The sequence below is a fragment of the Rhizobium beringeri genome (genome assembly GCF_004306515.1).
Taxonomy (GTDB): Bacteria; Pseudomonadota; Alphaproteobacteria; order Rhizobiales; family Rhizobiaceae; genus Rhizobium; species Rhizobium beringeri.
Window position 1 is genome coordinate 4412623 of the sequence record NZ_SILG01000001.1, and the last position, 350146, is coordinate 4762768.

The following is a 350146-nucleotide window of genomic DNA, read 5'->3' on the forward strand; positions in this document are numbered from 1 at the left end:
ATTGTGATAAGGTATCTACACCTGAATACATAGGGTGTAAGAAGCGAACGCAGGGAACTGAAACATCTAAGTACCTGCAGGAAAGGACATCAACCGAGACTCCGCAAGTAGTGGCGAGCGAACGCGGACCAGGCCAGTGGCAATTGTGATTAAAGTGGAACGCTCTGGAAAGTGCGGCCGTAGTGGGTGACAGCCCCGTACGCGTAGATATCATGATTGTCCTAGAGTAGGGCGGGACACGAGAAATCCTGTCTGAACATGGGGAGACCACTCTCCAAGCCTAAGTACTCGTGCATGACCGATAGCGAACAAGTACCGTGAGGGAAAGGTGAAAAGCACCCCGACAAGGGGAGTGAAATAGAACCTGAAACCGGATGCCTACAAACAGTCGGAGCCCGCAAGGGTGACGGCGTACCTTTTGTATAATGGGTCAACGACTTAGTGTAACAAGCAAGCTTAAGCCGGTAGGTGTAGGCGAAGCGAAAGCGAGTCTGAATAGGGCGATTTAGTTTGTTGCATTAGACCCGAAACCGAGTGATCTAGCCATGAGCAGGTTGAAGGTTGGGTAACACCAACTGGAGGACCGAACCCGCATCTGTTGCAATAGATTGGGATGACTTGTGGCTAGGGGTGAAAGGCCAATCAAACTCGGAAATAGCTGGTTCTCCGCGAAATCTATTTAGGTAGAGCGTCGAGCGAATACCCCCGGGGGTAGAGCACTGGATGGGCTATGGGGACTCACCGTCTTACTGATCCTAACCAAACTCCGAATACCGGGGAGTACTACTCGGCAGACACACGGCGGGTGCTAACGTCCGTCGTGAAAAGGGCAACAACCCTAACCTCCAGCTAAGGTCCCCAAGTCATGGCTAAGTGGGAAAGGATGTGAGGATCCCAAAACAACCAGGATGTTGGCTTAGAAGCAGCCATCATTTAAAGAAAGCGTAACAGCTCACTGGTCTAAATAAGGGTCTTTGCGCCGAAAATGTAACGGGGCTGAAGCCATGCACCGAAGCTGAGGATTTGCGAGCAATCGCAAGTGGTAGCGGAGCGTTCCGTAAGCTGATGAAGGGAGACCTGTGAGGGCTCCTGGAGGTATCGGAAGTGCGAATGTTGACATGAGTAACGATAAAGAGGGTGAGAGACCCTCTCGCCGAAAGACCAAGGGTTCCTGCTTAAAGTTAATCTGAGCAGGGTTAGCCGGCCCCTAAGGCGAGGCAGAAATGCGTAGTCGATGGGAACCACGTTAATATTCGTGGGCCTGGTGGTAGTGACGGATTGCACAAGTTGTTCATTCTAATTGGATTGGATGGGCAGCGGAGCGGTTCCAGGAAATAGCTCCACCGTATAGACCGTACCCGAAACCGACACAGGTGGTCAGGTAGAGTATACCAAGGCGCTTGAGAGAACTATGTTGAAGGAACTCGGCAAATTGCACGCGTAACTTCGGAAGAAGCGTGACCCCATTTTACGCAAGTAAGATGGGGTGGCACAGACCAGGGGGTAGCGACTGTTTATCAAAAACACAGGGCTCTGCGAAGTCGCAAGACGACGTATAGGGTCTGACGCCTGCCCGGTGCTGGAAGGTTAAGAGGAGAGGTGCAAGCTTTGAATCGAAGCCCCAGTAAACGGCGGCCGTAACTATAACGGTCCTAAGGTAGCGAAATTCCTTGTCGGGTAAGTTCCGACCTGCACGAATGGCGTAACGACTTCCCCGCTGTCTCCAACATAGACTCAGTGAAATTGAATTCCCCGTGAAGATGCGGGGTTCCTGCGGTCAGACGGAAAGACCCCGTGCACCTTTACTATAGCTTTACACTGGCATTCGTGTCGGCATGTGTAGGATAGGTGGTAGGCTTTGAAGCGGGGACGCCAGTTTCCGTGGAGCCATCCTTGAAATACCACCCTTATCGTCATGGATGTCTAACCGCGGCCCGTTATCCGGGTCCGGGACAGTGTATGGTGGGTAGTTTGACTGGGGCGGTCGCCTCCGAAAGAGTAACGGAGGCGCGCGATGGTGGGCTCAGACCGGTCGGAAATCGGTCGTCGAGTGCAATGGCATAAGCCCGCCTGACTGCGAGACTGACAAGTCGAGCAGAGACGAAAGTCGGTCATAGTGATCCGGTGGTCCCGCGTGGAAGGGCCATCGCTCAACGGATAAAAGGTACGCCGGGGATAACAGGCTGATGACCCCCAAGAGTCCATATCGACGGGGTTGTTTGGCACCTCGATGTCGGCTCATCGCATCCTGGGGCTGGAGCAGGTCCCAAGGGTTTGGCTGTTCGCCAATTAAAGCGGTACGTGAGCTGGGTTCAGAACGTCGTGAGACAGTTCGGTCCCTATCTGCCGTGGGTGTAGGAATATTGACAGGATCTGTCCCTAGTACGAGAGGACCGGGATGGACATATCTCTGGTGGACCTGTTGTCCTGCCAAGGGCATAGCAGGGTAGCTATATATGGACGGGATAACCGCTGAAGGCATCTAAGCGGGAAACCCACCTGAAAACGAGTATTCCCTATCAGAGCCGTGGAAGACGACCACGTTGATAGGCCGGGTGTGGAAGTGCGGCAACGCATGAAGCTTACCGGTACTAATAGCTCGATCGGCTTGATCGTTCTCATTGACTATGCTCATCGAACAAAGTTCGATGAAGCCAGACCTTTGTCCTGACGCGCCAATGGCGCTGCGGACGGCCCGCCAAACGATTGGCGACGGCCTCTGGCCTGTATGGGTGCCACAAGCATCCGCAGCTGGAAAAGATCGAAAGACGTGTTCAAAAAGAAAACAGGCTAACGCCTGCCAGCTTCTCAAAACATATAGTTGCGCTTTGCCGACCTGGTGGTTATGGCGGGGTGGCTGCACCCGTTCCCTTTCCGAACACGGCCGTGAAACGCCCCTGCGCCCATGGTACTTCGTCTTAAGACGCGGGAGAGTAGGTCGCTGCCAGGTCTGCAAAGCGCAACTAATCAATCTTCTCATTCACAGACAACGGCCCAAAGCCGAAACAAAGGGCCGCTCACAAAGCGGCCTTTCGTGTTATAATACTGCAGCAAATCCCAGCGATTTGCACATGGCGCGGGGTGGAGCAGCCCGGTAGCTCGTCAGGCTCATAACCTGAAGGCCGCAGGTTCAAATCCTGCCCCCGCAACCAAATTCCTCTCTAAAGATCAGCAACTACCTTCTTATCGCTGGCGGAAAAGCTTCGCTTTCCCTGGCGATGGTAGCTCCTCGTCCTGCGGACCATAACCTGAAGGCCGCAGGTTCAAATCCTGCCCCCGCAACCAAACCTTCCTCTCTAAAGATCAGCAACTACCTTCTTATCGCTGGCGGAAAAGCTTCGCTTTCCCTGGCGATGGTAGCTGACCTTGCCCCGTTGAAATAATCCATTTTGAAATAAGCTCTGGCCCATTGAGAGGACCAGAGGATGAAGCGCAATCGTTTCACAGATGAACAGATCATCGGCATATTGAAGGAGTACGAGGCAGGCACGCCGGTCTCGGAGCTTTGCCGCAAGCATGGCGTCAGCGATGCCAGCATCTATAAATGGAAGGCCAAGTACGGCGGCATGGAGGTGTCCGAGGCCAAGCGGCTGAAGACGCTTGAGGACGAGAACACGAAGCTGAAGCGGCTTCTGGCGGATGCGATGCTCGACAATGCTGCCTTGAAAGACCTTTTGGGAAAGAAGTGGTGACGCCCGCGGCCAAGCGGAAAGCTGTCGCGCATCTGATGAGCCATCATGAGATGAGCGAACGGCGGGCGTGTAAAGCCATTGGTTTTTGCCGAATGACGGTCCGTTACGAGACCAGGCGCGACGATGATCATGAGCTTCGCGAGCGAATGAAGGCGTTGGCGCATGAACGTCGCCGCTTCGGATATCGACGCATTCATGTGCTGCTCCGGCGGGAGGGTCACCTCGTGAACCACAAGAGGCTCTTCCGGCTCTATCGGGAGGAGAAACTGACGGTGCGCAAGCGCGGCGGTCGCAAGCGAGCGATAGGCACGCGAGCGCCGATGCTGGTGCCGATGGTGGCCAATGATCGCTGGTCGCTAGACTTCGTGTCGGATCAGTTCACCGATGGGCGCAGGTTGCGGATTCTGACCGTCGTCGATGATTGCACGAGGGAGTGCCTGGCGCTCGTCGCCGATACATCGCTTTCCGGTCTTCGCGTCGCACGGGAGCTTGACCGGATTATCGAGGAGCGCGGCAAGCCGAGGATGATCGTCAGCGACAACGGCAGCGAGTTCACCAGCAACGCGATCCTGCAATGGGCGGACCGGACCAAGGTTGACTGGCATTACATTGCACCTGGCAAGCCGATCCAGAACGCTTTTATCGAAAGCTTCAACGGGCGGCTGCGAGACGAGTTCTTGAATGAAACTCTGTTCTCGTCGCTTGCTCACGCCCGGTCTGCGCTTTCAAACTGGCGTAGCGATTACAACGATCAACGCCCGCATTCAGGCCTTGGCTGGCTGACACCGGCCGAATTCGCTCAGACACTCAACCCGCGACGTGATGCGGTGCTGCGCAGCCGAAATGGCTCCGCACCGCAACCCGCCGCTACCGAACCAACAACAGCAACCAAAAACCGCTGGAGCGAACTCAAAACTGGATAAAACTTGGGGGCAAGGTCATAGCTCCTCGTCCTGCGGACCATAACCTGAAGGCCGCAGGTTCAAATCCTGCCCCCGCAACCAAACCTTCCTTCCAAAAATCAAAACACTCCTCGTGGAGCAGCCCGCTCCGCGGGCAGCGAACAGTCCACTGGACTGTTTTAAGACCCGAACGGGCCAAAGCCTGCCCTAGAAACCAAATTTCCTCATAGACACGATCAATACGAAAAGCTCTCCCTCAAGGAGGGCTTTCGTGCGTTTGGTGGGCGTCGGCACGGTCCATCATCATACAAAACGAGCCTCCGCTGCAGTACATAGCTAATCCCAGGTTAGCCTTATTGCGACATTTTACCGAACATATCGAGCGCAGCCAGCTCGTCCCCTTGTCTATGGCCATGGTGCGCCTACATCTCTACAAGATATAGTTGCATTTGCGCAAGCCTCACACGAGTGCCTTGCGGTAGATGATTTTGGAATTGCTAATGATCTGGAACCACCGCATTACCCGTATTCTGGTCGGCATATTACTGTTCGCGCTTGCGATCGTTCTTTTGCTGCCCGGCCTGACTGGCTTCACAAGTCTCGACGGTACAGTCAATGCGCGATTTGCGATCGTGAACGCTCCTATCGACGGCGAAGTCGCAGAAACACCCCCAAAAGTTGGTGCGCGCGTGTTGGCAGGAGCGCCGCTCGCCTTGATACACAACGCCCGCGTGAACCGCGCAATACTGACTTCGCTGCAGGCCGACCACATGACTGCTGTCGAACATGTTGCGGCGCTAAAGCGGGAACGCGATGAGCTTGTACGGCTTCGTGATCAATTGGGTGCACGCATGGAAGTCTTTACGCGCACAACCGTTGCCGACTTGGAGCGACAAGTTGAAATTCTAAACAAACGGGTCAAGGTTTCCAAGGCGCAGGACAATGTCGCGCAAGTCGACTTTGACCGGCGGCTGGCGCTTGAGGCGAAGGGTATCCTGTCCACCAAGATGGTCGAGTCCGCCCGAGCCGCCTGGGAAGCGGCGGGGGGCGAACTCGAAATCAGTGGTTTGACCGTAGCCCAGCTCGAACAAAAGCTGGAAGCCGTTCGCAAGGGTGTTTTCGTTTTCGGTGGCGGCCAGAACGACGTGCCCTATTCTCGCCAGCGACAGGATGAGGTCATCGTTCGTATCAGCGATCTCGACACGCGCATCGCCGAAAACGAAACACGGGGCGCACAGGTGCAAATGCAGCTGATTGAGGAGGAAAACCGCGTCCGTAGTCTCACTTCGGCATCAGATCCATCACCTTTCGACGGAGTCGTGTGGAGTAGCAACATCGTCAACGGCTCGAACGTCATCCTCAATACCGAGCTGATGCGCATCCTCGATTGCAGCGATCTTTTCGTCGATATTCTTGTTCCGGAGGTCGATTACCAAGAGATTTATCCTGGCCTTACCGCAGAGGTGCGCTTGTTGGGCGGAGGCGAGGCCTTCAAAGGTGTTGTCCTATCGGTAAGAGGCAGCTCCGCGGTCGCCGAGAAGGACACGCTGGCAGCCAATCAGCCCGAAACAACCAAGCGCAACGATCGAATACGCGTGGGTCTGGCTCCCTCCGCTCTCAATACAGATTATGCGAACTTTTGTCAGGTGGGGCGTTCTGTTCAGGTGCGCCTTCCCAAACCTAACATCCGCATATGGAACTGGGTAGAGAGCCTGTGGTTCAGTATCTCATAGCACTGGCTCCGACATTTTCGGTTTTGGCGTTCTTTTTGCTTGGACCTTTCAACTGGTCGCGTAACCATAGCTCGACGCGCGCAATCACATGCGTGGTCGTTGGCGCCATTGCATTGCGCTATATACTCTGGCGGTTATTCGAGACGGTACTTCCTTATCCTAACAATGGCCTCAACTTCTACTGGGTCTGGTTTCTGTTCATCATAGAAATTCTCGCGTTCTTCGAAGTCGTGCTCTTCCTGGTTTTGATGAGTCGATACGTGGACCGGAGCGCAGAAGCGGACAGGCTCGCGCCAGACTTCTTTAGAGGTGACGAGGATGAATTGCCCACGGTGGATGTGTTCATTCCTACCTACAACGAGCCGCTCGACGTCCTGGAACGAACGATCATAGGGGCGCTTGCGCTCGATTATCCGCAAGACAAGCTGAAAGTCTTCGTGCTCGACGATCAGCGTCGTAATTGGCTCAAGGCGTACTGTGAGGAGAAGGGAGCAATCCACGTCACGCGGCCCGACAACAGCCATGCCAAAGCCGGCAACATGAACAATGGTCTGAAGGTCAGCTCCGGCGACTTCATCGCGATATTCGATGCTGACTTCGTGCCCTATGGTCACTTCCTGCGCCGGACGCTTCCCTTCTTTTCCGATGCGACCATCGGCATCGTTCAAACGCCACAGCATTTCTTCAATACCGATCCGGTGCAAACAAATCTCGGTCTCGAAAATATCTGGCCGGACGAGCAGCGTTTGTTCTTTGATGAAATTGCACCGAGCCGAGATATCTGGGACGTCAGTTTCTGCTGTGGGTCATGCTCAATCGCGCGACGCAAGGCGATCGATGAGATTGGCGGGTTTCCAACGGAATCCATCACAGAGGATCTGTTGACCACCCTTTCCATGCTCAACAAGGGTTACAAGACCCGTTACCTGAATGAGCGCCTGTCGATGGGATTGGCCGCTGAGAATCTGACTGGCTATTTTGTACAGCGCGAGCGCTGGTGTCAGGGGGGAATTCAAACACTCTATCTTCACAACGGCCCACTGCGCGGACCTGGTCTGTCACTTTTTCAACGCATCATGTTCCTTCCGCTGTCGTGGTTGGTGCAGTATCTGGTGCGCTTTACGATATTGATCATCCCGATCATATATCTCTGGTTCGGCTTGCTGCCGCTCTACTTCACCAACGCTGCGGACTATATCTCCCATCAGGTGCCGTTGCTGACGGCCTATTTCCTTTTGATGCTCTGGATAACGCCGACCCGGTATTTGCCCGTCGTATCGAGTGCCGTCGGGGCTTTTTCGACGTTTCGGATGTTGCCAACCGTTATTTCCAGTGTGGTGCGTCCCTTCGGCAAGCCATTCAGGGTGACCCCGAAGGGCAGCGGCAACGAGGCGATCGGATTTGATGGATACAGCCTTGCCTGGATAGCGGCGTTGATAGTGGCGACGGCCATCGGTCTTGTCATCAATATTGTGCCTGAGACCTCCCATATCGAGGCGCAGTTCTCGCCGATTGCGGTTTGCTGGTCGGGCATCAACATTCTCGTTCTCGCTATTGCGTCCTTGATCTGCTTCGAGAAACCGCGACGGCTCTTCGATGCGTTCAAACTTGACGAAGCGGTTCACGTCGACGGTGTTTCCGGCCGCATAGTCAGTCTGGCGCTCGACAAGGCAGTCGTTGCCGTGCCGCCGGAGACGCGCTTTGCATCCGCCGATGTCACGCTGTCGCTCGAGGGTTTTTCGCCCTTCAAAACCGAACTAAGGACGGTCACCCAAAGACGAAGGAGCCTTGCTCGCTTAGGCGACAAGGAGGCCTTCTACCTGCACCTCTTTTTCGATCTTAGCGGTTCGCTCCGCGATAAAATGATCGTGAAACTTTATACCGGGCGTTACTCCCAGGACGTTCGTGACATTGACAAAGTCGCTGTCTCGATCAACCTCCTGCTTCGGACATTCGGTCGGACCCGGACGCTTTGAGCGAGGTGTTTCTCGGCCCGGCAGTCGGCCAATCGCCAGGTCGGCAAGCGGTCAAGAAGCTTACTGATCTCAGCCGAACCTGCGTGAGTATTTCGGGTATCTCTCAATCGAGAAAGATCAGGCTTGCGGCGCCAATCAAGCCGGCATGCCTACCGAGTTGCGCCGGCACAACCGGCACGTCGCGATAAGCGGGCATCGCTCGTTCCTGGATGGTGGCCTCGAGCGGTTTGCGAAGGGGATCATAGCCGTGGGAAATTCCACCGCCCATGACGATCGTGTCGGGCGAGTAGAGATGGAGCAGATTGGTAAAGCCGATGCCCAGCCAGTGGGCTTCCCTGTCAATCAGCCCAAGTGCCGCTTCGTCACCGCCGCGCGCCGTCTCGACAACGTGTCGACCCGTCACCTCCCTGTCGTGGGACAGCGTTCGCAACGCCGAGCCGTCGCCTGGCTTTGTCAGAGCCATCGCATGCCGGCCGAGGGCCGTGCCCGACGTCACCGCCTCGAAGCAGCCCACCGCCCCGCAATGGCATCGTTCGCTCTCGTTCGTGATGGCATTGGCCGATTTCACTGTGAGCCCGCGGCGCCCATGCACGATCCTGTTATCGGAGATCACCCCACCGCCGATACCTGTCGATACGGTGACGAACACCAGCGAGGCCGTGCCGCGGCCAGCGCCGAAACGCCATTCGCCGAGAGCGGCGGCGTTGGCATCATTCTCCAGCCGCGCAGGCAGGTTCAACCGGTCCTGAAGAAGGCGCGCGAGGGGGGACTTCACGCCAGCCCGGTAGCTCGTCAGGCTCATAACCTGAAGGCCGCAGGTTCAAATCCTGCCCCCGCAACCACACAAATAGCCGCCTCTAGGGCGGCTTTTTGTGTGGTAACGGGTCGAGGGTTTAATGCCTAATCAGGGGCCTGCAAGAAGGCAAAGCCGACGCAGCGGGACAGAAAACAACAAATCCTGGCCCCGCAACCAAATCTTCCCAAATACACATGGCGCGGTGCAACCGGCGGAAACGCGAAGCTTTCATCTTGCACAGCGAAACCACTCGTCTCAAAACGTCCCGAGCCCGGACACATCATAGCCAGCGACGACATAACTGCGACGGCATTGTATGAGGTGCGTCGCCGTTGTACCATGTAGTCTGACAAGTGCGCGCAGTGCTCATTATATAGCCGGAGCCAAAGTCCGGTCGTGCGCTTCAACCCGATGAATAAGTAGCCGGGATCATGGAACTTATCGTCGCCCTTGGCCTGATCGTCTTGAAGGTCGCGTTGCTGATTGCGATCCTGCTGTTGCTACCCTTGCCGCTAACCTGGCTGGAACGCAAGATCGCCGGGCACATGCAGCAGCGGATGGGGCCGATGCGCGTGGGATGGCACGGGCTGTTGCAGCCGGTGGCGGACGGAATCAAGCTCCTGACCAAAGAGGATCACATCCCGGCCGAGGCCGACCGGTTCCTGTTCAAACTGGCGCCAATCCTGGCGCTCGCCCCGCCCTTTGTGGTGTTCGTCGCGATCCCCTTCGGCGAAACTGTCTCGGTCCTTGGCCACGAGATCACGCTCTACGTCTCCAACATGAATGTGGCGCTCCTTTTTGTTTTCTCGGTGATCGGGATCGAGGTTTATGGCGTCATCTTCGGCGGCTGGGCCTCCAACAGCAAGTACGCTGTTCTGGGCAGCCTCAGGACCTGCGCGCAGATGATCAGCTACGAGATCCCGATGGGGTTCGCGGTCATCGGCGTGGTCATGCTGGCGCAATCCATGAGCCTGCTCGAGATCGTGCGGGCGCAGGCCGATGTCTGGAACATCGTCTACCAACCGGTCGGATTCTTCGTGTTCTTCGTCGCCGGGCTCGCCGAAGCGCAGCGCATTCCCTTCGACCTGGGGGAGGCGGAGGGTGATCTGGGGGCCGGGTTCCATACCGAATACAGCGGTATCCGCTTTGCCTTCTTCATGGTCAGCGAATATGCCATCGTATTGCTTGTGTCGGTCCTGGTGGTGATCCTGTTCTTCGGCGGTTGGAACGGAGTTCTGATTCCCTTGCCACCGCTCCTGTGGTTCGTGCTCAAGATCGCGTTCTTCGTCTATGTGTTTATCTGGTTCCGCTTCACTTTCCCCCGCTACCGCTACGACCAACTGATGGCGATCGGATGGAAAGTCTTGCTTCCTCTTTCAATGGCGAACATAATTATAACCGGTGTACTTTTAGGGGTCGTAGCGGCTCCGTAGCGAGGCGGCGATGTCGCGCGCGCAGGACAGAGTTGGAACATGGATTGGTTGGGCGTTCTTTGCCGATCTGGCGAGCGCCTTGGCTCTGACCTTCGGCTACATGTTCTCCAGATCCGTGACCATGCAGTATCCGGACAAGGAAAAGTGGCTGCCCTACTCCCGCTATCGCGGGCATCACTTCCTGACGCGTGATGAAGAGGGCGAGATCAAGTGCGTGGCCTGCGAACTCTGCGCGCGGATCTGTCCCTGCGACTGTATCGAAGTCGTCCCCTACGAGGACGAGAAGGGCAAGCGGCACCCGGCCAAATTCGAGATCGACACGGCCCGCTGCCTGTTCTGCGGGCTGTGCGAGGACGCCTGCCCGGCGGACGCGATCGCGCTTGGCCAACAATACGAATTCTCGAGTTTTTCCTCAGCTGACCTTGTGATCGGGCGCGATGATCTGCTTGCCAAGCCGGGTAAGGCGGCAACCGGCGGCGGCGTGGTTGCCGCGCGCCTGAATACGAAGAAGGACGTACTTGTCGAGACGAAAGAGACGCAGGGCTACAACTGGTGGCGGAATATCCGGCGAACATGAACGCGCGCCAGCTGTCAAACCGAAGCGCTCGGAAAGAGAGGCTCAGATGTTTGTCGGTGAAATCATGAAAAACAAGGGTGTCGGTGTCATCGCAGTTGCTCCCGATCAGACGATGGTGGAGGTACTGCGGCTGTTTCGAGACAACAATATCGGCTTCGTCGTCGTCAGGCGATCGAACGGCAAATACCTCGGTACGCTGTCGGAGCGGGACTGCTGCAATGCGGTGGCGGAATACGGGGCCGAGGCGGCGGCAAAGCGGGTCGCGGACATCATGAACCGCAATGTGGCGACGTGTTCGACACAGGATTTGCTGCCCGTCGCGATGGGGATCATGACCCAGCGGCGTACGCGCCATGTGCTGGTCACGGATGGAGGCGACGTTGTCGGCGTGGTCAGCATCGGCGACGTGGTTAAACACAGGCTCGACGAAGCGCAGCGTACAGAGCAGGATCTGCAGGATTACATATGCGGGACCAGGTATCACTGACGCCGCCAACTCGATGTGAAGACGCCGGGGCGGGCAGCTTGCCGCGGAGCCTTGCGGTGCCCCGACCCCAAATCTTCAGACCCCACGCCAGATCCGGCCTGGGCGGTCGACCTCAAGAGTGGCATGCGCCTTCTGGACTTCCACCGCGCATGGATATTCGCCCCGCCGCAGCAGGCTGTTGAGACGCAAGGCTCTATAGTTTTCCGGAATGAAGACGAGGCCCTTGGGAAACTGCCTGTCGACCTTGAGCTGTGCCGTCAGTTCGCCTTGGGCTGAACGCACGATCACCTGATCGCCATCCGAAAGGCCAAGTTGTGCGGCATCCTGCGCGCTCATTGCGACATAGGGATCGTTGGCGAGCGTGTTCAGGATGTCCGACCGTTCGGAAAGATATCCGTTGTGAAACAGGCAGTCGCCGGTGATCAGCATGAGCCGGTCGGCGGCTATCGGGACGGGCGGCGGCGCAAGGAACACGCCAGTCGGTGGTGTTGGCACCGCCTTGGTGAATGCGCCGTCGGCGCCAAGCCCGTCCTGCGTCAATCCTTGATAGCCCGGAACCAGCCGGGCAATCTCATCGAAAATTTCGCCTTGCGTCGAAGGCTGCAGCACCTGGTTGCGGAGCGCTGCGATGAAGTCGAAGATCGCCAGATTGCCTCGCGCCTCGAAAACGAGCTCACGGAATTTGCGAACCTTCTGGATCCGGCCCTCGTTGTTGGTATACGTGCCAGATTCTTCGCCGTAACCCGCCGCGGGCAGGACGACCTCGGCCAGCCCGGCCGTGTCCGTAAGAAAGGCGTCCTGGACGATCAGGAGATCGGCGGCGCCAAGCGCCCGCTGTACGAGCGCCCGGTCGGGATAGCTGATCAGGGGGTCGGTTCCGGCAATGTAGAGCGCACCCATCCGCCCGCCGACGCAGAGTTCCAGCATGGCGTCGAGACCCGCGCCCGGCTCAGACGGGATTTCGGCGCCCCAGTTCCGTGCAAGAGTTGCGCGCGCCGCATCATCGGCGACCGGCCGCAGCCCCGGCAGAGCCGCTGGCAGACCCCCCATGTCCCAGGCGCCCATCTGGTTGGCACGGTCGAAGAGGAATTGCATCGCCGGGCCTTTGCCGAGCCGGCGGAGAAGCTGCAGCAGGTTGTTGATCTGCTGCAGCGTCACGGGCGCGTCGGGTGATCTCAGGAGATCGACGCTGACAAGCACGGTGACGCTGCCGGCTTCCTTGAGCGCGGTCGCCAGACGACCCGGCCCATCACTGGGGGCATCCGCCGCGGACCTCTCGATTGTTGCTTCAATGGTCGCAAGAGCGCTGGCAGGCAAGGCCTGACCAGCCGCTGTCACGAGTCCGGCTATGACCGCCGCAATACTCGCCGCCTCTCCCCCCGGCAGTACGCGAACCACCTCCCTGGCATCGGCGTCCAGACGGGATGGCCGCGTGGAGAGCATAAGCAATCCAGCCTGCCGCCGCCGCGCGGCATCCCGCAATAGGTATTCGGTGACCGGGTTCTCCTCGGTCACATTTCCGCCGACGATGAGGATACAGTCGTTGCCGATCACGTCGCCCAGCGGTGCGCGGCTGTAGAACCCTCCCACCAGCGGGCCGAGCGTATCGAAGGGCGCGGACCAGCGAGAAGAGCAGTCAATGTTGTTGGTCCGAAACACCGTCCGCAACAGCTTCTGGAACTGATAGAGCACCTCGTTGGGCAGTCGCGGTGAGGCCAGCCCGCCGGCTGCCTTGCCCTCGACGGCCGACAGCCGTCGGCGCAGATAGTCGCCCGCTTCGTCCCAGGAAACCGGCACCAGGGTGCCGTCACGACGGATCATCGGCCGCTTGATCCGGTCCTGGCTGGTGACGAAATCGAGACCGAAGCGTCCCCGGACGCAGAGCGTTTCGCGGTTCACACCCTCGTCCCACTTCGAGCGCACCCGCATCAACTCACCCTTGCGCGTGCCCACCGTCAGCTGGCAACCGGTGCCACAATGCGGGCAGACTGTGTCGGTCTCGACCAGATCCCAGGGGCGGGCCTTGTAGCGATAGGGGAAGCTCATCAGCGCGCCGACCGGGCAGACCTCGACGCAGTTGCCGCACTGGTCGCAACTTGCGAGACTGCCCTCGAAGCCGGTGACGGCGGTATCCATGCCTTTTTCGACGGTGCCCAGCGCCACCGCGCCGACGACCTCCTCGCACATCCGCACACAGCGCTGGCATTGGATGCAGCGGTTGACGTTCATGATGATGACGGGGCTGAGACGGATGTCCTGCGAGTGGAACACACGCTTGGGGTCGTGGAACTCGCTTTTGCGGGGCCCGTAGGCCATCACCATGTCCTGAAGCTCGCATTCGCCGCCCTTGTCGCAGATCGGGCAGTCGAGGGGGTGGTTGGCGAGCAGCATGTCGAGCATGGAAGAGCGCGTTTCCTCGATCTGAGGCGTGTTCGTCCGCACCACCATGCCGTCGGTGACCGTGGTGGCGCAGGACGGCTGCAACCGCCGCAGCCCCTCGATCTCGACCAGACACATGCGGCAGGAGGCCAGCGCCGGCAGGCGCTTCATATAGCAGAAGGTCGGGATATCGATACTCAAATGCTGGGCAGCCTGCAGCACCGTCGAACCGGGCTCGACTTCCAGTATTTGCCCATCGATCGTAACGCTAGCCATACTTCCTCGCAATCTGTGCCACGCAATCCTTCAGTGAAACGGGCACCTTCGTTCCTCGACATGGGCGACGAACTCTTCGCGGAAATGCTTAAGGGCTGCCCGCAATCCCATCGCGGCGCCATCACCCAAAGCACAAAACGTATTGCCGAAAATGCCTTTGCAGAGCATGTCCAACTGCTCCAGATCGCCGGGTGCGCCATCCCCGGCCTCGATCCGGCGCAAGACCTTCACGACCCAGTTCAATCCTTCTCGGCAGGGCGTGCACTTGCCGCAGGACTCATGGTGGAAGAACTCGATGATCCGCGTAGCGACCTTGACCATGCAGGTGGAGTTGTCGATCACGATAACGCCAGCCGAACCGAGCATCGAGCCGGCGGCAGCCAGCGAGTCGAAATCCATACCCACGTCCAGCCCATGCTCCGGGATGACCGGTGCCGATACACCGCCGGGGATCACCGCTTTGATCTTGCGCCCCGGTGGAGGGCCGCCGGCGTGATCGACCAGTTCGCGCAGCGGTATGCCCATCGGCAACTCGTAGAGGCCGGGTTTGCACACCTGCCCGCTAACGCAGTAGAGCTTCGGGCCGGGGCTCTTATCCGGGCCGATGTCCCGAAACCAGTCCGGCCCCCGCACAACGATATGCGGCACGCAAGCGAGCGTCTCGACATTGTTGATGACTGTGGGGCTGGCGTAGAGCCCGGCCACGGCCGGAAAGGGCGGCTTCAATCGCGGCTGCGCCCGCTTGCCCTCGAGGGACTCGAGCATCGCGGTCTCCTCGCCACAGATATAGGCGCCGGCGCCGCAGTGGATGTGGACGGTGAAATTGAAATCCGAGCCTAGAATGCGCGATCCTAGATAACCCTTCGCGTGAGCCTCGGCGATCGCCTCCTCAAGGTGACGGATCGCCGTCACATATTCTCCGCGGATGTAAACATAGGCGATTTCGGCCCCGATCGCGTAAGCGCTTACCGCCAGCCCCTCGATGAGCTGGTGCGGATCGCGCTCCATGAGGATCCGGTCCTTGAAGGTGCCCGGCTCGCCCTCATCGGCGTTGCAGCAGAGATATTTCGGCTTGCCCGACTGCTTCGGCACGAAACTCCATTTCATGCCCGTCAGGAATCCGGCGCCGCCTCGACCGCGCAGATTGGACCGTTTGACAAGCTCGACGACCTCGTCAGGCGTGTATTCGCGCAGCACCTTGGCCAGCGCCTGGTAGCCTCCGCCGGCTTCGTAGGTTGACAGCAAATGACCGTCCGGCACGTCGATATTCTTGAGAAGAACCGGCTCGAACATGGCGCTACTCTCCGGGCGGTGTGGCGGCGAGATCGACACCTGTCGCTTGCCCCGCCTCAGTCCGCAACCTGTCAAGAAGCGCGTCGATCCTCGCGACATCAAGGGCGCCGTGGTAATCGTCGCCGACCTGCATCACCGGAGCCATCTCGCAGGCACCGAGGCACTCCACGGTCGAAAGCGTGAACAGCCTGTCCGCCGTGGTCTCGCCCTTGCTGATCCCCAGCGCCGTTTCCAGATGCTTCAGCAGATTCTCGGCTCCGCACAGCATGCAGGAAACATTGTCACAGAGCTGCAGGTGGAACGTGCCGACCGGCTCGGTATGGAAGAGTGTGTAGAAGGTCGCCAGCTCGTAAACCCAGATCCGTTCGACTCGGAGAATGTCGGCGACCTCTTCCAGCACCTGACCAGGCAGATGCCCATGCTCCCTCTGCGCGATCCGAAGTGCTGGCATGATCGCCGAGCGCTGGTCGGGATACCGCGCTGCTGCCTCTTCGATCTTTTCGCGCATGGTCATCGCGTCCAAATCTCCTGCTATTTGTCCACCTCGGCCATCACGGGGTCGAGGCTGCCGAGCACGGCGATCATGTCCGCCAGATAGCGGGCATTGGTGACCCCGAACAGCCCCTGAAGGTTGACGAACGAGGGTGCCCGCACCTTCATGCGGAACGGTTTTGGCGACCCGTCGCTGATGATGTAGAAGCCGAGCTCGCCCTTTGGCGCCTCGATCGCCGAATAGACCTCGCCCTTCGGCACCTTGAAGCCATAGGCTGAGAGGTCGAAATGCTGGATCAGCGCCTCCATCGAGCAATGCACCCGATGCTTGTCCACCGGAAAGGCGATCGTCGGCATGTCGATCTGGAACGGCCCCTCGGGCATCTGGTCGAGGCATTGCTCGATGATCCGGACGCTCTCGCGCATTTCCTCGACCCGACATTGCCAGCGCGCATAGCAGTCGCCCTCGTCGCGCGTGATGACCTTGAAGTCGAGCCGGTCATAGATCTCATAGGGCTCGTCGCGACGGATGTCCCAGTCGACGCCCGAAGCGCGCAAGTTCGGACCGCTCAGGCCAAGATCGACGGCGTCCTCGGCGGAGATCACGCCGATCCCCTGCGTGCGCTTCAGGAACACCCTGTTGTTTTCGAGCAACCGCTCATAGTCGCGGATCCGGTTCGGGAATACGTCGCAGAACTCCCTGATCTTGGGAAGGAAACCGTCAGGCAGGTCCTCGCGCACTCCGCCGACCCTGCAGAAGGACGTGTGCATGCGCGCACCGCTGATCATTTCCAACAGGTCCATGATCATTTCGCGCTCCCGCATGGCGTAGAGCAGGGCGGTCATGGCGCCGAGGTCCATCGGCAGCGCGCCAGTGATCAGGACATGGCCAGAGATCCGCGCCAGCTCGGCCATCAGCACGCGGATATATTGTGCGCGGATCGGCGCTTCTATGCCGAGGAGTTTCTCCACCGCCAGCGCGAAGGCGAGGTTGTTCGACGGTGGACAGAGGTAGTCGAGCCGGTCGGTGAGCGGAAAAATCTGGGTGTAGGTGAAGCTCTCCGCCAGTTTTTCGGTGCCGCGATGGAGGTAGCCGATGTGTGGATCCACGCGCTTGACGTACTCGCCGTCCAATTCTAGGACGAGCCGAAGAACCCCATGCGTGCTGGGGTGCTGGGGGCCGAGATTGAGAAGCACCTCCTTGGTGTCGAACGCTTCGCCTTGCGGGCTGATCAGTTCGGTGACTTCGGTCATTTTAAGTTCCCGGCGTGGAGCGGCCTCCCTTATGGAATGTTCTTGGTGGCGAGGTCGGGCTGCGTCGGCGGCGTGCCTTCGGCGCCAAACGGGTTCAGCTTGTCCTTGTAGCCACGGAGCGGAAAATCCTTGCGCTGCGGGAAGCCCTCGAACCCTTCCCACATGTAGATCCGGCGCAAATCGGGGTGGCCCTCGAACCTGATCCCGTACATGTCCCAGGCTTCGCGTTCATGCCAATTGGCGGTTCGCCAGACCCCCGTCACCGACGGGACCCGCGGCGGATCGGCGAGGCGGCATTTGATGCGAACGCGCCATTTGTTCGGTAGCGAATAGAGGTGGTACACCGTCTCGTAGCGTGGCATCTCAGGAAAATGATCGACCCCGCAGATGTCCGACAGGAAGTTGAACCGCAACGCCGGGTGTTCCTTCAGAAACCGGCAAAGCTCGACGATCATGTCAGGCGGAGCGGCGAAGGCATGTACACCATGCGCGAAGCCAAGATCGTCGATTGCCTCGCCGAAACGCTCCGTGATCGTAGTGCGGATGAGGGGCGTCTCCACACTCATGACGCTGCAACCCGATCCAGAGGAGTCCCGGCCAGTGCTCGGGATTTTTTGATCTTCTCCTGAAGTAGCAGGAATCCATGCATCAGCGCCTCGGGCCGCGGCGGGCAGCCGGGCACATGCACGTCCACCGGCACGAAGGTTTCCGCTCCCTGCACCACCGCGTAGGTGTTGTAGACCCCGCCCGAGATAGCGCAGGTGCCCATGGCGATGACCCAGCGGGGCTCCGGCATCTGGTCATAGAGGCGGCGCACCACGGGCGCGAACTTCCGCGTTACTGTGCCGGCGATGATCATCACATCGGACTGGCGGGGCGATGGCCGGAACACCACGCCGAACCGGTCGAGATCATAGCGGGCGCACCCCGCCGAGATCATCTCGATGGCGCAGCAGGCAATTCCGAAAGTTTCGGGCCACAGCGCCGAGCTTCGGCTCCAGTTGATAACGCTCTCGGCCGTGGTGAACAGCACGCTGTCGCGGATCGCGTTGTTTACGCCTCCCATTCGAGTGCTCCCTTCAGCCAGGCGTAGGCGAAGCCCACAAGAAGCAGCAATATGAAGACGAACATCTCGACAAAACCGACCAGCCCGATGTCTTTCAGGACGACGGCCCAGGGAAAGAGGAACATCGTCTCGACATCGAAGACGACCAGCAGGATCGCAAGGATAAAGAACGGCACTCTGAAGCGCCCCGCGGCGGCCTCACCCGCGGCGTCCATGCCGCACTCATAGGGCATGTTCTTTTCGGGATAGGGATTGGACGGACGCAGCAGCGAGGAGACAAAAAGCGTCGCCCCCGTCACCAGAACGACTCCGACGATCATAAAAAGAACCGGCAAGAATTCCATCGCAGCCATATCGCACTGCACCGGTTACCCACTGAGAGCTTTCCTCAGGCCGCGACCGTCCTGTTCAGGACCGTAATGCGGTCGCCCCGGGAAGCAACTTGGGCAATCCTTTCTTGAGCTTTGAGTTTATTCCGTCGGACAGATCATTGCAAATTCAATCGGTCAGCCGCCAACACGGAATGCTGGGCAAGTCTTAAAAACCATGCGGGAAAGAGGCCGATGCCGATGGTGCCGGCAGCAGTGAAGGCGAGCGTCGCGCGCACCAAGGGCGTCAGCGCCGGGTCGAACGTCCTTTCCGGCTCGCGCATGTAGATCACCATGACGATGCGGATATAAAAGTAGGCGGCAACAGCACTCAGCAGCACTGCGATCACCGCCAGCATGACGAACCCTCGCTCGACGAGCGCGACCAGCACGTAGAACTTGGCGAAGAACCCGGCCGTTGGCGGAATGCCGGCCAGCGAGAACAGATAGAGCAGCATCAGAAGTGCCAGCCCCGGATGCGACTTGGCGAGACCCGCATAGTCTTCGATAACCTCGCCGGAAAAATCGCCGTTCCGCATCAGGATGACGATGCCGAAAATGCCGAGATTCATGAGCGAGTAGATCAGCAGATAGATCATCACGCTGGCGATCCCGTCCGCCCCGCCGGCCACCACGCCGAAAAGAGCGAACCCGGCATGGGCGATGCTGGAATAGGCCAGCAGGCGCTTGAAATTATCCTGCACCAGTGCAACGAAACTCCCTAGCGCCATCGTCACCACAGCAATGACCGCGACGATGATCCAAACGTTGGAGGTTGCGACCAGAGGGTTGAGGAACACCCGCAGGATCACCGCGAACCCCGCCGCCTTGGGCCCCACGGACATGAAGGCGGTAATCGTCGTCGGCGCGCCTTCATAGACGTCCGGCACCCACATGTGGAACGGCACCGCACCGACCTTGAAGACCAGCCCCGCGACGATGAAGACCACCGCCAGCAGCAAGCCGGGGTCGCGCGGAGCGCCGGTCACGGCCGCAGCCATACCGTCCAATTGCGTCGTGCCGGTGAGCCCGTAGACCAGCGAAACGCCGTAGAGGAAAATTCCGGTCGAGACCGCACCAAGGATTACGTATTTCAGCGCCGCTTCGTTCGATCGCCGCTCGCGCCGCAGAAAGCCGGTCAGCACGTAGGTGCAAAGCACCATCAGCTCGAGGCCCACGTAGATCGACAGGAGATCGGTCGCCGAGGCCATGATCATCATTCCCGAAAGGGCGAAAAGCAGCAGGACATAGTATTCGCTGCTCCCGATCCCTTCGATTTCGGCATATTTCCGCGAAAGCAGGAATGTCAGAATGGTGGCTATGTAGAACACGAACTTGAAGAAGACCGCGAAGCGGTCGGCGATGAACATGCCAGTATAGGCCGGCCGCACTTCTCCCGCCAGCATCAGTGTCGCCAAGGCGGCAATCAGCACGACCGCGACGGAAGCCCAGACAAGGAAATACTTCTGCCCCTTGCGCAAAAACTGTCCCAGGATCAGCAGGATGCAGGCTCCAGTAATCACCACGATCTCGGGCAGGCTTGCGAGAGCCGACTGGAAAAGTGCGGCGACAATCATTGGCCGCTCCCCTTGGCATGCACCTGCACCAGCAGATGTTCCACCGAAGCGTCCATGATATTGAGAAAGGGCTTCGGATAGAGCCCGACCCACAGCACGAAGACGGCCAGCGGCAGGGTCGCTGCCAGCTCGCGGGCGTTCACGTCGCGTATCTTGAACCGGACGCCGACGCTGGCCGGACCAAGCGCGACTTTCCTATACATGCCAAGCAGATAGGCCGCGCCAAGCAACGCGCCCAAAACGGCGGCCGCGCCGATGGCCAGGTTGGCCGCAAACCCGCCCGACAGGACCAGCAATTCGCCGACGAACGAATTCGTTCCCGGCAGCGCCATCGACGACAGAGTGAACAGCGCAAGAAACGCGGTATAGACGGGTGCTGCCTTCATCAGCCCGCCATAATCAGCGATGCTGCGGGTATGGGTCCGCTCGTAAATCAAGCCGACGAACAGGAACAGGGCGCCCGTCGTCACGCCATGATTGAACATTTGCAGGATACCTCCTTGGAGTCCGCGGAGGTTCAGCGCAAAAATCCCCATGGTCACGAAGCCCATGTGGCTGATGCTGGAATAGGCCACCAGTTTCTTCAGATCGTCCTGTGCCAGCGCGAGCAACCCGCCATAGACGATCGCAAGCGCTGAAAGCGAAAGCATCAGTGTCGAATAATATACCGACGCCTCCGGCAGCATCGGCAGCGAGAACCGCAGGAACCCGTAGGCGCCCATCTTCAGGAGCACCCCTGCAAGGATGATGCTGCCTGCCGTCGGCGCCTGTACATGGGCGTCCGGCAGCCAGGTATGGACCGGCACCATCGGCACTTTGACGGCGAAGGCGATCAGGAAGGCGAAGAACAGCCAGGACTGGACCGGGAACGGCAAATCCTGCGCCGTCAGCGCGAGGATGTCGAAGGTCTCGCCGCCGTTGAAATAGAGCACGATGACACCGACCAGGAACAGGACACTGCCCGCCAGAGTGTAGAGGAAGAACTTGAACGCCGCATAGATCCGGCCGTCGCCGCCCCAGACGCCGATGATCAGGTACATCGGGATCAGCATCGCCTCCCAGAAGACGTAGAACAGGAACAGGTCGAGCGCGCAGAACACCCCCAGCATCAGCGCCTGCATGGAGAGCAGACTGACCATAAACGCCTTCACCTTGCGGTCGATCGCAACCCACGAGGCGAGCACACAGATCGAACCCAGCAACGCGGTCAGGAACACGAAGAGCGCGCTTATCCCGTCGATACCAAGCGCATAAGTGATCCCGAGCGCGGGCACCCAAGGGCGCTTCTCTGTGAACTGCATCTCGTGGGTCGTGGTGTCGAATCCGGCCAGCATGGCGATGCAGAGGGCGAGGTCGAAGATTGTGACACCCAGCGCTGTCCAGCGCACCGCATCGTCGCCGCGGAGAAAGATCAGAACCGCTGCCCCGGCGACGGGCGTGAAAATTATGAAGCTCAGAAGCGGCAATCCCATCGCGCCCCCTACCGCCATACCACGGCGAAGACCACGGCGGCTGCGATCACACCAGCGATCATCGCCAGCGCGTAATGGGTCACGACGCCGGTCTGGAGCCGCCGGAGCCGCCCGCCGCCGCGCAGGATCGAGCGGGCGACGCCGTTTACGACGGCGTCCACGCCGGTGAGATCGATCCACAGTCCCGCCCGTGCCGTCCCATGCAGGAAGGGTAGCGCGGCTGTCTCGGACACGTTGCTTACCGCCTTCTCATAGCGCGCCAGCGGTTTTTCGGCGAACCACATGAAGAGCCGCGCGCCCTTGCGGTAGAACCAGTCGGTGTCGATGCTGATCGTGTTCTCGGGCTCGAGCGCCCTGAGGAACAGCACGAATCCCAGTGCGGTGAACATCAACAAGCTGAGGCTCTCGGTGAGATGGACGCCCGTATAGGGTTCGAAGTCGACCGGATAGGGAAGGAGAGCGTAAAGCGGCTGCGGGAATACCCCGATCGCAATGCAGAGCACCGCCGCCATGCCCATCGCAACCAGCATGTTGCGCGGCGGCTCCCGCGCCTCCAGTTTCCGGTCCACGCCGAAAAACATGTAATACGGGAGCTTCAGGCCCGTGTGCAGGAATGTCCCCGACGACGCCATCGTCAACGCCACCACCACCAGCGCCCGATGATCCTGTCCGGCGGCGGCAATCACCATCGATTTGGTGACAAAGCCTGAGAAGAACGGAAACGCCGAGATGGCGAAGGCGCCGACCATATAGAGCGCCACCGTTATCGGCATGGTCCTGTAGAGCCCGCCAAGTTCGGTGAGCTTGCGGCGGCCGGTCACGTGGATCACCGCTCCTGCGCCCATGAATAGCAGTGCCTTGTAGAGGATATGCGCGAAGGCGTGGCTGGAGGCGCCGTTCACTGCCATCTCGGTGCCGATGCCTATACCCGCCACCATGTAGCCCACTTGGCTGACGATATGATAGGCGAGCAGCCGCCGGCAGTCGTTCTCCAGCACCGCGTAGATGACACCGTAAAGCGCCATTGCGGTGCCGAGCCAAACCAGAAGCTCGGTCCCCGGAAACGTCCGCGCCAGGACATAGACGGCGGTCTTCGTGGTGAAGGCGCTCATAAACACCGCCCCGGTGACAGTCGCCTCCGGGTAAGCATCAGTCAGCCAGGCGTTAAGGGGCGGCACCGCGGCGTTGAGCATGAACCCGGCAAGGATCAGGTAGGCGCCGACACCCATCCCCCCCTCGATCGGGCCGAGGAGCAGCGAACCCGTGGCGAGCCCGTGGAGAATGACGCCACCGAGCAGAACGACGCCGCCGGTGATGTGGACCATGAGATAGCGGAAACCGGCGGCAACCGCCTGCCGGCCGCCCTGGGCGAAAACCAGATAGGCAGAGGCAAACGCCATGCCTTCCCAGAACAGGTACAAGGTCAGGTAGTCGCCGGCGAAAACCACGCCAAGCGCGCTGCCGACATAGACGAACGCAGCGCCATGCTGGCCGGGGCGCGTCAGGTGCAGAGCGTAGACCGTTCCGATCAGCGCCATAATGGTGAAGACCGTTGCGAAGACGATGCTCAGCTTGTCGACCTTCGCGATGAGGATTTCCTGCCCGATGAACGATGCCGCGCCGTAGCTGCCTGACTGCATCGTGAGCACGGTGAGGATCGCAAGTATCGGGATCAGCAGCAGATAGGCCTTGCGGATCGACCCGTTCAGAAAGGGGATCGGCAGGGCACCGAGAATGAACAGCAGGGCGGGATGGACGAAGTCAGTCATAATAGTCCTCGCGCCGCATGAGCCCAGCCCGATGACCGAAGAACTTGGAAACGAAAATCAGCAGCACGCAGGATAAGAAGCCGTAGACGGCCGACCAGCCCGGCAGGCGGTCCCAGAGGTATTCGGCGTGTTCGCGCGGCACCAGGAAGTCGGCGATGACGATCAGGACGAGCACCAGATAGAAAAGCCGACGCCGTTCGGTCGCATACTTTCCGTCGCCAAAGAAATCGACCACGCGCTTTATCACCTGACAACTCCTTCCGCCAAGGCGACGAAATAGTCGGGGAAGATGCCCATCGCCACCGACAGGATGGCGGTCGCAACTAGCGGGATCGTCACCATCGGAATTTCACGGACCGTTGCCGGGCTCCCTTGCGCCTCCGTCCCGAAAAAGGCGACATAGCTGACCGGCAGGAAATAAGCGGCGTTGAGGACCGAACTCGCTAGGAGCACGATCAGGAACGCGATTTCCCCCGCCTCCACCGCGCCTCGCGCCAGATACCACTTGCTCACGAACCCCGCAGTCGGTGGCACGCCGATCATGCTGAGTGAGCCGACGAAGAACGCCCCCATCGTCCAGGGCAACCGGCGGCCGATACCAGCCATGTCGCTGATGTTGCGCTTGCCAGACGCGCAATAGATCGACCCGGCGCAGAAAAACAGTGTGATCTTTGAGAATGCATGCGCCGCGATGTGGATGATCCCGCCGACCATCGCGACCGGCGAGAGCAGAACCGCGCCCAGCACGATGTAGGAGAGCTGGCTGACCGTCGAATAGGCGAGCCGCGCCTTCAGGTCGTCCCGCGTCAGGGCGTAGACCGACGCCATCAGAATCGTGAACGAGACCAGATAGGCCGTGGCGATGCCCAGTCCTAGCCCGTCCACCAGCCCCGTGCCGAACACATGGAACACCAACCGCAGCACGCAAAACACGCCCATCTTGACCACGGCCACGGCATGCAGGAGCGCACTGACCGGTGTCGGCGCCACCATCGCGGCAGGCAGCCATGCGTGCATCGGCATCACCGCAGCCTTGGCGAAGCCGAAGAGGTAGCAGAAATAGACGACTGTCAGCAGCGCCGCCGAAGCATCGCTCCCTGCCAGCAGGCCCCCCGTGACAAAGTCGAGCGATCCCGCAATGTGGTAGGTCAGCGCCAGCGCGGCGAGAAGCACGCTCTTTGACGCTCCCATCAAATAGACCAGGTACTTGCGGCTGCCCGTCCATCCCTCTTCGTCTTCGTGGTGGTAAACGAGCGGATAGGTAACGAGGGTCAGCATCTCGTAGAAGATCACCAGCGTGAACAGATTGGCGGCGAAGGCGCCTCCGACCGCTGCCGCGAGACTGGCGGCAAAGCAGGCGAAGAACCGGGTCTGCGCATGCTCGTTCAAGTGCCGCATGTAGCCGATGGAATAGATCGCCGCGACAATCCACAGCAGCGACGAGACGGTGGCAAACACCATGCCGAGCGCATCGACCCGGAAAGCCAAGTCAATCCCCGGCAGAACCTCAAACAGGCGCAATTCGACCGTCCCGCCCGCCAGCACCGTGGGCGCCATCGAGACGACAATTGCGAACATGGCGATTGCCGCCAATGGCGAGACGATATCGCGGAGTTTCTCGCGCTTGTTCAGGAGAAGAACTGCAAGGGCCGCCAGGCCCGCGACGGCGACGGCAAGTAGCGGCCGGATCGATATCACCGGGTCCAAGCCTCTATCCTTTCATCATGGTCACGTCGTCGACCTTGAGGGTAGATTTGTTCCTCACGAGGGCGACCAGGATCCCGAGGGCGACGGCAACCTCCGCCGCGGTGATTGCGATGACGAAGATCGCGAAAATCTGACCGCGGAAATCGGCGTAGTAACGTCCGAAAGCGATGAAATTGATGTTGACCGAGTTGAGCAACAGCTCCAGCGACATCAGCACGACCAGAATGTTGCGCCTGAGCAGCACGCCCCCCGCTCCGATCACGAACAGCGCCACTCCGAGCAAAATATACCACCAGAGCGGAACCATCACCGCTGCTCCTTCTGCGCCAGCACGATGGCCCCGATCAGGGCGGCCAGCAGGATGACGGAGGCAACTTCAAACGGCAGGAGATAGTCGGCGAACAGCGTTGTGCTGAGCTGCCTGACCTGATCGCCACCGCGCACGGTGACGGGCTGCGTGAGCGAAAAGCGGCCGCTCCAGAGCACCAGCGCAACCATCTCGATCCCAAGCAGGACGAGCAACACCAGAGCCGCCATGTTGCCGCCCGGCAAGAACCGTTGCAAGACCGCTTCGCGCACATCGATCATCATGATCACGAAGACGAACAGGACCATAATCGCGCCGACATAGACAAAGATCTGGATGACCGCGAGCAGCGGCGCTTCGAGCAAGACGAAGATTGCCGATATCTGCAGGAAGCACGCCATCAACGCCAATGCGCTGTGAACCGGATTGCGCGCCATGACCAGCGTCAAGGCGGTGATCACGGACACCGTAGCGAACAGAAGAAAGAACCCCTGATCCATCGACGCCGACCCTCCGACGCGAACTGCTACCCGGCGCGAGACGGCCGGATTTGAGATTGCGCCGCAACTTCCGATGCGTTCACAAATTGTGCCCTAAAATCGGATTTTTCACAAGATTATTGTCATTGGCGGAGCAAACCAGGCCGGTCCGGATGTGGCGAAGGTCGCTTGCGAAGCGCGCGCTTTCGATAGCGCCGTACCAATTTTATTGTTCCATAGGCAAATGGCTTGAGCTGGTCGGTCCCGACGTTTTGTTACGGCGTAGTGGGAAATTTCTTCCAAATCACACCGGCTGTTCCGCCGAAGTTACAACTCTCTGTGGCTTCAGGCCCCCGCAACCAGATACACAAAGCCCGCCTCGTGCGGGCTTTCGTGTGTTTGGACACTGGGCATCGCGCGTCCACAACAACCGTCAATGCAAACGCGGTCGGCGTCGCTCGCTGAGCTGCCGTCCCCGGTTCCAGCGGGCGATGGTCTCCGGTACGACGTCCGTCTTGCGAGGGGCGGGCTCGGCGATCGAACGCAGGCGTTCGAGGGCAACACCCGCCTTGGCGGCATAATCGAGTGCGGCCGGATCGTCCGAATGCACCTCCTGGATCGCGGCGAAGACGGTCTCCGCCTCGGCCAGCCGTTTGCTGGCCGCAAGGGCGATACCGCGCTTGTAATGCGCCTGGATGAGATGCGGCCCGATCTCCCCGACCCGGCGGAAAGTCTCTGCGGCCTGCTCATATTGATGTAGCGCAAGCTGCGTGTCGCCAAGCCGTATTTGGATCGGTGTCGGATCGGGCGCTTGCTCGACGAGAGCCTTATAGGCAGCCAGTGCCTCCGTCAGCTTGCCTCGGTCAAACAGCAGATTGGCGAGGCCGAATTCCGCGCCGGTATGGCCTGGAGCCGATTGCAGGACCTGGTTGAAGGCGATCTCCGCCTTGCTCCGGGCTCCATTGCGGTACATGTCGAGCGCCTGTTCATAGACGAAACGAATGCTGCGCGGGTTGAGTACGCCATGCAGATTCTGGCCATTGCGGGTGCGGAACAGGGTGCAGCTGATCCGCCTTTCCTCCACCCCGAACATGTACTTATAGGGTTCGTTTCCGCGCAGGAAGTCATAGGTCCTGAAGCCGTGCTCAATCGCCCGCCGGATACAGTAGCCATGCAGGATGAGGCCGGGAGGCGGCGTCTTCCAGTTCTCGTCGCGGCCGGTGATATAGAAGAGGATGGCCTTCTTCTGCCGGTCGACGATATTCGCCAGCGCGCCGAGCGGCTGGTCGCCATGCCAAAATACCGGCACCTCGAGATTGCCGCAGTTGAAGCTGTCCATCAGCATCTCGCGCGTGGTGATGATCAGCCGCTCGGTCCGCTCCGCGCCTTTGCGGGCACTCCATTTGATCCGCCAGAGATTGAAGAGGATGTCCATGTCCCGATCGATGGTCTCGGGAGTTGCCATCGTGATCCGGTAAATATCGTCGCCTTCGACCTTGCGCAGGAACCGCCGGAGCTTCTGGCGCGTCTGGCTGCTCATCCGCTGCTCGAGATAGTCGTCGAAGCTTGCCGGCAGGGGGACGATGGGACAGATCGTATTGTCGATATTCTCGTTGTTCTTGGGCGAGCTGTCGCGAAACATCACCTCCGGACCTTGCAGCGCCTCGATCATCTTCTCGCGCCGGCTGGCAGGACCGCTGAAATATTCGAGTTTCAGGTCGGTCCAGTTCTGATGTTTGAGAAACGAAGCAAAACCGGCAATGGCATGATGCTCGTAATCCGGCCTGACGATGAGACCGGTATAATCGGCCGCAAAATTCCCGGCCATCATGATCTCATCGTAGAAGAGCCCGGTCTTCTCGTTCAGATGCGTGATGAGGCGCAGCGGAAAGAAGGCGACATAAGGTGCTTCGGGGTCGCGTTCGCGAAGTGCAAGGATGAACCAGCGGCGTCTGCGGGACAGATAATTCTTCAGCCAGATCCAGGAGAGGAAATGCTGCGCATCGGGATCTTCCATGAAGACCTGATCCCAGTTGTCGCGTATCGCCTCGAACCCGGCAATGGTGTCGATGATATCTATGCGCATGCCGCCCCCCAATACCCCATACGTCACTCGGGAGGTTTCATTCTAATGGGAAACACCGATCTTCAAATAAACCGTCCGGATGATTTGCAGGGCCTCAATGTGATTAGTCCTGAGCCGGCGCATAACCCAAAATCGCAATCGGTTTTTGGTGAAAATCATACACAGATTCAAAGTGATAAAGCGCAACGCATCCTGGAGGGTGCTGCGCTTCAATGTACATCGCCCGAAAGTGTGCAGCGGTTTTGAGAACATGCATACGTAAGGATTAGATCAGAGCTCGCCGGCGATCTGCGGACTCGCATGGATGAAGGCCCAGAGCGTCCGGCTGATGGCGACGATTTCGGCGATCGACTTTTCCAGAAGGTCGATCTCGCGCGCGTCCATCTGCTCGATCTTGCCGTAACGGATCTCCTTGTCGTCCTCGACGAGCCGCATCAGCTGCGTGCTCGAGATCTCTCCCTTATCGTCGAAGGAATAGATGCAGTGATTGTACTTGTTGCGTGTCTTGGATTCTTTCTTCAGCCGCGACATGGCCGAAAGGATCGCCTTGCGGTCGGAAGGAGAGGTCGAAGCGAGCTTGGAAAGCCGTTCGATGAGATCGATCCGGGCGCGCGTCGTGTTGAGCGTCAGGAACACGACGATTGCTGCTTCCTTTTCGACCCGGAGAAGATGGGCGATGATGTAGATCAGCAGGCTTTCGGTGTTCGTCCAGACATAGTTCAGGCGGCCGACCCGCAGCAGGACATCGGACATCGCCGCCATGCTTGACCCTTTCTCCCCGGAGGGGATCCATCCCTCAAGGGATGACATGTGGACATTACATCAGAACAACGGGCAAGTCCGCCATATTTGCCGGAGACCGCCCATGCCGGATCGCGGGCGATCAACGTTCCTTAAAAGCCCGCGACATGCTGTCGGTGATTGGTTTGCTCAGATATTCGAAGAAGGTGCGTTCCGACGTCTGGATCAGCACTTCGGCCGGCATGCCGGGAACGGGATGGAAATTGTGCACCCGCGCAATCTCGGAATCGGGTATTCCGACGCGGACGATATAGACGTCCTTGACTGAAGCACCCGAATTTTCCTCGATCGAATCGGCTGAGACGTAGAACACCTTGCCTTGCAGAACAGGGGTCGTGCGCCGATTGAGCGCGGTGAGGCGGATCGAGGCCGTTTCGCCCTCATGCAGCTGATCGATCGAGGTGCGCAGCACCTGCGCTTCCAGGATCAGCGGCACATGCGCCGGCAGGATCTCCATAATCGGCTTGCCTGTGGTGATGACACCGCCGGCTGTGTGAAAATAGGAGCGCACGACCGTGCCAGACACCGGCGAACGTATAGTGGTGCGTTCGAACACGCCGGCAGCCTCACGCATCTGTTCGCGCACGCTGTCCAGATCGGTTTCGGCGGTTTCGAGCGCATCGAGTGCCGCCTGCTTGTTGGAGTTGACGGCGATGACGGCTTCCTGGCGGAATTTCGCGATCTCCGCCTCGCTCTCGTTGAGCTCGCCGTTCAGTCGAGCAATGTCGCCCATCGCATCGGCGATCGCCCGTTCGATCGCCAGGAGATCCGTCTTGCGCATATAGCCGACCTTGACCAGTCGGGCCTTGGAATCGCGTTCCTCGGTCAGCAGCGACAATTGCCGTTCAAAGGATTCTCGTTGGCCCTTATAGCCGGCGAAACGGTATTCCAGCGACTTGATGTTCTTCTCGATCAGATTGAGCTGCTCCTCGAGCTTGATCTGCTTGCTGTGGAAGACGACGTTCTGGCTCTGGATGATCGCGTTGATGTCGGGGTCGCCGGCCTCTTTCGTCACGATATCGGGAAGTTGGAATTCGCGCAGGCCCTGCGCTTCGGCGCGGAGCCTTGCGACAACGGCTTCCAGGCGCAGACGGCGAAGCTGCAACATCCGCTCGTTCGAGCGGGACGCTGTCGGATCGAGGGTCAGCAGGATATCGCCTTCCTTCACCGTATCGCCCTCGCTGACGTGCATCTCCTTGATGATGCCGCCTTCCAGATGCTGGACGATCTTGTTATTGCCGGTCGCGACGAAACTTCCCTGCGCGATGACCGCCGAAGCAAGCGGTGCCGTCGCCGCCCAGAATCCGAACCCGCCAAAGGAGGTGAAGAGAACCGTCAGGCCGACGATGCTGTGCATACGGATCGAGCGCGGCACGTCGCTATACCATTCGAGCTGCACCGGACCTGATGTCTCCTGCTTTTTCCGTCCCATGTCGTTCATCCTTCGATGCGCGGTGCTTGTTGACCGTTATTGCCGTTGTTCTTGGAAAGCGCCTGCAGCACCTCGATCCTTTCCCCGAACATGGCGACAGTGCCCTCCTTGAGCACGAGGATCTTGTCGACGCATTGGAGAAGGGCTGGGCGCTGGGTGATGGTGACGGTGGTAATGCCCTGCTTCTTGGCATGGATCAGCGCCCTGGCAAGCGCTGCCTCGCCTTGTGTATCGAGGTTCGAATTCGGCTCGTCGAGGACGACGAATTTGGGGTTGCCGAAGAAGGCGCGGGCAAGCGCGATGCGCTGCTTCTGGCCGCCCGAAAGCGGAGCGCCATCGGCCGCCACGATGGTTTCGTAGCCCTGGGGGAAGCCGGCAATGAGCTCGTGCACGTCGGCCAGCACTGCGGCTTCGTAAATCTGATGATCATCGACGTCGTCGCGCATGCGGCAGATATTGGCCTTGATCGTACCGGGAAAGAGCTGCACGTCCTGCGGCAGATAGCCAATGCTTTCGCCGAACTGGCGCTGGTCCCAGTTGCGCAGATCCATCAGGTCGAGGCGAACATTTCCCGATGTCGGGACGATCGAGCCGACGAGCATCTTGCCGAGCGTCGTCTTACCGGACCCGGAATTGCCGATGATCGCGAGCGATTCCCCCTTCCTGAGCGAGAAGGAGATGCCGTTGAGAATGACCTTCTTCTGCGGCGGCGGCACGAAGAGAATGCGTTCGACATCGAGCCGGCCTTCGGGATTGGGAAGGCGCAGGCGCGGGAAGTTCAACGGCGAGTTCAACAGCAGGCTCTTGATCCTGCCATAGGCGGCGGCTGACCGGTTAAACTGGTGCCAGCCTTCGATGGCGCCTTCGATCGGCGCCAGCGCGCGTCCCGATATGATCGAAGAGGCAATCACCATGCCGCCCGTTAGCTCGCCCGAAAGCGACAGATGCGCGCCCCAGCCGAGCAGGGTGACCTGGGTGATCATGCGGCAGGCCTTCGATATGCCGGAGAAGATGATGTTGCGGTCCTGCGCCTCGACTTGCGATTTCAGCGAGCCCGCCGTTTCCCGGCCCCACATCTTCACCGCTTCTGGGATCATCGCCATTGCGTTGATGATCTGCGAATTGCGCGACATGGAATCGAGGTGGAAATTTGCCCGGCTGAGATAGCCGTTGGATTCGGCAAATTGCCGGGCGGTGAATTTCTGATTCAGATAGGCGATCACGAAAAGCACCGCGCAGCAGGTCATGATGATGATGCCGAGATGCGGGTGCACGAAATAGACGACGACCACGAAGAACGGCATCAGCGGCGCATCGAGAAACGCGATTAGCGTGCCGGATGTCAGGAAGCCCCGCAAAAGCTGCAGGTCCTGCAGCGTCTGATAATCCTTGCCGCTGCCATGCAGCGATGCCCTCGCCGCAGCGCTGAGGATCGGCGCGCCGAGCTGCACTTCGAGTTCCACCGCGGTGCGCATCAGGATGAAGCGCCGCACCGAATCCATGAACGCCTGCAGCAGCACGGCGCCGATCACGGCGATCGAGAGCATGACGAGCGTATCGATGGAGCGGCTTGTCAGCACCCGGTCGGATATCTGGAAGAGATAGAGCGGGATTGCCAGCAGAAGGACGTTGATGGCGACCGTGAACATCATGACGACCACCATGTTGCGCCGCACCGCCGCCATGCCGCGCGAGAGGCTGGCGGCGAAATTCACAGGCTCGCTGCGCTTGTGAAAACCGCCGCCACTTCCTCCGCCCCCGCCCCCGTCGCCCCCGGGATCGGAATCCTTGCCGTTTCCGCCGCCGCCGGTGCGCAGCCGCCTGTTGTTCTCGCTGATCGGACCGCTCTCGCCTTCGATGGTCTTGCCGAAGGGCATCGTCGGGCTCGATTTGAGCTCGGTCTTCTCTTTCGGCAGTTCGGGGGCCACCCGCGCTTCGATCCGCGGTTGGGCCGGTGCTTCCACCGGTTTTGCTGTCGCCGGGCTCTGCGCCACCGCGGCAGGAGGCGCTGTTTTCACGTTCGAGGCTTCCGGCGTCACCGTTTTCTGCGTCAGGGGTGGCTGAGTTGTACTTGCGCCTCCGATATCGGCAGCCTCGCGTGCCGCAACTTCGACCGTCTCCTTGCCGCCATCGAGAGACGAAGCAACGGCGCCGCTGAGCCTGCGAAGATTCTCGACCGCCTGGTCGATCGCGGAGATGCACACTTCGCTCATCGCACCTGCCGCGGGGGCAGCGGACGGAATATTGCCCGACCTGAGATCGAGGGCGCTGCCTGCCGCAAAGATTTGTTTTGAAATCTGGTTCATCGTGGTTCCTCCGCAATACTCAAGGTCACGCGACCATGGCTTGCATTACGTCGGCGGGGTGCGCCGACGACCATGAAAAATCATGCCCGGCATTGATGACGCCGTCCGCAGAATCGCTGCCCGCCGGATCGTCGTTATCGAGAAAAGCAATGACTTCGTTGGCGAGCCTGTCGTCGGCCGGCTGCGGCTGCGTCGTGTCATGCTCCACCAGCCCGCCCTGAATGAGGATGGCGTCTGAATAGAGCTGGCCTGCCAGATAGGTCGTCTGGCCGAAACTGTCGTAGTCGACGATCTCGGCGATGTTGATGACCGCATTGCTGCCTGTGTCGATCGTAACCGTTGCATCGGGATTATTCTCGAGGATGGTCGATGCCGCCTGTGTCACATCATCGGAATCGCCGAGAATGCTGACCTGCTTTATGATCGTCATGTCGTAGAGATTGCCGGTGATGTAGAGCACGTTGAGACCGGCATATCCCTGGAAATTCACGTCGAACGACAGCCCTTCGGGCATATTGGGATCGCGATCTTCGATCGCCTTCTGCGCCTCGACCATATAGTCCGGCATGGCCTCGAACGGCGTGCCCGTCCCGACATTGTGGATCGAGGCGAAATTCCAGATCAGGTTGTTGCCCGTCTGGATGTCGGCGCCGGGATCGACGCCCTCTTCCGCCCGTACCCAGTCATTGTCGTAGAGCAGCGAGATCTGCGTGATGCTGTTGATGTCGAGCACATTGCCGCCGATGATCACCAAATCATACTGCATGCCCATCCCGAAAAAGGAGGAGAAGTTGATAGAGGTATTGCCGCCCGTCAGAACCGTGGCTTCGGATCCAGAGGTGGTGACCGTCATCGTGTCGTTGTCGCTGACGAAGTGATATTGCTCGATCCACTGTACGAAGGAGACGTCGCCATCGATGACGCTGACGCGCCAGCTGTTCGGGAATGTCGGCTCGGCAGCATCGCTGTCGGTGTGGCTCGATGCCGCGAAGGTGCTGTGTTCGAAGAGGGCGATATTCTTGGCGACCGTTCCCGCCTCCTCGGCCGAATGGCCGGATGCGTGCAGCGCCGAGGCGATCTCGTCGTGATCGCTGTAGACGAAGGCCTGGGAGATCGCGTCGATCTGGTGGCAGTTCCCCATCACCGCGGTGACCGAAGTAATGACGCCGGTATTGATCACCGAGGCGACGTTGACAAGGAGATTTGCACCGGCGGTCACATCAAGGCTATTGCCGCTGGGATCTGTCTGTTCGACGGACGAATTGCTGTCGTCGGGTTCTTCCTGGAGCTTGGCGAGACCGCGGTCGGGCAGGAAGTCGTCGAGGACGGGGATGTCAGCTTGACGCTCACCATTGACATAGACGATGGGGCCGTCGCCCGCGAGATCGGTGGTGACGAAATGATGCGTCGCGTCGGTGCTGGGCGAAGTTGTCCCGCTGTCCTCGGTATTCTGGGCATTCTGGATATAGCTTTCGAGATCCTCGGCGATCTTCAGCGCGCCATCATAGGTATCGGTTCGGTGCAGGCCCGCAAAAGGCGTGAAGATCTCGGCCTGGGTGCTGAACTCCGCCAGCCGCTCGATGACGAAAGTCGTGTCTCGCGGCGCATGGAAGCCGTCCGTCATATCGAGATAGTCGTCGTCGTAGAGGACGTTGACCTGGATAACATGACTGATCGCCGAACCAGGCCCGGCAAAGACGGTCAGTTCCGGCTCATCCGTGAGCACGATATCCGTCGGATCGCCGAAATGCGGTAACGGGATGTCCTTTGCGGCAATCGCCGCCAGCTTCTCGAGGCTCTCTTCGAAGACGCGGCCTAAATGGCGTGCCGGACCATATTCGATATCGTAGCTGCCGCTTTTGTAAATGACGCCCGGATCGTAGTCCTTGAGCTGAAGATCGGAAGAGAAGGCAGCGGTATAGGCATCCTGATCCGGCAGAACGGGTCCATCCGCGCCCGGTCCTGCGCCTTCAGCATAGTTGGTGCGCAGCCTCATCTCGTCGGTCGTCATCTCGAAGAGACCGATGAAGTGCGCAATGATTTCCGAAATCTTCTCGATATGCATGGTTCGGCCCTCCCATTCGAAATGACGATCGGCCTTGGAGGCGCCCGCCGGGAGCCGTGGTGTGGTCGTCAAACCGTTTTCAAGCAGTCAAACTGCACCGGCGGAGCCGGTGCAGTTCGTCTTGGTTGTTGGAGGTCCGTGTCAGGTGCTGGTATCCTCGCCGACGTCGGAGACATGAGAATTGCCGCCGATGATGCTGGAGTCGACTGTGTTGCTGAGCAGGTTCGCACCCTGAACGAGCTCGAGGTGGAAGCCGGAATTGGCAAGGATTGCCGAAGCGTCGGCCGTGCTCGAGCCATTGGCATCGTCGCCAGCCTTGAGATCCCAGCCCCTGCCGTCCATCTCCATGCCTTCTGCACTATCGGCGTGGCCGCCATCGGCCTTCAGATGGTTCTCGGCCCCGCCATTGTCCATCTTGATGTTCCAGGCCTGGTCCTGGTCGGCCAGATGGTTTGCCTGGACGGCGCTGAAGCCGCTGTCGTTGCCTTCGCCGGACAGCGAATTGTTGAGGATGCTGTCAACGTCGAGTGTGAAGGAGAAGTCGTCGCCGAGGTTGAAGGTGAGGTCGTGGCCGGCAACGCCGAGATTGTCGAAGTCCTTGACGTCTTCGATGACGGCGAAGTCGGTATCCGTCTTGTTGAAGCTGTCGGCCGTGTTGTTGCTGTCGGAGACCGTCTTGGTATCCGTATCCGTAATGGTCTTGATGTCGGTGTCTGTCACGGTCTTCGTATCGGTGTCCGTGATCGTCTTCGTGTCGGTGTCGTTGTCGCTGTACGACTTACTGTCATAGCTCCAGTCGTAGTCGTTATTGGAGTCGGTAATCGTCGTGGTCTTGGTGCTCGTATCGTCGTCGGACTTGTAGCTCCAGTCATATTCGTTGTCGCGGTTGTCGCCGTTGTTGGCGGCAACATCGATTTCCGTCTTGACGTCCACGTCTACACTATTGTCGGTATTGTCGCGATTGTCGCCGTTGGCGACGCCGCCGACATAACCGGTCGAGCCGTCGTCGATTTCAGTCGAATTGATCGCGCTGTTGGCAAAGCCGTCGGCAAGCGCCCCGACCTTCGTGATTTCGGTTTCGTCAGACATTGCATTCTCCAGAAAAAACCGGAGCAGCTTTTCGAAATCCCTCTCATCTCAAATGGGATTTTACTCGCGCTCGCTCCGATACGGTTAATATCGGCAGATGTATTCGATACTTGTCATCTGCAGCTTCATCGCGATTTGTTGATCAAACCGATATGTCTTGGGAACGTACGCACTCAGTACAAGGTCGCACATATCCGGCTCCGAACCCTGAAAAGGATAAGGAGTATTCAGGCTTACTTTTCGTTGGGTTGCCCTAAATGGAGGCCATGTATCAAAACGCAGAACAATACATGGCTTTTCCACGTCGCCACTTGGACGACGATCACAGATTGCTGGAAAAAATGCGGATCCGATAGACACCAATTCGGGCTAAGGCGGATCTGCCATGCCCGGCTAGCCCTGGATAGCCCCTGTCCTTGGAGCGTTAAGATCTCGTCGGTGGGAGCGTCGGCGGGCAACGGGAATCCGGGGCTCCCCGGGCATTCGCTGCCGGGTCGAGGGGCACACGTCTCGATGTTTCCCCATCCTGTATCCGGCCACCCTGCATGGCGAAATTATGACAATCTGTACTGAAATATTACATCGAGCTGATCATCTATAGTCAGAGCAAATATAGCCTTGAAGTATATATCGAAGTGAAAATACAACCAAGGCATTGTATCGTATCGTTTTTCGCCCGCTAAAACTAATCACTTTGGGCCATTTCCTTCCTTCTCAATCCGTATTAACATAATTAAGAAATGTCTAAAAAATAAAGCGGTGACACACGGGATCGGCATTTCATACTATCTAATACCCGCCATCGCTCCACGTTTGAGTAAAGTGTAACGCTAGGGGAGGCGTATATGTTCATGACAGGGTCTGGAATGGAGAATGCGGACCAAGGAAGGAAGTTGAATTCGTCTGGAGATACTATACTAGTGGTAGCCAAGGCGGATTTGTTTTCGGAGTGCATGGTAGAAGCACTGGCAAAGAAATTTCCGAACTGTGAAGTAGCAAGCATAACGAGCACAAAGCCGATGCTGGAAAAAGATACCAGCGATATGAAGCTCGTTTTATTCTATCATATACCCGGCCCTGAGCTTCAAGAAGCGCTGCAGGCTGCCCGCGAAAACCACCCTGAAACCTCGATCGGACTTGTCGTCGAAGCTATCGACATGCTCGAGCCCTATGTCAGCCGGCTGGTGGAGGCAAGGATTATCGATGGCGTCCTACCGCTCAACCTCCGGCTCGACGTCTTCATGGCCGCTGTGGATCTACTGATGAAGGGCGGCGAACATTTTCCGTCAGCACTTCTCAACCGTCTCAACAACAAGAACGCCCAGCTGGAACCTTCGCTCTATCAGACAAAATCGGTCGATGCGGCCCGTAACAATGCGCTCAAGCTGAGACGCGACAGTATCTCCGCTTTGACCACCCGGGAGGTTCAGATCCTGGATCTCATTTGCAAGGGCACGCAGAACAAGATCATCGCCGACAAGCTGCATCTTTCCGAAAACACCGTGAAGGTTCACGTCCGCAACATCTACAAGAAGATGAACGTCCGAAACCGCACGGAAGCGGCATCCCGCTTCTTCAATGAACACCCTGCCGGCGAAGACGATATGTCCGGCCGGTGGCGCAATTGATGTAGCGATGTGTTTTGCTTCAGATAGGGGGACGCGCAAAGCAGCGCGACTTCTGTCCGAAGCCGCTTGGGGAGCAGATATAAGGCGCCGAGCCGTGATAGGCGACAGCGCGGGCCGTTACCCCGGCCGGGCGCTCGGCGTGATTTTCCGGATAGGCATAGGCCTTGGAGACGCGCGGCGCCTCGACCACGACGATATTCTTCTTCGCGACGACGGCGATATCGTCATCAACGACCGTGCAGGCCGTTTGTCCGATCGCCATAAGCGCCGTTCCCCAGATGAACATCGCCAAGCGAAGACGCCGGCCTTTCAGCTGCGCTGTATCTTGTATTTTCACCATGGCCAAAACCCCTCGCATATGGCGCTTCCGGATGCAAGACCAGCCGTGCAGTTGAGCGCGGCCGATCACCCGACTTCCCTTGTATATTAGCTGCATTGAGTGAAGCTTGAGCGGCGGATGCGAGGCCTGGTGCGTAAAGCGTTGAAAGTGATTAATCATTTGTTACTTTAAAGAATACTTGCGTAATTATTTCGGATAGCTGGAATTTTTGAAGTTGACCTTGGCGATAGTCGATGTATTATTTAAATAGTAATTCGGTATCCGAAGAGTAACTCCAAAGTTATTCATGAGTTGGCGCTCAGTTCAGTGAATATCCAGAGCGGATAACGGAGGCATGCAGTGCATAAATAAATCAAAAGACTAAATACATGGGAAGGAGTTTGTAATGCGTAGTTTCGTTCCCAACGAAGGCTATTCTGAAGTGTCAGGCATACCGGTGCGCCAAGGGCGACGCACCGTCCTGGTGAATGGTGGGGGCGGCTTCCTCGGTTCACATCTCTGCGAAAGGCTCCTGCAGCGCGGCCACAGCGTCATATGCCTCGATAATTTTTCGACCGGCCGCCGTACGAATGTCGATCATCTTGCATCGAACACCCGCTTCCGCATCGTCGAGCACGATGTTAGGCAGCCCTTCGATATCGACGCGTCGCTCATCTTCAATTTCGCCTCCCCCGCCTCTCCGCCTGATTATCAGCGGGATCCTGTGGGAACGCTGCTCACCAATGTGCTCGGCGCCGTCAACACCTTGGACTGCGCGCGAAAGACCGGTGCGATCGTCGTCCAGTCGTCGACCTCGGAGGTCTATGGCGACCCGAACCAGAGCCCGCAGCACGAATCCTATTGCGGCAATGTCAACCCGATCGGACCGCGTGGCTGTTACGACGAAGGCAAGCGCAGCGCCGAAACCCTGTTTTTCGACTATCACAGGACTTACGGTGTCGACATCAAGGTCGGCCGCATCTTCAATACCTACGGGCCGCGCATGCGCCTGGACGACGGGCGGGTGGTTTCCAATTTCATCGTGCAGGCCCTGCGCAATGCCGACCTGACGATCTATGGCGATGGTCAGCAGACCCGTTCTTTCTGCTATGTCGATGATCTCATCGACGGGTTCCTGCGTTTCTCGGCTGCCGGCAGCGCTTGCAACGGCCCGATCAACCTCGGCAATCCAGCCGAAATGACCGTTCGACGCCTGGCGGAAATCATTCGGGACCTGACGAACTCGCGTTCCCGGATCGTCCACCTGCCTGCGGTCACCGACGACCCTCGTCAACGGCGGCCGGATATTTCCCGGGCCATGGCCGATCTTGGCTGGCAGCCCCGCATCGGGCTCGAAACCGGCCTGGCTCGCACCGTCGAATATTTCGACGGACTGCTGGCCGGCACAGAGAAGGCGGAGGTCGTATGAGATGCCCCGCTACATTCTCGTCACCGGCGGTGCCGGTTTCATAGGCAGTCATATCTGCAAAGCGCTGTCGCGCGCCGGCATGATCCCTGTCACCTACGATAATCTCTCGACAGGACATGCCGACAGCGTCCGCTGGGGCCCGCTCATCCGGGCAGAGCTTGCCGACGCCGCCACGCTGCGCCAGACCCTTGCAGAGTTTTCGCCCGATTGCGTCATCCATTGTGGTGCCAATGCCTATGTCGGCGAATCCGTCGACATGCCCAGGAAATATTACCGGAATAACGTCGTCGGCAGCCTGACGCTGCTCGAGGCCTGCCTCGACCAGGATATCGAGCGGATCGTCTTTTCGAGCAGCTGCGCCACCTATGGCGTTCCCGCCTCGTTGCCGATACGGGAGGAAAGCCCGCAGCACCCGGTCAATCCCTATGGGCGCACCAAGCTGATCTTCGAGATGGCGCTCGAGGATTTTGCCGCTGCCTATGGCATTCGCTTTGCCGCGCTGCGTTATTTCAATGCGGCCGGCGCCGATCCCGATGGCGAGCTTGCCGAGCGCCATCACCCCGAGACCCATCTCATCCCGCGCGCTCTTCTTGCCGCCGCCGGCAGGCTGGAGCGGCTCGATATCTTCGGCGCCGATTATGCGACAGAGGATGGAACCTGTGTTCGCGATTATGTTCATGTCAGTGATCTCGCGCAGGCCCATCTCGCCGCCGTCAATCACCTGATGGCGGGCGGCGGCTCGCTCAGCGTCAATCTCGGCTCTGGCCGGGGCACCTCGGTGCGCGAGATTCTCGAGGCGATCTTTCGCGCGAGTGGCCGCGAAGTCCCCGTGAATTATCGCGCCCGCCGAGCCGGCGATCCGCCGATCCTCTTTGCCAACACAGCAAGGGCGAAGGCGGAGCTCGGTTTCTCGCCAGTTTTGTCGGACATCGATACGATCATCCGCACCGCCGGCCCCACCTTCGGACTGGAGGTGACGGCATGAGCGACGCACTGCAACTCGGTCACAGCGCCAGAACGGCGAAGGCCGCCGCGGCTGATGCATTCGATCCTGTTTTCACCGGCTGGAACCGCGTCGCCTATGGCTTCGGCATCCTCTGCTGGCTGACAGCACTCGGCTATTTCTGGATCTGGTGGTGCCAGTCCGCCCATATCATTTCCTGGGCCGCTTTCGTTCTTATCACCCTCGTGCTTGCCTGGATCACGCTCGTGCCGGCCTATTTCATCCTGATCTTCTTGGATGCGAGGACGGTCAATCCTGCGGCACGGCTGCCGGAAGGGCGGGTGGCAATGGTCGTCACCAAGGCGCCGTCCGAGCCCTTTGCCGTCGTCCGCGCCACGTTACAGGCGATGCTCGACCAGATCGGCGTCGATTTCGATGTCTGGCTGGCCGACGAGGATCCTTCGGAGGAAACCAGGCGCTGGTGTGCGGCGCACGGCGTGCTGGTCTCCACCCGAAAGGGCGTGACGGAGTATCATCGCACCACCTGGCCGCGCCGGACGCGTTGCAAGGAAGGCAACCTCGCCTATTTCTACGACCACTTCGGCTATGCGCGCTACGATTTCGTCGCCCAGTTCGATGCCGACCATGTGCCGACGCCGACCTACCTTCGTGAGGTCCTGCGCCCCTTCGCCGATCCCGAGATCGGCTATGTCTCCGCTCCCAGCATTTGCGATGCCAATGCCGGGACAAGCTGGGCGGCGCGTGGCAGGCTCTATGCCGAGGCAAGCCTGCACGGTTCGCTGCAGACGGGTTACAATAATGGCTGGGCGCCCCTTTGCATCGGTTCCCATTATGCGGTTCGCACATCGGCCCTTCGTCAGATCGGCGGCCTCGGCCCGGAACTTGCGGAAGACCATTCGACAACGCTCATGATGAATGCCGGCGGCTGGCGTGGCTTGCATGCCGTCGATGCGATCGCTCATGGCGACGGACCGGCAAACTTCACCGATCTCGTCGTCCAGGAATTCCAGTGGTCGCGCAGCCTCGTCACGATCCTGCTGCAACATTCCCGCCGTCACATCATGCACCTGCCCTGGCGACTGAGATTTCAGTTCGTGTTCTCGCAGCTATGGTATCCGCTCTTCTCCGCCTTCATGGCCGTGATGTTCCTGCTGCCGGTTGCCGCCTTGATGACGGGCCAAGTCTTCGTCAATGTGACCTATCCGGATTTCCTGCTGCATTTTGCGCCGATATCGGTCGTGCTGACGCTGTTTGCCTTCTTCTGGCGGGCCACGGGAACCTTCAGGCCGCACGATGCGAAACTGTTCGGCTGGGAAGGGCTTGCCTTCATCTTCCTGCGCTGGCCGTGGTCGCTTGCCGGCAGCCTCGCCGCGCTTCGCGACTATATCTGTGGCTCTTTCGTCGATTTCCGCATCACGCCGAAGGGAAGGCAGCAGCAGCGGTCTTTGCCGCTGCGCGTCATCGCCCCCTATATCGGGCTCGCCGGACTGTGCGCAGCCGCCATGGCACTGGCCAGTGAGGCCGCTGCCGCCCAGGGCTTTTATATTTTCGCGGCGATGAATCTTTTGATCTATCTGTCGCTGACGGTGCTGATCGTCATTCGCCATGCAATCGAGAACGATCTGCCGCGGCTGCCGCAATCACGCGGGCTGTGGTTTGCGACGGCCACGGGGCTTGCGATTTGCATCACTGGCGGCATGCAGGCGGGCAGTCATGGTCTGCGCAGCCTCGAGGCCCTTTCCCACGGCCAGACGTTCATCAGTTTCAGCCAATCACAGTTTGCCGTGGCCGGTGCCGGTCTCGGCGGCGGCAAAACCAGGATCGTGAAGTTCCGCCTCAGATGGAATGGGTTCGGAAGCACGGGACGGGACGAACAAGGTGTCTGAGCCGGCGGAACCGGCAAGTGTCGAGTAGGAGGATGTAATGAGTATCGGATCGAGACTATACGGAGCGGCCCTCGCTCTCAGCCTGTGTCTGCCCATGGCGGCACACGGCGCCGAGGTCGCCAAAAAGAAAGCACCGACGCCGCTTAGCGCCTATGAGCTCTATCGTATCTACGGCGACAAGACCTGGACCTGGAACACCGGCGGCGGCCGTTTCTTCGATGACGGCCGGCGGTTCATCGCCTGGAGCAATGACAAGGGGAAGCCGTCCTTTGCCGAAGGCAAATGGGTGGTCGACGATCTCGGCCAGCTCTGCATGCGCGCGACCTGGACGAATGCCGAGGGTGCGGCCCGCGCCAGCACTTGTTTCGGTCACCGCAAGATCGGCAACACGATCTATCAGCGGCGGCAGCCGGACGGCAAGTGGTACGTCTTCCGTCATGCATCGGAGCTCCCGGATGACGAGTTCCGCAAGCTCGTTCCCGTCGATACGGTTAGCGCGAAGGCGCGCGAACTGAAGCAGGTCCTGCTGAGCCAGGAAATAGCCCGAAAAGGAGGGTGAAGCCATGAAGAAGCTAATGAAAAACAACCTCTCGACCACAGCGATTGCGCTGCTGTTGTTGTGTCTCGCGGATCTGCCGGGCCGAAGCGAAGTGCAATATGCGGGCATTGCGCCAAACCCGGCAGCGGCCGCGCAGGCGATCATCGACAAGCGCCCCGTCCTTCATGCTGACGGCATCAAGTTCGGGGCCTACGATCCGCACGGCGATTTCGGCGCGCAGGCGAATGTCGCGACCGAAGCCCTGTTCCTGCCGTGGGAGGACGTCGACCTCGAAACGTTGCGCGTCGCCGATGCCTATGCGCTGGCTAGAGGCCGCAACCTGCTGATCACTGTGGAGCCATGGTCCTGGGACGTCGATTGGCGGCTCACCTCCGCACAGCTTCGCGCCAAGGTCCTGCGCGGTGACTACGATGTCAACATGCGTTCGATCGCGCATATGATATCCGAGCTGAAAAGCCCGGTGATCGTCCGCTGGGGGCAGGAGATGGAGGACAAGTCAGGGCGGTTCTCATGGTCCGGCTGGAGCCCGCTGGACTATATCACGGCCTACAAGCGGATGATGGACATCGTCCGTAAGGAGGCGCCCGGCACAGAGATCATGTGGTCGCCGAAGGGAGAGCCTGGCCTTCAGGCTTATTATCCCGGCGACGATTATGTCGATCTCGTCGGGCTCTCGGTCTTCGGCCTGCAGCGCTACGACGAGCTTGCCCACAAGGAGCACCGGACGTTCTCGGAAGCATTGAAGCAGGGGTATGATCTCGTCGCCGGTTACGGAAAGCCCATCTGGGTGGCGGAGCTCGGCTATGAAGGCGGCGACGCCTATATTAGGCCGTGGATCGAAACTGCCACATTGAAGCAGAGCGCCTTCCCGAATCTTCAGGAAGTCGTCTATTTCAACGACCGGGACGTGCACGCATGGCCTTTCGATCTCGGTCGGCCGGACTGGCGCGTCGTCGAAGACCTGAGCAGCAACTGATAGTCCGGAAAACAGAGGCCTGAAAAACGGAGAGGCCCGCCGGGGTGTTGCGGGCCTCTCCTCATGTCGGGCGACCGATCATCCCTTGATCGTTGCCTTACCCTCTTCGATGAGCCGGGTCGCCGCATCGGCGGGCGATATCCGTTCGAAGGCGAGTTCGTCACAAATCGGGCGCAGCACGCGTTGGTCGAATTGGGTTGCTCCCATCGGCACCGGCGGCGGATATTCACCGACCTGATCCTTGAGCTGGTTCACGTATTTGACCGTTTCCTGCTCCGTCGGGTTGAGCTGTGGCAGGATGGCTTCACGCACGGTAGGCGACATAGGCACGCCGCGTTCCACACCGAGAATCTTGCCGGCTTCGGGATCATTGACAAAGAAGCTGATGAACTTCGCAGCAGCTTCGCCCTGCTTGGTCGTAGCGCCCACACTCCAGATGAGTGCCGGACGGTAATAATGGCCGGATGGACCGCCCTTCTTTTCACGCGGCAGCATGGTGATGCCAAGCTTGTTCTTGATGATCAGCTGATAGCCGACCATCTGGTTTGAATAGGCCATGCCGATCACCGATTTGCCGAGACCAAGGCAATTGGTGTCGATCGTGTTCTGATCGAGCGTCTGCACGTCGGCAGCAACGGTGCCGCCCGCCTTACGCAGTTTCTCCCAGTAGTCGAACCATTCCCTGGCATCGTCGGCTGTGAAGCCGAGCCCAACGCTTTCCCTCGCAAAGAGGCTTTTGCCGCGCTGGCGCAGCCAGGCATCGAACACGTAGGCGTAGCGCGCCGCATAGGGGCCGCCGCCCTTGCCCGAGGACTTGGCGAGTTCAACGGCGAGCTTGGCATACTCATCCCAGGTGAGATCGGGCGTCGGCAACGGGATGCCGGCCTTTTCGAATTCGACTGTGTCGAAAAACATCGAGAAGGAATTGAGGCCGAGGCCAACACCATAGAGCTTGCCGTCAATGGTGGTCAGTTTCAGCATGTCGGCGCCGAAGGACTTAACGTCCAGCGTAGAAGGGACGAATTCATCGAGCGGCAGGCAGGCGCCGCGCTTCGAATAGTCTGAGATTGTTCCTGGCTCGAGTTGGAAGATGTCGGCGATCGAGCGACCGGCCATCTGCGTTGCGAGCTTCGTCCAGTAGCCGTCGCCCGACAGCGATTCTCCGACGAGAGTGACGCCAGGCGTCTTCGACTGATAAAGCTTGGCAACATCGAGCGTACGCTTGGCGCGGTCGTTGGACCCCCACCACATGGCACGCAGTTGCGCGTCTTCGGCAAAGGCCGGAATGGCGCTTCCGGCACCGAGGGCGAGACCGGCGGCGGCACCGGCTGAACCCATCAGAAATAAACGGCGATTGACCTGCATGATGATCCTCCTTGTCCCAACTGCCGCTGCCATCCTCCAACGGCATTGGCGAGCACTTCTGCAAACAGATTACGCAAAAAAAATATTATTGCAAGAAGCAACCATTTTCTTGCAAATTTGCATTATTTGCATAATGTTTGCGTATGAACGACCAAAAGATCAGACGGCCGCGTCAGGCCGATATAGCCACATTGGCCGGCGTTTCCGTCTCTACGGTGTCGCGCGTGCTCGCCAACGAACCTGGTATCAGCGAAACCGTCCGTCGCCAGATATTGAAGGTGGCAGCCGAGAACGGCTATCCCGTCAAACCGGCGTCCGAAGCTGTTGCCGGCGGGCTGGCGCTGATTGCCAGCGACGGCGTCACCGGCACCCTCAGCGTCTTCTATGAAGCGATCGTCGACGGCCTGCGCGCTGGCGCTGCGGAAGCGGGCATGCCCTTCGACGTCCGGCTGGTCCGCGAGGATCGTATCACGCCGGATGCTGTGCGCGACTATATGCAGACGGCGGGGGCTGAAGGTCTCTTTCTCGTCGGCATCGATCCGAACGAGACGTTGCGCGGCTGGTTGCAAGGGACCATGACACCGACCGTTCTTGTCAACGGCACTGATCCGAGGATGCAGTTCGATGGCGTTTCGCCGGCTAATTTCTTTGGCGCCTACGAGGCGACCAGCCGATTGACAAGGGCCGGCCATCGCCGAATCCTGCATTTGAGCGGTTCGCACCGCCATACGATCCGGGAGCGCGTGCGCGGTTTCGAGGCGGCGATCGCCGCCGTCCCCGGCGCCGAGGGCCGTCTCGTGTCCCTGACCCTCGACGGCAGCGCCAGCCGGGAGGCGCATGACCGCACCGCCGCGGCACTTGCCGAAGATGCCGGTTTTACCGCCGCCTTCTGTATGAATGATTTCATCGCCGTCGGCGTGCTCGAGGCCGTCACCGAGGCGGGCCTGCGTGTGCCGGAGGATTTCGCGATTGTCGGTTTCGACGATCTGCCCTGCGCGCTGATGACAAGTCCGCAGCTTTCCACCATGCGCGTCGACCGCGCTGCCCTCGGGCGCGAAGCCGTTTCGCTGATGCTGTCCCGCTTCCGCAACAGGTCGGCCGCTGCGCGCCATATCTGCCAGGCGGTTGTTCCCATTCCGGGAGGAACCGTTCCGAACGCCTAGAACAGGATGATTTAGGCCAAGGCCTAAAATCTGAATCCTGTTCTAAATTAAATAGTTAGAGCATGATGTCGTCCGAAAACCGCTCACACTTTTCGGCATCATGCTCTAGAACCCGTGAGTGATACCGATGACCTATGATCCCGCCAGCGCCAACCCGCTCGCCGGCAATCCGCTGGAAAGTCGCGCCGATATGAGCCGCGCCCTGCTTGCGCTCTTCGATCCGCTGCTCGCCTGTTTCTCGAACGGTAATGCCCGCGTCACGCTCAATGGCGGCGGCGCCCATTTCGACCGGGCGGCGGCCGATCTCGAAGGCTTCGCCCGTCCGCTCTGGGGACTGGCGCCGCTTGGTGCAGGCAAGGGTGACTTCGCCCATTGGCATCGTTTCGCCGAAGGTCTCGCAAACGGCACCGATCCCGCCCATCCCGAATATTGGGGAACGGTCAATGGCCGCGATCAGCGGATGGTCGAGCTTGCCGCTCTCGGTTTTGCCCTGGCACTGGTGCCCGAAAAGATCTGGGAGCCGCTCGATGCGCGCGCCCGCAGCAATGTCATCGCCTATCTCAAGCATGTCAGGCAGTTCGATTATGCCGACAACAATTGGAAATTCTTCCGGATCTTCGTCGATATCGCGCTCGATCGTCTCGGCGCCGATTTCGACCGCAGCCTGACGCGGCAATATCTTGAGGAGCTCGAAGGCTTTTATATCGGCGACGGCTGGTATCGTGACGGAAACGTCCGCCGCATCGACCACTACATTCCCTTCGCCATGCATTTCTATGGCCTGATCTATTCGAAGCTCGTCGACGACGACTATGCAAAGCGCTACCGCGAGCGCGCGGTTCTCTTCGCCCGGGATTTCCGCCACTGGTTTGCCGCTGACGGGGCGACGATCCCCTTCGGCCGCAGCCTGACCTATCGCTTTGCCTGCGCCGGCTTCTGGTCGGCGCTCGCCTTCGCCGATGTCGAGGCTCTGCCCTGGGGCGAGGTCAAGCATCTCTGCCTGCAGCATCTGCGCTGGTGGAAGGACAAGCCGATTGCCGATCGCGACGGCGTACTGTCGATCGGCTTCGGCTATCCGAACCTGCTGATGTCGGAGAGTTACAATTCCGCCGGCTCGCCCTATTGGGCCTTCAAGGCCTTTCTGCCGCTGGCGATCGCTGAGGATCACCCATTCTGGACGGCGAAGGAAAAAGTGCCGGAGCAGGCACGTGGCATCATCCCCCAGCGTCATCCCGGCATGGTGATCATGCGGGCGGGCGGCGATGTCGTGGCACTGTCTTCCGGCCAGGAAAACCTGCAGATGCGGTGCGGCACGGAAAAATATGCGAAGTTCGCTTATTCCGCTCGATACGGCTTCAGCGTCGAGGCCGATGAGCGCGCCTTTGCGCTTGCCGCCTTCGATTCAGCACTTGCCTTCAGCGATGACGGCCGGCACTACCGCGTGCGCGAAACGAACGAGGAAGCCAGGCTCGCAGGCGACGTGCTCTATGCGAAATGGTCGCCTTTTGCCGATGTCGACGTTGAAACCTGGCTGGTGCCCGCCGCACCCTGGCATATCCGCCTCCACCGGATCAGGACAAGCCGGCCGCTGCGGATTGCCGAAGGCGGATTTGCCGTCGCCCGCCGGGATTTCGAGCTGGATACCCTGTCCGCTTCAGGTGGGGTGGCCTATGCGATCGGCGAAGCCGATTTCACCGGCATTCTCGATCTCGGCTCTTCGGTCAAACGTTCGGGGCTTGTCCAGAAGGCAATGCCCAACACCAATGTGATCGTCGCGAAAACCCTCGTGCCGCAGCTACGCGGGCAGATTCTGGCCGGTGAAACCATCCTGGTGACGGCAGTACTGGCACTTGACGATCCCGCTGCTGTCTCGTCTGTCTGGACGATCCCGCCGAAAGCGCCTGACATTGCAACGCTGGAGGCCCTGGTGAGGGAAAAGGGCGTGACAGTCAGCGCCATCGAGGCGCCGGGACAGATGCCATGAGCCAGCCGGCCATTGTCCTTGCCATGCAACCGTCGCGCACCGAGCATGTCCTGCCGGATGAGGTCCTGCGCCGGCTGAGCGGCATCGGTCGCCTGCTGGATTCCAAACCGCTTCAGCGCTTCGACGACGAGCGTGCGAGGCGCCTGCTGGCCCAAGCCGAAATCCTGATCACCGGCTGGGGCGGGCCCTATGTCGGGCCTGAAATCCCCGCCGCAGCGCCGCATCTTAAGCTCATCGTCCATGCGGCGGGTACGGTCAAGGGCGTCATCGATGACGCCATCTTCGAAGCCGGCATCCCGGTCAGCCATTCGGCCGAGGCCAACGCCGTGCCGGTGGCCGAATTCACGCTGGCGGCGATCATCTTCGCCGGCAAGCGCGTTTTCCGTTTCCGCGATCTCTACGTCGCCGACCGAAACCGCAACCGCACCCATCCGATGCAGCGCGAAGCGATCGGAAATTACCGCCGCATCGTCGGCATCGTCGGCGCTTCGCGCATCGGCCGGCGCGTGATCGAGCTCTTGAAACCCTTTGACTATAGACTGCTGCTCGCCGATCCGACGCTTGATGCCGCCGAGGCAGCCGGCCTCGGAACGGAAAAGGTCGATCTCGACGAACTGATGCGGCAGGCGGACATCGTCTCTCTGCATGCGCCGTCGCTGCCGTCGACGCGGCATATAATCGATGCGCGAAGGCTGTCGCTGATGCAGGACGGCGCGACGCTCATCAACACGGCGCGCGGCATTCTCATCGATGAGGCCGCGCTGCTTTCGGCGCTCAAGACCGGCCACATCGACGCGATCCTCGATGTCACCGATCCGGAGATCCCGGAGGCGGGTTCTGCTTTCTACGATCTGCCGAACGTCTTTCTGACACCGCATATTGCCGGCGCCATCGGGCTGGAACGGGCGCGCCTTGGCGAGATGGCGGTGGACGAGATAGAGCGCTTCGTGACTGGCCAGCCGCTGCTCTACCAGATCCACCAGGCAAATCTCGAAAACATCGCCTGAGGCGCATCAAGCGGCTTAGAGCAATTCCAGCAAAAGTGCGCAGCGGTTTTACTTCCGGAATTGCGCAAAAACAAAGAGATAGAGCATTTCCGTGATTCCTCGAAAAACGGAATCGCTCTAGGCAACAGGCATCAGCGCGACGTCCTCAGCGAATTTGGCGAACCGTCATTGGCAAGTTCGGGCATGAGATCGGCAATGTTGACCACCTTGCCGGTGCGTGAACTCGTCAGCGCGGCAATGCCGCAAAGCACGGACATGGCGCCCGCCCGCGTGCCGGCGCGCTGGGTGAGCCTGTCTTCCATATCGGGCTTGAAGATCATGTTGCGCATCCGGTCGTCGCCGCCGTAATGGCCGCCTGTGAAATGTGGAACGACGATGCGCTCCACCGCCTCCTTGCCGTTCGGGAAATTGCGGATGAGGAGGATCGTGTCCTCCTTCGGCTCTTCCCAGGGCTGGGCCTCATATTGGCGAAGCTCGATGCGCCCTTTGGTGCCGTTGAAGGCAAGGTGATGGCCTTCGATCGGCTGGAAGGTGTTCAGCGAATAGGACACATGGACGTTGTTGCGGTAACGGAGCGACACCACCATTGTATCGGGAATGTCGATGTCCTCGCGGAAGACGCAGCCGTCTCGGAAGTAGCCGTCGATCTTCGAGGGATCCTCGTAGAGTGAATCGAGGAAGGGATCGGCCTCGAGATCGAGGTAGTAGTCGCATTCATGCGTGTGCGGACAGAGCTTGCAGCGCGGGCCGCGGAACGGGCCCTTGCGACCGTAATTCTGCAGGTCGGCGAAGGAGGTGACGGCTTCGGGATCGCTGTCGAGATACCAGTTCAACAGATCGAAATGATGCGTCGCCTTGTGGACGAACAGACTGCCGGAATTTTCCGTATAGGCATGCCAGCGGCGGAAGTAGTCGGCGCCGTGCTTGGTGTTCAGGTACCAGTGGAAATCGACTGACGTGACTCGGCCGATTTCGCCGGCATTCAGCAATTCCTTGATCTTCGCAGCCGTCGGCGCATAGCGATAGTTAAAGGACACGTCGACCCGGCGACCGGTGCGCTTTTCGGCATCCAGAATCCGGCGAATCTTTTCGACCGAGGTCGTCATTGGCTTTTCGGTAATGACGTCGATACCGGACTCCAGCGCCCGCACGACGATATCGTCATGCGTATGGTCGGGCGTACAGACGATGACCAGATCCGGCTTCTGCTCAGCAAGCATCGAATCGATGTTTTCGTAGAGCGGCGCATTGCTGCCGATCATGTTGCGCGCGCGTTCGCCGCGCAGCGAATTCTTCTCGACGATCGCGGTCAGGTCGACATGCTCGCGCCAGCCGGCAAGCAGATCCTTGCCCCACATGGTGGTGCCGCGGTTTCCCGTACCGATCAGGGCAAAACGGCGTTTCTCCATCGAATGATCCTCCTGCATGCGTGATGAAACAAATACTGAAATCAGGCCTAAAGCGCGTCGCGATCTTTCAGATTCGCTTGGCCCGCGCTTTAGCTCTTTGGTTTTTCGCATGTCATGGTCGCAAAACCGCTGCACACTTTTGCGCGACATGCTTTAGCAACAGCTCCTGAAGCGCTCGACGCAGGTGGCGATCACTTCTTCGGCCGGGCGTTTCCACCAGTTTTCGGCCGAAAAGATCTCCACCTCCTGAGCGCCGAAGAAACCGGCGGCCTCCACCATCCGTCTTATGCCTTTGAGGTCGATCACACCATCGCCCATCATGCCGCGGTCGAGCAGCATGTCCTTTGTCGGCACCAGCCAGTCGCAGATGTGATGGGCAAAGATGCGTTTCATGCGCCCGGCGCGGGCAATTTGGTTGGCGAGATCGGGGTCCCACCAGACATGGTAGACATCGACCGCAACGCCGACATCCTCTCCGAGCTGCTCGCACATGTCGAGCGCCTGGCCGAGTGTGTTCACGCAGGCACGGTCGGCGGCATACATTGGATGCAACGGCTCGATGGCGAGCTTTACACCCGAGGCCTGCGCATGCGGCAAAACGGCGGCGATGCCGTCGAACACCATCTGCCGGGCTGCGACGATGTCCTTCGAACTGCCCGGCAGGCCGCCGACGACGAGCACGAGGCAATCGGCTGAAAATGCCGCCGCCTCGTCGATCGCACGCCTGTTGTCGTCGAGATTTTTCTGCCAGTCGGCATCGTTTGCCGCCGGGAAGAAGCCGCCGCGGCAAAGCCCGGTCAGCTTGATGCCGTTCGATTTGACGATACGCACCGCTTCATCGAGACCGGCCTTGGCAACCTGGTCGCGCCACGGCGCAATCGCGGTGATGCCGTGTTTCAGGCAGATATCGACAGCTTGGGCAAAACCGCATTGTTCGCGGATCGTCGCCAGATTGATCGAAAGTCCTTCGACCTGCATGTCATTCTCCTCCCATCACCTCAGCGCTTCAGTTGACGCCGTGGACGGCGAGCACCTGGCGCATGCGGCTTGCGGCAAGTTCGGGATCGGCCAGAACCCGTGCCTTGTCGGCCAGGCGGAAGAGTTCGGCCAGATGCGTCAGCGAGCGCGTGCTCTGCTGGCCGCCGACCATGACGAAATGGTCCTGCAGGCCGTTGAGATAGGCGAGGAAGACGACGCCGGTCTTGTAGAAGCGCGTCGGCGCCTTGAAGATATGGCGCGACAACGGCACGGTCGGCTCCAGCAGGTCGAAGAATTCATGGTTGCTCTTGCGGCCGAGCGCTTCGAGGGCTGCCGAGGCTGCCGGCGCGATCGCATCGAAAATGCCGAGCAGCGCGTCGGAATTGCCCTCTTCGTCGCCGGCGATCAGTTCGGCATAGTTGAAATCGTCGCCGGTATACATGCGCACGCCTTTCGGCAGCCGGCGGCGCATCGCCACTTCCTTCTCCTTGGAGAGCAGCGAGATCTTGATGCCGTCGACCTTGTCGGCATGGGCTTCGATCACCTCGAGGCAGGTGGACATGGCCTGGATATGATCACTGTTGCCCCAATAGCCCTCAAGCGCCGGATCGAACATTTCGCCGAGCCAATGGATGATGACGGGTTCCCTGACCTGGCGGAGGATGCGGTCATAGACGTTTACATATTCGTCCGGTCCTTTGGCGGCAGCGGCAAGCGCCCGGCTTGCCATCAGGATGATGCGGCCGCCGGCCGCCTCCACGGTTTCGATCTGCTCCTCATAGGCTCTGAGGATCGTGTCGATAGTGACGTCAGGTCCCGGCGTCAGATGGTCGGTGCCGGCGCCGCAGGCGATCAGCGCATCCTTGCGGCCGGCCGCCTCACTGAGCGCCCGGCGGATGAGGTCGCGCGCTTCCGGCCAGCCGAGGCCCATGCCGCGCTGTGCCGTATCCATCGCTTCGGCAACGCCGAGGCCGAGATCCCAGAGCCGGTGGCGGAAGGCGAGCGTCCGCTCCCAATCGATCGCCGGCGTCAACCACGGATCGTTGTCGGCGAGCGGATCGGCGACGACATGGGCGGCGGCAAAGGCGATGCGCGGAAAGGCCTTGGCGTCGCGCCTGGCGAGCGCGATCGGCGTACCGGTCAGCGTGTAGGGGACGATCTTGCCGTCAAGAGGGAGATTGATCGTCGTCACGGCTCAGTACTCCAGTGCGGGAACATCGAGCCAGCGGCGCTCGGCCCATGATTTCAGGCCGAGTTCGGCAAGCTGTACGCCCTTGGCGCCGGCTTCCAGGCCATAGGGCCACGGCGCATCTTCAACCACATGGCGGATGAACATTTCCCACTGTGCCTTGAAGCCGTTGTCGAATGGCTGCGTGTCGGGAACCTCGTCCCAGGTTTTGTAGAAGTCGATCGTTTGCGGCTGGTCCGGGTTCCAGACCGGCTTCGGCGTGTTGACGCGGTGCTGGCTCCAGCATTTCGTCAGGCCGGCGACGGCCGAACCATGTGTGCCGTCGACCTGGAAGGTGACGAGGTCGTCGCGGCGGACGCGAACGGCCCAGGAGGAATTGATCTGCGCGATCGCGCCGCCTTCGAGCTCGAAGGTCGCATAGGCCGCATCGTCCGTGTCGCAATCATAGGGCTTGCCCTGCTCGTCGATGCGCTGGCCGATATGCGTGGCGCCGAGGCAGGAGACAGCCTTGACCTCCCCGAACAGATTGTCGAGCACGTAGCGCCAGTGGCAGAGCATGTCGAGAATGATGCCGCCGCCGTCGCCTTTACGGTAGTTCCAGGACGGGCGCTGAGCCGGCACGCCCCAATCGCCTTCGAAAACCCAATAGCCGAATTCGCCGCGCACCGAGAGGATCTTGCCGAAGAAGCCGGAATCCTTCAGCAGCGCCAGCTTGCGCAGGCCGGGCAGGAAGAGCTTGTCCTGCACCACGCCGTGCTTGAGGCCGGAGCCGCGCGCCTTGCGGGCAAGATCGAGTGCCACCTGCAGGTCGTCGGAAATCGGCTTTTCGCAATAGACATGCTTGCCGGCATCGAGTGCCTTGGACAGCAGTTCGGCCCGCATCAGCGTCGTGCCGGCGTCAAAGAAGATCGTGTCGTCGGGATTGGCAAGAGCGGCATCGAGATCGGTCGACCAGCGCTTGATGCCGTGCTTCTTTGCCAGCTCTTCCATCTTGGCGCCGTTGCGGCCGACGACGATCGGGTCGATCTCGAGTTTCTCTCCCGATTTCAGCATAATGCCGCCCTGGTCGCGGAAGGCGAGAATCGAACGCACCAGGTGCTGATTGTAGCCCATGCGGCCGGTGACGCCGTGCAAGATGATCCCCAAGCGTGCCATTTTTTCCTCCCAGCAATCTTTTGCGGCGGGAGCGGGCATCCGCCCGGCCCTCCCAAGCCGGTAACTAAACAGTTACTTGATGGCAGAAGATCGGAGCGGCTGTCAAGAGTCAAATCCGATTTTCGAGATTCAGCGCTTGATCGAGGCGAGCGTGACGTGGACGATATGCCTTTCCCAGGCATTGAGATGGGTCGGCTCGATCAGGTCGCGGCCGAAGATCGTCGACAGCGTGTACTGGTTGGAGAGGTAGAAATAACCGAGCGAGGCGATCGTCAGGTAGACATGCAGGGGATCGGCGGTCTGGATGAAGACGCCCTGCTTCTTTCCCTGCTCGAGCACGTCCGAAAGCTCGCCGATCAAATGCGAATGCAGTTCCTTGAGCCGGACGGACTGACGCAGCCAGCGGGCGCGATGCAGATTTTCCGTGCCGAGCAGGCTGAGGAATTCCGGATGCTGGAGAAAATAACGCCAGGTGAAGAGCGCAAGTTCGCCGATGCCTTCCTCCGGGCTGCGGTCGCCGATATGGAGCGCGCGCTCGGCGGTGCGGATGCCGACATAGGCTTCTTCGAGCACTTTGAGGTAGAGCTGCTCCTTGTCGCCGAAATAATGATAGAGCATCCGCTTGTTGGTGCCGGCGCGCTCTGCGATCGCATCGACGCGAGCCCCACCCATGCCATTTTCGGCGAATTCCCGGGTTGCCGCTTCGAGGATCGCAGCGCGTGTCCGCTCCGGATCGCGGTGGGCCGTCCGTTCCGCGACCGGGCGTCGAGACCTCTTCTTTTCCCCATTCTCCCCGCTGTCGTTCATCTCTCCACCTCCGTCTTCACATGTTGCGCTCATAAGCCTTCGGTGCGAAATTGTAAAAACCGAATTTGAATGGCCGCGAGCGACACCGCTTGACACGCTCGCCGCTTTGCCCGTAGCTTGTAACCAATTAGTTATTTATGCAAGGGTAACTAGGTTTCGGAAGCGTGTGGAGGCGCTTCCCTTTGGAGGAGGAAAAAATGAGCCTACGTGTAAGCAGACGTAATTTCGTTGCGGGAGGAGCGACGCTTCTTTCGCTCTCGGCGCTGGGAACCAGCGCTTTGGCACAGGAAACGCGCCTGCGTCTCCTGTGGTGGGGCTCGCAGCCGCGCGCGGATCGCACCAACAAGGTATCGCAGCTCTATCAGACGAAGAAGCCGGGCACGTCGATCACCGGCGAATTCCTCGGCTGGGGCGACTACTGGCCGCGTCTTGCGACCCAGGTCGCCGGCCGCAATGCGCCCGACGTCATCCAGATGGACTATCGCTACATCGTCCAGTATGCGCGGCGCGGCGCACTCGCCCCGCTCGAATCCTATATGCCGGCCAAGCTCAACCTCGACGATTTCGACAAGGCGCAGATCGAAGGCGGCAGCGTCGACGGCCACCTCTACGGCGTCAGCCTCGGGGCGAATTCGGCGGCCACGGTCCTGAACACCACTGCCTTCAAGGAGGCCGGCGTCGATCTGCCGACTCAGGCAACCACTTGGGAAGAATTCGGCCGCATCGGTGCGGAGATTACCAAGGCAGGCAAACGCAAGGGCATGTTCGGCATGGCCGACGGCAGCGGCGGTGAACCGCTGTTTGAAAATTGGCTGCGTCAGCGCGGCAAGGCGCTTTATACCGCCGACGGCAAGATCGCCTTCGGCGTGGACGATGCCTCCGAATGGTACGACATGTGGGCCAAGTTCCGTGCGGCCGGCGCCTGCGTTCCTGCCGATGTCCAGGCCCTCGACAAGAACGATATCGAAACCAACACGGTTTCGCTCGGCAAGTCGGCCGCTGGTTTCGCCCATTCCAACCAGTTCGTCGCCTATCAGGCAATGAACAAGGACAAGCTCGCGCTGACGAACTACATGCGCGTCAAGGCGGATTCGAAGGGCGGCCACTACCGCAAGCCTTCGATGTTCTTCTCGGTCTCCGCCCAGTCGAAAGCCGTGGACCTGGCCGTGGACTACGTCAATTTCTTCGTCAAGAACCCCGAGGCGGCGCTGCTTCTGGATGTCGAACGCGGCATTCCGGAATCGAGCGCCATGCGTGAGGTCGTCGCGGCGAAGCTCGACGAGAACGGCAAGATTGCGCTGGCCTATGTCAGCGGCCTTGGCGAACTCGCCGGCAAATTGCCGCCGCCACCGCCCGCCGGCGCCGGTGAGGGTGAGCTAACCCTGCGCAACATCGCCGAACAGGTGGCCTTCGGACAGGTATCTCCTTCCGATGGCGGCAAACAGCTTGTCGATGAAATCACGCAGATTCTCGCACGAGGCTGATCCCGTATGAGCAATGCGATGCGCACGCCCGCAGGGGCCATAAATGTGGAAAGATATCAAGGGGCTGTGGCCGAAGGACGCTTCAGGCGTCTCTGGAACGCCAATGCTCCCGGTTATCTCTTCCTTCTTCCGTGGCTCATCGGCTTTTTCGGGCTGACGCTCGGGCCGGCCCTGATTTCGCTCTACCTCTCCTTCACCGACTTCGACATGCTGCAGTCGCCGAGGTGGGTGGGAATGGCGAATTACGTGCGCATCGCCACGGCGGATCCGAAATTCTCGGCCGCCATGCACGTCACGCTGACTTATGTTGTCTTCTCGGTGCCGTTCAAACTGACCTTCGCCTTGCTGGTCGCCATGGCGCTGAACCGCGGTCTGCGTGGGCTGTCGATCTACCGCGCTATCTTCTATCTGCCGTCATTGCTGGGCGGCAGCGTGGCGATCGCCGTGCTCTGGCGTCAGCTTTTCGCCAGCGATGGCCTCGTCAATGCCGCACTCTCGCATTTCGGCATCGAAGGCCCAAGCTGGATCTCGCATCCGAACTATTCGATCTACACGCTGGTGGCGCTGTCCGTCTGGCAGTTCGGCTCACCGATGATTATTTTCCTGGCCGGCCTGCGCCAGATCCCGCAGGATATGTATGAGGCCGCGAGCCTCGACGGTGCCTCGAAGTTCCGGCAATTCTACAAGATCACGCTGCCACTTCTGACCCCGGTGATCTTTTTCAATGCCGTCGTCCAGACGATTGATGCTTTCAAGGCCTTCACACCGGCCTTCATCATCTCCGGCGGCACCGGCGGTCCGATCAACTCGACGCTCTTCTACACGCTCTACCTCTATCAGGAAGCCTTCGGCAATTTCCGCATGGGCTACGCCTCGGCGCTCGCCTGGATCCTGGTGGTGATCATCGCGATCTTCACCGCCTTCTCCTTCCTGACCTCGCGTTATTGGGTGCACTACGATGACTGAGATGACCGCTTCCGTCACTGCGGCCAGGCCGCCATCCGACATCACCAAACGCAGCCTGCCGGCGTCGCTCATCATCCACGCCCTGCTGATCGCCGCTTCACTTCTCATGCTCTATCCGCTGTTGTGGATGGTTTCGGCATCGGTAAGGCCGGAAAACGAGATCTTCTCGTCGACCTCGCTCATCCCGTCGTCGATCGATCTCTCCTCCTATGCGCGCGGTTGGGTCGGCCTCGATGTCAGCTTCGGCCGGTTCTTCTGGAATTCGCTCGTCATCTCGCTGCTGGTGGTGACGGGCAATGTCATCGCCTGTTCGCTGACGGCCTTCGCCTTTGCGCGGCTGCGTTTTGCCGGCCGGAACTTCTGGTTCGCGATCATGCTCGGCACGTTGATGATCCCCTACCATGTGACGCTGATCCCGCAATATGTGCTCTTCCTCAACCTCGGCTGGGTGAATACCATCCTGCCGCTGGTTGTGCCGAAGTTCCTGGCAAGCGATGCCTTCTTCATCTTTCTCATGGTGCAGTTCTTCCGCGGTATCCCGCGCGAACTCGATGAGGCGGCGATGATGGATGGCTGCAGCGCCTGGCGTATCTACTGGAAGATCATGCTGCCGCTGTCGCTGCCGGTTTTGGCAACGGCCGCCATCTTCTCCTTCATCTGGACCTGGGACGATTTCTTCGGTCCGCTAATCTACCTGAACGACATGAACACCTATACGATCCAGCTCGGCCTGCGCACTTTCGTGGATTCCACCAGCGCGTCGGATTGGGGCGGTTTGTTCGCCATGTCGACCCTGACGCTCGTACCGGTCTTCTTCTTCTTCCTGTTCTTCCAGCGCCTGCTGATCGAGGGCATCGCCACGACGGGCATGAAACGTTGATGGCGATAACGGGAAAGAGCGACATTAGCATCAGGACGGTCGCGATCGTTGGTTGCGGTATCGGCCGCTCCCACATCGTCGAAGGTTACCTGCCGCATTCCGATAAGTTCAAGGTCGTGGCGATCTGCGACCTGAACGAGCAGCGCATGGCGGCGATCGGCGATGAGTTCGGCATCGAACGGCGCACGACTTCCTTTGCGGAGCTGTTGGCCGACGACACGATCGACATCGTCGATATCTGCACCCCTCCCGGTATCCATCTGGAGCAGGTGATCGCAGCCCTGGCTGCCGGTAAACATGTCGTCTGCGAAAAGCCGCTGACGGGCTCGCTTGCCGCCGTCGATACCATCATGGAAGCGGAAAAGACCGCCAAAGGCGTGCTGATGCCGATCTTCCAATATCGCTACGGCGACGGCATTCAGAAGGCCAAGCGGATTATCGACGCCGGTATTGCCGGTAAGCCCTATACCGCTTCGGTCGAAACCTTCTGGCTGCGCAAACCGGAATATTACGCCGTGCCCTGGCGCGGCAAATGGGCGACGGAACTCGGCGGCGTGCTCGTCACCCATGCCCTGCACCTGCATGACATGCTGATGCATCTGATGGGCCCGGCTGCAAGGGTGTTCGGCCGGGTCGCCACCCGTGTCAACGATATCGAGGTCGAGGATTGTGCCTCCGCCAGCCTGCTGATGGAAAACGGCGCCTTTGTCTCGCTTTCCTGTACCCTTGGGTCGCAGGAGCAGATTAGCCGGCTCAGGCTGCACTTCGAGAATGTCACTTTCGAAAGCAGCCACGAGCCTTATACGCCCGGCAAAGACCCTTGGAAGATCATCGCCGCGAACGACGACGTGCGGGAGAAGATCGACCGGGTGGTAGGCGACTGGCAGCCGGTCGCGCCGCGTTTCACCACGCAGATGGGCCAGTTCCATGCCTTTTTGAGTGGCCATGCGCCGCTGCCGGTAACGAGCCGGGACGCCCGCCGCGCGCTGGAACTCGTCACCGCCATCTACCAGTCTTCCGACAGCGGCGCTGATGTTCCGCTGCCGGTCGGTCCCGACAGTCCGAAATACGCCGATTGGCGCGCAAGAACGAAGTAACCGACAAAATAAAAAGAGAGGGTTTTGAGAAGATGGCAACCAGTGTCGTTCTTCAGAAGGTCGAGAAGCGCTACGGCTCGCTGGACGTGATCCATGGCATCGACCTGACGATCGATCCCGGCGAATTCGTCGTTTTTGTCGGCCCGTCGGGCTGCGGAAAATCGACCCTTCTGCGCATGATCGCCGGTCTCGAGGAGATCACCGGCGGCGGGCTGCTGCTCGACAACGAGCGCATGAACGAGGTGGCGCCCGCCAAGCGCGGCATCGCCATGGTCTTTCAGTCCTATGCGCTCTATCCCCATATGTCGGTCTACAAGAACCTCGCCTTCGGCCTGGAGACGGCGGGTTACAAGAAGGCCGATATCCAGCCGAAAGTGAGGCGCGCCGCCGAGATCCTGCAGATCGAGAAGCTGCTGGAGCGCAAGCCGAAGGCGCTCTCCGGCGGCCAGCGCCAGCGTGTTGCGATCGGCCGCGCCATCGTGCGCGAACCGCGGATCTTCCTGTTCGACGAACCGCTGTCGAACCTCGATGCCGAACTGCGCGTGCAGATGCGCGTCGAGATCTCCCGCCTGCACCGCAGCCTCGGCAATACGATGATCTATGTCACCCATGACCAGGTGGAAGCCATGACGATGGCGGACAAGATCGTGGTGTTGAATTCCGGCCGCATCGAGCAGGTCGGCGCGCCGCTCGATCTCTACAACAACCCGGCCAACCGCTTCGTCGCCGGTTTCATCGGCAGCCCGAAGATGAATTTTTTGAAGGCCCGCATCGAGCAGGTCGGCGAGGCCGAAACCAGCATCCATGTCTGCGGCAATTCCGTCCGCCTGCCGCGCCGGCTGAACGGCGGGGCGGGAGAGGACGTCACATTCGGCATCCGTCCCGAGCATCTTTCGCTGGCCGAAGGCGCAATCACGCTCTCGACCGTCAACGTCGATCTCGTTGAAAATCTCGGCGGCGCCACCATGCTCTACACCACGACGCCGGATAACCAGCTCCTGACCGTCGCGCTTGACGGCCAGCAGAAAGTGGAGCGCGGCGCCAATGTGAAGGCTTCCTTCGATCCGGCCCGCTGTCACGTCTTCGACGCGGCCGGCAAGACGATCTAAGCGCACCGCCGCTTGACATCAGATCCTCCTCTGCCCCATCATTTCGGAAGGGGTCGCTAGAACAGGATGATTTTAGGCCGGGTCGGCCTAAAATTTGAATCCTGTTCTAAGTTAAATAGTTAGAGCATGATGTCGTCCGAAAACCGCTCACACTTTTCGGCATCATGCTCTGGGGGATGATGCATGACGCCTGAAGATAGGATTCATGCGCTTGGCATCTGGCAGGGCCCGATCGAAATCTCGCCGATAGCAGGCGGCATCACCAACAGGAACTATCTGGTCAGCGATGCCGTCGCGCGCTGCGTGGTCAGGCTCGGCACCGATATTCCGATCCATCACATCAGCCGGCAGAACGAGCTTGCCGCAAGTCGTGCGGCCCATGCGGCCGGCATTTCGCCGGCGGTCATCCACCATTCGCCGGGCGTCCTGGTGCTCGAATATATCGAGGCGAGAGCGCTTTCGCCGGAGGACATCAGGACGCCTGATATGCTGGCCCGGGTCGTGCCGCTGGTCCGCGCCTGCCATCGCGACATCGCCCGGCATTTCCGCGGCCAGGCGATGATCTTCTGGGTCTTCCACGTCATCCGCGACTACGCCGCCAATCTGAAGGCGTCGGAGAGCGCCTATCTTCCTCTGCTGCCGGGGCTCGTCGGCAAGGCTGATATGTTGGAAGAAGCGGCAGGACCTTTCGAGATCGCCTTCGGCCACAACGATCTGCTGGCCGCCAACTTTCTCGATGACGGCAAACGGCTCTGGCTGATCGACTGGGACTATGCCGGTTTCAACACGCCGCTTTTCGATCTTGGCGGATTGGCCTCCAACAACGAACTCTCGGAAGCGGCCGAGCGCACGATGCTGGAGACTTATTTCGACCGGCCGCTGACCAATGATCTCAGCAGGCGCTATGCTGCGATGAAATGCGCCTCGCTGCTGCGCGAGGCGCTCTGGAGCATGATTTCGGAAATTCATTCCACCATCGATTTCGATTACGCCGGCTACACGGCCGAAAATCTCGCGCGCTTCGAGCGCGCCTATCAAGCCTTTGAGCAGGACCAATAAATGACGAAGGAATTACCGAAGACGGCGAAAGCCGTGGTCATCGGCGGCGGCATCATCGGCTGCTCGACGGCCTATCATCTTGGTAAGCTTGGCTGGACCGATACCGTCCTGCTGGAGCGCAAGAAGCTTACCTCGGGTACCACCTTCCACGCCGCCGGCCTCGTCGGCCAGCTGCGCACCAGCGCCAACATTACCCAGCTTCTTGGCTATTCCGTCGATCTCTACAAGCGGCTGGAAGAGGAAACGGGTCTCGGCACCGGCTGGAAGATGAATGGCGGCCTGCGCCTTGCCTGCAACGAGGAGCGTTGGACCGAGGTCAGGCGCCAGGCGACCACCGCGCAGTCCTTCGGCCTCGAAATGCAGTTGCTGACCCCGCAGGAAGCCTTCGATCTCTGGCCGCTGATGACGGTGAACGATCTCGTTGGCGCTGCCTTCCTCCCGACCGACGGCCAGGCCAATCCCTCCGACATTACCCAGGCGCTGGCAAAGGGCGCCCGCATGTCCGGCGTTTCGATCTTCGAGGATACCGAAGTCCTCGACCTCGAAATCGACAAGGGAAAGATCCGCGCCGTCATCACGGCGCAAGGGCGCATCGAATGCGAGCGCGTCGTCGTCTGCGCCGGCCAATGGACGCGCGCCTTCGCCGCCCGTTTCGGCGTCAACGTGCCGCTGGTCTCCGTCGAGCATCAATACATCATCACCGAATCCTTCGGCGTGCCCTCCAACCTGCCGACGCTGCGCGATCCCGATCGCCTGACCTACTATAAGGAGGAGGTCGGTGGCATCGTCATGGGAGGCTACGAGCCGAACCCCATTCCCTGGGCGAAAAGCGGCATCCCTGAAGGTTTCCACTACACGCTGCTGGACAGCAATTTCGACCATTTCGAACAGATCATGGAACAGGCGCTCGGCCGCGTTCCGGCGCTGGAAAACGTTGGCGTCAAGCAGTTGCTGAACGGCCCGGAAAGCTTCACGCCGGATGGCAACTTCATTCTTGGCGAGGCCCCGGAGCTGAAGAATTTCTTCGTCGGCGCCGGTTTTAACGCCTTCGGCATCGCCTCTGCCGGCGGCGCTGGCATGGCGCTTGCCGAATGGGTGACGAAGGGCGAACCGCCTTATGATCTCTGGCCGGTCGATATCCGCCGTTTCGGCCGGCCGCATTTCGATACCGACTGGGTGCGGACACGCACGCTCGAAGCCTATGGCAAACATTACACCATGGCTTGGCCGTTCGAGGAACATTCGAGCGGCCGCCCCTGCCGCAAATCGCCACTCTATGACCGGCTGAAGGCGCAGGGCGCCTGTTTCGGCGAAAAGCTTGGCTGGGAACGGCCGAACTGGTTTGCCGATCTGTTCGCCAACGAAGAGCCGAAGGATGTCTACAGCTACACCAGGCAGAACTGGTTCGACGCCGTCGGCCGCGAGCACAAGGCCGTGCGCGAAGCGGCAGTCATCTTCGACCAGACCTCCTTTGCCAAATTCGCGCTGAAGGGCAGGGATGCCGAGGCAGCCTTGTCCTGGATCGCCTCCAACGATGTCGCAAGGCCTGTGGGATCGCTCATCTACACGCAGATGCTGAACGACAAGGGCGGCATCGAATGCGACGTGACGGTCGCCCGCATCGCCGAGAACGAATATTACATCGTCACCGGTACCGGCTTCGCCACCCATGACTTCGACTGGATCGCACGCAATATCCCGGCGGCGATGCATGCCGAGCTGGTCGACGTCACATCTGCCTATTCCGTGCTGTCGCTGATGGGACCGAATTCCCGCGTCGTGCTGGAAAAGGTGACGGGCAGCGACGTCTCGAATGCAGCCTTCCCCTTCGGCAAGGTCAGGACCATCGGCATTGCAGGCTGCCCGGTGCGGGCACTGCGCATCACCTATGTCGGGGAGCTTGGCTACGAGCTGCATGTTCCCATCGAGTATGCGACCACGGTCTATGACGTGCTGATGGCATCAGGCGGTGAGCTCGGCCTCGTCAATGCCGGCTACCGCGCCATTGAGAGCTGCCGCCTGGAAAAGGGTTATCGCGCCTGGGGGTCGGATATCGGTCCCGACCATACGCCTGTTGAAGCCGGTCTCGGCTGGGCGGTGAAGATGCGGAAGAATATTCCGTTCCGCGGCCGTGAGGCGATCGAACGGCAGCTTGCGGGTGGGGTGAAGAAACGCCTCGCCTGCTTCATTCCGGAGGATGCGGATGCCGTGCTGCTCGGCCGCGAAACGATCTATCGCGACGGCAAGCGCGTCGGCTGGCTGTCGAGCGGCGGCTTCGGTTATACGCTGGGCAAGCCGATCGGCTACGGCTACATCCGCAATCCCGACGGCGTGACCGAGGATTTCGTCCTCTCCGGCACCTATGAGCTTGATGTCGCGCGGGAACGCATCTCCTGCAAGGTCTCGCTGTCGCCGCTCTACGATCCCGATATGGCGCGCATCAAGGCGTAGCGGGAGTCTAGAGCGGTTCAGCTTATAACGGAAACGCAGAACCGCTCTATCCTTTTGTTTTTACGCAATTCCGGACGGAAAACCGCTTCGCACTTTTCCTGGAATTGCTCTAGAACAGCGGCAGCCGGTCGTCCTGGATCAGGATCTCCAGCTTGTCCGAGACATCCTGCGTCCACGCGCGGTGTCCTGTCAAAGCCGCTGGGAAAAGTCCTGGAAGGGTGAAAAGAGCCGCCGAAATCGCAAGGCCGGTGCGCGGGACATCGGCGATGAGAGCGGCGATTTCGCCAGCACGGGGATCGCGCAGTTCATAGCGCTCGCCGTTGCCGTGCTCGCCGATCGCATAGCGCATCCATGCCGCAACGGCGATCGCATAGGTCTCCGCCTTGTCGCCATGCGCCAATGCCTCGGTTGCCGGTTCCAGCAGCCGCTGCGGCAGTTTCTGCGTGCCGTCCATGGCGATCTGATAGGTGCGATGCGCGATCGCCTTGTTTGCAAAGCGCGCTATCAATTCGCTGGCATAGTCATCGAGGTCGATGCCGGGAACCGCATCGAGCGTTCTTGCGGCCGCATGCATGTGGCGGTAGGCAAGGGCCGCCAGGCCGGCATCATCCATCACGTCGCGGATGAATTCATAGCCGCCGATATAACCGAGATAGGCGAGCAGCGAATGCGCGCCGTTCAGCATCCGGAGCTTCATCTTCTCATAGGCCGAAACATCCGTGACCATCAAGGCGCCGGCCTTGTCCCAGGCCGGCCGGCCATCGGCGAAATGATCCTCGATTACCCATTGTGTGAAGGGTTCGGTCTCGATCGCCGCCAGATCCTGCCGTCCGGTCAGCCGTTCGGCATCCTGATAGGTCGCCTCGGTGCTCGCCGGCGTGATGCGGTCGACCATGGTCGAGGGGAAAGGCACATTTGCCTCGATCCATTGACGAAGTGAGGGGTCGACGCGTTCGGCAAAATCGAGAACCAGTCGTTTCAGAACGGCGCCGTTGCTCGGAAGATTGTCGCAGCTGAGCGGTGTGAAGGGGGCGATGCCCTTCGCCCGGCGCCGGGAAAGTCCCTCGACCAGATAGCCGATGCCGCCGCGCGGCGCATGGCGGTTGGCAAGGTCAGCCGCCACATCGGCATGGTTGAGGTCGAGCCCTCCCGTCGCGGTATCCATGCCATAGGCCTTTTCCGTCACCGTCAGGCTGACGATGCGGATCGCCGGATGTTCGAGCCGATCGAGCAGTCCTGCCGGATCACGTGTCGCCACATGTGCCCGCAAAATGGGGCCGATCACCTGCGCTGTCGTGCCCGACGTATCGCGGATCAGCATCGTATAGAGGCCGTTCTGTTCGTTGAGGTGATCGGCGACATCGGCAGTGCGCAGGCTCGCCACCTCGATGCCCCAGTCTCCACCGCTTGCGGCGAGTGCGGCATCGGTAAACGGCGCGAAATGCGCGCGGAAAAAGGCGCCCGGCCCAAGATGCAGGATGCCGCTTTTCAGCTGGTTACGGTCATAGGCGGGAAGCTTCGCCGTCGGGGCGAGGCCGGAAAGGGTCTGCAGTCGTTCGGTCACAGCTTGTAGGCCTTCTTCGCATTGCCATAGGAGAGCTCGCCTGCGACGATCTCGGCTTCCCGCTTGGAAATCCGGTGCTCGGCGGCGAGCTGGGCGAGGAAGCGGCAGACTTCGCGGCGCCAGACGTCATGCCGGGCCGGGATCGAAAGCAGCGCGCGCGTATCGTCGTTGAAACCCGCCATATTGGCAAAACCTGCCGTCTCGACGACCTGGTCGAGGTAGCGCCGGATGCCGTTCGGGCTGTCGTAGAACCACCAGGGCGGACCGATCATCAGGCAGGGCCAGTGGCCGACCATGGGCGCCAGCTCGCGTGCATAGGTCGTCTCGTCGAGCGTGAAGAGCAGCACACGCAAACCCGGTGCTTGGCCATATTTTGATAGCAGCGCATTCAAGCCGCCGACCCAGTCCGTGCGTGTCGGGATATCGGCGCCCATATTGGGGCCTCGGGTCGAGAAAAGTCCGCGGTCGGTATTGCGTCTGGAGCCGGCATGGATCTGCATCACCATGCCGTCCTCGGCCGAAAGACCGGCCATCTCGGTCATCATCTGGCCACGGAAGAGCTCTGCCTCCTCAGGCGAAAGCGGACCCTTCAGCGCCTTCTCGAGCAGCGCCTGCTTTTCCGCAAGCGGCAGATCGGCGGTGAAGGCCGTGGGCACGCCGTGATCGGTCGCGGTGGCGCCGAACTGGCGGAAATAGGCGCGTCGGCGCCGATGCGCCTCGATAAGACCGTCCCAGCGCGTCACCTCAGTGCCGGTGATCTCTCCGAACTTGACGAGATTGTCGCGGAAGCCGACGGCGTCGGGATCGGTGACACTGTCCGGCCTGTAGGTGGTGCGCACCTTGCCGATCCATCCGTCGGCCGCCATCTTCTGGTGATGTGCCAGAGGATCGAGCGCGCCATCCGTCGTCGCGATCGTTTCGATGCCGAATCGCTGATGCAGCGCCCGCGGGCGGAATTCGGGAAGGGCAAGCTGGGCATTGATATGGTCGTAGAGGGCATCGGCATTGTCCGCCGTCAGCGGCTCGGTGCAGCCGAGCACGGCCGACATGGCGTGGTCGACCCAGAGGCTCGAAGGCGTCCCGCGGAAAAGATGATATTGTGCAGCAAATGTCCGCCAGATCGCCCGTCCCGCTGCCACAGGCTTGCCGTCGAGCCGCGGCACGCCGAGTTCGTCCAAAGTGACGCCGACGCTGTGCAGCATGCGGAAGAGATAGTGATCGGGAACGACTAGCAGCGAGGCCGCATCTTCAAAGGGCTTGTCGTCGGCGAACCAGGAAGGTTCAGTATGCCCGTGCGGACTGACGATCGGAAGATTGCGCACTGTCTCGTAGAGGTCTCGCGCGATGGTCCGTGTTGCCGGATCAGCCGGAAAAAGCCGGTCCGGATGAAGAAAGCCGTTTCCTGCATCCATCAGTATTCCTCCCTGATGGATAAGGGCCTACCCCACAACATCCGGCGCGGCAAGGTCTTTTAGTAACCAAACGGTACAGTTTTGCGCATGGCTGCGCCGGGCATGGAAAGCATTGACGCGGCGGCCTATTTCCGCTTTGCAGAACCATCTGTTCTGCCGGTTTCGGCAAAGGAGGATCTATGTCCGACGAGACGAACCGCATCACCCAACTGGAGGAAATGCTGGCCCACCAGGCAAAGACGATCGAAGAGCTTTCCGATCAGCTCGCCGAGCAATGGAAAATGGTCGAGCAGATGCGCACCAAGCTCGACCGGCTCACCGAACGCTTCCTGTCGCTCGAGGAGCAGTCGCTGGAAGCTCCTGGCATCACCCGCCCGCCGCATTATTGACGGCACGCGGCGCAATGCCGCGTGCCCGTCTCGCTAGGATGATGAATCAGACGCCGCCGATGCAGAGATATTTCATTTCCAGATAGTCGTCGGCGCCGTGCCGCGAGCCTTCGCGGCCGAGGCCGGATTGCTTGATGCCGCCGAAGGGTGCCGTCTCGGATGACATCAGGCCGGTATTGATGCCGATCATGCCGTATTCCAGCGCTTCCGCCACCCGCCAGACCTTCTTCAGATCGCCGGCGTAGAAATAGGCGGCAAGACCGAATTCCGTATCATTGGCTTGGGCAATGACATCCTCGACCGTCTCGAAGCGAAAGAGCGGCGCCACCGGCCCGAAGGTCTCCTCGCGCGCCACCTTCATGCCGCGCGCAACGCCTGTCAGCACCGTCGGCGTGAAGAAGGTGCCGGCGCCGTCGATGCGCTTGCCGCCGGTCAGCACCTTGGCGCCCTTGGCAAGCGCATCGCTGACATGATCTTCCACCTTGGCAAGGCCTTGTTCGTCGATCAGCGGCCCGATCACGACACCCGGCTTGAAGCCGTCGCCGACCGACATCTCGGCGACCTTGGCGGCAAGCTTGGCTGCGAAGGCGTCATAGAGGTTCGACTGGACATAGAGGCGGTTGGCACAGACGCAGGTTTGGCCGGCATTGCGGTATTTGGAGGCGATCGCGCCTTCGACGGCGGCGTCGAGATCGGCATCGTCAAAGACGATGAAGGGCGCGTTGCCGCCGAGCTCCAGACTCACCTTCTTGATCTGGTCGGCGCACTGCCGCATCAGGATGCGGCCGACCTCCGTCGAACCGGTGAAGCTGATCTTGCGCACCTTTTCGTTGCCGCAGAGCTCGCGGCCGATTGCCGGGCCGTCGATACCGACGATGACGTTGAAGACGCCGGCCGGAATCCCGGCCTGCTCGGCGAGTACGGCCAGTGCGATCGCCGTCAGCGGCGTCTGTTCGGCGGGCTTCGACACCACGGTGCAGCCGACGGCAAGCGCCGGGGCGATCTTGCGGGTGATCATCGCCGCCGGGAAATTCCACGGCGTGATCGTGCCGACGACGCCGACCGGCTGCCGGATGACGATCATCCGTTTATCATCGGAAGGCGCGGGGATCGTCTCGCCATAGATGCGTTTGGCTTCTTCCGCATACCATTCGATATAGGCCGCGGCATAAAGGATCTCGCCGCGCGCTTCCGGGAACGGCTTGCCCATTTCGGCGGTCAGGATTGCGGCGAGTTCGTCGGCATTGGCAACCATCAGGTCGAACCATTTGCGCAGGATCGCGCTGCGCTCCTTGGCCGGACGGGCCGCCCAGGCCGGCTGGGCGGCATGGGCCGCATCGATCGCCGTCCGTGTCTCGGCCGCGCCCATATCGGGCAGCGAGGCGAGCAGCTCGCCGGTTGCCGGGTTCAGCACGTCGAAAGTCCGAGTGGCATCGCCTGATGTCCAGACCCCGTCGATATAGCCGGCAGCGCGCAGCAAGGGCGAGGAGAAGGGAACGTGCTTGGTCAGTGCGGTGGTGAAAGCCATGTCATATCCTCCTTGGGAGTGCGGCTGCCGGTTGCCGGCAGCCATTGAAATCCGGTTCCGGTGCGCTTAACTGCCCGCGCTCGCTTCCAGCATCGAGGCTTCGAGAATATCGAGCGCCTCGCCGAGGATCTCGTCCTGGATGGTGATCGGTGCGAGGAAGCGGATGACGTTTCCGTGGGTGCCGCAGGTGAGCAGGATCATACCCTTGTCGAGCGCGATCAGCCGCACCCGGTTGGCGAATTCCGCACTCGGCAGTCCCGTCGTCCGGTCGTTGAATTCGACCGCATTCATAAAGCCCGGCCCGCGGATGTCGACGATCTCTGGCACCGTCTCGCGCAACGATTCCAGCCGCTGCTTCAGCCGCCCGCCGAGCTGGTTGGCGCGGTTGCAGAGATCCTCGTCGACAATGACGTCGAGCACGGCATGGGCGGCCGCGATACCCAGCGGATTGCCGCCATAGGTGCCGCCGAGCCCGCCCGGTCCCGGCGCATCCATGATCGCGGCGCGGCCGGTGACGGCGGCAAGCGGAAAGCCGCCGGCCAGGCTCTTTGCCATCGTCGTCAGGTCGGGCGCCACCTCGTGGTGATCCATTGCGAACATCCTGCCGGTGCGGGCAAAACCGGTCTGCACCTCGTCGGCGATCAGCAGGATGCCGTGCTGGTCGCAGAGCTCGCGCAGCGCCTTCATGAAGGCGGCGGGGGCAGCATAGAAGCCGCCTTCGCCCTGCACCGGCTCGATGATGATGGCTGCGACGCGCTGCGGATCGACATCGGCGGCGAAGAGCTTCTTCAGCGCCGCCAGCGACTGATCGGCGGTGACGCCGTGCAGCTCGATCGGGAAGGGAACGTGGAACACGTCGCCCGGCATCGCGCCGAAGCCGACCTTGTAGGGCACGACCTTGCCGGTCAGCGCCATGCCCATGAAGGTGCGGCCATGGAAGCCACCGCCAAAGGCGATGACGGCCGAGCGGCCGGTCGCGGCGCGCGCGATCTTGACGGCGTTCTCAACCGCTTCGGCGCCCGTCGTGACGAAGATCGTCTTCTTCTCGAAGTCGCCCGGTATTAGCGCGTTCAGCCGTTCGGCCAGATGGACGTAGCTTTCATAGGGCACCACCTGATGGCAGGTATGGGTGAAGCGGTCGAGCTGATCCTTGACCGCTGCGATGACCCGGGGATGGCGGTGGCCGGTGTTGAGAACGGCGATGCCGGCGGCGAAATCGATGTAGCGGCGGCCCTCCTTGTCCCAGATCTCCGCATTCTCTGCGCGATCCGCATAAATCTGTGTCGTCATGCCGACGCCGCGTGAAATAGCAGCGTTCTTCCGGTCCGTGAGGTTGATCGCGTTCATCGATGCGCTCCTGCGCTGAAAAGGGGCTTCAGAACTATCTTGCATAAGTTCTGCAAGATGTGTAGAAAGTTCCTACATTTTTCCTGCAAGAAATCAAGCAGGATTTTTTGCTTCAAACATCACGCTTTTTGATGAAGGCTCTGGGCAATTGGAATCGGGGATACTTTCGGATGAACGATAATGGGCCTGTACGCTACAAGGTGGCGGAAGCCGCGCGGCTGGCGGGCGTTTCGGCCTCGACGCTGCGTCTCTGGGAAAGCCAGGGCCTGGTGGTTCCCGGCCGTTCGGAAACCGGCCATCGGCAATACAGCGCCGACGATGTGGCGCGGTTGAAGCGCATCTCCTGGTATCGTGTCGAGCGTGGCCTCAATCCCGCGGCAATCCGCGAGGCGTTGGAGGGCGAGGAGCCTTCCGCCGACGGCGCCGAGGCAAGCCAGGATACCGGCCTCGGCCGCAAACTGCGCAGCCTGCGCCATGCCGCCGGCAAGACGCTTGATCAGGTGGCCGGCGACATCGGCGTCACCTCGTCGACGCTCTCGACGCTGGAGCGCACCTCACAGGGCGTTAGTTTCAAGACGCTGCATGATCTTGCCGAATATTACGACACCACCGTCTCCCGCCTTTCCGGCGAAGAAAGTGGGGACGTGCCGGTGCTGGTGCGCGCGGGCGAATGGCGCAAGTGGCCGGAAACAACGCCGGGTGTCACGGTGCAGCTCCTTGCCGAAGGCCGCAGGATGATGGACTGCCATCGTTTCGTGCTGGCGCCGGGTGCTGCCAGCGAAGGCGCCTATCGCCACGAGGGCGAGGAATTCATGCATGTTCTGTCCGGCCGGCTCGAACTGGTGCTCGACAGCGATCAATTCTTCGATCTCGGGCCTGGCGATTCACTTTATTTCGAAAGCCGCCGCGACCATTCCTGGCGCAATCGCCACGATGGCGAAACCGTGCTTCTCTGGATCAACACGCCGCCGACATTCTGAACCGCTGGCACGATGCGGAGATTAAAAGAGGTGGAGCGTCCTATGTCCGTCCGAGAGGACGCACGGCGCTCTAGCGGTAGGAAAGCGGTTTCGCATTCTGCGTCTTTGCGCTATAGCGCTGCTGCATAATTCCTTAAATCGGAATCGATTTGAGGATAAAATTATGCAGCCATTCAAAGTGCTACAGCGTCCTTTGCGGCTCTCGAAAAGACGCGCGGCGCTGTAGGGGATGCATTCGAACGAAAGACAGTCTCATGGCGGCGACCATACGTTATCACGAAGGCGATATTTCCGCGGCCGATGCCGCCCGCTACACCGGCGCGATTGCAATCGACACCGAAACGCTCGGCCTGGTGCCGCGCCGCGATCGGCTCTGCGTTGTCCAACTTTCGTCGGGTGACGGCACCGCCGATATCATCCGCATCGCCGCCGGCCAGAAGCAGGCGCCCAATCTCGTCGCCCTGCTCGAAGACCCCACCCATCAGAAGATCTTTCATTACGGGCGCTTCGATATTGCTGTGCTCTTCCATACCTTCGGCGTCACGACGACCCCGGTTTTCTGCACCAAGATCGCCTCGCGCCTGATCCGGACTTATACGGATCGCCACGGCCTCAAGGATAATCTCAAGGAAATGCTCGACGTCGATGTTTCCAAGGCGCAGCAATCTTCCGATTGGGCGGCCGAGACGCTGTCTCCGGCCCAGCTCGAATATGCCGCGTCCGACGTGCTTTATCTGCATGCGTTACGCGATAAGCTGACGGAACGCCTGATCCGCGACGGCCGCTACGATCATGCGACGGCCTGCTTCGCATTCCTGCCGACCCGCGCCAAGCTCGACCTGCTCGGCTGGGAAGAGGCCGATATCTTCGCCCATAGCTGAGCGAATGGCCTTCATTCTGCGACATGCATGAAAAACACCGATCGTGGACAGGCTTGTCCGCCACCGTTAGCGATTCATTAACGCCTGTTTATTAACATTCGTGTTAATTTTTATGCATTCGATGACGCCGAAATTGCGTCATGCGGACAGGAGGATCTGCTGGGATGCAAGGGGACCGGATGAGCGCGGTCCTTTTCTAGAGCCTGCTTTCATCGTCACTTTACGAAAGGAGCATGCCATGTTGACTCCCGTTCGTGCAGCGTCCAATGCAAGCTTTTCGTCCCAGGGTCAGGCAGCGGCGATCGTCGCCAGTGGTCTCGGCCACTCCGTGATTGCGCCCCCGCCTGTCAACGCGGTCGAAGCCGCAGACCTCAATTCCGCCATTGCCGGCAAGCTCAATATTCTGCTCCTTGCGGCGCGCGAGCGCATGGTCGAAGCCCTTTTCGATGTCATCGATGCGGCAGGCCGCTCGATCTCGCTGGATCGTGGCGAGGACGAGAGCAATCTTGCCTTCGCCTCCCGGCTGGCCGATGCCATCCGGCAGCTGCCAACCGCTGGGATCGACGAGGTTGAGCGCCAGCTCACCGAGCAGGGGCATAGCGTGCCGCTCCGGACGATCGCCGAGGCCCTGAAGAACCCGACAGGCCCTGAAGCTGCCCGCATCGTCGCCTATCTGGAAATCGTCCGCTACAAGGATCGCGACCTCGCCGCCCGCGCCGTCGTCCGCTCCTATGGCCAGAATGACGCTTCGCCGATGCGCGCCGAAGCTCGCCCCGAGATCCGGCTGCATGAGGACAGCCTGCCTGCCGCCATGCGCCAGCCGGCAGACAAGGTGCCCGCGCCAGCCGATTCGCTGAGCGAGGCCGCAGCTCTGACGACCACCGAGGACGCGGTCATCGCCGAAGCGGTGGAAGCTGCCGATCCGGAAACGCCGCAGGCTGAAAACCGGGCTCAGTCCACGCCTGCGACGGCAAGGGAGGTCGCCCCGGAAAAGTCTCCGTCGCAGGAGATCGAAACCCGGCAACCTCTGTCGGCGGAAGCCGCAGCGGCCGACGATACGCAGGAAACGCCGGAGCCGCCTGCCATCCAACCCCGCGCGATGTCGGAAAAGGTCGATCCTGTCATTCCCAGGAACTGGGCAGGGATCGTTGCCTCCATGACCGAAGAAGTCTCCGAGCTGATCGCCACGATCATCCGCGAGCAGGACGTCGAAACCGTGCTGGAGGATGTTCCCGTCGAGGCGGCGGTAGAGATTGATGCGATCCTCGACGACGCCGTCATCAGCGATGCGACCGAGACCTTGAGGCAGCCGGCCGAATTCACAGCACCCGATACTCGCCAATCTGCAGCACTCCGCCCGCCGCAGATGGATATTGAGGCCGCGGCGGCGGCAGCTCGTCAGCCGAAAGAAATCTCCGCGCAACCGCAGATGATGCCGATACCCGAGACGGCTTCCTATGTGCCGCTGGCGGCAAAGATGCCGGAGGGCCTTGCCTATAGCCAGCTGCCCTACCAGTTCGCCAAGGATACGCCATCAAACGACAAGGCAGGCGAAACGCACCACCAGCATCAGCACCACCGCGACGATGCGTCTGAGGATCAGCAGCAGGCACAGTCCGGTGGCGAGGATGCCGAGCCCGATGCCGAAACGACCGACGCGGCACCCGAGCGGAGGACGCCAAGGATGATTGATGCCGAACCGTCGGCTTATCAGCCAAGCCGCCCGGCCGACGACCCGGTCTACACGCTCTATCAGCGCATGGTCGGCTGGGAATAGAGCAATTCCAGGAAAAGTGCGAAGCGGTTTTCCTAGGCAAAGCGCGAAGCGGTTTTGCCGGAATTGCGTAAAAACAAGAGGATAGAGCGGTTCTGCGCTCCGTTAAAAGCTGAACCGTTCTAGCACTTTTCATCGCCAGAAAATGAAGAACCCGCCGGATCGCTCCGGCGGGTTCTTCAATTCAAAGGCGGATGCGAGGCTTATTCGCCGCCGCGGTTCTTCAGGGCTGCGCCCAGGATGTCGCCGAGCGAAGCGCCGCTGTCGGACGAACCGAACTGGGCAACGGCTTCCTTCTCTTCCGCAATCTCCAGAGCCTTGATGGACAGCATGATCTTGCGGTCCTTCTTGGAGAAGTTGGTGACGCGGGCGTCGAAGACCTGGCCGACCGAGAAGCGCTCAGGGCGCTGCTCGTCGCGGTCGCGGGCGAGGTCGGCACGACGGATGAAGGAAGTGATGTCTTCGTGGTTGACGAGCTTCACTTCGACACCGCCGTCGTTGACCGCGATGACTTCGCAGGAAACGACTGCATTCTTGCGCAGGTCGCCAGAAGCAGCGGCGTCGCCGACTGCATCTTTGCCGAGCTGCTTGATGCCGAGCGAGATGCGTTCCTTCTCGACATCGACGTCGAGAACGACGGCCTTGACGACGTCACCCTTGTTGAACTCCTCGATGACCTGTTCGCCCGGACGGTTCCAGTCGAGGTCGGAGAGGTGCACCATGCCGTCGACATCGCCGTCGAGGCCGATGAACAGGCCGAATTCGGTCTTGTTCTTGACTTCGCCTTCGACTTCAGTGCCGGCCGGATGGCTGCGGGCGAATGCTGCCCACGGGTTTTCCAGCGTCTGCTTGAGGCCGAGCGAAATACGGCGCTTGGACGGGTCGACTTCGAGAACGACGACTTCGACTTCCTGGCTCGTGGACAGGATCTTGCCGGGGTGAACGTTCTTCTTGGTCCAGGACATTTCCGAAATGTGGATCAGGCCTTCGATGCCCGGCTCCAGCTCGACGAATGCACCGTAATCGGTGATATTCGTAACGGTACCGGAAATCTTCTTGCCTTCCGGATACTTGGCCTGGATGCCATCCCACGGATCGCTCTCGAGCTGCTTCATGCCGAGCGAGATACGGTGGGTTTCCTGATTGATGCGGATGATCTGAACCTTGACCTGCTGGCCGATGTTCAGGATTTCCGACGGATGGTTCACACGGCGCCATGCCATGTCGGTGACGTGCAGCAGGCCGTCGATGCCGCCGAGGTCAACGAACGCACCGTAATCGGTGATGTTCTTGACGACGCCGTCAACAACCTGGCCTTCTTCGAGGTTCTGAACGATTTCAGAACGCTGCTCGGCACGGGATTCTTCCAGAACCGTACGGCGCGAAACCACGATGTTGCCGCGGCGCTTGTCCATCTTGAGGATTTCGAAGGGCTGCGGATTGTGCATCAGCGGGGTCACGTCGCGGATCGGGCGAATATCGACCTGAGAGCGCGGCAGGAAGGCGATCGCACCGTCGAGGTCGACCGTGAAGCCGCCCTTGACCTGGTTGAAGATCACGCCTTCGACGCGCTCGCCAGCTTCGAACTTGGCTTCGAGCTTGACCCAGCTTTCTTCGCGGCGAGCCTTCTCGCGCGACAGAACGGCTTCGCCAAGCGCGTTTTCGATGCGCTCGACATAAACTTCGACTTCGTCGCCGACCTTCAACAGGCCGTCCTTGGCGCGCGCGCCGAATTCCTTGAGCGCGATGCGGCCTTCAACCTTTAGGCCGACGTCGACAACGGCGACGTCCTTCTCGATGCCCGTCACGATGCCCTTGGTGACATAGCCTTCGGCCAGGTCGTTCTTGGCAAAGGACTCTTCGAGAAGAGCCGCGAAATCCTCGCGGGAGGGGGTAGCTACTGACATAAAATCTCCTGCGTGTCCTGAAACGGAAGCGGACACGTATGCGCCGGTTGGTTTGCGTTGAACGGGCCTGAACCCAGTCCGCCCTCTCACGAAGGCAATCCGGCGCTTGGACGGAATTTCAGGCTTGCTATATTAGAAGCGATCCATGCTCAGAGCACGCAAAATCGCTTGAATTTAGGCATTTCGGCTCAAGACCGCATCGATGATCGATTGAGCAGCTTGAAACGCGGCCTCTATACTCATTTCCGACGTATCAAGCAAGTGCGCATCGACCGCTGGTTTCAAAGGGCTGTCGGCCCGTCCCATGTCGCGTTCGTCGCGCCGCTTGACGTCCTCGAAGATCGCATCGAAATCTGCCGCAACGCCCTTGCCGAGGATCTCGTCATAACGGCGTCTTGCGCGAACTTCCGGCGACGCCGTTACATAGAGTTTTACCGGCGCATCCGGGCAAACGACCGTGCCGATATCGCGCCCGTCGAGCACGGTTCCCGGCGCTTTTGCCGAAAACCGCCGTTGCGCCTCGACCAGAGCCCGGCGCACCGCCGGCATGACGGCAATCTTAGAGGCGGCTTCGCCGATCTCATGTTTGGAAAGTATATCGCGATCCAATCCAGCGAGTTCAACCTCTTTTGCGATCTTTTCCGCCACCGCCTCGTCGTCGAGCGGCAGGCCGGCATCGAGCAGCGCCTTGGCCGTGGCGCGATAGGTCAGGCCGGTATCCAGATGATGGAAGCCGTATTGGTCGGCGATACGGCGTGAAAGCGTGCCCTTGCCGGCCGCCGCCGGGCCATCGATGGCGACAATGAAGGTCTTGTCTGTCATGCGATCAATCCTGCAGCAGCGCGCCGAAACGGCGAATGAGTTTGTCTTCGCGGAATTGCCGCGGCTGGTAGGTCATTCCGGTACCTCCTCGATCTTTGCTCCAAGGCCGGTCATCAGCTGCATGAATTCGGGAAAGCTGGTCGCGATCATCGCCGCATCGTCGATCGTGACAGGATGCTCCGAGGCAAGCCCCATGACAAGGAAGCTCATGGCGATGCGATGGTCGAGATGTGTGCTGACCTTTTCGTCGGCAGCGTTGCCGAGGCCCTTGCCGTCTGGCCGGCCGCGCACGATGAGAAAATCCTTGCCTTCGTCGCAATCCACACCATTGAGTTTCAGCCCGTCGGCGACAGCGGAAAGACGGTCGGACTCCTTGACGCGCAGTTCCTCAAGCCCCTTCATGACGGTCACGCCATCGGCGAAACAGGCGGCGACGGCGAGAATAGGATATTCGTCGATCATCGACGGCGCGCGATCTTCGGGAACGGTCACGCCCTTGAGCTCGGAATGGCGCACGCGCAGATCCGCCACGTCCTCGCCGCCGGCAAGACGCGTGTTCAGCACCTCGATATCAGCCCCCATCTCCTGCAGCGTCAGGATCAGCCCCGTACGGGTCGGGTTCATCAGCACGTTGACGATGGTGATGTCGGAGCCGGGGACAAGCAGCGCCGCAACCAGCGGGAAGGCGGTGGAGGAGGGATCGCCCGGAACGTCGATCACCTGGCCCTTAAGCTTGCCGCGGCCTTCGAGCCGGATCGTGCGGACGCCGTCCTCGTCCGTCTCGACGGAAAGGGCGGCGCCGAAACCCTGCAGCATCTTTTCAGTATGGTCGCGCGTCATCACCGGCTCGATGACCGTAGTGACACCCGGCGTATTGAGGCCGGCAAGCAGCACGGCCGATTTCACCTGGGCGGATGCCATCGGCACCCGATAGCGGATCGGGCTCGGCGTTCCCGGGCCTCTGAGCGTCACCGGCAGCCTGTCGCCCTCGGAGGCGCTGACCTGCACGCCCATTTCGCGCAGCGGATTGAGCACGCGGCCCATCGGCCGTTTCGAAAGCGAGGCGTCGCCTGTGAAGGTGGAGCGAAAGTCGTAGGTGCCGACGAGACCCATGGTCAGCCGCACGCCGGTGCCGGCATTGCCGAAGTCGAGCGGCGCGTCAGGCGCAAGCAGCGCACCGTTGCCGGTGCCCTCGATCACCCATTGTTCGCCCTCCTTGCGGATCCTGGCGCCCATCGCCTGCATTGCCCGGCCGGTATTGATCACGTCCTCGCCTTCGAGCAGGCCGGTGATCCGGGTTTCGCCGGAAGCAAGCCCGCCGAACATGAAGGAGCGATGCGAGATCGACTTGTCGCCCGGAATGCGGACGCTGCCCGTAAGACCGGCGGATTTGCGGGCGGTGGCGGGCCTGGGCGCAGAGCCGTGCAGCATGCGTAATCCTTTGCAAACGCAGTCTATTTTTGCCGCAAGACAGGCTTGGCCGGTCGCAATTCCCGTCCGCTTCTGCAGCTGTTGCGGCTCGTTAACATAAACGCGCCGGGCGGTCATCCGTCGGCTTGCCAAAAACCCCGGGCTCCGATCGCAAAGTTTGGCTTTGACATGGGAAGCCACAGCGATTAAGGGGACCGGCTTATAAATTCCGATGGAACGCCGGCTTGAACGGCATCTGCCGAATCTCATATTCGGCTATTCACACGAGGCTTATAGTGGCGAAAGCGGAACTTGGAACCAAGCGTACCGATCCGGAAACCGGCAAGAAGTTTTATGATCTGAACCGGGATCCGATTGTTTCTCCTTATACCGGCAAGTCCTACCCTCTGTCCTTCTTCGAGGAAACCTCGGCGATCGCCGAAGTTGCCGAGGAAGACGAGGTCGCGGAAGTCGATACTGAAAACACCGAAGTCGAACTGGTTTCGCTGGAAGATGCTGATGACGCCGCCGGCGGCGACGACATCCCCGATATCGGCGATGACGATGTCGAAATCGAAGGCGATGACGACGACGATACCTTCCTCACACCCGACGAAGATGACGATGATGACGACATGAGCGATATCATCGGCGTGACCGGCGACGAAGACGAAGTCTGACGACTGCATTTCGGCCCGGTGAGGAAAAAATTCTCCGGGCCGGATTTTTTAGGCTTGCTATCTCCGGAAACCGGAAGTAATAAGCCGCCACTCCGCAGGGCACGCCTTGAGGAACATCCCAGGACCGGCCTCGAGCCGGACCACCTTGATGGGGCTATAGCTCAGCTGGGAGAGCGCTTGCATGGCATGCAAGAGGTCAGCGGTTCGATCCCGCTTAGCTCCACCAGCCTACGCTCTTCGAGCTTCGGCTCGGCAAGCCGAAAGGCTTGACCGGACGAGGGCGAGAAGGAAGCGGAGGCTGCCGCGCCGAAGTTGCGAAGCAACATAGGCGGGCTATGATCCTTTCCATGAAGTACGTCTACATTCTCCAGAGTGTCGAATTTCCGGATCGTTATTACGTTGGCGTGACGAGTGACCTGAAGTCGCGCCTAGCGAAGCACAATGCCGGGGAGGTCTCTCATACCTCGAAATACGTCCCTTGGTCTCTCAAGACCTATCTCGCTTTTTCCGATGAAGCGCAGGCCTTTGCTTTCGAGAAATATCTGAAGTCGGCTTCGGGCAGAGCATTCGCAAAGAAAAGACTCTAGCCGCCCCGACCTCAACTCCGGCAGGCCACTTGCGCAGCCCACCGGCGCCTCGCTCTCTTCACATCTCCACGATAACAGCCGTCACCCGCTTGACCACCGGCAGCACCAAAAGCAGGACGGGAAAGGCGATCGCCCAGGAGAGCGCCCATGCGGAGGGCCAAATGGCAAGGGCAGGCGCGGTCAGGCCTTGTGCTCTCACGATGCTGATCGCTGAGATGACTGATGTCATCAACAGCGAGAGGATGAGCGGCATGATGATCGTATTGTAACGTTTGGGGAGTTTGCCTTTGGGCATTTTGATCTCCGTAAGGTGCCGATCAGACAATTGCGCAGCGCCGATCGGCGGGTTGCGCGTTGATTGACGTAAACGCTTACGGAGCTTCGATCTGAAGCAACGCCGTTTCTATGGTCGAAAATGTGTTGCCATTCAAGTCCGTCCCCATCCGCTTCCGATCGCCTTTGCCAATTCCTCAATGAGAGGATGTATGTTCGTTGCTGGAATCTCAGCGATTCGGCTCCAGGACCCTCAGCCAATGACCAGAGCAAGACGCCGCCGCATCATCCGGACCCGACGAACCTTAACCGGGCTCGCCCTCGTCGGCTCGATCTCGTTTCTGGCTGGCATGACCGATGCGACCGGTCTTCTGCTGACCGGCGATTTCGTCTCCTTCATGACAGGCAACACGACGCGGGCGGCACTGGCCTTGAGTGAGGGCAATCTTTATCACGCGGCGGTCCTGATCTCCGCCATCGTCATTTTCGTGCTCGGCAATGCGGCTGGGGTCGTCATCGCTCATGTCTCCGAACGCCGCATTTTCGTGGTGCTCGGCTGCGTCGGCCTCGTCCTGGCGCTCGCCTCGATGATGACGGTGCAGAACATGCTGTTCGCGCGGTTCTACATGATCGTTTTTTCCATGGGGATGGTGAACGCTGCCGTCGAGCACATCGAAGGCCTGCCGATCGGCCTGACCTATGTGACCGGCGCCCTGTCGCGCTTCGGCCGCGGCATCGGCCGCTGGATCATCGGCGATCGTCATGTCGAATGGACGATCCAGATCGTGCCCTGGGGTGGCATGGTGCTCGGCGCGATCGCCGGCGCCGTCCTGACGCGGCTGACGGGCGCGCATGCGCTGTGGCTGGTCTCCCTCTTCGCCATGGTGCTTGCACTAGCCGCCATGCTCATCCCGCGTCCGCTTCAGCGCCGCTTCAACCAGAAGATCGCGCCGCATCGATCGGCCGTTACGCGGATGAAATAGAACCGTCGCATTCCTGTTACCGTCGAATCGGATAGGAAGCACCGCTGTCAATCCTCAAGGAGTAGGTCTTGTTCCTGATTTCGAAGCTTGTCTGGATTTTCGCTCAGCCGCTGTCGCTGGCATTCTTCCTCGTCTTCTTGGCCCTCATTGCCGGCCTTCTGCGCTGGCGTACCTTAAGTATCCTCAGCGCAACGGGTTCGGCCCTCATCCTCTTCGTCACACTCTACACCACGGCCGGCAACCTTCTGATGCAAGGTCTCGAGCAGCGCTTCGCAAAGCCCGCCGCCGATCCAGATAGCCTGCAATGCATGATCGTGCTCGGCGGCGGCTTCGAAAACGAGGTGAACACGGCGCGCCACGGCATAGAATTCAACGGCGGAGCCGACCGCTTCATCGAAGCCTTGCGGCTTGCGCAGAAATTTCCGCAGTCGCGCATTCTGGTATCGGGCGGCGACGGCTCCATTTCGGGCATCTACGAAGGCGATGCGGCGGCATCCGAGCGCTTCTTCCCGCTCTTCGGCGTTGGCAGGGATCGCCTGATCGAAGAGAGGCAATCGCGCACGACCTTTGAAAATGCCGTTAACACCAAGGAATTCCTGGCAAGCCAGGGGCTTTCCAATTGCCTGCTGATCACGTCGGGTTTCCACATGCCGCGGTCCGTCGGCATCTTCCGCAAGCTCGGCATCGATATCGTGCCCTGGCCGACAGATTATCGCACCGACGGCCAGGTGAGGCTCGGGCTCGATTTCACTCAGCCAAACCTCAATGCGCAAAACCTGGCGACGGCAATCCGCGAATGGTACGGCCTGGTCGGCTATTATCTCGCCGGCCGGACGTCGGAGCTTTATCCGCAATAGAGCAATTCCAGGAAAAGTGCGAAGCGGTTCTTCCGTCCGGAATTGCGTAAGAACAAGAGGCTAGAGCGCCGCGCGTCCAACAGGACGCGCCAAGGAAGCTCTATCACTTTGAATTTGCGAATGACTCGAAAATCGATTCCGATTTCGGGTCATGCGCTGAGCTATTTCTTCGAGATGGTGACGAATTTCGTGCCGCGGACACGGGCCGTCACGATGCAGGGATCACCTTCGGTGCGGTCGCAGAAGCGCGGATGCATCTTCATTGCCAGCACCATGTTGCCGAAGCGCTGGACGAAATCGTAGCCATAGATCTGCGCCGTCGCGATCATGAAATAACCGCCTTCGGCAACCTGGAGGTAGAAATTATAGGTGCAGCCGTCGTCATTGCATTGCGGCCCCTTCTGCCCGTCGCAGGTCAGCTGGCCCTCGTTGACCACCGCATCGATCAGGCCATCATTATTGATGTCCTGCCGGATGATGAAGCCATCGGCAAATTCCGCCGTCTTGCACTGCTCCTGGAAATGTTTCTTCTCGTAGATCTCAGGATCGGAAATCAGCGATTGCTGGCCGAAGGCGGCAGCCGGCATGACAAGCAGCAGGACGATATTCAGAACGGCGAGCACCAGCGTTTTCACGGCTTTCCTCTTTTGGATAAAGGCTCTGTAGCCCAATGCATATCGTCCAAAAGTGTGCAGCGGTTTTGGGACAACGACATGCATCAAATAAAGACCTTCGCTTTATGACGCCGCCGCCTTGCGCCGCCCTTGCCGCCGTGGTTCTTTCCCGAGAATAGGTAGACCATGATGTCGTCCAAAACCGCTGACACTTTTCGGCATCATGCTCTGAAACTTCTGCCGGTTCCGAGGTTCGCATGTCCTTGCTCGTCTATCTCGATTATGCCGGCATTGCGCTGTTTGCCGCGACGGGCGCGCTCGCCGCCTCGCGCAAGCAGCTGGACCTGATCGGTTTTCTGTTTTTCGCCATGGTGACGGGAACGGGCGGCGGCACGGTGCGCGATATCGTGCTCGGCCGCGTGCCGGTCTTCTGGGTTCTGAACCCGGCCTATATCCTCGTCTGCTGCGTCATGGGCGTCATCGTTTTCTTCACCGCCCACCTGCTGGAATCGCGCTATCGCCTGCTGATCTGGCTAGATGCGATCGGCCTTGCCGCCTATTGCGTGATCGGCGCCGCCAAGGGCCTCGCCGCCACCGGCTCGCCGACCATCGCGATCGTCACCGGCACGCTGACGGCGACGTTTGGCGGCATCCTGCGCGATCTGATGGCAAATGAGCCTTCGGTGCTGTTGAGGCCGGAAATCTACGTGACCGCAGCCCTCATCGGTGCCGGCGTGTTCACGCTCGCCAATGCGCTCGGAATGCAGCTCTATCTGGCGTCTGCCTGCGGCGTCGTGGCGGCCTTTGCGGTGCGCGGTGGAGCCCTGTGGTTCGGCTGGACCTTCCCCACCTACAGGCACAAGCCCGGCCGGCATCCGGACGATGTCATGTGAAGCCTAATGCATGTCGCCCAAAAGTCCGCAGCGGTTTTGGGACACCGACATACATAAAAGCCGATCCGGCGCGACGCGCTTTAGAGGTGTCGTCAGCCCTGCTTCGCCCGCAGGCGGATCACCACGTCGACATGGGCGATCTCCATCCCTTCAGGCGGTTCAGGCAGATTGGCGATCGTCAGGTTGCTGACGGGAATGTCGAGCACCTCGTTTTCGCCTTCGACGAAGAAATGGTGATGGTCGGAAACATTGGTGTCGAAATAGGTCTTGGCGCTCTCGACGGCGAGAACCCGGATGAGACCGGCTTCCGTGAACTGATGCAGCGTGTTGTAGACGGTTGCCAACGACACTGGCACGCCGGCGGCAACAGCCTCCTCATGCAGTTCCTCGACGGTCAAATGCCGGTCGCCCTTGGCAAACAGGAGGTCGCCAAGCGCGACACGCTGGCGAGTAGGGCGCAGGCCCGCACCGCGCAGCCTTACCTCTATTGCGATCGGGAGTGCACCCGTCATCAAAACCAACTCCGGTTATTCTGGCATAAAGCAATCATGTTTCTTTAAGGGGTATAACTTTTGCATCGGAGCCTTTCAATAGTTCAATGGGGACAGGAGCCTGATAAACGCGGCAAAAACGGGCTTTTGACGCAAATAGGTCTGGTCCCAGCCCTAGCCTTCCTGTATGCGACCACCAAATAATGGCGCAAGCCTGGTCCGGGGAGATGAATGAAGCTGCCTTGCTTGTGCTTCATTTTCTGAAGAACTTGGACTACACGTTCACATCCATCGGCTTGATGCGGGGGGAAAAGAAACTTTATGACGACCAGACAGTCCAGCTTCTCGTATGAAGAACTCATCGCTTGCGCACATGGCGAGCTGTTCGGCCCCGGCAATGCGCAGCTGCCCCTGCCGCCTATGCTGATGGTTCACCGCATCACGGATATTTCCGAAACGGGCGGCACCTTCGATAAGGGCTACCTCCGGGCCGAATATGACGTACGCCCGGATGACTGGTATTTTCCTTGCCATTTTGAAGGCAATCCGATCATGCCGGGCTGCCTCGGTCTCGACGGCATGTGGCAGCTGACCGGTTTCTTTCTGGGCTGGCTCGGCGAGGCAGGTCGTGGCATGGCGCTTTCAACAGGCGAAGTGAAATTCAAGGGCATGGTCCGGCCACAGACGAAGCTGATCGAATATGGCATCGACTTCAAGCGTGTCATGCGCGGTCGTCTGGTCCTCGGCACGGCCGACGGCTGGCTAAAGGCGGACGGCGAGACCATATATCAGGCGGCCGATCTTCGCGTCGGTCTATCGAAAGACAAGACGGCCTGAAACCGCATTTCGAGCGGCTGACGAAAACAACAAAGGTTTGATCAGATGAGACGGGTAGTTGTCACAGGTCTGGGTGTCGTGTCCTCGATCGGAAACGACGCGGCCGAAGTCACCGAATCCTTGCGGCAGGCAAAGTCGGGTATCTCCTTTTCGAGCGATTTCGCCGAACATGGGTTCAAGTGCCAGGTCTGGGGCAGTCCGAAGCTCGGTTCGGCGGAACTTGCCGAACTGGTCGACCGCCGCGCCATGCGTTTCCTGTCGCAGGGCGGCGCCTGGAACCATGTGGCCATGAAACAGGCACTTGCCGATTCCGGCCTGGAAGAGAAAGACTACGCTCAGAACGAGCGTGCCGGCATCATCATGGGCTCCGGCGGTCCGTCCACCCGCACCCTGATCGAAGCTGCCGAGATCACCGTGAAGAACAACAGCCCGAAGCGCATCGGCCCGTTCGCCGTGCCGAAGGCGATGTCCTCGACCGCATCGGCCACACTGGCCACCTGGTTCAAGATCCACGGCGTCAATTATTCGATCTCGTCGGCCTGCTCGACGTCGGCGCATTGCATCGGCAACGCCGCCGAGATGATCCAGTGGGGCAAGCAGGACGTGATGTTCGCCGGTGGCCACGAGGATCTCGACTGGACGATGTCCAACCTCTTCGACGCCATGGGCGCCATGTCCTCCAAGTACAACGACACGCCGGACAGCGCTTCGCGCGCCTATGACGTCAACCGCGACGGTTTCGTCATCGCCGGCGGCGCCGGCGTGCTGGTGCTCGAGGAGCTGGAGCGTGCCAAGGCCCGCGGTGCTAAGATCTACGCCGAAATCGTCGGCTACGGCGCAACCTCGGACGGCTACGACATGGTCGCGCCCTCGGGCGAGGGCGCCATCCGCTGCATGCGCCAGGCGCTCGCCACCGTCAAAGGCGACGTCGACTACGTCAACACCCACGGCACCTCGACGCCAGTCGGCGACAGCAAGGAAATCGGCGCCATCCGCGAGGTATTCGGCTCGAAGATTCCGCATATCCAATCGACCAAATCGCTGACCGGCCATTCGCTTGGCGCTGCCGGCGTGCAGGAATCGATCTATTCCCTGCTGATGATGCAGCAGGGCTTCATCGGCGAAAGCGCTCATATCACCGAGCTTGATCCCGAATTCGAAGGTGTCCCGATCGTGCGGAAGCGTATCGACGACGCCAAGATCGACATTGCCCTCTCCAATTCCTTCGGCTTCGGCGGCACCAACGCCACGCTCGTCTTCCAGCGCTATAACGGATAATAATATGACGGGAATTATGCAGGGTAAGCGCGGGCTCATCATGGGCGTCGCCAACAACCACTCGATCGCCTGGGGGATTTCAAAAGCTCTCGCCGCACAGGGTGCGGAACTCGCCTTCACCTATCAGGGCGATGCGCTCGGCAAGCGCGTCAAGCCGCTTGCTGCCGAGGTCAGCTCGGATTTCGTGCTGCCCTGCGACGTCGAGGACACCGCCTCGGTCGATGCCGTGGTCGATGCGATCAAGGAGCGCTGGGGCAAGCTCGATTTTATCGTCCATGCCATTGGCTTTTCCGACAAGAATGAGCTCAAGGGTCTTTACGCCGATACGACACGTGAGAATTTCAGCCGCACAATGGTCATTTCCTGTTTCTCCTTCACCGAGATCGCCAAGCGCTGCGCTCCGTTGATGGAAGATGGCGGTGCGATGCTGACGCTGACCTATAATGGCTCGACGCGCGTCATTCCGAATTACAACGTCATGGGGGTTGCCAAGGCAGCGCTCGAGGCTTCGGTGCGCTATCTCGCCGCCGACTACGGCCCGCGCGGCATCCGCGTCAATGCCATTTCCGCCGGCCCGATCCGCACGCTTGCCGGCGCCGGCATCTCCGATGCGCGCGCGATCCTTTCCTGGAACCAGCGCAATGCGCCGCTGCGCAAGACCGTCACCATCGATCAGGTCGGCAACTCGGCTCTCTACCTGCTCTCCGACCTTTCCTCCGGCGTCACCGGCGAAATCCATTTCGTCGACGCCGGCTTCAACGTCACCTCCATGCCGACGCTGGAAACGCTGCGCAAAGCGGACGTTGAGTAAACACTATTCGATTGAAACTTAAAGGCCGTGCGCAGATGGTGCGCACGGCCTTTTCTATCGATAAGAATGATCGGATCGAGGCTGCTTGAGCCCTATTTCTTCGCCCACAGCACCTTGAACCGGGCGTTGCGGCAGGTTTCGCCGCTTTCCCTGAAATTCGCCGCCAGAACCGGCTCGTAAGGCAGGCCGCGATTGGCGACGAGCATCAGGCGGCCGCCGCCGCGAAGGGCGGATGCGGCAGTCTTGATCATTGCCTGGCCGAGCGCCGGCTCGGCTGCGTGCCCCTCATGGAAGGGCGGGTTCATGATGACGAGATCGTATTTGTCTTTGACCGGCTCACCCGCCAGATCGTGCCAGAAGAAGCGCGCAGGCGCGTTCGGGCAGTTCTCCGCCAGATTATCCCTGGCAGCCTCCAGAGCCGCGTGATCGGCCTCGTAGAGGTCGAGGCGCGTCAGTCCACGCGACTTCTGGGCCAGCTCGACGGAGAGATAGCCCCATCCGGCGCCAAAATCTGCAACGTCGCCGGTGAAATCCTGCGGCAGGCGCGAGGCGAGCAGTTCCGATCCGGCATCGATGCGGTCATGCGAGAACATGCCGGCGGTTGCATTGAAACGGCCGTCGACACGTACCGGCGCCTTTGCCAGCTTGGAGATAATCTCGTCGGCATCCGCAGGCCGGCCGAACCAGAAAGCGACGCCGTGATATTTCGGCATGTAGTCGACTGCGAGATTGAAACCTTCCATCCGCTTGCGCAGCGGCTGGATGCCGTCTTCCTTCGCGCCGGCAACGACGATCAGACCGCCGAGCCGCGTGCGGGCGATCGCGGCGGCGAGATTGGCTTCGTTCTCGCCCTTGTGCTTGGTGCAGAGCACCAGAGCCGCATCGTAGTCCTCGCCATCGATCTCCGGCTTCGCTTCGATCCGCTGCGCCAGCAGCTGCCGATAGAGCGGCCGGAAGCCCTGGACGGCGCTGAGCGAGGCGGCAAAGCCTTCCGGCAGCGCAAAGCCTGCCTCGGCCCCGAGGAAGAGCACGCGCTCGCCCTCGCCGGGCGCCTCGACTGTGCCGCTGGCAAAGGGATGGAACAGGGTCTTCAGCGTCTCGCTGCTCATGGTCTCGTCTCGTCTTCTCATACAAAAAAGGGCGCGGAAGCATTCCCGCGCCCGGTATCAAATTTGGAAGGCGGCTTATTCGGCCGCTTCTTCCTTCTTCTTCTCGTTCGGGATTTCCTGGCCGGTGGCCTGGTCGACGACCTTCATCGACAGGCGAACCTTGCCGCGTTCGTCGAAGCCGAGCAGCTTGACCCAGACCTTGTCGCCTTCCTTGACGACGTCCTGCGTCTTGGCAACACGCTCGGAAGCGAGCTGCGAGATGTGGACGAGACCGTCGCGGGCGCCGAAGAAGTTGACGAAGGCGCCGAAGTCGGCGGTCTTGACGACCGTGCCTTCGTAGACCTGGCCGATTTCAGGCTCGGCGACGATCGAGTGGATCCACTTGCGGGCCGCTTCGATCTCCTTGCCGGAGGACGAAGCGATCTTGACGGTGCCGTCGTCCTCGATGTTGATCTTCGCGCCGGTCTTTTCGACGATTTCGCGAATGACCTTGCCACCGGAGCCGATGACTTCGCGGATCTTGTCGACCGGGATGTTCATGACTTCGATGCGCGGAGCGAATTCACCGAGCTGGCCGCGGCTTTCGGTAATGGCCTTGGACATTTCGCCGAGGATGTGAACGCGACCGCCTTGGGCCTGGCCAAGGGCGACCTTCATGATCTCTTCGGTGATACCGGCGATCTTGATGTCCATCTGCAGCGAGGTAATGCCGTCGGCGGTACCGGCGACCTTGAAGTCCATGTCGCCGAGGTGGTCTTCGTCACCGAGAATGTCGGAGAGGACAGCGAAGCGATCGCCTTCCAGGATCAGACCCATGGCGATACCGGCCACCGGCTTTGCCAGCGGAACGCCGGCGTCCATCAGAGCGAGCGAGGTACCGCAGACAGTCGCCATCGAGGACGAGCCATTCGACTCGGTAATCTCGGAGACGACGCGCAGCGTGTAGGGGAACTGCTCGACGGTCGGCAGCATCGGACGGATCGCGCGCCATGCGAGCTTGCCGTGGCCGATTTCGCGGCGACCCGGGGAGCCCATGCGGCCGGTCTCGCCAACCGAGTAGGGAGGGAAGTTGTAATGGAGCAGGAAGCGCTCCTTGTACATGCCCGTCAGGCTGTCGACATACTGCTCGTCTTCGCCGGTGCCGAGGGTGGCAACGACGATCGCCTGCGTTTCACCGCGGGTGAAGAGCGCCGAACCGTGCGTACGCGGCAGAAGACCGACTTCCGAAACGATCGGACGAACGGTTTCGAGGTCGCGGCCGTCGATGCGGCTCTTGGTGTCGAGAATGTTCCAGCGGACGATCTTTGCCTGCAGGTGCTTGAAGATCGCGCCGACTTCTTCGGCCGTGTACTTGGCTTCACCTTCCTCGGGAAGGAAGTGTGCCTTCACCTTCGCCTTGACGGCGTCGACGGCGGCGTAGCGGTCAGCCTTCTGGGTGATCTTGTAGGCTTCGCGAAGTTCACCTTCGGCAAGGCCGAGCATCTCGTTTTCGAGAGCGGAGTAGTCTGCCGGCTGGAAGTCGCGCGGCTCCTTGGCGGCAACTTCGGCGAGCTTGATGATCGCGTCGAGAACCGGCTGGAAGCCCTTGTGGCCGAACATGACGGCACCGAGCATGACGTCTTCGTTGAGTTCCTTGGCTTCGGATTCCACCATCAGCACGGCGTCGTAGGTGCCGGCGACGACGAGATCGAGGCTCGATTCGTCCATCTCGTCGAGATGCGGGTTGAGAACGTATTCGCCGTTGATGTAGCCGACGCGCGCACCGCCGACCGGGCCCATGAAGGGAACGCCGGAGAGCGTCAGCGCTGCCGAGGTAGCGACCATCGACAAGATGTCCGGATCGTTTTCGAGGTCGTGCTGGATAACGGTAACGACGACCTGCGTGTCGTTCTTGTAGCCCTCAGGGAAGAGCGGGCGGATCGGGCGGTCGATCAGGCGGGAAACCAGGGTTTCCTTTTCGCTCGGGCGGCCTTCGCGCTTGAAATAGCCGCCGGGGATCTTGCCGGCCGCGTAGGTCTTTTCCTGGTAGTTGACGGTGAGCGGAAAGAAGTCCTGGCCGGGCTTCGGCGACTTGGCCGAGACGACGGTGGCGAGAACGACGGTTTCGCCGTAAGTGGCGAGAACCGCGCCGTCGGCCTGACGGGCGATCTTGCCGGTTTCGAGCTTCAGCGGGCGCCCGGCCCACTCGATTTCCACTGTGTGTGTATCAAACATCTCTTGTCCTTCAATGCGGGAGCACGCGCCATCGCCGATATCAAGGCGCAGCGCACAGTCGACCGCAATCAATGTGACGTATCACGGGCAAGACAACGGGAGGCTTTTCATCCTCGGTTTCCTCAGGAGAAACCGGGCCAAAGCTCATTGACAAGCCTTGGCCGAAAGCATCCGGCAATCCTGCCCCATGACAGGTCAACGGTTGGTTTGGCAGATCCGGCCCATCCGGGTCTGCCGGTCTTTCCACCGCGTAAAATAGGGCGCGGCTGGAACATTTCATCGGGAGCCTTGTCCCGAAACAGATCCGGCGGGCGCTTGGGAAAGCGCCCGCCGGACAATCTTAGCGGCGGATACCCAGGCTGGTGATCAGCTTGGAATAGCGGCCTTCATCCTTCTTCTTGAGATAATCAAGAAGCGAGCGGCGGCTCGAAACCATCGTCAGCAGGCCACGGCGGGAATGGTTATCCTTCTTGTGGTCCTTGAAGTGTTCGGTCAGGTTGTTGATGCGTTCGGTCAGGATCGCGACCTGGACTTCCGGAGAACCGGTATCGCCTTCAACGGTCGCATATTCCTTGATCAGCGCAGACTTGCGCTCAGCAGTGATCGACATCGGGTGATCCTTTCTAAGAGGAGGAGATAGAGTCGCCAAAAGCCGGGATGTCGTCCAGCTTTGGCCGTGAATGCGAGCAGGCGAACCTGACGCTGGCGCTGCCTATAAACCAAATATGGATCGATGGAAAGAGGGGTCGTCCTTGGCGGCTTCAACGGCCCGCCATGGCGCCCCGGATCATCCCGTCATAGGCTGCAGGATCCTGCAGCATGGCGAAATGGCTCACATCTTTCAGGATGACGAGTTTGGCGCCCGGAATCTGTTTTGCCATCATTTCCGTATGGTCGAGCTTTACGGCTTCATCATGATCGCCGATGGCAAGTGTGACCGGCACCGAGATCTTGCCAAGATCGGCGGCCGTCCAGGCCGGCTGGGTTGCCCACATTTCGGAGATCTGCTTGACGAAGGCGTCGTATTCGTTCGGCGTCGGCGAAAGCTTCCGGTACTGCTCGCCGGCGACGTTGATGTAGTCGTTGAAGGTCTTATTGTCCATGACGTCAGCCTTGACGCCGTCTGTTGTGACGTTGGCTGCCTGGGCAATGACGCGGGTCAATTTTTCCGGGTGTTTCATCGCCATGTCGATGCCGATGATGCCGCCGTCCGACCATCCCACCAGCGTCACCTTGTCGATCTTCAGATAGTCGAGAAGTGCGGCGTAGTCAGATGTCATCAGGTCGTAACCGAAGGGCTGCTGGCTGCGCGTCGAGCGTCCATGTCCGCGGCTGTCGGCAACGATGACCAGATGGTCCTTGGCAAAATCGGCGACCTGATGACCCCAGACCTCGGCATTTCCCAGTCCGCCATGGATGAAGAGGATCGGGTCGCCTTCGCCGTATTCGGCGTAATACATCTTGATGTCGTTCACATCGGCCATGCCGCTCTTCTTCGCCACCGGCATCGAAGGAAAGGCGGGAAGCTCGGCCCAGCGCTCGGCAGATTGAGCGTTGGCCACGGTCAGGAACATCGAAAAGAACGTCAGTATTCCGATAGCAGTTACGCGCATATTCTTTCCCCTGTCGGGCCACCATGGCCCCTCGGGCCGCTATGGCGGCCCGACAGGGAAGATATCGCATCGTTACCGGCTGACAATCGCCGTCGTTGTGGGCTCAGGCGAAAACACGCTTCGGGCGAAACTCGCCCTGGCCGATCTCGCCGATCGCGATCAGCCTGCCACGGGCGGTCGCATAGGCTTCGCTTTCGGCAACCGGCGCATCGCGGCCTCGCACCAGGATGGGGTTGCCCATCTTCAGCCGGTGCGCCTGGTCGTCATTGATGACGAGATGGGGCAGGGCCGATAGCGCTTCGCAGGTGTTGATCAGCAGCGCGTCGAGCGCCGCCAGCCGCTCGTCCATATCCTCGATCGCCTCCAGTGCGACGAGATTTGCGAGCGGCACCATGGCCTCTTCCGCGAACGGCGCAACGAAGGTGCGCCGCAGCCCGGACACATGGCCGTAGCAGCCGAGCTCGCGCCCGAAATCGCGCGCCAGCGCCCTGACATAGGTGCCCTTGCCGCATTCCACTTCGAAATGCGCGCTATTGGCGTCCGGGCAGGCGAGCAGGGTCAGCCGGAAGATATCGACCTCACGCGAGGGGATTTCGACGGTTTCGCCTTCGCGCGCCAGATCATAGGCGCGTTCACCGGATATCTTGATAGCGGAAAACTGCGGCGGCACCTGGCTGATGGTGCCGATATATCCGGGCAGGATATCGCGGATCTGCTGCTCGCTCGGGCGTTTGTCCGAACTCTCAGTCACCTCGCCCTCGAGATCGTCGGTCGCGCGCTCCTCGCCCCAGCTCACGGTGAATTCATAGATCTTGCGGCCATCCATCACATAGGGAACGGTCTTCGTCGCGTCGCCGAGCGCGATCGGCAGCATGCCGGAGGCGAGCGGATCGAGCGTGCCGGCATGACCGGCCTTCTGCGCCTTGTAGAGCCACTTGATCTTGGAAACGGCTTCCGTCGAGCCGAAATCCACCGGCTTGTCGAGGATCAGCCAGCCGGAAATCGGCCGGCCCTTGGGTTTGCGTGGTTTGGACATGCGTCTCTTCTGTTTATCGTTCGTCATTATCGCCGTCGAGGTCGCGGCTCACCTCGGGCGAACGCAGCAGCTCGTCGATCTTCTTGTAGTTGTCGAAGCTGGTATCGTCGCGGAAGCGCACCTCCGGCATGTATTTCATCTGCCGAAGCTGCGGCCCGAGCCGGCCGCGGATGAACCTTGCATGACGATTCAACGCCTCGATGACGATGCTGTGGTCGGAAACACCGAGCGGTGTCACATAGGCGGTGGCGATCTTGAGATCCGGCGACATGCGCACTTCCGAGATCGAGATCACGGTCGCCTCGATGACGTCGTCACGCACTTCGCCGCGCTGCAGCACCTGAGTGATAGCGGCGCGAACCTGTTCGCCAATGCGCAGCATGCGCTGCGAAGGCGCGGAAGAAGTTGGTCTGGTCATTGTTATCTCTATTTGCCGATGCGGCTGGGAATCGAACCCGTCAAAGGAGAGCGTCCATGACTCTTTTGGCCAAAAAGGTCAAGTCGGCAGATGCCCGAAAGCCATCCGCCGGCTGGCGGATGGCTTTCGGAAAAGTTCAGGCGCAGCTGTTTAGAGCGTGCGCGTGATATGCTCGACGCGGAAGCACTCGATGACGTCGCCGGCGCGCATGTCTTCGTAGTTTTCGAAGGCCATGCCGCATTCCTGACCCATCGGCACTTCGGACACCTCGTCCTTGAAGCGCTTGAGCGTCTTGAGCTTGCCTTCGTGAACGACGACGTCGTTGCGGATGAGGCGGACGCCCGCACCACGTTCGACCTTGCCTTCGACGACACGGCAGCCTGCGACCTTGCCGACCTTGGTGATGTTGAACACCTCGAGAATCTCGGCATTGCCGATGAAGGTTTCGCGCCGCTCCGGAGACAGGAGGCCCGACATCGCTGCCTTCACGTCATCCACCAGGTCGTAGATGATGTTGTAGTAGCGGATTTCGATGCCTTCGCGCTCGGCGAACTGGCGTGCCTGCGTATTCGCACGAACGTTGAAGCCGATAATGGCCGCGTTCGAGGCTTCGGCGAGCGAGATATCCGACTCGGTGATGCCGCCGGCGCCCGAATGGACGATGCGGGCGCGGACTTCGTCGGTGCCGAGCTTCTCCAGCGCGCCGGCAATCGCTTCGATCGAGCCCTGCACGTCACCCTTGATGACCAGCGGGAACTCCTTGATGCCGACGCTCTGGCGCTGCATCATCATCTGTTCCAGCGAACCGCGCTGTCCCGACTGGCGGGCAGCCGCCTTGTCGCGGGCCAGACGCTGACGATATTCCGAGATTTCGCGGGCGCGGCTTTCGCTTTCGACGACGGCGAACTTGTCGCCGGCCTGCGGCGTGCCGGAAAGACCGAGAACCTCGACCGGCGTTGCCGGACCGGCTTCCTTCACATGGTCGCCCTTGTCGGTGACGAGAGCGCGCACGCGGCCCCAGACGTCGCCGGCGACGATGATCTGGCCCGGACGCAGCGTGCCCTTCTGGACGAGCACGGTCGCGACCGAACCACGGCCACGATCGAGCTGGGCTTCGATAACCGTTCCTTCCGCGGTCCGGTTCGCATTGGCCTTCAGATCGAGAATTTCCGCCTGCAGCAGGATCGCCTCGAGCAGCTTGTCGAGGTTCTTGCCGGTCTTGGCCGAAACCTCGACGTCAAGCACTTCACCGCCCATGGATTCCACGAAGACTTCGTGCTGCAGCAACTGGTTACGGACCTTCTGCGGATCAGCCTCGTGCTTGTCGACCTTGTTGATCGCCACGATGATCGGAACACCGGCCGCCTTGGCGTGGTTGATCGATTCGATCGTCTGCGGCATCACGCTGTCGTCGGCTGCGACGACTAGGATCGCGATATCGGTCGCCTGCGCACCGCGGGCACGCATTGCCGTGAAGGCGGCGTGGCCGGGCGTATCGATGAAGGTGATCTTCTGACCGTTCTGCTCCACCTGATAGGCGCCGATATGCTGGGTGATGCCACCGGCTTCGCCGGAGACCACGTTGGCATGGCGGATGGCGTCGAGCAGCGAGGTCTTGCCGTGGTCGACATGGCCCATGATGGTAACGACCGGCGGGCGCGAAACCAGTTCGCCATCATCGTCGGAGACGTTGAAGATCCCGAGTTCGACGTCGGATTCAGACACGCGCCTGACCGTATGGCCGAATTCGCCGGCGATGAGTTCGGCAAGGTCGGCGTCGATGACGTCGCCCGGCTTCATCATCTGGCCTTCCTTCATCAGGTACTTGATGACGTCGACGGCGCGTTCGGACATGCGCTGCGACAGTTCCTGAATGGTGATGGTCTCGGGCAGAACCACCTCGCGGGAGATCTTCTCGCGGGTTTCCTGCATCTGACCGCGGCGGAACTTCTCCTGCCGACGGCGCATCGCCGAGAGCGAACGGCCGCGGGCATTGTCCTCGCCGTCCACATTGGCAGTGGTGATCGTCAACTTGCCGCGACGACGCTCTTCATCGGTCTTCGGACGCGTGGTGACCGGCTTTGCGGGTTCCGGGCGAACGACGCGGCCACGGACCGGACCGCCGCGCGCTGCGCCACGATCGTCGTCTTCCTTTTCCTCGCGACGGCCGCGAACGGCGCCGGGGACGGCAGCGCCTGGTGCCGGACGGGCAGCAGGTGCTCCAGCCGCATCGGACCGGCGCGCGGCAGGTGCCGGCGATGCGGGCTGCGGCGGCCGTGGCGCGTCGGAGCGTGCTTCGGTCGGAGCCGGTTCTGCGACTGCGGGTTCTGCGACAGCGGGTGCCTCAGCCTGCCGGATAGCCTCTTCAGCGGCCCTGCGGGCAGCTTCTTCCGCTTCGGCGGCCTTGCGGATCACCTCTTCGGCGGCACGGCGCTTTTCTTCCTCGGCGCGGCGGATCGCATCCTGGGCGTCACGCGCCTGGGAGTCGGCAAGCGCGCGGCGCCGGGCGTCCATCTCTTCCGGCGACAGATGGTTCAGCACCACCGGGCGCGGACGATCGTTCTGGCGCGGCGGCTGGTGAGACTGCTGCGGCGGACGCTGGTTCGTCTGGTTGTTGTTGCCCTGCTGAACCCGCGGTGCCGGCGTCGGCTGCTGCGGACGCGCCTGCACGGGTGCGGGTGCCGGTTCGGCGGCGCGGACGGGGGCCGCCGGAGCGACGGGTGTGATCGGCTTTTCATCTTCCGGGCGCATCGGGCGCCGCTTACGGGTCTCGACGACGACCGCCTTGGTGCGACCTCGACCCATATCCTGGCGAACGGTGCCCTGGCTCATCCCCGATGGTTTCAGGGTGAGTGTCTTTTTGCCCGCTACGCTGATTGTCTTGTCGTCGTTACTATCGGTCATTCGTTCCCGTTCCTTCGGACAGGGAGCGATGACTAGATCAGACCCTGTCGTTCAATACTGTCGATCAATGAGCATGGGACCGGCCGATGCCGGTGACCGCCTCATTGTTTTTGCCGGCCAGCGCCGCCCGCTGCCCGGGACTGACCGCCAATACGGTACTGTTCGAGCATCTTTGCGCGCTTCACTACACCTTCACCCGCCTGCCCTGCAAGCACTGCGGCATGGATAAAAGCATTCTGGCCCATCAGGCCTTCCATTTCGCTCTCCGAGAAGAGACGGAAGGAAGGTATCTCCTCCTCGGTCTCCATTCCGAGGTGCCAGGCCTTGCGGGCCTGGTCGATTTTCCGGACGCCGTCGTCCGCTGCGCCAGTCGCGTGGAACACCGCAAGGGCTGCTCCGCTTCTCACCGCCGCATCCACTTTCGAGGAGCCGCTGACAAACTGGCCGGCTTTCCGCGCCATGTTCATCATCTGCATCAATTGCGCCGCGAGCAGCCGATCGACACTCGCGCCGAGATCGTCCGCCGCCTTTACATCCGTCTTCAGCGCGCGGGCGAAGAGCTTCTTCGCCACTGCCCTGTCGACCAGCGACCGGTCGATCTTCACCCAGCATCCGCGTCCCGGAAGCTCGCGCTTCAGATCGGCGACAACTGTTCCATCGGGAGCGGCGACGAAGCGGATCAGCTCTTCAGGCGATCCGCTTTCGCGCGTCACGATGCACATGCGTCTGTTCACGTCATAACCTGCAAGATCGTCGTCCTCGAGAGGAGCGTCCGGTTCATGCGCGGTCATCATGCTTCTTGTTCGGCTTCGGTGACCTCTTCCTCGGTCCCCTTATCCAGGTCCTCTTGCGTGATCCAGCCAGCCGAAAGGCGGGCCTGGACGATCATCTGTTCTGCTTCGACGCGCGACACGTCGAACTTCGAGAACAGACCCTCGAACTTCTTCGTTTCGCCGTTCTTGCGCTCCGTCCAGCCGACGAGATCGTCGGCAGCACAACCGGCAAAGTCCTCGATCGTCTTGATGCCGTCTTCGCCGAGCGCCACCATCATCTGGGCGGTCATACCGTTGATTTCACGCAGTTCGTCCTGAACACCGAGCGCCTTGCGCTTCTCGTCCATCTCGGCTTCGAGACGCTCGAGGAATTCGCGGGCGCGCTGCTGGATTTCCTGCGCGGTCTCCTCGTCGAAACCGTCGATCGAAGAGATTTCGTCGAGATCGACATAAGCCAGTTCTTCAACCGCGGCAAAACCTTCCGAAGCCAGAACCTGGCCGACCATCTCGTCGACATCGAGCGAATCCATGAACAGGTTGGTGCGCTCGTTGAATTCCTTCTGGCGGCGTTCCGATTCCTCGGCTTCCGTCATGATGTCGATATCCCAGCCGGTCAGCTGCGAGGCGAGGCGGACGTTCTGGCCGCGACGGCCGATCGCAAGCGACAGCTGCTCGTCGGGAACGACGACTTCGATACGCTCGGCATCCTCATCGAGAACGACCTTGGCGACTTCGGCCGGCTGCAGGGCGTTGACGACGAAAGTCGCCGGGTCCTGCGACCATGGAATGATGTCGATCTTCTCGCCCTGGAGCTCGCCGACGACGGCCTGAACGCGCGAGCCGCGCATACCGACGCAGGCTCCGACCGGATCGATCGAGCTGTCGTTCGAGATCACCGCAATCTTCGCGCGCGAACCCGGATCGCGGGCGACCGACTTCACCTGGATGATGCCGTCGTAAATCTCCGGCACTTCCATGGTGAAGAGCTTCACCATGAACTGCGGATGCGTGCGCGACAGGAAGATCTGCGGACCGCGCTGCTCGCGACGGACATCATAGACATAGGCACGGACGCGGTCGCCATAGCGGACGTTTTCGCGCGGGATCATTTCGTCGCGGCGGATGATGCCTTCGCCACGGCCGAGATCGACGATGACGTTGCCGTATTCGACGCGCTTGACTGTACCGTTGACGATTTCGCCGACGCGATCCTTGAATTCGTCGAACTGGCGGTCGCGCTCGGCTTCACGCACTTTCTGCACGATCACCTGCTTGGCCGACTGTGCGGCGATGCGGCCGAAATCCATCGGCGGCAGCGGATCGGCGATGAAGTCGCCGAGTGCGGCATCCGGGTTGCGGTCGCGGGCAAGCTCCAGCGGGATCTGCGTCGAATAATCCTCGGCCTTCTCGACGACTTCAAGCAGGCGCTGCAGACGGATTTCGCCGGTCTTCGGATTGATGTCGGCCCGGATGTTGGACTCGGTGCCGTAACGGGAGCGTGCCGCCTTCTGGATGGCATCGGCCATTGCGGCCAGCACGATCTCGCGGTCGATGACTTTTTCGCGCGCCACTGCATCTGCGATCTGCAGAAGTTCGAGCCGGTTCGCACTGACTGCCATTGTCTTGTTTCTCCGTCTTTACTCGCCGGGTTCCCGTCCCTAGAGCGGTCTGTTGATCGGTTATTCTTCGTCTTCTGCTTCGTTCTGGTTGGCGGCCTGGGCTTTCGCCAGCTTGTCGGCGCGCAACGCATCGCGGATCAGGTCGTCGGTCAGAATGAGCTTCGCATCGCTAAGCGCCGTGAAGGGAATGGTGACCTTCTGCTCTTCCCCATAGGCAACCTGGTCACGCTCGAGCGTGAAACCATCTGCGCCTGCTTCGACGATCTTGCCGCGGAAGCGCTTGCGATTGTCGATCAAGATCGACGTCTCGCATTTCACAAGGTGGCCCTGCCAGCGGACGAAATCGGATTTCCGCACCATCGGACGGTCGATGCCGGGCGAAGACACTTCCAGATGATACTCTTTATCGATCGGATCTTCCACATCGAGGACGGGAGAAATCGCCATCGAGACTTCTTCGCAATCCTGAACCGACATCGTGCCGTCGTTGCGTTCGGCCATAACCTGCATCGTCGCGCCGTTCTGGTTCAGCATACGGACGCGGATAAGCCTAAAGCCGATGCCGACGAGAACGGGTTCGATGATATCGGCAAGACGCTGGTCGAGCCCGGTTTCGGTAATCAGCCGCGGCTCAAGTTCGTTGTCTGCGTTTGTCATGTCCGACAAGCGGTGCGCTCCTCGCAATTTCATGCTGTTTAAGCGATCGCGGTAATAAAAAAGAGCGGGTCCTTGCGGCCCACTCTTCATCAAGCGATCAAGAATTTGAGAGGCATATAGTCGGGTTTTTCCGAAATTGCAAGGTCTGCGACCGATTCGGCCAATTCCCTTCCGGCGACGCGAACAGGCCTATGGCCAGCGCCGGTCTTGCGCATATATTGCCGTTGGCGCGCAATAACAAAAGCGGGAGAAATCGTGGCCTACACTTCGTCGACATTGGCGCCTTTGCGGCACGATACCTACCGCACCATCTGGTTTGCGAGCCTTTCTTCGAATTTCGGCGGCCTGATCCAGGCGGTCGGCGCCGCCTGGATGATGACGACGATCACCGCCTCGGAGGATATGGTCGCACTGGTGCAGACCTCGACGGCGCTGCCGATCATGCTGTTTTCGCTGATATCGGGGGCTCTGGCCGACAATTATGACCGCCGCCGGGTCATGCTGACGGCGCAGTGCATGATGCTCACGGTCTCGGCGCTGCTGACGGCCTCCGCCCTTCTCGGCTGGATTACGCCCTGGCTGCTGCTCTTCTTCACCTTCCTGATCGGCTGCGGCACCGCTCTCAACAATCCCTCCTGGCAGGCCTCGGTCGGCGACATGGTGCCGCGCGCCGATCTGCCGGCCGCGGTCACGCTGAACAGCATGGGTTTCAACATCACCCGCAGCGTGGGGCCGGCAATCGGCGGCGTCATCGTGGCGGCTGCCGGCGCGGCCGCCGCCTTCGCGGTCAACACGTTGAGTTACTTCGCCTTGATCTATGCCCTGCTGCGCTGGCGGCCAGCCGCGCCCGTCTCGACCCTGCCGCGCGAGGCGCTCGGCAGCGCCATCTTCGCCGGCCTGCGTTATGTCTCGATGTCGCCCAATCTAGAAAAGGTCCTCGTCAGAGGGCTGCTCTTCGGCATCGGCGCCAGCTCGATCCTGGCGCTGCTGCCGGTCGTTGCCCTCGATCTCGTTGCCGGCGGGCCGCTGACCTATGGTTTCATGCTCGGCGCCTTCGGCATCGGCGCGATCGGCGGCGCGGTGCTGAATGCGAGGCTTCGCCAAGTGCTTTCCAGCGAGATGATCATCCGCCTCTCCTTTGCCGGCTTTGCACTGAGTGCTGTTATCGCCGCCTTCAGCCCGAGTGCCGTCCTCACCTCTGCCGGGCTGCTCGTCTCCGGCGCCTGCTGGGTCTCCGCACTTTCGCTCTTCAACACCATCGTCCAGCTTTCGACACCGCGCTGGGTGGTCGGCCGTGCGCTGTCGCTTTATCAGACCGTCACCTTCGGCGGCATCGCCGGCGGCAGCTGGCTGTGGGGCGTCGCCGCCGATCGCTATGGCGTTGCCGATGCGCTGCTGATGTCATCCGTCGTCATGCTGCTCGGCATCGCCATCGGCTTGCGTTTTTCGATGCCGGCCTTCGCCTCGCTCAATCTCGACCCGCTGAACCGCTTCACCGAGCCGGCCCTCAGTCTCGACATCACGCCGCGCAGCGGGCCGATCGTCATCCAGGTCGATTACGAGATTGCCGATGAGGACCTTGCCGAGTTCATGGAATTGATGGGCGAGCGCCGCCGCATCCGCATCCGCGACGGCGCCCGCAACTGGGCGCTGATGCGTGATCTCGAAAATCCCAGCCTCTGGACGGAAACCTACCATACGCCGACCTGGGTCGAATATATAAGACACAACCAGCGGCGCACGCAGGCCGATGCCGAAAACACCGACAGGCTTCGTGCGCTTCACCGCGGCGAAGGTCCGCTGCATGTCCACCGCATGATCGAACGCCAGGCCATTCCACCGGGTGACGACGTCTTCCACAAGGCGCCGATCGATTTGCATCATTGAGACCAGCTATGCATAGATCAAGCATGTATAGATTCAGGCTCGCCCGCCGGTCCGATCTTGCCGCCATCGTCCGGCTTCTGGCCGATGACGATCTTGGCGGCACCAGGGAGATCGTTTTGGATCCCGTCGACGCGCGTTACCTCTCGGCCTTCGCGGCGATCGAGGCGGATGCCAATCAGCTTCTGGCCGTCGCAACCGACGCGGCCGATCGGGTCGTCGGCTGCCTGCAACTGAGTTTTATTCCCGGCCTTTCGAGGACGGGCATGTGGCGCGGCCAGATCGAAAGCGTGCGTGTCGCAAGCGATCTTCGCGGCTCAGGCCTCGGCTCGCACTTCATCGAATGGGCGATCGCCCAATGCGCCGAGCGTGGCTGCGGCCTCGTGCAGCTGACATCGGACAAGACGCGAGGGGATGCGATCCGCTTCTACGAGAAGCTCGGTTTCGTTGCCAGCCATGAAGGTTTGAAACGCAATCTCTGAAGCCGCCTACTTCAGTTTGCCCTTCATCGTCGCCTCGGGAAAACATGTCGGCTTCATGCCGTTCTTTGCCTGCCACTGGCCGATCGAACGCCGGGTCTTGTAGCCCGGCAGACCGTCGGAACCGCCGACATCGTAGCCCTGCCGTTCCAGCGCCTTCTGCATGGCGGCGATGTCCGAGCGCAGCATCTTGCCGACATCGCCCCATCTGCCCTGGAAGGCGCCGCCATTATAGGCGATGCGGTCGGCGAGATTGCCGATATAGAGCGCGTAGAGATCGGAATTATTATATTCCTTGATGATGTAGAAATTCGGGGTGACGATGAATTCCGGTCCGTCGCGGCCGGCCGGCACCAGCATCAAGCCCTCAGCCTTCATCTCGCCGGAGGGAAACCCTTTGCCGGAGATGCGGTCGATGCCGAGCGAGGCCCAGTGCGACAGCGGCTTTGCCAGATCGGGTCCCTCCTGCGCGCAGGAGACCGCCTCCGGTATCGACACCTCGAAGCCCCAGTCGCGGTCGCGCTGCCAGCCTTTCTTGACCAGGTAATTGGCGATCGAGGCGAGCGTATCGGGCACCGAGGTCCAGATATTGCGGTGACCGTCGCCATCGAAATCCACGGCATATTTTAGATAGCTGGTCGGCATGAATTGCGGCTGGCCGAGTGCGCCCGCCCACGAACCCTTGAAGTTGGCAGGTGTGACGTCGCCGCCGTCGAGAATATGGAGTGCGGCCACCAGCTCGGTGCGGAACATCTCCTTGCGCGTCGACATGAAGGCCTTGGTCGCCAGCACCTCGATCGCCGAATTTGGGATCTTCGCGGCGCCGAAGCCCGTCTCCCGGCCCCAGATGGCAAGCACGATCGAGCCCGGCACGCCATAGGTCTTTTCGATCCGCTTCAGCGTCGAGCCATATTGGGCGGCAAAGCCGCGTCCCGTTGCGGCAAGTTTTTTCAGCTGATCCTCGTTGAAATAGGGAGCGGGCGAGGAAAATTCGGCCTGCGTTTGTTTCTGCTCCTTCGGCGGCGGGAAACCGGGCGGGGCAAGATCGGGCAAGTTCCAGTTCAGCGTGATGCCGGAGAAAGCGGCTTGAAAGACCTTCTCCGAAATGCCGTTCGCCTTCGCCTCCGGCCAGAGGTCGCTCTGCACCCATTTTTCGAACTGCGCCTCGACATCGGCTTTCGAAGTGGCCGCGTAACAGGAGAGGGGCAGGAGAGCTGCCGCCAATGCGAGTGCGAATATCCCCGTGCTCTTCGGCATAGACAAACCCCTCATATCACCGTCCGCGCCCGAAGTGCCGCCGCAAGCGTGCCCTCGTCAAGATAGTCGAGTTCGCCGCCAACCGGCACGCCGTGCGCCAGGCGCGTGATCTTCACGTCGAGCCCCTGCAGCTGGTCGGTGATATAATGCGCCGTCGTCTGTCCCTCGACGGTGGCGTTGACCGCGATGATCAGTTCCCGGATGCCGCCTTCGCCGACCCGGTCGATCAGGCCGCGAATATTGAGATCGTCGGGACCGACCCCGTCGAGCGGCGACAGCGTGCCGCCGAGCACATGATAGGCGGCGTTCATCGCGCCTGCCCGCTCCAGCGCCCAGAGATCCGATACGTCCTCGACGACGATGATGACGGATTGATCGCGTTGCGTGTCGGTGCAGACAATGCAGGGGTCGACCGTATCGACATTGCCGCAGCGCGAGCAGATCTTCACCTTGTCATAGGCCTCGCCCATCGCATTCGACAGCGGGCCGAGAAGCTGGTCCTTCTTCTTGATCAGATGCAGTGCTGCCCGGCGCGCCGAGCGCGGCCCGAGGCCCGGCACCTTTGCCAGAAGCTGGATGAGTTTTTCGATTTCGGGGCCGGTGACTCGTTTTGCCATGCGCCGTTCTTAACTGATATGGAACGGAAACGGAATCGCGGAAGGATTGGCCATCCCATGAAAATCCTGGCGCTGTGCACCGGCAATCCCGAAAGGCTGCCCGGCAAGAGCTACAAGACCGGCATCTTCAAACATGCCGTCAATGGTGCCGTATTGATCGATGCCGAAGGTCTTGTCGGCGATGCCATCTGCAACCGCAAACACCATGGTGGCGTCGACCAGGCGGTCTATGTCGAGGGATCACTGACGCTCGACTGGTGGAGCAGGGAGCTCGGCGGGCCTTATGAGCCTGGCACTTTCGGCGAAAACATGGTGATATCGGATCTCGACAATCGCGACGTCTCTGTCGGCGACCGCTTCGTCGCCGGCGATTTCGTCCTCGAAGTCACGTCATCCCGCATTCCCTGCGCCACCTTCGCCGCCAGGATGGCCGATCCGACATTCGTCAAGCGCTACACCGACGCCGCCCGTCCCGGCATCTATTGCCGCGTCATCAAAGGCGGTGTGGTCGAGGCCGGAATGCCGGTCGACCATCGACTTTTTACGGGAGAGAAGGTGACGATGCCGGAGCTGATGAAAACTTTCGGCCGGCGGCTTTCGGAGGCGGACCGGGCGCGATATCTCGCCTCACCGATCCACCACAAGCTTCGAGCGTTGTTGGAAGCCGGGCGCTGACCACTGGGCATAGGCGGCGTATAGATCAAAACGGCAGCTTGAAGCCGGGCGGGATCGGCAGGCCGGCCGTCAGCGCCTTGGTCTTTTCGGCGGCCAGCGCCTCGGCCTTGTCCTTGGCGTCCTTGTGGGCGGCGACGATCAGGTCCTCGAGGATCTCGACATCGTCTTCCTTGAACAGCGACGGATCGATCTTCAGGCTCTTCAGCTCGCCCTTGCCCGAGATGACGACGGCGACGAGACCGCCGCCCGCCTTGCCTTCGGCCGTGAGCTCGGCGATCTCCGCCTGCATCTGCTCCATCTTGGCCTGCATTTCCTTGACTTTGCCCATCATGCCCATGATGTCGCGCATCGTCTCGCTCCTTCTTGAAACCTAGAATTCTATGTCGTCGCCCGGCAGGATGTCACCTTCCTCGGATTCGGCGGCGGCCGGCGGCGTCACCTCGCCTTCCTCCTCCGGTTCGGGCGCCCGTACGCGCACATCGATGATTTTAGCACCGGGGAAATGCGCAAGGATTGCCGCCACGTCAGGGTCCTGGCGCGCGTCGATCACATGCTGTTCCCGGGTCCTGGCCTCCGCTTCGACAAGCGTCGGCTGGCCCTCGTCGCGGCTGAGGCTGACGATCCAATGGATGCCGGTCCATTCCTTCAGCTTGACGGCAAGCTCGTTGAGCAGCGTCGTCGGCGCACCGGGAGCCAGGCTGACGTCGAGCCGGCCGGCTTCAATCCGGACGGGGCGCAAGAATGTGCGCACCATCGCCTTCAGCTTCGGATCGCGTTTCTCGGTGGCGAGGTGGACAATATCATCGACCGAATTGACCGGGACGAGCGGCTTCAGGGCTTCCGCCGGCTTTGGCTCGATCCGCCCGACAGACATGGTCTCGGGCTGGCTGCTCGGCACGGCTCGCAGCATCGCCACCGGCGCGGAAGGCTGTGGCGGGCTCGGTGCGGTTTCCGCGGCGCGCGCCGCGACACTGTTCTGATAGGAAACCCGTGTCCCGTTGCCGCCGCCATTGCCGGACGGCGGAGCCGCGGGCCGGGGGCCGGCATTGTCGCCGGAAAATTCGGCAAGCCGCCGCGCTGCGTCTTCGGGCGCCGGCAGATGCGCGGCATGGGCAAGCCGGATCAGTACCATCTCGGCGGCCCCTGCCGTCCGCGACGAGCCTTCCGTTTCCGGAATACCCTTGAGCAGCATCTGCCAGATGCGCGACAGCGTCGTCACCGCAACGCCCTTGGCAAATTCCGCCGCCTTGGTGCGTTCGACCTCGCTGAGCGAAGGATCGTTTGCCGCATCCGGCACATATTTCAGCCGCGTCACCAGATGGGTGAAATCGGCAAGGTCGGTCAGCACCACCACCGGATTGGCGCCAGCTTCGTACTGGTTCTGGAACTCGCCGAGTGCGGCGGCCACATCGCCTTTGACGATATGCTGGAAGAGATCGACGATCCGGGCGCGGTCGGCAAGGCCGAGCATGCCGCGCACGGCTTCCGCCTGCACGACGCCTGCGCCATGGGCGATAGCTTGGTCGAGCAACGACAGGCCGTCGCGCGCCGAGCCTTCGGCAGCACGCGCGATCATCGCCAGCGCGTCGGCTTCCGCCTCGATGCCTTCCTTGGCTGCGATTGTCGTGAACAGCCCGACGAGATCGGAGGCGCTGATGCGGCGCAAGTCGAAGCGCTGGCAGCGCGACAGCACGGTGATCGGCACCTTGCGGATTTCGGTGGTGGCGAAGATGAACTTCACATGCTCCGGCGGCTCTTCCAGAGTCTTCAACAGGCCGTTGAAGGCCTGTGTCGACAGCATGTGCACTTCGTCGATGATATAGACCTTGTAGCGCGCCGAAACCGGCCGGTAGCGCACTTGCTCGATGATCTCGCGGATGTCGTCGATACCGGTATGGGAGGCGGCATCCATCTCGATCACGTCGACATGCCGGCCTTCCATGATCGCCTGGCAGTGCTCGCCCGGCGTGCGAAGGTCGATCGTCGGCTTGTCGATTTCCGATGTCTTGTAGTTCAGCGCCCGCGCCAGGATGCGCGCCGTCGTCGTCTTGCCCACGCCGCGCACACCCGTCAGCATGTAGGCTTGCGCGATGCGGCCGGTTTCGAAGGCGTTGGTGAGGGTGCGGACCATCGGCTCCTGGCCGACCATCAAGTCCGTGAAATCCTTGGGGCGGTATTTGCGAGCCAGCACCCGGTATCCGGTGCCCGTCGAGGCGGCATCTTTTGATTGTCGCTCGGTGTCGCTCATCGCCCTGCTTGTCGCCCGGATCGTCGGGCACTTCGTGGAGAGAAGGTGGGAGGCTGGCACGATGACCCGTGCCGGGCTCGTTAGGGCTGCTTCCTTCCGGACCTGACCCGGTTGGCGAGTGGCTCGTCCACCACCAACCTCCCGGATGCACATATCGGCAATATCGTCATCAAAAGCAAGCCAACATGCGAAAAAACTGCTAGTCGTTGGAAAACATGAGGAGAATGCCCTTTGAATGGTTTCGCGCTCGACCCCCGGCTGGAAAATGACAGCGTCAGCATCATGATCACCGGTCTCTGCGATCTGAGATTGTCGAGGGATGCCCGCTGGCCTTGGCTCATTCTCGTACCGCGCCGCGCCGGTATCACCGAAATCTTCGAGCTGACGCCACTCGACCAGGTGCTGCTTGCCTTCGAGACGGAGCTGGTCGCCAAGGCGTTGAAGAAGATCACCGGCGCGACAAAAATCAATATCGGGGCTCTTGGCAATATCGTCCGCCAGCTTCATGTTCATGTCATTGCCCGCTTCGAAGGCGATGCCAATTGGCCGGGTCCCGTCTGGGGCTTCGGGCGCGCGGAGCCCTACGAGGACGGAAAGAGAGACGAATTTATAGCGAAGCTGCGGGAAGCCCTTTCATCATGAGTCATTCGCTTTTCGATTCGGATGTGCCGCATCCGGAACCCAGCAATCTCACGGCCTTTGCCGCCAACGACCTCAATCGCGATTCCGAACATCGCGACGAACAATCCGTCGAAAAGGCGCTGGCTAAGGAAGGCACTCATATCTTCGCCTTCGCGGGGGATAAGCTGGTGCTGAAGCATGACGGCCAGGTGCTCGACCCGCTCTTTGCCCGCTATGAGCTGCAGGGATTGCAGCCGGATTGGGATGAAACGGTGCTTCTCGGCTACCGCAAGACCGGCGAGCCGCGCCTTGCCGTTCCCGTCGGCATCGATGTCGACGACCTCACCAGCCAGTACAAGCCTGCCGACGGCCGCACGCTGTTTCGCGAAATGCTGATCGACGAAGTGTTGCTCGGCGAATTCGCCCAGGCCGCAAGCCTCATCCGCTGGAACGGCGACAACCGCTTCTGCGGCCGCTGCGGCTCGGCGATGGAGACCCACATCGGCGGCTACAAGCGTGTCTGCGCCGCCTGCGAGCACATGATCTTCCCCCGAACCGACCCCGTCGTCATCATGCTGACGGTCGACGAGCAGCGCGACCTCTGCCTGCTCGGCCGCAGCCCGCATTTCGCGCCTGGTATGTATTCCTGTCTTGCCGGCTTCCTCGAACCCGGCGAGACCATCGAGAACGCCGTGCGCCGCGAAACGCTGGAGGAATCGGGCATCCGCACCGGCCGCATCCGCTACCACGCCTCGCAGCCCTGGCCGATGCCGCATTCCCTGATGATCGGTTGTTACGCCGAGGCGAAATCCACCGAAATCAGCCGCGACGAGACGGAACTGGAGGATTGCCGCTGGTTCACCCGCGAGGAAACGATCGAGATGCTGGAACGCCCGAGCGCGACAGGCAAGGCCTCGCCGCCGAAAGGGGCGATCGCCCACCGCCTGATGCGCGACTGGGTGGAGTGGAAGCGGTAGCGTCATGCCGGTCGCCCGCTCGGAACGGCTGCTGACGCTGCTCCAGACGCTCCGGCGCTACCGGCGGCCGGTGACCGGCACGGTGCTCGCTGAGGAGACCGGTGTCAGCCTGCGCACGCTCTATCGCGATATTGCCAGCCTGCAGGCCCAGGGCGCGATGATCGAAGGCGAAGCCGGTATCGGCTACGTGCTGAAGCCGGGCTTCATGCTGCCGCCGATGATGTTTTCCGAAGAAGAGCTGGAGGCATTGGTGCTTGGCTCGCGCTGGGTGGCCCGCGCCGCCGAGCCGCGCCTTGCCGGCGCCGGCGCCGATGCATTGGCCAAGATTGCCGCCGTGCTGCCGGCCGATATGCGCGAGATGATCGATTCGGCAGCACTTTTCGTCGGTCCCAAACGCAGGGACGAGGACAAGGCTGACGTCTCGGCCATCCGCAGGGCGATCCGCCTGGAGCGTATCCTCGAACTGCATTATGGCGACGAGCAGGGCCGTATCTCGCGCCGCCGCGTCTGGCCTTTCGGGCTCGGCTATTACGAGCATGTGCGGGTCCTCATGGCCTGGTGCGAACTGCGCCAGGATTTTCGCCATTTCCGCACCGATCGCATCATCGACATGGCCTTGCATGAGGGGCGCTATCCGCGCCGCCGCACGGTGCTCCTCAAGGAATGGCGCGAGACGCAGGACGTGCCGATGGAGAACTGAACGCTGCTGCCATAAACTGTCAGCAGATGGCGTTATTATCAGTGCCAATCCACCAGGAAGGAGTACTGATCATGGTAACGCCTCCAGCCATTCATTTCACCAACGACCGTTTTGCGGCCGAGTCCTTTGCCGATGTCATTTCGGCCGAGACTTTTGCCGATGTCCGCCAGTCAGCGCCGTCCGGCCTGCTGCACCTGGTCATGAACATTTTCCGATTTAGCAGAGGAGACCGCACCGGCCTCGACCTTGAAGCGACACCGGATTACTTGAAGCGCGACCTCGGCTTCATCGACGGACGCGACCCGCGCTGCGAGGACCGTTTTCCGCTCTAAAGCATATCGCGCAAAAGTGTGCTGCGGTTTTGCGACAACGACATGTGCGATCGCTTTAGGCCGCCCATCCTTATCAACATTCTGCCCGACGAGAACGGGGCGTTGCGATCGCAACGCCCTCGTTAGCCTGCTGCCATAATCTGTCAGCAGACGAGAACTCTCGCGGCGCCATTCTTAAATAACGGGAGAACCGAAATGACCAGCCCCAACCTCATCATTCTTTACGTCAAGGACCCCGGTGAAAGCGCCAGCTTCTACCGGAATCTGCTGAACCGCGAACCGGCCGTGGAAGCGCCGAATTTCGTCGCTTTTCCGCTTGAGGGCGGCTTCACACTCGGCCTCTGGCGGCGCAGCAAGGTCGAGCCGCAGCCCTCCGCCATCGGCAATCGAGGCGAAGTGGCCTTCATGGTCGAAGGAGAAAATGCCGTCGCCAGGCATTATGAAGACTGGCGCCAGCGCGGTCTGCCGATCGCCCAGGAACTGACCGAACTGGATTTCGGCCCGACCTTCGTCGTGCTCGATCCGGATGGGCATCGGCTGCGTGTCTGTGAGCCGGATAAATAATTTAAGGGACGCGTGGCCTGTCGGGAGCATGATGCCGAAAAGTGTGAGCGGTTTCGGACAACATCATGCTCCATCCATTTAATTTAGACAGGATGATTTCAGGCCGACCCAGCCTGAAATCATCCTGTTCTAAAGCAGGCCTCGCATCGCATGCCCCTTGTAGACGCCGAGAATGCGGACTTTCTCCGAAAAGAAACGCAATTCCTCCAATGCCCGGCGCACGTTCGGATCGTTCGGATGGCCTTCGATATCGGCGTAAAACTGCGTCGCCACGAATTTTCCGCCGAGCTGGTAGCTTTCGAGCTTCGTCATGTTGATGTTGTTGGTGGCAAAACCGCCGAGCGCCTTGTAGAGCGCGGCCGGAATGTTGCGGACGTTGAAGACGAAGGTGGTGACGACCTTTTCTTCCGCCGAATTCCGCTGCGCCCATTCCTCGTCGCGGGACAGGACGACGAAACGGGTCACATTGTTTTCGGTATCCTCGACATTTTCGGCAATGATCTCGAGCCCGTAGAGATCGGCGGCAAGGCGTGGTGCCAAGGCGGCCATCGAGCGGTCGCCGGTTTCCTTCACGAGCTTTGCAGCCCCTGCCGTATCGCCGGCGATCACCGGCTTCCAGCCGTTGGCGCGAACGATCTTCCGGCACTGGCCGAGCGCGTGGATATGGCTGTGCACCGTGCGGATTTCGTCCTTGGTGACACCGGGCAGCACCATCAGCTGGAAGCGGATCGGCATGAAATATTCGCCGATGATGTGCAGCCGCGACTCCGGCAGCAGATGATGGATATCGGCGACGCGCCCGGCAATCGTGTTCTCGATCGGGATCATCGCGATATCGGCGTCGCCGTTGTCGACCGCCGTGAACGCATCCTCGAAGGTCTGGCAGGGCAGCGGCTCCATGGTCGGAAACATGTCGCGGCTGGCCATGTCGGAATTGGCGCCGAATTCGCCCTGGAAGGCGATCCTGTTGGTCTTGATGTTCATGATGGTTCCGTCAGTTCGACTTTGCGGAGAGGATGCGCCGCGCTTTTTCGAGGTCGGCGGGAGTATCGACACCGAGCGGAACCGTGTCAACGATCTCGGCGTCGATGCGCATGCCGGCTTCCAGCGCCCGCAGCTGCTCCAGTGATTCGCGCTTTTCGAGCGTCGAAGGACCGAGCGAGACGAACCGTTCGAGCGCCGTGCGCCGATAAGCATAAAGGCCGATATGGTGGTAGAGCGGCCCTTGGCCGTAAGGGGCGGTTGCCCGCGTGAAGTAGAGCGCGTGCAGCCGGGTGTCGGAAATCGGCGAGCCGACGATCTTGACGATGTGCGGCGCGCTCTTGTCCTCCTCATTGTCGATTTCGGTCGTCAGCGTCCCGATATCGACCGCCTCGTTCTCGAGAGGGCGCAAAGCCGCGCGCACCGTTTCGGGATCGATCGTCGGCAGATCGCCCTGGACGTTGACGATGATTTTCGCCTTTCCGTCCGGATCGACTTTCTTCAGCGCCTCAAAGATCCGATCAGAACCCGATTGGTGGTCTACGCGGGTCATGACGACTTCGAAGCCGGCGGCGGCGACGGCATCGAACACTCGCTCGTCGTCGACGGCGACGACGACGCGGCCGATGGCTGCCTCCCTGGCGCGCAGCGCCACCTGGACGATCATCGGCAGGCCGCAAATATCGGCGAGCGGCTTGCCCGGAAGCCGGGTGGAGGCCATGCGCGCCGGGATCAATACGAGCACGCCGTCTAAATTTGAATCACTCATTGTTCGGGCCTTCTATTCCGGGCTGAAAAGTGTCAAAAAGTCTCACGCACAAGACCATTTAGACAGTTGCAACGATCAACCAAAAGACATAGGTTCCGCGCGATTTCAAGATGGTCCGGTTTATGGTCTGCCGGCTGCAAGGGGAGCATTGCAGATGAATTCATACGTCAATACGGCCGTGGGGGCGCTGCTCGGAACGATTTTCGTTCTGATGTCTGTCTCCATCGCGTCCGAAGGGATCTTCCATTCCGAAGCACCGGAAAAGGAAGGTTTCGCGATCGTTGCCGAAGAGGCGCCCGCCGCTGGCGGTGAGGCTGCGCCTGCCGTTGCTGTTCCGATCGCGCAATTGCTCGCTTCTGCAGATGCCAAGGCCGGTGAAACGGTCTTCAAGAAGTGTCAGGCCTGTCATGACGGCACCAAAGGGGGACCGAACAAGGTCGGTCCCAACCTCTTTGGTGTCGTAGATCGCCCGATCGCCTCGCATGCAGGCTTCGCCTATTCCGCTCCCATGAAGGATTTCTCCAAGGGCAGCAGTGAGAAGTGGACCTTCGAATATCTCAACAAGTTCCTGCTGGCGCCGAAAAAGGACGTTCCCGGCACCGCCATGGGCTTCGCCGGTCTGGCGAAGGATCAGGACCGCGCCAACGTTATCCTCTATCTGCACACGCTCGCCGATTCGCCTGTGCCGCTGCCGGATCCGAACGCCGCGACGCAGTGACGCGGCAGGCAATCGCATGAGATCGAAGCCCGGCCCGCAAGCCGGGCTTTTCGTTGTGCAGAGAGCCGCTTAAAGCATGTCGTGCAAAACTGTGCAGCGGCTTTGCGCTAATGACATGCGTAAAACAAAGACCTCAAGCGCGAGGTGCGAATCTGAAGGATTACGACACGCTTTAGGCGCCGAGGAAATAGGCCCAGAGCGAGACCGTGATGGCGCCGAGCGCCGTCGTCACCGTGATCGTCGAGGCGGCGAGGCTGTGGCCGACGCCGAAGCGATTGGCGATCAGCCAGGCGTTGACGCCTGTCGGGACCGAGGAAGTCAGCACGATCGCTGCCGTCCATTCGGGGCTGAGACCGAGGAGATGGCTCGCCGCCCACACGCAACCAGGCAGCAGCAGCAGCTTCAAGGTCGAGGTGACGCTGGCGATGCCGAGATTGCCGGAGACGCCGTATCTCTCCAGCGCCATGCCAAGCGATATCAGCGCCGCCGGACCGGCAATGCCGGCGATCTGCCCGACGACCGTTGCCACCGTCGTCGGCATGGTGAGACCGGAAAGGTGCATGGCCATGCCGGCTGCAAGCCCGATCACCAGCGGGTTGCGCACGAGATTGACCGCGATCTGGCGAAGCACGAGCACCATGCTGCGATCGCTTTTGCCGGCGATCTTGCGCTCGGCATGCTCCATCAGGACCGTGCCGGCGACCATCATCACGGGCAGATGCACGGCAAGCAGGATCGACAGCGCCACCAGCCCTTCGTCGCCGACGGTCCGCTCGACCAGCGGCAGACCGATGAAGATATTGTTGGCGAAGGCCGAGGAAACGCCGGCCAGCACGCCGATCCGTTCGTCGCGGCCGAAGAGGCGTGTGGCGGCGATATGGCCCGCCGTCCAGGTGATGGCGACGCCGGAAAAATAGACGATCCAGAGTCGGAAAGGCGAGGCGCCATGAAAATCCGCCTCGGCGATGGTGCGGAAGAGCAGAAGCGGCACGGCGATCTTGAAGACGAATTCGCTGAGCGCTTCGCCGACATTCGACGCCATCAACCCGCTGCGGACGATCACCCAGCCGATGAGAATCAGGATGAAGATGGGAAGGACGTCGAGAATGATGGCTGACATAGGGGAGGCTGCTCTGCGCGGGGGAGTATTCGACGTCTAGCAGCAAACTGCTTGGATTGAAAAGGCAATCGCCGTCCAATCAGGCGCATTGGCAAAACAAAAAAAGCGGGCATAGCCCGCTTTTCCGCTCCGGTCTTGCCGGAAACCCGGATCACGAAGCTGCCAGTTCATCCGTGGTCAGCGTCGCGCCGGTAAGATCGAAGGGATCATCCCTCGTGCGCCCGGCTGCAACTGAAAGCTGCTCATGCCGGTCTTCTTGCGAGTATTTCTAGATTTTGAAGATGACAGGGACATGACGAATAGGCGGCACTTTTGCGAAGAAATAGATGCGCCATCCACCATTTATCCTTCCAAACCGCGGAAATTTCGCTAAGACCAAACCCCGGCTATCACAAAATCCGGGACCCCCCATTTCATGACAAGATTCGATGTTCTGACAGTCGGCAACGCAATCGTGGATATCATTGCCCGTTGCGACGACCAGTTCCTCATTGACAACCAGATCACCAAGGCGGCGATGAACCTCATCGATGCCGAACGCGCTGAACTCTTGTATTCGCGTATGGGACCGGCGCTCGAAGCCTCCGGCGGCAGTGCCGGTAACACGGCGGCGGGCGTGGCTAACCTCGGCGGCAAGGCTGCCTATTTCGGCAATGTCGCCCAAGATCAGCTCGGTGATATCTTCGCGCACGACATCCGCGCCCAGGGCGTCCACTACCAGACCCGGCCCAAGGGCACCTTCCCGCCGACGGCACGTTCGATGATCTTCGTCACCGAGGATGGCGAGCGCTCGATGAACACCTATCTCGGCGCTTGCGTCGAGCTCGGCCCGGAAGACGTCGAGGTCGACGTCGTGGCCGACGCCAAGGTCACTTATTTCGAAGGTTATCTCTGGGATCCGCCGCGCGCCAAGGAAGCCATCCTCGATTGTGCCCGCATCGCCCATGAAAACGGCCGTGAGATGTCAATGACGTTGTCCGACAGCTTCTGCGTCGACCGCTATCGCGGCGAATTCCTCGATCTGATGCGCTCCGGCAAGGTCGATATCGTCTTCGCCAATCGCCAGGAAGCGCTGTCGCTCTACGAGACCGACGATTTCGAGGAGGCGCTGAACAGGATCGCCGCCGATTGCAAGATCGCCGCCGTGACGATGAGCGAGGATGGCGCCGTCATCCTGAAGGGCCGTGAGCGTTTTTACGTCGATGCGATCCGGATCAAGGAAGTTGTGGACACGACGGGCGCCGGCGATCTCTTCGCCTCCGGCTTCCTCTATGGCTACACGCAAGGACGCTCTCTGGAGGATTGCGGCAAGCTCGGTTGCCTGGCCGCCGGCATCGTCATCCAGCAGATCGGCCCGCGCCCGATGACCTCGCTTTCCGAGGCCGCCAAACGGGCAGGGCTTATTTGAAGGCTTCGCCGGGATAGGCGCCCCAGATCTCCGACTGCGCCACCCAGCCCGAGGCGCCGTCGGTCTCGGCGCGGCACCAGTCGCCGTTGCATTCGCCAATGGTGATCATCACGCCGGGTTCCAGCTTGGCAACGATCGAGGCGGAGGGCTGCGCCTCGCGGCGCAGATTGACATAGACGCCTTTGCCCTTGGTTTTCATCCAGGGGGCGGCAATCGCCGCGCGCTGGCCGGACAACAGCGACTGATTGACCCAGCCTTCGGTGCCATCGGCATCACGGATGCGGCGCCAGTTATCGTACTCCTGGATGATCTCCACCGGCAGGCCGGATTTCAGGTACATCCACGAAACGGCGTAATCCGTTCCCGGACCGATGCGCAGATTGACGCGCTTGGATTTCAGCGTGACGAAACGCGGTAATGGCAGTCCGCTTGGCCCCTTGGCCGCCTGCGCATGGGCGAATTCGACACTTCCCACGGATGCAGCCAGAGCGATGGCAAGGGCGAGGAAGGACTTCAGGACTTTGCTGCGCATGGAAGTTTCCGTTTGCTCGAATTCGCGGGCAGGCCCGGCCTGCTCGCGGTCCGGGCTTTGACATTCCCCGGCTGCACCGCGAGTTTTGTTTGTCTTCGCGTGCGGGTCTGGTAGAAAATGCCCGGAATGGGAAAATTATCACCCCTCTTGGTTAAAGACCTCTGAACAAGGCACCACAGGCAGCCATGACAGCGAAGAAAAAACCGAAGGTCTACATCACCCGCAAGCTGCCGGATGCCGTCGAAACCCGCATGCGCGAACTCTTCGACGCCGAGCTGAACATCGACGACGCGCCGCGTTCCGTTCCCGAGCTTATCGCCGCGGTCAAGACCACCGACGTGCTGGTGCCAACCGTCACCGATCGCATCGACGCGGCGCTGATCGAGCAGGCGGGACCGCAGATGAAGCTGATTGCGAGCTTCTCCAACGGCACCGATCATATCGACGTCGAGGCGGCTGCGCGCAAGGGCATCACCGTCACCAACACGCCGAACGTCCTGACCGAAGACACTGCCGATATGACCATGGCGCTGATTCTCGCGGTTCCGAGAAGGCTCGGCGAAGGTGCGCGCGTGCTGACCGACAAGCCGGGTGAATGGGCAGGCTGGTCTCCCACCTGGATGCTCGGCCGGCGCATTCACGGCAAGCGAATCGGCATCGTCGGCATGGGCCGCATCGGCACGGCGGTGGCCCGCCGCGCCAAGGCTTTCGGCCTGTCGATCCACTACCACAACCGCAAGCGCGTCAATCCGGCCGTCGAGGACGAGCTGGAGGCGACCTATTGGGAAAGCCTCGACCAGATGCTCGCCCGCGTCGACATCGTTTCGATCAATTGTCCGTCGACGCCGGCGACCTTCCACCTGATCTCGGCGCGCCGTCTGGCGCTGCTGCAGCCGACAGCCTATCTCGTCAATACCGCGCGCGGCGACGTGGTCGACGAAGCTGCGCTGATCAAGTGCCTGAGGGAGGGCCGGATCGCCGGCGCCGGCCTCGACGTCTTCGAGAACGAGCCTGCCGTCAATCCGAAGCTGGTCAAGCTCGCCAATGAGGGCAAAGTCGTGCTGCTGCCGCATATGAGTTCGGCGACGATCGAAGGCCGCATCGACATGGGTGACAAGGTCATCATCAATATCCGCACCTTCATCGACGGTCACAGGCCGCCGAACCGCGTGCTGCCGGGTCGTTGAAGAACGCTGTAAATCAGGCGACGCAGATTGGAGGCGCAAGGACCTTGCGCATCTCGACAAATGTCGTCCTGGCAAAGCCGGGATGCGCCTTTTCGGCGGTTCTGGAAAATCCCCAGGCGGCAAAGACGGCGTGATTGTCGGTGAGTTCGATCCGCGTTTCCAGCCGCAAAGCGGGAAGACCGAGCGCTGCAGCCGTCTCCTCGGCAATCGCCAGCAGCCGCTTGCCGAGGCCCTTGCCCTGCATCTCAGGCAGGACAGCGAGCTTGCCGACATAGAGACAATCGGCCTCCGGCCGCAGGAAGAGGCAGCCGATCAGTTTTTCGCCGTCGATGGCGACATGGCCGATCTCGGCCCTGGCCTTTTCGGCCAGCGACTCCGCCGTCAGCTTGAGCGCCGAGGATGGCGGATCGATCCTGCCGTTCATCGAGGCGAAGGCAGAAAGGATCAGTGCCAGCAATTCGTCCCAGCGCGTGAAGCTATGATCAAGATGAATAATCGTCATCCGGCCTGTTTCTGTGTCGTGCGGCGTCGTTTGTAGCGAACAGTGTCGAAGCGGGCAGAGAGCGCGTCGTAGAGCAGCAACCGTCCGACTAGTGGTTCACCGGTGCCGGTGACGAGCTTGATCGCCTCCATTGCCATCATCGTGCCGATGACGCCTGTGAGCGCGCCGATGATGCCGGCCTCGGCGCAGGCGGGAATCAACCCCGCCGGCGGCGCTTCCGGAAACAGGTCGCGATATCTAGGGTTGGACGTTCCGTCCTCAGCCGTCTCATAGGGCTTGAGAACCGTCAGCGAACCATCGAAACGCCCGACGGCGCCGCTGACGAGCGGGATGCGCGCCTCTTCCGCTGCATCGGCGGCGGCATAACGCGTGTCGAAATTGTCGGAGCCGTCGATCAGCAGATCGAAGCCGGAGAGCTGACGGCGGGCGGCCTCCGGCGAAAAGCGTTCCTCGAAGCGGATCAGTCGGACATGCGGATTGAGCCTGGCGATGGCGAAGGCGGCACTCTCGGTCTTCAGTTCGCCGATCGTGCCGGAATCATGGATCACCTGGCGCTGCAGGTTCGACAGCGACACCCGGTCGTCGTCGACGATACCGAGCGTGCCGACGCCGGCTGCGGCCAGATATTGCAGGACCGGTGCACCGAGGCCGCCGGCGCCGATCACCAGCACGCGGGCGGCTTTCAGTTTCTGCTGGCCGGCACCGCCAATCTCGGGGAGCAGGATGTGGCGGTGATACCGCGCTATTTCTTCCGGGCTGAGCGGTTCCATGGCGCCGATGTTATCATGACGCCCGCCGCCGGGAAAAGCCGCCTCGGTCATTCGAACACCCTTCCGTCGGAAACCGTGAAAAACTGCGCCCTGTCGCCGAGTGCTGAAAACATCGCGCGATCCGTTCCGGTCATGAAGGCCTGGCCGCCGAGCCCGTCGATAAGGTCGAATAGCGCGGCGCGGCGGCTCTCGTCGAGATGCGCTGCGATCTCGTCGAGCAGCAGGATCGGCGCATGGCCGGTGAGATTGCCGACGAGCCGCGCATGCGCAAGCACCAGGCCGACAAGCAGCGCTTTCTGCTCGCCGGTGGAACAACGTTCCGCCTCCATCGCCTTTTCGCGGTGATGCACGATGAGATCGGCCCGGTGCGGCCCCTCGAGCGTGCGCCCTGCGCCGGCATCGCGGTAGCGGCTCTCTGCCAGCATCGCCGCGTAGTCATCTTCGAGGTCGACCGAGGGGCGCGAGAACTGACCGTCCATGAAGCCCGAGAGCTGCAGCGATGCCGAGGGGAAGGGCGAACTCTCCCGTGTTTCCTCGATCAGCCGGGTCAGCAGGCCGAGCATCTCCTGCCGGGCGAGCGCCATGGCGATGCCGAGGCTTGCCATCTGTTCCTCGATGCCGGCAAGCCAGGAGGGGTCGAAGCGGCCGTCGTCCAGCAATTTGTTGCGGCTGCGCATGGCGCGCTCGAAATCGCTGGCGCGGCGGCCATGAGCGGGATCAAGCGACAGCACCAGCCGGTCGAGAAAGCGGCGCCGGTCGGAAGAGGCGCCGGTAAAGAGCCCGTCCATCGCCGGTGTCAGCCAGAGAAGGCGCAGATGGTCGGTCAGTTCGTCGGCAGTCTTTGCCGTCGTGCCATTGATGCGCAGCCTGCGGGCGGTAGTCTCCTCGCTCGTTTCGATGCCGGTGCCGATCTCGACCTCGCCCTCCATGCCGTCGAGCGCGGCAAAGATCGAAAAACCGCCGGCCGCGCCGACGCGGGTAATATCGCCATAAGCCGCGCGGCGCAGACCGCGGCCAGGCGAAAGCAGGGAGACTGCCTCCATGAGATTGGTCTTGCCGGCGCCGTTATCTCCCGTCAGCACGGCATGCCGACCGTCAAGGGTAAGGGCCGCCGCCGCATAGTTGCGGAAGTCTGTCAGCTTCAGACGGGAAAGAGAAACCTTGTGCGGCATCGAATGTCCGGAATCGTAAAGCGTGACAGCTAAGCCGAAGCGGCGCTGATGGCAAGGCTGGCAGATTTTCGGCCGTGGATCGCGCACCGTCGGTGCTGCCGGAAGGCAGAGACGCGGCGGCTGGCACCACCAGGACATTTATTTCAGATGATCCCGTGACCGAAGTCCTGGCGTCCGACTTCGTCCCAGTGTATCGGCAGCCATGACACGTTCGAAATTCTGCTAAAAATACAACCACCGGAGACGGCCTGACATCGCCAAGCCGATACCGCCGACGGTGATTGTCAATGTCTCCAAGCTTCGGATATTCAGGGTTTGCTGCCATCCTTTAAGGCTATTGACGTAACGTAAAGCCCAAAAAAAGTTGGTTGAATTTTGCAACTGCAGGGTTGAGTTATCCGGCGCAAACGATATGGTAAACGGAACGTTTATGTATAAGAGAGTGATGAAGTGCCAGATCCGGTTGATATTATCGTCGGTCGCAACGTCAGACAGTTTCGCGCCCTTCGCCGTGTTTCCCAACTTGAGCTTGGCGAAGCACTCGGACTGACTTTCCAGCAGATCCAGAAATACGAAAAGGGAACGAACCGCGTTTCCGCCAGCAAGCTGCATCAGATCGCGGTTTTTCTCGACGTCGAGATCTCTGCTCTTTTCGAGGGTGCCGGCATGTCACCATTCGGCAGCCGTGTCGAACTCAGCCCCGACGCCTATGCGCTTGCGCTGAGCTACGACAAGCTGAATTCACCGGCAGGCAAGGAAGCGGTCAAGACCATCGTCACCCTCATGACTGGCGAAATGGCCGAAACCGCCGCCTGATTCCACGACAGCGCTACGCGTCTTTTCGAGAGCGGCAACGGACGCTGTAGCAATTGGAATTGCTGCATAATTTTATCCGTAAATCGATTCTGATTTAAGAGAGTATGCAGCGGGTAATGGGGATTCCCGCGAAAAAGCACGACCTGTTCAAGGTCTGGACGATCTCGGACCGATGCGGGTGTGCAGCAGTTTTGGGAGGACGGTGTGCATCAAGACAAGACCAGGAGCTAGGTCGCCTGACTCAGGTTCGATGCGACGCGCTTTAATGAATCTCCCGGTCGTGCAACGCCATCAGCAGATCGTCCTGCGTCTGGTGGCCGGCATGATAGAGGTCGATCGCGATGTTGGCGATTGAAAGGCCCTGCTGGCTGCGAAGCTTGATGTTGCGCTCGGCGCACCATGTGTAGATGGCGCCGGCGAGAACGTCGACGTCTTCGGACTGAGAGGAAAAAGCTGACGCCATGGCAGATACCCTTGGTTTGGTTGTCCCCCGCTAGAGCGCTAAGGACGCTCTACGCTTTGATTTGGTGCATGAGCCCGAAAACCGATTCCGATCTTCGGGGTTATTCGCTGACCGTAGAGACTGAATTCATTTGGAAAACTTGCAAGCGGCATCATCTGGCTGCGTTAACGCAAGTCGTCTTCCCGCCCGCCGCCGTATCGATCCGGGACAGATTGGCCAGCGTGGATGGCGGATGTCGCAAATCGGGATTACGGGAACAAAAAAACCGGAGACGTTTCCATCCCCGGTTTTCGAAATAGGCGTGTCGATCGCTGCTCAGCCTTCGAAGAATTCCTTCATGCGGGCAAAGAAGCCCGTCGATTCCGGATTGTTCTCCTTGGAGGAAAGCTGCTCGAATTCCTGAAGCAGTTCGCGTTGGCGCTTGGTGAGCTTTTGCGGCGTCTCGATCTGGATCTGGATGTAGAGGTCGCCCGTCTGCACCGAACGCAGCACCGGCATGCCCTTGCCCTTGAGGCGAAACTGTTTGCCGACCTGCGTGCCCTCGGGCACGGTCACGCGCGACTTGGTGCCGTCGAGCGTCGCCACGTCGAAGGTTCCGCCGAGCGCGGCCGTCGTCATCGAGATCGGAACGGCGCAATAGAGATCGGCTCCGTCGCGCTGGTAGAATTCATGCGGTTTGACGGAGAGGAAGATATAGAGATCGCCTGCCGGTCCGCCGCGAGCCCCGGCTTCGCCTTCGCCCTGCAGCCGGATGCGGGTGCCGTCTTCAATACCGGCGGGAATATTGACCGAGAGCGAGCGCTCTTCCGTCACCCGGCCCTGGCCGTGGCACTTCGGGCAGGGATCGGGAATGATCTGGCCACGCCCGTGACAGGTCGGGCAGGTCCGCTCGATCGAGAAGAAGCCCTGTGCCGCGCGCACGCGCCCCGTTCCCTGGCAGGTGCCGCAGCTCTTCGGCTGCGTGCCGGGCTTGGCGCCCGAGCCCGAACAGACGTCGCAGGTGATCGAGGTGGGAACGCGGATCTGCGCCGTCTTGCCGGAGAAAGATTCCTCCAGCGTTATTTCCATATTGTAGCGAAGATCGGCGCCACGTTCGCGGCCGCCCGACGAGCGCTGGCGCGCGCGCCCACCACCCATCATTTCGCCGAAGATATCCTCGAAGATGTCGGAGAAACCGCCGCCGGCAAATCCGCCGCCACCGCCGCCCATGCCGCCATGCTCGAAGGCCGCATGGCCATAGCGATCATAGGCCGCCCGCTTCTGCGGGTCCTTGAGCATCTCGTAGGCTTCGTTGATTTCCTTGAACTTCCGTTCGGCGTCCTTGTCGTCCGGGTTCTTGTCCGGATGGTATTTCATCGCCAGTTTGCGAAAGGCGCTTTTCAGCTCTTTCTCGTCCGCCGACTTGGCTACACCCAGAGTTTCGTAAAAGTCCGCTTTTGCCATTAAGGATTAAACCCCGGAAATGGATTTTCCGGCTGCCATGGTGAGCAGCCGGATCAGGTGTTGAAGCATAACCACGCCGTCGCGGATTACGCGGACTTCTTGCGGTCGTCGTCCTTGATTTCCTCGTAGTCGGCATCGACGACATTGTCGCCGCCTTCCGCGGAGGCATCGCCAGCAGCGCCGCTTTCGGCCTGCTGTGCTTCATAGATCGCCTGGCCGAGCTTCATCGACACTTCCATCAGCGTCTGGGTCTTGGCCTTGATGTCGTCGGCATCCGGCTCCGACGCTTCCGACGCCGTCTTCAGCGCGGCGATCGCATCCGAGATCGCGGTGCGGTCGGCCTCGGAAACCTTGTCACCGTAATCCTTCAGCGACTTTTCCGAGGAATGGATCAGGCTTTCAGCCTGGTTCCGGGCTTCGACGGCCTCGCGGCGCTTCTTGTCTTCGGTGGCATGGGCTTCGGCATCCTTTACCATCTTCTCGATGTCGGCGTCGGAAAGACCGCCGGAAGCCTGGATGCGGATCTGCTGTTCCTTGCCGGTGCCCTTGTCCTTGGCCGAAACCTGCACGATGCCGTTGGCGTCGATGTCGAAGGTGACTTCGATCTGCGGCATGCCGCGCGGCGACGGCGGCAGGCCGACGAGGTCGAACTGGCCGAGCAGCTTGTTGTCGGCAGCCATTTCACGCTCGCCCTGCGAAACGCGGATGGTCACGGCCTGCTGGTTGTCTTCGGCGGTCGAGAAGGTCTGGCTCTTCTTCGTCGGGATCGTCGTGTTGCGTTCGATCAGGCGGGTGAAGACACCACCGAGGGTCTCGATGCCGAGCGACAGCGGCGTTACGTCGAGGAGCAGGACGTCCTTGACGTCGCCCTGCAGAACGCCGGCCTGGATGGCAGCACCAAGCGCCACCACTTCATCCGGGTTGACGCCTTTGTGCGGCTCCTTGCCGAACAGCTGCTTGACGACTTCCTGTACCTTCGGCATGCGGCTCATGCCGCCGACGAGAACCACTTCGTCGATTTCGGCAGCGGTGACACCGGCATCCTTGAGCGCTGCCTTGCACGGCGCGATCGTGCGCTGGACGAGATCGTCGACCAGGCTCTCGAGCTTGGCGCGGGTCAGCTTCAGCGTCAGATGCTTCGGGCCGGAGGCGTCGGCCGTGATGAACGGCAGGTTGATTTCGGTCTGCTGCGAGGACGAAAGCTCGATCTTTGCCTTTTCCGCAGCTTCCTTGAGGCGCTGCAGGGCAAGCTTGTCGTTCTTCAGGTCGATGCCGTTGTCCCTCTTGAACTCGCCAACGAGATATTCGACGAGGCGCATGTCGAAGTCTTCACCGCCGAGGAAAGTATCGCCGTTGGTGGACTTCACTTCGAAGACGCCGTCGCCGATCTCGAGGATCGAAATATCGAAGGTGCCGCCGCCAAGGTCGTAGACGGCAATCGTCTTGCCTTCTTTCTTGTCGAGGCCGTAGGCGAGTGCGGCCGCGGTCGGCTCGTTGATGATGCGCAGAACTTCAAGACCAGCGATGCGGCCGGCATCCTTGGTTGCCTGGCGCTGCGCGTCGTTGAAATAGGCGGGAACGGTGATGACGGCCTTCTCGACCTTTTCGCCGAGATAGGATTCGGCGGTTTCCTTCATCTTCTGAAGAATCATCGCGGAAATCTGTGCGGGCGAGTAGCCCTTGCCATTGGCTTCGACCCAGGCGTCGCCATTGTCGCCCTTGACGATGGTGAAGGGAACGAGGTGCTTGTCCTTCTCGACGGTCGGATCTTCGTAGCGGCGGCCGATCAGGCGCTTGACCGCAAAGAGCGTGTTCGTCGGGTTGGTGACTGCCTGGCGCTTGGCCGGCTGGCCGACGAGGCGTTCGCCATCATCGGAAAATGCCACCATGGAAGGGGTCGTGCGCGCACCTTCCGCATTCTCGATCACCTTCGCGTCCTTGCCGTCCATGACTGCAACGCAGGAATTCGTCGTTCCAAGGTCGATACCAATTACTTTTGCCATGTCATTCTCTCCTTGAAGCAAGCTGTCGGAACCCCGAGAAGGCATTTCCCTGACAGCCCCTTACGGGATGGGTCTACTTGAGATTACGCAATCGTGATTGCGGTGATGCGGCGTATATAAGGAGCGGTTTTCTGGACTGCAAGGCGAGAAATGCCCCGGAATCCAGCAAAACGAATGTGTTGCGTTCAATTTTTACAGTAGCCGGGAAAGAGGTCGCCCCATGTCCGGAAAGCGGCCGATTTTTAGAGCATGTCGCGCAAAACTGTGAAGCGATTTTCCGACAACGACATGCATAAAACAAAGACCTAAAGCGCGAGGAGCGACTCTGAAAGATCGCGACGCGCTTTAGAGCATCGGGCTTGTGTTGGACATGCAGCAAAGATCTCACTGGCCCATGATCAGATCGAGCAGCGTCGTGCGCCGCGGCTGGACGGAAGAGGTTGTCTGTGCGCCCCCGACATCCCCGGGGGGCACCATGCCCTCATAGCCCGAACCGCCGCCTTCGGCAACGTCTGCGGGCGGAACCGGGCCGTTGCCGGAGTTCGTCGCCTGCTGCCGGACAGGCGCTTGCGGATAGCGGTTTGCATTGTCGTCACCGCCGAAGACGCCTGAGATAATACCGCCGATCGTCGAAGGCGGCGCCTCGGCCGTCATCGGTTGCCCGCTGCCCAACTGCCCATCGCCCGGTGCCTGCGCCATCGGCTGACCATTGTTCGGATCGGCGATCAACTGGCCGTTGCCGAAGAGCGGTGCCGGCGAAAGACCCTTGTGGGCGGCGATCATGAATTCCTTCCAGGCCTTGGCGGGCAAGCCGCCGCCGGTCACCTTCTTCATCGGCTTGCCGTCGTCATTGCCGAACCAGACACCCGTGGTGAGGTTGCTGGTGAAGCCGACGAAGAGCGCGTCGCGCGAATTCTGCGTCGTGCCGGTCTTTCCCGCCGCCTGCCAGCCGGGGATCTTGGCGCTCTTGCCGGTACCGTTGTCGATGACGCCCATCATCATCGCATCCATCTGGGCGACGATCTGTTCGGACAGTACGCGCGGTGGGCTGTCATAGGTATTTTCGTAGAGAACCTTCCCTTCGGCAGTCGTCACCCGGCGGATGACGTGCGGCGTCGCCTTGTAGCCGCCGTTCATGAAGGCGGCATAGGAGGCGGTAAGTTCCATTAACGACACCTCGGACGTGCCGAGCGCGATCGAGGCGTTCGGCTGCAGCTCGCTTTCGATGCCGAGCCGGTGGGCAAGCTTGATCACCTGATCCGGCCCGTCATACATCACCAGCTGGGCGGCCACCGTGTTCAGCGACTTGGCAAGCGCTGTCGCCAGCGTCACTTCGCCATTGTATTTCTTCTCGTAATTTTCGGGCGTCCAGTCGCCGATCCGGATCGGCGCGTCGTTGAACACCGAATAGGGCGTCAGCCCCTTCTCGAGTGCTGCGGCATAGACGAAGGGCTTGAACGAGGAACCCGGCTGGCGTTTGGCCTTGACGGCGCGGTTGAACTGGCTCGTCGCATAGTCCCTGCCGCCGACGAGCGCCCGGATCGCGCCGGTGCCGTCGATCGAGACGAGGGCCGCCTGCGAGGCGTCGAGCTTCCCGCCCTCCTTGTCGAGCACGTCGACCAGCGATTGCTCGGCCTTCTTTTCCAGCGACTTGTCGATCGTCGTATCGACGATGACGTCTTCCTTGACGTCGCCGATCAAACCCGGCAGCTCGTCCATCACCATGTCGGCGACATAGTGCCCGGCGCCCGACCAGTAGCTCTTGGCCGAGGCCGGAGTCTGTGACATTGCGGTCTTGACCTCGGAATCGGTGATAAAGCCTTGTTCGCGCATTGCTGCGAGCACGAGTTGGGCGCGGGCATTCGCCGCATCGGCATCGCGGGCCGGCGAAAGCCGCGACGGCGCCTTGAGCAGGCCGGCCAGAACCGCGGCCTCGCCGAGGTTCACGTCATGCGCCGATTTGTTGAAGTAGCGGCGTGATGCCGCCTCGACGCCATAGGCGTTCGATCCGAAGAACACCCGGTTGAGATACATGGCAAGGATCTGGTCCTTGGTGTATTTCTGCTCCAGCCAGAGCGAGAGCAGCACCTCCTGCACCTTGCGTTCCAGCGTCCTGTCCGGGGAGAGGAAGAGGTTCTTGGCAAGCTGTTGCGTCAGCGTCGAGCCACCCTGCACCATGTGGCCAGCCGTGAAGTTGGTCACGATCGCCCGGCCGAGGCCGAGCGGATCAACGCCGAAATGCGAATAGAAACGCCGATCCTCGATGGCGATGACGGCTTCCGGAATATAGGGCGACATGTTTTCGAGCGACAACGCCTCGCCGCCGGTTGCGCCGCGATTGGCGATGACGCTGCCGTCGACAGCCGTGATCTTCACGTTCGGCGGCCGTTCCGGGATCGCCCACGTGCTGGCGCTCGGCATGCGCGAGCCATAATAGACCACGAGCCCGGCAATGCCGATGCCGGCCCAGATGAAAAGCACGACGCACCAGTAGATCACGCGGCGCAGGAAGCCGAAAAAGCCGCCGCCTTCGCGCTCTCGCGGCTCGCGCCGCCGTCGGGGGGCGGCACGTTGCGGCGGGGGTTTCGAGCCGCCGCGGCGCTGGGATCGGCCTCCGGCAATGCGATCGTCGGCATCGAGCGAGAATTCATCATCGTCGCGTGCCGGGCGGCCGCTGAAGGACGGTTCTATTCTGTCGCCTGATCTGCCTCTGCCTGCCATCGCGGACCGGTCACACCCCATGTTCGATCGCGAAGCCAGCTTCGCATAACGGTGCTCTTCTCCAGCGCCGCGCGTCTTTTCAGACGCGCAAAGGACGCTGGAACACTTTGAGTGCCGCCGTGATCATCCGACTGAACTGTAAATGCGGCGATTTAACGGGGTATTAATGATGGAAAGTAAAGCAGATCGCGCCGGGCGACAGCATTGGCCTTCAGAACTGGCGGGCCTCATAATCGTCGAGCGTTTCCGGGTCCTGCTTATATTCCCACTCGCCCAGATGAAGGCGGCGCCAGATCTCGCCGGAAGGGTTGAGGTTCGCCCCATCGGTGAGGCGCACAGGCAGGATAGGGTTGTGTTTATGCCAAACGGTAACATCTATGGCGGCTGCCCGAGGGGCGAAAAGCCCGAAGAAAGCCAGGTAGTCTTGCGTCATCAGGGTCCAGCCTCGAACGGATTAAAATCAATCCGCAACGCCACAAAACTGCAACAAAGAATCCCGCAAAACAAGAGCCTCGCGATGCTCTCACATCAAATTGTCGGTGAGCGTATTCGAGGATCGATGCTTCTCTCGCGGCTCCTGTCTTGCCCTCGCCGGCAAAGCGGCACGCGTCGTGAAAACAAGGGCCCGAAGTGCGTGGTGTGAATCAGGTGCGATACGACCTAGATTATCGCGCCGCGCGTCTTTTCGAGAAGCGCAAAGGACGCTGTAACACTTTGAACTGCTGCATATTTTATCCTTAAATTCGATTCCGATTTAAGGAATTAATGCAGGAGGCGGAACCAATAGGCGTCGCGATTGTTTAAGGAGAAGCGGGACAACCCCTCACGTCCCGCGCATGATCGGCCGTCTCCCCTCAACACGCGCCGATCGACATCAGGCCCGGTGCATCCCTCATGGGAGCGCCGGGCTTTTTCTTGGGTGTTTCCCTTGGCTTCAAGCCGCGGAAGAGGACGGCGCTGCCGTCCCCTTTCTGTTTCATTCGTCGCAGGAGGGATCGCCGGGGCGGCAATCAAAATTCCTGCGGTCCGGCCTGCGATCATCGCCTCTCCGGTCGTCCCTCTGCCGTTCACCTCTTTGCCGATCGTCCCTTTGCCGATCGTTCCTTTGATTGTCGTCGCGCCAGTCACGATCGCGGTTGCGCCCATCTCGGTCGCCATCCCGCTCGCGCCAGTTCCGGTCGCGATCCCGGTTATCCCGATCGCGGTCGCGATCCCGATTGTCGCGATCGCGGTAGTAGTAATCCGGGCCGCGGCTCCAGCGGTCACGGTCGCGATAGAAATCGCGGTTGCGGTAATAGCGGTCCCAATAATTGTCGACGCTGAAGCGAATCATCGGAATGCCGAGCGGACGGTAATATTGCGGGCCGACATAGACGCGGCGCTGCTGGTAGAGGGCCTGCACATACTGGCCGGATACCCAGCCGCGGCCGCCGTAGAATTCCACGTCGCACCAGTTGACGTCGGAAAGGCATCCGCGGATCTCGACGGAAGAACCGGCCGGGATGACCGCGACGGCGGGATAACGGGTGCTCGGACCCGCACGCATGTTGACGTTCGCGGTCGAGTAGCCCTCGGCAGCCTGCGCTATGGCAGGCGCCAGCATGAGCAGGCCGACCGCTGCGATTTTAACAAAGAGATTTTTCACGCTTCTCAGTCCTTGTTGGCACGTTTTTTCAGGCAGCGCTTGGCCGCGTTTCCTTGGCATATGCCACTGAAAGAAAAGATAGAGCGATCGCCCGCAGGTGTTTAGGGCGTTATCATTCATCTTATCTTTCAATGGCTTATATGTCGCTCGCGATGAACGCAGCTTGAACGGTGAAATGTCTGTCAGCGCCCTTGGAGCCGCGAGTGGTGCTTCCGGCAAGGGTGGGCACTGTTAACGATTCGTTAACCTTTCGGCGGCAGTCTCACTGCAATACCCGCTTGCTCCTTGACCACGGATGAACTGGCACTGAGATGAGCGGATAACGAAAGGCCGGGTCGAACCGGCCTTTTTGTTTGTCGCGATTTTGCGTGGCGCATCTTGATGGAAGGTGCGCCTTTTCCTTCAGGCAGCGAGCGCCAGCAGAATCCGCACCCAGGAGCGGATGCCCTTGTGGTAGGAGATAAGCTCGTATTTCTCGTTCGGCGAGTGGATGCGATCATCGCTGAGGCCAAAGCCGACGAGCAGCGATTCCATGCCGAGCATCTTCTGGAAATCCCCAACGATCGGGATCGACCCGCCCATGCCGATGACGATGGCGGGTTTCGGCCACTCGTCGGAAAGCGCATTCTTCGCCTTGGTCAGAACAGGCGAATCATAGGAGAGATGGATTGCCGGCGAACCGCCATGCGGATGGAACTCCACCGAGCAATCGGCGGGAATCTTCGCGCTGATATAGCTGCGGAAAGCCTCGCGGATGGCGGCCGGATCCTGCGTGCCGACAAGCCGGAACGAAACCTTGGCCGAAGCCTTGGCAGCGATCACCGTCTTGAAGCCTTCGCCGGTATATCCGCCCCAGATGCCGTTGATTTCGGCGGTCGGCCGGGCCCAGGTGAGTTCCAGCACCGAACGGCCCTTTTCGCCGGATGGAATGGAAAGGCCGACTTCGCCGAGGAAGCTCTCCGCGGTCTTGCCGAGCGTCTCCCAGGACGCCTTGATGTTGTCAGGCGTCTCCTGGACACCGTCATAGAAGCCGTCAAGCGTGATGCGGCCCGTCTCGTCATGCAGGCCGGCAAGAGCCTCGACGAGAATGTGGATCGGATTGGCCGCCGCACCGCCGAAGAGACCGGAATGCAGGTCGCGGTCGGCGGCCGTCACGATCACTTCCTCGCCGACCAGGCCGCGCAGCGCTGCGGCGATCGCCGGCGTGTCGCGGTCCCACATGCCAGTATCGCAGACGAGCGCATAATCGGCCTTGAGCTCGGCGGCATTGGCTTCCAGGAAGGGCTTCAAGGACGGCGAGCCGGATTCCTCCTCGCCCTCGAAGAGAATGGTGATGCGGCAGGGAAGCGCGCCGTTGATCTCCTTATAGGCGCGGCAAGCCTCGACGAAGGTCATCAACTGGCCCTTGTCGTCGGAAGTGCCACGGCCGGTCAGGATCTTGCGGCCCTCGCCGACATCCTTGATCGATGGCTCGAACGGGTCGTTTTCCCAGAGTTCGATTGGGTCGACCGGCTGAACGTCGTAATGGCCGTAGAAGAGAACATGCGGCGCATCGGCGGACGCGCCGGCATGATGGGCGACGACCATCGGATGGCCTGGCGTATCGCGCACTGAGCCCGTAAAGCCGAGCGTCCCGAGATAGGCGACGAGCCATTCCGCAGCCTTTCGGCATTCGGCTTTGTAGGCGGGATCGGTGGATATCGACTGGATGCGCAGAAGCTCGAACAGCTTTTCGAGGCTCGATGGAAGGTTCTGGTCCGCGCGCGCAAGCACCTGATTGATATCGGTCATTTTCGACTCCCTTTTTGAAATTCGGCCGGACGATAGACCAAACCAGAAAGGCAGGCGAGGCGGAAAAACAAAAAATCGGCGATGCGAAAGACCGGCGGGGCATAGACTAATATCAGGAGGATTTGCTGGATAATTATAGAAGGCAATTCTAATTCAATTTACCGTTATTTAGCATAACCTAAATAACCTGATCGAATTCACCTGTGGGAGGGGCAGATGTTTTCGGTCATAGCATGTGTTCGGGACAACCACGATTGGCGGCTGGTGCTTGCGGCCGCCGCGGTCTGCCTGGTCGGCGCTATCGCGGCTATGCTGCTGCTTTCCCGCGCCCAGGAATGCGATGCCGGGCGGCGCAAGCTCTGGATCGGCGCCTCGGCTTTTGCTTTCGGCACCGGCGTATGGGCAACGCACTTCATCGCGATGCTGGCCTATGACGGCGGCATGCCGATCGGCTACCAACTGGGCCTGACGACGCTTTCTTTCCTCCTGTCGGTTGTCGGCTCGTGGGCGGCGATCCTCGTCGCTTCGGAAAGCCGCGGCAGATTTTCTGGCATCCTCGGCGGCGTCCTGATGGCGCTCGGCATCGCCTCCATGCACTTGACTGGCATGCAGGCGATCGAAACGCAGGCGGCCATCCTTTATGACCCCTTGATGACGCTGAGTGCGGTTCTCGCAGGAGCGCTGTTGTCGAGCGCCGCCTTCCACGCCTTTTTCCAAATGAAGGGACTGAGGCGGCTCCTCGCCTCGTCAATCACTTTCGTCCTCGCGATCTGCGCTCTCCATTTCATCTCGATGGCGAGCATCACGCTCGTGCCGGATCCCGGCAAAGAGGTTCCGGCAACGGTGCTCGACGCCAGCCTGCTCGCTGCGATCGTCGTGGTGGCGGCGACGGCGCTCATTCTGATTGCGCTCGCGGTGGTCTTTATCGAAAGCCACCTGACGGATCTGAGGGGGCTCGCGAATGCCTCGCAGGAAGGGCTGCTGATCCTGCGGGAAGGCCGGATCATCGATGCCAATGAACGCTTCCAGGGGCTTTCCGGCTGGAAGCTTGCCGGTCTTGCCGGCAAGGCGCCCTCGGCTGTTTTGACCGCTATTCAGGGGACGGGGCAGAACGGACCCAGCGAGACGCTGCTCAACACCAGGAACGGCAGGGAGATCGCCGTCGAAGTGACCGCGAGCAGGATCGTCTATCGCGGGCACAATTGCGAGGTGCTGGCGGTGCGTGATCTCACCGAGCGCAGGCAGGCCGAGGAGATGATCGAGCATCTCGCCCACCACGACGTACTCACCGATCTGCCGAACAGGTCGCTGTTCGATACCCGCATCCGGCAGGCGCTGCAGATGGCCGAACGAAAGAACAGCGAAGTTGCCCTCTTCTATCTCGACCTCGATCGCTTCAAGGCCGTCAACGATATCTTCGGTCATGCCGAAGGCGACCGCATTCTCCGCAAGGTCGCCTCGATCCTGCGCCGCGTGGCCGATGAGAGCGATACGGTCGCCCGCCTCGGCGGTGATGAATTCGCCATCATTCAGCCCGCCGGGCAGCAGCCGGCGGCGGCGCAAAAGCTTGCGGCGGCGATCCTCGACGAATTCGCCGCCGAGATGGACACGGCGCGTGACCCGACCGCCATCGGCGTCAGCGTCGGCATCGCACTCTATCCCGCGGATGGCGCTGCTGCCGAAGAACTCTGCAACAATGCCGATACTGCACTCTACCGCGTCAAGCATAACGGTCGCGGCAAGGTCTGTTTCTTCGACGCGGAAATGGATAAGGCGGCACGGAACCGCCGCCTGATCGAAAGCGAACTGCGCCATGCGATCATCCGCGACCAGATCCATGTCAGCTATCAGCCGATCCTCGATGCGCTGAGCGGCGAGATCGGCGGCTACGAGGCCCTGATGCGCTGGAACCGGCCAGGTCACGGCTTGACCGAGCCCGATATCTTCATCCCGATCGCCGAGGAAAGCGGCTCGATCGTCCAACTCGGCGAATGGGTGTTGCAGCAGGCCTGCAGGGAGGCTGTGCGCTGGCCGCTGCCGTTGATGATCGCCGTCAATCTCTCGCCGGTGCAATTCATGCTACCGAACCTCTGCGAGCGGATCGAGGCGATCCTCGCCGAAACTGGGCTTGCGCCCAGCCGGCTGGAGCTCGAGATCACCGAGGCGGCCCTCATTCGCGATCGCGACCGGGTGATGACGACGCTGCTGCGGCTGCACAAGCTCGGCGTGCACATCGTCATGGATGATTTCGGCACCGGTTTTTCCTCGCTTTCCAACCTGCGTTCATTCCCTTTCGACAAGATCAAGGTCGACCGCAGTTTCACCGGCGTGCTGGAACATGATGCGGCGGCGCGCTCGATCGTGCGCGCCATCATCGGCCTTGGTCATAGCCTCGGCATGCCTGTCGTGACGGAGGGCGTGGAAACCGAGATGCAGCGCCGGATCGTCGTCGAGGAAGGCTGCGCGCAAGTGCAGGGCCTTTTACTCGGCAAGCCGGATATCGAGCCGAGCATCAAGCTTGCCGTCCACGAAAACGTCCTGACCGCGCAGATCGGAACCGGCCTGTCCTCATTGCGACGCGCACAGCGTGCCGGCGAGTGATCTTACAGCGCCGCGCGTCTTTTTCAGACGCGCAAGGGACGCTGTAACACTTTTGGACTGCTGCATAATTTTATCCTTAATTCGATTCCGATTTAAGGAATTATGCAGTGGTCAGAGCGCCTTGGCGTTTTCCAGAAGCCGGCGGATATATTCAAGCGTCAGCTCGCGCTCGAAAACCCGAAAACCTTTGAACAGCGCAAGGTCGGCCTCCCGCGCCGTCTCGATCGCCTCGGCCTCCATGGCGCGCGCCCTCGGCGTCAGGAAGAGCAGTTGCGCCCGCTTGTCGGACGGATGCGGCCGGCGCTCGATCAGCCCGTCGCGGACCATACGCGAAAGCGTATTGGCCATGGTCGCCTGCTCGATATCGACCCGCTCGAGAAGCTGTTTCTGGGTCAGCCCGTCCTCGGCCCAGAGTTCCAGCAGAATGGGGAACTGGCCCGGAGAAAAACCGAGCCCGACCGCGCGCTGGTGCAGCGAGCGGGCAAAACCCTTCGCCAACTGGCTGGCAAGGTAGGCTCCCGAATCCATGCGGTTAAATCCCATGATTGCAAGTTAGGCTCAAAACCATGCCGGAGACAATGCAGCAAATCGCATACGATGCTCCTAAACATGCAAGCCGTGATGATAATTGCGAGTGCCTGGAAAAAACAAAAGTCGCCATGGCCTGGAGGTTGGCCATGGCGACTTTAAAGTGGGGACAAAGGCCCGGAGAGGGGGATAAGGCCTTTGTCCAAGCCTGACGCGGCGGGGGACAAGCCGGTAATCAGACCCGCGGCGCGATCAAGCGCCGGTGACATGGATTTGTGGCTCAGAATGTGGTTTTTCAAGGGAGGGCCATCGTTACAAATCGGTAACACTTTGGTGAGCCGGAATCCCGGCTGCAGGATTCCCGGGATCGGAATCGGTTGAAGGATAAAATTATGCAGCAACGCCAAGTGCTCAGCGTCCTTTGCGCGTCCGAAAAGACGCGCGGCGCTGGGTGACGCTCCGAACGCCATAATCATTTTCGCGCGCCGAACTTTATGCCGAACTCCATATGGACCTCGTCCGATGCCCGCGCTATCCATGCACGCATGAAAAAAGGCGATCACCTCTTCCTAGTCGATGGTTCCGGATTCATCTTCCGGGCGTTTCATGCATTGCCGCCGCTGACCCGCAAGACCGACGGCCTGCCGATCGGCGCCGTTTCCGGTTTCTGCAACATGCTGTGGAAGCTGCTAAGGGATGCGCGCAATACCGATGTCGGTGTGACGCCGACGCATCTTGCCGTCATCTTCGATTATTCCGCCAAGACGTTTCGCAAAGAACTCTACGACGCCTACAAGGCGAACCGCTCCGCCCCGCCGGAAGAGCTCATCCCGCAATTCGGACTTATCCGCGAGGCGACCCGCGCCTTCAATCTGCCCTGCATCGAGACCGAAGGCTTCGAGGCCGATGACATCATCGCCACCTATGCTCGCCAGGCCGAAGCGACCGGCGCCGATGTCACCATCGTCTCCTCCGACAAGGATCTGATGCAGCTCGTCAGCCCCAATGTCCATATGTATGACAGCATGAAGGACAAGCAGATCGGTATTCCCGATGTCATCGAGAAATGGGGCGTGCCGCCGGAAAAGATGATCGACCTGCAGGCAATGACCGGTGATTCCGTCGACAACGTTCCTGGCATTCCGGGCATCGGCCCGAAAACCGCCGCCCAGCTGCTTGAGGAATACGGCGATCTCGACACGCTGCTCGAACGCGCCACCGAGATCAAGCAGGTCAAACGCCGCGAGACGATCCTCGCCAATATCGACATGGCCAGGCTCTCGCGCGACCTCGTGCGGCTGCGCACCGATGTGCCGCTCGATCTCGATCTCGACGCGCTGGTGCTGGAACCGCAGAACGGCCCGAAGCTGATCGGCTTCCTCAAAACGATGGAATTTACCACGCTGACGCGCCGCGTCGCCGAAGCCTGCGATTGCGATGCGAGTGCCATCGAACCGGCGACCGTCCGCATCGAATGGGGTGAGACGGCCCGCGGCCCGGATCTCGATGCGGCGGAGCCCGCGCCTGTTGCCGGCGGCATCCCCGAGGTCTCGGGCGAATCCGTGCCGGTGCCGCCGCGCGCGAAGGCGAAGAGCGCCGTCGAGGGCGCCTTTTCGCCCGCCGATCTTGCCAAGGCGCGGGCCGAGGCCTTTGCGACGCTGCCCTTCGATCATTCGGCCTATGTCACGATCCGCGACCTAGCGACGCTCGACCGATGGATTGCCGATGCGCGCCATACCGGCCTCGTTGCTTTCGATACCGAGACCACGTCGCTGGATGCGATGCAGGCCGAACTTGTCGGCTTTTCGCTGGCGATCGCCGACAATACGGCCGATCCCACCGGCACGAAGATCCGCGCCGCCTATGTGCCGCTCGTCCACAAGAACGGCGTCGGCGATCTGCTCGGCGGCGGCCTTGCCGAAAACCAGATCCCGATGCGCGATGCTCTGCCGCGGCTGAAGGCATTGCTGGAGGACGAAGCGGTTCTCAAGGTCGCTCAGAACCTGAAATACGACTACCTGCTGATGAAGCGCTACGGCATCGAGACGAAGAGTTTCGACGATACGATGCTGATCTCCTACGTGCTCGACGCCGGCACCGGCGCGCATGGCATGGATCCGCTCTCGGAAAAATTCCTCGGCCATACACCGATCCCCTATAAGGACGTGGCGGGCAGCGGCAAGGCGAATGTCACCTTCGATCTGGTCGACATCGACCGCGCCACCCACTATGCCGCCGAAGATGCCGACGTCACGCTGCGCCTCTGGCTGGTGCTGAAGCCACGGCTGGCGGCGGCAGGGCTGACCAGCGTCTATGAACGGCTGGAGCGGCCGCTATTGCCCGTACTGGCGCGCATGGAAGCGCGCGGCATCACCGTCGACCGGCAGATCCTGTCGCGCCTCTCCGGCGAGCTGGCCCAGGGTGCAGCAAGGCTCGAGGACGAGATCTACGTGCTGGCCGGGGAGCGCTTCAATATAGGCTCGCCGAAGCAGCTGGGCGATATTCTGTTCGGCAAGATGGGCCTTGCCGGCGGCAGCAAGACGAAAACGGGGCAATGGTCCACCTCCGCGCAGGTGCTCGAGGATCTGGCCGCTGCCGGTTTGGAGCTGCCGCGCAAGATCGTCGACTGGCGCCAGCTCACCAAGCTGAAATCCACCTATACCGACGCGCTCCCCGGCTATGTCCATCCGGAGACCAAGCGGGTCCACACCTCCTATTCGCTTGCATCGACGACCACGGGGCGCCTGTCCTCCTCCGAGCCGAACCTGCAGAACATTCCGGTGCGCACCGCAGAAGGCCGCAAGATCCGCACCGCCTTCATCTCGACGCCTGGCCACAAGCTGATCTCTGCCGACTACAGCCAGATCGAACTGCGCGTGCTTGCCCATGTGGCCGAGATCCCGCAACTGACCAAGGCTTTCGAAGATGGCGTCGACATCCACGCCATGACGGCGTCGGAAATGTTCGGCGTGCCGGTGGAAGGCATGCCGGGCGAGGTGCGCCGCCGCGCCAAGGCGATCAATTTCGGCATCATCTATGGCATCTCGGCCTTCGGCCTCGCCAATCAGCTTTCGATCGAGCGTTCGGAAGCCGGCGACTACATCAAGAAGTATTTCGAGCGTTTCCCCGGCATCCGCGACTATATGGAAAGCCGAAAGGCCATGGCGCGCGACAAGGGTTATGTCGAAACGATCTTCGGTCGCCGCATCAACTATCCCGAAATCCGCTCGTCCAATCCATCCGTGCGTGCTTTCAACGAGCGTGCGGCGATCAATGCGCCGATCCAGGGTTCGGCTGCCGACGTCATCCGCCGGGCGATGATCAAGATAGAGCCGGCGCTTGTTGAAGTCGGCCTTGCCGATCGCGTCCGCATGCTGCTGCAGGTGCATGACGAACTCATCTTCGAGGTCGAGGACGAGGATGTCGAAAAGGCGATGCCGGTCATCGTCTCTGTCATGGAAAACGCCACCATGCCGGCGCTGGAAATGCGCGTGCCGCTGAGGGTCGATGCCCGCGCCGCCACCAATTGGGACGAGGCGCACTAACGCATGTCGCACAAAACTGTGCAGCGGTTTTGCAACAACGACATGCGTGGAAATAAAGCCTAAGGCGCGAGGAGCGAATCTAAAAGATTGCGACGCGCTTTAGAGCGCCTCCCCAAAATTGGCAAAGATTTTTCTCACTGCCAGAACTCATTGAAAGTGCAGCGATTTATCCCAAGGGATCGTATCGGAACGATACGGCAGGAAGGAACTTATTAACCTTCCTTTTCTATCCCGGTAGGGTCGTAATTTGCAAAGCATGAGTGAGTAGCGGACGCATGCGTTTTCCCAGAACCAATTTGACGGATGCCGGAGATTTTTCCAGCGAGATTGAAACGGACCTTCCGGCGGAAAACCCAGGGGAGAAGCCGGCGGCACCCATCTGGCAGAGCAACTTTTCCCTCGCGCCGAATGTCCGTTTCACCCGTACGCCGGAAACGCTGATCAGCAAGCGGCGCGCGCCGAATGAGCCCGTTCGCGATGATTCGGAGATTGGACAGCAGGCGATACGGATAGAGCCGGTTGCCGTCGACGTGCCATTCGATATCTATCTGCCCGAGCCGGAAGAAATTTCCGCAGCACCGGACAGGGTCGAACTGCAGCAGTCACCACTCGCTGACGAGACCATCGCACCGGCCTTCCGCGCCACCGCCGAGCTTTCCTCCATTTCAGATTTCGCCTTCTGGGAAGTCATGGCCTTCGAAGAGGCGCCGATTCGCCCGCCCGCCTTGATATCGTTCCCGAAGACCGAGACCTCGCCCGAGTCGATCACGTCGCTGTTCCGGATCATGGAATGGCGCCCCGGCCGGCCGGCCCCTGCTCCGGTCACCTCCCGCCCGGTCCCGCAGCCCGCTGCGATCTCCGCAAAGGTCGCCGTGCGCCCTCCGGCCGCCCCGTCCCTGGAAAGGCCCAGGCGCATCGTTGTCGAGGCACCGGTCATGCCCGCACCTCAGGCGGCGCCAACCCCTCAGGTCGCGCCAGCCCCTCAAATTGCATCAGCCCCTCAGGCCGCGCCGGCGCCGCAGCGCACGCCGCCTGTCGCCGCGGTTCTGCCGTCGCCGCGCCTGGCCGCGAGGCCCGAAAGGATCGACGCGTCCGGCTATGAGTTCCCGCCGCGTGCCCTGCTGCAGGAACCGCCGGAACGCCTCGGCGAGATCATGTCGCAAGAGACGCTGGAGCAAAATGCCGGGCTTCTGGAAAGCGTGCTGGAAGATTTCGGCATCAAGGGCGAAATCATCCATGTCCGTCCCGGTCCTGTCGTCACCCTCTATGAATTCGAGCCGGCGCCAGGCGTGAAATCGTCGCGCGTCATCGGCCTTGCCGATGATATCGCCCGCTCGATGTCGGCACTTTCGGCCCGTGTTGCCGTCGTCCCCGGCCGCAACGTCATCGGCATCGAGTTGCCGAATGTGACACGTGAAACCGTCTATTTCCGCGAGATGATCGAAAGCCAGGATTTCGAGAAGAGCGGTTACAAGCTGGCGCTCGGCCTCGGCAAGACCATCGGCGGCGAGCCCGTCATTGCCGAGCTCGCCAAGATGCCGCATCTGCTCGTCGCCGGCACCACCGGTTCCGGCAAGTCGGTCGCCATCAACACGATGATCCTGTCGCTGCTCTACCGCATGACGCCGGAGCAGTGCCGCCTGATCATGGTCGACCCGAAGATGCTTGAGCTCTCCGTCTATGACGGCATCCCGCATCTGCTGACGCCCGTCGTCACCGATCCGAAGAAGGCGGTAATGGCGCTGAAATGGGCCGTGCGCGAAATGGAGGAGCGCTATCGCAAGATGTCGCGCCTCGGCGTGCGCAATATCGATGGCTATAACGACCGCATGGCACAGGCCCGTGAAAAGGGCGAGACCATCCACGTCATGGTCCAGGTCGGTTTCGACAAGGGCACCGGTGTTCCGATCGAGGAAAGCCAGGCGCTGGACCTGACGCCGATGCCCTATATCGTCGTCATCGTCGACGAGATGGCCGACCTGATGATGGTCGCCGGCAAGGACATCGAAGGGGCAATCCAGCGCCTCGCCCAGATGGCCCGCGCCGCCGGCATCCATCTGATCATGGCGACACAGCGTCCGTCGGTCGACGTCATCACCGGCACGATCAAGGCAAACTTCCCGACCCGCATCTCCTTCCAGGTGACTTCGAAGATCGACAGCCGCACCATTCTCGGCGAACAGGGCGCCGAGCAGTTGCTCGGTCAGGGAGATATGCTGCACATGCAGGGTGGCGGGCGGATTTCCCGCGTCCACGGCCCTTTCGTTTCGGATGTCGAAGTGGAAAAGGTTGTCGCCCATCTGAAAACCCAGGGCCGCCCGGAATATCTCGACACCGTCACCGCCGACGAGGAGGAAGAGACGGAAGAGGAAGAAGCCGGCGCCGTCTTCGACAAGAGCACCATGGCCTCGGAAGATGGCAACGAACTCTACGAGCAGGCGGTCAAGGTCGTCATGCGCGACAAGAAGTGCTCGACGTCCTACATCCAGCGCCGCCTCGGCATCGGCTACAACCGTGCCGCCTCATTGGTTGAACGCATGGAAAAGGAAGGTCTTGTCGGCCCGGCCAACCATGTCGGCAAGCGCGAGATCGTCTCGGGACGGGGCGATAGCGATTAATCGGCAATGAAATGGAGTGCACACGCACTCCATTTCATGTCCTCAAGGCAGCCAGCCGAACCGTCTCGCTAACAAAAGCGGTCTTTCCGTCGGTGTAAAAATCCCAATCGCCGCCTGCCTCCGCAGCCAGCCGGCGTTTCAGCTCGGCATAGGCCTTGGCTCTCTCGGGGTGAACCCTGAGATAGTCGCGAAACAGAATGCGGTCCCGATGCGCGCGATTATTGGGTCCGCAAAGATAGAGCTTGAAGCCATAAGCTTGATGATCGCGGGTGAAAGCCCATCGTTGCTCTCCAGTATCGCCGTGGAAGACGAAATCAGCAGCGCGCACCACCTCGATCGCCGTCGGCAGGAGCTCGTCGGATATCATCACGGCATCAAGGTCGATCTTCGGCTTGGCCGCCAGTCCAGGCACTGATGTGCTGCCGATATGATCGATGGAAAGCAAGCGGTCACCGAGCAGGATCGAGATCTCGGTGCTGATCTCGGCAAACAGCAGTGGCCAGGAAGGATCGTAGTCGACCACTTTGATGGCGCGCATGCCGTTTCCCTCGATCCTGGTCAGTGCGCCTTGGTCAGCAATCCGTCGAGGATCTCGATCATCTTCTGCTCGGCCTCTTCGAGCGAGCCGCTATTGTCGAGCTCCACCACGTCATATTCGCCACGCACCGTCAGCGGTCCGCGGGCGAGCCGTGCCATAATATCTTCGTGCGTCTCGCGTCCGCGTGCCTCCAGCCGGCCGGCGAGCACTTCGGGGCGAGCGGTGACGTTGATGACCTTCAGCCGCGGGAAGGCGGCCTGAAAGCGATGAAGTGCCGAGCGCGAGCCGTTGGCGACGACGACATGGCCTCTCGACAGCGCCACCGAGACCTCGGCCGGAATACCGTATCTCAGGCCGTGCGCTTCCCACCAGACGGCGAAGGAGCCCGATTGCTCCATGGCGGCAAACCCTTCGAGGGAGACGGAAAGATGATCTTCGCCGCCGGCGTCACGATGGCGGGTGATGACGCGGCGGACGAAATGCACGTTCTCACGGCCGGCAAAACGCCGGGCGGCGAGGTTCATCAATGTGTCCTTGCCAGCACCGCTCGGGCCGACGACAACGACCATGATGCCGCGCTCGGCTCCGGCTCCTGCGTGGGGTTCGTGCGGCATCATGCGACACGGCGTCCCTGGCGCCAGACGGAGCGCGTCACCGGCACGCCATGTGAGCGGTGGACGCGGACAAGATCGGCGCGCAGCCCGGTTGCGATCCGGCCGCGATCGTCGAGGCTGACGGTGCGGGCGGGCGTCGACGTCACCATGGCGATCGCCTTCGGCAGGCTGATGCTCTCTACCTCGTCGGCGAGGATGAAGGGCGCATGCAGCAGGCTGAGCGGCACGTAGTCGGAGGAAAGCACGTCGAGCACGCCCATCTCGGCAAGGTCGCGGGCGGCGATATTGCCGGAATGCGACTTGCCACGCACGATGTTCGGCGCGCCCATCAGCACGCTCATGCCGTGCTCGTGTGATGCCCGGGCGGCATCGAAGCTGGTCGGGAACTCGGCCAGGCGCACACCGTTGTCGATCGCCTCGTCGACATGCGAGAGCGTCGCGTCGTCATGGCTTGCCACGGTGATGCCGCGCTCGGCGCAAACCTTGGCGATGGCATTGCGGTGCGGCGTCGAATTGCGCGCCGATTCTGCCTGGCGCTTGGCGACAAAACGCGCGAAGGCCTCGTCGCTTAGTCCCCGCTTCTTCTGGTAGTAGAAAATATATTGGTCCATCGTCTGGAACTGACGCTGGCCGGGCGCATGATCCATCAGCGAGACGAGCCGCACATGCCGGTCGTTTTCGAAATCGGCGAAATGTTCGAGCACATTGTCGGCCGAGACCTCGCAGCGCAGGTGGATGAGGTGCTCGGCGCGCAGCCTGCCTTCCTTCTCCGCCGACTGGATGGCATCGGCCATCTCACGCATCTCGCCATGTTCGAATCCGCCGTCCTCGTCCGCACCCATGCGCAGGCAGTCGAACACCGTGGTGATGCCCGATGTGACGATCTGGGCGTCATGCGCCTGGACCGCGGCGGTCTTGTTCCAGCGAATGCCGGGACGCGGCTGATAATGGCCTTCGAGATGATCGGTGTGCAGCTCGACAAGGCCTGGAATGACGTAGTCGCCTTCGAAATCTTCGCCGGCTACCGAGTTACCCTCGGAGATGTCGGCAATCTTCCCGTCGCGGATGAGGATCGAGCCGGAGAGGATGTCATCCTCGAGAACAATGCGGGCGTTGGAAAACACGGTCTCTTTGCTCATGTCGTCAGGTCTTTCAGCTTTTGGCGCCGGCAAGCGGCAGCCAGGAATGAACTTTGAACGGGGCACCGCGCGTCTCCTCGATGAAGACGGCAAGGCCGGAAATCGAAAGCGGCCGGCCGGTGAAATCGGCAAAACGCTCTGTCAGGATCGCTTTCATCACCTGAGCACGTGTCTCGGGCACTTGGCCGCTCAGCGTCATGTGAAAGCCGAAATCCTCCATGACGTAAGGATAACCCCAACGCTGCAGATGGGCGCGTTGGCTGTCGCTGAGCTTCTCCGGATTGCGCCGCGCCATATCGGCCTCGGAAAGCGCTGCGCGGAACGGTTCGAAGGACCTTACCACCTTCGCGGCGAAATCCTGAAGAGGTTGATGAAGTGAACCGGGAACGAGGGCAAAAAAACGGCCGAGCTGGCCGAGCACGAGCTCAGGAATCTCGAAGGCTTGCGTGCGCTGGGCAAAATCCTCGGCAACGGTCATGAGATCTTTCTCGGTGACCGAGGAGGCGAGGGAAAACGGCGCCTTGATCGTGGCGTGAAAGCCGTAGCGGCGCGGGTCGGCGGTCAGCTCGAACTGCTCTGCCGCGCCCAGTTGCGCATATTCCGGCGCAGGATAGGTCTCGTCGGTGAAAGCATTGCGGCCGAGCCAGAACGAGGCCGCGCCGGTCAGGGGATCATCCTTCGGCGGCGAGAAATAGAGAGCGTAGCGCAAGGCTTTTATCCTGGAGATCGTCCAAACGGGGAGGGCACTGTGCAGTGATTTGGCGGCGAACCGCAAGCAGGCTCCCGGCTAAAAGATTTCCGTGACAGAATGATGATGGCGGCAGCGCCGCCACTGCTTTGATGGATGGGTCAGTGGGCTTTCGTGCCCATCAGCCGGTGGCGCAGCGCGTTCGAGGCGGTGTCGAAAATGAAGACGACGATCAGGATCAGAATGACCATGTAGGCGACGTTTTCCCAGTTGGCATTGGTGCGCATGGCCTCCCACAGCTTGAGGCCGATGCCGCCGGCGCCGACGGCGCCGATAATGGTCGCGCCGCGCACGTTCGATTCCCATTGGTAGAGCGTCTGGCTGACGAAGACGGGAACGATCTGCGGCATAATGCCGTAACGATGAACAAGCACGGTCTGAGCGCCTGTTGATTTGATGCCTTCCCGCGGCTTGTTGTCGATATTCTCGAGGCCTTCGGAATAGAGCTTGCCGAGCGTGCCGGTCTCGGTGAGGAAGATCGCACCACTGCCGGCGAGCGGGCCGGGGCCGAAGGCGCGCGTCAGGAACAGCGCCCAGATCAACATATCGACCGAGCGCAGGAAATCGAAGAAGCGCTTCAGGACCTGGTTCAGCAGGCGGTTCGGCGTGATGTTGCGCGCTGCCAGGAAGGCGAGCGGAAAGGCGGTAAGCGAGCCGAGCAGCGTTCCGAGGAACGCCATGACGATCGTCTGGAAAAGCTTGGTCCAGACGTCGCCGTGCTGCCATTCGCTGTTGTTCCAGATATCGTCGAAGGCGAGCGACAGGTTGGATTGGTCGGGCTTGATGCGCGGACCGGAGACGATGAGGCTGACGACCTCGCCGACCGGCTTGTCGAAGAAGGATGATTGCGTGTCGAAGATGAAATTCGCCCAGCCGATGAAACGTTTGCGGATCTTCACCCGGTCGACTGATATGCTGACATTGCCGGCAAAGCCGAGATCCGCCAGCACGTTGTCATCATAGACCGTCATCCAGCCGGGTACCGGTCCGACGACTTTCGGCGCACCGCTCGAAACTTCCACCGGGACGCTGACGCCATGCGCGGTGACGATCGTCTCGTTCTTCGAGACGGTGACGCTGCGGCTGGTGCCGCTGACCGAAACGGTGATGCTGCCGTCGGGATTGTTGACCAGCCAGTCCGGATGCGGACTGTCGCCGAGCGGCGAGAAGCGCGGATAGCGGATGTCGATCGAGCCGTCATCCTCGATGCGGAATTCCGGCCGAACGTCGTAGCTCACCCATTGGCTGAGATAGATGCCGACGCGCTCCCAATGGGCTTCGGCAAAAAGCTTGGGCAGGTCGAAGAACCAGACGGCATAGAGGCTGTAGAGCAGCGTCGCGATGAGGATCATCAACCCGCCGAAACGCTGACGGAACGACCGGTGGAAATATTCCGGATAGCGCGTTTCTATCTCGTGCATGCGGTTTGCGTCGATCACCGTCATGGCGGCCTCAATGTTGCAGGAGGAAGGCGTGCTCGCCGACAAGGCGGCGGCGCAGCCATGCGGAGAACTGGTCGACGGCGACGATCGTCACGAACAGCAGCAGCACGAGCGCCACCGTCTTGGCGCCGAAGCCGCGCGAAATCGAGAGCTTCAGCTCCTCGCCGATGCCGCCGCCGCCGACCGCGCCGATGATGGTCGAGGCGCGCACGTTGATCTCAAGGCGCAGCAGCGCATAGGAGGTGAAATTCGGCAGCACTTGCGGCAGAGCGGCAAAGCGCACGCGCTCCCACCAGTTGGCGCCCACGGCTTTCATGCCCTCGTGAGGCTTCATGTCGATATTTTCGGCCACTTCGTAGAAGAGTTTGCCGAGCGCGCCGATCGTGTGCAGGGTGATGGCGATGATGGCGGCGACCGGCCCGATCGACAGGATCGCCGAAAACAGCCCGGCAATGACGATTTCAGGGAAGGCGCGCAGGAACTCCATCAGCCGCTTGGTAAAGATGCGCAACGGCCATGAATTCGTCAGGTTGCGCGCGGCAAAGAAGCTCAATGGGACGGCAAAGACGAAGGCGATGATCGTCGAGATCAGCGCCACGTTGATGGTGACGATCATCAGCTCGAAATATTCGGGAATGTAGAAGGCGCCCCAGACGTAGACGCGGCCCCTGTCGAAATTGAATTCCTCGCCGCCCTTGTCGTTGACGCTCGCTATATCAAACAACGCGCGCCAGACGTCGTGCCAATCCTTGGGGATGAGCCAGCTCAGGAAGTCGAAGAGATGCGGCAGCCGGTCGAAGAAATGGCCGGCATTGCTCTCGTCGGCGAAGCGGACGGAGCTGACGAAAGCCGCAATGAGGATAACCAGGCCGAGGATGGTATAGAAGCGGCGCTTGGCGACCATCCGGTCCCAGGCGGTGCCGATCTCCTTGGCGCTCTGCATGTGCGGCTGTGTATCGGCAATAGTCATTAACGCCTCGCCTACTGCATAATTCTATCCTCAAATCGGAATCGATTTGAGGATAGAATTATGCAGCAATTCAAAGTGCTGCAGCGTCCTTTGCGCGTCTAAGACGCGCGGCGCTGTAGTCAAAAGATAGAGGGCGGCCGTTGCCGGCCGCCCCCATTCGAAACGGCTCGATCAACCGCCGATGGCAGCTTTACGGACGTCGACGACGGCATTGTAGAAGTCGTGCTTGACAGGTGCGTAGCCCTTGTAATCGCCGCCTTCGACAGCGGCGAAGCACTCGTGATCCTTTTCCGGCAGAGCCGTGAAGAAGGCTGCAAGCTTCGTCTGCCACTCTTCGCCGAGAGCGTTGCGAACGACGAGCGGGCCGTTCGGGATCAGCGGCGAACGCCATACTTCGACCAGCTTGTTCGGATCGACGGCGCCCTTGTCGACTTCCTTGCGGAAGGTACCGGAGGTGTAGCCGTCCTTGAAGTCGCCGATGCCCGAGCTATCGTCGACGGCAATGTCGACCTTGCCGTCATAGGCAGCGAGAAGGTTGTTCTCGTGACCGCCGTTGAACTGGGTCGAGGCGAAGAACTTGTCGTTCGGCATGCCCGTGTCCTTCGGGATCTGCGTCAGCGGAACGAGGTAGCCGGAGGTGGAATCCGGATCGGCGTAGCCGAGCTTCTTGCCCTTGGCGTCCTTGATGGACTTGATGCCGGAGGACTTCAGAGCGAGGCCGATCGAGTAATAACCCGTCGAGCCGTCCTTCTGCTGCGTCGTCAGGATCGGCGTGACAGCCTTCGAATCCTTGATGTAGACGGCGGCATAGCCGGAGGCGCCGAGTTCGGCGAAGTCGAGCGTGCCACCGAGCAGGCCCTGGATCACGCCGTCATAGTCGGCGGCCGGGAAGAGCGAAACCTTCTCGAAGCCGAATTCCTGCTTCAGGTGGTCGGCAAGGCAGGCATAGTTGCGCAGGCGGTCGGTTTCGTTTTCGCCACCGAGGATGCCGATGCGGAATTCCTTGAGATCTGCAGCATTGGCAGCGCCGGCGAGCGCGAAGAGCGCCGTTGCCGCAAAGAGTGCTTTCTTCAACATGTTCTCTCCTATTGACCGGTGTCCCCGGCCTTCCCGTTACGAAGAAGTGTGCCCTTGACGCGGGCGCTCGATCGCGACCGCCTCTCAGAGGCCGGCCAGCGCCAGCGGCTGTGTGCCGGCGGATTGATTGTCTGCCCGCTCGGGGGCGATATTGATCGATGTCGAGGTCACCGTTTCGTCGATGCCGGCGCCGTCCTTGTCCGTCCCGTAGATTTCCTTCACCGCTTCCGCGGTCAGCTCCGAGGGCTTGCCGTCGAAGACGACGCGGCCGCCGGCCATGCCGACGATGCGCTCACAATAGTTGCGGGCGGTGTCGAGCGTGTGAAGGTTGGTGACGACGGTGATGCCCTCACGCTCGTTGATATCGCGCAGCGCATCCATAACGATCTTGGCGTTCAGCGGATCGAGCGAGGCGATCGGCTCGTCGGCGAGAACCATCTTCGGGTTCTGCATCAGCGCGCGGGCGATCGCCACGCGCTGCTGCTGGCCGCCGGAAAGCGTGCCGGCTGCCTGCAGCGCCGTCTGCTCGATGCCGAGGCGTTCGAGTGCAGCGATGGCATGCACGCGTTCCTCGCGGGTGAAGATGTTGAGCAGGCTCATAAGCGTCGAGCGATGATTGAGGCGACCGAGCATGACATTGGTGAGGACGTCGAGGCGCGGCACCAGGTTGAACTGCTGGAAGATCATCGCGCAGTCGCGCTGCCAGTTGCGCAACGCCTGGCCGCGAAGCCCGGAGACCTCGACGCCGGCGAAATGAATGGAGCCGGAGCTCGGCTCCTGAAGGCGGTTGATCATGCGCAGCAGCGTCGACTTGCCGGCGCCGGAGCGGCCGATGATGCCGACCATCTGGCCCTGAGGAATGGCGAGCGTGACGGAATCGACGGCGAGCTTTTTTCCGAAACGACGTGTGACATTCTTCAGCTCGAACATCATGCTCTTCCCTTGCGATCCAGGCCTTGGTCAGCATCGCATTAGTCCCGCTTGATGAACCTCACATGTCATATTTGTGTAAGTCCTGTCACAATTCTCCGCCCCTATATCGGGGGTTTAACCACCGTAACGGGACAGGAAATCTTCCGCGCTCAGGTTGCGGAAATCCGCGAGCGCCTGGCGCAGCCGGTCATGCTCCCAATCCCACCAGGAAAGCCTGTCCATCCGTTCGCCGATCTCCTTTGGAAAGCGCTCGCGAATGAGCTTTGCCGGCACGCCGCCGACGATCGTATAGGGCGCAACGTCCTTCGAGACGACAGCGCCGGCTCCGATCACCGCGCCGTTGCCGACGCTGACGCCCGGCAGGATCGTCGCCCCGTGGCCGATCCAGACGTCGTTGCCGATCGTCACGCGGTTTGCGCGCCGCCAGGCGAAGAAGTCCGTCTCCATGTCGCCGTCCGGCCAATAGTCGGCGGCGCGATAGGTGAAATGATGCAGTGTCGCGCGCCAGGTCGGATGGTTGGTGGCATTGATGCGTACGGCGGCGGCGATATTGACGAACTTGCCGATCGTCGCACACCAGACGGAGCCGTCCTGCATGATGTAGGAATAGTCGCCGAACGTGGCCTCGCTGATGCGGCAGCGTTCCGAGACCTCCGTATAGCGCCCGAAGGTCGAATCGCTGACGGATGCCGTCTCATGAAAATAGGGCTCGATACCCAGCTTGCGGCTCATGCAGCGATCTTTCTGGGTGAGAATTGCTGGACGTCGAGGATGCGGTCGGCGACGGCTTCGCGCACTTCTTCGTCATGGAAGATACCGAGAAGGGCCACCCCCGCCTTCTTCTTTTCCGCGATCATGCCGACGACGACGGCACGGTTCCTGGCATCGAGCGAGGCTGTGGGTTCGTCGAGAAGCAGGATCGTGTGCTCGGTGATGAAGCCCCGCGCGATGTTGACGCGTTGCTGCTCGCCGCCGGAGAAGGTGGCGGGCGGAAGCTGCCAGAGCGTTTCCGGCAGATTGAGCCTGGCAAGCAGGGCGCCCGCCTTTTCCCGCGCCGTGACGGTGGCCTCGCCGCGTGCCACCAGCGGTTCGGCAACCACGTCGATCGCCGCGACGCGCGGCACGGTGCGCAGGAACTGGCTGACATAGCCAAGCGTATTGCGCCGCACGTTGAGCACGGTGCGCGGATCGGTGGAGGCGAGATCGACGATGCGTCCGTCGTGGCGGATGAGGATCTGGCCGGTGTCGACGGCATAATTGCCGTAGATCATCTTGAGCAGCGAGCTCTTGCCGATGCCCGATGGGCCACCGAGCACGACGCATTCGCCCGATGCGACCGAGAAGGCGACATCGGAGACGACGGGTAGCTTGATGCCGTCGCGCAGATGCATGGTGAAGCTCTTCGAAACTTCGGAAACGACGAGGGGCGTTGCCATGATTTCTTCTTCCTTGGTTTCGCCGCGCGTCTGTAAAGACGCGCAAAGGACGCAGTAACATCTTGAATTGCTACATAATTTTACCCTTAAATCGATTCGGATTTAAGGAATTATGCAGTAGCGCTCAGACCTGCAGGATCGAGGACACGAGCAGCTGCGTATAGGGTTCGCGCGGGTCGTCGAGCACGCGGTCGGTGAGCCCGTGTTCGATGACGTAGCCGTCCTTCATCACCATCATCCGGTGCGAGAGCAGGCGGGCGACGGCGAGATCGTGGGTGACGATGATGGCCGAGAGGCCGAGATCATTGACGAGACCGCGCACGAGATCGAGCAGGCGCGCCTGCACCGAGACGTCGAGGCCGCCGGTCGGCTCGTCCATGAAGACGAGGCGCGGTCCGGTGACGAGGTTGCGGGCGATCTGCAATCGCTGGCGCATGCCGCCGGAAAAGGCGCGCGGCTGGTCGTCGATGCGGTCGGCGTCGATCTCGACACGTTCCAGCCAGTCAATCGCCGAAGCGCGGATTTTGCCGTAGTGCCGGTCGCCGATCGCCATCAGCCGTTCGCCGACATTGGCGCCGGCCGACACCGTCATGCGCAGGCCATCGGCCGGATTCTGGTGCACGAAGCCCCAATCGGTGCGCATCAGGAAGCGCCGCTCGGCCTCGTTCATGCGGTAGAGATCGCGGTAGCTGCCATCGCGCATGTGATATTCGACGCTGCCGGTACTCGGCAGCAGCCGGGTGGAGAGGCAGTTGAGCAGCGTCGTCTTGCCGGAGCCGGACTCGCCGACGATGGCGAGTACTTCGCCGGGCCAGAGCTCGAAGGAGACGTCGCGGCAGCCGATGCGGTTGCCGTAGAATTTCGAAACGTCATGGACTTTGAGAAGCGGGGTATCGCTCATTCTGCAGCCTCCCGGGCCAGCATCTCGCCGGCATGTCCGTGCGCGCGGCGGTCTTCGCAATGATCGGTGTCGGAGCAGACGAACATCCGCCCGCCCTTGTCGTCGAGAACCACCTCGTCGAGATAGACATCCTCCGCACCGCAAAGGGCGCAGGGTTTATCGAAACGCTGGATATCGAAGGGATAATCCTCGAAATCCAGGCTGACGACATCGGTATAGGGCGGAACCGCATAGATGCGTTTCTCGCGCCCGGCGCCGAAGAGCTGCAGCGCATCCGACATGTGCATCTTCGGATTGTCGAATTTCGGCGTCGGCGACGGGTCCATGACGTAGCGGCCATGGACCTTCACCGGATAGGCGTAAGTCCTCGAGATGCGGCCGTTATGGGCGATATCCTCGTAGAGCTTCACATGCATGAGGCCGTATTCTTCGAGAGCGTGCATCTTGCGCGTCTCGGTTTCGCGCGGCTCGAGGAAGCGCAGCGGCTCGGGGATCGGCACCTGGTAGACGAGCACCTGCCCGACCCCGAGCTTTTCTTCGGGAATGCGGTGGCGCGTCTGGATGATCGTCGCATCCTTGGTATGTGTCGTCACCGCGACATTGGCGACCTTCTGGAAGAAGGCGCGGATGGAAACGGCGTTGGTCGTATCGTCGGCGCCCTGGTCGATGACCTTCAGCACGTCGTCCGGTCCGATGATCGAGGCCGTCACCTGCACGCCGCCGGTGCCCCAGCCATAGGGCATCGGCATTTCGCGCGAGGCGAAGGGCACCTGATAGCCGGGAATGGCGATCGCCTTCAGGATGGCGCGGCGGATCATCCGTTTGGTCTGTTCGTCGAGATAGGCGAAGTTGTAGCTGGCCAGATCGGTCATTCGGCGGCTTCCTTCATGTCTTCGCCACCGTTGCGGGCGGCTTCGAATTCGCGGCGCATGCGGCGGACGAGATCGAGTTCGGCCTGGAAGTCCACATAATGCGGAAGCTTCAGGTGCTCGACGAAGCCCGTCGCCTGGACGTTGTCGGAGTGCGAGATGACGAATTCCTCGTCCTGTGCCGGCGCGGTGATATCCTCGCCGAGCTCCTCGGCGCGAAGCGCCCGGTCGACCAGCGACATCGCCATCGCCTTGCGCTCGCTCTGACCGAAGACCAGGCCGTAGCCACGGGTGAATTGCGGCGGCGCCTTGGCCGAACCCTTGAACTGGTTGACCATCTGGCATTCGGTGATCTGGATCGTGCCGAGCGAGACGGCGAAACCGAGTTCCGGCACGTCGAATTCCACCTCGACGTCGCCGATGCGGATTTCACCGGTGAAGGGGTGGTTGCGGCCGTAGCCGCGCTGGGTGGAATAACCGAGCGCCAGCAGGAAGCCCTCGTCGCCACGGGCAAGCGCCTGTAGGCGCAGATCGCGGGTCATCGGGAATTCCATCGGCTCGCGGGTCAGATCGCCGATCTCATGATCTTCCGGCATGTCGCCGTCGGCCTCGATCAGGCCCTCTTCACCGAGGATTTCGGAGACGCGCATGACGCGGCCGGTCTCGGCTGCGCGCTGAGCAGGCGTCTCGACCGCCTCGTCCGAAAGCAGCGAGGGATCGAGCAGGCGGTGGGTATAGTCGAAGGTCGGGCCGAGAAGCTGGCCGCCCGGCAGATCCTTGTAGGTCGCCGAGATGCGGCGTTCGATCGTCATATCAGCCGTGTCGAGCGGCCTGGAATAGCCGAAACGCGGCAGCGTCGTGCGGTAGGCGCGCAGCAGGAAGATCGCCTCGATCATGTCGCCGCGTGATTGGCGGATGGCGAGCGCTGCGAGCGTGCGGTCGAAAAGCGAGGCCTCGGCCATGACGCGATCGACGGCGAGCGCCAGCTGCGCGACGATCTGTTCGATGCCGATCGCCGGTAGCGAACGGTCGCCGCGGCGGCGGTCGGCGAGCAGGCGGTGGGCATTGGCGATGGCGGCCTCGCCACCCTTGACGGCAACATACATGAGCTCAGATCTCCGTTGCTGTGATCTTGGTGGTGCGCGGCAGGCAGAGGAAACGCTTGCCCGCCGTCAACACGATGTCGACGCCGCGCGGAAAGAGCGCACGGTTCTCGGTCCAGAGCCGCATGAAGGTCTCCGGCAGGCCGATAGGCGCGATCTCCGTCACGCTCTGGATGCCTGGGCCCATCAGCGCCAGCCTGCGGCCGCCCTCGAGTTCTGCGAGTTCGATGACAACAGTCGTCGAGCGGTCGGGATATTCCTGCGTGCCTGATGCAAAGAGACCGAAGGAGGAAAGTGCGGTGCCGGCCTCGGTGAAGGCAAAACGCGCCTCGGCTTTTTCGGTGGTCAACGGCGCGCCGGTATGGAAGCCGAGCCACTCCGGCAAAGCGGATCTCGCCAGTCCCTGGGAAAGCCAGACGGGCGTGTCGTGGTCGCAAAGCGTCAGCGCGATGGTGCCGGCGGCGATGCCGAGCGGTGCCGGCGGAGCGACATCGGGCTGAACGGTCTGGATCGTGCCGGGGCGGGCCGTGCCGTCCATCAGCATCTTGAAGACGCTCTGGGCATGGAAGACCGGCTCGGCAAAGCCGCCGGTCAGAGCTTCTGTCTTCAGACCCATCAGTTGTCTCCCCGCACCATGGTGAAGAAATCGACGCGTGTCGCCGCCGTCTCATCCGCCTTGCGGCGTTCGGCATCGGCGATCCGTTCGGCGATTGGTAAAAGCAGTGCCTGTTCGACGAAATCCTTCGTCGCGTCCTCCTGCCAGAGCGCGTCGAAGATCGCCGCAAGCCTGGCCTTCTCGCGGTCAGTGCCGAGCGCCTGTGCATGGCCGACCGAGCCGGTGTCGAGCCGGACCGTGGCCCGCGTCACGGTCACTTCGCCCAGATTGAAGGGAGCGCCGCCGCCGCCGATGCGTCCGCGCACCATCACCAGCCCGGTCTCCGGTCCGCGCACCTGATGGGCCACAGGCTTTTGCGGCAGCGCATCGAAGACCGCTGAGAGTTCGCTGCGCTCCGCGCGCGCCAGCAGATCGGCGGCGCGTTTGCGCCCGGATACCGTCTGTGACGCAGCGTCTGTCCTGTCCGCTAATATCATCGCCGCTTCCCTTAAAATGTCTATTGATATAGACAACCATACAAGAGATACTTAGCTCTAAATTGATGTCGTGACAAGCATGTGACATCCTACAGCGCCGCGCGCCTTTTAAGACGCGCAAAGGACGCTGTAGCAGAAGGCGTGAAATGGCAGGGCAGGGGTGGAATGGCGGGATTAAAGCAGGTGCAAAGGCAGACCGGCGTGGCGCTCTGGCGCCAGATCGCCGATCGGATTCGCGAGGCGATCAGCGCCGGAGCCTATGACGAAACGGGAATGGTGCCGCCGGAAACCGTGCTGGCTCTGCAATTCGGCGTCAACCGGCATACGGTGCGCAGTGCGCTGGCGGCACTGGCGCAGGAGGGTATCGTCCGTGCGGTACAAGGTCGCGGCACGCTGATCGAGCGCAAGGAGCGGCTGAATTTCCCGATCACGCGGCGCACGCGATTCACCGCCGGCATTGGCGATCAGGCGCGTGAAATGCGCGGCCTGTTGCTCGATGAGGCGCAGGAAGAAGCGAGTGCCGAGATCGCCCGCTGGCTGGGCCTGAACCCGGGAGAACAGGTGATCCGCCTGGAAACATTGCGCCAGGCAGACAAGCGGCCGGTTTCAAGGGCGACAAGCTGGTTTCCCGCCGAACGCTTTGCCGGTATCGGTGCGGCTTACCGGACGGAGGAATCGATCACCAAGGCTTTCGCCGAACTCGGCCTGCCGGATTATGTCCGGGCGACGACCGAGGTAACGGCCGCCCATGCGAGTGCAGCCGATATGGCCGACCTCGAACTCACTCCCGGTGCCATCCTGCTGATCGCCAAGGCGATGAATACCGATCTTGAGGGCGTGCCGGTGCAATATTCGATCAGCCGTTTCGCGGCCGACCGGGTGCAGTTCACCATCGAGAACTGAGCGCCTTTCCCCGCTGAAGCGGGGAAAGAGCAGGTGAGATCAATGTGCGCCCGACATGTCGCCGAGCACTTCCTTGGAAGCGACGGTGGAATCCGCCTTCAGCTTGTAGACCATCGGAACGCCGGTCGCGAGGTTGAGGGCGAGCACGCCTTCGCGGCTCAGCTTGTCGAGCACCATCACCAGCGAGCGCAGCGAATTGCCGTGTGCGGCAACCAGCACCTTCTCGCCTCTGAGCACGCGCGGCAGGATCTCGGTGAGGTAGTAGGGCCAGACGCGGGCGCCGGTGTCGCGCAGGCTTTCACCGCCGGGAGGCGGCACGTCATAGGAGCGGCGCCAGATATGCACCTGTTCCTCGCCCCATTTGGCGCGTGCATCGTCCTTGTTGAGGCCGGAGAGATCGCCGTAGTCGCGCTCGTTCAGCGCCTGGTCGCGGATCGTCTGGAGGTCGGGCTGGCCGACCTTGTCAAGGATGAGCTTCAGCGTGTGCTGCGCACGAACCAGCACCGAGGTATAGGCGACGTCGAATTTGATTCCGTATTCGGCGAGCGCCGCCCCGCCGGCATTGGCTTCCTGGACGCCGAGCTCGGTCAGATCGGGATCCTTCCAGCCGGTGAAGAGATTCTTCAGGTTCCAGTCACTCTGGCCGTGGCGAACGAGGACGAGGGTACCGCTCATAAATATGCCTCCGTAGTATCGTTATGAGGAAGAAAGCCCGAGCACGTCGAGCATGGAATAGAGACCCGGCTTCTTGTCGCGTGCCCAAAGGGCCGCCTTGATGGCGCCGCGCGCAAAGATCGAGCGGTCGGCCGCACTGTGCGACAGGGTGACAATTTCACCTTCTCCGGCAAAAAGCACGGAATGCTCGCCGATGACGGAGCCGCCGCGCAGCGTCGCAAAGCCGATCGTGCCCGCTTCGCGGGCGCCGGTATGGCCGTCGCGCACCCGGACCGACTTCGAGGCCAGATCGATGCTGCGCCCCTTTGCCGCAGCCTCGCCGAAGAGAAGGGCGGTGCCGGAAGGCGCATCTACCTTGTGCTTGTGGTGCATTTCCAGGATCTCGATATCCCAGTCATCAGGATCAAGCGCACGCGCTGCCTGCTCTGCGAGCACGCTGAGCAGATTGACCCCGAGGCTCATATTCCCCGACTTGACGATGCGGGCATGGCGGGCCGCCGCGGCGATCTTGGCATTGTCATCGGGTAAACAGCCGGTCGTGCCGATGACATGGACGATGCGGGCCTGCGCGGCGAGGCCTGAGAATTCCACCGTCGCAGCAGGCGAGGTGAAGTCGAGCACGCCTTCGGCATCGAGAAAGGCGTTGAGCGGATCGTCGCCGATGATGACACCGGTCGGGCCGAGACCGGCGATTTCGCCGGCATCCTTGCCGACGAAGGGCGAACCGGCGCGCTCGACCGCGGCATGCAGCCTGACCCCCTCGATCGAATGGATGAGCCGGATCAGCGTCTGCCCCATGCGTCCTGCTGCGCCAACCACCACCAGTTTCATCGCAGCATCGCTCATGTCAGTCTCGCCAGGTCAGTTTGAATCGGAGGCTGAAGGCCTCTGCAGGTTGTTGAGGCGAGCGTAAAGACCGTCGCTGACCTTCGCAAGCGTCTCGTGGTTGCCTTCCTCGACGACGCGGCCCTGCTGCATGACGACGATCTTGTCGGCGCGCACCACGGTCGAGAGCCGATGGGCGATGACGACGACGGTGCGTCCGCTCATCGCTTCGTCGAGCGCCTTCTGCACGGCTGCTTCGGATTCGGTGTCGAGGGCCGAGGTCGCCTCGTCGAGAAGCAGGATCGGCGCATTGCGCACCAGGGCGCGTGCGATCGATAGCCGCTGGCGCTGGCCGCCCGAAAGCGTCACGCCGTTTTCGCCGACCGGCGTCTCGTAACCCTGTGGCTGTGCTGATATGAAGTCATGCGCATAGGCAAGCCGCGCCGCCTCTTCCACCTCGGTATCGGTCGCTTCCGGCCGGCCATAGCGGATATTGTCGCGGATCGTGCCCTCGAACAGATAGGGTTGCTGCGAGACATAGGCGAGCTGCTGGCGCAGCGACTTCTTGGTGATGTGGGCGATGTCCTGCCCGTCGATCAGGATTTCGCCTTCGCGCGGATCATAGAAGCGCGGAATGAGGCTGATGACGGTGGATTTGCCGGCGCCGGAGGGCCCGACCAGCGCCGTGGTCGCGCCGCCCTCGGCGGTGAAACTGACGCCGCTGAGTACGCTCTCATTGCCGTAGGCGAAGGAAACATTGCGGAATTCGATCCTTGCCTGCGTCACCGTCAGCGGCCGGGCATCCGGCAGGTCGCGCTGGCGCGGTTCCATGTCGAGCAGTTCATAGATCATCCGCGCATTGACGACGGCGCGCTCCATCTGCACCTGCAGGCGGGCAAGCCGGCGGGCCGGGTCATAGGCAAGCAGCAGCGCCGTGACGAAGGAGAAGAAGGCGCCGGGCGGCACATTGAAGTAGATCGAGCGGTAGGCGGCATAGGCAAGCACGCTGGCGACGGCAAAACCCGCGAAACTTTCCGTCAGAGGAGAGGTGCGCTCGGAAAGCCGAGCAATCCGGTTGGCCCGGCTTTCGGCGCCTTTGATGAGCTTGTTGACCTTGCGCTCCAGCTCTTCTTCCATCGTGAAGGCTTTCACGATGGCGATGCCTTGGATCGTCTCCTGCATGGCGCCGAGAACGTGGCTGTTCAGATGCACGGCCTCGCGAGTCGCCGAGCGCAGCCGCTTCGAAACATAGCGCAGCGCATAAAGCAGCGGCGGCGCCATGATGAACACGGCAAGGCTGAGCAACGGATCCTGCAGGATCATCACGGCGAGCAGCGAAACGAAAGTCAAAAGGTCGCGCACCGTCGAGGTGATCGTCAGGTTGAGCACGTCGCGAATGCCGCTGACATTCTGGCTCACCTGCGCGGCGATATGGGCAGAGCGCGCCTCGCTGAAGAAGCCGACCGAAAGCGTCATCAGATGCGCATAGAGCCGGCGCTGGTAACGGGCGACGATATCGTTGCCGACCTTGGAAAGCGCCACCGCCTGGCCATAGCTCGCAAAACCGCGCAGCACGAAGGCGATGAAGATCGAAAGACAGATGATCCAGACGACGTCGGCGCGCCGATTGGCGAAGGCCTCGTCGATGATCGCCCGCATGATCCAGGCGGTGAACGCCGTCGAAAGCGCCACCACGATGAGGCAGGCGATCGCAAAGACATAGCCCCACAGATGATCGCGGCCGTTTTCAGCGATGATTCGCTTCAGGATGCCGGTTACGGTATCGCTGCTGACGCCCTGCGTTCTGCTTTCCGCCGCTTCCAAATAGGATTTCCTGTCTCGGACCAAGCGCCCCGCGATGACGAAGCGCACTTTTGCCGGGGTCTATAAAGAGTTGGGACTGGTTTGGCTAGAGCGCCGCGCGTCCGCCAGGACGCGCCAAGAACGCTGTATTTCTTTGCGCGCCAGGCTTAACGCCGCCAGCGGCGGCCTTCCGTCGAGACGCCGAAATTCGCCGGCATGCGCGCATAGGAGGAAAGCCCGGCAAGCGCTGCCAGCGGATGTGTCACCACATAGGTCGGGATGGTCCGAAGCAGCGCCGTATGCGGCGCCTTGTCCTCGAAGGCGATACGGAATTCCGGCTTCTTCAGCGCCGGGATGATCTTCTGCGAGATGCCGCCGGAGAGATAGACGCCGCCGCGCGCCATGAACACCATCGCCATGTCGCCCGCCACGCGGCCGAGATAGGTGGCAAACAGCGAGACGGTCTCTATGGCTGCCTTGTCGCTGCCGGCAAGCGCGTGCGAGGTGATGTCGGCGGGATCCTTCATCGTCGGCTGGATGCCGTCGACAATGCAGATGGCATGATAGAGGTTGACGAGGCCACGGCCGCAGAGGATCTGCTCGGCCGAGACGCGGCCTTCGATCGTCTCGATATGCGGGAAGATTTCGTAGTCGCGCTTGCTGCGCGGTCCGAGATCGACATGGCCGCCTTCGCCGGGAACCGGGATCCAGCTGTGCTGGGCATGGACGAGCCCGCCGACACCGAGGCCGGTGCCCGGTCCGAGCACGACGCGGGAGGCGATCATGTCGCCGGTGGCGTCGCCGATGCGTTCGCGGTTTTCATCCGACAGGGCGGCGATTGCCAGCGCCTGCGCCTCGAAATCGTTGACAACGAGCACGTCCTCCATGCCGAGGCCCTCGATCATCGTCTTTGGCCGCACCACCCAGTCGCAATTGGTCAGCGGGATCTCGTCGTCGTTGATCGGGCCGGCGACGGCGAGGATTGCCGAGCGCGGCTGCACGGCGGTCTTGTCGAGAACGCCTTGCTGGATCGCTTCGTCGATCGTGGCGAAGTCCGCCGTGCGCACGTTCGGAAACTGCTTCGGCTCGGCATAGGCATCGCTCAGGATGGAGAAGCGGGCATTTGTGCCGCCGATATCGCCGATCAGGATCGGGAAAGGCAGCGGAGCGGTGCTGTTGTTCGGTTTTGGCATGGCCGGTTCCGTGCTGATCAGGCTTCGAGCGTGGGAAGAAGTTTTATAGCGGTCGCGTGGTTGAGCGCCATCGGAATATCATAGACGATCGCCAGCCGCATCAATGCCTTCACGTCGACATCGTGCGGCATCGGCGTCAAGGGGTCGACGAAGAAGATCAGGGCGTCGACCTCACCGGTCGAAATCAGCGCGCCGATCTGCTGGTCGCCGCCGAGCGGCCCGCTTTTCAACCTGGTGACGTCAAGATCGGGGGCGGCGTCGAGCACGCGCCCGCCGGTCGTGCCGGTGGCGACGATCTTCCAGCGGGAGAGAATGTCCCTGTTGGCGCGGGCGAAATCGGCCATGTCGTCCTTTTTCTGGTCATGCGCAATCAATGCAAGGCATTTGCCGCCGGCCATCAACCCCTCCGCCCGAACAATTCAATCGATTTGACCGCTTTATACCAAGAATTTGCGATTTGAAAGACAGCGTAACTTGGTCTCGGTCTCACGGCTGGGGCCTCGGATTCGGTCCCAGGCCTCGGTCCCAGGGTTTGGTCATTGTATCGCCGGCTTGTCGTTCGGAACCGGGCCGACATCGGGCAAGGCGCCGTCGGCGTCGGCGGCAGGCGCTGCTGCGGGCGCGGCGGTGAGCGCGCTTGCGGCGGAAGGTCCGCCATAGGTGGCGGCCTGCATCGAGGCGACGGAAGCAGCATCGAGCACGGCGGCACACGCCTTGGGCAGATCGGAAACCATCATCTCGCGCGGCGGCTTCGGCGGCTTGGCGCCGGGCTTCGGCGGTTTTGGCGGTGCCCAGGGCGCCGGCGTGAACCACCAGGCGAGCGACTTGTCGCAGCCGTCGCCGGCAGCGACGGGAGCCTGCGGCGTGCATCCCGCAGCACCTGGCGGGCACTTGATGCGGATGTGGAAATGCGAGTCATGGCCGTATTCCGGCCGAAGCTTGCCGAGATTGGTGCGGTCGCCCGTCCAGGTGTCGCACATCTTCTTCTTGATCGCCGGATTGACGAAAATGCGCTCCACCTCGGGATAGCTTGCCGCCAGCATCAGCAGCCGCGCGCGCGATTGCGTCCACACCCTGGGGTCGACGGTCAGGAACTTGTCCTTTTGCAGCATGGTGGTGAAGGGCAGGTTCTCGCGCTCCTCGGCGGTCATGCGGCGCGCTGGCATCGGCGTGAACCAGACGTCGGCATCGAGACCGATCTGATGCGAGGCATGGCCATTGAACATTGGCCCGCCGCGAGGCTGCGCAATGTCGCCGACGAGAATGCCCGGCCAGCCCGCATATTTGGCCCCGTCCTGCGAAAGACGTTCGAGCAGCGAGATCATCGCCGGATTGCCCCAGCGGCGATTGCGCGAAAGCCGCATCGCCTCCCAGGTCGGCCCGTCGGTCGGCAGCGCCACCGCACCCGTCATGCAGCCCTTTGCGTAAAAGCCGATCGGCTGTGCCGGTCCCTGCGTCGGCAGGCTGACGGCGCCGAACTGCCCCTTGGCGCTGCCCGGGCTCGGCGTCTTCTGCTCCGCACCGACGTCGCCGGCGGCAAGGCTTGCGCCGATTGCGCCGGCAAGCGTCAGTTTGCCGAATGTCCTGAAAGCCTGAGCGAAGCCGAAAGCCATACTGTTCCCTTGAACCGCTGCCGAAGTGATTTGCGATCGAATCTATCGTGAAAAGCGATTTTGGTGAATCGATGTTTTGGCTGGCGGTGGGAGAAGAAGGCGGTGACGGATCGCCGCAGCGGCTCAGGCATTGGCGACGATCTCCGCGGTTTTCCGGATCCGCGCCAGCCGCGGCAGGACGTACCGGCAGGAAAAATCATGCATTTCAGGCGAAAAGCTGGTCATCGCATCCTCGGCGGCGATGACGGCGTAGTTATGCGCGAAGGCATCGCGTATGGTCGATTCGACGCCGAAATTGGTGGCGATGCCGGCAAGGATCACCGTCCTGACGCCGCGGCGGCGCAACTGCAGATCCATCTCGGTGCCGTAAAAGGCGCTCCAGTGATGCTTGACGATATGGACGTCGGCGGCAAGGGCCGCAATCTCCGGCGGCACCGCAAGGGCTGCGGCCGGCAGCCCGCCTTCCGGAAAGTGCAGCGCTTCGTCGGCCGGCTGGTTGACAGCATCGGCATAGTCCGGGGAGAATCCGACGGTGGCGAGGATGACCGTTCCGCCGGCTGCCTTCAGGCTGGTGGCGATGGCGGCGGTGTTTTCGATGACCTGCTGGCCGGAATGGGGCGCCAGCGCCCGGCCAAGGACGAGGCCTTGCAGATCGATGGAAATGAGCGCGGTGGTTTTGGGATCGTAAAGCGGCATGAAAGGGCTCCATAAAACATGAGGATATCCTCACAATGAAAAATATGAGGGAGGCCTCACAAAAATCAAGCCCCGAGCCGCAGACCCGTCTTCCGAAACGCCAGCGCGGCCATGAGCGTGTCGCCACACTGCTCGAAGCTGCCGCCGCGGTCTTTCTTGAAAAAGGGTACGAAGCCGCAACGATGACCGAAATCGCCGCCGCCGCCAGCTCCTCGATCGGCTCGCTTTATCAATTCTTTCCGACGAAGCTCCTTCTCGCCGAGGCGCTGCATGTCGATCGGCTGCAGCATTTCAACGCGGCACTGGCGGTGCTCGAAGACGAATCCGCGGGAATGACTGCCGCCGAGATCGGCGATGCGGTCTTTACGAGGCTCGCGCGTTTCATCGAAGAGTTCCCGGAATTTCCTGTTCTGGCGGCCAGGCGCGACATTCCCAAGGAGCGCAAGACACGCTCACGCGCCGAAATGCGGGCCAGCATCGTCGCCCTGCTGAGGAGGGCCGATCCTCCGGTGGAGCCCGATGTGGATCTGCTTGCGGCCCTCATATTGGAGCTTCTGCGCATCGTCGTTGCCGCCGCCTACGATCCCGATAGCGCCGGCGACCCGCGCCTCGTGGCAGAGTTGCGCCGCATGTTGCGAAGGCGGCTCGAAGAGGCGACGCCTTGACACGGACCCGATGGCTCAAAATTTCGCGAGCCCGGCAAAAACCAAACTCTCTCCTGTTTTTCGCCCGTATTTTTCGTATTGTCGAACCCATCAATAATCAGGGGAAAGCGTGAATGGCGGCTCTGTGGTCGAAGATCGGTTTGTTTCTATCGCTTGCGGGCGCTCTCGTTCCCCTCTCGTCCAGGGCTGAGGACCAGGAATTCCGCATCGGAAGTTCGGTCATTAACGAACTGAAATACCAGCCCGGCTTCACCCATTTCGACTACGTCAATACCAACGCCCCAAAGGGCGGCGACCTGCGCCTTTCGACAACAGGCACCTTCGATACCTTCAATCCGCTGCTGGAAAAGGGCGAAGTGGCGACCGGAGTGGCGCTGGTCTACGATACTCTCATGAAACCCGCCGATGACGAGGTTCTCGCTTCCTACGGCCTGCTTGCCGAAGGGCTCTCCTTTCCCCCGGATGTCTCCAGCGCGACCTTCCGCCTGCGCAAGGAGGCGAAATGGGCGGACGGCCAGCCAGTAACGCCGGAAGATGTGGTCTTCAGCTTCGACAAATCCAAGGAGCTCAATCCGCTCAACTTCAATTATTACAGCCATGTGGTGAAAGCCGAAAAGACCGGAGATCGCGACGTCACCTTCACTTTCGACGAGAAGAATAACCGCGAGCTTCCGAATATTCTCGGCCAATTGACGATCGTGCCGAAACATTGGTGGGAAGCGCCGGGACCGGATGGCAAGCCGCGCGACATCTCTAAGACGACGCTGGAACCCGTCATGGGCTCCGGTCCCTACAGGATTGCCGATTTCTCTCCGGGCGCGACCACTCGTTTCGAATTGCGCGATGACTATTGGGGCAAGGACCTCAACGTGAATGTCGGCCAGAACAATTTCCGTAACATCATCTACACCTATTTCGGTGATCGGGATGTCGAGTTCGAGGCCTTCCGCGCCGCCAACGTGGACTATCGCCAGGAAAACCAGGCAAGCCGGTGGGCAACGGCTTACGACTTTCCTGCTGTGAAGGATGGCCGCGTCAAGCGCGAGGAGCCGCCGAACGCGCTGCGCGCCACGGGCATCATGCAGGCTTTTGTACCCAATATGCGACGCGACCTCTTCAAAGACATCAAGGTGCGCGAGGCATTGAACTATGCCTTCGATTTCGAGGACCTCAACCGCAACCTCGCCTTCAATGCCTTCGAGCGGATCGACAGCTATTTCTGGAACACCGAACTCGCTTCCTCCGGCCTGCCGCAGGGACGGGAGCTGGAAATACTGCAAGGTCTGAAGGACAAGGTTCCGCCGGAAGTGTTCACAACGCCGTACACCAATCCCGTTGCCGGTGATCCGCAGAAAATCCGTGACAATCTGCGCAAGGCCATTGCTCTTTTCAAAGAGGCCGGCTGGGAGCTCAAGGGCAATCGCATGGTCAACGCGAAGACCGGCCAGCCGATGAGCTTCGAAATCCTCTTGTCCAACCCGTCCTTCGAACGCTCGGTCCTTCCCTATGCGAACAACCTCAAGAAGATCGGGATTGATGCCCGTCTGCGCACCGTCGATGCCTCGCAATATACGAACCGCGTCAGAAGCTTCGATTACGACATGATCTGGGGCATCTGGGGCGAGACGATGAATCCGGGCAACGAGCAAGCCGACTACTGGGGTTCTGACGCGGCGAAACAGCCCGGCTCGCGCAACTATGCCGGCATCGCCGATCCGGCCGTCGATGCCTTGATCCGCATGATCATTTTCGCGCCGAACCGGGACGAGCAGGTCGCGTCGATCAAGGCCATGGATCGCGTCTTGCTTGCCAATCACTATGTCGTGCCATTGTTTTATTCCAGGACGTCTCGCCTCGCCTATTGGAACAGGATCACCCGGCCGGCCGAGTTTCCGGCCTATGGCCTGGGTTTCCCCGATGCTTGGTGGTCGACCTCGGCAAAATGAGCGGGCTTGCAATGCAGGGGCCCTCGGCTCCAAATGGCACGAGCGAATCACGACAAGCCGGCAGGGCCGGCAAGGGAAGGCTGGCGGATTGAGCGGCATGAGACTGGACGGCAGGCAGACAGGAAAAACATTCCCGGAGGCTGAAGGCTGATGGGCGCCTATATTCTTCGCCGCCTGCTTCTAATGATCCCGACCATCGTCGGCATCATGGCGATTTCCTTCATCGTCATCCAGTTCGCGCCCGGCGGTCCCGTCGAGCAGGTGATCGCCCAATTGACCGGTCAGGCCGATAGTGCCGACCAGCGCCTGTCCGGCGGTGGCGATCTTCTCGGCGGCACTGGCAGCGATGAAGGCTCGAAATATCGCGGTGCCCAGGGCCTCGATCCGGAACTGATCGCCAAGCTCGAAAAGCAGTTCGGCTTCGACAAGCCGCCGCTGACCCGTTTTGGCGAGATGATGTGGAATTACAGCCGCTTCGATTTCGGCGAGAGCTTCTTCCGCAACACCTCCGTGCTCGAACTCATCAAGGAGAAGCTGCCGGTGTCGATCTCGCTCGGCATCTGGATCCTGATCTTCTCCTATGCCATCTCCATCCCGCTTGGTATCCGCAAGGCGATCAAGGATGGATCGACCTTCGATGTCTGGACGTCGGGCGTCATCGTCGTCGGTTACGCCGTACCGAGCTTCCTCTTCGGCATTCTCCTGATCGTGCTTTTTGCCGGCGGCTCCTTCTACGACTGGTTTCCACTGCGCGGCCTGGTCTCCGACAATTTCGATCAGCTGGCCTGGTGGCAGAAGCCGCTCGACTATTTCTGGCACCTCACCTTGCCGCTGATCTCGCTCTCCCTGTCCGCCTTCGCGACGACGACGCTTTTGACCAAGAATTCCTTCATCGAGGAGATCAAGAAGCAATATGTCGTCACCGCCCGCGCCAAGGGTCTGAACCAGCGGCAGGTACTCTATGGCCATGTCTTTCGCAACGCCATGCTGATCATCATTGCCGGTTTTCCCGGCGCCTTCATTTCCGCTTTTTTCACTGGCTCGCTGCTGATCGAAAACATCTTCTCGCTCGATGGCCTCGGCCGTCTCGGCTATCTCTCGGTCATTAACCGGGATTACCCGATCGTCTTCGCCACGCTCTATATCTTCTCGCTGCTCGGCCTCGTCGTCAGCCTGGTTTCCGACCTGATCTACACCTGGATCGATCCGCGCATCGATTTCGAGCGGAGGGATGTCTGATGGACGCCGCCGCAAATCCTGCCGTCGCAACACCCGTCAAGCCGCCGCGCAAGGGCCTGCTCTCGCCGACCAACATTCGCCGCTGGCAGAATTTCCGCGCGAACGGCCGCGGTTACTGGTCGCTGTGGCTGTTCATGCTGCTGTTTATCCTCAGCCTGTTTGCCGAGTTCATCGCCAACGACCGGCCCATCATCGCCTCCTACAAGGGCGAGGTCCTGTTTCCGGTCCTCATCGATTATCCCGAGGAGAAGTTCGGCGGCTTCCTGGCCGAAACCGACTATCGTTCTTCGGTCATTGCCGACGAGATCAATGCCAATGGCTGGATGGTCTGGCCGCCGATCCGCTATTCCTACCGCTCGGTCAATTCCAACATTCCGCATTCGGCGCCCACCGCCCCCTTCTGGCTGATGACGAAGGAGGAGCGCTGCGCCGGCTACCCGCAAGGGGGGAACGATCCGGATTGCACCCTCGGCAATCTCAACTGGCTCGGCACTGACGATCAGGCGCGCGACGTGCTGGCGCGCGTCATCTACGGTTTCCGCATATCGGTGCTTTTTGGCCTGGTGCTGACCATCTGCTCGGCAATCATCGGCGTGACGGCAGGCGCGGTGCAGGGCTATTTCGGCGGTTGGACCGATCTGCTGTTGCAGCGCTTTATCGAGATCTGGTCGTCGATGCCGGTGCTCTACATCCTGCTGATCATCGCCGCCCTGCTGCCGCCCGGCTTCTTCGTGCTGCTCGGCATCATGCTGCTCTTCTCCTGGGTCGGCTTCGTCGGCATCGTGCGTGCCGAATTCCTGCGCGCCCGCAATTTCGAATATGTCCGCGCCGCCCGCGCGCTCGGCGTCAACAATCGCACCATCATGTGGCGCCATCTGCTGCCGAACGCCATGGTCGCGACGCTGACCTTCCTGCCCTTCATCCTCTCCGGCTCGATCACCACGCTGACCTCGCTCGATTTCCTCGGCTTCGGCATGCCGCCGGGCTCCCCCTCGCTCGGCGAGATGATCGCGCAGGGCAAGACCAATCTGCAGGCGCCATGGCTCGGGCTGACGGCCTTCTTTGCCATGTCGATCATGCTTTCCTTGCTGATCTTCATCGGCGAAGCAGTGCGCGATGCCTTCGATCCGAGGAAGACGTTTCAATGAGTGACATGCCAGAACCGCTGCTTTCCGTCCGCGATCTCTCTGTTGCCTTTCATCAGGGCGGCGAGACCTCGCTTGCCGTCGATCACATCTCCTTTAATATCGCCAAAGGCGAGGTCGTGGCGCTCGTCGGCGAATCCGGCTCCGGCAAGTCGGTCTCGGCCAACTCGATCCTGCGGCTTTTGCCTTATCCGTCCGCAAGCCATCCCTCCGGCGAAATCCTGTTCAAGGGCAAGGACCTCCTGAAGGCATCGGAGCGGGCGCTGCGGGAAGTGCGCGGCAACGACATCACCATGATCTTCCAGGAGCCGATGACCTCGCTCAATCCGCTTCATACGATCGAGAAGCAGATCGCCGAGATCCTGGCCTTGCACCAGGGCCTCACCGGCCAGCCGGCGCGCCAGCGTGTGCTGGAATTGCTGAACCAGGTCGGTATCCGCGAGCCGGAGAAGCGGTTGAAGGCCTATCCGCACGAGCTCTCCGGCGGCCAGCGCCAGCGCGTCATGATCGCCATGGCGCTCGCCAACCGGCCGGAGCTGCTGATCGCCGACGAGCCGACAACCGCGCTCGACGTCACCGTGCAGGCGCAGATCCTCGAATTGCTCCGGCAGTTGAAGGCCGTCCACGGCATGTCGCTGCTGTTCATCACCCATGATCTCGGCATCGTGCGCAAATTCGCCGATCGCGTCTGCGTCATGACCAAGGGCAAGATCGTCGAAACCGGCACCGTCGAGGACGTCTTCGCCAATCCGAAGCACGACTATACCCGGCACCTTCTCGCCTCCGAGCCGCGCGGCGAACCACCGCTGGCCGATCCGTCGAAACCGATGGTAATGGAAGGTTCGGATATCCGCGTCTGGTTCCCGATCAAATCAGGGCTGATGCGTCGTGTCGTCGATCACGTCAAGGCGGTCGACGGCATCGATCTATCGCTGCGCGCCGGCCAGACGCTCGGCGTCGTCGGCGAGTCCGGCTCCGGCAAGACCACGCTCGGCCTGGCGCTCACCCGACTGATTTCCTCGCAAGGGCGGATCGCCTTCGTCGGCAAGGATATAGCCGGCTATTCGTTTAGCGAGATGCGGCCGCTGCGCAACCAGCTGCAGGTCGTCTTCCAGGATCCCTATGGCTCGCTCAGTCCGCGCATGTCGGTCGGCGATATCGTCGCCGAAGGGCTGAAGGTGCATGAGCGCTCCCTTTCCGCTGAAGAACGCGACCAGCGTGTCTGCTGGGCGCTGGAGGAGGTGGGTCTCGATCCGCTGACCCGCTGGCGTTATCCGCACGAATTCTCCGGCGGCCAGCGCCAGCGCATCGCCATCGCCCGGGCCATGGTGCTGAAGCCGCGCTTCGTCATGCTCGACGAGCCGACCTCTGCGCTCGACATGAGCGTGCAGGCGCAGGTGGTCGATCTGCTGCGCGATCTGCAGAAGAAGCACGACCTCGCCTATCTCTTCATCAGCCACGATCTGAAGGTGGTGAAGGCGCTCGCCAACGACGTCATCGTCATGCGGTTCGGGAAGGTGGTGGAGCAGGGACCGTCCTCGGAAATCTTCCGCGCGCCGAAGAACGATTACACCAGGGCGCTGATGGCCGCCGCTTTCAACATCGAGGCGGTGCCAACGCTCGCCGTGCAGCAGTAAAGAAGATCATGTCCGCCCGTCCTCCCGTTCTCGTCGATATCAAGTTCAATTCCGAAGGCGTCGCCCGCGTGCTGAAGACGGCGTTTGCCGACCGCGGCAGCATCAATCTCGCCGATCCAGGCGATCGGGCACGCGATCTCCGTGAGGTCGAATACGCGCTTCTCTGGAAACCGGATGCCGACCTTTTCGCGCGGGCGCCGAACCTGAAAGTGATCTTTTCGGGAGGCGCCGGCGTCGACCACATCATCGGCATGGCTGGCCTGCCCGAGATCCCGATCGTTCGCTTCGTCGACCGCAGCCTGACGACCCGCATGAGTGAATGGGTTGTCATGCAATGCCTGATGCATCTGCGCGGGCAATACGCCCATGACAACCACCAGCGGCAACGTGAATGGGCCAAGCTGATCGCGCCGGAGGCGGCGGAAGTGACGGTCGGCGTCATGGGCCTCGGCATTCTCGGGCAGGATGCGGCCGCCAAGCTGAGGGTGATGGGTTTTAACGTCATCGGCTGGTCGCGCAGCCGCAAACAGATCGACGGCGTCGAAACTTTCGATGCCAGCGAGTTGGACGACTTCCTCGCAAGGACCGACATCCTCGTCGGCCTGCTGCCGCTGACGCCTGAAACATCAGGCTTCTATGACGCCGGGCTGTTTGCGAAGCTGCGCCGCAACGGCGCGCTCGGGCAACCGGTCTTCATCAATGCCGGCCGCGGCAAGAGCCAGGTCGAGGCCGATATCGTTTCCGCCATCCGCAACGGTACCCTCGGCGGCGCTTCCCTCGATGTCTTCGAGGCGGAACCGCTTGCATCAGACAACCCATTGTGGGACTTGCAGAACGTCTTCCTCACGCCGCACGACGCGGCCGTCTCCGAAGAAAACGCGCTGTTCCGTCATGTCGAGACGCAGATCGCCCGTTTCGAGCGTGGCGAACCGCTGCAATTCATGGTCGACCGCGCCGCCGGCTATTGAGCTTTCGGAACCTTCCAGACAGCCACCCGTTTCCATTGCGGAAATTCTTGCGGCCGGCAAGGCCGGTTAAGACAGCGGAAGGAGACGATGATGGCGTATCAGACGGAAACACGCTGGGAAAAGTCCGATGGCAAGCTTCACAAGGAAGAGCTGATCCCGCCGGTGAAGGCAAAGCAGGGACGCACGGGTTATCGCATCCTGACGGTGCTGATCGTCGCGCTGGTGCTTGCCTTCGTGGTTTGGATACCGGTCGAGATTTGGGGCAAGCGCGAAGCGAACGAGGTGGCGCCGCAGCAGCCAGGCCAGCAGCTTCAGTCGCAGCAGCCTGCTCCGGCCCCCGCGCCGGCGCTACAGAACGGTACTGCCGTTCCAACCGAAACGCCGAACACCACGCCGGCTGCTCCGAATGTAGCGCCCGCAACGCCGGCCCAGTAATCGTGAGCAAAACCAGTTCACGTCCCGCCGCGACGCTGCGGCGGGACGTTTATTGTTTTGTCTGGACTTTAGCCGCCGATTTTTCGATAAGAAGGCACACGAGCCGGTTTCGTGCGCCGGCCCGGAACTTGGCAGTACCCGGGAATTTGGCAGCACCTGACCGGAGTGGACAGGGGCAGGAATTTCATGGCCAGGACTGATATCGCAAGACGCGTCTACAATCACGCCTGGAAACTCGATCCGATCATCCGCAGCCTGATCGATACCGACTTCTACAAGCTTTTGATGCTGCAGATGATCTGGAAGCTCTATCCTGATGTGAACGCGTCCTTCACCCTCATTAACCGCACCAAACGGGTGCGTCTCGCCGAGGAGCTCGATGAAGGCGAATTGCGCGAGCAGCTCGATCATGCCCGCACGCTGAGGCTCTCCAAGAAGGAGATGATCTGGCTTGCGGGTAACAGTTTCTATGGTCGCGCCCAGATCTTCGAACCGGAATTCCTCGCCTGGCTTTCCAATTTCCAGCTGCCCGAATACGAGCTGTCGAAGAAGGACGGGCAATATGTGCTGGATTTCCACGGATCGTGGAAGGAAACCACCATGTGGGAGATCCCGGCGCTTGCCATCGTCAACGAGTTACGGTCGCGCTCGGCGATGAAGGCGCTCGGCCCCTTCACCCTCGATGTGCTCTATGCCAGGGCCAAGGCGAAGATGTGGTCGAAGGTCGAACGGCTGAAGGAACTGCCGGGCTTACGCATCTCCGATTTCGGCACCCGCCGCCGTCACAGTTTCCTCTGGCAGCGCTGGTGCGTCGAGGCGCTGAAGGAAGGCATCGGGCCGGCCTTTGCCGGTACCAGCAACGTATTGCTGGCGATGGATTCCGATCTCGAGGCCGTCGGCACCAATGCCCACGAGCTGCCGATGGTGGCCGCCGCCCTTGCCGAAACCGACGAGCAGTTGCGCAACGCGCCCTACAAGATCCTGCGCGACTGGAACAAGCTCTATGGCGGCAATCTTCTGATCGTGCTGCCCGATGCCTTTGGCACCGCCGCCTTCCTGCGCGATGCGCCGGAATGGGTCGCCGACTGGACCGGCTTCCGCCCGGACAGTGCGCCGCCGATCGAAGGCGGCGAAAAGATTATCGACTGGTGGAAGAAGATGGGTCGGGATCCGCGCCAGAAGCTGCTGATCTTCTCCGACGGCCTCGATGTCGACGCCATCATCGATACCTACCGGCATTTCGAAGGCCGCGTGCGCATGAGCTTCGGCTGGGGCACCAACCTGACGAATGATTTTTCCGGCTGCGCGCCGATCGAGATCTCCGGCCTCAACCCGATCTCCGTCGTCTGCAAGGTTAGCGACGCCAACGGCCGTCCGGCGGTGAAGCTCTCAGACAACCCGCAGAAGGCGACCGGAGAACCGGCCGAGGTCGAACGCTACCTGAAATTCTTCGGCGCCGAGGACAGGATCGATCAGACCGTTCTGGTGTAGGTCTGGGCCAATGTGCCGCCATCCCGGGGCATATTGATGTGCCCCGCCATCGCATCCTCGATCGACCAACCGAAGCGCCAGGCGTCGAACATCGAGTACCATTCCTGAAAATCGGTGATCGGCAGGATATCCGGCTTCGACATCGGATTGTCGGCCAGACTGCGGCCACGCGCACGGTCCCGTGCGCCACGCTCCTGCATCTCAAGCAGATTCTCGAACATCATTACCCCCGTCTTTATCCCGATTTATGCAACCATGCTAATAAAGCATTGTCGAGTCCGGATGCGACAATTCGGGTTTTTCACAGGATTAGCCCCAATTCGCTAGTTCAAGGGATGATTAGGTCGCAACCGGGCTGGGTCATCTCATAAGACAAGCCGCGTGGCGGCGTCCGAGAGCCGTTCATGCGCTTCGCCATCACGCACAACGAGCACCCGTGACGGGGAGGCTCGACTTCCTGGCTGGGGTCCGCCGCCGAGCCTCCCGGCTGGCCGACCTTGAACAGGCCGGCAGCGCCGACAAGTTGCCGCTTTCCGGCAGGGGCGATCCAACCCAGATGATATCGAGGGCTAACAGCCGGTTAATATCCACCGGCCTCGTCCCGATCTCGTGCAAGGCTATCCGCTCGGGTTTTCAGGCTGCCAATCTGCGAAACCGAGTTCTGATCCGGTCGAGATAATAGTGGCCGGGAGACGGCGCCACCGTCATCGCATGCGCTTCCGAGGAGGGAACGCCTTCGAACAGACGTTCCTCGCCATTCTTGAAACAAATCCTGAGCCGTCCGTCTTCCTGGCTGAAATAGACGGATTTGATGATCTTCGACTTTACCGACAGTTCTTCCACCTGTTTTACCTCTGTTTTTGATTTTGGCAGACGGTAAACCCAAACGTGCAAAGACGCGGTGAAGCTGCATGGTAAAAAATCAGGAATCTTTCGACGCTTTGGACCTCGCCGCGCGCGCCGGAGCGACGGGTTAGATGAGCCCTCTCTTCCATTTCGTTGCGGAAGTTGCTGATACCCAATTCCTGTATTTAGATGGTCCTGCGCGGGGACGAATTGCATTTCCGTCGCTAAAGCCGCTCAAGGGAGAAGCCCCGCTGATCTATACGCACTGATTGTCGTGTCGAAGACCGAAACGTCACCCTTGCTTCGGGCCAAGAGCTGCGCGCCCTCGATGGCTGCGAAGATTGCCATCGCCCTCTGTTGCAGCGCTTGTTTGTCTGTCTCGCGCATTCGGACGGAAAGAACATGCGCCAGCCAGTCGACATTCGCATCAGTAAATCTGTCGACTTCCTTTCTGACCTCGGCTGGCAGATCGCTGTGCTCGGCGGCCATGATGCCCACCAGACACATGCGGTTGTCATTGATCAGAGGCTCACGGAAGACGTCGGTATAATATTTGCTCCAACGCTGTTCATCTTTAGAGCTTGCCGACAGCGTTTCCAGATAGGCGACAAGATCGTCCGTATAACGCCGCGCCAGCGCTACGCCGAGATCGCCTTTGGTTGGAAAATGGTAGTGAACGCTCGCGCTCTTCACCCCAACTTCCTTGGCTAGTTCGCGAAAACTCAAAGCGTTGTAACCATGCGCCTGCACCATGCTGCGGGCGGCTTTGAGAATTGTCTCGCGGGTATCCATCGGCGTCACATTCGTATCCTTGTCTATCTATCGATAGATAACACTTGACAGGATAAAAGAAAAGAACCTTTATTCCGGCATCTATCAATCGATAGATAGATAACAGGCAAAGGGTATTTCCATGAAAATCTATGATCGTGCCGGCTTTCCCAACCCGTCGCGCATTCGCATCGTCTTGGCGGAAAAGGGCGTTGAATCCCAGATAGAATTCGTTTCCGTCGACCTGATCGCAGCGGAACACAAGCAGTCTGCTTTCCTATTGAAGAACGTGTCCGGTGTTGTCCCGATCCTCGAACTCGATGATGGCACCTTCCTTGCCGAATGCACCGCCATCACCGAATATCTCGACAATCTCGACGGTAATCCGACCCTGACCGGCAGGACCCCTCTCGAAAAAGGTCTGATCCACATGATGCAGAAGCGTGCCGACAACATGCTGATCGACAATATCGGTATCTTCTTCCATCACGGTACACCGGGTCTTGGATCCGCACTCGAAGCCCACAAGAGCCCTGAATGGGCGCATCGCAAAGAGTGGGGATTGCGCCATCGCGAATTAGCGATCGAGGGTTTGCGGTACTTCGACGACGTCCTAGCGACCCGGCCGTATGTCGCCGGCGGCACATTTTCAATGGCCGACATTACCGTCTTCGCCGCACTGCTCTTCGCTGGCGCCGCCGGGATTGAAATTCCTGATGGTTGTGCGGCACTCAAGGCGTGGCATGCCCGCGTCTCGGAACTTCCGAGCGTCAAGAACCGCAGCGGACAGAATCTGGAAGCCGAAGACCTGCGCCGCCTCGGTTTCTAGTGCATCGGCTCGAAAATTGGAATCGATTTTCGGAAAGCCGATGCGTGGATTGAAAGAGTTAGAGCACCCTTTGGGCGTCTGAAAGGACGCACGGCGCTCTAGTCGAATGGGCGCTCGCAGGCGGGCACTTCACTGTTCCGTCTTGCGAGCGTCCAAAACACGCAAAGTCCCGTCTGGGCCGTTTCGTCGCGGACGCGAGTGAGATCAAGCTCGATGCGATGGCGCCAATCCGGCGGAAAACGCCGTCAGCAAGGCCTTTCCCTGGCCCCAGTCCTCAAGTCCGCTTTGCCCGTTGATATGGCCGCAAGGACCGATCGCGACTAGACCGCTGCCCCACAGATCCGCTCGCGCACGGGCATGGTCGAGCGTGCCGAAGGGATCATCGGCGCTTGCGATGATCAGAGTGGGGAAGCGCATCTTTTGCGACGGCGGATCGGCGAATCCGGCCGCCTCGTCAGGGAATGACGCGGACTGCGGATCCGGGACCGCCACAAGAAACGCTCCGGCAACGGCAAGTGAAGAAACCTGCTGCCAATGAGCGACCAGCAGACAGGCAAGGCTGTGGGCGACCAGCAGGGGAGGGGTTGCCGATGCGCCGACGGCGCGCTCTAGGGCTGAAATCCAGTCCGCCAGGTCGGGGTTTTCCCAATCGGCTGGTTGAAAACGTCGCATTTCCGGGTTCGACCTTTCCCAGCGTGTTTGCCAATGAGCCTCGCCCGAACCGCCGATCCCCGGCAATATAATGATGTCCTTCATGTCTTTTCCTCTGATCATCCGCGCAGGTGAAAATGATGCATTTTCATTTGCTTCGGAATGAATGATCATCGGAAAACCGCGTCCCTCTCCGATGATTTCAAGGTGATCCCATGGCTTTTCAGGAAAACAATCGGGTACTTCTCGATCCAACCGATATCGCCATTATCGAAGCGATGCAGGAAAATGGACGCATTGCGATTTCCGAACTCGGTCGACGGGTCGGGCTCTCTCAGCCGGCAGCATCAGAACGGGTCAAGCGGCTGGAAGACCGCGGCATCATTGTCGGTTACTCCGCCCGTATCGACCCCACCGCTTTGGGAATTGGAATAACGGCTGTGCTTCGCTTGCGCACGACGCACGAGCATATCAAGGCCTGTCTGAAACAGTTCGCGGAGATGCCGCAGGTCATGGAAGTATTGCGCCTCACTGGAGAGGACTGTTTTCTTTTGAAGGTGCTGGTTCCGTCGCCGGGAGAGCTGGAAACGATCGTTGACACGATCGCGCGTTTTGGGGCCGTGACGACATCTCTGGTGTTGCGCAGTGAGAATCCGAAGCCGATTGGACGCGCCCTGCTCCAGCGACCTTGAGAATATGAGGACGACCAGTGAAGCGTGCCGCCAAAAACGCTTCCGCGTCCCGCTCTCGATACGGTTCGAATCAATATTGAAATGCGGGATATGGCGGACAGGGTGGGATTCGAACCCACGGTACGCTTTCACGTACACACGCGTTCCAGGCGTGCGCCTTAAACCACTCGGCCACCTGTCCTTTTTTGGCGTTCGCGCCCGGATAGGAGCAAATCGTCGGAACGGCGCGATATATACCGATGAATTTTTGCCGATCAACCGAAATCTAACAGTTTTTTGACTTCTTCCGATAAAACTCGCCTCGGCCACTCCATTGTGCTTCACCTCATCGATGACTATGTAATTCTCTAAGGTGGAGAATGGCGCGGCCGGCCGGAATTGTCCGGCATATCGAGCGTCGGAGGAATTGATGCGTTTCCTGTTGCGTCTGGCGAGTCTTGTCGCGCTTGCGGCAGCCGTTATTGCCGGGACCATCGATTCGATCCAATCGGTTGCGGCGTCTTCCGTGGTGATGACGCCGATCTCCGATGCCTGGCAGGATGTGAGCCCGACAACCCTCACGTCGCTGCAATCCTCCCTTTCCTATTATATTCACCCGCGTTTCTACACCTTCATCTTCCAGTGGCTGATGCTCCAGCCGGCCTTTGCCGTTTTCCTGGTGATCGCGCTGCTTCTGTGGATGATCGGCTACAAGAAGCCGCCGGTGGCCGGTCGCTTCACCGCATAGCAAGTGGTTTTGCCGGCACGATCCGGCGAGAAATCCGGGTGGGCATCGCCCGCTCTTCGACCTCGGTATTTGCCGCCGGATTGGCTAGAAAATCCGCATTCGGATGCAAGGAATGTCCAAAAATCAGCCCTGAAGAGCTGATTTTCGGCAATCGCTGCAAATCTTTACCAGCTGAAAAATTTCTGGTGAATTTTTCCGTGAGCCATGCAAGGATGCGCGCAGCCAGGCCTCCGGGGGGAGGTCGGTGGTTCCGCAGACATGCCCAAAAAGGGCTTGCGGGAGGACCCCTAACGAATAGCAACAACAGGGCTGCACAATGAAAAAATCCCTTCTCACTCTCTTTGCCGTGGCTGCCATGTCGACGACGGCGCTTGCCGCCGATGTCAAGCCGGCGCTGGTTTACGGCACCGGCGGGAAGTTCGATAAATCCTTCAACGAGGCGGCCTATAACGGCGCCGAGAAGTTCAAGGCCGAGACCGGCATTGCCTATCGCGACTTCGAGCCGACGGGCGACACCCAGGGCGAACAGGCCATCCGCAATTTCGCCAGCCGCGGTTTCAATCCGGTGGTTGCCGTCTCCTTCGCCTGGACTTCGGCCATCGAGAAGGTTGCAGCCGAATTCCCGGATACCAAGTTCATCATCGTTGACTCCGTCGTCGAAAAGCCGAACGTCCGCTCGGTTGTCTACAAGGAAGAAGAAGGCTCCTACCTCGTCGGCGTTCTCGCCGGCATGGCGTCGAAGTCAGGCAAGGTCGGCTTCGTTGGCGGCATGGACATTCCGCTGATCCGCAAGTTCGAATGCGGCTACGAGCAGGGCGCACGCTCCGTCAAGGCCGATATCGAAGTCTTCCAGAACATGACCGGCACCACGGGCGCTGCCTGGAACGACCCGGTCCGCGGCGGCGAGCTCACCAAGAACCAGATCGACCAGGGCGCTGACGTCGTCTATGCGGCAGCCGGTGCCACCGGCCTCGGCGTTCTGCAGACGGCCGCCGATAACAAGAAGCTGTCGATCGGCGTCGACTCCAACCAGAACTACCTGCATCCGGGCTCGGTCCTGACCTCGATGGTCAAGCGCGTCGACCTCGCCGTTTACAATGCCTATAACGACACCAAGAACGACAAGTTCACCGGTGGCGTCCAGGCGCTTGGCGTCAAGGAAGAGGGTGTCGGCGCTGCGATCGACGAGCATAACAAGTCGCTGATCACGCCGGAAATGCAGGCCGCCGTCGACAAGGCCAAGGCCGACATCATCGCGGGAACCGTCAAGGTTCACGATTACACCTCGGACAACGCTTGCCCGAAGTGATCCGTGCCCGAATGTGATCGACGATTGAGATCGGGCGTATGGCGGAGGGGATTTTCGCCATACGCCCTTTTCTTATTTGGAGCCTGCAGTGACAGATAAGCCCGCTATCGAGCTTGTCGGTATCGACAAGAAGTTCGGTGCCGTCCACGCCAACAAGGACATCAACCTCACCGTTGCCAAGGGGACGATCCACGGCATCATCGGCGAAAACGGTGCCGGCAAATCGACCTTGATGTCGATCATCTACGGTTTCTACCATGCCGACAGCGGCGAGATCCGCGTCAACGGCAATCCCGTCACCATCCGCGACAGCCAGGCGGCGATCGCCACCGGCATCGGCATGGTGCATCAGCATTTCATGCTGGTCGACAATTTTACGGTTCTCGAGAACATCATGCTTGGCGCCGAAGGCGGCATGCTGCTGGCCAGGGGCGTTGCCTCGGCTCGCACCGAGCTCAAGCGGCTGGAAACGGAATATGGCCTGGAGGTCGATCCCGACACGCTGATCGAGGAGCTCCCGGTCGGCCTGCAGCAGCGTGTCGAGATCCTGAAAGCCATGTATCGCGGCGCCGAGATCCTGATCCTCGACGAGCCCACAGGCGTGCTGACCCCGGCGGAGGCCGATCACCTTTTCCGCATCCTCAAGGTGCTGCGCGATCAGGGCAAGACGATCATCCTCATCACCCACAAGCTGCGCGAGATCATGGCAATCACCGATACGGTCTCGGTCATGCGCCGCGGCGAAATGGTCGCGACCCGCAAGACGTCGGAGACGACGGTGGAGGAACTCGCCGAGCTGATGGTCGGCCGCCGCGTGCTGCTGCGCGTGCAGAAGGGCGAGGCGAACCCGCAAGCCGCCGTGCTGTCCGTTCGCAACCTCACGGTCAAGGACAATCGCGGCGTCACCATGGTTGACAACGTCTCCTTCGACGTGCGCGCTGGTGAGATCGTCGGCATCGCCGGTGTCGCCGGCAATGGCCAGTCCGAATTGCTGGAGGCGATTGCCGGCATCCGCAAGCCGACTTCCGGTGAAATTCTGCTCGACGGCCAGACGATCGACAAGGCTGATCCCGCCCGCCTGCGTGATCTCGGCCTCGCTCATATTCCCGAGGATCGTCACCATATGGGCTTGGTGCTGAAATTCGAGGAATATGAAAATTCCGTGCTCGGTTATCATCGCCGCCCAGCCTACAGCAAAGGCCCGCTGCTCGATCTCGAAGCGATCCGCAAGGATGCGATGGAGAAGATCGAGAAATACGACATCCGTCCGCCGAACCCGCGGCTGAAGACGGCGAATTTCTCCGGCGGCAACCAGCAGAAGATCGTCGTTGCCCGCGAGATCGAACGCGATCCGAAGATGCTGATCATCGGCCAGCCGACACGTGGCGTCGATATCGGCGCCATCGAATTCATCCACCGGCGGATCATCGAAATGCGCGACGCGGGCAAGGCGATCCTGCTCGTCTCCGTCGAACTCGATGAAATCCGCTCCCTTTCAGACCGTATCCTTGTCATGTTTGCCGGCCATATCGTCGGCGAGAAGACGCCCGATGCCGGTGAACAGACCCTCGGCCTGATGATGGCCGGCATTGCCGCGTGAGGCCTTTATGAGCACTGCTTCCGTTCCGCTACCAAACTGGATCAACTACGGCCTCATCCCGCTTTTGAACCTCGTCGTCGCCTTCCTGATCTCCGGCTTCGTCGTCTGGCTGATCGGCGAGAGCCCGCTCGATGCGCTGTCGCTGCTGATCCAGGGCGCGCTCGGCAATGGCGAAGGCATCGGCTTCACGCTATATTACGCGACGAGCTTCATCTTCACCGGCCTCTCCGTCGCGGTGGCGATCCATGCCGGCCTCTTCAACATCGGTTCCGAAGGCCAGGCCTATGTCGGCGGCCTCGGCTGCGCGCTGGTGGCGCTGGCGCTCGATCGTTACGTGCCGTGGTATGTGACGATGCCGATCGCCGTCGCCGGCGCCGGCCTGTTCGGTGCAGCCTGGGCCTTCATCCCGGCCTTCCTGCAGGCAAAACGCGGCAGCCACATCGTCATCACGACGATCATGTTCAACTATATCGGCGCAGCACTGATGGTGTACCTCCTGGTGCATGTGCTGATCGTACCGGGCAAAATGGCGCCGGAAACCCGCACCTTCCTCGAAGGCGGCCAATTGCCGAAGCTCGGTTGGGTCATGCAGCTGTTCGGCGCCAAGCTGGGGGCTGCCCCGTTCAACGTCTCCTTCATCATTGCGCTCGTCGTCAGTTACCTCGTCTGGTTGCTCGTCTGGCGCACCAAGCTCGGTTTCGAGATGCGCACGCTGGGCGTCAGCCCGACGGCGGCCGCCTATGCCGGCATTCCCTATGCCCGCACTGTGATCATCGCCATGCTGCTCTCCGGCGCGCTCGCCGGCATGATGGCGCTGAACCCCGTCATGGGCTCGTCGGCCCGTCTGCAGGTGGAATTCGTCGGTGGTGCCGGCTTCGTCGGCATCGCCGTCTCGCTAATGGGCCGCAACCATCCGCTCGGCATCATCATGGCAGCGATCCTCTTCGGTATTCTTTACCAGGGCGGTGACTGGATATCCTTCGAAATGCCGAACATCACCCGCGAGATGATCCTCGTCATCCAGGGTCTGGTGATCCTCTTTGCCGGCGCGCTGGAATATATGTTCCGGCCGGCGATGGTGCGTCTCTACCAACAGTTCAAGCGCGGTTAAGGAGCGGGCGATGGATTATTATGACATCTTCATCAGCGTTCTGAGCTCGACCATCCGCCTGTCGATCCCGCTGATCTTCACGGCCCTTGCCGGTCTGTTTTCGGAGCGCGCCGGTATCTTCGATATCGGCCTCGAGGGTAAGATGTTGGGCTCGGCCTTTGCCGCCGCCTGCGTTGCCTATCTCACCGATTCGGCCTGGCTCGGGCTCGGGGCCGGCATCCTCTGTTCGATGGCGCTGAGCCTGGTGCATGGCTTTGCCTCGATCACCAACCGCGGCAACCAGATCGTCTCCGGTGTCGCAATCAACTTCTTCATCGCCGGCATCACCATCGTGCTTGGGCAGGCCTGGTTCGGCCAGGGCGGACGCACGCCGCAGCTGTCGCCGGATTCGCGCTTCGCGCCGATCATCCTGCCGGGCGCCGATGCCGCCCGTGGCATACCGATCATCGGCCCGATCTATGCCAATGTCATATCCGGTAACAATATCCTCACCTACCTCGCCTTTCTCGCCGTGCCGTTTTCCTGGTGGGTGCTTTACCGCACACGTTTCGGCCTGCGGCTGCGCGCCGTCGGCGAAAACCCGGGTGCGGTCGATACGGCCGGCATCTCGGTCGCCTGGCTGCGTTACCGTGCCGTCATGTGTGCCGGCATTCTCTGCGGCTTTGCCGGCACCTATCTGGCAATCGCCCAGTCCGCCGCCTTCATCAAGGACATGTCGGCCGGCAAGGGCTACATCGCGCTCGCAGCTCTCGTCTTCGCCAAGTGGAAGCCGGTACCCGTCATGTTTGCCTGCTTGCTCTTCGGCTTCCTCGATGCGCTGGCAAATTTCATGCAGGGAAAGCAGGTGCCGCTAATCGGCGAAGTGCCGGTTCAGGTTTTCCAGGCGCTGCCCTATGTTCTGACCTGCGTCTTGCTTGCCGGCTTCATCGGTGTCGCGACCCCGCCAAAAGCCGGTGGCGTGCCCTATACGAAGGAGCGTTGATATGTCTCACGATCTGTTCGAAGCCGCCCGCGGCGCCATGGCCTTTGCCCATGCGCCCTATTCGAAATTTCCGGTCGGCGCGGCGATCCGCGCCGAGGACGGCAAGGTCTATACCGGCGCCAACATCGAAAACCTCTCCTTTCCGCAAGGATGGTGCGCCGAGCCGACGGCGATCAGCGCCATGATCATGGGTGGCGCGAAGAAGATCGTCGAAATGGCCGTCATTGCCGAGAAGCTGCCGCTCTGCCCACCCTGCGGCGGCTGCCGCCAGAAGATCTCCGAATTCGCCTCCAAGGAGACAAAGATCTACCTCTGCGATGAGGCGGGCGTGAAGAAGACCATGACGATGGAAGAGCTTCTTCCCTTCAGCTTCGAGACCGAACTCGGATGAAGGCGACGGTCAGCCTGCTCGCCGCACTGCTCGGCGGCATCAAGCCGCGCCACGGCATCGTGCTCGGCTCCGGCCTCGGCTCCCTTGTCGGTGAGCTGGACGGCGCCGTCCGTGTCCCGTATCGCGACCTGCCGGGCTTTCCTGTCAGTGCGGTCTCCGGCCATGCAGGCGAAGTCGTCGCCGGCCGCCTCGGCGGCGTGCCTGTCGTCATGCTCTCCGGCCGTGTGCATTATTACGAAAAGGGCGATGCCAACGCCATGCGCCTGCCGATCGAGGTGCTGAAGGCGCTCGGCGTCGAAGCGCTGATCCTGACCAATTCGGCCGGATCGTTGCGTGACGACATGCCGCCCGGTTCGGTGATGCAGATCACCGACCATATCAACTATTCCGGCATGAACCCGCTGATCGGCGAGGAAAGCGATCATCGTTTCGTCGGCATGACCAATGCTTATGATGCCGGGCTTGCCGCAGCGATGCAGAGGGCAGCGGCAAAGCTTAAAATCGAGCTGGCGCGGGGTGTCTATATGTGGTTCTCCGGTCCAAGCTTCGAAACGCCGGCGGAAATCCGCATGGCGCGCATCCTTGGCGCCGATGCCGTGGGCATGTCGACGGTGCCCGAGGTTATCATCGCAAGAATGCTGGGCCTGAGGGTTGCTGCCGCCTCCGTTATCACCAACTATGGGGCAGGCATGACCGGCAATGAGCTCAGCCATGAAGAAACCAAGGACATGGCGCCCATCGGTGGCGCCCGTCTCGCCGCCATACTGAAAGACATGATTGCGGCTAGAACAGGATGATTTTAGGCCGGGTCGGCCTAAAATCTGAATCCTGTTCTAAATTATATAGTTAGAGCATGATGTCGTCCGAAAACCGCCCACACTTTGGCACCATGCTCTAGAGGAAGCAAAGATGAATGGCCATTCCAACCGGGAAACGGCGGCTGTCGCCCTTTCTCTTCTCGATCTCACCAATTTGAAGGATGATTGCACCGAGGCGCAGATTGACGCGCTCTGCGCCCGCGCGCAGACGCCCTACGGCAACAGTGCTGCGATCTGCATCTGGCCGCGGTTCGTCGCTCAGGCCCGCAATATCCTTGGCACCGGGCATGCCGTGCGTATCGCGACCGTCGTCAACCTCCCCTCTGGCGAGTTGGAAGTGGCCGATGTCGCTGCCGAAGCACGCGAGGCGATTGCCGATGGCGCCGATGAGATCGATCTGGTCATTCCCTACCGCAAGCTGCTCGCCGGCAACGAGACGGCGGTGACCGACATGGTCAAGGCCGTGCGCGCCGAATGCGCCGGCCCCGTTCTTCTGAAGGTCATCATCGAGACTGGCGAGCTGAAGGATGCGGCATTGATCCGCCGTGCCTCCGAACTCGCCATCGAAGCCGGCGCCGATTTCATCAAGACCTCCACTGGCAAGGTCGCCGTCAACGCGACGCTCGAAGCCGCCGACATCATGATCCGCGCTATCCGCGAAAGCGGCCGCAAGGTCGGCTTCAAGCCGGCAGGCGGTATCGGCTCGGTGGCCGATGCCGCACTCTATCTGAGCCTTGCCGAAACCATTATGACACCGGACTGGCCGATGCCGTCGACCTTCCGCTTCGGCGCTTCCGACCTGCTCGACGATATCCTGGCGGTTCTAAGTGGAACACAGTCGGCACCGGCTGCGGCGTCGAGCTACTGAAATGATTCCGCAGGAGATCATTCGGCGTAAGCGCGATGGCGACGAACTCGACGCCGCCGATATCAGGTCCTTCATCGCGGCACTCGCTGCCGGTCGATTGTCGGAAGGCCAGATCGGCGCATTTGCCATGGCTGTCTGGTTCAAGGGCATGTCGCGGGCCGAGACCGTGGCCTTGACGCTGGCGATGGCCGATTCCGGCGGCAGGCTGCAATGGGCCGATATCGACCGCCCGATCGCCGACAAACATTCGACCGGCGGCGTCGGCGACAATGTTTCGCTGATGCTGGCGCCGATCGCCGCCGCCTGCGGCCTCGCCGTTCCGATGATCTCCGGACGTGGCCTCGGCCATACCGGCGGCACGCTGGATAAGCTCGAATCCATTCCCGGCTATATGATCACCCCGGATGCCGACCTGTTCCACAAGGTCGTGAAGGAGGCGGGATGCGCCATCATCGGCCAGACAGGCACCTTGGCGCCCGCCGACGGCAGGCTCTATGCCGTGCGCGATGTGACCGCCACGGTCGATTCCATTCCCCTCATCACCGCTTCTATTCTCTCGAAGAAACTTGCGGCCGGGCTCGAGACGCTGGTGCTCGACGTCAAGGTCGGCAACGGCGCTTTCATGGCTGACCGCGGCCAGGCGGAGATCTTGGCGCAGTCGCTGGTCGAGGTGGCCAATGGCGCGGGCGTGAAGACCTCGGCCCTGATCACCGACATGAACCAGCCGCTCGCCGATAGTGCCGGCAATGCCGTCGAGATGCGCAACTGCCTGGATTTCCTGGCAGGCAGGAAAAGGGACACGCGGCTCGATATCGTCGTTTTCGCCTTCGCCGCCGAGATGCTGGTGAAATCGGGCGTCGCCGCTTCGCCTGATGAAGCCGAGGGGATGGCGCGTCAGGCCCTGTCGTCGGGAAAGGCGGCAGAGGTCTTCGCGCGTATGGTATCGATGCTCGGCGGCCCGGCTGATCTCATCGAAAATCCCGACCGATATCTAGTCAGGGCGCCGGTCGAAAAGCCCGTGCCGGCGGCCCGGTCCGGCTGGCTCTCCGCTTGTGATGCGCGCGGTATCGGCGTCAGTGTCATCGATCTTGGCGGCGGAAGACGCCATCCGGCGGACCGGATCGACCATCGCGTCGGCTTTTCCGACCTCCTGCCGCTTGGCACCCGTGTGACCGCGGGCGAACCGATCGCGCTGATTCATGCCGCTGACGACGTAGCGGCGGAGAGAGCGGCTGCGGCACTTGCCGCGCACTACCGCATCACCGACGACAGGCCGGAGCTGACACCGGTAATTGCGGGCCTGATCTGACGCGGTTTATTGTTTGAGGCTGAGCGAACCGTCGGCGACGGAATAGGAGGCGAGCTTCTGCAGGAAACTCATGCCGACCAGCGTCGTCGTCAGCGCATCGTCCCTCAGGACGAAGGCTTCGACATCGCGGACGCGAATGCCGCCGATTTCGACCCGGTCGAGTGTCACATGCGCGGCCTTCGTCTGGCCGTTCGCAGTGTTCACCCCGTAACGGAAATCGAGCTGGTTGGCGGTGAAGCCCAGGCGGCGGGCGAGCGTCTCGTTGAGCGCCACATAGGTGGCGCCGGTATCGATCAGACCCTGCACCGGCTTGCCGTTGATCTTGAAGCTGCCGGTATAGTGGCCCTGCGCATCGGCCCGCAGGCGGATCGCATTGCTGCCGTAGACGGGCTCCGGTGCGGCCGGTTGGTCGGTTTGGGTCGATACGTAATTGGCGGAGAGGGCGTCAGCAGACTGCTGGCTGGTGCTTCCGAAGAAGGAAGGCACCTGTGTGGCGAGCACTGCGGCGATGCTGGCGAATAGGACGGTACGCACGAGCATGAAACAGAAATCCTTCCTGTATAAACCCCGCTTCATGCGGGGCCTCATGCTTCAGACTTCCTAAACCTCAAGTGCTGATAAGTTGCTAATATCGGCGACAAAAGGCCCGGAGCGAACCACCGGGCCGTAAAGTCTTTGATTTGGTAAAGGAAGGCTGAAATTACTTGGTGCCGTACATGCGATCGCCGGCATCGCCGAGGCCGGGCACGATGTAGCCCTTCTCGTTGAGATGACTGTCGATCGATGCGGTGAAAACCGGAACATCGGGATGCGCGGCGCGGAAGTTGCGGATGCCTTCCGGGGCGGCAAGCAGGCAGAGGAAGCGGATATTGTGGGCGCCGCGCTCCTTGAGCTTGTCGATTGCCGCGATCGAGGAATTGCCGGTCGCAAGCATCGGGTCGACGACGATGATCAGCCGCTCGGCCACGTCCTCCGGCGCCTTGAAGTAATATTCGACCGGCTGCAGCGTCTCGTGGTCGCGGTAGACGCCGATATGCGAGACGCGCGCGGAAGGCACGAGATCGAGCATGCCTTCGAGCAGTCCGTTGCCGGCGCGCAGGATCGAGGCGAAGACCAGCTTCTTGCCCTCGAGGATCGGCGACTCCATAGTCTGCAGCGGTGTCTCGATCGTTTCCATTGTCAGTTCGAGATCGCGGGTCACCTCGTAGCAGAGCAGTGTCGAGATTTCGCGCAGCAAGCGCCGGAAACTTCCCGTCGATGTCTCCTTGCGCCGCATGATGGTGAGCTTGTGCTGCACAAGTGGATGATCGATGACCGTGACGCCGTCCATGGGGAAGCCTTTCATTCTTTCTATCGAATGTTTCTTTCACGGAAATCGACCTGACTGCAAGAGTGACCGTCAATTTGCGTCGATCTTCCCCAGTCCGTGGAGTCTTTTAAAGCCGGGCGAGCAAAGCCTTCCGCGTCTCATTGTCGACGAAGGCGGCCTCGATCGCAGTGCGCGTCATCGCGTCGATCTCCGCGTCGCCGAAGCCGAAAGCCCCGGCGGCAAGCTCGTATTCTCGCTTGAGCGAGGTATGGAAGAAAGGCGGATCGTCTGAGCTGATCGTCACCCGCACGCCTGCTTCCTTCAGATGGCGCAGCGGATGGGAAGCGAAATCGGGAAACACCCCGAGCGCGATATTGGAGCCCGGGCAGATCTCGAGCACGGTGCCGAGATCGGCAAGCCGCTTCACCAGATCGAGATCCTCGATAGCGCGCACGCCATGACCGATGCGCGAGGGGCGCACCGCATCGAGCGCGTCGGCGACGCTGAAGGCGCCGCAGACCTCGCCGGCGTGGATGGTCAGCCCAAGGCCGGCATCGCGAGCGATATCGAAGGCGCGGGCATAATCGGCGACGCGCCCCATGCGCTCCTCGCCGGCAAGGTTGAAACCGGTAATCAGAGGATTGCCGGCCTTTGCCGCATATTCGGCAGCACCAACCACGCTCTCCGGACCGAAATGCCGCTCGCCGGTGACGATCAGCCGGGCCTCGATGCCGCTCTTTTCCCTGGCCCGCCGGATGCCTTCGCAGATACCTGATATATAGGCATCGGCACCCAGCCCGATGCGCTTACCGTGGTCGGGCGAAACGATGAGCTCGCTGTAGATCGTATTGATGCCGGCGAGTTCGTCGAGATAGGTTTCGGTCAGAAGCGCATAGTCCTCCTCGGTCCTGTAGACCTCGGAAACCTTGTCGTAACATTCGAGGAAGCTTGCGAAATCATGCCAGACATAGGCCCCGTCGCGAAGCTGTGCGCTGATGTCGACGCCATATTTCCGCGCCTGCGCCGCAGTCAGAACTGGAGGTGCCGCACCCTCCAGATGGCAGTGCAGTTCGACCTTCTTCAAATGCGATGTCACAGAAAGCTCCTTCCGTGCGGTCCGGTCGGGATGCCGAGATGCCGAGCGATGCTCTCGCCGATATCGGCATAGCTGCGGCGCACGCCGATCGAACGTGACCGGATGCCGGGGCCATAGGCGATAACAGGCACGCGCTCGCGCGTATGGTCCGTGCCGCGCCAGGTCGGATCGCAGCCATGATCGGCGGTGAGCACGACGAGATCGCCGGGCTTCAGCTTCTTGTGGACTTCGGGCAAGCGCGCATCGAAAGCTTCGAGCGCCGCGGCATAACCCGGCACATCGCGGCGATGGCCGTAGATCATGTCGAAATCGACGAAATTGGTGAAGACGAGATCGCCGTCTTCAGCTTCGTCGATCGCCGAGAGCGACGCATCCATCAGCGCCTCGTTGCCGTTTGCCTTGATGACCCTGGAAATCCCCTGATGCGCGAAGATATCGCCGATCTTTCCCACCGCGTGCACGTGTCGGCCGTGCTGGATAAGCCGGTCGAGCAGCGTCGGCTCCGGCGGCAGCACGGAGAAGTCGCGCCGGTTTCCTGTGCGCTGGAAGCTAGAGGCAGACTGGCCGATGAAGGGCCGGGCGATGACGCGGCCGATATTGTAAGGATCGAGCAGCCCCCTGGCCAAACGGCAGAAGGCGAGTAGACGATCGAGGCCGAAATGCACCTCGTGTGCGGCGACCTGAAAGACCGAATCCGAGGAGGTATAGCAGATCGGCCTGCCGGTGCGGATATGGTCCTCGCCGAGCCGGGCGATGATCTCGGTTCCCGAGGCATGGCAGTTGCCGAGAATGCCGGGCACGTCAGCCTCCCTGCACAATGCCTCGATGAATTCCTGAGGAAAGGCGTCTCCCTCCGTCGGGAAATAACCCCAATCGAAACTGACAGGTGTTCCCGCGATCTCCCAATGACCTGATGGCGTATCCTTGCCGCGAGAGATTTCGGTGGCGGCGCCATAAATACCGTAAACCTTCTCCGGGACGGGCATGCCGGCCGGAAACCGGCCCGACGCCGATCGCGCAATGTGCATCAGCCCGAGTTCCGACATATTGGGCAGGGAAAGCGGCCCTTCGCGCAATCCAGCGCGATCTCCGGCGCCGGCTGCGCAGAACTCGGCGATATGGCCGAGCGTATCGGCGCCTTCGTCGCCATAGGTCGCCGCATCCGGCGCTCCGCCGACACCGAAGGAATCCAGAACGAAAAGAAAGGTACGCGCCATTTTACACCCGAGAGAGCCGATCGCCGGCCTCTGGAATGTCGGAGGCGGCTGAGATCCAGCCATATAATGCTGCGCTCGGCTTGGCAAATTACAGCGCCGCGCGTCTTTTCAAGACGTGCAAAGGACGCTGTAACACTTAGACTTGCTGCATAATTCCCTAAATCGATTTCGATTTAGGGAATTATGCAGCAGAGAAGAGCGGGAAGGGGTTGTCAGCAGTCGCCGCAAGGGATCGAGTCGCCTTGCCGCTGGCGGTAGAAATAACTGCGGCTGATGGTGATCGTGCGCATGCCATCCGGCATGAAGTTCGGGGCGAACAGGAACATCGTATAGGGGATGCTGAGCTCAGTCCGGACCAGGAAACTGTTCGCCGTCTTCATGTCCGCTGGCACGTTGCTCACCGTGGCATTCTTAGCATAGGGCACCGTCCCGTCCTTTGCCCAGGACCAGAGCACTTTCGCATTGGCGCTGGCATCGATGGTAATCCCGGTGATCTTCAGCGCCAGCGACGTCGAGTTGTAGGGCATGAAGATCGCGGTTGCGACCGACGGCATCTGCGCGAGCGTGCTCTTCGTGACGGATTGCTGCTGGGTGACGAGGTCGGCCACCGTCCCCGCAGCGCGTGTCGCGCGTTTGCTGACGCTGAGGCCGATCGTGATCTCGAAAGCGCCGATATAGAGCATGATCAGCACGGGAAAGAGGATCGCGAATTCGATCGCTCCGGCACCCCTGCGGTCTCGAGCCAGCCGCCGCGCCGTCAGGACCAGTCTGGTGAACGGGTTGCGTAACGCCATTATGGATACTGCTCGTTCTGGAAGGCCGCGGTTGCGACGATCAGATATTGGCTCGGCATCGAACCGTCGGAGGGACGTATCGTGGTGATATAGGGCCGGACCAGATCCGTGATGATTTCCCAGCGGTAATAGGCGCGGACCATGTTGATCGTGCCGGCGCCGCCCGGCGCATATTTGAAGGCCGCCGTATTGATATCGGCATATTTGCCGGTGGAAAGCTTGGGGATCGTCGTCGGAATGGCCGAAAAGGTGCTGAACGTCTGCACATCCAGGTAGAGCTTGCTCGGCGTGGCGACTTCGCTCGCCGAGCAGCGGACCAGGATCGAGATCTCGTTACAGAAAGCCTGGCGGAATTGCGCCTGGTTCATATCGGTCGTGCGGCCGAGATTATAGGTGATCTGCCCGGTTCGCATCCTGCGGCTCATCGTATCAACGCCGTTGGAGACGAGTTCTTCGGCGGCGAAGGCGACGAAAGTTTCGAGGATTGCGAAAATCACCAGGAAATAGGGAATGGCGAGCAGGGTGAATTCGATCGCCGCTGCGCCGTCGCGCGAACGGGCGAGAGCGCGAAACCGTGAGAAACGGAACGGAGCGAACGCGCGCCCCTTATCCGTCTGCTGATCAATTGCCGTCATTGCCTGGATCCGAGCGATATTTTCCACTCGTCAGACTACGGTCTGTTCGTTGATTTTCCGTTTCAACCTGACACGAATGGTCGAGGAAGCTCCCAGATAGTACTCAGGGTGAGGCGGTCGCGGTGGCCGCTTGCTGCGCATGCTGCTCGCAATTCGGCGTGCAGGACAGCACGGAGCGCTCGGTCTGCCGGTAGACGCGCACCGTATTGCCCTCGTCGATCGACACCAGGATACGCTCGTCGAGGATCGCATTGCCGTCGGCATCGAGAAGGACCAGATTGGTGGTGCCGAAACTGCGTCCTGTCAGCACGATGGTCTTGGCGTCGGCGACGGTCGCATCGGCGACCTTGGCATTGCCGACGATCACCTTGCTGACGGGGCGGTCGAGCTTCAATACGCGCGCGTGATCCATATAGACGCGCAGCATGTCATCGTCTGCGGCCGCGGAAACTCCCGAAATACCGAAAACGGCGATCATGCCGGCAAAGAAAATGGTTTTGCCGCTCGATGACATTTGGTCCTCTTTCACGATCACAGCGCAATATGCACATAGAATGGAAAAAAATGGTGAACGAAGCCTTAAGCCTACCGCTCTGTTCCAGGATGAAGCGCAATGCTCCGATCTGGCACGGTTTCGGGACGGCACACGCCTCGGTTGGAGGCGCAATTTGTGCTATTTCCGGATGAATGCAGCGATTATTCCCGGAATATTGTTAAATATTGAGGTAAATGCGTAAGGAAATACTGACTCTACAAAGGCCTGTTGTCTCGTTCACATGTCGTTAACTCTTTTCCTTAAGCCGATGGAAACGGCCATTCGCTAGGTTGCAGTCATCCGATCAACGGCAAACAGTTGGCGGACGTGCTGAACATCAACTGGAGTTAGGAGTTACCATGACCAAGCTTTTTAGCCGTTTTCTGAAGGACGAATCCGGCGCGACCGCAATTGAATACGGCCTGATCGCCGCCCTCATTTCCGTAGCGCTCATCACCGGCGCAACGGCGCTCGGCAACAATATCGGTAACACGTTCAACAATTTGAGCGACCACATGGACGACGCCGCTACGGCCGCTAAGTAAGATCGACGCCGCGAAGCAGCGCGTCATAATGCCGGCTGGATTTGCTCCGGCCAACATATCGAGCGGGCTCACAGGCTGAACGGCCGTGAGCCTTTTCGCATCAAGTCACGATCGGGTATAAGCATGATCGCAGCTGCAGTCTTTGTGATACTGCCACTCTGCCTTGCCATGGCGGCGTTCTCGGATCTGTTCACCATGACGATCCCGAACCGTGTTTCCCTGATCCTTGCTGCCTCTTTTCTCATCCTCGCGCCGCTCTCCGGCCTCAGCCTGGAAATGGTCGGCATGCATCTTGCCGCCGCCGCCATCGTGTTCTGCGCCTGTTTTGCCCTTTTTGCGTTCAATGTAATGGGCGGCGGTGACGCCAAGCTGTTGAGCGCTACCGCGCTCTGGTTTGGTCTGAACCAATCCCTCGCCTTCCTGATGCTCGACGTCGCCACGATCGGCGGCCTCATCACCTTGATGATCCTGCTGGTGAGAGCGCAATCGAACAGCATTCTCGCCATCGGTCTACCGGTGCCGAACTCGATCCTGTTCGCCAAGAAAATCCCCTATGGTATCGCGATCGCGATCGGCGGCTTCATGGCCTTCCCTTTCTCGCCGCTGTTCCTCGCCGCGCTGGAAAGCCTGAAATAACGGCATTTTAAATACCCGTTAACTTAAAATGTAAGCGTTCCATTAACCATAATTATACTAATTGCTGAGCATTCTACAGGGCGAACATATCGTGCCCTGAGGAATGATCGATGAAACCGGCTCGCCTTATAATCCTAGCTGTCGCCGTGGTGGCAGCCGGCCTCGCCGGCCTCCTGGCAATGCGCATGGCGGGCAGTGGCGGTGTCGTCACCCAGGTCCGTTCGGTCGTCGAGAAGGAACCCACCGTCAACGTCCTCGTCTCGAGCGCCAATCTGCCGGTCGGCGCACGGCTGGACGACAAGTTGGTGCACTGGATGGCCTGGCCGCAGGGCGGCGTCGTCCCGGGCCTCATCACTGAAGCCGATAAGCCGGATGCGATCAAGGATCTGCAGGGCGCCGTCGTGCGTCTGCCGATCTTCGAAGGCGAACCCATCCGGCCGGAAAAGGTCGCCGATTCCAGCAGCCGCATCCTTTCCTCGCTATTGCCGGCCGGCAAGCGCGCCGTCGCGACCGAAATATCGGTGGCAACCGGTGCCGGCGGCTTCATCCTGCCGAACGATCGCGTCGATGTCATCATGGTCCGCAAGGGTACCGAGGGCGACAAGCTCATTACCGAAACCGTGCTGAGCAATGTCCGCGTTCTCGCCATCGACCAGCAGATACAGGAAAAGGACGACGGCTCGAAATCGGTGGTCGGCACGACCGCGACGCTCGAGCTCACCCCTGATCAAACGAAGGTTCTCGCCGTCGCCCAGCAGATGGCGGATCGGCTGTCGCTTGCGTTGCGCTCTGTCGCCGATGCGCAGGAGCAGGATACCAGCGCGGCCGACTACCTCCTGAGCGGTGACAACGGCAGTGCGATCATCCAGGTCATCAAATCGGGCGCCATCGTCACGGATGCCAGCGCAGCACCGAAGGCGGAGTAAAAGGACGTGCAAATGGGCAATTCAACGCGGCGCGCCGGACTTCTCCTGACAGGCTGCTTCTCGCTGGCACTCGGCGTTTCCGGCATGGCGCCGGCCTCTTTCGTTCCGGTTCTCGGTACAGGCGAGGCGCGTGCCGATTCCGAAAGCCTGGTCCGCATCTCGCAGACCGGCCGCGATGCCCATCGCCGGCTGAAGCTTGGGCTGAACAAGGCCGTCGTCGTCGATCTGCCGGAGGATGCGCACGATATCCTCGTCTCCGATCCAAGCATGGCCGATGCCGTGACCCGCACCTCGCGGCGCATCTACCTGTTCGGCAAGAAGGTCGGCCAGACCAATATCTTCGTCTTCGGCGCCGGTGGACAGGAAATCGTCAATCTCGACATCGAGATCGAGCGCGACGTCTCCGGCCTCGAAGTCAATCTCCGTCGCTTCATTCCCGACTCCAATATCAACGTCGAAATCGTCTCCGACAACATCGTGCTGACCGGCACGGTGCGCACGCCGCAAGATGCCACGCAGGCGGCCGATCTGGCGCAGGTCTTCCTGAAGGGCGGCGAGGCGACGACCAGAACCGAAACGGCATCCGGCAGTGGCGGCGACAGCTCCGTGGCGCTCTTTGCGGAAGGCCGCCAGACCTCGCAGGTCGTCAACCTTCTGCAGATCGAGGGCGAGGACCAGGTCACCCTCAAGGTGACGATTGCTGAGGTCCGTCGCGAGGTGCTGAAGCAGCTCGGCTTCGACAATCTGGTTTCCAATTCCTCCGGCATGACGGTCGCCCAGCTCGGCAGTCCTAGCGCCGACAGCGCGACTTCGACGGTTGGAGGCGGCCTGGCGGCGCTCTTCAAGAGCTCGATCGGCAAATACGACATTTCGACCTACCTCAATGCGCTGGAGCAGGCCAAGGTCGTCAAGACGCTCGCCGAGCCGACACTGACGGCGATATCGGGTCAGGCCGCGACCTTCAATTCCGGCGGCCAACAGCTTTATTCGACGACCGACAGCGACGGCAACGTCACCGTCGTGCCGTTCAACTACGGTATCAACCTTGCCTTCAAACCGGTCGTGCTGTCATCCGGACGCATCAGCCTGCAGATCAAGACCAATGTCTCCGAGCCTGTGGCCGGTAGCGGCAACGCCACCTATCAGCGCCGTTCTGCCGAGACTTCGGTGGAGCTGCCCTCGGGTGGTTCGATCGCGCTGGCCGGCCTTATCCGTGACAACGTTTCTCAGACGATGGGCGGCACCCCTGGTGTCTCGAAGATCCCGCTGCTCGGTACGCTCTTCCGCCAGAAGGGTTTCGAGCGTCAGGAAACCGAGCTCGTCATCATCGCAACGCCCTATCTGGTGCGTCCTGTAGCGCGCAATCAGCTCAACCGGCCGGACGACAATTTCAGCCCTGAGAACGATGGTGCAACCTTCTTCCTCAACCGCGTCAACAAGGTCTATGGCCGCCGCGAGGCGCCCGTCGCTGACGCGCAGTTCCACGGCTCGATCGGGTTTATCTACAAATGAGCGCGGCGCGATCGGCAGCAATGGCAGAAAACAGAGATCAGGCGATGGCCCATATGAATTCGACGACACCCTGCCTTGGAATCTCGAAGGCGCTTTTTGCGATGGCTGCCATTTCGGTGGCCGTCCTTTCCGGATGCGCCGGCCCGCACGACCAACTAACGACCGGCGGCATTCCGGACGATTACCGCGCCCGCCACCCGATCATCGTGACCGAGGCGGAGCAGACGGTCGATATACCCGTCGCCTCGACCGATCGCCGCCTGACCATTGCCCAGCGCGACCTGATCCGCGGCTTTGCCGCAAACTACATCTCGCGCGCCTCAGGCCCTGTTTACGTGCTGTCGCCGCAAGGCTCGCCGAATTCGGCGGCAGCCTATCAGCTGCGCAATCAGGTCCGTGCCGAGCTGGCGTCACGGGGGATCGCAAGCTCGAAGATCGTCAACACCTCCTATGCCGCCGCCGGTTCCGGCGATGCGGCGCCGATCCGGCTGAGTTTTACCGGTATCACCGCGGTCACCACGCAATGCGGTCAGTGGCCGAAAGACATCTCGAGCGATTTGACCAACCAGAACTACTATAATTTCGGCTGCGCATCGCAGAACAACCTGGCCGCCCAGATCGCCAATCCGGAGGATCTGGTGGCACCTCGCGGCATGACGCCGATCGACGCACAGCGGCGTAACAATGCGATCCAGGAATACCGGACGACGACGACCACGATCGAAGATGCCGGCGACGGCAGCTTCTGAGGCGGAACGGAACGATGAGCGCGATCGAATACGAAATCAAAAACCCCAGTGAGCTTCGCCACGCCGAGGAGGCTGTGCGCATGGCGGATCTGGAAACCATGCGGCCGCTGCCGCGCATCTCCGTCCACGCCTTCTGCGAGAGCGAGGCCCTGCAGCATGTCATGGAACGCTGCGCCAATGATCGGCGCGTGGCGAAGGTCAGCATGCGCATCACCAGCGGCGGCATCGCCGCTGCCGCCAATATGTTTTCCGGCGCCCCGACGCCAAACCTCATCATCCTCGAGACCAAGGCGAATGCCGCGAACCTGCTCGCCGAACTCGCGCCGCTCGCGGCGGTCTGCGATCCGACGACCAAGGTCGTCATTATCGGTTATTACAACGATATCGGGCTTTATCGCGAGCTCATCCGCAACGGCATTTCCGAATATATGGTCCAGCCCGTCGCCATGCCCGACATCCTTGCGGCGATGGCCTCGATCTTCGTCGATCCGGACTCCGAGCCGCTCGGCCGCAGCATCGCCTTCATCGGCTCGAAGGGCGGCACCGGCGCCTCGACCATCGCGCATAATTGCGCCTTCGGCATTTCCAATCTCTTCTCCACCGAGACGATCCTCGCCGATCTCGACCTGCCCTATGGCACGGCGAACATCGATTTCGATCAGGATCCGGCCCAGGGCATCGCAGAAGCGGTCTTTGCGCCCGATCGTCTCGACGAGGTCTTCCTCGACCGCCTGCTGACAAAATGCTCCGAGCATCTGTCCCTGCTTGCGGCACCTTCGCTGCTCGACCGCGCCTATGATTTCGACGGCCAGGCTTTCCAGCCGGTGCTCGATGTCCTGCAGCGCAGCGCGCCCGTCACCGTGCTCGATGTTCCGCATGCATGGTCGGAATGGACCCGCTCGGTGCTGTCGAGCGTCGATGAGGTAGTCATCACAGCGGTTCCCGATCTCGCCAACTTGCGCAACGCCAAGAACATGCTGGATGCACTGCGCAAGATGCGGCCGAACGACAGGCCGCCGCATCTCATCCTCAATCAGGTCGGCATGCCGAAACGTCCGGAGATTTCGCCGTCGGATTTCTGTGAACCGCTGGAGATCGATCCGATCGCGATCATCCCCTTCGACATCAATCTTTTCGGCAACGCCGCCAATAGCGGCCGGATGATCTCCGAAGTCGACCCGAAATCGCCGACGGCGGAAACCTTTTCGCAGATATCGCACATCGTCACCGGCCGGGTCGCGATCAAGAAGGCGAAGAAAGGCGGCCTGCTGGGCCTCCTGAAGCGCAAGTAGACAATGAGCAATTCCAGCAAAAGTGTGCAGCGGTTTTGCGTCCGGAATTGCGTGAAAACAAAAAGATAGAGCATTTCCTTGACTCGGAGAGATCGGGAAATGCTCTAGAACGAGCAGATTGGATCGAGTGGCATGTTTGGAAAACGCGGAAACGAAGGTTCCGGAAAGGTCGGAGGGGCGATTGCTCCGCCGCCGCCGGTTCCGGCCGCCGCCCCTGCGGCCTCTTCCCCCTCCATTCTGGTCGAACCCTCGCGCGAGCCCGTGCGCCAGCAGGTGACGCCACCGCCGATGCAGACGCCGCAGCGCAAGCGCCCGGCCCGCACCGATGAATATTACGACACCAAGGCGCAGGTCTTTTCCGCGCTGATCGATACGATCGATCTCTCGCAGCTTTCCAAGCTTGATGGCGAAAGTGCGCGTGAGGAAATCCGCGACATCGTCAACGACATCATCACCATCAAGAACTTTGCGATGTCGATCTCCGAGCAGGAGGAACTGCTCGAGGATATCTGCAACGACGTCCTCGGCTACGGCCCGCTGGAGCCGTTGCTGGCGCGCGACGATATCGCCGACATCATGGTCAATGGTGCCGGCCAGACTTTTATCGAAGTCGGCGGTAAGACGATCGAATCGGAGATCCGCTTTCGCGACAATGCGCAGCTTCTCTCGATCTGCCAACGCATCGTCAGCCAGGTCGGCCGCCGTGTCGACGAATCGAGCCCGATCTGCGACGCCCGCCTGCCGGATGGTTCGCGCGTCAACGTCATCGCGCCGCCGCTGTCGATCGACGGGCCGGCGCTCACCATCCGCAAGTTCAAGAAGGACAAGCTGACGCTCGATCAGCTCGTCCGTTTCGGCGCGATCACGCCGGAAGGCGCAACCGTGCTGCAGATCATCGGGCGCGTGCGCTGCAACGTCGTCATTTCGGGCGGCACCGGCTCGGGCAAAACCACGCTTCTGAACTGCCTTACCAACTATATCGACAGGGATGAGCGCGTCATCACCTGCGAAGATACGGCCGAACTGCAGCTGCAGCAGCCGCATGTCGTGCGCCTCGAAACGCGCCCGCCGAATATCGAAGGAGAGGGCGAGATCACAATGCGCGATCTCGTCAAGAACTGCCTGCGTATGCGTCCCGAGCGCATCATCGTCGGCGAAGTGCGCGGACCTGAAGTTTTCGACCTGCTGCAGGCGATGAACACCGGTCACGACGGTTCGATGGGCACGATCCACGCCAACACGCCGCGCGAATGCCTGAGCCGTATCGAATCGATGATAGCCATGGGCGGCTTTACCCTGCCGGCAAAGACGGTGCGCGAGATCATTTCCAGCTCGGTCGACGTCGTCATTCAGGCGGCACGCCTTCGTGACGGTTCGCGCCGCATCACCCAGATCACCGAGGTGATCGGCATGGAAGGCGACGTCATCATCACCCAGGATCTGATGCGCTACGAGATCGAAGGCGAGGATGCGAACGGCCGCCTGATCGGCCGGCACATGTCGACCGGCGTCGGCAAGCCGCATTTCTGGGATCGCGCCCGCTACTTCAACGAGGAAAAACGTCTTGCCGCTGCCCTCGACGCGATGGAAGCGAAAACGAAGGAATAGGTGAGATGTTCGGGTTCGATCCGGTACTGCTGGCAATCGTCGTCCTCGCCGCCGTCTCCGCGGCAGCAGCCGCCTATGCCCTGTTGTTTTCGAAGATCGAGGCCGACAAGAAATCGGCAAGCCGCATCAATCGCGTCAAATCGGCCGAAAGCGACCGCGTCAAGGTCAAGGCCGCCCGTGACCGGGTGCAAGAGCTGTCCAAGCGCCGTAAATCGGTGCAGGACAATCTGAAGGATCTGGAAAAGCGCCAGCACGAAAAGACCAAGAAGACCGTGTCGATGAAATCGCGGCTGGTGCAGGCCGGCCTGACGATCACGGCGGCGAAATTCTATCTCATCAGCGCCGTCTTCGCCTCCGTGCTGCTGCTTGTCGCCTTCGTCGTCGGCGCATCGTGGATGGTCATGGTCGGTATCGCCGTCGTCGCCGGTCTCGGCCTGCCGCGCTGGGTCGTCGGCTTCCTGATCAAGCGCCGCCAGAACAAGTTCCTCAACGAGCTGCCCAATGCGCTTGACGTCATCACGCGCTCGATCAAATCAGGCCTGCCGCTCAACGATGCGATCCGCCTTATCGCCACCGAAGGCACCGACCCGGTCAAGAGCGAGTTCCGGCGGGTGATCGAGGCGCAGCAGGTAGGCCTCAGCATTCCCGACGCCTGCGCCCGCATGACCATCCACATGCCGCTCCAGGAAGTCAACTTCTTCGCCATTGTCATCGCCATCCAGTCGCAGGCCGGCGGCAATCTGTCGGAAGCGATCGGCAACCTCTCCAAGGTGCTGCGCGAGCGCAGGAAGATGAAGGCCAAGGTCCAGGCGCTGTCGATGGAAGCCAAGGCGTCGGCCGTCATCATCGGCGCTCTGCCCTTCATCGTCGCGACCCTCGTCTACCTCACCTCGCCGAACTACATGATGATCCTCTTCACCGATCCGCGCGGCCATTTCATCATGGGTGTCTCGGCGATCTGGATGTCGATCGGCATCTTCGTCATGCGTAACATGGTCAATTTTGACATCTAGCCGGAAGGAAGCACCATGTCGCAGGATCTTGCCGCAACGCTGACCAATCCGAGCATGCTGATCGCCCTTCTCGTCGCGATCGCCGTCTTCGCCACTTTTTACACGATTGCCGTTCCCTTCTTCGAGCGCGGCGATCTGAACAAGCGCATGAAGGCTGTTTCCACGGAGCGCGAGCAGATCCGTGCCCGCGAACGCGCCCGCATGAACACGGAAACCGGCGCCGGCAAGGCCTCGCTCAGGAACCAGAACAACCGCTCGGTCCGTCAGATCGTCGAGCGCTTCAACCTGCGTAAGGCGCTCGTCGACGACAATACGGTCAACAAGCTGCGTGCCGCCGGCTTTCGTTCGGAGAACGCTCTGAATACCTTCCTCGTGGCGCGTTTCCTGTTGCCCTTCCTTTTCCTGACGCTTGCCGCTGTCTGGGTCTTCGGCCTCGGCAATCTCGCCGAAAAGGGCACGCCTATCCGCCTCTTCGCCGTCATCGGCGTCGGTTATCTCGGCTTCTACGCGCCGAACATCTACATCTCGAACCGTATGGGCAAGCGCCAGCACTCGATCAAGCGCGCCTGGCCGGATGCGCTGGACCTGATGCTGATCTGCGTCGAATCCGGCATCTCGATCGAGGCCGCGATGCGTCGTGTGTCGGAAGAGCTCGGCGAGCAGTCGCCGGCGCTCGCCGAAGAGATGGTGCTGACCACGGCCGAGCTCTCCTTTCTGCCGGATCGCCGTGTGGCGCTCGAAAATCTTGCCACGCGCACCCAGATCGAGCTGGTGCGTTCGGTGACTCAGGCGCTGATCCAGGCCGATCGCTACGGCACGCCGGTCGCGCAGGCGCTACGCGTTCTCGCCCAGGAAGGACGCGACGAGCGCATGAACGAAGCGGAAAAGAAGGCGGCCGCCCTGCCGCCGAAACTGACGGTGCCGATGATCCTGTTCTTCCTGCCGGTGCTGATCGCCGTCATTCTCGGTCCGGCCGGCATCCAGGTGGCAGACAAGTTCTGACGGCTGCGCCGGCGCCGGAAAGCGGATGCCGCTTCCGGCAGAGGACGATGTGCATCAAGGACTGTCGGTCCGATCCGCCGCCAGCAAACGCGCGTGACCGGCGCCGGCATAGCTGGTAAACGGGATGGGCGACCATCGGCAAGCGCGCATGCAACCGCAGTGCCCCTGGCGCTCGTTCAATCCAAAAGAGAGGTTTCCGATGTCTTCTGCGGGCATTTTCATCAGCATCATGGCAGCCTTGGCCGTCGGCGCGATGAGCCCCGGCCCGAGTTTCGTCGTCGTTTCCAGGATCGCCATCTCGCGTTCGAGGCTGGATGGTCTTGCGGCCGCACTCGGCATGGGCGCCGGCGGGGTCGTTTTTGCCGTGCTGGCGCTCGCCGGGCTGACGGCGCTGCTGTCTCAGTTCGAATGGCTCTATATCCTGCTGAAGGTCGCTGGCGGCGCCTATCTCGTCTATATCGCTGTCAATATCTGGAGGAGCGCCGGTCAGCCGCTCGAGGTCTCCGACGCCGTCAACGGCAATCGTGCGCCGAGATTGAGCTTCATGACCGCGCTGCTGACCCAGCTCAGCAACCCGAAGACCATCATCGTCTATGCCAGCATCTTTGCCGCACTTTTACCGAGGACGGTGCCGCTCAGTCTCGTCGTCGCGCTGCCGCTCGGCGTCTTCGTCGTGGAGGCCGGGTGGTATTCGATCGTCGCCTTCGCCTTTTCGGCCCGCCACCCACGGCGGCTCTATCTTGCCGCCAAGAGCTGGATCGACCGCACCGCGGGTGCCGTCATGGCCGGCCTCGGCCTCCGGCTCATTCTCGCCGGCGTAAGTGATCGATAGCTGGCGCGCGAGTGACTTCGGACCCACTCAAGCTCTGAGGAGATCCGGTCAGTTGGTATTGCTGCCGTCCGCTGCGCCAGGCGTCTTGTCCTTGGCGGCGAGTTTCTGCCAGGAATTCTGCTGCGAGAGCATGCCTCTGAGATAGGCGACATTGGCATCGGCCTGCTGCGGCGAAAGTTCGCGCCGGGCGATCTGCTCGGCTTCCGGGAAACGTCCCTGAAGGCCGACGACGAGGGCAAGGTTCTGCCTGACGCGGCTGTCGGCTGTGGGTTGGCCGGCGGCGGAGCGCAGGTAGGTTTCGGCCGTGCGCAGATCGCCGGTCAGTACGTAGGACATGCCAAGGTTGGAAAGGATGGAGGGCTCGTTCGGCTGGATGTCGAGCGCGTCGCGGTAGCGCTGCCTGGCATCGTTTGCCCGGCCCATCTGGTCGAGGATCGCGCCTTGGGCTGAAATCAGCTTCCAGTCCGGACGGTCCGGTGTCTGGGCGCGGCCGATCGTGTCGAGCGCCTGCTGGAACTGGCCGGCCGCCGCCTGCGCCTTGCCGTAGGCGGCCAGCACGTTGCGGTCGCCGGGATTGGCGATCGCCACCTGCTGCATAACGGCGAGTGCCTGTGTGTCGCGGCCGTTCATGCGCAGCAGATTGGCATAGTTGACGCCGGTGACGGGATCGCGCGGGTTCTTTTCATAGGCTTGGCCGAGCCGGTCCGTCGCCGAGCGCAGCTCCGTCGCGTCCATCTCTTCAACCGGCTTGGTGAGTTTCGGCACCGAACCCGTTGTCATCCGGTCCTTGGTCGTCGAGCAACCGGCAAGCGCAAAGACGATCAGCGAGGCCGCAGCGCCCTGCAGGATACGATTGGTGAATGTGGTGGTGAGCGAGGCAGGCATGGCGCGGTCCTGGATTCCGAAATCGGCGCCTGACCTCGAAGCGGAACAGGGAAAGGTTTGACGCAATCTTCGCTCCAGCAATAGTCTGTTAACCCTAACAGACCGTTAAGGAACGATTCCTTACGACCGCCGAAGGACAATCATGGCCCCCTATCAGTTCATCGAGAGACCGACCCCTTTCAACACGAAGGGCGGTTTGACGCTGCCGATCTTTGCCGTCACGCCTGCCCATATCGAGACCGGCACGATCGATCCGATCGCGCTCGATTGGGCGCGCAGGGCAGGCTACAAGGCCGAAAGTGGGTCGCTGCTGCTGATCCCGACGGCCGAAGGCCATCTCGGCGGCGCGCTTTACGGCCTCGGCACCAACCCATCCGAGCAGCCCTACATCACCGGCAGGCTCGCTCGTGCGCTGCCGGCCGGCGACTGGCACATCGAGACCGCGCCGTTGACGGCAAATCGCCTGGCCCTCGGCTTTGGGCTCGGCAGCTACCGTTTCGATCGTTACAAATCCGAAAAATCGCCGGCGGCGACGCTGATGATCCCCCGCGATGCCGACGCCGCCGACATCAAGCGCCAGCTCGCCGGCGTCTTTCTTGCCCGCGACCTGATCAATACGCCGACGAATGACATGGGGCCGGTACAGCTCGAGGCCGTTTTCCGTGGCCTGGCCGAACATTACAAGGCGGAGATATCGGTTATATCGGGCGACGACCTGCTCAAGCAGAACTTCCCGCTGGTCCATACCGTCGGCCGCGCCAGCGCTGACGCGCCGCGTCTTCTCGAACTGCGCTGGGGCAAGAAGGGCCATCGCAAGGTGACGCTCGTCGGCAAGGGCGTCTGCTTTGACACCGGCGGTCTCGACATCAAGCCTGCCGCCTCTATGCTGCTGATGAAGAAGGACATGGGTGGCGCGGCGAATGTCATGGGGCTTGCCCTGATGATCATGGACGCCAAGCTGAAGGTCGACCTGCGCGTCATCGTCCCTGTCGTCGAAAACGCGATCTCGTCCAATGCCTTCCGGCCCGGCGACATCTATCGGAGCCGCAAAGGCCTGACCGTCCAGATCGACAATACCGACGCCGAAGGCCGTTTGATCCTTGCCGATGCGCTTGCCTATGCCGACGAGGAAGAGCCCGAGCTGCTGATCGACATGGCGACGCTGACCGGCGCTGCCCGCGTAGCCCTTGGCCCGGATCTCCCGCCCTTCTTCACCGACGACGCCAATCTTGCGCATGACCTGACCGAAGCGAGCCTGGAAACCGACGATCCGATCTGGCGCCTGCCGCTCTATTCCGGCTACGAAAAGGATATCCGCACCAAGTTCGCCGATCTTACCAATGCCCCCGCCGGCGGCATGGCGGGGGCGATTACCGCTGCCCTCTTCCTCAAGCGTTTCGTCAGCAAGGCGAAGAGCTGGGCGCATTTCGACATTTACGGCTGGGCTCAAGCCGAACGACCACATTCGCCGGGCGGCGGCGAGGCACAGGCGATCCGCGCGCTTTTTCACCATATCCGCGAGAGCCTGCGCTGACGCCATGCCGGAAACAAGCGTTGAGGCGCATCGCGTGATCCCTGTTCACGCGATACGCCTCGCCGCCGATCGTTAAAATTTTATTCACCTTGCCGGGCGGCAATTTCCAGCGCCCCTTGCATGTATATGGCAACTACCGGAAAATGGAACGCTAGCGTAACGATCTTCCGGAGGGGCCGTGCCGATCGAACTGACCGCCTCGCAGGCGCTGGGGCTCTGGCATGGCGCGGCGCTCGATCAGGTCCGCCACGACGACCGCGATTTGACGTTGCGCCAGATGGCGATCCTGCTGCATATTTATCTGGTGCCGCCGCCGCACACGGTGCGCGGGCTTGCCGCCACGCTTGATGTCACCAAGCCGGTCATTACCCGCGCCTTGGATACGATGGGCGAGATGGGTCTGGTCGATCGTGTGCGTGACGATGCCGACCGGCGCAACGTGATCATCAAGCGTACCGTCGGCGGTGCGCTTTACCTGGAAAAGCTCGGCGATCTCATACGAGATCAGGCCCGCCGGCTGCCGATCTGAAAGGAATGCGAATGACGATGCTCGACCGCCGCCTGCATGCCTACCGGCCCGATCTCGCGGAAGCCGGCCTCAAAGGCAAGGTCGAGGCGTTGCGCTTTGTGAAAGGCGCCCCGGCGCGTGTCGCCGTTCCGGTCCTGGGTTTGCGCCCTGAACCGGACCTTGCCCGCGGCATCGATACGGAACTGCTTCTCGGCGAGGATGTGACGGTTTTCGATCGCGCCGACGGCTGGTGCTGGGTGAAGGCCGCCTCGGACGGTTATGTCGGTTATGTCGCGGCGGACGCGCTCTTAGAAGGCAGGCCGGCGCCGACCCATATCGTCACCGCGCAGCGCACCTTCGTTTATCCCGAACCGGAACTGCGCAAGCCCCATCAGGCCATCGTGTCGATGGGAAGCCGCGTCTACGTCGCCGGCGAGGCGGAAGCGCGGGGCAATCGCTATGTCGTGCTCGAGGACGGAACGGCGATCTTTGCCAAGCACGTCCAGCCGATCGGCGCTCTCGATGGCGCCGATTACGTGGAGATCGTCACCCGCTTCCTGGAAACGCCCTACCTCTGGGGCGGACGTTCCGGCCTCGGCATCGATTGCTCCGGCCTCGTCCAGCTGGCGATGCTGATGACGGGCAGAGCTGCGCCACGCGATACCGACCTGCAGGCGGCAGGCCTCGGCCAGCCGATCGACCGATCCGAAATTCGCCGCGGCGACCTCGTATTCTGGAAGGGCCATGTCGCTGTCTTCGAAGATCCGGAAACCATCCTCCATGCCAACGGCCACAGCATGACGGTGGCGCGCGAGAATTTCGCGGCCGCGGTCGAGCGCATCGGCTGGCTCTACGAGCAACCGACCGGCTATCGCCGCCCGATCAGCTGACTGCATAATTCCTTAAATCGGAATCGATTTAAGGACAAAATTATGCAGCCATTCAAAGTGCTACAGCGTCCTTTGCGCGTCCAAAAAGACGCGCGGCGCTGTAGTCGGCCGCGGCCAGGATCTTACCCCGCCCGTCCAGTCCTCGAAGGCTTTCGACAACCTCAGCACCCGCATGTCGTCGAAACGCGGCCCGACGATCTGCAGGCCGATCGGCATGCCCGATCGGGAGAAACCGCAATTGATCGAGGCGGCCGGCTGCTCCGACATGTTCCACGGCACCGTGAAACCGATATGCTCGAACGGTAGGGCCGGATCGTTGGTCGGCGATGCCCATTCGGCCGGATAGGAGATGATCGGATTGGTCGGCGAAAGCAGGGCGTCGATCTCGGTAAACAGCCGTCCGCAGCTCTTGCGCATTTCGAGCGTCTGGTTGAAGCCCCTGACTGCATCGACACCGCTGATGTCGGCGCCGCCCATCGCCCAATCTCTGATATAGGGCAGGATGCTGTCGCGCCGCTCTTCGTCGAGGTCCGCGATATCGCCCCAGAACCGGGACCGCCAGAAGTTGTCGAGGCCATCCAGCATCGCGCGCGTCAGCACCGGCTGGACTGATATAATGGTCGCGCCGGCCTTCTCGAACTGTTGCGCCGCCGCTTCGACTGCGACCCTGATCTCGTCCTCCACCACAAGCCCGCAGCCGGCATTGAGCATCAGCCCGATCTTCATGCCCGACATGTCGATGTCGAGATCCATCCAGTTGAAATCGTTCGGCGGCAGGCTGGTGCCGTCGCGCCAGTCCGGCCGTGACAGCGTCGCCATCGAAAAGGCGGCATCCTCGACCGTGCGCGCCATCGGCCCGACGCAGCGCCCGACATAATAGGGATCGGCTGGAATGCGCCCATGGCTCGGCTTGAAGCCGAAGATGCCGGTCCAGCCGGCCGGAAGGCGCACCGAGCCGCCGATATCGGTGCCGATATGCAGCGGTCCGTAGCCGGCGGCCGCCGCTGCGGAAGCCCCGGCGCTCGATCCGCCGGGATTCTGCGCGGTGTTCCAGGGATTGCGGCTGAGAGGATGAAAGCTCGAAAGCCCGGAGGAAAGCATGCCGTAATCGGGGCAAGTGGTCTTGGCGAAGATCACTGCGCCGTCTTCGCGCAGTCGGGCGGCGGCCGGTGCGTCGGCCTCCGCCGGCTTCAGTTCCACTGCCCTCGTGCCGAGCGGCACCGGCTGGCCCTTCGTGGCGATCAGCTCTTTCAGCGTCACCGGGATGCCGTCGAGGATGCCCAGCGTTTCTCCCTTCGCCCAGCGCTCCGTCGACGCTTTCGCCTGCGCGCGCGCCGATTCCGGATCGTAGAGGTAGAGTGCCGAAATCGAAGGCTCCCAGGCCGCTATATGGTCTTCGAGGGCCAGCCAGTATTCGAGAGGGGAGAGGCTCTTATCGGCGAAGCGCCGCCTGAGTTCGCGGATGGTAAGGTCGGTTTCGGTCATGGCATGGTCTTTCGGGCTTTTCGTCTTGGGAGGACATCAGCGGCTTGCCTCGCGCGGGTCGAGCAGATCGCGCAAACCGTCGCCGAGCATGTTGAAGCCGAAGACGGTAAGCGCGATGGCCAGGCCGGGCAAGATCGCCAGCCAGGGGGCGAGCGCCAGATAGGTTTGCGCATCGGCAAGCATCCGGCCCCAGGTCGGCGCTGGCGGCGCCATGCCGAGCCCGAGGAAGCTGAGCCCCGCTTCGGTCAGGATCGCCAGCCCCAGCTGGATCGCGCCATGCACGATGATCTGGCTCATGATATTCGGCAGCACATGGCGCAGCGAGATGGTCAAGCGCGTATTGCCGATGGCGCGCGCCGCCGTCACATAGTCGCGGCTCCAGGCCTGCAGCGAAGTCGCAAGTGTGACGCGGGCAAAGACCGGGATCATGAAGACGGCGATTGCGGTGATCGCGGTGAACCGCCCTGGCCCGAGAAAGGCGCCGAGCACCATGGCGGACAGGATCGGCGGCAAGGCGAAGATGACGTCGCAGATGCGCATCAGCAACGCCTCGAAAGGACCGCGGATCGCCGCCGCCGAAATGCCGGCGATCGAACCCAGCGTCCCGCCGATCGCAACCGCGGTAATGGCAATCGACAGTGAATTCCAGCAGCCTGCCATCAGCATCGAAAGCACATCGCGGCCGAACTGGTCCGTGCCGAGCAAGCCGAAGGCAAGCGGCGGCTGCAGCTTGTGGATGATCTGCATTTTCGCCGGCGGCAGCGGCGTCCAGACGAGCGACAGCAGTGCAACCGCGACCAGCAGGCCGATGATGACAGCCCCTGAAATCAGGTTCATTCGCCGGCTAAGTCTAAAGACCCGGCGGTGAGTGGCGATGGCGGTGGATACGATCGGTGCCATGCGTCAGGCTGCCTTTCTCATCCTGGGATCAATCGCCAGATAGGAGAGATCGACGATGAAATTCATCACGATGACAAGGCCTGCGAAGAACAGCACGACATCCTGCATCACGATGATGTCGCGCTGGGAGAGCGCCTGAAGGGCCAGCCGTCCGAGGCCGGGGAGGTTGAAGACGTTTTCCACTAGCACCGCGCCGGCGACGAGAAAGGTGAATTGCAGCCCGATCATGGTGAGGATCGGGATCAGCGCATTCGGCACGATATGGCGCCACAGCACCGCACTACGCGACAGCCCCTTGGCCACGGCGGTGCGGGCAAAGTCCTCATGCATCGTGTCGAGCACCGCTGAGCGCGCCACTCGCGTCAACACGCCTGCTTGCGGCATCGCCAGCGCGACAGCGGGCATGACAAGCGCTTGCAATGCCGGCAGAAGACCAGCGCCCCAGCCGGGGAAGCCGCCGGCCGGCATCAGCCCGAGCATCGTCGAAAAAAGGATGATCAACAGCAGCGCCACCCAGAAGGCGGGCACGGCGATGCTGATCTGCGAAAACAGCGTTGCGACGACGTCGAAGACACCGCCGCGGCGCGAAGCGGCCAGTACGCCGAGTGGCAAGGCAATCGCCACCGAGAGCATGATCGCCATCAGCGCCAGCGGCAGCGTCACCGCCAGCCGCTCGAGGATCAATCCTGCCACCGGCACGCCATAAGTTAGGGAATTGCCGAGATTGCCGGTGAGCACGCCGGTCAACCATTGCCCGTAACGCAGGAGCAGCGGCTGATCGAGCCCGAGATCGTGGCGCAGCGCCGCCAGCGTTTCCGGTGTTGCCGAGGTGCCGAGCATGATCGACGCAGGATCGCCGGGCAGAAGGTCCATGACGGCGAAGATCAGCAGCGAGACGACGATGAGCGTGACGAGGAGACCGGCGAAGCGGCGGGCGAGGAGGGTGATCATATCAGATTGAGCACGGCCGTAACGGGACGCGGCACATCCTCTCCCCCGTCATTCCTGTGCTCGTCACAGGAATCCAGCCACGGCGCGTCGGCGCCGTGAATGACTCTCATGCGATGAAGTCGTTCTCCCGCGCCCAAGGACTTGGGCGCACTGGATTCCTGTGACGAGCACAGGAATGAGGGAGCGAGAGGTTCGCGTGAATCGACCAAATCCGGCTGTCCTGCTTCAGGCACCAATGCCATCGCCTTCATCGTACGCCGCCTAGCCTGCCGCCTACTCGTCCCAGGAAACGCCGGAGAGCACGTTGGAAGGGATCGGCTCGTTCTCCCACAGCCCTTTCAGGTGTCTGTCCCAAACGCCGAGCTTCGGCATGACGAAAAGGTAGAGCGCCGGCACGTCCTCGGCGAGGATCTTCTGCGCTTCGCCATAGATCGCATTCTGCGCGGCGGGATCGGTCGTCTCCTGGACCTTCTTCATCAGCGCATTGAAAGCGGGGTTCTTATAATTGAAATAATAGGGATCGCGCCCATAGATGTCGATGTCGAGCGGTTCGGCATGGGCGACGATCGTCATGTCGAAGTTGCGGTCCTTCATGATGTCCTGGACCCATTTCGCCGGAAATTCCGTCGGCTCGATATTCATCGTCACGCCGATCTCGGCAAACATCGCCTGCATCACCTGGGCGCTGCGCGGCGCATAAGCCATCTGCGGCGATTTGATCGTGAAGGTGAAACCGTTGGGGTAGCCGGCTTCGGCGAGCAGCGCCTTCGCCTTTTCGACATCGTAAGGCAGCACGCCAGTCATGTCCTGATAGCCCGGATCGTTCGGCGTGTAGTGGCTGCCGATCGGTGTGCCGAGGCCGGACCATGCGCCGTCGATCACCGTCTTGCGGTCGATCGCCATCATCAGCGCCTGGCGGACGCGTTTGTCGTCGAACGGCTTCTTGGCATTGTTCATGCCGGCAACGACCTTGAGCTCGGTATTGCCGATCCTGGTGACGAGCCTCGCATCGCCGTCGAAAGAACTCATCAGCTCAGGTGCGGCAAATTCCGGAAAGGCATCGAGATCGCCGGATTTCAGCGCAGCCGCCTGCGCCTGCGGATCGGCGATGAAGCGGAAAGTCACCTTGTCGAGCTTGGCGGCCGCACCCTTGTTCCAATAATCGTCATTCCTGGCAAGTTCGACCTTGTCGCCCTTCGCCCAGCTGGCGAATTTGAAGGGGCCGGTGCCCACTGGCGTCGTCTTGTCGTCGGCAGCCGTCTTCGGTGCGACCATCACCGAGGCTGGCCAGCCGAGCCAGTAGATCAGGCTGCCGGTCGGGGCCGAGAGATGCAGCACCAGCGTTTCGGCATCGGGCGTATCGATCGAGGCGATCGAAGCGAAGAAGCGCTTCTGCGGATTGACCGAATCGGCGCCGCGGGCGCGGTCGAGCGAAAACTTGGCAGCAGTGGCATCGAAGGCCTCCCCGTCATGGAACTTGACGCCGGTCTGCAGCTTGAACGTATAGGTCAGGCCATCGGGAGAGATCTCCCAGCTTTTTGCCAGCTGCGGCTGGATCTTGCCGGACTGGTCGATCGTCACCAGCCCTTCGAACACGTTCTGCCAGGTCACCTGGCCGATTGCGACCGGTGCCGCGATCGTCGGGTCGAGACCGGTCGGCTCGACGCTCATGCCGAGATTGAGCGTGGTCTTCGCCGCCTCGGCCGGCGTCATCGCCGTCATCACCAGGCCGGCCGAGAGCGCGGCACCGAGCGAAAGCCGCCGGGCAAAACGCGCTGAAGGCGCAAACGAAAGCTTGATCATCATGTTCCCTTGTCTGGCCGCGCGTCGATGACGAAGACCTTTTGCGAGGAGAGTGCCATTATGCCGGTGCACACACAATGACGATTTTGTGTGCTCAGTGTAGCCGAAAAAGCTACACCGCAAATCTGCCGGCAATGCAAGCTCGAAGCGTCAGTCTTTCGTCTCGGCCCGGCGGTTCGTGCGCTCGCGCATGAACCTCTCGATGAAGTCGAGCAGTTTCGTCGCGGCGAAGGACAGCTGCCTGTCCGGCGCGACGCAGAGATCGACATGGGTGCGGATGCCGGTCTTGCCGGCCAGCGGAATGGCAAGGAGCTGACCCGCTTCGATCTCGCGGCGGACAGTCAGCGCCGGCAGCAGCGTGGCGGCAGCCCCGCTGAGCACAAGTTCCTTCAGCATTTCGAGCGAGCTGGTGACGAAGACCGGATCGAGGCTCAACCCCTCTTTCTCGAACAGCGCATCGAAGGCCTGGCGGAAGCCGAAGGATTGATCCGGCAGCGCCAATGCATAGTCGGCAAGCGTCCTCAGCGGGATCTCGGCGTGCGCGGCGGCCGGATGCTGCGGCGTGGCGATGAGATCATAGGCGATCTCGGAGCGCAGCCGCACCTTGGTACCGGACATCGGAGGCGCAAACAGCGTCACCGCAATATCCGCCTCGGCGATGTTGACCGCGTCGACCGCCTGCCGCGCGCTGGTGATCGTCACGGTAAAACGCAGCTTCGGATATTTCAGGCTGAATTCGGCAAGCGCCGGCGCCAGCAGATTGGCGACGGTCGCCCCATTGGCATAGATGCTGACACGGCCGCGCTGCAGGCCCTTCAGGTCTTCGATCAGCTGCTGCACGTGATCGAGTTCGCGCAGCGTCCGGCCGGCGCGGGCGGCAAGCAGTTCGCCGGCGGCCGTCAGCTTGACGCCGCGGGCGCTGCGTTCGACGAGCGGCGCGCCGAAATGATATTCGAGATTCTCGATCTGCCGGCTGATCGCCGTCGGCGCGACATTGAGATTTTCGGCCGCCTGGCGCATCGAATTGGTCCTGACCAGTTCGTCGAAGTACATCAGCGCCCGGATCTGCATTCACGTCTCTCCGCCATTCGGCATATTAGATCTGTAGAGAGTCTGACCCTATTCAATCAGCCGCTGCTCGGATAGCGGTCGCGCCAGGCCTTTTGCGCGCCCTCGACCGGCAGCGCGGTCGCAGCGTAGACGCCACGGGCGATCGCCCGCGCCATGACGATAGTGGCGAGATGGCAAAGCTCCATCAGGCTCGCCATGTCGTCTCTTCGATGCTTGGCCGTCGAAGCGGCAAAGACGGTGTCGCCGTCGAGCGGCAGGTGCGCTGGCAGCAATGCTCGGGCAAGGCCGTCATGGCCGGCGAGCGAAAGCCGGTGCGCCTCGGCCTTCGTCAGCTGCGCATCGGTCACGACAGCGCCGATCGTCGTTGCAGGCGTGTTCATGCCCTTGAGCCGCATCCGGTGGTCGGCCACATCAGGCATGCCGAGCCCGCCGAATTCCGCATCCTTTTCAAAAGGCGCCGCCCAGAAATGCGGCCCGTCGCCGATCGTTGCGGAGCCCAGCGCATTGACGGCGACGATCGCCGCGACGCGATGCCCGGTGCTGCTGACGGCGCTGGCGGAGCCGAGCCCGCCCTTGACGGTGGCCGTCGTCGCCCCTGTGCCGGCGCCTGTCGTGCCGAGCGCGAATGTGCCCGTCGCAGCCGCCTTCAACGCCGCATAGCCCATGTCGCGATAGGGAGAATGAAGGCCCCAATCTTTGTCGCCGCCGTTCAGCAGGTCCATCAGGATTGCCTGCGGCACGATCGGAATGCGCACCGGTCCGACGGCAAAGCCGCGGCCGAGTTCGCGCAGGCCCGCCTGCACGCCGCCGGCGGCATCCAGCCCGAAGGCCGAGCCGCCGGAGAGCACGAAGGCATCCACGGCATTGACGGTCATTGATGGATCGAGCAGGCCGGTGTCGCGCCCGCCGGGCGCACCGCCGAGCACCGTGCCGGATGCGACGGCCGGTTCGTCGAAGACGATGACCGTGACGCCGGAACCGAGCGCAAGGTCGGTTGCATGGCCGACGGAAACGCCTTGGATGTCGGTGATGAGGTTCAGAAGATCGGGCAAGGGCGGGTCCTTATGCGGAAAGGCCGCCGATAGGACTGCAATTGCCCTCAAAAAACAAGACCGGCCCCATTTGGCGGGACCGGTCGGACATCGGGAAAAGCCGCGAATGCCAATCGCGGCCTCATGCCCTCAGGCATGAAGCGGCTTCGGATGACGACGGGTCATCAGGTCATGGATGGCCAGCCGCACCTCGTCGGGCGAGCCGAAACGCTGCTCGTCGAGGTCGTGGACATGAAATTTCACGGCGATGAACTTCAGCCGGTCTTCATCGGGAATGACGATCCCGACGGGAACGCCTGCATATTCGATAACTTGCTTCTTCATAGATAGAACTCCTGCCGCGCGATATGCGCAGCGATGGCGAATTGACTTGTCTGGTACCGTTGAAAGGAGGACGAACGTCACATTCGACAGTTCGGGCGGGAGAGGGCGCCCGGACGGTCATTGCCAAGCACAGATCGCCCAAGGAGATCGGCGAGAATATCGATGTCTATCATGCTCGTTCCTTGTGTTGGCGTTGCACTTGAGAGGTCCCGGTAGAGCCCGGGGCCGGTGATGGCTGTCTTCAATAATCTACTATCTTGGTAGAGATTACCTGATAGCCTATCGGAAACATATTCCGAAACGTGTCAAAATATCGACGATCTGAAAAAATTCATTCCGTCGCAGCCCGAACTTACAGAAAGAAACATATCAGTCCTTCGTTAAATTCGCATGACAGAATCGGAAGTTCGATCGATCACAGCGGCAGACATAGGAAGCCGTGCTGTATCAGGCAATGGCCCGTTTCATTAAAAATCGACATGCCTCGAAATGACCGATTTGGTTAACGCTGGAAGCCCTGTGTCACCAGCCTTCTTCGAGCACCTTCTCCAGCATATCCGCGAAAAAATCGGCGCTGTCGATGCTGAGGCAGAGTGGCGGTTTGATCTTCAGCACATTTTGGTGATCGCCGGTCGGCTGCATGATGACGCCGAGTTCGAGAAGCCGGTCGCAGATTGCAGCCGTCTCTTCCGTCGCCGGCTCCAGCGTCGTTCTGTCGCGGACGAATTCGAGGCCGAGATAGAGGCCCATGCCGTGCACGGCGCCCGCAATCGGATGGCGGTCGATCAGCGCGGCGAGCCGCGCCTTCAAATGATCGCCGACCGTCCGGGCATTTTCCTGCAGCTTTTCCTCGGCCATGATGTCGAGCACCGTCATGCCGGCGATGCAACTGACGGGGCTGCCGCCGGTGGAGGAAAAGAAAGTGCCCTCCTTCTCCAGCGATTGCGCAATCTCCCGCGTGGTGATGACGGCGCCGAGCGGATGGCCGTTGCCCATGCCCTTGGCGACGGTGATGATATCAGGCACGACGCCCTGCTGCTCGAAGCCCCAGAAATAATGCCCGAGCCTGGCATAGCCGACCTGCACTTCGTCGGCGATGCAGAGGCCGCCGCGAGCGCGTACCTGCGCATAGAGCTCTTTGAGATAGCCTTCCGGCAATGGAATGCCGCCGGCATTGCCGTAGACCGATTCGGCGATGAAGCCCGCAAGGCCTTCGCCCGCAGCATCAATTGCCTCCAGCACCGGCGTCGCCATGCCGAGATAATCCGCTGCCGTATCGGGACCACGGAAGTCGCCGCGATAGGTGTTCGGCGAAACGACGGTATGCACCCAGTCCGGCCGGGTGGTCGGTGCCTGCGGATTGTCGGCGATCGAGGTGGAGACGGCGTCGCTCGCCGCCGACCAGCCATGATAGGCTTCGAGCAGGCAGAGCATGTTGCGCGCGCCGCTATGGGCTTGCGCCAGCCGAAGCGCCAGATCGTTCGCCTCCGAGCCGCTGTTGACCAGGAAGACCGCGTCGAGCCCGTCCGGCGACAGGGCGGCGAGGTGTTCGGAAAATTCCGTGATCGCGGCATAGTGGAAGCGCGAATTCGTATTGAGCCGCAGCCATTGGGCGTGGATCGCTGCCGCGAACCTGGGATGGCCATGGCCGAGAATGGTGACGTTGTTGACCATGTCGAGATAGGCGCGGCCCTCGACATCGAACAGATGCTCTCGCCAGCCGCGCTCGATCTGCGGCGCCGCCGCGTAATAGTTCTTCTGCGGCCTTGCGAGATGCGCCCGCCGCCTGGCAAGCAGTTCGGCGGTATCAGATTTCGGTGCATCGGCTTCCGGGCTGAGAAGGAGCGAGGGTGAGGGGCAGAGCGCCGACCAGGCCGCGGCCGCGCGCGGCGTGGCAAAAAGCGGCGGTTCGTGACCTGCGACGCTGCAAAGCTGGACGCGCAGCCCGCCAAGCGACGCAGCCTCTCCGAAAACCGTGCCGAGCGGATCGCCGGCGGCCACCTCGGCTCCATCCTCGACCGAGAGATCGAGCCCATCGAGATGCAGGGTCATGCTGTCGCTGGCAAGCGTCAGATGTTGGTCCTTCCAGCCGATGCGGCCGGCAAAGGGTGCAGCAATCGCGTTGCCTGCCGCGAGACATATGTCGATATGCAGGGCGCAGGTCGCCTGTCCCGTCGCATTTCCCAAGCTCGCGCGGGAAAGCCGATATTCGCCATAGCGCGTCGCTGCGATGCCGTTTTCGGTTGCCACGCGGGCAAGCAGCCGCCAGTCCATGTCGGTATTCAGCCAGTTGCCGGCAGAAAAATGCGGGCTCCGCACCCCAAGATCGACATAGGCGATCCCGGCGGGTTCGATGTCGGGCAGCAATGGCAGCCATGCCGATGCTTCCGGGGCGGCGACATATGCGCCGGCCGCCTTGAGGATCGCAGCTTCCATGAGTTCGAAGGGAACGGACATCGCCGTATCGAAGATCGCCCGCTCGTGCTCGAGATTGCCGCGGACATAGTCATTATCGGGATCGACCGAAATCTGCTGCTCGCTGCTGGCAACGAGAATGACCGCACGCGCGACGGTCAACGGCCAGAGCGCCTTCAGCTCCTCCCCGGTCAGTGGATAGATCGCCTGATAGGCGGTGACGGCTGGCAGGATATGAAAAGGATCGCCATCCGCCTGATGCAGCAGTGAAGCGCATGTGACGGCGAGGTCGCCGACCAGCCAGCCGCGGATGATGTCGCCGAAATCGATCACCCCGTCGGGGATCGTATGGCCACGGGCGTCGCGGTGGCCGACGACATTGTCGCCGGTGACGTCATGATGCACGGCCTGCAGCCGAAGCGATGGCGCCAACGGCTGGATGCGGCGAATGGCCATGACCATGGTCTTGGCGATCCGGTCGCGCGCCGCACTGTCGGTGATCGCGGACAGCAGCTGCACCGCGACCGGCCCGGCGCGCCTGAGATCCCATTGCAGGCTGCGGTCGAGACCGGGATGGTTGAAATCGGCAAGCGCCAGCGCCAGCCTGGCGCAGAGCGCGCCGAGGGCTGCAACGGAAGCCGGCGCCAGATAGGTCAGCTCCGTCAGCCCCTGGCCTTCCAGATATTCCAGCAGCCGGACCTGATAGCCCTGCCCGCGCACGGTCAGGACGACGATCTCCCGCCCCTCATTGGTGGGGATCACCTTCGGAACGCGCGGCGCATCTTGCCGGCTTTTGAGGTGACGGATCGCCGCATTCTGCGCTTCGAGCTCGCGGATCTCGTAGGCTGCATGGCAGATCTTCAGGACGTAGCGGCCACGATCGTTATCGACGCGATAGTTTCGATCCTGCTGGCTGCCGAGTTCGGTAAGCGTGCCGGAGAGGCTGTAATGAGCAAGGAGGATCTCTTCCGCGTCGCTAGCGGTGACGTCGGGACGCGGCAGCGCCATGCGATCAACAAGCGCCTCGTCGGTCATGACACCCCTCCCGCAGCATGATTCGATTACCTATTGAACGAGATAATCAAGTACTTGCCGCCGGCAGGCAACGGGAGATTGTCATTCGCCAGCAAAAGAGATGCAGGGTCTAGGCGGCGCTCAACCCATGCGTTCGGAGGCGTAGCCGCCGGGGCTTGCCGGAAAGACCACGGTGCGGTTGCCGTTCAGGAAGGTGCGGTGATGGATATGGGCATGGATGGCACGCGCCAGCACCTGGCTTTCGACGTCGCGGCCGATCGAGACGTAGTCGTCGGGCGACTGCGCATGGGTGATGCGCGCCGTGTCCTGCTCGATGATCGGGCCTTCGTCGAGATCGGCGGTGACGTAATGCGCAGTCGCCCCGATCAGCTTCACGCCGCGGCCGTAGGCCTGCTTGTAAGGGTTGGCGCCCTTGAAGCTCGGCAGGAAGGAATGATGGATGTTGATGATCCGGCCGGACATTTTCTGGCACATCGCATCCGAAAGCACCTGCATGTAACGGGCGAGCACAATCAGCTCGGTGCCGGTCTGCTCGACGATATCCATGATCTGGCCTTCGGCCTGCAGCTTGTTTTCCTTCGTCACCTTGATGTGGTGGAAGGGGATGTCGTGGTTGACCACGACCTTCTGGTAGTCGAAATGGTTGGAGACGACGCCGACGATGTCGATCGGCAGCGCGCCGATCTTCCAGCGATAGAGCAGGTCGTTGAGGCAATGGCCGAAGCGCGATACCATCAACAGCACCTTCATGCGGGCGTTGCCGTCATGGATTTCGGCATCCATGGCGAACCGCTTGGAGATCGGCTCGAAGCCTTCCTTGAGTTCGGCAAGCGGCACGCCTTCCTCGGAGATGAAGCTCACCCGCGTGAAGAACTTGCCGGTATCCAGATCGTCGAACTGCGAGCTGTCGACGATGTTGCAGCCCTTGTCGGCCAGATAGCTCGAAATCGCCGCGACGATGCCGCGCGTCGATTTGCAGGATACCGTCAATACGTAACTTGTCATGTCTTACCCTCTTCCCTCTCCAAGGCCGCCACCGTGCTTAAAACAAAGCCCGGGCCGCGAATAGGCCGGCGCACTTTCATTCATGCGACAAATTGCAAGAGAAACCATCACGTTTCTGCAAGTTCTCGCATTGCCAAGTCTGAAGCTTAGGAGAAGTTGCGCGAAAAACTGTACCGTCAGCGCCGCTTGGATGCGTATTCTCGCCTTCGACGCGCTTTAGGCCGGCGGGCGGCTCGCCATTGCGACCTTCCGGCGCGGCGAGGTGATCTCGTGGATGATCGCACCGCCGATCGACGAGAGCACCAGCGAGAGGATCACGAAGAGCACCGGTTGCTGCAGGATGCCGATCGGCAGGCGATCGGCGGCGACCCTGAGAAAAGCCAGGGTGAAGGCGTGGGTGATATAGATGCTGTAGGAGCAGTCGCCGAGATAATTCAGCCATCCCACAACCGGCAGTCTGGAAAAGTCGATGGAGATCGCGCTGTAGACGATGAAGATCGCCGGGATTCCCCATGCATAGAACCGGCTTTCCGGCGGCATCAGCGCCTCGTTGATGAAGAGAAAGGCGAAGCCCATGGCAAGGGCCGCCCAAGCCCAGCGGCTCGGCAGCAGGTTCTTCTGTCCGTAGAGCCAGCCGAGCACGACACCGGCGAGAAACTCCAGCATGATCGGCTCACGGTAGAACCGGGTCATAGTCGTTTCCGGCAGCAGCCGGCAGGCGATCAGGACGACGGCAAAGACGGCAAACATCGCCGGGATGCGGCGAACTTCCTGTAGCGGCAGCAGGAGCGCAAAGACGAAGTAGAAGAACATTTCGTAATTCAGCGTCCAGCCCGGAACGACCACGGGTGTGATCGTACTGGGATCGGCGGGATTGGCCCATGGCAGGAAGAACAGCGAGGCGATGAGATGCGGCAGGTCGAACACCGTCGATTTCAGCAATGACGGGGCCACCAGCGCCACAGTCGCCGAAAATAGCGTCGCCAGCCAGTAGAGCGGCACGATCCTTTTGATGCGCCGCCGGGCGAAATCGACCGGGCTCATCGCGCGTCCGCTCGTCGTCAGCCACATCACGAAACCGCTCAAGACGAAGAAGATGTCGACGCCGGTTTCGCCATAGACGAAGGCGGCGGCGTCGACTGCTGGATTGACCTTGGCAAGCTGCAATACCGCGTGGAAATAGACGACCATCAGCGCCGCGATGGCGCGCAGATATTGAAGCTGGACAAGCATCGAGCGTGTGCTCCCTCGGGCTCGCGCGGACAGGCGCCGCTGCGGTCAACTCAATACATCTGCCGGACGACCCTGCCGGATGCGCGGGCTGTCGTGGAAGCGCATATATCCGACGACGAACCATAGGAGACCGGCGATCTTCATCGAGAAGACCGCGGTTCCCCCGATCATCATATTCAGAAAAATGAAAAGAGAAAGTGAATGGGCGCAGCGCCGCTGCGCCGCCGTGCGCCCGGCGGGAAAGAGGCAGACGAACAGCCATAAGGCGATGACGCCGAAGATCGTCGCCGCGTAGATCAGGTAGACATAGCCGCTGTCGGCGAATTCGGCGACCCGGTCGACCGAAAGTCCAAGGATGGCAAGCGGATCGAGCTCCATGATCTTCTTCATCGTCAGATTGATGCGGCCGGTGAAATTGTCGCCCGTCGCATTGGGTTTCATCACGTAGACGAGGAAGCCGGCGGCGACGATCAGCGGCATCAGCGCCAGATTGAAATTCTTCGGGATCTTCGGAAAGACGAAGTAGCCGACGATGCAGGCAAAGCAGAAGATCAGCATCGTGCGCGTGTCGTTCGTCACCAGGATCAGCACGGCCGTACTGATCATCAGCAACCGGTCCCAGCGGCCAAGCCTCTCCCACATCGAAATCAGGTAGACCGCGATCACGCCGCAGAAATTGGCCAGCGACACCTGTTCGAGGAAGATCGAGGAGGAACGATGGTCGATGATGCCGAAGGAGAAGCGCTCGGGAAAGCCGAGCGCGTTCTGAAAGAGGCCCGTCGTGTTGTAGCTCAGCGGCAGCAGCCCGCGCGTATTGGCGAAATAATCCGACGGGTGGACGATGCTGACATAGAACGGCACGCTGATGATCTCGAAGATCAGGAAGATCATGACGGCAAGACTTGCCCAGCGAAAGGCGAGCTTCATCGTTTTCTCGTTGCTCCAGCCGCCGAGCCCGGTAAAGCAGAAGATGATCAGTACGTTGCGGAAATGATCGATGAACAGCATGCGGTTGAGCACGCTGACATAGATGGTCACGATGAGCGTGAACAACAGGAACAGGAAGGCCGGCAGGTCGGTCTCGTAGATCCCCTTGTGCAGGATGTAGATGATGGCGCTCGCCATGATCAGGCCTTCGCTGGCGGCGACATGCGTCATCGAAAGCGGCACGATGTTGTGGTTGATGAAGGCCAGAATGCCGTTATAGAGCACGGAGAGCAGGCCGAGCCAGAGCACCGTATGATCGGTGCGTGATGCCTCGCCGGCAGCATCGAGCCGGTTGCCGGCTACAGTGAAGGTTGCTGTCCTGTGATCGACGACTGCCATGCTCATTTCCCCGCAGGCTTGACGGCGGAGCAAGCGCCGGCATCGGCTTTTGCCGCCTCGGCAAGAAGCCGCATCTGCGGCCGCTCGGGGCCCTTGCGCGGCTGGACGTTGAAGGGCTCGTCCGCCGGCCACCATTCGCCGGCCGCCCAGTAGGACCAGCCGAGCCAGACGTCGCTATTACCAGACATGGTGGCGTAGATTTCGGTCAACCCGCTTACGCAGTCCTTGTCGGCGGAGGCGCCGAATTCGCCGAGAAAGCCGCGTTTGTGGTTCCGCTTCAGCCAGGCGGTGACCCCGGCGATCGCCTCGACCGCAGCCGTCGAGCCTTCGCAGGTCGGGTGCGTGCCTGAGGAATCGGCGTCGAGATACTGGTGGACCTCATAAGCGTAGAAATTGAGTGGATCTCGCACACCGAGCATCACCGTGCCGTTGGCGCCGCCGATCACATCCTTTTCCCAGCTGGCCGCGCCGCTCCATGCCGTGCCCGGCACCAGGATGAGGTTGCGCGCGCCGACGGCGCGGATGCTGCGGATCGCCGCATTGGCGGCATCCAGCCAGTCCGTCGCCTTGATGTCGTGCGGTTCGTTCATCAGGCCGAAGAGAACGCCGTCCTGATTGGCGAATTCGACGGCAAGCCTTGCCCAGAAATCACCGAAGGCGGCATCCGTCGCCGGCGCCGTGCCGACCTGGGTCTTGTCGTAATAGCCGAAATTATGCGGGTCGAGCAGAACGGCCATGCCGTGTTTGCGGATCAGGCCGATGGTATCTTTGATCCGTTTGAGTTCGTCCTCGTCGAGCCGTCCGCCGAGTGCCGGCTGCAGCCGTTCCCAGCGGAAGGGTAGTCGGATGATCGTCATGCCCTTTTCGGCGAAATAGCTGATCGTGTCTTCGCCGGGATAGGTATAGTTGGTGCCGAAGGTGCCGCCGCGCTCGCCATATTCGCCGCCAGACAAATTGACGCCGCGATAACAGGGAGCCTCAGCCGCAAGGGCCGGCGACGGGGTGAGAGCGGTCGCAAGCAGCAGCGCTGTCAGATGTCGTGTCGTCCTCATGGCCATCCTCGCTATCGCGGCAATCGCAACATCGGCGTCGCTGAAGTTATTTTAACGGTCCGTTAGCTAAGAATTTCTAAAGTATCAGCACCTCGGCTTCAGTCTTTCACGCTGGGCGGGACACGAGTGCGCATATGAACCAGTATGACAGGAACAGGGTAAGCCGGCTCCCTGGCTGGCGCAGTTTTGAGCCATCTCAGACTGCGCCGGAAGGCGTGCGCATGCGCAGTCCCGTCATCCGTCCGGATGATTTCGTCCAGCCGTCGCCCGAACCCGCTGCGCCCCCTTTCGTGCCGCCGGAAAGTATTGCGGAAACCCGCCAATATGAGCGTCCGGCACCTCCGCCTCCGCTTCCAAAACAACCTGTCGTCGACGCGCCGCCGAACGTCGCGTCCGCGCCGGCCGCACCGCTTCTCGACCTCCGCTCGAGTATCGCCGCGATCTGGAGCCGGCGGCTGATCGTGCTGGGCCTGGCGCTTCTCGGCGCCCTCGCTGGCGGGGCGGTGGCGCCGCGCATCGCCCAGAAATTTACCGCCGCCAGCAGCCTCTATTTCGACCCGCGCCAGATCGGCCTTGCCGATGCCGGCGCGCAATCTTCGGGTCCCTCGCCGGAAATGATCTCGGCGCTGATCGATAGCCAGGTGCAGATCCTGACCTCGGGCAATGTGCTGCGGCGCGTCGCCGAAGCCATGAAGCTCGACCAGGATCCCGAATTCACCGGCGGCCGGACGGATGGCGCCGCCGTGATCGGCACTCTGCAGAAGGCGCTGGTTATCACCCGTGAGGCCAGCACCTATGTCGTCTCGCTTGCCGCCACGACGAATGATCCCGAAAAATCCGCAAGGCTTGCCAACCAGGTCGTCACCTCCTTCACCGAGGAGGAAAACAGCGCTTCGAACGGCATCTACGAAAATACCTCCTCGACGCTCGACGGACGCCTCAACGACCTGCGCCAGAAGGTGCAGGAGGCCGAGCAGGCCGTCGAAACCTTCCGCGCCGACAACGACATGGCCGCGACCGAGGGCAACCTGATTTCCGATCAGCGGCTTGTCTCGCTGAACACGATGCTGGTGACGGCACAGGAAAAGACCATCCAGGCGAAGGCGCGGGCCGATGCCGTCGCCAATCTCCGCGTCGAGGACATCGTCGCCGGCAACCAGGCGGAGGGCGGCGTCACCTCGCCGCTCGTCAGCCTGCGTCAGCAATATGCCACCCAGGCCGCCGCCGTCGGCAGCCTCGAGAGCCAGATGGGCACGCGTCATCCGCGCCTGCAGGCGGCCCGCTCCTCGCTGCAGAGCATTGGCGGCGAAATCAAGGGTGAATTGCAGCGTCTCGCCACCTCGGCAAGGGGCGAATACGAGCAGGCAAAGGCTGCCGAGGACAGCATCGCCAAGGAACTTGCCGTGCAGAAGGCGCTGCAGGCGAGTACCTCGGACAAGCAGGTGGAATTGAACGAATTGCAGCGCAAGGCGACGGCAGCGCGCGATATTTACGAGACGGTGCTGAAACGCTCCAGCCAGACAAGCGAGGAGCAGAACTTCAACCAGAGTAACATTCGCGTCATTTCGCCGGCCGAGCCGCCGGTCAAGGGAGACGGTCCCGGAAAGACGATTCTATTGGTTGCCGGCGTCATCGGCGGTTTTCTCGCCGGTTTCGTCGTCGGTGCCGGTTTTGCGATCCTCGCCGGTCTCTTCGGCCATCCGGTCATCAGAAGTTATTTCAGGAAGTCCCCCGCTGCGGCGGCTTGATGACGGTCGTCGGTTTTCCTACATCGGAAGAGCGGCCTATCGCCGGCAGGAGGGTTCCCATGCGGCTGTTGATGATGCTTCTGATATCGCTCGTTGCCGTCTCGAGCCTCGCCCCGGCGTCCGCCTTTGCCGTCGACTGGACGAAATCCGTCGATTCGGGCGTTCAACCCCTCTATCCCTATAAGGGTCTGCCCGGCGTCAAGGCGCAGCCGGACAAGAAAGAGGAGGACTCCTACAATTGCCGCACCGAAACCGTGCAGATCCGCCGTCGTTACGACGAGATCTTCCGCTCCGGCGGCATGCCGACGCTGATGTATGTCTGCGAACGCGACGGCTTCATCTCGATGGACGGCAAGGTTCCGCTGCGCGGCCACTATCAGCCGGTGCGGTGAACGCTTCGGGGTAGACGGCGTCAGATGACGCTCCCTCAGGCCGACTGCTGCAATGTCGTGCTGCTGTCGTAGACTGATCTGGAGGACGGCGCCCGGATCCCCTTCCGCCGGCCGATTGCTGCCGACAAAGGCGCGCGCGTCGGCAGAAAAATCCCACTTCGGAATCCCGAAATTCCCCCGCTTCGGGATTCCGAAATCCGACGCCTTTCGCGTACTGTCGTCGCGGAGAAACATTCAATGATTTCAATCCCGCAGCCAATTTCGGGAATCCGAAGTTCTATATAGATTATGGTGGGAGTTCCCAGGCGCTACCATACCTTGGCGTGATCGTTGCGGCTAAGTCTCCAGATTAAGCTGGAGTGGAGCGCCGTCTGCCTCGACGACCTTGGACTTACGCTTTGTTGCCGCACGGCGTGCTGGCTTGGTGGTTTTCGGCAGAGCGTCGGAGCCGAGCTCATCTGCATCGGCGCTGGGCAGCAGCGGGTAAGCAGCAAGCACCACACCGGCAGAGGCCACGTCAATGACCGGCTTGGTCCGAGGCATTTCAGTGGCCGGCTCGGCGGCTGACACCTCGCGCGCCTTTGGTGGCTGGGGGTTGCTGGCTGTGGACGTGGCGTATCGGATCATTGCAAGACTCCATTATGTTCGCTTTATGTTCTTATTTGGGAGCGGAGTCAATGGAGGCCAGCAATCTCCGGCCGGGGGGACGATCCTGGATCTTCAATTCAGCTGGCGCGGCTATTCCGCCCGAGCGCGCGCCTGAGGAGATAACTGTTTCGTGAGGGGATCACGTTTGGGGTTGAGGGACCGAGCATCTATGGCAGCCTTCGACAAGGGCGCGCTGTGACGCCGTTGGCCAACTGGAATGGAGTTCGCTCGGCCGATCTAGGCCCATGCTGCTCGATGGCGGCATTGGATAAAGAAATCTTACGCGCTTATCGTCCTCGGTCGCGAAAGAGCTTTGCCTGCCTTTTGTCCCTGTAGTTCGATGAAGTTGTAGCCGAGCCATGCCAAAGCATAGACGATCGGAACCGTAATAATCAGCGTCACCGCCCAGCGGGAAGGGTCGGTCATCGGATAATTCTGGATCAATGTGGCTATGATCGGCAGCATGACCAGAAGGTGAATCAGATAGGCGCCAAACGAAAGCTCCCCCAAGTGATGGCAGAATCTGTTGCCCAGGAACGCGCCGACTGGGCGCGCAATGCCCGCCACCGCTCTGGGCAACCTATCAACATGCACCAGTCCAAAGAACAAGGCGACGAGGCAGACACGAACGGCTTGATGGAGCACGGTCATAGCGCCACCAATCGGAATCAGGACCAACAGCGTCGCAATGACAAATGCCAGATAGGCCCGCCTGTTCGGTTTCATCCATAAAGCGCCTGCCAGCAGCATTCCCGCAGCGAAAACGTGCATTTTCATGGGCAGGAATGTTGGCATTGGAAATCGCACACCAAGTCGATGAACGGCTAATGCGGTTAAGACACTCAAGATTACGATGCCGACGATGCCCTTCAGCCACCCAACCCGACCAATGATGATCATCAAGAACGGAAGAGCCACATAAAATTGCATCTCCAACCCGATGCTCCAATCCGGCAAGGCAGTGCGATACGCGTACTGGGGGATGAGGCCGAATATAAATGTCAGGTGCGTTAGGTAGTTGGCGATACTGCCGTCCACATAGCGCGTTGCTGCTTGCGGCGGCTTGCCATTAAAGGCATCGATAATCATCCGAGCGTCATAGAGGTAGGGACCCAGGGCGAGGGCGACCACCAGCAGGACGTAATATAAGGGAGCGATGCGGCAGAATCGCCTCGTCCAAAAAAATCGCCAAGTATCGGTCGATTCCCACGGCTCTCTATCTCTGCGCAATTGATAGTGAAACACCATCAGGAAGCCCGATAGCATTATAAAAAGGTCTACGCCGAGATCTGGATCGCCAATAACTGGTACCTCGAAACCGGTCAAAAGGTGTGCATGCCCGATTAAGACCCAAAGGGCTGCAATGCCGCGCATTCCATCCAAGCAGCCAATTCGGCCACCGCCTGCGACGTTACCCATGGCATTCTCCCGTTAAACATGTAGTCTTTGTGCATATCAACGGCTGGATATGCAAGCGCAGGCGACGGCCTTCAAAAATTTTTAGTCGATCCGATTTTGCCGTTGAGGCAACGTAATATTGATCGACGTTGGAGAGACCACATGCTGAGGGCAAAAGTGGCCCCAGACCACGCTTTATACGCGCAAGGCTACTCATATAAATTGGTGGCAGGGCGCATTCATAAAATTCATGCCGGAACGAAAATTATCCATGAGCACGGCAAAATCGGACCGCTTCAGCCTGCCTTCGAGAGCTTCAAGGGGATACTGCGCTGGCTCAAAGGTGTCCTGCGTCCGTAGCGGGGGCGGCGCGGCTTGGCAGTGCGAAGTGAAATCCGGATGCTCTCGAACTGCGTGCGACCTTGAGTCCACGGTGTCGTTGGCGAACGGAATGACCAAGGTGCGACCCACCAAACGCTTACGCAGATCGGCGGGAATACGCTTTACGAAGTGAGGAATTGGAGAGCCCCTAGACGAACAAGCCTTTGAGCGCATCGCAACTGGCCCTTGTTGCAAGGCACCTGCGCAACTTTAGTTGGAAAGGCTTAACTCCTTGATCTTGGTAGCGATCAAGAATGGAATGGTGCCCAGAAGAGGACTCGAACCTCCACACCCTTTCGGGTACCAGCACCTGAAGCTGGCGCGTCTACCAATTCCGCCATCTGGGCGACGGAGAGCGATGTAAGGGGGTGGCCCCTGACTGTCAACTGGGTTTTTGAAGTTTTTCTGACAGTTGGCAAAAAAGCAGCCGATCACATGCAAGGGAGCGCCGAAGGGTGGGCATAGCGCTCCCGTTGGCACGCCCTATATAGAGGAAATATCCAAAGGAATGCATCATGCTTGCTCCCCGCACGCTTCTGTTCGCCGGTCTCTTGGCCGTTTTGTCACCCGCCATCGCCGGGGCCGATTCGCTGAAGCTGGGCAAGCCGGGGGTCGGGCCGCTCAATACGGGATCGACGCTCTGCGATTTTCGCGGCTGCTTCGGGTTCGGGCCGCAGCAATGGCATCGCCCCGCCTATGTCCAGCCGAACTACCGTCCGCGCGGCGCGGGGCCAACCTATTACCGGCCGGGCGCTGCCGGGCCGCCGCAGCTGACCTATGATCCGCCGCCCGTGCAAAGGGTGCAGCCGAAGGCGCGCGACATGAACAGCCATGCCGCCTGGTGCAGCAACGAGTACCGCTCCTACAATCCGAGGACCGATCGTTTCCTCACCTATGAGGGCATCTACAAGACCTGCCGCTCGCCCTACCGCTGAGCCGTCGTCAGCTTTCGAGCGAGGCGCGGTCGACGTGGCCGAGATCGCGGCCGGGCTCGACGATGTCGCGGACCCGCTGCTTCAGCTCTTTCGGCCCGGGAAAGCCGCCGTCGCGCTTGCGCTCCCAGATGAGATCGCCATTGACGCGGATCTCGAAATTGCCGCCGGTGGCGGGGATCAGCGCCACTTCACCGAGGCTGTCGGAAAACGTATGCAGCAGCTCCTGCGCCATCCAGCTGGCGCGCAGCAGCCAGTTGCACTGGGTGCAGTAGAGGATCGTGACGCGGGCTTTTTCGGTCATGGCGATGTCCTTTCGTTTGTTGAGATTTAAGCCCTGTCGCGCGCCGGCGCAATCGCTTCGCTAGAGCATGATGCCGAAAAGTGTGAGCGGTTTTCGGGCGACATCATGCTCTAACTATTTAATTAAGAACAGGATTCAGATTTTGGGCCGAACCGGCCTAAAGCCTGAATCCTGTTCTGGCGTCTTGCGCGCCGTCCTCCGGCATGGTCTTTTCCGATGGTCGGCCATACTAGGAAGAGCCTATGCGCGTCGCAGTCATCGAAAATATGCGGAATACCGGCCTCGGCGCGCTTGCCGCCGCACTCGATGAGGCGGGCGCGGAGATCGAGTGGTTCCGGGTGTGGCAGGACGGCATCCTGCCGCTGGATATATCCGGCCATGACGCGCTGGTCGTTCTCGGCGGCGAGCAAAGCGCGCTGGATGACGAAGCCCACCCCTACCTGCCGGAGCTCGTCCGGCTCACGCGCCGCTTCGGCGATGCCGGCAAGGCGGTGCTCGGCATCTGCCTCGGCAGCCAGATCCTCGCCCGCGCTTATGGCGCCGACAATCACTTAGGAATCGCCCGCGAATTCGGCTGGCACGGGATCGGCGTCACCGCCGAGGGCCGGGCCGATCCGCTGCTGTCGGCGCTTGGCGGCGAGTTCACCATCTTCGAATGGCATGCCGACACGTTTTCCCTGCCTCAGGGCGCGGTGCGTCTCGCCTCGAGCCCCGTCGCCGAGAACCAGGCCTTCCGCATCGGCCGCGCCGTCTATGGCACCCAGTTCCATTTCGAGGCCAATGCAGCGGTCGTCGAGCAATGGAAGGCCGAATTCCCTGATACGATCGCGCGCATCGCCCCCGGCTGGCTGGAAAACCATGCCGAACTGGCGGCAAGGCATGGCGGAGCCGCCGATGCCGCGGGCCTTGCCATCGCGCGCGCCTGGGTCAGCCTGATCGAACGGGAAGAGGTCGAAATGCTGTCGCAGGCCTCGGCTTGAGGGGTGATACGATGCCCGCCAGCGAACGCGACAAGATGGCCGCAGGCGAATGGTATTGCTGCCTCGATGACGAGCTTGATCTCTTGCGCCGGCAGGCGCGCTTAGCCGTCCACGCGCATAATTCGCTGCCGCCGGACGAGCGCGGCGCCATGGCACCGGCCCTGAGGGCACTCTTTGCGCAGGCAGCACTCAATGTCTTCATCGAGGCGCCGTTTCACTGCTCCTATGGCATCAATATTACTCTCGGCGAACGCGTCTATTTCAATGCCGGCTGCACCATCCTCGATTCCGGCCGCGTGAGCATCGGTGAGCGCAGCATGTTCGGCCCCGGCGTGCAGATCTATTGCGCCGAGCATCACAAGGAGCCGGCACTTCGCAGCACAGGCATCGAGATCGCCCGGCCAGTCACCATCGGCAGTGACGTCTGGATCGGCGGCAGCGCCATCATCCTCGGCGGCCTCACCATCGGCGACGGTGCGATCGTCGGCGCCGGTGCGGTGGTGACCAGGGATGTGCCGGCCGGCGCAACCGTGGTCGGCAATCCAGCCCGCATCCGCTAGAGCAATTCCAGCAAAAGTGCGTAGCGGTTTTGCGTCCGGAATTGCGTGAAAACAAAGAGATAGAGCATTTCCGTGATTCGGAGAAAAAGGGAATGCTCTAACGCCGGCAAGGCCGCCCATTCCGCGATGACCGCGCCACCTCGACAGCGAAGAAAGCTCCGCTAGATCAGAAGGCAAAACGGGAGGACATCATGAGCGAGCGAACCTTACCCATGGAAGGCGGCTGCCGTTGCGGCCGGGTGCGATTGAAGATCAGCGCCCCACCGCTGCTCACCATGGCCTGCCATTGCACGGGGTGCCAGAAGATGACATCAAGCGCCTATTCGCTGAGTGCGGCCATCCCGAGCGAAGGCTTCGAGGTGACGCAAGGCGAGCCGGTGATCGGCGGTCTGCATGGCGTCACGAAGCATTATTTCTGCCCGCATTGCATGAGCTGGATGTTCACCCGACCGGAAGGCATGGACTGGTTCATCAATCTGCGTGCGACCATGCTCGACGATCCGAGCTGGTTCACGCCCTTCATCGAGACCTGGACGAGCGAGAAACTGTCATTTGCCGAGACAGGTGCCGTATACAGTTACGAGGCGCTGCCTGAGATGGACGCGTATGAAGGGCTGGTGAAGGAGTATATGGCGCGGAGTTGATCTCAGAAGCCCTGGAAGAGAAAGTCGACGTCAGCGATAATGCGATCGCTGTCGGCGGTAAGATCCGCCACCACTTTTCCAATTTCCGCGGTCGGGACCGATGCCATGCGCTGGGTGGCCATGACATAGGTTTCACCCTCGATGGTAAAGCGTGGGTTCAGTCGCGAGATCGACCAGCTCAGTTCCTGTACTGAATGCAACGGAACCATGACGCGCGAAGGCAGATCGTCAAGCAGATTGGCCTGAAGATCGATGGCCAGGAGATTTCCGCTTCTAAGGCGATAAACGTGAAAGCGTGCCATTAAAACTGACGGTATTTGGCGAAGGGCAAGCCGTGCTTTTCAACATATTCGTTTTCCAGACGGATAGCCTCGGCGTTCTCGATACGCCACAGCCGCTCGCGCTCCGCCTTTATGGCCTGTGCGATGCCGTCTTCCGCCGCCCGGGATATGTTGATCTGAAGCGCGCGCGCCTGGGAGACCAGACTTTCGTCAAGAGACAGGTTCGCTGCTTTTCTTGGCCGCTGAGCCATAACGATCTCCTCAATTTTATGCGCAGATGATATGCGCATAAAATATCGTTGAGAAGCGTTATTCGTCGCCCATCTTCAGCGCGGCGATGAAGGCTTCCTGCGGGATCTCCACCTTGCCGAACTGGCGCATGCGCTTCTTGCCGGCCTTCTGCTTGTCGAGCAACTTGCGCTTGCGGGTGGCGTCGCCGCCGTAGCATTTCGCGGTCACGTCCTTGCGCAGCGCCGAGATCGTCTCGCGGGCAATGACGTTGCCGCCGATCGCCGCCTGGATCGGGATCTTGAACATGTGCTTCGGGATCAGCTCCTTGAGCTTCTCGCACATGTCGCGGCCGCGCTTTTCAGCGGCCATCCGGTGCACCATCATCGACAGCGCGTCGACCGGTTCGCCGTTGACGAGGATCGACATCTTCACGAGGTTGCCCTCGCGGTGGTCGGTCAGCGTGTAGTCGAAGGAGGCATAACCCTTCGAGATCGACTTCAGCCGGTCGTAGAAATCGAAGACGACTTCGTTGAGCGGCAGGTCGTAGGTCAGCATCGCGCGCGTGCCGACATAGGTAAGTTCGATCTGGATGCCGCGCCGGTCCTGGCAGAGCTTCAGGATACCGCCGAGATAATCATCGGGCGTCAGGATCGTCGCGCGGATCCACGGTTCGTGGATTTCGGAGATCTTGACGACATCTGGCATGTCGGCCGGATTGTGCAGCTCGCGCTCCGTGCCGTCGGTCATATACATCTTGTAGACGACCGAGGGTGCGGTGGCGATGAGGTCGAGGTCGAACTCGCGCTCCAGCCGTTCCTGGATGATTTCGAGATGCAGCAGGCCGAGGAAGCCGCAGCGGAAACCGAAGCCGAGGGCCGCCGACGATTCCATTTCGAAGGAGAAGGAGGCGTCGTTGAGGCGAAGCTTGCCCATGGCGGCGCGCAGATCCTCGAAATCGGCGGCATCGACCGGGAAGAGGCCGCAGAACACCACCGGCTGCGCCGGCTTGAAGCCCGGCAGCGCCTGGGCCGTCGGCCGCTTGTCCTCGGTGATCGTGTCGCCGACGCGGGTATCGGCCACTTCCTTGATCGAGGCAGTGATGAAGCCGATCTCGCCGGGGCCGAGCCGGTCGATATTGACCATCTTCGGCGTCAGCACGCCGACGCGCTCCACCTGGTATTTCGCATCGGTGCCCATCATCCGCACCGTTTGGCCCTTGGTCAGCACGCCGTCGATGACGCGGACCAGAACCATGACGCCGAGATAGGCGTCGTACCAGCTGTCGACGAGCAGCGCCTTGAGCGGCGCCTTTTCGCCGCCGGGGCTCTTCGGCGCCGGCAGCTTGTGGACGATCGCTTCCAGCACATCGGGAATGCCGAGGCCGGTCTTTGCCGAAATCAGCACCGCCTCCGAAGCGTCGATGCCGATCACTTCCTCGATCTGTTCCTTGATGCGGTCGGGTTCGGCGGCCGGCAGGTCGATCTTGTTGAGGACGGTGACGATCTCGTGGTTGTTGTCGATCGCCTGGTAGACGTTGGCGAGCGTCTGCGCTTCGACGCCCTGGCTGGCGTCGACGACAAGCAGCGAACCCTCACAAGCCGACAGCGACCGCGAGACTTCATAGGCGAAGTCGACGTGGCCGGGCGTGTCGATCAGGTTGAGAATGTATTTCTCGCCGTTATTAGCCTGGTAATGCAGGCGCACGGTTTGCGCCTTGATGGTGATGCCGCGCTCGCGCTCGATATCCATATTGTCGAGCACCTGCTCGGACATTTCGCGCTCGGCAAGGCCGCCCGTCGTCTGGATCAGGCGGTCGGCCAGCGTCGATTTGCCGTGGTCGATATGGGCCACGATCGAAAAGTTGCGGATATGGGACAGCGGAGTGGTGGAATTGGTGCTCATGCGCGCCATATAGCAGCGCCGCCCCCTGCCGCAAAGCGGTAATTATCCTGCTGTTTACGCTATTTCGTCCTGTGTCGGGCGCGTATCAGACCGGCCACGTCTCCAGCCGCCAGGCCGAATCCCAGAACATCCATTCATATTGCGAGGCGCGCACGAAGACATCGGTCATTTGCGCCCGTTCCACCGGCGATGCGGCGCGGGCGGCGATGTCGGTGAGCGCGATCACTTCGCGGGCACCGGCGGCAAATTGCGGATCGCCATAGGTGTTGATCCAGGCCTGGAAGGCATTGCCTTCGATAACAGGCCGGTTCTTGATCGCTTCGCCGACGTGCCAGTAAATCCAGAAGCAGGGAAGGATGGAGGACAGCGCCACCGCGTAGGAGCTGTGATAGGCGGTGGCAAGCAGGAAGTTCGTATAGGCAAAGCCGGCAGGCGAGGGCTCGGCGGATATAACATCGGCGGAGGTGATGCCGAACTGGGTGAGGAAGCCGGCATGCAGGCCCTGCTCGACGGTGATCGCCTTCTGCGCCGAACCGAGGAAGCGCAGGACCTGCGCATTGTCGGGTGCCTTGGCCGCGACGATCGCCAGGCATCGCGCATAATGCTTGAGGTAGAGCGCATCCTGCAGGATGTAGTGCCGGAAAACCTCCTGATGCAGCGTGCCGTCCGAAAGGCGCTGCAGCAGCGGCAACGCCTCGATCTCAGCCATGATGGGCGCGATCCTGTCCCAGGCGGCAGCCGTGAAGCTTCCCGTCAGTTCCGTGCTCTGCGTGCTGGCGTCCATTACTCTCTCCTCGGATTACGCCGCCATATATGGACGGCGCAGCGGCGAAAGCAAGGCGCGTTTGGTCGCTTTTCGCAGGCACTTGATTCCATCATTAGATAATGTATTTCTCTTATAGTAGAATCACGGGACTGGAAAATGGAACCGGAACTCGAACAGGCGATCAGCATCCGCATCCGCACGCTGCGGCAGGAAAAGGCTCTGACGCTCGATGATCTTGCTGCGGCTTCCGGCGTCAGCCGGGCGATGATTTCGCGCATCGAGCGGGCAGAGGCGAGCCCGACCGCCTCGCTGCTGGCAAGGATCTGCGCCGCGCTCGGCCTGTCGCTGTCGGCCTTCTTTGCGGAAGAGGGGCAGGCCTCGCCGCTCGCCCGCCGGCAGGAACAGCAGGTCTGGCGCGATCCGGAGACCGGTTATATCAGACGGTCTGTTTCACCCCCGGGCACGGCTTCCGATGTCGATATCGTCGAGGTTGAATTCCCGGCCGGCGCCCGCGTCAGCTTCCCCCCGCATGCGAGCGCCCATGGCATGACGCAGCATATCTGGCTGTTCGACGGCGAGCTGGAGATGACGGCGGCTGAGATCGTCTACCGGCTGCGCCCGGGCGATTGCCTCTTCATGCCGGTCGGCGAGGGTCACGTCTTCCACAATCCGGGCAACGCGCCGGCGCGCTATTGCGTCGTGCTCGATCGCGGCGGCCGATAACAGTATTCATTCAGGAGAACAGCATGCCCGCTATTCGCACCCTTTCCGCCGAGGAGGCCCGCGCCGCCATTCCGGCCCTTTCGCAAGTGCTTGTCGATTGCGTCGCGGGCGGCGCCTCCGTCGGTTTCATGCAGCCCTATGGGCCTGAGGATGCCGAGTCCTATTGGCGTGATGTCGCCGATGCCGTTGCCACCGGCGGCAATCTGCTGCTGGTTGCCGAACTCGACGGCAGGATCGTCGGCACCGTCCAGGTGGGGGCCGCGCAGATGCCGAACCAGCCGCATCGCGGCGATCTGAAGAAGCTGCTGGTGCACCGCTCCGCCCGCGGCAAGGGGCTCGCCCGGCTGCTGATGGATGCCGCTGAGCGTGAGGCGGCAAGCCGCGGCAAGACCCTGCTTGTGCTCGATACGGCAACCGGCAGCGATGCCGAGGCGATCTATCCGCGCCTGGGCTGGCAGCGCGTCGGTGTCATCCCCGATTATGCGCTGTGGCCGGAAGGCGGCTTCTGCGCCACCACCCTGTTCTACAAGCGGCTTACCTGATTGCGCCGGCTCCGCTCATGCCGGCCTGGCGAAGACCGGAAGCGCGCCGCCAAGCGTCGTGCCCGCCGTCCATTGCGCGGCATTCCAGCCGAATTGCCGCGCCGCTTCGATATTCACCGCCATATCGTCAATGAAGGCAATTTCGCCGGGCTGCACGCCGGCCCGCTCGGTCGCCAGCCGGAAGAAGTCGGGGGAAGGCTTGCTGTGCCCGAGTGCTGCGGAATAGATGATGTCGTCGAAATGTGCGCTGAGGCCGATCTGCTCCATCAGGTAGTGTGCCCGCCTATGCTCCTGGTTGGTCGCCAGCAAGAGAGTGATGCCGCTTTGCCTGAGAGCAGCGAGTTCTTCGAGCAGATCGCGATCGAGGCGGGAATCGTTTTCGAACCAGTAGTCGATCAGTGTTTCGGCGCTGAGGTGGGGCGCGATCTTTGCGAGAACGCCGGCGAGCCTCGGCTCCAACGGCTCGCGGCCGATGATGATATCGCGCCAGTGGGTCTGGAAGAATTCCTGCTGCAGCAGGTCGACACGCAGCCCGAGGTCGCGCTCCAAATAGGTGAAGTGAGGCAGGCCGTCCACCGGACGACCATGAATGAGCACGCCGTCGACATCGACCATCAGCACTTTCATGCGGAAAATATCCTCGTTCTCAAAACACCGGCGAAGGTGGCGTCATCCGCCTGGACGTTCAAGACGGCGCGCCACTTTTTTGTCGCGGCCGGGCCGTGTAAATCTCCATCGTCAATCAAGGGCAGGATCTGAAATGCGCGTCATCTATTCCGAAGACCACAAGCTGCGCGATGCCAGGACCGAGCTGCACGCCGGCCAACTGGTGACGCCCTTCGAGGCGCCGTTTCGCGCCGAATGGATCCTAGCGGCGGTCAAGCAGGCGGGCTTTACCGATGTCGTTGCACCTGATGCGCATGGGTTGGAAACGGCGCTGAAGGTGCACGATCCCGCCTATCTGGATTTTCTTGCCACCGTCTGGGACCGTTGGGTGGCGGCCGGTTTCACCGGCGAGGCGATCGCCAATTCCTTCGCCGTTCGCCGCACCAGCCAGCGTGTACCCGACAATATCGTCGGCGCGATCGGCCATTACGCCAATGCCGCCGACACCTCGATCACCAAGGGCTCCTACGAGGCGGCGATCGCCTCCATGCGCTGCGCGATCACAGGCGCCGACTGGCTGAATGCCGGCAATCGTTTCGCCTTCGCGCTCTGCCGCCCGCCCGGCCATCATGCCGGCATCGATCTCTTCGGCGGCTATTGCTTCATCAACAATTCAGGTGTCGCCGCGCAGCGGCTGCTCGACCATGGTGCGAGGAAAGTCGCGGTCCTGGATGTCGATTTCCACCATGGCAACGGTACGCAGGATCTCTTCTATCACAGAGGCGATGTCTTCACCGCCTCGCTGCACGGAGATCCCATGCATGCCTTTCCCTATTTCCTCGGCCATGCCGACGAGGAAGGCGAGGGAGAGGGCGAAGGTAGCAACCGCAACTATCCGATGCCGCCGGGTACGCCTTGGCATGTCTGGTCTTCGGCCCTTGCCGATGCGCTCACCCGCATCAAGACCTTCGGCGCCGAGGCGGTCGTCGTGGCGCTCGGCGTCGATACCTTCGAGCGCGATCCGATCTCCTTCTTCAGCCTCACCTCCGACGATTTCACCCGCATGGGCGCGACGATATCAGCCGCCGGCCTGCCTGTGCTCGTCTGCATGGAGGGCGGCTACGGCGTGCCGGAAATCGGCCTCAACGTCGCCAACGTCCTCAAGGGCCTGGAAGCCTGATCACTGCCGATGACCGACGAGACAGTTCCATCCGACATTCCGACATCCCGCATGCTGAGCTGGGCGCGCAACTCCACCGTCTATCGCCTCGAGCGGCGGATGATGACGGAAAAGCAGCTCTTTGACGCCATCACCCGCAAGGCGAAGGAGAAATTCGAGGGTATCAGCGCGGCACAACTCAAGGCCGTTGCCGATTTCGCCGTCAAATTTGCCTATGACAACAAGGTGCTCGACGATCACGCCTATGCGGAGGTCAGCACGCGCGCTGCCGTGCGCGGCGGTAAATCGAAGCGCGCGATCGCCCAGAAGCTTGCTGCCAAGGGCGTCTCCAGCGACAAGGTCGAAGTGGCACTTGAGGATGCTGACGATCTCTATGCCGCAGCGATTTTTGCCCGCAAACGCGCCTTCGGCCCCTTCCGCCGGGTCGAGCTCGACGAAAAGCGAAAGGCGAAAGAGCTTTCGGCTTTTGCCCGCAACGGCTTCAGCTTCGACATCGGCAGGAAGGTCTTCGAAATGAGCTTCGAAGACGCCGAAGAGGTCATCCTTGCCGGCCGATCTTTGGCGCCTCAGCATCAGCGCTCTTGATCCCGGCATGAAAAGTTTGAATTTGGTTCTCACCCGTCTTCGGCCTAGAACCGCGCCAGGATCGGGGGCCACATGGACATCAAGAATATCGAGACCGGGACAGACGGCGCAGCCTTGATTGCGCAGCCGGGCGTATCGCCGACTTCGGGCGGCTTGGCGGCCGGTGTCGCGATGTGCCTGATGTCGATGTCTTCGATCCAGTTCGGCGCGGCACTGTCTTCGTCAGCGATTGCGACCTATGGCGTTGCCGGCGCCACCTGGTTGCGGCTGGCTTTCGCGGCAATCATCCTTGCCGTCGTCGTCAGGCCTTCGGTGCTGCGTTATAGCGGCGCCCAATGGCGGGCGACATTGCTGCTTGGCACGACGACGGCTGCCATGACGCTCTGCTTCTTCGCGGCGATCCAGCGGCTGCCGCTCGGCCTGGCGATCGCCATCGATTTCCTCGGGCCGCTCTCGGTCGCCGTCTTCGGCTATGGTCTGACCTGGCGGCTCGCCTGGCCGTTGATCGCTGCGGCCGGCATTCTCTTCCTCGCCCATGACGGCGAAGGCTGGGTCGGCAATCTCCCTGGCGTCCTCTTCGCTCTCGGCTCGGCTGTGGGATGGGCGGTCTATATCCTGCTGACGAAGAAGGTCGGCGCTGCCTTCAAGGGGCTGGAGGGCCTCTCGATGTCGCTGCTCGTCGCCGGCCTCGTCGCAACCCCCTTCGGTCTTGCCGAGACAGGAGGCGCCTTCACGCTGAAGGGGTTGGCGGAGGTTCTCGGCCTTGCCATCCTTGTGCCGCTCCTGCCCTATGCGCTGGAGATGGTGGCGCTGCGGCGCATGCCGTCGGCATCGTTCGGCATCCTGATGAGCCTCGAACCGGCGCTCGGCGCGCTCGCCGGCTTTCTGATTCTCGCCCAGCCGATGACCGCGCTGCAGATGCTGGGTACGGCGCTCGTCGTGGCGGCCAGCGCCGGCGCCACCGCCTCGGCGGCGAAGACCTAGAGCATGATGCCGAAAAGTGTGCGCGGTTTCGGACGACATCATGCTCTAACTCTTTAATTTAGAACAGGATTCAGATTTTAGGCCGATCCGGCCTAAAATCATCCTGTTCTAGAAAAGTGTCAGCGTTTTTCGGGGAACACCGTCTCTATAAGATGGATCAGGATAAGATGGATCAGGCGGGTTTGCGCGCGGGATCGTCGAGCGCCGGATTGTAGAACAGCGACAGCACCAGGCTCTTGGCGATCCGTTCCGCCGTCGCCATGAACCAGGCCTTTGCCTCCGGTGACGGGGCGATGTCGTCGAGTGTTGCGGCAAACAGCGACAGCCACTTCGGAAAGAGATCCGGCGTCAGGTTTGCCACATGAGTATGCGCCTGCACCGGCTTGCCGCCATAGGCGCCGCTGCGGAAGGCGACGGCCGACCAGAAGCTCTTCATCTTCGCCATATGCTCCGGCCAGCGGCCGGACAGCTTGGCGTCGAACACCGGGCCGAGATCGGGATGCGTTAGCACGCGCCCGTAAAAGGTCTCGACCAGCCTGTCGATGAAGGCCGCGTCGACGCCCATGTCCCGCATCTCGGCCTCCGCCCTTTCGCGGATCGCCGCGACATGAGCAGGGCGGCCCTGAATGTCATTGTCCATTCCTAAACCCCGGCGCCGCGTGATGCGGCGCCCTCTCATATAGGTGTTTATGCCAGCGCACCAAAGTCGTCGGTGCCGTTTGCGGCAATCTGTCAGCGCTGTAGCACTTTGAATTGCCTCACGCACTTGACCGCCATCGCCGCGTTCTTTAGATTTAGAATAATTCTAAAAATTGGAGAAGATCATGCTGGCGCGGTTTTTCAGATCCTCGAAACGATCTTTCGAGTCGCTGTCCGAGCAGGAGATCCTTGCCCTTGGGATCGCCTCCGAGGAAGACGATGCCCGCATCTATCTTGCCTATGCCGACAGGCTGCGCCGCGAGTTTCCGGCCTCGGCCAAGGTCTTCGAGGACATGGCCGAGGTCGAGGATACGCATCGCAAGTCGTTGATCGAGATCCATCGTCAGCGTTTCGGTGAACGCATTCCGTTGATCCGGCGCGAGCATGTGGAGGGCTTCTACGAGCGCAAGCCCGACTGGCTCAGGGCAAATCTTTCGCTGGATGCGATGCGCAGGGAAACCGAGGCGATGGAGGAGCAGGCTTATCGCTTCTATGTCGAGGCGGCAAAGCGGACCTCGGACGCCTCGACGCGCCAGCTTCTTGGTGATCTCGCCCTCGCCGAACAGGGGCATGAGGATGTCGCCCGCATGCTGGGCGACAAACATACGCCTGAAGATGTCAAGCACGACGAGGACGAGACGGTGCGCCGGCAATTCGTGCTGACCTATGTGCAGCCGGGCCTTGCCGGGCTGATGGATGGCTCGGTCTCGACGTTGGCGCCGATCTTCGCTGCCGCCTTCGCGACGCAGGATACCTGGCAGACCTTCCTCGTCGGCCTTTCGGCCTCCGTCGGCGCCGGCATTTCGATGGGCTTCACCGAAGCCGCCCATGACGACGGCAAGATCTCCGGCAGAGGCTCGCCGGTCAAGCGCGGCCTTGCCTGCGGCATCATGACGGCGCTCGGCGGCCTCGGCCACGCGCTGCCGTATCTGATCCCGCATTTCTGGACGGCGACGATCACCGCCGCTGTCGTCGTCTTCTTCGAGCTCTGGGCGATCGCCTTCATCCAGAACCGCTACATGGAAACCCCCTTCCTGCGCGCCGCCTTCCAGGTGGTGCTCGGCGGCGGCCTGGTGCTCGGCGCCGGTATCCTGATCGGGAATGGGTGAGGAGCGGTCGGGCGCAGCCCGAGCAATCGATCCAGTGAATCGATTGCAGCGACGAACGCCCTGAGCCCAAAGCGAAGGGCCGGGAGACGGTGCGTCATACTCGGCATCAAGCCGGTCGGGCGCAGCCCGAGCAATCGATCCAGTGAATCGATTGCAGCGACGAACGCCCTGAGCCCAAAGCGAAGGGCCGGGAGACGGTGCGTCATACTCGGCATCAAAGGCGGTCCGTGCCCTTCGCTTGCGCTCAGCGCATCGCGGCTTCGCCGCTCACCCCCTCATCTGCCTGCCGACATCTTCCCCCCGCTGGGGAGAAGCGGAGTCGTGGTACAGCCTCGCTCCCCTTGAAACCTTTGCTATATCGGAGATGGTCGTACGTCTTGCTCCCCCTTCTCCCCAGCGGGGAGAAGATGCCCGTAGGGCAGATGAGGGGGCTGAGGAGCGTTGGCGACGAACGCCTTGAGCGCAAGCGAAAGGCCGGCTAGCGGCAGCCCGCTGAGAACCATCACCCACAAAACAAAAAGGCCGGCAAATCGCCGGCCTTTCCACATTCTCTATCGCAACCCTTACCGCAGGGCACCGACCAGGACGTCGCGGCCGTTCTCGATGGTGACCCAGCGGCCGGCATTGTAGCTCGACTGGCGCTTGACGAAGGAATAGGGCGTCGCAAACCACGGCTTGACGTCGGAGGCGAGGTTGTCAAGCACGAAATCGCCCTCGGCGGTGCGCAACGTCAGCACGGCATGGCCTTCGCCATCCGGCTTGCGCACGACCGTCATCAGCAGGTCGGCAGCCGAAAAGCCGCGCTGGATCAGCATGCGGCGCTTCAGCAGCGCGAAATCCTCGCAGTCGCCGGCGGTGGTCGGATAGGCCCAGACCTCATCCTTGCCGTAGATTTCCTTGTCGGTCATCGGCGTGATCGTGCGGTTGACCGTGGCGTTGACCAAACGGACGAGCGACCACTTCCCTGGGTTCATGGCGACCGGGCCTGCGTTGCGGTTTGCACCGCATTCACTGCGGTGGATCTGACAGAAATCGTAGTGGCCGATCGGCTGTGAGGTGGCATTGCCTGTCACCATGGAAGCATTTCTGCTGGGGGCCGGTATGGCGGCCGTCGCCATCGCAAACACGGCCATCATGGCCACAAAGATACCCTTGATCCGCACGCCCGCTCTTTCCTTACATCGCCCCTTATTTATTAACAAAGTGTTAATGGAGAGGGCCGGAAAGAGTCAATCGTTACTTCTTGGGAGCACCTTGCGACTCGCGGACATGGTTAAAATGCAACGGGTTGGGGACCTGTATCATGCGAATTTATCCGCCGATGCCATTCAAGCGGGCATCTGCCTATTTGTTGATGAACGGATGATGCCTTTGACGGCGCTCACGAGCAGCGCGATATCGCCGGGGCGGGAAAGGCGATGGTCGCCGTCGCGAATGAAGGTCAACACCACGTCGTCGGCGGGAAGATGTTCGACCAGTTTCATCGCATGCGCATGCGGCACGTCAGCGTCTTTCATGCCTTGGAGGATGTGCACCGGGCAGCCCGTTTCGATGATGCCGTCGAGCACCCGGTTCTCGCGGCCGTCCTCGATCAGCGCCCGTGTATAGATGTTCGGTTCCGGGCTGTATTGCGAACGCTCTTCGAAATAGCCGCGCTCGGCAAGCGATTTGCGCTCCTTGGCTTTGAGGTTCGGCTCGATCAGCTCGGAGGTGAAATCTGGTGCCGGCGCGATCAGCACCATCCCTGCGAGCTTTGGGCCGCCTTGCCGCGCAAGTTCTTGTGCCAGCCTGAGCGCGATCCAGCCGCCCATCGAAGAGCCGACGAGGATCACGCGCTCGGGGGCGACATGGCGGATAACGGCAAGCGCCTCCTCCAGCCAGCGCGAGATCGTGCCGTCGCCGAAGCTGCCGCCGGAAAGTCCGTGGCCGGAGTAATCGAGGCGGATGCAGGCGGCGCCGAGTTCCGCCGCCAGCCCGTCGAGTTCCACCGCCTTGGTGCCGCTCATGTCGGAGCGGTAGCCGGACAGCCAGACGAGTGCCGGTGCGCCATAGCCGGCCTGCGCCGGGCGGACAAGCATGGCGATCTCACGCGCCGCCTCACCCTCGCCGACCGTCAGGAACTGCGGCTGGGCATTGGACAACTGATCGGACATCGGCGAAACTCCTGTTGTTTTGGCCTATAAAACAGATTCTTGGCAGGCTGACAGCGGGTGATTTTTCCGCTAAAGGATGATATTGACTCCGTTGCAGCGATGACGCGACACGTTTGTGCACCCCTGATTGGGAGCGCGATGCTGCAACGTTCCGAAACAACGCGAGGAGAATACGACCATTCGCAGACCTTTTAAAACCGACGCGCCCGTGAAGGACGGACCGCGCTCGAACCGTGAAATCCGCATTCCCAAAGTTCAGCTGATCGGGGCTGACGGTGAGAATATGGGCGTCGTGCCTACCGACCAGGCCTTGAGAATGGCGGAAGAAGCCGGCCTCGATCTCGTCGAAATTTCCCCCAATGTCGAACCGCCGGTGTGCAAGATCCTCGATCTGGGCAAGCTGAAATATGCCAACCAGAAGAAGGCTGCCGAGGCGCGCAAGAAGCAGAAGATCGTCGAAGTCAAAGAAATCAAGATGCGCCCGAACATCGACACCCATGATTATGAGGTGAAGATGAAGGCGATGGGTCGCTTCTTCGACGAAGGCGACAAGGTCAAGGTGACGCTGAAGTTCCGCGGTCGTGAAATGGCCCACCAGGAACTCGGCATGAAGCTTCTGCAGCAGGTCAAGGCCGATACGATCGAGTTCGCCAAGGTCGAAGCCGAACCCAAGCTCGAGGGCCGCCAGATGATGATGGTGCTGGCGCCGAAGTAAGCGTCAGGCAGTTTTTCGCCCAAGGCCGTCCGCAAGGGCGGCTTTTGTGCTTTCTGCCATTCTGCTTTGCGCCATTGTGTTTTCGGGTGAGCGAAGATTCCTCCGCGGCCCCGTTGCACTTTCATGACGCTGCGGTTATAAGCGCGCGTCCGAACTGACCGGCAGGGCATGCCGTGGCAGTTTCGAATGCTTGCGGAACGGTTCGTCGCCGATGCCGCAGATCAACAACAAACGCTCCCGCACCTTGTTGCGACGGCCGGAGAACCGGACTTCGCAGGAGGGCTTTTTTGATAAAGCGCGCAGGGAGGACAGAAGGAGTAGCAAAATGCCCAAGATGAAGACGAAATCCTCTGCCAAGAAGCGGTTCAAGATCACCGCAACCGGCAAGGTCAAGGCTGCCGCTGCTGGCAAGCGCCATGGCATGATCAAGCGTACCAACAAGTTCATTCGCGATGCACGTGGCACCATGGTTCTCGCAGAACCGGATGGCCGCAAGGTTATCAAGAATTACCTGCCGAACGGTCTCTGAGACTCGTCAGCGAACGCTAGATTTAAGGAGATCATGATATGGCACGTGTAAAAAGAGGCGTCACCTCTCATGCCAAGCACAAGAAGGTTCTGAAGGCAGCAAAAGGCTTTTACGGCCGCCGCAAGAACACCATCCGCACCGCCAAGGCTGCTGTCGATCGTTCGAAGCAGTACGCCTACCGCGACCGCAAGGTCAACAAGCGCAACTTCCGTGCGCTCTGGATCCAGCGTATCAACGCCGCTGTGCGTGAATTCGGCCTGACCTACGGCCGCTTCATCGACGGCCTGAACAAGGCTGGCATCGAAGTCGACCGCAAGGTTCTCTCCGACATGGCGATCCACGAGCCGGAAGCATTCGGCGCGCTGGTCAGCGCTGCCAAGAAGGCTCTTGAATACCTCAAGGAAGCCGGCACGGCGAACGAGTTTGAAGGCGCGGTCAAGTAACCAGCGCTTCCCAAGCTTTTGAATTTATGATTTTGGGAAACCCGCGCTGGTTTGGGCTAGCGCGGGTTTTTCTTTCTTTATATTCCTGGCGCCGGCCGGCGCCGCCTGCCTCCCGATCGCCCGCCTGATACTGGACGGAAAGAAGTGACAATGTCAGATATCGACCAGCTCAACACATCGCTGCTCGCCGAAATCGCCGCCGCCGATGACGAGACGGCGCTCGAAGCCGTGCGCGTTTCCGCCCTCGGCAAGAAGGGCTCCGTCTCCGAACTGTTGAAGACGCTCGGCGCCATGACGCCGGAAGAGCGCCAGAGCAAGGGCGCTGCGATCAACGTTCTGAAGAACGCAGTGACCGAGGCGCTCACCGCCCGCAAGGCGACGCTGCGGCAAGCGGCGATCGATGCGCGGCTGAAGGCCGAGACGGTCGACGTCAGCCTGCCGGTGCGCTCTTCGCCGGCCGAGCGCGGCCGCATCCATCCGATCAGCCAGATCGTCGACGAGATCACCGCGATCTTCGCCGACATGGGCTTCTCGATCGCCGAAGGTCCCGACATCGAGACCGATTATTACAATTTCACCGCGCTGAATTTCCCCGAAGGCCATCCGGCCCGCGAGATGCACGACACCTTCTTCTTCAATGCGGATGAGAATGGCGAGCGCAAGGTGTTGCGCACCCATACCTCGCCGGTGCAGGTGCGCACCATGGAGGCGCAGACACCGCCGATCCGCATCATCATTCCCGGCAAGACCTACCGCCAGGACAGCGACGCCACCCATTCGCCGATGTTCCATCAGGTCGAAGGTCTGGTTGTCGACAAGAAGGCCAATGTCGCCAACCTCCGCTGGGTGCTGGAAGAATTCTGCAAGACTTTCTTCGAGGTCGACAGCGTGACGATGCGTTTCCGCCCGTCCTTCTTCCCCTTCACCGAGCCCTCTTTCGAGGTCGATATCCAGTGCGACCGCTCCGGCCCGATCGTCAAGTTCGGCGAGGGTACCGACTGGATGGAAATCCTCGGCTGCGGCATGGTCCACCCGAACGTGCTGCGTTATGGCGGACTCGATCCGGACGAATATCAGGGTTTTGCCTGGGGCATGGGCCTCGACCGCATCGCCATGCTGAAATACGGCATGCCCGACCTGCGCGACTTCTTCAACGCCGACGTCCGCTGGATGACGCATTACGGCTTCCGCCCGCTCGACATGCCGACGCTGTTCGGCGGCCTCAGCGCTTGAACGGAGAATTGGGACGATGAAATTCACGCTCTCCTGGCTGAAAGAGCATCTGGAAACGGATGCCGGCCTCGATGAAATCTGCACGCGCCTCACCGAGATCGGACTGGAGGTCGAGGACGTCGACGACAAGGCAGCATTCAAGCCCTTCGTTATCGCCAGGGTCGTCTCGGCTGAAAAACATCCCCAGGCCGATCGGCTGAAGGTGCTGATGGTCGATACTGGTTCCGGCGCGCCGGTCCAGGTCGTCTGCGGCGCCCCGAATGCGCGCGCCGGTCTCGTCGGCGCCTTCGCAGCGCCCGGAACCTATGTGCCCGGTATCGACGTGACGCTCGCCGTCGGCAATATCCGCGGCGTCGAAAGCCATGGCATGATGTGCTCCGAAAAGGAGCTGCAGATCTCCGACAGTCACGACGGCATCATCGATCTACCCGAGGATGCGCCGGTCGGCCAGAGTTATGCCGCCTATGCGCATCTCGATGACCCGGTCATCGAGATCAACCTGACGCCCAACCGGCCGGATTGCACCAGCATCCACGGCATCGCCCGCGATCTCGCCGCCTCCGGCCTCGGCACGCTGAAGACGCGGCCCGCGCCGTCCTTCGCCGTCGAAGGCGAGACGCCGGTGAGGCTGACGCTCGATCTCGACGATCCGAAGCTCTGCCCAGGCTTTGCGCTCCGCCTCGTGCGCGGCGTCAGGAACGGCCCGAGCCCGCGCTGGATGCAGCAGCGGCTGATCGCCATCGGCCTGCGCCCCATCAACGCGCTTGTTGATGTCACCAATTACATGACCTTCGATCAGGGGCGGCCGATCCACGTCTTCGATGCCGCCAAGATCAACGGCAACCTGACAGTCCGCCGCGCCGTCGAGGGCGAGACGGTACTGGCGCTCGACCAGCGCGAATACAAGCTCTCGCCGAACAACGTCGTCATCGCCGATGACAATGGCATCGAATCGATCGGCGGCATCATGGGCGGCGAACATTCTGGCTGCGACGAGAATACCGTCGACGTGCTGATCGAATCCGCCCTCTGGGACCCGATGAACATCGCCAAGTCAGGCCGCAGCCTCGGCATCATCACCGATGCTCGCTACCGCTTCGAACGCGGCGTCGATCCGGAATACATGGTCCCGGGTCTCGAACGCACGACGGAACTGGTGCTGGAGCTTTGCGGCGGCACGGCTGCCAAGGCCGAGATCGTCGGTTACAAGGGTTACGAACCGAAGATCGTCGATTTCCCCTATTCGGAGGTCAAGCGCCTGACGGGCCTCGACGTCTCGAATGAGGAAAGCAACACGATTCTGACGCGTCTCGGCTTCAAGGTCTCCGGTTCCGGCGAGCGCGTCTCCGTCGCCGTTCCCTCCTGGCGCCCCGATGTCGATGGCAAGGCCGATCTCGTCGAAGAGGTCATGCGCATTCACGGCGTCGACAATATCAAGCCGGCGCCGCTCGAAAGCCATGCGGCCGTCAACGGCAAGATCCTGACGACGCTGCAGATCCGCACCCGCCTCGCCAAGCGGGCGCTCGCCGCGCGCGGCATGCTCGAAGCCGTCACCTGGTCCTTCATTCCGGAAGACCAGGCAAAGCAGTTCGGCGGCGGTTCGCCGGCCCTCAAGCTTGCCAACCCGATCGCCGCCGAAATGTCGGATATGCGCCCCTCACTTCTGCCGGGCCTGCTGTCAGCCGCCCAGCGCAATGCCGACAAGGGTTATGCCGACGTCGCCCTCTTCGAGGTCTCCGGCACCTATGAGAACGATCGGCCGGACGGTCAACGCCGCGTGGCCGGCGGCATCCGCCGCGGCACAGCATCGCTTGCCGGCGCCGGTCGCGCCTGGTCGAACGTCGCCAAGGGCGGCGGCAAGCCGGTCGACGTCTTCGACGCCAAGGCCGACGCGCTTGCCGTCATCGAAGCCTGCGGCCTGCCAATGGGCAATATCCAGATCGAGCAGGGCGGGCCGGAATGGTATCATCCCGGCCGCTCCGGCACGATCAAGATGGGGCCGAAGGTCGTGCTCGGCTATTTCGGCGAATTCCATCCTCTGACGCTGGAAGCGCTTGATGTCTCCGGCGTGCTGTGCGGCTTCGAGGTCTATGTCGACGCGATGCCGGATGCCAAGCGCAAGGCGACGCGGACCAAGCCAGCGCTCGAACTATCACCCTTCCAGGTGGTGCGGCGCGACTTCGCCTTCGTCGTCGACAAGACGGTGGAAGCAGGCGCCATCGTCAAGGCCGCCACAGGCGCCGACCGCAAGCTGGTGACCGGCGTCAACGTCTTCGACATTTTCGAGGGCGCATCGGTTGGCGACGGCAAGAAGTCGGTGGCGATCGAGGTGCAGATCCAGCCGGTCGAGCGCACGCTGACGGACGAGGATTTCGAGGCGCTGACGCAGAAGATCGTCGCCAGTGTCACGAAATTCACCGGCGGTGTCCTCAGAAGCTGAGCTTCACCCAGCGTCGTCAAATAATGGACCGGTCGCCAATAGCGGCCGGTTTTTTCACAGGTGCAGATGGAAGAGTTTGCCGACGATCGTCCAGCGGCCGTCGATCTTCAGCAGCGAGAGATAATCGGTAAAGCGCATGCCGGCGAAGTCGTCGGTGACCTTGACGCTTGCCGCATCGCCTTCGACATCGACGCTCTGAATGTCCATGTAGGGCTGCGTGCCGGGCGGCGCCGGCTCTTCCGCCAGGATCGCGGCGATGAACTCGTCCCGCGTCAGCCATTCGACGGCATTTTCGTAATGGCCGATGATCGAGCTTTTCGGGTGAAAGGCCTTTTTCAAGGCTGCCTCATTGGCGAAGGCCATGCCTTCGACATAGAGATGAACCGTCTGTTCGACTGCCTGCCTGTCCGACATATTTTCATCCCGTTCTCCGTGATGGCGTTAGATAGTTTCGCCAGCCCCGAAGGCAAGCCCGGCCGGTTGTGGCCGACCGGGCTTTTCAGGTTCAGATGTTCGTCATGGCAAGCGAGGCGTCCGAATAGCGCTTGCCGGCAACCTGCCCGGCCGGGATGACCTCTTCAAGCCTCGCAAGTTCCGCCGGGCTCAGCACGATATCGGCGGCCGCGGCGTTCTGTTCGAGATGATGGAGCTTGCGGGCGCCGGGGATCGGCACGATGTCATCGCCCTGGTTCAACACCCAGGCCAGCGCCAGTTGCGCCGCCGTCACGCCTTTCTCAGCGGCAAGCCGCTCGAGCGTCGCGACGAGGGCGGCATTGGCGTCGAAATTTTCCGCCTGGAAACGCGGCACCTGCCGGCGGAAATCGTCCGCGTCGAGATCCTCCGCCTTGCGGATCGCCCCGGTCAGGAAGCCGCGCCCAAGCGGGCTGTAGGGCACGAAGCCGATGCCGAGTTCGCGGCATGTCGCAAGCACCTCCTCTTCGGGATCACGGGTCCAGAGCGAATATTCGCTCTGCAGGGCTGCGATCGGATGGACCGCATGCGCGCGGCGAATGGTGGCGCTGCCGGCTTCCGAAAGTCCGAGCGCGCGGACTTTCCCTTCCTTCACCAGCTCCGCCATGGCGCCGACCGTTTCTTCGATCGCGACGTTGGGATCGACCCGGTGCTGGTAGAAGAGGTCGATGGTTTCGATGCCGAGGCGTTTCAGCGAGGCCTCGGCCACGACTCGCACATGCTCGGGGCGGCTGTCGACGCCGGTGATGGCGGCAACACCCGGCTTGCTGGCATCGATCTTGAAGCCGAATTTGGTGGCGATCACCACGCGGTCGCGGAACGGCTTCAGCGCTTTGCCAAGAAGAACCTCGTTGGCAAAGGGACCATAGACTTCGGCGGTGTCGAAGAAAGTGACGCCGAGATCGATGGCGCGATGCAGTGTCTTGATCGATTCCGCATCGTCGCTGGCGCCATAGGCAAAGCTCATGCCCATGCAGCCAAGACCGACGGCAGAGACGGTCAGATCGTTTCCGAGTTTCCGGGTTTTCATGATGCGCTCCTTTTTGAGCTGTTTTGAACCGCCAGAGCATGATGCCGAAAAGTATGAGCGGTTTTCGGACGACATCGTGCTCTAACTATTTAATTCAGAACAGGATTCAGATTTTGGGCCGACCGGCCTGAAATCATCCTGTTCTGGTGTTGTTGCGGTACGGGCAGACCATATCGCTGCCGCATCAATCAGAAAATACATGCAGTTTTTAACAGGTTGTTCTATCCTTTCGATCAATGAACAGAACCCAGCTCTCGCAACTCGCCGTTCTCGCCGCCGTCTCGGAGCATCGCAGTTTCCGGGCCGCGGCGAAGGAACTCCTCGTCGCGCCCTCGGCCGTCAGCCATGCGATCTCCAGCCTTGAGGACAGTTTGGGGGTGCGGCTGCTGGCGCGCACCACCCGCAGCGTGGCGCCGACGGAGGAGGGTCTCCTGCTTCTCGAAAGACTTCGTCCCGCACTCGAGGAGATTGATATTGCCTTGGAGGCCGTCCGCGAGACGCGCGGCAAGCCGGCCGGAAACCTGCGCATCACCGCGCCGCGCTTCGCCTCCGATCTGCTGCTCGCCCCGCGCCTCGGCGACTTTCTCAATCTCTATCCCGATATCACCCTGGAGATCGCCAACGAGGACGGCTTCATCGATATCGTCAAGGAGGGTTTCGATGCCGGTATCCGGCTGGAGGAGAGCCTGGAGGCCGATATGATCGCGGTCAGGATTTCGCCCAATCTGACGACGGTGATCGCCGCTTCGCCCGAATATTTCGAGCATCATCCAAAGCCGGAGCATCCGCGCGATCTCGTCCATCACCGTTGCATCAAGCGGCGCTTCACCAACGGCTCGATCTATCGCTGGGAATTCGAAAAGGACGGGCAGGAACTTGTCGTTTCGGTTGACGGGCCGCTGATCGTCAGCGAGGACCGGCTGGCCCTGCTCGCAGCGCTGAACGGTGCGGGTCTTGCCTATCTCTTCGACATGCGGGTCTATGCTGAATTGGCGGGCGGTAAGCTTGTGCGGGTGCTGGAAGATTGGTGCGCGCCCTATTCCGGGCCGTTTCTCTATTATCCCACCCGGCGGCAGATGCGCCCGGCGCTGCGCGCCTTCATCGATTTCTTCAGATACAGCGCGCAGGATACGGGCGGCCGGTAAGGAATGGGACCGGGCCGCCCGTTCTCATTAGGGCGCCGTGTGCATCAGGCAGCCTTTGCCTTCTGGTTTGCCGCCGTGGTGGCGAGCTGGGAGAGGGTCTTGTCGGTGGCCGTTTCCTGCTGCAGCGTCTGGTCGAGTAGGCCGACGACTTCCTTCAGACCGAGCGTTGCGGCCCAGGTCTTCAGCGTGCCGTAACGGGCGATTTCATAATGCTCGACGGCTTGAGCCGCAGAGATCAGGCCGGCATCGAGAGCTGATGTGCCCTTGAATTCCTCCATGATTTCCTCGCCCTCGGCGATGATGCCCTGGATCGCCTCGCAGGTCTTGCCCTGGGCGCGTTTGCCGATCAGTTCGAAAACCTGCTGCAGGCGTTCGACCTGGCCTTCGGTTTCCTCGCGGTGTTTTTCGAAGCCCTTCTTCAGTTCGGCGGACTGGGCGGCGCGTGCCATCTTCGGCAGGGCGCGCAATATCTGCCGTTCAGCAAAGTAGATGTCCTTGAGGGTGTCGTAGAAGAGATCTTCCAACGTCTTTTCCTTGGCCATTTTCTCGATCCTTGTTCTGGGGAAAACCGCGAATGCGGCGACACATTAAGAAGAGAAGATCGCGCTAATTGTTCCCGATCGATTTCGGGTGGACTGGAAATCGGTGCCGGGCGATGATTCCTGCGGTGGATGTGGGAGGTAAAGTCATGCGAAAGCCGAATTCGATGAAGGGTCTGGAGGACCTTGGCCGCGTGCGGCTGTCGCAAAACTTCTTCCTTCGCGATTTCCTGCATTCCGAAATCGCCGATTTCTACCGTATTCCCAATATCCCCGCGGATCCCGATCTGGCGATCGAGGCGGGCAAGAGGCTCTGCGAGGAATTGCTGGAGCCGCTAGAGGCAACGTTCGGGCGCCTGCATGTCCGTTCCGGCTATCGCTCGCCCGCGGTCAACAGGTTCGGCAATGAGAACAAGCTGAACTGCTCGACCAATGCCGCCACATCAGCGCATCACATCTGGGATATGAGGGACTTTGACGGCTGCATGGGTGCAGCCGTCTGCATTGCCGTGCCATGGATGGTCGACCATTACCACGATGAAAGCGACTGGCAGCGGCTCGCCTGGTGGATTCACGACCACCTGCCTTATGCCTCGCTCTGCTTCTTCCCGAAGCTCTGGGCCTTCAATATCCAATGGCACGAACGGCCGAAACGGGTGATCCAGAGCTATGTCAGCCCGCGCGGCATCCTCACCAAACCCGGCATGGCCAATTGGGAAGGCGATCATTCAAAATGGTATGCGGGTTTTCCATCGCTTACGGCGCCACGCGTCTTTTCGAGAGCCGCAAAGGATGCTGTAACACTTTGAATTGCTGCATAATTTTATCCTTAATCGGTTCCGATTTAAAGAATTATGCAGTGAAGCTGATGCGATAGCGGATATGGCCGTCGCTTTCGACATAGCTGTCATAGAGCGTCCGCGCCGTCTTGTTCTGCTCGCTCGTATGCCAGTAGAGCCGTGACCAGCCCTTGGCTTTGCAGGTCGAAACGAGATCGTCCATCAGCGCCCGCCCGAGGCCTTTTCCGCGCGCATCGGCATCGACGAACAGGTCTTCGAGATAGCAGTCCCTGCCGTGGATCCACGTGCCCTCATGCGTGAGATAGAGCGCAAAGCCCATCATCCGGCCATCGACTTCGGCGACGCGCATCGCAATCGCCGACGCCGGATCGAAGACCCGGCGCCATGTGGAATCGGTGATATCGGCATCGACCGTGACTTCGTAAAAGGCGAGGTAGGCCGCCCAAAGTTCGCGCCAGCGGGCTTCGTCCTCGGGGCGGGCATCGCGTATCGTAACGGTCATTGGGCTCTTCTCTTTACAGCGCCGCGCGTCTTTCAGACGCGCAAAGGACGCTGTAACACTTGAGTTGCTGCATAATTTACCCTTAAATCGATTCCGATTTAAGGAATTATGCAGTGGCGCCGGCTTGGTCGAGCAGCGCCATCGCGTCATCGGAAAGCGCAAGTGTCGCCGATTTCGCCAGGCTTTCAAGCTGCGAAAGGCTGGTCGCGCTGGCGATCGGCGCCGTCACGCCCTTCTTGCGCAGCAGCCATGCGAGCGAAATTTCCGCGGGCTTGGCGCCGGTTTCGGCCGAAACCTTGTCGAGCGCGGCTAGGATGCGCAGGCCCTTGTCGTCGAGATATTTCGAAACCCGGCCCTCGCGCGCGCGGCCTTGCGTATCGGTCTTGCTGCGGTATTTGCCGGTGAGGAAGCCGGCGGCGAGGCTGAAATAGGTGATGACGCCGATGTCTTCTTTGACGCAGAGATCGGCAAGCGGCCCCTCGAAGCTGGCGCGCTCATAGAGATTATATTCCGGCTGCAGCACATGGTAACGCGGCAGGCCGGCCTTCTCGGCCGCGTCGAACGAGGCCTGAAGCAGCTTCGCATCATAGTTCGAGCAGCCGATGGCGCGGATCTTGCCCTGCTGCTTCAGCTTGGCAAAGGCGCCGAGCGTTTCCTCGTGCGGCGTATCGGCATCTGGCCAGTGCGAGAGATAGAGGTCGATATAATCGGTCTGTAGCCGGCGCAGAGAATCCTCGACTGCCTTGAGGATATAGGTCTCCTTCAGCGTCTTTCCCTGGCCCATGTCGGAGCCGACCTTGGTGACGATGACAGCCTTGTCGCGGGAAACCTTGGCTTGGCTTAGCCAGCGCCCGATGATCTCCTCGGAATCGCCACCCTTGTTGCCCGGAACCCAGGCGGAATAGACATCGGCCGTATCGATCGTGTTCAGGCCCGCATCGAAGAAGGCGTCGAGAATGGCGAAGGATGTTTTCTCGTCGGCCGTCCAGCCGAAGACATTGCCGCCGATGACGATCGGCGCGACCGAAAGACCTGTTTTTCCAAGCCGGCGCACTTCCATGACGCTCTCCAATATGGTGATGTGATTGAAATCGCGGATACGGCAGAACGCCGCCCTGACGAGAACCTAGCGCGATCGCGCCATCAGGGAAACCAAACTTCCGTGATTTCAAAGGTCGCGCCATTGCGCCGCAGTCAAGGCCTGAATATGGTTCGCGGAAATCAGTTTGGGAGGCTTGGATCATGCTGCGCTTCGGTATCATTTCAACGGCGAAGATCGGCCGCGACAATGTCGTTCCGGCGATCCAGGATGCGGAAAATTGCGTCGTCACGGCGATTGCCAGCCGTGATCTCACGCGCGCAAGGGAGATGGCCGATCGCTTCTCCGTGCCGCATGCCTTCGGCTCCTACGAGGAGATGCTGGCCTCCGACGTCATCGACGCCGTCTACATCCCGCTGCCGACCTCGCAGCATATCGAATGGTCGATCAAATCAGCCGATGCCGGCAAGCACGTGCTTTGCGAAAAGCCGCTGGCGCTGAAATCAGGCGATATCGACGACGTGATCGCCGCCCGCGACCGCAACCGGGTGGTGCTCACCGAAGCCTATATGATCAACTATTCGCCGGTCTGGCAGAAGGTGCGCTCGTTGATCGATGAGGGCACGATCGGGTCGCTCCGGCATGTGCAGGGCGCCTTCACCTATTTCAACCGCGACCCTGCCAACATGCGCAACGTTCCCGAGCTCGGCGGTGGCGGCCTTCCCGATATCGGCGTCTATCCCGTCATGAGCACCCGTTTTTCCACTGGCAAGGAGCCGCTCTGGATCCAGGCGATCACCGAGCGCGATACGGATTTTGGCACGGATATCTATTCGAGCGTCAAGGCCGATTTCGGCGATTTCGAGCTGAGCTTCTATATCTCGACGCAGATGGCCAACCGCCAGGTGATGGTCTTCCACGGCACCGAAGGTTACATCGAGGTCAAGTCGCCATTCAACGCCAATCGCTGGGGACCGGAAGAGATCGAGCTTGCCGACCGCAGCCACAGGGAATCGCGCATCTTCCGCTTCCAGGACAGCCGCCAGTACAAGCGGCAGGTCGAGGCCTTCGCCCGGGCGGTGACGAACGGCAAGGAAGAGATCGTCACGCTCGAAAATTCGAAGCTGAACCAGAAGGTGATCGACGCGATCTATCGCGCCAGCGAGAAGGACGGCTGGGAGGCAGTCTAGCGCATAATCTTTCCGAAAATCGGGATCGATTTTCGGAAAGATTATGCGCCAATTTAAAGTGTTAGAGCGTCCTTTGCGCGTCCTTTTGGACGCGCGGCGCTCTAATCACTCGGCACGGAAGACGAAGCGCGAATAGCCGAAAAAGCTGAAGACCATCGAGGCGAGGCTGGCGACCACCATGGCCGCAAGCGGCTGAAGCGCCGGCAGCGAAAGCAGAAGGGCGGAATAGAGCCCGTAATTGACGAGCGCTGCCGTCACCCCGACCGAGCCGTAGCGGAAGCCTTCGGCGGCGAGCGAACGGCCGGTGCGATCGAAGGTGAAGCTCCGGTTGAAAGCCCAGGTCGCGGCCATCGCGAAGGCGATCGCAATGAGTCGCGCCAGAAAAGGCCCGAGCGGCGTCAGATGGAGCAGCGCCGACAGGATGCCGGCATCGACGAGGAAGCCGATGCCGCCGGCAATCGTGAAGCGGATGAGTTTTCTCATGCCGCATCCGCCTTGCCGGGACGCGCGCGCGACACTGGCCCTGCGTCGCTGAGCGGCGCCTTTAACGCGCTCGGCCTGTCCAGGCCCATATAATGGATACGGAGCTGTTCGGCGCGGGCACGCGCAACGGAATCCAGGATGACGCCGGCGGTAAACAGCATGAAGGATATCATCATCAGCGCCGTCGACAGCACCCAGGTCGGCATGCGGCTGACGAGACCCGTCTCGAAATATTCCGCCAGCACCGGCGCCATGAAGCCGAGGCTCGCCAGCATGAAGGTGGCGCTGATCGCGCTGAAAAAGGCGAAGGGCCGGGTTTCCTTCATCAGCATCGCGAACATCCAGAGGATCTTGCCGCCGTCACGGAACGTCGAAAGCTTGGAATGCGAGCCTTCCGGCCGGCGGCCGTAATCGAGCTCCAGCTCGCTGACCGGCAGCTTCAGCCGGGAGGCATGCACGGACATTTCGGTTTCGATCTCGAAGCCGCCTGATACCGCCGGGAAACTCTTGACGAAGCGGCGCGAAAACGCGCGGTAGCCGGAGAAGATATCGGTGAAATCAGGGCCGAAGATCATCCGGTAGAGCAGGTTGAAAAGCCGGTTGCCGAGCGCATGGCCCTGACGGCCGGCATCGTCGTGCACGCCGCGGCGGGTGCCGACCACCATGTCGGCGCGCTCGGTCAGCAGCGTGCGCACCAGCTCTTCGGCATCCTCCGGCGCATAGGTGCCGTCGCCGTCGGCGATGATGTAGATGTCTGCCTCGATGTCGGCGAACATGCGGCGCACGACATGGCCCTTGCCCTGGCGCCGCTCGCGCACGACATGCGCGCCGGCAAGCATTGCCTGCAGCGCGGTGCCGTCGGTGGAATTGTTGTCGTAGACGTGGATCGCAGCATCGGGCAGCGTCGCCCGGAAGCCCTGGACGACAGGGCCGATCGTCGCCGCTTCATTATAGCAGGGAAGCAGGACGGCAATATTCAGATTGTCGGTACGCGATCGGGCCATGACTCTACTCGTTACACTTAAAGCCGCGCTCAGCCTAAATCACGCGCCGTTAATAAGACCCTATGACGCAGGCAAAATCAGCGGCTGCCACAAACGGCTTTACACTTTCTTGATCGGCGGCGGCTAAGCTTCGCTATCTGGAAACGAACCGCTAACCACAATGAACGCTGTGCAGCCGATCGCCCATGCATCCCCCGTGACCGACGCCCCCAGGGGCGGGGTGCGCGGCCTGCTGACGCGTCTCTGGCCAACCGTCATCACCTATAGCGTCATCCTTGCCGCCGCCATCCTCATCACCAGGCTTTCCGGTGCCACCGATTACGTCGGCCCCGACAATGACGACGGAATGCGTCTCGTCGAAGTTCGCGATTTTCTGGCCGGGCAGGGCTGGTTCGATCTGATGCAATACCGTCTCGGCCTCGACGGCGGCACGCTGATGCACTGGTCGCGGCTGATCGACCTGCCGATCGCCTCGCTGATCTGGTTCTTCGGCCTGTTTGCATCCCATGAGACGGCCGAGGCGCTGGCGCTCGGCGTCTGGCCGGTATCGCTCATCCTGCCCGCCATGCTCGCCATGGCGGTTGCCGGTCGGCGCATCGGCGGTGTTGCCGCCATGCACATCAGTCTCGGCTTGACCGGTCTTGCGATTTACACCGGAAACCGTTTCGCGCCGGGCGCCATCGATCATCACAATGCGCAGCTGGCTTTGGTCGCGACGATGATCGCGATGCTGCTGGATCCCGAGCGTCGTGCCTGGAGTTATGCGGTCGCCGGCATCGCGGCAGCGGTTGCCATCGCCATCGGCGCCGAGACGACACCTTTCGTCGCCGCAGTCTGCCTGACCATTGCCCTGCTCTGGGCATGGGAGGGCGAAGATTTCGCTGCCGCCGCGAGGGCCTTCGGGCTGGCGCTGGCGATTGCGATTAGCATCCTCTTCTTCGCAACAGTGCCGCCCCGGCTTTATTCGATGGTCACCTGCGACAATCTCTCGCTCGGCTATTACAGCCTGGCGGCGATCGGCGGCGGGTTGCTGTTGTTTTCGGCGGTTTTTGCCAGCCGCCTGCGCCGGCCCCTGCGCTTTGCCGCGCTCGCCGTCGTCGGCGCCGGTGTTTTCGGTTCGGCGATCGTGATCGCACCGCAATGCCTGAGCGATCCGCTGGCCAGTCTCGATCCGATGCTGGTCGAACTCTGGCTCAGGAATGTATCGGAAGCGCAGTCGTTTTTCGTTATCGGGCGCACCGATCCCTTCTCGATCGGTGGCTTCTATGCGGCCGGCCTGTTCGGTATCGCCGTCTGCATCTTCCGCATCGTTCAGCGTGACCGCGTGCAGATCCACCTGATCCTGCTCTTCCTGCTGATGACGAGCTGGGCAATCGCACTGGTCCAGGTGCGCGGTTCCACGTTCTCGAACCTGATCTCGATCCTGCCGCTTGCCCTGCTGATCATCGATATCAAGCGTATCTCCAACGGTGACAGCGAGAATGTCGCCGCCGCCTTCATCTATATCGTGACCGTGCTCGCAAGTGCTCCGGCCGCCTGGGCCGTCGGTGGCGGGTTTATCTCGCTACAGATGGAGAATGCTGCCCAGAAGAAGGCAGCGAAGCCGGCAAAGGAAATTTCCTGCACATCGCAAGCAGCGCTGGCGCCGCTCGCCGGGCTTCCGGTCGGCCTGGTCTCCGCACCGTCGGAGATGGGCGTGCCGATCCTGCGCTTCACCAGCAACCGAGTTCTCTCCGCGCCCTATCATCGCAATCAGGGCGGCATGCTGACGGAACTGCACATCGGCATGGCGGAGCCGCAGGAGGCGGAAGCCTTCCTCAAGGGGACTGGCGTGATGGCGCTTGCCTTCTGCCCCGGCGACCTGCAGACACGCGAGATCGCCAAGCTGAAGCCGGATGGGCTCTATGCGCAGCTCGGCAAAGGGAATATCCCGCCCTATCTGGAACCGCTCCCGAAGGCGGCGGACGTGGGCGTGCAGTTCTTTCGCTATCGGCCGGCGACGAATTGACGCCGGCAAGTTTCAACGATGGAATAAAGCATGTCGCGCAAAACTGTACAGCGGTTTGGCGAATATGCGTTTGAGATAAGGACCTGAAGCGCGAGGAGCGATCTGAAAGATCGCGACGCGCTTTCAGTGTGGGACACGCGTGGAGCGACGAAGGCGCTGATTGGCAAAGAGCCCGAGCACGAAGAGCATGAGGCCGCCATTATAGCCAAGCACGGCATAAACGAATGCCAGAATGGACACCGGCCCCGGCGAGGTTATCGCCGCCAGCGCGAATGTCATTCCGATCAACGCGGCGACCAACGCGATCACGCCAGCCGAGCGCATTTGCCCGGCGCTGATGCCCAATGCTGCTGCTGTGAGAATAATCATTTCAGCACCTTCCCAGAGATAACGAGGGGAAGCATAGGAAGCGCCAACTAACAAAGATTTACCGGCGGTCATCGCCGAAAAGCCTTTGTATTGCGGTGGTTAGCAATCCCTTTCATGTGAAACGCATTGTCTAACTATCCGTTCCGCAACAAAACAGATTTACTCGATTTTGTTGTTTGTCCACCTGGCTGCAACGAGTGCCTGTGCAGGATGCGTTGAGACGAGCGCGCTCGACGCAACGGCGTCGAACCCTCCCGTCAACGACTTCAACGGCCGGGAAAACAAGGCCCGACCCCGATGCCGAGCTTCCCGTTTCCCGCCGATCGACATAGAAAGAAGGGATGAGCAACGTCTTCGACAGCGATTCGCCGACCAACCTTGCCGAATATTCGGTTTCGGAACTTTCCGGCTCGATCAAGCGCACCGTCGAAACGGCCTTCGACCAGGTTCGCGTGCGTGGCGAGATCTCCGGCTATCGTGGGCCGCACTCCTCGGGCCATGCCTATTTCGCGCTGAAAGACGACCGCGCCCGCATCGACGCGGTCATCTGGAAGGGCACCTTCTCGCGTCTGAAGTTCCGCCCGGAAGAGGGCATGGAAGTCATCGCCACCGGCAAGGTCACCACCTTTCCGGGCTCCTCGAAATATCAGATCGTCATCGAGACGCTGGAACCGGCCGGCGCTGGCGCGCTGATGGCGCTGATCGAGGAGCGCAAGCGCAAGCTCGGCGCCGAGGGCCTGTTCGATGCCGCCCGCAAGAAGCGGCTGCCCTTCATGCCGAGCGTCATCGGCGTCGTCACCTCGCCGACCGGCGCCGTGATCCGCGATATTCTTCACCGCATCTCCGATCGTTTCCCCGTGCATGTCCTCGTCTGGCCGGTGAAGGTTCAGGGCGAGGGGTCCGGCGAGGAGGTGGCGAACGCCATCCGCGGCTTCAACGCGCTGGAGCCGGCCGGCGCCATTCCGCGCCCGGATGTGCTGATCGTCGCGCGCGGTGGCGGCAGCCTGGAAGATCTCTGGAGCTTCAACGACGAAATCGTCGTGCGTGCTGCGGCCGAAAGCGAGATACCGCTGATCTCGGCCGTCGGTCATGAGACCGACTGGACGCTGATCGACTATGCCGCCGATGTCCGTGCTCCGACGCCGACAGGGGCTGCCGAAATGGCGGTGCCCGTCAAGGCGGAGCTCGAGGCACAGGCCGCCGCTCTTGCCGCGCGCCTGCAAGGCTGCATGAACCGGCAGATGGATCAGCGCCGCCAGTCGGTGCGCGCGCTGATGCGGGCATTGCCGTCACTCGATCAGCTTCTCGCCTTGCCGCGCCGCCGTTTCGACGAGGCGGCGACCGGCCTCGGCCGCGGGCTGGAGCTCAACACCATCAACAAGCGCCGCGGCTTCGAGCGCGTCGGCTCGCATCTGCGCCCCGATCTGTTGTCCGGCCGCATCGCCGAGCGCCGCCAGACGCTGAACGAGCGCACGGCCCGGGCCGAGCGCATGGTCGAACGGTTGATTGACCGCTCGAAATCACGCGTTGACCGCGCCGAAGCAATCCTCGCCTCGCTGCCTGCCCGGTTGAAGACCCAGACCGACCGCGGTCGCGAACGCCTTGGCAATCTTTCGCGCCATGCCGATACGGCAATCCGCCACCAGCTGACCCGTGCGCGCGCCGAGCTTTCTTCGCAGGACCGCGTGCTGCAGTCGCTCTCCTATAAGAATGTGCTGAAGCGCGGCTACGCCGTCATTCGCGATGAGGATAACAGGCCGGTCTCGCAGGCTGCTCAACTCTCCGCCGGCATGGGCATCGCCATCGAATTCGCCGACGGTCGTGTCGGCGCCATGACCACGGAAGGTGGCGCACCGCCGGCCGGTGCCAAGAAGCGCAGCGTAAAATCCGCAGAGCCACCGAAGCAGGGAAGCCTGTTCTGACAATGCGGATCCTGCTGGTGCTTGCCCATCCGTTGCCGGAAAGTTTTGCCACCTCGGTGGCGCGGACGGCCCGCGACGCGCTAGAAGCCTCCGGCCATGTCGTCGATCTGCTCGATCTCTACCGAGAAGATTTCGATCCGCGTCTTTCGAAGGCCGAGCGCAGCGGCTATTTCGATGTGCCCTATGACACCTCAGCCGTCGCCGATATCGTTGTCCGCCTGAAGGCGGCCGACGGCCTGATCCTCGTCTTTCCGCAATGGTGGTTCAATTTCCCCGCCATCCTCAAGGGTTTTTTCGATCGTGTCTTCGCCCCCGGGGTAGCCTTCAGCCATGACGCCGCCGGCGGCCGTATCGTGCCGCAGCTTACCAATATCAGGCTGCTCTATGCGCTGACGACGACGGGCTCGCCGTGGTGGCTGGTGCGTCTCTATATGGGCGATCCGGTGCGCCGGCTCTTGAAGCGCGGCATCGCCGCCTTCTGCTCGAAGCGGCTGCATTTCAAGATGCTCAGCCTGCACGACATGGACCGCGCCACCGATGCAAAGCGGAAGCTGCATCTCGATCGCGTGCGCAAGCTGCTATCGACGATCCGCTAAAGCAATTCCAGCAAAAGTGTGCAGCGGGTTTGCGTTCTAGCGCATGCTGCCGGGGCTGCGCGGTCTCGTCCGGAAGTATGATCCACATCGCTTCGAAGGATCACCTGAGGCGCGCGCTCCAGCCTCATCCTCAGGTGTCCCGCAGGGCCTCGAAGGACGGGGCTGGCCGCGCCAGCATCCAGTCAGCGCACGATGATGCCGCTTAGGCCCATTCGCCCTGCCGCATGACCGCAACCCGCGAACCATCAGGCTTGATGCCGTCGATATCGACCTTATCCGAGCCGATCATCCAGTCGATATGGATCAGGCTGGAATTGCCGCCCTGCGCCTTGATCTGCTCCTGGCTCAGTGTCGCGCCATCGAGGAAGCATTTGGAATAGCACTGGCCGAGCGCGATGTGGCACGAGGCGTTTTCGTCGAACAGCGTGTTGTAGAACAGGATGCCGCTGGCCGAGATCGGCGAGGAATGAGGCACGAGCGCCACTTCACCGAGCCGGCGCGCGCCCTCGTCGGTATCGAGCACCTTGTTCAAGACCTCTTCGCCGCGCGAGGCCTTGGCCTCGACGATGCGGCCGCCCTCGAAACGTACCTGGATATTGTCGATCAGCGTGCCCTGGTGCGAGAGCGGCTTGGTGCTCGACACATGGCCTTCGACGCGCAGCGCATGCGGCGTGGTGAAGACTTCCTCGGTCGGGATGTTCGGATTGCAGGTGATGCCGTTCTTGGCGGTGGAAGCGCCGCCGTGCCATTCATGCCCGTCGGCAAGGCCGATCGTGAGGTCGGTGCCCGGTCCCCGGAAATGCAGCGAGGCGAAGCGCTCGCCGTTCAGCCAGGCGGATCGCTTGCCAAGATTGGCATTGTGCTCGGCCCAGGCGGCGACCGGATCGCTGACATCGACGCGCGAGGCGGCAAAGATCGCCTTGGCGAGCTTGGCGATCGCGATCGGTTCCGGATCGTCGGGAAAGACCACCTTGGCCCAGGAGGGGTTCGGGTAGGAGACGATGTTCCAGTTGATGTCGAAATTCGAGATCTTTTCCAGCGCCGGCTTGTAGGCGGTGGAGTTGGCGCGATTGGCGCGGCCGACCTTACCGGCATCCTGCTCGGACAGCAGCATCGGATTGTCGCCGGCGACCGCGAGACGGGCCGCCCCGTTGGCATAGGCTTTGGCCATGCCCTCGTAGAGCCAGCCGGAGGCGCGGTCGAAGCTCTCGTCGCTGCCATATTGATAGCGCGCCAGCGTCGTTTCCTCGTCGGAATAGAAGGCGGAGACCAGCCCGGCGCCGGCCTGATAGGCGTGTTTGGTGATCAGGCGAACCAGCGGCAGCGCCACGACAGGCGCGGTAATCACCAGGTCCTGACCTTTGTGCAGCTGCAGCCCGACCTTGATGGCGACTTCCGCAAGCTTTTCCAGCTTGACGGGATCAATTGTGTTCTGGCTCTGGGGCATGAAAGTCATGGTTCAACCTGCCTTCTGTCATCGACGGTGAGAGGCCGGAAGACTTAGACCCGTTTGCGGCGAAAATGAAGCGTATTGCCGCCGAATTGCAAGCGGCCGGATATATGTCCGGCCGCCGGCCGCGCTTCAGGCGGCGGCAGCTTGCCTGAGCAGGATCGAGTTATGCTTTTCGAGGAATTCCATCAGCCGCTGCGGGTAGTCCGCGCCAACGGCGGCCCTGACGCTCGCCCGCTCGGAGAGCGCCTTGCGCCAGCGCGTCACCCGCTCAAGCCCTTCGAAGATGCCGCTGTCGCCGAGCGTGTCGAAAAGATCGAAATACCGAAAGACCGGCGCGAAGACGGCGTCGACGAGGCTGAAGTCGTTGCCGGCGAAATAGGGGCCGTCCGTCAACACCTTTTCGACAGTCGCGAATTTGGCGATGAGCGCCTTGCGCTTGGCCTTCAGCTGGTCCGCATCCTCAGCCGTCTCGTAACCCCCGAGATCGGAAAGCACGGATGAGCCGAATTCCATCCAGCCACGATGGCGGGCACGCGTCAGCGCGTCGTTGGGATGCAGCGCGACGCCCGGCTGCGTTTCCTCCAAATATTCGCAGATGACGCTGCTTTCGAACAGCACCGCCTCGCTGCCGTCCTCCTCCTCGATCTGCAGCAGCGGCACCTTGCCGAGCGGCGAGATCTTCAGGAACCAGTCCGGCTTGTTGGCAAGATCGATGTTGATGCGCTCGAAAGGCACGCCCTTTTCGAGAAGCGCGATCGCGGCGCGCTGCACATAGGGGCAGAGATGATGGCTGACGAGGGTAAGCTTGTTCATGAGGGCCTCCTTGGCAATGACGATAGATGTAAATGCATCTAATATCGCTTGCAGCGGAATTCAAGATAGATGTAATTGCATTTATGTCCGAAAAAACGTCGAATCCGAGCGAAGCGGTCACCTCTGCCTGGACGAGCATCATGCGCGCCCGCGAGCGGTTGCTCGCTTCCATCGAAGCTGACCTGAAGGCGGCCAGCATGCCGCCGCTTGCCTGGTACGACGTGCTTTGGGAATTGGCGCGCTCGCAAGACGGCAAGCTGCGCCCCTACGAGATCGAAGAGCGGACATTGCTGGCCCAGTATAATCTTTCCCGGCTGATCGATCGGTTGGAAAAAGAGGGCTTGGTCCGGCGCGAGGCCTTCGCTGAGGATGGGCGCGGCCGTTGGGTGGTGATGACAGATGCCGGCCGAAAGCTTCGCGAGCGCATGTGGACCGTCTATGCCAAATCGATCGAGACCCATATCGGCTGCAAGCTTGCCGAAAACGAGGCGAAGACGATCGCCGGCCTGCTCGACCGCTTCCTCTAGATTCAATAGTAAGAGCATGATGTCGTCCGAAAACCGCTTACACTTTTCGGCATCATGCTCCGATCAGGCAATCAGCGGCGCGGCGACCGCTTTCAGCGCCTTCAACGCAGCCTTCGGATCGAGCCGCACCTGCAGCCCGCGCTGCCCGCCATTGATATAAACCAGCGGTTCGCCAAGCGCGGCTTCCTCGATCGCCGTCGGCACGGTCTTCTTCTGGCCGAACGGGCTGATACCGCCGACATGATAGCCCGTCAGCCGTTCGGCATCGGCAGGCTTCATCATATTGGCCGATTTGCCGTGAAAGGCGCTGGCGAGCTTTTTCATGCTGACTTCGCGATCCGACGGCACGACGACGCAGACCGGTTTGCCGTCCACCTCCGCCATCAGCGTCTTCAGCACTCGATGCGGCGCCTCACCGAGCGCTTCTGCCGCCTGCAGCCCGACGCGCTCGGCATTGGGGTCGTAGTCATAGGCATGGACCGTGAAGGCGATGCCCGCCTGCGAAAGAACCTGTGTCGCGCGCGTGGTCTTGGACATCTCTTTCCCTCGTGAGTTCACTCGGCCGCCTGTCAGCCGCCGAAGGTACCGGCGTAAATCTCCGGCTTGAAGCCGATCAGCAGCTTGCCCTTCGCCTCCAGCACCGGCCGCTTGATCATCGACGGTTGGTCGAGCATCAGGGCGATCGCCTTCTCCCGGGTCAGGTTCTCGCGCTCCGCATCGGGCAATTTGCGGAAGGTGGTGCCGGCGCGGTTGAGCACGGTGTCGAGGCCGGCCTGGTCGATCCAGGCTTCGAGATGGGTGCGGTCGATACCGAGCGCCTTGTAATCGTGAAACTCATAGGCGACGCTGTGTTCTTCCAGCCAGCTGCGGGCCTTCTTCATCGTGTCGCAATTCTTGATGCCATAGATGGTGATGGCCATGCCCGATCGATCTCCTTGTGATGGCGCGAGATAACATGCACGAAGGCCGGCGCAAACGCCGTGCGACGTTTTATCCCCCGAGCGAGTCGACGATCGCAGCAGGACAAAACCGGCCCCGTTCAATTCTCCAGCGTGCCGGCCTTGCGGGAAGCCTTGCTGGGTTCGTCGCAGGCGATCTTCATCAGGTCGCCGCGCCGCCGCACCAGCCGGTCGGATGTTCGTGTCAGGATCAGCCCATCCTGCGGCGCGGTGAGCTCGATGCTGCCGCCCGGCTGCCCTGGCCGGGTGATGATCGTCGCCAGAAGGTCGCCTTCCGCAATCCTCTCGCCGATATTGCGATGAAAGAGCACGGCGCCGCCTTCCGGAGCGCGGATGATCTCGACATTGTCGAGCGGCACGGCCGGACCGGAAAATGCCGTTGCCGCCGGCTTTTCGTCACTGACGATCCCCCGTGCCGCGAGGAAACGCCAGAGCCCGTCGGCGTCCTTTTTCGCCAATACCGGATCGACGTCGCGCTTGCCGCGCAGCTCGACGGTGACGGAAAGTCTGCCGGGCAGCTCGAATAGGCGTTCGTCGGGAACTTCATATTTCCATGCAAAGCCGACGGCCTCCTCGAAGGCCGAGCTTTCGCCATCCGAAAGCAGCACGGCCTCCATGTCGAGTGCAGCGGCGAGATCGGCCGCCTCCGGCCAGAAGGCCTCGTCGATATAGGCATATTGCAGCGATTCATCGTCGCAATGCAGGTCGAGCACGAGATCGGCCCCGAGCGCCAAATGCAGCAGCTGTCGCTTCAATCTGTCGGTAGCCGGGTAATCATCGAGGTTTTTGATCAGCGTCGGGCGGTCGGCCAAGGAGATCAGCGGAAAGTCCCGGTTGAAATTGGTGCGTGAGCCCAAGTCGAAACGGCCCTGCAATTCGCCGAAATGCGATTGCGCCGCACCGATCGGATTGGCCTGCGGCACGATGGTGATGTCGCCCGCGATCTCTCCCTGGTTTTCTGCCTGCCGCAGCCTTTCGCAGAGGAAATGCAGCAGCACCGTTCCCGGCAGCTCGCCGGCATGCAGTGCCGCCTGGATATAGGTCTTTGGCGCCTTCGGATCGCCGCCCTTAAAGCGCAGCACCGGCAGCCGCCACTCCGTTCCCGGCGTATCGCCCGGGATGATGATCTCTGAAACGTCCATGCTGATTTCGCTCCCCGTTTGCACCAATGCCGGAACAGGCTTTCGGAGCTTTATGCGCGGAAATCAGGCAAGCGCAAGCCGAGATCCGCGGACTCGTTGCCCTTAGCCCAGCAGTGGCCAGCGATCGATAATCCGATGTTCGGTTTTTCCGAGAACACTGTGGATGAGCAGGAATTCGGACGCCGTCCATGAAACGGGTGCGTCGAGGGTCGTCGGCGGCACGGCTTTGCGGTCATAGAGCAGCGTCATATGCGGCGTGAAATCGCGGTTGATATTGTGGCGCAATCCGGCATTGTGCATGCCGACGCCCAGTTGGACATGCACTCGGGTGAGCGGCTTCCGTCCGCCCTCGCCGCAAAGCACAAGCGCTCGCGGCTGCGGAAATCGCATGATCCGGTCAAAGGTCATTGCGATCGGCGCACTCTCGACCGTGGCGCCGGCCTGTCGTGCCGCGAAGACCACATCCTCCGGCAGCTTCGGATAGTCTCCGACCCAGATGATCGACACATGCAATGTCGTCAGGCGCGGTCTGCCGGAAAGGGAGAAGGCTCGACCATAGTCATGGGCGATTGCGGCCACCTGCTGCTCGATGGCATCAGGAGGACAGAGCGCAAAGAAAAGCCGGTGTCCGCTGGCGTAGCTTTCGTTCCACCGTCCGCGACCATTTTTGTCGTCTCCGAAGTCGAGGGGCATTTGGTTCATGGAATTTCAGGTCGTCATGACCCACCTCGTCGTTTCCAAAACGCGCCGAAGGATACTCCGGAAGGACGCGACATCAAGAACAAAAAGAGAACATAATTTCCCGATAGGCTCGGCGTCACACTCATCCGAACCGTCGCCCCGGAACCGGGTGGCGAGGAGGCTCGGGCGACAGTGCAGGGGCGCATTGCAATTTTTCCTGAAAGCCCGGCGCGCGCAAGAAACGGGTTGAAACAGAGGCCGTCCCATACGATTTTGAGGGTCATCGAAAACGCGGAGGCTGTGTCATGGCCGAGACCATACACCACTATCTCATCTTCGAAACCGCGGGCGGTTTCTGCGGCATCGCCTGGAGCGATGCCGGCATCACCCGTTTCCAACTGCCGACCAAATCAGCAGAAGCGACCGAACGGCTTCTGCTGCGCCGCCTGCCGGATGCCGAACCCGGCGCGCCGACGCCCGCTGTGCTCGAGACGGTCGCTGCGGTGAAGCGCTACTTCCAGGGCGAGGAGACGGATTTTTCCGGCGTCGAACTCGATCTTGCAGGTCAGGATGCCTTCTTCCGGGATATTTATGCGGCAGCAAGGCGTGTCGGCTGGGGCCGCACCACCACTTACGGCGCGCTGGCCAAGGAGCTCGGTGTCGGGCCGGAAGCCGCTCGCGACGTCGGCCAGGCGATGGCGAAGAACCCGGTCGCTTTGATCATCCCCTGCCACCGGGTGCTTGCGGCCGGCGGCAAGATCGGCGGCTTCTCCGCTCCCGGCGGTTCGTCATCGAAGGCCCGCATGCTGGAGCTCGAAGGCGTCAACCTTGCACCGCCGCCGCCTGCCCAGCAGTCGCTGGGTTTTTAGGCGGTGGCTGTTTCGTTTTCCGCAATTCCGGACGCAAAACCGCTCTACACTTTTGCTGGAATTGCTTCGGCAAAATCTCGGCCGATCAATGCGGGCTGGCTGTCGGCCGGATGATGATCTCGCTGACATCGACGTCATCGGGCTGGCTGACGGCGTAGAGGACCGAATTGGCGATGGCCTCAGGGCTGATCGTGATCGCCCTGAAAGCCTTCATGGCATCCCGCGCCGTCGGATCGGTGATCGTGTCGGCCAGTTCCGATGTCGTCGTGCCGGGCGAGATGACGGTCACGCGGATACGATCGGTCTCCTGCCGCAGTCCGTCCGAGATCGCCCGCACTGCGAATTTCGTCGCGCAATAGACGGCAGCGGTCGGAGAGACGCTGTGGCCGCCGATCGAAGACAGGTTGATGATCTGCCCCGATCCCTGCGCCTTCATGATCGGGAGCGCCGCCGCGATGCCGTAGAGAACGCCCTTGATATTGACGTCGACCATCCGGTCCCACTCGTCGACCTTGAGAGCCTCGAGCGGCGAGAGCGGCATGACGCCGGCATTGTTGACGATAACGTCCAGCCGGCCGAATTCGGACTTGGCAAAGCCTGCGAAGGCTTCCACATCCGCCCGGTCAGTGACGTCAAGCTGTTGCAGGCGCACCGACCCGCCCTTTGCCGCGATGTCGCCGGCAAGTTCCTCCAGGCGCTCGGTGCGGCGTGCGCCGATGACGATATGGGCGCCTGCGGCAGCCAGCACCTTTGCCGCAGCCTCTCCGATGCCGCTGCTGGCCCCGGTGATGGCAATGACTTTTCCTTTGATATCAGACATTTCAAGCTCCATTTGCACGCCGCTCGCCTGGCGATGCGGCTGAGGGTTTTCTTGGCGGTTAGCTTGGGAAGTCGGCGCTGAGCGTCGTCTCCGCCCAGGCGTCGAAATTTGCGCGCAACGCATCGAGCCGTTCGCGGGCGATCTTCAGGGCGGGTGCGCCGAGCAGCAGGCGCAGCGGCGGCTCGTCCGCTTCGAATGCCGATATGATCGCGGTGGCCGCGCGTGTGGGATCACCCGGCTGATTGCCCGAGACCGAGCGGGTGGCCTGGCGCCGCTTGCCGGATGTTTCGGCGTAGTCGTCGATGATCGTTCTGGATTCGACCATCGACCGGCCGGCCCAATCCGTGCGGAAGGCGCCGGGCTCGAGGATCGTCACATCGATGCCAAGCGGTTTGACCTCATGCGAAAGCGCTTCTGACAAGCCTTCGACCGCGAACTTGGTGGCGTGGTAGTAGCCGGTTGCAGCAAAAGCGATGAGCCCGCCGAGCGAAGAGACATTGAAGATATGTCCTTGCCGGCGTGAGCGCATGCCCGGCAGAACCTGCTTGGTGACATCGATCAAACCGAAGACATTGGTCTCGAACTGGGCGCGTATCTCGGCATCGTCGCCCTCTTCGATCGCCGAGAGGTAGCCGTAGCCGGCATTGTTGACGAGGACGTCGATCGCGCCGAAATGCGTTTCGGCGTCATGAACCGCGCGGGCGATGGAGCGGCTGTCCGTCACATCGAGTGCAAGAGCAAGCGCGCGGTGGCCGTGTTCTGCCGTGAGATCTGCCAGGGTCTCGGGTCTGCGCGCCGTCATGACGACGCGCCAGCCACGGGCCAGGACGGCTTCGGCGAGTGCCCGGCCGAGGCCGGACGATGCGCCGGTGATGAACCAGATGGGTGCTGGGGAAGACATGATCGTCATCCTTTCCGGCCGGCAAATGCGGCCTTATCCTTGGTGATGTTGCCTTTCAGGCGGCGCGTCATTTGCGGCGAAGCACCATGCCGCCATGATGGAGGGTATTGCCGTCGACGAAATCGCCGTCGGCCGTAAAGCCCGTGTCATCCCAGTATTCGATGTGCCTTCCCGTGACTTCGTAACGGCCGCGATAGGCGCTTTCGCGGTTTCCGCGGGCTTCGTCGTAACGGCCATTCGGCAGAAGTTCGTGGCGGATGCGGCCATCATCCGTCATCCACATGCCGGCATAGGGATGTTGCTGCATCGTGTTCTCGCTTGTTTGTTGCTGCTGATCTCGGTCGTTCACGGCATCGGTGGCGGACGAACTGGTCGCCGCGCCAGCCAGGGTGACCGCCGTGAAAAATTGCAGAACCGGGCTTTTGAAAATCTTTCGCATTGCCTTGCCTTTCGAAGAAGATCTGCCGATGAGTGCGTCTTGGCGTTGATCTCGACTTGAAAGATAGCGCGCCCATCTGCGATGATTAAGTTGCCAATCCAGGATGCCTTGGTTAGAAATCCTAACCAATGGTCGATGATCTCGAAGGCATTTCAGTCTTTCTTGCGGTGGCGGAGGCGCGGAACTTCCGGCTTGCCGGCGAGCGGCTCGGCGTCACCCGCTCGGCCGTCAGCCAAGCCCTGCAGCGCCTGGAGGATCGGGTCGGCGTCGCCCTGGTCCAGCGCACGACGCGCAGCGTCAGCCTGACCGAAGCCGGCGAAGTGTTCTTCGACGCGGTTCGTCCATCGGTTCGCCAGGTCAAGGATGCGATGCAGACGGTAAGGGAAATGCAGGCGCGCCCGAGCGGACTGCTGCGGATTACTGTTTCTTCGATCGCCGAGAACTTCCTGTCCGGCACGTTGCTGGCCGGCTTCATGGAAACCTGCCCTGACATCAAACTCGATATCACCATCACTGATGACGAATTCGACATCGTCGAGGCCGGTTTCGACGCGGGCGTCCGGCTGGGTGAAGTGATCGAACAGGACATGATCGCGATTTCAGTCTCCGAACAGCAGCGACAATGCGCGGCCGCATCCCGCAGCTATCTTGAGCGCCGCGGCCATCCCCGCCATCCCCGCGAACTGCAGGATCATGCCTGCATTGGGTGGCGCCCGCGCCCGGATACGGCGCCTTACCGCTGGGAGTTCACCGAGAATGATCGCGACTTCGACGTCTCCGTCGATCCCACTGTTACGACCAACGACATGGGAATGATGATCCGCATGGCCTGCGCCGGAGCCGGCATCACCTTCGGCATGGTGGAAACCTTCCAGCCCTATATCGAACGCGGGGAACTCGTGCCGCTGCTGGAGGACTTCTGCCCGCCCTTCCCGGGCTTCTATCTCTACTATCCCAGGCGCCAGCGGCAGCCGCTGAAGCTGCGCGCATTGGTCGATTATGTGCGTAGGTTTGACGGGCGCTAGATTTGGTCTGTTGGCTCAAAGCTCGCCGAGGCGAGTCCCAGCGAACTGGTTTCAGGCTTCCCGAACGGTCTCATAGCCTGCGGCTTGAGCCGCTTTCATAAATTTGCGGTCGAAGGTAATGAGCTCTTCGCAATGGACCGATTTGGTAAGGTGTAAGGCATCCGCAAAATCCATTCGACGACGAACAGCCAGAAGACCGGACGTATCCTGATCGTGACGATCGCCAGCATGGCGAGCAGCCCGGCCGCGAGGTCACCATAGGCAGCGAAGGTGGCGAAGCTGGTGGGCAGGTTAGGACCGACGACGCCGGGCAGAATGAAGACGAGCCCGAAGAAGCGGAAGCTGTGCAAAGTGGCGATCGCGCGGTGCGCCTTGACCCTGTCCATCGATGTGAGCCAGGGCAGAATATACGCACCGAAGCAAAGCAGCCACGCGACATAGCCTAGCACGAGATGGGTTTGAAAGATGGATTCCGTCGACATCGGGGCACTCCTGATTTGTAGGGTCCAGATGTACGGCCGCTTCCCGTGATCGACTATTGGCGATAATATCGATGCGGTATGAAGCAGAACTTCACAATCAGGCAAGGCGCGCTCGACGGCGTTGAGGCGTTTCTGAGCGTTGCCCGGCACCGTAGTTTTCGCAGAGCAGCCGCGGAACTCGGGGTGACCCCATCGGCAATCAGCCAGGCCGTACGCGCTCTTGAGGAGCGTGTCGGCGCAGTACTCTTCATCCGCACGACGCGCAGTGTCGGTCTGACTGAAGCCGGCGAGCGGTTCCTGACGCGCGCAAAGCCCGCTTTCGAGGAACTGGTCGCGGCAAGCGAGGTTGCGCGTGAGCTTGGGCAGAGGCCGGCTGGACTGTTGCGTCTCACGGTGCCGCCCGCAGTGGTGCCGATGCTGCTGGAGCCACTGATCGCATCCTTCTGCCAGGCCTTTCCCGAGATCGAGGTGGAGGTCGCCGCGAATGAGGAACTGGTCGATATCGCCGCCGAAGGATTTGACGCCGGTATCCGGCTCGGCCAGTTCATCGCAGCCGACATGGTCGCGGTCCGGCTGACGCCGTCCTTTCCGCTGGTGGTCGTCGGCAGCCCCGAATATCTGCACCGGAGAGGGCGGCCCGAGCGCATCGACGATCTGCGTCAGCATGCCTGCATCCGCATGCGCCGCTCGAACGGCTCAATCGCGCCGTGGTCGTTTGTCAGCGGCAAAAAGCCGATCGAGGCTGTTGTCTCCGGGCCGCTGATCGCCCACGACTTTCCCACCATGCTGGGAGCCGCCGTCGAAGATATGGGGCTTGCGCAAGTGCCGGAGCCAATCGCCGCCGGACCCGCGAAGGCGGGAAAACTCGTTCGCGTCCTGGAGGCGTTCGCACCGATGGCGCCGGGTGTGTTCCTCTACTATCCCAGCCGCCATCAAGTGATGCCGAAGCTGCGGGCCTTCATCGATCACGTGAAGAGTCGGCCGGGCGCTGCCGACAAAACCCAAATGCGTTGAGGTGGGAAGCGCGGACTGGAATAAGTCCAAACCGCTTGTGAAGCAGATCAAAGATGCGAGGCGGCTGTTGCTGCGAAGACAATGCCGCATCCATTGATTTCGAACGCCTAGATGACGCTCAAGATTGCCCATCACACGCGGTTTTGGTATTCCCGATCCTCAAGGCATCGGTGGGGCGAGGCGGGCGTCTTCATGCCGGTTCTACCCATCATGGCGTCAGTCTCACGGCCGGGCAGCCGGAGCCCCACGATCATCCATCCTGTTGTCGGAGAACATATGCTGGACGAAGTCTTTCCCATTCCGACCAGGGCCTTGATCCGCCAGGGTGGACGAGCCTGTTTTTATCGTCTCGTCAATACGAGCCCCTTGTTGATACAGGTGCAATCGGGAACGAAGATTGTCATGACTGATGACAAGGCTTTGCGCCTCGAGGCGGGCGCCTATGGCTTGCTGCCCGACTACAGACCGTTGACGATGGAGAACATTCCCAAGGCGCCGCAGAAGTATCAGACCCTGGCGCTTCCCGTTCCGCGACCGCTCTTCGAGGAAGCCTATATCAGGATGGGATCGATCGCTGTTCCATCGAGGCCTGTGCCGGCAGGCACCTCGAAGCTGCCGGAGGAAGCCGCGGCATTGTTTGACTATTGCTGTCAGCCCGGCAATCTGACGAGGCTTCCCGGCGCCATTGCCAAGGCTCGCTTGATGGAGCTGATCACCTGGTTTGCGCTCTGCGGAGCGGTGTTGGGCCAATGCCAAAGCCCTCGGCTCGAGGACCGGCTGCGGCAGATGATCGAAAGTGATACGGCCTTTGATTGGACGCTGGGGCACGCGGCGCGCTCGTTCAACATGAGCGAAGCGACGCTGAGGCGTAAGCTGGCTGCGGAGAATACCGGCTTCAGTGAGATCTTGAGCGATACAAGGATGAATCGCGCCTTGGCCCTCATTCAAACCACAACCCTGCCGATGGCGCATGTTGCGCTTGAGGTCGGTTACGATTCACCGTCTCAATTCGCGGCGCGGTTCAAAGAGCGGTTTGGCGTCAATCCACGCCATGTGCGGGGCGGCTCCGAGCGTTTTGAGCGGATCGGGGCAGAAGTTGAGCGTAGCGGGGCAGATGCACTTGCTCGGTGACGATAGTTTTCCGGCATTATCAACCGCAGGAAAACGGAATGCGTTTCATCACAGCAGTACTTCTCGCCACATCCGTCTTTGGCGCCACGGCCGCACAGGCCGAAATGAAGCTCACCTCGAAGGATTTGATCGCCGGCAAGTCCATGACCGATGCGCAGGTCTTCAACAGCTTCGGCTGCGCCGGCAAGAACATCTCGCCAGAACTGACCTGGTCGGGGGCTCCCGAGGCGACCAAAAGCTTCGCCATCATGGCTTACGATCCGGATGCTCCCACAGGCTCGGGCTGGTGGCATTGGTCGGTGTTCAACATTCCCGCAAATGCCTCGGAGATCGCCACCGGCGCCAGCGGTGACAAAAAGCTTCCCGCAGGCACTGTCGAAGGTCACACCGATTTTGGCATGTCAGGCTATGGCGGCGCGTGCCCGCCGGCCGGCGATCAGCCGCACCACTACCAGTTCACCGTCTACGCGCTCTCGGTCGACAAGCTCCCGCTTCCCGAGACCGCGCCGGCCGCCATGGTTGGCTTCTATGTCAGGGCCAATACGCTCGCCAAGGCCTCCGTCGAGGTCACCTACGGCCGCTGAAGCCGGCCGTGATCGAAGTCGTCATCTGTTCCATGACAAACGGGTGGCCGAGCTAAATGAACCTCGGCCGGCCGTTTCCTGTGCGGGCTTCTCTGGCCTGTAAAACCTAGACAGTCATTGCTTGCCAGCAGATCAACGGACCGTCTTCAGCATCGACCCGCTCGCCGATTTGGACAAAGCCATTGCGTTCAAGGACACGCTGGGACGCGATGTTGTCGACGCCGGTCTCCGCAGAGACCAGAGCCACGCGAGGGTCGTTCCGCGCCCACTCCAGCAACTGCCCTATGGCCCGCGTGGTGCATCCACGGCCCTGGCGGGAAGGCGCAACCCCATAACCGATATGGATGTTTCCATCTTGTGGAACCCGAACGATGGAGCAGAGGCCGACGATCTCGCCATCCTCCACGATCATCCAGGCCGACGGCGAGAATTCAGCGCCTATGTCAGTCGCGAGGCGGTTCAACATCTCCAATATCTCAGGAGGCGCAATTGCGCTGTCTTGGACAAGGCGCAGATTGCGAGGCGCGATGCCCTTTAGCAGCGCTTCGAAGTCACGAGTGGTTAGTTCGATGATCATAGTCTTCTCGACATTAGACATGCGCCAGCATTGGGCGCGCTAAGGCCGAGCGATAGAGCGAGGATCAGCTCTCGGTCACGATGCCGTGCGCCTTCATCCCTACCGCCGCAGCCGGTGAGTTCTGGATCGTTGCGACGGCAAACAAAGGCATTCTCCTCTAAGACGGAAATGCGAATAACAGTCCTGTGCGAGGATCGCAAGGCCGATAGATCTGCGCCCCCGCGCCCCCGGAAAGGGCTCCGCGCCTATCAGCTTGAGAGGCATTGGCGCGGCGAGTTCGGAAAACAGCGGCAGGCCTTTGCCCAGCGCTACCGGCGCCACGAGCAGGGCGAACTGGTCGACCAATCCCTGGGCGATAAGACTGCGGGCGAAGCGGACCAGATCGGCAATTTTCCGACAGCTCGCGCTCTTTTTTTGCCGCGTGCCCTAGATAAGACTTGCCTGTAAGCGGTCGTCGGAAGTTTTCGGCTGATCCATGCCAAACCGCAAGATCGGTCGAGCACGTTATGGCCGTCAGCGACTAGATGGAGCCGCCACGGAGGAGGGACGATGAAGGCGGCGCTTCAAAACTATCAGGCCCGGATGCGGCGGGTGCTGGACTATATTGACCGGCATCTCGATAGTGATCTGGACTTGGAAACGGTGAGCCGTGTTGCGGCCTTTTCGAAGTTTCATTTCCACCGGCAGTTTACGGCGACCTTCGGATTGTCCGTGCATCGCTATATCAGGCTTGCCCGTCTGAAGCGCGCTTCGCACCGGCTGGCCTACAGGGACGCCCAAAGCGTCACTGACATAGCGATGGATGCCGGTTACGAAGCACCGGATGCCTTCGCCCGCGCCTTTCGGCAACGGTTCGGGCAATCGCCTTCGTCGTTCCGGAAATCTCCCGACTGGGAGCCGTGGCTTGCGGCCTTCGGGCCTCTCGACAACGCAAGGAGCAAGCTCATGCAGAAGACCTTTACCACCGACGACGTGAAGATTCGCGATGTGCCGCCCACGCCGGTGGCGATCATGGAGCACCGGGGCGACCCGGCGACGCTCGGCGCCACCATTCAGCGGTTCATCGCCTGGCGCATGGCCGCTGGCCTACACCCCAAGACAAGTCCGACCTTCAATGTCTGGCGTTCCGAGCGGCGTCCTGCGTCGCCTGCCGATTATAGCGTGGACCTTTGTGTCGGGACCGACCAACCGATCGAGGCGAACGGCAAAGAGATCAAAGCCGGCGAGATCCCTGGCGGACGCTGCGCGGTGCTGCGTGTCGTCGGCAACACCGACAATCTGGAGCCCGCCGCGCTCTACCTTTATCGCGACTGGCTTCCGGCGAGCGGCGAGGAAGCACGCGATTTCCCGATCTATTGCCAGCGGTTGAGCTTCTTTCCGGAGGTGCCGGAGCATGAGGCGATGGCGGAACTGTTCCTGCCGCTGAAATAGCACCCTCTGACGGCGGCCTGTCCATTCTGATAGCTCGAAGCGGACAGGCCGTTGTCCACCCCAGGCCGGCCGGGGCTTGAGCCCTGGGGAAATTTCTAGAATCCCCGCAAGCCATCTATCGACCTGAGAGGTACGCAACAGCCAAGGTCCGGAGTGCATCAGATATCCTTGACCTGTGTCAAACTGCGTTTGTGCATATTATCGTCTCGAAAAGATTTCGGCGACTTACCGGCTACCCGCTTGAACGCGTTACTAAAAGCGCTCTCCGACGTGTAGCCGACGGAGCGCGCGATCAACGCCACCGATTGTCCTGCCTCGTCCCGCAGTGCCTGCTCAGCCAGTCGCATGCGCCACTGTGTCAGGTAGGCCAGGGGCGCGACGCCGGCGACGGTTCGGAACCGGTCGGCGAACGTCGTCCGCGACATGGCGCAGGCAGCGGCGAGATCTTCAAGGTGCCATGCCCGCGCTGGATCCTCGTGCATCAAACGTAGGGCCGGGGCGATACGCGGATCGCTTAGCGCCCTTAGCCAGCCGCTGCCTTCGCAGTGTGCTCCGGCCAGATGGGCCCGCAGGATCTGGATGAAAAGCAGCTGTGCCAGCTGAGCGGATGCGAGTTCAGCGCCTGGTAAATCGGATGTTCGCTCCTCGACGAGCCGGTCGAGCAGCCAGCGGAACGTCGTGGCCGCGGGCAAGTTCGCCTGCACGTGGATCCAGGGCGGCAGCACGTCCGCCAACAGGCGGCCGCTCACGGGATCAAGCAAGACGTGTCCGCCGACATGCGCGAAGTCGTCACCGTCGCCGAGTTGAGCCGTCGTTCGCCCGACTCCGGAGAACAACGTCATCGCGTCGATAGGAGAGACATCGGGATCACTGGCGAGCACGAATGCTCGTGGCGCCGAGAGCAGCCCCACATCACCAGTTGCAAACCGGATAGGCGCTTCGCCGTCGAGCGTCACCCAGCAGCCTCCCTTTACGACGGCGAAGAACTTGATCGTCTTCGGCACGGGGAAACGGATCGCCCAAGGGCCTCCAGCGGTGAATCCACCCGTGACCAGCGTTTCCGCCCGCGCAAGCTTGAGAATGTCGGAGAAGGGATCAGTGGTCATTTCGTATTCTCGCGCAAGTATTGCGTATTCTCAAGCATTCAACGTCCGCCCTGCCGCATCTATGTTCACTGCCACACGAACGCCAGAACGACGAGGCCAATGACAATGATATTGAGCAAACGGCAACTTGGACATCAGGGCCTCAAGGTCGGCGCGATTGGCCTGGGCTGTATGGGCATGAGTCAGTCCTACGGACCGGCCAACGAGGCCGAATCGATCGCCACCCTGCATCGCGCCATCGAGCTCGGCTGCGACTTCTTCGATACGGCGGAAGGCTACGGCCCGTACACCAACGAGGAGCTTCTCGGCCGCGCCTTCCGCGACCGTCGGGAAAAAGTGGTCCTCGCCACCAAGTTCGGCTTCCGATTCGAGAATGGTCGCCAGCTCGGCACCGAGACCGACAGCAGCCCCGCCGCGATCCGCCAGACGGTCGAGGGCTCGCTGCGCCGACTGCAAACCGACCATATCGACTTGCTCTATCAGCACCGCATCGATCGCAAGGTACCGATCGAAGATGTGGCGGGTACGGTCGGCGAGCTGGTGAAGGAAGGCAAGGTCCGCTTCTTCGGCCTGTCTGAGGTAGGTGCCGCCACGCTGCGCCGCGCGCATGCCACCCATCCGGTCTCGGCGCTGCAGAGCGAATATTCGCTGTGGGAACGCAATCTCGAAGCCGACGTGGTCCCGGTCTTGCGCGACCTGGGCATCGGTCTTGTGCCGTTTTGTCCGCTCGGACGCGGCTTCCTCGCCGGCGGGGTGAAACGCGCGGAAGACTATCCTGAAGGCGATACCCGCCGCATCGATGAACGGTATCAGGGCGAGAATTACGGCGCCAACCTACGGGCCGCGCGGGCGGTGTTCGACATCGCTGAAGCCAAGGGTGTAAAGCCTGCGCAGATCGCGCTCGCCTGGCTGCTGCACAAGGGCGATTTTATCGTGCCGATCCCCGGCACCAAGCGTCGCGCCTACCTTGAGCAAAATGTCGCGGCAGACGCTGTCCGGCTGACGCCTGCCGAGATGCAGACGCTCAACAACGCACTGGCGACCGGCACGGTCTCCGGCAATCGCTATCCCGACTGGGTCATGGCGGGGATCGACCGCTGATGCGCAACAAGCAAGTCTGGAGATCGTTATGAGTGGCGAACTGGTGCTCGTGACCGGCGGAAGCGGGTTCATCGCGCAGCATTGCATCCTGGCGCTGTTGCGGGCGGGCTATCGCGTGCGGACCACGCTCAGGTCACTGTCGCGAGAGGCGGAGGTTCTCAGTAACCTCAGGACCGGCGGTGCCGAGCCGGGCGACCGCCTTTCGTTTATCGCCGCTGACCTTACCGCCGACGACGGCTGGGCGGAGGCTGCCGCAGGCTGCACCTATGTGATCCACGGCGCCTCGCCGACGCCGTCCGGCGATCAGCTGCGCGAGGAAGATTGGGTCGGGCCGGCGGTCGACGGCAACCTGCGCGTGCTCCGCGCGGCACGCGATGCGGGCGTGAAGCGGGTGGTGCTCACCTCGGCCTTCGGTGCGATCGGCGTCGGCCACAAACCGCGAAGTCGCCCCTTCGTCGAGACCGACTGGAGTGACTTGAACGGGCATGTGGCGCCCTATCAGAGATCGAAGACGCTGGCCGAGCGCGCGTCGTGGGACTTCATTGCCCGCGAGGGCGGCGGGCTCGAGCTTGCGAGCGTCAACCCCACGACCGTGCTCGGGCCCGCGCTCGGCCCCGACTATTCCCACTCGATCCGTCTCATCAAGAACTTGCTGTGCGGTCAGCCGGGCTGTCCCAAGATTAATACCTGCGTTGTCGACGTGCGCGACGTCGCCGACTTGCATCTACGCGCGATGACCGATCCCGTCGCAAGGGGCGAGCGCTTCCTTGCCGCGTCGGGCGAAAGCCTGTGGATGGTCGAGATCGCCAGGCTGCTGAAGCAACGTCTGGGGAAAGGCGCGAGCAAGGTGTCCACGCGCGTTTTGCCCAACTGGTTCGTCCGCGTCGTCGCGCTCTTCAATCCGGCGATGAAGGGGATCGTGCCGCATCTCGGCGTCAATATGAACGCCAGCAGCGAGAAGGCCCAACGCCTGCTTGGTTGGGAGCCCCGCTCGCGCGAAGAGGCAATCGGCGCTACGGCCGAGAGCCTCATCCGCCTCGGCCTGGTCAACACGACGGATTAGAAATTGGAGACAGCCATGAAGATCGACGGCGATTGCCTACGGCAACGAGCGCCGCCTGCCGATTATAGCGTGGACACGGCGGGTGGCGAGCATCAGGTCGCGGATTTATGCGTGCTTCAAAACCAATTGCGAAATAAAATCAGTTGAGCTAACTTAAAACTGATTGCATAATGCAATCAGGCCTGCGCGGATATGCCGTTTAAGGAAAGGAAGTGAGTATGGCTAAGCTTGTGTTCGGAATGAACCAGTCCTTGGACGGCTACGTCGATCATATGGCGTTTGGGCCAAGCCCCACGCTCTTCCGCCACTTCATTGAGGAGGCTCAGCGGCAGGCGGGCAGTGTGTACGGTCGCCAGATGTATGAGGTCATGCGTTACTGGGACCACGAACATCCTGAATGGGACGCAGAGCGACAGGCCTTCGCGGCAGCGTGGCGGAACCAGCCGAAATGGGTCGTCTCGCGCTCGTTGAAGTCGGTCGGTCCGAACGCCAGCCTTGTCGGGGAAGATCTTGGGGCCGCGATCCGCAAGCTGAAGGCGGAACGCGACGGGGAGATCGAAGTTGCCGGCCCGGATTTGGCGCAAAGCCTCACCGAACTTGGCCTGATCGATGAGTATCGAATCTACCTGCACCCCGTCGTACTCGGTCACGGCAAGCCATATTTCGCGGGATCTCGGCCGCCGCTCCGCCTGATGGCTCATGACCGGATTGGCGAGGATGTGATCAGGTTGACCTACGTTCCGGCTTGATCGCGCGACTCGCCAGATGAAAATCGCCGCGGAAGTCTGGTCTTGGTGCGGCCATCCCTCATGACGCCGACGGTCTGGACGGGAAGCCCTGTCGCGTCGCCGGCAGGCAGCAAGCCATCACAAGGGCGTGGCGTCAGACGGATGCTTTTGCCTGGCCCGCCCCGACGAGTTCGGCGATGACGCTTTCGAGTGGCGTCGTGCCCTTCACTGCCGATCGGCCGTGCTCGCTGAAGTCGATCCATCCCTCGTTGAAGCCGTCGAGCATCCGGATCCGAGGCAATGGATTTCGCGTTCCCTGAGAGCGGAAAATCTGTTCCCAGCTCGCGCGTGGCACCGTCTCGACCCGGACGGGACGCTTCAGCGCCGTGGCGAAGGCTCCGGCGATATCGTTCGGCGATATACGTGCGGGGCCTTCCAGCTCGACGACCCGTGCCCCGCTCCAGTCCTCGCGGAGAAGCGCGGCGGCCAAGTGCCCGACATCCTGCGTCGCGACCATCGGGAACAGCTTGCCGGCCGGCTGCAGGAAGCTGCGCAGCACGCCTTCGTCGCGCGCCGAGGGAATATCCCAGAGCGCATTCTCCATGAACCAGCCGGGCCTCAGGAAGGTGACCGGAAGGCCGATCTCCTGCAGCGACTGCTCCATCAGCGTGCGCTGGGTCAGCAGGTTCTCGTGCAGCGCATCCGCGCCGATGGTCGACAGGCAGACCACCTTGCCAGGACGAGCCTCGACCAAAGCCGACGTTACGGCGGCGATGACGTGCCTGGCCTCGGGAAAGCCGGGTTCCGGATCGAATTCGGAGGGCGGCAGGATGAAGACGCCCGTGGCATCCCTGAAGGCTGAAGTCAGGCTTGCCGCGTCGTCCATCTCGGCCAGGGCGACGCCGCAGCCCCGAGTTCTCCACTCTACCGCCTTGGCCTCGTCGCGCAACACGGCGCGAACGGGCAGTCCTTCGGCGAGAAGGCTGCGCGCAAGCGCGCCGCCGACCTTGCCGGTGATTCCGGTGATTGCGTACATGATGGTTCTCCAGAAGGTTGATATCAGTCGCGCCGGCTCAGGCGAGGCCGGCATAGAGGTTGCGCTCGAACTCGCCGTAGAGCGCGACGACCCGTTAGCCGCAAGACACCATCCTTGTACGCCGCGCTATGACGTGATTCACGCGCATTAGAATCAATGTTATGATGACTCAGATTCACTGCTTATTCGGCCCGGAGTGAGGCTGCGCGGAGACCTGCAGAGGCGAAGGGGGATCGAATGGTTTTCGACACGCGGCTTCTGACCGGCGTCGGCGTCCTGGCGGCGGTTGCGGAGGCCGGGAATTTCGCCCGCGCCGCGGAGCTGCTCGGCCTGACGCCGTCAGCGGTGAGCCGGGCCGTGGCGCGTCTGGAAGCGCGGGTCGGTGTACGGCTTTTCGATCGCAATCCACGCGAAGTCAGCCTCACCGAGGAAGGACGCCGCTTCCACACAAAGGTGATGCCGCTTCTCGCCGGCCTGGATGAGGCCGCCGCCGAGGCCGCAGGGGCGGCGGCCATCGTGCGCGGCCGGCTGCGCGTATCGGTCGACCCGTGGTTCGCGCGCATGGTGCTCGCGTCGAAGCTCCAGGAGTTTCTGGTCCGCTATCCCCTGCTGTCGGTCGATTTCTCCACCAGCAACTATCGCCAGGAGATGATGACCGGCGTCGACGTCGCCGTGCGCTTCGGGCCTCCCGACGAGTCATCGCTCATCGTGCGCAAGCTGCTGGAGACCCGCATCCTGACAGTCGCCGCTCCGGCCTATCTCGAAAAACACGGCGAACCGCGATCACCCCATGACCTCGTCCATCACGAAGCGCTTCTCTTCCGCGATCCTCAGACCGGGCTGCCCTTTCCCTGGGAGTTCCGGCGCGGCGGGGAGGTCAAGGAGATTAAGGTCTCCAGTCGCCTGGTCATGGACGATCCTTCGGTTGCGATCTCCGCTTGCCTGGCCGGTCAAGGCATTTTCCAGAGCCTCGCGATCGGTTTGGCGCCTTTGCTGTCGCGAGGCGAGCTTGTTCAGGTCCTGCCGGAATGGTCGGAAGAACTCTTTCCGCTCTATGCCTATCATCCCTCGCGCCACCTCCCGCCGGCGAAGGTCAGAGCGCTTCTGGATTTCATCCAGGAGATCGCTGTCCGCGTGTAATGACGCTCTCCTTGTGCGGGACCACCGGGCGCAGTCTTTCGCGGTCCACATACCGACAGGGCGATCCGCGATTTGCTCGGTTTCAAAGGCTATCGATATCGATTGGTCTGTTTTCCTCGGAGTTCTCCGCAAAAGCGGCGTCTCCAGCCTGCCAAAAAAGACCGTCAGCGATGGTGAAGTCCGTCGCCGTCAGTAGTGTGGCCCTCGCGCCGGTTGCGATACGGCGCGACATTCGCGGATTGAACAACGCCGCTTCAGGCGATCGCAGCCCGGCTTCCGACCGGACTACGGCAGGCGTTACCGGCGACCTGCCGGGCGTCAGTCGCGCAATATGGACAGCCCCGCGAGAAGCGGAGCGTATGCGGCGAGCCTGCGGGATACGAACTCGGTGAAGAGCCGCACGCGCTTCGTCTTGCGTGTCTCCCCCTGCGTGAGAAGCCAGAGCGTTCCATGCATGTGCAGGTCGCTGCCCGGCACCCTCACCAATAGGGGGTCGGCATCTCCGACGAAGCACGGCAGTGTCGTCATCCCGAGCCCTTGCCGTACCGCAACGATCTGCGCCTCGCCGTCCGTGGTCCTGAACGGAACCCCCGTGGCACGAACCTCACCCTCGCTGGCCCAATCCGGAATTCCATGAATGCTTATGACGATCCACCGGATGGGATCCGGCGCGCCCGCATGCCATGCGGCCAGTCGATCGCGAGACATGTAGACGCCGCTGAACAGTTCCGGTCCCTTCAGGCCGTGAAGATTGAGCGGCAGGGTTTTGCGGTCGTAGACGACGCGGATCGCGACATCGGCCTCTCGGTTGGTCAGATTTGCCAGCTCGCCGGACGACACGATTTCCATCTCGATATCAGGATGCAGACGCGCGAAATCGGCGAGATCAGGCATGAGCAGGTGTGTCGCAAGGGTCGGTGCCAACGTCACCCGTAGAAGCCCACGCACGCTCTGGTCGCGCCCGAAGACGCGCGTCTCCAACTGGTGCGACGACGCTTCCATCTGGTTCGCGAGCTCGAGGACCTCCTCACCCGCAGCCGTCAGGCGGTAGCCCGAAGGCAGCTTTTCAAACATCTGCGCCCCGAGGCGTTCCTCGAGCTGAGCGATGCGTCGCAGCACGGTCGAGTGATATACCCCGAGGCCGTCGGCGGCGGCCCGCACTGAGCCTCCGCGCGCCACGGCAAGAAAGTAGCGAATGTCATCCCAGTCGATCATGGTGCAATCCGGCACCGCGCGGTGCGCCTTCCAAAGCCCGTATCTAACGCATTCGTACAGCAGGACGGGCTGTCATCATAGCTTATGGCGACGAGCGCGGCCCAATTCCGAACGGCGGACACCAATCGTCGCGGCTGGCGTCAGTCGTCCAGCCGGATCGATTTTGCACCACCGATGTGCGCGCTTCCGCACTCAAAGCCTGACTCCGGCGGACCTATTTTGAGGGTCTCGGGGCGTCCCCGAACGATCAAAGGCAGAGCCTGGAAGGAGAAGTTATGGGAAAGCTTGAGGGTAAGGTTGCAGTCATCACGGGTGGGTCGAGCGGTATGGCGCTGGCGAGCGCCAAGCGGTTCGTTGAAGAAGGCGCCTATGTTTTCATCACGGGCCGGAGACAGGAATCGCTGGACGAGGCCGTCAAGCTGATCGGCCGGAACGTAACCGGCGTGCGCGGCGACGCGTCCAATCTCGACGACCTCGACCGCCTGTTCGATATAGTCAAACGGGAAAAGGGTAAGATCGACATCCTGTACGCGAGCGCCGGCACGGGCGAAGCCGTCCCACTGGGCGAGATAACCGAGCAGCATTTCGACGCGACCTTCAACCTGAATACGCGGGGCACGCTGTTTGCGATTCAGAAGGCGTTGCCGCTGTTCAACGATGGCGGATCGATCTTCATGACCGGGTCAGTTGCTTCGCTGAAAGGTTTTCCTGGTTACAGCGTGTATGCGGCGAGCAAGGCGGCGCTGCACGCGTTCGCACGCGGGTGGCTCAACGAACTCAAGGGCAGGAATATACGGGTGAACGTGCTGCATCCGGGGCCGATCGCCACACCGATGCAGGACCAAGTTCTCACCGAGGAGGCGAAGCAAATGTTCGAATCCCTGATCCCGCGGGGAAAGATGGGTCGTCCTGAGGAAATTGCGGCGGCCGCGCTGTTTCTTGCTTCAGACGATTCGAGCTTCGTGAATGGGGTGGAGTTGTCTGTCGACGGCGGCTTCTCGGCCATCTGAAATCACGCCGGATTGCCGGAAGCGGCTGACCATCCGGCCGCGCCGAAGTCGTTCACGGCGGGACGTCTACGCGAAGGTCGCCACACAGCGGAACGGATAACCCAGCGCCGTTGAAGGCTGGGGAATCAATATCAACACGGATCGGAGAAGCATTATGAGCTATGCAATTGTAGGATTCGGCAAGATAGGCCAGGCCCTCGCCCACGCCTTCGCCCGTAAAAACATCGAGGTGACCGTCGCGAGCCGCCGGCCGCCCGAGGCGTTGGCGCCGCAGGCTCGGGCGATTGGGCCCACGGTCGTCGCCAAGTCGCTGCGGGATGCGCTCGAGGCCGACACAATCATCTTGGCGGTCCCGTTCGGCGAGCACCGCGAGGTTGCGAAGGCCCTGCCGAGCTGGGAAGGCAAGACAGTCATCGACGCGACGAACGCATTTCCCGTCCCTGAAGAGCTGGACGGCCTCCCGTCCTCCGCCTTCGTCGCAAAATCGTTCACCGGCGCCAAGTTCGTGAAAGGGTTCAATCACCTAATTGCCGCCACCCTGGCTGCCGATCCGGTCGTCGAGGGCGGCCACCGGGTCGTCTTTCTGTCGAGCGACTACGAGGACGTGATCGCTCCCGTGGCGGACTTGGCCAAACAACTCGGGTTCGCACCCGTCAAGCTGGGAAAGCTCAACGAGGGTGGCGCGCTGGTGCACGCACGCGGCCGCACGTGGGGCCAGCTCATCTTCCAGGATTTGTTCAAGAAGGAGCAGTAATCGATCTACGACCGTGTGATCGACACCGAGAACTGGTCGCGCGTGCTAGAGCAATTCCAGGAAAAGTGCGAAGCGGTTTTCCGTCCGGAATTGCGTGAAGACAAAAGGTTAGAGCGGTTCTGCGCTTCTGTGAAAAGCTGAACCGCTCTAACATCTTCGAGCAGCGCGTGACCGAATATTTGAAGGCCACAAAGTCGCGAAGGTTGGGCTGGGCCTGACGGCGTATGGGCGCCATTAGAAGAGCGGGGAGACGCCCGACAGAGCGGCAGATCTACGGGTTGCCCAGAATCTATCGACTGTTATCGATGGCCTGGGATTCGCTCGAGTGTCCTCTGTCCCCTTCACTCCCACTCGATCGTACCAGGCGGCTTCGACGTAACATCGTAGACCACGCGGTTGATGCCGCGAACCTCGTTGATGATGCGGGTCGCGGCGCGGCCGAGGAATTCCATGTCGTAGTGGTAGAAGTCCGCCGTCATGCCGTCGACGGAGGTGACGGCGCGCAGTGCGCAGACGAATTCATAGGTGCGTCCGTCGCCCATGACGCCGACGGTCTGGACGGGCAGCAGCACGGCGAAGGCCTGCCAGATGGCGTCGTAGAGGCCGGCCTTGCGGATTTCGTCGAGATAGATCGAATCCGCCTCGCGCAGGATCTCCAGCTTTTCGCGGGTGATGCCGCCGGGGCAGCGGATGGCAAGGCCGGGGCCTGGGAAGGGGTGCCGTCCGATGAAGCTGTCGGGCAGGCCAAGCTCGCGGCCAAGCGCGCGCACCTCGTCCTTGAAGAGCTCGCGCAGCGGCTCGACGAGCTGCATCTTCATGCGCTCCGGCAGGCCGCCGACATTGTGATGCGATTTGATCGTCACCGACGGGCCGCCGGTGAAGGAAACGCTCTCGATGACGTCGGGATAGAGTGTGCCCTGGCCGAGGAAGTCGGCGCCGCCGAGCTTCTTTGCCTCTTCCTCGAAGGTTTCGATGAACAGCCGGCCGATGATCTTGCGCTTGGTTTCCGGGTCGCTGACGCCTTCGAGTTCGCCGATGAAGCGATCGGCGGCATCGACGTGCAGCAGATGCAGATTGTAATGCTCGCGGAACATGGCGACGACGCCGGCCGCCTCATCCTTGCGCATCAGCCCGTGGTCGACGAGGATGCAGGTCAGCTGGTCGCCGACCGCTTCGTGGATCAAGAGGGCTGCGACGGAACTGTCGACGCCGCCCGAAAGCGCGCAAATAACGCGCTTGTCGCCCACCTGCTCGCGGATCTGCTCGACCGCCTTCTGGCGATAGGCCGACATCGACCAGTCGCCCTTGATGCCGGCAATGTTGTGAATGAAATTGCCGATCAGCTTGGCGCCATCAGGCGTATGCACGACCTCGGGATGGAACTGCACGCCGTAATATTTACGCTTCTCGTCAGCGATGAAGGCATAGGGCGCGTTGGAGGAGGTGGCGACCACCTCGAAACCATCCGGCAGCGCGGTGACGCGGTCGCCATGGCTCATCCAGACCTGATGGCGCGAGCCGGAGGACCAGAGGCCCTCGAACAGCTGGCAGTCTCTGTCGACCTCGAGGAAGGCGCGGCCGAATTCGCGGTGATGGCCGCTTTCGACCTTGCCGCCGAGCTGCATGCACATCGTCTGCTGGCCGTAGCAGATGCCGAAGACCGGCAGGCCGCTGTCGAAGATGATCTGAGGCGCTCGCGGTGATCCCTCGTCCACCGTGGAAGCCGGGCTGCCGGACAGGATCACGGCCTTCGGCTGCAGGCGGTTGAAGCCCTCTTCGGCCGATTGGAAGGGAACGATCTCGCAATAGACGCCGGCCTCGCGCACGCGTCGTGCGATGAGCTGGGTCACCTGGCTGCCGAAATCGACGATGAGAACGGAGTCGGGATGTGCTGTCTGGGTCATGGCGAGGCTTTAATGAAAAGCGCTTCGCCTGGCAATGCGGGAAATCGGCGGTATCAGGTTTTTATTGTTCCAATTGTCCCGCATTCAAGGGCTCAGAACCAGAAAACCCCGTCCTCCAGCGCCGTGAACAGGCTGTCGACGCCATAGGAGAGCTTGCGGTCGACGATGTGCAGATATTCGGTCCAGCCCGAAATATGCTGCAGCTCGACGGCGCCGTCGGAAATGCCGCGAAGGCCGATCAGCGGCAGCTTGTAGCCCTGGCAGGCGCGCAGCACCGCATAGGTCTCCATGTCGACCATGTCGGCGTCGATGCCTGTATAGGCGACGCCCGAAATGATATTGCCGCCGGTGGAAAGGCTTGCTTCGGCAATGCCGGGAATGCGCAGCGGCAGCTCGAGCGTTGCTGGCAGGTCGAGAAAGGGTGTCTTGCCCTTTTCGAAACCGAGCGGCGAGGCGTCCATGTCGCGGTAGGAAACCGAGGTCACCTGATAGACTTCGGTCTGCTCCAGTTTCGCGGAGCCGGCCGAGCCGAGGGACACGACGAGATCGGGCAGGTCGTCGACTGCATCCAGCCGCGCCAATGTCTTGCTCAGCGCGATGGCTGCCTCGACCGGGCCGACGCCGGTCATCAAAGGTTCGATGCGTGAGCGCAGGAAGGGACCGTATTCGGCCTCCGCCGCCATGACGAAAAGGATGGATTTCCCCGCGACCGATTTCAGTTCGAACTTCATCCCGTAATGCCCTCTCTACCGCGGATCACCATCATCGTTCCGGTCATGGAGGCGATGAGTTTCGCCGGCCCGTCGCTGATCGCGTAGCCTCGTCCGTCGGCGACGATGATGGTGGAGCCGGGTTTGGTGATTTCCCCGCGAAACAGGAAACGATCGCCACGTCCCGGCGACATGAGATTGACCTTGAACTCGATCGTCAGGATCGAGGCTTCCGGGTCGATGACGCTATAGGCGGCAAAGCCGCAGGCCGAATCGAGCGCTGCGGAAATGATGCCCGCATGCAAGATGCCGTGCTGCTGTGTCAGTTTGACGTCGAAGGGAAGCTCGATCTCGACGACGCCGTGCTCGACGCGCGTCAACTCCGCGCCGATCGTCTCCATCGCCGCCTGGCGCGCAAAATTACGGCGGATTCGCGCGCGGAAATCGCCCCTGTCAGTCTCGCTCATGTCTGCCCCTCTTGCAGCCGCGAAAGTGGCATGGCGCGCCGCATTCGACAAGCTGGACATTACTGAAATCGGTCCGGGCGGCGATGGAAACCCGGGACCGTGTCGCCGGGGCAACCTTTCACCTTTCCGTCGCTGCGCAAGCAGGTACCGCTGGCCAATACCGCTGGATCGTGGCGATCCGATGCGAAGACGATTGCAGCTTCGCGCGGTGCGCGTATTCTCCGCGTCGGGTCGCGAAATGATGGAGCGCCAGCATGACGACGATATCGCAATCGGTCCGGAATTTCGAGACCTGGCTGGCCGGCGAACTCGGCGACGATCTCGTCAAGGACGATCTGCGGGAGAAGCACGAGAAGATGCGAAGCGGTGATTTCGTCTTCCTGCGCGCCACCTATTGGCGCTGGTGCGAGATCATCCTCGATATCTGCCCGGAACTTGCAGCCGCGCCTGAGGTGCTGGCGATCGGCGATACACATCTGGAGAATTTCGGCACCTGGCGCGATGTCGAGGGCCGGCTCGTCTGGGGCGTCAATGATTTCGACGACGCGGCGGTGATGCCCTATGCATTTGATCTCGTTCGCCTTGCGGCAAGCGCCATCCTGGCGCGCGGCGACGACGGTCCCTCGGTTCGCATGATCGGCGAATTGATCTTGAGCGGCTATCGCCGGGGCCTCGAAAATCCGTTGCCCGTCATCCTCGAGCGCGACCACAAATGGCTGCGCAAGGCGCTGATACTGCCGAATTCCGAACGGCGGGAATTCTGGGAGAAATACGAAATGTTGCTTCCCGGCAGCAAGCCGCCACCGTCAGCCTATGTCAAGGCGCTCACAGGCGCGCTGCCGTCCGGGACGGGACCCTTCGTGCCGAAGCCGCGCAGCGGCGGCACCGGCAGTCTTGGCCGGCCGCGTTTCGTCGCCTATGCCGAATGGCAGGGTGGGCCGGTGCTGCGCGAGGCAAAGGCGCTGCTGCCGTCCGTCTGGTCGCTTCGCCACAGGCCCCAGGACGTGGCGATCCATGCGGGCGAGATCGCCAATGGACGGGCGCGCTCAGCCGATCCTCACTATCGGGTCTCCGGCCGTATCCTCGTGCGCCGGCTCTCGCCGAACAGCTGCAAGATCGAAATCGACCAACACCCCGAGGTCCTGCTTTCGCCGACGATGCTCGAACTGATGGGCTTCGAGATCGGCAATTGCCATTCCGACGATGCGGCGGCGGTTGCGACGATCCTGAAGGACTTGGCGGGGCGGGGAAACGAATGGCTACACGAGGCGGCAAGGGCCGCGGCATCGAGCATCAGTGCCGAGCAGAAAGCCTATTCCCGCGCCGGCTAGAGCAATTCCAGGAAAAGTGCGAAGCGGTTTTGCCGGGAATTGAGTAAAAACAAAAGGATAGAGCGGTTCTGCGCTTCCGTTAAAAGCTGAACCGCTCTAAAGCCGCACGATGTGCTGATCCCAGGCGACGTCGCTGCGGGTCGACAGGAAATCGCCATCATAGGAGGAAACGGCAAAGCCGCTTCTTGCCGGGGCGATGCCCGCCGCATCCGGAACGACGGTCTCGGCCAGCACCTTGCCTGACTTTGCGTCAAGGGTCACCGAGGCGCCGCCCTTCGGCGAGGTGATGCCGACGAGGCCCTCGCTGCGATTGACGGCGATCGCCCCGACGTAATTGGCAAGCCGGCGCGTCGTCTCCTCCGGCAGATCGATGAAGGAGAGATTCTCGCCCTTGGCGAAATGGCCGACAAGCGGCGGCAAATCCTTGCGGTGGCCTTCGTACTGGCAGGCGAACCAGATGCGGCCCTCGCCGTCGAGATCGACGTGGCGGGTGGAGAGTTCTGCCCATTCCGCCGGCAGCACATGTTTTTCAACCAACGCCCCGGTCGCCGCATCGATCAGCGCCAGCGACGGCTGCATCTCCCCGAGATTGAGCTTGGTGCGGCCGAAATCTGGATGTGTCTCGATGCCGCCATTGGCGACGATGAGAAGGCGTCCGTCATCGGAAACCGTCATGTCGTGCGGACCGATGCCGTAGGTCTCGAATTCGCCGATGCGGGCGAAGCGGTCGGTGGCGTCGTAGAGGCCGATCATGCCGCGATTGCCGTCGAAGTCGTTCTCGCTGGCGTAGAGCAAACGGCCGTCAGGAGAGAAGGCGCCGTGGCCGTAGAAATGCCGGTCCTCCCTGGAGTTGATGACGATCGGCTCGCTTTTGTTCCAGGGATCGAAGATCATTGCATAGGTGCCGGGCCGGCGCGCGAAGGCGACAGTCTTGCCGGTGCTGGCGCTGAAGGCCATGCCGTGGGCGCGGGCGGGAAGCGTCACCTGATCGACGATCTCGCCGCGCTCAGTCACGGTCGCAATGGCAAAGGAGCCGTCGGCTGCACGAATGCCCGAGGCATAGACCGCATCGGCCCGCTCCAGTGCCATCAGCGACCTCGGCGCCAAGGCCGCAAGGAAGCCAAGGCCGGCCGCCTTGACGAAACTGCGTCGGTCGATCGCGGCACTTCGCATCATCGTCTCAGTCTCCGTCCGAAAAGGAAAAGCCGGCAGAAAGGCCGATCGCCGCGCCATATTCGTCACTGATCCTGGTGATCAGGTCGCGGCTGTCGGCAAGCAGCGTATCGAGCTTTGCCTTCTCCGCATCGCTTGTGGCGACGTCGATGTCGGGATTGAGCTTCGGCACGCTGTCGAGCAGCGATTTGAAGTCCTCGTCGATCGAGGCGGCGATCGGCTGCTTGTCCGGCGGCAGAAGCTCGGCCATGCCGGCCTTCTGCCAGAGCGTGCGCAGGCCCTCCAGATTGGCGGCCATCGATTTCCAGGTGTTTTTGGAGCGCCAGTAGATCGCCATGCGCGGGCGCGGCGCGGTGTCCTTGCCCTTGTAGAACTGCTCCAGCCGCTGGTCGCGGACATTCTCCGCACCATGGACGAGAATGCCGAGCAGCGCCGTCACCGCTTCCTTGTTGTCCATGAAATCGTTGCTCTGCGGGCCTGGATGTTTCCAGCTCGCCTGCACGCCATCGGGCTTTTCCCAGGCGGCGACGACTTCGCCGGCCTCACGCTGGATATTGCCGGCGACCGCCTGGCCGTAAAGGCAGCGGAAACTGCCTTTCTGCCCGACGAGATCGTCGGAGCCATTGCCGTAAAGGACGTATTCCAGCGCCGTCAGGCCCTGCAACGCAACACTCTTGCCGGCGATCGCATCAACGGTCGCATCGTTCGGATCGGCCTTGGCGATCAGCGCCTGCACCTGCTTGAGGCCGACGCCCTTGCGGTCGGGATAAAACAGGATGTGCTCGAAGAGATTGTCCTGGATAACAGGCCCGGTCTGGACGATCTCGATGATCGACCAATAGCGGATCGTGTCGTCGAAGGTGGACTTCGCCTTGTCCAGCGTCTGCTGCGTGCCGTCGGCGCAAAGATCCTTCATCGCCGTCGTCAGCCGGGCGGCCGATTGTTGCATGTTGCGATAGCCGGGACGGATCACCTCGTCGACGGCGCGCTGCATGACGGCGGGAACGGCATCCTCGTTCAGCCCGGCCGGGGGAGTGGCCGTCTGGGCGGCCGCTGATGTCGCGAGGCCGATCAGAGGAAGGCAGAGCAGGGGGTGCCAAAGGCGCATCAAAGTGACTCCAGGAATGTAATCAGGGCCGCCCTGTCGTCTGTCGGCAGGGAGGAGAAAGCGTTGCGGGCCTTTTCAGCTTCGCCGCCATGCCAGAGGATCGCTTCGGTGAGGCTCCGCGCACGGCCGTCATGCAGAAAAAAGCTGTGTCCGCTGACAGTCCGGGTCAGTCCTATACCCCATAGCGGCGGCGTGCGCCATTCACGTCCGCTTGCAAGGCCGACCTGCTGCCCGTCGGCAAGCCCGTCGCCCATGTCGTGCAGAAGAAAGTCGGAATAGGGCCAGATCAGCTGGAAGGACTGCGCTTTTTCGGGCGTGTCCCGCCGGGTGACGAATTTCGGCACATGGCAGGAAATGCAGCCGGTTTCGTAGAAGATCCGTTTGCCCCGCAGGGTCTCGGGGAAGCTTGCCTTGCGCCGCGAGGGAACGGCGAGATTTTCGGAATAGAAGGTGACGAGGTCGAGAATAGGACCCGGCGCTTCTTCTGCGCCCAACCGTTTCTGCACCCCGGTCGGCATAGCAAGGCATTTTTCTTCCGCCTTGGTACAATCGCCCTGCGCATCTGGGTGATCGGGCGTCGAGATGCCGATATCGTTGGCAAAGGCGTCAGCACTCTGGTCGCGCACCGTGGCATTCTGCGCCTTCCAGCCGAATCGTCCGAGCGCGATCTTGCCGCTTCGGTGGTCGCGCACAATCGCAGCCTTCCCCGAAATGCCGTCGCCGTCGGCATCCTCCGGATCGGCATGGGCAAGGATATCGGCCTCGGGAATGGCCTCGATCAGTCCGAGGCCGATCATCGCCGAGGCGACACGCGGCGAAATCGTCGTCGCGGGGTCGAGCGGCCCATGGCCAAGGTTCGTCACCGCATACCTCGGCCGGCGCAGCGACACGGTCTCGCCGTCGCCGAGCGTCACCCTCTCTTCGAGGTAGCTGATCGCCATCTTCCCTTCGGCAGCAAGCCCGGGAACGGCGAGGTCCTGCAGCTGATGGCCGTAGACCGGATCGGGAAAATTGACGACATCAGCTGCCGCGACCGCCTTTTCTTCCTCGGGCGTCCTGGCGGCGCGGGAAAGCCGCAGGAACATCGAGGTGGAGCTCGGGCCTCCCTCCGGCGGTTTGCCGCGGCCGTCATTGATATGGCAGCTCATGCAGGAGCGGGCGTTGAAAAGCGGCCCGAGACCATCGGAAGCCTGCGTCGAGGAGGGAGCGGACACCCAGAGCTTGCGGAAGAGCGCGTTGCCGAGCTTGAAATTCTGCTCTTCCTCGAAGGGGATGTTGGCCGAAATATGCGAGAAGCTGTCCTCGGTGACAGGGTCGATCGAGGTCGTCGCCCCCGCCTGCATCGCTTCGTATTGTTCGGCCTTGGAAAAATCCGCCGTCGGCCGGGTGACGTCGGCGACACGTTTCAGATCCGCCTCGGAAAGGTCGGTGCGTTTGCTCGGCAGATCGAAACCGGCGGCGATGCTGACGGAAAAACCGGCAAGCATGGCGCAGAGCGCTGCGTTGGCGAAAAATCGGCGGGCCGGGGCATGCGACATTTCAGGGTCCGGGCCGCTCCGGCTTTCGAAGCGGCCCGCCTTTTTGCTTATTTGAAGACGGCGTTAGGATTATCCAAGCTGTCGGAACCTTCAAGCTGAACCGTGCCGAGATCGAGTGCGGCAATAACGCGCTGCACCGATTTCGTCTGGTCGATCAGCCCGTCGATGGCAGCCTGAACGACCGCGTTGCCTTCCTTGTTGCCTTCGCCGATCATCTGGTCGTACTTCTCGACGGTCTCGCCGCGCTTTGCCATGGCGTTCATCGCATCGAGCGTCTTGTTGAGCTTGCCTTCAACTTCGGCATCGAGCGCCTTGTCCTTGGCGGCCACCAGATCGTGCAGCGACGGGCCGCTGAGCTTGGTGCCGTCGACGCGGGTATAGTTGCCGGTATAGGCGGCGGCGATGCCGATCGCGTCGTTGAGATGCGAGTTGTAGGTATTGTCCGAGAAGCAATCATGCTCTTCCTCGGGATCGTGCAGCAGCAGGCCGAGCTTCATGCGCTCGCCGGCAAGCTCGCCGTAGGACAGCGAACCCATGCCCGTCAGGATCGCCACGAGGCCGGCCTTCGGATCGGCTTCGACGTTCTTCGTCGCAGCGCCGTCCGGCGTCCAGTTGTCGGTCATTTCCTGCAGGTCGGAAACGAGCAGGGTGGAGGCGGACTTCAGATATTCGGCGCGGCGATCACAATTGCCGTGCGTGCAGTTCTTGAGGTCGTAGTCGGTTGCCGGACGGTCGCCGGCGCCGGGACCCGTGCCGTTCAGATCCTGACCCCAGAGCAGGAATTCGATGGCGTGATAGCCGGTCGCGACATTGGCTTCGATGCCGCCGGCCTCGGCCAGCGTGCCGGAGAGGAATTCCGGCGTCAGCTTGGAGGCGTCGACATCCTTGCCGTCGATCTTGATCGTCTTGTTGGCAATGACATTTGCCACATAGAGAGAATTTTCGTCGCTCTCGGTGCCGTAGGAAGCATCGACATAGTCGATCAGGCCTTCATCGAGCGGCCACGCGTTGACCTTGCCTTCCCAGTCGTCGACAATCGGATTGCCGAAGCGATAGACTTCCGTCTGCTGGTAGGGAACACGTGCCTTGATCCAGGCGTCCCTGGCGGCCTTGAGCGTCGCATCGGTCGGCGCCTTCAGGAAGGCGTCGATCGCGGCGTCGAGCGCCTTGGCTGTCGTCAGCGAGTCCTCGTATTTCGCATGCGCCACGTCGGCATAGTGTTTCACCACGCTAGCAGCATCGGTCTCGGCATGCGCGGGAAGGGCGAGCAGGGCGGCGGGGGCGATCGCCAGCACGGCTGCGCGGAATTTGCGGTTGAGCTTCATGATCCTCTCCTGTGACGGGATTTTCCGTCTAATCGGGCTTCGTCTCTTCGCGCAAAAGCAAACTTGTGTCAAACGCTCTAGTTTGGAATGATTTTAAGGATGCAGAGGCGCTGCGAGCGCTGCCTTTTTTGAAAGGCATCTGCTTGAAAAACCGGCAGCAACCGCGCCATCTCGCACACCCAGCGCAGCGTCATTCCGCCGCGGCATCACGATGCGTTGTCGACGCCGGCTAAGCCGTGTCAGCCCTTCCGCTGCATACGGCAGAAGAAGAAGCCGTCCGTGTCGGTGGAGGCGGGCGTCAGTGTCACCGTCAGGCCGTCGGACGAATGCGGGCGCGGGGAGTCCTTTCCGAAGAGCTGATCCCAGGCAGGCAGGGCGCTGATGATCTGAAAATCAGGATTGGCGGCCGTGAAGCGGCGCGCCTGCTCCTCGTTCTCCTGGGGCAGGACCGAGCAGGTGACATAGATCAGATCGCCGCCTGATTTGACGAAGCCGCTCGCCTGCGCCAGCGCGTCCTGCTGCTGGGCGGTGCGTTCGTCGAGGTTCTTCGCCGTCAGCCGCCATTTCGTATCGGGGCGGCGGCGCCATGTGCCGGTGCCGGTGCAGGGCGCGTCGACCAGCACCTTGTCGCAGCGTCCGGCAAGGCCGGCGAGCGCCCTGGCGTCGTCATGCACCTGGACATTGCGCGTGCCCGCCCGCTTCAGCCGCTCGATGATCGGCGCCAGCCGCTTGCGGTCAGCGTCGTAGGCGTGAACCTGCCCCTTATTTTGCATGGCCGCCGCCATGGCGAGCGTCTTGCCGCCGCCGCCGGCGCAATAGTCGAGAACCTGTTCGCCATCGCTCGCGAGCACCAGATCGGCGACGATCTGCGATCCCTCGTCCTGAACTTCAAACCAGCCTTTTTGGAACGAAAGCTCGGCAGTCACGTTGGGAAGACGCGAGGCGCCTTCGCCGGCGGCAATTCGGATGCCGTAGCGGGCGATCTTCGCTGCATGTGCGTTGGCTCTTTCGAGCGCCTTGACGACCTTGTCGCGGGAGGCTTTGAGCAGGTTGGCGCGCAGATCGAGCGTCGGGCGAGCGGCGAGCGCTTGTGCCTCGGAAAGCCAGGCGGCACCGAAGGCCTGTTCGAAGGAGGATTGGACCCATTCGGGAATATCGCCGCGGATATGCGGCGGCGCATCGTCGAGCGAGCGGCTTTGAAAGGCCGAGACGGCGTCGGCCGAAAGCGGCGCCGGCGCAAACTTGTCATCCGCCAGCTCGGTGGCAAGACTGTCAGGTGTGAAACCCCATTGGCGGAACATGACGGCATGGGCAATGGCCGCAGCACTGTCGTCATCCATCAGCCAAGCGTGGGAAAGCCGCATGCGCAGTGCGTCATAGACGATGTTGCCGATCGCCGCACGATCGCCGGAGCCGGCGAAGCGGTGCGCGAGGCCCCAGTCCTTCAGCGCGTCGGCGACGGGCCGCTTGCGGGCATCGATGTCCGCGAGCACAGAAATCGCCCCTTCGAGGCGGCCGCCCAGACGCATTCACATGTCTCCTATTGCCGTGGCGTGTGAACGATCAGCGCAAACGCGATAGTCACGCAGTAAATTGTTCACAAGTCTCAACCGGGTGGTAACCGCGATTGACGGCAAGAGCAAGCGCCGCTTCCGGCGCAGTCAGTGGCGGCCTCAGCTGACGACCTGGTAGCAGACCTTCGCAGTGCCGGAGCTCACCATGCCGATATTCTGCGCGGCGGCGCGCGACAGGTCGATCACGCGACCACGGATGAACGGACCACGATCGTTGATACGAACGACGACGGTGCGGCCATTGTTGCGGTTGGTGACCTTCACCTTGGTGCCGAAAGCAAGCGAACGATGTGCGGCAGTCAAGATTGCAGGGTTCATACGTTCCCCGGAAGCAGTTTTGGAGCGAAGTGCGTACCATGAAGCACCGCCACAACCATTGCCAGCAAAACCTTCCGCCGGAAGCATGGAAGAACAGGCTGCAATAGTTACAGCGGCGATAATAGAACGACGTATGTTCTTCAAAACAGAGTATCCCTCAACTATTGAACTCACGCCCTTGCAGGCGGCGGGGCTTAAATCTGTGAAAAAGTGGCGAAAAAGTGCCGCTGCTGTTCACGGAATATTACAATCGGTAACATTCGTGAGTGTGATGTCGGGATTCCAGGAATGTGCGCGACGCCAAAGCGTGGAAAAAACCTAATAAAATCAGTTAAAATCCGAACGAATTTTCCGAAGGGATAGTTAACGCCTTGGCGTTCACGAAAATCGCGAAAATATTTTTCCGATTTCGCCATATTTACTGCCACATTTGGGCAAATTCAAAGGCCGTTAACCATAAGATGCGGCGAAAATTGTCCGGCCAAAGCGGGAAAGTAGGAATTTCCTACTCATTTTGGGTGAGCGTATCCGTCGCAAACAGGACTGAGTTCTACTCCCCACGCCAGCGTCCATCCTGCCACAATTGCGCAAGCGACATGGGATAGTTCGGGAAGGAGAATGCGAAGCCGGCGGCCTTGAGCTTCGCATTCGAAACCCGTTTGTTCTCGCCGTAAAAGGTGCGCGCCATCGGCGTCAGTTCGGCGGTCTCGAACGCCTGCTCCGGCGGCGGTTCGACGCCCATCAGACGGGCTGCCTCGACGATCACATCCTGCGGCGGGCCGGGCCGGTCGTCAGTGACATTATAGATGCCGCCGAGGCCGTGCTCCGACAGGAAGCGTGTCGCCGCACCGATATCCTCGACGCGGATGCGGTTAAACACCTGGTCCTTCTTGATCAGCCGTCGCGCCGTGCCCTTTTCCAGATTGCAGAAGGCGTTGCGGCCCGGCCCATAGATGCCGGAAAGGCGAAGCACCGCCGCCGGCACGCCGCGCTCCCGGCCCATTGCCAGCCAGCCCTCTTCCGCCTCGAGCCGCTCCTTCGATCGCCCGGAAACGGGCAGGCACGGCGTTTCCTCACTCACCCATGCGCCCTTGTGATCACCATAGACGCCGACGGTGGAGAGATAACCGATCCATTCGAGCTTCGGCAGCAGGCTTGCTCCGTCCTTGTCAAACAGCCGCAGCAGCGGGTCGGCCTTTCCAGGGGCGATCGACTGCACCAGATGGGTGACGCCGTCCAAAGCCTGGCGCAGCCCCTCTTCCATGCTCTCGCCGTCGAAAAGGAATGCTTCGATGCCATTCTTGCGGAGCACGTCCATCTTGTCTGGCGAACGCGTGGTGCCGGAAACACGCACGCCGTCGCCTGATAAGGCCTTGGCGATCGCTGTGCCGGAATAACCGCAGCCAAAGATCATCACATGCATCAGCCCACTCCCGCCAATCGCCATTCGTTCAGGACGTCGTCATCTCTCTCATCCGCCCTTTGTGCGGCAAAGACCGAGAATTCGCCAGCCTCCATCAGCCGCGAAAGCGCCCATACCGCCATGCCGCGCACGACCGGCGAGGGATCGTCCGAAAGCGCGCAACATGGCCCGATGAGCGCCTTGTCACCGGAATTGCCGGCGGCGATCAGCACGTTGCGGACGAAGCGGTCGCGACCGATCCGCTTCACGGGCGAGCCGCTGAAAAAGGCACGAAAGGCGGCATCGTCGAGCGTCAGCAGAAAGGCGATCGACGGCTCCTTCAGATCTTCCCGCGCCTGTAGCTTCATCTCGGAGGCGGAGCTTGCGAACTTATTCCAGGGACAGGTGGCAAGACAGTCGTCGCAGCCATAGATGCGATTGCCGATCAGCACGCGCAAATCGGCGTCGATCGGTCCCTTGTGCTCGATGGTCAGATAGGAGATGCAGCGCCGCGCGTCGATCTGGTAAGGCGCCGGAAAGGCATCCGTCGGACAGATGTCGAGGCAGGCGCGGCAGGAGCCGCAATGATCGGCCTCCGGCGCATCGACGGCAAGATCGGCGGTGGTGAACATCGTGCCGAGGAACAGCCAGGAACCGTGCGTGCGGCTGACGAGATTGGTATGTTTGCCCTGCCAGCCGAGCCCGGCCGCTGCCGCCAGCGGTTTCTCCATGACAGGCGCCGTATCGACGAAGACCTTTACATCGGCGCCTGCCCGCGCCGCAAAGCGTGTGGCGATCTCTTTCAGCCGACCCTTGATGACGTCGTGGTAATCGCGGTTGCGGGCATAGACGGAAATTGCCGCTTTGTCCGGCTTGTCGAGGATACCGCGGGGATCTTCTTCCGGGGCGTAGTTGAGGCCGAAGACGACGACGGAGCGCACCTCGCTCCAGAGTGTGCGCGGATCGCCGCGCCGGTCGCGCGTCTCCGCCATCCAGTCCATCGTCCCGTGGCGCCCGGCATCGATGAACTGGCCGAGACGTTCCTTGGCTTCGGGGATCGCGTCCGGGCGCGTGATGCGGCAGAGATCGAAGCCCTTGGCGGCAGATTCCGCCCGAACGAACGAGGTCAAATTGTCGCGGCGGCGGCGCTCTTTGTCGTCATTGTCAGGTTCGGGCATGAAGAGCCCTCGTCAGAAATCCAGATCGGCATAGTGTGAAACCGGTGTCAGGCCGCGCACACGCTCGGTCAGCATCGGCCGGAAGGAGGGACGCGACTTCAGCCGCTGGTACCAGTCCTTGACGACCGGCGAATCCGCCCATTCGATCTCGCCGAGATAATCGAGGATCGAGATCGAGGCCGCGGCGGCAAGGTCGGCATAGCTCATCCGCTCGCCCGCCAGCCACTGACGCGAGCCGGCAAGCCAGGTGAGATAACGCATATGCTGGCGGATATTCGCGCGGGCCGTGCGTAAAACCTTCGAATCTGGTGCTCCACCGCCCTGATCCGCGGTCATCTGCAACTTGTAGACACGCTCGCGGGCCAGCGGCTTGGTCACGTCGTTTTCCATCTTCTGCATGAACCATTCGGTCAGCCGGCGGATTTCCGCCCGCTGGAAAGGGTCTTCGGCGAGCAGCCGCCGGTCGCGCTTCAAGACGCCATGCGTCTCGTCCAGATATTCGGAAATAACGCTCGCGCCGCAGAGCGCGCGCATGCTGTCGTCGACATAGACCGGCAGCGTGCCGGCCGGATTGAGCGCCAGGAAATCCCGCCGCTTCTCCCATGTCTGCTCTTCGATCAGATCCGCCTGATAGCCGTATTCCGCCAGGATCAGCCGGACGAAGCGAGATGCGGATGACATGGGATGATGATAAAGCGTGGGCATCGATACTCGGGCGTTGTGATTGCTGTTACAGGACTGTGTGGCAGCTCAATTATAGCGCCCTAGTCATGACTCATTGGTTGAAGCTATAGGAGCTTGGCCCCGCCAATACAAGCGAATCGGATTTTTCAGGCCATCTGATAATGGCGAAACACGGTCTAACGAACGAATGGAAGCGGCAGCCTGATCGGCCCAAGCGCTCAGGCCCGACCGAACTTTAAACCGGAGACAATGTATGGATTATATAAATGCTGCAATTCTCGGCGTCATAGAGGGGATCACCGAGTTCCTGCCGATCTCGAGCACCGGCCACCTGATCATTGCGGAGCAATGGCTCGGACATCGGTCGGATATGTTCAACATCGTTATTCAGGCGGGCGCCATCCTCGCCGTCACCATCATTTACTGGCGTCGCCTGCTGGATCTGGTGCTTGGCTGGCGCGATCCCGTTAACCGCGATTATGCCGCCAAGCTGATCGTCGCATTTCTCATCACCGCAATTCTCGGACTCGTGGTCAAGAAGCTCGGCTTTGAACTTCCGGAGACCGCAACGCCGATCGCCTGGGCGCTCATCATCGGCGGTATCTGGATGATCTTTGCCGAATGGGCCGCCGCCCGCAGGCCGCCTCATAAAGAGATCACCTGGCTTGTCGCCATCCTGGTCGGCATCGCCCAGATCGTTGCCGGCGTCTTCCCGGGAACGTCGCGCTCCGGCGCCACGATTTTCGTCGCTATGCTGGCTGGAACCGGCAACCGCGCAGCGGCGACGGAATTCGCCTTTCTCGTCGGCATACCCACAATGTACGCCGCCAGCGGCTATGAATTGCTGAAGACGTTCAAGGATGGCGGAGCGGCAGGCGAAGACTGGACGGCGCTCGGCATCGCCTTCGTCGTCTCCACGATCGTCGCCTTCATCGCGGTCAAATGGCTGCTTGCCTATATCAGGAGCAACCGGTTTACTCTGTTTGCCATCTACCGCATCATTCTCGGTGTCTTGCTGCTCGGCATGGCCGCGACTGGTTTGATTGCCTGAGACATCCGTCCCGCATTGCATTCGCGCAACTCCCGGCGCGAATGCAAATGCCCCGTCGGACCGCACAAACAGGCACCCGATTACCGGCAAGGCGCCGATCTTTCAGTTAGTCATTGAGGGGATACGCTCCCGCTGCCGTTTTGAAGCAGGCGAGACTGAGCGGTGATCTCGAAGCGCCCTGTTTCAGGCGTTCCGATCGACTGCTTGCTTGAGCAGGATGCCGGCTGAGGGCCGGCTTTTCATCAATGGATGATCGAGGCCGTAGAGCAAGGATCGACGCCGTAGGCCGGCGAGCAATCGCCCTTTACCGCCGCGACCGAACCGGGCGCAACGAAAGAGCCTGCAAGGATAACCAGCGCCGCACACGCAAACAGGAGCGCGATTGACTTGCCCATCGAGAAATGCCTTTCACAGTGATTGCCGCACGCGACCGCAGGCGTTAAGTCCGTTGGAAGACGCGCGGGTTTGGTAGTCAGTGGAATGGCAAATAGCAATAAACGTTCCTGCTAAATTTCGCGTTAATTCCACAAAATTTCCGATGCGTCTTTTATGCAACGCAACTCAGTATGGCGGGCATCAAAACACCCTAGACTTGCGCCGGGCTTTGCATGACACGGCAACACCAAAAGGCCGCCCGCGGGATCCGCAGACGGCCAAGTCTCATCGGTTGGAAAAGATGGTCATGCAGCCTTGCCGGTGCCGGTGTACTGGCCGTGCGGACGATAGTGCACGAGGTAGGAGCCAAGCACCGAGGCCACCATGGTGGGCGTAATGCCGAGGCCCTTCAGCGTGCGGCCTTCCGCCTCGGCTTCCCGGGAGACGATGTTGTCGTGCTTCAGCAGGCGCACCTGATCCGGCGTGATCGGCGGCGTTATGAACGGAATCAGCGAGGCGATGCTGCCGATCATCGAAGCGATGCCGAAGGGCAGGGATACCAGCGGGTTCTTGCGGCACGTTACCTTCAGCATCGTCTCGAGACATTCGCGGAAGCTCAGCACCTCAGGCCCGCCAAGCTCATAGACCTTGCCGCCGGCAACCTTTCCGTCGACGGAGCGGGCGACGGCCTCGGCGACATCCTCGACATAGACAGGCTGGAATTTCGTCTTGCCGCCGCCGACCAGCGGCAGGATCGGCGACATGCGCGCCATCTCGGCGAATTTGTTGAAGAAGCTGTCCTCCGGTCCGAAGACGATCGACGGACGGAAGATCACTGCATCGGGCTTGACCGAGAGGATGGCCGTTTCGGCGCGACCCTTGGTGCGGCCATAGTCGGAATCGGATTTCGCGTCGGCGCCGATCGCCGAAATATGCGTCAACGTCGCGCCTGCCCCGCGCGCCGCTTCGGCGACCGCACGGCCGCCGAATTCCTGCACGGCGTCGAAAGTGTTGCGGCCGGCCTCGTGCAGAATGCCGACGCAGTTGACGACGTGGCTCGCACCGTCGACGGCGCGGTCGATCGAGCTGCGATAGCGCAGGTTCGCCTGCACGAAGGAGATCTGGCCGACATTGCCGAGCGGCTGCAGGAAGCCGGCGAGATCGGGACGGCGCACGGCGACGCGGATGTTGTAGCCGCGCTTGGCCAGCGCCCGAACCACGTGCCTGCCCACGAAGCCGGACCCTCCGAACACGGTAACGAGCGGCGGCAGGTTGGCAAGGGTCATGGCAGGCTCCTCGAAAGGCTTTGCGGGATGCTGAATTGGCTCTCGTCTTAGCCGAATCCCGGCGCGACGGGAAGGCCCATCACGCCGTCAGTTTCTTAAGATGTAACGTCGATCAGACGCCTTCGACGACGACCATTTCCGCATCCGCGACTTCCTGGCGGATTTTCGCTGCGATCTGGTATTCCGGCGAATTGTAGCAGTCGACCGCATGCTGCATCGACGGGAATTCGATCACGACGTTGCGGACGCGCGCCTTGCCCTCGAGTTCGGTAAAGGCGCCGCCGCGCGCCAGGAAATTCGCGCCGTATTTTTCGAAAGCCGGCTTGGCGGCCGCCACGTAATCCTTGTAGCGCTCGGCATCGCGAACATCGACGCGGGCGATCCAGTATCCTTTGGCCATGGTCTTCTCCCTTTTGTCGTTGATTGCGGTCAGCGATTTGCCGGCCAGAGCGCGCTCACCATCTCGCTGAGGATCGCACGGGCGGCATCGCGGGGATCCGGCGCCTTGACGACGGGCCGGCCGACAACGAGATGCGTCGCTCCGGCTTTCAGCGCGTCGAAAGGCGTCATCACCCGCTTCTGGTCGCCCTTGTCGCTACCATCAGGGCGAATGCCGGGGGTGACGATCGCCATCTCGGGTCCGACGATTTCGCGCACCGCAGTCGCTTCCTCCGCCGAGCAGACGATGCCGCCCATGCCAGCGGCGCGCGCCTGTTCGGCGCGGCGCAGCACCAGGCTGTGCGGATCCTGGCTGTAGCCGGCCTCGGCAAGGTCATCGGCATCCATCGAGGTCAGCACGGTCACGCCGAGCAGGCAGAGGCCGGAGCCGGCCGCGGCCTCGACCGCCGCCTTCATCGCTTTCGGATAGGCGTGCAGCGTCAGCATCGACATGCCCATCTTGGCGATGTTCTCGACGCCCGAGGCAACAGTGTTGTCGATGTCGAGCAGCTTCATATCGAGAAAGATCTTCTTGCCGCTTGCGGCAAGATCACGGGCGAATTCCAGGCCGCCGGCAAAGACCAGCTGATAGCCGATCTTGTAGAAGAGAATGTCGTCGCCGAGCGTGGAAACCAGTCTTTCCGCCTCGCCGATCGTTGGAACATCCAGGCCGACGATCAACCGCTCGCGTGCGTCCATCTGAAGTCACCCCTGCCAGTCTTCGATGGGCGTCCAGTCGCATGTTAGGCGCCGATCCGCAAGACCGAAAGCATAGAGATTGCCGCCACCGCCCGGCTGGTCGCGGTCACGGCTGATCGGCCTGCCCGCCAGATGGCATTTGAGCAGCGTGCCGACGCCGCCATGGCCGATAAAGGCGATCGGCGCCGTCGCATCATGCGTCGCAAGAACGGCGCTCACCGCCTCGACGATACGGGCCTGCGCGTCGACGGCGCGCTCCCAGCCCTTGAAGCTTTGTTCCGGATGGGCGAAGAACCAGTCGGCCGCTTCTTCGAATTGCGGCGGCGGCAGGAAGCCAGTGGCCGAGCGGTCGTTCTCATGCATGCCGTGGACGATCTCGATCGTCACGCCGGAAGCTTTCGCCAGGATTTCGGCCGTCTCGATCGCCTTCGTCTCGTCGCTGGAGACGATGCGCTGCAACTGTCTCGCCCAGCCGCTCTCTGCCGCTTTGCGGGCGCGCGCCGCGCCGACATCGGAAAGCCCCCATTTCGGCACCGGCACGTTGGCGTCGATCCGGACCTGCGGATGAGTGATGTAGATCCCGAACATCTCAGCCGCGCCGATAGATCCAGAGCTGCGCCGGCGGAATGTTGCGCATGACGAAGTCGAAATGCTGGATATGGTAGCGGTCGGGATTGGCGGCGATCGGCGAGATCGCGCCATAGGAAATCTGCACCATCGGCCGGCCGGCCGGCAGTCGATCGAGCAGGCTTTCGAGCAGCGAGATGCGCTTCGCCATCGGGAAATTCAGAAGCGGAATGCCCGAGACGACGGAATCGAAGGTGAGACCGCTGAAATTGCCAAGAGTGGTCTGAAGATCGAAAGCGTCGCCGTTGATGAAGTGCACGCCGGGATAGGTCCGCAGCAGATGTTTATGAAAATCCGTCGAATATTCGATCGCAACGAGATTTTCCGGACGAACGCCGCGGCCGAGGATGGCCTTGGTGATGGCGCCCGTGCCCGGCCCGAGTTCAAGCACCGGCAGCCCGGAATGGATATCGACGACGCTTGCCATGCGTTTCGCCGTGATCGAGGAGGTCGGCACGATCGAGCCCACCGTCTTCGGCCCCTGCATCATGCCTCGGAAGAAGCGGATCTCGTCGTCGAACCTCTTCCCGAACCGTTCCTTCACCTTGACCCGTAAGCTCATTCTCCACCCATCCGCATGTTGATCGAATGCCTTAATATGCCGCTTGTCGCTTAAGGGACAAGGATTTTCGCAACAAGGACATCGACATCAACAGCTCATGCGGCTTTCGACGCTGAACCCGGCATGAGATCGGCAAGCCTTTCGGCCAGGTGATCGGCGTCGACAGGCGCCCGCAGCTTCACGTCGGTATTGTCGAAGTAGAGATAGACGTCTCGGCCCTTGCTGCGCGCCGCTACGGGCGCCAGCACCCGCGTCGCATTCTCAGGTTCTCCGCCCGTGGCCCAGACGCGGATGCGTTGCGCCCATACATCGAGGGCTTCGTCCTCGTAGCCGCTGACATAGAGCTTTTCGGAGCCATGCAGGCGGCAATAGACGAAATCGGCGGTGATATCCATCAGCAGCGGCCATTTCACCGTATCGGCGCAGACGAGAGCGACCTTGTGACGCCTCAGCATGTCGATGAAGATAGGTGAGCGGAAGCTCTCGTGGCGGATTTCGAGCGCATGACGGATCGGCTGGTGCCCGTCGCTTTTAAGCCAGGCCGGTCCCTTGATATGCCAGTCGTGCTGCTTCGCAAGCGCTATCGCCGCGTCGCGGTCATGCGGCAGCAGCGACAAAAAACTTTCGAAAAGGGATGGGTCGAAGGCTATGTTCGGCGGCAATTGCCAGAGGATCGGCCCGAGCTTGGGGCCAAGCCGCAGCAGGCCCGAGGCGAGGAAATTGGCGAGCGCCGTCTGGATATTCTGCAGCCGCAGCATATGGGTGATGAAGCGCGGTCCCTTGACCGCGAAGACGAAATCATCCGGCGTCTCATCGCGCCAGCGGCCGAAGCTTTCGGGCCGCTGCAATCCGTAGAAGGTGCCGTTGATCTCGATCGACCGGAAGTGCCGGGCGGCGAAGGAAAGCTCCTGCTTCTGCGGCAGGTCCTTCGGGTAGAATTGGCCGCGCCAGGGCGCATAGGTCCAGCCGGATATGCCGATGCGCACCGTTCCCGCCTTTTTGGTCATGGGATCCTCCGTTTTGACAGGAGGAAAAACGGCAAGCGGTCGCCTTCGTTCCCCTCAGACGCGCATCGGCATCAGCACGTAGAGCGCATCGTCGCCGGCCGTGTCGCGGATCAGTGTCGGCGAGCCGGCATCGGCAAGCAGGAAGATCGCTTCCTCGCCGGAAAGCTGGGCGGTGATGTCGAGCAGGTATTTGGCATTGAAGCCGATTTCCATCGCATCCGTGTCGTAGCCGACGGCGACTTCCTCCGTCGCGCTGCCGGAATCGGGATTGTTGACGGTCAGCATCAGCTGCCCCTCGGAAAGCGCCAGCTTCACGGCGCGTCCGCGCTCGGAGGAGATTGTCGAGACGCGGTCGACGGCCTGTGCGAAGGTCGTGCAGTCGACGCGCATTTCCTTGTCGTTGCCTGTGGGGATGACGCGCTGATAATCCGGGAATGTGCCGTCGATCAGTTTCGAGGTCATGACGATCGAGCCGATCGTCAGCCGGATCTTGGCGTCGGAGACCTCGACGGTCACCGTCGTTTCGGGATTGTCGACCAGCTTCTGCAGTTCGCCGACCGTCTTGCGCGGAATGATGATGCCGGGCATGCCCTCGGAGCCGGAGGGCGCATCGACATCGGCGCGCGCCAGCCGGTGGCCGTCGGTCGCAACCGCCCTGAGTTTCAGCTCGCCATTGCTCTCGATCGTGTGGAAGAAGATGCCGTTGAGATAATAACGCGTCTCTTCCGTCGAAATCGCGAACTGCGTGCGGTCGATCAGCATTTTCAGATCGGTCGCCTTCAGCTTGAAGGAATGCGTGAAGGTGCCGGCTGTGAGATCAGGGAAGTCCGATTCCGGCAGGCACTGTAGCGAGAATTTCGAGCGGCCGGACTGCACGGTCATCGCGCCGCCATCGGTGCTGGTGGCAAGCAGCACTTCCGAGCCGTCGGGAAGCTTGCGCACGATGTCGTAGAGAAGATGTGCGGGAACGGTGGTGGCGCCGGGCTGCTCGACGCTTGCCGGTGTCGCCTCGGTGATTTCGAGGTCGAGGTCGGTCGCCTTCATGTCGAGCTTCTGGCCGTCGGCCTTGAGTAGTACGTTGGACAGGATCGGGATCGTGTTGCGACGTTCGACCACGCGGTGGACGTGGTTCAGCGATTTCAACAGGTTTGACCGCTCAATAGTAATACGCATGGGATGCTACCGCTTTCGACCGTGACTGTCCGGGCGCGTCGAGCACCCGAAGAATGCTGTCCCGGCTTGCGGCCGGGGGAGTGGACGGGCAAAATGGCAGACTTCAGCATTGCTTTGCAAGAGGCATGGACGTCGGCACCCCTGCATTTGCGGTTTTCCAGAGCAATGCTCACAGAAATCCGAACCCTTGCCGAAGCGGTGCCGCTCGCCCATAAAGGCTTCGATGCCGACGACGAGCCGGCGGGACGAAAGCAAATGGCATGAATGAGGAAACGACAGCGGACGCCGCCAGCCGGCGAAGCTTCCGCCTGCACAATGCAACGGTGCCGGCGCGGCCGCTGGAGCCGGCGCTCTATCTCGTCGCCACCCCCATCGGCAATCTCGGCGACATCACGCTGCGGGCGCTGGAAACGCTGGCCGGCGCCGATGTGCTCGCCTGCGAAGATACGCGCGTCACCCGCGTGCTGCTCGACCGCTACGGCATCCAGAACCGTCCCTTCGCCTATCACGAGCACAATGCCGATGAGGCCGGTCCAAGGCTGCTGCAGGCGCTCGAGGCCGGGCGTTCGGTGGCGCTGGTTTCCGATGCCGGCACGCCGCTGGTTTCCGATCCCGGTTATCGGCTGGCGCAACAGGCGATTGCGGCAGGTTACCGTGTCATTCCCATTCCCGGCGCCTCCGCGCCGCTCGCAGCCCTTGTCGGCTCCGGCCTGCCGAACGATGCCTTCCTTTTCGCCGGTTTCCTGCCGGCCAAGGACAAGGCCCGTCGCGATCGGCTCAGTGAGCTTGCCGCGGCACCCGCGACGCTGATCTTCTTTGAATCACCGCATCGGATCGGCGCAACGCTTCTGGCTGCCGCCGATGTGCTCGGAGCCACGCGGCCCGCCTCCGTCTGCCGCGAGCTGACCAAGACCTATGAAGAGTTCCGTCGCGGCACGCTTGCCGACCTCGCCGCCCATTATCAGCAGGTGGAAAACGTCAAGGGCGAGATCGTCCTCGTGATCGGTCCGCCGGAGCCGGTCGAGACGTCTGAGGCCGATGTCGAAGCCGTGCTGGCCGACCTGTCGAAGTCAATGCCGACGGCAGGCGCCGCCACCGAGGCCGCCCGCCTCACCGGCCTGCCGCGCAAGGTGCTCTACCAGCGCCTGCTGGAGATCAAGAACGCCGATGGGCGATAGTGATCTCACCGCCATCAGGAGGAAGGCGCTGCGCCGGGGACGCATGTCGGAATATGTCGCGGCCGCCTTCCTGATGCTGAAGGGCTATCGCATCCTGGCTCTGCGCCACCGCACCCGGCTCGGCGAGATCGATATTATTGCCCGCAAGGGCGATCTTGCCGTCTTCGTCGAGGTCAAGGCCCGCCATGGCGAGGCCGCAGCGGTCGACGCCCTCTCTGTCGCCGCGCAGAAGCGCATACGGGCGGCCAGCGATCTCTGGCTCGCCCGTCAGACGGATCAGGCTCGCCTTTCCCAGCGCTATGATATCGTGGCGATCATGCCGGGCCGGCTGCCGCGGCACTTTATTGATGCCTTCTGACCTCCTTTCGACCCATCGGATTTCCGGATCGTTAAACTTTTAGTCCCCGCGTGAACGAGGTTCTTACGACTCTCTGCTACGTCAAATCTCGGTAGGGATAACAATTGGGGGTTGTTTCATGGCCTGGAAGCTGATGCTTGCAAGTGCGGTCGCCATGGCCGCGCGCTCCGCGCCTTATGCCGTGGCGAAGCCGGCCGGGAAATCCTTCGTGGCGCATGCGAGCGACCTGCTGCCATTGAAGCCGACGCCGATCAATCCGGACTGGATCGTCAGCGGCAATCCGCAAGCCCGCACCGCCGAACATTCGCGCGGTCATGACGAAGCATCGCTGACGGCGATCTGGGACTGCACGGCGGGCGAATTCCGCTGGCGCTTCGGCTGGGACGAGACCGTGATGATCCTCGAAGGCGAGGTCCATATCACTGCCGAGGACGGCACGGAACGAACCCTGCGCGCCGGCGACGTCGCCTTTTTTGCAGGCGGAACCTGGGCGAGCTGGCGGGTCGACAATTACGTCCGCAAGGTCGCCTTCCTGCGCAAACCCTTCCCGAAGCCCTTGGCGATCGCCTACCGTCTCCGCAACATGCTGCGCAACAGCGGCAACCAGGGCATCGCCGCCTGAAGATCGACTTCGATGTTCGGGCCTATGCGCTAATCGGGCTGAGGCGGAGCGGTTGTTTCGCCCTTCAAGACCTCGCAGGCGAATAGGATCGGATTGTCGAGGTCGGGCGCGGTTTGTTTGTTCAACAGAACGGCCACCGCAGCTGCCGCTATGTCTTGAATCGGCTGTTTCACTGTCGTCAGGCGTGGCGTTGTCATGCTTGCGAGCGGGATGCCGTCGAAGCCGAGGATCGAAAGGGCTGCAGGTATCGGGATTCCCAGATCATGCGCTGCCCGCATGCAGCCGATTGCCTGCTGGTCCGAACTTGCAAAGATCGCCGTCGGCCGCTCGTTTCGCGCGCGGGCCAGAAGATAATTTCCCGCGGAACGGCCGCTTTCATAGTCGAAAGCCGCCTCGGCAATCAGCGGTGGTCCTGCCGTTCGTGTGCCGTCTGCCTGCTCCCCCGCCTGCTCGATTGCATCGAGATAGCCCCTGAGGCGATCGTTGGCGGGGACGGAGTGGCTAGGCCCCGAGATGAAGCCGATGCGGCGATGGCCGAGCTGCAAAAGATGCTCGACGCCAAGACGAACGCCATTGCGGTGATCGGCGGCAATGCCGGAATATCCCGGCATAAGGCGGTCGACGACGACGATCGGCAATCCCTTCGGCAGCTTGAGTGTATGGAAATCATTGCTGGGAACCAGCATGATGCCGTCGACCTTTCGGCTTGTCAGCTGTTTGATGCGGTCAGCCTCCTTGGCCGCATGATCGAACGACGTCATGACGATGATATTATAGCCGTGATTTGCCGCCGCCTGTTCCGCCGATTGGACAAGTTCCGCGAAGAACGGATTGGTCAGATCCGGAATGACGATGCCGATGAGGCGGCTGACCTTGCCGCGCATGCTTCTCGCAGACGCGTCGGGCGTATAGCCGAGGTCTTTGATGATCGCTGTGACGCGCGCCCGCAATTCCTTCGTCACGGAGGGATGATCATTCAAAACCCGCGAAACGGTCCCGGTGGAAACTCCCGCAAGCTTGGCAACCTCTCGAATCCCGACCTTTGACATAACGGAAACAGTGGCCCTTTCTCTGCGCCTTCGGAAGACACCGAAGGGCGCCTGATCGAAGCTTCCAGCTAATGGTCTTTACCGCCCTCGTCAAAGGGCTGCATCTCAATTTTGACCGCCAGTCTCCATAGCATGAGCATGGGCCAACGCTCAATGGAAACGGTTCATCGCATGCGCACCGATACAGGCCAGACCTAGGAGTCAAAGCCGACGTTCGGCTCGATTTCGGCGGCTTGACAATTTTTAAGAGCGTGCTACCCAGATGTCGTTGGAAACGGTTCATTGCCGCAGGCAACTCAGGTGGAGCTGAGCCCAGGGCCGTTCGGGAGGAAAAAATGTCCAATTTTTTGAAGCGTGAATCCGTCTTGATCAATGCGCCGCGCCGTGCGGCATTGAAGCTTGGGCTTGCCGGCACCTTGGTGCTTGCCCTGTCCTGTGGCGTGTCGCCCGCCTTTGCGGCCGGTAAGCCGAAGGTCGGCCTGATCATGAAATCCTTGTCCAATGAGTTCTTCAAGCAGATGAAGGCCGGCGCCGACAAATATGCGGCCGAGAACAAGGACAAGTTCGACTTCAAGGCCGTCGGCATGAAGGACGAGCGTGATTTCGCTTCCCAGGTCGATGCCGTCGAAAACTTCGTCACGCAGAAATACGATATCATCGTTGTCGCGCCGGCCGATTCAAAGGCCATGGCAACCCCGCTGGCAAAGGCAGTCAAGGCTGGCGTCAAGGTCATCAACATCGACGTGCCGCTCGATGCCGATGCGAAGAAGAAAGCCGGTATCGATCTCGCTTTCTTCGGGCCGGACAATAAGGGCGGGGCGACGCTTGCGGGCGACGCGCTTGCCAAGGATCTGGGACCTGGCGCCAAGGTCGTCATCCTCGAGGGTAACCCCGAGGCCGACAATGCCAAGGAGCGCAAGGAAGGCTTCATGGACTCCGTCAAGTCTGGCAAGCTCGAGCTTCTCGACAGCAAGACGGCCCATTGGGAGACGGAAGAAGCCAATACCGTCATGACGAATTTCCTGACGAAGTATAAGGATATTCAGGGCGTTATGGCAGCCAATGACTCCATGGCCCTCGGCGTTGTCAAGGCGCTCGATGCGACCGGCCAGAGTGGCAAGATCAAGGTTGTCGGGTTCGACAACATTCCGCCGGTTCAGCCTCTGATCAAGGATGGCAAGATGCTTGCCACCGTCGAACAGTACGGCGCGCAGATGGCGGTTCTCGGCATCCAGTATGGCATGCGTGAACTTGCCGGCGAGACATTCACCGGCTGGGTCAAGACCGACATCAAGCTGGTCACCGCAGCGGATCTCAAATAGTCGGGATCGCCCGCATCGCGCGTCTGAAAGACGCGCAGCACTGTACAGGAAGCGTCGGCTGCGGCCGGCGCTCACCGCTACCAACCGATTGACGCGTTGATCGCTTCAGGGGAGGCTCGCTTCCGAGCCCCTGGGATGCGTGCTGCGTGGAGTTCGAACAGAGCGTGCATGAGGTCGCCATGTCAGATGCAGCAGATGACGACATTTTGAGGCTGGAAGGGATCGGCAAGCGCTTCCCGGGCGTCGTGGCGCTCAAGGATGTCTCCATGCGGATCGGCCGCGGCAAGGGGCACGTTCTTCTGGGCGAGAACGGTGCTGGAAAGTCGACCCTGATCAATCTGCTCGGCGGTGTCTTCAGGCCGGATGACGGTCACATCCTGTTCGACGGCAAGCAATACCATCCGGCCTCGCCGTTGGAGGCGTTCAAGGCGGGCATCCGGGTCATTCACCAGGAGCTGCATCCGCTTTCCAACCTGACGGTGGCGGAAAACCTGCTGTTCGAGCATCTGCCACGCCGATACGGCCTGGTGAACTATAAGGCGATGAACAGCAGAGCGGCTGAACTCCTGGAAGAGGTTGGCCTCGACGTGGCTCCGACGACACTGGCGAGCCGCCTCAGCGTCGCCCAGCTTCAACTGGTCGAGATTGCCAAGGCGCTTTGCTACGAAAGCAAGCTTCTCGTTCTCGACGAACCGACGGCGACCCTGACCTCCAAGGAGGTCGATCGCCTTTTTGAAATTCTCAAGCGCTTGAAGCGGCGTGGCGTGACCACGCTCTACATCTCGCACAGGCTGGAGGAAATCTTTGACGTCGGTGACGATGTGACGGTGCTGCGCGATGGCCAGCATGTGATCACGCGTCCGCTGTCCGGACTTGCTATTCCTGACATCGTCGAACTCATGGTCGGGCGCAAGCTTTCGGATCATGGCATTTTTCGCAGCGACAGCACCGTGTCCGGCGAGGCGCTCGGCGTGTCCGGCCTGAAGGTGACGCGCAATAGCCCGGAATTGTCATTTTCCGTGGCAAAGGGGGAAATCGTCGGCATTGCCGGCCTTGTCGGCAGCGGCCGGACGGAAGCGGTTCGCGCCATATTCGGCGCCGATGCCAAAGCGGCCGGCGAAATTCGCGTGAATGGCGATCCGGTTGAGATCCATTCGCCGAAAGAAGCCGTTGCTGCCGGGCTCTGCCTGGCAACCGAAGACCGCAAGATGCAGGGCTTGATGCTCGACATGAGTTGCGCTGAAAATGCCACCATAACGGATCTCGGCAAGATCTCCCGCAACGGCTTGATCATGCGAAGGGCGCAGGATGATCATTCGCAGCGCCTCGTGCGCGAACTGCGCATCAAGACCCCGTCGATCCATCAGGCCGTCAGGACCTTTTCCGGCGGCAACCAGCAAAAGGTCGTCATTGCAAAATGGCTGTTCCGCGGCCCCAAGGTGCTGATTTTCGATGAGCCGACCCGTGGAATCGACGTCGGTGCAAAGGCTGAGATTTACGAGCTTCTGTGGAAGTTTGCCGCCGAAGGAAAAGGCGTTCTGGTCGTATCGTCGGATCTGCCGGAGCTCATGGGCATTTGCCATCGCATCATCGTATTCTCCGACGGCAAGATATCGGGCGAAATAGTTCGGGAACAGTTTGACGAGAGCAGGATCCTTTCGCTCGCCTACAAGGAGTACAGTCGTGTCCGCCAACATTGAAAAACAGACCGAGGCGAAAGAGGTGAGCGTCTGGGACAAGCTTGTCCGGATCTCGCTGAAGGAGGCGGGCGTCGCCATTGCCCTCATTCTGATCCTGGCGTTTTTCTCGGCGACGGCGCCTTATTTCGCAACGCCGGAGAACTTCCTGAAGATCTTCGTGCAGATTGCCATCAACACCGTGCTTGCTGCGGGCATGACCTTCGTCATCCTCGTTGGCGGCATCGATCTCTCGGTCGGGTCGCTGCTTGCCCTTTGCACGGTGATCGGTGCGACGATCATGATCAATCCGGCGTTTTCGCCATGGCAGGCGATTGTTCTCGCATGTCTTGCGTCGATGGGCACGGGTGCCATCCTTGGCGCCGTCAACGGGTGGATTTGCGAGAAGTGGAAGCTTCCTTCCTTCATTGTCACCCTTGGCATGCTGAACGTCGCCAGCGGCCTGGCGCGCGTGGTCAGCGACAATTCCACGATCACCGGCCTGCCTCAGCCTTTCGTCGATTTCGGAAACCTGATCTTCTGGGGCATATTTCCGTCGATCTTTCTGATTGCGATCGTCGTCGTCCTCATCGGCTGGTTCGTGCTGCGCTACACCGTCTTCGGGCGCTTCGTCTTCGCGATCGGCACCAATGAAGAGGCTGTCCGGCTGTCGGGGCATGAGCCGAAACGGTACAAGATCGCCGTCTTCACGATCTCAGGGCTGACGGCCGGCATTGCGGCCATGGTCTATCTGCTCCGTCTCAATGTCGGCAGCCCGGTCGCGGGCATCGGCTACGAGTTGAACGCGATCGCCGCCGTCATTATCGGCGGAACCAGCCTTTCGGGCGGCAAAGGCTCGATTGTCGGCACGCTGGTCGGCGCCTGCATTCTGCAGGTGCTGTCGACGGGATTGCAGCTCTTGGGCGCCGACGACAATATCAAGCCGATCGTCATCGGCGCCGTCATCGTGCTCGCCGTCATTCTCGATAGCTATCGCGGCCGGTTGATGCGGAAACTCGAAACGCGGTGAAAAGCAATTCCAGCAAATGTGTGCAGCGGTTTTGCGTCCGGAATTGCGCAAAAAACAAAAATGCTCCAGCGCCGGAAGCCCTTGATTGGCCGTTGCGTTTGAAATCTGGCCGACCTACATCTGTCCGGCATTCAGCGAGGGATGGAAATGGCCAAGATCACCAATGTAGCGGTCCAGATGGACCATGTCGCAGGCATCAATATCGCAGGTGATTCCACCTTCGCCATGAGCCTGGAAGCCCAGGCGCGCGGCTACAAGCTCTTCCATTATACCCCCGACCGCCTGAGCTTCCGTGACGGCAAGCTCTATGCCAGCGTCGAGCCGATGGTGCTGCGCGACGTCAAGGGCGATCACTACGAGCTTGGCGCGCCGGAGCGCGTCGATCTCGCGACCATGGATGTCGTGCTGCTGCGCCAGGACCCGCCCTTCGACATGGCTTATATCACCTCGACGCATCTGCTCGAGCGCATCCATCCGAAGACGCTCGTCGTCAACGATCCGGCCTGGGTGCGCAATTCGCCGGAGAAGATCTTCGTCACCGAATTCTCCGACCTGATGCCGAAGACGCTGATCACCAAGGATGCCGCCGAGATCCGCCGCTTCCGCGACGAGATGGGCGATATCATCCTGAAGCCGCTCTACGGCAATGGCGGCGCCGGTGTCTTCCATTCGACCCGCGACGACCGCAATCTTTCTTCGCTGCTGGAGATGTTCGGCCAGCTTTTCCGCGAGCCCTTCATCGCCCAGCAATATCTGCCCGACGTGCGCAAGGGCGACAAACGCATCATCCTGGTCGACGGCGAATTCGCCGGCGCCATCAACCGCGTGCCGGCCGAACACGACAGCCGCTCCAACATGCATGTCGGCGGCCGCGCCGAGGCGACCGAACTGACGCCGCGCGAACAGGAAATCTGCGCCCGCATCGGCCCGGCGCTGAGGGAGCGCGGCTTCCTGCTCGTCGGCATCGATGTGATCGGCGATTACATGACCGAGATCAACGTCACCTCGCCCACCGGCATCCGCGAGGTCAAGAAGTTCGGCGGCGCCGATGTCGCAGCCCTGCTTTGGGATGCGATCGAGCGCAAGCGCGGCTGAGCCTGCTGCCCATGACCGTTCTGGTCCCGCGACCGAGCACAACCAAGGTCACAGCGGATGCGTGACTACGTTCTTTGATTGTTCTTGTTTTATTCCGGCGTCCATGCCAGATTGCAACCGCTGGCCTTAATGCATGTCGCCCAAAACTGTGCAGCGGTTTTGGGGCCACGACATGCATCGAATAAAGGCTGCAGGGCGGTATATAAAGTTTGCGGCAAGGGGATGGGCTTATGGTCGCGCGTGTCAGTACGGTTGCATTTCAGGGTATCGAAGGTGTGCCGGTCGAGGTCCAGGTCATGGTCGCTCCCGGAAAGGTCGGGATGCAGATCGTCGGCCTGCCTGACAAGGCGGTTGCCGAAAGCCGCGAGCGCGTGCAGGCCGCCCTCCACGCCTCCGGCCTGGCGCTGCCGGCCAAGCGCGTGACGGTCAATCTGGCGCCTGCCGACCTGCCGAAAGAGGGCTCGCATTTCGATCTGCCAATCGCGCTTGCCCTGATGGCCGCCCTCGGCGCCATTCCCGCCGATGCCCTGTCGGACTTTGTCGTCGTCGGCGAGCTTAACCTCGACGGCACGATCGCCGCCATATCAGGCGCGCTGCCGGCTGCGATCGGCGCCAATGCGCTCGGCAAGGGGCTGATCTGCCCGGCCGAAAGCGGCGCCGAAGCCGCCTGGGCAGGTTCGGACGTCGATATCCTCGCACCCCGCAGCCTGATTGCCCTTGCCAATCATTTCCGCGGCACGCAGGTCCTGTCTCGGCCGGAGGCATCGATCCGGGCCAATGCGGCAAACCTGCCGGATCTTGCCGAAATCAAGGGCCAGGAAAGCGCCAAGCGGGCGCTCGAAGTGGCCGCGGCCGGCGGCCATAATCTTCTGATATTATGCTACATTAATCGCCAAATAAAACGGCCCCACAGGCCAATCTCCGGAACTAAGGGTCTTTAAAATCGGTACATGCCTGTCATGGCCAGCCAGCGGGGAAGCCCATGCGTTGAGCGATGGCCATCATTGGCAACACCAGACCAGTGTAGGCGTCAAGAAGCGCGTCGGCGTCGGTGAGGCGGTCAGGCGGAAGTCGCAGATCGCTGCAGTACTGGTCGAGGAATGTTTTCTCTACACTTCCGGCAGTCGGAAGTACGCCGTTGATGATGACATGGTGCACGCGAACAAGTCTCTCCAGGTATCTTGGCTGAGGTAGGCGTGCCCCTTTTGCCGAGTTGACTGATCTCGCGACGGGTACAAGGTTCCATATACGGTCATGACCGACGAAGCTGCGGGGTAGGAAGTGATCGAGACTGAGATCGCCTTCGTCCACATGTTCCTCCGAATAGATACATTCGAGAGGCATCCCCGACATTCCGGTTAGGAAGAACTTTCGCTCCAGCGCTAAACTGATCCGCTTGGAAGGTGGCCCCAGTTTCGCCATGCTAACAGGCACGTTAGGATTTCTTGTCTGTATCCATCCCAGCCAAGCGCCGTCTGCCCATCCGCTGACAATCGGCAGGTTGTTGACGAGATAGTTTCGCCACGGTTTGTAGAGTTCGATGCCGTCAACGAGAATTCGATAGAGTGGCGGATGTTGCGCACCCTTTTTCCAAGGGCTGAGCAACGCATCTGGGACGTAACGTAGGCATCCCCTTGAACGTTCGCGTTTAACCCAGAAACGCGCCAGCTCATGTACTTCTCTTGGCGCTAGCTTTTCGTGCAGGGCATCGCCAATAGTGCCAAGAAGCGCGGTCAATGTATCGTTGTCGGCAGCGTTGCCAATGGCCAAGCGACCGACGACTGCGGGCCACCAGGCAGCAACGAGCATCTCGGCGAGTAGTTCATCAAACCGCATGTGCTCGCATGTGCTCTTGTGCAACCTGGCCACGATGCCTCGGAAGAAGAGGAACTTGTAGGACTGAGTACAATCGCGGAAGAGCTGTGCCAGTCGATCGACGTCCACCCCTTCCTGGGCGGGCAGGCTAGTGCTCATGAACGCTCGCCATGGTATTGGGGTCTGTCCTCTCAAACAGGAATGCCTTCCTATTGCTGGTGCGCGGTAACTCGACAGTCCCCGGATGCAATTGCATGAACATGACGAATTCCTTTTCGTGATTCTACCTTGGGGATGCTGCACCCATTCCGTCCGTGGGTACATGTCTTGCTAAACGCGGCCCCACTTTTTCATTGTGTTCCTAGTTGGAAACCTCCAAGGCGAGGGGATACCTCGCCGTCATTCCCGAACGCATGCAGTAGACGGCCGCAGTTCCCGACAAACAAATGGCTACCCTGAGCGGTCTCCTGAAGCAATTTCCGCTCCGACGGAAAGGCCATGACTGCCTCGCCGTTTGAAGCCAGAACAGGTTGTGATGGCAGTCCCCCTCTGCAATAATTCCGTTCAATTAGCTGGGGCAGAACCATGGATAGCAAAGACATCTTCATCAGTGTTGGCGGAACTGCCAACGATCAACAAGAACGTTTCGTTAGTTTGTTGGAGGACCGTCTACGGTCGGAAGGCCTGATCCCGCACACCGTCGGTCGCAACACCTTTTCTGTTGAAGCACCGTTGCGAACGGTCGAGCAGTTGATCGATAGGTGCGTTGGAACTGTGGTGGTGGCTCTTGAGCGAACATACTTTCCCGAAGGGCTGGAAAAGCGCGGGGGAGGTCGACAGAAGGCGCTTGGGGAAATCAGACTAGCAACCCCTTGGAATCACATTGAGGCAGCGATGTCTTATGTGAGACGCAAGCCGCTTCTTGTTATCGTTGAAGAGGGTGTGAAGAGCGAAGGCTTGTTGGAACCTGGGTACGATTGGTATGTACAGACGGTGCCTCTCAACGAAACCGCCCTAACTACTAAAGAATTCAATGGGGTGCTAGCTAGTTGGAAGTCAAAACTCCTAGAGAATGGACCGCCCATCGGAACTCCAACAGATTCTGCAATCTCCCCAGCGACGATGACTGTCGCGCAGCTCGTGGGCACTCTCAAACCCGCTCAATTATGGTCACTACTGACGGCGCTTGCGGCACTTATAGCCGGTGCTTTTGCACTGGGCGGGAAGCTTCTTACATGATGTGTAGGCGTGTCTCCTGAGGTGAAAGCGGAAGACCGGTCCGCTGACCATTTTAATGGTAGGGCCTCCGGGCTCCGGCAAGTCGATGCTGGCGGCAAGGCTGCCATCGATCCTGCCGCCGCTTTCGGCCGCCGAGCTGCTTGAGGTGTCGATGGTTCATTCGATCGCCGGTCAACTCTCCGGCGGCAAGCTTTCCGATCGTCGGCCCTTCCGCACCCCGCATCACTCCGCCACCATGGCAGCCCTCGTCGGCGGCGGTCTGCGCGCCCGTCCGGGCGAAGCCTCGCTTGCCCATCACGGCGTGCTCTTTCTCGACGAGTTTCCCGAGTTCACGCCGCAGGCGCTGGATGCGCTGCGCCAGCCGCTCGAAGGCGGCGAATGCGTCATTGCGCGCGCCAATCACCGAGTCTCCTATCCGGCAAAATTCCAGCTGATCGCCGCGATGAACCCCTGCCGCTGCGGCATGGCCGGCGAGCCGGGCCATACCTGCGCCCGCGGCCCGCGCTGCATGAGCGATTACCAGGCCCGCATCTCCGGCCCGCTGATGGATCGCGTCGATATCCGCATCGACGTGCCGGCCGTCTCCGCCGCCGACCTCATCCGGCCGATGGCGGCCGAAACCAGCGCCGACGTTGCCCGCCGCGTCGCCCGCGCCCGCGAGATCCAGCAGGAGCGCTTCGAAAGCACCGGCGCAAAGGGCATCGGCACCAATGCCCGCTGCTCCACCGCGATGATCGAGAAACTGGCCGAGCCCGATGCCAGCGGCCTGCAGCTGCTGCGCGACGCCGCCGAAAAGATGAAATTCTCCGCCCGCGGTTACCACCGCGTGCTCAAGGTCGCCCGCACGCTGGCCGATCTCGACGGCAAACCGACGGTCGGCCGCATCCATCTCGCCGAAGCGATCTCCTACAGGATCGCCGGCGAGAGGCTGACGGCTGCGGCTTAAGAAAAGGGTAGCCGAAGCGCGCTGAACGGAACGGTGATCTGAAGGAGAGGTCATGCAGGGGATTGAGTTATCGCGTCGCTTCTACGCGGACGTTGTCAGGCCCTGGATGACCAGTGTCGCGCCGGAACTCGCACATTCAGCGGCGTTAATTGGATTTGGATCGGAGCTGCTTGGTTTAGACGACGAGGTTTCCAGGGATCACAACTGGGGGCCTCGGGTCCACGTCTTCTTGAGCACAGATGGATTCAGCGACTATGCCCGACGGTTGGTCGTTGAATTCACGCAGGTGGCACCCGCCAGCTACCTTGGTGAACCTATTGGGTGGCGGAGCCGCCCACATCCTCCTGCAAATGGCCCGGAGGCGGCAGGCGCCATTGAGCACGGCCTCGAATTCCACACCCTTGAGGCCACGCTGGAACGGCTTCTGGCCGTTCGGTCCGCCGATAACCTTGCTCCCTTGCAGTGGCTGGGCTTTGCCGAACAGCGGCTGCTCGCCTTCACGGGAGGTGCCGTTTTCCATGATGACGACAAACGGCTGACACGGGCCCGAACGGCACTGGCCTATTTCCCTGACGACGTGTGGCTTTACAAAATCGCCTGTCAGTGGCGGCGTATTGCCGAGGAGCAGGCCTTTGTTGGCCGAGCAGGACAGGTCGGCGACGATCTGGGGTCCCGCGTGGTTGCGAGCCGGCTCGTGCGTGACGTCATGCGGATGGCTTTCCTCCTCGACCGCCGCTATGCGCCGTACGCGAAGTGGTTTGGCAGTGCGTTCGGAAAACTGCCGCTGGCCGAAACCCTGTCACCGCTGTTGCAGCGGGTCTTGCTGGCCGAAGGATGGCAGCCGCGCGGAGAGGCACTCGCTTCGGCCTATCTTGCGCTGGCACGTCGCCAACAGGCGGACGGCATCGGCGGCAAGGTCGAGCCGGTCATTGGTCCATACTTCGAACGCCCCTTCACGACGATCAATGCCGACGATCTGGTCGAGGCAACCCTCAAGGGGATACGGGACCCCTTGGTCAAACAACTTCCAGTCGTCGGCGCCCTGGACCAGGTGAGCGATCTAACTCCCGTGCTCGAGGATCCGTCTGGGTCGCAACGGATGATCACCGCACTGCTAGGCTGACGCGCATGGTTGCAGCCAGTCTCAACTCCGCTTCCGCCGATGCCGACGAAGCCAGCGCCGACGTCGACTGTCGACGCACTGGGACTATGTATCAGCGAGGCTTTTCAAGTTGCCACTCGAGATTGGAGCGCACCGCAGGCCATTCAGATGGAATGATGCTGTAGACACAAGTATCGCGAAGGGTACCGTCGCGCATACGCATATGCTGGCGCAAAATTCCGTCTAGCTTCGCCCCAAGGCGCTCAATTGCGCGGCGGCTCTGATGGTTGAGGAAGTGCGTACGAAATTCGACAGCTAGGCAGTCGAGGCTGTCAAATGCGTGCGACAGCAGCAGCAGCTTTGCTTCGGTGTTCAGCGGAGTCTGCTGAGCGCGTTTGGCATACCAGGTGCTTCCGATTTCGACACGCGGGCCTGCAGGGTCGATATTCATGTAGGTGGTCATTCCCACCACGCTCTCGCTAGCTCTATCAAATACTGCAAAGGGCAGCATCGCACCTGTCGCCTGAAGGCCTAGACACCGATCAATGTGGGCTGACATAGCTTCAGGTGCAGGAACGCCCGTGTACCATAGCTGCCAGAGGTTCCCGTCTTGCACGGCTTTAGCAAGTCCGTCGTGATGCTCGTGCGCCAATGGAACAAGCTCAACATGGCGGCCAGATAATTTGATTGCCTCTAAAGCCATAACGGCGACCTCCGCGTGGGGGGTATGAATTCATATTTCAAAACTTATGCATCTTGCTTTTGACCCGGCAATACCAATGCCCTTAGCTGGCGCGTAATTCGGCACGAAAGTCGATGCTGGCAGCAAGGCTGCCGTCGATCCTACCGCCGTTGGCGGCCGCGGCGTAACAAGAAGGGGCGCCGAAGCGCCCCGATATTCTGTGAAGATGATAGCCGGGAAGCCCTGGCCAAACCCTGCCTCAGCTGCCAAGCCCTTCAAACAGCGCCGTCGAGAGATAACGCTCCGCAAAGGAGGGGATGATGATGACGATGTTCTTGCCGGCGTTCTCGGGACGGATGCCGACCTTGATGGCGGCGGTCAGTGCTGCACCCGAGGAGATGCCGACCGGCACGCCTTCGAGCCGGGCGACGAGGCGCGCCTGTTCGAAGGCTTCGTCGTTGGTCACGGTGACGACTTCGTCATAGATGCCGGTATCGAGGATTTTTGGCGCAAAGCCGGCGCCGATGCCCTGGATCTTGTGCGGGCCGGGGTTGCCGCCGGAGAGGATCGGCGAATCGGCCGGTTCGACGGCGATGATCTTGATCTCGGGCTTGCGGCTCTTCAGCACTTGTCCGACGCCGGTGATCGTGCCGCCGGTGCCGATGCCCGATACGACGATATCGACCGTGCCGTCGGTATCGTTCCAGATTTCCTCGGCCGTCGTCTTGCGGTGGATTTCGGGATTATCAGGGTTTTCGAACTGCTGCGGAATGACGGCATCGGGAAGGGAGGACGCCAGTTCCTCGGCCTTGGCGATGGCGCCCTTCATGCCCTTTGGCCCCTCGGTCAGCACCAGCTCGGCACCAAGCAGCGCCAGCATCTTGCGGCGCTCGACCGACATCGTCTCCGGCATGGTGAGGATCAGCCGATAGCCCTTGGCGGCGGCGGCAAAGGCGAGCGCGATGCCGGTATTGCCGGAGGTCGGCTCGATCAGCACCGTCTTGCCGGGGGTGATCTTGCCTTGCGCTTCGAGGCCCTCGATCATCGCGACGCCGATACGGTCCTTCACGGATGCGATCGGGTTGAAGAATTCGAGCTTGCCGATCAGGTTCGCCACGACGCCTTTTTCCCGCGCCAGCTTGTCGAAGCGCACGAGCGGCGTGTCGCCGATGGTCTCGGTGATTGAGGAATAAATGCGGCCGCGGCCGGGCTTGTGCGACATGGGTGCTCTCCCTTTGAAATCCTGCTCCTGAAATCGAGGGGGAGAATAGGGTCAAAGGCCCGTCTAGGCCAGACCGCGTTCGACCTGGAGGAGCGATCAGGAGGGAAAAAAACCTTTGAAAACCGTTTCTTGCCGAATGTTTATTTCAGGCCGCCCGCGTGGCGATGAAGGCTGCCGTGCCGGCGAGGATGCCGGCGGCAACCCGGTTCAGCGCCTGCAAGGCCCGCGGCTGCTTCAGCATCGTGCGGGCCCGCGAGGCAAGCAGCATATAGGGCACCAGCACGACGATCAGCACGACGAAGGTGGCGGTGAGCAGGAGCGCATAGTCTCGCAGGCCGATATTGCCAATATCGATCAGCGTCGGCACCAGGGCGACATAGAAGAGCATCGTCTTCGGATTGCCCAGCGTCACCAGCAGGCCGGAGAGGAAAGACATGCCGATATTGGTGGATTTGCGTGCCGCGATATCCTGCGGCAGCAGCCCCGCCGTCCAAAGTTTCCAGGCGATGTAGCCGAGATAGAGGACGCCGGCGATCTTGATTGTTATGAACACCTCGGTGAAGGTCTGCGCCACGAAGGCAAGGCCGAGAATGACAGCTGTGAGATAGGTCATGTCGCCGAGCACCAGGCCGAGACCCATGAAGAAGGTCTCGCGGAAATTCGAGCCGAGCGCACGCGCGACGATTGCGGTAATCCCGGGTCCCGGAATGGCCGCGGCGATGAACAGCGCTCCGGCATAGGTCAGCAAGGCGGCAAGGCTCATGGATCGCTCCCTTCTTTCCCGGGTGTTTTATATCCGGCGCCCGGAACCATCAATCCGCCGGCGTTGATGGATGCATCAGCGGCAAGAATGCTTGGCCATCGCACGCCCGTGACCTTGAAGAACCGCGCGCCTCCCGTATCTCTTGCGGTGAAGACTCCGGTGGGCACGCATCGTCATGGTCGTCTTCATCAGGATGTCATCGCCGCCCTATCAGGTCCCCAATATCGCTTCGTCACCCAAGGAGAAAACGGATGTCCCGCACACAGGCCGAGAAGACCAGACTTGCGCCCCTGAAGACGCCTTCGGATCTGCCGACCAATGCCATTACCGATATCTCGGCAGCGCTCACCACGCTGCTCGCCGATATGTTTGCGCTCTATCTCAAGACCAAGAATTTCCACTGGCACATGTCCGGCCCGCATTTCCGCGACTACCATCTGCTGCTCGACGAACAGGGCGAGCAGATCTTCGCGACCACCGATGTCATCGCCGAGCGGGCCCGCAAGATCGGCGGCGTGACGCTGCGCTCGATCGGCCACATCGCCCGCCTGCAGCGCCTTGCCGACAATGATGCCGATTACGTGACGCCCGAGGATATGCTGGCCGAGCTGCGTGATGACAACGGCCGTCTCGTCTCGCTGCTGCGCGAAACGCATGAGGTCTGTGCTGAGCACAATGACGTGGCGACAACGAGCCTGCTGGAGGTCTGGATCGACGAGGCCGAGCGCCGCACATGGTTCCTGTTCGAAACGACGCGGCCGCAGAGGTAACATCGGCAAACCGGGCATGTCTGTCATGCCCGGACTGCCCGGTTCTCAGCTCTCCAGCGCCCGCGGCCGCAGCCATCGTGGCGTCCAGCCGAGATTCATGCCGGCGGCGGCAAGGAGAATGATCGCCGCACCTGCGATCTGCATCGGCTGCAGTGCGTGGCCGAAGGCCAGCCGGTCGACGAGGATTGCTGCGATCGGATAGATGAAGGAAAGGGCGCCTGTGAGATGCGTCGGCAGCCTCTGGATCGCGCCGTAGAGCAGCACATACATCAGCCCGGTATGGACGACGCCGACGGTCACCAGGATCGCCCAGGACCCAACATCCCCGGGCGGATGGGAAAAGTCGGTCATCGGCGCCAGCATCAGCATGCCGGTTGCGACCTGGATGAGCGCGATCAGATGCGGCGGCGTGCCTTTCAGCCATTTCGCGGCAAGGGCAGCGAGCGCATAGAAGAAGGCCGCGCCGAGCGCCATCAGGATGCCGAGGCCGTAACCGTCAGATGTCGCCCCGCCAGTCTCCGGTTTTGCCTCGACGATGGCAATCATGCCGGCGAAGGCGAGTGTCAGCCAGAACAGCTTGGTGGCAGTGATCTTCTCGCCGAGAAAGAGAGCGCCGAGCACGAGCAACATGAAAGGCTGGGTGTTATAGACCGTCGTCGCGATCGAGATCGTCGCATGCGAGTAGGAGGCAAACAGCAGCAGCCAGTTCAAGACGATGGCGACGCCCCCGAATATGGCGATGCCGAAGGCGCGCAGCGTGATGATGCCGGGCCGCAGCAGCCCGAGCGCGCCGCAGATGACAAGCAAGGTGAGCGCGCCGAACAGGCAGCGCCAGAAGACCACGCCGCTGACCGGTTGTCCCGACATGACGACGAACCAGCCGATCGTCCCTGAGATCAGCATCGCTGCCGTCATTTCCGCTGTGCCTCTTTTGATGTCGCTGCCCATGATTGCCTCCATTTCGATGGCATAAGAATATTGCGACGAGAGGCGATTTTATATAAGGATAAGAAGGAAAATTATCGGTACCGCCTAATCATACGAGGAGAATGTCTCGCTGTGGCTAATGATGTGCAATCGCTCGACGAAATCGATCAGGCCATTCTGGAGGCGCTGGCCGGCAATGCGCGGGTCTCGCTGAAGGAACTGGCCCAGCAGGTCGGCCTGTCTTCGCCGAGTGCGGCCGAGCGTCTGCGCCGGCTGGAGGAGCGCGGCGTCATCAAGGCCTTCACCATCGATCTCGATCTCGCCGCCGTCGGTTATCCCCTGCAGGCGATCGTGCGCGTGCGTCCGCTGCCGGGACAGCTGCACATCGTCGAGCGCATCATCGAGGAAATTCCCGAAATCATCGAATGCGACAAGGTGACGGGTGATGATTGTTTCATCGCCCGCCTGGTCATCCGCTCGATGGCCGACCTCGACGGTATCCTCGACCGAGTTGCCGAAAGGGCGGAGACCAACACCGCGATGATCAAAGCCTCACCCGTCAAGCGCCGCCTGCCACCGCTTTCGCGCCGGAAATAGGGGCGGCGAAACGCCTTTTTGTTTTTGCGCATTTCGGCCGCAAAACCCCTGCGCAGTTTTCCTGGAACTGCTCTAGAATTCCGCCATCGGCGACAGCATCGCCGGAAAATCCGGGGCGGCGTCGCCGAGCCCGCGCAGCATCAGCCTCGTGCCGCCTTCCAATTGTTGTGGAGCACCCTCCCAGCTGAGCTTGTCGGGACGGAAGAGCACCTCGACGGAGGCGGGGGCGATCTCCAGCCCGGTGAGGATTACCGCAAGCGGCGGTATCTCCGCCGCCACGACGTCGAGGAGGCTGAAGCGGCCCGCCTCATCCATCTTCCAGGCGATGGCCGCCTCCCGCTCTGCCAGAAAGCTGATGCGGATATCGGGATCGAGCTGGGTGTTGATCAGAAACATGGCTGCATTGACCGTGACCGCCAGCGAGGTCGAAACCGGGCTTCGTATTTTCAGCAGCGATTGCAGCAGGGCAAGATCATCCGCGTTTGTCGGCAAAAGCGGCCGGGCGGGCGCGGCGGAAGATGAAGGGGCGGGTGCCGCTCCCTCATATCGGTGCAGCGGTATCGCGTGGAAACCATAGGGCTCGTAAAGCGACGGCTTGTCGGTATAGAGGATGACGGCTTCAAAACCCTGTCTCTCGCACCAGTCGAGCGCTTTTACCGTGACGTCGCGATAGAGCCCGTGGCCGCGCCATGGTGGCCGCACGGCGCCGGATTGCAGCCCGGCGGCATGGACGATCCTGCCATTGAGGACGAAGGGCAGCGCAAAGGCTGAGATATTGGCCGCAAGCTCACCTTCGGCATCAAACCAGCCGAAGGGCATGCTGGTCGGATCGGGTCCGCCAAGCTGTTGCAGCGGTCCGATATCGATGCCGAAAATATCCCTGAGCAGACAGACCAGAGCCGCCCAGCCGGCGGCGTCACCGAAATAATCCTGCCGGAAGGTCAGGCCCGCGCTGTCGAGGCGCTCTGCCATCAGACGCCGGTGGAGCCGAAGCCGCCTGCGCCGCGCATCGTTTCGCTTGCCTCGGTAATCTCCGCCACCCGCGCCTGGGTTACCGGCGCGATCACCATCTGGGCGATACGCATGCCGCGGGAGATGATGAAGGCTTCCTCGCCGAGATTGACGAGCAGCACTTTCACTTCGCCGCGATAGTCGCTGTCGACGGTGCCCGGCGAATTCAGGCAGGTGATGCCGTTTTTGAAGGCAAGGCCGGAACGCGGCCGCACCTGCCCCTCGAAATGCTCGGGAATCTCGAAGATGAAGCCGGTCGGCACCAGCGCCCGTTTGCCGGGCAGAAGTGTCAGCGGTGCTGTCTCGTCGACGGCAGCGCGCAGGTCCATGCCGGCTGCTCCCTTGCTTTCATAGGCGGGCAGATCGAGGCCTTCGCCATTGGCTAAGCGGATGAGGTTCAGCGTCGGGCGCGTGTCGTGATGAATGGTCATGGCCCATTACTTTGCGCCGGAAGGCCCGAGGTCAATTGCATTGCCGGGCTTTAATCGCTAGATACGCGGCAATTCCACAGGATTCACAAGTATGGCCGAAAGTCTCGCCGAGGCGGTCTCCCGCCGCCGCACATTCGCTATTATCGCCCACCCGGACGCGGGTAAGACGACGCTCACCGAAAAGCTGCTGCTGTTCGGCGGCGCCATTCAGCTTGCCGGTGAAGTCAAGGCGAAGAAGGATCGCATGCAGACGCGCTCCGACTGGATGAAGATCGAGCGCGAACGCGGCATCTCCGTCGTCACCTCGGTGATGACCTTCGAATATAACGACAATGTCTTCAACATCCTCGACACGCCGGGTCACGAGGACTTCGCCGACGACACCTATCGCACGCTGACGGCCGTCGACGCCGCCGTCATGGTCATCGATGCCGCCAAGGGTATCGAGCCGCGCACGCTGAAGCTCTTCGAAGTCTGCCGCATGCGCGATATCCCGATCATCACCTTCATCAACAAGATGGACCGCGAAAGCCGCGATCCCTTCGAGATCCTCGACGAGGTGGAAGAGAAGCTGGCGCTGGATACGGCGCCGATCACCTGGCCGATCGGCCGCTCGAAGACCTTTTGCGGCTCGTACAATATCGCCGCCAACACGGTGCGCGGTTCGGATACCGAAATCGAGGGAACGCCGGTCAACGGTCCGCAAAGCGTGGCCGGCCGGCTGCCGGAAAACGAGCGCCAGGTCTTCGTCGAGGAGACCGAGTTGGCGATCGAGGCCTGCCGTCCGTTCGACCGCCAGGCCTTCCTGGAAGGCCATATGACGCCGGTCTTTTTCGGCTCGGCGCTGCGCAACTACGGCGTACGCGACCTCATAAACGCGCTCGGCGATTTTGCGCCGCCGCCGCGTGACCAGGTCGCCGATACCAGGACCGTGCATGCGACCGACGACAAGATGACGGCCTTCGTCTTCAAGATCCAGGCCAACATGGACCCCAACCACCGCGACCGCATTGCCTTTGCCCGCATCTGCTCCGGCAAGCTCGAGCGCGGCATGAAGGCAAGGCTTGCCCGCACCGGCAAACAGCTCGGCCTGACGGCGCCGCAATTCTTCTTCGCCTCGCAGCGCCAGTTGGCCGACACCGCCTATGCCGGTGACGTCGTCGGCATTCCGAACCACGGCACGCTCCGGATCGGCGATACGCTGACCGAAGGTGAATCCCTGGTCTTCCAGGGCGTGCCGAACTTCTCGCCGGAGATCCTGCGCCGCGTGCGCCTGGAAGACGCGATGAAGGCGAAGAAGCTCAAGGAGGCCCTGCAGCAGATGGCTGAAGAAGGCGTCGTCCAGCTGTTCTCGCCGGAAGACGGCTCGCCGGCGATCGTCGGCGTCGTCGGCGCCCTGCAGCTCGACGTCTTGAAGGAGCGGCTGATGGCCGAATACGGCTTGCCGGTCTCCTTCGAAATGTCGCGTTTCTCCGTCTGCCGCTGGATCTCGGCCGAACAGCCGGCCGATCTCGAAAAATTCCTCACCGTCAAACGCGGCGATATCGCCCGCGATCTCGACGGCGACCCGGTCTTCCTCGCCCAGGACGGTTTCTCGCTGCGTTACGAATCCGAGCGTCATCCGGCGATCAAGATGGTCGCGATCAAGGAATATCACGCCGCCAAGGCGGCGTGATCACCAAGCAATCAAGGAAAAGTGAGAAGCGGCTCTAGTCGCCGAGCCGTTCCGCCAGAAAATCGACGACGGCGCGCACCGCCGGCAGTTGGCCACGCCGATGCGGCATCAGGATCGTCGTCTCGATGCTGCCCGCCGTCCATTCCGGCAGCACCCGCACCAGCCGCCCGTCTGCCAGCGCCTTGCGGCAGACGGATGCCGGCAGGCAGGTAATGCCGAGCCCCGACACGGCCATTTCCATCAAGACATGGGGCTCATCCGCCGCCATGACGGAATGCAGCGTGACAAGAGCCTCATCTCCGGCCGAATAGAGCCGCCACTGATCCTCCGTCAGGCTCGTCATGATCGTCGCATGCAGTGCCAGCTCCTCCGGCCGGCGCGGTTCGCCACGGGCGCTGATATAATCCGGCGAGGCGAGAATGTAGAAGGGATGGCTGGCGAGCTTCCGCTGCACCAGCGCCGAATCCGGCAGCGGCCCACGGTGGCTGCGCAGCGCGATGTCGAAGCCTTCCTGCACGATATCGACGAAGCGGTCCGTCACATGTACGGAAAGCCGGAGCTTCGGATAGCGTGCCGTCAGCGCCGGCAGATGCTCCGTCAAGGTAAACTGCGCTGTCGGCACCGAGGCGGTGAGGCGAACGCTGCCGGCGGGTTCGGCCAGATGCCGCCGCACGATGCCTTCGGCCATCTCCGCCTCGATGATCGAGGCCTGGGCGTGCTGAAAGAATTCCCGGCCGAGCTCGGTTAGCGCGAAGCTTCGCGACGTGCGCTGGATCAGCCGCACACCGAGCCGTCCCTCCAGCTCAGCTACCCGCTTGCTCACCGTCGATTTCGGAATGCCGAGATGTCTGGCCGCGGCGGTAAAGCTGCCGCTGTCGACGGCCTGCACGAAAAGATGGAGGTCGTTGAGGTTGAAGAGTGCCATTACCATCTTCCAGATATGTGGACATTGCGATGCATTTATAGCCTCTACCGCGTGATCGTCCGCATGTTCACATTCATCGCGTCCAAACGGGTTCAATTCTGAAAGGAACGATTGATGTCACCCATATTGTTTTACGGCGTGCCGGAGGGCTGCTCCTTCGGCTCGATCATCGCGCTCGAATGGTCCGGTCTGCCTTATCGGCTCTGCCGCGTCGAGATGCCGGAAACGGTCTCCACCGATGACTACGCCAGGATCAACGCAGTCGGCGAAACGCCGTCGCTGCTGCTCGAGGATGGCAGGACGATCAGCGAAAGCATGGCGATCCTCCACCATATCGGCGCCCGCGCGGTCGGCAACGGTCTGGGTTTTGCGCAGGGGTCGGCGGATTTCGATCGTCTGAACCAGATGCTCGCCTTTCTCAACACGACCTTCTTCAAGGCTTTCGGTCCGCTCTGGTATGCGTTCGAACATCCGCTGGAGCCGCAACAGAAACAGGCCCTCGCCGCCTATGGCGTCGCAGCGGTCGAAAAGGCGCATCAGACGCTTGAGCGTCTGCTCGATGGGCGCGAATGGCTTCTCGGCAACGGGCCGAGCCTGGCCGACGCCTATTTCGTCGGGGTCGCCCGTTGGAACGATTTCCACAAGGTCGTCGACCGCCGGCAGTTTCCCGGCCTGCATCGCCTCTATGAGCGCATGCAGCAGGAGCCGGCTGTGCGTTTTGCCCATGCGATCGAGCATCGGCAGGACGCGAAAAGCAGCGGCGGTTTCCGCGGCGAGGTCGATCTGGCCGAGGCGCTTGGCCTGTTGAAACAGGCGGCCTGATCGCCGCCGCCGTCGCACCCTGCGGTGCGACGGCCGATCTGCCGTCAGCCGGCAGCGATGATCTCGATCTCGACCAGCCAGTCGTCACGCAGCGTTTCGACGATGATGGCCGTGGTCGGCACGGCGCGGCCGCCAAGTGCCCGAAGGCGGGCATTCTGGTTCGCCTCCATAAAGGCGACGTCGCTGAGATAGCTCGTCAGCCGCACGATATTGTCCACCGTCATATCGGCGGAAGTGAGGATGGCACGCAGATTGGACCAGATGAGCTCCAATTGCCCTTTCAGATCGGACGCCGCCATTCCCTCGTGATCGAGGCCCATCGTGCCGCTGACGAAGAGCAGCCGGGATGGAAACTTGATCTCCAGCGCATGGATGTAATCAGGGCTGGCCGGGTAGACCCCGCTTGCCGGATTGCGCGCGATCATCTCCATGAAATTTCTCCTCTTCCGAATATTCTGTTGAAGAATGGCAGTATTGGCGATTATTCTTCGGCAGAAAGGGGATTTTGCGGAATGGCGAAAAATACAGAGGATCTTCGGCAAAGACGCCCACAGCAGCCGGTTATCGATGCCTTCGACCGAAAAATATTAGCCGCGCTCGCCGCCGACAGCAGCCAGAGTTATGCCAGGCTCGGCGAAGCGGTCGGCCTGTCGGCGCCGGCCGTGCATGAGCGTGTGCGCCGCCTGAGACAATCCGGCACCATCAAGGGCGTGCATGCCGCGCTGGATGGCGCAGCGCTCGGCAAGCCGCTGCTTGCCTTCGTGCATGTGGAAGCGGCCGGCTGGGGCAAGAGCGAGCGACTGATGCAGGTTCTGCAGTTTCCTGAGGTCGAGGAGATGCATTCGGTCGCCGGCGACGCCAGCGTTCTTTTCAAGGTCCGCACCGCCAGCCCGCAGGCCTTGGAGGCTTTTCTGGCGCAGATCCATGCCGTTCCCGGCGTCTCCGGAACCCGCAGCTACATCGCGCTTTCCACCTATCTGGAGCGCCCGGTACAAGCCGGCGTGACCGACAACTGGCCTGATATGCCTCTGCCGGAATAAGGGTGGGATGTTAAGTCGGCGCCAGCCTAATCCTCACCCTCGAAGCGCGGCAGTGGCTCGATATTCTCCACCCCGGGCAAAGCCGAGCGGCACCATATCTGCTTTTTCGGCGTCAGTTCCCGCCGCTGGTCGATGCCGCCGACGCGGATGCCGATCGCGCCGCCTTCACCATCCGTGCGGTAGAGCGGCGATCCGCAATTCGGGCAGAAGAATTGCCGGCTGAGACCGCCGCTGTCGCCATATTTTGCATAGCCTCTCGGCTCGCCTGATAGGAGCGTGAAACTTCCCGGCCGAGCCGGTGCGGTGATGCGATAGGCCGAGCCCGTCAACCGCTGGCAATCGGTGCAATGGCAGATCGAGATCCGCTGCGGATCGATCTCCGCCTGATAGCGGATCGCACCGCAATGGCATCCTCCGGTGATATGCATCGGCAAGCCCCCCAAAGCATGTCGCGCAAAAGTGTAGACCGGTTTGGCGATCATGACATGCGGAAAACAAAGAACCAAAGCGTGGCAGGCGAATCTGAAAGATTGCGCCCACGCTTTAGTCCGCCGGCTGACCGGCCGGGTGTGAGGCGTAGAAGGCCTTCGCATCCGCCGTGAAGGCGGCCCGCTGATCGGCTTTCGTATAGAACATATGCCCGCCGCGATAAAGTTTTAGCCCGACGCGGCCGCCGGCGAGCGAGGGCGGCAGATGGTCGACCACGTAACGGCTGACGCTGTAAGGCGTCACCAGATCGCTGTAGCCATGCGCAATCAGCAGGTGGAAGGCCGGGTTCGAGGCGAGCAGTTGTCGGACGTCGTCGGTGGCGCTGGCCTGGAAGCGCGATCCGCCTCCGCGTCCCCCGCCCCATTCCCAGCGTCGGCTGATATCGCCGTCGAGCAGCGAATAGGTCATCTCCGTCTTGAAGCCGAGCTCGTTGCGGGCGTAATCGGCAAAGGCCCCACCATAGGCGCGGGTGAAGCCGTCAAGGATGGCGTCGTCGCCGCGGTCGTAATCCGATTCCGGATAGGGATCGGGTGCTGCAAAGGAGGCGTCATAGGCGCTCATCACCTCGCCGCTGCCCGCGTCCGAATGTTTGACGAAGGAGCTGCCGAGGAAGCCGCGGTTGCGGGTGACGATATCCTCTGGAATGCCCGTCAGGCGAGCGATCCTGCCATAGAAGGCGGCGGCATCGGCGCCCGTCGGCGGCGGGCCGGCCAGCGTCGTCAGATAGTCCCCGAGCGCGAATGACTCGGCCTCCTTCTGCTTCTCTTCGTCAAAGGCCTTGTGCCGGTCGAGTTCGGCCGCCGCCAGTGATGGCAGCTCCAGCGCTGCGCCGAGCGCGAACTGATCGGCATTGAACATCAGCTGGCCCTCGAGCAGGGGGGAAAGCATCACAGCGCCGGCGACGATGATGCCCTGGCTTTCCTGCAGCACCGAAGCGACCTTGGCCGCGCGGAAGCCGCCATAACTCTCGCCGAGAAGATATTTCGGCGAGTTGGAACGGTTGTTATGTGCTACATAGAGCGCGATCGCCTTGGCGATGCTCTGGGCATCGGCACCGACGTTATAATAATTGGAGGCGTCGTCGGCCTTTGCCGTCCGGCTCCAGCCGGTGCCGATCGGGTCGATCAGCACGAGATCGGTGAAATCGAGCCAGCTTTGCGGGTTGTCGACGAGTTTCGCATTGGCGCCGTCGCGTCCATCCGGCCCGAAATCGAGTACCTTCGGCCCGACCAGCCCGAGATGCAGGAAGGCGGAAGCAGCACCCGGCCCGCCGTTGAAGGCAAAGGTCAGAGGCCGGTTCGGCCCGCCATCCCTTGCGACATAGGCGGTGTAGAAGATCGCGCCGGTCTGCGCGCCGTCCTGGCCGAAGAGATCCAGCGTGCCGGCGGTTGCAGTATAGGCGAGCTTCCGGTCGCCGATCGTCAGCGCGTGCTCGGTGACGGAATCGGTTGGCAGCAGTTTCAGCACGCCGTCGCGCGCGCCGCTCTGGACATTCGTCCTCGGTTGATCGCTTTCCTGCGCATAGGAAAGGGCGGGGGCCAGCATTGCTGCAAGCGCGGTGAGCAGAAACAGGGTTCGTATGCGCAAGATGTCTCCTCCGGCGGTCGGGAATGAGAGGCTGAGATAGCGTAACATCCGCGGCCGACGACCGGCATCAAGAGATGGTGATGGACAGGTGAGCGAGCGGCTCAGCCGTCCTTTTCGACGGCATGGACATTGATCTCGACCGCCCGGCCGGCCTTCCAGCCGTTGATCGCGGCGCCGAGCCCGAGCGCGACGAAGAGGACTGCGCACCAGGAAAAGCTTCCGGTCCAGCCGCGGATGAGGCCGACGATGAGCGGGCCGATGGCGGCGAGCAGGTAACCGACGCATTGCGCCATGCCGGAAAGATGGGCGGCGACATCGGGATCGCGCGAGCGCAGCACGATCGTCGTCATGGCCGCCGCGATCAGGCCGCCCTGGCCGATGCCCTGCAGCACCGCCCACAGCCAGACGGTCGAAAGCGGTGCGAAGAGCAAGCCGAGAAGGGCGATGACGGCGACACCGCAGAGGCTCGCATTGATCAGCCGCTGGTCGCGGCCGCGCACGGCGATATGCGGCACGATCAGGCAGGATGCGGCTTGCACCATCACCGACAGGGAAACGATCGCCCCGGCAGTGACGCCGTCGAGCCCGCGTTCCCGCAGAATGGGAACCAGCCAGCCGAAGACGCAATAGGCAAGTGCCGATTGCAGCCCCATGAACAGCGTCACCTGCCAGGCAAGCCGGTCGCGCCAGAGGCCTTTGACGTGGAAACCATTTCGTCTTGCCTGTCCGCCGCTGCGAAGAACCTCAGGCAGCCAGAGCAGGCTGACGATCAGGGCGGGCAGGGCCCAGATGGCGAGCGCGCCCGCGAGAGAGCCGCCGAGTGCGTGCTCGATCGGCAGCGTCAGCCCGGCCGCACTTGCCGCCCCGGCACAGAGCGCCATCGTGTAGAAGCCGGTCATCAGCGCCGCGCGCCCGGCGAAATCCCGCTTCACCAGCCCCGGCAGCAGCACATTGCCGACAGCGATACAGGCGCCCGCAAGGGCCGTGCCGATGAAGAGCAGCGGCACGGAGGAAAGCCCGCGCAATGCAGTGCCGAGTGCGAGAAGCAGGAGAACGCCGAGCAGCGTGCGCTCAGTCCCGAGGCGCTGGGCAAGACGAGGCGCAAGCGGCGAGAAGGCACCGAGGCAGACGACCGGCAGCGTCGTCAGCAGGCTGGCGCCCAGCGCGCTGAGGCCGAGCTCCGAGCGGATTTCCGGCAGAAGCGCCGAGGCGCTCGAGAAGACCGGGCGCAGGTTGAAGGCGATCAGCACCAGGCTCGCGCCGAGTAGGAAACGACCCGCAGCTCCCCGCATCGACGTTGCCTGCGGCGGCGGAAGACTGCCGGCCTCGGCGTCGATCAGCAATTCGTCGACGGGGTCGAGCGCGCTGGCGGCATTGTTGGAAGGCGTGTTCATGACAGGATCATCCGGTCGAGTGCGGCAAGGACGGGCGCCATGAAACGGCGCACCGCCGCATCCGCCCTGTCGGGATCGCCGGTTTCGATGGCGTCGACGATATCGGCATGCGCCTGCATGTCCGGCTCGGGAATATCCTTGCCGAGCGTCGCCGCGATGGTATCGGCAATCGAGGCCGAGAAGAAATCATAGATCTCGATCATCGCCCGGTTGCCCGAAGCGGCGATGACAGCCTTGTGGAAGGCGAGGTCGCGTTCGATGAAGGCGGCCTGATCGCCGCCGTCGTAATTGCCGCGTTCGGCAAGCAGCCTGCGAAGCCCGGCAACCGTCTCCAGCGTCTTGTGGATCGCCGTCAGCCGGGCTGCCTCGACGTCGAGCGCCAAGCGCGCCTCGAACTGATCACGCAGGCTGGCGCGGCGCGCCATCGTCAGCGGCCGGCCGGCATCGGTCGTCGAGCGGACATAGGTTCCCGAACCCTGCCTTGTTTCGAGATAACCCTGGGAGACGAGAACGCGCACCGCCTCGCGCACCGTGCCCCGGCTGACGGAAAGCATGGCCGACAGCGAGGCTTCATTCGGCAGTTTCTCGCCGAGTGCCCAGCGTTTGCCGAGAATGTCGCCGCGGATCGCCTCGATCGCCTCATCCGCGAGATTGGTTTTGCTCAGCGTTCGCATCTCACTACTCATAAAGTCATCTGATGACTTTATGAGTAGTGAGATTTCGATCTTTCGTCAACGCCTGACATCAAGACAATAAAGACATCAAGACAATAAAAAAGGGTCGCCTCAGCGACCCTTTCCATGAGTTTGGCCTCAAACTGGCCTGGACTGTCTATGCAGCCCTAGGAAGGCGGGGATTAGAGCGAGGGCTGCCTCGCCTTCGTCACCTCTTCCATGCCCGTTACGAGGTCCGAAATCTCATTAGACATTGGATCACCTTCCTTTCGTTCTGTTGCTGATGGCTTAAAGTTAGGCTGATTCTTCTGAGATGCAAGCAGAAATGCACGTATGCGCTGTCTTGCGGAAGGTGAGTGTTCACGAGAGAACACAGCTGTTCGCCGAATTTGAAGATGTTTTGCGCCACGAAACCGTCATCTTGCCCTTGCAAACCGGCCGCGCGTTAAGCTGTTGTTAGCCGCGACATCAGACAATTTAGAGCATTCCCGCCGACGCGGCGGCGGGGTTCCGGAGCAAAGAGCCATGTGTCGCTGGGCAGCCTATCGTGGAGACCCTCTCTATCTCGAGGAACTGGTATCCTCGCCCGCCCACTCCCTGATCGAGCAGTCCCATTGCGCCACCCGCGCCAAGACGGCGACGAATGGCGATGGCTTCGGCATCGCCTGGTATGGCGACAGGCCCGAGCCCGGCCGTTACCGCGATATCCTGCCCGCATGGTCGGATTGCAATCTGAAGAGCCTGGCGCGGCAGATCCGTTCGCCGCTCTTCCTCGCCCATGTCCGCGCTGCCACAGGCGGCGGCACGCGCCGCGACAACTGCCATCCCTTCACCCATAGCACCTGGTCCTTCATGCACAACGGCCAGATCGCAGGCTTCGAGCGCCTGCGCCGGCCGATGGAGGCGATGCTCGACGACGAGCTGTTCAATGCCCGCGGCGGCACGACCGATTCCGAACTGATGTTCCTGCTGGCGCTACAATTCGGCCTGCGCGAGGCGCCGATCGCTGCGATGGCTCACATGATCGGTGTCGTCGAGGACCTGGCCGAAAGCGTCATCGGCTCGATCCTGCTGCGCTTTACCGCTGCCTTTTCCGATGGCAACACGCTTTATGCTGTTCGCTATGCGACCGACCGCAAAGCGCCGACTCTCTATGCCTCACCCGTCAACGCCGGTTATTGCCTCGTCTCCGAGCCGTTGAACGATGATGTCGATGCCTGGGCCGAAATTCCGGATGGCAGCGCCGTCACTATCGGCAAAGATGGCATCGACGTCGCCGACTTCCGGCCGGAGAAGCGCAGTGCCGCCAAGCCGCAGCGCGTGGCTATTTCTGCCTGAACGCTTGGCGTCAGCTGGACCGACGATCAGCGGAAGCCGCTCGCGATTAGCGCAGCTGCCTGGCGATCAGTGCCGCCAGCCTTTCGGCAACCTCTTCCTTCGTCAGATCAGGCCATTGCTCGACGCCGTCGCGGCGAATGAGTTTGACCCTGTTGCGGCTGCCGCCCATGATTCCGGTCGCAGGAGAGACGTCATTGGCGACGATCAGGTCGGCGCCTTTCCTCTCGAGTTTCGCCTTCGCATTGCTTTCCACGTCCTGCGTCTCGGCGGCAAAGCCGATCACCAGCTTCGGCCGCATCGTATGGTGGCCGACAGTTTTGAGGATGTCCGGATTCTCGGTCAGCGCCAGCGTCGGAATGGATTCGCCGGGATGTTTCTTCAGCTTCTGGTCGGCGGCCGAGGCGACGCGCCAGTCCGCCACCGCTGCGACCATCACGGCGATGTCGGCCGGCAGCGCCGCAAGCACGGCATCACGCATCTCCTCCGCTCGCTCGACATGCACGACGGTCACGCCGACGGGGTCGGCGATCGTCACCGGCCCCGATACAAGCGTCACCTCCGCCCCGAGCTTTGCAAGGGCTGCGGCGATCGCATGCCCCTGCCGGCCGGAGGAGCGGTTGGCGATATAGCGCACCGGATCGATCGGCTCATGCGTCGGTCCCGACGTGACGATTGCCTTGCGTCCCTTGAGCGGCTTTTCTCCGTCGTCGAGCATGGTTTCGGCAGCCGCAACGATCTCCAGCGGCTCCGCCATCCGGCCGAGCCCGGCCTCCCGGCTTTCCGCCATCTCGCCGGCCATCGGCCCGACGAAGCGGATGCCGTCGGCTCTGAGCATCGCCGCATTCCGCCGCGTCGCCGGATGCGCCCACATGGCCGGGTTCATCGCCGGTGCGGCAAGCACCGGCCTGTTGGTCGCAAGAAGCACGGTCGAGGCGAGATCGTCGGCAAGCCCGTTCGCCATCTTCGCCATCAGGTCGGCCGTGGCAGGAGCGATCAGCACGAGGTCGCAGTCGCGCGCCAGGCGGATATGGCCGATATCCTGTTCGTCCTGCCGAGAAAACAGATCGAGATAGACATGGTCCGCCGCCAGTGCACCGACGGCAAGCGGCGTGACGAATTCCTGGGCGCCTTTGGTCATCACAGGGCGCACGCTCGCGCCGCGCTCGCGCAGCCGGCGGATCAGATCCACGCTCTTATAGGCTGCGATGCCGCCGGAGATGATGAGGAGGATGCGTTTGCCGCTGATAGCCATGGCCTTCTACCCGTTGCCTTTTCTGACCGCCCTCGACCCTAAGCCTTTGGCGGAGAACATGCAATCGCGAGGGCGACAGGCGTCGGAGCTGCTCTGGTCTCCGCCGCACTCGTGGGTCAGAGGTTGCTCATCCCGCCGTCGATGATGAGTTCGCTGCCGACGATATAGGCCGCCTCATCGGAGGCGAGGAAAACGATCGTCTTGGCGACTTCGCCGGGGGTTCCGAAACGGCCGACGGGAATCTGGGCCTGGATCTGCGCAGTCATCGCCTCTGATTGGGCTTGCGAAGCGCCGAGCTTGCTGTAGAGCGGCGTGGCGATCGGACCCGGGCTGACGGCGTTGACGCGGATGCCGCGGCCGATGAGTTCGCCCGACAATGTCTTAGCAAGCGTCAGCAGCGCGCCCTTCGTCAGCGAATAGACGCTGGAATTCGGCATGCCGATATGGGCGTTGATGGAGGTGTTGAGCACGATCGCAGCCTGCTTCGAAAAAATAGGCAGCAGCGCCTGAATCAGGAAGAACGGGCCCTTGACGTTGATATCAACCGACTTGTCGAAGGCGGCTTCGCTCCACTGTTCCAGCGGCCCGAATTCGGCGACGCCGGCGTTGACGAAGAGGATGTCGAGCGTGCCGAAAGCCTCTCTCACGCTATCGGCGACGGCCTTCTGGCCGACCGCATTGCCGGCATCGGCCTGGATGACGGTGGCTTTGCCGCCGAATTCGGCGCGGGCCGCCTCGACGCTTGCCGCGCTGCTGCCGGTAACGACGACGCGGGCGCCCTCAGCGATGAACTGGCGGGCGGTCTCGAGACCGATGCCACTGGTGCCGCCGGTGATGAGGGCTGTCTTGTTCTGCAGGCGTGACATGATGAAGTTCCTTTGACCGAATGTTGGGGCGTGGCCCGTTCTTGTCCAATGCGAGAATGCTCTGAAAAAAGCGGCGCGATAAGCCGGCGCGTTGAACGATGATCAACTCGCAGCGGATAACCGCGCCGCGCCGTCTCAGGTGCGGGTGATCGAAGCGCCGCCGTCGACCAACGACGCCGTGCCGGTGACGAAGCTCGCATCGTCGGAGGCGAGGTAGAGGACCGAGCGGGCGAGTTCTTCGGGTGTTGCGACACGCTTCAGCGCATGCAGATTGGTGACGAAGGCCTGCTTCTCAGGCGTATCGTTCATGTCCCGATACATTTCTGTATCGACCGCACCCGGCAGGATGGCGTTGACGCGCACGCCCCGCTGGCCGAATTCGGCGGCAAGCGCCTGCGTCAGGCCGATCAGCCCGGATTTGCTGGCGGCATAGGCGGCAACGCCCGGAAAGGCGAAGCTGTAGCCGACGAAGGTCGAGGTGAAGATCACCGAGCCGCCGCCATTTTCCACCATTGCCCCGATCTGGTGCTTGGCGGCGAGGAAGGAGGCCGTCAGATTGATTGCCAGTGCCTCGCTGAAGCCTGCTTCGGAAACGGCGGTGCTCGCACCGGCTTCGCCGAGCGTGCCGGCATTGTTGAAGGCGATGTCGAGCTTGCCGTAATTCGTCACGGCGGCGGCGACCAGCGCCTTATGATAGTCTTCCGAGCGCACGTCGCCGGCAATGGCGATGGCGTTGCCGCCCTCTGCCTTGATCTCCGCGGCGAGGCTGTCGAGTTCGCCCTGGCGGCGGGCGCCGACGACGACCTTCGCGCCCTCGGCGGCGAAGAGCTTTGCCGTGGCGCGGCCGATGCCGGAGCTTGCGCCGGTGACGATCGCGACCTTGTTGTTCAAGCGGTTCATGGTTTCATCTCCTGGATTTGAGGTGAGGCGGCCCCTGCCGCCGCTTTCGTTGAATGGAAGATGGCATTTTCCTTTCGTTCGGATTAGTCTCCAGATTGGGGAACTCGAATTCGGAAAAGCCGAACGATGATCAGGATAGAAGGCATTGCGGCTTTCGTCGCCGTGGTCGAGGCGGGCTCGGTCAGCGAAGCCGCCCGGCGCCTGCGGCTGTCCAAATCCGTCGTCAGCGAAAGGCTGGCGGAACTCGAGAAGTCGCTCGGCGGCATGCTGCTGCACCGAACCACCCGCAAGCTCACTTTGACGGAGGATGGCATGGTCTTCCTGGAGCGCGCCGCGCGCATCGTGCGCGAGATCGAGGAGGCCGCGGCAGATATGGCCGAGCGGCGCGGAACGCTATCCGGCCCGATCCGCATCGCCGCCCCCGTCACCTTCGGCCGCATGCATCTCGGTCCGGCGCTTTATCCCTTTCTCGCCGAGCATCCCGAGATCGAACTGACCCTCGATATCGATGACCGGCGCGTCGATGCCGCCTCGGACGGTTATGATGCCATCATCCGCAATGGTCCGATCGCCGATAGCCGGTTGGTCGCCTGGAAACTCACGCGCAGCCGCCGCCTTCTCTGCGCCTCGCCGGATTATCTCGCGCGCCAGGGAATTCCGTCGTCGCTGGCCGATCTCAACAGCCATCGCGGAATCTTCTACACCAATCGCGGCGTTGCCGACTGGCGCTTCCAGACGCCCGACGGTGCGATCGTCGTCCGTGCGAAACTGGCGCTCGGCATCAACAATGGCGACATGCTCCGCGACGCCGCCATTGCCGGCCTCGGCATTGCGCTGCTGCCGGCCTTCATCGCCGGCCCGGCCATCCGCGAGGGCCGGCTTGCCGAAATCGATGTCGGCCACAGGCCGGAGGCCGAATTCATCTACATGGCCCATCCCGAGGGCCGAAATCCCTCCGCCAAGCTCCGCGCCATCGCCGATCACCTGAAGAAAAGCTTCGGCGATCCGCCCTATTGGGATCCGGCGGGGTAGAGCATGTCGCGCAAAAGTGTGCCGCGGTTTTGCGAAAACGACATGCGCAAGAACAAGACCTAAAGCGCGAAGAGCGAATCTGAAAGATCGCGACGCGCTTTAGCTCAGCAGGCTCATCAGGTTCTCGGTGACCGGCGAGCGATGTGTTTTCAGAATTGCCAGCGCCAGGCGCGCCACGGCCGGCGGCCCTTCGATCGGCCGGTAGGCCACACCTTCGAGCTTGATCTGCGAAATCGAGGCCGGCACGATCGACACGCCGAGATCGGCCGCCACCAGATTGACGACCGAGGAAATCTGCGGCGCCTCCTGCGCCACGGTGAGCTCGAATCCTGCCTTGCGGCAGGCGAGCACGACATCGTCGTAGAGGCTCAAGCCCACAAGCCGGGGAAAGAGGATGAAGGGTTCGTCCACCAGCGCTGCAAGCGGTAGCTTGCTGCGCCGTGCCAGGGGATGGCTGGCCGGCAGGGCAATCACCATCGGCTCATCCGGCAGCCGCCGTAGCCTGATGCCGGCGGGATCGTCCAGGCCGGGGCGCATGAAAGTGGCGTCGAGCTCGCCACGTTCCAGCTTCTGCATCAGCGCCAGCGTATTCATTTCCGTCAGCGCCAGTTGCACCTCCGGCCAGCGCGCGCGAAACCGGCGGATCGTCGTGCTGACCACGGGGTTGAAGGCGGAGGAGGCGGTGAAGCCGAGCGACAGCCGGCCGGTCTCGCCGCGATTGGCGCTTTGCGCCGCAAGCTTCGCCTTTTCCGCGGCCGCGAGCGAAGCCTTTGCCTCGCCGAGGAATGCCGCGCCCGCTGCCGTCAATTCGGCCCCGTGCGGCACGCGGTGAAACAGCGCCGCACCCACTTCCCTTTCGAGATCGCGGATCTGCTGGCTGAGCGGCGGCTGCCCGATGCCGAGCTTGCCGGCGGCACGGGTGAAATTGCCTTCTTCCGCCACTGCCAGGAAATATCTCAGGTGCCGCAACTCCATCGCTATCTCCAAAACCTATCGAAATTGCCAGTTTCATATATTGGACAAATGGAGTGGCGTTGGCTAGATCGGAGACCGGAAGGATGAAGATATGCCGCCGTCAGTGCATGCAGTGAAGACCTCCGAGACAGCTGCGATCCCAGGGCAGAAGCACTACCTCAGACGCGGAACCGGCGCCTATCGCCGCGCCAGCCTGGCACTCTTCCTTTCCGGCTTCTCCACCTTCTCGCTGCTCTATTGCGTCCAGCCGCTGCTGCCGATCTTCTCGCAGGAATTTTCCGTCAGCCCGGCCGAAAGCTCGCTATCCCTGTCGCTCTCCACCGGTTTCCTGGCGGTCGCCATCGTCTGTGCCGCCGCCGTCTCGGAAGGTCTTGGCCGCCGCAGCGTGATGTCGATATCGCTCACCGGCGCGGCATTGCTGACCATTGCCACCGCCTTTGCCCCGAATTGGCATCTGCTGCTCGTCATCCGCGCCCTGCAGGGCCTCGTTCTCGGCGGCGTGCCGGCCGTTGCCATGGCCTATCTCGCCGAGGAAATCGATCCGCGCGGCCTCGGCGCCACCATGGGCCTCTATGTCGGCGGCACGGCCTTCGGCGGTATGTCCGGCCGCGTGCTCACTGGTATCTTCGCCGAATATCTCACCTGGCGCCCGGCGCTTTTCATCATCGGCGCCATCGGCCTTGCCGCCGCGATCGGCTTCATCGCCCTCTTGCCGCCGTCACGCAATTTCGTCCGCCGGCCGGGCTTCGATCCGCGCTTTCATGCAAAAGCCTGGCTCGCCCATCTCACCAATCCGGCGCTGCCCTTCATCTTCGCCATCGCCTTCCTGGCGATGGGCTCCTTCGTGACGGTCTATAATTATGCCGGTTTTCGCCTGGTGGCGCCGCCCTACGGCCTCAACCAGACCGAACTCGGCCTGATCTTCACCGTCTACCTCTTCGGCATCAGCGCCTCCTCGATCGGCGGCCTGCTCGGAGACCGGATCGGCCATTTTTCCGTGCTTCTCTTCGGTCTGGCACTCACCGCCGCCGGCAGCGCGTTGACGCTCTTTGCCTCGCTCCCGGTCATCATCCTGGGTATCATCGTACTCACGACCGGCTTCTTTATGAGCCATTCCATCGCCAGCGGCCTTGTCGGCAAGCTGGCGCATGGCACCAAGGGCCACGCTTCTTCGCTCTATATGCTCGCCTATTATGTCGGTTCCAGCCTCATGGGTTCGGCGGGCGGCTGGTTCTTCGCGGTTGAAGGCTGGGCCGCCGTCGTTATCTTCACGCTTGCCATGCTGGCGCTGGCCTTTGCTTCCGCCTGCTTTGCCCAGCAATTCGCGAGGAGAAAAGCATGATCTGCATAGACCGTCTCGACCATCTCGTGCTGACCGTCGCCGATATCGCCATCAGCTGCGATTTCTATTCCCGCATCCTCGGCATGTCGGTCGAAACTTTTGCAGAGGGCCGCAAGGCGCTGAAATTCGGCGGGCAGAAGATCAACCTGCACCAGGCCGGCCACGAATTCGATCCCAAGGCGAGACACCCCACGCCAGGCTCCGGTGACCTCTGCTTCATCGCCGAGACACAGCTTGCCGATGTCATCGCTGATCTGCAGGCTGCGGGCGTTGCGATCGAAGAGGGTCCGGTCGAACGCACCGGTGCGACCGGACGTCTGCGCTCGGTCTATTTCAGGGACCCCGACGGCAACCTCCTCGAAGTCTCCAATCTGATTGCCTGACGTCCGCCTCCCGCACATCAACCAAGCCGGATATAAGGCACGTCCTTCTTCGTCACCTCGTCCAGCGCCTCCTCGTAACCCGCATCGGCGTAACGCATGACGCCAAGCGCCGTATCGTTGGTCAGCGCATGGTCGAGCCGTTCGTCGGCGGCATCCGTGCCGTCGGCGACGACGGTGACACCACAGCTCGTCATGTAGCCGGCATAGCCGCCGCCGCCGGAATGGACGACGACCAGATCGGCCATCGACGAGCAGAGCATCATCGCATCGATCAGCGGCCAGTCGGCGATCGCGTCGGAGCCATCCTTCATCCCCTCGGTCATGATATTGGGATGCGCCATGGCGCCGGCGTCGAGATGGTCGCGGGAGAAGGCGACCGGGCCTTTGAGTTCGCCGCTTGCAACCAGCGCATTGACGCGCCGGGCGAGTGAGGTGCGTTCGCCGTGGCCGAGCCATGCGATGCGGGCCGGCAGCCCTTCGAAGGGCACGTGTTCGCGCGCCAGGCGGATCCAGTTGGTGATGATCTTGTTGTCGGGAAACATTTCAAGCAGCAGGTCGTCAATGCGAGCGATATCGCTCTCCTCGCCTGACAGAGCCATCCAGCGGAACGGGCCGATCGCCCGTGCAAACAGCGGCCTGAGATAGGCTTCGGTGAAAATCGGAATGTCGAAGGCATTGGCAACGCCGCCCTCTTTGGCCTGCGTGCGGATCAGGTTGCCGTTGTCGAAGACTTCCGAGCCACGCTTCTGGAACTCCAGCATCGCCGTCACATGTTCGACGATCGAGGCGCGGCTTGCCGCCATCAATTGCCCCTGGCCGTCGTCACGCAGGCCCTTGACCTGCTCGAGGTTCATGCCCTTCGGCACGTAGCCATAGACGAGGTCATGCGCCGAGGTCTGGTCGGTGACGATGTCGGGCACGATGCCGCGGCGGGCGATCTCGGGATAGACCTCCGCCGCATTGCCGACGAGGCCGACGGACAGCGCCCGCTTGTCCTTCACCGCCGCATCGATCATCTGAAGGGCGGTATCGAGATCGGGGGCGATTTCCTGGAGATAACCGATCTGCTGGCGCTTGCGGGCACGCTCTGGATCGATGTCGATGCAGAGGATCGCAGCCCCCGCCATGCGGCCGGCGAGAGGTTGCGCCCCGCCCATGCCGCCGAGGCCGGCCGTCAGCACGAACCGGCCGAGGAGATCGCCGCCGAAGCGCCGCTCGGCAATGCGCATGAAGATCTCGTAGGTACCCTGGATGACGCCCTGGCTGCCGATATATTGCCAGGCGCCGGCCGTCAGCCCGCCCCAGCAGATCAGTCCCTTGCGCTGCAGCTCGTAGAACACCTCGGCCTTTGCCCATTGCCCGACGATATTGCAGTTCGCCATGATGACCAACGGCGCCTTGGCGTGCGTTCGAACAAGCCCGATCGGCTTGCCGGACTGGATGAGCAGCGTCTGGTCCTCCTCCATCTCGGTCAGCGCCTTGACGATGCCCCTGTGCGCCGCCCAGTTGCGGGCCGCCTTGCCGAGCGCGGCATAGACGATCAGATTGTCGGGATCCTCGCCGACGCAGAGCACGTTTTCGAGCAGCCGCAGCAGCGCCTCCTGCCGCCAGCCCTTGGCCCGCAGTTCCGGCCCGCCTGGAATCGGAAATTTCGGATGACGTGGATTGGCCTTCGGCATCGTGGGTTCCTCGTTTTGCTCTGCCTTCGTTCGTTATTTGCTGGGCAGCGATTCCACATAGGCGAGTGCCGCATCGAGCAAACGCCGTCTCAGGGCATCGTCGCCATAAACTGCGGCACCGCCTCGCACCCAGCCATGCATGACACGCTCGCCCGACAGCATCTGGATCACGCCCGGCAGTGCCAGCGCCCAGCCGTCATTGCCCTTGCCGAGACGGATCAGCATGCCGTCATGGCGCGCGCAGCAGAGAAGATTGCCGTTCAGCATGAAGGCCCAGCCGCCAAACATGGATTTTTCGGCAAGGCCCGGCCGACCGCCGAGTTCCTCACGCATCAGTTCTTCGAGACCGGGATCGCGTGCCATGGCTCAGGCCTTCGTCGCCAGTGCATAGCGTGCGATCTCGATTCCCATCGCCTTTTCGACGACGGGATAGACGGTCGGATCGAGCACGCTTGCCGACAGCGGAATGATATCCATCGGCACATGCAGGATGAAGACATGCATGCCGCTCTGAAGCTGGCCGACACTCAGCGGCTCGCCCTCCGGTGAAAGCGTGGTGATGACGGCGGGGAAGGTGGCAAGCCGCTCACCATCCGCGTCGTCCACCGCCATATATTCGTTCATCACATGCAGCGTCACCGATGTTCCGCCCGAGCCGACAGTGATCGTGCCGATGTCGAAGGCTTCCTTGGTGTAGGCGACGTCCTTGCGGGTAATGATCCCCTCGGCAAGGATATGTCCGCCCGTCGTCTCGCAGATCGCGTCGATGACATCAGATCCACCGCGCTTCTCCGCCGCGATGATTGCCTCGCCGAGCGCAAGTGCCATCGAGATGCCGCCGAGCGCCGCATGGCTGCGGACATAAGAGGCGCGGAGCGGATTGCGGCAACTGGCGATGAAGCCGCCGGATTGATCGGCGGCAGCGCGCAGCACCGGTGAGATCTTCGCCGTCGCCCCCTTCACCACCAGCTCGATATAACGATTCTCCCCCCGATTGCCGCCGACCGCGGTCTGGATCATCTGCTCGGGCGAACCGGCCATGCCGATCGAGCCCATGTCACCTGTGGGATGCGCGCGGATATCGCCGACCGCGTCGACTACCTTGGTGCCGAGGATCGCTGACGGCAGCCAGCCGTTCAGCGTCGAGGATTTGCCGTTCTGGCCGATGATCAGCCCGGAAAGCTTTTCGCCCAGCGCCTCCTGCAGCAATTGCACGGATTTCACATAGTCGATGCCCTGCATTTCCCAGGGGGTCGTGGAGGCCGGCGCGCCGATCGCAGCGGCAGTGGCGATCCAGTCCTCGTCCCGCAATTCGTCGATCGAGACCAGCTCCGGCCTGCCGACATTGACGGCGGCATAACCGAGCATCCGCCCGTGATCGGCCCAGCCGCCGCCGCCGGCGGCATAGACGGAGCCACCCTTGACGGCAGCTTCCACGTCCTTCTCAACGAGTATGCGTCCCATTCGCCTTCTCCTGATTCAAGCTCTTGTCCATTTCGCGCACTGCTTCGAAAAGCACGGCGGTGCCGAGCGCGATATCGTCGTTTTCAGCCCATTCGTCGGCCGAATGGCTGCGGCCTTCCCGGCAGGGCACGAAGATCATCGCTGCCGGCGCCACCTTGGCGATCCAGGCCATGTCGTGTCCTGCGCCGGAGGCCATGCGCCGATGTTTTGCGCCGACACGTTCGCAGGCAGCCTCCAAGGTCGACAGCAGCCCGGCATCAGCAGGCGTCGGCAGATTGTCGGAAACCCGGTTCGGCGTCTTGATCGTCACGCTGTAGGCCCCCGCCAGCTTTTCGACATGGCCGTCGAGCCAGCGGCAGAAAGCTTCCATGTCGGCGCGGATTTCGGCACGGCCATCGATCAGCAGCACCACCTTCGACGGCACGACATTGGCGGCATTCGGCTCGATCCTGATTTCACCGACCGTCGCTGCAAAATGGCCCGGCGTTTTGGCAAGCTCTGCAGCGGCATTACGGATGTCGAGCACCAGCTGCGATGCCGCGACCAGTGCATCCGCCCGCCGGTCCATCGGCGTCGTGCCGGCATGGTCGGCCCGCCCTTCGACGGTGATCTCAATACGGGTGATGCCTGATATCGCGGTGACGATGCCGACATCCTCCTTTTCGGCTTCGAGCACCGGGCCCTGTTCGATATGGAGCTCGAGAAAGCCGGCTATATCGGGTCTCTTCTGCTGCATCAGCACATCAGGTCTGCCGCCGACCTGCGCGATACCCTCGGCCAGGTCGCGCCCGTCGCTGACGCGCGAAAGCCAGGTCTCCGGCAGTTGGCCGGTCATGCCGCGGCTGCCGATGCAGGACACGCCGAAGATGCTCACCTCCTCGGCGAGGAAATCGACGATTTCCAGATCGTGATCGAGCTCGATACCCTGATCGCGTAGCGCGCGCGCCACCTCCAGCGCCGCAATTACCCCGGCAATGCCGTCAAAGCGGCCGCCGTCCGGCACTGTGTCGGAATGCGAGCCGACCATGATCGTGCCGAGCCACGGTTTCCGCCCTGTTCGCCGGCCGACCAGATTGCCGGCGGCATCGATCCACGTTTCCAGTCCCGCTGCCTTCATCCGCGCTTCGATATAGGCCCGGCCTTCGAGAAAGAGCGGCGAGAAGGCTCGCCGCGTCCAGGGATGCCCCGGCTCGGTAATCCCGGCCAGCGCCTCGATATCTGCAGCGATCCGGTCGGCATTGACGGGAAGATTGCGGCTCATGCTTCAGCTCCCGCAATGACTTGGCGCGGCAACGGCCGCACGAAGCGCCCGGTGCCGGGCTCGGCCAGCACCTTGGCGCCCTCGGCGATCTTTTCGCCACGCAGGTAAGTGGCCGAGACGGTCCAGGGCAGGCGGATGCCGTTATAGGGGCTCCAGCCGACGACGTTATTGCCGCTCGCAGCGGCGTCATAGACGCTGTCGCGCGGCTCCAGCACGACGATATCGGCATCCTTGCCCGGCGTCAGCGCGCCCTTGATATGGTCGAGCCGGAAATGTTTCGCCGGGTTCTCCGCCAACAGCCTGGCGGCCCATGTGAGCGGGATGCCGCGTTCGATGGCACCTTTGACGAAAAGCGGCACCATCACCTCGAGGCCGGGAACGCCGGAGGCGTTGGCGAGCATGTCGGGATTGGTCTTGCGGTTTTCCGACCAACTGACGTGATCGGTCGAGACCAGCCAGACATCACCCTCGGCCACCTTCCGCCAGAGCCTCTCCACCTCGGCGCGCGGCCGCACCGGCGGATTGATCTTCGCCTTGCCGCCGAGGCGCTTCACGTCGTTTTCCTCGTCGAGCGTCAGGTAGTGGATGCAGCATTCGACCGTCGCCGCAAAGCCGTCGCGGCGATAGGCGCGCGCGATATCATAGCCGCGCCCGAGCGAGCAGTGCACCACATGCGCCGCGCAACCGGTATGAGCACCCGTCTCGAAGATCGTGTGCATCGCCAGCAGCTCGGTGATCGGCGGCCGCGACAGGCCATGCGCCCGCCAGTCGGTGATACCGCTCGCCTTCACCTGCTCGATGTAACTGCGCACTGCCTCGTCGTCTTCATTGTGCACGCCCGCCGTCAGCCCCGTCGGCGCGATTGCCGCAAAGCAGGCGTCGAGCAGGGCCGGCGGAATGCGCGGAAAGCGCTTCGGGTCGGTGCCGAAGGTCGAGAATTTGAAGGCGGCGACGCCTGCCTCCACCATTTCGCCGATCCGTGCCGGGCCTTCTTCCGGATCGACGGTGCCATAAAGCGCAAAGTCGACGCGCGCCTGCGGACCGGCATGGTCGATCTTCCGCTTCACCGCCGCTGCCGAGCAGACGAGATTGCCTTCGTCATAGGGCATGTCGACGATGACAGTCACGCCCCCGGCCGCCGCCGAGCGCGTCGACCAGATGAAATCCTCCTGGTCCTTCTGGGAAAGCGAATGCACCTGTGCGTCGATCGCGCCCGGCAGCATCAGCGCTTTTCCGAGCAGATGCCGTTCGCGGCCCGCAGGCGGCACGCCGAGGCCGACCTCGGCGATCTTGCCGTCGCGCACGGCGACATAGCCCTCTTCGAGAATGCGGTCCGGCAGCACCACCGTGCCCTGCAAAACGAGATCGAAGTCCATACCGCTTCCTCCCTAAACTGGATCAGACTGTCGCCGGCTGGAGCATGATGCCGAAAAGTGTGAGCGGTTTTCGGACGACATCATGCTCTAACTCTTTAATTTAGAACAGGATTCAGACTTTAGGCCGACCCGGCCTAAAGTCATCCTGTTCTAGGGGCCTGTCAGCCGCTCCTCGATGCGCTCCAGCGAGCCGAGCGCGAAGAAATCGTCGAAGGAGGCAATTGGAACCTGCTCGGTCAGCTTCGAGACGAAGTCGTCCGAACCAAGTTCTTCCTCGATCGCCTCCACCTCCGCCGAAAGCGGCCGGTCGACAATATAGAAATCCGCATGTTTGCGCACGACCGCGTAGAGCATGGCGGCGACGCCCTTCGGTTCATCGCCAAGAATGTCGATCGCCTGGGCCGAGAGCAGCGCCTCGAGGGCTGCGAGGCGCTTCAGCGCCCGCATTTGCCGGTCGAAGCGCTCGATGACGAGCGGTAGGAAGGCCGCCTCGTCCTCCAACCCGGCTGCGACGACCAGCGACTGCGCAGAAACAGGATTGGACATTGACAGAACGCGCGAGAAAATCTCGCCGGCAAGTTTGATGATCGGCCCGAAACCGGTGGCAATCCGCCCCGGCGGCACGAGATTGACCGGCAGGTCGCGCCGCTGGCCGTTGCCGAGAATGACGCAGCGATTAAAGGCGTTGCGCGCTGCATGCGCCATGCAGAGCGCGGCCGATTCGAGCAGGATCGTCACATCGAGCGGAAGAGAGCCGCCCGACGTCATCACCCGGCCTTCGACCACGACGGGATTGTCGTCCGAGCGCCCGGTGGCGGCAAGGATCTTGTGGCCGGTCGATAAGAGGTTTTCGATCACCGCGCCGAATACCTGGGCGATCATGCGCAGGCTCAGCGGATCCTGCACATGCGTTGCGACGGGCCAGTTCCATTCGTCGGAGGCATTGCAGAGCCAGGCGCCGATCAGCGCTTCACGCGCCGTTCCGACATGCCGGACCGCCTTCCAGGGATCGCGGGAAGCGCCGAGCGCGCCGGCCGCCATCATCGCCGTTGCCAGCAGGACGCGGATCGAGGCCGCGGCATTGCGGGTCGTTTCCGCCGCCGAGGCAAAGCTCACCGCATTGATGCTGAGCGAGGCGAGGCTGTCGCGCGGCGCCATCCGCATTGGTTCCAGCCCGGCCGCCCGGAAGGCCTCGGCCGCCTGCATCCGGTTGCCGCGATAGATCGCTTCGCCGACGCCGGTCAGCACCGCGCCGATCTGTCCCATCAGGCCGATATCCGCACAGCCGATCGAGCCGGTGCGGCGTACGACCGGGATGAGATCGGCCTCGAGCATCCTGATATAGGCCTGGATCAGCTCCGGCGTGCAGCCGACCTGGCCGGTCAGCGCCGTGTTGATACGGATCGCCATGGCATTGCGCACGATATTGCAGGAAAAGGGTGTGCCGGTGCCGAAATGATGGGCGCGCACCAGGCCGAGATTGAAGGTGTCGAGTTCGTCGGCCGACCACTCCACATCCTTCATGGCGCCGACGCCTGTCGTCGAGCCATAGACGGGCATGCCGGAGGCAATCGCATCCTCGACGACCTCGCGGGCGATCGCGATGCGGGCCATGCCTGTCGCCGAAGCCGAAATCTTAGCCTTGCCCGCACCAATCGTCACCATCTCGGCAAAACCGAGCGGTTGTCCGGAAAGTTCGATGCCAAGGCGTTCGTGCTTCATGTGCCCCTATCTCCCCAGAACAGGATGATTTTAGGCCGGATCGGCCGAAAATCTGAATCCTGTTCTAAACTAAAGAGTCAGAGCATGATGTCGCCCGAAAACCGCTCACACTTTTCGGCATCATGCTCGGAATGCGAGACTAAGCGAGCCCTCCGTCACATGGGATATCCCAAATGCCGAACACAGCATGTTTTTGGCAAGCGGTCAGCTCAGCATCCAGGCAATATAGACAAGCGTCAATGCGACGATCCAAAGCGCGATCCTGGCCGAGCGATTGTGCCGCGCTTCGGCCTTGCCGATCGCCTCCGCCGTCTCAGCGTCGAAGCGCAGCCCGTGCTCGCTCATATGCAGGAGCTGGTGGTGGAATTTTTCGGTCTTCGCTGCGATTTCGGGCACGGCTTCGGCGAGTTTTACCGCCGCCTTCAGCCCGTCCTTAAGATCGGTGGCGATCCGCTTCGGCCCGAGATTGGTGCGGATCCAGTCGCCGACGACAGGCTCGGAGGCCTTCCACATGTTGAAGCGCGGATTGAGCATGCGCGATACGCCTTCGACCACGACCATGGTCTTCTGCAGCATCACCAGCTCCGGCCGCGTCGCCATGTCGAAGAGTTCGGTCACTTCAAACAGCAGCGTCAGCAGCTTGCCCATCGAGATCGTCTCGGCCGGCTGTCCATGGATCGGCTCGCCGATCGCCCGGATCGCCTGTGCGAAGCTTTCGACATTGTGATGTCCAGGCACATAGCCAGCCTCGAAATGCACTTCGGCGACGCGGATATAGTCGCGGGTGATGAAGCCATAGAGGATTTCGGCGAGGAACCGCCGTTCCTTCTTGCCCAGTCGCCCGACGATGCCCATGTCGACGGCGACGATCATGCCGTCCGCATCGACGAAGAGATTGCCCGGATGCATGTCCGCATGGAAGAAGCCGTCGCGCAACGTGTGGCGCAGGAACGACTGGATCAGCGTATCGGCAAGCAGGTTGAGATCATGGCCCGCCGCGCGCAGGCCCTCGACGTCGGACATCCTCGTGCCGTCGATCCACTCCATGGTGATGACGTCGCGCCCGGTGCGCTCCCAGTCGACCTTCGGCACGCGGAAGCCGGGATCCCGCTCGGTATTCTCGGCGATCTCGGAAAGGGCCGCCGCCTCCAGGCGAAGATCCATCTCCACCTTCGTCGTCTGCTCCAGCGTCTTCGTCACCTCGACCGGCCGCAGCCGCCGGCTGGACGCCAGGAAACGCTCCTGCATATGGGCAACGAGATACATCGCCTCGATGTCATGGGCAAAGCGCTGGCGCACGCCGGGCCGCACGATCTTGACGGCGACCTTTTTCCGGCCCTCGGCACTGTCGACCTCGGCCGGATGCACCTGCGCGATCGAGGCGGCGGCGATTGGATCGCCGAAGCTCGCATAGAGCTCACCGATCGGCCGTCCGAGCGAGCCTTCGATATTGGCCTTGGCGGCTGCCGAGGGAAAGAAGGCCATCCGGTCCTGAAGCTGCGACAAGTCGTTGGCGAATTCGACGCCGACGACATCCGGCCGCGTCGCCAGGAACTGCCCGATCTTCACATAGGAGGGACCGAGCCGCTCGACAGCCTGGGCCAGCCGGTCGCTGCGCTTCTGATGCCGCGCCTTGCTTCGTTCGAAAATCGTGACGAAGGATTTGGCGAGTGCGACCGGAGGCGGTAGCCCTTCGGAAGGAAGAGCTGACACGACGCCCTCACGCACGAGCACCCAGCCGACGCGCCAAAGACGGAAATATGCGCCGAAAGTGCTCATGTTCTGTTTGATTCTCGCGCGACGCTATTCGAAAACCGCTCTACACTTTTCGGCGTCATGCGTCAGAGCTTCCAGCCGGAATGGAGTGCGGCGATGCCGCCGGTATAATTGGTGTAGGTGACGCGCGAAAAGCCGGCCTGGCGGATCATTGCCGCGAAATTCTCCTGGTTCGGGAACTTGCGGATCGATTCCACCAGATATTGGTAGGGTTCGGCATCGCCGGTAATCGCCTTGCCGAATTGCGGAATGGCGTTGAACGACCAGGCGTCGTAGATCTTGTCGAGAAGCGGCATATCGACTTCGGAAAATTCCAGCACCAGCAGCCGTCCGCCGCGCTTCAAGACGCGATAGGCCTCCGACAGCGCTACGTCGATCCTCGGCACGTTGCGGATGCCGAAGGCGATCGTATAGGCGTCGAAGCTGCCTGCCTCGAACGGCAGTTCCTCGGCATTCGCCTCGACGAAGGTGAGATTGCCGGAAAGCTTCTTCTTTTCCGCCCGCTCGGCCCCGACGCCGAGCATCGAGCCGTTGATGTCGAGCACGGTGGCATGCGCCTGTCTGCCCGAGGCCTCGACGATGCGGAAGGCGATGTCGCCCGTGCCGCCGGCAACGTCGAGTACCTTGTAGCCCGGCTCCTTGCGCGGGTTCAGCGCCGAGATCATCGCATCCTTCCAGGCGCGGTGCATGCCCATCGACATGACGTCGTTCATGATGTCGTAGCGCTTGGCGACCTTGTGGAACACCTGGTTGACCAGGCTCTGCTTCTCGCCATCAGGCACCTCGCGGAAGCCGTAGGAGGTCTCCATGCCGCCATCGGCGGAAGTGCGGCTTTCTGACATCAGACTGCTCCGTTCCTGAAGATTCGGGCGCGGCGGCCATAGCGAAAGACCGCGCGCGACGTTATCTATGGGCCGCATTCTCCGCGGCACACTGGCGCTATAGCGCACATCGTCGTCGGTTGAAACACGTTAGATATAGATGGGTTAAGATGCCGGAATTGCCAGAAGTCGAAACGGTGAAACGCGGCCTGACGCCGGCGATGGAGGGCACCCGCATCACCAAGCTGGAGCTGCGCCGCGGCGATCTGCGCTTCCCCTTTCCCGACGCTTTCGCGGACAGGGTTTCCGGCCGCACCATCGTCAGCCTCGGCCGCCGCGCCAAATATCTGCTGGTCGATCTCGACGACGGCAACACGCTGATCTCCCATCTCGGCATGTCCGGTTCGTTTCGCATCGAGGAGGGTGCCGCCTCCGGCATGCCGGGCGAATTCCACCATGCCCGCTCGAAGGACGAGAAGCACGATCACGTCGTCTTCCATCTGGAGGGCGCAAGCGGCCCACGCCGTGTCGTCTACAACGATCCGCGCCGTTTCGGCTTCATGGATATGGTGGGACGTGCCGATCTCGCCGCCCATCCCTTCTTCCGCGATCTCGGCCCTGAGCCGACAGGAAACGAGCTTGGCGCCGCCTATCTGGCTGAACGTTTCCAGGACAAGGCGCAGCCGCTGAAGAGCGCGCTGCTTGACCAGAAGAATATTGCCGGTCTCGGCAATATATATGTCTGCGAGGCGCTGTGGCGCGCGCATCTTTCGCCGATCCGTGCCGCCGGCACGCTGGTGACGGCAGGGGGCCGGCCGAAGGCGCAGCTCGACCTGCTCGTCGCCTCGATCCGCGACGTCATCGCCGATGCGATCGCCGCCGGCGGATCGTCGCTGCGTGACCATATCCAGACCGACGGATCGCTCGGCTATTTCCAGCACTCCTTCTCCGTTTATGATCGCGAAAGTCGGGCTTGCCGCACGCCCGGCTGCGGCGGTACGGTCGCCCGCATCGTCCAGGCGGGTCGCTCCACCTTCTATTGCGCCACCTGCCAGAAGTAAGAGTGAGAAACCGGGAGAACAGCATGGCCTATGAGACCCTGATCGTCGAAACCCGAGGCAATGTCGGCCTCGTCACGCTGAACCGCCCGCAGGCGCTGAACGCGCTGAACTCCACCGTCCTGAAGGAACTGAAAGAGGCCTATGCCGCCTTCCACGCCGACGAGACGGTCGGCGCGATCGTGCTGACCGGTTCCGAGCGCGCCTTTGCCGCCGGCGCCGATATCAAGGAGATGCAGCCGCTTGAGTTCGCCGATATCTATAAGAGTGATTTCATCAGCGGTTGGGATGAGGTCGCCAAGGCACGCAAGCCGGTGATCGCTGCCGTCAGCGGCTTTGCGCTCGGCGGCGGCTGCGAGCTCGCCATGATGTGCGATTTCATCATCGCCTCGGAGACGGCGAAGTTCGGCCAGCCGGAAATCACCCTTGGCGTCATTCCCGGCATGGGCGGCTCGCAGCGGCTGACACGCGCTGTCGGCAAGGCAAAGGCGATGGACCTCATCCTGACCGGTCGCATGATGGATGCGGCGGAAGCCGAACGATCGGGACTCGTTTCGCGTGTGGTGGCACCCGAACGTCTGCTCGACGAGGCGCTGGCAGCGGCCGAAAAGATCGCTTCGCTTTCGCGTCCCTCGGTCATGATGGCCAAGGAGGCGGTCAGCCGCGCATTCGAGACGACGCTGGAGGAGGGCTTGCGTTTCGAGCGCCGCCTGTTTCACAGTCTCTTTGCCACGGATGACCAGAAAGAAGGCATGGCGGCCTTCGTCGAGAAGCGCAAACCGGCTTTTACGCACCGTTGAATGCTTTTAGGCGCTTGCCAGTGGTAAAGCGTGAAAATCCGCGTTGACGTGGGCCGGCTTTAGAGTTATATGCCCGCCCACGGTTCGGAAAGCCGGTTTGGTTTTCCGCGATTGCTCCCGCATTGCTGGATTTTGTGGCCGCAGGGCCCGCGGTAATGGCGGAGTTTGTTCGAATTCTTGAGAGAGGCATCCATGGCCAATACAACTTCGGCGAAAAAAGCGACCCGCAAGATCGCCCGCCGTACCGACGTCAATAAGGCTCGTCGCTCGCGCGTTCGTACTTTCGTTCGCCAGGTCGAAGAGGCCATCGCATCCGGTGACGCCGCCAAGGCGAAGGAAGCTTTCCTGGCTGCTCAGCCCGAGCTTGCCCGCGCCGCCAGCAAGGGCGTGCTGCATGCCAACACGGCATCGCGCAAGGTCTCGCGTCTGGCCGCTCGTGTGAAGGCTCTTTCGGTCACCACGACCGCGTAATCTTCCATTAAGGACTTCTTCTTTATGATTAGCCCGGTAATTTTACCGGGCTTTTTCGATTCCGCCGATCAGCCCCTGCGTGGTTAATCTCACGACTGTTTCGTGTCAGCGCCATGACAGGAAAAATCGTTTAAAAACAATGGCTTGCGCAAGGATGCTTTCACGCCGCGCGACTCTGCCCCAAGCTTCCGGGACCACAGGCGAGTCAAGAGGATTTTATTTTTTTTCTTTCAATGCGTGTCAAAATAGCCCGAACGGGGGAATCTCTTTGATTCAACTGCGATTCTTTTTTGACGCTGGTGTGACGCCCGAAAAGGGCAGGCGGAGTCAATGCCCGCTTCTTAATTTTGCGTAAAATTCATCGTTGATATTGCCTTTTGATCCTGCCTAAATGGCTTTCAACAAAGGGCGCGGACATCACCTGCAGAGGCTCGGTCTTAACTGCCACGTCGGCAGGGCGATAAGTTTGTGCCGTTTGTTACGGAGCATTGCGCTTCCGTTTTTTCAAGCACTCGACGGATTTGAGCCGTAACGTGGCTGTTACGGAGCGGGGATGTTTTGTGCCTTCAGTGGCCACACGTTTAAGGCGAGGCCACCGGAGAAGGTAAATTAATATTGCGTTCGGGCTGGTCGGCCGAAAACGAGGTTCGACCGCCAGCTTGGCACGGAAAGCCGATGTAAGGTTGCCGCATGAACGCGGCACCTGCAACGGAGTTTTGCGCCGGTTCCTTCGGGAGCAGTGTTTGAGTGAACCGGCAGGCGAGCGGCTCATGAGGATCCGTCAGCCCGCCAAAGCGGGGAATGATCGGGCGGCCGTTTTAGCGGATGCCGCCCGGTGGAATTGAAAGGCGGCATT

334 protein-coding genes, 4 tRNA genes, 2 rRNA genes, 1 other RNA gene and 7 pseudogenes (1 of these 348 cut by a window edge) are annotated in these 350146 nt (G+C 61.4%); 152 read left to right on the forward strand and 196 right to left on the reverse strand.

Features of this window, described 5'->3' with window-relative positions; all coding sequences use genetic code 11:
* The 6 genes from ELH03_RS38785 to ELH03_RS21930 all read left to right on the forward strand — a co-directional run.
* Positions 1-2616: ribosomal RNA gene (locus ELH03_RS38785) — 23S ribosomal RNA — on the forward strand (it extends 184 nt beyond the left edge of the window).
* 219 nt (positions 2617-2835) lie between these two features.
* Positions 2836-2950, forward strand: a 5S ribosomal RNA gene (gene rrf, locus ELH03_RS21910).
* Positions 2951-3075: 125 nt separating this feature from the next.
* A tRNA-Met gene (locus tag ELH03_RS21915) sits at positions 3076-3152 on the forward strand.
* A 273-nt stretch (positions 3153-3425) separates the two neighbouring features.
* A protein-coding gene (locus ELH03_RS21920; protein WP_130766640.1) for an IS3-like element ISRle4 family transposase occupies positions 3426-4615 on the forward strand; the annotation gives its coding sequence in 2 pieces (ribosomal slippage) (positions 3426-3675 and positions 3675-4615; 1191 coding nt in all).
* Positions 4616-5094: 479 nt separating this feature from the next.
* Positions 5095-6327, forward strand: coding sequence for an HlyD family secretion protein (locus tag ELH03_RS21925; RefSeq protein ID WP_128400087.1), 1233 nt, complete (start codon positions 5095-5097; stop codon positions 6325-6327).
* Positions 6309-8303 carry a glycosyltransferase gene (locus ELH03_RS21930; protein ID WP_130766641.1) on the forward strand — a complete coding sequence of 665 codons (1995 nt, stop codon included), beginning with the start codon at positions 6309-6311 and terminating at the stop codon, positions 8301-8303. Before ELH03_RS21925 ends, ELH03_RS21930 begins: the two co-directional genes overlap by 19 nt.
* 103 nt (positions 8304-8406) lie before the next feature.
* On the opposite strand, the pseudogene ELH03_RS21935 reads toward ELH03_RS21930, so the two are convergent.
* Positions 8407-9100: pseudogene (locus ELH03_RS21935) on the reverse strand (ROK family protein); the annotation flags it as partial.
* A 430-nt stretch (positions 9101-9530) separates the two neighbouring features.
* Between ELH03_RS21935 and nuoH the strand changes: the two are divergent.
* The 3 genes from nuoH to ELH03_RS21955 are packed head-to-tail and all read left to right on the forward strand — an operon-like array spanning position 9531 to position 11596.
* Entirely contained in the window at positions 9531-10532 is a 1002-nt protein-coding gene (nuoH, locus tag ELH03_RS21945; RefSeq protein WP_130659370.1) for an NADH-quinone oxidoreductase subunit NuoH, read from the forward strand.
* Between the two features lie 10 nt (positions 10533-10542).
* On the forward strand, positions 10543-11109 hold the full coding sequence (locus ELH03_RS21950) for an NADH-quinone oxidoreductase subunit I (RefSeq protein WP_017961924.1): 567 nt from the start codon (positions 10543-10545) through the stop codon (positions 11107-11109).
* Between the two features lie 46 nt (positions 11110-11155).
* Positions 11156-11596 (forward strand): CBS domain-containing protein, encoded by a 441-nt coding sequence (locus ELH03_RS21955; protein WP_018243737.1) that lies wholly within the window; start codon positions 11156-11158, stop codon positions 11594-11596.
* Positions 11597-11671: 75 nt separating this feature from the next.
* On the opposite strand, the gene nuoG is transcribed toward ELH03_RS21955, so the two are convergent.
* The 15 genes from nuoG to ELH03_RS22030 all read right to left on the reverse strand — a co-directional run bounded on the left by nuoG (position 11672) and on the right by ELH03_RS22030 (position 28121).
* Positions 11672-14251 carry an NADH-quinone oxidoreductase subunit NuoG gene (nuoG, locus tag ELH03_RS21960; protein WP_130766642.1) on the reverse strand — a complete coding sequence of 860 codons (2580 nt, stop codon included), beginning with the start codon at positions 14249-14251 and terminating at the stop codon, positions 11672-11674.
* Between the two features lie 30 nt (positions 14252-14281).
* Complete coding sequence (gene nuoF, locus ELH03_RS21965) at positions 14282-15544, reverse strand: NADH-quinone oxidoreductase subunit NuoF (protein ID WP_128400091.1); 1263 nt, start codon at positions 15542-15544, stop codon at positions 14282-14284.
* Positions 15545-15548: 4 nt separating this feature from the next.
* Positions 15549-16058: an NADH-quinone oxidoreductase subunit NuoE gene (gene nuoE, locus ELH03_RS21970; RefSeq protein ID WP_128400092.1), complete on the reverse strand. Its 510-nt coding sequence runs from the start codon at positions 16056-16058 to the stop codon at positions 15549-15551.
* A gap of 17 nt (positions 16059-16075) precedes the next feature.
* Positions 16076-17290, reverse strand: a complete 1215-nt coding sequence (gene nuoD / locus ELH03_RS21975; RefSeq protein WP_128400093.1) for an NADH dehydrogenase (quinone) subunit D — start codon at positions 17288-17290, stop codon at positions 16076-16078.
* Between the two features lie 29 nt (positions 17291-17319).
* Complete coding sequence (locus ELH03_RS21980) at positions 17320-17856, reverse strand: NADH-quinone oxidoreductase subunit C (RefSeq protein WP_062945014.1); 537 nt, start codon at positions 17854-17856, stop codon at positions 17320-17322.
* Entirely contained in the window at positions 17853-18356 is a 504-nt protein-coding gene (locus ELH03_RS21985; protein ID WP_017961917.1) for a NuoB/complex I 20 kDa subunit family protein, read from the reverse strand. Before ELH03_RS21985 ends, ELH03_RS21980 begins: the two co-directional genes overlap by 4 nt.
* Positions 18344-18709, reverse strand: coding sequence for an NADH-quinone oxidoreductase subunit A (locus tag ELH03_RS21990; protein WP_017961916.1), 366 nt, complete (start codon positions 18707-18709; stop codon positions 18344-18346). The genes ELH03_RS21985 and ELH03_RS21990 overlap by 13 nt, the downstream gene beginning before the upstream one ends.
* 134 nt (positions 18710-18843) lie before the next feature.
* A complete protein-coding gene (locus ELH03_RS21995) occupies positions 18844-20301 on the reverse strand; it encodes an NADH-quinone oxidoreductase subunit N (RefSeq protein WP_128400094.1) in 1458 nt (485 codons plus the stop codon).
* A complete protein-coding gene (locus tag ELH03_RS22000; RefSeq protein ID WP_128412371.1) occupies positions 20298-21773 on the reverse strand; it encodes an NADH-quinone oxidoreductase subunit M in 1476 nt (491 codons plus the stop codon). The genes ELH03_RS21995 and ELH03_RS22000 overlap by 4 nt, the downstream gene beginning before the upstream one ends.
* 8 nt (positions 21774-21781) lie before the next feature.
* A complete protein-coding gene (locus ELH03_RS22005) occupies positions 21782-23542 on the reverse strand; it encodes a Na(+)/H(+) antiporter subunit D (protein WP_130659374.1) in 1761 nt (586 codons plus the stop codon).
* Entirely contained in the window at positions 23535-23789 is a 255-nt protein-coding gene (locus ELH03_RS22010; RefSeq protein ID WP_128400096.1) for a hypothetical protein, read from the reverse strand. Before ELH03_RS22010 ends, ELH03_RS22005 begins: the two co-directional genes overlap by 8 nt.
* Positions 23786-25249, reverse strand: coding sequence for a monovalent cation/H+ antiporter subunit D family protein (locus ELH03_RS22015; RefSeq protein WP_128400097.1), 1464 nt, complete (start codon positions 25247-25249; stop codon positions 23786-23788). Before ELH03_RS22015 ends, ELH03_RS22010 begins: the two co-directional genes overlap by 4 nt.
* A 4-nt stretch (positions 25250-25253) precedes the next feature.
* Positions 25254-25556 (reverse strand): NADH-quinone oxidoreductase subunit NuoK, encoded by a 303-nt coding sequence (gene nuoK, locus ELH03_RS22020; RefSeq protein WP_130766731.1) that lies wholly within the window; start codon positions 25554-25556, stop codon positions 25254-25256.
* The gene (locus tag ELH03_RS22025) at positions 25556-26056 is read right to left on the reverse strand and encodes an NADH-quinone oxidoreductase subunit J family protein (protein WP_017961909.1); all 501 of its coding nucleotides are present in this window, start codon (positions 26054-26056) and stop codon (positions 25556-25558) included. Before ELH03_RS22025 ends, nuoK begins: the two co-directional genes overlap by 1 nt.
* Positions 26057-26468: 412 nt before the next feature.
* Positions 26469-28121, reverse strand: coding sequence for a GNAT family N-acetyltransferase (locus tag ELH03_RS22030; RefSeq protein WP_130766643.1), 1653 nt, complete (start codon positions 28119-28121; stop codon positions 26469-26471).
* A 45-nt stretch (positions 28122-28166) separates the two neighbouring features.
* Between ELH03_RS22030 and ELH03_RS22035 the strand changes: the two genes are divergently transcribed.
* Complete coding sequence (locus ELH03_RS22035) at positions 28167-28367, forward strand: hypothetical protein (protein ID WP_128400099.1); 201 nt, start codon at positions 28167-28169, stop codon at positions 28365-28367.
* 24 nt (positions 28368-28391) lie between these two features.
* Here the strand turns inward: ELH03_RS22035 and ELH03_RS22040 are convergent, their stop codons facing one another.
* The 5 genes from ELH03_RS22040 to ELH03_RS22060 form a co-directional block, all read right to left on the reverse strand.
* Entirely contained in the window at positions 28392-28883 is a 492-nt protein-coding gene (locus tag ELH03_RS22040; protein WP_018244207.1) for a hypothetical protein, read from the reverse strand.
* Between the two features lie 121 nt (positions 28884-29004).
* Positions 29005-30354 (reverse strand): HlyD family type I secretion periplasmic adaptor subunit, encoded by a 1350-nt coding sequence (locus tag ELH03_RS22045; protein WP_128400100.1) that lies wholly within the window; start codon positions 30352-30354, stop codon positions 29005-29007.
* Positions 30355-30359: 5 nt separating this feature from the next.
* Positions 30360-32660, reverse strand: a complete 2301-nt coding sequence (locus ELH03_RS22050) for a type I secretion system permease/ATPase (protein ID WP_130766644.1) — start codon at positions 32658-32660, stop codon at positions 30360-30362.
* Positions 32661-32685: 25 nt separating this feature from the next.
* A complete protein-coding gene (locus ELH03_RS22055; protein ID WP_130766645.1) occupies positions 32686-34725 on the reverse strand; it encodes a hypothetical protein in 2040 nt (679 codons plus the stop codon).
* Positions 34726-34866: 141 nt separating this feature from the next.
* Entirely contained in the window at positions 34867-35814 is a 948-nt protein-coding gene (locus ELH03_RS22060) for a fibrinogen-binding protein (protein ID WP_128400103.1), read from the reverse strand.
* Positions 35815-36659: 845 nt separating this feature from the next.
* Here ELH03_RS22060 and ELH03_RS22070 point away from each other — a divergent pair.
* Entirely contained in the window at positions 36660-37442 is a 783-nt protein-coding gene (locus tag ELH03_RS22070) for a helix-turn-helix transcriptional regulator (protein WP_130766646.1), read from the forward strand.
* Between the two features lie 19 nt (positions 37443-37461).
* On the opposite strand, the gene ELH03_RS22075 is transcribed toward ELH03_RS22070, so the two are convergent.
* Positions 37462-37782 carry a hypothetical protein gene (locus tag ELH03_RS22075; RefSeq protein WP_130766647.1) on the reverse strand — a complete coding sequence of 107 codons (321 nt, stop codon included), beginning with the start codon at positions 37780-37782 and terminating at the stop codon, positions 37462-37464.
* Between the two features lie 385 nt (positions 37783-38167).
* Between ELH03_RS22075 and ELH03_RS22080 the strand changes: the two genes are divergently transcribed.
* Genes ELH03_RS22080 through ELH03_RS22100 form a run of 5 tightly spaced genes read left to right on the forward strand, consistent with a single transcriptional unit; the run spans position 38168 to position 43575 of the window.
* Entirely contained in the window at positions 38168-39190 is a 1023-nt protein-coding gene (locus ELH03_RS22080) for a UDP-glucuronic acid decarboxylase family protein (RefSeq protein WP_128400106.1), read from the forward strand.
* Between the two features lies 1 nt (position 39191).
* The gene (gene galE, locus ELH03_RS22085; RefSeq protein ID WP_128400107.1) at positions 39192-40175 is read left to right on the forward strand and encodes a UDP-glucose 4-epimerase GalE; all 984 of its coding nucleotides are present in this window, start codon (positions 39192-39194) and stop codon (positions 40173-40175) included.
* Positions 40172-42040 (forward strand): glycosyltransferase family 2 protein, encoded by a 1869-nt coding sequence (locus ELH03_RS22090; RefSeq protein WP_130766649.1) that lies wholly within the window; start codon positions 40172-40174, stop codon positions 42038-42040. Before galE ends, ELH03_RS22090 begins: the two co-directional genes overlap by 4 nt.
* 37 nt (positions 42041-42077) lie before the next feature.
* Positions 42078-42599, forward strand: coding sequence for a DUF995 domain-containing protein (locus ELH03_RS22095; protein ID WP_130766650.1), 522 nt, complete (start codon positions 42078-42080; stop codon positions 42597-42599).
* 4 nt (positions 42600-42603) lie between these two features.
* Positions 42604-43575 carry a glycoside hydrolase family 26 protein gene (locus ELH03_RS22100; RefSeq protein ID WP_128409917.1) on the forward strand — a complete coding sequence of 324 codons (972 nt, stop codon included), beginning with the start codon at positions 42604-42606 and terminating at the stop codon, positions 43573-43575.
* Between the two features lie 78 nt (positions 43576-43653).
* Here ELH03_RS22100 and ELH03_RS22105 read toward each other — a convergent pair whose 3' ends face one another.
* Positions 43654-44940 carry an ABC transporter substrate-binding protein gene (locus ELH03_RS22105; protein ID WP_128400111.1) on the reverse strand — a complete coding sequence of 429 codons (1287 nt, stop codon included), beginning with the start codon at positions 44938-44940 and terminating at the stop codon, positions 43654-43656.
* Positions 44941-45083: 143 nt separating this feature from the next.
* Here ELH03_RS22105 and ELH03_RS22110 point away from each other — a divergent pair, with 143 nt between their 5' ends.
* From ELH03_RS22110 to ELH03_RS22120, 3 genes are all read left to right on the forward strand, one after another.
* Positions 45084-46103 carry a LacI family DNA-binding transcriptional regulator gene (locus ELH03_RS22110; protein ID WP_128400112.1) on the forward strand — a complete coding sequence of 340 codons (1020 nt, stop codon included), beginning with the start codon at positions 45084-45086 and terminating at the stop codon, positions 46101-46103.
* Positions 46104-46230: 127 nt separating this feature from the next.
* The gene (locus ELH03_RS22115) at positions 46231-48087 is read left to right on the forward strand and encodes a DUF2264 domain-containing protein (protein WP_128400113.1); all 1857 of its coding nucleotides are present in this window, start codon (positions 46231-46233) and stop codon (positions 48085-48087) included.
* The gene (locus ELH03_RS22120; protein WP_130659387.1) at positions 48084-49094 is read left to right on the forward strand and encodes a hydroxyacid dehydrogenase; all 1011 of its coding nucleotides are present in this window, start codon (positions 48084-48086) and stop codon (positions 49092-49094) included. Before ELH03_RS22115 ends, ELH03_RS22120 begins: the two co-directional genes overlap by 4 nt.
* A 131-nt stretch (positions 49095-49225) precedes the next feature.
* Here the strand turns inward: ELH03_RS22120 and ELH03_RS22125 are convergent, their stop codons facing one another.
* The 5 genes from ELH03_RS22125 to ELH03_RS22145 all read right to left on the reverse strand — a co-directional run bounded on the left by ELH03_RS22125 (position 49226) and on the right by ELH03_RS22145 (position 54632).
* Positions 49226-50503 (reverse strand): Gfo/Idh/MocA family protein, encoded by a 1278-nt coding sequence (locus ELH03_RS22125; RefSeq protein WP_128400115.1) that lies wholly within the window; start codon positions 50501-50503, stop codon positions 49226-49228.
* A 153-nt stretch (positions 50504-50656) separates the two neighbouring features.
* The gene (locus tag ELH03_RS22130) at positions 50657-51481 is read right to left on the reverse strand and encodes a sugar phosphate isomerase/epimerase family protein (RefSeq protein WP_128400116.1); all 825 of its coding nucleotides are present in this window, start codon (positions 51479-51481) and stop codon (positions 50657-50659) included.
* Positions 51482-51509: 28 nt separating this feature from the next.
* Positions 51510-52673, reverse strand: a complete 1164-nt coding sequence (locus tag ELH03_RS22135) for a dihydrodipicolinate synthase family protein (protein ID WP_128409919.1) — start codon at positions 52671-52673, stop codon at positions 51510-51512.
* Between the two features lie 3 nt (positions 52674-52676).
* Positions 52677-53825, reverse strand: a complete 1149-nt coding sequence (locus ELH03_RS22140; RefSeq protein ID WP_128400226.1) for a Gfo/Idh/MocA family protein — start codon at positions 53823-53825, stop codon at positions 52677-52679.
* A 129-nt stretch (positions 53826-53954) separates the two neighbouring features.
* The gene (locus ELH03_RS22145; RefSeq protein ID WP_027682268.1) at positions 53955-54632 is read right to left on the reverse strand and encodes a TetR/AcrR family transcriptional regulator; all 678 of its coding nucleotides are present in this window, start codon (positions 54630-54632) and stop codon (positions 53955-53957) included.
* A gap of 197 nt (positions 54633-54829) precedes the next feature.
* On the opposite strand from ELH03_RS22145, the gene ELH03_RS22150 reads away from it, so the two are divergent.
* From ELH03_RS22150 to ELH03_RS22180, 7 genes are all read left to right on the forward strand, one after another.
* Complete coding sequence (locus ELH03_RS22150) at positions 54830-56116, forward strand: ABC transporter substrate-binding protein (RefSeq protein ID WP_128400227.1); 1287 nt, start codon at positions 54830-54832, stop codon at positions 56114-56116.
* Between the two features lie 6 nt (positions 56117-56122).
* Entirely contained in the window at positions 56123-57082 is a 960-nt protein-coding gene (locus tag ELH03_RS22155; RefSeq protein WP_130659391.1) for a carbohydrate ABC transporter permease, read from the forward strand.
* The gene (locus ELH03_RS22160; protein ID WP_027682265.1) at positions 57075-57962 is read left to right on the forward strand and encodes a carbohydrate ABC transporter permease; all 888 of its coding nucleotides are present in this window, start codon (positions 57075-57077) and stop codon (positions 57960-57962) included. The genes ELH03_RS22155 and ELH03_RS22160 overlap by 8 nt, the downstream gene beginning before the upstream one ends.
* Positions 57962-59059 (forward strand): Gfo/Idh/MocA family protein, encoded by a 1098-nt coding sequence (locus tag ELH03_RS22165; RefSeq protein ID WP_128400229.1) that lies wholly within the window; start codon positions 57962-57964, stop codon positions 59057-59059. Before ELH03_RS22160 ends, ELH03_RS22165 begins: the two co-directional genes overlap by 1 nt.
* A gap of 32 nt (positions 59060-59091) precedes the next feature.
* Positions 59092-60168: an ABC transporter ATP-binding protein gene (locus tag ELH03_RS22170; protein ID WP_128400230.1), complete on the forward strand. Its 1077-nt coding sequence runs from the start codon at positions 59092-59094 to the stop codon at positions 60166-60168.
* 183 nt (positions 60169-60351) lie between these two features.
* Entirely contained in the window at positions 60352-61227 is an 876-nt protein-coding gene (locus ELH03_RS22175; RefSeq protein ID WP_128400231.1) for a phosphotransferase, read from the forward strand.
* Positions 61228-63678 carry a GcvT family protein gene (locus ELH03_RS22180; RefSeq protein ID WP_130766651.1) on the forward strand — a complete coding sequence of 817 codons (2451 nt, stop codon included), beginning with the start codon at positions 61228-61230 and terminating at the stop codon, positions 63676-63678.
* Positions 63679-63787: 109 nt separating this feature from the next.
* Here ELH03_RS22180 and ELH03_RS22185 read toward each other — a convergent pair whose 3' ends face one another.
* Both ELH03_RS22185 and uxaC read right to left on the reverse strand, forming a co-directional pair.
* Positions 63788-65242 carry a mannitol dehydrogenase family protein gene (locus ELH03_RS22185; protein WP_130766652.1) on the reverse strand — a complete coding sequence of 485 codons (1455 nt, stop codon included), beginning with the start codon at positions 65240-65242 and terminating at the stop codon, positions 63788-63790.
* Positions 65239-66654, reverse strand: a complete 1416-nt coding sequence (uxaC, locus tag ELH03_RS22190) for a glucuronate isomerase (RefSeq protein ID WP_128400234.1) — start codon at positions 66652-66654, stop codon at positions 65239-65241. Before uxaC ends, ELH03_RS22185 begins: the two co-directional genes overlap by 4 nt.
* A 179-nt stretch (positions 66655-66833) precedes the next feature.
* Here uxaC and ELH03_RS22195 point away from each other — a divergent pair, with 179 nt between their 5' ends.
* The gene (locus ELH03_RS22195; RefSeq protein WP_128400235.1) at positions 66834-67043 is read left to right on the forward strand and encodes a SlyX family protein; all 210 of its coding nucleotides are present in this window, start codon (positions 66834-66836) and stop codon (positions 67041-67043) included.
* Between the two features lie 46 nt (positions 67044-67089).
* Here ELH03_RS22195 and ELH03_RS22200 read toward each other — a convergent pair whose 3' ends face one another.
* Together ELH03_RS22200 and ELH03_RS22205 are read right to left on the reverse strand one after the other, a co-directional pair.
* On the reverse strand, positions 67090-68571 hold the full coding sequence (locus ELH03_RS22200; protein WP_128400236.1) for an NAD-dependent succinate-semialdehyde dehydrogenase: 1482 nt from the start codon (positions 68569-68571) through the stop codon (positions 67090-67092).
* 66 nt (positions 68572-68637) lie between these two features.
* Positions 68638-69918, reverse strand: coding sequence for a 4-aminobutyrate--2-oxoglutarate transaminase (locus tag ELH03_RS22205; protein ID WP_128409920.1), 1281 nt, complete (start codon positions 69916-69918; stop codon positions 68638-68640).
* A gap of 170 nt (positions 69919-70088) precedes the next feature.
* On the opposite strand from ELH03_RS22205, the gene ELH03_RS22210 reads away from it, so the two are divergent.
* From ELH03_RS22210 to ELH03_RS22220, 3 genes are all read left to right on the forward strand, one after another.
* Positions 70089-70898 (forward strand): MerR family transcriptional regulator, encoded by an 810-nt coding sequence (locus tag ELH03_RS22210; RefSeq protein ID WP_128400238.1) that lies wholly within the window; start codon positions 70089-70091, stop codon positions 70896-70898.
* A 254-nt stretch (positions 70899-71152) separates the two neighbouring features.
* Entirely contained in the window at positions 71153-71779 is a 627-nt protein-coding gene (locus ELH03_RS22215) for a ribonuclease D (protein WP_128400239.1), read from the forward strand.
* A 238-nt stretch (positions 71780-72017) separates the two neighbouring features.
* Complete coding sequence (locus tag ELH03_RS22220; protein WP_128400240.1) at positions 72018-73556, forward strand: flagellar biosynthesis protein FlhF; 1539 nt, start codon at positions 72018-72020, stop codon at positions 73554-73556.
* Between the two features lie 200 nt (positions 73557-73756).
* On the opposite strand, the gene rpsA is transcribed toward ELH03_RS22220, so the two are convergent.
* The 3 genes from rpsA to aroA form a co-directional block, all read right to left on the reverse strand.
* Positions 73757-75460, reverse strand: coding sequence for a 30S ribosomal protein S1 (rpsA, locus tag ELH03_RS22225; RefSeq protein WP_003544285.1), 1704 nt, complete (start codon positions 75458-75460; stop codon positions 73757-73759).
* A 174-nt stretch (positions 75461-75634) separates the two neighbouring features.
* Positions 75635-76282: a (d)CMP kinase gene (gene cmk / locus ELH03_RS22230; protein WP_128400241.1), complete on the reverse strand. Its 648-nt coding sequence runs from the start codon at positions 76280-76282 to the stop codon at positions 75635-75637.
* 72 nt (positions 76283-76354) lie between these two features.
* A complete protein-coding gene (gene aroA, locus ELH03_RS22235; protein ID WP_128400242.1) occupies positions 76355-77713 on the reverse strand; it encodes a 3-phosphoshikimate 1-carboxyvinyltransferase in 1359 nt (452 codons plus the stop codon).
* Between the two features lie 275 nt (positions 77714-77988).
* Here aroA and ELH03_RS22240 point away from each other — a divergent pair, with 275 nt between their 5' ends.
* From ELH03_RS22240 to ELH03_RS22250, 3 genes are all read left to right on the forward strand, one after another.
* Positions 77989-78372 carry a TIGR02300 family protein gene (locus ELH03_RS22240; RefSeq protein WP_017966434.1) on the forward strand — a complete coding sequence of 128 codons (384 nt, stop codon included), beginning with the start codon at positions 77989-77991 and terminating at the stop codon, positions 78370-78372.
* 150 nt (positions 78373-78522) lie between these two features.
* Positions 78523-78598: transfer RNA gene (locus ELH03_RS22245), tRNA-Ala, on the forward strand.
* A 121-nt stretch (positions 78599-78719) separates the two neighbouring features.
* The gene (locus tag ELH03_RS22250) at positions 78720-78959 is read left to right on the forward strand and encodes a GIY-YIG nuclease family protein (RefSeq protein WP_128400243.1); all 240 of its coding nucleotides are present in this window, start codon (positions 78720-78722) and stop codon (positions 78957-78959) included.
* A gap of 58 nt (positions 78960-79017) precedes the next feature.
* Here the strand turns inward: ELH03_RS22250 and ELH03_RS22255 are convergent, their stop codons facing one another.
* Positions 79018-79254 carry a DUF2798 domain-containing protein gene (locus ELH03_RS22255; RefSeq protein WP_128400244.1) on the reverse strand — a complete coding sequence of 79 codons (237 nt, stop codon included), beginning with the start codon at positions 79252-79254 and terminating at the stop codon, positions 79018-79020.
* Positions 79255-79492: 238 nt separating this feature from the next.
* Between ELH03_RS22255 and ELH03_RS22260 the strand changes: the two genes are divergently transcribed.
* On the forward strand, positions 79493-80215 hold the full coding sequence (locus tag ELH03_RS22260; RefSeq protein ID WP_128400245.1) for a YoaK family protein: 723 nt from the start codon (positions 79493-79495) through the stop codon (positions 80213-80215).
* A gap of 68 nt (positions 80216-80283) precedes the next feature.
* On the forward strand, positions 80284-81072 hold the full coding sequence (locus tag ELH03_RS22265; RefSeq protein WP_128400246.1) for a YdcF family protein: 789 nt from the start codon (positions 80284-80286) through the stop codon (positions 81070-81072).
* A gap of 161 nt (positions 81073-81233) precedes the next feature.
* Here ELH03_RS22265 and ELH03_RS22270 read toward each other — a convergent pair whose 3' ends face one another.
* A complete protein-coding gene (locus ELH03_RS22270) occupies positions 81234-81707 on the reverse strand; it encodes a hypothetical protein (RefSeq protein ID WP_128400247.1) in 474 nt (157 codons plus the stop codon).
* Positions 81708-81943: 236 nt separating this feature from the next.
* Here ELH03_RS22270 and ELH03_RS22275 point away from each other — a divergent pair, with 236 nt between their 5' ends.
* The gene (locus ELH03_RS22275; protein ID WP_018244251.1) at positions 81944-82579 is read left to right on the forward strand and encodes a trimeric intracellular cation channel family protein; all 636 of its coding nucleotides are present in this window, start codon (positions 81944-81946) and stop codon (positions 82577-82579) included.
* Positions 82580-82671: 92 nt separating this feature from the next.
* On the opposite strand, the gene irrA is transcribed toward ELH03_RS22275, so the two are convergent.
* Entirely contained in the window at positions 82672-83091 is a 420-nt protein-coding gene (gene irrA / locus ELH03_RS22280; RefSeq protein WP_003555773.1) for an iron response transcriptional regulator IrrA, read from the reverse strand.
* Positions 83092-83391: 300 nt separating this feature from the next.
* On the opposite strand from irrA, the gene fabA reads away from it, so the two are divergent.
* Genes fabA through fabI form a run of 3 tightly spaced genes read left to right on the forward strand, consistent with a single transcriptional unit; the run spans position 83392 to position 85996 of the window.
* The gene (fabA, locus tag ELH03_RS22285) at positions 83392-83907 is read left to right on the forward strand and encodes a 3-hydroxyacyl-[acyl-carrier-protein] dehydratase FabA (RefSeq protein WP_027682244.1); all 516 of its coding nucleotides are present in this window, start codon (positions 83392-83394) and stop codon (positions 83905-83907) included.
* A gap of 45 nt (positions 83908-83952) precedes the next feature.
* The gene (gene fabB, locus ELH03_RS22290) at positions 83953-85185 is read left to right on the forward strand and encodes a beta-ketoacyl-ACP synthase I (protein WP_128400248.1); all 1233 of its coding nucleotides are present in this window, start codon (positions 83953-83955) and stop codon (positions 85183-85185) included.
* A gap of 4 nt (positions 85186-85189) precedes the next feature.
* The gene (fabI, locus tag ELH03_RS22295) at positions 85190-85996 is read left to right on the forward strand and encodes an enoyl-ACP reductase FabI (RefSeq protein WP_018244255.1); all 807 of its coding nucleotides are present in this window, start codon (positions 85190-85192) and stop codon (positions 85994-85996) included.
* Positions 85997-86088: 92 nt separating this feature from the next.
* Here the strand turns inward: fabI and ELH03_RS22300 are convergent, their stop codons facing one another.
* From ELH03_RS22300 to rimP, 10 genes are all read right to left on the reverse strand, one after another.
* A complete protein-coding gene (locus ELH03_RS22300; protein ID WP_128400249.1) occupies positions 86089-87105 on the reverse strand; it encodes a class I SAM-dependent methyltransferase in 1017 nt (338 codons plus the stop codon).
* A gap of 75 nt (positions 87106-87180) precedes the next feature.
* Positions 87181-89319 (reverse strand): polyribonucleotide nucleotidyltransferase, encoded by a 2139-nt coding sequence (pnp, locus tag ELH03_RS22305; protein ID WP_128400250.1) that lies wholly within the window; start codon positions 89317-89319, stop codon positions 87181-87183.
* A 340-nt stretch (positions 89320-89659) separates the two neighbouring features.
* A complete protein-coding gene (gene rpsO / locus ELH03_RS22310) occupies positions 89660-89929 on the reverse strand; it encodes a 30S ribosomal protein S15 (RefSeq protein WP_003544317.1) in 270 nt (89 codons plus the stop codon).
* A 151-nt stretch (positions 89930-90080) separates the two neighbouring features.
* Complete coding sequence (locus ELH03_RS22315; RefSeq protein ID WP_105007837.1) at positions 90081-90932, reverse strand: alpha/beta fold hydrolase; 852 nt, start codon at positions 90930-90932, stop codon at positions 90081-90083.
* A gap of 103 nt (positions 90933-91035) precedes the next feature.
* A complete protein-coding gene (gene truB, locus ELH03_RS22320; protein ID WP_105007838.1) occupies positions 91036-91968 on the reverse strand; it encodes a tRNA pseudouridine(55) synthase TruB in 933 nt (310 codons plus the stop codon).
* Between the two features lie 13 nt (positions 91969-91981).
* Complete coding sequence (gene rbfA / locus ELH03_RS22325) at positions 91982-92386, reverse strand: 30S ribosome-binding factor RbfA (RefSeq protein WP_027682238.1); 405 nt, start codon at positions 92384-92386, stop codon at positions 91982-91984.
* A 150-nt stretch (positions 92387-92536) separates the two neighbouring features.
* Positions 92537-95290, reverse strand: a complete 2754-nt coding sequence (gene infB, locus ELH03_RS22330; RefSeq protein WP_128400251.1) for a translation initiation factor IF-2 — start codon at positions 95288-95290, stop codon at positions 92537-92539.
* A 101-nt stretch (positions 95291-95391) separates the two neighbouring features.
* Positions 95392-96084 carry an RNA-binding protein gene (locus ELH03_RS22335; RefSeq protein ID WP_197730004.1) on the reverse strand — a complete coding sequence of 231 codons (693 nt, stop codon included), beginning with the start codon at positions 96082-96084 and terminating at the stop codon, positions 95392-95394.
* Entirely contained in the window at positions 96081-97682 is a 1602-nt protein-coding gene (gene nusA, locus ELH03_RS22340) for a transcription termination factor NusA (protein WP_018244263.1), read from the reverse strand. Before nusA ends, ELH03_RS22335 begins: the two co-directional genes overlap by 4 nt.
* Positions 97683-97742: 60 nt before the next feature.
* The gene (gene rimP, locus ELH03_RS22345; protein WP_018244264.1) at positions 97743-98348 is read right to left on the reverse strand and encodes a ribosome maturation factor RimP; all 606 of its coding nucleotides are present in this window, start codon (positions 98346-98348) and stop codon (positions 97743-97745) included.
* Between the two features lie 198 nt (positions 98349-98546).
* Here rimP and ELH03_RS22350 point away from each other — a divergent pair, with 198 nt between their 5' ends.
* Positions 98547-100226 (forward strand): MFS transporter, encoded by a 1680-nt coding sequence (locus ELH03_RS22350; protein WP_197729777.1) that lies wholly within the window; start codon positions 98547-98549, stop codon positions 100224-100226.
* A gap of 23 nt (positions 100227-100249) precedes the next feature.
* Positions 100250-100705, forward strand: coding sequence for a GNAT family N-acetyltransferase (locus tag ELH03_RS22355; protein WP_128400253.1), 456 nt, complete (start codon positions 100250-100252; stop codon positions 100703-100705).
* 6 nt (positions 100706-100711) lie between these two features.
* On the opposite strand, the gene ELH03_RS22360 is transcribed toward ELH03_RS22355, so the two are convergent.
* On the reverse strand, positions 100712-101959 hold the full coding sequence (locus ELH03_RS22360; RefSeq protein ID WP_128409923.1) for a lytic murein transglycosylase: 1248 nt from the start codon (positions 101957-101959) through the stop codon (positions 100712-100714).
* A gap of 11 nt (positions 101960-101970) precedes the next feature.
* On the reverse strand, positions 101971-102576 hold the full coding sequence (recR, locus tag ELH03_RS22365; protein ID WP_003555792.1) for a recombination mediator RecR: 606 nt from the start codon (positions 102574-102576) through the stop codon (positions 101971-101973).
* Positions 102577-102633: 57 nt separating this feature from the next.
* Here recR and ELH03_RS22370 point away from each other — a divergent pair, with 57 nt between their 5' ends.
* Positions 102634-103251, forward strand: a complete 618-nt coding sequence (locus ELH03_RS22370; protein ID WP_128400255.1) for an MOSC domain-containing protein — start codon at positions 102634-102636, stop codon at positions 103249-103251.
* Between the two features lie 25 nt (positions 103252-103276).
* On the opposite strand, the gene ELH03_RS22375 is transcribed toward ELH03_RS22370, so the two are convergent.
* The 3 genes from ELH03_RS22375 to ffs form a co-directional block, all read right to left on the reverse strand.
* On the reverse strand, positions 103277-103600 hold the full coding sequence (locus tag ELH03_RS22375) for a YbaB/EbfC family nucleoid-associated protein (protein ID WP_003555794.1): 324 nt from the start codon (positions 103598-103600) through the stop codon (positions 103277-103279).
* Between the two features lie 21 nt (positions 103601-103621).
* Positions 103622-105499 (reverse strand): DNA polymerase III subunit gamma/tau, encoded by a 1878-nt coding sequence (locus ELH03_RS22380; protein ID WP_128400256.1) that lies wholly within the window; start codon positions 105497-105499, stop codon positions 103622-103624.
* A gap of 45 nt (positions 105500-105544) precedes the next feature.
* Positions 105545-105641, reverse strand: an RNA gene (ffs, locus tag ELH03_RS22385) — signal recognition particle sRNA small type.
* 89 nt (positions 105642-105730) lie between these two features.
* Between ffs and ELH03_RS22390 the strand changes: the two genes are divergently transcribed.
* From ELH03_RS22390 to ELH03_RS22410, 5 genes are all read left to right on the forward strand, one after another.
* A complete protein-coding gene (locus tag ELH03_RS22390) occupies positions 105731-106141 on the forward strand; it encodes an HIT domain-containing protein (RefSeq protein ID WP_128400257.1) in 411 nt (136 codons plus the stop codon).
* The gene (gene nudC, locus ELH03_RS22395) at positions 106138-107097 is read left to right on the forward strand and encodes an NAD(+) diphosphatase (RefSeq protein WP_128400258.1); all 960 of its coding nucleotides are present in this window, start codon (positions 106138-106140) and stop codon (positions 107095-107097) included. The genes ELH03_RS22390 and nudC overlap by 4 nt, the downstream gene beginning before the upstream one ends.
* Positions 107098-107101: 4 nt before the next feature.
* Positions 107102-107797 carry a helix-turn-helix transcriptional regulator gene (locus ELH03_RS22400; RefSeq protein WP_128400259.1) on the forward strand — a complete coding sequence of 232 codons (696 nt, stop codon included), beginning with the start codon at positions 107102-107104 and terminating at the stop codon, positions 107795-107797.
* 71 nt (positions 107798-107868) lie between these two features.
* Entirely contained in the window at positions 107869-108129 is a 261-nt protein-coding gene (locus tag ELH03_RS22405) for a hypothetical protein (RefSeq protein WP_128400260.1), read from the forward strand.
* A 195-nt stretch (positions 108130-108324) separates the two neighbouring features.
* Complete coding sequence (locus ELH03_RS22410) at positions 108325-108693, forward strand: VOC family protein (RefSeq protein ID WP_003555800.1); 369 nt, start codon at positions 108325-108327, stop codon at positions 108691-108693.
* Between the two features lie 129 nt (positions 108694-108822).
* Here the strand turns inward: ELH03_RS22410 and ELH03_RS22415 are convergent, their stop codons facing one another.
* Both ELH03_RS22415 and ELH03_RS22420 read right to left on the reverse strand, forming a co-directional pair.
* A complete protein-coding gene (locus ELH03_RS22415) occupies positions 108823-109677 on the reverse strand; it encodes a prephenate dehydratase (protein ID WP_018070385.1) in 855 nt (284 codons plus the stop codon).
* A 10-nt stretch (positions 109678-109687) separates the two neighbouring features.
* Positions 109688-110443 carry a 3-deoxy-manno-octulosonate cytidylyltransferase gene (locus tag ELH03_RS22420; RefSeq protein WP_128400261.1) on the reverse strand — a complete coding sequence of 252 codons (756 nt, stop codon included), beginning with the start codon at positions 110441-110443 and terminating at the stop codon, positions 109688-109690.
* Positions 110444-110597: 154 nt separating this feature from the next.
* Between ELH03_RS22420 and ELH03_RS22425 the strand changes: the two genes are divergently transcribed.
* A complete protein-coding gene (locus tag ELH03_RS22425; RefSeq protein WP_012759664.1) occupies positions 110598-111161 on the forward strand; it encodes a c-type cytochrome in 564 nt (187 codons plus the stop codon).
* A 172-nt stretch (positions 111162-111333) separates the two neighbouring features.
* Here ELH03_RS22425 and ELH03_RS22430 read toward each other — a convergent pair whose 3' ends face one another.
* Positions 111334-112281, reverse strand: coding sequence for an AEC family transporter (locus ELH03_RS22430; RefSeq protein WP_003555804.1), 948 nt, complete (start codon positions 112279-112281; stop codon positions 111334-111336).
* 415 nt (positions 112282-112696) lie between these two features.
* On the opposite strand from ELH03_RS22430, the gene ELH03_RS22435 reads away from it, so the two are divergent.
* A complete protein-coding gene (locus tag ELH03_RS22435; protein WP_128400262.1) occupies positions 112697-113689 on the forward strand; it encodes an adenosine kinase in 993 nt (330 codons plus the stop codon).
* On the opposite strand, the gene ELH03_RS22440 is transcribed toward ELH03_RS22435, so the two are convergent.
* Entirely contained in the window at positions 113682-114221 is a 540-nt protein-coding gene (locus ELH03_RS22440) for an SH3 domain-containing protein (RefSeq protein ID WP_128400263.1), read from the reverse strand. The two genes, ELH03_RS22435 and ELH03_RS22440, sit on opposite strands and share 8 nt — an antisense overlap.
* A 185-nt stretch (positions 114222-114406) precedes the next feature.
* Between ELH03_RS22440 and ELH03_RS22445 the strand changes: the two genes are divergently transcribed.
* Positions 114407-115408: a 2-hydroxyacid dehydrogenase gene (locus tag ELH03_RS22445; RefSeq protein ID WP_128400264.1), complete on the forward strand. Its 1002-nt coding sequence runs from the start codon at positions 114407-114409 to the stop codon at positions 115406-115408.
* Positions 115409-115421: 13 nt separating this feature from the next.
* Here the strand turns inward: ELH03_RS22445 and ELH03_RS22450 are convergent, their stop codons facing one another.
* From ELH03_RS22450 to recF, 3 genes are read right to left on the reverse strand one after another with little or no spacing between them, the layout of a single operon-like run.
* Entirely contained in the window at positions 115422-115910 is a 489-nt protein-coding gene (locus ELH03_RS22450) for a GNAT family N-acetyltransferase (RefSeq protein WP_128400265.1), read from the reverse strand.
* Positions 115907-116731: a molybdopterin-synthase adenylyltransferase MoeB gene (locus ELH03_RS22455; RefSeq protein WP_128400266.1), complete on the reverse strand. Its 825-nt coding sequence runs from the start codon at positions 116729-116731 to the stop codon at positions 115907-115909. Before ELH03_RS22455 ends, ELH03_RS22450 begins: the two co-directional genes overlap by 4 nt.
* Positions 116728-117852 (reverse strand): DNA replication/repair protein RecF, encoded by a 1125-nt coding sequence (gene recF / locus ELH03_RS22460; RefSeq protein WP_128400267.1) that lies wholly within the window; start codon positions 117850-117852, stop codon positions 116728-116730. Before recF ends, ELH03_RS22455 begins: the two co-directional genes overlap by 4 nt.
* 450 nt (positions 117853-118302) lie before the next feature.
* Here recF and ELH03_RS22465 point away from each other — a divergent pair, with 450 nt between their 5' ends.
* Positions 118303-118668 carry a helix-turn-helix domain-containing protein gene (locus tag ELH03_RS22465; RefSeq protein ID WP_128400268.1) on the forward strand — a complete coding sequence of 122 codons (366 nt, stop codon included), beginning with the start codon at positions 118303-118305 and terminating at the stop codon, positions 118666-118668.
* Between the two features lie 262 nt (positions 118669-118930).
* Here ELH03_RS22465 and ELH03_RS22470 read toward each other — a convergent pair whose 3' ends face one another.
* From ELH03_RS22470 to ELH03_RS22500, 7 genes are all read right to left on the reverse strand, one after another.
* Complete coding sequence (locus ELH03_RS22470) at positions 118931-119131, reverse strand: hypothetical protein (RefSeq protein ID WP_128400269.1); 201 nt, start codon at positions 119129-119131, stop codon at positions 118931-118933.
* 315 nt (positions 119132-119446) lie between these two features.
* The gene (gene dnaJ, locus ELH03_RS22475; RefSeq protein ID WP_128400270.1) at positions 119447-120574 is read right to left on the reverse strand and encodes a molecular chaperone DnaJ; all 1128 of its coding nucleotides are present in this window, start codon (positions 120572-120574) and stop codon (positions 119447-119449) included.
* An 86-nt stretch (positions 120575-120660) separates the two neighbouring features.
* Positions 120661-122577 carry a molecular chaperone DnaK gene (gene dnaK / locus ELH03_RS22480; RefSeq protein WP_018484631.1) on the reverse strand — a complete coding sequence of 639 codons (1917 nt, stop codon included), beginning with the start codon at positions 122575-122577 and terminating at the stop codon, positions 120661-120663.
* A 384-nt stretch (positions 122578-122961) separates the two neighbouring features.
* On the reverse strand, positions 122962-125298 hold the full coding sequence (locus ELH03_RS22485; protein WP_128400271.1) for a transglycosylase domain-containing protein: 2337 nt from the start codon (positions 125296-125298) through the stop codon (positions 122962-122964).
* Positions 125299-125509: 211 nt separating this feature from the next.
* Positions 125510-125731: a hypothetical protein gene (locus ELH03_RS22490; protein ID WP_128400272.1), complete on the reverse strand. Its 222-nt coding sequence runs from the start codon at positions 125729-125731 to the stop codon at positions 125510-125512.
* A gap of 543 nt (positions 125732-126274) precedes the next feature.
* Positions 126275-126943 carry an SH3 domain-containing protein gene (locus ELH03_RS22495; protein WP_128400273.1) on the reverse strand — a complete coding sequence of 223 codons (669 nt, stop codon included), beginning with the start codon at positions 126941-126943 and terminating at the stop codon, positions 126275-126277.
* 402 nt (positions 126944-127345) lie between these two features.
* The gene (locus tag ELH03_RS22500) at positions 127346-128734 is read right to left on the reverse strand and encodes a M20/M25/M40 family metallo-hydrolase (RefSeq protein ID WP_130766654.1); all 1389 of its coding nucleotides are present in this window, start codon (positions 128732-128734) and stop codon (positions 127346-127348) included.
* Positions 128735-128950: 216 nt separating this feature from the next.
* Between ELH03_RS22500 and ELH03_RS22505 the strand changes: the two genes are divergently transcribed.
* Positions 128951-131335 (forward strand): bifunctional diguanylate cyclase/phosphodiesterase, encoded by a 2385-nt coding sequence (locus tag ELH03_RS22505; RefSeq protein ID WP_130766655.1) that lies wholly within the window; start codon positions 128951-128953, stop codon positions 131333-131335.
* 111 nt (positions 131336-131446) lie between these two features.
* Here the strand turns inward: ELH03_RS22505 and ELH03_RS22510 are convergent, their stop codons facing one another.
* Positions 131447-131863, reverse strand: a complete 417-nt coding sequence (locus tag ELH03_RS22510; protein WP_003544385.1) for a MarR family winged helix-turn-helix transcriptional regulator — start codon at positions 131861-131863, stop codon at positions 131447-131449.
* Between the two features lie 545 nt (positions 131864-132408).
* Here ELH03_RS22510 and polA point away from each other — a divergent pair.
* Together polA and ELH03_RS22525 are read left to right on the forward strand one after the other, a co-directional pair.
* On the forward strand, positions 132409-135408 hold the full coding sequence (polA, locus tag ELH03_RS22520) for a DNA polymerase I (RefSeq protein WP_128400276.1): 3000 nt from the start codon (positions 132409-132411) through the stop codon (positions 135406-135408).
* A 275-nt stretch (positions 135409-135683) separates the two neighbouring features.
* Positions 135684-138026: a DNA translocase FtsK gene (locus tag ELH03_RS22525; protein WP_128400277.1), complete on the forward strand. Its 2343-nt coding sequence runs from the start codon at positions 135684-135686 to the stop codon at positions 138024-138026.
* A gap of 34 nt (positions 138027-138060) precedes the next feature.
* Here the strand turns inward: ELH03_RS22525 and ELH03_RS22530 are convergent, their stop codons facing one another.
* From ELH03_RS22530 to phnG, 15 genes are all read right to left on the reverse strand, one after another.
* Positions 138061-138564 carry a GrpB family protein gene (locus ELH03_RS22530; RefSeq protein WP_128409926.1) on the reverse strand — a complete coding sequence of 168 codons (504 nt, stop codon included), beginning with the start codon at positions 138562-138564 and terminating at the stop codon, positions 138061-138063.
* Between the two features lie 20 nt (positions 138565-138584).
* A complete protein-coding gene (gene phnN, locus ELH03_RS22535) occupies positions 138585-139181 on the reverse strand; it encodes a phosphonate metabolism protein/1,5-bisphosphokinase (PRPP-forming) PhnN (RefSeq protein ID WP_128409927.1) in 597 nt (198 codons plus the stop codon).
* The gene (locus tag ELH03_RS22540) at positions 139178-140317 is read right to left on the reverse strand and encodes an alpha-D-ribose 1-methylphosphonate 5-triphosphate diphosphatase (protein ID WP_028731839.1); all 1140 of its coding nucleotides are present in this window, start codon (positions 140315-140317) and stop codon (positions 139178-139180) included. Before ELH03_RS22540 ends, phnN begins: the two co-directional genes overlap by 4 nt.
* A 13-nt stretch (positions 140318-140330) precedes the next feature.
* Entirely contained in the window at positions 140331-141026 is a 696-nt protein-coding gene (locus ELH03_RS22545) for a DUF1045 domain-containing protein (RefSeq protein WP_128405596.1), read from the reverse strand.
* A 140-nt stretch (positions 141027-141166) separates the two neighbouring features.
* Positions 141167-142510, reverse strand: coding sequence for a phosphonate ABC transporter, permease protein PhnE (gene phnE / locus ELH03_RS22550; protein WP_128405595.1), 1344 nt, complete (start codon positions 142508-142510; stop codon positions 141167-141169).
* 7 nt (positions 142511-142517) lie between these two features.
* A complete protein-coding gene (gene phnE, locus ELH03_RS22555; protein ID WP_128405594.1) occupies positions 142518-143477 on the reverse strand; it encodes a phosphonate ABC transporter, permease protein PhnE in 960 nt (319 codons plus the stop codon).
* 171 nt (positions 143478-143648) lie between these two features.
* Positions 143649-144554, reverse strand: coding sequence for a phosphonate ABC transporter substrate-binding protein (gene phnD / locus ELH03_RS22560; protein WP_128409928.1), 906 nt, complete (start codon positions 144552-144554; stop codon positions 143649-143651).
* Between the two features lie 84 nt (positions 144555-144638).
* Positions 144639-145484, reverse strand: a complete 846-nt coding sequence (gene phnC, locus ELH03_RS22565; protein ID WP_128405592.1) for a phosphonate ABC transporter ATP-binding protein — start codon at positions 145482-145484, stop codon at positions 144639-144641.
* A gap of 117 nt (positions 145485-145601) precedes the next feature.
* Positions 145602-146219, reverse strand: a complete 618-nt coding sequence (locus ELH03_RS22570) for a DapH/DapD/GlmU-related protein (protein ID WP_130766656.1) — start codon at positions 146217-146219, stop codon at positions 145602-145604.
* Positions 146216-146923: a phosphonate C-P lyase system protein PhnL gene (gene phnL, locus ELH03_RS22575; protein WP_128405590.1), complete on the reverse strand. Its 708-nt coding sequence runs from the start codon at positions 146921-146923 to the stop codon at positions 146216-146218. Before phnL ends, ELH03_RS22570 begins: the two co-directional genes overlap by 4 nt.
* Positions 146924-147047: 124 nt before the next feature.
* On the reverse strand, positions 147048-147824 hold the full coding sequence (gene phnK, locus ELH03_RS22580) for a phosphonate C-P lyase system protein PhnK (RefSeq protein WP_003544413.1): 777 nt from the start codon (positions 147822-147824) through the stop codon (positions 147048-147050).
* Complete coding sequence (locus ELH03_RS22585) at positions 147821-148696, reverse strand: alpha-D-ribose 1-methylphosphonate 5-phosphate C-P-lyase PhnJ (protein WP_003544415.1); 876 nt, start codon at positions 148694-148696, stop codon at positions 147821-147823. The genes phnK and ELH03_RS22585 overlap by 4 nt, the downstream gene beginning before the upstream one ends.
* Complete coding sequence (locus ELH03_RS22590; RefSeq protein WP_105007873.1) at positions 148693-149799, reverse strand: carbon-phosphorus lyase complex subunit; 1107 nt, start codon at positions 149797-149799, stop codon at positions 148693-148695. Before ELH03_RS22590 ends, ELH03_RS22585 begins: the two co-directional genes overlap by 4 nt.
* Before the next feature lie 4 nt (positions 149800-149803).
* Positions 149804-150412, reverse strand: a complete 609-nt coding sequence (gene phnH / locus ELH03_RS22595) for a phosphonate C-P lyase system protein PhnH (RefSeq protein WP_128405589.1) — start codon at positions 150410-150412, stop codon at positions 149804-149806.
* Positions 150412-150888 (reverse strand): phosphonate C-P lyase system protein PhnG, encoded by a 477-nt coding sequence (phnG, locus tag ELH03_RS22600; protein WP_128405588.1) that lies wholly within the window; start codon positions 150886-150888, stop codon positions 150412-150414. Before phnG ends, phnH begins: the two co-directional genes overlap by 1 nt.
* 165 nt (positions 150889-151053) lie before the next feature.
* Between phnG and phnF the strand changes: the two genes are divergently transcribed.
* Complete coding sequence (phnF, locus tag ELH03_RS22605; protein ID WP_130766657.1) at positions 151054-151791, forward strand: phosphonate metabolism transcriptional regulator PhnF; 738 nt, start codon at positions 151054-151056, stop codon at positions 151789-151791.
* Between the two features lie 39 nt (positions 151792-151830).
* Here phnF and ELH03_RS22610 read toward each other — a convergent pair whose 3' ends face one another.
* From ELH03_RS22610 to ELH03_RS22640, 7 genes are all read right to left on the reverse strand, one after another.
* Positions 151831-152466 carry a 2,3-bisphosphoglycerate-dependent phosphoglycerate mutase gene (locus ELH03_RS22610; protein ID WP_128405586.1) on the reverse strand — a complete coding sequence of 212 codons (636 nt, stop codon included), beginning with the start codon at positions 152464-152466 and terminating at the stop codon, positions 151831-151833.
* A 21-nt stretch (positions 152467-152487) separates the two neighbouring features.
* The gene (gene dapB / locus ELH03_RS22615) at positions 152488-153312 is read right to left on the reverse strand and encodes a 4-hydroxy-tetrahydrodipicolinate reductase (RefSeq protein WP_128409930.1); all 825 of its coding nucleotides are present in this window, start codon (positions 153310-153312) and stop codon (positions 152488-152490) included.
* A 15-nt stretch (positions 153313-153327) separates the two neighbouring features.
* Entirely contained in the window at positions 153328-155115 is a 1788-nt protein-coding gene (locus ELH03_RS22620) for an ABC transporter ATP-binding protein (protein WP_128405584.1), read from the reverse strand.
* 146 nt (positions 155116-155261) lie between these two features.
* Entirely contained in the window at positions 155262-156287 is a 1026-nt protein-coding gene (locus ELH03_RS22625) for a glucokinase (RefSeq protein WP_128405583.1), read from the reverse strand.
* Positions 156288-156304: 17 nt separating this feature from the next.
* Positions 156305-156685, reverse strand: a complete 381-nt coding sequence (locus ELH03_RS22630; RefSeq protein ID WP_003583482.1) for a methylglyoxal synthase — start codon at positions 156683-156685, stop codon at positions 156305-156307.
* 138 nt (positions 156686-156823) lie between these two features.
* Positions 156824-157900 carry a penicillin-insensitive murein endopeptidase gene (gene mepA / locus ELH03_RS22635; RefSeq protein ID WP_128405582.1) on the reverse strand — a complete coding sequence of 359 codons (1077 nt, stop codon included), beginning with the start codon at positions 157898-157900 and terminating at the stop codon, positions 156824-156826.
* A 123-nt stretch (positions 157901-158023) separates the two neighbouring features.
* Positions 158024-158596 carry an isochorismatase family protein gene (locus ELH03_RS22640; RefSeq protein WP_130766658.1) on the reverse strand — a complete coding sequence of 191 codons (573 nt, stop codon included), beginning with the start codon at positions 158594-158596 and terminating at the stop codon, positions 158024-158026.
* Positions 158597-158631: 35 nt separating this feature from the next.
* On the opposite strand from ELH03_RS22640, the gene ELH03_RS22645 reads away from it, so the two are divergent.
* From ELH03_RS22645 to pncB, 8 genes are all read left to right on the forward strand, one after another.
* Positions 158632-159261, forward strand: a complete 630-nt coding sequence (locus ELH03_RS22645) for a TetR/AcrR family transcriptional regulator (protein ID WP_128404533.1) — start codon at positions 158632-158634, stop codon at positions 159259-159261.
* A 113-nt stretch (positions 159262-159374) separates the two neighbouring features.
* Positions 159375-161207, forward strand: a complete 1833-nt coding sequence (locus ELH03_RS22650) for an extracellular solute-binding protein (protein WP_128404534.1) — start codon at positions 159375-159377, stop codon at positions 161205-161207.
* A gap of 150 nt (positions 161208-161357) precedes the next feature.
* Positions 161358-162446 (forward strand): microcin C ABC transporter permease YejB, encoded by a 1089-nt coding sequence (locus tag ELH03_RS22655; RefSeq protein WP_128404535.1) that lies wholly within the window; start codon positions 161358-161360, stop codon positions 162444-162446.
* Complete coding sequence (locus ELH03_RS22660) at positions 162446-163594, forward strand: ABC transporter permease (protein WP_128404536.1); 1149 nt, start codon at positions 162446-162448, stop codon at positions 163592-163594. Before ELH03_RS22655 ends, ELH03_RS22660 begins: the two co-directional genes overlap by 1 nt.
* Positions 163591-165228, forward strand: coding sequence for an ABC transporter ATP-binding protein (locus ELH03_RS22665; protein ID WP_128404537.1), 1638 nt, complete (start codon positions 163591-163593; stop codon positions 165226-165228). The genes ELH03_RS22660 and ELH03_RS22665 overlap by 4 nt, the downstream gene beginning before the upstream one ends.
* 8 nt (positions 165229-165236) lie before the next feature.
* A complete protein-coding gene (locus ELH03_RS22670) occupies positions 165237-166196 on the forward strand; it encodes a 2-hydroxyacid dehydrogenase (RefSeq protein ID WP_128404538.1) in 960 nt (319 codons plus the stop codon).
* 87 nt (positions 166197-166283) lie between these two features.
* Positions 166284-166631, forward strand: coding sequence for a hypothetical protein (locus tag ELH03_RS22675; RefSeq protein ID WP_197730005.1), 348 nt, complete (start codon positions 166284-166286; stop codon positions 166629-166631).
* Between the two features lie 186 nt (positions 166632-166817).
* A complete protein-coding gene (pncB, locus tag ELH03_RS22680) occupies positions 166818-168122 on the forward strand; it encodes a nicotinate phosphoribosyltransferase (protein WP_011650004.1) in 1305 nt (434 codons plus the stop codon).
* Here the strand turns inward: pncB and ELH03_RS22685 are convergent.
* From ELH03_RS22685 to ELH03_RS22695, 3 genes are all read right to left on the reverse strand, one after another.
* Complete coding sequence (locus ELH03_RS22685; protein WP_018244322.1) at positions 168104-168343, reverse strand: CrpP-related protein; 240 nt, start codon at positions 168341-168343, stop codon at positions 168104-168106. The two genes, pncB and ELH03_RS22685, sit on opposite strands and share 19 nt — an antisense overlap.
* 412 nt (positions 168344-168755) lie before the next feature.
* The gene (locus ELH03_RS22690; protein WP_003555857.1) at positions 168756-168965 is read right to left on the reverse strand and encodes a KTSC domain-containing protein; all 210 of its coding nucleotides are present in this window, start codon (positions 168963-168965) and stop codon (positions 168756-168758) included.
* 237 nt (positions 168966-169202) lie between these two features.
* Positions 169203-169760: a TetR/AcrR family transcriptional regulator gene (locus ELH03_RS22695; RefSeq protein ID WP_130766732.1), complete on the reverse strand. Its 558-nt coding sequence runs from the start codon at positions 169758-169760 to the stop codon at positions 169203-169205.
* A 121-nt stretch (positions 169761-169881) separates the two neighbouring features.
* Between ELH03_RS22695 and ELH03_RS22700 the strand changes: the two genes are divergently transcribed.
* The gene (locus ELH03_RS22700) at positions 169882-170568 is read left to right on the forward strand and encodes a glutathione S-transferase family protein (RefSeq protein WP_128404540.1); all 687 of its coding nucleotides are present in this window, start codon (positions 169882-169884) and stop codon (positions 170566-170568) included.
* A gap of 204 nt (positions 170569-170772) precedes the next feature.
* Here the strand turns inward: ELH03_RS22700 and ELH03_RS22705 are convergent, their stop codons facing one another.
* The gene (locus ELH03_RS22705; protein WP_128409931.1) at positions 170773-171393 is read right to left on the reverse strand and encodes an RBBP9/YdeN family alpha/beta hydrolase; all 621 of its coding nucleotides are present in this window, start codon (positions 171391-171393) and stop codon (positions 170773-170775) included.
* A 41-nt stretch (positions 171394-171434) separates the two neighbouring features.
* On the opposite strand from ELH03_RS22705, the gene ELH03_RS22710 reads away from it, so the two are divergent.
* Positions 171435-171911: an Lrp/AsnC family transcriptional regulator gene (locus ELH03_RS22710; RefSeq protein ID WP_130766660.1), complete on the forward strand. Its 477-nt coding sequence runs from the start codon at positions 171435-171437 to the stop codon at positions 171909-171911.
* A gap of 91 nt (positions 171912-172002) precedes the next feature.
* On the opposite strand, the gene ELH03_RS22715 is transcribed toward ELH03_RS22710, so the two are convergent.
* A tRNA-Ser gene (locus ELH03_RS22715) sits at positions 172003-172092 on the reverse strand.
* Positions 172093-172320: 228 nt separating this feature from the next.
* On the opposite strand from ELH03_RS22715, the gene ELH03_RS22720 reads away from it, so the two are divergent.
* From ELH03_RS22720 to deoA, 9 genes are all read left to right on the forward strand, one after another.
* Positions 172321-172638, forward strand: coding sequence for a hypothetical protein (locus tag ELH03_RS22720; protein WP_018070333.1), 318 nt, complete (start codon positions 172321-172323; stop codon positions 172636-172638).
* 316 nt (positions 172639-172954) lie between these two features.
* On the forward strand, positions 172955-173947 hold the full coding sequence (locus ELH03_RS22725; RefSeq protein ID WP_128404542.1) for a BMP family lipoprotein: 993 nt from the start codon (positions 172955-172957) through the stop codon (positions 173945-173947).
* An 88-nt stretch (positions 173948-174035) separates the two neighbouring features.
* Positions 174036-175547 (forward strand): ABC transporter ATP-binding protein, encoded by a 1512-nt coding sequence (locus ELH03_RS22730; protein ID WP_128404543.1) that lies wholly within the window; start codon positions 174036-174038, stop codon positions 175545-175547.
* A gap of 7 nt (positions 175548-175554) precedes the next feature.
* Positions 175555-176658 (forward strand): ABC transporter permease, encoded by a 1104-nt coding sequence (locus ELH03_RS22735; RefSeq protein WP_128404544.1) that lies wholly within the window; start codon positions 175555-175557, stop codon positions 176656-176658.
* Between the two features lie 10 nt (positions 176659-176668).
* Entirely contained in the window at positions 176669-177640 is a 972-nt protein-coding gene (locus ELH03_RS22740; protein WP_128404545.1) for an ABC transporter permease, read from the forward strand.
* Position 177641: 1 nt separating this feature from the next.
* Positions 177642-178031 (forward strand): cytidine deaminase, encoded by a 390-nt coding sequence (locus ELH03_RS22745; protein WP_003555864.1) that lies wholly within the window; start codon positions 177642-177644, stop codon positions 178029-178031.
* Positions 178028-178828, forward strand: a complete 801-nt coding sequence (locus ELH03_RS22750; RefSeq protein WP_130659438.1) for a purine-nucleoside phosphorylase — start codon at positions 178028-178030, stop codon at positions 178826-178828. The genes ELH03_RS22745 and ELH03_RS22750 overlap by 4 nt, the downstream gene beginning before the upstream one ends.
* Before the next feature lie 112 nt (positions 178829-178940).
* Complete coding sequence (gene deoC, locus ELH03_RS22755; RefSeq protein ID WP_130659439.1) at positions 178941-179717, forward strand: deoxyribose-phosphate aldolase; 777 nt, start codon at positions 178941-178943, stop codon at positions 179715-179717.
* A 1-nt stretch (position 179718) separates the two neighbouring features.
* Positions 179719-181026 carry a thymidine phosphorylase gene (gene deoA / locus ELH03_RS22760; protein WP_130766661.1) on the forward strand — a complete coding sequence of 436 codons (1308 nt, stop codon included), beginning with the start codon at positions 179719-179721 and terminating at the stop codon, positions 181024-181026.
* 6 nt (positions 181027-181032) lie between these two features.
* On the opposite strand, the gene ELH03_RS22765 is transcribed toward deoA, so the two are convergent.
* From ELH03_RS22765 to ELH03_RS22795, 7 genes are all read right to left on the reverse strand, one after another.
* Entirely contained in the window at positions 181033-181602 is a 570-nt protein-coding gene (locus ELH03_RS22765; protein WP_128404548.1) for a TIGR02281 family clan AA aspartic protease, read from the reverse strand.
* Between the two features lie 124 nt (positions 181603-181726).
* Complete coding sequence (gene upp, locus ELH03_RS22770) at positions 181727-182356, reverse strand: uracil phosphoribosyltransferase (RefSeq protein WP_012759721.1); 630 nt, start codon at positions 182354-182356, stop codon at positions 181727-181729.
* Positions 182357-182462: 106 nt separating this feature from the next.
* Positions 182463-183431 (reverse strand): adenosine deaminase, encoded by a 969-nt coding sequence (locus ELH03_RS22775; RefSeq protein ID WP_130766662.1) that lies wholly within the window; start codon positions 183429-183431, stop codon positions 182463-182465.
* On the reverse strand, positions 183428-184648 hold the full coding sequence (locus ELH03_RS22780; RefSeq protein WP_130766663.1) for a phosphopentomutase: 1221 nt from the start codon (positions 184646-184648) through the stop codon (positions 183428-183430). Before ELH03_RS22780 ends, ELH03_RS22775 begins: the two co-directional genes overlap by 4 nt.
* 212 nt (positions 184649-184860) lie before the next feature.
* Positions 184861-185442 carry a TadE/TadG family type IV pilus assembly protein gene (locus ELH03_RS22785; protein ID WP_130766664.1) on the reverse strand — a complete coding sequence of 194 codons (582 nt, stop codon included), beginning with the start codon at positions 185440-185442 and terminating at the stop codon, positions 184861-184863.
* A complete protein-coding gene (locus ELH03_RS22790; RefSeq protein ID WP_130766665.1) occupies positions 185442-186077 on the reverse strand; it encodes a TadE/TadG family type IV pilus assembly protein in 636 nt (211 codons plus the stop codon). The genes ELH03_RS22785 and ELH03_RS22790 overlap by 1 nt, the downstream gene beginning before the upstream one ends.
* A 103-nt stretch (positions 186078-186180) precedes the next feature.
* Positions 186181-186591 carry a pilus assembly protein N-terminal domain-containing protein gene (locus ELH03_RS22795; protein ID WP_024323514.1) on the reverse strand — a complete coding sequence of 137 codons (411 nt, stop codon included), beginning with the start codon at positions 186589-186591 and terminating at the stop codon, positions 186181-186183.
* A 380-nt stretch (positions 186592-186971) separates the two neighbouring features.
* On the opposite strand from ELH03_RS22795, the gene ELH03_RS22800 reads away from it, so the two are divergent.
* From ELH03_RS22800 to ELH03_RS22845, 10 genes are all read left to right on the forward strand, one after another.
* Positions 186972-187157, forward strand: coding sequence for a Flp family type IVb pilin (locus ELH03_RS22800; RefSeq protein WP_028756118.1), 186 nt, complete (start codon positions 186972-186974; stop codon positions 187155-187157).
* A gap of 123 nt (positions 187158-187280) precedes the next feature.
* On the forward strand, positions 187281-187793 hold the full coding sequence (locus ELH03_RS22805) for an A24 family peptidase (RefSeq protein WP_130766666.1): 513 nt from the start codon (positions 187281-187283) through the stop codon (positions 187791-187793).
* 110 nt (positions 187794-187903) lie between these two features.
* On the forward strand, positions 187904-188719 hold the full coding sequence (cpaB, locus tag ELH03_RS22810; protein ID WP_128409933.1) for a Flp pilus assembly protein CpaB: 816 nt from the start codon (positions 187904-187906) through the stop codon (positions 188717-188719).
* 12 nt (positions 188720-188731) lie between these two features.
* Complete coding sequence (locus ELH03_RS22815; RefSeq protein ID WP_128405193.1) at positions 188732-190231, forward strand: type II and III secretion system protein family protein; 1500 nt, start codon at positions 188732-188734, stop codon at positions 190229-190231.
* Positions 190228-190980: a CpaD family pilus assembly protein gene (locus ELH03_RS22820; protein ID WP_130766667.1), complete on the forward strand. Its 753-nt coding sequence runs from the start codon at positions 190228-190230 to the stop codon at positions 190978-190980. Before ELH03_RS22815 ends, ELH03_RS22820 begins: the two co-directional genes overlap by 4 nt.
* Positions 190981-190994: 14 nt before the next feature.
* Positions 190995-192272: a CpaE/TadZ family protein gene (locus ELH03_RS22825; RefSeq protein WP_128405191.1), complete on the forward strand. Its 1278-nt coding sequence runs from the start codon at positions 190995-190997 to the stop codon at positions 192270-192272.
* Between the two features lie 132 nt (positions 192273-192404).
* Positions 192405-193880, forward strand: a complete 1476-nt coding sequence (locus ELH03_RS22830) for a TadA family conjugal transfer-associated ATPase (RefSeq protein WP_047617509.1) — start codon at positions 192405-192407, stop codon at positions 193878-193880.
* Positions 193881-193885: 5 nt separating this feature from the next.
* The gene (locus ELH03_RS22835) at positions 193886-194893 is read left to right on the forward strand and encodes a type II secretion system F family protein (RefSeq protein WP_128405190.1); all 1008 of its coding nucleotides are present in this window, start codon (positions 193886-193888) and stop codon (positions 194891-194893) included.
* Between the two features lie 15 nt (positions 194894-194908).
* Entirely contained in the window at positions 194909-195895 is a 987-nt protein-coding gene (locus tag ELH03_RS22840; protein WP_128405189.1) for a type II secretion system F family protein, read from the forward strand.
* A gap of 199 nt (positions 195896-196094) precedes the next feature.
* On the forward strand, positions 196095-196727 hold the full coding sequence (locus tag ELH03_RS22845) for a LysE family translocator (protein WP_027682158.1): 633 nt from the start codon (positions 196095-196097) through the stop codon (positions 196725-196727).
* Between the two features lie 48 nt (positions 196728-196775).
* Here ELH03_RS22845 and ELH03_RS22850 read toward each other — a convergent pair whose 3' ends face one another.
* Complete coding sequence (locus tag ELH03_RS22850) at positions 196776-197612, reverse strand: tetratricopeptide repeat protein (RefSeq protein WP_130766668.1); 837 nt, start codon at positions 197610-197612, stop codon at positions 196776-196778.
* Between the two features lie 142 nt (positions 197613-197754).
* Here ELH03_RS22850 and ELH03_RS22855 point away from each other — a divergent pair, with 142 nt between their 5' ends.
* From ELH03_RS22855 to ELH03_RS22865, 3 genes are all read left to right on the forward strand, one after another.
* A complete protein-coding gene (locus ELH03_RS22855) occupies positions 197755-199146 on the forward strand; it encodes a leucyl aminopeptidase family protein (protein ID WP_130766669.1) in 1392 nt (463 codons plus the stop codon).
* 178 nt (positions 199147-199324) lie between these two features.
* Positions 199325-199675 carry a MarR family transcriptional regulator gene (locus ELH03_RS22860; protein WP_003544522.1) on the forward strand — a complete coding sequence of 117 codons (351 nt, stop codon included), beginning with the start codon at positions 199325-199327 and terminating at the stop codon, positions 199673-199675.
* Between the two features lie 11 nt (positions 199676-199686).
* Positions 199687-200544 carry a C40 family peptidase gene (locus ELH03_RS22865; RefSeq protein ID WP_128409936.1) on the forward strand — a complete coding sequence of 286 codons (858 nt, stop codon included), beginning with the start codon at positions 199687-199689 and terminating at the stop codon, positions 200542-200544.
* Positions 200545-200604: 60 nt separating this feature from the next.
* On the opposite strand, the gene ELH03_RS22870 is transcribed toward ELH03_RS22865, so the two are convergent.
* The 12 genes from ELH03_RS22870 to ELH03_RS22925 form a co-directional block, all read right to left on the reverse strand.
* Positions 200605-202029, reverse strand: a complete 1425-nt coding sequence (locus tag ELH03_RS22870) for an amidase (protein WP_128409937.1) — start codon at positions 202027-202029, stop codon at positions 200605-200607.
* A 36-nt stretch (positions 202030-202065) separates the two neighbouring features.
* Positions 202066-202929, reverse strand: a complete 864-nt coding sequence (locus ELH03_RS22875) for an ABC transporter permease (RefSeq protein WP_128405183.1) — start codon at positions 202927-202929, stop codon at positions 202066-202068.
* 3 nt (positions 202930-202932) lie between these two features.
* Entirely contained in the window at positions 202933-203880 is a 948-nt protein-coding gene (locus ELH03_RS22880) for an ABC transporter permease (RefSeq protein WP_130766670.1), read from the reverse strand.
* Positions 203881-204153: 273 nt separating this feature from the next.
* Positions 204154-205683 (reverse strand): ABC transporter substrate-binding protein, encoded by a 1530-nt coding sequence (locus ELH03_RS22885; RefSeq protein WP_197730006.1) that lies wholly within the window; start codon positions 205681-205683, stop codon positions 204154-204156.
* Positions 205684-205833: 150 nt separating this feature from the next.
* Positions 205834-206754: a LysR family transcriptional regulator gene (locus tag ELH03_RS22890; RefSeq protein WP_130766672.1), complete on the reverse strand. Its 921-nt coding sequence runs from the start codon at positions 206752-206754 to the stop codon at positions 205834-205836.
* 56 nt (positions 206755-206810) lie between these two features.
* A complete protein-coding gene (locus ELH03_RS22895) occupies positions 206811-207806 on the reverse strand; it encodes a P1 family peptidase (RefSeq protein WP_128405179.1) in 996 nt (331 codons plus the stop codon).
* Positions 207807-207935: 129 nt separating this feature from the next.
* Positions 207936-208130 (reverse strand): hypothetical protein, encoded by a 195-nt coding sequence (locus ELH03_RS22900; RefSeq protein WP_003544544.1) that lies wholly within the window; start codon positions 208128-208130, stop codon positions 207936-207938.
* Between the two features lie 522 nt (positions 208131-208652).
* Complete coding sequence (locus tag ELH03_RS22905; RefSeq protein WP_128405178.1) at positions 208653-211580, reverse strand: aminotransferase; 2928 nt, start codon at positions 211578-211580, stop codon at positions 208653-208655.
* 120 nt (positions 211581-211700) lie between these two features.
* On the reverse strand, positions 211701-212585 hold the full coding sequence (gene purU, locus ELH03_RS22910; RefSeq protein ID WP_018244360.1) for a formyltetrahydrofolate deformylase: 885 nt from the start codon (positions 212583-212585) through the stop codon (positions 211701-211703).
* A gap of 216 nt (positions 212586-212801) precedes the next feature.
* Positions 212802-213818: an acyltransferase family protein gene (locus tag ELH03_RS22915; RefSeq protein WP_128405177.1), complete on the reverse strand. Its 1017-nt coding sequence runs from the start codon at positions 213816-213818 to the stop codon at positions 212802-212804.
* 45 nt (positions 213819-213863) lie between these two features.
* Entirely contained in the window at positions 213864-215144 is a 1281-nt protein-coding gene (locus tag ELH03_RS22920) for a hypothetical protein (protein ID WP_128409941.1), read from the reverse strand.
* Positions 215145-215146: 2 nt separating this feature from the next.
* Complete coding sequence (locus ELH03_RS22925; protein ID WP_128404661.1) at positions 215147-216196, reverse strand: glycoside hydrolase family 5 protein; 1050 nt, start codon at positions 216194-216196, stop codon at positions 215147-215149.
* Between the two features lie 134 nt (positions 216197-216330).
* On the opposite strand from ELH03_RS22925, the gene ELH03_RS22930 reads away from it, so the two are divergent.
* Together ELH03_RS22930 and ELH03_RS22935 are read left to right on the forward strand one after the other, a co-directional pair.
* The gene (locus ELH03_RS22930; RefSeq protein WP_128404660.1) at positions 216331-217944 is read left to right on the forward strand and encodes a GumC family protein; all 1614 of its coding nucleotides are present in this window, start codon (positions 216331-216333) and stop codon (positions 217942-217944) included.
* Between the two features lie 59 nt (positions 217945-218003).
* Positions 218004-218336, forward strand: coding sequence for a hypothetical protein (locus tag ELH03_RS22935; RefSeq protein WP_128404659.1), 333 nt, complete (start codon positions 218004-218006; stop codon positions 218334-218336).
* A 336-nt stretch (positions 218337-218672) separates the two neighbouring features.
* On the opposite strand, the gene ELH03_RS22940 is transcribed toward ELH03_RS22935, so the two are convergent.
* Both ELH03_RS22940 and ELH03_RS22945 read right to left on the reverse strand, forming a co-directional pair.
* Positions 218673-218963, reverse strand: coding sequence for a poly(hydroxyalkanoate) granule-associated protein (locus ELH03_RS22940; RefSeq protein WP_128404658.1), 291 nt, complete (start codon positions 218961-218963; stop codon positions 218673-218675).
* 300 nt (positions 218964-219263) lie between these two features.
* On the reverse strand, positions 219264-220403 hold the full coding sequence (locus ELH03_RS22945; RefSeq protein WP_128404657.1) for an acyltransferase family protein: 1140 nt from the start codon (positions 220401-220403) through the stop codon (positions 219264-219266).
* A 141-nt stretch (positions 220404-220544) separates the two neighbouring features.
* Here ELH03_RS22945 and ELH03_RS22950 point away from each other — a divergent pair, with 141 nt between their 5' ends.
* The gene (locus tag ELH03_RS22950; protein WP_128404656.1) at positions 220545-220742 is read left to right on the forward strand and encodes a hypothetical protein; all 198 of its coding nucleotides are present in this window, start codon (positions 220545-220547) and stop codon (positions 220740-220742) included.
* A gap of 281 nt (positions 220743-221023) precedes the next feature.
* Here ELH03_RS22950 and ELH03_RS22955 read toward each other — a convergent pair.
* A tRNA-Leu gene (locus ELH03_RS22955) sits at positions 221024-221110 on the reverse strand.
* A gap of 168 nt (positions 221111-221278) precedes the next feature.
* On the opposite strand from ELH03_RS22955, the gene ELH03_RS22960 reads away from it, so the two are divergent.
* Positions 221279-221698 carry a BA14K family protein gene (locus tag ELH03_RS22960; RefSeq protein WP_128404654.1) on the forward strand — a complete coding sequence of 140 codons (420 nt, stop codon included), beginning with the start codon at positions 221279-221281 and terminating at the stop codon, positions 221696-221698.
* Between the two features lie 7 nt (positions 221699-221705).
* Here the strand turns inward: ELH03_RS22960 and ELH03_RS22965 are convergent, their stop codons facing one another.
* The gene (locus ELH03_RS22965) at positions 221706-221999 is read right to left on the reverse strand and encodes an Rdx family protein (RefSeq protein WP_003544579.1); all 294 of its coding nucleotides are present in this window, start codon (positions 221997-221999) and stop codon (positions 221706-221708) included.
* A gap of 242 nt (positions 222000-222241) precedes the next feature.
* Between ELH03_RS22965 and ELH03_RS22970 the strand changes: the two genes are divergently transcribed.
* The 4 genes and pseudogenes from ELH03_RS22970 (at position 222242) to ELH03_RS22980 (ending at position 224183) form a co-directional block, all read left to right on the forward strand.
* A complete protein-coding gene (locus ELH03_RS22970; protein ID WP_130766673.1) occupies positions 222242-222979 on the forward strand; it encodes a type 1 glutamine amidotransferase in 738 nt (245 codons plus the stop codon).
* Positions 222980-223014: 35 nt separating this feature from the next.
* A pseudogene (locus ELH03_RS38790) lies at positions 223015-223146 on the forward strand (maltose acetyltransferase domain-containing protein); the annotation flags it as partial.
* Positions 223147-223389: 243 nt separating this feature from the next.
* Positions 223390-223533: pseudogene (locus ELH03_RS38795) on the forward strand (DapH/DapD/GlmU-related protein); the annotation flags it as partial.
* A 197-nt stretch (positions 223534-223730) separates the two neighbouring features.
* Positions 223731-224183 (forward strand): GFA family protein, encoded by a 453-nt coding sequence (locus tag ELH03_RS22980; protein ID WP_128404651.1) that lies wholly within the window; start codon positions 223731-223733, stop codon positions 224181-224183.
* A 2-nt stretch (positions 224184-224185) separates the two neighbouring features.
* On the opposite strand, the gene ELH03_RS22985 is transcribed toward ELH03_RS22980, so the two are convergent.
* The 4 genes from ELH03_RS22985 to tenA form a co-directional block, all read right to left on the reverse strand.
* Positions 224186-224485: a CcdB family protein gene (locus tag ELH03_RS22985; protein ID WP_128404650.1), complete on the reverse strand. Its 300-nt coding sequence runs from the start codon at positions 224483-224485 to the stop codon at positions 224186-224188.
* Entirely contained in the window at positions 224485-224715 is a 231-nt protein-coding gene (locus tag ELH03_RS22990; protein WP_027682126.1) for a type II toxin-antitoxin system CcdA family antitoxin, read from the reverse strand. The genes ELH03_RS22985 and ELH03_RS22990 overlap by 1 nt, the downstream gene beginning before the upstream one ends.
* Before the next feature lie 58 nt (positions 224716-224773).
* Positions 224774-226606 carry a translation elongation factor 4 gene (gene lepA, locus ELH03_RS22995; protein ID WP_128404649.1) on the reverse strand — a complete coding sequence of 611 codons (1833 nt, stop codon included), beginning with the start codon at positions 226604-226606 and terminating at the stop codon, positions 224774-224776.
* A 76-nt stretch (positions 226607-226682) separates the two neighbouring features.
* The gene (gene tenA, locus ELH03_RS23000) at positions 226683-227381 is read right to left on the reverse strand and encodes a thiaminase II (protein ID WP_128404648.1); all 699 of its coding nucleotides are present in this window, start codon (positions 227379-227381) and stop codon (positions 226683-226685) included.
* 138 nt (positions 227382-227519) lie between these two features.
* Between tenA and ELH03_RS23005 the strand changes: the two genes are divergently transcribed.
* Entirely contained in the window at positions 227520-228086 is a 567-nt protein-coding gene (locus ELH03_RS23005) for a helix-turn-helix domain-containing protein (protein WP_128404647.1), read from the forward strand.
* Positions 228087-228109: 23 nt separating this feature from the next.
* Positions 228110-228628, forward strand: coding sequence for a GNAT family N-acetyltransferase (locus ELH03_RS23010; protein WP_128404646.1), 519 nt, complete (start codon positions 228110-228112; stop codon positions 228626-228628).
* Positions 228629-228643: 15 nt separating this feature from the next.
* On the opposite strand, the gene ELH03_RS23015 is transcribed toward ELH03_RS23010, so the two are convergent.
* Positions 228644-229255: an HAD family hydrolase gene (locus ELH03_RS23015; RefSeq protein WP_130766674.1), complete on the reverse strand. Its 612-nt coding sequence runs from the start codon at positions 229253-229255 to the stop codon at positions 228644-228646.
* Between the two features lie 133 nt (positions 229256-229388).
* On the opposite strand from ELH03_RS23015, the gene ELH03_RS23020 reads away from it, so the two are divergent.
* The 3 genes from ELH03_RS23020 to ELH03_RS23030 all read left to right on the forward strand — a co-directional run bounded on the left by ELH03_RS23020 (position 229389) and on the right by ELH03_RS23030 (position 231983).
* A complete protein-coding gene (locus ELH03_RS23020) occupies positions 229389-230414 on the forward strand; it encodes a histone deacetylase family protein (protein ID WP_130766675.1) in 1026 nt (341 codons plus the stop codon).
* Positions 230415-230423: 9 nt separating this feature from the next.
* Positions 230424-230999 (forward strand): recombination regulator RecX, encoded by a 576-nt coding sequence (gene recX, locus ELH03_RS23025; protein WP_130766676.1) that lies wholly within the window; start codon positions 230424-230426, stop codon positions 230997-230999.
* A 72-nt stretch (positions 231000-231071) separates the two neighbouring features.
* The gene (locus ELH03_RS23030) at positions 231072-231983 is read left to right on the forward strand and encodes an EamA family transporter (protein WP_130766677.1); all 912 of its coding nucleotides are present in this window, start codon (positions 231072-231074) and stop codon (positions 231981-231983) included.
* 172 nt (positions 231984-232155) lie between these two features.
* On the opposite strand, the gene ELH03_RS23035 is transcribed toward ELH03_RS23030, so the two are convergent.
* A complete protein-coding gene (locus ELH03_RS23035) occupies positions 232156-232623 on the reverse strand; it encodes a group III truncated hemoglobin (protein WP_130766678.1) in 468 nt (155 codons plus the stop codon).
* A 184-nt stretch (positions 232624-232807) separates the two neighbouring features.
* Here ELH03_RS23035 and mbfA point away from each other — a divergent pair, with 184 nt between their 5' ends.
* On the forward strand, positions 232808-233791 hold the full coding sequence (mbfA, locus tag ELH03_RS23040; RefSeq protein WP_128404640.1) for an iron exporter MbfA: 984 nt from the start codon (positions 232808-232810) through the stop codon (positions 233789-233791).
* Positions 233792-234354: 563 nt separating this feature from the next.
* Here the strand turns inward: mbfA and ELH03_RS23045 are convergent.
* Both ELH03_RS23045 and ELH03_RS23050 read right to left on the reverse strand, forming a co-directional pair.
* Entirely contained in the window at positions 234355-234954 is a 600-nt protein-coding gene (locus tag ELH03_RS23045; protein ID WP_105007957.1) for a transglutaminase-like cysteine peptidase, read from the reverse strand.
* Between the two features lie 165 nt (positions 234955-235119).
* Positions 235120-235944 (reverse strand): alpha/beta hydrolase, encoded by an 825-nt coding sequence (locus ELH03_RS23050; protein WP_128404639.1) that lies wholly within the window; start codon positions 235942-235944, stop codon positions 235120-235122.
* Positions 235945-236122: 178 nt separating this feature from the next.
* Between ELH03_RS23050 and infC the strand changes: the two genes are divergently transcribed.
* The 5 genes from infC (at position 236123) to pheT (ending at position 241304) form a co-directional block, all read left to right on the forward strand.
* Complete coding sequence (infC, locus tag ELH03_RS23055) at positions 236123-236659, forward strand: translation initiation factor IF-3 (RefSeq protein ID WP_075225634.1); 537 nt, start codon at positions 236123-236125, stop codon at positions 236657-236659.
* A 325-nt stretch (positions 236660-236984) separates the two neighbouring features.
* On the forward strand, positions 236985-237188 hold the full coding sequence (gene rpmI, locus ELH03_RS23065) for a 50S ribosomal protein L35 (RefSeq protein ID WP_003570998.1): 204 nt from the start codon (positions 236985-236987) through the stop codon (positions 237186-237188).
* 38 nt (positions 237189-237226) lie between these two features.
* Positions 237227-237631, forward strand: coding sequence for a 50S ribosomal protein L20 (gene rplT / locus ELH03_RS23070; RefSeq protein ID WP_003544622.1), 405 nt, complete (start codon positions 237227-237229; stop codon positions 237629-237631).
* A 150-nt stretch (positions 237632-237781) separates the two neighbouring features.
* Positions 237782-238864, forward strand: coding sequence for a phenylalanine--tRNA ligase subunit alpha (gene pheS, locus ELH03_RS23075; protein ID WP_128404638.1), 1083 nt, complete (start codon positions 237782-237784; stop codon positions 238862-238864).
* A gap of 16 nt (positions 238865-238880) precedes the next feature.
* Positions 238881-241304 (forward strand): phenylalanine--tRNA ligase subunit beta, encoded by a 2424-nt coding sequence (gene pheT / locus ELH03_RS23080; protein WP_130766679.1) that lies wholly within the window; start codon positions 238881-238883, stop codon positions 241302-241304.
* A gap of 54 nt (positions 241305-241358) precedes the next feature.
* On the opposite strand, the gene ELH03_RS23085 is transcribed toward pheT, so the two are convergent.
* Positions 241359-241718, reverse strand: a complete 360-nt coding sequence (locus ELH03_RS23085; RefSeq protein ID WP_018244386.1) for a nuclear transport factor 2 family protein — start codon at positions 241716-241718, stop codon at positions 241359-241361.
* Between the two features lie 91 nt (positions 241719-241809).
* The gene (locus tag ELH03_RS23090) at positions 241810-242805 is read right to left on the reverse strand and encodes an aldo/keto reductase (protein WP_128404636.1); all 996 of its coding nucleotides are present in this window, start codon (positions 242803-242805) and stop codon (positions 241810-241812) included.
* Positions 242806-243041: 236 nt separating this feature from the next.
* On the opposite strand from ELH03_RS23090, the gene ELH03_RS23095 reads away from it, so the two are divergent.
* Positions 243042-243950: a LysR family transcriptional regulator gene (locus tag ELH03_RS23095; RefSeq protein WP_128404635.1), complete on the forward strand. Its 909-nt coding sequence runs from the start codon at positions 243042-243044 to the stop codon at positions 243948-243950.
* A 44-nt stretch (positions 243951-243994) separates the two neighbouring features.
* Here ELH03_RS23095 and ELH03_RS23100 read toward each other — a convergent pair whose 3' ends face one another.
* A complete protein-coding gene (locus tag ELH03_RS23100) occupies positions 243995-244492 on the reverse strand; it encodes a YciE/YciF ferroxidase family protein (protein WP_033181173.1) in 498 nt (165 codons plus the stop codon).
* 113 nt (positions 244493-244605) lie between these two features.
* Between ELH03_RS23100 and ELH03_RS23105 the strand changes: the two genes are divergently transcribed.
* Entirely contained in the window at positions 244606-245298 is a 693-nt protein-coding gene (locus tag ELH03_RS23105) for a hypothetical protein (RefSeq protein WP_128404634.1), read from the forward strand.
* Between the two features lie 43 nt (positions 245299-245341).
* On the opposite strand, the gene ELH03_RS23110 is transcribed toward ELH03_RS23105, so the two are convergent.
* Both ELH03_RS23110 and ELH03_RS23115 read right to left on the reverse strand, forming a co-directional pair.
* A complete protein-coding gene (locus ELH03_RS23110; RefSeq protein WP_128404633.1) occupies positions 245342-245791 on the reverse strand; it encodes a GNAT family N-acetyltransferase in 450 nt (149 codons plus the stop codon).
* A gap of 106 nt (positions 245792-245897) precedes the next feature.
* Entirely contained in the window at positions 245898-246851 is a 954-nt protein-coding gene (locus ELH03_RS23115) for an aldo/keto reductase (RefSeq protein ID WP_130766681.1), read from the reverse strand.
* Positions 246852-247033: 182 nt separating this feature from the next.
* Here ELH03_RS23115 and ELH03_RS23120 point away from each other — a divergent pair, with 182 nt between their 5' ends.
* Positions 247034-248020, forward strand: a complete 987-nt coding sequence (locus ELH03_RS23120; protein WP_128404631.1) for a Gfo/Idh/MocA family protein — start codon at positions 247034-247036, stop codon at positions 248018-248020.
* 105 nt (positions 248021-248125) lie between these two features.
* On the opposite strand, the gene ELH03_RS23125 is transcribed toward ELH03_RS23120, so the two are convergent.
* Both ELH03_RS23125 and ELH03_RS23130 read right to left on the reverse strand, forming a co-directional pair.
* Entirely contained in the window at positions 248126-248503 is a 378-nt protein-coding gene (locus ELH03_RS23125; RefSeq protein WP_128404630.1) for a GtrA family protein, read from the reverse strand.
* Positions 248500-249507 (reverse strand): glycosyltransferase, encoded by a 1008-nt coding sequence (locus ELH03_RS23130; RefSeq protein ID WP_128404629.1) that lies wholly within the window; start codon positions 249505-249507, stop codon positions 248500-248502. The genes ELH03_RS23125 and ELH03_RS23130 overlap by 4 nt, the downstream gene beginning before the upstream one ends.
* Positions 249508-249667: 160 nt before the next feature.
* Here ELH03_RS23130 and ELH03_RS23135 point away from each other — a divergent pair, with 160 nt between their 5' ends.
* Positions 249668-251515: a hypothetical protein gene (locus ELH03_RS23135; RefSeq protein WP_128404628.1), complete on the forward strand. Its 1848-nt coding sequence runs from the start codon at positions 249668-249670 to the stop codon at positions 251513-251515.
* A 123-nt stretch (positions 251516-251638) separates the two neighbouring features.
* On the opposite strand, the gene ELH03_RS23140 is transcribed toward ELH03_RS23135, so the two are convergent.
* Positions 251639-251884 (reverse strand): hypothetical protein, encoded by a 246-nt coding sequence (locus ELH03_RS23140; RefSeq protein WP_128404662.1) that lies wholly within the window; start codon positions 251882-251884, stop codon positions 251639-251641.
* Between the two features lie 341 nt (positions 251885-252225).
* Between ELH03_RS23140 and xseA the strand changes: the two genes are divergently transcribed.
* Together xseA and ELH03_RS23150 are read left to right on the forward strand one after the other, a co-directional pair.
* Positions 252226-253806 carry an exodeoxyribonuclease VII large subunit gene (xseA, locus tag ELH03_RS23145; protein WP_130766682.1) on the forward strand — a complete coding sequence of 527 codons (1581 nt, stop codon included), beginning with the start codon at positions 252226-252228 and terminating at the stop codon, positions 253804-253806.
* A gap of 2 nt (positions 253807-253808) precedes the next feature.
* On the forward strand, positions 253809-254402 hold the full coding sequence (locus ELH03_RS23150) for an NAD(P)H-dependent oxidoreductase (protein ID WP_128404626.1): 594 nt from the start codon (positions 253809-253811) through the stop codon (positions 254400-254402).
* 202 nt (positions 254403-254604) lie between these two features.
* On the opposite strand, the gene ELH03_RS23155 is transcribed toward ELH03_RS23150, so the two are convergent.
* Together ELH03_RS23155 and ELH03_RS23160 are read right to left on the reverse strand one after the other, a co-directional pair.
* A complete protein-coding gene (locus ELH03_RS23155; protein ID WP_128404625.1) occupies positions 254605-255858 on the reverse strand; it encodes an aminopeptidase in 1254 nt (417 codons plus the stop codon).
* Between the two features lie 126 nt (positions 255859-255984).
* The gene (locus ELH03_RS23160; protein WP_130766683.1) at positions 255985-256668 is read right to left on the reverse strand and encodes a glutathione S-transferase family protein; all 684 of its coding nucleotides are present in this window, start codon (positions 256666-256668) and stop codon (positions 255985-255987) included.
* Between the two features lie 83 nt (positions 256669-256751).
* Here ELH03_RS23160 and ELH03_RS23165 point away from each other — a divergent pair, with 83 nt between their 5' ends.
* Entirely contained in the window at positions 256752-257195 is a 444-nt protein-coding gene (locus ELH03_RS23165) for a MarR family winged helix-turn-helix transcriptional regulator (protein WP_130766684.1), read from the forward strand.
* A gap of 63 nt (positions 257196-257258) precedes the next feature.
* On the opposite strand, the gene ybaK is transcribed toward ELH03_RS23165, so the two are convergent.
* The 4 genes from ybaK to ELH03_RS23185 all read right to left on the reverse strand — a co-directional run bounded on the left by ybaK (position 257259) and on the right by ELH03_RS23185 (position 259998).
* Positions 257259-257732, reverse strand: coding sequence for a Cys-tRNA(Pro) deacylase (ybaK, locus tag ELH03_RS23170; RefSeq protein WP_128404622.1), 474 nt, complete (start codon positions 257730-257732; stop codon positions 257259-257261).
* A 32-nt stretch (positions 257733-257764) separates the two neighbouring features.
* Positions 257765-258115: an ArsC family reductase gene (locus tag ELH03_RS23175; protein ID WP_128404621.1), complete on the reverse strand. Its 351-nt coding sequence runs from the start codon at positions 258113-258115 to the stop codon at positions 257765-257767.
* Positions 258116-258234: 119 nt separating this feature from the next.
* Positions 258235-259296 (reverse strand): M14 family metallopeptidase, encoded by a 1062-nt coding sequence (locus tag ELH03_RS23180; RefSeq protein WP_128410961.1) that lies wholly within the window; start codon positions 259294-259296, stop codon positions 258235-258237.
* A gap of 102 nt (positions 259297-259398) precedes the next feature.
* Positions 259399-259998 carry a 2'-5' RNA ligase family protein gene (locus ELH03_RS23185; protein WP_128410960.1) on the reverse strand — a complete coding sequence of 200 codons (600 nt, stop codon included), beginning with the start codon at positions 259996-259998 and terminating at the stop codon, positions 259399-259401.
* 284 nt (positions 259999-260282) lie between these two features.
* Here ELH03_RS23185 and ELH03_RS23190 point away from each other — a divergent pair, with 284 nt between their 5' ends.
* A complete protein-coding gene (locus ELH03_RS23190; RefSeq protein ID WP_075225610.1) occupies positions 260283-260846 on the forward strand; it encodes a methylated-DNA--[protein]-cysteine S-methyltransferase in 564 nt (187 codons plus the stop codon).
* 85 nt (positions 260847-260931) lie between these two features.
* Here ELH03_RS23190 and ELH03_RS23195 read toward each other — a convergent pair whose 3' ends face one another.
* Genes ELH03_RS23195 through ELH03_RS23205 form a run of 3 tightly spaced genes read right to left on the reverse strand, consistent with a single transcriptional unit; the run spans position 260932 to position 263006 of the window.
* Complete coding sequence (locus ELH03_RS23195) at positions 260932-261666, reverse strand: SDR family oxidoreductase (RefSeq protein ID WP_128404619.1); 735 nt, start codon at positions 261664-261666, stop codon at positions 260932-260934.
* 58 nt (positions 261667-261724) lie between these two features.
* Positions 261725-262576, reverse strand: a complete 852-nt coding sequence (locus ELH03_RS23200) for an oxidoreductase (RefSeq protein ID WP_197727779.1) — start codon at positions 262574-262576, stop codon at positions 261725-261727.
* A gap of 58 nt (positions 262577-262634) precedes the next feature.
* Positions 262635-263006: an Atu4866 domain-containing protein gene (locus tag ELH03_RS23205; protein ID WP_128404617.1), complete on the reverse strand. Its 372-nt coding sequence runs from the start codon at positions 263004-263006 to the stop codon at positions 262635-262637.
* 128 nt (positions 263007-263134) lie between these two features.
* On the opposite strand from ELH03_RS23205, the gene ELH03_RS23210 reads away from it, so the two are divergent.
* Entirely contained in the window at positions 263135-264031 is an 897-nt protein-coding gene (locus tag ELH03_RS23210; protein WP_128404616.1) for a LysR family transcriptional regulator, read from the forward strand.
* Between the two features lie 51 nt (positions 264032-264082).
* On the opposite strand, the pseudogene ELH03_RS38010 reads toward ELH03_RS23210, so the two are convergent.
* Positions 264083-264208, reverse strand: a pseudogene (locus ELH03_RS38010) (type II toxin-antitoxin system VapC family toxin); the annotation flags it as partial.
* Positions 264196-264513 (reverse strand): annotated as a pseudogene (locus tag ELH03_RS23220) (DUF8737 domain-containing protein); the annotation flags it as partial. The pseudogenes ELH03_RS23220 and ELH03_RS38010, both read right to left, overlap by 13 nt.
* A gap of 78 nt (positions 264514-264591) precedes the next feature.
* On the opposite strand from ELH03_RS23220, the gene ELH03_RS23225 reads away from it, so the two are divergent.
* The 3 genes from ELH03_RS23225 (at position 264592) to ELH03_RS23235 (ending at position 267242) form a co-directional block, all read left to right on the forward strand.
* Positions 264592-265527, forward strand: coding sequence for a LysR family transcriptional regulator (locus ELH03_RS23225; RefSeq protein WP_130766685.1), 936 nt, complete (start codon positions 264592-264594; stop codon positions 265525-265527).
* A gap of 276 nt (positions 265528-265803) precedes the next feature.
* Positions 265804-266658, forward strand: coding sequence for a helix-turn-helix domain-containing protein (locus ELH03_RS23230; RefSeq protein ID WP_128404611.1), 855 nt, complete (start codon positions 265804-265806; stop codon positions 266656-266658).
* Positions 266659-266696: 38 nt separating this feature from the next.
* Positions 266697-267242, forward strand: a complete 546-nt coding sequence (locus tag ELH03_RS23235) for a YbhB/YbcL family Raf kinase inhibitor-like protein (RefSeq protein WP_128404610.1) — start codon at positions 266697-266699, stop codon at positions 267240-267242.
* A gap of 106 nt (positions 267243-267348) precedes the next feature.
* Here ELH03_RS23235 and ELH03_RS23240 read toward each other — a convergent pair whose 3' ends face one another.
* A complete protein-coding gene (locus tag ELH03_RS23240; protein ID WP_128404609.1) occupies positions 267349-267840 on the reverse strand; it encodes a GNAT family N-acetyltransferase in 492 nt (163 codons plus the stop codon).
* A gap of 528 nt (positions 267841-268368) precedes the next feature.
* On the opposite strand from ELH03_RS23240, the gene ELH03_RS23250 reads away from it, so the two are divergent.
* Positions 268369-269250 (forward strand): AraC family transcriptional regulator, encoded by an 882-nt coding sequence (locus ELH03_RS23250; RefSeq protein WP_128404608.1) that lies wholly within the window; start codon positions 268369-268371, stop codon positions 269248-269250.
* 158 nt (positions 269251-269408) lie between these two features.
* Here the strand turns inward: ELH03_RS23250 and ELH03_RS23255 are convergent, their stop codons facing one another.
* Complete coding sequence (locus ELH03_RS23255) at positions 269409-270356, reverse strand: AraC family transcriptional regulator (RefSeq protein WP_128404607.1); 948 nt, start codon at positions 270354-270356, stop codon at positions 269409-269411.
* A 105-nt stretch (positions 270357-270461) separates the two neighbouring features.
* On the opposite strand from ELH03_RS23255, the gene ELH03_RS23260 reads away from it, so the two are divergent.
* The 4 genes from ELH03_RS23260 (at position 270462) to ELH03_RS23270 (ending at position 273269) form a co-directional block, all read left to right on the forward strand.
* Positions 270462-271457, forward strand: a complete 996-nt coding sequence (locus tag ELH03_RS23260) for an aldo/keto reductase (RefSeq protein ID WP_128404606.1) — start codon at positions 270462-270464, stop codon at positions 271455-271457.
* A gap of 28 nt (positions 271458-271485) precedes the next feature.
* Entirely contained in the window at positions 271486-272520 is a 1035-nt protein-coding gene (locus tag ELH03_RS23265) for an SDR family oxidoreductase (protein ID WP_128404605.1), read from the forward strand.
* A gap of 15 nt (positions 272521-272535) precedes the next feature.
* Positions 272536-272667, forward strand: coding sequence for a hypothetical protein (locus tag ELH03_RS38525; protein WP_261319433.1), 132 nt, complete (start codon positions 272536-272538; stop codon positions 272665-272667).
* A 71-nt stretch (positions 272668-272738) separates the two neighbouring features.
* Positions 272739-273269 carry a dihydrofolate reductase family protein gene (locus ELH03_RS23270; protein ID WP_128404604.1) on the forward strand — a complete coding sequence of 177 codons (531 nt, stop codon included), beginning with the start codon at positions 272739-272741 and terminating at the stop codon, positions 273267-273269.
* Between the two features lie 133 nt (positions 273270-273402).
* Here ELH03_RS23270 and ELH03_RS23275 read toward each other — a convergent pair whose 3' ends face one another.
* The gene (locus ELH03_RS23275; protein ID WP_128404603.1) at positions 273403-274284 is read right to left on the reverse strand and encodes an NmrA family NAD(P)-binding protein; all 882 of its coding nucleotides are present in this window, start codon (positions 274282-274284) and stop codon (positions 273403-273405) included.
* A gap of 237 nt (positions 274285-274521) precedes the next feature.
* Between ELH03_RS23275 and ELH03_RS23280 the strand changes: the two genes are divergently transcribed.
* Positions 274522-275424, forward strand: a complete 903-nt coding sequence (locus tag ELH03_RS23280; RefSeq protein WP_128404602.1) for a LysR family transcriptional regulator — start codon at positions 274522-274524, stop codon at positions 275422-275424.
* A gap of 318 nt (positions 275425-275742) precedes the next feature.
* On the opposite strand, the gene ELH03_RS23285 is transcribed toward ELH03_RS23280, so the two are convergent.
* Complete coding sequence (locus tag ELH03_RS23285; protein WP_128404601.1) at positions 275743-276639, reverse strand: LysR family transcriptional regulator; 897 nt, start codon at positions 276637-276639, stop codon at positions 275743-275745.
* A gap of 275 nt (positions 276640-276914) precedes the next feature.
* Here ELH03_RS23285 and ELH03_RS23290 point away from each other — a divergent pair, with 275 nt between their 5' ends.
* Entirely contained in the window at positions 276915-277649 is a 735-nt protein-coding gene (locus ELH03_RS23290; protein ID WP_128404600.1) for an SDR family NAD(P)-dependent oxidoreductase, read from the forward strand.
* 154 nt (positions 277650-277803) lie between these two features.
* On the forward strand, positions 277804-278403 hold the full coding sequence (locus ELH03_RS23295; protein ID WP_130766686.1) for an NADPH-dependent F420 reductase: 600 nt from the start codon (positions 277804-277806) through the stop codon (positions 278401-278403).
* A 341-nt stretch (positions 278404-278744) separates the two neighbouring features.
* Here ELH03_RS23295 and guaA read toward each other — a convergent pair whose 3' ends face one another.
* The 3 genes from guaA to ELH03_RS23315 all read right to left on the reverse strand — a co-directional run bounded on the left by guaA (position 278745) and on the right by ELH03_RS23315 (position 281484).
* Entirely contained in the window at positions 278745-280307 is a 1563-nt protein-coding gene (gene guaA / locus ELH03_RS23305) for a glutamine-hydrolyzing GMP synthase (RefSeq protein ID WP_128404597.1), read from the reverse strand.
* A gap of 92 nt (positions 280308-280399) precedes the next feature.
* A complete protein-coding gene (locus tag ELH03_RS23310; RefSeq protein WP_128404596.1) occupies positions 280400-281038 on the reverse strand; it encodes a 5'-methylthioadenosine/S-adenosylhomocysteine nucleosidase in 639 nt (212 codons plus the stop codon).
* Complete coding sequence (locus ELH03_RS23315) at positions 281035-281484, reverse strand: PaaI family thioesterase (RefSeq protein WP_003544704.1); 450 nt, start codon at positions 281482-281484, stop codon at positions 281035-281037. Before ELH03_RS23315 ends, ELH03_RS23310 begins: the two co-directional genes overlap by 4 nt.
* A gap of 254 nt (positions 281485-281738) precedes the next feature.
* Between ELH03_RS23315 and ELH03_RS23320 the strand changes: the two genes are divergently transcribed.
* Positions 281739-282815 (forward strand): DUF2252 family protein, encoded by a 1077-nt coding sequence (locus ELH03_RS23320; protein ID WP_128404595.1) that lies wholly within the window; start codon positions 281739-281741, stop codon positions 282813-282815.
* Between the two features lie 96 nt (positions 282816-282911).
* On the opposite strand, the gene ELH03_RS23325 is transcribed toward ELH03_RS23320, so the two are convergent.
* The 9 genes from ELH03_RS23325 to ELH03_RS23365 all read right to left on the reverse strand — a co-directional run bounded on the left by ELH03_RS23325 (position 282912) and on the right by ELH03_RS23365 (position 293136).
* Positions 282912-283991 carry a DUF1513 domain-containing protein gene (locus ELH03_RS23325; RefSeq protein ID WP_128404594.1) on the reverse strand — a complete coding sequence of 360 codons (1080 nt, stop codon included), beginning with the start codon at positions 283989-283991 and terminating at the stop codon, positions 282912-282914.
* Between the two features lie 4 nt (positions 283992-283995).
* Positions 283996-285096: an imelysin family protein gene (locus tag ELH03_RS23330; protein WP_128404593.1), complete on the reverse strand. Its 1101-nt coding sequence runs from the start codon at positions 285094-285096 to the stop codon at positions 283996-283998.
* Positions 285096-286634 carry a di-heme oxidoreductase family protein gene (locus ELH03_RS23335; RefSeq protein WP_128404592.1) on the reverse strand — a complete coding sequence of 513 codons (1539 nt, stop codon included), beginning with the start codon at positions 286632-286634 and terminating at the stop codon, positions 285096-285098. Before ELH03_RS23335 ends, ELH03_RS23330 begins: the two co-directional genes overlap by 1 nt.
* Before the next feature lie 47 nt (positions 286635-286681).
* Entirely contained in the window at positions 286682-287959 is a 1278-nt protein-coding gene (locus ELH03_RS23340; protein WP_130659517.1) for an imelysin family protein, read from the reverse strand.
* Positions 287960-288198: 239 nt separating this feature from the next.
* A complete protein-coding gene (locus ELH03_RS23345; RefSeq protein WP_128404590.1) occupies positions 288199-289488 on the reverse strand; it encodes an RsmB/NOP family class I SAM-dependent RNA methyltransferase in 1290 nt (429 codons plus the stop codon).
* A 144-nt stretch (positions 289489-289632) separates the two neighbouring features.
* On the reverse strand, positions 289633-289995 hold the full coding sequence (locus ELH03_RS23350) for a septal ring lytic transglycosylase RlpA family protein (RefSeq protein WP_011650128.1): 363 nt from the start codon (positions 289993-289995) through the stop codon (positions 289633-289635).
* A 406-nt stretch (positions 289996-290401) separates the two neighbouring features.
* Positions 290402-291274, reverse strand: coding sequence for an SDR family oxidoreductase (locus tag ELH03_RS23355; protein ID WP_128404589.1), 873 nt, complete (start codon positions 291272-291274; stop codon positions 290402-290404).
* On the reverse strand, positions 291274-292431 hold the full coding sequence (queG, locus tag ELH03_RS23360) for a tRNA epoxyqueuosine(34) reductase QueG (RefSeq protein WP_130766687.1): 1158 nt from the start codon (positions 292429-292431) through the stop codon (positions 291274-291276). Before queG ends, ELH03_RS23355 begins: the two co-directional genes overlap by 1 nt.
* 12 nt (positions 292432-292443) lie before the next feature.
* On the reverse strand, positions 292444-293136 hold the full coding sequence (locus ELH03_RS23365) for a glutathione S-transferase family protein (protein ID WP_003544722.1): 693 nt from the start codon (positions 293134-293136) through the stop codon (positions 292444-292446).
* Between the two features lie 232 nt (positions 293137-293368).
* Between ELH03_RS23365 and ELH03_RS23370 the strand changes: the two genes are divergently transcribed.
* Positions 293369-294166, forward strand: coding sequence for an undecaprenyl-diphosphate phosphatase (locus ELH03_RS23370; protein ID WP_024322236.1), 798 nt, complete (start codon positions 293369-293371; stop codon positions 294164-294166).
* Between the two features lie 242 nt (positions 294167-294408).
* On the opposite strand, the gene ELH03_RS37510 is transcribed toward ELH03_RS23370, so the two are convergent.
* The 8 genes from ELH03_RS37510 to dnaN form a co-directional block, all read right to left on the reverse strand.
* Positions 294409-294561, reverse strand: coding sequence for a hypothetical protein (locus tag ELH03_RS37510; RefSeq protein ID WP_003544729.1), 153 nt, complete (start codon positions 294559-294561; stop codon positions 294409-294411).
* A gap of 285 nt (positions 294562-294846) precedes the next feature.
* Entirely contained in the window at positions 294847-295827 is a 981-nt protein-coding gene (locus ELH03_RS23375) for a complex I NDUFA9 subunit family protein (protein WP_128404587.1), read from the reverse strand.
* A 112-nt stretch (positions 295828-295939) separates the two neighbouring features.
* Positions 295940-296227 carry a DUF1330 domain-containing protein gene (locus tag ELH03_RS23380; protein WP_003544731.1) on the reverse strand — a complete coding sequence of 96 codons (288 nt, stop codon included), beginning with the start codon at positions 296225-296227 and terminating at the stop codon, positions 295940-295942.
* Between the two features lie 29 nt (positions 296228-296256).
* Positions 296257-296964 carry an orotidine-5'-phosphate decarboxylase gene (gene pyrF, locus ELH03_RS23385; RefSeq protein ID WP_128404585.1) on the reverse strand — a complete coding sequence of 236 codons (708 nt, stop codon included), beginning with the start codon at positions 296962-296964 and terminating at the stop codon, positions 296257-296259.
* Positions 296965-296970: 6 nt separating this feature from the next.
* Positions 296971-297552 (reverse strand): histidine phosphatase family protein, encoded by a 582-nt coding sequence (locus ELH03_RS23390; protein ID WP_128410953.1) that lies wholly within the window; start codon positions 297550-297552, stop codon positions 296971-296973.
* A 1-nt stretch (position 297553) separates the two neighbouring features.
* Positions 297554-298153 carry a phospholipid N-methyltransferase PmtA gene (pmtA, locus tag ELH03_RS23395; protein ID WP_128404583.1) on the reverse strand — a complete coding sequence of 200 codons (600 nt, stop codon included), beginning with the start codon at positions 298151-298153 and terminating at the stop codon, positions 297554-297556.
* A gap of 95 nt (positions 298154-298248) precedes the next feature.
* Positions 298249-299160, reverse strand: a complete 912-nt coding sequence (locus ELH03_RS23400; protein WP_128404582.1) for a DUF72 domain-containing protein — start codon at positions 299158-299160, stop codon at positions 298249-298251.
* 54 nt (positions 299161-299214) lie between these two features.
* Entirely contained in the window at positions 299215-300333 is a 1119-nt protein-coding gene (gene dnaN / locus ELH03_RS23405; protein ID WP_018244437.1) for a DNA polymerase III subunit beta, read from the reverse strand.
* A gap of 93 nt (positions 300334-300426) precedes the next feature.
* Here dnaN and ELH03_RS37515 point away from each other — a divergent pair, with 93 nt between their 5' ends.
* The 4 genes from ELH03_RS37515 to ELH03_RS23420 all read left to right on the forward strand — a co-directional run bounded on the left by ELH03_RS37515 (position 300427) and on the right by ELH03_RS23420 (position 302491).
* Positions 300427-300597, forward strand: a complete 171-nt coding sequence (locus tag ELH03_RS37515; RefSeq protein WP_164902166.1) for a hypothetical protein — start codon at positions 300427-300429, stop codon at positions 300595-300597.
* The gene (gene rsmI / locus ELH03_RS23410; protein ID WP_128404581.1) at positions 300594-301511 is read left to right on the forward strand and encodes a 16S rRNA (cytidine(1402)-2'-O)-methyltransferase; all 918 of its coding nucleotides are present in this window, start codon (positions 300594-300596) and stop codon (positions 301509-301511) included. The genes ELH03_RS37515 and rsmI overlap by 4 nt, the downstream gene beginning before the upstream one ends.
* Positions 301501-301869, forward strand: coding sequence for a YraN family protein (locus tag ELH03_RS23415; RefSeq protein ID WP_130766688.1), 369 nt, complete (start codon positions 301501-301503; stop codon positions 301867-301869). Before rsmI ends, ELH03_RS23415 begins: the two co-directional genes overlap by 11 nt.
* Before the next feature lie 118 nt (positions 301870-301987).
* The gene (locus tag ELH03_RS23420; RefSeq protein WP_018244441.1) at positions 301988-302491 is read left to right on the forward strand and encodes a cupin domain-containing protein; all 504 of its coding nucleotides are present in this window, start codon (positions 301988-301990) and stop codon (positions 302489-302491) included.
* A gap of 29 nt (positions 302492-302520) precedes the next feature.
* On the opposite strand, the gene ELH03_RS23425 is transcribed toward ELH03_RS23420, so the two are convergent.
* Positions 302521-303540 carry a LacI family DNA-binding transcriptional regulator gene (locus ELH03_RS23425; protein WP_128410952.1) on the reverse strand — a complete coding sequence of 340 codons (1020 nt, stop codon included), beginning with the start codon at positions 303538-303540 and terminating at the stop codon, positions 302521-302523.
* A gap of 335 nt (positions 303541-303875) precedes the next feature.
* On the opposite strand from ELH03_RS23425, the gene ELH03_RS23430 reads away from it, so the two are divergent.
* The 5 genes and pseudogenes from ELH03_RS23430 to ELH03_RS23450 all read left to right on the forward strand — a co-directional run.
* Complete coding sequence (locus ELH03_RS23430) at positions 303876-304862, forward strand: sugar ABC transporter substrate-binding protein (protein ID WP_128405382.1); 987 nt, start codon at positions 303876-303878, stop codon at positions 304860-304862.
* Positions 304863-305041: 179 nt separating this feature from the next.
* Positions 305042-306562, forward strand: a complete 1521-nt coding sequence (locus ELH03_RS23435; RefSeq protein WP_128405383.1) for a sugar ABC transporter ATP-binding protein — start codon at positions 305042-305044, stop codon at positions 306560-306562.
* Positions 306546-307568, forward strand: a complete 1023-nt coding sequence (locus ELH03_RS23440; RefSeq protein ID WP_003555988.1) for an ABC transporter permease — start codon at positions 306546-306548, stop codon at positions 307566-307568. The genes ELH03_RS23435 and ELH03_RS23440 overlap by 17 nt, the downstream gene beginning before the upstream one ends.
* A gap of 147 nt (positions 307569-307715) precedes the next feature.
* Positions 307716-308663 (forward strand): glutathione synthase, encoded by a 948-nt coding sequence (gene gshB, locus ELH03_RS23445; RefSeq protein ID WP_128405384.1) that lies wholly within the window; start codon positions 307716-307718, stop codon positions 308661-308663.
* 230 nt (positions 308664-308893) lie between these two features.
* A pseudogene (locus ELH03_RS23450) lies at positions 308894-309541 on the forward strand (magnesium chelatase domain-containing protein); the annotation flags it as partial.
* A gap of 79 nt (positions 309542-309620) precedes the next feature.
* On the opposite strand, the gene ELH03_RS23455 reads toward ELH03_RS23450, so the two are convergent.
* Entirely contained in the window at positions 309621-310637 is a 1017-nt protein-coding gene (locus ELH03_RS23455) for an HNH endonuclease domain-containing protein (protein ID WP_128405385.1), read from the reverse strand.
* A gap of 426 nt (positions 310638-311063) precedes the next feature.
* Here ELH03_RS23455 and ELH03_RS23460 point away from each other — a divergent pair, with 426 nt between their 5' ends.
* The 3 genes and pseudogenes from ELH03_RS23460 to ELH03_RS23470 all read left to right on the forward strand — a co-directional run bounded on the left by ELH03_RS23460 (position 311064) and on the right by ELH03_RS23470 (position 313786).
* Complete coding sequence (locus tag ELH03_RS23460; protein ID WP_128405386.1) at positions 311064-311717, forward strand: hypothetical protein; 654 nt, start codon at positions 311064-311066, stop codon at positions 311715-311717.
* Positions 311718-311754: 37 nt separating this feature from the next.
* Positions 311755-312663: pseudogene (locus ELH03_RS23465) on the forward strand (YifB family Mg chelatase-like AAA ATPase); the annotation flags it as partial.
* 52 nt (positions 312664-312715) lie between these two features.
* Entirely contained in the window at positions 312716-313786 is a 1071-nt protein-coding gene (locus ELH03_RS23470) for a DUF4037 domain-containing protein (protein WP_128410950.1), read from the forward strand.
* 91 nt (positions 313787-313877) lie between these two features.
* Here ELH03_RS23470 and ELH03_RS23475 read toward each other — a convergent pair whose 3' ends face one another.
* From ELH03_RS23475 to ELH03_RS23485, 3 genes are all read right to left on the reverse strand, one after another.
* A complete protein-coding gene (locus tag ELH03_RS23475) occupies positions 313878-314468 on the reverse strand; it encodes a GNAT family N-acetyltransferase (RefSeq protein WP_128405387.1) in 591 nt (196 codons plus the stop codon).
* A 238-nt stretch (positions 314469-314706) separates the two neighbouring features.
* On the reverse strand, positions 314707-315669 hold the full coding sequence (gene cysK, locus ELH03_RS23480) for a cysteine synthase A (protein WP_003544751.1): 963 nt from the start codon (positions 315667-315669) through the stop codon (positions 314707-314709).
* A 145-nt stretch (positions 315670-315814) separates the two neighbouring features.
* A complete protein-coding gene (locus tag ELH03_RS23485; protein ID WP_128405388.1) occupies positions 315815-316432 on the reverse strand; it encodes a LysE family translocator in 618 nt (205 codons plus the stop codon).
* A gap of 251 nt (positions 316433-316683) precedes the next feature.
* Between ELH03_RS23485 and ELH03_RS23490 the strand changes: the two genes are divergently transcribed.
* Entirely contained in the window at positions 316684-317202 is a 519-nt protein-coding gene (locus ELH03_RS23490) for a Dps family protein (protein WP_130766689.1), read from the forward strand.
* A gap of 45 nt (positions 317203-317247) precedes the next feature.
* Here ELH03_RS23490 and ELH03_RS23495 read toward each other — a convergent pair whose 3' ends face one another.
* Positions 317248-318162 carry a DMT family transporter gene (locus tag ELH03_RS23495; protein ID WP_197727780.1) on the reverse strand — a complete coding sequence of 305 codons (915 nt, stop codon included), beginning with the start codon at positions 318160-318162 and terminating at the stop codon, positions 317248-317250.
* A gap of 99 nt (positions 318163-318261) precedes the next feature.
* On the opposite strand from ELH03_RS23495, the gene ELH03_RS23500 reads away from it, so the two are divergent.
* Entirely contained in the window at positions 318262-318726 is a 465-nt protein-coding gene (locus ELH03_RS23500; RefSeq protein WP_128405391.1) for an Lrp/AsnC family transcriptional regulator, read from the forward strand.
* Between the two features lie 72 nt (positions 318727-318798).
* Here ELH03_RS23500 and ELH03_RS23505 read toward each other — a convergent pair whose 3' ends face one another.
* Together ELH03_RS23505 and dut are read right to left on the reverse strand one after the other, a co-directional pair.
* A complete protein-coding gene (locus ELH03_RS23505; RefSeq protein ID WP_128405392.1) occupies positions 318799-319698 on the reverse strand; it encodes a GNAT family N-acetyltransferase in 900 nt (299 codons plus the stop codon).
* On the reverse strand, positions 319698-320168 hold the full coding sequence (gene dut / locus ELH03_RS23510) for a dUTP diphosphatase (protein ID WP_128405393.1): 471 nt from the start codon (positions 320166-320168) through the stop codon (positions 319698-319700). The genes ELH03_RS23505 and dut overlap by 1 nt, the downstream gene beginning before the upstream one ends.
* Positions 320169-320259: 91 nt before the next feature.
* Between dut and ELH03_RS23515 the strand changes: the two genes are divergently transcribed.
* Positions 320260-321843 (forward strand): peptide chain release factor 3, encoded by a 1584-nt coding sequence (locus ELH03_RS23515; RefSeq protein ID WP_011650148.1) that lies wholly within the window; start codon positions 320260-320262, stop codon positions 321841-321843.
* A gap of 34 nt (positions 321844-321877) precedes the next feature.
* On the opposite strand, the gene ELH03_RS23520 is transcribed toward ELH03_RS23515, so the two are convergent.
* Positions 321878-322768 carry a LysR substrate-binding domain-containing protein gene (locus tag ELH03_RS23520; protein ID WP_128405394.1) on the reverse strand — a complete coding sequence of 297 codons (891 nt, stop codon included), beginning with the start codon at positions 322766-322768 and terminating at the stop codon, positions 321878-321880.
* Positions 322769-322882: 114 nt separating this feature from the next.
* On the opposite strand from ELH03_RS23520, the gene ELH03_RS23525 reads away from it, so the two are divergent.
* Positions 322883-323590: a glutathione S-transferase family protein gene (locus ELH03_RS23525; RefSeq protein ID WP_130766690.1), complete on the forward strand. Its 708-nt coding sequence runs from the start codon at positions 322883-322885 to the stop codon at positions 323588-323590.
* 44 nt (positions 323591-323634) lie between these two features.
* On the opposite strand, the gene ELH03_RS23530 is transcribed toward ELH03_RS23525, so the two are convergent.
* Positions 323635-324021 carry a RidA family protein gene (locus ELH03_RS23530; RefSeq protein ID WP_128405396.1) on the reverse strand — a complete coding sequence of 129 codons (387 nt, stop codon included), beginning with the start codon at positions 324019-324021 and terminating at the stop codon, positions 323635-323637.
* Positions 324022-324048: 27 nt separating this feature from the next.
* Between ELH03_RS23530 and ELH03_RS23535 the strand changes: the two genes are divergently transcribed.
* Entirely contained in the window at positions 324049-324630 is a 582-nt protein-coding gene (locus ELH03_RS23535) for an Lrp/AsnC family transcriptional regulator (RefSeq protein ID WP_128405397.1), read from the forward strand.
* Positions 324631-324656: 26 nt separating this feature from the next.
* Here ELH03_RS23535 and ELH03_RS23540 read toward each other — a convergent pair whose 3' ends face one another.
* From ELH03_RS23540 to ELH03_RS23555, 4 genes are all read right to left on the reverse strand, one after another.
* Complete coding sequence (locus ELH03_RS23540; RefSeq protein ID WP_105008030.1) at positions 324657-325058, reverse strand: GFA family protein; 402 nt, start codon at positions 325056-325058, stop codon at positions 324657-324659.
* A gap of 115 nt (positions 325059-325173) precedes the next feature.
* Complete coding sequence (locus tag ELH03_RS23545) at positions 325174-326706, reverse strand: S10 family peptidase (RefSeq protein WP_128405398.1); 1533 nt, start codon at positions 326704-326706, stop codon at positions 325174-325176.
* Between the two features lie 101 nt (positions 326707-326807).
* Entirely contained in the window at positions 326808-328100 is a 1293-nt protein-coding gene (locus ELH03_RS23550; RefSeq protein ID WP_128405399.1) for a CynX/NimT family MFS transporter, read from the reverse strand.
* Complete coding sequence (locus ELH03_RS23555; RefSeq protein WP_128405400.1) at positions 328097-328774, reverse strand: FadR/GntR family transcriptional regulator; 678 nt, start codon at positions 328772-328774, stop codon at positions 328097-328099. The genes ELH03_RS23550 and ELH03_RS23555 overlap by 4 nt, the downstream gene beginning before the upstream one ends.
* 525 nt (positions 328775-329299) lie before the next feature.
* Between ELH03_RS23555 and ELH03_RS23560 the strand changes: the two genes are divergently transcribed.
* Positions 329300-330112 carry a class II glutamine amidotransferase gene (locus tag ELH03_RS23560; RefSeq protein WP_128405401.1) on the forward strand — a complete coding sequence of 271 codons (813 nt, stop codon included), beginning with the start codon at positions 329300-329302 and terminating at the stop codon, positions 330110-330112.
* Between the two features lie 46 nt (positions 330113-330158).
* Here ELH03_RS23560 and coaBC read toward each other — a convergent pair whose 3' ends face one another.
* The 3 genes from coaBC to ELH03_RS23575 all read right to left on the reverse strand — a co-directional run bounded on the left by coaBC (position 330159) and on the right by ELH03_RS23575 (position 333130).
* Positions 330159-331364 carry a bifunctional phosphopantothenoylcysteine decarboxylase/phosphopantothenate--cysteine ligase CoaBC gene (coaBC, locus tag ELH03_RS23565; protein WP_128405402.1) on the reverse strand — a complete coding sequence of 402 codons (1206 nt, stop codon included), beginning with the start codon at positions 331362-331364 and terminating at the stop codon, positions 330159-330161.
* Positions 331365-331480: 116 nt separating this feature from the next.
* Entirely contained in the window at positions 331481-332230 is a 750-nt protein-coding gene (locus ELH03_RS23570; RefSeq protein WP_128405403.1) for an SDR family oxidoreductase, read from the reverse strand.
* 135 nt (positions 332231-332365) lie between these two features.
* Positions 332366-333130, reverse strand: a complete 765-nt coding sequence (locus ELH03_RS23575; protein ID WP_130766692.1) for an SDR family oxidoreductase — start codon at positions 333128-333130, stop codon at positions 332366-332368.
* Between the two features lie 126 nt (positions 333131-333256).
* On the opposite strand from ELH03_RS23575, the gene ELH03_RS23580 reads away from it, so the two are divergent.
* Positions 333257-334162, forward strand: a complete 906-nt coding sequence (locus ELH03_RS23580) for a LysR family transcriptional regulator (RefSeq protein WP_128405404.1) — start codon at positions 333257-333259, stop codon at positions 334160-334162.
* Between the two features lie 99 nt (positions 334163-334261).
* Here the strand turns inward: ELH03_RS23580 and ELH03_RS23585 are convergent, their stop codons facing one another.
* Positions 334262-335137, reverse strand: a complete 876-nt coding sequence (locus ELH03_RS23585; protein WP_128405405.1) for a LysR family transcriptional regulator — start codon at positions 335135-335137, stop codon at positions 334262-334264.
* Positions 335138-335228: 91 nt separating this feature from the next.
* Between ELH03_RS23585 and ELH03_RS23590 the strand changes: the two genes are divergently transcribed.
* On the forward strand, positions 335229-336479 hold the full coding sequence (locus ELH03_RS23590) for an MFS transporter (protein WP_128405406.1): 1251 nt from the start codon (positions 335229-335231) through the stop codon (positions 336477-336479).
* The gene (locus ELH03_RS23595; RefSeq protein WP_128405407.1) at positions 336476-336862 is read left to right on the forward strand and encodes a VOC family protein; all 387 of its coding nucleotides are present in this window, start codon (positions 336476-336478) and stop codon (positions 336860-336862) included. Before ELH03_RS23590 ends, ELH03_RS23595 begins: the two co-directional genes overlap by 4 nt.
* 17 nt (positions 336863-336879) lie before the next feature.
* Here ELH03_RS23595 and ertB read toward each other — a convergent pair whose 3' ends face one another.
* From ertB to ubiE, 8 genes are all read right to left on the reverse strand, one after another.
* Positions 336880-338541, reverse strand: coding sequence for a thiourocanate hydratase (ertB, locus tag ELH03_RS23600; protein ID WP_128405408.1), 1662 nt, complete (start codon positions 338539-338541; stop codon positions 336880-336882).
* A gap of 33 nt (positions 338542-338574) precedes the next feature.
* The gene (locus ELH03_RS23605) at positions 338575-338904 is read right to left on the reverse strand and encodes a TfoX/Sxy family protein (protein WP_128405409.1); all 330 of its coding nucleotides are present in this window, start codon (positions 338902-338904) and stop codon (positions 338575-338577) included.
* 3 nt (positions 338905-338907) lie between these two features.
* Positions 338908-340005 (reverse strand): thiohydantoin desulfurase, encoded by a 1098-nt coding sequence (gene ertC / locus ELH03_RS23610; protein ID WP_128405410.1) that lies wholly within the window; start codon positions 340003-340005, stop codon positions 338908-338910.
* Complete coding sequence (locus tag ELH03_RS23615; protein WP_128405411.1) at positions 339986-341266, reverse strand: Zn-dependent hydrolase; 1281 nt, start codon at positions 341264-341266, stop codon at positions 339986-339988. Before ELH03_RS23615 ends, ertC begins: the two co-directional genes overlap by 20 nt.
* Positions 341263-342642, reverse strand: a complete 1380-nt coding sequence (gene ertD / locus ELH03_RS23620; protein WP_128405412.1) for a hydantoin-5-propionate amidohydrolase — start codon at positions 342640-342642, stop codon at positions 341263-341265. The genes ELH03_RS23615 and ertD overlap by 4 nt, the downstream gene beginning before the upstream one ends.
* A 150-nt stretch (positions 342643-342792) precedes the next feature.
* Positions 342793-344364, reverse strand: coding sequence for an aromatic amino acid lyase (locus tag ELH03_RS23625; protein ID WP_128400771.1), 1572 nt, complete (start codon positions 344362-344364; stop codon positions 342793-342795).
* A 204-nt stretch (positions 344365-344568) separates the two neighbouring features.
* On the reverse strand, positions 344569-346143 hold the full coding sequence (gene ubiB / locus ELH03_RS23630) for a 2-polyprenylphenol 6-hydroxylase (RefSeq protein WP_128400772.1): 1575 nt from the start codon (positions 346141-346143) through the stop codon (positions 344569-344571).
* Positions 346144-346205: 62 nt separating this feature from the next.
* Entirely contained in the window at positions 346206-346982 is a 777-nt protein-coding gene (gene ubiE / locus ELH03_RS23635; RefSeq protein ID WP_075226138.1) for a bifunctional demethylmenaquinone methyltransferase/2-methoxy-6-polyprenyl-1,4-benzoquinol methylase UbiE, read from the reverse strand.
* A gap of 149 nt (positions 346983-347131) precedes the next feature.
* Here ubiE and mutM point away from each other — a divergent pair, with 149 nt between their 5' ends.
* The 3 genes from mutM to rpsT all read left to right on the forward strand — a co-directional run bounded on the left by mutM (position 347132) and on the right by rpsT (position 349290).
* Positions 347132-348022: a bifunctional DNA-formamidopyrimidine glycosylase/DNA-(apurinic or apyrimidinic site) lyase gene (gene mutM, locus ELH03_RS23640; RefSeq protein ID WP_128400773.1), complete on the forward strand. Its 891-nt coding sequence runs from the start codon at positions 347132-347134 to the stop codon at positions 348020-348022.
* Between the two features lie 23 nt (positions 348023-348045).
* Positions 348046-348819 (forward strand): enoyl-CoA hydratase, encoded by a 774-nt coding sequence (locus tag ELH03_RS23645; protein ID WP_128400774.1) that lies wholly within the window; start codon positions 348046-348048, stop codon positions 348817-348819.
* 192 nt (positions 348820-349011) lie between these two features.
* Complete coding sequence (gene rpsT / locus ELH03_RS23650; RefSeq protein WP_003556028.1) at positions 349012-349290, forward strand: 30S ribosomal protein S20; 279 nt, start codon at positions 349012-349014, stop codon at positions 349288-349290.
* Positions 349291-350146 lie beyond the last annotated feature (856 nt).

What these genes read in the sequence shown, in the direction of transcription:
- ELH03_RS21925 (WP_128400087.1), top strand. Translation starts at nt 5,095, where the DNA reads ATGATCTGGAACCACCGCATTACCCGTATTCTGGTCGGCATATTACTG.
- nuoH (WP_130659370.1), top strand. Translation starts at nt 9,531, where the DNA reads ATGGAACTTATCGTCGCCCTTGGCCTGATCGTCTTGAAGGTCGCGTTG.
- ELH03_RS21950 (WP_017961924.1), top strand. Translation starts at nt 10,543, where the DNA reads ATGTCGCGCGCGCAGGACAGAGTTGGAACATGGATTGGTTGGGCGTTC.
- ELH03_RS21955 (WP_018243737.1), top strand. Translation starts at nt 11,156, where the DNA reads ATGTTTGTCGGTGAAATCATGAAAAACAAGGGTGTCGGTGTCATCGCA.
- nuoG (WP_130766642.1), bottom strand. Translation starts at nt 14,251, where the DNA reads ATGGCTAGCGTTACGATCGATGGGCAAATACTGGAAGTCGAGCCCGGT.
- nuoF (WP_128400091.1), bottom strand. Translation starts at nt 15,544, where the DNA reads ATGTTCGAGCCGGTTCTTCTCAAGAATATCGACGTGCCGGACGGTCAT.
- nuoE (WP_128400092.1), bottom strand. Translation starts at nt 16,058, where the DNA reads ATGACCATGCGCGAAAAGATCGAAGAGGCAGCAGCGCGGTATCCCGAC.
- nuoD (WP_128400093.1), bottom strand. Translation starts at nt 17,290, where the DNA reads ATGACCGAAGTCACCGAACTGATCAGCCCGCAAGGCGAAGCGTTCGAC.
- ELH03_RS21980 (WP_062945014.1), bottom strand. Translation starts at nt 17,856, where the DNA reads ATGAGTGTGGAGACGCCCCTCATCCGCACTACGATCACGGAGCGTTTC.
- ELH03_RS21985 (WP_017961917.1), bottom strand. Translation starts at nt 18,356, where the DNA reads ATGGGAGGCGTAAACAACGCGATCCGCGACAGCGTGCTGTTCACCACG.
- ELH03_RS21990 (WP_017961916.1), bottom strand. Translation starts at nt 18,709, where the DNA reads ATGGCTGCGATGGAATTCTTGCCGGTTCTTTTTATGATCGTCGGAGTC.
- ELH03_RS21995 (WP_128400094.1), bottom strand. Translation starts at nt 20,301, where the DNA reads ATGATTGTCGCCGCACTTTTCCAGTCGGCTCTCGCAAGCCTGCCCGAG.
- ELH03_RS22000 (WP_128412371.1), bottom strand. Translation starts at nt 21,773, where the DNA reads ATGGGATTGCCGCTTCTGAGCTTCATAATTTTCACGCCCGTCGCCGGG.
- ELH03_RS22005 (WP_130659374.1), bottom strand. Translation starts at nt 23,542, where the DNA reads ATGACTGACTTCGTCCATCCCGCCCTGCTGTTCATTCTCGGTGCCCTG.
- nuoK (WP_130766731.1), bottom strand. Translation starts at nt 25,556, where the DNA reads ATGGTTCCGCTCTGGTGGTATATTTTGCTCGGAGTGGCGCTGTTCGTG.
- ELH03_RS22025 (WP_017961909.1), bottom strand. Translation starts at nt 26,056, where the DNA reads ATGGATCAGGGGTTCTTTCTTCTGTTCGCTACGGTGTCCGTGATCACC.
- ELH03_RS22030 (WP_130766643.1), bottom strand. Translation starts at nt 28,121, where the DNA reads ATGCGCATAGATATCATCGACACCATTGCCGGGTTCGAGGCGATACGC.
- ELH03_RS22035 (WP_128400099.1), top strand. Translation starts at nt 28,167, where the DNA reads ATGGGAAACACCGATCTTCAAATAAACCGTCCGGATGATTTGCAGGGC.
- ELH03_RS22040 (WP_018244207.1), bottom strand. Translation starts at nt 28,883, where the DNA reads ATGGCGGCGATGTCCGATGTCCTGCTGCGGGTCGGCCGCCTGAACTAT.
- ELH03_RS22045 (WP_128400100.1), bottom strand. Translation starts at nt 30,354, where the DNA reads ATGGGACGGAAAAAGCAGGAGACATCAGGTCCGGTGCAGCTCGAATGG.
- ELH03_RS22050 (WP_130766644.1), bottom strand. Translation starts at nt 32,660, where the DNA reads ATGAACCAGATTTCAAAACAAATCTTTGCGGCAGGCAGCGCCCTCGAT.
- ELH03_RS22055 (WP_130766645.1), bottom strand. Translation starts at nt 34,725, where the DNA reads ATGCATATCGAGAAGATTTCGGAAATCATTGCGCACTTCATCGGTCTC.
- ELH03_RS22060 (WP_128400103.1), bottom strand. Translation starts at nt 35,814, where the DNA reads ATGTCTGACGAAACCGAAATCACGAAGGTCGGGGCGCTTGCCGACGGC.
- ELH03_RS22070 (WP_130766646.1), top strand. Translation starts at nt 36,660, where the DNA reads ATGTTCATGACAGGGTCTGGAATGGAGAATGCGGACCAAGGAAGGAAG.
- ELH03_RS22075 (WP_130766647.1), bottom strand. Translation starts at nt 37,782, where the DNA reads ATGGTGAAAATACAAGATACAGCGCAGCTGAAAGGCCGGCGTCTTCGC.
- ELH03_RS22080 (WP_128400106.1), top strand. Translation starts at nt 38,168, where the DNA reads ATGCGTAGTTTCGTTCCCAACGAAGGCTATTCTGAAGTGTCAGGCATA.
- galE (WP_128400107.1), top strand. Translation starts at nt 39,192, where the DNA reads ATGCCCCGCTACATTCTCGTCACCGGCGGTGCCGGTTTCATAGGCAGT.
- ELH03_RS22090 (WP_130766649.1), top strand. Translation starts at nt 40,172, where the DNA reads ATGAGCGACGCACTGCAACTCGGTCACAGCGCCAGAACGGCGAAGGCC.
- ELH03_RS22095 (WP_130766650.1), top strand. Translation starts at nt 42,078, where the DNA reads ATGAGTATCGGATCGAGACTATACGGAGCGGCCCTCGCTCTCAGCCTG.
- ELH03_RS22100 (WP_128409917.1), top strand. Translation starts at nt 42,604, where the DNA reads ATGAAGAAGCTAATGAAAAACAACCTCTCGACCACAGCGATTGCGCTG.
- ELH03_RS22105 (WP_128400111.1), bottom strand. Translation starts at nt 44,940, where the DNA reads ATGCAGGTCAATCGCCGTTTATTTCTGATGGGTTCAGCCGGTGCCGCC.
- ELH03_RS22110 (WP_128400112.1), top strand. Translation starts at nt 45,084, where the DNA reads ATGAACGACCAAAAGATCAGACGGCCGCGTCAGGCCGATATAGCCACA.
- ELH03_RS22115 (WP_128400113.1), top strand. Translation starts at nt 46,231, where the DNA reads ATGACCTATGATCCCGCCAGCGCCAACCCGCTCGCCGGCAATCCGCTG.
- ELH03_RS22120 (WP_130659387.1), top strand. Translation starts at nt 48,084, where the DNA reads ATGAGCCAGCCGGCCATTGTCCTTGCCATGCAACCGTCGCGCACCGAG.
- ELH03_RS22125 (WP_128400115.1), bottom strand. Translation starts at nt 50,503, where the DNA reads ATGGAGAAACGCCGTTTTGCCCTGATCGGTACGGGAAACCGCGGCACC.
- ELH03_RS22130 (WP_128400116.1), bottom strand. Translation starts at nt 51,481, where the DNA reads ATGCAGGTCGAAGGACTTTCGATCAATCTGGCGACGATCCGCGAACAA.
- ELH03_RS22140 (WP_128400226.1), bottom strand. Translation starts at nt 53,825, where the DNA reads ATGGCACGCTTGGGGATCATCTTGCACGGCGTCACCGGCCGCATGGGC.
- ELH03_RS22145 (WP_027682268.1), bottom strand. Translation starts at nt 54,632, where the DNA reads ATGAACGACAGCGGGGAGAATGGGGAAAAGAAGAGGTCTCGACGCCCG.
- ELH03_RS22150 (WP_128400227.1), top strand. Translation starts at nt 54,830, where the DNA reads ATGAGCCTACGTGTAAGCAGACGTAATTTCGTTGCGGGAGGAGCGACG.
- ELH03_RS22155 (WP_130659391.1), top strand. Translation starts at nt 56,123, where the DNA reads ATGAGCAATGCGATGCGCACGCCCGCAGGGGCCATAAATGTGGAAAGA.
- ELH03_RS22160 (WP_027682265.1), top strand. Translation starts at nt 57,075, where the DNA reads ATGACTGAGATGACCGCTTCCGTCACTGCGGCCAGGCCGCCATCCGAC.
- ELH03_RS22165 (WP_128400229.1), top strand. Translation starts at nt 57,962, where the DNA reads ATGGCGATAACGGGAAAGAGCGACATTAGCATCAGGACGGTCGCGATC.
- ELH03_RS22170 (WP_128400230.1), top strand. Translation starts at nt 59,092, where the DNA reads ATGGCAACCAGTGTCGTTCTTCAGAAGGTCGAGAAGCGCTACGGCTCG.
- ELH03_RS22175 (WP_128400231.1), top strand. Translation starts at nt 60,352, where the DNA reads ATGACGCCTGAAGATAGGATTCATGCGCTTGGCATCTGGCAGGGCCCG.
- ELH03_RS22180 (WP_130766651.1), top strand. Translation starts at nt 61,228, where the DNA reads ATGACGAAGGAATTACCGAAGACGGCGAAAGCCGTGGTCATCGGCGGC.
- uxaC (WP_128400234.1), bottom strand. Translation starts at nt 66,654, where the DNA reads ATGGATGCAGGAAACGGCTTTCTTCATCCGGACCGGCTTTTTCCGGCT.
- ELH03_RS22195 (WP_128400235.1), top strand. Translation starts at nt 66,834, where the DNA reads ATGTCCGACGAGACGAACCGCATCACCCAACTGGAGGAAATGCTGGCC.
- ELH03_RS22200 (WP_128400236.1), bottom strand. Translation starts at nt 68,571, where the DNA reads ATGGCTTTCACCACCGCACTGACCAAGCACGTTCCCTTCTCCTCGCCC.
- ELH03_RS22205 (WP_128409920.1), bottom strand. Translation starts at nt 69,918, where the DNA reads ATGAACGCGATCAACCTCACGGACCGGAAGAACGCTGCTATTTCACGC.
- ELH03_RS22210 (WP_128400238.1), top strand. Translation starts at nt 70,089, where the DNA reads ATGAACGATAATGGGCCTGTACGCTACAAGGTGGCGGAAGCCGCGCGG.
- ELH03_RS22215 (WP_128400239.1), top strand. Translation starts at nt 71,153, where the DNA reads ATGGCGGCGACCATACGTTATCACGAAGGCGATATTTCCGCGGCCGAT.
- ELH03_RS22220 (WP_128400240.1), top strand. Translation starts at nt 72,018, where the DNA reads ATGTTGACTCCCGTTCGTGCAGCGTCCAATGCAAGCTTTTCGTCCCAG.
- rpsA (WP_003544285.1), bottom strand. Translation starts at nt 75,460, where the DNA reads ATGTCAGTAGCTACCCCCTCCCGCGAGGATTTCGCGGCTCTTCTCGAA.
- cmk (WP_128400241.1), bottom strand. Translation starts at nt 76,282, where the DNA reads ATGACAGACAAGACCTTCATTGTCGCCATCGATGGCCCGGCGGCGGCC.
- aroA (WP_128400242.1), bottom strand. Translation starts at nt 77,713, where the DNA reads ATGCTGCACGGCTCTGCGCCCAGGCCCGCCACCGCCCGCAAATCCGCC.
- ELH03_RS22250 (WP_128400243.1), top strand. Translation starts at nt 78,720, where the DNA reads ATGAAGTACGTCTACATTCTCCAGAGTGTCGAATTTCCGGATCGTTAT.
- ELH03_RS22255 (WP_128400244.1), bottom strand. Translation starts at nt 79,254, where the DNA reads ATGCCCAAAGGCAAACTCCCCAAACGTTACAATACGATCATCATGCCG.
- ELH03_RS22260 (WP_128400245.1), top strand. Translation starts at nt 79,493, where the DNA reads ATGACCAGAGCAAGACGCCGCCGCATCATCCGGACCCGACGAACCTTA.
- ELH03_RS22275 (WP_018244251.1), top strand. Translation starts at nt 81,944, where the DNA reads ATGTCCTTGCTCGTCTATCTCGATTATGCCGGCATTGCGCTGTTTGCC.
- irrA (WP_003555773.1), bottom strand. Translation starts at nt 83,091, where the DNA reads ATGACGGGTGCACTCCCGATCGCAATAGAGGTAAGGCTGCGCGGTGCG.
- fabA (WP_027682244.1), top strand. Translation starts at nt 83,392, where the DNA reads ATGACGACCAGACAGTCCAGCTTCTCGTATGAAGAACTCATCGCTTGC.
- fabB (WP_128400248.1), top strand. Translation starts at nt 83,953, where the DNA reads ATGAGACGGGTAGTTGTCACAGGTCTGGGTGTCGTGTCCTCGATCGGA.
- fabI (WP_018244255.1), top strand. Translation starts at nt 85,190, where the DNA reads ATGACGGGAATTATGCAGGGTAAGCGCGGGCTCATCATGGGCGTCGCC.
- ELH03_RS22300 (WP_128400249.1), bottom strand. Translation starts at nt 87,105, where the DNA reads ATGAGCAGCGAGACGCTGAAGACCCTGTTCCATCCCTTTGCCAGCGGC.
- pnp (WP_128400250.1), bottom strand. Translation starts at nt 89,319, where the DNA reads ATGTTTGATACACACACAGTGGAAATCGAGTGGGCCGGGCGCCCGCTG.
- rpsO (WP_003544317.1), bottom strand. Translation starts at nt 89,929, where the DNA reads ATGTCGATCACTGCTGAGCGCAAGTCTGCGCTGATCAAGGAATATGCG.
- ELH03_RS22315 (WP_105007837.1), bottom strand. Translation starts at nt 90,932, where the DNA reads ATGCGCGTAACTGCTATCGGAATACTGACGTTCTTTTCGATGTTCCTG.
- truB (WP_105007838.1), bottom strand. Translation starts at nt 91,968, where the DNA reads ATGTCCAAACCACGCAAACCCAAGGGCCGGCCGATTTCCGGCTGGCTG.
- rbfA (WP_027682238.1), bottom strand. Translation starts at nt 92,386, where the DNA reads ATGACCAGACCAACTTCTTCCGCGCCTTCGCAGCGCATGCTGCGCATT.
- infB (WP_128400251.1), bottom strand. Translation starts at nt 95,290, where the DNA reads ATGACCGATAGTAACGACGACAAGACAATCAGCGTAGCGGGCAAAAAG.
- ELH03_RS22335 (WP_197730004.1), bottom strand. Translation starts at nt 96,084, where the DNA reads ATGATGACCGCGCATGAACCGGACGCTCCTCTCGAGGACGACGATCTT.
- nusA (WP_018244263.1), bottom strand. Translation starts at nt 97,682, where the DNA reads ATGGCAGTCAGTGCGAACCGGCTCGAACTTCTGCAGATCGCAGATGCA.
- ELH03_RS22355 (WP_128400253.1), top strand. Translation starts at nt 100,250, where the DNA reads ATGTATAGATTCAGGCTCGCCCGCCGGTCCGATCTTGCCGCCATCGTC.
- ELH03_RS22360 (WP_128409923.1), bottom strand. Translation starts at nt 101,959, where the DNA reads ATGCCGAAGAGCACGGGGATATTCGCACTCGCATTGGCGGCAGCTCTC.
- recR (WP_003555792.1), bottom strand. Translation starts at nt 102,576, where the DNA reads ATGGCAAAACGAGTCACCGGCCCCGAAATCGAAAAACTCATCCAGCTT.
- ELH03_RS22370 (WP_128400255.1), top strand. Translation starts at nt 102,634, where the DNA reads ATGAAAATCCTGGCGCTGTGCACCGGCAATCCCGAAAGGCTGCCCGGC.
- ELH03_RS22375 (WP_003555794.1), bottom strand. Translation starts at nt 103,600, where the DNA reads ATGCGCGACATCATGGGCATGATGGGCAAAGTCAAGGAAATGCAGGCC.
- ELH03_RS22380 (WP_128400256.1), bottom strand. Translation starts at nt 105,499, where the DNA reads ATGAGCGACACCGAGCGACAATCAAAAGATGCCGCCTCGACGGGCACC.
- nudC (WP_128400258.1), top strand. Translation starts at nt 106,138, where the DNA reads ATGAGTCATTCGCTTTTCGATTCGGATGTGCCGCATCCGGAACCCAGC.
- ELH03_RS22400 (WP_128400259.1), top strand. Translation starts at nt 107,102, where the DNA reads ATGCCGGTCGCCCGCTCGGAACGGCTGCTGACGCTGCTCCAGACGCTC.
- ELH03_RS22405 (WP_128400260.1), top strand. Translation starts at nt 107,869, where the DNA reads ATGGTAACGCCTCCAGCCATTCATTTCACCAACGACCGTTTTGCGGCC.
- ELH03_RS22410 (WP_003555800.1), top strand. Translation starts at nt 108,325, where the DNA reads ATGACCAGCCCCAACCTCATCATTCTTTACGTCAAGGACCCCGGTGAA.
- ELH03_RS22415 (WP_018070385.1), bottom strand. Translation starts at nt 109,677, where the DNA reads ATGAACATCAAGACCAACAGGATCGCCTTCCAGGGCGAATTCGGCGCC.
- ELH03_RS22420 (WP_128400261.1), bottom strand. Translation starts at nt 110,443, where the DNA reads ATGAGTGATTCAAATTTAGACGGCGTGCTCGTATTGATCCCGGCGCGC.
- ELH03_RS22425 (WP_012759664.1), top strand. Translation starts at nt 110,598, where the DNA reads ATGAATTCATACGTCAATACGGCCGTGGGGGCGCTGCTCGGAACGATT.
- ELH03_RS22430 (WP_003555804.1), bottom strand. Translation starts at nt 112,281, where the DNA reads ATGTCAGCCATCATTCTCGACGTCCTTCCCATCTTCATCCTGATTCTC.
- ELH03_RS22435 (WP_128400262.1), top strand. Translation starts at nt 112,697, where the DNA reads ATGACAAGATTCGATGTTCTGACAGTCGGCAACGCAATCGTGGATATC.
- ELH03_RS22440 (WP_128400263.1), bottom strand. Translation starts at nt 114,221, where the DNA reads ATGCGCAGCAAAGTCCTGAAGTCCTTCCTCGCCCTTGCCATCGCTCTG.
- ELH03_RS22445 (WP_128400264.1), top strand. Translation starts at nt 114,407, where the DNA reads ATGACAGCGAAGAAAAAACCGAAGGTCTACATCACCCGCAAGCTGCCG.
- ELH03_RS22450 (WP_128400265.1), bottom strand. Translation starts at nt 115,910, where the DNA reads ATGACGATTATTCATCTTGATCATAGCTTCACGCGCTGGGACGAATTG.
- ELH03_RS22455 (WP_128400266.1), bottom strand. Translation starts at nt 116,731, where the DNA reads ATGACCGAGGCGGCTTTTCCCGGCGGCGGGCGTCATGATAACATCGGC.
- recF (WP_128400267.1), bottom strand. Translation starts at nt 117,852, where the DNA reads ATGCCGCACAAGGTTTCTCTTTCCCGTCTGAAGCTGACAGACTTCCGC.
- ELH03_RS22470 (WP_128400269.1), bottom strand. Translation starts at nt 119,131, where the DNA reads ATGGCGTCAGCTTTTTCCTCTCAGTCCGAAGACGTCGACGTTCTCGCC.
- dnaJ (WP_128400270.1), bottom strand. Translation starts at nt 120,574, where the DNA reads ATGGCAAAAGCGGACTTTTACGAAACTCTGGGTGTAGCCAAGTCGGCG.
- dnaK (WP_018484631.1), bottom strand. Translation starts at nt 122,577, where the DNA reads ATGGCAAAAGTAATTGGTATCGACCTTGGAACGACGAATTCCTGCGTT.
- ELH03_RS22485 (WP_128400271.1), bottom strand. Translation starts at nt 125,298, where the DNA reads ATGGCAGGCAGAGGCAGATCAGGCGACAGAATAGAACCGTCCTTCAGC.
- ELH03_RS22490 (WP_128400272.1), bottom strand. Translation starts at nt 125,731, where the DNA reads ATGACGCAAGACTACCTGGCTTTCTTCGGGCTTTTCGCCCCTCGGGCA.
- ELH03_RS22500 (WP_130766654.1), bottom strand. Translation starts at nt 128,734, where the DNA reads ATGACCGATATCAATCAGGTGCTTGCGCGCGCGGACCAGAACCTTCCA.
- ELH03_RS22505 (WP_130766655.1), top strand. Translation starts at nt 128,951, where the DNA reads ATGTTTTCGGTCATAGCATGTGTTCGGGACAACCACGATTGGCGGCTG.
- ELH03_RS22510 (WP_003544385.1), bottom strand. Translation starts at nt 131,863, where the DNA reads ATGGATTCGGGAGCCTACCTTGCCAGCCAGTTGGCGAAGGGTTTTGCC.
- polA (WP_128400276.1), top strand. Translation starts at nt 132,409, where the DNA reads ATGAAAAAAGGCGATCACCTCTTCCTAGTCGATGGTTCCGGATTCATC.
- ELH03_RS22525 (WP_128400277.1), top strand. Translation starts at nt 135,684, where the DNA reads ATGCGTTTTCCCAGAACCAATTTGACGGATGCCGGAGATTTTTCCAGC.
- ELH03_RS22530 (WP_128409926.1), bottom strand. Translation starts at nt 138,564, where the DNA reads ATGCGCGCCATCAAAGTGGTCGACTACGATCCTTCCTGGCCACTGCTG.
- phnN (WP_128409927.1), bottom strand. Translation starts at nt 139,181, where the DNA reads ATGATGCCGCACGAACCCCACGCAGGAGCCGGAGCCGAGCGCGGCATC.
- ELH03_RS22540 (WP_028731839.1), bottom strand. Translation starts at nt 140,317, where the DNA reads ATGAGCAAAGAGACCGTGTTTTCCAACGCCCGCATTGTTCTCGAGGAT.
- phnE (WP_128405595.1), bottom strand. Translation starts at nt 142,510, where the DNA reads ATGACGGTGATCGACGCAAACCGCATGCACGAGATAGAAACGCGCTAT.
- phnE (WP_128405594.1), bottom strand. Translation starts at nt 143,477, where the DNA reads ATGACTATTGCCGATACACAGCCGCACATGCAGAGCGCCAAGGAGATC.
- phnD (WP_128409928.1), bottom strand. Translation starts at nt 144,554, where the DNA reads ATGTTGAAGAAAGCACTCTTTGCGGCAACGGCGCTCTTCGCGCTCGCC.
- phnC (WP_128405592.1), bottom strand. Translation starts at nt 145,484, where the DNA reads ATGTTCGAGCTGAAGAATGTCACACGTCGTTTCGGAAAAAAGCTCGCC.
- ELH03_RS22570 (WP_130766656.1), bottom strand. Translation starts at nt 146,219, where the DNA reads ATGAGCCGCAAGCTGGGTATCGAGCCCTATTTTCATGAGACGGCATCC.
- phnL (WP_128405590.1), bottom strand. Translation starts at nt 146,923, where the DNA reads ATGGCAACGCCCCTCGTCGTTTCCGAAGTTTCGAAGAGCTTCACCATG.
- phnK (WP_003544413.1), bottom strand. Translation starts at nt 147,824, where the DNA reads ATGAGCGATACCCCGCTTCTCAAAGTCCATGACGTTTCGAAATTCTAC.
- ELH03_RS22585 (WP_003544415.1), bottom strand. Translation starts at nt 148,696, where the DNA reads ATGACCGATCTGGCCAGCTACAACTTCGCCTATCTCGACGAACAGACC.
- ELH03_RS22590 (WP_105007873.1), bottom strand. Translation starts at nt 149,799, where the DNA reads ATGTATGTTGCCGTCAAGGGTGGCGAGGCCGCCATCGCCAATGCCCAC.
- phnH (WP_128405589.1), bottom strand. Translation starts at nt 150,412, where the DNA reads ATGGGTCTGAAGACAGAAGCTCTGACCGGCGGCTTTGCCGAGCCGGTC.
- phnG (WP_128405588.1), bottom strand. Translation starts at nt 150,888, where the DNA reads ATGATATTAGCGGACAGGACAGACGCTGCGTCACAGACGGTATCCGGG.
- phnF (WP_130766657.1), top strand. Translation starts at nt 151,054, where the DNA reads ATGGCGGGATTAAAGCAGGTGCAAAGGCAGACCGGCGTGGCGCTCTGG.
- ELH03_RS22610 (WP_128405586.1), bottom strand. Translation starts at nt 152,466, where the DNA reads ATGAGCGGTACCCTCGTCCTCGTTCGCCACGGCCAGAGTGACTGGAAC.
- dapB (WP_128409930.1), bottom strand. Translation starts at nt 153,312, where the DNA reads ATGAGCGATGCTGCGATGAAACTGGTGGTGGTTGGCGCAGCAGGACGC.
- ELH03_RS22625 (WP_128405583.1), bottom strand. Translation starts at nt 156,287, where the DNA reads ATGCCAAAACCGAACAACAGCACCGCTCCGCTGCCTTTCCCGATCCTG.
- ELH03_RS22630 (WP_003583482.1), bottom strand. Translation starts at nt 156,685, where the DNA reads ATGGCCGGCGGCAAATGCCTTGCATTGATTGCGCATGACCAGAAAAAG.
- mepA (WP_128405582.1), bottom strand. Translation starts at nt 157,900, where the DNA reads ATGGCTTTCGGCTTCGCTCAGGCTTTCAGGACATTCGGCAAACTGACG.
- ELH03_RS22640 (WP_130766658.1), bottom strand. Translation starts at nt 158,596, where the DNA reads ATGCCGCTTTACGATCCCAAAACCACCGCGCTCATTTCCATCGATCTG.
- ELH03_RS22645 (WP_128404533.1), top strand. Translation starts at nt 158,632, where the DNA reads ATGAAAAATATGAGGGAGGCCTCACAAAAATCAAGCCCCGAGCCGCAG.
- ELH03_RS22650 (WP_128404534.1), top strand. Translation starts at nt 159,375, where the DNA reads ATGGCGGCTCTGTGGTCGAAGATCGGTTTGTTTCTATCGCTTGCGGGC.
- ELH03_RS22655 (WP_128404535.1), top strand. Translation starts at nt 161,358, where the DNA reads ATGGGCGCCTATATTCTTCGCCGCCTGCTTCTAATGATCCCGACCATC.
- ELH03_RS22660 (WP_128404536.1), top strand. Translation starts at nt 162,446, where the DNA reads ATGGACGCCGCCGCAAATCCTGCCGTCGCAACACCCGTCAAGCCGCCG.
- ELH03_RS22665 (WP_128404537.1), top strand. Translation starts at nt 163,591, where the DNA reads ATGAGTGACATGCCAGAACCGCTGCTTTCCGTCCGCGATCTCTCTGTT.
- ELH03_RS22670 (WP_128404538.1), top strand. Translation starts at nt 165,237, where the DNA reads ATGTCCGCCCGTCCTCCCGTTCTCGTCGATATCAAGTTCAATTCCGAA.
- ELH03_RS22675 (WP_197730005.1), top strand. Translation starts at nt 166,284, where the DNA reads ATGATGGCGTATCAGACGGAAACACGCTGGGAAAAGTCCGATGGCAAG.
- pncB (WP_011650004.1), top strand. Translation starts at nt 166,818, where the DNA reads ATGGCCAGGACTGATATCGCAAGACGCGTCTACAATCACGCCTGGAAA.
- ELH03_RS22685 (WP_018244322.1), bottom strand. Translation starts at nt 168,343, where the DNA reads ATGTTCGAGAATCTGCTTGAGATGCAGGAGCGTGGCGCACGGGACCGT.
- ELH03_RS22695 (WP_130766732.1), bottom strand. Translation starts at nt 169,760, where the DNA reads ATGGATACCCGCGAGACAATTCTCAAAGCCGCCCGCAGCATGGTGCAG.
- ELH03_RS22700 (WP_128404540.1), top strand. Translation starts at nt 169,882, where the DNA reads ATGAAAATCTATGATCGTGCCGGCTTTCCCAACCCGTCGCGCATTCGC.
- ELH03_RS22705 (WP_128409931.1), bottom strand. Translation starts at nt 171,393, where the DNA reads ATGATCATTCATTCCGAAGCAAATGAAAATGCATCATTTTCACCTGCG.
- ELH03_RS22710 (WP_130766660.1), top strand. Translation starts at nt 171,435, where the DNA reads ATGGCTTTTCAGGAAAACAATCGGGTACTTCTCGATCCAACCGATATC.
- ELH03_RS22720 (WP_018070333.1), top strand. Translation starts at nt 172,321, where the DNA reads ATGCGTTTCCTGTTGCGTCTGGCGAGTCTTGTCGCGCTTGCGGCAGCC.
- ELH03_RS22725 (WP_128404542.1), top strand. Translation starts at nt 172,955, where the DNA reads ATGAAAAAATCCCTTCTCACTCTCTTTGCCGTGGCTGCCATGTCGACG.
- ELH03_RS22735 (WP_128404544.1), top strand. Translation starts at nt 175,555, where the DNA reads ATGAGCACTGCTTCCGTTCCGCTACCAAACTGGATCAACTACGGCCTC.
- ELH03_RS22740 (WP_128404545.1), top strand. Translation starts at nt 176,669, where the DNA reads ATGGATTATTATGACATCTTCATCAGCGTTCTGAGCTCGACCATCCGC.
- ELH03_RS22745 (WP_003555864.1), top strand. Translation starts at nt 177,642, where the DNA reads ATGTCTCACGATCTGTTCGAAGCCGCCCGCGGCGCCATGGCCTTTGCC.
- ELH03_RS22750 (WP_130659438.1), top strand. Translation starts at nt 178,028, where the DNA reads ATGAAGGCGACGGTCAGCCTGCTCGCCGCACTGCTCGGCGGCATCAAG.
- deoC (WP_130659439.1), top strand. Translation starts at nt 178,941, where the DNA reads ATGAATGGCCATTCCAACCGGGAAACGGCGGCTGTCGCCCTTTCTCTT.
- deoA (WP_130766661.1), top strand. Translation starts at nt 179,719, where the DNA reads ATGATTCCGCAGGAGATCATTCGGCGTAAGCGCGATGGCGACGAACTC.
- ELH03_RS22765 (WP_128404548.1), bottom strand. Translation starts at nt 181,602, where the DNA reads ATGAAGCGGGGTTTATACAGGAAGGATTTCTGTTTCATGCTCGTGCGT.
- upp (WP_012759721.1), bottom strand. Translation starts at nt 182,356, where the DNA reads ATGGACGGCGTCACGGTCATCGATCATCCACTTGTGCAGCACAAGCTC.
- ELH03_RS22780 (WP_130766663.1), bottom strand. Translation starts at nt 184,648, where the DNA reads ATGGCGCGTACCTTTCTTTTCGTTCTGGATTCCTTCGGTGTCGGCGGA.
- ELH03_RS22785 (WP_130766664.1), bottom strand. Translation starts at nt 185,442, where the DNA reads ATGGCGTTACGCAACCCGTTCACCAGACTGGTCCTGACGGCGCGGCGG.
- ELH03_RS22790 (WP_130766665.1), bottom strand. Translation starts at nt 186,077, where the DNA reads ATGACGGCAATTGATCAGCAGACGGATAAGGGGCGCGCGTTCGCTCCG.
- ELH03_RS22795 (WP_024323514.1), bottom strand. Translation starts at nt 186,591, where the DNA reads ATGTCATCGAGCGGCAAAACCATTTTCTTTGCCGGCATGATCGCCGTT.
- ELH03_RS22800 (WP_028756118.1), top strand. Translation starts at nt 186,972, where the DNA reads ATGACCAAGCTTTTTAGCCGTTTTCTGAAGGACGAATCCGGCGCGACC.
- ELH03_RS22805 (WP_130766666.1), top strand. Translation starts at nt 187,281, where the DNA reads ATGATCGCAGCTGCAGTCTTTGTGATACTGCCACTCTGCCTTGCCATG.
- cpaB (WP_128409933.1), top strand. Translation starts at nt 187,904, where the DNA reads ATGAAACCGGCTCGCCTTATAATCCTAGCTGTCGCCGTGGTGGCAGCC.
- ELH03_RS22815 (WP_128405193.1), top strand. Translation starts at nt 188,732, where the DNA reads ATGGGCAATTCAACGCGGCGCGCCGGACTTCTCCTGACAGGCTGCTTC.
- ELH03_RS22820 (WP_130766667.1), top strand. Translation starts at nt 190,228, where the DNA reads ATGAGCGCGGCGCGATCGGCAGCAATGGCAGAAAACAGAGATCAGGCG.
- ELH03_RS22825 (WP_128405191.1), top strand. Translation starts at nt 190,995, where the DNA reads ATGAGCGCGATCGAATACGAAATCAAAAACCCCAGTGAGCTTCGCCAC.
- ELH03_RS22830 (WP_047617509.1), top strand. Translation starts at nt 192,405, where the DNA reads ATGTTTGGAAAACGCGGAAACGAAGGTTCCGGAAAGGTCGGAGGGGCG.
- ELH03_RS22835 (WP_128405190.1), top strand. Translation starts at nt 193,886, where the DNA reads ATGTTCGGGTTCGATCCGGTACTGCTGGCAATCGTCGTCCTCGCCGCC.
- ELH03_RS22840 (WP_128405189.1), top strand. Translation starts at nt 194,909, where the DNA reads ATGTCGCAGGATCTTGCCGCAACGCTGACCAATCCGAGCATGCTGATC.
- ELH03_RS22845 (WP_027682158.1), top strand. Translation starts at nt 196,095, where the DNA reads ATGTCTTCTGCGGGCATTTTCATCAGCATCATGGCAGCCTTGGCCGTC.
- ELH03_RS22850 (WP_130766668.1), bottom strand. Translation starts at nt 197,612, where the DNA reads ATGCCTGCCTCGCTCACCACCACATTCACCAATCGTATCCTGCAGGGC.
- ELH03_RS22855 (WP_130766669.1), top strand. Translation starts at nt 197,755, where the DNA reads ATGGCCCCCTATCAGTTCATCGAGAGACCGACCCCTTTCAACACGAAG.
- ELH03_RS22865 (WP_128409936.1), top strand. Translation starts at nt 199,687, where the DNA reads ATGACGATGCTCGACCGCCGCCTGCATGCCTACCGGCCCGATCTCGCG.
- ELH03_RS22870 (WP_128409937.1), bottom strand. Translation starts at nt 202,029, where the DNA reads ATGACCGAAACCGACCTTACCATCCGCGAACTCAGGCGGCGCTTCGCC.
- ELH03_RS22875 (WP_128405183.1), bottom strand. Translation starts at nt 202,929, where the DNA reads ATGGCACCGATCGTATCCACCGCCATCGCCACTCACCGCCGGGTCTTT.
- ELH03_RS22880 (WP_130766670.1), bottom strand. Translation starts at nt 203,880, where the DNA reads ATGATCACCCTCCTCGCCCGCCGCTTCGCCGGTCTCCTCGTCACGCTC.
- ELH03_RS22885 (WP_197730006.1), bottom strand. Translation starts at nt 205,683, where the DNA reads ATGATCAAGCTTTCGTTTGCGCCTTCAGCGCGTTTTGCCCGGCGGCTT.
- ELH03_RS22890 (WP_130766672.1), bottom strand. Translation starts at nt 206,754, where the DNA reads ATGCAGATCCGGGCGCTGATGTACTTCGACGAACTGGTCAGGACCAAT.
- ELH03_RS22900 (WP_003544544.1), bottom strand. Translation starts at nt 208,130, where the DNA reads ATGAAGAAGCAAGTTATCGAATATGCAGGCGTTCCCGTCGGGATCGTC.
- ELH03_RS22905 (WP_128405178.1), bottom strand. Translation starts at nt 211,580, where the DNA reads ATGACCGACGAGGCGCTTGTTGATCGCATGGCGCTGCCGCGTCCCGAC.
- purU (WP_018244360.1), bottom strand. Translation starts at nt 212,585, where the DNA reads ATGACAAGTTACGTATTGACGGTATCCTGCAAATCGACGCGCGGCATC.
- ELH03_RS22915 (WP_128405177.1), bottom strand. Translation starts at nt 213,818, where the DNA reads ATGCTTGTCCAGCTTCAATATCTGCGCGCCATCGCGGCGCTGATGGTC.
- ELH03_RS22920 (WP_128409941.1), bottom strand. Translation starts at nt 215,144, where the DNA reads ATGGCAGTCGTCGATCACAGGACAGCAACCTTCACTGTAGCCGGCAAC.
- ELH03_RS22925 (WP_128404661.1), bottom strand. Translation starts at nt 216,196, where the DNA reads ATGAGGACGACACGACATCTGACAGCGCTGCTGCTTGCGACCGCTCTC.
- ELH03_RS22930 (WP_128404660.1), top strand. Translation starts at nt 216,331, where the DNA reads ATGAACCAGTATGACAGGAACAGGGTAAGCCGGCTCCCTGGCTGGCGC.
- ELH03_RS22935 (WP_128404659.1), top strand. Translation starts at nt 218,004, where the DNA reads ATGCGGCTGTTGATGATGCTTCTGATATCGCTCGTTGCCGTCTCGAGC.
- ELH03_RS22940 (WP_128404658.1), bottom strand. Translation starts at nt 218,963, where the DNA reads ATGATCCGATACGCCACGTCCACAGCCAGCAACCCCCAGCCACCAAAG.
- ELH03_RS22945 (WP_128404657.1), bottom strand. Translation starts at nt 220,403, where the DNA reads ATGGGTAACGTCGCAGGCGGTGGCCGAATTGGCTGCTTGGATGGAATG.
- ELH03_RS22950 (WP_128404656.1), top strand. Translation starts at nt 220,545, where the DNA reads ATGCTGAGGGCAAAAGTGGCCCCAGACCACGCTTTATACGCGCAAGGC.
- ELH03_RS22960 (WP_128404654.1), top strand. Translation starts at nt 221,279, where the DNA reads ATGCTTGCTCCCCGCACGCTTCTGTTCGCCGGTCTCTTGGCCGTTTTG.
- ELH03_RS22965 (WP_003544579.1), bottom strand. Translation starts at nt 221,999, where the DNA reads ATGACCGAAAAAGCCCGCGTCACGATCCTCTACTGCACCCAGTGCAAC.
- ELH03_RS22970 (WP_130766673.1), top strand. Translation starts at nt 222,242, where the DNA reads ATGCGCGTCGCAGTCATCGAAAATATGCGGAATACCGGCCTCGGCGCG.
- ELH03_RS22980 (WP_128404651.1), top strand. Translation starts at nt 223,731, where the DNA reads ATGAGCGAGCGAACCTTACCCATGGAAGGCGGCTGCCGTTGCGGCCGG.
- ELH03_RS22985 (WP_128404650.1), bottom strand. Translation starts at nt 224,485, where the DNA reads ATGGCACGCTTTCACGTTTATCGCCTTAGAAGCGGAAATCTCCTGGCC.
- ELH03_RS22990 (WP_027682126.1), bottom strand. Translation starts at nt 224,715, where the DNA reads ATGGCTCAGCGGCCAAGAAAAGCAGCGAACCTGTCTCTTGACGAAAGT.
- lepA (WP_128404649.1), bottom strand. Translation starts at nt 226,606, where the DNA reads ATGGCGCGCATGAGCACCAATTCCACCACTCCGCTGTCCCATATCCGC.
- tenA (WP_128404648.1), bottom strand. Translation starts at nt 227,381, where the DNA reads ATGGACGCCAGCACGCAGAGCACGGAACTGACGGGAAGCTTCACGGCT.
- ELH03_RS23005 (WP_128404647.1), top strand. Translation starts at nt 227,520, where the DNA reads ATGGAACCGGAACTCGAACAGGCGATCAGCATCCGCATCCGCACGCTG.
- ELH03_RS23010 (WP_128404646.1), top strand. Translation starts at nt 228,110, where the DNA reads ATGCCCGCTATTCGCACCCTTTCCGCCGAGGAGGCCCGCGCCGCCATT.
- ELH03_RS23015 (WP_130766674.1), bottom strand. Translation starts at nt 229,255, where the DNA reads ATGAAAGTGCTGATGGTCGATGTCGACGGCGTGCTCATTCATGGTCGT.
- ELH03_RS23020 (WP_130766675.1), top strand. Translation starts at nt 229,389, where the DNA reads ATGCGCGTCATCTATTCCGAAGACCACAAGCTGCGCGATGCCAGGACC.
- recX (WP_130766676.1), top strand. Translation starts at nt 230,424, where the DNA reads ATGACCGACGAGACAGTTCCATCCGACATTCCGACATCCCGCATGCTG.
- ELH03_RS23030 (WP_130766677.1), top strand. Translation starts at nt 231,072, where the DNA reads ATGGACATCAAGAATATCGAGACCGGGACAGACGGCGCAGCCTTGATT.
- ELH03_RS23035 (WP_130766678.1), bottom strand. Translation starts at nt 232,623, where the DNA reads ATGGACAATGACATTCAGGGCCGCCCTGCTCATGTCGCGGCGATCCGC.
- mbfA (WP_128404640.1), top strand. Translation starts at nt 232,808, where the DNA reads ATGCTGGCGCGGTTTTTCAGATCCTCGAAACGATCTTTCGAGTCGCTG.
- ELH03_RS23050 (WP_128404639.1), bottom strand. Translation starts at nt 235,944, where the DNA reads ATGTCCGATCAGTTGTCCAATGCCCAGCCGCAGTTCCTGACGGTCGGC.
- rpmI (WP_003570998.1), top strand. Translation starts at nt 236,985, where the DNA reads ATGCCCAAGATGAAGACGAAATCCTCTGCCAAGAAGCGGTTCAAGATC.
- rplT (WP_003544622.1), top strand. Translation starts at nt 237,227, where the DNA reads ATGGCACGTGTAAAAAGAGGCGTCACCTCTCATGCCAAGCACAAGAAG.
- pheS (WP_128404638.1), top strand. Translation starts at nt 237,782, where the DNA reads ATGTCAGATATCGACCAGCTCAACACATCGCTGCTCGCCGAAATCGCC.
- pheT (WP_130766679.1), top strand. Translation starts at nt 238,881, where the DNA reads ATGAAATTCACGCTCTCCTGGCTGAAAGAGCATCTGGAAACGGATGCC.
- ELH03_RS23085 (WP_018244386.1), bottom strand. Translation starts at nt 241,718, where the DNA reads ATGTCGGACAGGCAGGCAGTCGAACAGACGGTTCATCTCTATGTCGAA.
- ELH03_RS23090 (WP_128404636.1), bottom strand. Translation starts at nt 242,805, where the DNA reads ATGAAAACCCGGAAACTCGGAAACGATCTGACCGTCTCTGCCGTCGGT.
- ELH03_RS23095 (WP_128404635.1), top strand. Translation starts at nt 243,042, where the DNA reads ATGAACAGAACCCAGCTCTCGCAACTCGCCGTTCTCGCCGCCGTCTCG.
- ELH03_RS23100 (WP_033181173.1), bottom strand. Translation starts at nt 244,492, where the DNA reads ATGGCCAAGGAAAAGACGTTGGAAGATCTCTTCTACGACACCCTCAAG.
- ELH03_RS23105 (WP_128404634.1), top strand. Translation starts at nt 244,606, where the DNA reads ATGATTCCTGCGGTGGATGTGGGAGGTAAAGTCATGCGAAAGCCGAAT.
- ELH03_RS23110 (WP_128404633.1), bottom strand. Translation starts at nt 245,791, where the DNA reads ATGACCGTTACGATACGCGATGCCCGCCCCGAGGACGAAGCCCGCTGG.
- ELH03_RS23115 (WP_130766681.1), bottom strand. Translation starts at nt 246,851, where the DNA reads ATGGAAGTGCGCCGGCTTGGAAAAACAGGTCTTTCGGTCGCGCCGATC.
- ELH03_RS23120 (WP_128404631.1), top strand. Translation starts at nt 247,034, where the DNA reads ATGCTGCGCTTCGGTATCATTTCAACGGCGAAGATCGGCCGCGACAAT.
- ELH03_RS23125 (WP_128404630.1), bottom strand. Translation starts at nt 248,503, where the DNA reads ATGAGAAAACTCATCCGCTTCACGATTGCCGGCGGCATCGGCTTCCTC.
- ELH03_RS23130 (WP_128404629.1), bottom strand. Translation starts at nt 249,507, where the DNA reads ATGGCCCGATCGCGTACCGACAATCTGAATATTGCCGTCCTGCTTCCC.
- ELH03_RS23135 (WP_128404628.1), top strand. Translation starts at nt 249,668, where the DNA reads ATGAACGCTGTGCAGCCGATCGCCCATGCATCCCCCGTGACCGACGCC.
- ELH03_RS23140 (WP_128404662.1), bottom strand. Translation starts at nt 251,884, where the DNA reads ATGATTATTCTCACAGCAGCAGCATTGGGCATCAGCGCCGGGCAAATG.
- xseA (WP_130766682.1), top strand. Translation starts at nt 252,226, where the DNA reads ATGAGCAACGTCTTCGACAGCGATTCGCCGACCAACCTTGCCGAATAT.
- ELH03_RS23150 (WP_128404626.1), top strand. Translation starts at nt 253,809, where the DNA reads ATGCGGATCCTGCTGGTGCTTGCCCATCCGTTGCCGGAAAGTTTTGCC.
- ELH03_RS23155 (WP_128404625.1), bottom strand. Translation starts at nt 255,858, where the DNA reads ATGACTTTCATGCCCCAGAGCCAGAACACAATTGATCCCGTCAAGCTG.
- ELH03_RS23160 (WP_130766683.1), bottom strand. Translation starts at nt 256,668, where the DNA reads ATGAACAAGCTTACCCTCGTCAGCCATCATCTCTGCCCCTATGTGCAG.
- ELH03_RS23165 (WP_130766684.1), top strand. Translation starts at nt 256,752, where the DNA reads ATGTCCGAAAAAACGTCGAATCCGAGCGAAGCGGTCACCTCTGCCTGG.
- ybaK (WP_128404622.1), bottom strand. Translation starts at nt 257,732, where the DNA reads ATGTCCAAGACCACGCGCGCGACACAGGTTCTTTCGCAGGCGGGCATC.
- ELH03_RS23175 (WP_128404621.1), bottom strand. Translation starts at nt 258,115, where the DNA reads ATGGCCATCACCATCTATGGCATCAAGAATTGCGACACGATGAAGAAG.
- ELH03_RS23180 (WP_128410961.1), bottom strand. Translation starts at nt 259,296, where the DNA reads ATGGACGTTTCAGAGATCATCATCCCGGGCGATACGCCGGGAACGGAG.
- ELH03_RS23185 (WP_128410960.1), bottom strand. Translation starts at nt 259,998, where the DNA reads ATGAACCAAATGCCCCTCGACTTCGGAGACGACAAAAATGGTCGCGGA.
- ELH03_RS23190 (WP_075225610.1), top strand. Translation starts at nt 260,283, where the DNA reads ATGGCCGAGACCATACACCACTATCTCATCTTCGAAACCGCGGGCGGT.
- ELH03_RS23195 (WP_128404619.1), bottom strand. Translation starts at nt 261,666, where the DNA reads ATGTCTGATATCAAAGGAAAAGTCATTGCCATCACCGGGGCCAGCAGC.
- ELH03_RS23200 (WP_197727779.1), bottom strand. Translation starts at nt 262,576, where the DNA reads ATGACGATCATGTCTTCCCCAGCACCCATCTGGTTCATCACCGGCGCA.
- ELH03_RS23205 (WP_128404617.1), bottom strand. Translation starts at nt 263,006, where the DNA reads ATGCGAAAGATTTTCAAAAGCCCGGTTCTGCAATTTTTCACGGCGGTC.
- ELH03_RS23210 (WP_128404616.1), top strand. Translation starts at nt 263,135, where the DNA reads ATGGTCGATGATCTCGAAGGCATTTCAGTCTTTCTTGCGGTGGCGGAG.
- ELH03_RS23225 (WP_130766685.1), top strand. Translation starts at nt 264,592, where the DNA reads ATGAAGCAGAACTTCACAATCAGGCAAGGCGCGCTCGACGGCGTTGAG.
- ELH03_RS23230 (WP_128404611.1), top strand. Translation starts at nt 265,804, where the DNA reads ATGCTGGACGAAGTCTTTCCCATTCCGACCAGGGCCTTGATCCGCCAG.
- ELH03_RS23235 (WP_128404610.1), top strand. Translation starts at nt 266,697, where the DNA reads ATGCGTTTCATCACAGCAGTACTTCTCGCCACATCCGTCTTTGGCGCC.
- ELH03_RS23240 (WP_128404609.1), bottom strand. Translation starts at nt 267,840, where the DNA reads ATGTCTAATGTCGAGAAGACTATGATCATCGAACTAACCACTCGTGAC.
- ELH03_RS23250 (WP_128404608.1), top strand. Translation starts at nt 268,369, where the DNA reads ATGAAGGCGGCGCTTCAAAACTATCAGGCCCGGATGCGGCGGGTGCTG.
- ELH03_RS23255 (WP_128404607.1), bottom strand. Translation starts at nt 270,356, where the DNA reads ATGACCACTGATCCCTTCTCCGACATTCTCAAGCTTGCGCGGGCGGAA.
- ELH03_RS23260 (WP_128404606.1), top strand. Translation starts at nt 270,462, where the DNA reads ATGATATTGAGCAAACGGCAACTTGGACATCAGGGCCTCAAGGTCGGC.
- ELH03_RS23265 (WP_128404605.1), top strand. Translation starts at nt 271,486, where the DNA reads ATGAGTGGCGAACTGGTGCTCGTGACCGGCGGAAGCGGGTTCATCGCG.
- ELH03_RS38525 (WP_261319433.1), top strand. Translation starts at nt 272,536, where the DNA reads ATGAAGATCGACGGCGATTGCCTACGGCAACGAGCGCCGCCTGCCGAT.
- ELH03_RS23270 (WP_128404604.1), top strand. Translation starts at nt 272,739, where the DNA reads ATGGCTAAGCTTGTGTTCGGAATGAACCAGTCCTTGGACGGCTACGTC.
- ELH03_RS23275 (WP_128404603.1), bottom strand. Translation starts at nt 274,284, where the DNA reads ATGTACGCAATCACCGGAATCACCGGCAAGGTCGGCGGCGCGCTTGCG.
- ELH03_RS23280 (WP_128404602.1), top strand. Translation starts at nt 274,522, where the DNA reads ATGGTTTTCGACACGCGGCTTCTGACCGGCGTCGGCGTCCTGGCGGCG.
- ELH03_RS23285 (WP_128404601.1), bottom strand. Translation starts at nt 276,639, where the DNA reads ATGATCGACTGGGATGACATTCGCTACTTTCTTGCCGTGGCGCGCGGA.
- ELH03_RS23290 (WP_128404600.1), top strand. Translation starts at nt 276,915, where the DNA reads ATGGGAAAGCTTGAGGGTAAGGTTGCAGTCATCACGGGTGGGTCGAGC.
- ELH03_RS23295 (WP_130766686.1), top strand. Translation starts at nt 277,804, where the DNA reads ATGAGCTATGCAATTGTAGGATTCGGCAAGATAGGCCAGGCCCTCGCC.
- guaA (WP_128404597.1), bottom strand. Translation starts at nt 280,307, where the DNA reads ATGACCCAGACAGCACATCCCGACTCCGTTCTCATCGTCGATTTCGGC.
- ELH03_RS23310 (WP_128404596.1), bottom strand. Translation starts at nt 281,038, where the DNA reads ATGAAGTTCGAACTGAAATCGGTCGCGGGGAAATCCATCCTTTTCGTC.
- ELH03_RS23315 (WP_003544704.1), bottom strand. Translation starts at nt 281,484, where the DNA reads ATGAGCGAGACTGACAGGGGCGATTTCCGCGCGCGAATCCGCCGTAAT.
- ELH03_RS23320 (WP_128404595.1), top strand. Translation starts at nt 281,739, where the DNA reads ATGACGACGATATCGCAATCGGTCCGGAATTTCGAGACCTGGCTGGCC.
- ELH03_RS23325 (WP_128404594.1), bottom strand. Translation starts at nt 283,991, where the DNA reads ATGATGCGAAGTGCCGCGATCGACCGACGCAGTTTCGTCAAGGCGGCC.
- ELH03_RS23330 (WP_128404593.1), bottom strand. Translation starts at nt 285,096, where the DNA reads ATGCGCCTTTGGCACCCCCTGCTCTGCCTTCCTCTGATCGGCCTCGCG.
- ELH03_RS23335 (WP_128404592.1), bottom strand. Translation starts at nt 286,634, where the DNA reads ATGTCGCATGCCCCGGCCCGCCGATTTTTCGCCAACGCAGCGCTCTGC.
- ELH03_RS23340 (WP_130659517.1), bottom strand. Translation starts at nt 287,959, where the DNA reads ATGAAGCTCAACCGCAAATTCCGCGCAGCCGTGCTGGCGATCGCCCCC.
- ELH03_RS23345 (WP_128404590.1), bottom strand. Translation starts at nt 289,488, where the DNA reads ATGCGTCTGGGCGGCCGCCTCGAAGGGGCGATTTCTGTGCTCGCGGAC.
- ELH03_RS23355 (WP_128404589.1), bottom strand. Translation starts at nt 291,274, where the DNA reads ATGCATGTGATGATCTTTGGCTGCGGTTATTCCGGCACAGCGATCGCC.
- queG (WP_130766687.1), bottom strand. Translation starts at nt 292,431, where the DNA reads ATGCCCGAACCTGACAATGACGACAAAGAGCGCCGCCGCCGCGACAAT.
- ELH03_RS23365 (WP_003544722.1), bottom strand. Translation starts at nt 293,136, where the DNA reads ATGCCCACGCTTTATCATCATCCCATGTCATCCGCATCTCGCTTCGTC.
- ELH03_RS23370 (WP_024322236.1), top strand. Translation starts at nt 293,369, where the DNA reads ATGGATTATATAAATGCTGCAATTCTCGGCGTCATAGAGGGGATCACC.
- ELH03_RS37510 (WP_003544729.1), bottom strand. Translation starts at nt 294,561, where the DNA reads ATGGGCAAGTCAATCGCGCTCCTGTTTGCGTGTGCGGCGCTGGTTATC.
- ELH03_RS23375 (WP_128404587.1), bottom strand. Translation starts at nt 295,827, where the DNA reads ATGACCCTTGCCAACCTGCCGCCGCTCGTTACCGTGTTCGGAGGGTCC.
- ELH03_RS23380 (WP_003544731.1), bottom strand. Translation starts at nt 296,227, where the DNA reads ATGGCCAAAGGATACTGGATCGCCCGCGTCGATGTTCGCGATGCCGAG.
- pyrF (WP_128404585.1), bottom strand. Translation starts at nt 296,964, where the DNA reads ATGGACGCACGCGAGCGGTTGATCGTCGGCCTGGATGTTCCAACGATC.
- ELH03_RS23390 (WP_128410953.1), bottom strand. Translation starts at nt 297,552, where the DNA reads ATGTTCGGGATCTACATCACTCATCCGCAGGTCCGGATCGACGCCAAC.
- pmtA (WP_128404583.1), bottom strand. Translation starts at nt 298,153, where the DNA reads ATGAGCTTACGGGTCAAGGTGAAGGAACGGTTCGGGAAGAGGTTCGAC.
- ELH03_RS23400 (WP_128404582.1), bottom strand. Translation starts at nt 299,160, where the DNA reads ATGACCAAAAAGGCGGGAACGGTGCGCATCGGCATATCCGGCTGGACC.
- dnaN (WP_018244437.1), bottom strand. Translation starts at nt 300,333, where the DNA reads ATGCGTATTACTATTGAGCGGTCAAACCTGTTGAAATCGCTGAACCAC.
- ELH03_RS37515 (WP_164902166.1), top strand. Translation starts at nt 300,427, where the DNA reads ATGGCAGACTTCAGCATTGCTTTGCAAGAGGCATGGACGTCGGCACCC.
- rsmI (WP_128404581.1), top strand. Translation starts at nt 300,594, where the DNA reads ATGAATGAGGAAACGACAGCGGACGCCGCCAGCCGGCGAAGCTTCCGC.
- ELH03_RS23415 (WP_130766688.1), top strand. Translation starts at nt 301,501, where the DNA reads ATGGGCGATAGTGATCTCACCGCCATCAGGAGGAAGGCGCTGCGCCGG.
- ELH03_RS23420 (WP_018244441.1), top strand. Translation starts at nt 301,988, where the DNA reads ATGGCCTGGAAGCTGATGCTTGCAAGTGCGGTCGCCATGGCCGCGCGC.
- ELH03_RS23425 (WP_128410952.1), bottom strand. Translation starts at nt 303,540, where the DNA reads ATGTCAAAGGTCGGGATTCGAGAGGTTGCCAAGCTTGCGGGAGTTTCC.
- ELH03_RS23430 (WP_128405382.1), top strand. Translation starts at nt 303,876, where the DNA reads ATGTCCAATTTTTTGAAGCGTGAATCCGTCTTGATCAATGCGCCGCGC.
- ELH03_RS23435 (WP_128405383.1), top strand. Translation starts at nt 305,042, where the DNA reads ATGTCAGATGCAGCAGATGACGACATTTTGAGGCTGGAAGGGATCGGC.
- gshB (WP_128405384.1), top strand. Translation starts at nt 307,716, where the DNA reads ATGGCCAAGATCACCAATGTAGCGGTCCAGATGGACCATGTCGCAGGC.
- ELH03_RS23455 (WP_128405385.1), bottom strand. Translation starts at nt 310,637, where the DNA reads ATGAGCACTAGCCTGCCCGCCCAGGAAGGGGTGGACGTCGATCGACTG.
- ELH03_RS23460 (WP_128405386.1), top strand. Translation starts at nt 311,064, where the DNA reads ATGGATAGCAAAGACATCTTCATCAGTGTTGGCGGAACTGCCAACGAT.
- ELH03_RS23470 (WP_128410950.1), top strand. Translation starts at nt 312,716, where the DNA reads ATGCAGGGGATTGAGTTATCGCGTCGCTTCTACGCGGACGTTGTCAGG.
- ELH03_RS23475 (WP_128405387.1), bottom strand. Translation starts at nt 314,468, where the DNA reads ATGGCTTTAGAGGCAATCAAATTATCTGGCCGCCATGTTGAGCTTGTT.
- cysK (WP_003544751.1), bottom strand. Translation starts at nt 315,669, where the DNA reads ATGTCGCACAAGCCCGGCCGCGGCCGCATTTATTCCTCAATCACCGAG.
- ELH03_RS23485 (WP_128405388.1), bottom strand. Translation starts at nt 316,432, where the DNA reads ATGAGCCTTGCCGCCTTGCTGACCTATGCCGGAGCGCTGTTCATCGCC.
- ELH03_RS23490 (WP_130766689.1), top strand. Translation starts at nt 316,684, where the DNA reads ATGTCCCGCACACAGGCCGAGAAGACCAGACTTGCGCCCCTGAAGACG.
- ELH03_RS23495 (WP_197727780.1), bottom strand. Translation starts at nt 318,162, where the DNA reads ATGGAGGCAATCATGGGCAGCGACATCAAAAGAGGCACAGCGGAAATG.
- ELH03_RS23505 (WP_128405392.1), bottom strand. Translation starts at nt 319,698, where the DNA reads ATGGCAGAGCGCCTCGACAGCGCGGGCCTGACCTTCCGGCAGGATTAT.
- dut (WP_128405393.1), bottom strand. Translation starts at nt 320,168, where the DNA reads ATGACCATTCATCACGACACGCGCCCGACGCTGAACCTCATCCGCTTA.
- ELH03_RS23515 (WP_011650148.1), top strand. Translation starts at nt 320,260, where the DNA reads ATGGCCGAAAGTCTCGCCGAGGCGGTCTCCCGCCGCCGCACATTCGCT.
- ELH03_RS23520 (WP_128405394.1), bottom strand. Translation starts at nt 322,768, where the DNA reads ATGGCACTCTTCAACCTCAACGACCTCCATCTTTTCGTGCAGGCCGTC.
- ELH03_RS23525 (WP_130766690.1), top strand. Translation starts at nt 322,883, where the DNA reads ATGTCACCCATATTGTTTTACGGCGTGCCGGAGGGCTGCTCCTTCGGC.
- ELH03_RS23530 (WP_128405396.1), bottom strand. Translation starts at nt 324,021, where the DNA reads ATGGAGATGATCGCGCGCAATCCGGCAAGCGGGGTCTACCCGGCCAGC.
- ELH03_RS23540 (WP_105008030.1), bottom strand. Translation starts at nt 325,058, where the DNA reads ATGCATATCACCGGAGGATGCCATTGCGGTGCGATCCGCTATCAGGCG.
- ELH03_RS23550 (WP_128405399.1), bottom strand. Translation starts at nt 328,100, where the DNA reads ATGAACACGCCTTCCAACAATGCCGCCAGCGCGCTCGACCCCGTCGAC.
- ELH03_RS23555 (WP_128405400.1), bottom strand. Translation starts at nt 328,774, where the DNA reads ATGCGAACGCTGAGCAAAACCAATCTCGCGGATGAGGCGATCGAGGCG.
- ELH03_RS23560 (WP_128405401.1), top strand. Translation starts at nt 329,300, where the DNA reads ATGTGTCGCTGGGCAGCCTATCGTGGAGACCCTCTCTATCTCGAGGAA.
- coaBC (WP_128405402.1), bottom strand. Translation starts at nt 331,364, where the DNA reads ATGGCTATCAGCGGCAAACGCATCCTCCTCATCATCTCCGGCGGCATC.
- ELH03_RS23570 (WP_128405403.1), bottom strand. Translation starts at nt 332,230, where the DNA reads ATGTCACGCCTGCAGAACAAGACAGCCCTCATCACCGGCGGCACCAGT.
- ELH03_RS23575 (WP_130766692.1), bottom strand. Translation starts at nt 333,130, where the DNA reads ATGAACCGCTTGAACAACAAGGTCGCGATCGTCACCGGCGCAAGCTCC.
- ELH03_RS23580 (WP_128405404.1), top strand. Translation starts at nt 333,257, where the DNA reads ATGATCAGGATAGAAGGCATTGCGGCTTTCGTCGCCGTGGTCGAGGCG.
- ELH03_RS23585 (WP_128405405.1), bottom strand. Translation starts at nt 335,137, where the DNA reads ATGGAGTTGCGGCACCTGAGATATTTCCTGGCAGTGGCGGAAGAAGGC.
- ELH03_RS23590 (WP_128405406.1), top strand. Translation starts at nt 335,229, where the DNA reads ATGCCGCCGTCAGTGCATGCAGTGAAGACCTCCGAGACAGCTGCGATC.
- ELH03_RS23595 (WP_128405407.1), top strand. Translation starts at nt 336,476, where the DNA reads ATGATCTGCATAGACCGTCTCGACCATCTCGTGCTGACCGTCGCCGAT.
- ertB (WP_128405408.1), bottom strand. Translation starts at nt 338,541, where the DNA reads ATGCCGAAGGCCAATCCACGTCATCCGAAATTTCCGATTCCAGGCGGG.
- ELH03_RS23605 (WP_128405409.1), bottom strand. Translation starts at nt 338,904, where the DNA reads ATGGCACGCGATCCCGGTCTCGAAGAACTGATGCGTGAGGAACTCGGC.
- ertC (WP_128405410.1), bottom strand. Translation starts at nt 340,005, where the DNA reads ATGGGACGCATACTCGTTGAGAAGGACGTGGAAGCTGCCGTCAAGGGT.
- ELH03_RS23615 (WP_128405411.1), bottom strand. Translation starts at nt 341,266, where the DNA reads ATGAGCCGCAATCTTCCCGTCAATGCCGACCGGATCGCTGCAGATATC.
- ertD (WP_128405412.1), bottom strand. Translation starts at nt 342,642, where the DNA reads ATGGACTTCGATCTCGTTTTGCAGGGCACGGTGGTGCTGCCGGACCGC.
- ELH03_RS23625 (WP_128400771.1), bottom strand. Translation starts at nt 344,364, where the DNA reads ATGAAGCACGAACGCCTTGGCATCGAACTTTCCGGACAACCGCTCGGT.
- ubiB (WP_128400772.1), bottom strand. Translation starts at nt 346,143, where the DNA reads ATGAGCACTTTCGGCGCATATTTCCGTCTTTGGCGCGTCGGCTGGGTG.
- ubiE (WP_075226138.1), bottom strand. Translation starts at nt 346,982, where the DNA reads ATGTCAGAAAGCCGCACTTCCGCCGATGGCGGCATGGAGACCTCCTAC.
- mutM (WP_128400773.1), top strand. Translation starts at nt 347,132, where the DNA reads ATGCCGGAATTGCCAGAAGTCGAAACGGTGAAACGCGGCCTGACGCCG.
- ELH03_RS23645 (WP_128400774.1), top strand. Translation starts at nt 348,046, where the DNA reads ATGGCCTATGAGACCCTGATCGTCGAAACCCGAGGCAATGTCGGCCTC.
- rpsT (WP_003556028.1), top strand. Translation starts at nt 349,012, where the DNA reads ATGGCCAATACAACTTCGGCGAAAAAAGCGACCCGCAAGATCGCCCGC.